The sequence below is a fragment of the Streptomyces rapamycinicus NRRL 5491 genome, from assembly GCF_024298965.1.
GTDB lineage: Bacteria > Actinomycetota > Actinomycetes > Streptomycetales > Streptomycetaceae > Streptomyces > Streptomyces rapamycinicus.
Window position 1 is genome coordinate 12,004,460 of sequence record NZ_CP085193.1, and the last position, 460,405, is coordinate 12,464,864.

The 460,405-nt window shown below is 70.0% G+C and carries 368 protein-coding genes and 79 pseudogenes (2 of these 447 cut by a window edge); 259 read left to right on the plus strand and 188 right to left on the minus strand.

Translation table 11 applies throughout. The annotated features are described in order from the left end of the window. Both LIV37_RS49470 and LIV37_RS49475 read right to left on the minus strand, forming a co-directional pair. Positions 1 to 1,927: the 5' portion of a hypothetical protein gene (locus LIV37_RS49470; RefSeq protein ID WP_020874615.1), read on the minus strand. 242 nt of this gene lie to the left of the window's left edge; the window shows 1,927 of its 2,169 coding nt (coding positions 1-1,927); it begins with the start codon at positions 1,925 to 1,927; its stop codon lies beyond the left edge, outside the window. Between the two features lie 271 nt (positions 1,928 to 2,198). Beyond that, on the minus strand, positions 2,199 to 4,343 hold the full coding sequence (locus LIV37_RS49475) for an amylo-alpha-1,6-glucosidase (RefSeq protein ID WP_020874616.1): 2,145 nt from the start codon (positions 4,341 to 4,343) through the stop codon (positions 2,199 to 2,201). Positions 4,344 to 4,476: 133 nt separating this feature from the next. Here LIV37_RS49475 and LIV37_RS49480 point away from each other — a divergent pair, with 133 nt between their 5' ends. The 4 genes from LIV37_RS49480 to LIV37_RS49495 all read left to right on the plus strand — a co-directional run bounded on the left by LIV37_RS49480 (position 4,477) and on the right by LIV37_RS49495 (position 9,058). Beyond that, positions 4,477 to 5,541: a LacI family DNA-binding transcriptional regulator gene (locus LIV37_RS49480; RefSeq protein WP_020874617.1), complete on the plus strand. Its 1,065-nt coding sequence runs from the start codon at positions 4,477 to 4,479 to the stop codon at positions 5,539 to 5,541. Between the two features lie 122 nt (positions 5,542 to 5,663). Continuing rightward, complete coding sequence (locus LIV37_RS49485) at positions 5,664 to 6,908, plus strand: sugar ABC transporter substrate-binding protein (RefSeq protein WP_020874618.1); 1,245 nt, start codon at positions 5,664 to 5,666, stop codon at positions 6,906 to 6,908. A 6-nt stretch (positions 6,909 to 6,914) separates the two neighbouring features. Beyond that, entirely contained in the window at positions 6,915 to 8,132 is a 1,218-nt protein-coding gene (locus LIV37_RS49490; RefSeq protein ID WP_020874619.1) for an ABC transporter permease subunit, read from the plus strand. Continuing rightward, entirely contained in the window at positions 8,129 to 9,058 is a 930-nt protein-coding gene (locus LIV37_RS49495) for a carbohydrate ABC transporter permease (protein WP_020874620.1), read from the plus strand. The genes LIV37_RS49490 and LIV37_RS49495 overlap by 4 nt, the downstream gene beginning before the upstream one ends. A 58-nt stretch (positions 9,059 to 9,116) precedes the next feature. Here LIV37_RS49495 and LIV37_RS49500 read toward each other — a convergent pair whose 3' ends face one another. After that, positions 9,117 to 10,226 (minus strand): mandelate racemase/muconate lactonizing enzyme family protein, encoded by a 1,110-nt coding sequence (locus LIV37_RS49500; protein ID WP_020874621.1) that lies wholly within the window; start codon positions 10,224 to 10,226, stop codon positions 9,117 to 9,119. A 13-nt stretch (positions 10,227 to 10,239) separates the two neighbouring features. After that, positions 10,240 to 11,001 carry a creatininase family protein gene (locus LIV37_RS49505; protein ID WP_121826456.1) on the minus strand — a complete coding sequence of 254 codons (762 nt, stop codon included), beginning with the start codon at positions 10,999 to 11,001 and terminating at the stop codon, positions 10,240 to 10,242. A 19-nt stretch (positions 11,002 to 11,020) separates the two neighbouring features. On the opposite strand from LIV37_RS49505, the gene LIV37_RS49510 reads away from it, so the two are divergent. Continuing rightward, on the plus strand, positions 11,021 to 11,986 hold the full coding sequence (locus LIV37_RS49510; protein ID WP_121826677.1) for an ROK family protein: 966 nt from the start codon (positions 11,021 to 11,023) through the stop codon (positions 11,984 to 11,986). On the opposite strand, the gene LIV37_RS49515 is transcribed toward LIV37_RS49510, so the two are convergent. The 5 genes and pseudogenes from LIV37_RS49515 to LIV37_RS49535 all read right to left on the minus strand — a co-directional run bounded on the left by LIV37_RS49515 (position 11,973) and on the right by LIV37_RS49535 (position 16,971). Beyond that, entirely contained in the window at positions 11,973 to 12,836 is an 864-nt protein-coding gene (locus LIV37_RS49515; RefSeq protein WP_020874624.1) for an ATP-binding cassette domain-containing protein, read from the minus strand. The genes LIV37_RS49510 and LIV37_RS49515 overlap by 14 nt on opposite strands. Next, positions 12,833 to 13,642, minus strand: a complete 810-nt coding sequence (locus LIV37_RS49520) for an ATP-binding cassette domain-containing protein (protein WP_121826455.1) — start codon at positions 13,640 to 13,642, stop codon at positions 12,833 to 12,835. The genes LIV37_RS49515 and LIV37_RS49520 overlap by 4 nt, the downstream gene beginning before the upstream one ends. Then, positions 13,639 to 14,475 carry an ABC transporter permease gene (locus tag LIV37_RS49525; protein WP_020874626.1) on the minus strand — a complete coding sequence of 279 codons (837 nt, stop codon included), beginning with the start codon at positions 14,473 to 14,475 and terminating at the stop codon, positions 13,639 to 13,641. The genes LIV37_RS49520 and LIV37_RS49525 overlap by 4 nt, the downstream gene beginning before the upstream one ends. Then, positions 14,472 to 15,446: an ABC transporter permease gene (locus tag LIV37_RS49530; protein ID WP_020874627.1), complete on the minus strand. Its 975-nt coding sequence runs from the start codon at positions 15,444 to 15,446 to the stop codon at positions 14,472 to 14,474. Before LIV37_RS49530 ends, LIV37_RS49525 begins: the two co-directional genes overlap by 4 nt. After that, positions 15,443 to 16,971: pseudogene (locus LIV37_RS49535) on the minus strand (ABC transporter substrate-binding protein). Before LIV37_RS49535 ends, LIV37_RS49530 begins: the two are co-directional and overlap by 4 nt. A 95-nt stretch (positions 16,972 to 17,066) precedes the next feature. On the opposite strand from LIV37_RS49535, the gene LIV37_RS49540 reads away from it, so the two are divergent. The 6 genes and pseudogenes from LIV37_RS49540 (at position 17,067) to LIV37_RS49565 (ending at position 25,048) form a co-directional block, all read left to right on the plus strand. After that, on the plus strand, positions 17,067 to 17,900 hold the full coding sequence (locus LIV37_RS49540) for an IclR family transcriptional regulator (RefSeq protein WP_020874629.1): 834 nt from the start codon (positions 17,067 to 17,069) through the stop codon (positions 17,898 to 17,900). After that, positions 17,897 to 19,069, plus strand: a complete 1,173-nt coding sequence (locus LIV37_RS49545) for a serine hydrolase domain-containing protein (RefSeq protein ID WP_020874630.1) — start codon at positions 17,897 to 17,899, stop codon at positions 19,067 to 19,069. The genes LIV37_RS49540 and LIV37_RS49545 overlap by 4 nt, the downstream gene beginning before the upstream one ends. Before the next feature lie 372 nt (positions 19,070 to 19,441). Beyond that, the gene (locus LIV37_RS49550; RefSeq protein WP_243146513.1) at positions 19,442 to 20,770 is read left to right on the plus strand and encodes a cytochrome P450; all 1,329 of its coding nucleotides are present in this window, start codon (positions 19,442 to 19,444) and stop codon (positions 20,768 to 20,770) included. 366 nt (positions 20,771 to 21,136) lie between these two features. Next, positions 21,137 to 22,153, plus strand: a pseudogene (locus LIV37_RS49555) (extracellular catalytic domain type 1 short-chain-length polyhydroxyalkanoate depolymerase); the annotation flags it as partial. 13 nt (positions 22,154 to 22,166) lie between these two features. Continuing rightward, positions 22,167 to 23,612, plus strand: coding sequence for a 3-hydroxybutyrate oligomer hydrolase family protein (locus tag LIV37_RS49560; protein WP_020874633.1), 1,446 nt, complete (start codon positions 22,167 to 22,169; stop codon positions 23,610 to 23,612). Positions 23,613 to 23,827: 215 nt separating this feature from the next. Then, on the plus strand, positions 23,828 to 25,048 hold the full coding sequence (locus tag LIV37_RS49565) for a cytochrome P450 (protein WP_020874634.1): 1,221 nt from the start codon (positions 23,828 to 23,830) through the stop codon (positions 25,046 to 25,048). Positions 25,049 to 25,100: 52 nt separating this feature from the next. Here LIV37_RS49565 and LIV37_RS49570 read toward each other — a convergent pair whose 3' ends face one another. From LIV37_RS49570 to LIV37_RS49590, 5 genes are all read right to left on the minus strand, one after another. Continuing rightward, a complete protein-coding gene (locus LIV37_RS49570) occupies positions 25,101 to 26,291 on the minus strand; it encodes an acyl-CoA dehydrogenase family protein (protein ID WP_020874635.1) in 1,191 nt (396 codons plus the stop codon). A 2-nt stretch (positions 26,292 to 26,293) separates the two neighbouring features. After that, positions 26,294 to 27,529, minus strand: a complete 1,236-nt coding sequence (locus LIV37_RS49575) for a CaiB/BaiF CoA transferase family protein (protein ID WP_020874636.1) — start codon at positions 27,527 to 27,529, stop codon at positions 26,294 to 26,296. Further along, complete coding sequence (locus LIV37_RS49580) at positions 27,522 to 29,198, minus strand: acyl-CoA dehydrogenase family protein (RefSeq protein ID WP_020874637.1); 1,677 nt, start codon at positions 29,196 to 29,198, stop codon at positions 27,522 to 27,524. The genes LIV37_RS49575 and LIV37_RS49580 overlap by 8 nt, the downstream gene beginning before the upstream one ends. A gap of 47 nt (positions 29,199 to 29,245) precedes the next feature. Next, positions 29,246 to 30,574 (minus strand): MFS transporter, encoded by a 1,329-nt coding sequence (locus LIV37_RS49585; protein ID WP_020874638.1) that lies wholly within the window; start codon positions 30,572 to 30,574, stop codon positions 29,246 to 29,248. 181 nt (positions 30,575 to 30,755) lie between these two features. Then, entirely contained in the window at positions 30,756 to 31,661 is a 906-nt protein-coding gene (locus tag LIV37_RS49590) for a LysR substrate-binding domain-containing protein (RefSeq protein WP_121826676.1), read from the minus strand. A gap of 212 nt (positions 31,662 to 31,873) precedes the next feature. On the opposite strand from LIV37_RS49590, the gene LIV37_RS52835 reads away from it, so the two are divergent. The 6 genes from LIV37_RS52835 (at position 31,874) to LIV37_RS49620 (ending at position 40,677) form a co-directional block, all read left to right on the plus strand. Beyond that, positions 31,874 to 32,461, plus strand: a complete 588-nt coding sequence (locus tag LIV37_RS52835; RefSeq protein ID WP_420834374.1) for a hypothetical protein — start codon at positions 31,874 to 31,876, stop codon at positions 32,459 to 32,461. Positions 32,462 to 32,561: 100 nt separating this feature from the next. After that, positions 32,562 to 33,767 carry an LCP family protein gene (locus tag LIV37_RS49600; RefSeq protein WP_373920797.1) on the plus strand — a complete coding sequence of 402 codons (1,206 nt, stop codon included), beginning with the start codon at positions 32,562 to 32,564 and terminating at the stop codon, positions 33,765 to 33,767. A 145-nt stretch (positions 33,768 to 33,912) separates the two neighbouring features. Beyond that, positions 33,913 to 34,257 carry a hypothetical protein gene (locus LIV37_RS49605; protein WP_020874641.1) on the plus strand — a complete coding sequence of 115 codons (345 nt, stop codon included), beginning with the start codon at positions 33,913 to 33,915 and terminating at the stop codon, positions 34,255 to 34,257. Between the two features lie 20 nt (positions 34,258 to 34,277). Continuing rightward, entirely contained in the window at positions 34,278 to 35,099 is an 822-nt protein-coding gene (locus LIV37_RS49610; RefSeq protein ID WP_020874642.1) for a hypothetical protein, read from the plus strand. Positions 35,100 to 35,168: 69 nt separating this feature from the next. Further along, the gene (locus LIV37_RS49615; protein ID WP_020874643.1) at positions 35,169 to 38,153 is read left to right on the plus strand and encodes a CHAT domain-containing protein; all 2,985 of its coding nucleotides are present in this window, start codon (positions 35,169 to 35,171) and stop codon (positions 38,151 to 38,153) included. A 172-nt stretch (positions 38,154 to 38,325) separates the two neighbouring features. After that, the gene (locus tag LIV37_RS49620) at positions 38,326 to 40,677 is read left to right on the plus strand and encodes a glycosyl hydrolase family 95 catalytic domain-containing protein (RefSeq protein WP_338060256.1); all 2,352 of its coding nucleotides are present in this window, start codon (positions 38,326 to 38,328) and stop codon (positions 40,675 to 40,677) included. A gap of 54 nt (positions 40,678 to 40,731) precedes the next feature. Here LIV37_RS49620 and LIV37_RS52295 read toward each other — a convergent pair. Then, positions 40,732 to 41,523: pseudogene (locus LIV37_RS52295) on the minus strand (NAD(P)-dependent oxidoreductase); the annotation flags it as partial. Between the two features lie 251 nt (positions 41,524 to 41,774). Here LIV37_RS52295 and LIV37_RS49630 point away from each other — a divergent pair. The 5 genes and pseudogenes from LIV37_RS49630 to gdhA form a co-directional block, all read left to right on the plus strand. Beyond that, positions 41,775 to 41,981, plus strand: a pseudogene (locus LIV37_RS49630) (aminotransferase class I/II-fold pyridoxal phosphate-dependent enzyme); the annotation flags it as partial. Positions 41,982 to 42,072: 91 nt separating this feature from the next. Next, the gene (locus LIV37_RS49635) at positions 42,073 to 42,822 is read left to right on the plus strand and encodes a pyridoxal phosphate-dependent aminotransferase (protein WP_020874648.1); all 750 of its coding nucleotides are present in this window, start codon (positions 42,073 to 42,075) and stop codon (positions 42,820 to 42,822) included. Between the two features lie 32 nt (positions 42,823 to 42,854). Beyond that, positions 42,855 to 42,962 (plus strand): annotated as a pseudogene (locus tag LIV37_RS49640) (TetR/AcrR family transcriptional regulator); the annotation flags it as partial. Positions 42,963 to 43,308: 346 nt separating this feature from the next. After that, positions 43,309 to 43,482, plus strand: coding sequence for a hypothetical protein (locus LIV37_RS49645; protein ID WP_020874649.1), 174 nt, complete (start codon positions 43,309 to 43,311; stop codon positions 43,480 to 43,482). 87 nt (positions 43,483 to 43,569) lie between these two features. Continuing rightward, on the plus strand, positions 43,570 to 44,916 hold the full coding sequence (gene gdhA / locus LIV37_RS49650; protein ID WP_020874650.1) for an NADP-specific glutamate dehydrogenase: 1,347 nt from the start codon (positions 43,570 to 43,572) through the stop codon (positions 44,914 to 44,916). 85 nt (positions 44,917 to 45,001) lie between these two features. On the opposite strand, the gene LIV37_RS49655 is transcribed toward gdhA, so the two are convergent. Beyond that, complete coding sequence (locus LIV37_RS49655; RefSeq protein ID WP_020874651.1) at positions 45,002 to 46,264, minus strand: outer membrane protein assembly factor BamB family protein; 1,263 nt, start codon at positions 46,262 to 46,264, stop codon at positions 45,002 to 45,004. 269 nt (positions 46,265 to 46,533) lie between these two features. Here LIV37_RS49655 and LIV37_RS49660 point away from each other — a divergent pair. From LIV37_RS49660 to LIV37_RS49780, 27 genes and pseudogenes are all read left to right on the plus strand, one after another. After that, positions 46,534 to 47,495, plus strand: a pseudogene (locus LIV37_RS49660) (phosphotransferase family protein). A 185-nt stretch (positions 47,496 to 47,680) separates the two neighbouring features. Then, a complete protein-coding gene (locus LIV37_RS49665) occupies positions 47,681 to 48,475 on the plus strand; it encodes an SDR family NAD(P)-dependent oxidoreductase (RefSeq protein ID WP_121826453.1) in 795 nt (264 codons plus the stop codon). Between the two features lie 67 nt (positions 48,476 to 48,542). Then, the gene (locus tag LIV37_RS49670) at positions 48,543 to 50,648 is read left to right on the plus strand and encodes a LysR substrate-binding domain-containing protein (protein ID WP_020874654.1); all 2,106 of its coding nucleotides are present in this window, start codon (positions 48,543 to 48,545) and stop codon (positions 50,646 to 50,648) included. A 301-nt stretch (positions 50,649 to 50,949) separates the two neighbouring features. After that, positions 50,950 to 56,022: a type I polyketide synthase gene (locus LIV37_RS49675; protein WP_254807158.1), complete on the plus strand. Its 5,073-nt coding sequence runs from the start codon at positions 50,950 to 50,952 to the stop codon at positions 56,020 to 56,022. Beyond that, positions 55,944 to 57,761 (plus strand): polyketide synthase dehydratase domain-containing protein, encoded by a 1,818-nt coding sequence (locus tag LIV37_RS49680; protein ID WP_254807223.1) that lies wholly within the window; start codon positions 55,944 to 55,946, stop codon positions 57,759 to 57,761. Before LIV37_RS49675 ends, LIV37_RS49680 begins: the two co-directional genes overlap by 79 nt. Continuing rightward, positions 57,728 to 58,765 carry a type I polyketide synthase gene (locus LIV37_RS49685; RefSeq protein WP_254807224.1) on the plus strand — a complete coding sequence of 346 codons (1,038 nt, stop codon included), beginning with the start codon at positions 57,728 to 57,730 and terminating at the stop codon, positions 58,763 to 58,765. Before LIV37_RS49680 ends, LIV37_RS49685 begins: the two co-directional genes overlap by 34 nt. A gap of 44 nt (positions 58,766 to 58,809) precedes the next feature. Then, positions 58,810 to 59,079, plus strand: a complete 270-nt coding sequence (locus LIV37_RS49690; protein ID WP_254807159.1) for a hypothetical protein — start codon at positions 58,810 to 58,812, stop codon at positions 59,077 to 59,079. Positions 59,080 to 59,100: 21 nt separating this feature from the next. After that, on the plus strand, positions 59,101 to 60,846 hold the full coding sequence (locus LIV37_RS49695; protein ID WP_420834375.1) for a type I polyketide synthase: 1,746 nt from the start codon (positions 59,101 to 59,103) through the stop codon (positions 60,844 to 60,846). Between the two features lie 14 nt (positions 60,847 to 60,860). After that, positions 60,861 to 61,672 (plus strand): annotated as a pseudogene (locus LIV37_RS52300) (acyltransferase domain-containing protein); the annotation flags it as partial. Positions 61,673 to 61,855: 183 nt separating this feature from the next. Continuing rightward, on the plus strand, positions 61,856 to 62,251 hold the full coding sequence (locus LIV37_RS52305; protein WP_338119189.1) for a polyketide synthase dehydratase domain-containing protein: 396 nt from the start codon (positions 61,856 to 61,858) through the stop codon (positions 62,249 to 62,251). Further along, positions 62,158 to 63,813 carry a beta-ketoacyl reductase gene (locus tag LIV37_RS49705; protein WP_254807160.1) on the plus strand — a complete coding sequence of 552 codons (1,656 nt, stop codon included), beginning with the start codon at positions 62,158 to 62,160 and terminating at the stop codon, positions 63,811 to 63,813. The genes LIV37_RS52305 and LIV37_RS49705 overlap by 94 nt, the downstream gene beginning before the upstream one ends. A 272-nt stretch (positions 63,814 to 64,085) precedes the next feature. Further along, a pseudogene (locus tag LIV37_RS52840) lies at positions 64,086 to 64,178 on the plus strand (acyl carrier protein); the annotation flags it as partial. A 101-nt stretch (positions 64,179 to 64,279) separates the two neighbouring features. Beyond that, a complete protein-coding gene (locus tag LIV37_RS49710) occupies positions 64,280 to 67,534 on the plus strand; it encodes a type I polyketide synthase (protein WP_420834376.1) in 3,255 nt (1,084 codons plus the stop codon). Between the two features lie 103 nt (positions 67,535 to 67,637). Further along, a pseudogene (locus LIV37_RS52845) lies at positions 67,638 to 70,254 on the plus strand (type I polyketide synthase); the annotation flags it as partial. A gap of 176 nt (positions 70,255 to 70,430) precedes the next feature. Beyond that, positions 70,431 to 70,622, plus strand: a pseudogene (locus LIV37_RS52315) (polyketide synthase dehydratase domain-containing protein); the annotation flags it as partial. A 146-nt stretch (positions 70,623 to 70,768) separates the two neighbouring features. Next, positions 70,769 to 71,116: pseudogene (locus LIV37_RS52320) on the plus strand (polyketide synthase dehydratase domain-containing protein); the annotation flags it as partial. 614 nt (positions 71,117 to 71,730) lie between these two features. Continuing rightward, a complete protein-coding gene (locus tag LIV37_RS49730) occupies positions 71,731 to 72,249 on the plus strand; it encodes an alcohol dehydrogenase catalytic domain-containing protein (protein WP_254807161.1) in 519 nt (172 codons plus the stop codon). Between the two features lie 65 nt (positions 72,250 to 72,314). Then, a pseudogene (locus LIV37_RS49735) lies at positions 72,315 to 73,393 on the plus strand (SDR family NAD(P)-dependent oxidoreductase). After that, a complete protein-coding gene (locus LIV37_RS49740) occupies positions 73,362 to 74,087 on the plus strand; it encodes an acyl carrier protein (RefSeq protein WP_254807162.1) in 726 nt (241 codons plus the stop codon). Before LIV37_RS49735 ends, LIV37_RS49740 begins: the two are co-directional and overlap by 32 nt. Next, positions 74,084 to 74,179, plus strand: a complete 96-nt coding sequence (locus LIV37_RS49745) for a polyketide synthase docking domain-containing protein (protein WP_254807163.1) — start codon at positions 74,084 to 74,086, stop codon at positions 74,177 to 74,179. The genes LIV37_RS49740 and LIV37_RS49745 overlap by 4 nt, the downstream gene beginning before the upstream one ends. Before the next feature lie 29 nt (positions 74,180 to 74,208). Continuing rightward, the gene (locus tag LIV37_RS49750) at positions 74,209 to 76,218 is read left to right on the plus strand and encodes a type I polyketide synthase (RefSeq protein ID WP_420834377.1); all 2,010 of its coding nucleotides are present in this window, start codon (positions 74,209 to 74,211) and stop codon (positions 76,216 to 76,218) included. Beyond that, positions 76,215 to 76,517 (plus strand): annotated as a pseudogene (locus tag LIV37_RS52850) (acyltransferase domain-containing protein); the annotation flags it as partial. The gene LIV37_RS49750 and the pseudogene LIV37_RS52850, both read left to right, overlap by 4 nt. 761 nt (positions 76,518 to 77,278) lie before the next feature. Next, positions 77,279 to 80,071, plus strand: a complete 2,793-nt coding sequence (locus tag LIV37_RS49760; protein WP_420834378.1) for a type I polyketide synthase — start codon at positions 77,279 to 77,281, stop codon at positions 80,069 to 80,071. Beyond that, positions 80,056 to 81,270, plus strand: a complete 1,215-nt coding sequence (locus LIV37_RS49765) for an acyltransferase domain-containing protein (RefSeq protein WP_254807165.1) — start codon at positions 80,056 to 80,058, stop codon at positions 81,268 to 81,270. Before LIV37_RS49760 ends, LIV37_RS49765 begins: the two co-directional genes overlap by 16 nt. After that, positions 81,165 to 82,433, plus strand: coding sequence for a polyketide synthase dehydratase domain-containing protein (locus tag LIV37_RS49770; RefSeq protein ID WP_476718421.1), 1,269 nt, complete (start codon positions 81,165 to 81,167; stop codon positions 82,431 to 82,433). The genes LIV37_RS49765 and LIV37_RS49770 overlap by 106 nt, the downstream gene beginning before the upstream one ends. Then, a pseudogene (locus LIV37_RS49775) lies at positions 82,412 to 85,180 on the plus strand (SDR family NAD(P)-dependent oxidoreductase); the annotation flags it as partial. The gene LIV37_RS49770 and the pseudogene LIV37_RS49775, both read left to right, overlap by 22 nt. Before the next feature lie 239 nt (positions 85,181 to 85,419). Continuing rightward, positions 85,420 to 86,334, plus strand: a complete 915-nt coding sequence (locus tag LIV37_RS49780; RefSeq protein WP_158634993.1) for a LysR family transcriptional regulator — start codon at positions 85,420 to 85,422, stop codon at positions 86,332 to 86,334. Here the strand turns inward: LIV37_RS49780 and LIV37_RS49785 are convergent. Further along, positions 86,324 to 86,518, minus strand: a complete 195-nt coding sequence (locus LIV37_RS49785; RefSeq protein WP_020874665.1) for an O-methyltransferase — start codon at positions 86,516 to 86,518, stop codon at positions 86,324 to 86,326. The genes LIV37_RS49780 and LIV37_RS49785 overlap by 11 nt on opposite strands. Between LIV37_RS49785 and LIV37_RS49790 the strand changes: the two are divergent. The 3 genes and pseudogenes from LIV37_RS49790 to LIV37_RS49800 all read left to right on the plus strand — a co-directional run bounded on the left by LIV37_RS49790 (position 86,517) and on the right by LIV37_RS49800 (position 89,066). Then, positions 86,517 to 87,162, plus strand: a pseudogene (locus LIV37_RS49790) (hypothetical protein). The gene LIV37_RS49785 and the pseudogene LIV37_RS49790 sit on opposite strands and share 2 nt — an antisense overlap. A 9-nt stretch (positions 87,163 to 87,171) precedes the next feature. Then, positions 87,172 to 88,038, plus strand: a complete 867-nt coding sequence (locus LIV37_RS49795) for a helix-turn-helix transcriptional regulator (RefSeq protein WP_020874667.1) — start codon at positions 87,172 to 87,174, stop codon at positions 88,036 to 88,038. A 44-nt stretch (positions 88,039 to 88,082) separates the two neighbouring features. After that, positions 88,083 to 89,066 carry a quinone oxidoreductase family protein gene (locus tag LIV37_RS49800; RefSeq protein WP_020874668.1) on the plus strand — a complete coding sequence of 328 codons (984 nt, stop codon included), beginning with the start codon at positions 88,083 to 88,085 and terminating at the stop codon, positions 89,064 to 89,066. Between the two features lies 1 nt (position 89,067). Here LIV37_RS49800 and LIV37_RS49805 read toward each other — a convergent pair whose 3' ends face one another. Both LIV37_RS49805 and LIV37_RS49810 read right to left on the minus strand, forming a co-directional pair. Further along, entirely contained in the window at positions 89,068 to 89,691 is a 624-nt protein-coding gene (locus tag LIV37_RS49805) for a TetR/AcrR family transcriptional regulator (protein ID WP_020874669.1), read from the minus strand. Further along, positions 89,688 to 90,368 carry a TetR/AcrR family transcriptional regulator gene (locus tag LIV37_RS49810; RefSeq protein WP_020874670.1) on the minus strand — a complete coding sequence of 227 codons (681 nt, stop codon included), beginning with the start codon at positions 90,366 to 90,368 and terminating at the stop codon, positions 89,688 to 89,690. Before LIV37_RS49810 ends, LIV37_RS49805 begins: the two co-directional genes overlap by 4 nt. Before the next feature lie 102 nt (positions 90,369 to 90,470). Between LIV37_RS49810 and LIV37_RS49815 the strand changes: the two genes are divergently transcribed. From LIV37_RS49815 to LIV37_RS49830, 4 genes and pseudogenes are all read left to right on the plus strand, one after another. Continuing rightward, on the plus strand, positions 90,471 to 92,105 hold the full coding sequence (locus LIV37_RS49815; protein ID WP_167525941.1) for an acyl-CoA carboxylase subunit beta: 1,635 nt from the start codon (positions 90,471 to 90,473) through the stop codon (positions 92,103 to 92,105). A gap of 163 nt (positions 92,106 to 92,268) precedes the next feature. Further along, positions 92,269 to 94,036 (plus strand): annotated as a pseudogene (locus LIV37_RS49820) (acetyl/propionyl/methylcrotonyl-CoA carboxylase subunit alpha). Between the two features lie 131 nt (positions 94,037 to 94,167). Next, positions 94,168 to 94,602: a Zn-ribbon domain-containing OB-fold protein gene (locus LIV37_RS49825; protein WP_020874673.1), complete on the plus strand. Its 435-nt coding sequence runs from the start codon at positions 94,168 to 94,170 to the stop codon at positions 94,600 to 94,602. Between the two features lie 18 nt (positions 94,603 to 94,620). Further along, on the plus strand, positions 94,621 to 95,310 hold the full coding sequence (locus LIV37_RS49830) for an SDR family NAD(P)-dependent oxidoreductase (protein WP_121826446.1): 690 nt from the start codon (positions 94,621 to 94,623) through the stop codon (positions 95,308 to 95,310). A gap of 138 nt (positions 95,311 to 95,448) precedes the next feature. On the opposite strand, the gene LIV37_RS49835 is transcribed toward LIV37_RS49830, so the two are convergent. From LIV37_RS49835 to LIV37_RS49850, 4 genes and pseudogenes are all read right to left on the minus strand, one after another. Further along, positions 95,449 to 96,447: a sugar phosphate isomerase/epimerase family protein gene (locus tag LIV37_RS49835; protein ID WP_020874675.1), complete on the minus strand. Its 999-nt coding sequence runs from the start codon at positions 96,445 to 96,447 to the stop codon at positions 95,449 to 95,451. 23 nt (positions 96,448 to 96,470) lie between these two features. After that, positions 96,471 to 97,667, minus strand: coding sequence for a Gfo/Idh/MocA family protein (locus LIV37_RS49840; protein WP_020874676.1), 1,197 nt, complete (start codon positions 97,665 to 97,667; stop codon positions 96,471 to 96,473). A gap of 93 nt (positions 97,668 to 97,760) precedes the next feature. Then, positions 97,761 to 98,618, minus strand: a complete 858-nt coding sequence (locus LIV37_RS49845; RefSeq protein ID WP_020874677.1) for a sugar phosphate isomerase/epimerase family protein — start codon at positions 98,616 to 98,618, stop codon at positions 97,761 to 97,763. 49 nt (positions 98,619 to 98,667) lie between these two features. After that, positions 98,668 to 99,683 (minus strand): annotated as a pseudogene (locus LIV37_RS49850) (sugar ABC transporter substrate-binding protein). A 277-nt stretch (positions 99,684 to 99,960) separates the two neighbouring features. Between LIV37_RS49850 and LIV37_RS49855 the strand changes: the two are divergent. After that, a complete protein-coding gene (locus LIV37_RS49855; RefSeq protein WP_243146560.1) occupies positions 99,961 to 100,929 on the plus strand; it encodes a LacI family DNA-binding transcriptional regulator in 969 nt (322 codons plus the stop codon). Between the two features lie 102 nt (positions 100,930 to 101,031). Here the strand turns inward: LIV37_RS49855 and LIV37_RS52855 are convergent. Further along, positions 101,032 to 101,127: pseudogene (locus LIV37_RS52855) on the minus strand (sugar O-acetyltransferase); the annotation flags it as partial. Between the two features lie 102 nt (positions 101,128 to 101,229). Between LIV37_RS52855 and LIV37_RS49865 the strand changes: the two are divergent. Further along, entirely contained in the window at positions 101,230 to 101,868 is a 639-nt protein-coding gene (locus LIV37_RS49865; RefSeq protein WP_254807168.1) for an MFS transporter, read from the plus strand. Here LIV37_RS49865 and LIV37_RS49870 read toward each other — a convergent pair. From LIV37_RS49870 to LIV37_RS49895, 6 genes and pseudogenes are all read right to left on the minus strand, one after another. Continuing rightward, the gene (locus LIV37_RS49870; protein ID WP_121826443.1) at positions 101,817 to 102,821 is read right to left on the minus strand and encodes a glycoside hydrolase family protein; all 1,005 of its coding nucleotides are present in this window, start codon (positions 102,819 to 102,821) and stop codon (positions 101,817 to 101,819) included. The two genes, LIV37_RS49865 and LIV37_RS49870, sit on opposite strands and share 52 nt — an antisense overlap. 76 nt (positions 102,822 to 102,897) lie before the next feature. After that, a pseudogene (locus LIV37_RS49875) lies at positions 102,898 to 104,183 on the minus strand (TRAP transporter large permease). Then, a complete protein-coding gene (locus LIV37_RS49880; protein ID WP_020874683.1) occupies positions 104,171 to 104,776 on the minus strand; it encodes a hypothetical protein in 606 nt (201 codons plus the stop codon). The pseudogene LIV37_RS49875 and the gene LIV37_RS49880 overlap by 13 nt, the downstream one beginning before the upstream one ends. Continuing rightward, positions 104,773 to 106,904 (minus strand): annotated as a pseudogene (locus LIV37_RS49885) (hydantoinase/oxoprolinase family protein). The gene LIV37_RS49880 and the pseudogene LIV37_RS49885 overlap by 4 nt, the downstream one beginning before the upstream one ends. A gap of 84 nt (positions 106,905 to 106,988) precedes the next feature. Beyond that, positions 106,989 to 108,587 (minus strand): FAD-dependent oxidoreductase, encoded by a 1,599-nt coding sequence (locus tag LIV37_RS49890; RefSeq protein WP_020874685.1) that lies wholly within the window; start codon positions 108,585 to 108,587, stop codon positions 106,989 to 106,991. Between the two features lie 78 nt (positions 108,588 to 108,665). After that, the gene (locus LIV37_RS49895) at positions 108,666 to 109,772 is read right to left on the minus strand and encodes a LacI family DNA-binding transcriptional regulator (RefSeq protein ID WP_243146512.1); all 1,107 of its coding nucleotides are present in this window, start codon (positions 109,770 to 109,772) and stop codon (positions 108,666 to 108,668) included. A 273-nt stretch (positions 109,773 to 110,045) separates the two neighbouring features. Here LIV37_RS49895 and LIV37_RS49900 point away from each other — a divergent pair, with 273 nt between their 5' ends. Next, positions 110,046 to 110,858: an IclR family transcriptional regulator gene (locus tag LIV37_RS49900; RefSeq protein ID WP_020874686.1), complete on the plus strand. Its 813-nt coding sequence runs from the start codon at positions 110,046 to 110,048 to the stop codon at positions 110,856 to 110,858. A gap of 40 nt (positions 110,859 to 110,898) precedes the next feature. Here LIV37_RS49900 and LIV37_RS49905 read toward each other — a convergent pair whose 3' ends face one another. Together LIV37_RS49905 and LIV37_RS49910 are read right to left on the minus strand one after the other, a co-directional pair. Continuing rightward, a complete protein-coding gene (locus LIV37_RS49905; protein ID WP_254807169.1) occupies positions 110,899 to 111,192 on the minus strand; it encodes an MFS transporter in 294 nt (97 codons plus the stop codon). Next, positions 111,189 to 112,295 carry an MFS transporter gene (locus LIV37_RS49910; RefSeq protein ID WP_254807170.1) on the minus strand — a complete coding sequence of 369 codons (1,107 nt, stop codon included), beginning with the start codon at positions 112,293 to 112,295 and terminating at the stop codon, positions 111,189 to 111,191. Before LIV37_RS49910 ends, LIV37_RS49905 begins: the two co-directional genes overlap by 4 nt. Before the next feature lie 195 nt (positions 112,296 to 112,490). Here LIV37_RS49910 and LIV37_RS52325 point away from each other — a divergent pair, with 195 nt between their 5' ends. Genes LIV37_RS52325 through LIV37_RS49945 form a run of 8 tightly spaced genes read left to right on the plus strand, consistent with a single transcriptional unit; the run spans position 112,491 to position 117,961 of the window. After that, positions 112,491 to 112,880, plus strand: coding sequence for a DUF6282 family protein (locus LIV37_RS52325; protein ID WP_338119182.1), 390 nt, complete (start codon positions 112,491 to 112,493; stop codon positions 112,878 to 112,880). Then, positions 112,871 to 113,380, plus strand: a complete 510-nt coding sequence (locus LIV37_RS52330) for a DUF6282 family protein (RefSeq protein ID WP_338119183.1) — start codon at positions 112,871 to 112,873, stop codon at positions 113,378 to 113,380. The genes LIV37_RS52325 and LIV37_RS52330 overlap by 10 nt, the downstream gene beginning before the upstream one ends. 16 nt (positions 113,381 to 113,396) lie before the next feature. After that, on the plus strand, positions 113,397 to 114,308 hold the full coding sequence (locus LIV37_RS49920; protein ID WP_020874689.1) for a cupin domain-containing protein: 912 nt from the start codon (positions 113,397 to 113,399) through the stop codon (positions 114,306 to 114,308). Continuing rightward, positions 114,305 to 115,093, plus strand: coding sequence for an HpcH/HpaI aldolase family protein (locus LIV37_RS49925; protein WP_020874690.1), 789 nt, complete (start codon positions 114,305 to 114,307; stop codon positions 115,091 to 115,093). Before LIV37_RS49920 ends, LIV37_RS49925 begins: the two co-directional genes overlap by 4 nt. Continuing rightward, the gene (locus LIV37_RS49930; RefSeq protein WP_020874691.1) at positions 115,090 to 115,998 is read left to right on the plus strand and encodes an LLM class flavin-dependent oxidoreductase; all 909 of its coding nucleotides are present in this window, start codon (positions 115,090 to 115,092) and stop codon (positions 115,996 to 115,998) included. The genes LIV37_RS49925 and LIV37_RS49930 overlap by 4 nt, the downstream gene beginning before the upstream one ends. After that, complete coding sequence (locus LIV37_RS49935) at positions 115,998 to 116,765, plus strand: beta-keto acid cleavage family enzyme (protein ID WP_020874692.1); 768 nt, start codon at positions 115,998 to 116,000, stop codon at positions 116,763 to 116,765. The genes LIV37_RS49930 and LIV37_RS49935 overlap by 1 nt, the downstream gene beginning before the upstream one ends. Then, positions 116,762 to 117,520 (plus strand): SDR family NAD(P)-dependent oxidoreductase, encoded by a 759-nt coding sequence (locus tag LIV37_RS49940; protein WP_020874693.1) that lies wholly within the window; start codon positions 116,762 to 116,764, stop codon positions 117,518 to 117,520. Before LIV37_RS49935 ends, LIV37_RS49940 begins: the two co-directional genes overlap by 4 nt. Positions 117,521 to 117,565: 45 nt before the next feature. After that, positions 117,566 to 117,961 carry a GNAT family N-acetyltransferase gene (locus LIV37_RS49945; RefSeq protein ID WP_020874694.1) on the plus strand — a complete coding sequence of 132 codons (396 nt, stop codon included), beginning with the start codon at positions 117,566 to 117,568 and terminating at the stop codon, positions 117,959 to 117,961. Between the two features lie 24 nt (positions 117,962 to 117,985). Here the strand turns inward: LIV37_RS49945 and LIV37_RS49950 are convergent, their stop codons facing one another. The 5 genes from LIV37_RS49950 to LIV37_RS49970 form a co-directional block, all read right to left on the minus strand. Then, complete coding sequence (locus LIV37_RS49950) at positions 117,986 to 120,208, minus strand: molybdopterin-containing oxidoreductase family protein (RefSeq protein ID WP_020874695.1); 2,223 nt, start codon at positions 120,206 to 120,208, stop codon at positions 117,986 to 117,988. A 39-nt stretch (positions 120,209 to 120,247) separates the two neighbouring features. Continuing rightward, positions 120,248 to 121,861 carry an FAD-dependent oxidoreductase gene (locus tag LIV37_RS49955; protein WP_020874696.1) on the minus strand — a complete coding sequence of 538 codons (1,614 nt, stop codon included), beginning with the start codon at positions 121,859 to 121,861 and terminating at the stop codon, positions 120,248 to 120,250. After that, the gene (locus tag LIV37_RS49960; protein WP_121826440.1) at positions 121,858 to 123,201 is read right to left on the minus strand and encodes an MFS transporter; all 1,344 of its coding nucleotides are present in this window, start codon (positions 123,199 to 123,201) and stop codon (positions 121,858 to 121,860) included. The genes LIV37_RS49955 and LIV37_RS49960 overlap by 4 nt, the downstream gene beginning before the upstream one ends. Positions 123,202 to 123,362: 161 nt before the next feature. Then, positions 123,363 to 125,504, minus strand: a complete 2,142-nt coding sequence (locus tag LIV37_RS49965) for a hydantoinase B/oxoprolinase family protein (RefSeq protein WP_020874698.1) — start codon at positions 125,502 to 125,504, stop codon at positions 123,363 to 123,365. A 22-nt stretch (positions 125,505 to 125,526) separates the two neighbouring features. Continuing rightward, positions 125,527 to 127,590 carry a hydantoinase/oxoprolinase family protein gene (locus LIV37_RS49970; protein WP_020874699.1) on the minus strand — a complete coding sequence of 688 codons (2,064 nt, stop codon included), beginning with the start codon at positions 127,588 to 127,590 and terminating at the stop codon, positions 125,527 to 125,529. Positions 127,591 to 128,077: 487 nt separating this feature from the next. Between LIV37_RS49970 and LIV37_RS49975 the strand changes: the two genes are divergently transcribed. From LIV37_RS49975 to LIV37_RS50000, 6 genes are all read left to right on the plus strand, one after another. Continuing rightward, entirely contained in the window at positions 128,078 to 128,986 is a 909-nt protein-coding gene (locus tag LIV37_RS49975; RefSeq protein ID WP_020874700.1) for an LLM class F420-dependent oxidoreductase, read from the plus strand. 106 nt (positions 128,987 to 129,092) lie between these two features. After that, a complete protein-coding gene (locus LIV37_RS49980; RefSeq protein WP_020874701.1) occupies positions 129,093 to 130,148 on the plus strand; it encodes an LLM class flavin-dependent oxidoreductase in 1,056 nt (351 codons plus the stop codon). Between the two features lie 105 nt (positions 130,149 to 130,253). Further along, positions 130,254 to 131,102, plus strand: a complete 849-nt coding sequence (locus LIV37_RS49985; protein ID WP_158634991.1) for a TIGR03619 family F420-dependent LLM class oxidoreductase — start codon at positions 130,254 to 130,256, stop codon at positions 131,100 to 131,102. Between the two features lie 59 nt (positions 131,103 to 131,161). After that, complete coding sequence (locus LIV37_RS49990; protein WP_020874703.1) at positions 131,162 to 132,298, plus strand: zinc-binding dehydrogenase; 1,137 nt, start codon at positions 131,162 to 131,164, stop codon at positions 132,296 to 132,298. 92 nt (positions 132,299 to 132,390) lie between these two features. Further along, positions 132,391 to 133,200: a FadR/GntR family transcriptional regulator gene (locus LIV37_RS49995; protein ID WP_020874704.1), complete on the plus strand. Its 810-nt coding sequence runs from the start codon at positions 132,391 to 132,393 to the stop codon at positions 133,198 to 133,200. A 72-nt stretch (positions 133,201 to 133,272) separates the two neighbouring features. Continuing rightward, complete coding sequence (locus tag LIV37_RS50000; RefSeq protein WP_020874705.1) at positions 133,273 to 134,076, plus strand: SDR family NAD(P)-dependent oxidoreductase; 804 nt, start codon at positions 133,273 to 133,275, stop codon at positions 134,074 to 134,076. A gap of 21 nt (positions 134,077 to 134,097) precedes the next feature. Here the strand turns inward: LIV37_RS50000 and LIV37_RS50005 are convergent, their stop codons facing one another. The 3 genes and pseudogenes from LIV37_RS50005 to LIV37_RS50015 all read right to left on the minus strand — a co-directional run. Further along, entirely contained in the window at positions 134,098 to 135,024 is a 927-nt protein-coding gene (locus LIV37_RS50005; protein ID WP_121826436.1) for an acyl-CoA thioesterase, read from the minus strand. 138 nt (positions 135,025 to 135,162) lie between these two features. After that, positions 135,163 to 135,987: a CoA transferase gene (locus LIV37_RS50010; protein ID WP_254807171.1), complete on the minus strand. Its 825-nt coding sequence runs from the start codon at positions 135,985 to 135,987 to the stop codon at positions 135,163 to 135,165. Positions 135,988 to 136,034: 47 nt separating this feature from the next. Further along, positions 136,035 to 137,621, minus strand: a pseudogene (locus tag LIV37_RS50015) (CaiB/BaiF CoA transferase family protein); the annotation flags it as partial. Positions 137,622 to 138,081: 460 nt separating this feature from the next. Between LIV37_RS50015 and LIV37_RS50020 the strand changes: the two are divergent. From LIV37_RS50020 to LIV37_RS50040, 5 genes are all read left to right on the plus strand, one after another. Then, positions 138,082 to 138,579 carry a DoxX family protein gene (locus LIV37_RS50020; protein ID WP_020874709.1) on the plus strand — a complete coding sequence of 166 codons (498 nt, stop codon included), beginning with the start codon at positions 138,082 to 138,084 and terminating at the stop codon, positions 138,577 to 138,579. 560 nt (positions 138,580 to 139,139) lie between these two features. Next, entirely contained in the window at positions 139,140 to 139,727 is a 588-nt protein-coding gene (locus LIV37_RS50025; protein ID WP_254807172.1) for a PaaI family thioesterase, read from the plus strand. A gap of 110 nt (positions 139,728 to 139,837) precedes the next feature. Further along, complete coding sequence (locus tag LIV37_RS50030) at positions 139,838 to 140,671, plus strand: SDR family NAD(P)-dependent oxidoreductase (RefSeq protein WP_020874711.1); 834 nt, start codon at positions 139,838 to 139,840, stop codon at positions 140,669 to 140,671. A gap of 285 nt (positions 140,672 to 140,956) precedes the next feature. Next, complete coding sequence (locus LIV37_RS50035; RefSeq protein ID WP_121826434.1) at positions 140,957 to 141,955, plus strand: LLM class flavin-dependent oxidoreductase; 999 nt, start codon at positions 140,957 to 140,959, stop codon at positions 141,953 to 141,955. Between the two features lie 97 nt (positions 141,956 to 142,052). Then, positions 142,053 to 143,324 carry an FAS1-like dehydratase domain-containing protein gene (locus LIV37_RS50040; RefSeq protein ID WP_121826433.1) on the plus strand — a complete coding sequence of 424 codons (1,272 nt, stop codon included), beginning with the start codon at positions 142,053 to 142,055 and terminating at the stop codon, positions 143,322 to 143,324. Between the two features lie 24 nt (positions 143,325 to 143,348). Here the strand turns inward: LIV37_RS50040 and LIV37_RS50045 are convergent. Then, positions 143,349 to 145,699, minus strand: a pseudogene (locus tag LIV37_RS50045) (ATP-binding SpoIIE family protein phosphatase). A gap of 286 nt (positions 145,700 to 145,985) precedes the next feature. Between LIV37_RS50045 and LIV37_RS50050 the strand changes: the two are divergent. From LIV37_RS50050 to LIV37_RS50080, 7 genes and pseudogenes are all read left to right on the plus strand, one after another. Further along, positions 145,986 to 147,142: pseudogene (locus tag LIV37_RS50050) on the plus strand (acyl-CoA dehydrogenase family protein). Continuing rightward, entirely contained in the window at positions 147,139 to 147,927 is a 789-nt protein-coding gene (locus LIV37_RS50055; protein WP_121826432.1) for an enoyl-CoA hydratase/isomerase family protein, read from the plus strand. The pseudogene LIV37_RS50050 and the gene LIV37_RS50055 overlap by 4 nt, the downstream one beginning before the upstream one ends. A 232-nt stretch (positions 147,928 to 148,159) precedes the next feature. Next, positions 148,160 to 149,398, plus strand: coding sequence for an ABC transporter substrate-binding protein (locus LIV37_RS50060; RefSeq protein WP_020874717.1), 1,239 nt, complete (start codon positions 148,160 to 148,162; stop codon positions 149,396 to 149,398). 46 nt (positions 149,399 to 149,444) lie between these two features. After that, a complete protein-coding gene (locus LIV37_RS50065; protein ID WP_254807173.1) occupies positions 149,445 to 150,950 on the plus strand; it encodes an ABC transporter permease subunit in 1,506 nt (501 codons plus the stop codon). Next, the gene (locus LIV37_RS50070; protein WP_254807174.1) at positions 150,917 to 151,285 is read left to right on the plus strand and encodes an ABC transporter permease subunit; all 369 of its coding nucleotides are present in this window, start codon (positions 150,917 to 150,919) and stop codon (positions 151,283 to 151,285) included. Before LIV37_RS50065 ends, LIV37_RS50070 begins: the two co-directional genes overlap by 34 nt. Positions 151,286 to 151,410: 125 nt before the next feature. Next, entirely contained in the window at positions 151,411 to 152,157 is a 747-nt protein-coding gene (locus tag LIV37_RS50075) for an ABC transporter ATP-binding protein (RefSeq protein WP_020874719.1), read from the plus strand. Continuing rightward, on the plus strand, positions 152,154 to 152,942 hold the full coding sequence (locus LIV37_RS50080) for an ABC transporter ATP-binding protein (protein WP_020874720.1): 789 nt from the start codon (positions 152,154 to 152,156) through the stop codon (positions 152,940 to 152,942). Before LIV37_RS50075 ends, LIV37_RS50080 begins: the two co-directional genes overlap by 4 nt. 226 nt (positions 152,943 to 153,168) lie before the next feature. Here the strand turns inward: LIV37_RS50080 and LIV37_RS50085 are convergent, their stop codons facing one another. Together LIV37_RS50085 and LIV37_RS50090 are read right to left on the minus strand one after the other, a co-directional pair. Further along, positions 153,169 to 153,606 (minus strand): Zn-ribbon domain-containing OB-fold protein, encoded by a 438-nt coding sequence (locus tag LIV37_RS50085; RefSeq protein WP_020874721.1) that lies wholly within the window; start codon positions 153,604 to 153,606, stop codon positions 153,169 to 153,171. After that, the gene (locus LIV37_RS50090) at positions 153,603 to 154,799 is read right to left on the minus strand and encodes a thiolase C-terminal domain-containing protein (RefSeq protein WP_020874722.1); all 1,197 of its coding nucleotides are present in this window, start codon (positions 154,797 to 154,799) and stop codon (positions 153,603 to 153,605) included. Before LIV37_RS50090 ends, LIV37_RS50085 begins: the two co-directional genes overlap by 4 nt. Positions 154,800 to 155,095: 296 nt before the next feature. Here LIV37_RS50090 and LIV37_RS50095 point away from each other — a divergent pair, with 296 nt between their 5' ends. Further along, a complete protein-coding gene (locus tag LIV37_RS50095) occupies positions 155,096 to 155,878 on the plus strand; it encodes a FadR/GntR family transcriptional regulator (RefSeq protein WP_020874723.1) in 783 nt (260 codons plus the stop codon). 69 nt (positions 155,879 to 155,947) lie between these two features. Here the strand turns inward: LIV37_RS50095 and LIV37_RS50100 are convergent, their stop codons facing one another. Both LIV37_RS50100 and LIV37_RS50105 read right to left on the minus strand, forming a co-directional pair. Next, positions 155,948 to 156,154, minus strand: a complete 207-nt coding sequence (locus LIV37_RS50100) for a hypothetical protein (RefSeq protein WP_020874724.1) — start codon at positions 156,152 to 156,154, stop codon at positions 155,948 to 155,950. A gap of 3 nt (positions 156,155 to 156,157) precedes the next feature. After that, positions 156,158 to 157,291: an amidohydrolase family protein gene (locus LIV37_RS50105; RefSeq protein WP_020874725.1), complete on the minus strand. Its 1,134-nt coding sequence runs from the start codon at positions 157,289 to 157,291 to the stop codon at positions 156,158 to 156,160. 269 nt (positions 157,292 to 157,560) lie between these two features. Here LIV37_RS50105 and LIV37_RS52860 point away from each other — a divergent pair. From LIV37_RS52860 to LIV37_RS50115, 3 genes and pseudogenes are all read left to right on the plus strand, one after another. After that, a pseudogene (locus LIV37_RS52860) lies at positions 157,561 to 158,079 on the plus strand (TIGR03619 family F420-dependent LLM class oxidoreductase); the annotation flags it as partial. A 95-nt stretch (positions 158,080 to 158,174) separates the two neighbouring features. Further along, positions 158,175 to 158,498 carry a hypothetical protein gene (locus LIV37_RS50110; protein ID WP_254807175.1) on the plus strand — a complete coding sequence of 108 codons (324 nt, stop codon included), beginning with the start codon at positions 158,175 to 158,177 and terminating at the stop codon, positions 158,496 to 158,498. Further along, a pseudogene (locus LIV37_RS50115) lies at positions 158,495 to 159,363 on the plus strand (SDR family NAD(P)-dependent oxidoreductase). Before LIV37_RS50110 ends, LIV37_RS50115 begins: the two are co-directional and overlap by 4 nt. A 124-nt stretch (positions 159,364 to 159,487) precedes the next feature. Here the strand turns inward: LIV37_RS50115 and LIV37_RS50120 are convergent. The 3 genes from LIV37_RS50120 to LIV37_RS50130 all read right to left on the minus strand — a co-directional run bounded on the left by LIV37_RS50120 (position 159,488) and on the right by LIV37_RS50130 (position 161,592). Then, positions 159,488 to 160,204 (minus strand): amidohydrolase family protein, encoded by a 717-nt coding sequence (locus LIV37_RS50120; protein ID WP_254807176.1) that lies wholly within the window; start codon positions 160,202 to 160,204, stop codon positions 159,488 to 159,490. Next, the gene (locus LIV37_RS50125; RefSeq protein ID WP_254807177.1) at positions 160,087 to 160,566 is read right to left on the minus strand and encodes a hypothetical protein; all 480 of its coding nucleotides are present in this window, start codon (positions 160,564 to 160,566) and stop codon (positions 160,087 to 160,089) included. Before LIV37_RS50125 ends, LIV37_RS50120 begins: the two co-directional genes overlap by 118 nt. Before the next feature lie 312 nt (positions 160,567 to 160,878). Then, positions 160,879 to 161,592 (minus strand): CoA transferase, encoded by a 714-nt coding sequence (locus LIV37_RS50130; RefSeq protein WP_254807178.1) that lies wholly within the window; start codon positions 161,590 to 161,592, stop codon positions 160,879 to 160,881. A gap of 1,065 nt (positions 161,593 to 162,657) precedes the next feature. Between LIV37_RS50130 and LIV37_RS50135 the strand changes: the two genes are divergently transcribed. From LIV37_RS50135 to LIV37_RS50140, 3 genes are all read left to right on the plus strand, one after another. Then, positions 162,658 to 162,924: an MBL fold metallo-hydrolase gene (locus LIV37_RS50135; protein ID WP_254807179.1), complete on the plus strand. Its 267-nt coding sequence runs from the start codon at positions 162,658 to 162,660 to the stop codon at positions 162,922 to 162,924. 109 nt (positions 162,925 to 163,033) lie between these two features. Then, positions 163,034 to 163,495 carry an MBL fold metallo-hydrolase gene (locus LIV37_RS52865; RefSeq protein WP_420834396.1) on the plus strand — a complete coding sequence of 154 codons (462 nt, stop codon included), beginning with the start codon at positions 163,034 to 163,036 and terminating at the stop codon, positions 163,493 to 163,495. Then, positions 163,485 to 163,712 carry a hypothetical protein gene (locus LIV37_RS50140; RefSeq protein WP_254807180.1) on the plus strand — a complete coding sequence of 76 codons (228 nt, stop codon included), beginning with the start codon at positions 163,485 to 163,487 and terminating at the stop codon, positions 163,710 to 163,712. Before LIV37_RS52865 ends, LIV37_RS50140 begins: the two co-directional genes overlap by 11 nt. A 218-nt stretch (positions 163,713 to 163,930) precedes the next feature. Here the strand turns inward: LIV37_RS50140 and LIV37_RS52870 are convergent, their stop codons facing one another. The 4 genes and pseudogenes from LIV37_RS52870 to LIV37_RS52880 form a co-directional block, all read right to left on the minus strand. Next, on the minus strand, positions 163,931 to 164,191 hold the full coding sequence (locus tag LIV37_RS52870; RefSeq protein ID WP_420834379.1) for a CoA transferase: 261 nt from the start codon (positions 164,189 to 164,191) through the stop codon (positions 163,931 to 163,933). Further along, a pseudogene (locus tag LIV37_RS52875) lies at positions 164,161 to 164,795 on the minus strand (CoA transferase). The gene LIV37_RS52870 and the pseudogene LIV37_RS52875 overlap by 31 nt, the downstream one beginning before the upstream one ends. Positions 164,796 to 164,863: 68 nt before the next feature. Next, a complete protein-coding gene (locus LIV37_RS52340) occupies positions 164,864 to 165,124 on the minus strand; it encodes an LLM class flavin-dependent oxidoreductase (protein ID WP_338119190.1) in 261 nt (86 codons plus the stop codon). A gap of 259 nt (positions 165,125 to 165,383) precedes the next feature. Continuing rightward, positions 165,384 to 165,856, minus strand: a pseudogene (locus LIV37_RS52880) (LLM class flavin-dependent oxidoreductase); the annotation flags it as partial. Positions 165,857 to 166,049: 193 nt separating this feature from the next. On the opposite strand from LIV37_RS52880, the pseudogene LIV37_RS50155 reads away from it, so the two are divergent. The 5 genes and pseudogenes from LIV37_RS50155 to LIV37_RS50175 all read left to right on the plus strand — a co-directional run bounded on the left by LIV37_RS50155 (position 166,050) and on the right by LIV37_RS50175 (position 170,945). Then, positions 166,050 to 167,215 (plus strand): annotated as a pseudogene (locus LIV37_RS50155) (thiolase family protein). Between the two features lie 117 nt (positions 167,216 to 167,332). Further along, complete coding sequence (locus LIV37_RS50160; RefSeq protein ID WP_020874734.1) at positions 167,333 to 168,829, plus strand: class I adenylate-forming enzyme family protein; 1,497 nt, start codon at positions 167,333 to 167,335, stop codon at positions 168,827 to 168,829. 342 nt (positions 168,830 to 169,171) lie between these two features. Then, on the plus strand, positions 169,172 to 169,369 hold the full coding sequence (locus LIV37_RS50165) for a hypothetical protein (RefSeq protein ID WP_254807181.1): 198 nt from the start codon (positions 169,172 to 169,174) through the stop codon (positions 169,367 to 169,369). A 132-nt stretch (positions 169,370 to 169,501) separates the two neighbouring features. Next, positions 169,502 to 170,518: a class I adenylate-forming enzyme family protein gene (locus LIV37_RS50170; protein WP_254807182.1), complete on the plus strand. Its 1,017-nt coding sequence runs from the start codon at positions 169,502 to 169,504 to the stop codon at positions 170,516 to 170,518. After that, positions 170,439 to 170,945 (plus strand): AMP-binding enzyme, encoded by a 507-nt coding sequence (locus LIV37_RS50175; RefSeq protein ID WP_254807183.1) that lies wholly within the window; start codon positions 170,439 to 170,441, stop codon positions 170,943 to 170,945. Before LIV37_RS50170 ends, LIV37_RS50175 begins: the two co-directional genes overlap by 80 nt. Before the next feature lies 1 nt (position 170,946). Here LIV37_RS50175 and LIV37_RS50180 read toward each other — a convergent pair whose 3' ends face one another. The 3 genes from LIV37_RS50180 to LIV37_RS50190 are packed head-to-tail and all read right to left on the minus strand — an operon-like array spanning position 170,947 to position 173,127. Continuing rightward, positions 170,947 to 171,645, minus strand: coding sequence for an enoyl-CoA hydratase/isomerase family protein (locus LIV37_RS50180; protein ID WP_254807184.1), 699 nt, complete (start codon positions 171,643 to 171,645; stop codon positions 170,947 to 170,949). After that, complete coding sequence (locus LIV37_RS50185; RefSeq protein ID WP_254807185.1) at positions 171,642 to 171,992, minus strand: hypothetical protein; 351 nt, start codon at positions 171,990 to 171,992, stop codon at positions 171,642 to 171,644. The genes LIV37_RS50180 and LIV37_RS50185 overlap by 4 nt, the downstream gene beginning before the upstream one ends. Positions 171,993 to 171,999: 7 nt before the next feature. Further along, positions 172,000 to 173,127, minus strand: coding sequence for an acyl-CoA dehydrogenase family protein (locus LIV37_RS50190; RefSeq protein WP_020874738.1), 1,128 nt, complete (start codon positions 173,125 to 173,127; stop codon positions 172,000 to 172,002). 130 nt (positions 173,128 to 173,257) lie between these two features. On the opposite strand from LIV37_RS50190, the gene LIV37_RS50195 reads away from it, so the two are divergent. The 21 genes and pseudogenes from LIV37_RS50195 (at position 173,258) to LIV37_RS50260 (ending at position 184,488) form a co-directional block, all read left to right on the plus strand. Continuing rightward, on the plus strand, positions 173,258 to 173,680 hold the full coding sequence (locus LIV37_RS50195) for an acyl-CoA dehydrogenase family protein (protein ID WP_254807186.1): 423 nt from the start codon (positions 173,258 to 173,260) through the stop codon (positions 173,678 to 173,680). After that, a pseudogene (locus tag LIV37_RS52885) lies at positions 173,632 to 173,850 on the plus strand (acyl-CoA dehydrogenase family protein); the annotation flags it as partial. The gene LIV37_RS50195 and the pseudogene LIV37_RS52885, both read left to right, overlap by 49 nt. Positions 173,851 to 173,950: 100 nt before the next feature. Next, a pseudogene (locus LIV37_RS52890) lies at positions 173,951 to 174,349 on the plus strand (hypothetical protein); the annotation flags it as partial. Between the two features lie 195 nt (positions 174,350 to 174,544). Next, a complete protein-coding gene (locus LIV37_RS50205; RefSeq protein ID WP_254807188.1) occupies positions 174,545 to 174,835 on the plus strand; it encodes a hypothetical protein in 291 nt (96 codons plus the stop codon). Next, positions 174,766 to 174,927: pseudogene (locus LIV37_RS52895) on the plus strand (hypothetical protein); the annotation flags it as partial. The gene LIV37_RS50205 and the pseudogene LIV37_RS52895, both read left to right, overlap by 70 nt. Positions 174,928 to 175,015: 88 nt before the next feature. After that, entirely contained in the window at positions 175,016 to 175,285 is a 270-nt protein-coding gene (locus LIV37_RS50210; protein ID WP_254807189.1) for a hypothetical protein, read from the plus strand. Between the two features lie 159 nt (positions 175,286 to 175,444). Then, positions 175,445 to 175,840, plus strand: coding sequence for an AMP-binding protein (locus LIV37_RS51965; protein WP_276064844.1), 396 nt, complete (start codon positions 175,445 to 175,447; stop codon positions 175,838 to 175,840). A 100-nt stretch (positions 175,841 to 175,940) separates the two neighbouring features. Continuing rightward, a pseudogene (locus LIV37_RS50220) lies at positions 175,941 to 176,687 on the plus strand (SDR family NAD(P)-dependent oxidoreductase). Between the two features lie 22 nt (positions 176,688 to 176,709). Then, on the plus strand, positions 176,710 to 177,621 hold the full coding sequence (locus tag LIV37_RS50225; protein ID WP_338119185.1) for a crotonase/enoyl-CoA hydratase family protein: 912 nt from the start codon (positions 176,710 to 176,712) through the stop codon (positions 177,619 to 177,621). Further along, positions 177,503 to 178,273 (plus strand): SDR family NAD(P)-dependent oxidoreductase, encoded by a 771-nt coding sequence (locus tag LIV37_RS50230; RefSeq protein WP_020874743.1) that lies wholly within the window; start codon positions 177,503 to 177,505, stop codon positions 178,271 to 178,273. Before LIV37_RS50225 ends, LIV37_RS50230 begins: the two co-directional genes overlap by 119 nt. A 14-nt stretch (positions 178,274 to 178,287) precedes the next feature. Then, a pseudogene (locus tag LIV37_RS52900) lies at positions 178,288 to 178,554 on the plus strand (acyl-CoA dehydrogenase family protein); the annotation flags it as partial. 71 nt (positions 178,555 to 178,625) lie between these two features. Beyond that, complete coding sequence (locus tag LIV37_RS50235) at positions 178,626 to 179,345, plus strand: acyl-CoA dehydrogenase family protein (RefSeq protein WP_254807191.1); 720 nt, start codon at positions 178,626 to 178,628, stop codon at positions 179,343 to 179,345. Positions 179,346 to 179,385: 40 nt separating this feature from the next. Beyond that, positions 179,386 to 180,219: pseudogene (locus LIV37_RS50240) on the plus strand (acyl-CoA dehydrogenase family protein); the annotation flags it as partial. 56 nt (positions 180,220 to 180,275) lie between these two features. Next, positions 180,276 to 180,437 (plus strand): annotated as a pseudogene (locus tag LIV37_RS52355) (acyl-CoA dehydrogenase family protein); the annotation flags it as partial. 241 nt (positions 180,438 to 180,678) lie between these two features. Further along, a pseudogene (locus LIV37_RS50245) lies at positions 180,679 to 181,695 on the plus strand (acyl-CoA dehydrogenase family protein); the annotation flags it as partial. A gap of 37 nt (positions 181,696 to 181,732) precedes the next feature. Further along, positions 181,733 to 182,332, plus strand: a complete 600-nt coding sequence (locus LIV37_RS50250; RefSeq protein WP_254807192.1) for an enoyl-CoA hydratase/isomerase family protein — start codon at positions 181,733 to 181,735, stop codon at positions 182,330 to 182,332. A gap of 207 nt (positions 182,333 to 182,539) precedes the next feature. Then, the gene (locus LIV37_RS50255; protein WP_254807193.1) at positions 182,540 to 182,887 is read left to right on the plus strand and encodes an acyl-CoA dehydrogenase family protein; all 348 of its coding nucleotides are present in this window, start codon (positions 182,540 to 182,542) and stop codon (positions 182,885 to 182,887) included. 376 nt (positions 182,888 to 183,263) lie between these two features. Further along, positions 183,264 to 183,461: pseudogene (locus tag LIV37_RS52905) on the plus strand (acyl-CoA dehydrogenase family protein); the annotation flags it as partial. 53 nt (positions 183,462 to 183,514) lie between these two features. Further along, positions 183,515 to 183,640 (plus strand): hypothetical protein, encoded by a 126-nt coding sequence (locus LIV37_RS51970; protein WP_276064845.1) that lies wholly within the window; start codon positions 183,515 to 183,517, stop codon positions 183,638 to 183,640. A gap of 225 nt (positions 183,641 to 183,865) precedes the next feature. After that, positions 183,866 to 184,024, plus strand: a pseudogene (locus LIV37_RS52910) (TetR/AcrR family transcriptional regulator); the annotation flags it as partial. Between the two features lie 209 nt (positions 184,025 to 184,233). After that, entirely contained in the window at positions 184,234 to 184,488 is a 255-nt protein-coding gene (locus tag LIV37_RS50260) for a hypothetical protein (protein WP_254807194.1), read from the plus strand. A gap of 4 nt (positions 184,489 to 184,492) precedes the next feature. Here the strand turns inward: LIV37_RS50260 and npdG are convergent, their stop codons facing one another. Continuing rightward, positions 184,493 to 185,203: an NADPH-dependent F420 reductase gene (gene npdG / locus LIV37_RS50265; RefSeq protein WP_254807228.1), complete on the minus strand. Its 711-nt coding sequence runs from the start codon at positions 185,201 to 185,203 to the stop codon at positions 184,493 to 184,495. A 397-nt stretch (positions 185,204 to 185,600) separates the two neighbouring features. Between npdG and LIV37_RS50270 the strand changes: the two genes are divergently transcribed. The 6 genes and pseudogenes from LIV37_RS50270 (at position 185,601) to LIV37_RS50295 (ending at position 190,574) form a co-directional block, all read left to right on the plus strand. Beyond that, complete coding sequence (locus LIV37_RS50270) at positions 185,601 to 186,674, plus strand: DUF2889 domain-containing protein (protein ID WP_167525940.1); 1,074 nt, start codon at positions 185,601 to 185,603, stop codon at positions 186,672 to 186,674. A 111-nt stretch (positions 186,675 to 186,785) separates the two neighbouring features. Further along, positions 186,786 to 187,570, plus strand: a pseudogene (locus LIV37_RS50275) (electron transfer flavoprotein subunit beta/FixA family protein). A gap of 60 nt (positions 187,571 to 187,630) precedes the next feature. Then, a pseudogene (locus LIV37_RS50280) lies at positions 187,631 to 188,589 on the plus strand (electron transfer flavoprotein subunit alpha/FixB family protein). Positions 188,590 to 188,777: 188 nt separating this feature from the next. Beyond that, a complete protein-coding gene (locus LIV37_RS50285; protein ID WP_121826421.1) occupies positions 188,778 to 189,362 on the plus strand; it encodes a flavodoxin family protein in 585 nt (194 codons plus the stop codon). Positions 189,363 to 189,615: 253 nt separating this feature from the next. Next, the gene (locus LIV37_RS50290) at positions 189,616 to 189,912 is read left to right on the plus strand and encodes a cysteine hydrolase family protein (protein WP_020874751.1); all 297 of its coding nucleotides are present in this window, start codon (positions 189,616 to 189,618) and stop codon (positions 189,910 to 189,912) included. A 134-nt stretch (positions 189,913 to 190,046) separates the two neighbouring features. Continuing rightward, on the plus strand, positions 190,047 to 190,574 hold the full coding sequence (locus tag LIV37_RS50295; protein ID WP_020874752.1) for a hypothetical protein: 528 nt from the start codon (positions 190,047 to 190,049) through the stop codon (positions 190,572 to 190,574). A gap of 140 nt (positions 190,575 to 190,714) precedes the next feature. Here the strand turns inward: LIV37_RS50295 and LIV37_RS50300 are convergent, their stop codons facing one another. Continuing rightward, positions 190,715 to 192,019, minus strand: coding sequence for an amidohydrolase family protein (locus LIV37_RS50300; RefSeq protein ID WP_121826420.1), 1,305 nt, complete (start codon positions 192,017 to 192,019; stop codon positions 190,715 to 190,717). Positions 192,020 to 192,112: 93 nt separating this feature from the next. On the opposite strand from LIV37_RS50300, the gene LIV37_RS50305 reads away from it, so the two are divergent. Beyond that, a complete protein-coding gene (locus LIV37_RS50305; protein ID WP_020874754.1) occupies positions 192,113 to 192,586 on the plus strand; it encodes a MarR family winged helix-turn-helix transcriptional regulator in 474 nt (157 codons plus the stop codon). A gap of 49 nt (positions 192,587 to 192,635) precedes the next feature. Here the strand turns inward: LIV37_RS50305 and LIV37_RS50310 are convergent, their stop codons facing one another. The 4 genes from LIV37_RS50310 to LIV37_RS50325 all read right to left on the minus strand — a co-directional run bounded on the left by LIV37_RS50310 (position 192,636) and on the right by LIV37_RS50325 (position 196,145). Beyond that, positions 192,636 to 193,037 carry a hypothetical protein gene (locus tag LIV37_RS50310; RefSeq protein ID WP_243146510.1) on the minus strand — a complete coding sequence of 134 codons (402 nt, stop codon included), beginning with the start codon at positions 193,035 to 193,037 and terminating at the stop codon, positions 192,636 to 192,638. A 313-nt stretch (positions 193,038 to 193,350) separates the two neighbouring features. Beyond that, on the minus strand, positions 193,351 to 193,488 hold the full coding sequence (locus tag LIV37_RS52360) for a hypothetical protein (protein ID WP_338119186.1): 138 nt from the start codon (positions 193,486 to 193,488) through the stop codon (positions 193,351 to 193,353). Positions 193,489 to 194,271: 783 nt separating this feature from the next. Next, on the minus strand, positions 194,272 to 194,652 hold the full coding sequence (gene paaI, locus LIV37_RS50320; RefSeq protein ID WP_020874757.1) for a hydroxyphenylacetyl-CoA thioesterase PaaI: 381 nt from the start codon (positions 194,650 to 194,652) through the stop codon (positions 194,272 to 194,274). A 38-nt stretch (positions 194,653 to 194,690) separates the two neighbouring features. Beyond that, positions 194,691 to 196,145: a pyridoxal phosphate-dependent decarboxylase family protein gene (locus tag LIV37_RS50325; protein WP_020874758.1), complete on the minus strand. Its 1,455-nt coding sequence runs from the start codon at positions 196,143 to 196,145 to the stop codon at positions 194,691 to 194,693. Positions 196,146 to 196,259: 114 nt separating this feature from the next. Between LIV37_RS50325 and LIV37_RS50330 the strand changes: the two genes are divergently transcribed. From LIV37_RS50330 to LIV37_RS50365, 8 genes and pseudogenes are all read left to right on the plus strand, one after another. Continuing rightward, on the plus strand, positions 196,260 to 196,721 hold the full coding sequence (locus LIV37_RS50330; protein ID WP_121826418.1) for an Lrp/AsnC family transcriptional regulator: 462 nt from the start codon (positions 196,260 to 196,262) through the stop codon (positions 196,719 to 196,721). A gap of 93 nt (positions 196,722 to 196,814) precedes the next feature. Next, positions 196,815 to 197,465 carry a nucleotidyltransferase domain-containing protein gene (locus LIV37_RS50335; RefSeq protein ID WP_121826417.1) on the plus strand — a complete coding sequence of 217 codons (651 nt, stop codon included), beginning with the start codon at positions 196,815 to 196,817 and terminating at the stop codon, positions 197,463 to 197,465. Between the two features lie 381 nt (positions 197,466 to 197,846). Beyond that, entirely contained in the window at positions 197,847 to 198,791 is a 945-nt protein-coding gene (locus LIV37_RS50340; RefSeq protein WP_020874761.1) for an NADP-dependent oxidoreductase, read from the plus strand. 220 nt (positions 198,792 to 199,011) lie between these two features. After that, positions 199,012 to 199,479, plus strand: coding sequence for a YkgB family protein (locus tag LIV37_RS50345; protein ID WP_020874762.1), 468 nt, complete (start codon positions 199,012 to 199,014; stop codon positions 199,477 to 199,479). A gap of 92 nt (positions 199,480 to 199,571) precedes the next feature. Continuing rightward, complete coding sequence (locus LIV37_RS50350; RefSeq protein ID WP_254807195.1) at positions 199,572 to 200,252, plus strand: PAS domain-containing protein; 681 nt, start codon at positions 199,572 to 199,574, stop codon at positions 200,250 to 200,252. Continuing rightward, positions 200,249 to 201,097, plus strand: coding sequence for a GAF domain-containing protein (locus LIV37_RS50355; protein WP_254807196.1), 849 nt, complete (start codon positions 200,249 to 200,251; stop codon positions 201,095 to 201,097). Before LIV37_RS50350 ends, LIV37_RS50355 begins: the two co-directional genes overlap by 4 nt. After that, the gene (locus LIV37_RS50360; RefSeq protein WP_254807197.1) at positions 201,013 to 201,534 is read left to right on the plus strand and encodes a PP2C family protein-serine/threonine phosphatase; all 522 of its coding nucleotides are present in this window, start codon (positions 201,013 to 201,015) and stop codon (positions 201,532 to 201,534) included. Before LIV37_RS50355 ends, LIV37_RS50360 begins: the two co-directional genes overlap by 85 nt. Positions 201,535 to 201,821: 287 nt before the next feature. Then, positions 201,822 to 203,182 (plus strand): annotated as a pseudogene (locus LIV37_RS50365) (NAD(P)/FAD-dependent oxidoreductase). A 390-nt stretch (positions 203,183 to 203,572) separates the two neighbouring features. Here LIV37_RS50365 and LIV37_RS50370 read toward each other — a convergent pair. From LIV37_RS50370 to LIV37_RS50380, 3 genes are all read right to left on the minus strand, one after another. Next, positions 203,573 to 204,562, minus strand: coding sequence for an aldo/keto reductase (locus LIV37_RS50370; RefSeq protein ID WP_020874765.1), 990 nt, complete (start codon positions 204,560 to 204,562; stop codon positions 203,573 to 203,575). Positions 204,563 to 204,888: 326 nt separating this feature from the next. Then, positions 204,889 to 205,290 carry a hypothetical protein gene (locus LIV37_RS50375; RefSeq protein ID WP_148717915.1) on the minus strand — a complete coding sequence of 134 codons (402 nt, stop codon included), beginning with the start codon at positions 205,288 to 205,290 and terminating at the stop codon, positions 204,889 to 204,891. A 475-nt stretch (positions 205,291 to 205,765) separates the two neighbouring features. Beyond that, complete coding sequence (locus tag LIV37_RS50380) at positions 205,766 to 206,695, minus strand: NADP-dependent oxidoreductase (RefSeq protein WP_020874767.1); 930 nt, start codon at positions 206,693 to 206,695, stop codon at positions 205,766 to 205,768. Positions 206,696 to 206,787: 92 nt separating this feature from the next. On the opposite strand from LIV37_RS50380, the gene LIV37_RS50385 reads away from it, so the two are divergent. Further along, entirely contained in the window at positions 206,788 to 207,357 is a 570-nt protein-coding gene (locus tag LIV37_RS50385) for a TetR/AcrR family transcriptional regulator (protein ID WP_020874768.1), read from the plus strand. Positions 207,358 to 207,589: 232 nt separating this feature from the next. On the opposite strand, the gene LIV37_RS50390 is transcribed toward LIV37_RS50385, so the two are convergent. Together LIV37_RS50390 and LIV37_RS50395 are read right to left on the minus strand one after the other, a co-directional pair. Then, positions 207,590 to 208,075: a nuclear transport factor 2-like protein gene (locus tag LIV37_RS50390; protein WP_020874769.1), complete on the minus strand. Its 486-nt coding sequence runs from the start codon at positions 208,073 to 208,075 to the stop codon at positions 207,590 to 207,592. An 80-nt stretch (positions 208,076 to 208,155) separates the two neighbouring features. Further along, on the minus strand, positions 208,156 to 208,890 hold the full coding sequence (locus LIV37_RS50395; protein WP_254807198.1) for a type 1 glutamine amidotransferase domain-containing protein: 735 nt from the start codon (positions 208,888 to 208,890) through the stop codon (positions 208,156 to 208,158). A 443-nt stretch (positions 208,891 to 209,333) separates the two neighbouring features. On the opposite strand from LIV37_RS50395, the gene LIV37_RS50400 reads away from it, so the two are divergent. The 12 genes and pseudogenes from LIV37_RS50400 (at position 209,334) to LIV37_RS50450 (ending at position 220,579) form a co-directional block, all read left to right on the plus strand. Continuing rightward, the gene (locus LIV37_RS50400) at positions 209,334 to 210,212 is read left to right on the plus strand and encodes an HpcH/HpaI aldolase/citrate lyase family protein (protein ID WP_020874771.1); all 879 of its coding nucleotides are present in this window, start codon (positions 209,334 to 209,336) and stop codon (positions 210,210 to 210,212) included. Then, positions 210,193 to 211,353, plus strand: coding sequence for a CaiB/BaiF CoA transferase family protein (locus LIV37_RS50405; protein WP_020874772.1), 1,161 nt, complete (start codon positions 210,193 to 210,195; stop codon positions 211,351 to 211,353). Before LIV37_RS50400 ends, LIV37_RS50405 begins: the two co-directional genes overlap by 20 nt. A gap of 67 nt (positions 211,354 to 211,420) precedes the next feature. After that, positions 211,421 to 211,840, plus strand: coding sequence for a MaoC family dehydratase (locus LIV37_RS50410; RefSeq protein WP_254807199.1), 420 nt, complete (start codon positions 211,421 to 211,423; stop codon positions 211,838 to 211,840). Next, positions 211,837 to 213,015, plus strand: coding sequence for an acyl-CoA dehydrogenase family protein (locus tag LIV37_RS50415; protein ID WP_020874774.1), 1,179 nt, complete (start codon positions 211,837 to 211,839; stop codon positions 213,013 to 213,015). Before LIV37_RS50410 ends, LIV37_RS50415 begins: the two co-directional genes overlap by 4 nt. A gap of 10 nt (positions 213,016 to 213,025) precedes the next feature. Beyond that, positions 213,026 to 213,604, plus strand: a pseudogene (locus tag LIV37_RS52915) (MmgE/PrpD family protein); the annotation flags it as partial. A 65-nt stretch (positions 213,605 to 213,669) separates the two neighbouring features. After that, positions 213,670 to 214,320 carry an MmgE/PrpD family protein gene (locus tag LIV37_RS52920; protein ID WP_420834397.1) on the plus strand — a complete coding sequence of 217 codons (651 nt, stop codon included), beginning with the start codon at positions 213,670 to 213,672 and terminating at the stop codon, positions 214,318 to 214,320. Then, positions 214,248 to 214,550, plus strand: a complete 303-nt coding sequence (locus LIV37_RS50425; protein ID WP_020874776.1) for a muconolactone Delta-isomerase — start codon at positions 214,248 to 214,250, stop codon at positions 214,548 to 214,550. The genes LIV37_RS52920 and LIV37_RS50425 overlap by 73 nt, the downstream gene beginning before the upstream one ends. 119 nt (positions 214,551 to 214,669) lie before the next feature. Beyond that, positions 214,670 to 215,866, plus strand: a complete 1,197-nt coding sequence (locus tag LIV37_RS50430) for a dipeptidase (RefSeq protein ID WP_020874777.1) — start codon at positions 214,670 to 214,672, stop codon at positions 215,864 to 215,866. Between the two features lie 107 nt (positions 215,867 to 215,973). Then, positions 215,974 to 217,182 (plus strand): MFS transporter, encoded by a 1,209-nt coding sequence (locus LIV37_RS50435; RefSeq protein WP_254807201.1) that lies wholly within the window; start codon positions 215,974 to 215,976, stop codon positions 217,180 to 217,182. 124 nt (positions 217,183 to 217,306) lie between these two features. After that, positions 217,307 to 218,506 carry an amidohydrolase gene (locus tag LIV37_RS50440; RefSeq protein ID WP_020874779.1) on the plus strand — a complete coding sequence of 400 codons (1,200 nt, stop codon included), beginning with the start codon at positions 217,307 to 217,309 and terminating at the stop codon, positions 218,504 to 218,506. Beyond that, positions 218,503 to 219,537 carry a zinc-binding dehydrogenase gene (locus tag LIV37_RS50445; RefSeq protein ID WP_020874780.1) on the plus strand — a complete coding sequence of 345 codons (1,035 nt, stop codon included), beginning with the start codon at positions 218,503 to 218,505 and terminating at the stop codon, positions 219,535 to 219,537. Before LIV37_RS50440 ends, LIV37_RS50445 begins: the two co-directional genes overlap by 4 nt. Before the next feature lie 268 nt (positions 219,538 to 219,805). Then, complete coding sequence (locus LIV37_RS50450) at positions 219,806 to 220,579, plus strand: IclR family transcriptional regulator (RefSeq protein WP_020874781.1); 774 nt, start codon at positions 219,806 to 219,808, stop codon at positions 220,577 to 220,579. A gap of 248 nt (positions 220,580 to 220,827) precedes the next feature. On the opposite strand, the pseudogene LIV37_RS50460 reads toward LIV37_RS50450, so the two are convergent. Further along, positions 220,828 to 221,475, minus strand: a pseudogene (locus LIV37_RS50460) (class I SAM-dependent methyltransferase); the annotation flags it as partial. Between the two features lie 187 nt (positions 221,476 to 221,662). Between LIV37_RS50460 and LIV37_RS50465 the strand changes: the two are divergent. Next, positions 221,663 to 222,409 carry a phosphotransferase family protein gene (locus tag LIV37_RS50465; RefSeq protein ID WP_020874783.1) on the plus strand — a complete coding sequence of 249 codons (747 nt, stop codon included), beginning with the start codon at positions 221,663 to 221,665 and terminating at the stop codon, positions 222,407 to 222,409. Positions 222,410 to 222,578: 169 nt separating this feature from the next. Here LIV37_RS50465 and LIV37_RS50470 read toward each other — a convergent pair whose 3' ends face one another. Continuing rightward, entirely contained in the window at positions 222,579 to 223,505 is a 927-nt protein-coding gene (locus LIV37_RS50470; RefSeq protein WP_121826413.1) for an alpha/beta fold hydrolase, read from the minus strand. 353 nt (positions 223,506 to 223,858) lie between these two features. On the opposite strand from LIV37_RS50470, the gene LIV37_RS50475 reads away from it, so the two are divergent. Further along, positions 223,859 to 224,449: a TetR/AcrR family transcriptional regulator gene (locus LIV37_RS50475; protein WP_020874785.1), complete on the plus strand. Its 591-nt coding sequence runs from the start codon at positions 223,859 to 223,861 to the stop codon at positions 224,447 to 224,449. Between the two features lie 179 nt (positions 224,450 to 224,628). Here the strand turns inward: LIV37_RS50475 and LIV37_RS50480 are convergent, their stop codons facing one another. The 9 genes and pseudogenes from LIV37_RS50480 to LIV37_RS50515 form a co-directional block, all read right to left on the minus strand. Next, positions 224,629 to 224,772, minus strand: coding sequence for a hypothetical protein (locus tag LIV37_RS50480; RefSeq protein WP_020874786.1), 144 nt, complete (start codon positions 224,770 to 224,772; stop codon positions 224,629 to 224,631). A 219-nt stretch (positions 224,773 to 224,991) separates the two neighbouring features. Further along, entirely contained in the window at positions 224,992 to 225,336 is a 345-nt protein-coding gene (locus LIV37_RS53090; protein ID WP_254807202.1) for a cadmium resistance transporter, read from the minus strand. A gap of 62 nt (positions 225,337 to 225,398) precedes the next feature. Beyond that, positions 225,399 to 225,602 (minus strand): annotated as a pseudogene (locus LIV37_RS53095) (cadmium resistance transporter); the annotation flags it as partial. 293 nt (positions 225,603 to 225,895) lie between these two features. Continuing rightward, positions 225,896 to 226,900, minus strand: coding sequence for a sensor histidine kinase (locus LIV37_RS50495; protein WP_338119187.1), 1,005 nt, complete (start codon positions 226,898 to 226,900; stop codon positions 225,896 to 225,898). 56 nt (positions 226,901 to 226,956) lie between these two features. Continuing rightward, complete coding sequence (locus tag LIV37_RS52370) at positions 226,957 to 227,349, minus strand: hypothetical protein (protein WP_338119188.1); 393 nt, start codon at positions 227,347 to 227,349, stop codon at positions 226,957 to 226,959. Continuing rightward, positions 227,346 to 228,100 (minus strand): annotated as a pseudogene (locus tag LIV37_RS50500) (response regulator transcription factor). The gene LIV37_RS52370 and the pseudogene LIV37_RS50500 overlap by 4 nt, the downstream one beginning before the upstream one ends. Before the next feature lie 172 nt (positions 228,101 to 228,272). Then, entirely contained in the window at positions 228,273 to 228,695 is a 423-nt protein-coding gene (locus tag LIV37_RS50505) for a peptidase (RefSeq protein ID WP_121826412.1), read from the minus strand. 369 nt (positions 228,696 to 229,064) lie between these two features. After that, positions 229,065 to 230,060 carry an alcohol dehydrogenase catalytic domain-containing protein gene (locus LIV37_RS50510; protein ID WP_020874791.1) on the minus strand — a complete coding sequence of 332 codons (996 nt, stop codon included), beginning with the start codon at positions 230,058 to 230,060 and terminating at the stop codon, positions 229,065 to 229,067. A 38-nt stretch (positions 230,061 to 230,098) separates the two neighbouring features. Beyond that, complete coding sequence (locus LIV37_RS50515) at positions 230,099 to 230,770, minus strand: NADPH-dependent F420 reductase (protein WP_202979687.1); 672 nt, start codon at positions 230,768 to 230,770, stop codon at positions 230,099 to 230,101. Between the two features lie 96 nt (positions 230,771 to 230,866). Here LIV37_RS50515 and LIV37_RS50520 point away from each other — a divergent pair, with 96 nt between their 5' ends. Continuing rightward, entirely contained in the window at positions 230,867 to 231,532 is a 666-nt protein-coding gene (locus LIV37_RS50520; protein WP_214664177.1) for a TetR/AcrR family transcriptional regulator, read from the plus strand. A gap of 186 nt (positions 231,533 to 231,718) precedes the next feature. Next, positions 231,719 to 232,069 carry a Pepco domain-containing protein gene (locus LIV37_RS50525; protein WP_020874794.1) on the plus strand — a complete coding sequence of 117 codons (351 nt, stop codon included), beginning with the start codon at positions 231,719 to 231,721 and terminating at the stop codon, positions 232,067 to 232,069. Between the two features lie 79 nt (positions 232,070 to 232,148). Here the strand turns inward: LIV37_RS50525 and LIV37_RS50530 are convergent, their stop codons facing one another. From LIV37_RS50530 to LIV37_RS50545, 5 genes and pseudogenes are all read right to left on the minus strand, one after another. After that, entirely contained in the window at positions 232,149 to 232,352 is a 204-nt protein-coding gene (locus LIV37_RS50530; protein ID WP_254807203.1) for a hypothetical protein, read from the minus strand. 270 nt (positions 232,353 to 232,622) lie between these two features. Continuing rightward, complete coding sequence (locus tag LIV37_RS51975) at positions 232,623 to 232,754, minus strand: hypothetical protein (protein WP_276064846.1); 132 nt, start codon at positions 232,752 to 232,754, stop codon at positions 232,623 to 232,625. Positions 232,755 to 233,371: 617 nt separating this feature from the next. Continuing rightward, positions 233,372 to 233,572 (minus strand): hypothetical protein, encoded by a 201-nt coding sequence (locus tag LIV37_RS50535; RefSeq protein ID WP_254807204.1) that lies wholly within the window; start codon positions 233,570 to 233,572, stop codon positions 233,372 to 233,374. A gap of 29 nt (positions 233,573 to 233,601) precedes the next feature. Beyond that, positions 233,602 to 235,083, minus strand: coding sequence for a pentapeptide repeat-containing protein (locus LIV37_RS50540; RefSeq protein ID WP_254807205.1), 1,482 nt, complete (start codon positions 235,081 to 235,083; stop codon positions 233,602 to 233,604). A 184-nt stretch (positions 235,084 to 235,267) separates the two neighbouring features. Continuing rightward, positions 235,268 to 235,909: pseudogene (locus LIV37_RS50545) on the minus strand (pentapeptide repeat-containing protein); the annotation flags it as partial. A gap of 29 nt (positions 235,910 to 235,938) precedes the next feature. On the opposite strand from LIV37_RS50545, the gene LIV37_RS50550 reads away from it, so the two are divergent. Beyond that, positions 235,939 to 236,412 carry a hypothetical protein gene (locus LIV37_RS50550; RefSeq protein WP_020874797.1) on the plus strand — a complete coding sequence of 158 codons (474 nt, stop codon included), beginning with the start codon at positions 235,939 to 235,941 and terminating at the stop codon, positions 236,410 to 236,412. A 132-nt stretch (positions 236,413 to 236,544) separates the two neighbouring features. Here the strand turns inward: LIV37_RS50550 and LIV37_RS50555 are convergent, their stop codons facing one another. From LIV37_RS50555 to LIV37_RS50565, 3 genes are read right to left on the minus strand one after another with little or no spacing between them, the layout of a single operon-like run. Then, positions 236,545 to 236,841: a hypothetical protein gene (locus LIV37_RS50555; protein ID WP_020874798.1), complete on the minus strand. Its 297-nt coding sequence runs from the start codon at positions 236,839 to 236,841 to the stop codon at positions 236,545 to 236,547. After that, a complete protein-coding gene (locus LIV37_RS50560; protein WP_020874799.1) occupies positions 236,838 to 237,209 on the minus strand; it encodes a DUF6247 family protein in 372 nt (123 codons plus the stop codon). The genes LIV37_RS50555 and LIV37_RS50560 overlap by 4 nt, the downstream gene beginning before the upstream one ends. Then, complete coding sequence (locus LIV37_RS50565; RefSeq protein ID WP_020874800.1) at positions 237,206 to 237,613, minus strand: hypothetical protein; 408 nt, start codon at positions 237,611 to 237,613, stop codon at positions 237,206 to 237,208. The genes LIV37_RS50560 and LIV37_RS50565 overlap by 4 nt, the downstream gene beginning before the upstream one ends. A gap of 651 nt (positions 237,614 to 238,264) precedes the next feature. Between LIV37_RS50565 and LIV37_RS50570 the strand changes: the two genes are divergently transcribed. The 4 genes and pseudogenes from LIV37_RS50570 to LIV37_RS52925 form a co-directional block, all read left to right on the plus strand. Continuing rightward, positions 238,265 to 249,691 carry an amino acid adenylation domain-containing protein gene (locus tag LIV37_RS50570; RefSeq protein ID WP_020874801.1) on the plus strand — a complete coding sequence of 3,809 codons (11,427 nt, stop codon included), beginning with the start codon at positions 238,265 to 238,267 and terminating at the stop codon, positions 249,689 to 249,691. Beyond that, the gene (locus tag LIV37_RS50575; protein WP_020874802.1) at positions 249,688 to 251,595 is read left to right on the plus strand and encodes a class I adenylate-forming enzyme family protein; all 1,908 of its coding nucleotides are present in this window, start codon (positions 249,688 to 249,690) and stop codon (positions 251,593 to 251,595) included. Before LIV37_RS50570 ends, LIV37_RS50575 begins: the two co-directional genes overlap by 4 nt. Next, positions 251,592 to 252,359: a hypothetical protein gene (locus LIV37_RS50580; protein ID WP_020874803.1), complete on the plus strand. Its 768-nt coding sequence runs from the start codon at positions 251,592 to 251,594 to the stop codon at positions 252,357 to 252,359. The genes LIV37_RS50575 and LIV37_RS50580 overlap by 4 nt, the downstream gene beginning before the upstream one ends. A 144-nt stretch (positions 252,360 to 252,503) precedes the next feature. Continuing rightward, a pseudogene (locus LIV37_RS52925) lies at positions 252,504 to 252,695 on the plus strand (hypothetical protein); the annotation flags it as partial. Between the two features lie 55 nt (positions 252,696 to 252,750). Here LIV37_RS52925 and LIV37_RS50585 read toward each other — a convergent pair. Continuing rightward, entirely contained in the window at positions 252,751 to 252,987 is a 237-nt protein-coding gene (locus LIV37_RS50585) for a hypothetical protein (RefSeq protein ID WP_020874804.1), read from the minus strand. A gap of 221 nt (positions 252,988 to 253,208) precedes the next feature. Then, positions 253,209 to 254,381 (minus strand): LLM class flavin-dependent oxidoreductase, encoded by a 1,173-nt coding sequence (locus LIV37_RS50590; protein WP_202979685.1) that lies wholly within the window; start codon positions 254,379 to 254,381, stop codon positions 253,209 to 253,211. A 277-nt stretch (positions 254,382 to 254,658) separates the two neighbouring features. On the opposite strand from LIV37_RS50590, the gene LIV37_RS50595 reads away from it, so the two are divergent. The 4 genes from LIV37_RS50595 to LIV37_RS50610 are packed head-to-tail and all read left to right on the plus strand — an operon-like array spanning position 254,659 to position 256,899. Beyond that, positions 254,659 to 254,991: a hypothetical protein gene (locus LIV37_RS50595; RefSeq protein WP_020874805.1), complete on the plus strand. Its 333-nt coding sequence runs from the start codon at positions 254,659 to 254,661 to the stop codon at positions 254,989 to 254,991. Then, positions 254,991 to 255,557 (plus strand): flavin reductase family protein, encoded by a 567-nt coding sequence (locus LIV37_RS50600; RefSeq protein ID WP_020874806.1) that lies wholly within the window; start codon positions 254,991 to 254,993, stop codon positions 255,555 to 255,557. The genes LIV37_RS50595 and LIV37_RS50600 overlap by 1 nt, the downstream gene beginning before the upstream one ends. Beyond that, a complete protein-coding gene (locus tag LIV37_RS50605; RefSeq protein ID WP_121826409.1) occupies positions 255,554 to 256,012 on the plus strand; it encodes a nuclear transport factor 2 family protein in 459 nt (152 codons plus the stop codon). The genes LIV37_RS50600 and LIV37_RS50605 overlap by 4 nt, the downstream gene beginning before the upstream one ends. 50 nt (positions 256,013 to 256,062) lie before the next feature. Beyond that, positions 256,063 to 256,899, plus strand: a complete 837-nt coding sequence (locus tag LIV37_RS50610) for an oxidoreductase (protein WP_121826408.1) — start codon at positions 256,063 to 256,065, stop codon at positions 256,897 to 256,899. A 200-nt stretch (positions 256,900 to 257,099) separates the two neighbouring features. Here the strand turns inward: LIV37_RS50610 and LIV37_RS50615 are convergent, their stop codons facing one another. After that, on the minus strand, positions 257,100 to 257,501 hold the full coding sequence (locus tag LIV37_RS50615) for a hypothetical protein (RefSeq protein ID WP_148717914.1): 402 nt from the start codon (positions 257,499 to 257,501) through the stop codon (positions 257,100 to 257,102). A gap of 256 nt (positions 257,502 to 257,757) precedes the next feature. Between LIV37_RS50615 and LIV37_RS50620 the strand changes: the two genes are divergently transcribed. Further along, positions 257,758 to 261,339: an nSTAND1 domain-containing NTPase gene (locus tag LIV37_RS50620; RefSeq protein ID WP_254807206.1), complete on the plus strand. Its 3,582-nt coding sequence runs from the start codon at positions 257,758 to 257,760 to the stop codon at positions 261,337 to 261,339. 19 nt (positions 261,340 to 261,358) lie between these two features. Continuing rightward, positions 261,359 to 261,461: pseudogene (locus tag LIV37_RS50625) on the plus strand (IS5-like element IS4811 family transposase); the annotation flags it as partial. A 110-nt stretch (positions 261,462 to 261,571) separates the two neighbouring features. On the opposite strand, the gene LIV37_RS50630 reads toward LIV37_RS50625, so the two are convergent. Beyond that, positions 261,572 to 261,964, minus strand: a complete 393-nt coding sequence (locus LIV37_RS50630) for a winged helix-turn-helix transcriptional regulator (protein WP_020874811.1) — start codon at positions 261,962 to 261,964, stop codon at positions 261,572 to 261,574. Between the two features lie 106 nt (positions 261,965 to 262,070). Between LIV37_RS50630 and LIV37_RS50635 the strand changes: the two genes are divergently transcribed. Continuing rightward, entirely contained in the window at positions 262,071 to 262,904 is an 834-nt protein-coding gene (locus tag LIV37_RS50635; RefSeq protein WP_020874812.1) for an enoyl-CoA hydratase/isomerase family protein, read from the plus strand. Positions 262,905 to 263,555: 651 nt separating this feature from the next. Next, complete coding sequence (locus LIV37_RS52375; RefSeq protein ID WP_020874815.1) at positions 263,556 to 263,687, plus strand: hypothetical protein; 132 nt, start codon at positions 263,556 to 263,558, stop codon at positions 263,685 to 263,687. A 379-nt stretch (positions 263,688 to 264,066) separates the two neighbouring features. On the opposite strand, the gene LIV37_RS50645 is transcribed toward LIV37_RS52375, so the two are convergent. Continuing rightward, positions 264,067 to 264,432 carry a hypothetical protein gene (locus LIV37_RS50645; protein ID WP_243146584.1) on the minus strand — a complete coding sequence of 122 codons (366 nt, stop codon included), beginning with the start codon at positions 264,430 to 264,432 and terminating at the stop codon, positions 264,067 to 264,069. 638 nt (positions 264,433 to 265,070) lie between these two features. On the opposite strand from LIV37_RS50645, the gene LIV37_RS50655 reads away from it, so the two are divergent. The 6 genes from LIV37_RS50655 (at position 265,071) to LIV37_RS50680 (ending at position 270,460) form a co-directional block, all read left to right on the plus strand. Next, complete coding sequence (locus LIV37_RS50655) at positions 265,071 to 265,427, plus strand: nuclear transport factor 2 family protein (RefSeq protein ID WP_020874817.1); 357 nt, start codon at positions 265,071 to 265,073, stop codon at positions 265,425 to 265,427. 47 nt (positions 265,428 to 265,474) lie between these two features. Then, the gene (locus LIV37_RS50660) at positions 265,475 to 266,422 is read left to right on the plus strand and encodes an LLM class flavin-dependent oxidoreductase (protein WP_243146509.1); all 948 of its coding nucleotides are present in this window, start codon (positions 265,475 to 265,477) and stop codon (positions 266,420 to 266,422) included. Between the two features lie 231 nt (positions 266,423 to 266,653). Continuing rightward, positions 266,654 to 266,797, plus strand: coding sequence for an LxmA leader domain family RiPP (locus LIV37_RS50665; protein ID WP_020874819.1), 144 nt, complete (start codon positions 266,654 to 266,656; stop codon positions 266,795 to 266,797). Positions 266,798 to 266,940: 143 nt separating this feature from the next. Further along, positions 266,941 to 268,251 carry a M16 family metallopeptidase gene (locus LIV37_RS50670; protein ID WP_020874820.1) on the plus strand — a complete coding sequence of 437 codons (1,311 nt, stop codon included), beginning with the start codon at positions 266,941 to 266,943 and terminating at the stop codon, positions 268,249 to 268,251. Beyond that, on the plus strand, positions 268,248 to 269,591 hold the full coding sequence (locus tag LIV37_RS50675) for a M16 family metallopeptidase (RefSeq protein WP_020874821.1): 1,344 nt from the start codon (positions 268,248 to 268,250) through the stop codon (positions 269,589 to 269,591). The genes LIV37_RS50670 and LIV37_RS50675 overlap by 4 nt, the downstream gene beginning before the upstream one ends. Before the next feature lie 44 nt (positions 269,592 to 269,635). Then, complete coding sequence (locus LIV37_RS50680; protein WP_158634988.1) at positions 269,636 to 270,460, plus strand: SDR family NAD(P)-dependent oxidoreductase; 825 nt, start codon at positions 269,636 to 269,638, stop codon at positions 270,458 to 270,460. 23 nt (positions 270,461 to 270,483) lie between these two features. Here the strand turns inward: LIV37_RS50680 and LIV37_RS52930 are convergent, their stop codons facing one another. Further along, positions 270,484 to 270,654: a BTAD domain-containing putative transcriptional regulator gene (locus LIV37_RS52930; RefSeq protein WP_121826405.1), complete on the minus strand. Its 171-nt coding sequence runs from the start codon at positions 270,652 to 270,654 to the stop codon at positions 270,484 to 270,486. Positions 270,655 to 270,732: 78 nt separating this feature from the next. On the opposite strand from LIV37_RS52930, the gene lxmK reads away from it, so the two are divergent. The 7 genes and pseudogenes from lxmK to LIV37_RS50715 all read left to right on the plus strand — a co-directional run. After that, entirely contained in the window at positions 270,733 to 271,860 is a 1,128-nt protein-coding gene (gene lxmK, locus LIV37_RS50685; RefSeq protein WP_020874823.1) for a class V lanthionine synthetase subunit LxmK, read from the plus strand. Then, positions 271,857 to 272,864: a T3SS effector HopA1 family protein gene (locus LIV37_RS50690; protein WP_121826404.1), complete on the plus strand. Its 1,008-nt coding sequence runs from the start codon at positions 271,857 to 271,859 to the stop codon at positions 272,862 to 272,864. Before lxmK ends, LIV37_RS50690 begins: the two co-directional genes overlap by 4 nt. Beyond that, positions 272,864 to 273,532 carry a flavoprotein gene (locus LIV37_RS50695; RefSeq protein WP_020874825.1) on the plus strand — a complete coding sequence of 223 codons (669 nt, stop codon included), beginning with the start codon at positions 272,864 to 272,866 and terminating at the stop codon, positions 273,530 to 273,532. The genes LIV37_RS50690 and LIV37_RS50695 overlap by 1 nt, the downstream gene beginning before the upstream one ends. Next, positions 273,529 to 274,512: a hypothetical protein gene (locus LIV37_RS50700; RefSeq protein WP_020874826.1), complete on the plus strand. Its 984-nt coding sequence runs from the start codon at positions 273,529 to 273,531 to the stop codon at positions 274,510 to 274,512. The genes LIV37_RS50695 and LIV37_RS50700 overlap by 4 nt, the downstream gene beginning before the upstream one ends. A gap of 9 nt (positions 274,513 to 274,521) precedes the next feature. Then, entirely contained in the window at positions 274,522 to 275,334 is an 813-nt protein-coding gene (locus LIV37_RS50705; protein ID WP_020874827.1) for a class I SAM-dependent methyltransferase, read from the plus strand. A 53-nt stretch (positions 275,335 to 275,387) separates the two neighbouring features. Continuing rightward, entirely contained in the window at positions 275,388 to 275,543 is a 156-nt protein-coding gene (locus LIV37_RS50710) for an LxmA leader domain family RiPP (protein ID WP_020874828.1), read from the plus strand. A 17-nt stretch (positions 275,544 to 275,560) separates the two neighbouring features. Next, positions 275,561 to 275,899 (plus strand): annotated as a pseudogene (locus tag LIV37_RS50715) (thymidine phosphorylase); the annotation flags it as partial. Between the two features lie 85 nt (positions 275,900 to 275,984). Here the strand turns inward: LIV37_RS50715 and LIV37_RS50720 are convergent. Further along, a complete protein-coding gene (locus tag LIV37_RS50720; protein ID WP_020874830.1) occupies positions 275,985 to 276,398 on the minus strand; it encodes a hypothetical protein in 414 nt (137 codons plus the stop codon). A 631-nt stretch (positions 276,399 to 277,029) separates the two neighbouring features. Continuing rightward, entirely contained in the window at positions 277,030 to 277,755 is a 726-nt protein-coding gene (locus LIV37_RS50725; protein WP_020874831.1) for a dienelactone hydrolase family protein, read from the minus strand. Between the two features lie 396 nt (positions 277,756 to 278,151). On the opposite strand from LIV37_RS50725, the gene LIV37_RS50730 reads away from it, so the two are divergent. Next, positions 278,152 to 278,598, plus strand: a complete 447-nt coding sequence (locus LIV37_RS50730) for a nuclear transport factor 2-like protein (RefSeq protein ID WP_121826401.1) — start codon at positions 278,152 to 278,154, stop codon at positions 278,596 to 278,598. A 74-nt stretch (positions 278,599 to 278,672) separates the two neighbouring features. Here the strand turns inward: LIV37_RS50730 and LIV37_RS50735 are convergent. The 3 genes and pseudogenes from LIV37_RS50735 to LIV37_RS50745 all read right to left on the minus strand — a co-directional run. Beyond that, positions 278,673 to 278,847 (minus strand): annotated as a pseudogene (locus tag LIV37_RS50735) (VWA domain-containing protein); the annotation flags it as partial. 131 nt (positions 278,848 to 278,978) lie between these two features. Continuing rightward, positions 278,979 to 279,380, minus strand: a complete 402-nt coding sequence (locus LIV37_RS50740; protein ID WP_020874834.1) for an SRPBCC family protein — start codon at positions 279,378 to 279,380, stop codon at positions 278,979 to 278,981. Position 279,381: 1 nt separating this feature from the next. Continuing rightward, the gene (locus tag LIV37_RS50745) at positions 279,382 to 279,663 is read right to left on the minus strand and encodes an Atu4866 domain-containing protein (protein ID WP_020874835.1); all 282 of its coding nucleotides are present in this window, start codon (positions 279,661 to 279,663) and stop codon (positions 279,382 to 279,384) included. A gap of 234 nt (positions 279,664 to 279,897) precedes the next feature. On the opposite strand from LIV37_RS50745, the gene LIV37_RS50750 reads away from it, so the two are divergent. The 3 genes from LIV37_RS50750 to LIV37_RS50760 all read left to right on the plus strand — a co-directional run bounded on the left by LIV37_RS50750 (position 279,898) and on the right by LIV37_RS50760 (position 283,561). Then, complete coding sequence (locus LIV37_RS50750; RefSeq protein ID WP_121826400.1) at positions 279,898 to 280,737, plus strand: SDR family NAD(P)-dependent oxidoreductase; 840 nt, start codon at positions 279,898 to 279,900, stop codon at positions 280,735 to 280,737. A gap of 291 nt (positions 280,738 to 281,028) precedes the next feature. Next, positions 281,029 to 283,110 (plus strand): P-loop NTPase family protein, encoded by a 2,082-nt coding sequence (locus tag LIV37_RS50755; protein WP_148717912.1) that lies wholly within the window; start codon positions 281,029 to 281,031, stop codon positions 283,108 to 283,110. A gap of 238 nt (positions 283,111 to 283,348) precedes the next feature. Further along, positions 283,349 to 283,561 carry a hypothetical protein gene (locus tag LIV37_RS50760; RefSeq protein ID WP_121826397.1) on the plus strand — a complete coding sequence of 71 codons (213 nt, stop codon included), beginning with the start codon at positions 283,349 to 283,351 and terminating at the stop codon, positions 283,559 to 283,561. Between the two features lie 28 nt (positions 283,562 to 283,589). On the opposite strand, the gene LIV37_RS50765 is transcribed toward LIV37_RS50760, so the two are convergent. From LIV37_RS50765 to LIV37_RS50780, 4 genes and pseudogenes are all read right to left on the minus strand, one after another. Further along, positions 283,590 to 284,831, minus strand: coding sequence for a cytochrome P450 family protein (locus LIV37_RS50765; protein WP_020874839.1), 1,242 nt, complete (start codon positions 284,829 to 284,831; stop codon positions 283,590 to 283,592). Between the two features lie 79 nt (positions 284,832 to 284,910). Continuing rightward, positions 284,911 to 285,594 (minus strand): mycofactocin biosynthesis peptidyl-dipeptidase MftE, encoded by a 684-nt coding sequence (mftE, locus tag LIV37_RS50770; RefSeq protein ID WP_202979684.1) that lies wholly within the window; start codon positions 285,592 to 285,594, stop codon positions 284,911 to 284,913. Between the two features lie 169 nt (positions 285,595 to 285,763). Further along, positions 285,764 to 285,982 (minus strand): annotated as a pseudogene (locus LIV37_RS50775) (SDR family oxidoreductase); the annotation flags it as partial. Continuing rightward, positions 285,979 to 286,404: a nuclear transport factor 2 family protein gene (locus tag LIV37_RS50780; protein ID WP_020874842.1), complete on the minus strand. Its 426-nt coding sequence runs from the start codon at positions 286,402 to 286,404 to the stop codon at positions 285,979 to 285,981. The gene LIV37_RS50780 and the pseudogene LIV37_RS50775, both read right to left, overlap by 4 nt. Positions 286,405 to 286,490: 86 nt before the next feature. Between LIV37_RS50780 and LIV37_RS50785 the strand changes: the two genes are divergently transcribed. Beyond that, positions 286,491 to 287,084 (plus strand): TetR/AcrR family transcriptional regulator, encoded by a 594-nt coding sequence (locus LIV37_RS50785; protein ID WP_020874843.1) that lies wholly within the window; start codon positions 286,491 to 286,493, stop codon positions 287,082 to 287,084. A 780-nt stretch (positions 287,085 to 287,864) separates the two neighbouring features. Next, positions 287,865 to 290,453, plus strand: coding sequence for an ATP-binding protein (locus LIV37_RS50790; protein WP_020874844.1), 2,589 nt, complete (start codon positions 287,865 to 287,867; stop codon positions 290,451 to 290,453). Positions 290,454 to 290,585: 132 nt separating this feature from the next. Here the strand turns inward: LIV37_RS50790 and LIV37_RS50795 are convergent, their stop codons facing one another. The 18 genes and pseudogenes from LIV37_RS50795 to LIV37_RS52980 all read right to left on the minus strand — a co-directional run. Further along, positions 290,586 to 290,987 carry a hypothetical protein gene (locus LIV37_RS50795; protein WP_020874845.1) on the minus strand — a complete coding sequence of 134 codons (402 nt, stop codon included), beginning with the start codon at positions 290,985 to 290,987 and terminating at the stop codon, positions 290,586 to 290,588. Beyond that, complete coding sequence (gene mhpA / locus LIV37_RS50800) at positions 290,984 to 292,564, minus strand: bifunctional 3-(3-hydroxy-phenyl)propionate/3-hydroxycinnamic acid hydroxylase MhpA (RefSeq protein ID WP_020874846.1); 1,581 nt, start codon at positions 292,562 to 292,564, stop codon at positions 290,984 to 290,986. The genes LIV37_RS50795 and mhpA overlap by 4 nt, the downstream gene beginning before the upstream one ends. Beyond that, the gene (locus LIV37_RS50805) at positions 292,561 to 293,409 is read right to left on the minus strand and encodes an NAD(P)H-binding protein (protein ID WP_020874847.1); all 849 of its coding nucleotides are present in this window, start codon (positions 293,407 to 293,409) and stop codon (positions 292,561 to 292,563) included. Before LIV37_RS50805 ends, mhpA begins: the two co-directional genes overlap by 4 nt. Positions 293,410 to 293,425: 16 nt before the next feature. After that, complete coding sequence (locus LIV37_RS50810; RefSeq protein WP_121826394.1) at positions 293,426 to 294,604, minus strand: 3-deoxy-7-phosphoheptulonate synthase; 1,179 nt, start codon at positions 294,602 to 294,604, stop codon at positions 293,426 to 293,428. After that, positions 294,601 to 297,498 carry a helix-turn-helix transcriptional regulator gene (locus LIV37_RS50815; protein ID WP_158634987.1) on the minus strand — a complete coding sequence of 966 codons (2,898 nt, stop codon included), beginning with the start codon at positions 297,496 to 297,498 and terminating at the stop codon, positions 294,601 to 294,603. Before LIV37_RS50815 ends, LIV37_RS50810 begins: the two co-directional genes overlap by 4 nt. Positions 297,499 to 297,740: 242 nt before the next feature. Next, positions 297,741 to 300,848, minus strand: a complete 3,108-nt coding sequence (locus LIV37_RS52935) for a type I polyketide synthase (protein WP_420834380.1) — start codon at positions 300,846 to 300,848, stop codon at positions 297,741 to 297,743. Then, positions 300,845 to 302,215 (minus strand): acyltransferase domain-containing protein, encoded by a 1,371-nt coding sequence (locus LIV37_RS52940; RefSeq protein ID WP_420834381.1) that lies wholly within the window; start codon positions 302,213 to 302,215, stop codon positions 300,845 to 300,847. The genes LIV37_RS52935 and LIV37_RS52940 overlap by 4 nt, the downstream gene beginning before the upstream one ends. Further along, positions 302,166 to 302,393 (minus strand): ketoacyl-synthetase C-terminal extension domain-containing protein, encoded by a 228-nt coding sequence (locus tag LIV37_RS52945; RefSeq protein WP_420834398.1) that lies wholly within the window; start codon positions 302,391 to 302,393, stop codon positions 302,166 to 302,168. The genes LIV37_RS52940 and LIV37_RS52945 overlap by 50 nt, the downstream gene beginning before the upstream one ends. A gap of 18 nt (positions 302,394 to 302,411) precedes the next feature. Next, a pseudogene (locus LIV37_RS52950) lies at positions 302,412 to 303,022 on the minus strand (beta-ketoacyl [acyl carrier protein] synthase domain-containing protein); the annotation flags it as partial. A gap of 88 nt (positions 303,023 to 303,110) precedes the next feature. Then, positions 303,111 to 303,628 (minus strand): annotated as a pseudogene (locus tag LIV37_RS52955) (beta-ketoacyl synthase N-terminal-like domain-containing protein); the annotation flags it as partial. A gap of 222 nt (positions 303,629 to 303,850) precedes the next feature. Next, positions 303,851 to 304,042, minus strand: a pseudogene (locus LIV37_RS50830) (acyl carrier protein); the annotation flags it as partial. Continuing rightward, the gene (locus LIV37_RS50835; RefSeq protein WP_254807207.1) at positions 304,036 to 304,335 is read right to left on the minus strand and encodes a hypothetical protein; all 300 of its coding nucleotides are present in this window, start codon (positions 304,333 to 304,335) and stop codon (positions 304,036 to 304,038) included. The pseudogene LIV37_RS50830 and the gene LIV37_RS50835, both read right to left, overlap by 7 nt. Beyond that, positions 304,332 to 304,868 carry a ketoreductase domain-containing protein gene (locus tag LIV37_RS50840; protein WP_254807208.1) on the minus strand — a complete coding sequence of 179 codons (537 nt, stop codon included), beginning with the start codon at positions 304,866 to 304,868 and terminating at the stop codon, positions 304,332 to 304,334. Before LIV37_RS50840 ends, LIV37_RS50835 begins: the two co-directional genes overlap by 4 nt. Positions 304,869 to 304,914: 46 nt before the next feature. Beyond that, positions 304,915 to 305,250: pseudogene (locus LIV37_RS52960) on the minus strand (SpnB-like Rossmann fold domain-containing protein); the annotation flags it as partial. Then, positions 305,148 to 306,323, minus strand: coding sequence for a polyketide synthase dehydratase domain-containing protein (locus LIV37_RS52965; protein WP_420834399.1), 1,176 nt, complete (start codon positions 306,321 to 306,323; stop codon positions 305,148 to 305,150). The gene LIV37_RS52965 and the pseudogene LIV37_RS52960, both read right to left, overlap by 103 nt. After that, a pseudogene (locus LIV37_RS52970) lies at positions 306,309 to 309,032 on the minus strand (type I polyketide synthase); the annotation flags it as partial. The pseudogene LIV37_RS52970 and the gene LIV37_RS52965, both read right to left, overlap by 15 nt. Before the next feature lie 1,251 nt (positions 309,033 to 310,283). Beyond that, positions 310,284 to 310,367 (minus strand): annotated as a pseudogene (locus LIV37_RS52975) (hypothetical protein); the annotation flags it as partial. A gap of 287 nt (positions 310,368 to 310,654) precedes the next feature. Then, positions 310,655 to 311,715: pseudogene (locus LIV37_RS52980) on the minus strand (class I adenylate-forming enzyme family protein); the annotation flags it as partial. A gap of 354 nt (positions 311,716 to 312,069) precedes the next feature. Between LIV37_RS52980 and LIV37_RS50875 the strand changes: the two are divergent. Then, positions 312,070 to 313,062, plus strand: coding sequence for an FkbO/Hyg5 family chorismatase (locus LIV37_RS50875; RefSeq protein WP_020874859.1), 993 nt, complete (start codon positions 312,070 to 312,072; stop codon positions 313,060 to 313,062). Positions 313,063 to 313,168: 106 nt separating this feature from the next. On the opposite strand, the gene LIV37_RS50880 is transcribed toward LIV37_RS50875, so the two are convergent. Further along, entirely contained in the window at positions 313,169 to 313,648 is a 480-nt protein-coding gene (locus LIV37_RS50880; RefSeq protein WP_020874860.1) for an AtaL-like protein, read from the minus strand. 313 nt (positions 313,649 to 313,961) lie between these two features. Here LIV37_RS50880 and LIV37_RS50885 point away from each other — a divergent pair, with 313 nt between their 5' ends. The 6 genes from LIV37_RS50885 to LIV37_RS50910 all read left to right on the plus strand — a co-directional run bounded on the left by LIV37_RS50885 (position 313,962) and on the right by LIV37_RS50910 (position 319,527). Further along, on the plus strand, positions 313,962 to 315,356 hold the full coding sequence (locus LIV37_RS50885) for a DHA2 family efflux MFS transporter permease subunit (RefSeq protein ID WP_020874861.1): 1,395 nt from the start codon (positions 313,962 to 313,964) through the stop codon (positions 315,354 to 315,356). Between the two features lie 61 nt (positions 315,357 to 315,417). Continuing rightward, entirely contained in the window at positions 315,418 to 316,092 is a 675-nt protein-coding gene (locus tag LIV37_RS50890; RefSeq protein ID WP_020874862.1) for an O-methyltransferase, read from the plus strand. 99 nt (positions 316,093 to 316,191) lie between these two features. Next, a complete protein-coding gene (locus LIV37_RS50895; RefSeq protein WP_121826384.1) occupies positions 316,192 to 317,073 on the plus strand; it encodes a 3-hydroxyacyl-CoA dehydrogenase family protein in 882 nt (293 codons plus the stop codon). Next, entirely contained in the window at positions 317,073 to 317,336 is a 264-nt protein-coding gene (locus LIV37_RS50900; RefSeq protein WP_020874864.1) for an acyl carrier protein, read from the plus strand. Before LIV37_RS50895 ends, LIV37_RS50900 begins: the two co-directional genes overlap by 1 nt. Continuing rightward, entirely contained in the window at positions 317,329 to 318,426 is a 1,098-nt protein-coding gene (locus tag LIV37_RS50905) for an acyl-CoA dehydrogenase family protein (protein ID WP_020874865.1), read from the plus strand. The genes LIV37_RS50900 and LIV37_RS50905 overlap by 8 nt, the downstream gene beginning before the upstream one ends. Before the next feature lie 12 nt (positions 318,427 to 318,438). Beyond that, positions 318,439 to 319,527 carry an HAD-IIIC family phosphatase gene (locus tag LIV37_RS50910; protein ID WP_020874866.1) on the plus strand — a complete coding sequence of 363 codons (1,089 nt, stop codon included), beginning with the start codon at positions 318,439 to 318,441 and terminating at the stop codon, positions 319,525 to 319,527. A 162-nt stretch (positions 319,528 to 319,689) separates the two neighbouring features. Here the strand turns inward: LIV37_RS50910 and LIV37_RS50915 are convergent, their stop codons facing one another. From LIV37_RS50915 to LIV37_RS50950, 8 genes are all read right to left on the minus strand, one after another. Then, positions 319,690 to 321,402, minus strand: a complete 1,713-nt coding sequence (locus tag LIV37_RS50915) for an ABC transporter ATP-binding protein (protein WP_243146508.1) — start codon at positions 321,400 to 321,402, stop codon at positions 319,690 to 319,692. Between the two features lie 71 nt (positions 321,403 to 321,473). After that, entirely contained in the window at positions 321,474 to 323,201 is a 1,728-nt protein-coding gene (locus LIV37_RS50920; protein ID WP_020874868.1) for an ABC transporter transmembrane domain-containing protein, read from the minus strand. A 10-nt stretch (positions 323,202 to 323,211) separates the two neighbouring features. Next, positions 323,212 to 325,122: a hypothetical protein gene (locus LIV37_RS50925; RefSeq protein ID WP_214664176.1), complete on the minus strand. Its 1,911-nt coding sequence runs from the start codon at positions 325,120 to 325,122 to the stop codon at positions 323,212 to 323,214. 9 nt (positions 325,123 to 325,131) lie between these two features. Then, a complete protein-coding gene (locus LIV37_RS50930; protein WP_020874870.1) occupies positions 325,132 to 326,070 on the minus strand; it encodes an NAD-dependent epimerase/dehydratase family protein in 939 nt (312 codons plus the stop codon). Between the two features lie 15 nt (positions 326,071 to 326,085). Then, entirely contained in the window at positions 326,086 to 327,330 is a 1,245-nt protein-coding gene (locus tag LIV37_RS50935; RefSeq protein WP_148717911.1) for a glycosyltransferase family protein, read from the minus strand. Then, positions 327,327 to 328,532, minus strand: coding sequence for a DegT/DnrJ/EryC1/StrS family aminotransferase (locus LIV37_RS50940; RefSeq protein WP_020874872.1), 1,206 nt, complete (start codon positions 328,530 to 328,532; stop codon positions 327,327 to 327,329). Before LIV37_RS50940 ends, LIV37_RS50935 begins: the two co-directional genes overlap by 4 nt. Positions 328,533 to 328,543: 11 nt before the next feature. Beyond that, entirely contained in the window at positions 328,544 to 329,686 is a 1,143-nt protein-coding gene (locus tag LIV37_RS50945) for a hypothetical protein (RefSeq protein WP_020874873.1), read from the minus strand. 163 nt (positions 329,687 to 329,849) lie between these two features. Next, the gene (locus LIV37_RS50950) at positions 329,850 to 332,630 is read right to left on the minus strand and encodes an AAA family ATPase (protein WP_121826383.1); all 2,781 of its coding nucleotides are present in this window, start codon (positions 332,628 to 332,630) and stop codon (positions 329,850 to 329,852) included. Positions 332,631 to 333,321: 691 nt separating this feature from the next. On the opposite strand from LIV37_RS50950, the gene LIV37_RS50955 reads away from it, so the two are divergent. The 3 genes from LIV37_RS50955 (at position 333,322) to LIV37_RS50965 (ending at position 337,664) form a co-directional block, all read left to right on the plus strand. Further along, entirely contained in the window at positions 333,322 to 334,716 is a 1,395-nt protein-coding gene (locus LIV37_RS50955) for an amidohydrolase family protein (RefSeq protein WP_020874875.1), read from the plus strand. 115 nt (positions 334,717 to 334,831) lie between these two features. After that, the gene (locus LIV37_RS50960) at positions 334,832 to 336,064 is read left to right on the plus strand and encodes an MFS transporter (RefSeq protein ID WP_020874876.1); all 1,233 of its coding nucleotides are present in this window, start codon (positions 334,832 to 334,834) and stop codon (positions 336,062 to 336,064) included. Between the two features lie 40 nt (positions 336,065 to 336,104). After that, positions 336,105 to 337,664 (plus strand): aldehyde dehydrogenase family protein, encoded by a 1,560-nt coding sequence (locus LIV37_RS50965; protein ID WP_121826656.1) that lies wholly within the window; start codon positions 336,105 to 336,107, stop codon positions 337,662 to 337,664. Between the two features lie 173 nt (positions 337,665 to 337,837). Here LIV37_RS50965 and LIV37_RS50970 read toward each other — a convergent pair whose 3' ends face one another. Next, positions 337,838 to 339,196 carry an MFS transporter gene (locus LIV37_RS50970; RefSeq protein ID WP_020874878.1) on the minus strand — a complete coding sequence of 453 codons (1,359 nt, stop codon included), beginning with the start codon at positions 339,194 to 339,196 and terminating at the stop codon, positions 337,838 to 337,840. 303 nt (positions 339,197 to 339,499) lie between these two features. Between LIV37_RS50970 and LIV37_RS50975 the strand changes: the two genes are divergently transcribed. Beyond that, positions 339,500 to 340,252, plus strand: a complete 753-nt coding sequence (locus LIV37_RS50975; protein ID WP_020874879.1) for a GntR family transcriptional regulator — start codon at positions 339,500 to 339,502, stop codon at positions 340,250 to 340,252. Positions 340,253 to 340,294: 42 nt separating this feature from the next. Here the strand turns inward: LIV37_RS50975 and LIV37_RS50980 are convergent, their stop codons facing one another. From LIV37_RS50980 to LIV37_RS51005, 6 genes are all read right to left on the minus strand, one after another. Further along, positions 340,295 to 341,446, minus strand: coding sequence for a thiolase family protein (locus tag LIV37_RS50980; RefSeq protein ID WP_020874880.1), 1,152 nt, complete (start codon positions 341,444 to 341,446; stop codon positions 340,295 to 340,297). Continuing rightward, on the minus strand, positions 341,443 to 341,841 hold the full coding sequence (locus LIV37_RS50985; protein ID WP_020874881.1) for a Zn-ribbon domain-containing OB-fold protein: 399 nt from the start codon (positions 341,839 to 341,841) through the stop codon (positions 341,443 to 341,445). The genes LIV37_RS50980 and LIV37_RS50985 overlap by 4 nt, the downstream gene beginning before the upstream one ends. Before the next feature lie 18 nt (positions 341,842 to 341,859). Further along, positions 341,860 to 343,062 carry a CaiB/BaiF CoA transferase family protein gene (locus tag LIV37_RS50990; RefSeq protein WP_020874882.1) on the minus strand — a complete coding sequence of 401 codons (1,203 nt, stop codon included), beginning with the start codon at positions 343,060 to 343,062 and terminating at the stop codon, positions 341,860 to 341,862. Beyond that, positions 343,059 to 344,216 carry a zinc-binding dehydrogenase gene (locus LIV37_RS50995; RefSeq protein ID WP_020874883.1) on the minus strand — a complete coding sequence of 386 codons (1,158 nt, stop codon included), beginning with the start codon at positions 344,214 to 344,216 and terminating at the stop codon, positions 343,059 to 343,061. The genes LIV37_RS50990 and LIV37_RS50995 overlap by 4 nt, the downstream gene beginning before the upstream one ends. A gap of 19 nt (positions 344,217 to 344,235) precedes the next feature. Next, positions 344,236 to 345,732, minus strand: a complete 1,497-nt coding sequence (locus LIV37_RS51000) for an aldehyde dehydrogenase (protein ID WP_020874884.1) — start codon at positions 345,730 to 345,732, stop codon at positions 344,236 to 344,238. Between the two features lie 108 nt (positions 345,733 to 345,840). Further along, on the minus strand, positions 345,841 to 347,184 hold the full coding sequence (locus LIV37_RS51005) for an MmgE/PrpD family protein (RefSeq protein WP_121826382.1): 1,344 nt from the start codon (positions 347,182 to 347,184) through the stop codon (positions 345,841 to 345,843). A 276-nt stretch (positions 347,185 to 347,460) separates the two neighbouring features. On the opposite strand from LIV37_RS51005, the gene LIV37_RS51010 reads away from it, so the two are divergent. Further along, the gene (locus LIV37_RS51010; RefSeq protein ID WP_167525938.1) at positions 347,461 to 348,657 is read left to right on the plus strand and encodes an IS110 family RNA-guided transposase; all 1,197 of its coding nucleotides are present in this window, start codon (positions 347,461 to 347,463) and stop codon (positions 348,655 to 348,657) included. A 134-nt stretch (positions 348,658 to 348,791) separates the two neighbouring features. Here LIV37_RS51010 and LIV37_RS51015 read toward each other — a convergent pair whose 3' ends face one another. The 3 genes and pseudogenes from LIV37_RS51015 to LIV37_RS51025 all read right to left on the minus strand — a co-directional run bounded on the left by LIV37_RS51015 (position 348,792) and on the right by LIV37_RS51025 (position 352,145). Continuing rightward, complete coding sequence (locus tag LIV37_RS51015) at positions 348,792 to 349,754, minus strand: electron transfer flavoprotein subunit alpha/FixB family protein (protein WP_121826655.1); 963 nt, start codon at positions 349,752 to 349,754, stop codon at positions 348,792 to 348,794. Between the two features lie 13 nt (positions 349,755 to 349,767). Beyond that, positions 349,768 to 350,565: an electron transfer flavoprotein subunit beta/FixA family protein gene (locus tag LIV37_RS51020; RefSeq protein WP_121826380.1), complete on the minus strand. Its 798-nt coding sequence runs from the start codon at positions 350,563 to 350,565 to the stop codon at positions 349,768 to 349,770. A 365-nt stretch (positions 350,566 to 350,930) separates the two neighbouring features. Continuing rightward, positions 350,931 to 352,145: pseudogene (locus tag LIV37_RS51025) on the minus strand (IS110 family RNA-guided transposase). Positions 352,146 to 352,380: 235 nt separating this feature from the next. Between LIV37_RS51025 and LIV37_RS51030 the strand changes: the two are divergent. The 4 genes and pseudogenes from LIV37_RS51030 to LIV37_RS51045 all read left to right on the plus strand — a co-directional run bounded on the left by LIV37_RS51030 (position 352,381) and on the right by LIV37_RS51045 (position 355,864). Then, positions 352,381 to 353,665: pseudogene (locus tag LIV37_RS51030) on the plus strand (CoA transferase). A 224-nt stretch (positions 353,666 to 353,889) separates the two neighbouring features. Next, on the plus strand, positions 353,890 to 354,750 hold the full coding sequence (locus LIV37_RS51035; RefSeq protein ID WP_020874890.1) for a glycoside hydrolase family 16 protein: 861 nt from the start codon (positions 353,890 to 353,892) through the stop codon (positions 354,748 to 354,750). A gap of 135 nt (positions 354,751 to 354,885) precedes the next feature. Continuing rightward, positions 354,886 to 355,056 (plus strand): annotated as a pseudogene (locus tag LIV37_RS51040) (transposase); the annotation flags it as partial. 184 nt (positions 355,057 to 355,240) lie between these two features. Continuing rightward, positions 355,241 to 355,864: an enoyl-CoA hydratase-related protein gene (locus LIV37_RS51045; RefSeq protein WP_020874891.1), complete on the plus strand. Its 624-nt coding sequence runs from the start codon at positions 355,241 to 355,243 to the stop codon at positions 355,862 to 355,864. Between the two features lie 17 nt (positions 355,865 to 355,881). On the opposite strand, the gene LIV37_RS51050 is transcribed toward LIV37_RS51045, so the two are convergent. Beyond that, the gene (locus LIV37_RS51050; RefSeq protein ID WP_243146583.1) at positions 355,882 to 356,055 is read right to left on the minus strand and encodes a hypothetical protein; all 174 of its coding nucleotides are present in this window, start codon (positions 356,053 to 356,055) and stop codon (positions 355,882 to 355,884) included. Here LIV37_RS51050 and LIV37_RS51055 point away from each other — a divergent pair. After that, positions 355,978 to 356,658: pseudogene (locus tag LIV37_RS51055) on the plus strand (zinc-binding dehydrogenase). The gene LIV37_RS51050 and the pseudogene LIV37_RS51055 sit on opposite strands and share 78 nt — an antisense overlap. Then, positions 356,564 to 356,813, plus strand: a pseudogene (locus tag LIV37_RS51060) (MBL fold metallo-hydrolase); the annotation flags it as partial. The pseudogenes LIV37_RS51055 and LIV37_RS51060, both read left to right, overlap by 95 nt. 236 nt (positions 356,814 to 357,049) lie before the next feature. Here LIV37_RS51060 and LIV37_RS51065 read toward each other — a convergent pair. After that, positions 357,050 to 357,457 carry a DUF2178 domain-containing protein gene (locus LIV37_RS51065; protein ID WP_020874894.1) on the minus strand — a complete coding sequence of 136 codons (408 nt, stop codon included), beginning with the start codon at positions 357,455 to 357,457 and terminating at the stop codon, positions 357,050 to 357,052. Further along, complete coding sequence (locus LIV37_RS51070) at positions 357,447 to 357,638, minus strand: helix-turn-helix transcriptional regulator (protein ID WP_020874895.1); 192 nt, start codon at positions 357,636 to 357,638, stop codon at positions 357,447 to 357,449. The genes LIV37_RS51065 and LIV37_RS51070 overlap by 11 nt, the downstream gene beginning before the upstream one ends. Before the next feature lie 514 nt (positions 357,639 to 358,152). On the opposite strand from LIV37_RS51070, the gene LIV37_RS51075 reads away from it, so the two are divergent. The 10 genes and pseudogenes from LIV37_RS51075 (at position 358,153) to LIV37_RS52990 (ending at position 367,772) form a co-directional block, all read left to right on the plus strand. Then, entirely contained in the window at positions 358,153 to 358,797 is a 645-nt protein-coding gene (locus LIV37_RS51075; protein ID WP_020874896.1) for a dihydrofolate reductase family protein, read from the plus strand. A gap of 247 nt (positions 358,798 to 359,044) precedes the next feature. Then, the gene (locus LIV37_RS52985; protein ID WP_020874897.1) at positions 359,045 to 360,220 is read left to right on the plus strand and encodes a carboxylesterase family protein; all 1,176 of its coding nucleotides are present in this window, start codon (positions 359,045 to 359,047) and stop codon (positions 360,218 to 360,220) included. Positions 360,221 to 360,240: 20 nt separating this feature from the next. Beyond that, positions 360,241 to 360,687, plus strand: coding sequence for a patatin-like phospholipase family protein (locus LIV37_RS51090; protein ID WP_338060275.1), 447 nt, complete (start codon positions 360,241 to 360,243; stop codon positions 360,685 to 360,687). Between the two features lie 655 nt (positions 360,688 to 361,342). Next, positions 361,343 to 361,639: pseudogene (locus LIV37_RS51100) on the plus strand (urease subunit gamma); the annotation flags it as partial. A gap of 210 nt (positions 361,640 to 361,849) precedes the next feature. Next, positions 361,850 to 362,191 (plus strand): urease subunit beta, encoded by a 342-nt coding sequence (locus tag LIV37_RS51105; protein ID WP_252505952.1) that lies wholly within the window; start codon positions 361,850 to 361,852, stop codon positions 362,189 to 362,191. Further along, the gene (ureC, locus tag LIV37_RS51110) at positions 362,188 to 364,203 is read left to right on the plus strand and encodes an urease subunit alpha (RefSeq protein ID WP_020874900.1); all 2,016 of its coding nucleotides are present in this window, start codon (positions 362,188 to 362,190) and stop codon (positions 364,201 to 364,203) included. The genes LIV37_RS51105 and ureC overlap by 4 nt, the downstream gene beginning before the upstream one ends. A gap of 119 nt (positions 364,204 to 364,322) precedes the next feature. Further along, positions 364,323 to 364,997: an urease accessory protein UreF gene (locus LIV37_RS51115; RefSeq protein WP_121826373.1), complete on the plus strand. Its 675-nt coding sequence runs from the start codon at positions 364,323 to 364,325 to the stop codon at positions 364,995 to 364,997. Positions 364,998 to 365,025: 28 nt separating this feature from the next. Beyond that, the gene (gene ureG, locus LIV37_RS51120; RefSeq protein ID WP_020874902.1) at positions 365,026 to 365,721 is read left to right on the plus strand and encodes an urease accessory protein UreG; all 696 of its coding nucleotides are present in this window, start codon (positions 365,026 to 365,028) and stop codon (positions 365,719 to 365,721) included. Then, positions 365,718 to 366,566 carry an urease accessory protein UreD gene (locus tag LIV37_RS51125; protein WP_121826372.1) on the plus strand — a complete coding sequence of 283 codons (849 nt, stop codon included), beginning with the start codon at positions 365,718 to 365,720 and terminating at the stop codon, positions 366,564 to 366,566. The genes ureG and LIV37_RS51125 overlap by 4 nt, the downstream gene beginning before the upstream one ends. 642 nt (positions 366,567 to 367,208) lie before the next feature. Next, a complete protein-coding gene (locus LIV37_RS52990; RefSeq protein ID WP_420834400.1) occupies positions 367,209 to 367,772 on the plus strand; it encodes a terpene synthase family protein in 564 nt (187 codons plus the stop codon). On the opposite strand, the gene LIV37_RS51130 is transcribed toward LIV37_RS52990, so the two are convergent. From LIV37_RS51130 to LIV37_RS51140, 3 genes and pseudogenes are all read right to left on the minus strand, one after another. Beyond that, positions 367,730 to 368,710 (minus strand): threonine ammonia-lyase, encoded by a 981-nt coding sequence (locus LIV37_RS51130; protein WP_121826371.1) that lies wholly within the window; start codon positions 368,708 to 368,710, stop codon positions 367,730 to 367,732. The two genes, LIV37_RS52990 and LIV37_RS51130, sit on opposite strands and share 43 nt — an antisense overlap. Before the next feature lie 73 nt (positions 368,711 to 368,783). After that, positions 368,784 to 369,940: pseudogene (locus LIV37_RS51135) on the minus strand (transposase). 88 nt (positions 369,941 to 370,028) lie between these two features. Further along, a complete protein-coding gene (locus LIV37_RS51140) occupies positions 370,029 to 370,727 on the minus strand; it encodes a hypothetical protein (protein WP_020874906.1) in 699 nt (232 codons plus the stop codon). A gap of 169 nt (positions 370,728 to 370,896) precedes the next feature. On the opposite strand from LIV37_RS51140, the gene LIV37_RS52995 reads away from it, so the two are divergent. After that, positions 370,897 to 371,025, plus strand: a complete 129-nt coding sequence (locus tag LIV37_RS52995) for a hypothetical protein (RefSeq protein WP_373920787.1) — start codon at positions 370,897 to 370,899, stop codon at positions 371,023 to 371,025. A gap of 437 nt (positions 371,026 to 371,462) precedes the next feature. On the opposite strand, the gene LIV37_RS51155 is transcribed toward LIV37_RS52995, so the two are convergent. Further along, entirely contained in the window at positions 371,463 to 372,371 is a 909-nt protein-coding gene (locus LIV37_RS51155; protein WP_020874908.1) for a LysR family transcriptional regulator, read from the minus strand. Between the two features lie 198 nt (positions 372,372 to 372,569). Between LIV37_RS51155 and LIV37_RS51160 the strand changes: the two genes are divergently transcribed. The 5 genes from LIV37_RS51160 to LIV37_RS51180 all read left to right on the plus strand — a co-directional run bounded on the left by LIV37_RS51160 (position 372,570) and on the right by LIV37_RS51180 (position 376,946). Beyond that, positions 372,570 to 373,964 carry a M20 family metallopeptidase gene (locus LIV37_RS51160; RefSeq protein ID WP_202979683.1) on the plus strand — a complete coding sequence of 465 codons (1,395 nt, stop codon included), beginning with the start codon at positions 372,570 to 372,572 and terminating at the stop codon, positions 373,962 to 373,964. After that, complete coding sequence (locus LIV37_RS51165; RefSeq protein ID WP_020874910.1) at positions 373,961 to 375,238, plus strand: MFS transporter; 1,278 nt, start codon at positions 373,961 to 373,963, stop codon at positions 375,236 to 375,238. The genes LIV37_RS51160 and LIV37_RS51165 overlap by 4 nt, the downstream gene beginning before the upstream one ends. Before the next feature lie 13 nt (positions 375,239 to 375,251). Then, a complete protein-coding gene (locus LIV37_RS51170) occupies positions 375,252 to 376,262 on the plus strand; it encodes a 1-aminocyclopropane-1-carboxylate deaminase (RefSeq protein WP_020874911.1) in 1,011 nt (336 codons plus the stop codon). Positions 376,263 to 376,434: 172 nt separating this feature from the next. Beyond that, on the plus strand, positions 376,435 to 376,770 hold the full coding sequence (locus LIV37_RS51175) for a hypothetical protein (RefSeq protein ID WP_020874912.1): 336 nt from the start codon (positions 376,435 to 376,437) through the stop codon (positions 376,768 to 376,770). A gap of 17 nt (positions 376,771 to 376,787) precedes the next feature. Further along, positions 376,788 to 376,946: a hypothetical protein gene (locus LIV37_RS51180; protein ID WP_020874913.1), complete on the plus strand. Its 159-nt coding sequence runs from the start codon at positions 376,788 to 376,790 to the stop codon at positions 376,944 to 376,946. Positions 376,947 to 377,173: 227 nt separating this feature from the next. On the opposite strand, the gene LIV37_RS51185 is transcribed toward LIV37_RS51180, so the two are convergent. The 11 genes from LIV37_RS51185 to LIV37_RS51235 form a co-directional block, all read right to left on the minus strand. Next, positions 377,174 to 377,938 (minus strand): 2-keto-4-pentenoate hydratase, encoded by a 765-nt coding sequence (locus LIV37_RS51185; RefSeq protein WP_020874914.1) that lies wholly within the window; start codon positions 377,936 to 377,938, stop codon positions 377,174 to 377,176. After that, on the minus strand, positions 377,935 to 378,723 hold the full coding sequence (locus tag LIV37_RS51190; RefSeq protein ID WP_020874915.1) for a 2-keto-4-pentenoate hydratase: 789 nt from the start codon (positions 378,721 to 378,723) through the stop codon (positions 377,935 to 377,937). Before LIV37_RS51190 ends, LIV37_RS51185 begins: the two co-directional genes overlap by 4 nt. Then, positions 378,720 to 379,238, minus strand: coding sequence for a hypothetical protein (locus tag LIV37_RS51195; protein WP_020874916.1), 519 nt, complete (start codon positions 379,236 to 379,238; stop codon positions 378,720 to 378,722). Before LIV37_RS51195 ends, LIV37_RS51190 begins: the two co-directional genes overlap by 4 nt. A gap of 10 nt (positions 379,239 to 379,248) precedes the next feature. Beyond that, positions 379,249 to 380,148: a shikimate dehydrogenase gene (locus tag LIV37_RS51200; protein WP_020874917.1), complete on the minus strand. Its 900-nt coding sequence runs from the start codon at positions 380,146 to 380,148 to the stop codon at positions 379,249 to 379,251. Continuing rightward, positions 380,145 to 380,291, minus strand: a complete 147-nt coding sequence (locus LIV37_RS51205) for a hypothetical protein (protein WP_020874918.1) — start codon at positions 380,289 to 380,291, stop codon at positions 380,145 to 380,147. The genes LIV37_RS51200 and LIV37_RS51205 overlap by 4 nt, the downstream gene beginning before the upstream one ends. Continuing rightward, positions 380,288 to 380,743 (minus strand): type II 3-dehydroquinate dehydratase, encoded by a 456-nt coding sequence (gene aroQ / locus LIV37_RS51210; RefSeq protein ID WP_020874919.1) that lies wholly within the window; start codon positions 380,741 to 380,743, stop codon positions 380,288 to 380,290. The genes LIV37_RS51205 and aroQ overlap by 4 nt, the downstream gene beginning before the upstream one ends. Positions 380,744 to 380,752: 9 nt before the next feature. Beyond that, a complete protein-coding gene (locus tag LIV37_RS51215; protein ID WP_020874920.1) occupies positions 380,753 to 382,099 on the minus strand; it encodes an MFS transporter in 1,347 nt (448 codons plus the stop codon). 76 nt (positions 382,100 to 382,175) lie between these two features. Then, positions 382,176 to 383,000: a sugar phosphate isomerase/epimerase family protein gene (locus tag LIV37_RS51220; RefSeq protein ID WP_020874921.1), complete on the minus strand. Its 825-nt coding sequence runs from the start codon at positions 382,998 to 383,000 to the stop codon at positions 382,176 to 382,178. Then, positions 382,997 to 383,965, minus strand: a complete 969-nt coding sequence (locus LIV37_RS51225; RefSeq protein WP_020874922.1) for a VOC family protein — start codon at positions 383,963 to 383,965, stop codon at positions 382,997 to 382,999. Before LIV37_RS51225 ends, LIV37_RS51220 begins: the two co-directional genes overlap by 4 nt. Beyond that, positions 383,962 to 384,411 carry a carboxymuconolactone decarboxylase family protein gene (locus LIV37_RS51230; protein ID WP_020874923.1) on the minus strand — a complete coding sequence of 150 codons (450 nt, stop codon included), beginning with the start codon at positions 384,409 to 384,411 and terminating at the stop codon, positions 383,962 to 383,964. The genes LIV37_RS51225 and LIV37_RS51230 overlap by 4 nt, the downstream gene beginning before the upstream one ends. 100 nt (positions 384,412 to 384,511) lie before the next feature. Next, positions 384,512 to 385,279, minus strand: a complete 768-nt coding sequence (locus LIV37_RS51235) for an IclR family transcriptional regulator (protein ID WP_020874924.1) — start codon at positions 385,277 to 385,279, stop codon at positions 384,512 to 384,514. A gap of 676 nt (positions 385,280 to 385,955) precedes the next feature. Between LIV37_RS51235 and LIV37_RS51240 the strand changes: the two are divergent. After that, positions 385,956 to 386,464 (plus strand): annotated as a pseudogene (locus LIV37_RS51240) (sigma factor-like helix-turn-helix DNA-binding protein); the annotation flags it as partial. 123 nt (positions 386,465 to 386,587) lie between these two features. Here LIV37_RS51240 and LIV37_RS51245 read toward each other — a convergent pair. Continuing rightward, entirely contained in the window at positions 386,588 to 387,802 is a 1,215-nt protein-coding gene (locus LIV37_RS51245) for a vanadium-dependent haloperoxidase (RefSeq protein WP_243146507.1), read from the minus strand. 435 nt (positions 387,803 to 388,237) lie between these two features. Here LIV37_RS51245 and LIV37_RS51250 point away from each other — a divergent pair. From LIV37_RS51250 to LIV37_RS51260, 3 genes and pseudogenes are all read left to right on the plus strand, one after another. After that, positions 388,238 to 389,091, plus strand: a pseudogene (locus tag LIV37_RS51250) (lipid II:glycine glycyltransferase FemX); the annotation flags it as partial. Between the two features lie 586 nt (positions 389,092 to 389,677). Beyond that, positions 389,678 to 389,857: a hypothetical protein gene (locus LIV37_RS51255; protein WP_148717910.1), complete on the plus strand. Its 180-nt coding sequence runs from the start codon at positions 389,678 to 389,680 to the stop codon at positions 389,855 to 389,857. A 236-nt stretch (positions 389,858 to 390,093) separates the two neighbouring features. Continuing rightward, complete coding sequence (locus tag LIV37_RS51260; protein WP_121826368.1) at positions 390,094 to 390,591, plus strand: tannase/feruloyl esterase family alpha/beta hydrolase; 498 nt, start codon at positions 390,094 to 390,096, stop codon at positions 390,589 to 390,591. Between the two features lie 25 nt (positions 390,592 to 390,616). On the opposite strand, the gene LIV37_RS51265 is transcribed toward LIV37_RS51260, so the two are convergent. The 4 genes from LIV37_RS51265 to LIV37_RS51280 all read right to left on the minus strand — a co-directional run bounded on the left by LIV37_RS51265 (position 390,617) and on the right by LIV37_RS51280 (position 396,181). Next, positions 390,617 to 390,796, minus strand: a complete 180-nt coding sequence (locus LIV37_RS51265) for a transposase (RefSeq protein ID WP_121826367.1) — start codon at positions 390,794 to 390,796, stop codon at positions 390,617 to 390,619. Between the two features lie 49 nt (positions 390,797 to 390,845). Then, complete coding sequence (locus tag LIV37_RS51270; protein ID WP_020874928.1) at positions 390,846 to 392,060, minus strand: transposase; 1,215 nt, start codon at positions 392,058 to 392,060, stop codon at positions 390,846 to 390,848. Between the two features lie 513 nt (positions 392,061 to 392,573). Next, positions 392,574 to 395,348 (minus strand): molybdopterin-dependent oxidoreductase, encoded by a 2,775-nt coding sequence (locus LIV37_RS51275; protein WP_020874929.1) that lies wholly within the window; start codon positions 395,346 to 395,348, stop codon positions 392,574 to 392,576. Further along, on the minus strand, positions 395,345 to 396,181 hold the full coding sequence (locus LIV37_RS51280; protein ID WP_020874930.1) for an FAD binding domain-containing protein: 837 nt from the start codon (positions 396,179 to 396,181) through the stop codon (positions 395,345 to 395,347). The genes LIV37_RS51275 and LIV37_RS51280 overlap by 4 nt, the downstream gene beginning before the upstream one ends. Positions 396,182 to 396,455: 274 nt before the next feature. On the opposite strand from LIV37_RS51280, the gene LIV37_RS53000 reads away from it, so the two are divergent. Then, positions 396,456 to 396,734: a transposase gene (locus LIV37_RS53000; protein ID WP_121826366.1), complete on the plus strand. Its 279-nt coding sequence runs from the start codon at positions 396,456 to 396,458 to the stop codon at positions 396,732 to 396,734. 147 nt (positions 396,735 to 396,881) lie between these two features. Here the strand turns inward: LIV37_RS53000 and LIV37_RS51285 are convergent, their stop codons facing one another. Next, on the minus strand, positions 396,882 to 399,023 hold the full coding sequence (locus LIV37_RS51285) for a SpoIIE family protein phosphatase (protein WP_121826365.1): 2,142 nt from the start codon (positions 399,021 to 399,023) through the stop codon (positions 396,882 to 396,884). A gap of 303 nt (positions 399,024 to 399,326) precedes the next feature. Between LIV37_RS51285 and LIV37_RS51290 the strand changes: the two genes are divergently transcribed. From LIV37_RS51290 to LIV37_RS51300, 3 genes and pseudogenes are all read left to right on the plus strand, one after another. After that, positions 399,327 to 399,749 carry a hypothetical protein gene (locus LIV37_RS51290; protein WP_121826364.1) on the plus strand — a complete coding sequence of 141 codons (423 nt, stop codon included), beginning with the start codon at positions 399,327 to 399,329 and terminating at the stop codon, positions 399,747 to 399,749. 1,088 nt (positions 399,750 to 400,837) lie between these two features. After that, a pseudogene (locus LIV37_RS51295) lies at positions 400,838 to 400,984 on the plus strand (DUF6192 family protein); the annotation flags it as partial. A gap of 2 nt (positions 400,985 to 400,986) precedes the next feature. Next, positions 400,987 to 401,067: pseudogene (locus LIV37_RS51300) on the plus strand (RacP protein); the annotation flags it as partial. Here the strand turns inward: LIV37_RS51300 and LIV37_RS51305 are convergent. Next, a pseudogene (locus LIV37_RS51305) lies at positions 401,057 to 401,266 on the minus strand (relaxase domain-containing protein); the annotation flags it as partial. The pseudogenes LIV37_RS51300 and LIV37_RS51305 overlap by 11 nt on opposite strands. Before the next feature lie 236 nt (positions 401,267 to 401,502). After that, positions 401,503 to 402,432, minus strand: coding sequence for an ArsR/SmtB family transcription factor (locus LIV37_RS51980; RefSeq protein WP_020874934.1), 930 nt, complete (start codon positions 402,430 to 402,432; stop codon positions 401,503 to 401,505). Between the two features lie 307 nt (positions 402,433 to 402,739). Here LIV37_RS51980 and LIV37_RS51325 point away from each other — a divergent pair, with 307 nt between their 5' ends. Both LIV37_RS51325 and LIV37_RS51330 read left to right on the plus strand, forming a co-directional pair. Then, positions 402,740 to 403,012 carry a hypothetical protein gene (locus LIV37_RS51325; RefSeq protein WP_148717909.1) on the plus strand — a complete coding sequence of 91 codons (273 nt, stop codon included), beginning with the start codon at positions 402,740 to 402,742 and terminating at the stop codon, positions 403,010 to 403,012. Between the two features lie 534 nt (positions 403,013 to 403,546). After that, entirely contained in the window at positions 403,547 to 404,329 is a 783-nt protein-coding gene (locus tag LIV37_RS51330; protein WP_020874936.1) for a pentapeptide repeat-containing protein, read from the plus strand. A gap of 309 nt (positions 404,330 to 404,638) precedes the next feature. On the opposite strand, the gene LIV37_RS51335 is transcribed toward LIV37_RS51330, so the two are convergent. The 3 genes from LIV37_RS51335 to LIV37_RS51345 all read right to left on the minus strand — a co-directional run bounded on the left by LIV37_RS51335 (position 404,639) and on the right by LIV37_RS51345 (position 407,076). Then, positions 404,639 to 406,321: an IS1182 family transposase gene (locus LIV37_RS51335; protein WP_121826362.1), complete on the minus strand. Its 1,683-nt coding sequence runs from the start codon at positions 406,319 to 406,321 to the stop codon at positions 404,639 to 404,641. 294 nt (positions 406,322 to 406,615) lie between these two features. Next, on the minus strand, positions 406,616 to 406,912 hold the full coding sequence (locus LIV37_RS51340; protein WP_121826361.1) for a hypothetical protein: 297 nt from the start codon (positions 406,910 to 406,912) through the stop codon (positions 406,616 to 406,618). Next, on the minus strand, positions 406,909 to 407,076 hold the full coding sequence (locus LIV37_RS51345) for a winged helix-turn-helix domain-containing protein (RefSeq protein WP_243146504.1): 168 nt from the start codon (positions 407,074 to 407,076) through the stop codon (positions 406,909 to 406,911). Before LIV37_RS51345 ends, LIV37_RS51340 begins: the two co-directional genes overlap by 4 nt. 401 nt (positions 407,077 to 407,477) lie before the next feature. Here LIV37_RS51345 and LIV37_RS51350 point away from each other — a divergent pair. After that, a pseudogene (locus tag LIV37_RS51350) lies at positions 407,478 to 408,200 on the plus strand (IS5 family transposase); the annotation flags it as partial. 216 nt (positions 408,201 to 408,416) lie between these two features. Here the strand turns inward: LIV37_RS51350 and LIV37_RS51355 are convergent. Continuing rightward, positions 408,417 to 408,857: a maleylpyruvate isomerase N-terminal domain-containing protein gene (locus LIV37_RS51355; protein ID WP_020874938.1), complete on the minus strand. Its 441-nt coding sequence runs from the start codon at positions 408,855 to 408,857 to the stop codon at positions 408,417 to 408,419. A 159-nt stretch (positions 408,858 to 409,016) separates the two neighbouring features. Here LIV37_RS51355 and LIV37_RS53005 point away from each other — a divergent pair. The 8 genes and pseudogenes from LIV37_RS53005 to LIV37_RS51390 form a co-directional block, all read left to right on the plus strand. Beyond that, positions 409,017 to 409,187 (plus strand): annotated as a pseudogene (locus LIV37_RS53005) (copper amine oxidase); the annotation flags it as partial. A 43-nt stretch (positions 409,188 to 409,230) separates the two neighbouring features. Further along, positions 409,231 to 409,707 carry a copper amine oxidase gene (locus LIV37_RS51365; protein ID WP_020874939.1) on the plus strand — a complete coding sequence of 159 codons (477 nt, stop codon included), beginning with the start codon at positions 409,231 to 409,233 and terminating at the stop codon, positions 409,705 to 409,707. A 182-nt stretch (positions 409,708 to 409,889) separates the two neighbouring features. Further along, positions 409,890 to 410,111 (plus strand): hypothetical protein, encoded by a 222-nt coding sequence (locus tag LIV37_RS51370; RefSeq protein ID WP_020874940.1) that lies wholly within the window; start codon positions 409,890 to 409,892, stop codon positions 410,109 to 410,111. Between the two features lie 253 nt (positions 410,112 to 410,364). Continuing rightward, the gene (locus LIV37_RS51375) at positions 410,365 to 411,975 is read left to right on the plus strand and encodes a flavin monoamine oxidase family protein (protein ID WP_121826360.1); all 1,611 of its coding nucleotides are present in this window, start codon (positions 410,365 to 410,367) and stop codon (positions 411,973 to 411,975) included. After that, positions 411,972 to 412,613, plus strand: a complete 642-nt coding sequence (locus tag LIV37_RS51380) for a Rid family hydrolase (RefSeq protein WP_020874942.1) — start codon at positions 411,972 to 411,974, stop codon at positions 412,611 to 412,613. The genes LIV37_RS51375 and LIV37_RS51380 overlap by 4 nt, the downstream gene beginning before the upstream one ends. Before the next feature lie 959 nt (positions 412,614 to 413,572). Then, positions 413,573 to 413,758 (plus strand): hypothetical protein, encoded by a 186-nt coding sequence (locus LIV37_RS51385; RefSeq protein WP_148717908.1) that lies wholly within the window; start codon positions 413,573 to 413,575, stop codon positions 413,756 to 413,758. Between the two features lie 183 nt (positions 413,759 to 413,941). Next, positions 413,942 to 414,445: pseudogene (locus tag LIV37_RS53010) on the plus strand (haloacid dehalogenase); the annotation flags it as partial. Between the two features lie 13 nt (positions 414,446 to 414,458). After that, on the plus strand, positions 414,459 to 415,148 hold the full coding sequence (locus tag LIV37_RS51390; protein ID WP_121826359.1) for a discoidin domain-containing protein: 690 nt from the start codon (positions 414,459 to 414,461) through the stop codon (positions 415,146 to 415,148). A 34-nt stretch (positions 415,149 to 415,182) separates the two neighbouring features. On the opposite strand, the pseudogene LIV37_RS51395 reads toward LIV37_RS51390, so the two are convergent. The 3 genes and pseudogenes from LIV37_RS51395 to LIV37_RS51405 form a co-directional block, all read right to left on the minus strand. Further along, positions 415,183 to 415,363: pseudogene (locus LIV37_RS51395) on the minus strand (transposase); the annotation flags it as partial. A gap of 58 nt (positions 415,364 to 415,421) precedes the next feature. Next, entirely contained in the window at positions 415,422 to 416,723 is a 1,302-nt protein-coding gene (locus tag LIV37_RS51400) for a cytochrome P450 (protein ID WP_020874944.1), read from the minus strand. A gap of 265 nt (positions 416,724 to 416,988) precedes the next feature. Then, on the minus strand, positions 416,989 to 418,029 hold the full coding sequence (locus LIV37_RS51405; RefSeq protein WP_121826651.1) for an LLM class F420-dependent oxidoreductase: 1,041 nt from the start codon (positions 418,027 to 418,029) through the stop codon (positions 416,989 to 416,991). A gap of 344 nt (positions 418,030 to 418,373) precedes the next feature. Here LIV37_RS51405 and LIV37_RS51410 point away from each other — a divergent pair, with 344 nt between their 5' ends. The 10 genes and pseudogenes from LIV37_RS51410 to LIV37_RS51455 all read left to right on the plus strand — a co-directional run bounded on the left by LIV37_RS51410 (position 418,374) and on the right by LIV37_RS51455 (position 430,236). Further along, complete coding sequence (locus LIV37_RS51410) at positions 418,374 to 419,021, plus strand: TetR/AcrR family transcriptional regulator (RefSeq protein WP_020874946.1); 648 nt, start codon at positions 418,374 to 418,376, stop codon at positions 419,019 to 419,021. 212 nt (positions 419,022 to 419,233) lie between these two features. Then, complete coding sequence (locus LIV37_RS51415; RefSeq protein ID WP_020874947.1) at positions 419,234 to 419,998, plus strand: SDR family NAD(P)-dependent oxidoreductase; 765 nt, start codon at positions 419,234 to 419,236, stop codon at positions 419,996 to 419,998. A gap of 69 nt (positions 419,999 to 420,067) precedes the next feature. Next, positions 420,068 to 420,832, plus strand: coding sequence for a crotonase/enoyl-CoA hydratase family protein (locus LIV37_RS51420; protein ID WP_254807211.1), 765 nt, complete (start codon positions 420,068 to 420,070; stop codon positions 420,830 to 420,832). A 7-nt stretch (positions 420,833 to 420,839) separates the two neighbouring features. Next, a complete protein-coding gene (locus LIV37_RS51425; RefSeq protein ID WP_020874949.1) occupies positions 420,840 to 422,030 on the plus strand; it encodes a CaiB/BaiF CoA transferase family protein in 1,191 nt (396 codons plus the stop codon). Positions 422,031 to 422,094: 64 nt separating this feature from the next. Further along, entirely contained in the window at positions 422,095 to 423,867 is a 1,773-nt protein-coding gene (locus tag LIV37_RS51430) for a class I adenylate-forming enzyme family protein (protein ID WP_020874950.1), read from the plus strand. After that, on the plus strand, positions 423,860 to 425,029 hold the full coding sequence (locus LIV37_RS51435) for a thiolase family protein (protein WP_121826650.1): 1,170 nt from the start codon (positions 423,860 to 423,862) through the stop codon (positions 425,027 to 425,029). The genes LIV37_RS51430 and LIV37_RS51435 overlap by 8 nt, the downstream gene beginning before the upstream one ends. Before the next feature lie 24 nt (positions 425,030 to 425,053). Continuing rightward, a complete protein-coding gene (locus tag LIV37_RS51440) occupies positions 425,054 to 426,199 on the plus strand; it encodes an acyl-CoA dehydrogenase family protein (RefSeq protein ID WP_020874952.1) in 1,146 nt (381 codons plus the stop codon). Positions 426,200 to 426,833: 634 nt separating this feature from the next. Then, positions 426,834 to 428,150 carry a CaiB/BaiF CoA transferase family protein gene (locus tag LIV37_RS51445; protein WP_243146503.1) on the plus strand — a complete coding sequence of 439 codons (1,317 nt, stop codon included), beginning with the start codon at positions 426,834 to 426,836 and terminating at the stop codon, positions 428,148 to 428,150. 259 nt (positions 428,151 to 428,409) lie between these two features. After that, positions 428,410 to 428,700 (plus strand): annotated as a pseudogene (locus LIV37_RS53015) (transposase); the annotation flags it as partial. Positions 428,701 to 428,983: 283 nt separating this feature from the next. Next, positions 428,984 to 430,236 (plus strand): annotated as a pseudogene (locus LIV37_RS51455) (IS256 family transposase). A gap of 47 nt (positions 430,237 to 430,283) precedes the next feature. Here the strand turns inward: LIV37_RS51455 and LIV37_RS51460 are convergent. Continuing rightward, positions 430,284 to 431,222: a methylenetetrahydrofolate reductase gene (locus LIV37_RS51460; protein WP_121825926.1), complete on the minus strand. Its 939-nt coding sequence runs from the start codon at positions 431,220 to 431,222 to the stop codon at positions 430,284 to 430,286. 176 nt (positions 431,223 to 431,398) lie between these two features. Beyond that, complete coding sequence (locus LIV37_RS51465; protein ID WP_243146552.1) at positions 431,399 to 432,043, minus strand: tetratricopeptide repeat protein; 645 nt, start codon at positions 432,041 to 432,043, stop codon at positions 431,399 to 431,401. Positions 432,044 to 432,105: 62 nt separating this feature from the next. Between LIV37_RS51465 and LIV37_RS51470 the strand changes: the two genes are divergently transcribed. Next, positions 432,106 to 433,065 (plus strand): CehA/McbA family metallohydrolase, encoded by a 960-nt coding sequence (locus LIV37_RS51470; RefSeq protein ID WP_276064852.1) that lies wholly within the window; start codon positions 432,106 to 432,108, stop codon positions 433,063 to 433,065. A gap of 205 nt (positions 433,066 to 433,270) precedes the next feature. Here LIV37_RS51470 and murJ read toward each other — a convergent pair whose 3' ends face one another. The 4 genes and pseudogenes from murJ to LIV37_RS51490 form a co-directional block, all read right to left on the minus strand. Further along, positions 433,271 to 434,953: a murein biosynthesis integral membrane protein MurJ gene (gene murJ, locus LIV37_RS51475; protein WP_121826355.1), complete on the minus strand. Its 1,683-nt coding sequence runs from the start codon at positions 434,951 to 434,953 to the stop codon at positions 433,271 to 433,273. Further along, on the minus strand, positions 434,950 to 435,438 hold the full coding sequence (locus LIV37_RS51480; RefSeq protein WP_148717906.1) for a hypothetical protein: 489 nt from the start codon (positions 435,436 to 435,438) through the stop codon (positions 434,950 to 434,952). Before LIV37_RS51480 ends, murJ begins: the two co-directional genes overlap by 4 nt. Then, positions 435,435 to 436,055 (minus strand): response regulator transcription factor, encoded by a 621-nt coding sequence (locus LIV37_RS51485; RefSeq protein WP_020874957.1) that lies wholly within the window; start codon positions 436,053 to 436,055, stop codon positions 435,435 to 435,437. The genes LIV37_RS51480 and LIV37_RS51485 overlap by 4 nt, the downstream gene beginning before the upstream one ends. 8 nt (positions 436,056 to 436,063) lie before the next feature. Then, positions 436,064 to 436,885: pseudogene (locus tag LIV37_RS51490) on the minus strand (Tn3 family transposase); the annotation flags it as partial. 495 nt (positions 436,886 to 437,380) lie between these two features. On the opposite strand from LIV37_RS51490, the gene LIV37_RS51495 reads away from it, so the two are divergent. The 3 genes from LIV37_RS51495 (at position 437,381) to LIV37_RS51505 (ending at position 439,669) form a co-directional block, all read left to right on the plus strand. Further along, the gene (locus tag LIV37_RS51495; protein WP_158634982.1) at positions 437,381 to 438,169 is read left to right on the plus strand and encodes an alpha-lytic protease prodomain-containing protein; all 789 of its coding nucleotides are present in this window, start codon (positions 437,381 to 437,383) and stop codon (positions 438,167 to 438,169) included. Continuing rightward, on the plus strand, positions 438,169 to 438,567 hold the full coding sequence (locus tag LIV37_RS51500; RefSeq protein ID WP_020874960.1) for a S1 family peptidase: 399 nt from the start codon (positions 438,169 to 438,171) through the stop codon (positions 438,565 to 438,567). The genes LIV37_RS51495 and LIV37_RS51500 overlap by 1 nt, the downstream gene beginning before the upstream one ends. 190 nt (positions 438,568 to 438,757) lie before the next feature. Then, a complete protein-coding gene (locus LIV37_RS51505; protein ID WP_020874961.1) occupies positions 438,758 to 439,669 on the plus strand; it encodes a hypothetical protein in 912 nt (303 codons plus the stop codon). A 1,088-nt stretch (positions 439,670 to 440,757) separates the two neighbouring features. On the opposite strand, the gene LIV37_RS51510 is transcribed toward LIV37_RS51505, so the two are convergent. Beyond that, positions 440,758 to 442,002: a PP2C family protein-serine/threonine phosphatase gene (locus LIV37_RS51510; protein ID WP_020874962.1), complete on the minus strand. Its 1,245-nt coding sequence runs from the start codon at positions 442,000 to 442,002 to the stop codon at positions 440,758 to 440,760. A 470-nt stretch (positions 442,003 to 442,472) separates the two neighbouring features. Between LIV37_RS51510 and LIV37_RS51515 the strand changes: the two genes are divergently transcribed. From LIV37_RS51515 to LIV37_RS51525, 3 genes are all read left to right on the plus strand, one after another. Beyond that, positions 442,473 to 442,739, plus strand: coding sequence for a hypothetical protein (locus LIV37_RS51515; protein ID WP_121826352.1), 267 nt, complete (start codon positions 442,473 to 442,475; stop codon positions 442,737 to 442,739). Continuing rightward, positions 442,739 to 443,137, plus strand: coding sequence for a PIN domain-containing protein (locus LIV37_RS51520; RefSeq protein WP_020874964.1), 399 nt, complete (start codon positions 442,739 to 442,741; stop codon positions 443,135 to 443,137). Before LIV37_RS51515 ends, LIV37_RS51520 begins: the two co-directional genes overlap by 1 nt. A 229-nt stretch (positions 443,138 to 443,366) precedes the next feature. Next, complete coding sequence (locus tag LIV37_RS51525) at positions 443,367 to 443,723, plus strand: hypothetical protein (RefSeq protein ID WP_148717904.1); 357 nt, start codon at positions 443,367 to 443,369, stop codon at positions 443,721 to 443,723. Positions 443,724 to 443,750: 27 nt separating this feature from the next. Here LIV37_RS51525 and LIV37_RS51530 read toward each other — a convergent pair whose 3' ends face one another. Both LIV37_RS51530 and LIV37_RS51535 read right to left on the minus strand, forming a co-directional pair. Next, positions 443,751 to 444,542 carry an ABC transporter permease gene (locus LIV37_RS51530; protein WP_020874966.1) on the minus strand — a complete coding sequence of 264 codons (792 nt, stop codon included), beginning with the start codon at positions 444,540 to 444,542 and terminating at the stop codon, positions 443,751 to 443,753. Continuing rightward, on the minus strand, positions 444,539 to 445,501 hold the full coding sequence (locus tag LIV37_RS51535) for an ATP-binding cassette domain-containing protein (protein ID WP_020874967.1): 963 nt from the start codon (positions 445,499 to 445,501) through the stop codon (positions 444,539 to 444,541). Before LIV37_RS51535 ends, LIV37_RS51530 begins: the two co-directional genes overlap by 4 nt. Before the next feature lie 232 nt (positions 445,502 to 445,733). Between LIV37_RS51535 and LIV37_RS51540 the strand changes: the two genes are divergently transcribed. Further along, positions 445,734 to 446,468, plus strand: a complete 735-nt coding sequence (locus LIV37_RS51540) for a GbsR/MarR family transcriptional regulator (protein WP_020874968.1) — start codon at positions 445,734 to 445,736, stop codon at positions 446,466 to 446,468. 137 nt (positions 446,469 to 446,605) lie between these two features. Here the strand turns inward: LIV37_RS51540 and LIV37_RS51545 are convergent, their stop codons facing one another. Beyond that, the gene (locus tag LIV37_RS51545) at positions 446,606 to 446,764 is read right to left on the minus strand and encodes a hypothetical protein (protein ID WP_020874969.1); all 159 of its coding nucleotides are present in this window, start codon (positions 446,762 to 446,764) and stop codon (positions 446,606 to 446,608) included. Positions 446,765 to 447,124: 360 nt separating this feature from the next. Then, positions 447,125 to 448,558 carry an IS1380 family transposase gene (locus tag LIV37_RS51550; protein ID WP_214663622.1) on the minus strand — a complete coding sequence of 478 codons (1,434 nt, stop codon included), beginning with the start codon at positions 448,556 to 448,558 and terminating at the stop codon, positions 447,125 to 447,127. A gap of 135 nt (positions 448,559 to 448,693) precedes the next feature. Between LIV37_RS51550 and LIV37_RS51555 the strand changes: the two genes are divergently transcribed. From LIV37_RS51555 to LIV37_RS51565, 3 genes are all read left to right on the plus strand, one after another. Next, complete coding sequence (locus tag LIV37_RS51555) at positions 448,694 to 449,098, plus strand: helix-turn-helix domain-containing protein (RefSeq protein ID WP_158634981.1); 405 nt, start codon at positions 448,694 to 448,696, stop codon at positions 449,096 to 449,098. 146 nt (positions 449,099 to 449,244) lie between these two features. Beyond that, on the plus strand, positions 449,245 to 449,586 hold the full coding sequence (locus LIV37_RS51560; RefSeq protein ID WP_158634980.1) for a hypothetical protein: 342 nt from the start codon (positions 449,245 to 449,247) through the stop codon (positions 449,584 to 449,586). Positions 449,587 to 449,700: 114 nt separating this feature from the next. Then, positions 449,701 to 449,877: a hypothetical protein gene (locus tag LIV37_RS51565; protein WP_020874972.1), complete on the plus strand. Its 177-nt coding sequence runs from the start codon at positions 449,701 to 449,703 to the stop codon at positions 449,875 to 449,877. A 440-nt stretch (positions 449,878 to 450,317) separates the two neighbouring features. Here the strand turns inward: LIV37_RS51565 and LIV37_RS51570 are convergent, their stop codons facing one another. Then, a complete protein-coding gene (locus tag LIV37_RS51570) occupies positions 450,318 to 451,406 on the minus strand; it encodes an AraC family transcriptional regulator (RefSeq protein ID WP_243146501.1) in 1,089 nt (362 codons plus the stop codon). 114 nt (positions 451,407 to 451,520) lie between these two features. Between LIV37_RS51570 and LIV37_RS51575 the strand changes: the two genes are divergently transcribed. Beyond that, positions 451,521 to 452,564 (plus strand): aldo/keto reductase, encoded by a 1,044-nt coding sequence (locus tag LIV37_RS51575; protein WP_121826349.1) that lies wholly within the window; start codon positions 451,521 to 451,523, stop codon positions 452,562 to 452,564. Between the two features lie 393 nt (positions 452,565 to 452,957). Here the strand turns inward: LIV37_RS51575 and LIV37_RS51580 are convergent. Together LIV37_RS51580 and LIV37_RS51585 are read right to left on the minus strand one after the other, a co-directional pair. Next, a pseudogene (locus LIV37_RS51580) lies at positions 452,958 to 453,074 on the minus strand (ArsR family transcriptional regulator); the annotation flags it as partial. 1,386 nt (positions 453,075 to 454,460) lie between these two features. Then, positions 454,461 to 455,033 (minus strand): TetR/AcrR family transcriptional regulator, encoded by a 573-nt coding sequence (locus LIV37_RS51585; protein WP_020874979.1) that lies wholly within the window; start codon positions 455,031 to 455,033, stop codon positions 454,461 to 454,463. 83 nt (positions 455,034 to 455,116) lie between these two features. Between LIV37_RS51585 and LIV37_RS51590 the strand changes: the two genes are divergently transcribed. Beyond that, the gene (locus tag LIV37_RS51590; protein ID WP_121826648.1) at positions 455,117 to 456,067 is read left to right on the plus strand and encodes an NADP-dependent oxidoreductase; all 951 of its coding nucleotides are present in this window, start codon (positions 455,117 to 455,119) and stop codon (positions 456,065 to 456,067) included. Positions 456,068 to 456,591: 524 nt separating this feature from the next. Here the strand turns inward: LIV37_RS51590 and LIV37_RS51595 are convergent. Beyond that, the gene (locus LIV37_RS51595) at positions 456,592 to 457,200 is read right to left on the minus strand and encodes a hypothetical protein (RefSeq protein ID WP_020874981.1); all 609 of its coding nucleotides are present in this window, start codon (positions 457,198 to 457,200) and stop codon (positions 456,592 to 456,594) included. Positions 457,201 to 457,483: 283 nt separating this feature from the next. Here LIV37_RS51595 and LIV37_RS51600 point away from each other — a divergent pair, with 283 nt between their 5' ends. Further along, a complete protein-coding gene (locus tag LIV37_RS51600; RefSeq protein WP_020874982.1) occupies positions 457,484 to 457,693 on the plus strand; it encodes a hypothetical protein in 210 nt (69 codons plus the stop codon). Positions 457,694 to 458,027: 334 nt separating this feature from the next. On the opposite strand, the gene LIV37_RS51605 is transcribed toward LIV37_RS51600, so the two are convergent. The 3 genes and pseudogenes from LIV37_RS51605 to LIV37_RS51620 all read right to left on the minus strand — a co-directional run. Then, on the minus strand, positions 458,028 to 458,423 hold the full coding sequence (locus LIV37_RS51605; RefSeq protein WP_020874983.1) for an alpha/beta fold hydrolase: 396 nt from the start codon (positions 458,421 to 458,423) through the stop codon (positions 458,028 to 458,030). 288 nt (positions 458,424 to 458,711) lie between these two features. Next, positions 458,712 to 459,616, minus strand: a pseudogene (locus LIV37_RS53020) (DNA/RNA non-specific endonuclease). Positions 459,617 to 459,991: 375 nt separating this feature from the next. Beyond that, positions 459,992 to 460,405 carry the 3' portion of a DUF2267 domain-containing protein gene (locus tag LIV37_RS51620; protein WP_020874984.1) on the minus strand. The gene runs 24 nt beyond the window's last position, so only the last 414 of its 438 coding nucleotides appear in the window; the start codon falls outside the window, past its right edge; the stop codon is at positions 459,992 to 459,994.

Sequence of the window (460,405 nt, forward strand, 5' to 3'; positions counted from 1 at the left end):
GTCCCTCCGGCGTCACCAGGCCCTGGGCGCGCTCCCGCCGGGCGTCCGCGCCACCCGGATACGGTGCCTGGGCGATTTCCAGCAGCTCCGCGCACCACTCCCGGGGGCGCCCGGGCAGCGTGGCGGCCAGATGGTCGGCCACGTCGTCCGTACCGCCGGACACCAGATGGTGGTTCATACGGTGTGCGATGACCGAACCGAACGCCGCACTGTCCGGCGCTCTCCCGTCTGCCGCCCGTTCCGCGTAATGGTCCCGCAGGAGGTGGTGGTCGGCGTACCAGGCGGCGCCGTCGGGGCGCAGCCCGTACAGCCGGTGCACCAGCATCTGGCGCAGCCCGAAGTCCCCCACGAAGTGCCGTGCGCAACTGGGCCATCCGGTGTCGGTGAGCAGCTTCGACACCTGGTGCGCGGTGAGGCGGTTCACATGGCCGGACTGATGGTGTCGCAGCAGGACATCGGCGCATTCCTCGTCGTGTGCCACCGACAGATGGGTGAGCAGATCCAGCCACTCGCCGCGGTGCTCGCTCGGCAGCCCCACCGGCAACTGGTCCATGAGCAGTTCCTGGAGCAGCACGTCCACCACCGGCCGCTCGGGGGCGCCGTCGCCGGGGAGCCGCAGCGGAGCCTCCAGCAGGTCCCGGTCGTTGGCGTCCGCCGACATCCGGAAGGCGGCGGCAGCGTCGGCCAGCCGGATCACCGTGTGCGGCCGGCCGCCGCTCAGCCGCGCCACGGCAGCGTCGATGCGACGGCGGTTCGCGCCGTCCTCCGGCTCCCCGCGCGTCTGTCTGCGCTCGGTCTCCCGGCGCAGCTGGTCCCCGGTGAGGAAGGGCATCCGCAGCAGTAGCACCCCATCGGCCAGCGGAGCCCGTTCCGACCCTCCGCCCAGGCGCGGGGACCACTCGGGCGGGCCGCAGTCAGAGGGACGGAACTCCGCCGGGGGCACCACCTCCTCCGGCGGCAGGCCGCCGTGCAGGAAGGCGCCGCCGTCCGCCCGGCGCGCCGTGCCCACGATCACCACGCGGTCGCGCTGCCCGCCCCGGCGGTCGGTGAGCACGGCGCGCAGCAGCCGTTCCCCCAGCAACGACTCGGCGTGGTCCAGCAGCAGCGCCGGGCGACCCACCCGGCGCAGCCAGCCGGACGCCGAGGCGTACGCCGCCTCCAGATCCTCGCGCAGCGCCCGGAAGAGGAAGCCCTCCGCCAGCCCCCGTGCCTCGCCGCGGGCCTGGAAGTCGGCGGCCAGATTGCTCAGCCCGTGCATGGGCTGGCCGGCCGCGCCGGGATAGCCGCCGTAGATCCGCTCCAGTTCCACCCTGCCCCGGGGCGCCAAGGACTGGAAGAGGGCTTCCAGCAGCGCGTTGCCCACTGCCGCGGAGTACGGGTCGAACGCTTGCCCGGCCATGGCCGTCAGGAGGTTCTGGAGGGATCCGGAGATCACGCCCTTCCAGAAGTCACCCGTCCTCAGGCCGGGCAGGCGCCGCTTCTGGGGCAGCTCCTCGTACCGTTCGACTTCCGTCGCGACCGCCGCGGGGGTGCCTCCCTCGGCGCCGGTCGCGATCACCGCGAGGCCCGCGAAGAGCCGGGGGAAGGCGAACGAGCCGCCCGTTCCCTGCCAGGTGCACAGCCGCCGGGCCATCTCGACCAGGGCCTCGGTCGCGGCCGAGCGGGCGCCCGGCTCCGGTCCCGCCCGGTGCGCGTACACCGGGGAGCCGCAGTCCAGACGGACTACCGGTACTTTGGTCGCGAAATGGTCCTGCACGGCGTGCAACAGCCGTCCCTTGCCCATGCCGGGCCCACCGGTGAGCAGCACCACTGGCAGATCGGGGCCGTACAGCGGATCGCGGCCGGCGCCCGACGGTGACCGCCCGAGCAGATGCGAGAAGAAACCCTCCTCGCCGAGCAGCTTCTCGAACCCCAAGTCCTCATGCACGAACTCCTCCCCCGTGGAGTGCTCTCCCGCCCGGGACCGGGCGGCTGGCGCTGATGAGTCAGGAAGATTAGTGGAAAGTTCGACCGATTTTTGTGGACAATGATAAATCCCTGGAGGGGAGTTGACGGATCGGTTGTGGCAGCATATTCCGGCCGACACCGCAATTGTGGCCGCGCTGTTATGGCTCCTTCTCATCAGTCCGGGCGGCGGGCCGGAATTTCAGCCCCTCTCCTCGCGCGCTCCGGCGTCGCCGACGCACCGCGGCGCCGCGTCAGGCCGGGACCACCGTCAGCCCCTCCGGTGCCGTCACGTTCACCGTTCCGTCCGCCGTCAGCGTGATGTCCAGCCCGGCCCCGCCGACCTGGAGACCCGTCACCGTCAGCGGGGCGTACGCCGCGGCGAAGGCGGGGGCCACCGTGACCGTGCCGCCCGGGACGTCCGCGTCCAGGCCGAGGGCCGAGCGCAGCACCAGGACCGAGGCAGCGGCCGCCCAGGCCTGCGGGCGACACGACGCGGGGTAGGGGGCGGGGTGCGGGCCCGCCGCTCCGCCGTGGCCTGCGAAGAGCTCGGGCAGGCGGCCGGCGAACCCCGCAGACGCCGTCAGCAGGCCCGCCGCCAGCGGCGCCGCCGCGTCCGGGAACCCGGCCCTGACCAGGCCGTGCACGGCGATCGCGGTGTCGTGCGGCCAGATGGAACCAATGTGGTAGCCGTACGGGTTGAAGCCGACCGAGTCGCTGCTCAAGGTGCGCAGACCGTGGCCCGAGTCGAGGTCGGGGCCGGTCAGCCGGGACGCCAGCACCGCGCTCTCCTCCTGGTTGAGCAGGCCCGTCCCGAGAAGGTGGCCGAAGCCCGAGGTGACCGAGTCCACCGGCCGGCCGTCGCGGTCCAGCGCGACCGCCGGGTACGGGCCCGCCGCGTCCTCCACCCAGAAGCGCTTCCGGAAGCGGGTGGCGAGCCCGTCCGCCCATTCCTCCCACGCGTCCGCACCCGGCCGCCCGAAGGCGCGCAGCAGCGCCGCTCCGCCCCGCGCCGCCTCGTACGCGTACGCCTGCACCTCGCACAGCGCGATCGGCGGGTCGGCGAGCCGGCCGTCGCGGTGGCGGATGGCGTCGCCGGAGTCCTTCCAGCCCTGGTTGGCCAGGCCCCGTCCGGTCCGGTCGACGTACCTGAGGAAGCCGTCGCCGCCCGCGTCCGCCTGGTCGCGCAGCCACGCGAGCGCCGACTCGGTGTGCGGCAGCAGCTGTTCCACTTGCTCGGGGGCCAGACCCCAGCGCCAGGCGTCATGGAGCAGGGTGATCCACAGGGGGGTCGCGTCGACCGTGCCGTAGTACACCGGCGGGACGGCGAACGTGTCGGTGAAGTTCTGGGTGCCGCGCCGCACTTCGTGCAGGATCTTCCCCGGCTGTTCCTCCGTGGCCGGGTCGGCCACCGCCCCCTGGCGGCGGGCGAGGGTGCGCAGCGTACCGGCCGCGAGCTCGGTGCCGAGCGGCAGCAGCATGCGGGCGGCCCACAACGAATCGCGGCCGAAGAGGGTCAGGAACCACGGGGCTCCGGCGGCCAGGAACTGGTCGACGCCGCCCGTGCGCCCCTCCGCGGACCGGGGGTCCATCAGACGCAGCCGGTCCGCGTCGGCGACCGACTGGTCCAGCCAGTGGTCGAAGCGCCGGTCCGCGCTGCGCAGGGCCGGGCCGCGCCAGGGTACGGCGTCCGCCGGGGCGGCCGGGAACTGGTCGCCGTCCGCGTACGCCGCCGTGCAGCGCAGCGTCACCGTCCATGAGGCGCCGGGGTCCAGTCCGACGTCGTACGACAGCCGGCCCTCCGGCGCCGCCAGGGTGTCCGGCGCGGGCTCGCTGACCAGGCGTACGGCGAATCCGTCGCGGGACCACACCAGACCGCTGTCCACGGTGCCCTCCGCGCCTCCGGCCCGGGCCGGCACCGGGTCCAGGGCGTGGCCCGACTTCACCCGTTCCATCGGGGCGAGGTCCGTACCGGCCGTGACCGTGAGCCGGAAGCCGACCCGCTGGGTGCCCGCGTTGGTGACCTCGAAGCTCTCCTCCAACCGCCCGGAGGCGACGGTCCGGCGGCGGTCAAGGGCGACCGCCGGGTCGGGCGTCACCTCGCCGAGCCCCCGCAGGATCGCCCGGAAGTCCGCCCGGTCGGCTCCCCTGAGCCCGCCGCCCACCGGCGCCAGGGCGATGGACTCCACCGTGACGGTCAGATGGGACAGCGCCCTGCCGTCGCCGTGGTAGAAGCCGTCCGCACCCCCGTTGAGCTGCCCGTCCGCGCGCGAGATCACAAAGCTCGGCGCGTACAGCGTGACGACCGCGTCGTGCAGGAACGGCTGCAGATCCGGGGCCGCCGAAGTGGAGGTCGTGACCGGTCCGTTGGTGTCCTGGGCCTTGACAGTGGTGTCCAAAGGAGTAGAACCTCTCAGCATTAGATCGATCCAAAGACACTAACGGCCTCTTCAGAGCGCTGACAATGCCTTTGGAACGCTCAAATCAAGCTCGTAGAACCAGGCTTCAGACCCTCGTACGCCGGAGACCCGTATGCCCCGCTCCACCACCAGTCCCTCGCCCAAGGGCGGCCCGGTGACCCTTGCCATGGTCGCCCGCCGGGCCGGTGTCTCCCCGCAGACCGTGTCCAACGCGATCAACTCGCCGGACCTGCTGCGCCCCGAGACCCTGGAGCGGGTCCGCGGGGTGATCGACGAGATGGGCTACCGTCCGAGCCGTGCCGCGCAGACCCTGCGCACCCGCTCCAGCAAGCTGATCGGCTACGGCATCCAGCCAACTCCGGGCGGCGACACGGCCCCGGTCATGGACCGCTTTCTGCACGCCCTGTCGCAGGCCGCCGACGAGGCCGGCTACCGGATGCTGCTGTTCGCCTGCCCGCCCGGCGGCCCGAGCCTGGAAGGGTACGAGGAACTGCTCGGCCGGCACGACGTCGACGGCTTCGTGCTCAGCAACACCGCCCGCCAGGATCCGCGCCAGGCGTGGCTGGCCAAACGGGGTGTACCGTTCGTCGGCTTCGGCCGGATGTGGTCGGGGCGGCAGATCGGTGATTGGGCCGACGTCGACGGCGCCTCCGGCACGGACGCCGCCGTGGAGCATCTGGTCGCCCTCGGGCACCGCGGGATCGCCTTCCTGGGCTGGCCGCGCGGCTCCGGCGTCGGTGACGACCGCGCCGCGGGCTGGCAGCGGGCCATGCGCCGGCACGGGCTCCCGACACGAGGGCGGCGCGCGGAGAGCGCGGGGGACGTCGAGGCGGCCCGTATCGCCGTGAAGCCCTTACTGGACGCGGGTGTCACGGCCGTGGTCGCGGCCAGCGACACGCTGGCGCTCGGCTGCTACCACGCGCTGCGCGAGCGGAACGCGACCCCGGGCCGGGACATCGCCGTGGTCGGCTTCGACGACTCGCCGACCGCCGGGATCCTCTCGCCCTCCCTGTCCACGGTGGCCCAGCCGCTGGAGGCGGCCGGCAGGGAGTGCGTGCGGCTGCTGCTGGCCCGGATGGCCAACCCGGCCGCGCCACCGGAGCGCGTCCTGCTGGAGCCGTCCCTCGTCGTCCGCGACAGCACCCCGGCGCCGGATTCCGACGCACCGGCGCCCTGACGACCGGCGCTCGCAGCACCGGCCCTCCGCCGCGTTGGCGCCGTGCGGCGCCGCGCCCCCGGCATCACCTCTCCTCCACCCCCCCCGAGCCGCACGTACCATCCCGAATCCACGGAGGAATCATGGCCCCCCGCACGGCCACCGCCGCCCTCGTCACCTGCGCGGCGCTCCTTGCCGCCACCGGCTGCTCGTCGAGCTTCGGCGACGACAAGGAGACGAAGCAGGACACCGGCGCCGAACAGCACCTCAAGGTCCTGATAGCCACCTCGGGCGACGCCGAGACCAAGGCGGTCAAGGAGGCCGCGGCCGCGTACGAGAAACGGTCCGGCAACAAGGTGACCGTCGAGGCCGCCAAGGACATGAACCAGCAGCTGGCCCAGTCCTTCGCCGGGCACCGGCCGCCGGACGTCTTCTACGTCAACTCCGACCAGTTCGCGAACTACGCCAAGGGCGGCTCCCTGTACCCGTACGGCGACAAGATCAAGGACGCGGACGACTTCGCCGAGCCGCTGCGCACCTCCTTCACCTACGACGGGAAGCTGGTGTGCCTGCCCAAGGACACCTCCACCCTCGCCCTCGCCATCAACACCGACCTGTGGCAGAAGGCGGGGCTGACCGAGAAGGACTACCCCACCTCCTGGGACGAACTGAGGAAGGTCGCCGGCGAACTCACCGGCGACGGGGTCACCGGCCTGGTCACCAGCGACGAGTACCAGCGACTCGGCGTCTTCATGAAGCAGGCGGGCGGATGGATCACCGACACCGGGCAGACGAAGATGACCGCGGACAGCGCGAAGAACGCCGAGGGGCTCGGCTTTGTGAGGTCGCTGCTGCGGTCCGGCTCGATGAAGTACGCCAAGCAGGTCGACACCAGCTGGGGCGGCGAGGCCCTCGGCAAGGGCAAGGCCGCCATGACCATCGAGGGCAACTGGCTGACCGGCGGCATGAAGCTCGACTACCCGAAGGTGAACTACAAGGTGGTCCCGCTGCCCGCGGGACCGGCCGGGAAGGCCACGCTGGCCTTCAGCAACTGCTGGGGCGTGGCCGCCGAGAGCGCCCACCGGTCGGCGGCCGTGGACCTGGTGAAGTACCTCAGCTCCGGTGAGCGGCAGCTGAAGTTCGCCGACGGATTCGGGGTGATGCCCTCGCGCACCAGCGCCCTCGCCGACTACGCGAAGCAGGCGCCGGACGCCAAGGCATGGGTCGACGCAGGCGCCTACGCGCAGGGCCCGGTGACCATCGCCGGGTTCGACAAGGTGCTCAGCCAGTTCAACACCCAACTCCAGTCGCTGCGCACCACGGACCCGAAGAAGATCCTCGCCGAACTGCAGCGCAACGGCGAACAGACCCTCGCGAAGGGCGACTGAGCCGCCATGCCCTTCCGCACCACCCCCCGCACGGCGCGCCACATCCCCCGTGGCGCGTCGTCCGGTCCCCGCCCGGCCCCCGGGCCCGTCGGCGGGGACCCCCGTACGGCCGGTTCGCCGGGAGCACCTGACGCGCCCGGCGGGTCCGGCCCCAAGGCGGCGCCCCGCACCCCGAACACCCCGCCCGCGGGGCGCCGCCGCGGCGAAGCGACCTGGGGCTGGCTGTTCGTCAGCCCCATGGTGCTGATCCTCGGCCTGTTCCTGATGCTGCCGATCCTGATGGCCCTGTGGGTCAGCCTGCTGGACTGGAACGGCCAATCCAACCCGTTCACCGGACAGGCGAAGTTCGTGGGCCTGGACAACTACCGGGCGCTGCTCACCGAGGACGGCCTCGACCGCACCCTCTTCGCCACCTCGCTGCGCAACAACGTCTACTACGTGGCGCTGACCGTGCCGCTGCAGACCGGGCTCGCGCTGGTGCTGGCGCTGATCGTCAACCAGCGGCTGCTGCGCGCCCGGGGTGCCCTGCGCACCACGTTCTTCTTCCCGTCGGTCACCAGCTCGATCGCGGTCTCCACGGTCTTCCTCTTCCTCTTCCAGGGCAGTGGTGCCGTCAACACGCTGCTGTCCTGGATCGGGGTGAAGGGCCCCAACTGGTTCGCCGACCCGCGCGGGGTCCTGTCGACACTGCTCGGCGGTCTGGGGATCGTCGACCCCGACCACCCCACGGGTGTGCTGGCCGACCACTCCTTCATGGGCCTTTCCTGGTACGAGTGGCTGTCCGGTCCGTCCGTCGCGATGTGCACGATCATTCTGCTGGCCGTGTGGACGACCTCCGGCACCTTCATGCTGATCTTCCTCGCGGCCCTCCAGGACATCCCGCGCGAGTTGGAGGAGGCGGCCGCCATCGAGGGCGTGAACCGCCGCCAGATGCTGCGCCACATCATGCTGCCCGCGCTGCGGCCGGTGCTCTTCCTCGTCCTCACCCTGGGAACGATCGCCACCTGGCAGGTCTTCGACCAGGTGTATGTGATGGGCCAGGGCGCTCCGGGCAACACGACGCTGACGCCGGCCTTCCTGTCGTACTCGACGGCCTTCGACGACGCCGACTTCGGACAGGGCGCCGCCATCGCCTTCATCCTGCTCGCGCTGATCCTGTTCATTACCGCCCTGCAGCGCTGGGCGCTGCGGGAGCGCCGTCCCCGCCCCGGGAGGAATCGATGAACGCCACGGCCACGGCCGCCCCCAAGGCCAGGGCCAAGGCCTCCGCCCCGGCGCGGCGGGGGCGCCCGGTGCTCGGCCGGTTCCCGCTGCCGCTGCGGGTGCTGGGATACGCCCTGGTGGTGGGGGTCGCGCTGATGTACCTGCTGCCGTTCGCACTCCAGCTGGTGACCGGGTTCAAGACGGACCCGGATGCGGCGGCGCATCCCCTCGGAGTGGTGCCCACCACCCCGACGACCGCCGCCTACCAGCGGCTGTTCGGGCTGAGCCGGGCCGGGGACGGGGTGCCGTTCCTGCGTTGGCTGGGCAACTCGACCCTGGTCGCGGTCCTGGTCACCGCCGGACGGGTGCTGTTCGACTCGATGGCGGGGTACGCCCTGGCGCGACTGCGTTTCCGGGGCCGCTCGCTGCTGTTCGGCTTCGTCCTCGGGGTGATGGCGGTGCCCGGGGTGGCGCTGCTGATCCCGAAGTTCCTGGTGCTGAACACCTTCGGGCTGTTCGACACCTACACCGGCATGGTCCTTCCGCTGATGGTGGACGCGGCCGGGATCTTCATCATGAAGCAGTTCTTCGAATCGATCCCCCGGGAGGTCGAGGAGGCCGCGCGGGTGGACGGCGCCGGGGTGATCCGGACCTTCTGGTCGGTGGTGCTGCCGATGGCCCGGCCCGCGCTGATCACCCTGACGATCCTGTCGTTCCAGGGCTCGTGGAACGAGTTCACCCACTTCCTGGTGGCCACGCAGTCCGGCCAGTACGAGACGCTGACGACCGGGCTCGCGCGGTTTGTCTCGGGCGGGCTGGGCGGTGGTACGCAGTACCCGCTGAAGCTGGCGGCGGCCCTGCTGGCGACCCTGCCGGTAGCGGCGCTGTTCTTCTGCTTCCAGCGCTACTTCGTGCAGGGGGCGAATTCGGGGGCGGTCAAGGAATAGCTCCACCCCGCTCGCCGCCTGCCCGAGCCGGTGCCGCGCGGTCGGCCCGGCCGCAACGTCATCCCGTCAGATCGCCCTCCCGCTCGTTCACCGCCGAGTAGTGCCGCAGCTTCTCCTCGTCGACGCGCACGCCCAGGCCCGGGCCCTGCGGGACGGCGAGGCTGCCGTCGATGAGCGGGATCGGGTCGGCGATGTCGTCGGCGTGCAGGTAGTACATGCTGTCGATGGCGCGGCTGAGCAACGGAGTGCTGGCGACCACGGCGAGGTGGGCGGCGGTGGCGATGCCGAGTTCGCCGCCGCTGTGCAGGTTCATCCCGAGGCCGAAGGTCTCGCAGTGCGCGGCGAGGGCCTTGGTCGGCGCGATGCCGCCCCACTTGTAGACGTCGCCGTGGACGACGTCCACCGCGCCGAGCCGCACCGCCGGGGCGAAGTCCTCGAAGCGGACCACACACATGTTCGTGCACAGCGGGATGCGTACCTTGGACCGCACCTGGCTCATGCCCTCGATACCGGGACACGGGTCCTCCAGGTACTCCAGGTCCAGCTCCTCCAGCTTGATGCCCGCCCTTACCGAATCCGGCACCGACCAGGCGGCGTTGGGGTCGACGCGCAGCTCGGTGTCCGGCAGCGCGGCACGCAGCGCGCGGAGGTTGGCGACATCCCCGTCCACGTCGCCGGTGCCCTTGAGCTTGACCGCCGGGAAACCACCCTCGGCCACCACCCGGGTGGCGTGTTCGGCCAGGGCCGCCGGGGTGGCGCCGTCGGCGCGGGTGACCAGCGCGGTGAGCGGGACGGTGTCGCGTACCGCCCCGCCGAGCAGGTCGGTGAGCGAGTGACCGGTGGCCTTGCCCATGGCGTCCCAGCAGGCGACGTCCAGGGCGGCGATGGCGGCGTAGCCGAGGTAGCCGTGGAAGAACGGCACCATGTGCTGCTTGCGGTGGAAGGACTCCAGGGCGAACGGACTGGTGCCGATGAGGTCGGGCGCGAGCTTGCGGACCAGCGCGGCCACCGGCTGCCCCCACATCGTCTCGCCCCAGCCGTCCACCCCCTCGTCGGTCCGGATCCGGACCACGGTGCGGGTCTCGCCGGTCTTGGTCTCGAAGGAACTGGTGAACGGGGAGGTGAGGGGGAGGTTCACAACCCAGACGTCGATGTGCGTGACCTTCATGTACGAGGCCTCCTCAGATGGCACCGGGGGCGGTTGCTTCGGCGAACGCCCGGATCGCCCGGGCCAGTTCGGTGGCGCGGATGGACAGCTCGCCCGGGTCGGGGCGAGCGGTGGACGGGTCGTCGGTCATCCCGCCCACCCGTGCCCACTCGCCGTGCCGCTCGGCGGTGAGGCCGGGGTGCGGCGGGGCGTTGAAGAGCGGTGGGGCGGCGACGGGACGGTGTGGCTCGATGGGCGTACGCACCAGGTCCGGGTGGGCGGTGAGCATGAGGGAGGTCTCGTAGCGGCCGGCATGCCCGGGGTTCTCCGGCGCCTCGCCGAGGCTCCAGTAGGAGCAGGCCGCGAACGCGCCCTCGGCACGCAGCGCGTGTTCCTTGACCGCCAGGCGCATGATCTCGTCATTGCCACCGTGGCCGTTGACGATCATGACGCGGTGGAAGCCGCTCTCGGTGAGGGACCGCAGAATGTCGGCGAGGACCGCCCCCAGGGTGCCCGCCGACAGTGACACCGCGGCCGCGAAGAGGTGGTGCGGGCTGTGCCCGTACGGCAGCGCGGGAAGGCGTACGACCGGCGGCCCGGCCTCCGCCAGCAGCTCGGCCGCCCGGTCCACCACCGCCGTGACCAGCAGCGTGTCGGTGCCCATCGGCAGGTGGGCGGCGTGCTGTTCCTGCGAGCCGATGGGCAGCAGGGCGATGGCGTCCGCGCCCGCGGCCCGGGCCTCGCGCCAGGTGAGTTCGGTCAGCCGGAGCAATGTGGTACTACCTCCTGGGTTCATGGCGTGGCAGAGTCTGCGCATGGCCGCACTCGCCCCCGACGGCGGACGCCCCCGGCTCCGCCTGGTGCCCGATCCCCCGGTCGCCCCCGCACGCCCGCTGCTGGGCGCGGTGGAGGTGCTGCCCGGACAGGTGCGCGCGGCGCTGGTCGACCACTCCGGGAAGCTGCTGCGGCGCACCGCGGCCGGCTTCGACCCGGCGGAGCGGGAGGCGGCCGGAGTGGACGCGGCGGTGCGGCAAGCCGCCCGGGAGTGCTTCGACGGGCGTGAGCTGACCGGGGTCGGGGTGGCCGCGACCGGCCTCGTGGACCCGGAGCGGGGCACGTTCATCGAGGTCAACGACGTGCCGGCGCTGCGCGGCTACCCGGTCGCGGAGGTGCTGCGGCGGGCGCTGGGGGTGCCGGTGTACGTCGAGCACCGGGCCCGGCTCCAGGTGCTGGGCGACCGGTGGTTCGGCGCGGGCCGGGGCCTTCGGTCCTTCGCCTCGGTGTCCACCGGCGAGGTGCTGGGCGTCGGGGTGTTCTTCGGCGGCGAGTTGCTGGCCCCGCACGGTGGCCGCAGCGGGGCCCATATGACCGTGCTGGCCGGTGGCGAGCCGTGCACCTGCGGGGCGCGCGGCTGCTGGAAGACCGTGGCCACGACGCGCTGGCTGCGGCGGCGGGCGCAGGCGGCGGGACTGGGCACCGGAATGACGCTCGAGGCGCTGGTACGGCACGGGGAGGGCGGTCGGCCGGTGGTCGAGGAGTACGCCGACAACCTCGCACTCGGCCTGGTCAACATCCAGCAGCTCTTCGCCCCCGGTCTGTTCGTGCTGCACGGCGAGGCCGTCGAGGGAGGAGAGGGGTTCCGGGCCCGGGTCGAGGAGCGGCTGCGGCGGGACAGCGGCTGGTCGACGGCCGCCCCGCCGCGGGTGGTGCTGGGCGAGGCGGGCCGGCCGGACGACGTGGCGCTGCTCGGGGGCGCGGGGCTGGTCCTCACGCACCGGTAGTCCCGCCGGTCCTGGCCCCGGTCCCGGTCCTGGTCCGGTACGCGTCGGGGCGTGGCACGGCGGCCAGCAGCTCACGGGTGTACGGGTGCCGGGGCGCGCCCAGCACGGCGGCGGTCTCCCCGCACTCGACCACTCTGCCGCGCCGCAGCACCGCCACCCGGTCCGCGATCTGCCGGACCACGGCGAGGTTGTGCGAGACGAACACGTAGGTCAGTCCGTGCTGTCGCTGCAGCTCCGCCAGCAGATCGAGGACCTGCGACTGGACGGAGACGTCGAGCGCGCTGGTCGGCTCGTCGAGCACCACGAGCCGTGGCGAGGACGCCAGCGCACGGGCGATGGAGACGCGCTGGCGCTGCCCGCCGGAGAACTCGTGCGGGTACCGGTCCTGCAACCGCGCCGGCAGCCCGACCGACTCCAGCAGCTCGCCGACCCGCTCCCGCAGCCGCGTCCTGGCGCGCCGTCCGCGGTAGGTGACGTCATGGGTGACCAGCGGCTCGGCCACGATATCGGTGACTTTCATGCGTGGGTTCATGCTCGAATACGGGTCCTGGAGCACGACCTGAATCCCGGCCCGCAGCGCGCGCATCTCGGCGGCCGACAGCCCGGCGAGGTCGTGGCCCTCGAAGCGGACGGTCCCGGCGGTGGGGTCCAGCAGCCCCAGCAGCAGCCGGGTCAGGGTCGTCTTCCCGGAGCCGGACTCGCCGACGAGGGCGAGGGTCTCGCCGTCCTCGACGGTGAGCGTGACCTCGTCGACGGCGAGGGTGCGGGTGGCACCGGGTCCGGTGAACTCCTTTGTCAGACCGTCGAGTTCGAGCAGCGTCGTCCTCCGGGACGTTTTGGTGGTGGTCATGACGTCGGCTCCAGTCGCGGGGTGGCGGCCAGCAGGTCGCGGGTGTACTGCTGCCGGGGCGTCTCGAATACCTCGGCGATGGTGCCGTGCTCCACGACCCGGCCGGTGTTCATCACCACGACCCGGTCGGCGGTCTCCGCGACCACCCCGAGGTCGTGGGTGACCAGCACCACCGCCATCCCGTGCCGGGCGCGCAGCTCGGCGAGGAGGTCCAGGATCTGCCGCTGCACGGTGACGTCCAGGGCGGTGGTCGGCTCGTCGGCGATGAGCACCCGCGGCCGGCCGACCAGCGCCGTCGCGATCATCACGCGCTGGCGCAGCCCGCCGGACAGCTCGTGCGGGTACTGCCGTGCCCGCAGTTCCGGATCCGGGATGCCGACCTCGTCCAGCGCCCGTACCGCCTCCGCCCGGGCCCCGGCGCGGGAGGCCCCGCGGTGCGTGCGCAGCACCTCGGCCACCTGGTTGCCGACCCGCTGGAGCGGGTCGAGGCTGGTCATCGGGTCCTGGAAGACCATCGCGACGTCGTTGCCGCGCACCTGGCGCAACCGCTTCTCCGGCAGCGCGAGCAGGTCGCGGCCGTCGAGGAGGATCTCGCCGCCGGGGTAGACGCACGGCGGCTCGGGGTTGAGCCGCAGCGCGGCGAGCATGGTGGCCGACTTGCCGCTGCCGGATTCTCCGACGACGGCCAGGGTCTCTCCGGCGTGTGCCGTGAGGCTCACGCCGCGCACGGCGTGCACGGGGCCGGTGGCGAGCCGGAAGTCGACGTGCAGATCGCGGATCTCGAGCACGGGAGCTTGTGTGGTCATCGGCGGTACGCCTTCGGGTCCGCGACGTCGCGCAGCGCGTCGCCGGTGATGTTGATGGCCAGGGAGGTGAGCATCAGCGCCAGCCCGGGGAAGACCGCGACCCACCACGAGGTGCCGAGATAGAGCTGGCCGTCGGCGAGCATCGAGCCCCAGGTGACGGTCTCCTTGGGCACACCGAGGCCGAGGTAGCTGAGCGACGCCTCGGCGACGATGGCCGCCGCGATGTGCAGCGTGGCGATGGTGGCCAGGTGCGGCAGGACGTTGGGGAGCAGATGCCGGCGCATGATGGTGAGGTCCGTGACGCCGGTCGCCCGGGCCTGGGTCACATAGTCCCGGGTGCGCAGCGACAGCACCTCGGAGCGGACCACGCGGGCGTACGCCACCCAGCCGGTGAAGCCGAGCACCAGGACGACGTTCCACAGCCCGGAGCCGAGGAAGCCGACGATGGCGAGCGCCAGCAGCAGTGAGGGGAAGGCGAGCTGGATGTCGGCGAAGCGCATCAGTATCCGGTCCGGCCACCCGCCGCGGAACCCGGCGAACAACCCGCACCCCGCCCCCACCACCCCCGCGAGCAGCGCCGCCCCGATGCCGACGAGGAGCGAGACCCGGGAGCCGTAGATGACGCGGGACAGCACATCGCGGCCCAGCTGGTCGGTGCCCAGCGGGTGCGCGAGGCTGCCGCCGCCCTCCCAGGCGGGGGGTGTGAGCCGGGCGAGGAGTTGCTGCTTGGCCGGGTCGTCCGGGGCGAGCAGCGGCGAGAAGACGGCGGCGATCACCAGCAGCGCGAGGACGCCGAGGGCCACCAGGGCGAGCCGGTTGCGTACGACGGTCATGACTGGGCCCGCACTCTCGGGTCGAGGAGGCTGTAGGACAGGTCGACGAGGAGGTTGACGATCACGAAGGCGGCGGCGAAGAACAGGACGGCCGCCTGCACCAGTGGGAAGTCCCGGTGCGAGATGGCCTCCACGGTCAGCCGTCCGATGCCCGGCCAGGAGAAGACCTGCTCGGTGAGGATCGCCCCGCCGAGCAGCCCGCCGAACTCCAGGCCGATCACGGTGACGGTCGGCAGGGAGGCGTTGCGCAGCCCGTGGGCGAGCACCACCTTCGCCGGGCCGAGTCCCTTGGCCTTCGCGGTGCGGATGTGGTCCGAGCCGAGGACGTCGATGAGCGAGGAGCGCAGCAGCCGGGCGATGACCGCGATGGAGTAGACGGACAGCGTGACGGCGGGCAGCACCAGATGTGCGAAGGTGCCGTAGCCGGAGGCCGGAAGCACCTTGAGCCGCACCGAGAAGAGCAGGACCAGCAGGATGCCGACCCAGAACGGCGGAGTGGACTGGCCGAGCAGCACCGCCGTCATCACGCCCGTGTCGCCGGCCCGGCCACGGCGCGTGGCGGCGTAGATCCCGGCGGGGATGGCGATGACGAGGCTGAGCACCAGGGCGCCGGCGGCGAGTTCGAGGGTGGCCGGGACGCGGTCGGCGATGACCTGGCTGACCGGTTCGTGGTAGACGAGCGAGTCGCCGAGGTCGAACCGGAGCAGCCCCCACAGGAAGTCGCCGTACTGCGCGATCAGGGGCTGGTCCAGGCCGAGTTGGGAGCGCAGCGTGGCCTCTTGGGCGGCGGTGGCGTCCGGGGGCAGCAGTTGCTTGACCGGGTCGCCGGAGAGCCGGACCAGGAGAAAGGCCAGGGTGGCGGCGGCGAAGAGCACGCCGACGGCGGTGGCGAGGCGGACCAGGACATGGCGGAGGAGGCCGGACTTCGGTTTCCGGACGGTGACCGTCGGCTGGACGGAGGCGGCCGTCATGCCCTCACCTCCGCGCTCTCCATGGCCAGCGAGCCGTTGACGACCGGTGTCCAGTGCACCCGGGTGGTCCGGGCGAGGATGATGTCCTGCTGGTAGAGCGGTACGAACGGGGCCTCGCGCCTGATCAGGCGCTGGAGCGCGGTGAACGCGCGCTGCCGGTCTTCGGGGTCCATGGACAGCTCCTCGGCGTCGATGAGCCGGTCGGCCTCCTTCGACACCCACCGGCTCTGCCGGCGGTCATGACGCACGTTCGACTGCACCATGGACGCGCCGTCGAGCGTCCAGGCGGTGGAGGCGGCGAGGTAGATGGGGCCGAGCGCGTGCCGGTTGTCGGAGGTGAGGCGGCGGAGAAGGTGCCGGGGTCGAGAAGCTCGACGCGGGCCCGGATGCCGGCGCGGTCGAGCAGGCCGGAGATGGCCTCGGCGACCTGGGCGTCGTCGTTGGAGGCGGTGAGCGTGGTGGTGAGGCCGTGCGGGTGGCCGGCCTCGGTGAGCAGTCGCCGGGCGGTGCGTATCGAGCGCCGGAAGGGCTCGACGGACGCGTCGAAACCGACGACGCCGCGCGGCAGCATCGCGGGCACCTCGCGCGCCTTGCCGTCCAGCACGGCCTTGATGAGCAGCGGTACGTCGATGGCGTGGTTGAGCGCCTGGCGCACGCGGCGGTCGCGCAGCGGCCCGGAGGTGGTGTCGAGGTTGAGGTACGCGGTCCTGACGCCCCGGTGGCTCTCCAGTTCCACGCCCGCGTAGCCGGACAGCTGCCGGGCGGCGTCCGGGGTGAGCCCGGTGACCAGGTCGACCTCGTCGCTCTGCAACGCGGCCAGCGCGGAGGCGGGGTTGGGCAGCGCGCGGAAGACGAGGCGGTCGGCCCCGGGGGAGCCGTGGAAGTGGCGGCGGTTGGCGCGCAGCCGTAGCTCGCGGTCGCGCCGGAAGGACTGGAAGACGAACGGCCCGGTGCCGACCGGCCGTTTGGCGAAGGCGGCGTCGCCGACGTCGGCGAGGTACTTCGGCGGCACGATCACGCCGCCGAAGAGCGACAGCTTCGCGGGCAGGATCGGGTCGTGCAGCGTGGTGTGCACATCGACGGTGTGGCGGTCGATCACGCGGACCGAGGTCACATACCGCAGTTCGACGATCGGTGACCGCGTCTTCGGGTCGAGGACCCGCTCGATGGAGAACTTGACGGCATCGGCGTCGAATTCCTCCCCGTTGTGGAAGCGCACCCCGTCGCGGAGGCGGAAGCGCCATACGGTCCTGGAGCGGGGCTCCCAGGAGGTGGCGAGCCGGGCGGCGAGCCGGCCGGAGGCGTCCCGGGTGGTGAGGGTGTCGAAGATGTTGATCAGGACGTTCATGGAGACCATGTCGCCCTGCTTGTGTGGATCGAGCGTGGTGGGGTCGGTCGGCTGCGCCACCCGGAGGGTGCCGTCGCCGCCCGCGCCCGCGGCCGTTCCGCATCCGGTGAGCGCTGTCGGCGCGGCGATGACAGGTAGTGCGAGTCCGCCCAGCCGAAGGGCCCTGCGGCGCGACATTGATGGAGGAGTCACGATCTGCCCTCCGCGTGATGTTCCATTGAACAGTGCGTCCATTCCGGGAGCCGGAACGATGATGCGTTAAGCTAGGCGACATGCCGAAGCCGGTCAATACCTCCGCCTCCCACCGTGCGGAGCCGTCCGCCGCCGCGACGGGTCCCGTGGACAAGGCGCTCGCGGTGCTGGACGCGCTGGTCCAGCCCGATGCCCCGCACCGTCTGGCCGACCTCGCGGCCCGCACGGGACTGCCGAAGCCGACCGTCCACCGCCTGCTGCACACCTTCGCCGAGGCCGGGTACGCGGTCCCGGGTCCCGGCGGGAACTATCAGGCCGGGCCGCGCCTGCTCGGGCTCGCCGCCACGGCGCTGGCCGCCAGCAGCGAGCTGCGGCTGGCCCGCCCGGTCCTGGACGACCTGCGGCTGCGCACCGGCCACTTGGCCCACTTCTCGGTACGGGACGGCGCCGTGGCGGTGCATGTGACGCAGTCGGAACCGTCGTCCACGTACCGCATGCCGCTGACCGCGGGCGGCGAAGTCCCGCTGTACTGCTCGGCGGTGGGGTGGGCGATGCTGTCGGCCCTGCCGTCACCGGCGGCGGCGGAGCTTCTGGGCGGCGAGCCGCTCCCGGCCCGTACGTCACGGACGGTGCGGGACCCCGCGGCCGTGCTCGCCGCTCTGCCCGCCGTGCGCGAGCGAGGCTACGCGGTCGATGACGAATACGCGGAGCAGGACGTCCGCGCCATCGCGGCCCCGGTGCTGGGGCCGGGCGACCGGGTCGCCGGCGCGGTCGGCATCGTCGGGCTGACGTTCACGCTGGACGAGGAGAGCGTGGCGGTGCTGGGGCCGATGGTGCGGGCCGCCGCCGGTACGGTGTCGGCGGCGTTGCGCGGCGGGGCGGGGACGCTGGGGATCGTGCGGGGGCAGGAGTGAGCGGGGCCGAGGGCGGCCGGGTCCCACAGGGTGCGGAGCGGACGGGAGCGGCCTGCCCGCCCCCGGCGGACCGGCCGACACGGCTCGCGGCGCTCCTGGCGGCCGGCCGCCGGGCCGGGATCTACTCCGCGGCCGCCTGGTCGGTGGGCACCGCGGCCGGGCGGGGGACACACGGGTATCTGGGCACACGTCGTTGGGGCGGGGCGGAGCTGAACGGCACCGAGCTGTGGGATCTGGCCTCGGTGACGAAACCGATCGTGGGCCTGGCCGCACTGCGGCTGGTGGAGACAGGAGCGCTCCGACTGGACGACACGGTCGGCGCGTATCTGCCGGAGTACCGCCGAGTGCCGGGCAAGGCGGACATCACCGTCGCCCAGCTGCTCACCCATACCTCCGGCCTGCCCGGCGGCACCCCGCTCTGGCGCGCGCGCTCCGACCGGAATGGGCTGCTGGCCGCCCTCCGCGGGCTGCCGCTCCGCGGGGCGCCGGGCACGGTGGTGGAGTACTCCTCGGCGGGCTTCGTCCTGCTCGGACTGATCCTCGAACAGGCCACCGCGACCGGCCTGGACGAGCTGGTGGCCAAGCAGGTGTGCGAGCCGCTCGGCATGCGCGAGACGGTCTTCGCACCCGGCCCCGCGGCCCGTGAACGCGCGGTCTCCACGGAGCTGTGCACCTGGCGCGGCCGCCTGGTGACCGGCCAGGTGCACGACGAGAACGCGGTGGTGCTCGGCGGAGTCTGCGGCCACGCCGGCCTGTTCGCACCACTGGCCGACATGGACCGGCTGGGCCGGGCGCTCGCGGCGGGCGGCGACGGCCTGCTGAGCGCGCCCGGCTTCGCCCGTATGACCGCATGTCATACGGAGGGCCTTCCGCTGCGCCGCTGCCTCGGCTGGCAGGGGCGGGACGCGGTGGGGTCGCCGGTCGGTACGGCGATGGGACCGACCTCGTACGGCCACACGGGCTTCACGGGGACGAGCCTGTGGGTGGAGCCCGCAGCGGACGGGGCGGGGGCGGAAGGCCGCTATTACGTCCTCCTCACCAACCGAGTCCACCCCAGCCGCGACCCCCGCCGCTTCCCGGCGGTCCGCCGCGCCTTCCACCACCACGCGGCGGCCCTCGTCCGCTGCGGTCCGGCTCAGCTTCGGTGTCTGCCGGCCGAGAGGAAGTGAGGAAGTACTGACGGCCGTGGCCGAAGAGGTGTTCACCCGGAGCGCTTTTGTTGCCCGTCACGCCCGCGCAGGTCAGGGCCCGTACTATGGTGCCGCGCTGACACCCTCGACTGCGACGACCAAGGTGATCCCGTGGTAACGCTCTTGCCGTTGGCCGGGGACAACCTGGCTGCCGCGCACCGGGTGGTGAGCCTCTGTCCCGAACGGGTGCCGAGGATCGAAGACCACGGCTGTCACATCCCCGGTCGTTGAGACGCCCCGTCAGCCACGACGGGTCCGCCGTCAGCAGCCGCCATGCCGATTCCGTTCGCTCGCCGAGGGGACCGGGATCAGTGCGGGGCCCCCTTATCCGACCTCGGAGGTACCACGGCGATGACGCCGACCGACCCCACCGCTCAGAGCTCCGAAGCGCCCGCCCCGCCACCCGGGTGTCCCGCACATCGAAGCGGTGAGCCCCCGCACGGCGGGGACCATGTCAGCCCTGTCGCCGTGCCCCTGAGCGGCCCCCGCTTCCATGTCGAACCCAACCTCCTCTACCAGGAGATGCGCCGCGAACACGGTGCGGTCGCCCCCATCGTGCTCGAGGGCGGCATCCCGGCGTGGCTGGTTCTCGGCTACCGTGAACTGCATCAGGTCACCGCCGACCACGTGCTCTTCACCCGTGACTCCGAACTCTGGAACCAGTGGGACCGCATCCCGGAGGACTGGCCGCTGGCCCCGCTGATCGGCCGTGGTCAGCCATCCATTCTGTACACGACCGGTGAGCGGCACCGCGTACGGGCTTCGATGATCAGCGACGCGCTGGAGTCGGTCGACCCCTTCGAGATCCGGCAGCACGCCGAGCGGCTGGCCGACGAACTGATCGACGGCTTCTGCGCCGAGGGCAGTGCGGACGTCATCGCCCGGTACGCGATGCCCTTCCCGGTGCGCGTCCTGGCGAAGATCTACGGCTTTCCCGACGAGCAGGGGCCCGGACTGGCCGCGGCGGCCATCGACCTGGCCGACGGCGGCGACCTGGCCCAGGCGGCCCAGGTCCGCCTCGCCGAGGCCGCGGCGGCCCTGATGGCCGAGCGGAAGGCGGGGAACGGCCCCCGGGACATCGCCGCCCAACTGGTCGGCAACACCCTCGGCTTCACGGACGAGGAGATCCTCCACGACCTGATCGTGCTGGTCATCGCGGGCCACACCCTGACCGCGGACTGGATCGGCAACTCGCTGCGGCTGATGTTCACGGACGAACGGTTCGTCATGTCCCTGGCCGGCGGACGCAAGAGTGTCTCGGAGGCCATGAACGAGGTGCTCTGGGAGGACACCCCCGCCCAGAACGGCGTCGGCCGGTGGGCGTCCCGCGACACCATGCTCGGCAACCGCCGGATCAAGGCGGGCGACATGGTGTGCCTCGGACTCGCCGCCGCCAACAAGGATCCGCAGATACGCCCCGACGGCACGAGCCTGACCGGCGGCAACAACGCGTTCCTCTCGTTCGGGCACGGTGAGCACCGCTGCCCGGTCGCCGCGCAGGAGATCGCCGAGACCATCGCCCGTACCGCCATCGAGGTGCTGCTCGACCGGCTGCCCGACATCGACCTCGCCATCCCGGCCGAAGAACTCACCCGCCGTCCCTCCCCCTGGGCGCGGGGGATGACGACACTGCCCGTGCACTTCACCCCGACGCCGACGGTGAGCCAGACGGCCGGCTGAGCCCGTCCTCACCCCTCGACGAGGCTCCTCGGCCTGATGAGCACTGCGGGGCGCCTTTGAAGGCCGAGGCCCGTAGCCCGTGCACGGGGCGGGCCCAGCCCGTGGCGTGCGCCGATGAGCATCTCGGCCCGAACTGCCCAATCCCACCGCATCCTCAACCGCGGAGCGGGTCGCTAGCAGACCGATCGGCGACCGCGCAATCCGTGAGATGCCGACGGCGGTGAATCCGCTTGTGGTGCCCGGGGCCATGGCGACGGGCTCAGCCCGACTCTACGGTTTCGGCCACGCCTGGTGCTTCCGGCACACAGCGACAGGCGTCTGCCACCTCAGGAACACAGGGAGCGCATCAACCGAAGGAGCACTTCCATGTCAGTCCCCCCACACCACGTACCGCCACGGAGCCGGTGGAGCCGCATCACAGCCCGGCTTCTCGCCGTCGCCGCCCTCGTGCTCGGAGCGGGTCTCGCCGGGCCCGCGCCCGCCGCGAACGCCGCGGTCACCCTCACCAAGGTGACCGACTTCGGCTCCAACCCCGGCGCGTTGACCATGTACGTGTACAAGCCCGCGTCGCTGCCCGCGAACGCGCCCGTGGTCGTGGCGCTCCACGGGTGCACGCAGAGCGCCCAGGTCTACGCCGACAACTCGGGGCTGCCCGAGCTCGCGGACCGTGACAAGTTCGTCCTGGTGCTCGCGGAGACCACCTCGTCGAACAATCTCAGCAAGTGCTTCAACTGGTTCCAGGCGGGCGACAATCGGCGTGACCAGGGCGAGGCCCTGTCGATCCGGCAGATGGCCGGCCACGCCGTCTCGGCCTACGGCGGGGACTCCAAGCGGGTCTACGTCACGGGACTGTCGGCGGGTGGTGCCATGACCTCGGTCATGCTCGCCACCTACCCCGACGTCTTCTCCGCCGGCGCGGTCGTCGCGGGCCTGCCCTACAACTGCACCAAGAACAACAGCCCTTACCAGTGCATGAACCCCGGGCTCGATCTCAGCCCGAGCGAGTGGGCCCAGCGGGTGCGCGAGGCGTACCCGTCGTACGGGGGACCGTGGCCGCGCACCGCCGTCTGGTACGGCGATCGGGACACGACGGTCGTGCCGCGCAACGCCACCGAACTGCGCGACCAGTGGACCGCGTTGCACGGACTGTCCCAAACGCCCACCCGTACCTCCAGCATCGGTCCCAACGCCACCCAGCACGACGAGTACGTGGCGTCCGACGGCACGGTGGCGGTCGAGGTCAACAAGGTCCCCGGCATCAACCACGGCACCCCGGTCGACCCCGGCACCGGCGCCGAACAGTGCGGCAGCACCGGCGCCCCGTACTTCCTGGACTCGATCTGCTCCAGCTACTGGATCACCAAGTTCTTCGGCCTCGGCGGCTAGGAGGAAACGGATGTTCCCACCCCGTACGGCCACCGCCCCACCCCGCGGACGGCCCGGACGGCGTGCCGCTCTCGGAGCACTGTCACTCGCGGGCGCCTGTTCGCTCGTCGTCGCGTCGGCCGCGGTGGTGCCCGCGGCCGGTGCGGCGGGGACACCGGGCGGCCGTTGCCCCGGGTACGCCCTGCCGCACGTAACCGGCGCCGCCCACCAACAGGCCCTCTGCCTGGACGAGTTGACCACAGCCGGAACGGTGGCCTCGGGCCACACCGACCCGGCCGACTTCGCGGGGCTCACCCCCGAGGGTCTGCCCACGCCGAGCGGCGTTCCCGGGATCCAGATCGACGGCTACTTCCCCGACACATCGACCACCAACACCAACCACGGCTGGAACCACGACGCGCAGTTCGTCATCCGGCTGCCCGACCACTGGAACGGCGGTCTGGTGGTATCCGGCACACCGGCCAACCGCGAGCAGTACGCCAACGACCGCGCCATCTCCGACTGGGTGCTCTCCCGCGGCTACGCCTTCGCCGCCACCGACAAGGGCAACACCGGCCCTGCCTTCCACCGCGACGGCCGCGGGCCCGGTGACGCCATCGCCGAGTGGAACAAGCGCGTCACCCAGCTCACCCGCGCCGCCGGAGCCGTCGTCGCCCAGCGGTACCACCGGCCCCCGGCCCGCACCCTCGCCACCGGCCTGTCCAACGGCGGCTACCTGGTGCGCTGGCAGTTGGAGAACCACCCCGAGCTGTACGACGGGGGAGTGGACTGGGAGGGCACCCTGTGGCGCTCCGACGGCCCCAACCCGCTCACCTTCCTGCCGCCCGCGCTGCGCGCGTACCCGGTGTACGCCGCCGGTGGGGCCGGGGCCGAGGACGCCCGGAAGGCCATGCGCGAGGCCGGCTACCCGGCGGGTTCGGAGTTTCTGTGGCCGTACCACCACAGGGTCTACTGGGACCTGACGCAGCGCGTCTATCGCGAGGAAGTCGACCCGGGCTTCGACGGAGCGACCGAGGCGGGCACCCCCTACTGCGCGCCGGGCACTCCCGGCTGTGACGCCGACTACGACTACGCCGCCCGGCCGCCCGCGGTCCACCTCGCCGTCGACCGCATCGCACTGACCGGGCGCATCGGCAAACCTCTGATCACCCTGCACGGCACGCTCGACGTGTTGCTGCCCATCGCCGAGGACTCGGACGTCTACGCCCGCATGGTGCACCGGGCCGGTCGGGGCGCGCTGCTGCGCTACTACCGCATCGAGGACGGCACCCACGTCGACTCCCTCGTCGACGCCTTCCCCGAGGAACTCCGCCCGATGGTCCCCTGCCACCGCTCCGCCTTCGAGGCACTGGAACGGTGGCTGGCCGGAGACCGCCGGCCCCCGGCGGACCACACGGTCCGGCGCCCGGCCGACGCGGATCCCGCGACACTGCGCGAGAGCTGCCCGCTGGACTAGCGGAAACCCCTGCTCACTGTCGTGTGGTCCGCCTTGCAGGACTGGGGTGGCGGACGAATCTGGACTCGCCGGTTCCGCTGCGCCTAGCCTTGGCCACGACCTGACGTCCCATCATGTGGCATGAGCGGGGCCGTCACCGTGCCCTGCCGTGATGCCCTGTGCCATGGGCGCGTGCGGCCGGTGACCGCCGCCGCGCGCCCAGGAAGCAGTCCGTCATGACGACCACCCCCTCCACGGCGCCCGACGTCCTCTCCCCGGAGTTCGCGGCGGACCCGTACCCCGCCTACCGGACCATGCGCGAGGACTTTCCGCTGATCCACCACCACACGACCGGCGGCTACATCATCTCCCGCTACGAGGACGTCGCCCGGGCCTTCAAGGATCCCGTGTTCACCAGCCACAACTACGACTGGCAGATCGAGCCGGTGCACGGCCGGACCATTCTCCAGATGGACGGGCGTGAGCACTCCGTGCGCCGCGCGCTGGTGGCGCCCGCCTTCCGCGGGAAGGACTTACGGGAGAAGTTCCTGCCCGTCATCGAGCGCAACTCCCGGGACCTCATCGACGCCTTCCGGGACGCGCCGGAAGCCGATCTGGTGGGACAGTACGCGACCCGCTTCCCGATCAACGTGATCGTCGACATGCTCGGTCTTGACCGGGCGGACCACGGCCGGTTCCACGTCTGGTACACCTCGATGATCGACTTCCTGGGCAATCTGAGCCAGGACCCCGAGGTCGCGGCGGCGGGGCTGCGCACCCGGGACGAACTCGCCGCCTACATGATCCCGATCATCCAGGACCGGCGCGCGCACCCGGGTGACGATCTGCTCTCCGTCCTGTGCACCGCCGAGATCGACGGCACGCGGATGAGCGACGAGGACATCAAGGCGTTCGTCAGCCTGCTGCTCGCGGCGGGCGGGGAGACGACGGACAAGGCCATCGCCGGTCTGTTCCGCAATCTGCTGGCCCATCCGGAGCAACTGGCGGCCGTGCGCGAGGACCGTGCGCTCATCCCGGCGGCCTTCGCCGAGACGCTGCGCTTCACGCCTCCGGTGCACATGATCTTCCGTCAGCCTCGCGAGGACGTGGAGGTGAGCGGTGGCACGATTCCGGCGGGTGCCACCGTCACCTGTCTGATCGGGGCGGCCAACCGCGACGGGAGCCGCTACGCCGACCCCGACACCTTCAACATCTTCCGCGAGGACCTGACGACCGGCAGCGCCTTCTCGGCAGCCGCGGACCATCTGGCGTTCGCGCTCGGACGGCACTTCTGCGTGGGCGCCCTGCTGGCGAAGACCGAGGTCGAGGTGGGCGTCAACGACCTGCTGGACGCCTTCCCGACGATGGCCTTCGCCGATGGTGAGGTCCCCGCCGAGACAGGGGTGTTCACCCGGGGCCCCGGCTCGCTGCGGGTGCGGCTCGCCCGGCGGGCCTAGGCGCGGACCGGGGACGCGGTCTCCAAGACGGCGGCTCCCGGAGCCGTCCGGGTCAGCGGAAGGCCGCGTGTCCGGTCAGCGCCTGGCCGAGCGCGAGGGTATGCATCTCGGATGTGCCCTCGTAGGTGAGGACCGACTCCAGGTTGTTCATATGGCGGATGACCGGGAATTCGAGGGAGATGCCGTTGGCGCCGAGGATCGTCCTGGCCGTGCGGCAGATCTCGAGGGCCTCCCGTACGTTGTTCAGCTTGCCGAGGCTGATCTGCGCCGGGTGGACGCCTTCGGCGGAATCCTTCAGGTCCGCCAGCCGCATCGCGGTCATCGTCGCCTTGTGCAGTTCCAGGGCCATGTCGACCAGCTTCTGCTGGGTGAGCTGGAAGGCCGCCAGGGGCTTGCCGAACTGCTCGCGGTGGGCCGCGTAGTCGGCGGCTGTCCGCCAGGCTGAGCGGGCCGCGCCGGTGACGCCCCAGACGATGCCGTACCGCGCCTCGTTCAGGCAGGTGAGCGGGGCGGAGACGCCATGGGCCCGGGGCAGCGTCGCGGACGCGGGCAACCGGACGGAGTCCAGGACGAGTTCGCTGGTGACACTGGCCCGCAGCGACATCTTGTGCTTGATCTCGGGCGCGGAGAAGCCGGGGGTGTCCGTGGGTACGACGAAGCCGCGGACGCCGTCGTCGGTGCGTGCCCAGACGACGGCGACCGCCGCCACCGAGCCATTGGTGATCCACGTCTTGCGGCCGTCGAGGATCCAGTCGCCGCCCTCGCGCCGGGCGCGCGTGCGCATCGACGAGGGGTCCGAGCCGTGGTCGGGTTCGGTCAGGCCGAAGCATCCGATGGCCTCGCCCGCCGCCATACGCGGCAGCCACTGGTCCTTCTGCTCCCCGGAGCCGAAGCGGTGGATCGCGAACATGGCCAGGGAGCCCTGTACGGAGACGAAGGAGCGCAAGGCGGAGTCGCAGGCCTCCAGCTCACGGCAGGCCACTCCGTACGCCAGGGCGGACATGCCCGCACAGCCGTAGCCGTCGAGGTGCATGCCGAGCAGACCCAGCTCTCCGAAATCGCGGGCGAGGTCGGCCAGGGCGGGGAGCTCGCCTTGTTCGAACCATCCGGCGATGTGCGGTTCCACCTTGTCCGCGAGGTATTGGCGCACGGTGTCGCGGACGGCCCGCTCCGTGTCGGTGAGGAGGGATTCCAGGCCGAGCGGGTCGAGCGGGTCGATCGGGGCGAGCGTGGTGGACGGCATGGTCAGGCTCCTTGCTGGTGCGAGCGCGGGGGTGAGTGCGGATTCGAGTGGTCGAGCAGGCTGGCGATCTCGGCCTCGCCGTAGCCGAGTTCGGCGAGTACGTCGCGGCTGTGCTGCCCGAGTGTGGGCGGGGCCGTGCGCACCGGTGGGCGCTCGCCGCGGAAGGTGACGGGGAAGGCGATCTGCCGCAGCGGTCCGATGGCGGGGTGGTCGACGCTCCGGACCATGCCCAGCGCCTCGGTCTGCGGGCAGTCGTAGACCTCGTCGAGATGGCGGATGGGGGTGACCGGGATGCCCTCGCTCCCCAGCAGGGCGCACCAGTGGGCCACGGTGTCGTCGACCAGGACGGCCTGGAGCTGGGCGTTGAGGGCGGCGCGGTTCGCCACCCGGTCGCGGTTGGTGACGAACCGCGGGTCGTCCGCCCATTGCGGCCGGCGGAGCGCCGCGCACAGCCGGCGGAACAGCGCGTCGTTGCCGACGGCGATCACGAAGTGTCCGTCGGCGGCCGGGTAGGCCTGGTACGGGACGAGGCTCGGATGGCCGGAGCCCAGGCGCTCAGGGCGTTCCCCGGTCGCGAAGTAGCCGGTGGCCCAGTTGATGTGCAGGGCCAGCTGGGACTCGTACAGCGAGGTGGTGACGTACTGTCCGCGTCCCGTCCGCTCCCGTTCGACGAGTGCGGAGCTCACCCCGATGAGGCCGAACAGGGCGGCGGCCAGGTCCCCCATCGCGTATCCGGCCTTGACGGGCGGGCCGTCCGGCTCGCCCGTGAGCGACATCAGGCCGGCCGAGGCCTGCGCGATCATGTCGTAGCCGGGCTCGTCGCGCAGCGGCCCGTGGTCGCCGAACGCCGAGATGTGCAGCAGCACCAGGCGCGGGTAGCGGGCGGACAGCTCCTTGTAGTCGAAGGCGCGCGCGAGGGAACTGCCGGGGCGGAAGTTCTCCACGACCACGTCGGCGGTCGCCAGCAGCCGGTGGACGGCCTCCTGGCCCTGCGGCGACTTCAGATCCAGCGTCACCGAGCGCTTGCCGCGATTGGCGGCCAAGTAGTACGTCGCGTCGAGGCCGTTGAAGGGCGGGCCCCAGCCGCGCGTGGGATCGCCGCCATCGGGGTGTTCGACCTTGATGACGTCGGCGCCGAGGTCGGCGAGCGACATCGTCACATACGGTCCGGCCAGGATCTTCGACAGATCGACGACCTTGATCCCGGCGAGCGGAGCGGCCACGGGCTGCTCAGACACGGGCGGCCTCCGTCGCCTCGTATCCGGCGTCGGCCGCGGGGACCAGGGCGAGGGGCACCCGGCCGCCGTCGGCGAGTTCGGCGAGGTGGTCCAGCGCGGTGCGGGGGAGGGCGTCCGGGTCGTCCAGCAGGGCCAGGTGGGCCTGGGCGACCAGGAACGTGCGGCCGTTGCCGGTCGCCCCCGCCTCGTACTCGGCCTGCTCGAAGAGGAGCGTGGCCATGACGGTGCGGGCCAGTTCGTCGGCGTACCGGCCGATCCTCATCTCCGCTTCCTCCCCAGGGAGCTCCAGGAGCCGGTCCCCCTTCGCGCGCAGCGCCTTCCAGCGGTCGGCGAGACGGCCGGTCCCGTAGGTGCCGGCGAGGGTGTGGTGGGCGCTCCGGCGGCGCATGCAGCGCAACACGTCGAGCGCGATCACGTTCGACGACCCCTCCCAGATGGAGCCGAGGTGGGCGTCGCGCAGCAGGCGCGGGTTGACCCAGTCCTCGATGTAGCCGTTGCCGCCACGGATCTCCATCGCTTCGCCGGTGACGGTGCGGGCGCGCTTGCACAGGGTGTACTTGGCGAGTGGGGTGAGGACGCGGATCAGGTCCCGGGCGGCCGCGGACCCGTTGTCGGCCTCGGTCAGCCGGGCGGCCGCTTCCAGCACGAGGCCGAGTGCGGCCTCCGCGTCGACGACCATCGGCAGCAGGGTGGCGCGCATCAGGGGCTGCTCGAACAGCGGCTTGCCGAACACCTCCCGGACGCGGGTGTGGTCGACGGACTCGCGCACGGCGCGCCGCATCAGGGCGGTGGCGCGCATGGCGTTGGAGAGGCGGGAGACATTGACCATCTCGGCCATCTGGCGGAATCCGCTGATGAGTTCGCCGACCGGGGTCGCATACGCCTCATCGAGGGAGACCTCGGCGCTCGCGATGGACCGCGAGCCGAGCTTGTCCTTCAGACGGTCGACGCGGATGGCGTTGCGGCTGCCGTCCGGGCGCAGCCGCGGGACGAGGAACATGCCGAGCCCGCGCGTGCCCGCGCCCTGCCCCGGGACGCGGGCGAGCGTGAGGATCACATCGGCCGCCGGATTGGAGGCGAACCACTTCTTGCCCGTGAGCGTCCAGTGCGTGCCGTGGTCGGTGGCGAGGGTCCGGGTGAGACCCACGTCCGTACCGCCCTGCTGCTCCGTCATGAACATCGCCCCGGTGGCGCGGAGTTCATGGTCGGTGGAGGACAGGGCGGCGATCTCGCCGGCGTACCGCTCCGGGTCGAACAGGCGCAGGACGCGGGCGGCGGAGTCGGTCATCGACAGCGGGCACGCCATGCCGAACTCGGACTGGACGTACAGATAGGAGAGCGCGTACTTGACCGTGTGCGGGATCGCGGTGGGCCAGCCGTGGACGCCTGGGCGGTGTGACATCGCGGCGAGGCCGAATCGCTCGTACGCGATCGAGGCCACCCGGTCGTGCGCCGGATGGTACTCGATCTCGTCGACGCGTTCACCGTCCGGGGCGTACTGACGCAGCTTCGGCGGGTTGGCATCGGCGAGCGCGGCCTGCCGGTCGAGCTCACCGGCGGCGAGTTCGCCGAGCTCGGTGAGCAGCGGCTCCACTCGGGCGCGGTCCTCGGCGGACAGGATCCGGTCGAGCAGCGGGCGCAGCGCGGGATCCTGATCGGCGTGGTTCACGGACGGTTCTCCTGTCGGATGAGGGCGGGTGAGGCGGGTGAGGCGGCTCAGACGGGTGTGGCGGCGCGGGCGGTGACGGCCGGGGACGGTTCACCGGTGCGGGCCAGCAGCGGCAGCACGCCGAGGAGGGTCACGGCGGTGTAGCCGAGGCCGAGACCGACGACCGGCCAGATCGAGCCGGAGGCGGTGAGCAGGTACTGGGCGACGATCGGCGCTGTCCCGGCGAAGAGCGTGGTGCACAGCTGGTACGACAGGGACATTCCGGTGTAGCGGACCTCGACGGGGAAGACACGGGCGAGGATGCCCGCCAGCGCCGCGTAGTACATGGCGTGCGGAAAGGTCGCCAGCCCCATCCCGAGGACGGCCAGCCAGAAGTTGCCGGTGGCGCAGAGCACGAACATCAGCGGCAGGACGACGAACTCGGGCACGAGCATCCACAGCACGGCCTTCTTCAGCGGCCACCGGCCGGCGAGGACGGCGCCGAAGGGCTGGACCACGACCTGCACCACGAGGGTGAGGGAGATGACGGTCAGAAAGGTGGTGCGGTCGAAGCCGATGTCGGAGGTGGCCCAGGAGAGCGCGAAGGTCGTCTTGATGTAGGTGATCGCGACGCCGGCGGTGCCCGCGAGTACGCCCAGGGCGACGAGCAGCGGATAGCGGGTGAGCACGACCTTGATGGGCAGCTTGGCGGTTTGCTTGCGTTCCAGGACGGCCAGCATCTCGGGGGTCTCCGCCAGCCGCAGCCGGATGACCAGGCCGATGGCCACGAGGACGGCGGAGGCGAGGAAGGGGACGCGCCAGCCCCAGGATTCGAAGGCGGCGTCCGGGAGCCTGGCGATGCCGAGGAAGGCGAGCGTCGCGAGGAGATTGCCGACCGGGGAGCCCTGCTGGGCGAAGGCTCCGTAGAGCAGCTTCCGCTTCGGCGGGGCGTACTCGGTGGCGATGAGCACCGCGCCGCCCCACTCCCCGCCCATCGCGACGCCCTGGACCATGCGCAGCAGGACGAGGAGGACCGGGGCGGCGGCGCCGATCTGCGCGTATCCGGGCAGCAGCCCGACGCAGAAGGTGGCCGTACCCATCATGACGAGCGTGGTGATCAGGGCCTTCTTGCGGCCGTGGCGGTCGCCGTAGTGGCCGAAGATCAGGCCGCCGAGGGGGCGGGCGAGGAACCCGACCCAGAAGGTGGCGAACGCGGCCAGAGTGCCGACCGCGGGCGGGACGTCGGCGAAGAAGACCTTGCCGAGGACGAGCGCGGAGGCGGAGCCGTAGATGTAGAAGTCGAACCACTCGATGGTGGTGCCGACGAAGGCGGTGATCCCGGCACGTCTGGCGTCGCGGGCCGTGGGTGGCCGATCGGCCGGAGTGATGTGCTGCATGACGAGCGTCCTCTCGTAGCGGCAGATCTCGCCACGAGAGCCTGTGGAGGAGAGCGGTGCGGCCGCTCGGCGCCCCATCGCGAGATGGCCATCACTGTGCACCCGCCGTTTCAGAGGTGTCCAAGACCAATTCCGCTTATCGGTGAGACGTCATCCATCACAATCGACGGGCCGATCGCCGCTATCCGTGGAAGTCGGCCGGGGTGGGCAGGACCCGGTCGGCGACGCGCAGCACCGCTGCCAGGGCGGCGGACTGGTTGCCCGAGCGCCAGCCCAGCGCGATCGGCAGCACCGGCACATCGTCCCCGGCCAGGGGACGGAAGACGACATGTTCCAGTTGAATGTTGCGCGCCGACTCCACGACCACCGCGAGGCCGACACCCGCGCCGACCAGGGCGAGCATGGTGTACGAATCGGGTGCCTCCTGAGCGATCCGTGGCGCGAACCCCGCCTCGTGGCAGGCCTGCATCATCGCCTCCCGCACCGCGGAGCCGCGAGAGAGCGGGAACGTCACGAACGGCTCCCGCGCCAGCTCGGCGAAGGCCACCTCGGCACGGTTCGCGAGCGGATGGCTGTCCGGCAGCGCCAGCTGCAGCCGCTCCATGCGGACGACCCGTGCGCTGATCCCGCGCCGTACGGGCAGCGCCACGAAGCCGAGGTCCAGCGACCCCTCGGCGATCCGCCCCAGCGCCTCGCCGGCATAGGTCTGGCCCTCCAGGACCAACTCGATACCAGGGTGTTCGGAGGTGACGGCACGCGTCAGCACCGGCAGGGCGGAGTAGCTGCTGGCGCCCGCGAAACCGAGCGTGACGCGGCCGACCTCGCCCAGATGCGCCGCCTGCACGGTCCGCCGTGCGGCCGAGGCCTCGGCCAGCAGCCGCCGGGCGGGCTCCAGCAGCGCCCGCCCCGCGGCGGTGAGCTGCACGGACCGGGTCGTGCGGTCGAACAGCCTGACCCCGAGATCCCGCTCCAGCAGCCGGATCTGCTGGCTCAGCGGCGACTGGGCGATGTGCAGCCGCTCGGCTGCCCGCCCGAAGTGCAGTTCCTCGGCGACGGCGACGAATCCGGAAAGGTGACGTAGCTCCACGCACCCGACCATGCCATCCACACCGCTCCAAGAGAACTGAGGCCGTATCAAATTATCTCGGCCCAGGCCGGTTCCCGGCAGAATTCATAACACCCCGGGAACACCGGTGTGAAACGAGTGTGAAGAAGGTTTCGGTTGGGCTGGCACGGCAAGGGGGAGCCCCATGAGTTACCCCCATGACCGCGTAGCGGATAACAGTCAGTACAACAGCGATGGAAATCGCCCATACCATGCCGACCCTGCCGGATATCCCGCTGCCAATCGGCGTCGGGCGGGGCAATGGAGGGGGTCTGGGTGCAGACAGGACAGCGCTGGTCATTCACACCCTCGCAGACATTGCCGCGGGTTTTCTGGCGTTGTGGATCCTGCTGTACATGCTCGACGCGAATCAGGCGAATGTCTTCGTCGACTTCGTGCACGGTGCAGCGGACTGGCTCGCCGGCTGGTCACAGGACATCTTCACGATGGACACGGAATCCGTGCGAGTCTTCTTCAACTACGCACTGCCCGCGGGATCTACCTGGCGATCGGGCACGGCGCGGCGGCCTGGGTGCGACGGCTCTGACCGTCTCGAGGAGGGCGCGGGCGGATATCGGGTACCCGCCCGCGCCACGCGCCTTGCTGTCCCTGAACCCGGGGGGGGGGGACCGGAGATCGACCAGGGAGGGCGCGTGCCGATGGCCAGTCGGCAGTACCTACAGCGCCGGACCGTAAACGCGTGTTACTCCTGGGCCATTTTCGCCCGGCGCGCCCCGCTCGATCCGGGCCGAGTAACACGATCCGCGCCCTCGGCGCTGTAGGTAATGGCGCCGTCGGCACCGCCGTGGAGTGGGGTGTGTGGAGTCATGTCCCAGTCGTACGCGGCTATCGGCTGTGCGCTTTTCGCTGCCCGCCTTGGAGTTGTATATCAAATTGGAAACACTCCGGGGTGCATGCCCTCCGCCATTTGCATTTCGGTCGGGCGGGGAATGCACACTGTCGGGCATGCACCCAAGGACAGACAGCAGAAACCCCGGCTTCGCGCACCCCGCTGGATGGGGAAACCCCGCGCCGGGCAACGACGGCACGCCCCCACCGGACGACTTCCCGTACGAGGAGCACGGTGGTGGGCACCGCGGCAGGCCGCACCGCCGCCGTGGCAGGACGGTCCTACGTGTCCTGGTCGCCTTGGTCGTCGTTCTGCTGGTCGTCTCGGTGGCAACGTACTTCTGGGCCGACTCCGAGCTGCGCAAGGAAGTCGACCTCGGCAAGGTGGTCGACCGCCCCGGCACGGGGGAGGGCACCAACTACCTGATCGTGGGGTCCGACAGCCGCGAGGGCATGTCGGACCAGCAGAAGAAGGACCTGCACACGGGCTCCGCCGACGGCAAGCGCACGGACTCGATGATGATCCTGCACGACGGCGCGTCCGGCCCGACACTCATATCGCTGCCGCGCGACTCGAACGTGACCATCCCGAAGTTCCGCGGCTCCGAGTCCGGGGAGATCAAGGGCCCGCTGGGCGACAACAAGCTGAACGCCGCGTACTCCATCGACGGCCCGCAGCTGCTGGTCCGCACCGTCGAGTACAACACCGGCCTGCACATCGACCACTACGCGGAGGTCGGGTTCTCCGGCTTCGCCAACATCGTGGACTCCATCGGCGGCGTCGACATGACCCTCGACAAGGGCTTCAAGGACAAGTGGTCCGGCGCCGACTTCGACGCGGGCGAGCAGACGCTGAACGGCCAGCAGGCACTCGCGTTCGTCCGCACCCGGCACGCCTTCGCCACCAGTGACCTGGAACGCACCAAGAACCAGCAGAAGTTCCTCTCCGCGCTGGCAAGTCAGACCGCGACGCCCGGCACGCTCCTGAACCCCTTCAAGCTCTACCCCACCATGGGTGCCGGACTCGACACCCTCATCGTCGACAAGGACATGAACCCCTACTACCTGGCCAAGATGTTCTTCGCCATGCAGGACGTCACCGGCAGCGACGGCAAGTCGCTGAACATGCCCATCTCCGGCAGCGTCGGCGGCAACCTCCAGTGGGACAAGGCCAAGGTCAAACAGCTTGTGCAAGAGCTGAAGAACGACGAGCCGGTCACCGTGGCCGACCCGCAGTGATCCCCGCCGAGCGGCGGCCGGCCGGCCGCCGCTCGGCATCACCGGCCGGCCTGCGGACGGGATCCATCGGCGTCCGGTGAAGCGGAATATGGCTCTGTCCGCGGTTCCGTGAATCCCCGGGGCACCGCGCGGGCATGATGGCCCGGTGCGCGAAGAGCTGATAGTGCGGTTACGAGGGACGTGGCAGCAGACCGAACCACCCGACAGGGAACTGGTCGGCACCGCTCTCGCGCCGTTCGGCGCGGACCTCGTCGAGGTGACGCAGGCTGGGCCGGGCGACCTCCGAGTGCTGATCGTGGTGCCGGAGACGGCCGACCTGATCGCCGTCGGCTCGGCGGTGGCGGGCGCGCTGGCACTGCCGTCGCCCCGGATCACGTTCGAGCGCGGGATCTCCGAGGTCCGGGGCATCGCCGGACGCGGCTACTCCTGCTCCTGCGGCGGGGTCGACGGCGATCACACCCCGGAGTGCCCGAGAGCGGCCGGTACATGAGCTGGCGGCCACCCGTCCCGATGGGCTACCTGGACAGCATCCAGGCGGTCGGCGGGTTCGCCGCCCCGCTGCTCGCCGGAGGAAGCTTCACGCTCGCGGTGGTGGCGCTGCAGTCGGCCCCGGGCCCGGCGGGCGTCAGCCGGTGGCCGAACGCCTCCTTGGCTCTGTTCGTCCTGTCCGGTCTGCTGCAGATCGCGACCATTCAGGGGACGGCATGGTCACGACGTTATATGTGCACCCCGGGCGACCTTCTGCAGTGGTTCCCCGGCGAGCAGACCGACGGGACTCCCAGCCCGTTCCTGATCGGTATGCAGGAGAGCCATCTGCGACAGGCCCAGCGCTGGGCGAACGCGGCACGCGGCTTCTACCATGCGGGGATCATCGCGCTGCTCGCCGGGCTGCTCGTCATCTGCGTGCCGCGAGGACAGCCGACCGGCGGCCGCTGGACGGTCCTCGCCGTCTGTGCGGCCGGCCTTGTGGGGGAACTCGCCTGGCTGGTCAGGGCCACCTTTCTCGATCGCGCGATCCGCCGCGACGCCTGGCTCGGCATGGCCGTCCTGCTGGCCATCCTGGTATCGGTGTCCGCGCCCGGCATCTGGCATGGCTGGCCGGTACGTATCGGGGGCGCCGCCTGCCTGCTGCTGTGCCTTCTGCCGCTCATCCTGCGCCGATCGGTCACCTCGGCCTCGATCACCTCGGCGCTGAGCCTGAGTCTCGGTGTGATCGCCCTGCTCTTCCGTATACCTCAGCCGCTCGTCGTGATACCGCTGGTGCCGGCGTTCCTTCTCGAAGCCCACACGTTCGTGGACCTCATCCGCCGTCAGCGCGCTGTGAGCGGGTGACCAGACGTCACCGGAGACGAACTGATGGACACTCACGCGTTACAGGAACTCATCGCCTGTGTAAATCGGGTGACGGAGACCGGCGACGTCGGGCTCACCCTCGCGGACGAGATGGCAAAGCCCCTTTCGGATGTCTGGCAGAGCTGGGACGACGGGGACACCGAGTCGTCCCAGGTGCTGGGTGTCTTCCTCTTCTACCGCTATCTTGCGGCGCATGAGCGAATCGACATGGTCATGGCCATCCGGACGCTCACCCCCTGCCTCCTGTACGACGACCTGGCCCTGCCGCCCGACATGCTCCCCTTCCTCGCCGACTACGGCGCCTGCGAGGCGGAACTGCTGCGCGAGGCCGCCCGCAGCTCACTCGATCCCGCACGTGCCGAGCGTGCGGCGTTCGCCTGGCAACGCGTCGTCATGGCGACCGAGGCCGGTGATCCGCAGCGCGAGGAGCGCGAGAGGGCCCTTGGGCGGGCGCTGCGACTGCTGGCCGCCCGGCGCGGCGACACCGCCGACCTCGACCGGGCCGTCGCCGCGGCCCGCGCGGGTCTTGTCCCGCATGGCCACCGGGACCGCCTCGCCACCTGTCATGAGCTCCTCCTGGCGCTGGAAGAACGCTACGAGGCGACCGGGAGCGCGGAGGATCACGAGGCCGCGCTGCGGTGCGCGGAGGAACTTGCCGCATACGCGCATACCTCGGCCCGCGACGCCGTCGGATGTTCCCTCCTGTTCTCCTTCGGCGAGAAGCTCTACCAACGGTTCCTGCGCGATCCCAACACCGCGGATCTGCGCCGAGCCATCGGCTTCCTCCAGGATTCGGTCGAGTTCCCCGGCCCGCACCTGCCGACCCGGCTGCTGCTCCTGTCGCGCGCCCTCGGCATGTGGTCCGCCGCCGCCCGGGACCCCGGCATCGTGACCGACGCGATCGCCCGGGCCGAGCAGGCCGAGGAGCTGGTCCTGCGGAACCACCGGGACTACCCGCTCATCAAGTGGCAGATCGCCACGCTGTACTTCGCGCGCTACCGCACGACACACTCCGGCGACGACCTCGACCGGGCCGCGGCGGCGATCCTCGAGGCCACCCTGTGCCTGACCCGTGAGCTCCAGATCACCGCTCTCCAGTCCGACATCGCATTCGCCCAGTACGAGCGCACGGAGGACAGCGAGCACCTCTTCACAGTCCTCGGCCTGAGGAAACGCGTACTGCGCAAACTCCCCGAAGACGACGACTTCTCCCGGGCGGACGCCCACTACTCACTCAGCCAGGCCCAGATGCACTGGTACCGGCGGATGGGCTCGATCGAGGACCTGGACAGCGCGGTCGACAACGGCCGCGCCGCGCTTGACCTCGTGGCCGCGACCGACACGCGTCGCCGCCAGAAGTTCCTGTGCGGGCTCGGCAACGTTCACATGGCGCGTTTCACCATGCGTAGTGAGCGGGACGCCCTGCCCGAGGCGATCCACCTGTTTCGGGAAGCCGTCGCCGACGCACCTGAGCGCTGCTTGCCGCTTGCCCTGCTCGCCGCCGCCCTCGGGTACCGGTACGAACTGACACGGGACATCACCGACCTCGACGAGTCCATCGCCGAGGGTGAACGCGCCTTGGAGTTCGCCTCCCCCCACCAGCGGGCGGACATTCTGCGAGATCTCAGCGTCGCCCGCCGGCTGCGCTTCGGCGGCACCGGCGACGCCACCGATCTCGACCGCGCCAGGGCGGGGGTCGCCGAGGCCCTTGCCCTCCCCACTCTCTCGGCCCGAGCGCGGATACGGCTCAGCCTGGAACAGGCTGAGCTGGCCTCCCTTTCCTCGAGGCATCCCGCGGAGAGGCTGTCGGCCTTCGAGGCAATTGTCGAGCTGCTGCCCGAGGTCGGCCTGAGCAGCCCCTACCACCATGACCGTGAGCACATGCTGTCCGTCCACGCCGGCCTGGGCGCGAAGGCGGCCGACGCCGCGGTCGCGGCCAACCGCCCTGATCGGGCCCTGGAACTCCTGGAAAAGGCGCGCGGCATCCTCGCCGACACCGTGCCGACGCCGGGACGGCGCGGCACTCGGGCCACCACCGCCCGCCACCTGTGCCGTAACGCCACCCGTGGCCCGATCGTCACGGTCAGCGCGATCGAGACCGGCGGCCTGGCGCTGCTCGTCACACCGTCGGGTGTCCACCCCGTCGCCCTGCCCGGCCTCAGGCTCCACAAGGCCAGGGCCCGGCACAAAGCTCTCGAGATGGCCCTCGCCTCGGGCGCCTGTGAGGACGTCCTTGACGTCCTCACCTGGCTCTGGCACACGGTCGCCCGCCCCGTACTGGAGGCGCTGAAGGCCGCGAGGTGGCAGGGGTCCCGCCTCTGGTGGTGCCCGGTGGGGGTGATGTCGCTCTTCCCCCTGCACGCCGCGGGCGACGGCCACGACGGTGTCATGGACAGAGTGGTGTCCTCGTATCTGCCCACCGTCCGGTCCCTGCCCGCCGAGCGCCGACGCCCCGCCTCCCCGGGCAAGGCCCTCGTGGTGGCGATGAGCAGAACTCCCGGCCAGGCTTCGCTGCCGGGTGCCGCGTCCGAGGTGAACAGCCTCTCCCGGCTGCTCTCGGCCACGGTCCTGCACAACGAGCAAGCCACCCGCGACGCCGTCCTGACGGCCCTGCCCAGTACCCGGATCATCCATTTCGCCTGCCATGCGCACGCCGACACCCGTGAACCGACCCGCAGCCGGCTGCTCCTCCATGACCAGCCACTCACCCCGAGAGATCTGCCGTTCGGCCTGGACGCCGACCTCGCCTACCTGTCGGCCTGCGCCACCAGCGATGTCATCTTCCTGGGCGCCGACGAAGCCATGCACATCACCGGCGCCTTCCACCTGGCGGGCTTCCGCCATGTCATCGGCACCCACTGGCGCATCGACGACCAGGCGGCGGCCGACATCGCCGACCACTTCTACACCGTCATCGCGGCCCATGGCCCCGATAGCGCCGCCCAGGCCCTGCACACGGCCACCGTAGAACTCCGTCGCGCCCACCCCGGCAGGCCCGACCTCTGGGCCTCCCACCTTCATATGGGCCCCTGACACCCAGACATCGGTTGGCTGACGCCTTCCACCGCCTCGATGTCGCTGAGCGGCCCAACCCACCTGCGGATATGGACGCTTGGGAATTCTGATACGTCGGAGGTCTTCCCTTGGGCCTCATATGGCCTGCACCATGCCGGGTAGTTCACCACCGGATATGGGAGGCACATACGTGACCCCGACAACAGGGAACGGGATCTCTCGCAGAGGAGTGATCGGCTCGGCGGCCGTAGCCGGCTCGGCGGTCGCGCTCGGCGCCGGAGCGCCGCTGACCGGCTCCGGTACCGCCTGGGCCGCGCCCCGGGGGCCCGGCGGGTCGGGAAGCCTGACCGAACGGCTGGCCAGGGCCGCCGCTCCGCGGTGGCGGCGGATGCCCGGCGACTGGAAGGACGGCCCCTTCCTGGCCAACGGTCTGCTCGGGGTGAACGTCTACCGGGGCGCCACGGCCAACTCCGTGAAGGTGATGGTCAGCCACAATCAGGTACAGGACCAGCGACCGCAGTGGGCCGCCACGTACGGCTATTCACGGCTGCCCATAGGGCATTTCGACCTCACGCTGGCGGGTGAGGTGACCGATGTCGACTGGACCCTGGACATCTGGGACGCCGAGCTGCGCGGCACCGTCACCACCACCCGGGGCAGCGTCCGCTTCTCGATGCTGGTGCACAACGCCCGTACCGCGCTGCTGATCTCCACCCGGCCGAGCGCGGGGGAGGAGAGCGCGGCCTGGTCGTTCACATGGATGTCCGCCACCTCGCCCCGGACGAAGGGCAAACCCGCCGACTACACCGGCAACCCCGACCCCCGCACCGGCTCCACGGGCGCCACCCACTACGTCGAACAGCCGTTGATCGCCGGTGGCGGGTGGACCACCGCCTGGCGGGAACGCCGGGTCGGCACCGGCAGGCTGCTCGCCGCGCATATCGTCTACCGCTACCCCGACGACCTCTCGAAGACCACCGAACTCGCCGTGGCCGAGGTGGCGCGGACCCTGGCCGAGGACCCGGACGGCCTGGTGCGCGAACACCGCGGCTGGTGGAACCGCTTCTACGAGCACAGCCTGCTCTCCGTGCCCGACAAGCGGATTCAGGACTTCTACTGGATCCAGCTCTACAAGGCCGCCTGCGCCACCCGCGCCGGAGGACCCTCGATGTCCGAGTGGGGACCCTGGTACCCGGAGACCGGAGGGAGCTGGACCGCGGTCTGGTGGAACCTCAACGTCCAGATCGCCACCTGGCTGATCCAGGGCTCCAACCACCTCGAACTCGACTCCGTCACCTCCACCTTCAAGAGCTTCGAGAAGAACCTGCCGCTGTCCCTCCCGCCCGAGATCCCGAACGAAGAGATCTACGCCCTGTCCCACCCCTCCGACTGGACGCTGCGCCCCGGCGCCCACACCGTCGGCGTCCCCGGCACCTCCACCAAGACCGACAACAACGGCAACCTCATCTGGGCCATGCACAACGTATGGCTCAGCTACCGCCACACCATGGACGTAGCGATCGTGCGCGACGTCCTCTACCCGATCCTCGTCAAAGCGGTGAACTACTACGACCACTTCCTCCACGAGGGCGGCGACGGCAAGCTGCATCTGCCGCTCACCCGCTCACCGGAGTACGCGGACGCGGTGGACTGCACCTACGACCTCTCCCTGCTCCGCTGGGGCTGCGCCACCCTCCTGGACTGCCTGCGCATCCTCCGCACCGACAACCCGCGCGCCGGGCGCTGGCGGGAGATCCTGCGCCGTCTGGTCGACTATCCGCGCGGCGCGGACGGCGTCCTGATCGGCGCCGACACACCCCTCGCCGACTCCCACCGCCACTTCTCCCACATGCTCTGGCTCTACCCGCTGCACGAGCTGGACTGGGACCGGCCGGCCGACCGGGACATCATGCGGACCACGTTCGGCCACTGGACAGAGGACCGCAGCCTCTGGGCGGGGTACAGCTACGCGGCGGCCTCCTCGATGGCGTCGCGGATGGGGCGTCCCGACGACGCCCTCGACTTCCTCACCACCTTCACCGGGAACCTCTTCGACGAGTCCTACATGGACTGCTACATGACCGAGAACACCATGTACGCGGAGGACACCAACCTGGGCATCGAGAGCCCGCTGACCACGGCCCAGTCGATCCTCGACATGGGGATGCAGAGCCATGGCGGCGTCGTCCGGGTCTTCCCCTCCGTCTCACGGCGCTGGCCCGACGTCTCCTTCCAGGCCCTGCGCGCCCAGGGCGCGTTCCTCGTCGACGCGGACCGCTCCGACGGCAGGACCCGGTGGGTGCGGGTCCACAGCGAGGCGGGTGCGCCACTGGTGCTGCAGCACGGCATCACCGGCGCCATCGACGTACGGGACGAGCACGGCCGCCGGCTGCGGTACCGGGAGACGGGGCCCGGCCGTATCGAGATCCCGCTCGGCCGGGACGAGACGGCCGTCGTCGCCCCGCGCGGCGCCCACCCGGATCTGCGGCCGCGCGACGTGCCGGCCGTGGGCGACGCGAAGCCGTGGGGGCTGCCGGACTGAGCCGGGGCTCCGGGAGGGGCCGGGTGAGGGATGGCCTCCCGGTCGGCCGACGTTGACGAGGGAGGCCCCCGGGCGCAGGGCGTCGAAGAACCGCTCGCCGAGGAGGTGCTCGGTCGCCTCGGTGCCGGGGAGCGTGTTCACGACGGCGTCCACGGCCGGTGCCACCTCGGTGATGCGGTCGGGGTGGATCACGGTGGAGACACCGGGGACGGTGACGTCTCTCCGGCTCGTGCCGATGACCGTGGCACCCAGCGCCTGGAGTGTCCCGGCGACGGCCCGGCCGATCCCGCCGAAGCCGAGGACGAGCACGGTCTGGCGGCTGACCTGTCCCATCGTCCAGCGGCCGGTCCACTCCCGGTCACGTTGCCGGCGGCTGAGGCGGGGCAGATCCTTGGCCCCCGCGAGCACGCCGAAGACGGCGAACTCCGCGAGCGGGCGTCCGTGGACCCCGGCCGAGGTGGTGAAGAGGACACGGTCGAGTTCGTCGGGACGCAGCCCGGCGGCCTTGACCTGGCTGCCCCCGCCCGCGGCCATGGTGTGCACCCAGCGCAGGCGCGGATTGGCCCGGACAGCTCGCGCCAGGGCGGCCGGGTCCACGTCGGGGACGCCGTACAGGGCGTCGGCGGAGTCGATGGCCTCCTCGTAGGCGCGCTGCCGCGCGGGGCCGCGCTTCCAGGCCGGGTCTCCCGCGAAGTCGGCGGGCCAGCGCATCGGAGGCAGCAGATCATGGTCGACGACGAGGTCGATCCGCGGCTCCAGCTCCCTGACGCGGGCGCGGTTCTCCTCCGACAGCGGGGCGGCGACCGCGACACGGAGGCGGCCTTCCGCCTGGTTCCGGCCGGTCATCGGACGCCCGCGTTCCGCAGTGCCTCGACCTCGGCGTCCAGTGCGTCCTCGCGGGCCACGATCTCCTGGACCGACGCGAGTGCTTCATGGGCCCGGTGGGGCGGGACACCCGCCACCAGGAGGAGCGCATGCCGCCCACCGTCACCACGCAGCCGCCCCGGTTCGCCACCGCCGACGCCGTCGCCCGGATCGCGGCCGCGTCCCGCCGTACGCAGCAGCCGCGGTCCCGGGCCGACCTCGTCTCCCTCGCCATGGGCGAACCCGATTTCGACACGCCCCCCTTGGTGACCGAGGCGGCCCAGGCCTCGCTGCGCGCCGGACGGACGCACTACTCGCCGCTGCTCGGCGAACCCGCCCTGCGCGAGGCACTGGCCGGGAAGCTCGCCGCCACCACCCAAGCGCCGGTCTCCGCCGCCGACATCCTGATCACCCAGGGCGGGACCGCCGGCCTCGCGGCCTCGATCCTCTCCATCGTCAACCCCGGTGACAAGGTGGTCATCCCCGACCCCACCTACTCCCTCTACGCCGACCTCGTCGCCATGGCAGGGGGTGGTCGTCGCCCCCGTCCCGCTCGGTCCGGACCTGCACTGGGATCTCGACCGGCTCGCCGCCGCCCTCGCGGACGCCAGGCTCTTCGTCTTCTGCAACCCCGTGAACCCGACCGGGATCGTCCACGGCCACGAGGAACTCTCCGCGCTCGCCGAACTGCTCGACGGCACCTCCACGATCGTCATCTCCGACGAGGCATACTCCGGCCTGGATTACACCGGACGGCCCTTCACGTCCGCGGTCTCCGTCGACGGGCTGCGCGAGCGGACCGTCTACTGCCAGACCTTCTCCAAGAGTTACGCGATGACCGGCTGGCGCGTGGGTTACCTCTGGGGTCCGCCGCCCCTCATCCAGGCGGCCGCGCGCGTCCACAACACCTTCAACGGGTCGGTGAACACCTTTATCCAGGACGCCGCGCTCGTCGCGGTGGAAAGCTGTGCGGATGACGTCGCCCGGATGCGCGCCGCCTACGAGGAACTCGGCGAGATCATGCGCAGGGAACTGGCCTCGATCCCAGGTCTCACCCTCAGCACGCCCGAGGGGGCCTTCTACCAGTTCCCGCGGTACGACCTCGCCCTGCCCTCCGTCGATGTCGTGGCGGCACTGCGCGCGCACGGTGTCGCGGTCCGGCCCGGAAGCGAGTTCGGGGCCCGGGGCGAGGGGCACCTGCGCCTGTCGTACGCGGCCGGCCCGCGGTCCATCGTCGAGGGCGTCCGCAGGCTGGCCCACGGCCTCGCCGCCCTGCGATGAACGCCGTCCCGGACGCGAGGAGGAGTCGTCCCATGCGCAGTGACACCGAGCGCAACCGCAGGCACCTCATCAGGGCGGCCGCACGGCTCTTCGAGAACTCGCCCACCCCGGTCAGCCTCGCGGAGATCGCCAAGCATGCCGAGGTGTCCACCGCGACCGCCTACCGCCACTTCTCCTCCGTGGAGGAGATCCTGCACGCCTTCCGCGCCCAAGTGGGCTCCGAACTCAGGGACTTCAGCGCCGCGCAGACGACCCGGGGCATGCGCAAGCTCGAAGCGGTGTCGCGGTACTGGGTGTCCCTGGTCCTCGAGCACGGCGGTGCGATGGCGCAGATGCGCTCGCACCGCGGCTACCTCGAACGACTCCGCGAGGGCACCGGCTACCTCACCCCGCAGGCCGAAGCGCTCACCGAGCCGCTGCGGCAGACGGCCGCAGGAGCTCGGTCTGGGAGACCTGGGCGACGAAGCCCTGTATCTGTGGAACGCGTTGTTCGACCCACGGGACATCCTCGACCTCATCAAGAGCGGACGAACCGAGGACGAGGCGGCCACCCGCCTCATGGGCGCCCTGCGCGGAGCCCTGATCGGGTGGTCGGCGGCCCGGCACGGCACGCCGGACTCCGGCCTGGTCTCTTCCCCACTGAAGGCCGACACCGGCTGAAGTACGCTGTCGGCGCACTTCCGCGCCTGAAGCACGGCTCGTGCCGGCGCCCGGCCGGCTCGCATGCGAACGGAGAGAACAGCGCACATGGACGTCAGCGCCTACCTCGAGGCCGTCTACGGCAATCTCCACCGCCGGGATCCCGCAGAAACGGAGTTCCATCAGGCGGCACACGAAGTCCTGCAAGCGATAGGACCCGTGCTCCAGGCCCATCCGGAGTACCTCCACGCCAGGATCGTGGAACGGCTCTGCGAGCCCGAACGACAGCTGATCTTCCGGGTCCCGTGGGTGGACGACCAGGGAACGGTGCAGGTCAACCGCGGCTTTCGGGTGGAGTTCAACAGCGCCCTCGGCCCGTACAAGGGCGGACTGCGGTTCCACCCCAGTGTCAACCTCGGCATCGTCAAGTTCCTGGGCTTCGAGCAGATCTTCAAGAACGCGCTCACCGGCATGGCGATCGGCGGCGGCAAGGGCGGTTCGGACTTCGATCCCAAGGGCCGCTCGGACGCCGAGGTCATGCGCTTCTGCCAGGCGTTCATGACGGAGCTGTACCGGCATCTGGGCGAGCACACGGACGTGCCCGCCGGGGACATCGGAGTCGGCGGCCGTGAGATCGGCTATCTCTTCGGCCAGTACAAGCGGATCACCAACCGTCATGAGTCCGGCGTTCTGACCGGTAAGCCGGTCGGCTGGGGCGGATCGCATGCCCGCACCGAGGCGACCGGCTACGGCGCGGTGTTCTTCGCCCAGGAGATGCTCGCCACGCGCGGCCAGGACTTCGACGGACGGCGGGCCGTGGTCTCCGGATCGGGCAACGTGGCCATCTACGCCATCGAGAAGGTGCACGCCCTCGGCGGACGGGTGGTGGCCTGCTCCGACTCCTCCGGCTACCTGGTCGACGAGGACGGCATCGACCTGGAACTGCTCAAGGAGATCAAGGAGGTGCGCCGCGAGCGGATCTCCGCCTACACCGAGGTGAAGACGACCGCCCGGTTCTCCGCCCGGGGGTCGGTGTTCGACGTGCCGTGCCAGGTCGCGCTGCCGTGCGCGACCCAGAACGAGCTGCACCAGCAGGACGCCACCGCGCTGACGAAGAACGGTGTGCTGGCCGTGGCCGAGGGCGCGAACATGCCGTGCACGCCCGAGGCGGTCGAGGTCTTCCGCGGCGCGCGGATTCTGTTCGGTCCCGGCAAGGCCGCCAACGCGGGCGGGGTGGCGACCTCCGCACTCGAAATGCAGCAGAACGCGGCCCGCGAGAGCTGGAGCTTCGAACGTACGGAGGACCAGCTCGCCACCATCATGCGGCAGGTGCATGCGCAGTGCCGCGCCACCGCGGAGACCTATGGCGGTGACGCCGACGACTACGTGCTCGGCGCCAACACCGCGGGCTTCCTCCGTGTCGCCGAGGCCATGACCGCCCAGGGGGTCGTCTGACCTGCCGCCGGCATGACGAGGCGGGGGCGCATGACGTATTGGCCCCCGCCTGGCCACCGGCGCGCCGCGGCGCGCCGGGGTACCGCTACGAGTCCGCCGGTCCGGTCCAGTCGGCGGCCACATGGCCGATGCGGACCCGCTGCGGGTGGTCGCCGACCGGCACGGACGCGGTCTTCTCGCCCGTCGCGAAGTCGATCGCGGTGACCCGGTCGGCGCCGCTCTCGGAGACGACGCACGAGGTGCCGTCGCCGCTCACCGTCGCCCAGTAGGGCTTCGAGGTCGGTACCAGGGGGCCCTCCTGGAGCGATTCCCGGTCCACGACGGTCGCGTAGTCGTCCATCGTCCCGGCCACGCACAGCTTCTTGCCGTCGGGGCTCATCGACAGGCCGTGGTGGCGGGAGTCGTTGACCCAGGTGGTGCGGTCCTCGCTGGTGTCAGGGTTCTTCGGGAGGGTCTTCGCGCGGGTGATCTTGTCCTTGGCCACGTCGTACTCCAGGAACCCGTTGAAGAAGGAGACCTGGAAGTAGAGCTTGGACTCGTCGGGGGTGAAGGCGACGGGCCGGACGGCGTCGGACAGGTCCTTGCGGCCGAAGGCGTCGAGCCGTTCGCGCATGTCGATGACCTTGACCTGCTTGAACGTCTTCGTGTCGACCACGGTGATGTGCCGGTCGCCCTTCGTCCAGTCCATCGACGGATCGTCCAGGTCGGTGTTGACCTCGCCGATCGACATGTTCCAGAGATACTTGCCGCCGTCGGTGAAGACGTTCTCATGGGGCTTGTCACCGGCGGAGAACGAACCGAGCTGCTTCCCCGTCTCGATGTCGAGGACATGCACCGTGTTCGACGTAGAAGCCGACACCGCGACGCGTTTGCCGTCGGGGGACACGGCCATGTGGTCCGCGCGGAACCCCGACACGGGGAAGCGCCAGTTGACTTTCCCCGTCGTGACGTCGATCGAGACCACGTCGGCGAAGCTGGGCCGGGAGACGACGATGGCGGAGCCGTCCGGGGTCGAGTACATGTCGTCGACGAACTGGTCGTGCCCTTCTCCCGGCCCCAGCCGGATCCCCAGGAAGAAGGCGAGCTTGATGGGGTTGAGGTAGATCTCGGTGAGCCGCTGGTCCTTGTCCGGTATGACGTTGATCCGGCCGATCCTGGCCAGGTCACCGGTGGACTTTATGACGTCGGCGGTGCCGTCCCAGTTGTTGCCCACGAACATCACTTCCCGCAGGCCGTCCGCCTTCGGCTGTGCGGAGGCGCTCACCGCCGTGGAACCGGTCACGGCCAGTGCCACGGCGGCGGCGAGGGAGAGAATCATTCGGGTGGAGCCACGGTGCTCGGGAGGCATGGCCACTCCATTGGAGGTGATGGGGGTCGGTCATCGTCGGGGCGCCACCTACTGGAAAGTAATGAAGGCGGATGCCTCTCACAAGAGCTCTGACGGCAAAAAATGACAGGCTCTCAACTTCGCGGCGGGCAAGGTCTGCTTTGACGCACTGGACGACGGAACGACTGCTGCCGGCCTTTCGCATCGACCGGCCCGCATGAGGATGGTCCGGAGGAAAGGTGCGGGTCATGCCGCTGAAGGCGGCTGCCGTCCGATGGCGAGGTGGCACGGTGACCAACCACGATGAGGCTGGGGCTGTCCGGCCGTTGACCCTGGCTTGGGTGAGCCGGCACCTGGAGGTCGGCGAACGGGCCGTCGGAACCGAGGCGCTGCACGGTGGCAGCACCGCCGAAATGCGGCGGCTGACCATCGGCACGCGGGACGGAGGCACCCGCGACCTGGTGCTGCGGAGCTTCGTCGACCCGTTCCACGTGGAGCGCGCCGAGGACTGGCTGGACCGGGAGGCCGGCGCCCTGACGCTGCTGGCGGGGACCGGCGTACCGGCTCCTGCGCTGGTCGCGGTTGATCCGGCCGCCGCGCACTGCGAGTATCCGTCGCTCCTGATGACCCATCTGGCGGGCCGGACGGTCCTCGACGACGAGGGATTGGAGACGCGCGTCCCTCTGCTGGCCCGTCAACTCGTGGCGATCCACGCGGTGCCACCCGGCGAGCGGCCCCGGGGGTATGTGGCGTTGACGACCGCCGACACCGTCGTGGTCCCGAAGGGCGCAGATGCGGCGGTATGGGCCGCGGCGATCGACGTGATCCGCAAGCCCGCGCCGCCCTATGAAGGGCGATTCCTGCACCGGGACTTCCAGCCCGGCAATGTGCTGTTCGACGTGGCGCCCTCGGGCTCAGCCGGTGCGCGGATCACCGGCGTCGTCGACTGGGCGGCTACCTCCTGGGGTCCGGCGGACCTTGATGTGGCGCACTGCTCCACCAATCTCGCGCTGCTGCGCGGCCCGGCCCGGGGTCTGCGGTTCGCGGAGGCGTATGAGGAGACCGGCAGGTGCTGGCCGCGGACGCGAGCGAGCGGCTGTACTGGCGGGTGCGGGACGGGCTGGCGTGCTCGGAAGAGGTGCGGTTGGTGGCGCGGCCATGGCGGGAGGCAGGGAGGGCGGAGCTGACGACGCGAGCCGTGGAGGAGCGGCTGGATACCTATGTCACCGCCCTGATGGACGCGCTGGGCTGAGCCAAGGCGCTGCGGGCGCGGTCCCGGAGCCGGGCGCCGGGCCCGGCAGTGGGTGGTCGAGGACCGTCTCTGGGCCCTCCTCGCGGTGGTGCCGCCCGCACGGCGCGGCCACTGCCTAGTGGAGCTGCCACAGTGCGTCACAGAACTGCCACCGCTGTCACAGACGTCGTCTAGTGTGCCGAATTATGGACCTGGACCTTGCGGGACGACGGGCGATGGTGACGGGGAGCAGCGGTGGCATCGGTGCCGCCGTGGCCCGGCGGCTGGTCGACGAAGGGTGCGCTGTGCTGGTGCACGGTCGCGACCCGGGGCGCGTCGGCGACGTCGCGGAGCGGCTTCGTGCGGTGGGCGGGGTGGTGGACGTCGTGCTGGGGGACCTCGCCGATGAGGCCGCCGCCGAGACGGTGGCCGAGCGGGCCCGGGAGTGGGGCGTGGAGATACTGGTGAACAACGCCGGCCCCTTCGCCGAGCACGACTGGGACTCCGCGGAGCCGGCGCTGTGGCTGGACGCGATGAACGGGAACGTCGTGTCCGCGGTGCGGATGATCCGGGCCCTGGTGCCTCGGATGCGCGAGCGCGGATGGGGAAGGGTGGTCAATGTGGGCAGCCGGGCCGCGACGACTCCGTTGCCGAACATGGTCGAGTATTCGGCGGCGAAGGCGGCGGTGGTCAACATGACGACCAGCCTGGCCCGGGATCTGGCCGGATCCGGCATCACCGCGAACACGGTGAGCCCCGGCGTCATCGTGACGGACGGCATGCGGCAGATGTTCGAGGACGGAGCGGCCGCACGAGGCTGGCCGGAGCAGTGGACAGAGCTGGAGCCGCTGGTGGTGGCGGAGTACGCGCCGAACCCGGCGGGCAGGCTCGGCACCGCGGCGGATGTCTCGGCGGTGGTCGCGTTTCTCGTCAGCCCGCTGGCCGGCTACATCAACGGAATCAATCTGCGCGTCGACGGGGGCATCGCGTTGGTGCCGTAGGGAAGACCGCCCACCGCATGATGCCCGTCCGCACACGCCCAGCCTGTCTGAGAAGGACTCCTTGGTCATGCACACCACCCCCCGTATCGCGATCGTCGGCGGTGGCCCGGGCGGCCTCACCCTCGCGCGCATTCTTCAGGCAGGCGGCATCGACGCGGTCGTGTACGAGCGCGAGTCCGCCGACACCGCCTGCGGCCAGGGCGGCGCCCTCGACCTGCACCCCGAGTACGGCCTGCGCGCACTGCGCGAGGTGGGGCTGGAGAACGACTTCTGGGCCCGGGCCCGCCCCAGGGGTCTGGATATGAAGATCCTCGGCAAGGACGCCACCGTCCATCCCCAGGACGTCACCCCCGAAGGGGACTCGGGCCGGCCGGAGATCGATCGCCGTGCCCTGCGCGAGATGCTCCTCGACGGCCTTGCCCCCGGCAGCATCCGCTGGGGCCACAGCCTCGGCACCGTCATCGCCCTGGAGGGCGGCCGTCACGAACTCCACTTCGAGGGCGGTGCGGTGGGAACCTGCGACCTGCTCATCGGAGCGGACGGCATCTGGTCCCGCGTCCGTCCGACGCTCACCGATGTACAGCCCGTGTACTCCGGGATCAGCTGCATCGAGATCGGTGTCCCCGAGGCCCACCGCACCCAGCCGGCCCTGGCCGCGCTCGTGGGCCGCGGCAACATGTTCGCGCTTCAGGCGGACAAGGGCCTGATGGCGCAGCGGGCCGCCGATGGCCGCCTGCGCATCCACGTCGCCTTCCGCGTTCCGGAGGACTGGCTGACCACGAACGGCATCCCCTACGACCAGCCCGAGCGGGCCCGCGCCGCGATCCTGGAGCACTTCACCGACTGGGCCCCGCAGCTGACGGACCTCGTCCGCCACTGCGATGACACGATCGTGCCCCGCCGCCTCTACGGCCTTCCCACCGGCACCAGTTGGCCGACCACGCCGGGCCGCACCCTGCTGGGTGATGCCGCCCACGGCATGGTGTCGTTCTGCTGGGGCGTCAATCTGGCCATGCGGGATGCCGCCGACCTCGCCCGAGCCGTCATCGGGGCCGGTGACGACCTTACGGCGGCGATCGCCGCGTACGAGAAGACGATGCGTGAGCGTGCGGTGTCCATGGCCGAGGAGCTGGAGGCGATCCCCGATGAGGGGAGCGATCCGTACGGCGTGCGGAATCTCGGTGACTTCTTCCGGCGGATGGCCGCCCATGGGCGCCGGGGGAGCCGGCCTGCGGGCTCGGCCGGGCGGAGCCTGCCGCCCGTCGTGGCGGATCGGCCCACCAGGATCGACCTGAACCTGCTGATCCCGCTGAGCGCGCTCCTTTCGGAGCGGAGTGTCACCAGGGCCGCCGAGCGGGTCTCCGTCAGCCAACCCGCGATGAGTACGGCACTCGCGAAGCTGCGGCGGCACTTCAACGATCCGCTGCTGGTCAGGGCCGGGCGGGTGATGGTCCTCACCCCGCTCGCGGAGTCCCTGGTCGATCCGGTCAAGGAACTCCTGGGCGGGATGTACGGGGTCCTGGACCGCACGGAGGAGTTCGATCCGGCCACCAGCACCCGAACCTTCAACCTGGTCGCCGATGACTACGTGACCATAGTGATGCTGCGTCCGTTGCTCAGCGAACTCAGCGAGGCGGCCCCGGATGTGCGGGTCAGCGTCACCGGGGTGCACACCGGCATGTTCGACCGGTTGCGCCGCGGGCAGTCCGACCTGCTGATCTGGCCGCCGAACGTGCCGGCCGACGAGCTGACGTCGTTCTCCCGCGGCGATCTGCCCCCGGATGAGCTGGTCGCTGTCGTCGACGGTGACCATCCCGATGTGGGCCCGAGCCTGAGCCTGGAGGAACTGGCCGACCTCCCCGGTATCGGGATCGGCTCACAGGCCACGCCGTCGTCGGGATCCGCCTTCGGCGAAGGCGGCGTCTCCGGCCGGACAGTGGCGATGAGCGACACCTTCGTCGGCGCGGCCTGCCTCGTGTCCGGCACCCGGATGGTCGCGGTGATCCCACGGCGGCTCTTCGAGCGGCTGGGGCATGCGATGGGCCTGCGGGCGGTGCCCCTGGAGCCGGCGGGGGAGCTGACGGAGGCGATGTACTGGGATCCCCGGCACACCGCGGATCCGGCGCACCGCTGGCTGCGCGAGCGTATCCAGGAGATGGCGGCACGATTGTGACCCCACGCCGCACATGCCCGGATGTAGGCCCATTGCGCGATACGTCCGGTATCCATGGCGCGGATGGCCGTGATCGATGCCAGTTGCCTTCCGGGCGATCAGCGAGCTGATTAGCGTCTCCGGTCAAGGCAGCGAAAACCTGTCGCTGCCACTGACTCGGCGATGGATCTGGTTTCGCCCGGCGGCATTCCGCTCGCATGGGACGCATTTCCCGGACGACATCCTCTCGCCGCTTGTCCTGTCTCGCGGGGAGGAAAGGTTGGCTGGGTCCGTCGTGCCTTCCACGGGTGCTCACGCGTCGGTGCCGATCGCGATCACAGGTATCGCCTGCCGTCTCCCCGGTGGCCGGAACCCGGAGGAGTTCTGGCGGCTGCTCCGTGCCGGGGACCATGCGGTCGACGGGACCGCGCATGGGCGCTGGAGCGCCGAAGAGGCCGTCGAATCGGGCGGCTTCCTCTCCGAAGTGGGCCATTTCGACGCCGAGTTCGCCGGAGTCACCACGGCCGAGGCGGCCGCGATGGATCCACAGCAGCGGCTCGCGCTCGAACTGGCCTGGGAGGCGATGGAGTCCGCACGGTTCGTGGCGGACCCCCTTCGCGACAGCCGTTCGGGTGTGTACCTGGGGGTGTCGTCCGACGACTGGTCCGCCCTCACCCGTGCCCGCCGCACGGCGGAGGACCGCTACACCCTGACGGGCACCCACCGCTCCATGATCGCCAACCGGGTGTCGCACCTGCTGCGGCTGGGCGGCCCGAGCATCACCGTCGACTCGGGGCAGTCCTCCTCCCTCGTGGCGGTGCACCTGGCCTGTGACAGCATCCGCCGCGGTGAGGTCGACCGCGCCTTCGTGGGCGGGGTCAACCTCAACCTCGCCCCGGCCTCCGCGCGGGCGGTCGACGCGCTCGGCGTCCTCTCCCCGGACGGCCGCTGCTACACCTTCGACGAACGGGCGAACGGCTATGTGCGCGGCGAGGGCGGCGTCATGATCGTGCTCAGGCCGCTCGCCGACGCGCTGCTGGACGGGAACCGTGTGCACGGCGTGATCCTCGGCAGCGCCGTCAACAACGACGGGGCCGGTCAGGCGGATCTGACCACGCCGGACCGGGCGGTACAGACCGATCTGCTGCGCGCCGCCTACCGGGCCGCGGGCGTCGAACCCGATGCGGTGCAGTACGTCGAGTTGCACGGCACCGGGACCAGGGCCGGTGACCCGGTCGAGGCGGCCGCGCTGGGAGCGGCGGTCGGCTCCGAACGGCCGGAGGGCACGCCCCTGCGGGTCGGCTCGGTGAAGACCAACATCGGCCACCTCGAAGGCGCGGCCGGAATCGCCGGACTGCTCAAGGTGGTACTGGCCCTCACCCACCGCCGGCTGCCCGCGAGCCTGAACTTCGCCCGGCCCAACCCGGCGATCCCGCTGTCCGAGCTGAACCTGCGGGTGCAGACCGAGACCACCGCGTGGCCGGACCAGGACCGGAGGCTGGTGGCGGGGGTCAGCTCCTTCGGGATCGGGGGCACCAACTGCCACGTCGTGCTCGCCGAGCCGCCCTCCGCCCAGCCGCCGCCACCCGCTGAATCCCCGGTGGTCACGCCGTGGGTCCTCTCCGCCCGCAGCCGACAGGCGCTGCGCGGCCAGGCGGAACGCCTCCTCGACCACCTGGACCACCACGATCCGCCGCCCGCCGACGTCGGACACTCGCTGGCCACCACGCGCACGTTCCTCGAACACCGCGCCGTGGTCTTCGACCGGGAGGAACTGGCGGCACTCCAGGAGCGGCGGCCGGGCCCGGTGCTCGGAACGGCGCGGGAACCGGGGCGGACCGTCTTCGTGTTCCCCGGTCAGGGCTCCCAGTGGTCCGGTATGGGACTGGCACTGCTGGAGGAGTCGGCGGTGTTCGCCGCGCGGATGCGCGAGTGCGCACGGGCGCTGTCCCGGTTCGTCGACTGGGATCTGTTCGACGTCCTGCGCGAACCGATGACCGGTGACGATGTCGTACAGCCGGCCACCTTCGCGGTCATGGTGTCGCTGGCCGAACTGTGGCGATCCCACGGGGTGCGGCCGGACGCGGTGATCGGGCATTCGCAGGGCGAGATCGCCGCCGCTGTCGTCGCCGGGGCACTCAGCCTCGAGGACGCCGCACGTGTCGTCGTGTCGCGCAGCAGGGTTGTCGAGGCGATCAAGGACCGGGGCCGCATGGGCCTGGTCGCCCTGCCCGTGGCCGAGGTCGAGCCGTTGCTGCCGCGCGGTGTCACGATCGGTGCGGTCAACGGCCCGCGTTCGGTCGTGGTGTCCGGCGACACCGAGCCGGTGCGGGAACTTCTGGAGTCCCTGTCGGCCCGGGGGGTGTGGGTGCGCACGGTGCCGATCGAGTACGCCTCGCACTCCCCGCACGTGGCGGACATCCGGCCGGCACTGCTCGATGAGCTGGCCGCCGTCCGCCCCACCCGCACCGTGGTCCCGATGCTCTCCACCGTCACCGGGGACTGGGCAGACGGCACCGGACTGGACGCCGCCTACTGGTACCGCAACCTGCGGGAGACCGTGCGGTTCGAAGCCGGTGTGCGCGCGCTGGAAGCCGAGGGCTTCACCGGGTTCATCGAGTGCGGCCCGCACCCCGCCCTGGTCATGCCGGTCCAGGAGACCGCCGGGCCCGAGGCCGTCGTCGTGGGTTCGCTGCGCCGTGACGACGGCGGCATCGGGCGCTTCCTGCGCTCGGTCGCCGAGGCCCATGTGCGGGGCATGGCGGTGGACTGGCGGCCCGCCTTCCCCGACGGGCGGCCGGTGGACCTGCCCACCTACGCGTTCCAGCGCGGCAGATACTGGCTCGGCGAGCCGACTGACGAGCCGACCGACGAGATGCCGACCGACGTGCTGGCTCACGAGTCCGCCGCGGGGGCACCACGGGCGTCGCGGCAGACCGCGGAGCAGCGACGTGACGCCGCGTTGCACCTGGTGCGCGAGCACGGCGCCGTGCTGCTTGATCGGGACGATCCGCGGTCGCTGGCCGTGACCGAGACATTCCGTGACCTGGGCTTCGACTCGCTGACCTCCGTCGAACTGCGCAACCGGCTCGTGGCGGCGACCGGCGTACCGCTCTCCTCCGCCGTGCTGTACGACCATCCGACCCCCGCGGCGCTGGCCGCACACCTTGCCGACCGGCTGGGCGGGGAACGTCCCCGGGCCGCCCGGACGGCGGTCGCCGCCGTCCCGGCGGCGACGGACGACCCCATCGCCGTCGTCGCCATGAGCTGCCGGCTGCCGGGATCGGTGACCTCGCCGGAGGACCTGTGGGACCTGGTGGTTCGGGAACGCGACGCCATCAGCGGGTTCCCCGCCGACAGAGGCTGGGAGGTCGCCCCCGGCAGCACCGCCACCCGGCAGGGTGGCTTCATCGACGGCATCGACCAGTTCGACGCGGCCTTCTTCGGCATCTCCCCGCGCGAGGCCACCGCGATGGACCCGCAGCAGCGCCTCCTGCTGGAGGGCACCTGGGAGGCGCTCGAACGGGCCGGAATCGTTCCCGGGAGCCTGCGCGCCACCCGGACCGGAGTGTTCGTCGGCGCGACGGCTCAGGACTACGGGCCGCGCCTGCACGAAACCGCGCACGGTGCCGAGGGGTTCCTGCTCACCGGCACCAGCCCGAGCGTGCTGTCCGGCCGGGTGGCCTACACACTCGGCCTGCGGGGGCCCGCCGTCACCGTGGACACCGCGTGCTCGTCCTCGCTGGTGGCCGTGCATCTCGCCGTACGGTCGCTGCAGCAGGGGGAGTGCTCGCTCGCCCTGGCCGGCGGGGTGGCCGTGATGTCGTCCCCGGGCATGTTCGTGGAGTTCAGCCGCCAGGGCGGACTCTCACCGGACGGGCGCTGCAAGGCGTTCTCCGCCGGGGCCGACGGCACCGGCTGGGCCGAAGGGCTTGGTGTGCTCGTGCTGGAGCGCCTGTCCGACGCCCGGCGCAACGGCCATGACGTTCTCGCGCTGATCCGCGGCACCGCCGTCAACCAGGACGGGGCCTCCAACGGGCTCACGGCACCCAGCGGGCCGGCGCAGGAGGAGGTCATCCGGCAGGCCATGGCCCAGGCCCGGGTGGCGCCGGACGATGTCGACGTGGTCGAGGCGCACGGCACGGGCACCGTGCTGGGCGATCCGATCGAGGCACACGCCATTCTCGCCACCTACGGCCAGGACCGGGAACACCCCCTGCTGCTCGGTTCGCTCAAGTCGAACATCGGCCATACGCAGGCCGCCGCCGGGATCGCCGGGGTCATCAAGATGGTGCAGGCCATGCGGCACGGCATCGCGCCGAAGACCCTGCACATCACCGACCCGACCGCGCATGTGGACTGGTCGGCGGGGGCGGTGCGCCCGCTGACCGAGGCCGCGCCGTGGCCGTCGCGCGGCCGCCCGCGCCGCGCCGCCGTCTCCTCGTTCGGCATCTCAGGGACCAACGCCCACATCGTCGTCGAGGGCGTCCCCGCGCCCGATCCGGACCGGACGCCCGAGAGCGGCAGCACCATGCCGCTGCTGCTGTCCGGGCACACCGCGCAGGCGGTGGCCGACCAGGCACGGCGACTGGCCGTGGCGCTGGCCGGCGCCGCCCCCGACGACGTCGCCTTCTCGCTGGCCACCACCCGGCAGCACGAGCAGCACCGCGCGGTCGTCGTCGGCGGGGACCGCGACACGCTCCTCGCGGAGCTGGGCTCCATCGAGGCCCACGACGTGTGCACGGCCTCGGCCGGTGCGCTCGCCTTCCTCTTCACCGGTCAGGGAAGCCAGCGCGGCCGGATGGCGGCGGAACTCCACGCGCGGTACCCGGTGTTCGCCGAGACGTTCGAGCGCGTGTGCGCCGGATTCGACGAGCACCTCGATGCCGGGCTGAAGGCCGTGGTGTTCGACGGATCGGATCTGCTCGACCGGACCGATTACACCCAGGCGGCGCTGTTCACGATCGAGGTCTCCCTGTTCCGGCTGGTCGAGAGCTGGGGACTGCGGCCCGACTACCTCGTGGGGCACTCCATCGGTGAGCTCGCCGCCGCGCATGTGGCCGGTGTGCTCGGCCTGGCCGACGCCGTGACGCTGGTGGCCGCGCGCGGCAAGCTGATGCGGGCGCTTCCGGGCGGTGGCTGCATGGCCGCGATCGCGGCGACCGAGCGGGAGGTGCTGGCTCAGCTGCCGGGGGCGGACGGGCACGTGGAGATCGCCGCCGTCAACGGGCCACGGGCCGTGGTGATCGCCGGGACGAGCGGGCCGTCACCGGGCAGCTGCGCCACTGGGAGCAGCACGGCCGCCGCACCCGCAGGCTGCGGGTCGGCCACGCCTTCCACTCCGCGCACATGGAGCCCATGCTCGCCGACTTCCAAGCGGTCGCGGAGCGACTGACCTTCCACGCACCGGCGATTCCCATCGTGTCCAACGTGACCGGCCGGGTGGCCGCCGACGGCGAGCTGTGCTCCCCGGAGTACTGGGTGCGGCAGGTGCGCGCGGCCGTGCGGTTCGGCGACGGTGTGCGGTGGCTGTACGACCACGGCGTCACGGACTTCCTGGAGCTCGGCCCGGATGCCGTGCTGACGGCGCTCGGGCCGGAGTGCGTCGACGGGGACGCGCGGTTCGTTCCCGCGCTGCGCCGTGACCGCCCGGAGGCGGCCACGCTCACCGAGGCGGTGTCGAGGCTGTACGCACACGGTGTCGCCCTCGACTGGGCAGCCGTGTTCGAGGGCACCTCGGCACGGCGCACACAGCTGCCCACCTATCCGTTCCAGCGCAGGCGCTACTGGCTGGACCAGCCTCCCGGCGCCGGTTCCTCGCCGGGCGCGGTGGGGCTGCGCCCGGCCGGGCATCCCCTGCTCGGCGCACGGATCGCGCAACCCGGCGGCGATGCCGTGGAGTTCACCGGCGTCCTGTCCACGCACACGCATCCGTGGCTGGCCGACCATGTCGTGGGCGGCACCGTGCTCGTCCCGGCCACCGCCTTCCTCGAAATGGCCGTGCACGCCGGTGGCGTGACGGACCGTCCCACCGTCGAGGAGCTCCTGATACTTGCGCCACTCGCGCTGCTGCCCCACGAGAGAACCGAACTCCGGGTGGGTGTGCGGGAGAAGGACACCGACGGGCGCCGTGCGCTGAGCGTGCACTCCCGGCCGTCGGACGGCGACGCCGAGTGGACACTGCACGCGACCGCCACCCTCGCCCGCGCCGGCCGCCCCCAGCGGGCCCCCGGCCCCTGGCCGCCGGTGTCCGCCGCCGAGTTGTCCACACGGGACCTCTACCGCGGCCTGGCCCGGTGCGGGCTGGAGTACGGCCCGCGGTTCCGCCACGTACGCCGTGTCTGGCGCGCAGAGGACGAGGTGATCACCGAGGTCGAACTGGACGTGGACCTCGCGGGGCGGGCCGGCGAGTTCGCACTGCACCCGGCGCTGCTCGACGCGTGTCTGCACGGTGCCGGTGCGCTCGGCCTCTTCGACGGCGGGAAACTGCCCTTCTCCTGGCAGCGGACGGTCGTCCACGCCACCGGCGTCGCCGCCGTACGGGTCCACACCAGGCGCACCGGCGAGGACACGGTGGCGCTGAGGATCACCGACACCGCCGGGGGAGCGGTCGCCGACGTCGAGGCGCTGACCGTCCGCACCGCCGGCCCCGTGGCGCACGGCGATCCGTTCCTGACGGTCGACTGGGCGCCGGTCGCTCCGGCGTCCATGACATCCCGCGTCGCCGTACAAGAGGACGGCGACCTCTCCCGGTGCGCGGAGGAGCGTGCTGACCTCGTGGTGGTGCCGGTGCCCCCGGAAGCGGACCCGGTACTGCCCGGCGCCGCCCACGCGTCGGCCGCTGGTGTGCTGGAACTGGTGCGCTCGTGGATCACTGACGAGCGGTTCGCCTCGGCCCGGCTGGTGCTGGTGACACGGTCGGCGGTGGCCACCCGGGACGGCGAGGAGGTGCCGGGCCTCGCACAGTCCCCGGTGTGGGGTCTGGTGCGTACCGCGCAGCGTGAGCATCCCGGCCGGTTCGTCCTGCTCGACCTGGACGCGGACGTCGAAGCGGCGCGGGCCGTCCTGGACGTACTGCCCCGGACGAGCCGCAGTTGGCGGTGCGCGCGGGAACACTCCTCGCCCCTCGGCTGACGCGCGGATCCGGCACCGCCGCATCCCGCGGCTGGAACCCCGACGGCACCGTGCTGATCACCGGCGCGTCCGGAGGGCTCGGCCGGCTGGTCGCCCGGCGGCTGCTCACCGAGCACGGCATGCGCCATCTGGTGCTGGCCGGCAGGCGCCCGGTGGACCTGGCGGAGTTCGGCCCCGGGGTCAGCTGGCGGCCCTGCGACGTCACCGACCGGGATGCGGTGGCCGGGCTGCTGGCCTCGATCCCGGCCGAGCGTCCACTCACCGCGGTGGTGCACGCGGCGGGCGTCCTGGACGACACCGTGATCTCCGGGCTGACCACCGAGCGGCTGTCATCGGTACTGCGTCCGAAGGTGGACGGGGCCTGGCACCTCCACGAGTTGACCCGGCATCTGGCCCTCGACGGGTTCGTGCTGTTCTCCTCGGCGTCCGGCGTCCTCGGCGCCGCCGGACAGGCGAACTACGCCGCCGGCAATACCTTCCTGGACGCCCTGGCCCAGCACCGCGCGGCCCACGGGCTGCCCGCCACCTCGCTCGCATGGGCCCCGTGGGAGGACACGGGCATGGCCGCCGAGCTGTCCCGTGCCGACCTGGACCGGCTGGCGGACATCGGCATGCCCACCCTGTCCGCCGAGGACGGCCTGGCGCTGTTCGACACCGCGCTGCGGCGGGACACCCCGCTGCTGGTGGCGGTCGGCCGGAAGGCCGGACAGCCGCGGCCCGTGTCCGGTGACCCGGGGCCACTGGCGGGCGGCCCGGTTCCGGTGGCGCCGGGGACACGGCCCGGGCGGGACGCCTCACCGCTCGACCTGGTACGGCGGGAACTGGCCGGCTGCCTCGGTCAGGACCCCGACGAGGCGATCGACCTCGACCGCGGCTTCCGGGAACTGGGTGTGGACTCACTGATCGCGGTCGACCTGCGCAACCGGCTCAACCGGGTCACCGGGCTCACCCTGACCCCCACGGTCGTCTTCGACCACCCACTCCGCACCGGCTGGCCGCCCTGATCGCCCAGAAGTTGGCGCCCGCCGCACCGCGGCCGGTGGACGAAGTGGCGTTGCGCAGGGCCCTGGCCACGCTGCCGGTGGCACGTCTGCGCACCGCGGGACTGCTGGACCCCCTGCTCACGCTGGTGGCCGAGTCCTCCGCCCAGGCCGCGCCCCCGAACGGCCTCGGCGAACCGGGCGGTCCCGGCGAACCGGACGGTCCCGACGGGCCGGACGCCACCGGCGAGCCGGACGGCCTCGACGAACTGGACGGCCTCGACGAGCTGGACGCGGACGACCTGGTCAGGCTCGCCCGTCGCAGCCTGGAATCCTGAGCGAGCCGGGAGACGACACCGATGAGCGAATCATCCGCTGCCGCGGTCACCGACGCGTTGCGCGACAGCCTCCGCGAGGTCCAGCGGTTGCGCAGGAAGAACCACGACCTCACCGCCGCCGCGAGCGAGCCCCTGGCGATCGTGGGAATGAGCTGCCGCTACCCCGGTGGCGTCCGCTCGCCCGAGGACCTGTGGGATCTGGTCGCGCGGGGAGGCGACGCCGTCACCGAGTTCCCGGTCGACCGGGGCTGGCGGCTGACCGAGCTCTTCGACCCGGACCCGTCACACCCGGGCACGTCCTACTGCGACCGGGGCGGATTCCTGCACGACGCGGCCGGGTTCGACGCCGGCTTCTTCGGCATCGGCCCGCGTGAGGCGCTGGCCATGGATCCGCAGCAGCGGCTGCTGCTGGAGGCGTCCTGGGAGGCGCTGGAACGCGCCGGACTCGTCCCGGGCACCCTGCGCGGCAGCCGTACCGGAGTCTTCGCCGGAGTGATGTACCACGACTACGGACCGCCGCTGGAACACACCGCGGGCGCGGTCGACGGGCACCGGCTGACCGGCACCACCGCCAGCGTGCTCTCCGGCCGCGTCGCCTACACCCTCGGTCTCGAGGGGCCGGCGGTCACCGTGGACACGGCGTGCTCCTCGTCGATGGTGGCGATGCACCTGGCCGCGCAGTCACTACGCGGCGGTGAGAGTTCGCTGGCGCTGGCCGCCGGTGTCACCGTCATGGCCACGCCCGGCACCTTCGTGGAGTTCTCCCGGCAGCGGGCGCTGTCCCCGGACGGCCGGTGCAAGTCCTTCGCCGAGGCGGCGGACGGCACGGGCTGGTCCGAGGGTGTCGGGGTGCTGGTGCTCGAGCGGCTGTCGGACGCGCGTCGCCACGGCCACCGGGTACTGGCCCTGCTCCGGTCGACGGCGGTCAACCAGGACGGCGCGAGCAGCGGGCTCACCGCCCCCAACGGCCCGTCGCAGGAGCGGGTGATCCGCGCCGCGCTGGCGAGCGCCGGCCTGTCCCCGGCCGATGTGCACGCGCTCGAGGCACACGGCACCGGCACCAGGCTGGGCGACCCCATCGAGGCCCAGGCCGTGCTGGCCACCTACGGACAGAACCGTGAGCACCCCCTGCTGCTGGGCTCGTTGAAGTCGAACATCGGCCACTCCCAGGCCGCGGCCGGGGTCGGCGGCGTCATCAAGATGGTGATGGCCCTCCAGCACGACCAGCTGCCGAGGACGCTGCACGTCGACCGGCCCACACCGCTGGTGGACTGGGACAGCGGCGCGGTCCGGCTGCTCACCGAGCCCGCGCCCTGGCCGGACACCCGGGGCCCGCGCCGCGCCGCGGTGTCCTCGTTCGGCATCAGCGGCACCAACGCCCACGCCATCATCGAACAGGCACCCCCCGCCGAACGCGCGGGGCCCGCGCCGGCCACGGCACCGCTGACCCTGACCAGCGTGCCGCTGGTGGTGTCCGGACGCACCCCCGAGGCGCTGAGGGCGCAGTCCGGCCGACTGTCGACGGCGTTGACCGACGACGCGGACCTCACCGCGTTCGGCGCCTCGCTCGCCCTCGCCAGGACCGCGTTCGAACACCGCGCCGTGCTGCTCGGCCGGTCGGCGCGGGAACTCCGCGCGGGGCTGACCGCACTGGCCCGCGACGAGCCCGACTCCACCGCCACGCGCGCCACGGCGGGCCCACGCAAGGTCGTGTTCGTCTTCCCGGGGCAGGGCCCGCAGTGGCGGGGATGGCGGTGGACCTGCTGAGCACCTCGCCGGTCTTCGCGCAGGCGATGGCCGACTGCGAGCGCGCGCTGGCCCCCCATGTGGACTTCGCGCTCATCGATGTGGTGCGTTCCGGGAGTTCGACCGGACCGAGGTCCTGCAGCCGGTCCTGTTCGCGGTGATGGTCTCGCTGGCGGCGCTGTGGAAGTCCGTCGGGGTGGTGCCGGACGCGGTGATCGGCCACTCGCAGGGCGAGATGGCGGCCGCGGTCGTCGCGGGCGCGCTGTCCCTGGAGGACGCCGCCCGCGCGGTGGCGCTGCGCAGCAAGGCCATCGCCGAGGGCCTGTCCGGCCGTGGCGGCATGCTCTCGGTCAACCTGCCGCTGGACGAGGTCCGGTCCCGGCTGGAGGGCTGGGAGCGGGTGAGCGTGGCCGCGCTCAACGGCCCCACGTCCACCGTGGTCGCGGGCGACCTCCCCGCGCTCGCCCGGCTGGAGTCCGCCCTGTCGGAGGAGGGTGTCTGGTCGCGGCGGGTGCCCATCGACTACCCGTCCCACTCCGCCCACGTCGAGACGATCCGAGAGCGTGTGGCGGAGCTGCTCGCCCCGGTCCGGCCGACCGCCACGGCCACGGCGTTCATGTCCACCGTGACCGGGGACTGGATCGACCCGGCCGAGTTGACCGGGGAGTACTGGTACCGCAACCTTCGCACCCCCATCCAGTTCGAACCGGCGACCCGGGCGCTGCTGGCCGCCGGCTTCGACACCTTCGTGGAGTGCAGCCCGCACCCGGTGCTGCTGGTCGGCATCCAGGAGACCGTCGACAACGCGGGCGCCGGGGCGGCGGTCCAGGGCACCCTCCGGCGTGAGCGGAACGAGTCCGACTCCTTCCTCGGCTCGCTGTCCGCCCTGCACGCGCACGGTGTCGCGGTCGACTGGGCCACGGTGTTCGCCGGGGCCGGACACGGGCCCGTCGACCTGCCGACGTACGCCTTCCAGCACCGTCCCTACTGGCTGCCGAGCGGTGGCGCGGCGGATGTGCGGACCGCGGGCATGACGGCCGTGGACCACCCGCTGCTGGGGGCCGCGGTGCGGTTGGCGGACCAGGGCGACACCGTGTTCACCGGTGTGCTGTCCGCAGGTGCGCATCCGTGGCTGGCCGAGCCCGCCGGTGTGGAGGCCGCACTGCTGGAACTGGTGGTGCACACCGCGGCCGAGGCCGGATTCGGCCGGGTCGACGTCCTGCGCCAGGAGGCCCCGCCACGGCTGCCCGGCTCCGGCGTCCTCCGTGTGCAGGTGCGCGTGGGCGCCGACGGCGCCATCGACGTGTTCTCGCAGCCGGACGAGGAGACCCCGTGGACCCGCAACGCGACCGCGAGCGCCGGTGTCGCGCCCCGGACACCGGGGCCGGTCTCACCCGATGGCCACCGGCCGACGCCGAAGCGGTGAGTCCGCCGGACGGCTCGTCCCCCCTGCTGGAGCGGGTCTGGCGCGCCGGTGAGGAGGTGTTCGCGGAGGCCGGTCCGGAACAGGGGAGTGAGACGGAACCGTACGGTCTTCACCCGGAACTCCTCGCCGCTGCGCTGAGCCTGGTGGCCGCCGGGGACGAGACACCCGCCCAGTGGCACGGCGTACGTCTGCACGCCGCCGGTGCCGCATCGGTCCGCGTCCATCTGCTGCCGCTGGGCGAGCACACCTACGCGCTGCGGATCACGGACGGTACCGGACGGCCCGTGTACACCGTCGAGTCCGTGACGCTCGCGGCCGTGGACACCGCGCGGGCCCGGCACCACGCGCCGCTCCACCGACTGGAGTGGACGGTCACCAGGCTGCCCGTAGCGGAAGCGGGCCGCTGGGCCCTGGACGGTGCGGACGCACACGGGCTCCGCGCCGTCCACACCGGCATAGAGCGACTGCCCGAGGCGGACGGGCAGGCGGAGGTGGTACTCGCAGCCTTCGGACCCGGCCACGAAGAGCCCGGTCATGAAGAGCCCGGCCAGGAAGAGCCCGGCCACGAAGAGCCCGGCCACCAAGAGGAGGACGTCGCCGCCCGGGCCCAGGAAGCCACCTCGCGGGCGCTGAACCTCCTCCAGACGTGGCTCGCCGAGGAACACCCCGCCGGTGCGCGGCTGGTCTTCCTCACCCGCCGGGCCGTGTACGGCGGCACCGAACTCCGGGACACCGCCCAGGCCGCGGTGTGGGGGCTGGTACGCACCGCCCAGACCGAACACCCGGACCAGTTCCTCCTCGTCGACCTCGACGGGACCGAAGCGTCCCTGCGCGCACTGCCGGGCGCGCTCGCCTCGGGCGAGCCGCAGATCGTCCTCACCGACGGGAACGCCCGCGTACCGCGGCTCGTCGCCACGCCCGCCGTGGACGGCACACCGCAGGCCCTCACCGGGACCGCGCTGATCACGGGCGGAACCGGTGCGCTGGGCTCACTCGTCGCACGACACCTCGTCGCCGAACACGGGGTACGGCACCTGCTGCTGACCGGACGTCGTGGAGAGGCCGCCGAGGGCGCCGCCGGGCTGCGCACCGAGCTGGAGTCCATGGGGGCTGAGGTCACCATCGCGGCCTGCGACGCCGCCGACCGCGGCGCACTCGCCGCACTGCTCGCGTCCCTGCCCGCCGACCGGCCGCTGACGGCCGTCGTGCACGCGGCCGGGATCGTCGACGACGCCGTCATCACCTCGATGACGGACGACCAGGTGGCACGGGTGTACCGCCCGAAGGTGCGGGCCGCGATCAACCTCCACGAGCTCGCCAGGGGTGCCGAGCTGAAGGTCTTCGCGCTGTTCTCCTCGTACTCCGGCCTCGTGGGCAACGCCGGACAGGGCGCCTACGCGGCGGCCAACGCCTTCCTCGACGCTCTCGCGCAGACCCGGCGCGCACAGGGCCTTCCGGGCGTGTCGATGGCGTGGGGCCTGTGGGCCGGGCGCGGCGGGGTGACCGCCCACCTCGCCGAGGGGACCTCGCACGGCTCGCCCGCGCGGGGATCGACCCGCTGACCGCGGACCACGGGCTGGCCCTCTTCGACAGCGCGCTCCGCGCCGGCCACCCGGTGACGGCACCGGTGCGCCTTAACCTCTCCGCACTGCGCGCCCAGGCGGGCGCCGGCACCCTGCCCGCCCTGCTGCGCGGACTGGTCAGGGCCCCGGCACGGCGGGCCTCCGACACCTCGGTCCAGCGGCCCTCCGCGCTGGCGGAACGGCTGCGGGAACGCCCCGAGTCCGAGCGGCCGCGGCTGCTGCTCGACGTGGTCCGTGACGAGGTGCTCACCGTGCTCGGGCACACCGAGTCCGGCTCGCCTGATCTGACCCGCCCATTCCGTGACCTGGGGTTCGACTCGCTGGGCGCCGTCGAGCTGCGCAATCGCCTCGGCGCGCGAACGGGGCTGCGGCTGCCCACCACCGTGGTCTTCGACCACCCCACCCGGCGGCGCTCGCCGACTATCTGCTGGCCGAACTGCTGGGCGTGGCAGCCGAGTCGGCGGAACGGCCGACTGCCGTGGCCGCGGCCGGCGACCCGATCGCGATCGTCTCGATGGCCTGCCGCTTCCCCGGCGGCGTGTCCTCCCCCGAGGAGCTGTGGCGACTGCTCGACGAGGCCCGTGACGTGCTGTCGCCCTTCCCCGGGAACCGGGGCTGGGACCTGGACCGCCTGTACGACGACGACCCGGACCGGGTGGGCACCAGCTACGCCCGCACCGGTGGCTTCCTGCCCGACGCCGACCGCTTCGACGCGGCGTTCTTCGGCATCTCCCCGCGTGAGGCGCTGGGCATGGACCCGCAGCAGCGGCTCGTCCTGGAGTCCGCCTGGGAGCTGTTCGAACGGGCGGGCATCGACCCCGAGGCCCAGCGCGGCAGCCGCTGCGGGGTGTTCATGGGCACCAACGGTCAGGACTACGGCGCGGGAATCGCCCCCGGGGCCCTGGACGCCGAGGGCTACCTGCTCACCGGCACCGCGGCGAGCGTGCTGTCCGGGCGGCTGTCCTACACGCTGGGCCTCGAGGGGCCCGCGGTCACCATGGACACGGCCTGCTCCTCCGCGCTGGTCGCCATGGACGCGGCGGCCAAGGCACTGCGCGCCCGGGAGTGCACGCTCGCGGTGGCGGGTGGCGTCACCATCATGTCCACCCCGCATGCCTTCGTCGAGTTCTCCCGGCAGCGCGGACTGGCCCCCGACGGGCGCTGCAAGGCGTTCGCCGCGGCGGCGGACGGCACGGGCTGGTCCGAGGGGATCGGCCTGCTGCTGCTGGAACGGCTCTCCGACGCCAGGAAGAACGGCCACCAGGTGCTGGCCGTGGTCCGGGGGACGGCCGTCAACCAGGACGGCGCCTCCAACGGGCTGACCGCGCCGAACGGCACCGCCCAGCAGCGCGTCATCCGGCAGGCCCTCGCCGACGCCCGGCTGGCCCCCTCCGAGGTGGACCTGGTCGAGGCGCACGGCACCGGTACGGAGCTCGGCGATCCGATCGAGGCCGGGGCACTGCTCGCCACCTACGGCCAGGACCGCGAGCGGCCCCTGCTACTGGGCTCGGTGAAGTCCAACCTGGGCCACACCCAGGCCGCCGCGGGCGCCGCCGGGGTGATCAAGGCGGTACTGGCGATGCGGCACGGCGTCGTCCCCAGGACGCTGCACATCGATGAGCCCACTGGGCATGTGGACTGGTCGGCGGGCGCGGTGTCCCTGGTGACCGAGCCCACGCCATGGCCGTCGGCCGGCCGGCCCCGCCGGGCCGGAGTCTCCTCGTTCGGGATCAGCGGCACCAACGCCCACATCATCCTCGAACAGGCCCCGGCCGGGACCGTGCCCCCGCCGGCGCCTCCCACGGTGTCCACCCCCGTGGTGCCGTGGGTGCTCTCCGCCCGTGGCACGGCGTCCCTGCGGGCCCAGGCCGCCCGGCTGCACTCCTGGCTGACGGACCGTCCGGACCACCCTCCGGCCGATGTCGCCTGGTCACTGGCGACCGGCCGGTCGCTGATGGGACACCGAGCGGTGCTGGTCGGCGACAGCCGCGAAGACCTGATGGCCGAACTGGCCCGCCTCGCCGACGGCGAGCTCACCGGCGGCGCCGGCCGGGCCCGGCCACAGCGGCTCGCCATGGTGTTCTCCGGACAGGGCAGCCAACGGCCTCGTATGGGACGGGAGTTGTACCAAGCGTTCCCGCGGTACGCGGTCGCGTTCGACGCGGTGTGCGCCGAGTTCGACCGCCACCTCGCACTGCCGCTGCGCCATGTGGTCCTCGACGCCGACGACGAGGTCCTCGACCGCACCGAGTACACCCAACCGGCCCTGTTCGCGATGGAAACGGCCCTGTTCCGCCTGGTGGAGCACTGGGGAGTCGCTCCCGATCTGCTCCTGGGGCACTCCATCGGCGAACTCACCGCGGCACACGTCGCCGGCGTCCTGTCGCTGCCCGATGCCTGCGCGCTGGTCGCCGCGCGGGGCCGGCTCATCCAGGCGCGGCCCGCGGTCGGGGCGATGGCCGCGATCCAGGCATCCGAGGAGGAGATCGTGTCCGGACTCGGCCCCGGTGTCGAACTCGCCGCCGTCAACGGGCCGTCCGCCGTGGTGATCTCCGGGGACGCCGCCGAAGTCGACCGTGTCCGCGAGCACTGGCACTCGGCGGGACGCAAGACCAGCAGGCTGCGGGTCAGCCACGCGTTCCACTCCGCCCACCTGGACGGCATGCTGGACGAGTTCCGCACCGTCGCCGGGAGCGTCCGCTACCGGGCACCGGCCATTCCGATGGTGTCCAACCTGACCGGCAAGGTCGCGAGCGACGAGGAGCTGTGCTCCCCGGAGTACTGGGTGCGGCATGTGCGCGGTTGCGTCCGGTTCGCCGACGGGGTGCGCTCCGCCGAGGCCGAAGGCATCACCGCGATCCTGGAGCTCGGACCCGACAGCATCGCCGCTGGCATGGCCGAGGACAGTGTGTCCGATCCCGGCTCGACCGCCGTCGTGTCCGCGCTGCGCCGTCACCGCGACGAGGTGTCCGCGCTGACCGGAGCGCTCGCCGAACTCTCCGTGCGGGGTGTCCCCGTCGCATGGTCCTCGGTCCTGGCCGGCCGCGGAGCCGGGCGTGTCGATCTGCCGACGTACGCCTTCCAGCGCGAGCGCTACTGGCCGGCGCGCGACACGGCCGGGGGCCCTGTCGGCGGCGTGGCCACGGAACACGCCACGGACGTCCCGGAGCCATCTGACACCGAGCCAGATGAGGTTCTGGAGCCCCCTCTCGCCGAACGGCTGGCCCCCCTGACCCGGGCCGAGCGGGCCGGTCTGCTGCTGTCGGTCGTCCGCCAGGACGTCGCGACGGTGCTGGGCCACCGCACGGTCGCCGAGGTGCAGCCGACCGTGTCGTTCGCCGAGCTGGGCATGGACTCCCTCGCCGCGGTCCGGCTGCGGAACGTGCTGGCCGGGCGCGCCGGTACCGAACTGCCCACCGCCATCACCTTCGACCATCCCAGCGCGGCGGCGCTGGCGGAGTACCTGGACACCGTCGTCCTGCCCGACGACCGGCAGCGGATCGACGCGGTGTTCCACCGGCTCGACGACGTGGAGTCCGCCCTGCCCGCCGTACGCGCCGACCGTGCGGCGCGCTCCCGGCTGGCCGCCCGGCTGCGGAGCCTCAGCAGCCGGCTCGACGACCCCGGCGAGCCGGACGAGGTGGAAGGCGTCCCCGACGAGGAGCTGTTCCGGCTGATCGACGAGGAATTCGAGCTGTGAACGTGTCCCTGTGCGACGGGCCGGGGGCCCGTGGCCGCGCTGCCCGGGCGCCCGCCTTCGACGCCGCGCCGTCCGATGTGTCCGACGAGGAGTTGGGTGTCCGATGAGTGAGCAGAAGCTCCGTGACTACTTGAACCGGGTCACCGCCGACCTCAAGCGCACCCGCCGGTCACTGCGCCGCTACGAGGCCATGGCCACCGAGCCGATCGCCATCGTCGGCATGGCCTGCCGCTACCCGGGCGGCGTGCGCACCCCCGAGCAGCTGTGGGAGCTCGCCGTGTCCGAAGTGGACGCGATCACCGGGTTCCCCACCGACCGCGGCTGGGACCTGGCCTCCGTTCGGGACCGCGTGGCCACCGAGGCCAGCGGGTTCCTGCGGGACATCGACCGGTTCGACGCCGAGTTCTTCGGGATCAGTCCCCGGGAGGCGGTCGCCATGGACCCCCAGCAGCGGCTGCTGCTGGAGACCGCGTGGGAGGCGGTCGAACGCGCGGGCATCGCCCCGGACTCCTGCGGGGCAGTGACACCGGCGTGTTCGTGGGCACCTGCGCCCAGGACTACCCGGAACTGCTGCGGGACACCGCCGACCAGGTCGAGGGCTACGTCGGCACCGGCAGCGCCGCCAGCGTCATGTCGGGCCGGATCTCCTACACGCTCGGGCTGGAAGGCCCCTCACTGACGGTGGACACGGCATGCTCGGCATCCCTTGTCGCGCTCCACTCGGCCGTGCGTGCGCTCCGTGCCCGGGAGTGCTCGCTGGCGCTGGCCGGAGGCGTGGTCGTGATGACCACCCTCTCGCCCTTCCTGGAGTTCACCAAACAGGGCGGCCTCGCCCCCGACGGCCGGTGCAAGTCGTTCTCCGACGACGCGGACGGCACGGCATGGTCGGAAGGGGCGGGAATGCTCGCCCTGCGACGGCTGTCCGACGCCCAGCGCGACGGACACGAGGTGCTGGCCGTGATCCGCGGCTCCGCCATGAACTCCGACGGCGCCTCCAACGGTCTGAGCGCACCGAACGGCACCGCACAGCAGCAGGTCATCTGGAGCGCGCTGGAGAACGCCGGGCTCGCACCCTCCGACGTGGACGCCGTGGAGGCACATGGCACCGGCACCCGGCTGGGCGATCCGATCGAGGCCGGGGCGCTGCTGGCCACCTACGGTCAGGACCGGCAACGACCCCTGCTGCTGGGCTCGTTGAAGTCGAACATCGGCCACTCCCAGGCGGCCGCCGGAGTCGGTGGCGTGATCAAGATGGTGGCGGCGCTGCGCGCGGGAGTGCTGCCCGGTCTGCTCCACTTCTCGGCGCCGTCCTCGCGTATCGACTGGGCGTCGGGCGCGGTCTCCCCGCTGGCGCACACGACCGACTGGCCGGAGACCGGCAGGCCGCGACGTGCCGGAGTGTCGTCGTTCGGTGTGTCCGGCACCAACGCGCACATCATCCTGGAGCAGGCCCCGGAACCCGAGACGCCCCAGCGGCCACCGCTCGCACGGGACGAGCGGGTGGTGTGGCAGCTGTCCGGCAGGACCCTGCCCGCGCTGCGCGCCCAGGCGCGAGCGCTGGTGGACCACCTGGAGTCCCGGCCGGACCTCGCCCCGGCCGACCTGGCCTACTCCCTGGCGACCACCCGTACCCGGTTCGAGCACGGTGCGACCGTGGTCGGGGACCGGAAGGCCGCGTGCACCGCCTTCGATGCCGTGGCCCGCGGTGAAGAACCGGGTTCCCTCACGCTGTCCGCCGCCCGGGTCACCGACTCCCGTCCGGTGTGGGTGTTTCCGGGTCAGGGGTCGCAGTGGGTGGGGATGGCGGTGGAGTTGTGGGAGTCGTCGCCGGTGTTCGCGGCGGCGATGGAGGAGTGTGCGGTGGCGTTGGCGCCGTTCGTGGACTGGTCGTTGGCGGATGTGCTGGGCGATGAGAAGGCACTGGCGCGAGTGGATGTGGTGCAGCCGGTGTTGTTCGCGGTGATGGTGTCGTTGGCGCGGTTGTGGCGGTCGTTCGGTGTCGAGCCTGCGGCGGTGGTGGGTCATTCGCAGGGTGAGATCGCGGCGGCGTGTGTGGCGGGGGTGTTGTCGCTGGAGGACGCGGCGCGGGTGGTGTGTGTGCGGTCGAGGCTGATCGCGCGGGAACTGGCCGGGCGTGGCGGGATGGTGTCGCTGCCACTGCCCCTGGCCGAGGTGGAGGACCTGATCGCGTCCCGGGGCGCGGAACTGTCGATCGCGGCGGTCAACGGCCCGCTCTCGGTGGTCGTATCCGGTGCGCCCGGCGATCTCGACGACCTGATGTCCCACTGCGCCGAAGAGGACGTGCGGGCCCGGCGGATCGACGTGGACTACGCCTCCCACTCCGCCCAGGTCGACGTCCTCGCCGACGAACTGCTGCGCGCCCTGGACACCATCACCCCCCGCCAGGCCACGTGCCGTTCTTCTCCACGGTGACCGGGCGGTTCGAACCCACCGCCGGGTTGGACGCCGAGTACTGGCTGCGCAACCTGCGCCGACCCGTTCGCCTGGACTCCGCGGTACGTGGCCTCGCCGATGCGGGCTTCGACACGTACATCGAGGTCAGCAGCCACCCCGTGGTGCTGCCCGGCGTGCAGGACACGCTCGCGGAGCTGGACGTTCCCGCGACGGCGGTGGGCACTCTGCGCCGCCGGTCCGGTGGCATGGACCAGTTTCTGCGTGCGCTGTCCGCGGCGTTCACCGGCGGCGCGGCGGTGGACTTCGGCCGCTGTGGGCGGACCGCCCGCCCGCCTTCGTCGACCTGCCCACCTACGCCTTCCAGCGTGAGCGGTACTGGCTCACCGACACCGGAGGCGGCGACGTGTCCACGGCCGGCCTGGCCGGTGCCGAACACGGCCTGCTCGGCGCGGTGCTGGAGGTCGCCGGGACCGGGAACACCGTGCTGACCGGCTCGTTGTCCGTCGACTCCCACCCCTGGCTGGTCGACCACACCGTGCTCGGGTCGGTGATGTTCCCCGGCGCGGGCTTCGTGGAGATGGTGCTCAGGGCGGCGGACGAGGCCGACTGCGGGCGCGTCGAGGAACTGACCCTGCACACACCGCTGGTGTTCGAAGGCCATGAGCGCGTCGACGTCCAGGTGGCCGTCGCAGGCGACCGCGCCGGGCGCCGTGAGGTGACGGTGCACTCGCGCTCGGCAGGCACCTCGACGGCATGGGTGCTGCACGCGACCGCGACCGTGGCCCGCGAACCCGCCCCGGCGCCCCCGGGCTGGGAGGCATGGCCACCCCGGGCGCCGTCGAGGCGGACCTCGGCGACTTCTACGACGCCCTCGCGGCGGACGGCCTCCGGTACGGGCCGATGTTCCAGGGGGTGCGACGGGTGTGGCGCGACGGGGAGGTGCGCTACGCGGAGATCGCCCTGCCGGAAGGGGCCTCCCCGGAGGGCTTCGTGCTCCATCCGGTCCTGCTGGACGCGGCGCTCCAGGTGATGGCGCACGGCAGCATGGCGGAGGGCCAGACGTTCCTGCCGTTCACCTGGTCGGACATCTCGGTGTCCGCCTCCGGCGCCCGTGCGCTGCGGATGCGGATGGAGCCCCGAGGCGACAGCGGTGTGTCATTGCTGGCCACCGACTCCCGGGGCGTCCAGGTGCTGGCCATCGGCGAGGTCGTCACCATGAAGCTCCCGGCCGGCAGGCCGATGTCCACCCACCGCGGGTCGACCCGAAGCTGCTGCGCGTCGACTGGGTACCGGCGCCCATGGACACCTGGGCACAGGAGCCCGCGGACACCTGGAGCCCGGGGTGAAGGAGCCCGCGGACACCTCGCCCCCGCCGAGGACGGCCGTCCTGTCGGGCTGGCCGGGGCCCGTGGAGCCCGCCCGTCCCCCTTCGAAGGTCTCGACGCCCACCCGTACGCCGGACTGGACACGCTGGCGGCCGCGATGGGCGCCGGCGCCGCGCCCGATGTCGTTCTGCTGCCTCTCGTGGCGCGGTCCGGTGACGCGGTCGCCGACGGGTACGAGCTCACCGGACGTGCCATGGCCGCCATCCGGACATGGCTGTCCGACGACACGTTCGCCGCCGCGACGCTCGCGTTCGTGACCAGGGGGGCGTTCCCGGCCGGCCAGCGCCGGGGGCCCGATCCGGCCGCGGCAGCCGCCGCCGGGTTCATCCGCTCGGCGCAGAGCGAGCATCCGGGCGCTTCCTGGTCATCGACCTCGATCCGGACGCCGATCCGCCGGTGCTGCCGCCCGCCGCCGTCACCCCCGGTGACGAACCCGTCGTCGCCGTGCGGGGCGAGGGGCTGTTCGTGCCCCGCCTCGCGGAGTACGCCCCCCTTTCCGCCCTCACGGTCCCGGCGGACGCCGAGGCGTGGAGCGTGGACCTGGCCTCCGCGGACACCCTGGAAGACCTGGACATCGTGCCCGCGCCCGACGCGCTGGCGCCGCTGACGGAGGGCCAGGTCCGCCTGTCCGTGCGCGCGATGGGCGTCAACTTCCGGGAAGTCCTGGTCGCCCTCGACATGGTGCCCGGTGGGGACCGGCCGGCGGGCGGCGAGGCGGCCGGTGTGGTCACCGAGATCGGGCCGGGTGTCACCGGCTTCTCGGTCGGTGACCGGGTGATGGGGCTGGTCACCGGCGCCTACGCCGGACCGGTCGCCGTGGCCGACCACCGCACGCTGGTGCCGCTGCCCACCGGCTGGACGTACGCCAGGGAGCGGCGGCGCCGGTCGCCTTCCTCACCGCCTACTACGGGCTGACCGACCTCGGAGGCGTCCGGCCCGGTGACCGGGTGCTGATCCACGCGGCGGCCGGCGGCGTCGGAATGGCGGCGGTGCGGATCGCACGGCACCTGGGGGCCGAGGTGTTCGCCACGGCCGGCCCGGCCAAGTGGTCCGAGGTGCGGGCCGCCGGGGTCAGCGCCTCCCACCTGGCGTCCTCGCGGACCACGCGGTTCGAGAGCGCCTTCCGGGAGGTGCTCGGAGAGCACCGGATCGATGTCGTGCTGAACTCACTGACCGGCGAGTTCGCCGACGCCTCCCTGCGGCTGACCGCCGAGGGAGGCCGGTTCCTGGAGATGGGCAAGACCGACATCCGCGACGCCGACGAGGTCGGCCTGCACCACCCCTCGGTGCGCTACCGGGCGTTCGACCTGGTCCTCGACGCCGGTGCCGACCGGATCCAGGCGATGCTGGCCGAGCTGACGGCCCTGATCGGGCGGGGCGCGCTGGCCCCGCTGCCGGTCCGCGCGTGGGACGTCCGCCGCGCCGCCGAGGCGCTGCGGTACGTCAGCCAGGCGCGCCACGTCGGCAAGGTCGTCCTCACCGTGCCCCGGCCGTGGGATCCGGCGGGGACGGTGCTGCTCACCGGCGCGAGCGGCACACTGGGCGGCGTTCTCGCCCGGCACCTCGTCGCCGAGCGCGGGGTCCGGCATCTGCTGCTGCTCAGCCGCCGGGGAGGGAGGCGGAGACGGCCGCCGCGCTGGAGGCGGAGCTCATTGCCCTCGGCGCGTCCTCGGTGACCTTCGCGGCCTGCGACGTCGCCGACCGGGAGGCGGTGCGCGGCGTCCTGGCCGCGATACCGCCACAGCGCCCCCTCACCGCCGTCGTGCACGCCGCCGGCACCCTCAGCGACGGTCTGGTCGGCTCGCTGGACCGGACGGACGTCGACGCGGTGTTCCGCCCCAAGGTCGACGGCGCCGCCGTACTCGACGAGCTGACCCGGCGCCACGACCTCGCGGGCTTTGTGATGTTCTCCTCGGCGGCGGGCGTCACCGGCAACGCCGGTCAGGCGAACTACGCCGCCGCCAACGCGTTCCTCGACGCACTGGCCGAACGCAGGGCCGCCGAGGCCTGCCCGCGCGGTCGCTGGCTTGGGGGCTCTGGGCGGACACCAGCGATCTGACCGCGACCCTGAGCGAGACCGCCGGGCGAGAATCGCCCGCTCCGGTGTCCGCGCGCTGTCCGCGGCGGCCGCGCTGGACCTGTTCGACCAGGCGCTCTCCCGTGATGAGGCACTGCTGCTGCCCATCGACGTCGACCCGTCCGGCGAGGCGGAACCGCCGCCGCTGTGGCGCGACCTGGTGCGCCGCCGGGTCCGCCGGGTGGTCGCAGCGACGCCCGTCGCCGAGACCTCGACCGCCGAACTGCTGGCCGACGTCCCCGCCGCCGAACGGGTACCGGCGCTGACCGACCTGGTGTGCGCGCACACGGCCGCCGTCCTCGGGCACGACGCCGACCGGGTGGACCCGCTGAGGGCGTTCGGCGAGATCGGTTTCGACTCGCTCAGCGCGGTCGAACTGCGCAACCGCCTCAACTCGGCGACGGGGCTCCGGCTGCCCGCCACGACGGTGTTCAGCCACCCCAGCCCCCAGGCGCTGGCCCGGAAGCTGGCCGCCGAGCTGTTTCCCGAGGCCGACGCGGCCGGGACCGACGCGCGCGAGACCGACGCGGCTGAGACCGACGCGGCTTCGGAGCGGGCCGGGGAGGAGCGCACGCGCGACGGGGCGCTGACCGGCGTGGACATCGACGGCCTCGGCGTGGAGGAGCTGATGTCCCTCGCGCTCGGCACGGCCGAACCCCACACATCCGAAGGATGACCGACATGACCGTCTCACCCGACCGCCTCGTCGACGCGCTGCGCTCATCGGTCAAGGAGGCCGAGCGACTGCGGGAGCACAACCGGCCCTGACCGAAGCGGCCACGGAGCCGATCGCCGTCGTGGCGATGGCCTGCCGGCTGCCCGGCGGCGCCGACTCGCCGGAGAAGCTGTGGCAGCTGGTGGACTCCGGCACGGACGTGCTCACGCCCCTGCCCCGGGACCGCAACTGGGACCTGGAGTCCCTCAGCCCCTTCGTCACGGACGCCTACTTCGTCGACGACGTGGGCGGATTCGACGCGAACCTGTTCGGCATATCACCCCGCGAGGCCGCCGCGATGGACCCACAGCAGCGGCTGCTCCTGGAGGCCGCCTGGGAGGTGTTCGAACGCGCCGGGTTCGCGCCCGACGCGCTGCGGGACAGCGGCACGGGCGTATTCGTCGGCGCGGGACCGGGCGACTACCTGATCCGCCTCCTGGACAACCCGGACGCCGCGGAGGGCTATGTCGCCACCGGCACCGCGCCGAGCGTCACCTCCGGACGGATCGCCTACACCTTCGGCCTGCGCGGGCCCGCCGTCACGGTCGACACCGCCTGTTCGTCGGGTCTGGTCGCCCTGCACCTGGCCACCCAGGCGCTGCGCAAGGGCGACTGCTCGCAGGCGCTGGTCGCCGGCGTCTCGGTGATGTCCGCGCCCCACGGCTTCGTCGAAATCGCCAAACAGGGCGGCCTGGCCGCCGACGGACGCTGCAAGGCGTTCGCCGACGCCGCCGACGGCACCAACTTCGGCGAGGGCGTCGCCGCGGTGCTCGTCGAGCGGCTGTCCGACGCCCGGCGGCTCGGACATCCGGTACTCGCCGTGGTACGCGGCTCCGCGATCAACCAGGACGGCGCCTCCAACGGACTGTCCGCGCCCAACGGCGCCGCGCAGGAAGAGGTGATCCGGCAGGCACTCGCCGACGCGGGGGTCCGCGCCGACGAGGTCGACGCCGTCGAGGCGCACGGCACCGGCACCACCCTGGGCGACCCGATCGAGGCGGACGCACTGCTGGCCACCTACGGCCGGAACCGCGAACACCCCTTGTGGCTGGGCTCGGTGAAGTCCAACGTCGGACACACGCAGTCGGCCGCCGGCCTGGTCGGTCTGATCAAGATGGTGCAGGCGCTGCGCGCGGGACGGCTGCCGAAGACCCTGCACGCCGACCGGCCGTCCCGGCACGTCGACTGGTCCACCGGCCCGGTGCGCCTGCTGCGCGAGGCCCGGCCGTGGCCCGCCGCCGACCGCCCGCGCCGGGCCGGTGTCTCCTCGTTCGGGATCAGCGGGACCAACGCGCACGTCATCGTCGAGAGCGTGCCCGCGCCCGAGGAGCGGCCCCGCACCGAGCTCTCCGGCCCGGTGCCGCTCATCCTCTCCGGCAGGACCGACAGCGCCCTGCGGGCCCAGGCGGCCCGGCTGCGCGCGCGTCTGCTGGAGCGCGATGAGCCGCTCGCCGATGTCGCGTTCACGCTGGCGACCGCGCGCGCCCGGTTTCCGCACCGGGCCGTGCTGCCGGTGCGGAGCCGTGCCGAGGCGCTCGAGGCGCTGCACGCCGTCGCCCTGGGAGAACAGGCGCTCGGCACCGCCCGGCCGCCCCGCCGGGAGCGGGTCGCGTTCGTCTTCCCCGGCCACGGCTCCCAGTGGACCGCGATGGGCGTGCGGCTGTGGGACGAGTCACCGGTGTTCGCCGAGTCCATGCGGGAGTGTGAGAAGGCGCTGTCCGCATACGTCGACTGGCCGCTGCGGGAGGCGCTGTCCGACGAGCGGGCGCTGGCCCGGGCCGAGGTCGTACAGCCGGCGCTGTGGGCGGTCATGGTCTCGCTCGCCGCGCTGTGGCGCTCGTTCGGTGTCGAGCCCGCCGCCGTGATCGGCCATTCCCAGGGCGAGATCGCCGCCGCCTGCGTCGGCGGTGCCCTGTCCCTGGAGGACGGCGCCCGTGTCGTGGCGCTGCGCAGCCGCCTCATCCACGAGCGGCTGTCCGGACGCGGCGCGATGATGACGGTGATGGCCTCGCCGGACCGCGTACGCGAACTGCTGGCGGACGACGGAACGACGCCGTGTCCATCGCTGCCGTCAACGGGCCGCAGAACGTGACCGTCTCCGGCGACCCGGCGGCGCTGGACCGCATCGAGCGCGGCCTGTCCGCCGCCGGGATCATGCGCTGGCGGCTCGCCGGGGTGGACTTCGCCGCCCACTCGCCACATGTCGACGGCATCGAGGCCGATCTGCTGGCGGCGCTGGCACCGATCCGGCCCCGCCCGGGGAAGGTGCCGTTCTACTCCACGGTGACCGCCTCCCGCCTGGACACGGAGGAGCTGGACGCCGGGTACTGGTGCCGCAACCTGCGGCGGACGGTGAACTTCGCCGACACGGCGGACGTCCTGGTCGGGGACGGACACGGGCTCATGGTCGAGGTCAGCCCGCACCCGGTGCTCGCGCACATCACCGCCGCGGGCCCGGTGCTGGACACCCTGCGCCGCGACGACGGCGGGCTGCGTCGGATGCTGACCTCGCTGGCCGCCGCCGACCTGCACGGCCTGCCGGTGGACTGGACCTCGGCACTGCCCGAGGCCCGCGCCGTGGACCTGCCGACGTACCCGTTCCAGCGCGAGCGCTACTGGGTGACCCCGCGGAGCGGACGACCGGGACCCCGCACCGGCGGCGAGCCCCCTCGACCGGTTGCGGTACCGGACCGACTGGACGCCGCTGCGGCTGTCCGCCGATCCGGTACTGTCCGGCACCTGGCTGGTCGTCACGGACCGGGCCGACGCCCGGGCCGAGAGCGTCCTCGACGCGCTGCGGCGGTACGGCGCCGAGGTGGTCGTCCGGGCGCCGGGCGAGCTCGACCTCGCAGCCCTCCCCGAGCCGGCCGGTGTCCTCGCGCTGCTGGCCCACGACGAGGACCCCGAGCCGGACCACCCCGCCGTCCCCGGGGCTTCGCCCGGACCGTGCGGCTGGTGCGGCAGTTGGGCACGGCGGGCGTCGAAGCACCGCTGTGGTGCGTCACCAGGGACGCGACACGATCCCCGGCGCAGGCGATGACCTGGGGATTCGGCAGAGTGGCCGGGTTCGAGCGGCCCGTGCCTGGGGCGGTCTCATCGACCTGCCGCAGCCGCTGGACGACACCGGTCAACGGCGGGTCGCCGCCGTCCTGTTGGGCGACACCCACGAGGACCAGGTCCGCATCGACCGCACCGGGGCGTTCGGACGGCGGATCGTACGCGCCCCCGCACCTGCGGAGCGCGGAGGGGACTGGCAGGTCCGCGGCACCGCCCTGGTGACCGGTGGCACCGGCGGACTCGGCAGGCATGTCGTGCGCTGGCTGGCGGCCGAGGGCGCGGAGCACGTGATCGTGGTGAACCGGCGCGGGACGGACGCTCCCGGCGCGAGCGAACTGGCCGCGGACCTCGCCGGCTCGGGGACGCGGCTCAGCATCGTCCCCTGCGACCTGTCCGACCGGGCCGCCCTCGCCCGGGTGATCGACTCCATCGACCCGGCGGCACCGCTGCGCACCGTGGTGCACACCGCCGCCGTACTGGACGACGCCGCGATCGACACCCTGACCATGGAGCAGTTCGACCGGGTCCTGGCGGTCAAGGCACGGGGCGCGGCCAACCTGCACGAACTCACCCGCGATCTGCACCTCGACGCGTTCGTGCTGTTCTCCTCGCTCGCCGGCACGGTCGGCGCCGCGGGCCAGGGCACCTACGCACCGGCCAACGCCTACCTGGACGCGCTGGCCGAACAGCGGCGGGCCGAGGGGCTGCCGGCCACGTCGGTCGGCTGGGGGGTGTGGGCCGGGGACGGGATGGGCGACGGGCCCCTCGGAGAGGCCGCGCGACGGCACGGAGTGCCGGGGATGTCCCCGCAGGACGCGACAGCGGCGATGCGGACGGCCGTGGAACACGGTGACGCCGCGATCGTGCTGGCCGACATCGAGTGGGACCGCTATCACACGGCGGTCACCGCGTCCCGGCCGAATCCGGCGCTCTCGCGTATCCCCGAGGTCAGGTCGCTGCTCACCACGCGGACCGCTCCGGCGGAGGCGACCGACCCGCTCGCGGTCGTACGCGCCCAGACCGCGGCGGTCCTCGGCTACGCCTCCGGGACGCGGGTCGAGCCGCACCGGCCGTTCAACGAACTCGGATTCGACTCGGTGACCGCCGTCGAGTTCCGCAACCGGCTCAACGCCGTGACGGGGCTGTCCCTGGTGACCACCGTGGTCTACGACCACCCGACGCCCGCCGCGCTCGCCGACCACCTGCGCGCGGAGCTCGGTGGCTCCACTCCGGACGGGACCCCGGCGCGTCCGGAGGCAGGCCCGGACCTCACCACCGACCCCGTCGTCATCGTCGGAATGGCCTGCCGCCTCCCCGGCGGCGTCACCTCGCCCGACGAACTGTGGGACCTGCTGGCCGAGGAACGCACCACGGTGGGACCGCCGCCGCCCGAGCGGGGGTGGGACCTCGCCGCCCTGCCCGCGGACTGTGTGACCACGGCCTCCTACCTGGACGACATCGCGGCCTTCGACGCGGAGTTCTTCGGGATCTCCCCCAGGGAGGCCATGGCCATGGACCCGCAGCAGCGGCTGGCCCTGGAGACCTCGTGGGAGGCGCTCGAGCACGGCGGCATCGCGCCCGGCAGCCTGGCCGGCAGCCGTACCGGTGTGTTCCTCGGCAGCACCGGTCAGGACTACTACGCGCTCCTGACCGGGGCCGGAGCCGACGACGCCGCCGGTCACGCGGGCACGGGCAGCGCGGGCTCGGTGCTCTCCGGCCGGGTCGCGTACGCGCTCGGACTCGAGGGACCCGCCGTCACCGTCGACACGGCGTGCTCCTCCGGGCTCGTCGCCCTGCACCTGGCGGCGCAGTCCCTGCGGAACGGCGAGTGCGCCACGGCGCTCGTGGGAGGGGTGACGGTCATGACCACCCCCACGGGCCTGGCCGAGTTCTCCCGCCAGGGCGGGCTGGCCCCCGACGGCCTGTGCAAGGCGTTCTCCGACTCCGCCGACGGCACCGGATTCGCCGAGGGCGCGGGCATGCTCGTACTGCAGCGGCTGTCCGACGCCCGTGCCGCGGGACGCCGCGTCTGGGCCGTGGTGCGTGGTTCGGCGATCAATCAGGACGGCCTGTCCAACGGTCTGTCGGCGCCCAACGGCCGCGCCCAGCGGGAGGTCATCCGCCAGGCCCTGGCGAACGCGCGCCTGTCCGCCGGGGCCGTCGACGTGGTCGAGGCGCACGGCACCGGGACACCACTCGGCGACCCGATCGAGGCACACGCCCTGCTGGCGGCCTACGGGCAGGACCGGGCGCGGCCGCTGCTCATCGGGACGCTGAAGTCCAACATCGGCCACACCCAGGCCGCCGCCGGTGTCGCGGGCGTGATCAAGACGGCGCTGGCCCTGCACCACGGCACGGTGCCCGCGACCCTGCACGCCGGTACGGCGTCGTCCCATGTGGACTGGACGGCGGGCAGCGCCGAACTGGCCCGTGCCCGGACTCCGTGGCCCGACACCGGCGCACCGCGCCGGGCCGGGGTCTCCGCGTTCGGCATCTCGGGCACCAACGCGCACGTCGTGCTGGAGGCGGACACCCCACCGCCCGCCGAACCGCGGGCGACCGGGGAGACGGCGCCGATCCCGCTGGCCGTGTCCGGCCGGGGGCCGGAAGCCCTCGCGGAGCAGGCGAGGCGGCTGTCCGTGCTGCTGGACGGCGGGACCGATCCGGTCGACATCGGCTGGTCCCTGGTCACCACGCGAACGCGGCAGTCCCATCGGGCCGTGGCCCTCGGCCGGGACCGCGCCGAGCTGGCCGCCGCACTCACCGCGCTGGCGAGCGGCACCTCCGCACCCTCGGTGGTCTCCGCCGTGGCCGCCGGCCAGGACCAGCGCCCGTCTTCGTCTTCCCCGGCCAGGGCTCCAGCTGGGCGGGGATGGGACGCGCGCTGATCGAGTCCTCGCCCGTGTTCGCGGACTCGATGGCCGAGTGCGCGCGGGCGATCGCCACCGAGGCCGACTGGGACCTGTCGGCGGTGCTCGGCGAGGAGGACATGCTGCGGCGGGCCGATGTCGTCCAGCCCGCCCTGTTCGCGGTCATGGTGTCGCTGGCCCGGCTGTGGGAGTCCTACGGCGTGACCCCGGCCGCCGTGGTCGGGCATTCCCTCGGTGAGTACGCCGCCGCGTGCGTGGCGGGAGCGCTGACGGTCGAACAGGCGGCGGTCGCGGTCGTGCGCCGCGGCAGAGTGATCGCCGACCGTCTGTCCGGTGATCATGGGGTGCTGTCCGTTCCGGTCGCCGCCGAACACGTCCGCTTCGACGGCGTCGAGATCGCCGCGTTCAACGGGCCGTCGGCCACGGTGGTCGCCGGGACCAACAGCGCGCTCGAGCGCGTACTGGAGGCCGTGCCCGCGGCCAAACGGGTGCCGATGGACTACGCCTCGCACACCTCCGCCGTCGAGACGGCCGAGGACGCGCTGCTCGGGGAGCTGGCCGGACTGAGCCCGAAGGGCGTCGGCATCCCCTTCTACTCCACGGTGACCGGGGGAAGGCTGGACACCACGGCCCTCGACGCGCACTACTGGTACCGCAATCTGCGCAACCCGGTGTTGTTCGAGACGGCCGGCCGCCGGCTGATCGAGGACGGACACACGGTGTTCATCGAGATGAGCCCGCGCCCGCTGCTGGCGGCGGCCCTGCACCAGACGGCGGAAGCACTGGACCAGCCCGTGCACACCGTCGCCTCACTGCGCCGCGACGACGGCGACATGGACCGCTTCCTGCGCTCGCTCGCCGACGCGCACACCCACGGGGTGACCGTGGACTGGCGCCCCGCGCTGCCCGGCGGCAGGGCCGTCGCGCTGCCGACGTACGCCTTCCAGCGCAAGCGGTTCTGGCCGACGGCCCGGCCACCGCGACGCCCCGGCCAGACACACCCGCTGCTGGGCCCCGCCGAAGAGCTCGCGGGCTCCCCGGACGTGGTGTTCACCAGTACCTCTCCACCCGGACCCACCCATGGCTGGCCGACCATGTGGTGCGGGACTCGGTGCTGCTGCCGGGCACCGCGTTCCTGGAGATGGCGGTCCGGGCCGCCGACGAGACCGGCTGCCACGGCGTCGCCGAACTCGTCCTGGAAGCGCCGCTGGTACTGACCGGCGGCGACATCCGGATCCAGCTGATCGTGCACGGCCCCGACGCGTCGGGGGACCGGCCGTTCTCCGTGCACAGCCGGAACGAGCACGACTGGACGCGGCACGCCACCGGCCGGCTCTCGGCGGTGGCGCAGCCGGTTCCTCCGGGCACACCGGTGTTGCCGCCCGACGCCGAACCGGTCGCGCTGGACGCCTTCTACGGTGAACTCGACGACGCCGGATACCGGTACGGCGAGTCGTTCCGCGGCATGCGTGCGGCCTGGCGGTCGGGCGACGAGCTGTTCGCCGAGGTGGCCCTGGCCGACGCGGTCCCCACCGACGGGTTCCAGCTGCATCCCGCGCTGCTGGACGCCGCCTGCCAGGCGATGACGCTGGCCGGCGGGGACGAGCCGGGGCTGCCGTTCCTGTGGTCCGATGCCGAACTGCACGCACGCGGCGCCCGGGAGCTGTTCGTCCGCATCGCCCCGGCCGGGCCCGACGCGATGTCGATCACCGCCGTCGACCACGAGGGAACGCTCGTGTTCCGCGCCGGCCGGCTGCTCACCCGGCCGTTCGCCCGGCCGGACACGGGCGCCCTGCCCGCGGACTCGCTGTTCACCGTGGACTGGGTCCCGCTTCCGGCGCCGGCACCCGCCGCCGACCGGGAGTGGGCGGTGCTCGACGGCCCCGAGGCCGACCACGGTCTCGGCGTACCCGCGTTCCCCGAGCCGTCCGCCGTGCCCCCGGGAACGTCGATCGTGCTGACGGCCGTCGACGCGTCCTCACTGCACCGGATCCTGGCCGCCGTGCAGACCACGATCGCCACCGACCGTCCCGAACCGCTCGTGGTGCTGACGCACCACGCGGTGGCCGTGCGCCCCTCGGACGAGCCGGTGCCCGACCGGGCCGCGGTATGGGGGCTGCTGCGCACCGCGCAGTCCGAGCACCCCGGACGGTTCGTACTGCTCGACAGCGACCGGCCCGTGACCACGGCCGACCTCCGCGACGCCCTGGCGACCGGCGAACCGCAGGTCGCCCTGCGGGGCGCCGACCGGTACGCGCCACGGCTGACCCGGCGGCCGGCCGCGCTGCAGCCGCCCGCCGGCGAGGCGTGGAACCTCACCGCCTCGCCGACCGGCAGCCTGGACGATCTCGCGCTGACCCCCGTACGGCCGAGCCGCTGACCGACGGGCAGGTCCGCATCGCCGTCCGTGCCGTCGGGGTGAACTTCAAGGACGTACTGATCACCCTTGGCATGGTGCCCGGCGACCTGACCCGGCTCGGAGCGGAGGCCGCGGGAGTCGTGCTCGACGTCGGTCCCGGCGTGCGCTCCCTGCGCCCCGGCGACCGGGTGTTCGGCCTCGCCGACGCCGCGTTCGGCTCGACGGCCGTCACCGACCGGCGCCTGCTGGCGCGGATACCCGACGGCTGGAGCTTCGCCCGCGCCGCGAGCGTGCCCGCCGTGTTCCTCACCGCCTACTACGCACTGCGCGACCTGCTCGGCCTCCAGCCGGGGCAGCGGATCCTGGTGCACTCGGGCGCGGGCGGTGTCGGGATGGCGGCGATCCAGCTCGCCAGGGTGTGGGGCGCCGAGGTGTTCGCCACCGCGAGCGAGCCCAAACAGGATGCCGTCGCCGGACTCGGGGTCGCCCGGGACCACATCGCCTCCTCCCGGACGCTCGACTTCGAGCGGGCCTTCACCGAGGTCACCGGCGGCAAGGGGGTGGACGCCGTGCTGAACTCGCTCGCGGGTGAGTTCGTGGACGCCTCACTGCGGCTGCTGCGCCCGGGCGGCCGGTTCGCGGAGATGGGCAGGACCGACATCCGCGAGAGCGGACCCGCCGGCGTGGAGTATCTGCCCTTCGACCTGTCGGACGCGGGGGAGGAGCGGATCGGCGAGATGCTGGCCGAACTGCTCACCCTGTTCGGCACCGGGAAGCTGGTGGCCCTGCCGGTCACCACATGGGACATACGCCGGGCCCCGAGCGCGTTCCGCCATCTGAGCCAGGCCCGGCACGTGGGCAAGGTCGTGCTCACCGTCGGCCGGGACCTCGACCCGGACGGCACCGTGCTGCTCACCGGTGGCACCGGCGGACTCGGCGCGTCGCTGGCCCGGCATCTGGTACGGGCACGCGGCGTGCGCAGCCTGGTCCTGGTGAGCCGTACGGGAATCGACGCGCCCGGGGCTCGCGAACTGCGGGACGAACTGACCGGGGCCGGTGCCTCGGTCACCGTGGCCGCCTGCGACATCGCCGACCGCGCGGCACTGGGCCGGGTCCTCGACGCCGTCCCGGCGGCGCACCCGCTCACGGCCGTGGTGCACGCCGCGGGGGTGCTCGACGACGCGACCATCGGCGAACTCGACCCCGGCCGGCTGGAGACGGTACTGCGGCCCAAGGTCCGGGGCGCGCGCCTGCTGCACGAGCTGACCCAGGACCTGGACCTCAGCGCGTTCGTGCTGTTCTCCTCGGCCGCGGGGGTGTTCGGCGCGGCCGGCCAGGGGAACTACGCCGCCGCCAACGCCGTACTCGACGCCCTCGCCCGGCACCGCGGGGCGCGGGGCCTGCCCGCGGTGTCGATCGACTGGGGGCTGTGGGACCTCCCCAGCGCGATGACCGCGGGTCTTGACCACGCGCGCTTCGCGCGGTCGGGCCTGATGCCGCTGGCCGAGGAGCAGGGCCACGCGATCTTCGACCAGGTGGCCACCGGCGGGGAAGCCCAGGTCGTCGCCGCTCGGCTGGACCTGGCGGTGTTCCGCGACCTGCCCGACCCGCCCCGGCTGATGGCCGGGCTGGTGCGCGGACCGCGCAAGGCGGCGGGCACCACCGCCGCCAGGCCGGTACGCACCGAGGAGGGGCTGCTGGAGATGGTGCGCGCCACGGCCGCCGACGTGCTCGGCTACGCGGGCACCGGGGAGGTCGGCCCGGCAGGGCTGTTCGCGGAGCTGGGCCTGGACTCGCTGACCGCCGTCGAGCTGCGCAACCGCCTCGCCTCGGCCACCTCGCTCAGGCTGCCCACCTCGATCGCCTTCGACCACCCGACTCCGGCCCGGCTCGCCCGGCACCTCCTGACCCAGCTGAACGTCGAACCCGCCGCGGCGACGGCGCCCGCACCACCGCCGTCCGACCTGGTCGCCGACCTGTGCGCGGCGGCGTTCGAGGCGGGCGACGGGAAGCGGGCCTTCGACCTGCTGCGTACGGTCGCCCGTAACCGCCCGACCTTCCGCACCGAACCGGGCACCCCCGCGTTCGCCCCGCTGGCGTCGGGTGCCGGAGCCCCCCGGCTGGTCTGTCTGACCCCCTTGGTGCCGCTTGCGGGGGCCTACACCTACGCCCGGTTCGCGGCCGGGTTCCGGGGCAGCCGTACCGTCGACGTCCTGGCCACCCCGGGGTTCCTCGACGGCGAGCCACTGGCGGAGTCGGGGGAGGTCCTGGCCCGGGTGCAGACCGAGCGGGTCCTCGCCAGGATCGGGGACGACCCGTTCGTCCTGGTGGGATATTCCTCGGGCGGGCTGCTCGCCCTGGCGATGGCCGCTTTGCTGAGCGAACGCGGCGCACCGGTCCGATCGGTCGTGCTGCTGGACACGTATCTGCCCTCGCCGGACCGGATGGACGAGTTCGTCGCCGCGCTGATGCGCGGTATGACGGACCGCCGCGACGTCGTGCGGGGCCTGACCGGTACCGGGTTGTCGGCGATGGCGTGGAACTGCGATCTGTTCGCGGAATGGTCCGCGGCGCCGCTGCCGGTGCCGGTGCTGTCCGTACGGGCCGACGTTCCGCTGCTGGCCGGTGCCGGTTCCGCACCGGTCGTCGCGCGTGCGGATGTCCGCACCACGGCTGGTGATCACTTCACCCTGCTGGAGGAGCACGCTTCACGGACGAGTGCCCTGGTGGCCGAGTGGCTGACCGAGGACGGGCACGCGGTGCGGTGAGGCGGGGGCGTCGCCCGCGCCCAGCCAATGCACGCCGGTGGCGGAACCGCCTTGGGGCAGTTCCGCCACCGGCGAATCCTGGGTAAACGCCTGGCGTTTGCTGGTTCGCCGCCGCTATGCCCGCGGTGAACCGGAAGATGTGGAAGGGGCCGTTCCCGCGGGTGTCCGCGTGCGCGGGCCTCCCCCTGCCGGGCGCCATGCCGGCGGGCATGACCGATCCCCGGGAAAGCGGCGCGCGTATGTCGGATGACCTTGGCAATATCGATCTCAACATTCTCATCGCCCTGGACGCTCTGCTGGCCGAACGCAGTGTGACAAGGGCCGCGGAGCGGGTCTTCGTGGGACAACCGGCGATGAGCGCCTCGCTCGCCCGGCTGAGGAGCCATTTCGGAGATCCGCTGCTCGTCAGGCAGGGGCGGGGGATGACGCTGACCCCGTTGGCCGAGTCGCTGGTGCGGCCGACGCAGGAGGCCCTGACGGCGGTTCAGGCCGTCATGGGCGCGAGCAAGACCTTCGATCCCGCCACCGGCCCTCCTCGCACCTTCACCGTGATCGCCAGCGACTACGCCCAGACGGTGCTGATCAGGCCCATTCTGCGCAAGGTGGAGGCGGAATCGCTGAACATCCGCATCAACGTCTTCCCCGCGCAAGCCGACTTCATCGACCAGCTCCGCCGGGGACAGTGCGATCTGCTGATCTGGCCGACCAGCCTTGCCCAGAATCTGTCCGGCTTCTTCAGCGAGACGCTGTTCACCGACGAGTTCGTGGTGGCCGTCGACGAGAACCACCCCGGAGTGGGTGACACCATCACCGTCGATGAGCTGCGGCGGCTGCCGTTCCTCGGGATCAACGGGCCGATGACATCGATCGTGGAGTCCCACTTCGACCGCCTGGGCGCCGGGCTCCGGGTCGCCGCCGACGTCGGGGGCTTCGCCATGGCCCCCCATCTCGTGCCCGGGACCCGCCTGGTCACCGTGTTCCAGGGACTCCTCGCGGACGAGGCCGCGGGGTCGGGGCTCAGAACGATGCCGTTACCGGTGCCCATGACCACGCTGACCGAGGCCATGTACTGGCATCCCCGCAACAACCAGGACGCCGCCCACCGCTGGTTCCGCCATCAGCTCCTGGAGGTCGCCGAGGAACTCAGGCTGTGACCCGTCGCTTGCGGATCGGGGCGATGCCGTCCGCCATGGGGATCGGCGACATCTCCACACGAGGATCGTCGCGGACCAGCGCGTTGAACGCGCGGACCCCTTCGGCGTCGGTATCCCGTGCCCCGGGGCCGACGACCCGGCCGGAGAACAGGGTGTTGTCCACCACGATTAGGATCTTCGGCATGGCGAAGCGCGCGGTCCATCGGCGGGCCCGGAAGATATTGGGCGAGGAGCCCGTGGCCCTGGTCTGGTGCGAGATCCACAAGTCCATTCCCACGCCGCCCAAAGGGGTACACCGCGCCGCGGGCAGGGGACGGCTGAAGCCGGGGCACCACTGGCTGCTGTACGTCGGCGCCGTGGTGTTCTTCTTCGTCGTCGTCCCGATGATGCTGATCGACAAGCTGGGCACCGGCCGACGTGACCGGTCGAACGCCCGCCCCTCCGCTTCCGCCTCCGGCCGCGATCGCGATCGCGATCGCGGACAGGATCCGGCGAACCACGTCTTCGACGGCGACTGGAGCCTGACGGCGGGCCAGTTGCTCCTGCGCTGGTACGGGCACTCACCCAACCCCAAACGCCTGGTCATGCTGGCCCGCGAGCGCGTCTGTATCGCCACGTCCCTCGCCGCCGGCTGTCGCCCACCAAGGCCGACGACTTCCGCATCGTCGCGGAGTTCCCCTCGATCAGGCCCGCGTCGAAGGCGAGGCGGGCCAGCCGCGCGGATTCGCCACCTTCCGGCTCCGCTTCGCCGACGGCTCCTGGCTGGAAGTAGGACGGCTGGGCGAACCCGAGGACGCGGACCACTTCCTTCGCACCATCAACGGATGATCAACTGACATGGCTACCTCCCACGCGCCCCTGTCCCGCGACGACCGGCGCACCGAGTTGCGGGAGTTCCTGCGCAGCCGCCGGGCCCGGGTCTCCCCGGCCGATGTCGGCATGCCCGACGGTGGCCGGCGGCGCACACCCGGTCTGCGGCGCGAGGAGGTCGCGGTGCTGGCAGGCGTCGGAGTGTCCTGGTACACGTGGCTGGAGCAGGGCCGCGACATCAAGGTGTCCGAGCAGGTCCTCGACGCGATCGCCCGGGCGCTGCTGCTGGGCTCCGCCGAGCGTGCCCACCTGTACCGCCTGGCCGGACTCAACCCGCCGCAGGCCCCTTCCGCGCCCTCGGCGGCACCGTCACCCGAGGTGCGGCGGTTGCTGGACGCCTGGTCACCGCGGCCCGGCTATGTGCGCGACCGGCACTGGAACTTCACCGCGGTCAACGACGCGGCACGCGTGGTGTTCGGCTACGGCGAGAGCGACCACAACTGCCTGGTCTCCTTCTTCACCAACGCCCGCTACCGGGTGCTGCACCGGAACTGGGCCGAGACCGCGGCCGATGTGGCCGCTGCCTTCCGCGCCGACGCGGCACGTTACCCGGACGATCCGGAGTTCGGCCGCATCGCCGCCGATCTGGCCGTGGTCAGCCCCGAATTCGCCGAGCTGTGGGCGCGCCACGATGTTGCCGAGCACACCAGCGCGGTGAAGGCGGTCGATCACCCCGACGCCGGGACGATGATCTTCGATGCCACCTTGCTGCCGCTGCCCGAGCACCCCGGGCACCATCTGATCCTGCACAACCCACGCCCCGGCACCGACACCCAGCAGCGGCTGGAGACGCTGCTGCGGCAGCACAGCCTGGTGGTGCCACACCCAGGATGAGTGGGCACTGCCCGCGTCGCCGCCGTGCCCGCAGGATCGTGGACATGAGCAACGGCAGCAGGCAGATGAAGGCAGTGACCATCCCCGAGTTCGGCGACGCCGAGGTGCTCCGCGTCGCCACCGCTCCCGTCCCCGAGCCCGGACCGGGCCAGGTCGCCATCGACGTGGCGTACGCGGGTGCCAACTTCGCCGAGGTCCTCTACCGGCGTGGCGTGGTCGACGTGCCGCTTCCCTTTGTGCCCGGTATCGAGGTGTCGGGGCGGATCCGGGCGGTCGGTGAGGACGTCGAGGATCTGACCGTCGGGCAGCCGGTGGCCGCGCTCTCGATCGTCGACAGCGGTGGTTACGCGGAGGTGGTGGTCACCTCGGCGGACCTGGTCGTGCCGCTGGACGGCCTCGGTATCGGGATGGACGTCGCCGCGGCGCTGCCGTCCAACAGCACCACCGCGTTCCTGGTGCTCGACCGGGTGGCCCGGATCGAGCCCGGAGAACGCGTTCTGGTCCATGCGGCGGCCGGCGGCGTGGGAAGCCAACTCGGCCAGGCCGCCCGCCTGCTGGGCGCGGGCCACGTGGTCGGCACCGTCGGCAGCGCGGCCAAGATCGAGACCGCCAAGCGCTTCGGCTACCACGAGGTGATCACGCGGGACCGCATCGCCGACGCGGGCGAGTTCGACGTCGTGGTCGACATGGTCGGCGGCCCGGCCCGCCGTGCGGGGCTGGACCGGCTGGCCCCGATGGGGCGCCTGGTGGTGATGGGCAACGCCTCCGGCGCCGAGGACATCGGCATCCCGGCCAACGAACTGTGGTTCACCAACAGGACCGTCTCCGGCTTCAACCTGGCCGCCTTCGCCGCCGCCTTCCCCGAGGAGACACGCCGGGCGCTGCGCCGCGCGGTGGCGGCCGCGGCGACGGGAGACCTGCGGACGCGGGTCGAAACCCTGCCGCTGGAACAGGCCGCCGAGGCCCACCGCCGCATCGAATCGGGTACGACCACGGGCAAGCTGGTGCTCGACGTCGCGGCGTTGTGACCTACGGCCGAGAGCGCTGGGCGTCGGGACGCGGGTGTTCGACGGGAAGGCGGGCGGGCAGTCCGCGCAGCAGCGTGTCGAGGAACAGGTCGAAGCGGGGTGGCGCGCCGTCCATGGAGACGCCCTGGTCGGTCCCGCCGAGCCACTGGACGATGCCGAGTGCGAAGACGTACCAGCTCTGCTGTGCCGCCTCCGGAGAGGCGCCCGCCGCGATGAACGCGGCCTCCACCCGCTCGCGCAGCCGCCCGAACGAGGCCGGGTTGTGCCGGTGCGGATGCGCGACGCGGGCGGCGTATCCGGGTACGGCCAGGAACTCGTCGTGCATGGCCCATGCCAGGCGGGCCAGCCATGAGCGCCAGGTGTGCTCCGTGGGGTCGTCCGGCGGCAGGATGCGCTCGACCATGACCTCGCTGATCAGGTCGAAGAGCCCTTCGCGGTCGCGGACACAGCGGTAGAGCGCGGAGTGCGAGACGCCGAGACGAGTGGCGAGTTCCCGCATGGTGAGCGTGGTGAGGTCGCACCGCAGGGCGGTGGAGACGATCAGTTCGCGGCTCAGCCGCGCGGGACGCCCCCGTGCGGCGCGCGCGGTGCTCTTCGCCTGAAGGTCATGCCGACGCGCGCTCACGGGCCGTCCTCGATGAGGCGTCGTAGCGAGGGGAGCAGGGCATCGAGGTCCTGGCTGGTCCGGAACGCGACCAGGGTGGTGCCGTCATCGCCCCTTTCCCCGGGGGACTGAGGCGCCGGGAAGAGAGCGAGGACTTCGCGCATCGCCTCGTCGACCTCTGCGACGGGGTCCGCGGACTCTCCCCGGAGCCATCGGCGCAATACGTGGTTGTGCGCCGCCACCACTGCCGCCGCCATGAGCTCGGCCCGAAGCGAGGCCGCCTCGGTGGGGTCTCCCATCCAGTCCGCGATGAATTCACGGAACAGTCGCTGGTAGCGCGCCACGCTGGCGATCTCCCGGTCCCGCAGGGCGGCGACCTTACTGGTGAGCGCGTACCTGCGGTGCGCGAGGTCGCCCTCGTCGATGTAGTGCAGCAGCACCAGGCGTACGGCGTCGGACACGGCGACCAGGGCGGTGCTCTCACTGGAGGTCGCCAGGCGGTCCCTGATCAGCTCCAGCAGCCGGTCGTGGTCGGGGAAGATGACCGCTTCCTTGGACCGGTAGTGCCGGAAGAACGTCGTACGGCCCACTCCGGCCCGTTCAGCGATGTCATCGACGGTGGTCCGCTCGTATCCGCGTTCGTCGAAGAGAACGAACGCGGCGTCCGCGAGCCGGATCCGCGCGGCTGGCTTGCTCATGACCGCTCATCCTTCCCTGTCTCAGTACTCGGAGACCACTTGCCCCACCGCGCGGTACTGAGTACCGTTCTCGTGACATTAAGTACCACGGAAGGGTCCGGTGTGGATTCCGTTACACAGAGTGCCGAGGAACAGAGTGCCGAGGACGTGTCCGGCACCGACATCCGCACCACCGCGGGCAAGCTCGCGGGTCTCCAGCGCCGTATCGGGGAAGCGACGCACGCCGGCTCCGCACGCGCCATCGAAAAGCAGCACGCCAAGGGCAAGCTGACGGCCCGTGAGCGGATCGAGCTGCTGCTCGACGAGGGCTCCTTCGTGGAGCTCGACGAGTTCGCCCGGCACCGCTCCACCAACTTCGGCCTGGACGACAACCGCCCCTACGGCGACGGCGTCGTCACCGGGTACGGCACGGTGGACGGCCGCCCGGTGGCCGTGTTCTCCCAGGACTTCACCGTCTTCGGCGGCGCGCTGGGCGAGGTGTACGGCCAGAAGATCGTCAAGGTGATGGACTTCGCGCTGAAGACCGGCTGCCCGGTCATCGGCATCAACGACTCCGGCGGCGCCCGCATCCAGGAGGGCGTGGCCTCCCTCGGCGCCTACGGTGAGATCTTCCGCCGCAACACCCACGCGAGCGGTGTCATCCCGCAGATCAGCCTGGTCGTGGGCCCGTGCGCGGGGGGCGCCGTGTACTCCCCGGCGATCACCGACTTCACGGTCATGGTCGACCAGACCTCGCACATGTTCATCACCGGCCCGGACGTCATCAAGACCGTCACAGGTGAGGACGTCGGCTTCGAGGAGCTGGGCGGCGCCCACACCCACAACTCCACCTCCGGCGTGGCCCATCACATGGCCGGTGACGAGAAGGACGCCGTCGAATACGTCAAGCAGCTGCTGTCGTACCTGCCGTCCAACAACCTCTCCCGGGCGCCGGTCTTCCCCGAGGAGGCGGACCTCGCCGTCACGGACGAGGACCTCGAGCTGGACACCCTCGTGCCCGACAGCGCCAACCAGCCGTACGGCATGCACACGGTGATCGAGCACATGCTCGACGACGCCGAGTTCTTCGAGACGCAGCCGCTGTTCGCGCCGAACATCGTGACGGGCTTCGGGCGGGTCGAGGGCCACCCGGTGGGCATCGTGGCCAACCAGCCGATGCGGTCCGCGGGCTGTCTGGACATCAAGGCGAGCGAGAAGGGCGCGCGCTTCGTACGCACCTGCGACGCCTTCAACATCCCGGTCATCACCTTTGTCGATGTGCCGGGCTTCCTGCCGGGCGTCGACCAGGAGCACGACGGCATCATCCGCCGCGGCGCCAAACTGATCTACGCCTACGCGGAGGCGACGGTCCCGCTGATCACGGTGATCACCCGCAAGGCGTTCGGTGGCGCGTACGACGTCATGGGCTCCAAGCACCTGGGCGCCGACCTCAACCTGGCCTGGCCGACGGCCCAGATCGCCGTGATGGGCGCCCAGGGCGCGGTCAACATCCTGCACCGCCGCACCCTTGTCGAGGCCGAGGCCGAGACCGGCGGCGACGTGGAGGCGACCCGGGCGCGGCTCATCCAGGAGTACGAGGACGCCCTCCTCAACCCCTATGTCGCGGCCGAGCGCGGCTACGTCGACGCGGTGATCATGCCGTCCGAGACCCGTCGGCACATCGTGCGCGGCCTGCGTCAGCTGAGCACCAAACGCGAGTCGCTGCCGCCCAGGAAGCACGGCAACATCCCCCTCTAGTCCGGACCGCTCCTCCTTGCCCCCGTTGAACGAGCAGACCCCGACTCTTGGAGAAAGCAGCATGAACCACCTGTTGGAACGAGCGGAGCAGGCCGGCGCCGGCACGGCACGTGTGCGTGGTGCACCGGCTGACCCCGGCTGGGAACGAGCTGGAGTCGGCATGCTGACGAAGGTGCTGATCGCCAACCGCGGCGAAATCGCTGTCCGCGTGGCCCGCGCCTGCCGGGATGCCGGGATCGCGAGCGTGGCCGTCTACGCGGACCCGGACCGGGACGCGTCGCACGTCCGCGCCGCGGACGAGGCGTTCGCCCTGGGCGGCGACACCCCGGCGACCAGCTACCTGGTGATCGACAAGATCCTGACCGCGGCACACGAGTCCGGCGCGGACGCCGTCCACCCCGGCTACGGATTCCTGTCGGAGAACGCCGAGTTCGCCCAGGCGGTCCTGGACGCCGGTCTGATCTGGATCGGCCCACCGCCCCGGGCCATCCGCGACCTCGGTGACAAGGTCGCCGCCCGGCACATCGCCCAGCGCGCCGGTGCCCCGCTGGTGGCCGGGACCCCGATCCCGTCTCCGGGGCGGAGGAGGTCGTGGCCTTCGCCGAGGAGCACGGCCTGCCCATCGCCATCAAGGCGGCCTTCGGCGGCGGCGGCCGCGGCCTGAAGGTCGCCCGCACCCTCGAAGAGGTCCCCGAGCTCTACGAGTCGGCGGTCCGCGAGGCGGTGGCCGCGTTCGGCCGCGGCGAGTGCTTCGTCGAGCGCTACCTGGACAAGCCCCGCCACGTGGAGACCCAGTGCCTGGCCGACACCCACGGCAACGTGGTCGTCGTCTCCACCCGTGACTGCTCGCTGCAGCGCCGCCACCAGAAGCTGGTCGAGGAGGCCCCGGCGCCGTTCCTGTCCGAGGAGCAGGTCGCGCAGCTGTACTCCGCCTCCAAGGCCATCCTCAAGGAGGCCGGCTACGTCGGCGCCGGCACGGTGGAGTTCCTGGTCGGCCTCGACGGCACGATCTCCTTCCTGGAGGTCAACACCCGTCTGCAGGTGGAGCACCCGGTCACCGAGGAGGTCGCCGGGATCGACCTGGTGCGGGAGATGTTCCGCATCGCCGACGGCGAGGAACTCGGCTACGGCGATCCCGAACTGCGCGGCCATTCCTTCGAGTTCCGCATCAACGGCGAGGACCCGGGCCGCGGCTTCCTGCCCGCCCCGGGCACGGTCACCACATTCATCCCGCCGTCCGGTCCGGGCGTGCGCATGGATGCCGGTGTGGAATCGGGCAGCGTGATCGGCCCGGCGTGGGACTCGCTGCTGGCCAAGCTGATCGTCACCGGTGCCACCCGCGCGCAGGCCCTCCAGCGCGCGGCCCGCGCCCTGGCCGAGTTCCAGGTCGAGGGCATGGCGACCGCTATCCCGTTCCACCGCGCGGTGGTCAGGGACCCGGCGTTCGCCCCGAACTGACCGGCTCCACCGAGCCGTTCACGGCCCACACCCGCTGGATCGAGACCGAGTTCGTCAATGAGATCAAACCCTTCGCCGCCCCCGCGGACGCGGAGACGGACGAGGACCCGGGCCGCGAGACGATGGTCGTCGAGGTCGGCGGCAAGCGCCTGGAGGTCTCCCTGCCGTCCTCGCTGGGCATGTCACCGGCCCGCACCGGCCACACGGGCGCCCGCCCCAAGCGGCGCACGGCCAGGAAGTCCGGCCCGGTCGCCTCGGGCGACACCCTCGCCTCCCCGATGCAGGGCACGATCGTCAAGGTCGCCGTCGAGGAGGGCCAGGAAGTCAAGGAGGGAGACCTGGTCGTCGTCCTGGAGGCGATGAAGATGGAGCAGCCGCTGAACGCGCACAAGTCCGGCACCGTCAAGGGCCTGTCCGCCGAGATCGGCGCCTCCCTCACCTCCGGCGCCGCGGTCTGCGAGATCAAGGACTGACGAACGCATCGGCCAGCCCTCGCGACGTGCACCGCCGAATGCCCTGATCTGCCACATCCGTGACCAGGGCCGCCCTCGCCCCCTTCACAGAGCCGTTCCGCCGCACCCGGCAGCGGCCAGGAGAATTCGCCATGTCCCATACAGCGATCGAAACCGCGGACAACAGCCCCTTCGCAGGGGACAGCGTCTCGACTGCCGTACCGCAGACGGACGCGGACCAACGGAGCCCCATCCCAGCAGGGGGGATCCGGGACGGGGTGCTGTACTTCCAGCGCTGCCGCTGGTGCCATACCTCGGTCTTCCGCCGCCTGCTGTGCCCCGTCTGCGGCTCCACCGACATGGCCGAGGAACGCAGTGACGGCATCGGTGTCATCCATCACGTCACCGTTGTCGGCCGCAGCACGGGCAAGCCCCGCGCCATGGCTATCATCGACATGGACGAAGGGTTCCGCCTCCGTGCCAGGGTCAGCGCCGTGCCGCTGGCCAGGGCGTGTGTCGGAGCCCAGGTACGGCTGGGGTTCGGGCCGCAGCCACAGGAGATCGCCTTTCACCTCTGCGACTCATAACGGGTGCGCTGACTCCAGCTGTTCGGCGGATACGGCTGCGTACTGGAGTACCCGATCGCCCGGCTGTACGCGGCGTACGCACTTGCCGAGGAGACGAAGGCATTCGGGCGTCGGGCCGCTGCGACCGCGCTCGACCTGACCGACGAGGAGGCCACAGCCCGGGCCGTCCGTGTCGCCGCGGCGGACTTCGGCGGCCTGCACACCCTCGTCTACGCGGCCGGACCGCACGTACCGATGACGCATCTGAGCAAGGTGACGCCCGGCCGGTACCGCACGCAACTGGAGGCCGACGCGGTGGCGTTCTTCAACCTCGTCCACCCCGCGCTGTCCCCGCTGCGGGAGAGCCGGGGCAGCATCGTCGCCGTGACGACGGTCGCCACCCGGAGATTCCCGGTCCGAGACGGGCTGTCGTCAGGGGCCAAGGGGGCGGTCGAGGCGGTGGCCCGGGCACTCGCCGCCGAGGAGGGACGGTACGGCGTCCGTGTCAACTGCGTCGCCCCCGGCATGCTCACGGACGGCATGGCCAGTCGGCTGATCAGCTCCGGCGAGCTGGACGAGGAGGCCTTGGCCGTCGCCCGGCGCAACATCCCGATGCGCCGGTTCGGGCAGGCGCAGGACATCGCCGAGGCGGTCGCGTTCCTCGCGTCGGAGCGCGCCGGGTTCATCACCGGGCAGGCGCTGGGGGTGGACGGTGGGTACAGCGTCTGACCGTGCGGCTCACCACACGATCGCCCGGCCGCGGACACATACGGTCCGTACGGCCTCGGCCGTACGGTGGCTCGGTCCCAGCGGCGTCGGTCCCGCTGCCGCCGGCCGGCGGCAGCGGGGACCACGGGTGCGGGCGGGTCAGAGGGGGTCGGCGGCGCTACGGAGGTTCTTGGCGGCCAGGGCCAGACCCTCGGTCTGGGAATAGGCGGCGTCCTCGTGTTCGATGTTGACGGCCATGTCGGGGTTCACCTCGGCGAGGGCGCGCAGGAACTCCGTCCAGAAGGGTACGTCGTTGCCGAGGCCGACGGCGACGAACTTCCACGCCGGGTTCTCGGGCCAGGCGTTGCACCAGGAGCCGTAGCCGGTGGGGACCTTGCCGGGGGCGTCGGCGGGGACACGGGTGAACGAGGTGTCCAGGACGCCGCGGATGTCGGCGCCGGGGCAGAGCGTGGCGTCCTTCGCGGCGGCGTGGAAGACCAGTGGGCCGAGCCATTTGACGGCGGCGACGATGTCCATGCCCTGCCACATCAGATGGGAGGGGTCCATCTCGGCGCCGACGTTGGTGGCGCCGGTCTCGTCGATGAGCCGCTTGAGGGTGACCGGGGAGAAGACGACGTTGTGCGGGTGCATCTCGATGGCCACCCGGACGTCGTTCTCCCGGGCGAGCGCGTCGATCTCCTTCCAGAACTCGACGGCCACGCCCCACTGGTAGTCCAGGACGTCCATGTAGACGCCGTCCCAGGGGTTGACGACCCAGGAGGGGTACTTGGCGTCGGGGTCGGAGCCCGGGGTGCCGGACATGGTGACCACGTGCTCGACGCCGAGCAGACCCGCGAGGCGGATGGTGCGGCGCAGGTCGTCGGCGTGTTTCGGGCCGACACCGGGGAGGGGGTTGAGCGGATTGCCGTTGCAGTTGAGGCCGGTCAGTTCCATCCCCCGGTCGGCGAAGGCCGCCAGGTACTCCTCGCGTGCGGTGGCCGAGGACAGCAGCAGGTCGACCGGGCAGTGCGGGGAGGGGATGAAACCGCCGGTGTTGACCTCGACCGAGGTCAGACCGTTCTCCTTGAGGATGTCCAGGGCCTCGGAGAGGGTGCGGTCGTGCAGGCAGGCGGTGTAGGCGCCGAGCTTGAGGGCCATGGTTGCAACTCCTTACGGGTGTTTCAGACGGCGGGCGGAACGTCGACGGCGGTGCCGCCCTGACGCGAGGACTCGACGACGGCCTGGATGATCTCCATCGTCCGCAGGGCGTCGGCGAACGTGGCGCAGGGCGGCAGCGGTTCGGCCACGCCCGCGACCTGGTCGAGGAAGGCCCGGGCCTGGTACGTGAACATCTCGGCGTTGCCGCCGCCCACGCCCGGTGCCTCCATCGGGTAACCGCCCTTGAAGTAGGGCAGGTTCGGGCCGGCGATGATCTGGCGGGCGCCGCTCGGGCGGGTGTCGGGCTGTGCGTCGTCGAGGAGGTACTCGGCCGGGCGGTGCTGGTCGAACGCGGCCCGGCCGCCCACCCCCAGGACGTCGAACGAGAGCCCGTTGGGCAGGCCGAAGGCGGTGCGCGAGACGGAGAAGGTGCCGACCAGACCGGACTCGAAGCGGACGGTGAAGGACGCGGTGTCCTCGTTCTCGACCGCGCCGAGCTCGTCCGAGACGGGCGCGGCGTTGTGGCCGACGACCGCGCCCAGCGGCAGGGGCCGCTTGGGGATCTGCGTCGACAGCGAGGCACCGGAGACCGCGGTAATGGGGCCCGCGATGTACTCGGCGGTGTCGATCACGTGCGCACCGACGTCCCCGAGCGCGCCGGAGCCGGGACCTCCCTTGAACCGCCAGCTCAGCGGCCCCTTCGGATCGGTCGCGTAGTCGCACCAGTACCGGCCGCTGAACAGGGTCAGATCGCCCAGTTCATCGCGCAGGACATGATCGCGGATCGCGGCGATGGCGGGGGAGCGGCGGAAGGTGTACCCGACGGCGGTCACCACATCGGCGCCGCGCTCCAACTCGGCCATCGCGCGGGCGTCCTCGCCCGTTCCCGCCAGCGGCTTCTCGCACAGCACATGCTTGCCCGCCGCGACCAGCGCCTCGGCGATCGGGCGGTGCAGATCGTTTCCCACGACGATGCTGACGGCGTCGATGGTCGGGTCCTCGGCGACGGCCTCCCAGCTCGGCAGCGCCTTCTCATAGCCGTAGCGGCGGGCGGCGTCCTCGCCGAGCGCGGTATTGGCGTCGGCTATCGCGGCCAGCCGGACCGGCGGCAGGCTCGCGTCGAAGACGGTGTTGACGTTGCGGTAGCCGGCGGCATGGGCGCGGCCGGCCATCCCGGCTCCGATCACCGCGACGGAGAGGGGCTGGGCGGACGTGGTCATGGCGGATGCCTTTCGAAAGGAAGAAGTGATCAGTCGGCGTACTGCCGGCGGAAATGGGACTCGTCGGACAGACGCCCTCCGGGGTGCGGCGGGTCAGGAATGGGCGTTCAGATATTCGTCGATCTTCTTCCGCATGAAGGCGGAGGACTCCCTGGCCCGTTCCTCCCAGGCGAAGACGCAGGCGGTCAGGGTGCCGCCGAAGCCGTGTGCGCGCAGTTCGCGGAAGAGTTCGTCGAAGTCCACCTCGCCCTGGCCGATGTCGAGGTGCTGATGGATCCGGGCCGGGGTGCCGGGCGGGTTGAGGATGTAGCGGTTGCCCGAGGACGCGGTGTGGTCGAAGGCGTCCGCGAGGTGGACATGGGTGAGGAGGTCGCCCGCGTACTCGATGATGCCGGGCGCGTCGTCCCCGATGTGGAAGGTGTGCGGGGCGCAGTAGAGGAAGCCGACGTGGGAGTGGTTGATGCCCCGGATCAGGTTGATCGCGTCGTAGCCGTTCTCGATGAAGTCGTCCGGGTGGGGTTCCAGTGCGAGCTTGATGCCCTCGCGCTCGAACACCGGGAGCAGCTCCTCCATCGAGCGCCAGAACTGCGCCTCGCTGCGGTCCGGGTCCTCGGGGCGGCCGTTGAACTCCGATATCATGCTGTCCACTCCGAGGTCCGCACAGATCTGGATCGAGCGCTTCCAGTACCGGACCGCGGCCTGCCGTGCGTCCTCGTCCGGGCCGGACCAGCGGAACAGGGGCAGCAGGGAGGAGACGCCCACTCCGGCCGTGTCCAGCGCCTTGCGGAACTTCCTTACGGTGGCGTCGTCGACACGGGGGTGGCGGAAGAAGGGGATGAAGTCCTCCCGGGGGGAGAGTTCGATCCACTCGTATCCCAACTCAGCCACCGCCGAAGGCAGTTCGAGGAGCGGAACATCGCGGATCATAAACGGGTCGAGGGCGATCTTCATGGGGAATCCCTTCGGATCGGGGGAACCTGGGTGGAGTGGGTCATGCGCGTCACCGGGTGCCCTTCGCGGCGAACTTCGCGACCGTGTCGACGTTGGACCTGTCGACGAAGGCCGGTCCGGTCAGCACCGGCTGCTCACCGCCGCCGCTGAAGTTGCCGTTGGTCCTGTGGAGCCACAGTGAGTCGATCGCCAGATAGCCCTGCAGATACGGCTGCTGGTCGACGGCGAACTGGATGTCGCCCTTCTCGATGGCGGAGACCAGTTCCTTGTTGAGGTCGAAGGTGGCGACCTTCGCCTTGCCACCGCCCTCGGACACGGCCTGTACGGCGGTGAGCGCGACGGGGGCGCCGAGCGTGATCACCTCGTCGATGGAGCCGTCCTGCTTGAGCTTGGCGTTGATCGTGGACTTCACGGACGGCATGTCGGTGCCGTTGACATAGAGGATCTCGGTCCTGCCGCGGAAGGTCTTCTTCACACCGGCGCAGCGCTCTTCGAGGTTGACGTCGCCCTGCGCCTGTATGACGCAGAGGGCGTGCTTGGCGCCGGTGCCGTTGAGCTTGGTGCCGAGCGCCTGGCCGGAGACGGACTCGTCCTGTCCGAAGAACGACAGCAGGCCCTGTTCCTTCCAGACGCCCAGACCGGCGTTGAGGCCGACGACCGGGATGCCCGCCTTCTCGGCCTTGGCGACCACCGACTTCAGGGCGTCGGGCTTGGCGAGGGTGACGGCGATGCCGTCGACCTTCTGGTTGATCGCGTTCTGCACCAGGTTGGCCTGGTCGCCCGCGTTCTCGTCGCCGGAGTAGATGAGCTTGACGTTGTCCTTGGCGGCGGCCGCCTGGGCGCCCTTGTGGACGGTGTCCCAGAAGGTGTCGCCGGCGGGCGCGTGGGTGACCAGCGCGATCGTCATCCGGGGGTGCCGGCCTTGCCCGCGGGGACGTCGGCCGCCTCCTCCTGGGCCTTCTTCCCGCCCGAGCTGCTTGAGCACCCCGCGAGGGTCAGGGCGGCCGTGGCGACGACGGCCACGACGCGCGGGGATCCGGCGGATCTCGGGGGACGGGGAGAGATATGCGGCTCATGCTGCGTGCACCTCGCTGTGCGTCGGGGAGGGGAGTGGATCACCGGCTGCCGGTGGGCGCGGACGCCACGACGGCTCCGGTCGGCGCAGCCTTTGTTGGAACGACAGGACAATTTAAAGCGCTTTAAGTCCTGGTACTATCGGCCGTGCCGCATGAGGGTGTCAAGGGTGTCGCACAAGGAGATTCGCGCCGGGGAGGTACAGGTGGAGGACGGTGATTCCGGGCGTCACCAGAACGGGACGCCCAAGCGCCCCAGACTGGAGGACGTGGCCGCGCGGGTGGGCCTGTCCACGGCATCGGTCTCCCTGGTGCTGCGGGGCGTACCCGGCCCGAGCGAACGGACCCGGCAGCGCGTCCTGAAGGCGGCCGCCGACCTCGGCTATCAGGTGGACCGCACCGCCAGCACACTGGCCAGCAGACGCAGCCGCCTGCTCGGCGTCATGGTCGACATCCACAGCCCGTTCCACGCCGAACTGGTCGAGCACCTGCACACCGCGGCCGAGGAGGTCGGCTACGACCTGGTCCTGAGCACCCTCACCCGCACCCGCGACGAACGGACCGCGGTGGACACCCTGCTGGCCTTCCGCAGCGAGGCGCTGATCCTGCTCGGCCCCACCGCACCCGCGGACGCGCTCGCCGTACTCGACAACAAGGCCCCCGTCATCACCGTCGGCCGCCGGATCGCGGACGCCGCCCTGGACGTCGTACGCACCGCTGACGACGACGGCGTGAGTCAGACCATCGATCACCTGGTCGGACTCGGTCATCGCGAGATCGTCTACGTGGACGGCGGGAAGGGTGTCATCGCCACCGACCGGCGCCGCGGCTACCGCACCGCCATGCGCCGCCACGGCCTTGGCGACCACATCCGTGTGCTCGCCGGGGACCACACCGAAGCGGCCGGCGAACGCGCCGCCCGTCACCTCCTCGACGGCGGCCGGCTGCCCACCGCGGTGGTCGCGTACAACGACCAGTGCGCCATCGGCGTCCTGGCCGCCCTCGCGCGCGCCGGAGTCGCCGTCCCGGGCGAGGTGTCCGTGGCCGGCTACGACGACGACACCCTCTCCCGGCTGAGCTGCTTCAACCTGACCACCGTCAGCCAGAGCGCCCGGGAACAGGCCCAACACGCGGTGACCGCCGCCGTGGAACGCCTCGACCAGGACCGCACCGAGCCCCGCGAGGTCGTCCTCACCCCGCGCCTCGTCGTGCGCGGCACCACGGCCGGGCGCGGATAGGGGGAGCGCGGCGCTCGACGCGGTCGTCAGCCAAGGCCGCTGGTCCTTGGGCTCAGTCGTTCCATCGTTTGCGTGCGAACGCGGCCGACCCGGTCACCAGGGTGTTGGGGGGGGAACGTCCTTCGTGACGACGGCTCCGGCGCCGACCACGGCGCCGCGTCCGATCGTGACACCGGGAAGGACCGTCACCGCCGCGCCGAGCCACGCGCCGGCTTCGACCGTGATCGGTGCCCGGGTGATGAACTCGCTCCGTTCGGAGGCGCCGCGGTCACCCTCATCCTGCAGTACGCGCAGACCCCGGTGCGCGCGGGATTCGGGTTCGGGACGTCGGCCACCGGAACGGGATTGCTGCTCGCGCCGATGGCCGTGGCGATGGTGGCGGCGGCGCCGCTGTCCACGCGGCTCGCGGCCCGCGTCGGCAGCACGGCCGCGTTCCGGGCAGGCGCGGCCCTGGCCGCGGCGACGCTCGTGGCGCTCGGCGTGGCACACGGCGCGCTGTGGCAACTCGCCCTGGCCGGGACGGCGCTCGGGGTGGCCTACGGGTTCGCGTTCGCCTCGTTGGGCGGGCTGGTCGTGAACGCGGTGCGTCCGGACCGGACAGGCGCGGCGACGGGCGTCAATACGCTGCTGCGCACGCTCGGTGGCGCGGTGGGCGCACAACTCGCGGCCGTGATCATCACCGGTTCCGCTGCCGCGACCCCCACGGAGGCCGGTTACACCATGGCCTTCCTCGCGTCGGCCGCGGTCGCCGCCGTGGCCCTCGCCCTGTCGGCCGCGCTGCCGAGGGGGCGAGGGCCGGGTGGCCGGCATCCGGTTCGATCGCCGTCGGGCTGTGCGCTGTCCGGCGAACCCGGCGGGACAGCGCACAGACGTGACGTGGGCCCCGACTACCCTCGTGCCACCGCGATCGAGCCCTTGAGCCGTTCCCCCGCCTCGTAGATCATGTACGGCACTCCGCGGTCGGTGCCGAACGACGGCGCCGCCGACCTGCCGTTCTCCGGTGGCGCGGAGCGGGAGTTGTAGAAGACGCCCAGATGGCGACGGAGCGAGAAGTCCGCCCCCACCTCGGTGATCATGAGGTCGCCGCCGCTCTCCTTGTCCTTGTTGTAGACCACATAGGCGGAACCGTTCCGCGTGAGCAGGTGGGGGCCGCCGACGTTCACCGCGCCGACGTCCGAGTGGCGCACCAGCGGAGTCTGGTCGAACTTCCAGTTCCGGCCGTCGGCGGACCAGCCCCAGCAGATGTCACGGTGGTCGGTGGTGTTTCTGTACATGAACAGCATCACATAGTGGGCTCCGCGTGACGGCAGGTTGTGGCGGAAGACCCTGGCGTACGAGGTCTCGGTGGTGCCCGACGGCATCATCGAGGCGGACAGGACGACCTTGTCGTACGTGAAGTGGACGCCGTCCTTGGAGCGGGCGAGCCGGGTCGTGGTGTTCTCGCCGTGGAAGTACAGCCAGAACTCCTTGACGTCCTCCTTCCACAGCACATGTGGTGAGGAGACATGGCTGACCGAGTAGTGCGGGGACCACTTGTTGGACACGATCGGGTTCGCCGGATACTCCGTGAACGGGCCCTCCAGCGAGTTCCCGTAGGCGAGGCAGATCCCGCCGGGCGCGTCGTGCGGCGCGTAGTAGAGGTAGTAACGGCCGAGCGGCGACGCCAGCTTGTCGTAGACGCCGCGCACGGTCGGGAAGATGATCTCGCCCGTCGGGTTGTACTTCAGCTGTGACGGCGTCAGCAGCGTCCGTACGTAAGTGTAGTCGGGGAAGCCTCCGGGCGCGGCCGACGCTCCTTGCGTCGACAGGCCGCCGAGGGTGAGCGCGGCGCCGGTGACGGCGGTCGCGCGCAGGAACATACGACGATCCGGGCCGGACTGCGGCTCTTGCATGATCGGCTCCTGAGGTCGGGTGCTGTTGAGAAGGTTGCTGAGGTTGCTGTTGAAAGGGTTGTTGGCCGGAGGGACATCACAGTTGGGTCGCGGCGGTGACACACAGGCCCCCGAGCGCCACGGCCCACACATACGGCAGCGTCCGCACCATCACCTGCTGCGGTGAGACACCCGCGTACTGGGCGGCCCACACGGTCTGGGTGCTGGTCGGGTCGGCGACGCCGAAGACCTGGTTGTACGAGGTGGCCATGCCGAGGACGGCGGTGGCCGGGTAGATACCGGTGGCGATGAGGACCCCCGCGATGCCGGCGCCGAGGCCGAAGACATTGAGCGGGCCGCGGTACAGGCACAGCGGCACCAGCACCGTGAAGACCAGGACGAACAGCACCGCGTTCTGCGGGCTGACGGCCTTGACGAGCGGTTCGAGGGCGTCGACCGCGCCGGGCAGTTTCACCGCGGCGAGCAGGATGCCGATCGCCACGAACAGCGTGATCGGGGGCGCCGCCACCTCGAAACCGCCGTACAGGGTGCGCAGCAGCCGTCGGTTCATCTCGCGCGGCGGTGTCGTCGTCACCAGCGCGTACAGCACCCCGCCAGCAGCGAGGGAATGATGGCCAGTTCGAAGCCGAGGGCCAGGACCAGCGGCACCACCGGTGTCAGCAGCGCGTACCACGGGGCGTCGCCGAGCAGCCGCCGTCGGCTGCGTGAAGTCGGCCTGCCCTCAAGAGACTTGAGCGACCAGGTGTGCTCCACGCCGCGCCGCCGCGACTCCACCAGGACATACGCGACGGCCGCCACCAGCGCGAACGGGAACAGCTTCACCATGAAGCCACGCACGGTGTCCACGGGCAGTTCCAGCGCCGTGGAGAAGAACTGCCACACCGGCAGCTCGAACGGGACACCCACCGCGATGCCCATGAGGATCGTACCGGCGGCCGTCACCTTCGGGATGCCCACCGCGATCATGGCCGGGATCCCGATGAGCCCGGCGAGCATCGCCGCGGGCGCGGACCCCGTCACCGTGCCCACGAGGGCCGACACCGCGAGGACACCGAGCGCCACGAACACCGGCCGGTCGCCGCCGAACTCCACGATCTTGCGGACCAGGGTGGCCGCGATACCGGTCTCCTCCAGGAGCTTGCCGAGCCACGAACCGAGCAGGATCGCGACCATCGTGGCCGCCAGCGCGGGCGCGCCCTCCTGGAGCACCGTGTCGAGCACGCTGTTCTTACCGGTCAGCGGCGCGCCCGCGGCGAACGCGATCGCCACGGCGAGCAGCACCAGCGCGAACGCGGTGGGCAGCCTGCGGGTGAGCATGGCGGCGACGCCCGCCGCCATGAGGAGCAGAATCACGACACCCATCGATCCGTCTCGCTTTCGGACACCTCTGGTTTTTTGGACATTGTGGCGGCCAGCGCCTCGGTGAGCAGCAGGGGGCTGCGGCCGAGGCCGCAGGCAGCGCGGGCGTAGGCATGCGCGGCGAGTTCATCGGCGCCCGCGACGTGTGCGTACAGACGACGCCGCCCGAGCCGCAGCGCGGTGTGGCCGAGCGCCCGCTTGAACTCGGCCCGGACATGCGCGTGATGGAGCCAGGCGTGCGCCCGCTCATGGGCGAGGGCCGCGGCCAGCACCGACCCCGCGGGAAACCAGTTCCGCCAGCCGAGCTCGGCGACGAGCCGTTCGGCGCGGTCGACCGTGTCGACGTACACCTCGACCACCGGCGGCCGCGAGCGGTACCGGGCCAGCAGCCCGGCGGCGAGCCCGCCGTCCCGCTCGACCACCCGGACCGGCACCGGACCGGGACTCATCCGGCGTCCGAACTCCTCGGCCGCCCCGGCCCATCGGCGCAGGACCAGCGGATCGCGCCCCTCGTGCGTGGGCGTCCCCGCGAGCAGCCGCACGGCGAGGTCCAGATCGTGGTCGCGGCCCAGGTCGAGGCCGTGGTCGCCGCTCATGCGCGGGACTCCACGACCGCGACCACCGGCTCGTCGGCCGCGCGGGTACGCAACTCGCTGCGGGCCAGCGCGAGCAGCGCTTCGGGTTCGAGCACCCCGGACAGATCCGCGATCCGGCCGCCCACCAGCAGGCGCACCGCGGGCGCCCGCACCCCGCCGTCGCCGTACGAGGTGGACTCCCGCACCAGCGAGGCGAGCACCTCGCCGGACGCGCCCACGGTCGTCGTCCGCACCCGGGCGTCGGACACCCCGAGCCGCACCACCCCGTCCGCGTCCACGACCCGCACCGGCTGCCGCCCCGCCCGCAGCCGGCGCCGCACCTCCGTGCCGTACACCGTGTACGCGTCCGTGCCGGCCAGGATCCTCACCCGGGCCTCCTGCGCCCTGAGGCTGGCGGCGGCCGCCCGCAGCCGCTCGGCGTCATCGGCGCGGTGTGCGCGGTCCCGTGTGCGCAGCTCGGTCGCGCCGGTGGCGACGGCCCGTACGGTGCTGGTCTGCGGGTCGACCGTCACCTCGACCTCCACCCCGTCGGCCGCGGCGCCCTGCGCGACGACCGCCCGCTCGGCCTCGGCACGCACGGCGAGGATGTGCTCCTGGGTGGCGCCGGGATGATCCGCTCGACCTGTTCGCGGACCAGCGCGAGCGCCACCCCGATCGGGCTGATGACCTCGTGGTGACGGGCGACGCGCCCTTCCAGACCGGTGGCCCGGGCCAGCTGCGGGGTCACCGCCGCCGCTCCGCCGCCCCCGCCCACCAGGACGGCGGTGTCCCGGCCGAGCCGGTAGTCGCGGATCATCGTGTCCACGACCGCCCGCACCGACGCGGTCCCCGCGTCCAGCACGGCCCGCGCCGCGCCCGCCACATCCATGCCGAGCAGGGCGGCGAGCGGGGCGAGTGCCGCCCGCGCCACCTCCGGGTCGCAGCGCGCGAAGTCGCCCTCGGGGACCCGGCCGAGCGCGTTCGCCGCGCACGTCATCGTCACGGCGAACCGGCCGCCCGCCGCGTCCAGGACCACATGGTCGTCGGCGTCGCCGTCCATCGGCCGCACCGTCGTGACCTTCGCGTCCCGCAGCTCGTCGAGCGAGGCGAAACAGGCGTAGGGGAGCCCGGCGATGTGCGCGCTGCGCGGACCGACGCCCGTGACCTTCCCCCCGGAGACCCGCACCATGGACCCGCCGCCGACACCGACGGTGCGCACATCCAGGGCGTTGAGATACGACGCCCTGCCGAGGATCGTCGCGTGCCGCACCGCCACCTTGCCGCGGCGCACCACACTGATGTCCGTCGACGTGCCACCCGTCTCCAGGAACACCCCCTCGCTGATCCGCTCCCGCATCAGCGCCCCCGCCACACCCGCCGCCGGCCCCGAAAGGACCGTCAGCAGCGGGCGGCGCCGCATCTCGGCCAGCGACATGACACCGCCGTCGCACCGCATCACCATCAGCGGCGCCGTGACCCCGGCCTTGGTGATGGAGGAGTCGACGAGATCGGCCGTGGCCAGCATGCGCGGCAGGATCGCCGCGTTCACCACGGCGGTACGGGTCCGCTTGTGCAGCCCGTACAGCGATGTGATCTCGTGTGCCGCCGCGACCGGCAGCCCCGTGGACCGCGCCACGTCGAGCACGGCCTGCTCCCCTTCGGGCCGGTCCACCCCGAACGGCTCAGTGGCGACGATGACTTGGGCGCCCTCCTCCTGTACGCGGGTCACGGCCGCCCGCACCGCGTCGCTGTCGAACGGGTCCGCCACATGCGCGTACACCAGCGGAAGGCGTTTGCCCGGGGCGACCTCCAGCTTCCCGAAGGCGGCGAGGCGCCGGGTGAACACGGCACCCGCCCCGGTGCCGATCCCGATGAGCCCGACCTTCGCCACGTCGCCCTCCAGGAGTGCGTTCGTGGCCTGGGTCGTGCCGTGCGCCAGGAACGTGACGTCGGCCGGGGTGCGCCCGGCCTGTTCGAGGAGACGGCCGAGCGCCTGGACGATGCCGTGTGCGACGCCGTCCTCGTGGTGGTGGCTGGTGGGCACTTTCACCTGGCCCACCAGTTCGAGCGTCGCGGCGTCGACGGCCACGGCGTCCGTGAACGTGCCGCCCACGTCGATACCGACGCGGACGCGACGGTCAGGGGACATGTCAGGCACCTCCTTGTGCGTTGACGTGCGTAAGTTGCCGAAGGGGGGCCGGTCGAAGGGGGAGACCGGCCGAAACGGGACCTGTCAGTAGCCGCGGACGTCGGGCCAGCTCCTCTGCACGCCCGCCCGGTCCAGCAGTCGCGCGAACTCCTCGAACCGCTTGTCGTCCGCCTGCACCTGGTGCGGCTCCACGTCCTCGGCCAGGCAGTGCGCGGCGAGCGCGCCCGCCACCTCGCCGACGTTCCACTCCACGGGGTGCAGGCGGTAGCAGCCGTTGGTGATGTGCGTCGTGCCGATGTTCTTGCCGGCGGGCAGCAGGTTCCGCACCCGGCGCGGCACCATCGCGCCCAGCGGGATCTCGAACGGCACCGAGCCGATGTCGATGTAGGTGTCGCCGCCGGTCGAGGGGTGCAGATCGATGCGATAGCCCCCGACGCCGACCGAGTCCCGGTAGTGCTTGGTGCCGTACGGGCCCACGACGTCGATGGCGACGTCCTGCTCGACGACGGTCGTCACCGCCTTGACGCGCCGCGACTCGCGTACGTAGGCCGCCTTGGCGAGTCCATCCGCCGTGCCCGTCACATCGGGGCGGATGCGCAGCCCGGGGAACCCGGTGCCGCCGTCCGCGCGCGGCGCCTCGGTCTGCAGCCAGTACAGGACGGACAGCGACAACTGCCGTGCCTCACGCAGCGCTTCGGCCTCCTGCCCGATGAAGGGCTTCAGCCAGTAGTCGTTCAGGGGCCAGTTGACCAGCGTGATGTCCGAGTCGAAGGCCCCGGGCCGGTGCAGCTTGCGGGCCAGGATCCGGCGGAAACCCCACAGCTCCTTGTCCCCGGCGTCCGCGCTCTGGTCCGCGCTGACATCCAGCGGATCCAGCTCGGGATTGGGCACGAACGTGCGCGGGACGGACTCCAGCGTCCGCGGGTCGGGAGCCTCGAACCCGAGCAGTGGCCCCGGCCAGAATTCGGGGCGGTAGGCGCGCCAGAAGTCATAAGTCCCGGGCCGGTCGATGGTGTGGTCCTCGCCCTCGTGGTGGGAGAGCGCGAAGCACACCGTGATGCCCTGCTGGTTGCCGGGCTGGGCCTGGGCGGGGGCGTGCGGCTCCCCGAACTCGGCGTGCGACTCGGCCCCGCTCCCGTGCTCCACACCGGCCAGTTCGAGCAGCTCTCCGGTCTCGGTGGCGTCGATGACGTAGGGGGCGGCGACGGTGCGCAGGGCGCCGCCGCGCAGGTCCCGTACCGTGACGGCCGTGATGGCATCGTTGTCGTGCTCGGCGGAGACGGCCCGGTGCTCGGTCAGGACGGTCAGCAGCCCGGAGGCCCGGTGGGGCGCGAGCATCGCCTCCAGGACGGCGAGCGCGACGCGCGGTTCATGGCACAGTTTGCTGACGCGCCCGGCGCCCGGGTTGAGTTCGGTGAGCCCGAGTGCCTCGCCCCGCAGCGGATACCACTGGCGGTAGTAGGCCCGGATGCCTTCGCGCAGGGCCCGGTACGTCGCCGTCGTGCCGAACCGCTCCACCCACGGGTGCTCGTCCGGCGGCACGGCCTGCGCCGTCAACTGCCCACCGATCCAGTCGGTCTCCTCGGTCATCACCACGCGCCGGCCCGCGCGGCAGGCGGCGAGTGCGGCGGCGACGCCGCCGAGGCCGCCACCGACGATCAGGATGTCTGGCTGGGGTATCACCGTGCTCCTCGTGGTCGTGACTGAACTTCGTTCCATGGCCCGGTGCCGCACCGGGGCCGGTCGCTGCGGGTCCGGTCGCTACGGTGGCGGGACGGGCGGGCCCGCCGTCTCGCCCGCACGGAACTCGCAGGCCACCAACGGCTCCCGCGCCTCCTCACCGGCCACCAGCGCGGCGAGCAGCCGGACGGCCGCGGCGCCGAGCCGGTGCCGGGGTATGTCGAACCCCATCGGCACGGGCCGGGCGGCGAGGTCGGCGGGCGGGCTCCCGAGCAGCCCCAGCGAGACGTCGCCCGGGCAGCCGAGCCCGGCCTCCCGGACGGCGGTGTTCAGCGCCCGCCACGCCGCCCCCGTGTCGGTCTCCTCGGCCACGAACGCGGTCACCCCGTCCGCGACCAGGGCCCGCACCCGCCGCGCGGTCAGCTCACGCGCCGGACCGGCGCAGCGCAGCACCGCGCCGGGGCCGCCCGCGATGCCCGCCGCCGCCAGGCCGTCAAGGAAGCCCCGCTGGCGGTCGGTGGACGGGGGCGCGTCGTCGTCCTCCCGAACGAGCACGATCCGCCGGTGCCCCAACTCGGCCAGGTGGGTGACGACTTCACGGCTGGCGCTGACATAGTCGGCGCCGACCCAGGCCAGCCCCTCCAACTCCTCGCGGCGGCCCAGATGCACCACCGGAAACCCGTCGGCGACGAGCCGCTTCAGTTCGGCGCGCGGTACGTGCCGGCCGAGGAAGAGGCACCCGTCGGCCAGCCGGACCCGGCTCAGCGCGTCCGGTCCCGCGGCGCCCGCGCCACCGGTGCTCGACCCGGTGAACAGCACCAGGTCGTAGCCCCGGGCGGCCGCCTCCTGCTCCACGCCCACCAGGAACGGGTAGTACGAGTGCTGTACATCGGTCGGGAAAGTGGCGGTGAAGCTGAAGACGCCCAGCAGGTTGTTGCTGGCCGCCGCCAGCCGCCGGGCCGCCGGGTCCGGTACGTAGCCGAGACTGCGGGCCGCGTCGAGGACGCGCTGCCGGGTCTCCTCGGAGATCGCGGCGGCTCTGCCGTCGCCGCGCGCCGACAGGACCAGTGACACCGTCGCCTGCGACACCCCGGCGAGCCCGGCCACCTCGGCCTGCCGCGGCCGTGACGTACGGCTCGCGGGACCGGGATTCCGTCCCGGTTTCGCCCGCTTCTTCGGCTGATCCACCCCTGGCGTCCCCTCGCTCACCGATCCGTTAATGCGCATTACTAATGCGCATTAACGAACTCTGGCGTGAGCTTCACCCACCGTCAAGAGTCAGGACGGAACCATTCCCACGGGACGCACCACCCCACGGAGCACTCGGCGGTCACCGTCGCGCCGTGCCGACGCCCGGTCGGGCGGGCCGTGGCGGATCAGCCGACTCGGGTAGTCTGACCATCAGGTTCACTTCGTGAACATGCGTATCAGCCCCTCGACCACCATCCGGCGGAGGCTCCCATGAGCAAGTCGACGAGGCCCTCCGATGCCGCGGCCGCGCGCGCGGACCGGGGCGACCAAGCCGATATCCAGGCGGTGAGCAGGGTCAGCCAGATCCTGTCGCTGTTCGAGCCCGCCACTCCGGAAGTGACCGCCGTCGAGGTCGCCGAGCGGCTCGGCCTGAACCGCACCACCGCATACCGGTACTGCACCTCCCTCGTCGCGGCGGGGCTGCTCGAGCGCAATGCCGAGGGCAGCTATGTGCCCGGTGGTCTGCTGCTGCAACTCGGCGCCTTCGCCATCGGCCACCGCAGTGTCATCAACCTCGCCCCGCGCCATATGAGGGCGCTCGCACGCGCCACCCAGACGACCGTGGTGCTCAGCCTCTGGGGCCTCACCGGGCCGGTGGTCTCCCGGGTCGAGGAGAACATCTCCGCCGTGGTCGTGGTGTCCGTACGGGTGGGCAGTCATCTGCCGCTGGATTCGGCGCAGAGCAAGGTCTTCCTCGCGTACCACGCCGACCAGCTGTCCATGGAACGGCTGATGGCGAATCTGTCGGGCCAGGCGCGGGAGGAACTGCGCGCCGGCGTCGAGCGGGTGCGCACCGTGGGCCACTGCTCCGCGATGAGCACTCCCGGTGTCGTCGCGGTGGGGGCGCCCGTGTTCGACGAGGACGGCATCTGTGCCACGATCGCGATCGTCGGCCCGGACAACACCCTGTCGATGTCCGACGACGCCCCCGAGCTGAGTGTCGTCGTCGACACCGCGCGTGCGCTCACCCACGAACTCGGCGGCCACTACCGGCCCGACGACCTCGGCCGGCGGGCGGTGTAGGGCCGCCGCGGGCGGCACGGGGCCGGGCCGGGTGGCCGGGTCAGGCCAGTTTCGGGATCGTGCTGTCGTCGGCCATGTCGACGTCCCTGGTCTCCGGGCCGAGGAAGCCACCGAACGCGATCAGTGCGCCGGCGAGCGCGATCAGGACTGCCGGGGCGAGGTGCGAGGGCATGGCGCCGTCGAATTGCCGCAGATAGAACTGGTAGAACGCCGGCGCGATGAGCGCGAGGCTGTACCCGACGCCATAGCCCGTGGAGCGGATGCTCGCCGGGAACCGCTCGGTCAGATACGCGGCGATCGGGCCGAACGTGCCGACGGTGAAGACGCCGATCATGACGCCCAGCCGAGGGCCGCGCCCAGGCCACCGCCGGAAACCATCAGCAGCGCGTATGAACCGGCGCCGATCACCATGACCGACAGACCGTAGCCGATGTAGAACCGCCGCCTGCCGATGCGCTGGGAGAGCAGTCCGAAGAGGGGGTAGGACAGCGCGGCGGCGGCGTTGATGACGAGCATGGTCAGCGTGACCTGCTTGCTCGACAGCAGAAGGTGTTCCTTGAGCTGCCCGGGGGTCACGGCGGCCTCCATGTTGGTGGCCAGCCAGGTGCCGGTCATCAGCACGAACACCTGGGCCAGCGATTTCGGGTAGCGCACCAGCAGCCGTACCAACGGCAGTTTGTGGCGCTTCCCGGTGTACTCGGGCGGCGGCTCGTGCACCTGCGTGAGGTAGTAACGGAACAACAGGGCCGCCAGCAGCGCGCCGGCCACGAAGGGTATCCGCCAGCCCCACTGCACGTAAGCGCTGTGCAGTCCGGTGGACGGCAGCGCTTGCAGCAACAGCAGGGTGAGCGCGGCGATCATCGCGTACGCGGCGGGGGAGGTCGAGGTGATGAGCGAGGCGTTGAGGCCGCGCTTGTGCCGTGGGCTCCACTCCATCGCCAGGGGCACCGCGGTGGTGTACTCACCGCCGAGGAAGATCCCGTCGATGAATCTCAGCGCGATCAGCAGGCCGACCGACCATGTCCCGATCGTCTCGTGGCCCGGCAGACACGCGGTGATCAGCGTGATGACGCCGAAGCCGCCGACCGCGACGAGCGTGGTGCGCTTGCGCCCGACCGTGTCGGCGAAGTGGCCGAAGATGATCGCGCCGAGCGGGCGGCCGATGAGCGTCGACGCGAACACCAGCGATGCGAGCAGGGCCGTGGTGCTCGCGCTCAGCCGCGCCGACTGGAAGTAGTCCGTAGCGGGCGCGAGCACCACGATCGGCAGATAGATGTCGAACTGGTCGACGAAGTAGGCGAACGCCCCGCCGCGCACCGCGGCGCGCGCCTTGGCGGTGTCCGGGCCGTGCGGGGTGTCCGGGCCGTGCGGGGTGTTCGGGCGAGCGTCGTCGTCCAAGGCCGCCGACTGCTGCTCTGCGGGGGGCAGTGGGGACATCGCGTCCTCCGGATCGGTTGCTGGCTGCCCGCAGCTCTGAGGTGCCACATGCGGCGCGTTGCGAACTGCGTGTTCACGAAGCGAACTGTCGACCACCCTAAAGTTGTGACTTGCGTCGCACAAGACTGCTGCAAGGGGTTGACTCGCGGTCTACAGTGAAACGTGAATTCACAATGCGAACCGAGGTGGTCTCCTATGAGGGAACGTCCTGCCGTCGCCGCCGTCCTGGACGGACTGGTCGACATGCATGTCCACTCCGGCCCCAGCCCGTTTCCCCGCCGCTTCGACCACGTCGAAGCCGCGCACGACGGTGCCCGGATCGGGATGCGCGCCATGGTCGCGAAGTCCCACCACCACAACACCCAAATGGACATCCTGGCGATGAAGGGACGCCTGGCCGGGGTCGCCGCGTCCGCCTACGGCGGCATCGCGCTCAACAGCACCGTCGGCGGTCTCAATGTGCACGCGGTGCGCATGTGTCTGCGCATGGGCGGCAAGGTCGTCTGGTTCCCGACCATCTCCTCGGGCCGGCACATCGACTGCCACCCGAGGACGGGGCGTTCCCGACCACCACCGTGCCCCTGACCCTGGAACGCATCGACATCGTCGACGAGAGTGGTGAACTCAAGCCCGAGGCGGCCGAGATACTCGACGAGATCAAGGAGCAGGAGGCCGTCGTCAACGGCGGCCATATGTACCCCGAGTACATCCGCACGCTGTTCCGGGCCGCGAAGGACCGCGGCATGACGCGGATGGTCGTCAGCCACCCCGACTATGTGATCGGCGCCGACCCCGACCTGTGCCGCGAGCTCATCGCACTCGGCGCGTTCATCGAGCACGAGGTCGGCATGTACGACCCCGAGGGGACACAGAAAAGGGATCCGAAGCGGCTGCTGACCTGGATCGAGGCGCTCGGCCCCGAGCACACCGTACTGGCCTCGGACTTCGGGCAGGCGATCAACCCGAAACCGGTGGACGCGTGGTTGCGGGTCGCCGGGGCACTGCTCGACCTCGGCCTGCCGGAGAAGGACCTGCGGCGCATGACCCGCGACAACCCGGCCTATCTGCTCAACCTCGACAGCTGAGCGAAAGGACACCACGGTGTACGAAAAGGACGACCCCCGCTCCTCCCTCGCGACGGCGACCGCGCCACGGCCGGACAGCGGTGCCGCGATAGCCGCCGCGCAGTACTTCGATCTGCACCGCCTCGCCCCGCCCGGCGCCGCGACACCGGACGCCCGTACCGCGGTCGTCCGCGCTCAGAACGTGGTGCTGGTGCACACCGAGGCGCGGGCCGGTGACGACCTCGACAACGGGACGCTCGACGGTGAACTCGCCGTGGTGGTCACCGGCGCCTCTCCCGCCTTCACGGTGGTCACCGGCGACGGCGGCGGCACCCGCATCGACGCGCCCGGGCTCGTCGTGGTCCCACCCGGTGGTTCGCGGATCAGTGCGCACGGCGACGGCCCGCTGATCCGCCTGGTCGAGGCAGGTGAACCGGTGTGGCGGGACCGGGCCGCCAACGCCGGGGCCTACGCGGAGGACCACCCGCGCGTCGCACCGCTGGAGCGGTGGCCGGAGCCCGTCGGCGGACCCGCCGTGCGGTTCTACCCGCTGGCCGAGGTGCCGGACGACCCGGCACGGTTCGGCCGCATCTTCCGCACCCGGTCGTTCATGGTCAACTTCCTGCCCGAACTGGACGGTCCGCGCGACCCGCGCAAGCTCTCACCGCACACCCACGACGACTTCGAGCAGCTGTCGCTGGCCGTGCGGGGCCAGTATGTGCACCACATCCGCACCCCCTGGCTGAGCGACAGCTCCCAGTGGCGCGACGACGAGCATGTGCGGCTCGGCAGCCCGTCCCTCGCGATCATTCCGCCGCCCACCGTGCACACCTCCGAAGCCGGCGATCCCGATGTGAACCAGCTGATCGACATCTTCAGCCCACCACGCGCCGACTTCTCGGAGAAACCCGGCTGGGTGCTCAACGCCGACGACTACCCGATGCCATGAGCGCGCCACGACGCACAGGCGCCGGGCTGTTCGCACCGGACCGCGCCACCACCCCGCTCGGCACCTGGCTGAAGATCGCCTCGGGCGAGCCGGCCGAGATCATGGCGTACGCCGGGTTCGACTTCGTCGTGATCGACCTGGAGCACGCGCCGCTGGACCTCCAGACCGCGTACCGGCTGATCAACTCGGCCGCCGCGCTGGGCATGGTGCCCCTGGTGCGGGTGCCGGACAAGACGGCCTCGACGATCCAGAAGATCCTCGACGCGGGGGCCATGGGCATCCTCGTGCCGCACGTCGACACCGTCGAGGAGGCCGCCGCCGTCGGGCGGGCGTGCCGGTTTCCGCCCCACGGTGTGCGCGGCGCCGGCGGCACCAGCCGTGCCGGAGCGTGGGGGCTGCGCCCCGGCGCCGACTACCTGGCCACCGGGAACGACGACGTGCTGTGCATCCCACAGCTCGAGAGCGCCGAGGCCATCAAGGCCGCGCCGCGGATACTGGCCCTCGACTCCGTCGACGCGGTGTTCGTGGGCGCCGCGGACCTTTCGATGTCGATGGGTTCCACCCCGGCCTCGCCGGAGGTGCTCGAACTGATCGCCTCCGCGCAGGAAGCCGCGCACACCGCGGGCAAGCGCTGCGGGCTCGCGTTCGGCGGCGCGCCCGAGCGCGCCGCGCGGGCGGTGCGCGACGGCTGCGACTTCGTCCTGCTCAGCAATGACACATCGATGCTGGCGGAGACCGCGCGCGGGCTGGTCACGGCGTTCCGCGAAGCGGACGGTCACCGATGACGCTCTCCTTGCCGCGCTCGGCGCTGTCGATCGCCGAACTGGACGACCTCGACCACGAGGGAGCGGTGCGCTTCCTCCGCGTACTGGAAGAGGCCGGTCACCCGATGGTCTGGATCCCCGAGGTCGCCGGGCGCGAAGCGTTCACCACCGCCGCGCTCGCGCTCGGTTCCACACGGCGGATGGTCGTGGGCAACGGCGTGGCCCGGGCGCTCGAACGGGTGCCGAAGTCCGCGGCCTCGGCGGCGCGGGACCTCGCCGCCGGCCATCCGGGGCGCTATGTGCTGGGGCTCGGGGTCAGCGGCGCGGTCCGCGAGCGGGGTGTCGGCCCGTTGCCGTTCCTCCGCCACTACCTCGACGAGGTCGACGCGACCATCGCCCGGCGCGGCGGTGGCCGGGCGGCGGTGCCGAGGGTGCTCGGCGCGTACTCGCCCGGGATCACCCGCCTCGCCGCCGAACGCGCCGACGGCCTCATCACCTTCCTCGTCACACCGGAGCACACCCGCTGGGCGCGCGAGACGATCGGGGACGACCTGTTCCTGTCGGTCGTCCAGTGGGCGGTGGTGGGCCGCGACCGTGCCGCCGCCCGCGAGGTGGCACGCGGGCGTCTCGGCTACTACCTGACGCTGCCGCACCAGATCGCGAAGCTGACCCGGCTCGGGTTCACCGAGGCCGACCTCGCCCCGCCCGGGTCCGACCGGCTCGTCGACGCCCTCGTCGTCAGCGGCACGCCGGAGCAGGTGCGCCAGGCGGTACGGCGGCAGTACGACGCGGGCGCCACCCAGGTCGCCATCAGCCTGGTCGGCCCGCTCGACGACGCCAAGCTCGACGCCTACCGGGCGCTCGCCCCCGCACACCAACCGGACGACGGGAGAGGACACATGACCACCACCGGGGAGGACAACTGATGCGGGCGGCCGAGAAGGTCATCATCACCACCGCGGTCACGGGCTCCGCGCGGACCGACGCCGTCATCAACATCACCACCGGTGGTTCGCCGGCGATGACGATGGAGCAGCGCCTGGCCGCGGCCGTCCGGCTCCGGCCCGAGCTCGCGTCGATGAACATGGGCTCGATGAACTTCGTGTACTCGGGGATGGCAGACCGGGTGACCGACTGGAAGCACGACTGGGAGAGGCCCCACGTGCTCACGTCCTACTCCCGCCCGTTCATCAACACCTTCGAGGCCATCGAACACGCCTTGCGCACGCTCGGCGAATCCGGCACCCGGTTCGAGTACGAGTGCTACGACATCGGACACCTCTACTCGCTCGCCCACTTCGCCGAAAGGGGCCTGGCCAAACCACCCCTGCTGATCCAGGGCGTGTTCGGCGTGCTCGGCGGCATCGGTGCCGATCACGAGAACCTGGACCACATGGTGCGCATCGCGGACAAGCTCTTCGGCGACGACTACTCCTTCTCCGCCTTCGCGGCCGGCCGCGACCAGATGCGGTTCGCCACCCACAGCGCCCTGCTCGGCGGCCATGTGCGCGTGGGGCTCGAGGACAGCCTGTGGATCGGCAAGGGGCGGCTCGCGGAGAGCAACGCCCAGCAGGTCAGGAAGATCCGCTCCCTCGTCGAGGACGCGGACCGACAGATCGCCACACCTGCCGAGGCCCGGGCGACGCTCGCGCTGCGCGGCGGCACGGACATCGACAGGAGCACGGTCTCATGAGCACTCCGCCACTCGCCGGCAAAGTCATCCTCCTCGTCGGGGCGAGCGCGGGAATCGGAGCCGACGCCGCGCGCGTCCTCGCGGAGGACGGCGCCGCGCTCATGCTCGTCGCACGCACCGAGGAACCGCTCGCCGTGCTCACGGAGGAACTCGCCTCCGCCGGACACGACGTGGCCTACACGACCGGAGACGTCTCCGACGTGGCGAGCGTGACCCGGTTCGTCGACGCCACCGTCGCACGCTTCGGCCGCCTCGACGGGGCCTTCAACAACGCGGCGATGACCCAGGGCGGGCGCCTCGACGCCGTCCCGGAAGCGGACTTCGACCGGATCATGGCCGTGAACGTGAAGGGCACCTGGCTGTGCGTCCGCGAAGAAGTGCGCGTCATGGAACCGCGGGGCTTCGGCTCGATCGTCAACGTGAGCAGCATCGGCGGTCTCCGCGGCAGCTCCGGCATGGGCGCGTACCAGGCCACCAAACACGCGGTCATCGGCCTGACCCGCACCGCCGCCCATGACTTCGGACCCCTCGGAATCCGGGTGAACGCGCTGGCCCCCGGCCCGACCGAGACCCCGATGCTCGCCGAGACACGGCGCGCGATCCCCGGCGGCGTGGAGGCCCGGATCGCGGCCACCCCCTTGCGCAAGGTCGGCACGGGCCGGGAGGTCGGAGCGAGCGCGGCATTCCTCCTGAGCGACCGCGCGAGCCACATCAGCGGAGCCGTCCTGCCGATCGACGGCGGGCTCTGCGCCTGAACCACCCGGAACCCCTGTGCCTGCGCGGGTGGCTAGGATCGCGGCATGACGATCACGTATGAGTGGCGAGGTGATGTCGACAATGTGGCCATTGACGCCTTGCACGCCGAGGGTTTCGACCATCCCCCTCTGAAAGCCGACTGGCTCGCCCAACTGCGTCGGCACAGTCTGGGCTGGGTCTGCGCACGCGAAGAAGACCGCCTCGTCGGATTCGTCAATGTCGCCTGGGACGGCGGCGTCCATGCCTTCATCCTCGACACCGTCGTGGCCCGCGGGGACCGGGGGAGCGGAATCGGCACAGCGCTCGTCGCGGCGGCGGCGGAAGGCGCCCGCGCCGCTGATTGCGAATGGCTGCACGTTGACTTCGACGACGAGCTGGAGTCCTTCTACTTCGACTCCTGCGGGTTCAAGCAGACGAAGGCGGGACTGATCGCTCTTTGAAACCAGTGGCTCCCAGAACCGCTGTCAGTTCCCGCGGGCGCGCCCCGCAGCGGTGCGCCGTGGCGGTTCCACCGGATGGACCGTGATCCGGATGTTCGCCATCTGAGGCTGTCCCGTGTAAGGGTCGCGCGGGAAATCGACGGCGTTGAGCCGGCTCACCGGGGTCCCGGACACCCGCACGTCGAGGTCGGTGTCCGGGGCCTCGCCGAAGCAATGCGCCATCGAGGCGGTACCCGTCATGACGGACGCGTCCCCTTTCACCAGCGCACGGACCTTGCCGGCCTCGGAAACCACGTCGACCTCGTCGTCGTCTTCGAGTCCGAGGTTCGCCATGTCCTCGGGGTTCATGAACAGAGGGTTGTTGGTGATTCCCCGGTTGATCCGGTCGAGGTTGTAGGAGGAGTTGACCTGGATCATACGGCGGTTCAGCAGGCGGAGCCCGTCCCGCGCCTGCCCGGCTTCCCCGCCCTGGTAGTCCGCGAGCGCCTGCATCATCTCCGCGCTCCCGACGCGGAGCCGGCCCTGCCAGCCCTCTTCCTTGGGCAGCACGGCGACCGGTTCCTCGGGGTCGAAGACCCCACCGTGGGGATGGCCCTTGACGGTCTCCAGGGGGACGCGCGCCCGCTGCGTCCACAACTCGATGATCTCGTCATGGGTGGGCCGGCGGCTCATGTCCAGCTTGGGCAGTGGCTGCTCGCCCTGCGCAGGCGGGCCGATCCGGAAGGGGGAGCGTGGCGCCCATGAGATCTGGAGACCGAGCCGCTTCGCGATCTCGAAGAAAACCTCCCACTCTTCCAGCAGGTCCGAGCCAGGAGGCCGCTCGACCACGGCCGGTGTGTACTGTGCCCAGGACGCCGAGTGCCCGGTGTAGCCGTTGGCATAGCCCACCGTTGCCGAACTCGCGGTCTGTATTCCGGGTATCTCCAGACACATCGTCGAGGCGAAGACGTAATGTGACCGCCTGGCGGTCTGCGACATCCTCACATCGAAGCTGACCAGCAGGTCCAGCGCGTCCATCGACCGCACGGTCCGCTCCTGGCCGGGGAAGGCGACGACCGGGTTCCCGCCGAGATTGAACAGTGCTCTCACCCGCCCCTCGCCTTCGAAAAGGATCTCGTCGGCGAGGTCCGCGGTCGGCAGACCGGCGAGCGAGTCCCTGCGTCCCGTCGCCCGCAGTGTCTCGCCGAAGCCGTACGCCGTAACGGGAGGTGACGCCTGTGCGCGGAACATCGGTCGCGGAGCCAGTGGACCTGTTGCCGCGACCACCTCGCCCTCGCGCAGATAGTGTCCGCAGATCGTGTCCAGAGCCAGGATCAGGTACTCGAGCAGGGTTCCGCGGGCCGCGGACATGTTCCCGCCGGTGCCGGCCACGGCGTAACCGCGCCGCGCCGTGCCGAACCAGCGCGCGGCCGTGACGATGTCCTCCGCCGCGATCCCCGCCCGGCGCGCCACGTAGTCGGGGGTGAATGGCCGTACGGCAGCGGTGAGGGCCGCGAGGCCGTCGACGTTCTCGGCCACGAAACCGCGGTCGTGGAGCTCCTCCGCCAAGATCACGTGGAGCAGGCCCGCGACGACGGCGACGTCCTCGCCGGGCGCCGGCTGCAAGTGCAATGAGGACAACCGGGCCGTCTCGGTCCTCCTCGGGTCGACGGTGATCGTGTGCCCGCCGCGCTCCTCGACCTCGCGCAGCAGGTCGCGAGGCACCCCGGCCGGGACACCCTTGTAGGAGATGAGCGGGTTGATGCCGATCCAGAGGATGACCTCGGGCCGGTCGAAGGCCTGGGCCGGCGCCATCCAGTACCCGTGCAGGCCGGCGGCGACGTGCTTGCCGGGCTGGTCGATCGTGTTCGCGCTGAAGAGCATCGGCGAACCCAGCTCCTCCAGCAGGGAGCGTCCCATCCCGTAGGCGGGTGGGCTTTGGACCGACTGGGTGCCGCAGTAGAGGGCGATGCTGCGCGGCCCGTGTTCGGCGACCAACCGCTCCACGGCCACCGTCACCTCATCGAGGGCCTGCTCTGACGAGATCGGCACGAAGCTCCCGTCCGGGAGCCGTTTCATGGGCCGCAGCAGCCGCGAAGGATCGTTGAGCAACTGGGGGAGGAAGCGGCCTCGGCGGCAACTGTAGCCGCGGTAGAGGGGCGCATCGGGGTCCCCGCTGACCTGGACGGCGCGGCCCTCCTCCACATCGACCAGAACGGGGCAGCGGTTCGCGCACAGCCGGCAGGTGGAATGGCGCCGATCGCGCACGGGCCTGCGAGACGTTCCCAAGGCTTTCGCCCCCTTCGGTCACGGTGTCCTGGCGATGGCGATCATGTCGTCCACGGCGGTGAATTTCTTCCGGGGAGTTCCACAGCGGAGCCCCCGGTCTTCCTCGGCCCGGCGGATCCGCGACCATCCCGCGAAGTCGACGTAGTCGAGCCGGCGTGCGGCGACGAGCTCCGTGAAGGATTCGGGCCCGGTATCCCGCGACTCGGGCGAGACGACATCGAGCAACGTCGAGACCGTCTCGAGGGAACATCGCTTGTTGCTTCCGATCACGCCCGTGGGACCTCGTTTGATCCAGCCCGCGCAGAAGAACCCCGGGTCCCCGTCGTGAATGATCTGTCCCCTGACATGGGGGATGGTTCCCGAAGCCTCGTCGAAGGGGAGGCCGGGCACGGCGCGGCCCCGATATCCCACGGCCTTGAGGACGAGGTTCGTGGCGATGGTCTCGGTCTGCCCCGTGGGGCGGAGCCTGACACCGGAGACGTCCCGGTCGAGTTCGTTCCGCATGAACGTGACCGACTCGACGCGGGCGGAGCCGTTTATTGTCAACGGCGAGAGCAGATAACGCAGATGGACCGTCCGGGGAGCCGACGCCCTGTCATTCGATGACATGTCTTTGACGAGCCGAAGCGCGAGATCGTCGGGTGCGGCATCGCAGGCGTCGCTCACCTCGTGGTGCTCGGTGCGCACGCGCACTCCGTCGAGCTGTGTGAGCGCGAGAAGTTCCGGAAGCGTGTACGCGGCGTGTTCCGGTCCGCGTCGGCCGGCGACGATCACCTCCTTGATGCCGCTCGCCCGCAACGCGGCCAGCGCGTGAGCCGCCATATCGGTGTGGGCGAGCTCCCCGGTGTCGCGTACCACCATGCGGGCCACGTCGAGCCCCACGTTGCCGTTGCCGATCACGAGGGCTCGTGGTCCGGTGAAGTCGAAGGCCGTCGACACGAAGTCGGGGTGTGCGTTGTACCAGCCGACGAACTCGCGGGCGGAGTGACAGCCGGGCAAGTCCTCGCCGGGGATGCCCAGTTCCCGGTCGCCGGGTGCTCCCGCCGCCCAGATGACCGCGTCGTGATGTGCCCGGAGCTCGTCGAGGCCGACGTGCTCGCCGACGGTCACGTTGAAGTAGCACGAAACGGAGGGATGTGACAGGACCGAGTCGAAGTAGGTGGCGACCTTCTTGGTGGCCTGGTGGTCCGGCGCCACCCCGGCGCGCAGGAGACCGTGTGGTGTCGGCAGGCGGTCGATCATCGAAATACGGGCCGTGCTGTGCTCCAGCAGAGCGGCTGCCGCGTAGCAGCCGGCGGGTCCCGCCCCGACGATGGCGACCCGCAACGGTGTGTCCACGAACCGGGGGGCCGGCCGGGGCGGGACCCGAAGAGGGGGGTTGCCGGAGAAATGGCGTTCGTTGATCTCCACATAGGGCAACTCGGCGGCGGTGATCTCAAGGTCCGTCCGAACCGCGTCCGCCGGGCACGCGTCCAGGCACGCCCCGCAGTCGATGCACGCCCGTGGGTCGACGTAGAGCTGTTCGGCCCTGGCGAATCCCGGCTCGTCCGGGGTGGGGTGGATGCAGTCGACCGGGCACACCGGTACGCAGCTCGCGTCGTTGCAGCAACCGTGGACGATGAGATGGGTCATGACGCCGGTGCCGGCGACGGACGTTTTGCCGGCTCCTCCGTGCTCGGCCTCTTCATGGTCGCGAGGGTGATCAGCCCGATGGCCGTGGCTACGAACATGAGGAAGGCCGGGGCCGAGTCCATGCCGGTGGCGGTGACGAGGAGTCCCGCCACGACGGGCGATATCCCGGCCCCGAGAACGGCCCCCAGGTTCCAGCCGAGCGCCGACCCCGAATACCGCACCGCGGGCGGGAACAGACTGACGAATGTGGGGTACACCGCTGCCTGGAGTGCGTAGTTGCAGGCGGCGGCCGCGAGGTAGAGGAGTCCGATGACGGCCATGTTGTGGACCAGGCCCATGAGCAGAATCGCCGGATAGATGATCAGCGAGCAGGCGATGAACATGATGCCCACACTTCGTCTGCTGCCGAACGTATCCACGGCCCAGCCGCCGAGCGAGAAGGCCGGGAGTGCCAGGAGCAGGACGACCGCGGACAGCCAGAACACGTTCTGCTGCGCCATCTGCAGCACCTGGGTGAGGTAGACGTTCATGTAGACCACCACGAGGACCGCAGGCACACTCGCCGCCGTATTGAGCGCGAACACATGGAGCAGCGGCACCTTGTGCTCCTGGACGACGCGCCGCAGCGGGAACCTTTCGAGCCGGGACTTCGCCGCCAGCTGCCGGAACTCGGCGGAGTCCTCGAGCCGCAGCCGCAGCCGCAGCGAGAGGAGCAGGAGCGGAATCGCCAGCAGGAAGGGGATCCGCCAGCCCCAGGCCGACATCGCTTCGGTACCGACGACGAGCGCGGTGGTTCCCACGGTGATGGGCGCGAGCACGGCCCCCACCCCTGAGCCCAGCGTGCCGATGGAGATCAGGTGGCCACGCTTGCGGCCTTCCGACACTTCCCAGAGATAGGTCGCAGCCCCGATCAGCTCCCCACCAGCGGCGAAACCCTGCACGATGCGCGCGACGACGAGCAGCGCGGGAGCGAGCAGGCCGGCCGTCGCGTACGCCGGAACGAGGCCCATCAGAGCCGTCGCGAGGCCCATGATGAGCACCGTGAGCAAGAGCGCGTCCCGGCGGCCGCGGCGATCGCCCAGCCAGCCGAAGAAGACCCCTCCGAGCGGCCGCGCGACGAATCCCGTTCCGTACACCGCCAGCACCGCCAACGTGGACGTGGCGGGATTGTGCGTCGGGAAGAACCGCGGCGCCATCGTGACGGTGAGGAACGCGTAGACGAGGAAGTCGTAGTACTCGATCATGGACCCGGTAAACCCTGCGACGCCGGCACGACGCCGCAGCTCACGACTCGGGCCCTGCGGCCGCGTGTCGCCGGATGTCGACTCTGTCGTGGTCATGGGGCTCCCAATTCGCGCGGGGGAGGAGTGGTCTTTCGGTTCGGCGGAGCTCGATCGGCCGCGAATCGAGTACGGACGCGGACTGCCGCCGGGCAGAGGGCGGTATCGCGGGCCTTGCGTCCGTGCGGCGCAGGCACCGGCACCGGCCGGTGCGGAAGGCTTCAGGAGACGGTGGTCCCGGCCCAATGCCCGGGGCGGCTCGAGATGCTGCAGCCGCTTCCTCGCGGTACGGCTTCGGTGAACAACGCCCGGCCCGTGGCCGGGTCCAGGTACGAACGCACCGTTACCTCCGGGCCGGATCCCGCCAACGTCCCCTCGAGGATCGCGCAGCCCTCGAACCACATTCCCGGAGCGGAGGTGAGAACGGTCCCGCTCTCCAGGACGACTGCTTTCCCCTCATACCCCACCACCCCGGGGTACAGGGGCACCGTCGCCTCCGCCGTCAGCTCGGCCGGGTCCACCTTCTCGATATCGGCCGGCCCGCCCGTCGCGTGTGCGAGGCGCTGAGCTCGCCTGCGATCACGCTCGCCGGCGGTCGCCTCCTGGTCGACTTCGCCCGCCTGGGTCACGACCACGGCGTATGTCGTGAACGCCTCCTCGGCTTCGTACACGAAGTCGTTCACATCCCGCACCACATCGGCCGGATCCCGCTCCAGCGGGTCGCCGACTCCGCCGCCGGACGCACACCGGAGAGTGAATTCCTCACCGTCGGCGATCGACACGTCCGCTTGGTCCATGCCGAGCCGGCGAACGGTCCCGTCCTTGCCCGTGTGCAGGAGTTCGGTCAGGTCGCCGATGGACCCGCCGACGATGCCCGACATGGGGATGTGGCCATGCATGCCCAGCATCTGGCCTGTGGCCGACGGCACACCGCGGGGCCTGACGCGGAATTCGATGCCCCGCCCCGAACGCCAGCGGCCCGCACCACCCGTTCCCCGTCGCAGCGACCGGGACACGACCTGGATGGGATGCAGGTCCTCGAGTATCTCGACGTCCGAGATCAAAGCGGGAATACCCGAACCGTCGAGCCCCACCGTGGGCACGTGGTACGGGCTGCAGTCGACGCCGTCATGGCCCCAGCCGGCCGACGCGCCGACGAGCGCGCCTTCCATGAACGCCCAGCCGTCGAAGCCCCCGTCCGGTGCGGGAGCGGCCCATGTGCTCAGGCCGATGGCGCCATACGCCCCCGGAGCGTTGACCTCCGCGCCGAGTCGCGGCTCCTTGGCGCTCCATGCCGCGAGCTGAACGCATTGCATCATCATGGTGCCCGCACTGAACGCGACATGCATGTGTCCGCAACCCAACGGTGCGGGAGCAGCTGCGTGCGTGATGCTCGACTCGGGGCATGTGACCGTGATGGGGGGCACGACGCCCTCGTTGTAGGGGAGATCCGGCATGAACTGGGGGCAGAAGTAACTGAGGAAGGCGCTGAGGATGATGTAGGGCTGCGAATTGATGAAGAAGGGCACCTGAGGGTGGCTGCCGTCGAAGTCGAAGTGCAGTTCTCCCGCTGAGATCGTCAGAGTGCAGGGGACCGGCAGTAGTTCACCACGCCATTCGACCCAGCTCTTCGAGACGTACACACCCTCCGGAAGCGACTTGATCTTACGAACGAGCTCGGCCTCGGAGAGCCGCCGAAGTGCCTGAACGCCGCTTCTCCACGAGTCGAGCCCCACACTCTCGATCAGGGTGACGGACTTCTCGTACGCCACGTGCGCTGCCGCGGTCAGGCTGCGCATGTCCATTTCGACCACGTCCGGCATACGCACGTTGGTGAGTACCAGACCCCATACGTCTTCGCACTCCTCGCCGGCGGCGAAAAGCCGCACCGGAGGAACGCGAAATGCCTCCTCGTAACACGAGGTGGCATTCGGAGCGAACGATCCGAACACGGCGCCGCCCATGTCGATCATGTGGGCTGACATGCAGATCCAGCTGCACAGTTCGCGCTCTGCGTAGATCGGGCGGCAAATGAAGACGTCAGAGGGGTGGAGACCGCCGCCCTGGTACGGGTCATTGACGAGGAAGACGTCACCATCCACCACCGAATCGCCGTACTTCGTCAGGATGGCCCGCACCGACCTCGTCGCGGCGAGCCAGTGCAGTGAGATGAACCCGCCGCCGACGATGAGTGAGCCGTCCGCCGACAGCAGCGTTGCTGAGAAATCCTTGCCCTCAGTCGTGATCGGACTGATCGCGGTGCGGTACACCGCGTCCGCGGCGTCGTTGGCAACCGCCTGCAAACGAGATCGGAGAATCTCCAGTTCGATCGGGTCGAAGTCAAAGTCCGTGGGTTGCGCCATGGTTCCTCGTTTCAACTGATGATCAGTCGTTTCCGGCCTCGACATCGAGAAGCAAGGTACGCTGAGAGCCCATTCGTGCCGTGGCGCCCGCAGGAACCCAAATAGTGGTGTCCGCGCCGTCCAGGCATGCGGGCCCTTCGATACGCGCTCCCGGTTCGAGGTCTTCGACCACGAAAACGGGGACGTCGGTGCGGGGCCCGAGCCGTTCAAGCTGCATTGGCCTGCTCGACGAAGGGTCGCTGACTGCAGGCTCGCCGGTTCCCTCCGCCACGTTCGGCAGAGCCACCGGCTGTCGGCCCGTCCCGACCACGCGCAGCGAAACCATGTCGATCGTGGCGTCGAGGAGGAGTGCGCCGCGGCCGTACCGGCGGACATACTCCCGGGTGAACTCCTCGACGACGTGGTCGACGCTCTCCGGGGTGACGTCCGGATCGGGGAAAGCGATCGTCAGGTCGGAGACCTGTCGCCGGAAGCGGAGGTCGGCCTCAACGGCGATCGACCGGTCCTCCTCCTGGACACCGTCAGCCGTAAGTTCCTTCTTCACTTCGGATATGGCTCTGGAAGCTTTTTTGGCGAGCCAGGGAACATCGAATGGAATGCTCTTTCCGACGGCGATGGTTCGTTCCCGACGGACGGCGGAGGATGCTGCTCCGTATGCCGAGAACACCGACGCGACCTCGGGGACGATCACGCGCTTGATGCCGATGGCCTTGGCGATCTCGGCGGTGAAAAGACTTCCGCATCCGCCGTAGGAGATGATCGCGTGGGTCCTCGGATCCTGGCCCCGGTTCGCGACGGTCGCCCGCGTAGCTTCGGCCATGTTGTTGAGGGCAATGGATCGAATGCCCCAGGCGACCTCCTCGGTGGTCAACCCCAGAGACTCGCCGATGCGCGAGCAGGCTTCCCTGGCCGCACGTTCATCGAGCTTCATGGACCCACCGAGGAACGCCTGCGGGTCGATGTATCCCAGTACCAGCAGCGCGTCGGTGATCGTCGCGTCGCTGCCTCCGCGGCCGTAGCAGGCAGGCCCGGGGCTCGCGCCCGCCGACTTCGGTCCCAGTCGCAGCACCCCAAGGCTGTCGATCCAAGCCACAGAGCCGCCGCCGGCTCCGATCGACTGGACATCGACGTGCGCAAGCGACGTCAGCGTTCCGAAGACCTCGCCCCGAACGGTGCGTGTGACGGCTCCGTCGCTGATGAGGGCGACATCGAAGGATGTCCCGCCCATGTCACATGCGATCGCGGCCGGGGCCCGGTGTTCGGTGGCGACCACCGCGCCGGCGGCTACCCCCGCCGCCGGGCCCGAGTGGACGAGCCAAAGGGGCGTGGCGCGCGCGGAGCCGAGCGTCATGGCACCACCCGCGCAATTGATGACGAGCAGCCGTCCGCGCAGTCCCAGGTCGCGCAACCGCCCTTCGAGGTGATCGAGGCCGGAGAACGCTCCACTGGTGTATGCGTTGAGGGCGGCGAAGGTGGTGCGTTCGTAACCACGCTGGATGGGGTTGAGCATCGACCCGCACATGACGGGAACGTCGGGGAACGCCTGATGGAGGGCTCGCTCCGTCAGCTCCTCGTGGACCGGGTTGATGTGAGACCACAAGTAGGACACGGTAAGGACCTCGACGCCGCGCTCGCGCACCAGCTCCGTCGCCGTGCTCAGTACCTCGTCCACATCAAGCTCGCGGAGCACATTGCCGTCGCGGTCGATTCGCTCGGCGATCCCCCGAATATCCCTGCGTGCGACCAGCTCCGGCGGGCGGACGACCCACCCGTCACGGTTCAGCCGACGGCCTTTGGAGATGCCGAGCTCATCCTCGAATCCGGCGGTCGTCAGCATGCCGACGCGGCGACCCACCTGGCTCGTCAGGATGTTCGTGACGGCGGTGGTTCCCAGCGTGAGACGTTCGACCCGGCCGAGGAAATCATGAATCGAAACATCGGCCTTCTCGGCCAGCAACCGGCAAACGGCGACCACGCCGTCGCCCAGGTCGGCGGGTGTCGTCAATGTCTTGGCACGGTACACGGCGCCGTTGTCCTGGAGGACACCATCCGTAAACGTGCCACCGATGTCGATGCCGATGATCATCACAATTCACCCTCGCTCGATGGTGTCCAGATCAGGTTGCGCATGTGGGTGAGTACTCCGAAGGGTGCCGGTGGGGCCCGGTGTCGGTGTCGTGACCTTCGCAGAGGCCGGGAGACCGAGCGTCCGCGTTCCAAGCCCGTGTGACCTGCGACAGGACGGTAGCGCCCAGCCTCCATACATACAACCATTCTGCATTAGTTAACTGATTCGGATCCGGGGAGGAGGCTGGGCGTGGGCTGAGCAAGGGGTGTGTCCTGCGGTCGAGGCCCTCCGGGGGTCCGCACGGCATTGACAGGTTAGATAAGTTCAATGAATATAGCCATCGAGAGTCAGAGGATCCATCGGTCATTCCGGGCATAGTGGAGCGCGGAATCACCGTCGCCGCCGTGGACGCGAGGGCTGCAGCACACGCGGACGCGATTTCCGGGCGTGGCGGCCCGCCGCCGCGACCGTCCTGCCACTCCGGATCGACATGTGAAGGAGCAGCGTGAAGTTCACCATCGAGTATCCCGTCGCCGCACCCGGATACGACAAAGCCCTGGCCTCTGCCGAGGGGATGGCCCGGCTGTCACGGGCCGCGGACGCGTTGGGGTTCGACGCGATCGCCTTCACCGAGCATCCCGCACCGTCGTACAAGTGGCTGCGGACGGGCGGGCACGAGTCCCTCGACCTGGTGGCCGCGCTGTCGTTCTGCGCCGCGCACACCGAGCGGATCCGGCTCATGACCTATCTGCTCGTGGTCCCCTACCATCACCCGCTGATCGCGGCCAAGGCGCTGACCACGCTCGACCTGCTCTCCGACGGACGGTTGGCCGTGGTCGTCGGCACGGGTTATCTCCGGTCCGAGTTCCTCGCCCTGGGGCTTGCGATGGAGGACCGCAACGAGATCTTCGACGAGGCCCTTGAGATGATGAAAGGGGCCTGGACGCAATTGCCCTACGCCTTCAAGGGCAAGCACTTCGAGGCGCGCGGAGTGGCATCGGTGCCGCAGCCGCGGCAGATGGGCGGCCCGCCCATCGTGATCGGCGGAAACAGCGCGTTGTCCCGTCGCCGGGCAGCACGACACCAGGGGTGGAGCCCGCTGATGTCCACGCCGGAGGTCTCCAGGACCACGCGAACCCCGTCTCTCGCCACCGTGGCTCAGCTCGCCGCCCAGGTGAGGGAGGTCAGGGAACGGGCCGTGGAGGAGCAGGGAGAGGGGACCGAGCTCTTCATCCAGGTCCAGTCGCCGCAGTGCAAGTACATGCGCGATCCCGGTTCGGTCGAGGAGCACCGTGACCACCTCGGTGAGCTCGAGGCGGCCGGCATCGACTCGTTCGTGCTGCAGCCCAGTGGTGAGAGCGTCGAGGCCGTCGTGGCCGGCATGGAACAGTACGCCGATCACTTCCTCTCCTGACGGCGGCGGCAGCGCCTCCGGTGCGGGACGCGCGGTGGAGAGGGTCCGCACGACGCCGCGGAAGGGTTCCCCAGACCTTCGCCGACCCATGAGAAGGGCAGTTCGTATGAAGATCGGCATCGAGATCGACTGGCAGCGGACGAAATTCGACGTGAACCGGGAACGCCTGGAGCTGGTGGACGAGCTCGGCTACGACATGGTGTTCACGGCCGAGAACATCGGCAACGACGGCCTGACGCCCCTGGGGTATGTCGTGGCGGCCACGAAGCGGATAGGGGTGGGCACGCGCATCATCCAGAACACCGCCCGTACCGCCCCCATGGCGGCGATGTCCTTCCAGACGCTCCGCCACATGGCCGGCCCCGATCGGGAGATCATCGCCGGGCTGGGCAACTCCAACCCCGCGAAGACGGAGGCGTGGCATGGCCTGCCGTGGACACCGGCGTACTGGCGGATGCGCGACTACGTCGCGGTCATGAAGAAGGCATTCCGCGGGGAGGTCGTGGCCCACGAGGGCAGGACTCTCGCCATCCCGTTCCACCAGCCGGGCGAGCCACCGAAGTACGAACCCATGAGGCCCCTGCTGGAGACGGACCCGGACATCAAGATCATGTTTGGTGGTGGCACCGAGCTGATGATGGCCAACGCCGCCGAGATCGCCGACGGACTGATGCCCAACGGGGGCTGGGCGCCCGGGATGATGAAGGTGTACCGCCCGATCCTGGAGAAGGGGTTCGCCAAGCGGCGAATACCGATGCGGGTCGAGGACTTCCCGATCTGGGCACATGTCGACGTGCTCGTCACCGACGACATCGAGCGCGACATCGGCCAGTTCAAGGAGTACGTCGCCAAGTGGACCGGCGCTCACCCGGGCAAGGGCGGCGGCCACGAACTGCTGACCTCCCGCGGCTACGGCGATGTGGCCGACCGCGTCCTGGAGCTCTACCGGGCAGGTCGGGTCAAGGAGGCCCAGGACGCCGTGCCCGACGAATACATCGACGAATATTGGCTGCTCGGCTCGGTGGACCGGATCGTCCAGCGGTGGCGTGACAAGTGGATCAACGACGGGTGCAACCTGATCGTGCGCACCGACAACTGGCCGAGCGCCAAACCGGCCGACAACCGGATTTACCAGCCGCTGATCCGTGCCCTGCGCGGCTGAACATCGCGACTGGCCGACAGCCGGGCGAAGTACAGAACCTGATCACCGCCATTAGTCCGAAAGAGGGATCAGATGAAGCTCTGGTGCCATGTGACGAACACGCCCATGAATCAGCTGCTCGAGTTCGCCCGTGTCCTTGATGACCTGGGCTTCGACGGAGTGGCTCTCGCCCACCATCTGGTGGATCTCGAGGCGGCTGGCGCTGAGCACCCGTACCGCCGGGACGATGAGGACAAATGGTGGGACTCTTCAGGCGCCTCGGATCCCGCTACCCCCGATCCCTGGGTGACCGCGACGGCGATCGCGAACGTCACGAACAACATCGTCATCGCTTCGTCGATCTTCGTGCTGCCGCTGCAGGACCCGTTCAGCGTGGCCAAGGCGGTCTCGACTGCAGCACACTTCAGCCGGGGCAGGCTGGTGATGGGGTTCGGCGTCGGATGGATGCGCGACGAGTACGAGTTGGTCGGTGCCGACTTCAAGACCCGGGGCGCCCGGATGAACGAGATGCTGGAGGTGATCCGGCTTCTGCTCACGGGAGATGCCGTCGACTATGACGGGGACTTCTTCAAGTTCAGCGGGGTTCGGATGGCTCCCCCGTACGACACCGACGTGCCGATGTACCTGGGAGGTGAGAGCCCCCGCGCGCTCAGGCGGGCAGCCAGGTATGACGGCTGGTTCGGCGCCGGTCCTTACGACGCTCCGACGGCGATCGAACGGTGCGCGGCGATGCGTGCGGCTCGCGCGGAAGCGGACACTCTCGACAGGCCGTTCGAGTGCATCGTCCCCCTGATGGACGTGCCCACCAAAGGCGAGTGGGAGGGGATGGCCGAAGTCGGTGCGACAGGTGCGATGTTCGTCCCCGCGCGCCGATCGGACCTCCGGCTACGAACCATCGGTGATCGCCGTGCCTACGCCGAGGCCATCGTGTCACGCGCGCAGGAATGCCGTTAGGGAATGCGAAGAAGACCGATGCGGGACAGCGGGCCGACGCGCCCCGGAGAGGGGACGGGATGAACCTGCCGGAGTACGGTCGGGGCCTGGTCATCGAGGAGTACGGGGAGCCCATGAAGCTCAGGGATTTCCCCGTCACCGCGCCGCCGGCGGGCGGAATTCTCGTGAAGGTCGAGACTGCCACGCTGTGCGGGTCGGATGTGCACCTGTGGGAAGGCGCATATGAGCGGCACGGCCTGAGGCTTCCACTCATGCCGGGCCACGAGGCGGTGGGAACCGTCGTAGCTCTTGGCGAGGCGGTGGCAGCCGACTCAGTGGGCCACGCCCTTTCGATCGGGGACCGGGTCGTCTGGGAGCACGAGTCATGCGGTCAGTGCCACGCATGCAATGTGCTCCGACGCCGGACGCTGTGCACGAACCGTCGGCTGGGCATGTTGACGAGCACGGACGATCCCCCGCACCTCAACGGGACGATCGCGGAGTACTCGTATGTGTGGCCCGGCTCGGGTCGTCTCCGCGTCCCCGATGCCGTGGAGAGCGCGTGGGCGTCGGCGGCGAGCTGCGCGTTCCGGACCGTGCTGCATGCGATCGAGAGGCTCGGCCAGATGGACTACCGGCATGATGTCGTGGTCCAAGGCTCCGGGGCGCTCGGGCTGTTCGCCACCGCGATGCTCTCCACGTTGAACCCGCGCAAGCTCATCGTCATCGGTGCGCCGGCGGGCAGGCTCGAGGTCGCATCCGCGTTCGGAGCCGATGAGACGATTTCCATCGAGGACTGTCCCGACCCGGCCGAGCGCGTATCGGCGGTGCTGGCGGCTACGGACGGCCGTGGGGCGGATGTCGTCTGTGACTTCTCCGGTGGCCCCGGCGTGGTGGGTGAAGGCATAGAGTTCGCCGCGCCGGACGGCAGACTTCTGATCGTGGGGTCGACCACGCAGACCTCCGAAGCGATCGACCCCACCCTCATCGTCGTACGAAACCTCACACTCTTCGGATCCACGAGCGCTGAGATCGGCTCCTACTACCGGGCCATGCGGTTCCTGGAACGGCATCGCGATCGTTTCGACTGGGACCTCCTGGTCAGCAACACGCGGTATTCGCTGGACGACGCGACCGTCGCATTCGACAGGATGAAGGCCTTCGACGAGGTGAAGGCGGTCATAGAGCCGCACAGGAACCTGAGTGGCACGGCGTAGTGGGCCGGGCCACGGAGTCCCGCGGGCTTATCATTGAACTGATTTAGTAGAGTGAATTAGCTACTACGGGTCATGATCGAGGCGGGAGAAGCATGACAGCAACCAATGGTCGAGAGGGCTGGGTCCCGGTCGACGAGTTCGTCCGTGCGCCCAAGGCTGCCGAGATCATTGCGAAGAGCATCCGCCGGCGCATTGTGCTGGGCGAACTGCAGGAGGGCGACACGCTGCCTTCGGAGGCCGACCTCATGGCGCAGTTCGGGGTGTCCCGCCCCACGCTGCGCGAGGCCTTCAGGATCATGGAGGCGGAGTCGCTCATCAGCATCCGCCGCGGGGCGCGCGGTGGCGCCCGGGTACTGGCGCCGGACCTGTCGGTGGCGGCGAGGTACGTCGGTCTGCTGCTTCAGATGAGCGGGACGACGATCGGTGAGGTCTACGACACGCGGGTCATCATCGAGCCGGCTGCCGTGCACCTCCTCGCGACGCGCCGCAAGGAGCGCGACATCGAGGACCTGGGGGCATGCGTCGAGGAGCTGCGCAAGCTGGTCGAATCCGCGAAGGCCGACCCGGGCATATCCCTGGACGCGGGGAGCCGGCTCGCCTGGCGGTTCCACGAGCTGCTGATCGAGCGCGCGGGGAACCGTGCCTTGGCGATCCAGTGGGGTGTGCTGCGCGATGTCATGGAGACGCATCTGGCGTCCGCCGTCTCCCGCAGTAGTGACCGGTCCGACGCGGTGGAGTCCTTCCGGCGGTCCGTCCGTTCCTACTCCAAACTCGTCGCCTTCCTGAAGGCCAAGGACGCCGAAGGCGCTCAGCGTCACTGGCGTAAGCACATGGATGTCTCCAGCAAGATCCTGCTCGGGACGGAGGCGGACCCGAAGGCCGTCGTCGACCTCTTCGACTGACCCGGAGCGGCCGCATCGCCGGCGGGGTCACTACGCCGGTGACGCACGAAGACCGAACGGAGAGTCATTTCCATGCAGACGAGGGTCGCGATCGTGACAGGGGCCAGTCGTGGCATCGGCAAGCGGACCGCATTGGAACTCGCGCACCGCGGCTACGGCATCGTCGCGTCGGCGCGGGCGCTGGAGCGGGACGGACGGCTGCCCGGCAGCCTGGCCGAGACCCGGGCGGAGATCGAGGCCGCGGGCGCGCGCGTCGTCGTGGTGCGTGCCGACATGTCCCGGCGGGACGAGGCGAGCGCACTGGTCTCCACCGCCGTGGAGACGTTCGGCCGGCTCGATGCCGTGGTGAACAACGCGGCGTTGACGCATGGGGGCAACGTCCCGGTCACCGAGCTCGAGTTCGAGGACTGGCACGCGCAGTTCGACACGAACCTGCACGGCCCTCTCGCGCTGATCCAGGCGGCCGTCCCCCATCTCTCCAGGACCCGGGGAGTGATCGTCAACCTCTCCTCCGGCGCGGGTGACCTGAAGCCGGCGGTGGAGGGCCCGTTGCTGTACAGCGTGGGGTACGCGGCCAGCAAGGCGGCTCTGAACCGGCTGGCGAACGCCCTGGCCGGCGAGCTGATGGCCCTCGGGATCGCCATCGTCAACGTCGATCCGGGTTCGGTCAGCACCGAGCGCCTTGAACGCCGGCTCGACAGACTGTCGCCCGAGCACAGGGCCCGGTTGGTGTCCATGGAGGTACCGGCCGTCGCGATCGGCCACCTGGTGAGCTGCGGCACCGCTCTGGAATGGACCGGCCGGCTGCTGCGGGCCGCCGACTTCGTGCGGTCGCAGGGGCTCGGAACGGCAGTCCCCGACTCTGCCCGGATCTGAACGCGGCCGGTCGGCCTCTGATCAGCCGGGGGCCCGGGCCCCGGAGCCGCGCCTGCGGAGCAGCCCTTGTTGCTGGGTGCTCGCGACGAGGGCGCCGTCGCGGTCGAAGAGGAACCCGCGGGACAGCGCCAGGCCCTGCCCCGCCCAAGGGCTCTCCTGCTCGTGCAGTAGCCATTCGTCCGCGCGGCGGAAGTGGTGGAACCACACGCTGTGGTCGATCGTCGCGAACTGGATGCCGGGATCCTGGGGTATCACTCCGTGGTGGGTGGCCGCGACGGAGAGCAGCAGGTAGTCGGACAGGTAGAGCAGCGCGGCGCGGTGCGTCAGCGGGTCATCGGGCAGCGGTGCCCTCGCCCGTATCCAGATCTGCTGGCGCGGTGGGGTGGCTGCGCCACGGCTCGCGACCACCCGGTTAGGGGGGATCGGGAACCGGAACTCCACTGAACCGCGCGCCATTACGGCCTGGGCCCAGGCGAGGTTTTCCGGGTCGTCGCGGAGCAGCTCCTCGACCGTGGGCAACTGCTCGGGGGGCGGTGTGCTGCTGCGCGGAATCTGGTGGTCGAACCCGGCTCCCGCGCGCTGGAACGAGGCTGTGAGCTGGCAGATCAAGCGGCCGTCTTGGAGGCCGTCGACATGACGGGTGGAGAAGGACGTCCCGTCGCGGACCGGTCGGACCTGGTAGGTGACGGGTGCGTCGGAGTCCCCCTCGCGCAGGAAGTGGGTGTGCGCCGAGTGGAGAGCGCGCTCCCGGGCGACGGTGAGGCCGGCGGCCATCGCGGCCTGGCCGGCGATTTCGCCGCCGAACTTGCGATGCATGCCGCCTCGTCGGGACAGGCCCCGGAAGCTGTGGCGCTCGACCTGCTCAAGTCCCAGGAGCTCTGCCAGGGAACCGCCGCGGCCGGGCAGGCCACGAAGGTTCCCGGCGGGGGGCGTCTCGGCTGCTGTCATGACAGATAAGTCTAACTTAGTTAGCCAACTTGGCAAGGGCTGGCCACTGACCCGACTCCGGTGGCAGAGCGCGATGAGTTCACCGAAGGCGCATCGTGCCGCTCGTACTGATCACCGATCGCGGGCCCGCTGAGCGTGTCAGCCGATCACACCCCGGGCATGGAGATCGGCGACCGTCGCCTCGTCGTAGCCGAGCTCCGCGAGGACCGCGTCGGTGTGCTCGCCGGTCAGGCACCCGCCGCGGGCTCGTACCCGCGAGCGCGAGAAATGGGTCGCCGCGTCCAGCCGGCGGTGCTCGTCGAAGACCGGGCTCATCGCGTTGACGCAGTAGCCCGCCTCGAAGGAGGCGTCGTTCTGGTAGAGCTTCTCGGGAAGGACTTCGGTGACGGCGACACACCCGATGTCGGCGGCACGGAGATCCTTCTCCCACGCGTCGTTGGGACGGGTCAGGAATATGGCGGCCAGCACGCCGGCCAGCTCGCCGTCGTGCTCGGCACGCGAGGAGACGGTGGCGAACCGCTCGTCGCCGGCGAGGTCGGTATAAGGAGCCAGCGCGGTGGCCAGCCGTCCCCACTCCCGCTCCTGCGGAGCGGCGAGGCACAGCCAGTGTCCCTCGGCGGCCTCGTAGAGGCGGTACAGCGCCGAGTACCCGTGGAGCAGGCGGTCCGGTTGGATCGGATCCGGCCGCCCCTCGTAATCGACGTTGCGGTCGATGAGGCAGTGGGTCGCCGTCGCGAGCATCGTCGTCGTCAGGGCGCCCATCGGCCTGCCGCGGCGCCGGGCGAGAAGGCCGAGCAGCATCGCGCTCGCCGCGCCGGAGGCCGCCACGCCGTCCGCCTGACCGGTCTGGTTCGCGGCCGCGGTGTACAGGCGGATGATGCTGGACTTGATCTCGGCCAGGTCGTCGGTAGCGCCGGCGGCGTCGGGGACGTTGGACAGCGCGAGCCCGGAGGCGGCACCCATGGACGGTGCGTAGGCGGGACTGCGACCGAACGGCCCGTCCGTGCCGTAGCCCGGGCGTTGAGGTAGATGAGGCCGGGGTTCACGGCCCGGAGGGCCTTCGCGTCGACCCGGGCCCGCTCGGCGGCGCCCGCCCGGTAGGTCTGCACCACGATATCGGCGCGCTCGGCGATCCGGTGGACGATCTTCAGGCCCTCCGCGCTGTTCAGATCGAGCGCGACGCTCTCCTTGCCCTGGAGGACTTTGGCGCCACCGGCTTCCGGGAAGGCGGCGAGGCGCCGCATGGTGTCACCGGCCAGCGGTTCGACCTTGATCACCCGGGCCCCGAGGTCGGTGAGAAGCGTCGCACCGTACGGCCCGGCGAACATCGAGCCCAGTTCGAGCACGGTGACTCCCTCAAGAGGCAGCCCGGAGGGGGCCGGGCCGTCGGGCGTGGTGGCGCGGGGAGTGCCGGCGCCGGTCAGCAGGGCACTGCCGCCCTCGCCGAGGCGCGGCGCCGGACGGAGTTCTGTGATCGGCGCGCCGTCGCTGTGCACCATCGTCGACGGCTGGCGCACCGGACCCAGATCGGGGTCGTCGACCACTGCGATACGGCCGTCGTGGACCAGTTGCGGATGGCCGAAGGCCTCGGTGGGCGTACGGAACCGCTCCGCCTGGATACTGGGGTTGGCCGCGAAGACCCTGTTCCACTCGTCGAGCGTGCGGCTCCTCGCCTTATCGATCATGATTTCCCACAGCTCCAGGCGGAGCGCGGGGTCGGCCAGGTCGGGGAAATCGGCCCACTTGGGCTCGGCGAGCATCTCGCTCAGGCCGAGTTCCTCGGCGAAGGCGGCGAACAGCCGGGGCTCGGCCTGAGCGAACTGGAGCCAGTGGCCGTCGCTGGTGGGTGTGGAGAGCAGGTTGTAGATGAGCCGGCCCCGGGGGGTGCCGTCGTCGTCCCACGGTTTGCCGACGGCGGAGAACGCGTCGGGCCAGCGCAAGGCGACCAGCTGCATGAAGTAGGAGTACGTGTCCATAGTGGACAGCCCGCGAACGAGGTCGGCGTGCACGTGCTGGCCGCGGCCACTGGACTCGCGTTCGTAGAGTGCGCAGAGGATCCCGTGCAGCGCCGTCTGCGCGGCACCCCAGGAGGCGTACGGCGTTGACACGAAGGCCGGTCCCGGGCGCGGAGCGGCCGGGGCATTGCTGTGCATGACCCCCCACCTGGCCATGACCAGGGCCTCGTAGCCCTGAAGGTCGGCATCGGGCCCGGCGCCCCAGCCGGTGATGCCCGCGCTGACCAGTTGTGGATTCACCTCGCCCAGCTTGTCGGGGGTGAAGCCGAGCCGGGCGGCCGTGCGGGGCCGGAAAGTGGTCACCAGTACGTCGGCCCTGCGGACCAGCTCCCAGACGCGCGCGTTGTCGGCGTCGTCATGGAGGTCGAGCACGCGGCTGCTCTTGCCACGGGCCAGTCCCGGCCATCCCGTGACGGAACGCAGCGGGTGTCCGCCGGGCGGCTCGACCATCAGGACGTCCGCGCCGGCGTCGGCGAGGAACTGTGATGCCAGCGCGCCGGGAAGGGCGGTCGAGAGGTCGAGAACCGTCAGCCCGGCCAGGGGCTCCGCCGCCGCGCCTTCGTTGGGCGCCATCTCGTGCATCTCCGGCTCTCCCTCGTGTGATCGTCCGTGATCTGTGGTGATCTCTGACCCGTCGTCCACGGGTGGTCATCGGGCGTCGGCGCGGCCGGTACCCGCAGTGCTCTGCCGCCAGTGTCCGCCGTCGACCCGGGCCGACGCCGAGGCGGTACGGCGCGATGCCGGGCCTGCCGGCTGAAGGGTGGTTGTCACGATCTCCTCCGGCCCGCCGGGCACATGGCCGGCGTTGCCGTCGGAGGCGGGGAATGCCGCAGAGGGCAGGACTACTGTGACGTCAAAGATATTACTGATTTATACAAGACGGTAGTCGACGGTGGCAACCATGCGAAGCGGTCGAGGTGCGGGCGGTCGTGGGGTGGTGCCCCTGCGACGCCGGCGCGGCTGCGGGCCCGCCTCCCTCGCTCCCGACCTTGCCAGGTTGAGTTTATAGAGTAAGATGATTGCACCTTATAAGTGAGGGGGCATGATGGCGACCGACCTCGCAATGGCGCTGGTGAGAATGGCACTTGGGCCCATGTTGCTCGTGCACGGGTGGAACAAGCTGGCAGGTTCCGGTGGGCTGGCGGGGACGACAGCCTGGTTCACGGGTCTCGGCCTGCGTCCCGCGTGGCTTCACGCGCGCCTCGCGGCGGGCACCGAGATCCTGGCCGGCGTGCTGGTCACCGTCGGTCTCCTCAGTGGCCTCGCGGCGACCGCGTACGTCGGTCTCATGCTGGTAGCGGCCCTCACCGATCACAGGGGCAAGGGATACTTCGTATTCAAGGGCGGTTGTGAGTACACCGTCCTCGTCGGCGTCGTTGCGGTGGCCCTGGCCTCCGCTGGGCCCGGTGCCTGGTCGCTCGATCGACTGCTCGGCCTCGATCTCGCCGGTGCGCTCTGGGCCGCTTTCGCGGCGGTTGCCGGAGTGGCCGCCGGGCTGGCCCTGCTGTTGACCTCCTACCGGCCTCCCAAGGCCGACTGAGCCGCCGCACACGGCCCGGCTCCCGCCCGGAGGTGTCACACTCACCCGGCGGCGGCCAGGGCGGCGCCGTCGTCATTGAAGCCCTCCGACCGTCCCCTCAGGGCTTGAGGGTGGAAGCCTTCGGGGTCGCTGCGGGAGTCTGTGAGGAAGCCTCCTCGGTCACGGGCGCGGCGGGCAGATCACGCCGTTGCGGCCCGCGCGGCCGCTCGGCAACCGCAGACCCATGGGGCACGGCCGTATACCGGCGCCAGACGGACCAAGGGGTGTTCTCCGCATGGATGACCACGACGAAGACAACGACGGCGTGCACGGGAAGCCGCTGGAGTTCCCGACCGGGACCGCCGATTCGGGCGGGCACCGCGACGGCCGGGCGAGCCCCCCGGAGAACGGCCACCCCTGCTGCCTCTGCTCGTGCGGTGAGCCGGGACGTCGAGGCGCCACCCCGGAGCGAAGGCCGGTGCCGGGCCCGCCTGCGTCAGGCCGGCGCCCCCGCCTGCCGGAGGCGGTGTCGCCCGAGAGCGGCAGGATGCCTCGTACCGGCCTCCCTCTGGCAGTGGCACGTGGCTGGACCGGACATCCCGGTGACGGGTGGCGGGCCCGGGTACGGCGCGGTGGTCGAATCGCTGCGCGATCTCCTCGACGGGTTCGCCGCGGCCAGTCCGGACGAGGAGACCGTGCGGGCCCTTGCCGATGCTTTCGCCGCCTGGTCCAAGAGGCTGGAGAGGCACCGTGTGGGCGAGCGGCAACAGGTCTTCGGCCGCCGCCGCGACCTGCACGGCCGCGGCCAGGTGATGGCTCCGAAATTCGCCGCCGAGGAGTCCGACGAGCGGAGTGTGAAGGGGACCGTGACTTTCGGGCGTTACTTCCTCGGCGGCAACGGCGCCGTCCACGGCGGTGCGATCCCGCTGCTCTTCGACGAGGTGATGGGCAGACTCTCCAACACCGCGGGCCGGTCCCAGTCGCGTACGGCCTTCCTGCACACGGACTTCCGGTCGGTCACTCCGGTCGGGGTGCCGTTGAGCGTGCGGGCGTGGTTCGAGAGCGAAGAGGGGCGCAAACGGTTCATCCGTGCGGAGATCAGGGACGGTGACACCCTGTGCGCCGAGTCCCATGGGCTGTTCCTCGCCCTGCTTCCCGGGCAGCCCTGACATTACGCCGCTGATGCGGCGGCGGGGCCCCGCGGGATGCTGCCCCCGCAACGTGGCCGCCCGGCGGGCGAACCATTCCCCGAGTAAGGTAACTAGGTTAGACTTGGGGAATGACATCAGGGGCGGCGAAGACTTGGTTCATCACCGGTGGTTCGAGCGGGATCGGGCGCGCCCTGGCGGCGCGGGTGATCCGTGCGGGGGGCCGGGTCGCGGTCACCGCGCGCGATGCGAGCCGCATCGATCTGGATCTCGGGGACCAGGGCGTGGCGCTCGACCTCGACCTTGCCGACCCGGAGACCTTCGCGCCCGCGCTCGCGGCCGCCGAGAAGGCGCTCGGGCCGATCGACGTCCTGGTCAACAACGCTGGATACGGCCTCCTCGGCGCGATCGAGGAGACCGGCGAGGAGGAGCGCCGGGCTCAGATGGAGGCCAACTTCTTCGGGCCGGCGGCGCTGACCGGGCTCGTCCTGCCCGGCTGGCGTGCACGGGGGGCGGGGATGATCGTCAACGTCTCTTCGGTCAGCGGGGTGCAGGGAGCGCCGGGATCCGGTTACTACGCCGCCAGCAAGCACGCACTCGAAGGCTGGTCCGACGCGCTGCGTGGAGAGCTCCGGCCGTTCGGTATCCACGTCCTCGTGGTCGAGCCGGGGGCCTTCAGGACGGGCTTCTTCGGCCGCTCCCGCCGCTATGCGCAGAAACAACTCGGCGTCTACCCGGCCGTGGACAAGCGGCGTGAGGAGGAACGCCGGCCCGACGGGCGGCCGCCCGGAGACCCTGAGCGCGGCGCGCTCGCGATCGTCGCGGCACTCGATTCCGACGAGCCCCCGGCTCATCTCGTGCTCGGCGGCTTCGCCGCGGCGATGATCGCCGACGCCCTGGAGCGACGGATCGCCGAGCTGGAGCTGTGGCGCGAGGTCTCCGAGGGGGCCGACTTCCGCGAATGACTCCGGCGGCCCCTTCGCCGTACGGGCGCAAGAGGGGCGGACCGGCTCGGCCAAAAATCAGACGTATTGGTTCACATAGTTAACTGATACGGTAACCACGGCGGCACGGGGGTCACCTCCGAGGTGGACGCTCATCTGTTCCCAAGACGGCAGATGTCCCTGTGCTTCGCCTTCGGAACCAATCCGGAACATCTCGAAAGGCTTGCGTGTGAGGAGCCCATGCCGTGAGCGCACCATCGTCGCCGAGAGTCTGCTCGGCCTGTCCAGGGGTCCGGTGACGCCGTCATGAAGCTGGGGATGCCGTGGAACGGCGCCGAGGTGGCCAAGGAGGCCGAGCGGGCGGGTTTCACCTCTTTCTGCACGGGTGACTTCGTCGATCACGACGCCTATCTCTCCTTGGGCGAGATGGCCAGGGGCGTCACCACGGCCGAAGTGGGTACGGCCATCGCTTACGCGTTCGCGCGGACTCCATACGCCCATGCGACAGCGGCCCGCCAGATCCACGCGACCGCGCCCGGGGGAATGTTCCTCGGGTTCGGTACCGGGGCTTTCAAGATCAATCGCGACTGGTTCGGCGTCCCCGCGGACAAGCCGATGGCCCGGATCCGCGAACTGATCCCCGCGGTGCGCGCCTACCTGGACGCGGAGAACGGCGAGGTCGTCTCCTTCGAGGGCGAGTACTACCGTGTCGAGGCCGACATCCGGGCTCCCGTCCTGGGCAGGCTCGACATCCCGCTGCTGCTCGCGGGATTCAACGCCGGTATGGCCCAGACGGCCGGCGAGGTGGCCGACGGCATCATCGGGCACGGCCTGTTCACCGAGCGGTGGTGGCGCGACGTCGTGCGGCCGCGGTTCTCGGCGGGTGTCGAGCGCAGCGGACGGACTCCGTCCGATGTGCGCGAAGTCGGCTGGCTGATCACGGCGGTCGACGACACGGACCCGGGCCGGGCGATCCGCGACGCCAGGCGGATGATCGCGTTCTACCTGACCGTGAAGACCTACGACCCCTTCGTGGAATTTCACGGGTGGGAGTCTGCGGTGGAAGCCCTGCGCGCCGCCTTCCGCGGGGGTGACACCGAGGCGATGGCTGAGGCTGTCACGGATGAGATGCTCGGTGCGATAGCCGTGTGCGGCACCACGGCACAGGCCCAGGCGATGCTCGACGCGCGCAGGGGCGGGCTGCCGCGGGGCACCGCCTATCTGGCGCCCCCGTCGTTCCTGGTCAGCAAGCGGCGTCAGGCGGCGTACTGCAGGGCCGCACTGAATCTGGGGTCGCCGGAGTGACGGTGCCGCGGCGGGGCCTGGCCTTGCCCGGTCCATGCATCTAGTTATATAGTTAAATCATTACGATGAACTCGGTTGGGTGGTCGATGGAGGTTGTATGAGTGAGACGACGGAGCAAACCGAGCGCACTGCCGGAGTGATCGATCCATCCGATGTCGAACAGGCCAAGTCGATCCGTGGGCTGCTGTTCCCGAGCAAGGTCCCCGAGCTCCACACCACCGCGTCCTTCGATTCGATCCGAAACTTCGCACGCAGCTATGGTGACGACAACCCCCTCTACACCGACGAGTCCTACGGCGAAGGCACCCGGTGGGCGGGGCAGGTGGCCCCACCGCTGGTGGGCGTCGCGCTGAACAAGCCCCTGCTGGGAGACCAGCGGCCGATCCACACCAAGCAGCCGGCATTCCGCGGCGTCCACAACTTCGTTTCCGGCACCGCCTGGGAGCTCTACCGGCCGGTCCGGCCGGGCGACTCGCTCTATACCTTTCAGGGGTTGGAGTCGGTGGAGGAGAAGCGGTCGGAGTTCGCCGGCAAAACCCTCATCCTCACTCGGCGTCATGTGCGGATGAACCAGAACGCCGAGGTCGTCTCGGTGGCCCGGGTCATCCTGATCCACGCCGAGCGCAAGGCCGCCAGGAGCCGTGGCAAGTACGACCACGAGCCCACGGCCTATACGGAGGAGGACCTGGCGCGCATCGACGCGATCTACGCCTCCGAGCGCCGGCGCGGTGCCGACACCAGGTGGTTCGAGGACGTGCGGGTCGGAGACGGGCTGGGGCCGATGGCCAAGGGGCCACTCACCACGACCGACATCATCGTCTTCCACTCGGGCGGCTACGGATTCAGCCCGTTCGCCCCGGCCTCGAACCGCCTCGGCTGGCAGAACAGGCAGCGGATCCCCGCTTTCTACACCCCCAATGAGCAGGGAATCCCGGATGTGTCACAGCGGGTGCACTGGGACCCCGCGTGGGCCAGGCAGGTCGGCGCGCCGATGGCGTACGACTACGGCGTCATGCGCGACTGCTGGCTCTCCCACCTCGTCACCGACTGGGCGGGCGACGATGCGTGGCTGGTACGCCAGAGCAGCCAGATGCGGAAGTTCAACTACCTCGGCGACACACACACCCTCACCGGTGAGGTGACGGCGAAGCGCATGGAGAACGGACGAGCAGTGGTCGATCTGACCCTGACCGGCGTCAACCAGCGCGGTGAGGAGACATGCCTTGCCACCGCCACGGTCGCCCTCCCCAGCCGGGAGCATGGTGAGGTCGAGCTCCCCGACGCGCCCGCTGAACTCACCGCGGACGCCGCCCGCCTGATGCAGCGCCACCTCGAGCTCAAGAGTGCCCGTGGACAAGCGCGGTCGTGACCGGGGCCGGGACCCGGGCCCGGCTCAGAAGCCGCGGAGTTCCCGTTCAGCGGGCATAGGATGCAGGGGGAGCTCGGCCCAGATGGTCTTACCGGACCGGCCGTAGCGGATACCCCAACGCCGGGTGAGCTGAGCGACGAGGAACAGACCGCGGCCGCCCTCGTCGGTGATGTGGGCGCGGCGCAGCCGTGGGTGGGTGTTGCTGGGGTCTGAGACCTCGCAGATGAGCACCTTGTCGCGGATGAGGCGCAGTTCCATGGGGCCGCCGGCGTAGCGGATGGCATTGGTGACGAGTTCGCTGACGATGAGTTCGGTGGTGAAAGCCGCCTCGTCGAGTCCCCAGACGGTCAGCTGGTGGCTGGTCGCCTCGCGGGCGTCGGCGACGACAGCGGGGTCGGCGGGGAATTCCCAGGCGGAGGTGGCATCGGGCGCAAGGGCCCGGGTGCGGACGAGGAGCAGGGCGATGTCGTCACGGGGCGGAGAGTCGATGGCATCGGCCATCGCCGCGCGGCCGAGGTCGTCCAGGGCCACGCCTGGACGACAGAGCGCCGCGAGGCGATCGGTCAGCCGCTGGAGGCCGGCGTCGTGGTCGGAGCGGTCGAGGAGACCGTCGGTGTACAGGGCCAGGACACTGCCAGGAGCCAGCTCGAGGGTGGTGGTCTCGAACGGCAGGCCGCCCACGCCCAGCGGCGGACCGGGGGAGAGCGCCACGGGGTGGGCGGTGCCATCGGGGTGGATCAGGACGGGAGGCGGGTGGCCTGAACTGGCCAGGGTGCAAAGACAGGTGATCGGGTCGTAAAGGGCGTACAGACACGTGGCGCCGATCGTGTCCTCGTGTGCGGGGGTGGCCTCCGAAGCCAGCCGGGTGACGAGGTCGTCCAGACGGGTAAGAAGCTCGTCGGGGGGGAGTTCCAGATCGGCCAGCGTCTGGACGGCGGTGCTCAGCCGGCCCATGGTGGCCGTGGCGTGCAGCCCGTGGCCGATGACGTCACCGACGAGAAAGGCGGCGCGCAGCGAGGGCAGCGGTATGACGTCGAACCAGTCGCCGCTGATCTCGGAGCCGCCGCCGGCGGGCTTGTAGAGGCCGACCGTATGGGCGGCTGCGGTGTCGGTGGTGGCGTGCGGGAGCAGTCTCTGCTGCAGGGCCACGGCCGCACGGTGTTCGCGCGTGTAGCGGCGGGCGTTGTCCACGCTCAGCGCCGCGCGGGTCGCTATCTCCGTCAGCAGCTCCGCGTCCTCCTGGCGGAAAGGCTCTGGCTGCTCGGTGCGCCAGATACCGACCGTGCCGAGCAGGAGACCGCGCGCGAAAAGCGGGACCCACATGGCTGAATGACCGTGCTCGGGGACGAACAGCCGCGCCAGTTTCCGGCCGGTGGCCGACTCGGTTTCCGCCCGGTCGGTGATGATGGCCTTGCCGCGCTGCACGCTGCGCAGGCTGAGGGCGTCCCGGAGCCGTGGGACCGCGGCTCCCGGTGGGAGCAAGGGGCAGGTGCCGGCGGGGGCCACGGCGGCCCGTCGCATGTGCGGATCTCCTCCACCGAGGACCTTGGGTGGCTCGTCCCCCTCGAACACCGCATCGGCCAGCTCCACCCAGGCCAGGTCGCCGAGAGCCGGGACCAGGATGTCCGCCATGTCCTGAGCGGTACGGGTGACGTCGAGTGAGGTGCCGATGTGGGCCGAGGCCCGATGGCGCAGCTCCAGGTCGCGAAGGGCCCGCAGCCGATCGGCGGCGTCATGGAGGAAGACGGCGACACCCGCCGGGTGCCCCCGCTCGTCGTCCAGCCTGAAGGCGGACAGCGACAACGCCCCTGCCGCTCGGGCGCCTTTGTCGAGCGCCGCGTCCGGTGCTCGCGTCCGACCAGCGGCACGCCCGTGGACAGCACCTGGCGCAGCGCCGCCTCGGCGGCCTCGGCGTCCTCCGCGGACATGACGTCCGCCAGCCGGCCGCCGATGGGCAGGCCCGGCCCGTCGGACATCTCGGATGTGATGTTGGTTCGCACGACCCGCAGCTCAGGATCGTGGATGCCGATTCCGACGCGATCCTGGCCGAGTAGCGCGCGCAACAGAGACACACTCTGTTCCCAGTCGGTTACGCAGCGGATGGGCGCTGCCAGAACGGCGAACTCGGAGCGGGGCTCGAGCTGCCGCACACGAAAGGCGACCTCGACGGTGTCACCGGAGTGGTGCCGCAGTGTGGCCCGGCCTGCCTCCGGGATCCCGGCCCCGCCGCCCTCGGCCAGGCGGTGTCGCTCCGAGGCGTTGGCGAGGAGGTGCGCCACCGGGCGGCCGCAGACCTCCGTGGCCGTACGGCCCAGCAACTCCTCGGCCGCGCGCGTCCAGCGCAGCACGATGCCCTCGCGGTTGATCACGGCCATCGCGATGCCGTCCAGCGAGAACGGTTCGGCTCCATCGCACTGGCCCGTCATCGTGGTGGCTCTCCTTCGCCTGATGGACCCCATGCCCAGTATGAGTCATTAAGTACGGTCGGTGAATTATGGGGCGGATGCCGGATCGCGTGCGTCAATGCACCGCGGTCCTGCTCTTGTCCTCGGGGACGGTTCGCGTCCGGTCACACGACAGCCTGGCAACACTGGATTATCTTAGTTCACTAAGTGATGCTTGTGTCTTGGGTGCGATGCCGTGTTGGAGAGGCGGAGGAACATGCGACGGAAGCTCTACGAGCGGGACCACGAGGATTTCCGGGCGACTGTGCGGGAGTACGTGGAGCGCGAGGTGCTGCCTCACCGAGAACGCTGGGACGCCGACCGGATGGTCGAGGGAAGCGCCTGGCTGACCGCCGGCCGCCAGGGGATTCTCGGACTTGCCGTGCCGGAGGAGTACGGCGGCGGCGGTGTGGCCGATGTCCGTTACCGCAGTGTGGTCATCGAGGAACTGGCCCGCGTGGGCGCCGCCTCGGTGAACCTCGGGTTCGGACTGCAGGACGACATCTTCCTGCCGTATCTGCTGAGCCTGGCCACCTTGGAGCAGAAGGCCCGTTGGCTGCCGGGGTGGCCAGCGGTGAGCTCATCGGCGCGATCGCCATGACGGAGCCAGGCGCAGGCAGCGATCTGCAGGGCATCCGCACCACTGCCGTGCGTGACGGACAGGAGTGGATCCTCAACGGCACCAAGACCTTCATCACCAACGGCATCGCCGCCGACCTGGTGATCGTCGTCGCTCGGACCGACCCGAGCGCGAGTTCGCACGGCCTCAGCCTGCTCATGGTCGAGCGTGGGATGTCCGGCTTCGAGCGCGGCCGGAAACTGGACAAGATAGGTCTGGTTGCCCAGGACACCGCCGAGCTGGCCTTCGAAGACGTCCGAGTGCCTGCCGGCAACCTGCTGGGCGAAGAGGGAGGCGGCTTCGCGCACCTGATGGCGAACCTTCCCGGCGAGCGGCTCTCCATCGCTCTGCAGGCGCTCTACCCGGCACGGGTCGTGCTGGACTGGACGCTGGAGTACACCAAGGAGCGCCTGGCGTTCGGCAAGCCGTTGGCCGCCTTCCAGAACACCCAGTTCCGACTCGCCGACATGACCACCGAACTCGACGTCGTCCAGGCCTACGTCGACAACTGCCTGCGTGACCTCAACGCAGGCGAACTCACCGCGGTGGACGCCGCCAAGGCGAAGCTCGCCAGCACCGAGCTCCAGCAACGTGTGGTCGACCGCTGCCTGCAACTCTTCGGAGGTTACGGCTATATGAGCGAGTACCCGGTCTCCCGGGCCTTTCTCGACGCACGCGTGCAGACTATCTACGGGGGTACTTCCGAGATCATGCGCACCATCATCGGCCGCGACCTCACGGGGATGCGCTCATGAGGGGGGCGGGGGCGGGCAGTGCGGACCACCTGGTGCGAGAGCGGCGGGGCGCCGCCGAGTGGCTGGTACTCAACCGGCCCGCCCGGCGGAACGCGCTGACCGTCGAGCTCGTCCGCGACCTGGCGGACGCGGTCGCGCGGGCGGGGGCGGACCCCGGGGTGCGGGCCTTGGTCGTCACCGGAGCGCCGCCCGTCTTCTGCGCGGGAGGCGACCTCACCGACTTGTCGGCTGTGGCCGAGAGGGGTGCGCGCGCGGTCACCGACGCCGTGTACGGACAATTCCAGCGCCTTGTGCGGCTGCTGCGCGATGTCCCGGTTCCCGTACTCGCCGTCGTCAACGGGCCCGCTCTGGGCGCCGGCCTGGATCTGGCCCTGGCCTGCGATCTGCGCTACGCGAGCCGAACGGCGAACTTCGCCAGCTCGTGGATCAATGCCGGACTCGTTCCGGGCATGGGGGGCGCTCACCTGCTGGCCCGGGCTGTCGGCAGTACGCGGGCGAGCGAGATGGTCCTCACCGGGCGGGTGGTCCCGCCGGACGAGGCGTGCGCATGGGGCCTCGTCAACGAGGTCCTCGCGCCCGAACGGCTGGAAGAACGGGTCACCGAAGTCACCGGTGAACTGGCGAAGTTGTCCCTCGCCGCACTCAGCAGCAGCAAGGCATCCCTGCGCCGGGCCCTGAGTTCGGAGTTCGATCACGAACTTGCCGTGTTGGGTGCCGTGCAGGGGGGACTGCTCACCGGCCAGGAGTTCCGCGACGCGACCGCGCGCTTCAGAACGAAGGCTTGAGGATCTCTCTCGCCCACGGCGCCCCGTCCCGTCCCGGGTTCGGGGTGCCGTGGCGTGGGCGGCTCCCGCGGTCACGAAGCGAAGGATGAGCCAAAGGCACATCTGGATGACTGGGTCATCAATGCTTCATCTCATCGTTATCTGCGAAAAACGCTGTTCAAGCCCTTGTCGCACCTCCGCTCTCCCTCCATACTCTCCTCATCAACAAAGTGAACTAAGTTGATGAGGTGCTATGTCAGGCAAGAGAATCGCCCGCAGCTCGTTCCGAGTGGCCGCCAGCGCCTGTACGGTCCTGGCTCTCACGCTCGTCTCGGCCTGTGCCGGCAGTGACGCCGCTACGACCGGGGAGGCGGAGAAGGCCGAACTGCCCGTGAAGAAGGCGCAGGGCAAGCCGATCGTCATCGGCATGATCAACAATGACACCAACGCGGCGGGCAACTTCGCCAACGTCGGTCAGGCAACCCGCGCGGCGGTGAAGTACATCAACAACAACCTGGGCGGGGCCGGCGGGCGGCCAATCCGCCTCGAGTACTGCGCGTCAAACGGGACGTCCGCGGCGTCGGCGAACTGCGCGGCGCAACTGCTGGAGGCGAAGCCCGCAACGGTGATCGGCGGCCTCGATCTCGGCTCGGACGGCTCCCTTCCCGTCCTTGCCAAGGCCGGTGTGCCCTACCTGAGCCCGACGCCGACCAGCTCCGCCGAACTCACGTCCCCCACGTCGTTCTCGTTCGTCGCGGGATCGGCGGCGTCACAGGGCGCCGCGGCCACCTACGCGGCGAAGGAGCTGAAGACCAAGAAGGCCGCCGTCCTGTTCAACGAGAACCCCCAGGCGCGACTGACCGCCGAGAGGTTCGTCCGGAACGTGCTCAAGGCACACGGTGTGAGCCGCGTGACCATGGCGCCCTTCAGTGCGAACGAGACCGATATGGCCGGTCCGCTCAGCCAGGCCCTCAAGGGCGGGACCGACACGGTGTTCGGGATCATGCCGGAAGCCGGATGCGTCAACGTCCTGAAGGCCAAGCAGTCGTTGGCCAGCACGGCGAACTACTTCTTCAGCGGCAACTGTGCCGCGCCGAGTGTCCTCAAGGCCGGGGGAAGCGCGGCCGAAGGGACGTACTTCCCCGTGTCCGTGCAGCCCGCGAACGCGGACACCCCCGACACCGCGGCGTTCCGGGCCGCCATGGCGCGGTACGCCCCCTCTGTCGATGTCGGGGTCTACCCGGAATCCGCCTTCGGTACGGCCGTGACCCTGTCCCGGGTGCTGGCCAAGATCGACAAGCCGGACGATCCGTCAGCCGTGATGCGCGCGCTCCGCGGGCTGAAGGGCCGGCCGACGTTCGTCGGCCCCGAGGTCACCTGTGACGGCAAACAGGTCAAGGGCCTGCCGTCCGTCTGCAGCGACAAGGTCCGCATAGTGAAGACCGAGAACGGTCAGCTGAAGGACGCCGCCGGGCGCTGGTACCCCGAGTGATCACCTCCATGCTCCCGGTGGCTCACCGGCGGACCGAAGGAACGACATGATCGAGCTCCTGCAATTCGCCCTCCTGGGCCTGGGCGCGGGAACCATCTACGCCGCGCTGGGCACGGGAGTGGTGCTCACCTACCAGGCCGCGGGTGTCATCAACATCTCCCTGGGCGCGATGGGGATGTACATCGGCTACACCTACGCCTTCCTGCACAACGAGAACCTGCTCGTCCTCCCGATCGGCACGTTCTCCATGCCCGTCCTGCCGATCTGGGCCGCCGTACTGCTCTGCCTCGCAGTCGCGATGCTCCTGGGCCTGGTCGCCTACGCACTGGTCTTCCGTCCGCTGCGGGCGGCGTCGGGCCTGCTGAAACTCGTGGCCGCCGTCGGCATCGCCATGGTCCTGCAGTCCCTGGCGGTCCTGCGATTTCCGAGCACGAGCGCCAGTGTGCCGCCGATCCTGGCGAACGACCCCGTGCACATCGGCGGTCTGACGGTGCCCTGGGACAGGTTTCTGCTCGCGGGCGCCGTCATCGCCGCCGCTGTCCTGCTGTGGGCCGTGACGCGGTTCACCCGCACCGGACTGGCGATGCGGGCGGTCGCCGAGGACGAACGGGCGGCCATGCTCCTCGGGCACTCTCCCGGCCGGCTCTCCGCACTGGCCTGGTTGGGGTCATCGGCGCTGGCCGGGCTGCTGGGCATCCTCGCCAGCCCCATCACGGGGCTCGACCCGGTGACCAACAGTCTGTTCGTCGTGCCGGCGCTCGCCGTGGCGATCGTCGGACGACTGCGCTCCTTCGGCGTGACGGTCGCCGCCGGCATCGCCCTGGGCATGATCCAGAGCGTCGTACTGAAGCTTCAGGGTGACTACTCCTGGCTGCCGCAGACCGGACTGCGCGACGTACTGCCCTTCCTGGTGATCGTTGTGACGCTCGCCGTCGGCGGCGGGCGGCTGCCCTCCCGGGGTACGGAAGAGGACCCGCGGCTGCCGGCGGTGCCGCGCGGCGGCACGAAACCGATCACCGTCGCCGCGACGCTCCTGGCCGGCGTGGCGCTGATCCTCACTCTGGACGGGCCGTACCGCACGGCACTGACCACGTCCGTCGTCGCCGTCCTGGTCTGCTTGGGCATCGTCGTCGTCACCGGCATGCTCGGACAGATCTCGCTGGCCCAGATGACCTTCGCCGGTGCCGCCGGATTCGTGCTCAGCAATCTCACCACGCACACCCATCTCCCGTTCCCGCTCCCACCGCTCATCGCGGTGGCGCTCGCCGTGCTCCTGGGCGTGGGCGTCGCCGTGCCCGCGCTGCGCATACGGGGAGTGACCCTCGGTGTCGTCACTCTGGGCCTTGCCGTGGCCGTGTCGGAGTTCGTCTTCAAGAACCCGACTGGACGGGCGGGTTCGGCGGCAGCCGGGTACCGGAACTGCGCCTGTTCGGCGTCGGGCTCGGTGGCGGCGGAGACGTCGGGTTCGCCCTGTTCGCCCTGTTCACCGTCACGGCCTGCGCGGTCGGCGTGGTCTGGTTGCGCCGGACCCGCCTCGGCGGCCAGATGCTGACGATCCGCGCCAACGAGCGAGCGGCCGCGGCGGCGGGCATCAACATCGCCGGGGTCAAGCTGACGGGCTTCGGCATCGCCGCCGGGCTCGCGGGAACAGCCGGTGTACTCCTCGGGTACCAGCAGAAGAGTCTGGCCTTCCAGAACTTCGACGTGTTCGTGTCGCTCACCTACGTCGCGGTGGTGTACCTCGCGGGCATCAGCCGGGTCTCCGGTGCCGTGATCGCCGGTCTCATGGTCCCGGCGGGCTGGTGTACTACGCGCTCGACCGCCGGCTGGAACTCGGCAAGTACAACGCGATCGTCAGCGCGATCGGACTGCTCGTCGCCCTGGTGACCACCCCGGTGGTGTGGCGGGGGAGCTCGACCGGCAGATGCGGTGGCTCGCCGGCAGGCGGCGCCGCCCGGCCGTGCCGGAACCGTCCGGCGAGAAGGCCGCCGTACTGGGAGAGGAGACCGAGCGTGTCGTCACTCGCACTCCGTGATCTGCACGTCACCTTCGGCGGCGTGCGCGCCCTCGAAGGCGTGAGCCTGGAGGTCGCGGAGGGAACCCTCACCGGTCTCATCGGCCCCAACGGCGCCGGCAAGACCACCCTGCTGGACGCGTGCACCGGTTATGTCGCCGCACGCGGCGAGGTGTACCTCGGCGATCGCCGGCTCGACAACCTGGCGCCCTACCGGCGCGCCCGCGCCGGGCTGGTGCGCACCTTCCAGTCGCTCGATCTGTTCGACGATCTGACCGTGGCGGAGAACGTGGCCACCGGAATGCCCGGAGAAACCGACCAGCGCTGGTGGCACCAGCTCAGGCGGATGCCCTCCGCCGACATCCCGGTCCTGCACGACCTCCTGGGGTCGCTCGGGCTCGACGGTGTCGCGGACCTCCTGCCCGGTGCCGTCAGCCAGGGGCAGCGCGCGCTGGTGGCCCTGGCCCGCGCCCTGATGGCCCGCCCCGACGTGCTGCTCCTCGACGAACCCGCGGCGGGCCTCGACACCCACGAGAGCGAAGAACTGGGCCGACGCCTCAGAGGCGTGTGCGACCGGGGCACCAGCGTGCTCCTGGTGGAGCACGACATGAGCCTGGTCCTCGGCAACTGCGACCACGTCCATGTCCTGGACGGCGGAAAGCTGCTCGCCTCGGGGACCCCGGCGGAGGTCAGGAAGGACCCCGCCGTCCTCGCGGCCTACCTGGGCGAAGGGAGCCCGTCATGACCGGCGCGGACAGCGCAACCGACACGGCAGGTGCCGCCGCCGAGCCCGCGCCCGCCGTCCTGCGAGTGCGGGGCCTGCACGCCGGCCACGGCGCGGGCATCGTCGTCCGCGATGTCGACCTGCACGTCGCACCGGGGGAGGTGGTGGCCCTCTTCGGGCCGAATGGCGCGGGCAAGACCACCACACTGCTGACCCTGTCCGGCTGTCTGCCGGCCCACGCCGGGCAGATCGAGTTGCTCGGCGCCCCGGTCACCGCGCGCACCGGGGCCCGTGCTCTGGCCCGGCGCGGTCTGCGCCTGGTCCCGGAGGACCGGGGGCTGTTCCGGCAGCTGACCGTCAGGGAGAACCTCGTGCTCTGCCTGGAACAGCGGCGCGGCGGCCGGGCCCTGATCGAGGAGGCACTGACCGTGCTGCCTCAGCTGCGTCCGCTGCTGTCCCGTCGCGCCGGCTTGTTGTCCGGGGGTGAACAGCAGCAACTCGCTCTTGTGCGTGCTCTGTTGGGGCGCCCTCGACTGCTCTTCGTGGACGAGATGTCGCTCGGCCTCGCCCCGAGAATCGCCGGAGAGCTGCTGCGGACGCTCCGTACCCTGGCTGTGGAGCGCGGACTCGGCGTGCTGCTGGTCGAGCAGCATGTGCCCGCCGCCCTGGAGGTGGTGGACCGGGTGTACGCGCTGGCACGCGGCCGTCTGGTGCACAGCGGGCCCGCGGACGAACTGCGCCGCGACCCGGGCCTGCTCCGGGCCGCCTACCTCGGCGGTACGGACCAGCGTGATCGCACCGCTTGAGACATCTGATGGTCTCAGGCCCGGACATGCCCCCGGCGGTACGTCGTCGCGGTTGGGCATGGATGCGTTCGTCCCAGCGTCTGCGGGTTGTCGCGATGCGGACGAGCCACCGGCCAGACACTTGTACGCCCCGGGAATCCGACGAGAGCTCCCGGGGCGTACGGGTATCCACTGGCACTCATGTGGCTCGGGGGAAGACTGAGTGCCTTCAGGGACGGGGCTGACTTCAGGGACGGGGGTGATGAGGACGGAAGACCGGAAGCAGCCAGCCGTCCGAGATGGGGGAGAAATCCACGACGAGTTCCATGCCGATCCGGATCTCGTCCGGATCGGCATCGATCACATTGCTGACGAGGCGGGCACCCGGCGCGTCCGGCAGATCGACGACGGCCGCCACCACCACGGCACCGTCCACCCCGGGGATGTTGCGGACGACGGAGAAGCTGAAGACGCTTCCTCGGCCGGACAGCCGGACCCATTCGACGTTCTGTGACTGGCACTCGGGGCAGAACGGGGTCGGCGGCAGCCGGAAGTGGCCGCAGTCGGCACAGCGCGGTGCGGTCAGCCGCCGTTCCCGGGCCGCTTGCCAGAACGGCTCGGTGACGTGATCGGTGGCGATCCGCACCCGCTCGGCGGGCAGCGCCCGGGACAGGGCGGCGCTCATGCGTCACGCCCCAGGATCAGACCGCTGACCGGGATGGTCGCCGGGCCGCCGCTGACCAGGGCCAGCTCCGCTCCCGGCACTTGGTTGACGGCGGTGCCGCGCAGCTGCTCCACCGCTTCCCGTACGTGGGTCATGCCGATCACGTAGCCCTCCGAGAGATGTCCGCCGTGCGTGTTGACGGGGATCGAGCCCCCCTTGTAGCGGATGGCCCCGCTCTCCACGAAGGCACCGCCCTCTCCCTTGCCGCAGAAGCCGTAGTCCTCCAGCTGCATCACGACCATGGGTGAGAAGTGGTCGTACAACAGGGCCACGTCGATGTCGTCCGGACCGACGCCGGCCTTGGCGTAGAGGCGCTGGGCCACCGCCGCGTGGCCGGAGGAGGCGAACGTCTCCTCCGGCATGCCCATCCAGCTGAAGCCCCGGCCCCACTCCCGCTGGCCACCGTGCGCGGCCGCGACGACCGGCACGGGCTTCTGGCGGAGGCCACGGGCGCGTTCGAGACTGGTGGTGAGGACGGCGACCGCACCGTCCGTCTCCATGCAGAAGTCGTACAGGCACAGCGGCTCGGCGATCATCCGTGCGTTGAAGTAGTCGTCGAGAGTGAGCGGCGTGCGCCGTAGCGCGGTGGGGCGCGTGATCGCGTTCTCCCGGGTGGAGATGGCGACCTCGGCGAAGGCCTCGCGGCGGGTGCCGTAGGAGTGCATATGACGGCGGGCCAGTACCGACATCAGGTGTCCTGGGCCGGTCAGGCCCGCGGGCTGGATGAACGACTTCTCGGGCGTGGGCTCGGCCTTGCCGAAGACACCGCCCAGCCGGTACTCGGGGAGCTGCTGCAATGCCATGACGCTGACCACGCAGGTCGCGTCGCCCGCGACGATGGCGGCGCGGGCCAGGCCGATGGAGCCGGCCGAGCCGCCCCCGCCGGCGGTCAGCGAGGCGGTGAAGGTCACTTCGGGGATGCCGAGGGTCTCCATGAGGGAGGCGGTCTCCATGGACCGGCCATAGCCACCGCCCGCCATGGAGTAATAGGCGAAGCCGTCGATGTCCTTGACCGACAGCCCGGCGTCCTCGCAGGCCGCCAGGATCGCCTTGCCCGCCAGCTCGGTGATGGTCTGCGGGTGTGATTCACCGCGGGGGTAGTACGGGGTTGCGCCGACCCCGACGATCGCGGTGTCGGGGGTTTGCGGAGCCATGGGCGTCTCTCTTTCGCGGTCTCCGTCGGATGCAATCAACCTAGGATTCTTAGTTCACCATGTTGGGTCAGAATAGTTCCGTCCGTGGCCTGTCAGCAAGGGAGCGCGTGACGAGCCGCTCTGCGCCGTTCCCGGCCGCGGGCGACCCTGGACGGGCCGACGCGGGGCCGGGCGAGATAGCTATCCTCGTAAGTGACGTAACCCAGGTCTCTCCGTGTCTACGGCGGACTCGGATCGCAGTGAAACAGTGAAGGCGGAAACCTATGGCGGGGTCGGACGAACGGCGTCCTGATGGTGTGAACTGGAACAACGGGGGGGCGGTGGCGGCGGTCAACGGCGTGCGCGCGCCGAAGACCGGTGAGCTCGTCGCTCGGCGTCTGCGCCGCATGATCGTCGACGGTGAGCTCAAGAGCGGTGACTTCCTGCCGCATGAGCCGGAACTGCTGGCGCACTTCAATGTCTCCCGTCCGACTCTGCGGGAAGCCGTCAGGGTCCTCGAGTCCGAAGGGCTCGTGGAACTCAGGCGAGGCTCGCGCACCGGTGCCAGGGTGACAGTGCCTGGTCCCGAGGCCGTCGCCCGGCCGGCGGCCCTCCTGCTTCAACTGGAGGGTGCCACGCTGGCCGACGTCTACGTGGCGCGCAGTGCCATCGAGCCGCCGGCCGCGCGGCTGCTCGCGCTCGACGGCGACGAGGAGAAGTACGCGGCCCTGGAGCAGGTGCTGGAGGAGGAGCGGGCCAACCTGGACGACGTGGACCGATTCGCACTGGGTGCCGCCCAGTTCCATCTGCGTCTCGTGCAGCTCTCCGGCAACAAGACCCTGGCCGTCATGGTGGGGATGGTCTACGAGATCATCCTGCGCCAGTCGCAGATCGTGGTCCGCGCTCGCCGTGAGAACACGCCCAGCCTGAGCCGTCAGCACAACAAACGGGCCGTGCGGGCGTACGAGAAGCTGGTGAAGCTGGTGCGCTCGGGTGACGGTGACGCGGCGGAGGCGTTCTGGCGCAAGCACCTCGCGGTGGCCGACGAACTGGTCCTCGCGGGCAGTGAGGCGACAAGGGTCATCGACATCCTCGACTGACCGCCATGGCCATCGTCTCCCCGGCTCCCGGGGTGGTCAGGTCGCGGCTGACCACCCCGGGGACGTCGCTCAGCCCGTGGGCGACCCTGTGTGCGCCCGGGCCAGACGCAGGCCCTCGTCCCTGTCCGTGGCGATGACCTCCCATCGCTCGCAGGAGCAGGCGCACACGTAGCCGCCCTTGTCGCGGGGGATGACGGACTGGGCGACACAGGCGCCGGCGCTGGCCACATCGTGCAGGAACTCGGTGGGCGAGTCGTACATCACGTTGTCGGACATGGCTCACGCTCCCGCGACGGCCGCGGGCAGCGGGGGCACGTGGGGGAACAGCTCGGCGAAGACACCGGTGGTGATCCGTTCCCTGACCTTCAGGTCGACGCCGTCGAACAGGCCGTGCAGCGTCTCCTGGGTGTGTCCGAAGGTGCCCTCCATGTGCGGGTAGTCGCTGCCCCACATGACGTTGTCGTAGCCCATGGACGTCGCGGCGGCGACGGCGGTCTGGTCGTGCTGGAAGGAGGCGTACACCTGGGAGTAGATGATCTCCCGCGGGGATCGCTTGAGCTTGGGGCGGACCATGGCCGCGTGCTGGCGGTAACCCTCCTCGATGCGGTCGGCGATGAACGGTACCCAGGTGGCGCCACCTTCCGCGACCAGCACCTTCAGGTCGGGGTGACGGTCGAGGGCCCCGGAGGCGACCATCTTGACCACCGCGCGCTGACCGCCGAACGTCGTCTCGGTGTAGTTCAGTACCGCCCCGCCGGGGCCCCGGTACACGACGCCGGCCATCGCGCCCGTGGAGAGGTCGACCGGGTCGGTACCGATGTGGAAGGCCAGCACCATGTTCGCCGCCTCCGCGGCGGCCCAGAGGGGCTCCCACGCGGCGTCGTTGTAGTCCTTCTGCAGCGGATGCGGCCTGACCGGCAGGAACACTGCCCGGAATCCCATTTCCGCGGTCCGCTCCAGCTCCCGGACGGCGTCCCCGATGTCCAGCGTGGACACCTGGGCGGTGGCCACCAGCCGCTCGGATCGCTGGTCGATGGTCTCCCAGGACCAGTCGTTGCTCACCCGCAGAGCCTCCCGCAGCGCTTCGGGGGTGCGGAACGACGAACTCCACAGACCCAGCGACGGGAAGACCAGCTCACCCCAGATGCCCTCGTTGTCGAGGTCCTTCATCCGCAAAGTGACGTCACGGGCACCGGGTGCCCGGTTCGCCGCCTCGCGGAACTCCTGAGTCGCCGACGGCGGAGTGGCGCGGCGGAAGGACATGCCGTCGATGTGGACGGTCTCCCACATGCCGTCGGGGTCCTTGACGCTCCGCGGCATCAGGTCGGCCAGGTGTGTGGGGACGTTGGTGCGCCACAGGTCCTCCGGCTCCATGAAGTGCGAGTCACCCGAGTTCGCCCAGATCTTCTCCATGGCTCTCTCCTTGAGTGTGTGGTGATCAGTTCGATCCTGTGAAAATGCTGTTTTCAACGGTGCATGTCGACTCGCCACCTGTCAACGGCCTGCGGAGTGTCTTTGAAGTGGCACCCCAGGGCGAGGTCGGGTAGTACGCAAGCCTTTCGGCGGCCGGGTCGAAGGGTGGGGCTTGCGAAAATGACATTTTCGATCGACTTGAGGTCCAGCTGCGTGCTGACATAAATAACTTCGTTAGCTACGATGGATTGATCGAGTAAGGGAGCGCCGTGAGGTTCACTGTCGAACATCCGATCGGAAAGCCTGGCTGCGCGCCGGAGCTGTACGGGCCCGAGGGGCTGCGCGCGTTCGCCCGCGCGGCGGAGGAGGCGGGCTTTGACGCGATCGCGTTCACGGAGCACCCCGCGCCGTCGGGGAAGTGGCTCACCTCGGGGGGACACGCGACCCTCGATCCGCTCGACGCCCTCGCCTATTGCGCCGCGGTCACGGATCGGCTGCGCCTGATGACCTATCTGATGGTGCTGCCGTATCACAGCCCGCTGATGGCGGCCAAGCGGATCGCCACCGTGGACCGGCTTTCCGGCGGTCGGCTGACGATCTGTGCCGGCGGGGGCTATCTGCGGTCGGAGTTCAACGCGCTCGGCGTGGACTTCGAGCGGCGCGGTGAACTGTTCGACCAGGCACTCGAGGTGCTGCGGGACCTGTGGGCCGACGAGTCCTACACCGGCGAAGGGCTTCGGTACACCGCGCATGGCACGGTGAGCACCCCCGGCCCTGTGCAGGTGCCTCATCCACCGTGTGGATCGGCGGCAACGGACGGAACGCACGGCGGCGGGCCGCCCGTGCGGCCCAGGGCTGGTCTCCTCTGCTCAACAGCGCCGGCATGGCGGCCACCACCCGGACCACGGCCCTGTCGACACCGGCCGACCTCGCGGCGGCTGTCGCGGAGTTGCGCCACTTCGCCGCCGAGGCCGGACGCGACCCGTCGTCCCTCGAGGTGCAGGTGCAGACGCCGCACAGTGACGTCCGCTCCGGAGCGGACGCTTACCTGCCCCGGCGCGATCACCTCGAGGAGCTCGCCGACGCCGGAGCCGGCTGGTTCGTCGTGCGTGTGCCTGGAAGCAGCCTGGACGAAGCCCTCGGGGCCTTGGAGCACTACGGACGTGAGGTGATCGCAAAGTGGCGGTCGGAGAGGAGCGGGCGATGACCTTCGAGTTGGGCCTCGACGGCAAGGCCGCGGTGGTGACCGGGGCGGGTGCGGGCATCGGTCAGGCCATCGCGGTCGCGCTGGCCGGGGCCGGTGTGCGGGTCGGGCTGGTCGACATCGACTTCCAGCGAGCCGAGGCAACGAGGGCGCTGGCCGAGAAGGCCGGGGTACGGCGATCTCCCTGGTGGCGGATGTGATGGACACCGCCGCGCTGACCGAAGCCGTCGCGGCCGCGCACCAGACGTTCGGTCGACTGGACATCCTGGTCAACAACGCCGGTGGTGTGCGGGCCAGGCGTTTCCTGGACCAGAGCGAACGCAGCTGGCGCCGTCACATCGACATCAACCTGGTCGGCATGCTGGCGGCCACCTCGGCCGCCGCGCCGATGATCGCTTCCTCCGGAGGCGGTTCGATACTCAATATCACCAGCATCGAGGGTGAGCGTGCCGCTCCCATGTACGCGGTGTACGCCGCCTGCAAGGCCGGGATGATCAGCTTCACCCGGACCATGGCGGTCGAACTGGCCGAGCACCGGATCCGGGTGAACGCCCTGGCGCCCGACCACACCGCAACGGCCGGCAACCGGGGGATCCTGACAGGCCCGGTGGACCCGGGTGCCCTGCCGCCTCGCCCACCGGACCGCGAGGCAGCCGTCAGGCGCTACGTCCCGTTGGGCCGCGAGGGCGCCGCCGAGGAGTGCGCCGACGCGGCGGTGTACCTCTGTTCCGATCGCGCGGGCTATGTCACCGGTGTCACTCTCCACGTGGACGGTGGTACCGCCGCGGCAGGAGGCTGGGTGCGCTCGGGCGGCGGCTGGACCCTGTACCCCGACGCGGCACCTCTGACGGGGTGGGACGCAGGATGACGGCCGGGTCGCCCTGGTGACCGGCACCGGCACCGGCTTCACGCGAACGCTCGGGCGGACACGGCGGACCAGAGGACGCAGACGGCCGTAACTCGCGACGGCCCCGGTCGCCCCTGCTGTGCGGTCAGCGTCGGAAGACGGGCTTCCCCGCTCGCAGAACCAGCACCACCTGGTCGGCGGACGGCCTGGCCAAGGCCGCTTCGACGGGTTCGCCGAGCAGGCACAGGTCGGCCGGGCAGCCCGGTGCCACGCGCCGAGGAGGGCCGCCGGGGGAGTGCGGCGGGGACAGGAACCCGGCCAGAACCACCCCGGGGGCGACACGTTCGTGAGAGCCGAGCACTCTCCCCGATGGGGTCCGGCGGGACGCCGCGGCGGCCATGGTGCGCCAAGGGTCCGGATCGCCGAAAGGGGCGTCGCTCGACGGCGCGGTCGGCACGCCGTGCGCCAGCAAGGTGGCGTAGGGATAGAGGTGTTCGGCATCCCGGGGATCCACCGACGCCAGATAGGTGTCGCCCCGTGTGGCGATGAAGGAGGGCTGGGTCACGACCGTCAGCCTCTTGGCGGCCAATTGCTCGCATATTTCGGGCGGCACCACGGCCGCGTGCTCCACGCGATCGCCCTCGCGGGTTCCCACGATCTCCAGCGCGGCCAAGGTGAGCAGCAGGGATTCCCTCGTCACGCAGTGGACCGCCACGGGACGCGCGGCCCGGTGCGGCCGGTCGATCAGGCCCGCCAACTCCTCGAGACCGGGAAGGTCGTGGTCGCGCAGCAAAATCTTGTACGGCCCACTGGACAGGCCGGGAGCGAGTGGTGCCCCGGTCGCGGCGCCCAGCAGCTGCACCGCCTGACACAGGCGGCCCCATGCACCGCGGTGGCGATCAGGCCCAGACCTGCCGCGTCCAGGTCCGGCGTGGCATCCGTGACGCCGGTGATCCCGTACGAGGCCAACCGCTCGCCCACGGACGCCAGATCGGGCGGCTCGGCACCGATCGCCGCCCGCAGCCGGACGTCGTAGCGCCAGAGGCGGCCGGTCGGCTGTCCGGCCGCGTCCCGTTCGACGTCCAAGGAGTCGTCCAGCGCCGGAGCGACGGCCGCCAGCCCCGCGCTGTTGAGGATCCACAGTGCCCCGCCCCGGTGCTGGAGGCGCACCGGGCGGTCGGCGACCATGCCGTCCAGGGCGGTACGGTCCAGCAGGCCGGCCACCGACTCGCTGTACCGGTGCCGCGCACCCAGCCGCCCGGCGGAACCGCGTCTGCCGCCCCGCGCAGGACGGCACGCAGTCCGGCGGCGTCGTGCACGGCCGGTGGACCGCAGACGACGGACCGCTCCGCGGCGCCCATGGCGAGCAGGTGCGCATGATGGTCGTGGACCCTGGCAGCAACGCGCCCCCGCGCGCGTCCACGAGATCCTCGTCCCGCGCCGGGCGCAGCCGCTCCGCCACCTCGGCGACCCGTCCGTCACGTATCCGGACGTCGGTGAGGTGCCCGCCGGTGCGGCATCGCGCGATGAGCAGGTTCACGGACGGCACCACCGGGTGAGCACGCGTGCGGTGTCGGCTCCGGATTCCGGGCCCGCTGCCCCGGCCGTGGTGCGCGGGCGCGCGGACCGGGAAGACCTCGTGCTCCGCCCCCACCCACCAGCCGCCGTCCGGGCCCGCCGTACGGCGTGCGGTTCGGCGGGCCCCCGAGCGGCGAAGGCGGCGACATCCCGCATGGAGACGTCGATCAGGCAGCCTTGTTCCCCGGCGAGGGCCGCCGCCGTGGAGACCGCCGCGTGACACCGGTCAATGGTCCGCCAGGGGTCCCCGCAGGGCAGCGGCCCGTGCTCGGTCCGGACGACCAGACCCGCTCCGGCGGCGACGTCGTCCCCGAAGCCCACACGGTTCGCCCATGGTCCCGTCCGCCCGTACGCCGTGATGCTGGTCCACACCGTGCCCGAGGCCACGGCCTCCTCGGCGTCGATGCCGAGGTGCCGCAACGCCCTGGGGCGCGAGGCCTCGAGAACGACGTCCGCCGATTCGACGAGCCGCCGCAGGGTGGCGACGCCGGCCGGTGAGGTGAGATCGAGGGAAACGGACGCATGCCCGGCGTGCAGGCGGTCGTAGAAAGCCGACGGGCCGAACCGGCGCCGTCGAGGCGGTGCGGGCTCTCGACCTTGACGATCTCCGCGCCGGTCAGGCCGAGCAGCGCGCGCACAGCGGGCCTGCCCACAGGGAGTGAGGTCGACCACGAGCGGGCGCCGCGCCGGTGCTTACGGGGCCGCCGCCGCGATCAGCACCGGCCTGGGGCCGGATCCGGCGGTCCCGCAGCGGTGCGCGGCCTGTCGTCCGGCATGCTGCCGGGCGTCACCGGTACCGTGGCCGCCGGGATGCCCAGCAGTTGGGCACGTTCGGCCACATCGACCGCCCTCCGGTCCGCAGACCAGCGTTCGAGCACCTCCCAGACGTCGGTTTCCACGGGGTGCTCGACGAGGGCGGCAACGAGGTCGCGATCGGTCTCCCGGACAGTGAGACGCCTACCCAGCCGTCCACGGCGGACAGGATCCTGAAGGCACCGCCCGCCGACCACGGGCCGCGCCGGGACAGCCCCGCGATGGCCGCGCGCTCGCCCAGCAGCTCGGTCCCGGGCAGCCGGACAGCCTTTCCCGTCCGTGCCCGGCTCAATGCGGCGACCGCGTCGAGCGCGACGCGCAGTATGGCGGCCGGGGTTCCGGGGCCGCGAGCGGTGCCCCGTCGGGCAGTCCGGTCAGGGCCATCGCTCCCGAGCCGGCCCAGTCACGGAGCCCTCCTGCCGGGGGCCTTGCCCGCGGTCGTCGAGTAGAGCCGCCGCCGGAGCGCCGAACGCGGCGGCGAGCCACGAGGCCTGGTGGAGGGAGTCTCCGGGGGAAACGGGGGAAGGGGACTCCTCGCCTGCTGGATGGCCGAGGCGCGGTCGGATGTGGATGCGGGCATTGATGTCAGTCCCCACTGCGACGCTGTCTGCATCTCGCCGGGCCGCCCACGGCCGAAGACGGCTCGCGGTCCGGCAGGCGGCGGAAGGGCCACGCCGGACCGCCAGTCTACTGGCGTGTGCGGCCCGTCCGTCGTGCCGTCGAGGCATCCCGGGTCGGCCACCTTGTGCCGACCGTGGGCCATCAGCATGGGCCCGAGGGGCGTACGCAGGAGGAGGCCGCGGTGTCGCGGGCAGCGCGGTGATCGCCGTGGGGCGACGGGAAGGGTGGGGCATGAGTGCTCCTTGTTGGCTCACTGGGAGTGCTTCGATGGTTTACTAGGTTGCCTATGTTGAAAGAGGGGGCATGTCCATGGACGGTGACCGGGTTTCCGGAACAGGGCGGCCGCCGAAGGGCGGCCGACCTCGCCTCACTCGTGTGCGGCCGGGGCTGTGGAGCCTTCCGATCCCGCTTCCGGGGCCTCTTGGGCATGTCCTGGTCTACGTACTGGAGACAGAAGCGGGCCCCTATCTGGTCGACGCGGGCTGGGACACCGAGGAGGGCTGGAGCGCGCTGACCGCAGGGCTGCGGGCGCTCGGCACGCGGTCGAGGACGTCCGCGGCGTTCTGGTGACCCATTCCCACCTCGATCACTACGGCCTCGCCCCGCGCATCCGGGAGGCGTCCGGTGCCTGGGTCCTTGCACGCGCTGGACGCCGCCGGTCTCGCGCGGTTCCGCGCCGATCCGGCCCTGCCGCTGGCAGCGCTGCTGCGCCGGGCCGGGGCGCCGGAGGCGGAGACGAGGAAGGCTCTCGACGACCTCGGAACGCGCTCCGGGCAGGACGCCCGCCCCCGGACCGTTACCTGGCCGACCGCGAGCGGCCCGACGTTCCCGGCTGGGATCTCACCACGCTGTGGACACCCGGCACACCCCGGGCCACCTCTGTTTCTGGGAGCCGCGTCACCGCTTGCTGCTGACCGGGGATCACCTGCTGCCGCGACCACCGTGGGATGCACCAGCCGAGGGACGAGACCGACGACCCCTTGGGGGGACTATCTGGAAACCCTGGAGCCGCTGGTGCGGATGGAGCCGGATCTCGTTCTGCCCGCCCACGAGTACCGCTATCCCGACATCGCGGCCCGCGTCGGCGAAGTGCGCGACCACCACGCGGCGCGCACGCTCTGGCGGTTTCGGTGCTGCGTGAGGGGCCCGTCACCGCATGGCAGCTGGCCGGGCGTCTGCGGCGCTCCGGCACCCTGGAGGGCTGCGGGCTTTCCGCTGCGTGCGACGGTCTCCGGGCGCTGGTGATCCTGGCCCACCTGCGCCGCCTCGGGCGCGCGCAGGAGGTGCCGGGCCCGCCGCCGCACTGGACGGCCACCGCGCGTCTCCAGCGTCGGGGGCCGGGCGTCTTCCCGGGCTGAGGAGCCGTCGGGCCGCTCTGTCACCCGTCGGGCCGCCGCATGACCGATCCGCCCGAGCAGTTCCCGCCTCCCGGCACGTCCCAGTCCTCCAGCACCTCGAGGCTGTGCGTGCCGGGCGCTGTCCGCGGTCCGGCGGCACGGGTCGCCGTGGCGGAGAAGCGGGGGCGCCGGGGCGGGGACGGCTTCTCCCTCGACGGTGACATGGACGTTCCGAGCCGTCATATGGGATCGCGCAGGGCCTCCGACCAGTTGAGCACCGGCGTCACGCACGCGTCCGCCCCGTCGAAGACCTTCTCCCACTCGGCGCGCGGATGCGAGGCGAAGCGGGTGGCGAACGCCTCGCGCATCCGCGGCCACGCCGTACGGTCGTGTTGTGAGCCGGCCCATTCGGGCACGCCGAGCAACTCGACGAATCGTGCGTAGAACCGGGGCTCCAGCGCGCCCACGCTCATCCAGCCGCCGTCGGAGGTGGCGTACACGTCGTAGTAGGGGTGCCGGTGTCGAGCAGGTTGCGGCCGCGCTCGTCGGCCCACCCGCCGTGGCGGCGCTCGGCCCAGATCATCGCCGCGAGATGTGTGACACCGTCGACGATGGCCGCGTCCACGATCTGGCCCTCGCCGGTGGCGCGGGCGTGGTGCAGCGCGGCGAGCACTCCCACCACCAGGTAGAGCGCGCCGCCGCCGAAGTCGCCGAGAAGATTGAGCGGCACCTGGGCGGGCCGCCGGCCCGGCCGATCGCGGCCAGGGCACCGGTGAGGGAGATGTAGTTGATGTCGTGGCCCGCCGTGTCCGCCCGCGGGCCGTGCTGCCCCCAGCCGGTCATACGGCCGTAGACCAGGCGGGGTTGCGGGCGTGGGCGGCGGCCGGGCCGATGCCCAGACGTTCGGCGACGCCCGGCCGGAACCCTCGATGAGGATGTCCGCGCGCTCCGCGAGACGCAGCACCGTGTCCGCGCCGCCGGGTGCTTGAGGTCGATGATGATCGACCGGCGGCCCCGCTCCAGGAAGTCGGAGATGGGGGACGGTTCGGGACGGTCCACGCGGACGACGTCGGCGCCGAGTTCGGAGAGCAGCAGCGAGGCCATGGGAGCCGGGCCGAGGCCGGCGATTTCGAGTACGCGCACTCCGGCGAGCGGGCCCTGCGCCGGGCCCGTCACGCGCTCAGCTCCCTCAGGGTGCTGACATCCCGGACGCGCCGCTGGTGTGTCGCGGCCAGCGGCTTGGCGTTGAGGGTGGTGGCACCGCTCTCGGCGAAGGCCGTGACGCGCTCCTTGACCCAGCCGGGCGGACCGATCAGGGAGACGCCGCGTACCAGTTCCTCGGGGACCGCCGCGGCCGCGTCCTCCCTGCGGCCGTCGAGGAAAAGGTCCTGGATCGTCGCGGCCGCTTCCTCGAAGCCGTACCGGCGGGTCAGGTCGTTGTAGAAGTTCCTGCCCTTGCCTCCATGCCGCCGACGTACAGGGCCAGATGCTCGCGCACCTGCTGTTCGGCGGCCGTGCGCTCCTCGGCGTTCTCGGTGATCGCGACATGCGTGTCGACGATGGTGTCGAGCGGAGCCAGTTCGGGGGCGCGGCGGGCCGCGCCCGAGTCCAGGGACTCGCCGAACGCGGCTCGCGCGCCTCGGGGAAGTAGAAGATCGGTTCCCAGCCCTCGAACAGTTCGGCGGCCAGGGCGACGTTCTTCGGACCGAGCGCCGCCAGGACCATGGGAACGCGTGCGCGCACCGGGTGGTTGATCAGCTTGAGCGCCTTGCCCAGGCCCGACCCACCGTGCACCCGGCTCAGGGGCAGCTGGTAGCGCGGTCCGTCGTGCACGACCGGCTCGCGGCTCCACACCTTGCGGCAGATCTCCGTCACCTCCCGGGTACGGGCGAGAGGGGCGTCGTACGGCAGGCCGTGGAAGCCCTCGACGACCTGCGGGCCGGAGGCGCCGATCCCCAGTGTGAATCGGCCGCCCGAGACGTAGTCGAGGCCGGCCGCCGTCATGGCGAGCAGCGACGGTGTGCGGAGTAGATGTTGAGGATGCCCGAGGCGATGCCGAGGCTGCTCGTCCGCGCGGCCAGGTAGCCGAGCTGGCTCACCGAGTCGAAGCTGTACGCCTCCGGGACGAAGACGATGTCGAGCCCCGCTTTCTCGTAGTCGACCAGTTCGCCGACTGTCTCGGCGAACCCCCGCTGTAGGCCATCGGCATTCCGATCCGCATGTCACCGGTCCTTTCACACGTCATCCGGACATCTGGCCGCCGGGCCGCGACTGCGGTGTGAAGCAGACCAGCCCTGGAGACATCATAGGTGACCTAGTAAACTAACCTACAGTTGTTGTGGTGAAGGAGGCTGCCATATGTCCACACGCGATGCCGTCATCGTCGATGCGGTCCGCACTCCGGTCGGCAAGCGGCACGGAACCCTCGCGGACCGTCACGCCGCCGACCTGTCGGCTCATGTGCTCCGGGCGCTGGTCGAGCGCACCGGGTTCGACCCGGCGCTGGTCGACGACGTCATCTGGGGCTGCGTGCAGCAGGTGGGTCAGCAGGCCAACAATGTGGCGCGCATGGGCGTGCTCGCGGCCGGCTGGCCGGAGTCGGTTCCGGCCGCCACCGTCGACCGCCAGTGCGGCTCGTCCCAGCAGTCCGTGCACTTCGCCGCCGCGGGCCTGATCTCCGGGCAGTACGACGTGGCGGTCGCGGGCGGCGTCGAGATGATGAGCGCCGTGCCCATCGGGTCCTCGGTGAAGGACCCTGGGCTGGGCAGTGCTGGCGGCCCGCTGGTGCAGGAGCGTTACGGTGCGGCCTTCAGCCAGGGTGTCGGCGCCGAAATGATGGTCGACAAGTGGGGCTTCGGCCGCACGGAGATGGACGAGTTCGCCTCGTCCTCCCACGCCAAGCTCGCGGAGGCGACCGACGGGGGACGTTTCGAGGGCCAGCTCGCACCGGTCGCCCTCGCCGACGGCACGGTCTTCGCCGCGGACGAGGGCCTCAGGCGGGGGACGACCGCCGAGAAGCTGGCCGGGCTGCGGCCCGCCTTCAAGGAGCACGGCACCATCCACGCCGGCAACTCCTCGCAGATCAGCGACGGTGCGGCGGCGCTGCTCATGATGACCTCGGAGCAGGCCGCCCGGCTGGGCCTCACCCCCATCGCCCGCGTGCACACGGCCGTGCTCGCCGGTGACGACCCGGTGCTCATGCTGGGCGCCCCGATTCCCGCCACGGCCAAGGCGCTCGCCCGCTCCGGTCTGACCATCGACGACATCGGCGTCTTCGAGGTCAACGAGGCCTTCGCGCCCGTACCGATGGCGTGGCTCACGGAGACCGGAGCCGACCCCGGGCGCCTCAACCCCAATGGCGGTGCCATCGCCATCGGTCACCCGCTGGGCGCCTCGGGGCCCGTCTGATGACCACCCTGGTCCACCACATGCGGGACAACGGCATCCGTTACGGCCTGCAGACCATGTGCGAGGGGGGCGGCATGGCCAACGCCACGATTGTCGAGCTGCTGGCCGCGGTCTGACGGTGCCGGCGACGGTCCTCCGTGCGTGAACGGAGGGTGATCTCACCGTGCCATGCCCATGGGGCTGTTCCATACATAGTTATCTCAGTATGCTTTCTCTGGAAGTGGAGGTGGCCTATGGGCGCTCGCAGTCGCCTGGCCGAACTGCTGAGCAAGGCTCCCACGGACTCCCGGGCCGTGGAGTTCGAGGAATCGTGGTGGCATTGGGGCGCTCTGCGTTCGACCGCCCGGGGTCTCGACGCGTCGCTGACGGAAGCGGGCCTGGGAGAAGGAACCAGGGTCGGGGTCGTTCTGGAGAACCGGCCCGAGCACCTCGCCGTCGTCTGCTCCGTGCTCGCCACCGGCCGATGCGTCGTCACCCTGAACCCCCTCCAGCCCCCCGAGCGGCTGGCCGCGGACATCGCGCGCAGCGGACTGTCCGTGGTCGTCGCGTCCCCCGGCACGCTGGACGACGAGAGCGTGCTGGGCGCCGTCACCGGGACCGGGCTGGGACTCCGGCTCGAGCCCGACGGCAGCCTGGAGCCGGCCGGAGGCAGCCCGCGTCCGGACGCCGAGACCGCCGTGGGCGTCTCCATCGAGATGCTCACCTCCGGTACGACCGGCCCGCCCAAGAGGGTCCGCCTCCTCGACCGGCAGTTCGACACGGCCCTGGAATCCAGTGGACAGAGCCCGAAGAAGGGAGCGCTGCTGCGCTCCGGGGTGAGCCTCGTGACCACCCCGCTCGTGCACATCGGTGGTCTGTGGAGCGCACTCTCCGGCCTCTACGCAGGTCGCCGCCTCGTCCTCCTGCGCCGCTTCGCACTGGAGTCCTGGGTGCGCGCGGTCGAACGGCATCGGCCGCCCGCCGCCGGACTCGTCCCGGCCGCGCTACGTACCGTCCTCGACGCCGCGGTGCCGCCGGAGAGGCTCTCCAGCCTGCGCGTCGTCACCTGTGGCACCACCTACTGCCCGCCCGAACTCGCGGACGCCTTCTTCCGCGCGTACGGCGCCCGCGTCCTGATGACGTACGGGGCCACGGAGTTCGCCGGCGCCGTCGCCGCCTGGACCCTTCCGCTGCACAAGAGGTGGTGGGACACCAAGGCGGGCAGCGCCGGACGCCCTCTCCCGGGTGTCGAGATGCGCGTGGTCGCGGACGACGGGACCGAGGCCGCGCTCGGCGACGTGGGACGCCTGGAGATCCGTACCGCGCAGTCGCCCGACGGGAGCGGCGCCTGGGTGCGCACCAGTGACCTCGCCCGGCTCGACGTGGACGGATTCGTGTGGATCCACGGCCGGGCGGACGACGCGATCATTCGCGGCGGTTTCAAGGTCCAGCCCGACCAGGTGCGCCGGGCCCTCGAGCGTCACCCCGCCGTGCACGAAGCGGCTGTCGCCGCTCTGCCGGACGCCCGCCTGGGCCACGTGCCGGTGGCCGCCGTCGAGCCGAGGCCCGGCTGCACACCGCCCACCGCGCAGGAGCTGACCATGTCCTGCCGTGAGGTGCTCGCCCCGTACGAGATCCCTGCCCATATCCTGGTCGTCGACGCGCTGCCGCGGACACCGTCGTCCAAGGTCAGCCGCGTCGAGCTGCTCGACCTCGTACGGGCCTCGCTGGCCGCCGGCGGAGCGGCATGACCGCCGGGGCGGCCCCTGCCCGGAAGACACCCGGGACCCCGCGGGGGTCCACGTCGGTGACGGCCGCCCCCTGGCCGGTGGCGCAGGGGTTCCGCCGGCCCTTCCAGCCCATTTCCCTCATCCCGGCGGGCAAGGCCGGGAAGCGCAGACTGCGCCGGCTTCCGCAGGAGCCGCGGCCGATGCGGCCGGAAACACCTCCGCCGAGAATGAAACGCACACCTTGGGAGTCACAGTGAAGCCACGAATCGGGCAGACGCTCGCCAGCACCGTTGACGAGACGGCCGTCATCGTCGTCCGTGCCCCCGGCACCGACGTGAGCATCACCTGCGGAGGCGCGCCGATGTGCGACGCACGCGAGAGGCCCGACACCGTAGGGGGCCCGACCCGGCTCAGGCCGACGGCACACTGCTGGGCAAGCGCTACGCGGACGACGAACTCGGCCTGGAGCTGCTGTGCACCAAGGCCGGGCAGGGCACGCTCGCCGTGGACGGGCGCCCGCTGCCGGTCAAGGCCGCCAAGGCGCTTCCGGCTTCCGACTGACCCGGCGAGAGGTGAGCCTGCAGTGAATGTGACGATGCTGCTCGACATGGCGGCCGAGGGCTTCGGGGACCGTGTGGTCACCGGCCGCCGGGAGGCGGCCTGACCGCCACGGAGCTCCGCGCGGCCTCTCTCGTGGCCGCCGCCGACATCCGTGAGGCGGGTGCCGACGCGGTCGTCTTCCTCGATGTGAACGGTCCCGCCTTCCCCGTCGCCCTGTGCGCGGCGGCCCGGGCCGGTGTACCACTCGTTCCCGTGAACTACCGCCTCGGCGAGGAGCAGCTCTCCACGGTCCTCGCCAACCATCCCAAGGCCTTCGGGATCGCGGGCGAGGAGCAACTGGAGACGCTGAAGCGGGCGGGCCTGCGGGCCCGCACCTGCCAGGAGTGGCTGCGCGCCACCCGGGAAAGCGCGGTGGCGGACCTCGAAGAGACGTTCACCGACCCGGAGAGCCCGGCCGTCATCATCTACACCAGCGGCACCACCTCGGTTCCCAAGGGCGTGCTGCTCCGCCACACCAATCTGGTGTCCTACGTCCTGGGCACGGTCGAGTTCGCCTCCGCCGAGCCGGACGAGGCGGCGCTGATGAGCGTTCCGCCGTACCACATCGCGGCCGTGGCCAACGTCCTCACGAACCTCTACGCCGGACGCAGGACGGTCGTGCTGGAGCGCTTCACCCCCGAGGAGTGGCTGCGGCTGATGCGGGACGAAGGCATCACCAATGCCATGGTGGTGCCCACGATGCTTGCGCGGATCGTGGACAGCCGCGCCGACAAGACGCTGCCGGCGCTGCGCGGACTCGCCTACGGCGGGGCGCCGATGCCCTCGGTGGTGATCGAGCGGGCGCTCGGGACCTGGCCGCATGTCGGCTTCGTCAACGCGTACGGCCTGACCGAGACCAGTTCGACCATCGCCGTCCTCGGCCCCGAGGACCACAGGACCGCGTTCGCGAGTGATGCCCCGGCTGTCCGCGCACGCCTGGCCTCGGTCGGCCGCCCGGTGCCCATGGTCGAGCTGGAGATCCGGGACTACGAGGACAGGCTGCTCCCGCCGGGACAGAAGGGACGGGTCTGTGTACGGGCGAGCAGGTCTCCGCCGAGTACGTGGGGCAGGGCAGGGCCGTCGATGCCCGGGGTTCTTCGACACCCGTGACCACGGGTACCTGGACGAGGACGGCTATCTGTTCATCGCGGGCCGTGCCGACGACACCATCATCCGCGGCGCGGAGAACATCGCCCCAGCGGAGATCGAGGACGTGCTGATGCGGCACCCCGCCGTCCTGGACGTCGCCGTGGTGGGCGTACCCGACGAGGAGTGGGGACAGCGTATCGAGGCCGTGGTCGTGGCGCGGCCGGGCGCAACCGCCGAGCCCGGGGAACTGTGTCAGTTCGTCCGCGATGCGCTGCGGGGGAGCAAGACCCCGGACCGCATCGAGATCTGGACGAGCTTCCGAGGACGCCCACGGCAAGCTGGTGCGGCGCAGCGTCGTCACCCGGCTGCGCTCCGGCGTGGCGGGGCTTTGAACCGGCAGGGCGCGGCCGCCCCGGACCGGGACGGCCGCGCCCTGCCGACCGGGTGATTCAGCGGGCTTCGCAGGCGTCGACCAGGCCCCACTCCAACGCGGTGCGCACATCGATCGGTGCGCCGCTGAGGACCAAGTACGCCGTCCGCCACCGCCCGACGCGCCGCGTCACGCTCACCGTGCCCCCCGCCCCGGGAACCAGCCCCATGCGCAGCTCGGGGAGCTGGAAGCAGGCCTCGGGGGTGGCCTCGACCCGGCCCGCGAACGCCGGGACCTCGATGCCGGCGCCGATGCAGGCGCCGTGCACCCGGGCCCGGATACGGCCGGCGGCCCGATGCACGGCATGGCCGGCGCTCTGCCGGACGCGGATCAGATGGGCGGTCGCCGCGTCGGGGGTCGTACCGAACTCGTCGAGGTCGCCACCACTGCAGAACGACGGGCCTTTGCCGCTCAGCTCCACTTCGGTGATCGTCGGATCGAGACGAGCGAGGTCGAGGGCCTCGACGAGGCCGTCCCGCACATCCCGGCTGAAGGCATTGTGGCGTTGCGGCCGGTTGAGGGTGACACGCAGGAGGGAGCCTTCGCGGGAGAGCAGGACCGGTTCGGGATGGCTCGGCACCGGGCGTCGGGGCGAGCGTGCGCGCCAGGCGGCGAACTCGGGACCGGCCAGCAGTGTCGAGTAGGCCAGCGACTCAGCGGTCAGGCCCTCGGCGACCGGCAGCCGTTCGGTGAGTCTGAGCAGGCCGGCCAGCGTCACCGCGGCTCGGGGCGCGGCCTCCGCGTACTCGGCGACGCTCGCGGCGGTTGCCCAGGGTCCGCCACGCCGACCCGTTCGGGCCCGCCGGCGCCCTGTCCCGCCGGTACGAGGGTGAACGCCAGCGCGTGCAGCAGGGGCGAGAGGCGGTCCGGCGGGGGAGCCTCGGCCACTCCGATCAGTACGCGGTGCGGCTCGTCGGCCGGTACGGGCACCGGATCGTGCGGGCCCCAGCGGTCCAGGTCGACGAAGGCGACCGGTGCGACCGGGTCCCCGCCCGGGGCCAGCTCCAGTCGCGTGATGCCTTCGTCCGCCAGCTCACGGGGGCCGAGGCGGTCCTCTGCGGGCATCGATGCCTCAGGCGACCGGGTGCCGGGCCGCCAGTAGCAGCCGGCACACGCGTTCGTAGTGCGGGGCGGCGTTGCCGTACAGGACCTCGTCGGCCTTGACGCGCCGCAGGTACAGGTGCAGATCGTGTTCCCAGGTGAAGCCGATCCCGCCGTGGATCTGGAGGGCCTCGCCGGCGAGTTCGCTCGCCTTCTCGGAGGCGAAGGCCTTCGCGATGCTCGCGGCACTGCCGGCGTCGGGTGCACCGGCGTCGGCGGCCATGGCGGCGTAGTACACGGCGGCCCGCATGCCCTGAACGGCCATGCGCATGTCGGCGGCCTTGTGCTTGATCGCCTGGAAGCTGCCGATGGGCCGTCCGAACTGGACCCGGACCTTGGCGTAGTCCAGCGTGGCGTTCAGCAGCCACTCGGCCGCGCCCAGCGCGTCCGCGGCGGTCAGGACGGCTCCCGCGTCGCGGAGCGCGCTCACGTCCGAGGGCCCGCCGTCCAGCCGATGGCCGACCGGGACGCGCACCTGGTCCAGGGATACCTCGTACAGGTTGCGGGTCAGGTCCATGGAGCGCTGGCGGCGCACGATGACACCATTGGCCTGGCGGTCGACGAGGAAGTTGGCCGGCTCGCCGTCGAGCAGCGCTGTGACCATCAGCCAGCGGGCGCCGCCGGCGTCCTGCACGGTGGACTTGGTGCCGTGCAGCAGGAAACCGTCCTGCCGGGGTGTCGCCCTGGTGAGCAGGTGCCGCGTGCTCCATTGGCCCCCTGGTTCCGCGAATGCCCAGGTCGCGCGGGCGGCTCCGGCCGCGATGGCGGGCAGGGTCTCGGCCCGCAGTTCGGCGGAGCCGCCGCGGCTCACGGCGAGTCCGACGAGGGCGCTGGTGAGGAACGGGCCGCGGGCCACGGCCCGTCCCAGTTCCTCGGCCGTAAGGGCCAGCTCCGTCAGTCCCTGGCCCGTGCCTTCGTACTCCTCGGGAAGCGCGAGGCCCATCCAGCCCAGGTCCGCTGCCAGCCGCCACAGCCTGGGGTCCACGTCCTCGTCGGCGTTGAGCAGGCCCCGTGCACGGTCGGGTCCGGCGTGGTCCCTGAGGGTGGCCCGAATGACGTCTCGGAGCATCCCCTGCTCTTCGCTGGGTTCGAAATCCACCGTGCTCCCTCTCTCCGCCGGGGCGCGGCCCGACACGTGGCTCCACCAGATGGGGAAGGTTATGCTATCACTAAGTTAACCAAGTAGATGAGGTCTGTGAGGGCCTCGGCGCACCCGATGGAGGCCACCCATGCGACTCGACACCTCCCCCGAACTCGATGCGTTCAGGAACCGTGTGCGTGCCTTCATCACCGATCATGCGCCTGGAATCAAGGCGCATACAGGGGTACGCGCTCCGGAGCCCTCACTCGTTCCGGCGATTCGGGCCTGGACGGCCCAGTTGTATGCCGAGGGTTTTCTGGGGATCGACTGGCCGGAGGGGTACGGAGGCCGTCCGGACGCTCATCCTCTGGAGGCCTTCATCGTGGCCGAGGAGCTCACGCGGGCGCGTACCTGGGAGCCGATCGGTGCCGCCGCGCTCGCCGCGGCGGCCGTGATCAAGTACGGCACCGAGGAACAGAAGGGCCACTTCCTGCCCCGCATCAGAGGGGCCGTGGACATCTGGTGCCAGCTGTTCAGCGAGCCGGCGCGGGCAGTGACCTGGCGGCGCTGAGCACCAGGGCCCGACGGGAGGGCGACGAGTTCGTCATCGACGGCCAGAAGGTGTGGACGACCAACGGCCAGCACGCGGACGTCGGCTACCTGCTGGCCCGTACCGACCCGGAAGCCCCCAAGCACGAGGGAATCACGGCCTTCGCCCTCGATATGCGCTCGCCGGGTGTCGACATCCGCCCGCTGCGCGAGATCACCGGCACCACGGACTTCAACGAGGTCTTCCTCGACGGCGTGCGGATCCCCGCCGGCCGTGTCATCGGCAAGGTCGATGACGGATGGCGCGTCGCCATGTCCAGCCTCGCCACGAGCGCACCGGGGTGGCCGGCACGCTGCCGAACTCTTCCTGTACCTGGACGACGTCCTCGGTGTCGCGGCGAACGCCTCCGTCGCGGGGGGCTCCGCGCTCGACGACGCCTCCGTGCGGCAGGACGTCGGGCGGCTCGCCACCCGGGTGCACGTGAACAACCTCATGAACAAGCTTCAGCAGTCACAGATGCTGGCGGGCCGGGAGGATCCCGCGGCGGCCCCCTCGGCAAGATCTTCTTCAGTGAGACCAACCTGGCGCTGGCCGAGTTCGGCATGGGCTCCAGGGTGCCGACGCGCTGCTGACCGAGGGCGATCCCGGCGCGTGTCCGGCGGCTGGTGGCAGGACGCCTTCCTGTACGCACGGGCGTACACCATCGCCGGCGGGGCCAACGAGGTGCTGCGCACGGTGGTGGCCGAGCGGCGCTGGGGCTGCCTCGAGAGCCACGGTGACGGTCGGCGCGGCGACCGGCGCGCACGGCGCCGACGAGGTCGGTCATGCGGGCCGCCGCGCGGCCCGGCGTCAGCGAGTCCATGCGCCAGGAGCGGAGTGAATGTCATGTCACGGCAATCGATACCGGCGGATACCCTTGGGGCGCGCCCGGCAGGTCCGTCGCCCGTCGGCCTCCGCGTCGCCGCCGAGGAACACGGGCACGCCCGGCTCGTCTTCCACGGTGCCGCCTCGGTCGCCGAGGTGACGGTCGCGGAGCTCCACCGGCGCGCGGGCAGTGTCGCCGCGGATTTGCGGCGCTGGGCATCGGCCGGGGTGACGTGGTCGCCGTGCACCTGCCGCACCGGGTCGAGGAGGCCGTCGCCCATGCGGCGGTTCTCCTGCGAGGCGCCGTTCTGATGCCGCTCGATCTCGCCTGGGATGCCCGGGGGGTGGCTCGCGCGCTGCGTCGATCGCGAGCCGTGGCACTGATTACCTCGCCTGGCGTTCCCACGATGTGCTCCGGCGCGCAGCGCGGCAGACGGCCTGCCGCAGCTACGGCACGTCGTCGCGGTCACCGGAACCTGGCCGATGGCGGGCGTGCCCGCAGACGGTCTCGAGTGGGAGACGCTGGAACGCTTCCGGCCGCTGCCTCCCGGGACGACCGCCCACCCGGACGACGTGGCGCTGCTCCTGCACACACCGCCGACCCGGGCGACACCGCCGCGAGCCGTCCTGCACACCCACGCCTCGCTGTCCGCCGAGCTGGCCACGATGCCACCGGCGGGTGATACCCGCCGCCATGTGCACCTCGCCCCGCCGGCTCGGGTGACCTCGAGGGCACAACGGCCCTGCTGCGCGCGCTGGTGACCGGGCTGCCGACAGTGTTCCTCGAGCGCTGGGACGCGCATGGCGCGGTGGAACTGGTGCACCGTATCGCGTCACGTCAGCCGCGCTGAGCCGCTTCCATCTCGCCGGGCTGCTGGACGCGGCCGCACGCGGCGGGGACGGCTCGGCCGGGATGACCGAATGCCACGTCCTCGGAGCGATCACGCCCGCGGTCGTGGAACAGGCCGAGCGGGCCGGTGTCGCGGCCTATGGCGGCTACGGCCGGGTGGAGCATCCCACCATCGCCGTGGGTCCCCACGCGACCCTTCGCGTCTGCGCGGTGCGGCGGGCGGGCGCCTGCTCCCGGGCAGCGAGGTGCGGATTGTGGACTCCACCGGCCGGGACGTGCCGCCGGGCCAGGAAGGATGCATCCTCAGCAGGGGGCCGGAGCTGTTCCGCGGTTACCTGGAGCAGTTCGGGGATCCGCTGACCGCCGACGGATGGTTCGCGACCGGCGACCACGGCGCGCTCGACACCGAAGGCCGACTGTGTCTGTCCAGGGTGACCCAGCCGGAGGAGGCCTCGGAAAGGGCATGACCGAACAATCAACATAGTTTACTAAGTAAGCTGTCGGGGGGGTAAGATAACCAGGCAATAGCTCCCCTGCTTTCAGGAGGTCTCCATGCGTGTTGCGGGAATGTCCGCCGTGGTCACCGGTGGTGCGTCCGGCCTCGGTCTGGGAACGGTCAATCGTCTCGCCGAGGCCGGCGCCCACGTGGTCATCGCCGACCTGCCCTCCTCTCCGGGACAGAAGATCGCCGACGCACTGGGAGACCGGGTGCGGTTCGTCCCCACCGACGTGACCGACGAGGACCAGTTCCGTGCCGCCCTCGCCGCGGCGGGTGAGGCCGGTCCGCCGCGCATCCTGGTGCACTGTGCCGGTATCAACCACACCCTCCGGTCGTCGACCGGGACGGGCGGCCCGGGAACTCGCCGGGTTCGGGAAAGTGATCGAAGTCAACCTCGTGGGGTCCTACAACGCCCTGCGCCTGGGCGGCGCGGCCATGGCGGCCACCGAGCCTGTGGACGGTGAACGGGCGTGATCATCCTGACCGCGTCCGTGGCGGCCTACGAGGGCCAGATCGGCCAGATCGCCTACAGTGCCTCCAAGGGCGGAGTGGTGGCGATGACGATCGTCGCCGCGCGTGACCTCGCCGGCCGCGGCATCCGTGTGAACACCATCGCCCCCGGCCTGATGAAGACCCCGCTGTTCGACGCCCTGCGCGAGGACGTCCAGACCTCCTTGGCGGAGACCGTGCCGAACCCCAAGCGCTTCGGCTCACCCGAGGAATACGGCCATACGGCGCAGTTCCTGATCGAGAACGCGTACGTCAACGGCGAAACCCTCCGCCTCGACGGTGCCATCCGCATGGCGCCCCGCTGACTTCTGAAGGAGACCCCGAGCAATGCCCGACGAGGTACTGGTGGAGCACGCCGACGGCGTCACGCTCATCACCATCAACCGGCCCGAGGCCCGCAACGCCGTCAACCGCGCTGTCAGTGAAGGCGTCGCCGCGGCCCTGGACGAGTTCGAGTCCCGCAGGGACCTGACGGCCGCCGTCATCACCGGTGCGGGCGGCAGCTTCTGTTCCGGCATGGACCTGAAGGCGTTCGTGGCCGGTGAGACGGTGGCCCTGGAAGGCCGAGGCTTCGCCGGTATCACCAGGAGGCCCCCGCGCAAACCCGTGATCGCCGCGGTCGAGGGATACGCCCTGGCCGGTGGCTGCGAGATCGTCCTCGCCTGCGACCTGGTCGTGGCCGCCGAGGACGCCAGGTTCGGCATTCCCGAGGTCAAGCGCGGTCTGGTGGCCGGAGCAGGCGGGCTGCTGCGGCTGCCGAGGCGGATCCCCTATGCCGTCGCCATGGAACTCGCCCTCACCGGTGACTTCCTCCAAGCCGCACAGGCTCACCGCTACGGCCTGGTGAACAGGGTGACCGAGCCCGGCAGGGCCCTGGAAGGAGCCCGGGAGCTCGCGGCGCGCATCGCCGCCAACGGACCGCTGGCGGTCGCCGCCACCAAGGAGATCATCGTCCGCTCGGCCGACTGGTCCGCCGACGAGGCGTTCGACAGACAGGCCGTGATCATGACCCCCGTGTTGCAGTCCGCCGACGCGCGCGAGGCGCGATCGCGTTCGCGGAGAAGCGCCCGCCGGTGTGGCGGGGCGAGTAGACAATCCGACTCTGAGACGAGGAGCAGCAGTGGAGCTGGCTGGTGGAGTCGCCCTGGTCACGGGCGGTGCGGGCGGACTCGGCGAGGCTACGGTACGGCGTCTCGCGGCTGCCGGGGCCAAGGTCGTCATCGGCGACCTCGCCGATGAACGCGGCGAGGCGCTCGCCAAGGAACTCGGTGCTCACGCGGTCTTCGCCCGGACCGATGTGACCGACGAGGACAGCGTTCTGGCGGCGCTCGACGTCGCACGGAGTCTGGGCGAGTTGAGGATTGCCGTCAGCACGCACGGCGGTCCGGTCGCTCACGCCCGCGTACTGGACCGGGAGGGCGACCCGTACGCCCTCGACCTGTTCAAACGCACCCTGGACGTGTACCTCACCGGCACGTTCAACGTGCTGCGTCTGTCGGCTGCGGCGATGGCGAAGAACACGCCGAACGGGTCCGGCACCCGTGGCGTGGTGGTCAACACAGCCAGCATCGCCGCCTTCGAGGGCCAGATCGGCCAGTCCGACTACGCCGCGGCCAAGAGCGGGGTCGTCGGCCTCGGCCTCGCCGCCGCTCGCGACCTGGCGGCGGTCGGCATCCGCGTCATGACCATCGCGCCGGGCACCTTCTTCACGCCCGCCTTCCGCATCCCCGAGGAGCAGGCGCAGGAGACCTGGGGCTCCAAGGTGCCGTTCCCGAAGCGTATGGGGCGGCCGGAGGAGTACGGGGCCCTGGTCCAGCACATCGCCGAGAACGACTACCTCAACGGCGAAGTGATCCGTATCGACGGCGCTCTGCGCTTCGGCCCCAAGTGACGAAGGCGACGACGATGAGTACGGCAGCCGAAGAACTCCGGGCCCACCTCGACGAGATCGCCCCCGGCCTGCACCGCGCCTGGCCGGACAACCGCTCCTTCGAGGCCCGCCTCGCCTGGCAGCGCGCTCTGCACGAGGGCGGCTGGGCCGCCCCGCACTGGCCCGTCGAGGACGGCGGCCGCGGCCTCGGCATCCTGGACCGCCTGGAGTGCGACGCAGAACTCGCCCGCGTCGACGCCCCGGCCATCGCCGGAGTCTTCGGCATCAAGAACGTCGGCCCCACCATCTCCCGCTTCGGCACCCCCGGACAGCGCGCCTCACTTCCCCGGATCCTGTCCACGGAGGAGATCTGGTGCCAGGGCTTCAGCGAGCCCGACGCGGGCAGCGATCTCGCGTCCTTGCGCACACGGCGGAGCCCGACGGGGAGGGCTTCCGCATCAATGGGCAGAAGGTGTGGACATCGGACGGCATGCGGGCCACCCACTGCGTACTCCTGGCGCGCACGGACCCCGAGGCCCGGCCGCACCAGGGCATCTCGGTCCTGCTCGTACCGCTGGACACACCCGGCATCGAACGTCGTCCCCTGCGCCAGATCACGGGCGACTACGAGTTCGCCGAGCTGTTCTTCACCGACGTGCACGTCCCGGCGGGCGCCCTGCTCGGCCCGCTCAACGAGGGCTGGCGTGTCACCATGACCACACTCGGCCACGAGCGGGCGGGCGTCGTCGAACTCGCCAACTCCCTGCAGCGGGAGGTGAAGGGAGCGGTGTCCGGCTTCCCGGACGGAGTGGCCGACCCCGTGCTGCGTCAGGAGCTGGCCCGGCGTTACGTCGAGGCCCGCGCACTCGGCCTGCTCGGCCGGGATGTGCTGGACGCCCTCAGCGCGGGAGCACAACCCGGCCCCGCCCAGTCCGTCATCAAACTCGGCTGGAGCCTGACCACGCAGCGTCTCAGCGAGACCCTGCTGGACGCGGCGGGCCCCTCCGCCATCGCGGGCGGGGACGGCCCCGACGTCTACCGCTATCTGCGGGACGGTCTTCGACCATCGCCGCGGGCACCACCGAGATCATGAAGAACATCCTGGCCGAACGCGTCCTCGGCCTGCCGAAGGGATGAGCGCCGTGAGCGACCGGAACGACGGGCACGAGGAACTCCGCAAGGCCGTCCGTGCCTTCCTGAACAACGCCTCGCCGAGCAGCGAGGTACGACGGCTGATGGCGACCGCCGAGGGATACGATCCCGACGTCTGGCGCCGCCTCGCGGACGAGCTGGGTCTGGTCGGCCTGATCGTCCCCGAACGCTTCGGAGGGGCCGGTGCGGGCGCCGCCGAACTCGCGGTCGTCATGGCTGAGATGGGCCGCACGCTGCTGTGCTCCCCGTACCTCTCCTCGGCGGTGCTCGCGCCGGCCGTGCTCCTGGAGAGCGGTGACGAGGCGGCGTGCGCCGAGCTTCTCCCGGGCATCGCGGACGGCTCGACCCTGGGGACCCTCGCGGTGGCCGAGGACAACGCGGATATCCGCGACTTCGACGCCATACGGACGACAGCGCGGGCCGACGGAGACCGATACCTGGTCCACGGCACCAAGGAGCGGGTCAGCGACGGATGTACGGCGGGGCTACTGCTGACCGTCGCACGCACGGACAAGGGCCTCTCGCTCTTCGCCGCCGAGCCGGAAGGGGCGGAGCGCGAGCCGCTGCCCGCGCTCGACCCCACCCGCAAGCTGGCCCGAGTCGACTTCGACGGGACACCCGCCCGGCTGATCGGTGCCGAGGGCGCGGCCGCAGCCGCTCTCGGCAGAGCGCTCGACCTGGGGACTGTCGCGCTCGCCGCCGAACAGGCGGGTGGTGCGGAGCGGTGCCTGGAGCTGTCCGTGGAGTACGCGAAGACACGGGAGCAGTTCGGGCGACCGATCGGCGCCTTTCAGGCGATCAAGCATAAGTGCGCCGAACTGCTCCACGAAGTGGAGTCGGCGAAAGCGGCTGCGCGGGACGCGGCGCGCCTGTGGTCGGATCCGACCACGGGGAACAGGGGCTGGCCGCGTCGGTCGCGGGGGCCTACTGCTCCGAGGCGTACGTCCACGCCGCCGCCGAAACCATCCAGATCCACGGCGGCATCGGCTTCACCTGGGAACACGACGCCCATCTCTACCTGCGCCGGGCCAGGTCCTCGGCGCTGCTCCTCGGCAGTACCTCCTGGCACCTCGAAAGGGTTGCCGAGGACATCGGCCTCGTCCCACCGCATGACCCCCGCCGTGACCCATCGACCCCAAGGAGGCCCGATGCCCAGCGCCACGGCTCAGGACACCGGCACGCCCCCCGCGCGCCGAGCGCACTGGAGCGTGCGACTCGCGGAGTTCCTGGACGCCCACGCGGGCAGGCCACCCCGCGACAAGACCGAGCGCCTGGCCTGGGCCCGTGCCTTCCACGCCGAGCTGCAGGAGACCGGCCTCGCCGCGCCCGGCTGGCCGACCGAGGACGGTGGCATGGGGCTGGACCTGGCCGACCAGATCGCCTACCACCAGCGGATGACGGCCGCCAGGGCTCCCAAGCACCCCTGCGGGCTGTCGTTCATCGTGGCACCCACGCTCATCAAACACGGCACCCCTGAGCAGAAGAAGCGGTTTCTGCGGCCACTGCTGCGCGCCGACGAGTTCTGGTGCCAGGGCTTCTCCGAGCCGGACGCAGGCAGCGACCTCACCTCGCTGACCACACGCGCCGAACGCGCCGGCGACGAGTACATCGTCAACGGACAGAAGCTCTGGACCACCATGGCCCACCTGGCCGACTGGATGTTCGCCCTGATCCGCACGGGCCCCGCCGGACCCGGCGGAGCCGGGATCTCCTACCTGCTCATCCCCATGAAGAGCCAGGGCATCACCGTACGTCCCCTGAAGGACATCAGTGGCGGCACACACTTCTCCGAGGTGTACTTCGACGACGTGCGCGTGCCCGTGGAGAACCTGGTGGGGGAGGAGAACGGAGGCTGGGCCATCGCCCGCACCAGTCTGGGCCACGAGCGCGCCACCGCGTTTCTCTCCGACGAATTCCGCTTCCGGCGAGTCGTCGACGAACTGCACCGGCTCGCCAAGACCTCGGGCGCCGCGAACGACCCTCTCGTGCGGCAGGATCTGGCCAGGATCGAGGCATCGGTGCGGGTTCTCGCCTCCAACAGCCGACGAGCCCTCGACGCCGTGCTCCAGGGGCGGGACCCCGGCCCCGCGGCCTCGGTCAACCGGCTGGTCCGCGCCGAGTTCGACCAGCGCCTGCACGAGGTCGCGCTGCGGGTGCTCGGACCCGACGCCGTGCTGGGCCAGCGTGAGCCGACCGCACCGGAAGGCGGACGGTGGACCTACGGATATCTGATGAGCCGCTCCTCGACCATCGGGGCCGGCACCGCGGAGATCCAGCGCAACGCCATCGCCGAGAGGGTCCTGGGATTGCCCTCGGGAGGAAGCAAGCATGACGACCCCACCACCGGGCACGAGCGGGCTGCCGGACTTCCGCACGATCCTCGCCGAACTGGGCGAGGACCACGTCCTGACGGTGACGCTCAACCGTCCCGAGAGGCTGAACGCGTTCAACCAGCAGACCCTGGACGACTTCTCCGCCCTGTGGCGGTACGCGGCCGAGGAGGACGCCGTTCACGTTGTGGTCCTCCAGGCGGAGGGCGAGCGGGCCTTCTGTACCGGCGTCGACGTGGTGGAGGGCATCGACCGGCACAGCAACCCCTTCAGCGACCTTGATCCGGGCACCAGCCTGTCGCCCAAGCTGAACCGCTGCTGGAAGCCCCTCGTCTGCGCGGTCCACGGCATGGTGGCCGGCGGGGCCCTCTACTGGCTGAACGAAGCCGACATCATCATCGCCGACGAGGACGCCATGTTCTTCGACCCGCACACCACATACGGCATGGTCGCGGCCCTGGAGCCGATCGGGCTCGCCCGCCGCATCCCGATCGGGAAGTGCTGCGGATGGTGCTGCTCGGCAACGACGAGCGGATGTCGGCCCGCCGGGCGTACGAGATCGGCTTCGTCAGCGAGGTCGTCGAGCGGACTCGGCTGAGGCAGCGGGCGCACGAACTGGCCGCGCTGATCGCGGCGAAGCCGCCCGTCGCGGTCCAGGGGAGCGTGAAGGCGATCTGGGAATCCTGGACACCGGACGAAGCCAGGCGCTGGCAGCGGGCCTCGCCTACACCCAGATCGGCAACCCGATCGGCAAGGCCCAGATCGACCGCGAGGCTGCCAGGAACCGGAAGTATGAGGTGCGCTGATGACCGCCGACGCGGAGACCGAGAAGGAACTGCGCGAGACGCTGGGCGGACTGCTGCGCCGGCGCTGCGACATCGAGACGGTGGCCGCCCTGGCCGACGGGCCCGAGAGCTGGCACCGGGACTTGTGGCGGGAGCTCGTGGCCATGGGTGTGCCCGGACTGACGGTCCCGGAAGAGAACGGGGGAGAAGGCGCCGGCTTCTCACTCGCGGTCGCCGCGCAGGAGGAGCTGGGGCGCCGACTCGCGCCGGTGCCCATGGTGTCGGTGGTCGCCGCCCAGGCCGCGCTGGTGGCGTCGGGACCGACGAGGCCGCGCGGTTGCTGGCCCACATCGGGAGCGAGGGCGTGACGGCCACGCTCGCCGTCGGACGCACCACTGACGGCTGGACCCCGGCCGGAGGGGTGCTCGCCGTGGAGGGTTCCGCGGGATGGACCCTGGACGGAACCGTTCCGGTGGTCGCCGACGCGCCGTGCGCTGCCGTGTTCCTGGTCGCGGCGGAGACCGGCGTGGGCCCCGCTCTCTTCGCCGTGGAACCGCGGGACCGCTGCGTGACGACGCCTGTGGATGCCCTGGACCCGACCCGTCCACTGGGTGCCGTCGAACTGACGGCCTGTCCGGCCCGGTTGGTGGCCGCCCCCGATGCCTTCGACGACGTACTTCGCTCCGCCGAACGTGCCGCACTGGTCCTGCTGGCCGCGGATGCCGTGGGGTCGCCGCGGAAGCGATGGACCTCGCTGTGGAGTACGCCGGGACCAGGCAGCAGTTCGGCCGTGCCATCGGTTCCTTCCAGGCCGTCTCGCACCGCTGCGCGAACATGCTCGTCGCCGTCGAGTCGGCACGAGCCCTGGTCGCCGCCGCGGCCGGGGCACTCGACGAGCTCGGCCCGGACACCGACACCGCGGTGTGCCTGGCTGCCGCCGAGGCGCTGGAGACAGCGGTCTTCGTCGTGCAGGGCTGCCTCCAGGTGCACGGGGCATGGGCTTCACCTGGGAGCACCCCGCCCACCGCTATCTGCGCCGCGCCAAAGCCGCCGAAGCGCTGGTCGCGCTGCCGGATCGGCTGCGGGAGCGGGCCGCGACCGGCATGCTCCCGGCTGTGTAGGCCACGGTGTCCCGCCACGCCGTCGCGGGACACCGTACGTATCAGGGGTATCTCAGGGGTATCCGTGCGCTCGGCGAGCACTCACGCCCATCTTGAAGAGCCCCCGTCGGCGCCCTGGCGCGGAGGTGGCCGGCCCGGCGCCCGCCCGCCGCCGCGGAGGCTGGTCACGGTTACCCTGGTCATCCCGCGTTTTCGTGTGGGGCAGCCGGAGAGGAGACCGCGCCCGTGCCGACGGAGTCTGCTGAGCGTGAGCGGATCATCAAGGCGGCCTACCGCTGCCTGGCCGAGGCGGGAGGCGCAGGCGCTTCGGTGGGCGAGATCCTGCGCACCGCCGGGTTGGGAACACGAGCGTTCTATCGGCATTTCGACTCCAAGGACGATCTGCTCCTCGCCATGTTCCGGCGGGACAGCGAGCGGCTGCTGACCGAGCTTCAGAGCGCCGCGGCGAGTGCGGCCACCCCCGTAGAGGCGCTGCAGGGCTGGGTCGAGGCGATGCTGCGCCTGACGTCAGAGGCGCGCCGGCGCCAGCACGTGCGGATTCTCTCCTCCGAGGGAGCCCAGCGCACCGCGGGCTACGCCGCGGAGCGGCCCGGGTGGCGGCGGGGCAGGAGGCCGCTCTGGCACAGATCCTGCACCGAGGGCGCCGGGACGGCTCGCTCCCGTGGGCCGAGCCCGAGTCCGACGCCAGGTTCATCCGGGCCGTCATCGCGCAGGCGTTCGACGAGCAGATGGCGCCGACCGCGTCCATGAGCGCGACCGAGGCCGCCGCCCGTGTGCGCGACTTCGTGCTGAGAGCGCTCGGAGCGACGACAACGGTTGCGGCGGCAGGCCGACAGGAGCGGCCCTGACGGTCTATACGTCGGTGACCCGGAGCCCGGCGTGTGCCTTGTAGCGCCGGTTGACCGAGATCAGGTTGGCGACCAGTGACTCGACCTGGTGGGCGCCCCGAAGCCGGCCCGCGTAGATACCGCGCATGCCTGGGATGCGGCCGGCGAGCGCCTGCACGATCTCCACGTCGGCCCGCTCCTCGCCGAGCACCATCACGTCGGTGTCGATCTCGTCGATGTCCGGGTCCTGGAGCAGGACCGCCGAGAGGTGGTGGAAGGCGGCGGTGACCCGGGATTCCGGCAGCAGCGCGGCGGCCTGCTGGGCGGCGCTGCCCTCCGCCGGCTCAAGGGCGTAGGCACCCTTCTTGTCGAAGCCGAGCGGGTTGACGCAGTCGACGACGAGCTTGCCGGTCAGCTCCTCGCGCAGCGCCTCGAGCGCCTTGCCATGACCGTCCCACGGCACGGCGACGATCACGATGTCACTGCGCTGCGCACACTCGGCGTTGTCGGCGCCCTCGACGCCGTGCCCGAGTTCCCCGGCGGCGGCCCGGGCGCGCCCGGCCGCCCGCGAGCCGATGATCACCTTCTGGCCCGCCTTGGCCAGCCGGTAGGCCAGGCCCTTGCCCTGCGGTCCGGTCCCGCCGAGAACGCCGACGATCAGGCCGGAGACGTCGGGGAGGTCCCGGGGGTCCTTGGCAGGCGCCTTGGCGAGTTCCTCGGGGCGGTGTCGGCGGATCCGGTGGTGTTTGGTTTGGTGCTCACGAGTGATTGCCTCTCATACGGCGGTCACGGGACGGGGACGCGGCGACGTGCACAGCTCTTGACGCACTGTTCAGGCCGCGGTCAGACGCATTCTAGCGAAAACGATGTTTTCGCATCGGTCGTCGCGCCCTGGGAGCGGCGCTGCCGCTGGAACGAGCGCCGATGGTTGACAGGCGCGCGATTCGATCCAAAGATTGAAAATAATGTTTTCGGCGCATGTCGCAAGTGTGGCGTCGGCGGGCGGAAGCTCGCATGGACTGCGAGATCGGGCAGCGGCTGTCGGCGTCGACGCGCCCTCCTCCTGTATGCGTGGGAGCCTGCCTCCACCTGGCCGACCGCACTGCGCCGTGAGCCGCTGACCGAGGAGAATCATGACCAGTCCGCCGCGTGAGCTGCACCCCCGGCACGGCATACACGAGCCGACACGGGGCAGCCCTGCCCGCTCACCAGGATCGATTCGTCGTACCACCACCATCGACATGCTCAGGCCCGCCGGTTCGGACGGTCCGCTCGTTCTGGCCGGCCGAGGCCGCGATCTCCGCACCGCCGCCGACGGGACGGTGAGCGTGGTGGCGGAGGCTGCCTGTCATGCCGTGGTCGACTTCGCCGGTGCATGGGCGCTCGAGGAACTGACGACCGAACCCTTTCGCCCAGGGCTCGCCGCCCTGATCGGCACCCGTACCTCCTCGGGGTTCCGGGCCCGGCTGAACGAGTGCGACCCGTCGCTGACCGCCGAGCACGACTTGCTCCATCTGCTCCTGGACGACTTCCCCGTGGTCACGCTCGTCTCCGGGCAGGCGGTGAACGCGGACCGCACCGACCCGGTCGGGTCGGGAGGCCGTTCGGCGTTCCGGGAGAACCAATGCGCCGGCTTCGCTACGGGCGGGACCATCATGGTCGAGCTGCGGCGCGGCAGGAAACCGCCCGTCGTCACGGGCCCTGAAGCCCTCCCGCTCACCGTCGCGAACGACCCACTCGCCTGGCACGACACCGCCGAACTGCCGCCAGGAGCCATGCGCCGGGCCCGCCGCACGGACGTGCGCACAGGGCGCGGCGCGACCGTCGACGGACTCTTCCGGGACTCATACGTGCTGCCGGACGGCACCGAGACCGTCATCCACGAGTACCTGCTGAGCGCGGTCATCGACACGTCCGCCGCCACGGTCGTCTCCTGCGAGGCGGCACCTCGCGTCCTGCCCTGGGTCGAGTGCCCGGCAGCCGCGGCGAGCGCGGGCGGCCTCGCCGGCCAGCCGCTCTCCGGACTGCGCCGCCACGTCCGGGAGAACTTCGGTGGCACGAGCACCTGCACCCACCTCAACGACATGTTGCGAGGGCTGGCCGACGTACCGGCCCTGTTGTCCGCCCTGGTGACCGACGGGGCAGCCAGTCGTGTGACCGACGACACGACCGGTGGGCGGGACTCAGTGTGCACAATAAGGAACTGAGTCCGGAATTAGCTGACTGAGGTAACTGAGTGTTGGGGTGATCGTCGGCTGACCTGGCACTGACACGGGCTCACTCGTCGGCACACATCAAGCACTGCGAAGGGGCACTTGGTGAGCTTGAGAATCGTTGTCACTGTGAAGTATGTCCCCGACGCCACTGGCGACCGGCGCTTCGCCGATGACCTGACCGTCGACCGGGACGGCGTGGACGGTCTGCTTTCCGAGCTCGACGAGTACGCGATCGAGCAGGCCCTCCAGATCGCCGAGGAGGCCGGCGACGCCGAGGTCACCGTGCTGACCGTCGGCCCGGAGGACGCCAAGGACGCGCTGCGCAAGGCGCTGTCGATGGGCTCCGACAAGGCGATCCACGTGGAGGACGAGGACCTGCACGGCACCGACGCCATCGGCACCTCGCTGGTGCTGGCCAGGGCAATCGAGAAGGCCGGCTACGACCTGGTGATCTCCGGGATGGCCTCCACCGACGGCACCATGGGGTCGTTCCGGCGCTGCTGGCCGAGCGTCTGGGCGTGCCGCAGGCGACCCTGTTGTCCGAGGTGTCGGTCGGGGACGGCATGGTCAAGGGCCGCCGGGACGGCGATGCCGCCTCCGAGCAGCTCCAGGCGCGGCTCCCGGCCGTCGTGTCGGTGACCGACCAGTCGGGTGAGGCGCGTTACCCCTCGTTCAAGGGCATCATGGCGGCGAAGAAGAAGCCAGTGGAGTCCTGGGACCTGGCCGACCTGGAGATCGACACCGAGGAGGCCGGTCTGGAGGGTGCCTCCACCACGGTCGAGGCCGTGGCGGAGCGTCCGGCGCGCGCCGCGGGCACGATCGTCAGGGACGAGGGCGAGGGCGGCAAGCAGCTCGCCGAGTTCCTCGTGAGCCGGAAATTCATCTGAGGCTCCTGAGCCTCACCGCCCGTCCCCCAGACTGCGCAATCCGCGAGGAGATCCGTTCCCATGGCTGAAGTTCTCGTCTACGTCGACCACGTGGACGGTGCCGTCCGCAAGCCCACGCTGGAGCTTTTGGCCCTGGCCCGTCGCATCGGCGAGCCGGTCGCCGTCGCGTTGGGAGCCGGCGCCGCTGACACCGCCACCACGCTCGCCGAGCACGGCACGGTGAGGGTCCTCACGCACGACGCCGCCGAGTACGCCGAGTACCTGGTAGTGCGAAGGTGGACGCCCTGCAGGCCGCCTACGAGCGGGTGTCCCCAGCCGCCGTCCTGGTCCCGTCCTCCGCGGAGGGCAAGGAGATCGCCGCGCGTCTGGCGCTGCGCATCGGCTCGGGCATCATCACCGACGCCGTCGACCTGGAGGCCGGCGACGAGGGTCCGGTGGCCACCCAGTCGGTGTTCGCCGCCTCCTTCATCACCAAGTCCCGTGTCAGCAAGGGCATCCCGGTCATCACGGTGAAGCCGAACTCGGCCGCACCGGAGGCGGCCCCGGCCGCGGGCGCGGTCGAGGCGCTCGAGGTGTCCTTCTCGGAGCGGGCGACCGGCACGAAGGTGGTCTCGCGTACGCCGCGTGAGTCGACGGGGCGTCCCGACCTGACCGAGGCCGCGATCGTGGTCTCCGGCGGCCGTGGTGTGGGCGGTGCGCAGAACTTCGCACTCATCGAGACCCTGGCCGACTCCTTGGGCGCGGCCGTCGGCGCCTCGCGTGCCGCGGTGGACGCGGGCTGGTACCCACACACCAATCAGGTCGGCCAGACCGGCAAGTCCGTGTCCCCACAGCTGTACATCGCGAGCGGCATCTCCGGGGCGATCCAGCACCGCGCCGGTATGCAGACCTCGAAGACGATCGTGGCGATCAACAAGGACGCCGAGGCCCCGATCTTCGACCTGGTCGACTACGGCGTCGTCGGCGACCTCTTCGAGGTCGTCCCCCAGCTCATCGAAGAGATCAAGGCCCGCGGTTGAGGCGTCCCCCGGCGTATGGACGCAGGGGCTCATGCCGCGATCGATGACTCGTCCTCCCGCAGATGCTGCTGTTCGAACTACAGCGCTAGCCGTCAGTTTGCACTAACTAGAAGTTAGTGCTTTCCTGTGGTCACTGCCTTCGAGCTGCCCGTTCGGGCTTGCGAATGCCCCCAGAGGAGTAATTCATCGTGACCACCCCCGTAGTGTCCATCGCGTACCACTCCGGCTACGGCCACACCGCTGTGATCGCCGAGGCCGTCCGCGCGGGCGCCGCCGAGGCGGGCGCCGAGGTACACCTGATCAAGGTGGATGAGATCACCGACGAACAGTGGGAGACGCTGGACCGCTCCGACGCGATCGTCTTCGGTTCGCCCACCTATATGGGCACCGCGTCCGGCGCCTTCCACGTGTTCGCCGAGGCGTCCTCCAAGCGCTGGTTCCAGCTCGCCTGGAAGGACAAGCTGGCGGCCGGCTTCACCAACTCCGCCTCGAAGAGCGGTGACAAGCTGCACACCCTGCAGTTCTTCCAGATCCTCGCCGGTCAGCACGGCATGCACTGGGTCAACCTCGGCCTGCACCCCGGCTGGAACAGCAGCACGGGATCCGAGCACGACCTCAACCGCCTCGGCGTCTTCACGGGCGCGGCCGCCCAGACCAACAGCGACGAGGGTCCGGAAGCCGTGCACAAGGCCGACGTGGCCACGGCCGGACACTTGGGACGCCGGGTGACCGAGACGGCAAGGGTGTTCGCGCGCGGGAGCGTCGCCGCGTAGCCGGGCTGCGGGTCTGAACCGATCCCGGGGCCGTTCTCGTATGCGCTGCCCGCACACTGTCCTGAGTCCGCGTGCCGGCCCGACGCGCGGGTGCCCCCCTGCTGCCAGGCAGCAGGGGGCACGGTGGCTCTGCTGTCCGGGGTCCGGGATATTCCGCTTGCTGAGCTCAACCACAATGTGGTCGCGCTGGCCCGCGCGGCGACCGTACTGGACATCCCGCTGGTCGTCACCGCCCCACCGCGGCCGACAGCATGTGGGGGCCGACCGCGCCTCGCTCGAGGTGTGCGCGGCGCTGCCCGCGATCGCTGCGACGGCCGCCGGATACGACGCGTACGTCGCTGTGGATGCTTCGGGCACCTTCAGCCAGGCCAAGCGGGAGGCCGGGCTGCTGCGCATGCAGCAGGCGCGCGTCATCGTCAGCGACTACGCCACTCTCATGGTGGAGGCTCTGGCCGACAACGCCGCCCCTCAATCCGGCGCCCTCTACGCCGCCCTCGACATGCCGTTCGCCGTCCTGGCAGGCCAGGTCTCCGCCGCCTACCAGGCCTAGGGTTGGCGGGCTTACCGCATCGGTCCAGAGGAACGGGGCGCGGGGCCACCCGAGAGGTGGCGGCCTCAAGACCTGTTGTCAGACCGCACCACTACGGTGGCGGGCGTTCACACACCCACCACGGAAGGCTGGCGATGGGCGCGAGCGGCTGGGACTACCTGACTCGGTACCAGGGCAGTGTCGAGGCGACGTTGGTCGCGGTGCAGAAGCAAGTCCTGGCGAGCGGCGACTACATCTGGCCCTGGGAAACCCGGGCCGAATACGGCGTCACGGGCGATGAGTTGTTGCCGCGACCGTCGTCGTTGGACGGGCTCGACGCGGCCAAGGGCACCGATGAGTTCTGGGACGAGGGCACCCACACGATCCTCGACATCGGCGAGGTGGTCCACACGGCCGACCCACCCGACCCGTACGATCCCGACGACTCCGGGACGCTACGACCACTCCGGCACGAGCGCATACGGCACCACTTCGGCACCGACCGGCCGACGCCTGCCCAGTTCCAGGAACTGCTCGCCCGCGACAGGGACTGGTCGATCCAGCCGAACCTCGACCAGGTGCTGACCGACGAGTGCCAGATGAGGTGGACCGGTTTGTACGTCATCCTCTACACCGACGACGAACCCAGCCACGTGGGAATCTTCGGATACTCGGGGGACTGAACAGAAAGCAGCCGGGACCAAGCGTGAAGTCTCCAAGACACTCAGGAAGATCATGTCAACCTGATGTGTTCCCATGGAGGTTGGAGACGGCTCGGTGACCTTACGAGTGCCTGCCCCGCCCCGCATCGCGGCTGCGCGACTCAACGCCTCGGCGCGCTCGCCGTCGGTGCCCAGGACCCGTCGAGCGCCACGCCCGCGGCTTCGGCGACCCGGGCGCGGGACTCCAGCAGCCGGGTGCGCAACGCCGGCAGGTCGACGTCGAGCAGTCGGCCGTTTCGCTTGACCGGCTTTCCGGCGATGAAGACGCTGTCCACCAGCCCGGGGTGACCGGCGGAGACGACCGTGCCGACGGGATCCGTGACCGGGAAGACCGTGAGGTCCTCGGCGTCGAGGAGGATGAAGTCGGCGTCCTTGCCGACACTGAGGCTGCCCGTCCGGGCGTCGAGTCCACAGGTGCGGGCGCCGTCCACCGTGGCGAATTCGACGAAGTCCCGCGCCGTGAGGCCGCCGTTCAGACCGCGCTGGACGGAGAACGCCGTGCGCATGGTGGCGAACATGTCGCCGCCGGCGGACGGGCAGTCGTCGATGGACAGTGACGGGCGGATACCGGCGGCCAGCATGCGGCCGGTCTCGGGCCAGCCGAAGCCCATCTTCAGCTCGACGTCCGGGCTGATCGACACCGAGCAGCCCGCGTCGGCCATCATCGCCACCTGGTCGTCGGAGATGCCGTTGCCGTGCACGAAGGTCGTGCGGTCATCCAGCAGTCCGCGGTCGCGCATGTCCGCGATGGGGCGCTCACCGCTGGGCCAGCCCGTGGCGGCGTGTACGTGGACGCTCACCCGCAGTCCGAGTTCCCGTGCCAGTGCGACATCGGCGGCGGTAGTGTCCATCGAGGTCCGCTGCGGACCGCGCAGCCCCAACGCCATGCCCTCGTCCGGCAGTTGGGATCGCACGCGCTTGACCTCGGTGGCGATCGACTCGTCGGCCACGCCCGCGCCGTAGCAGAACACCGAGTGGCCGGGCGCGTCACGCAGCGCCTGGATCGCGGCGTCGGCGTTCTCCGGACGGTCGGAGCAGTGGAACCAGTCGAGCATGGTCGTGACGCCCGAGCTCAGTGCCTCGATCCGGCCCAGCAGGTTGCCCAGGTACACGTCCTCCGGCCGGTAGTGCGGCCGGAGCGTGCCGTGCATGGCTGTGCCGTACTCGCGGAAGGTCCAGTTGGCCCCGATGCCACGGAAGGCGGTCTGCCAGGTGTGCCGGTGGGTGTCGACGAAACCGGGCATCACGATCTTGCCGCGGGCGTCGACGACCTCCGCCTCGGCTGTGTCCACGTCGGCGGCGACCGCCGCGATCCGACCGTCCTCGATGAGCAGGTCGCCCTGCGGGAGATCGCCGACGGCCGGGTCCATGCTGACCACCATGCCGCCGCGTATCAATGTCCTCATCGGGTGAGCTCCTCTCGCGCAGTTGACGCATCAACTCTAGGAATGTGGAGTTGATGCGTCAACTGTGTGTCTCCGGCGGGTAGGATTTCCGCCATGACGGAGACCCGCGACCTGGATCCCGAGGAGTGGGAGCTCTGGGGCGCTTGGACGCGCGCGCAGCGGCTGCTCACCCAGGAGCTCGACCGTGCCCTCCAGCGCGACTTCGGCATCTCCAAGGCCGAGTTCAGCGTGCTGATGACCTTGTGGCGCGCGGCCGGGCCCGAGCTGCGCGTCGGCGAGCTCTCCGAGTCGCTCGGCTGGGAGAAGAGCCGCGTCTCGCACCAGCTGACCCGCATGGAGAAGCGCGGTTTCGTGGCACGGACCGAAAGCGGCGCCTACGGCCGCCGTACCGGGATCAAGCTGACCACCGAGGGGCGTAGTGCCGTGCAGAGCGCCATCACCGGCCACGCCGGCAACATCCGCCGCCACTTCTTCGACACGCTCACTCCGCGGCAGGCCGATGCCATTCGGGCGTGGAGCGAGCAGATGATCGAGCGCATGGAATCGCACGGCGACGTCTCCGCCTGACGGCCATCGGAGACCGACTACGCTGTGCCGCCACCCCCGGCACCGGTGATCAGCTGCGGTCTTCGACGCTGCTGCCGGCGATCGCCAGGAACAGTTCGCGAGCCCGCTCGCAGAACTGCTCGACATCCGCGACGTCCGGCTCGTCGCCGTCCGCCAGCATCCGGGCCTGGAGCTGCTCGGAGCGCAGCCCGCCATAGCGGGCCCGCACCTCCGCGGTCACCGGCTGAACCGCGATGTGCAGGTGCTTGCGAGCGTCGAGGCCATGCGACCACACGCAGACGTAGGTCTGCTCAGGCTGGCACAACGTCTCTACGACGCGAGCGGTATCGCGCAGCAAGGGGCCGAGTTCCGCCGCTGCCGCGTCGTCGAGATCCGCGATGGCCACGACGTGCTCCCGCGGACCGACGATCAAGGTGCCGAGATTCATCGGACCGACGACGTGGTTCACCACCCAAGCAGTGGTTTCGTGCAGGACACCCCCGGGCAACTCCCGGCGCCCGGCCAGAAGGTCGCACCCAAGACACCCCGTCACATCCACGCGCACCAGCCTACACAGACCCGCGGCGATGAAGCCGACTGCCAACCTGGGTGAACTGTCCGCCAGTTGGCTTGCGTACGCGGTAAGTGCACACTGTGGTCGAGGCTGAGGAACATGACCACGGGAACGCCGACATGGGTATGCCCCGGATTCCCGGCCGCTGGCTGTGGCCAGTCGCTCCCCAGGGAGGTCGGCGTGCGGCCACGCTGGATCGTATCGTGGTTTCTCAGGAGGGGGTTGCTTCGCTGGGCTCGGCCGTGCCAGCGGCCGCGTCCGGGGTGGCAGCCGAGTAGAAGACGGACCTCTGCTGCTTGGTGCGGTGCGCTTGGCCCTTGGCGACGAGCGACTCGAGGGTGCCGCGCACGACTGTGGCCTTGATCTCGCGGTCCGGGAGGGCTCGGGTGAGGGCGGCGGTGATTTCGGCTGCGGAGCGCGGTTCACCGTGCTGGGCGAGGTCATCGCGGATGAGGTCCCGAGCGTGGGCACACCCGCCTCCCGTGCCCGCTTGGTCCGGCTCCTGCCGGACTCTGCCCCTTTCCTCTTTCCGCTGGTCTTTCCGCTGGTCGTGTCGGCCTTCTTCTTCGGTTTGCGTGCTGACGGCGACGCGGACTTCCGGGTGGGGGACGAGCCGTTCTCCAACCCGCTGACGCCGGTGTCGTCCGGTGCGTCACCGGTGGCTTCGTTGTCGAGGGTCTGCCGCATGCTGAGCAGGAGCGTCCGGTTGTTCTCCAACGCCGACAGTTGTCGTTGCAACGTCGCGATGTCGGCGCTGAGGCGTTCGTGTTCGGCTGCGTTGCGTTCGAGGTCGGCGGTGATCTGTGCCGTGTACTGGGTTTTGAGACTGGTGTTGTCGGCAGAGGTGTCCATCACAAGCTCCCTCGTCTGGGTGTCTTTTCATGTTGGTGGTGGATGGTACCTCTGCGCGAGGGCTACGCGGCCACTGACTTCGGCGGGCAGGTGCGTATGTGACGCGTGCGTCGTCCACGCATTCCTCTTGCGACCGGGGCTCCGCCGAGCGCTGGGGGCACCCATCCGGCTCCCGAAGCCTCGGGTCGCGGCGGCCTGGAGGATGGTGACGAGGATCGGGCCAACGGACAGTGCCGCGCGGGCGCCGAGCAGGGCGCCTGGCCAGAGCACCTGGACCATGTCACTGTTCCGGGGTCTTGTCGATGACGCGGCTGCGCCCGCGGAACTCGGCGATGACCTCCGCGCCCCGTAGGACGGTCACGTCGTAGATTCCGCTGCGGCCGAATCGGGTGCGTTCACAGGCGGATGCTGTCAGGACGTCACCTTCCTTGACGGGGGCGGTGAACGCGATGTCGGCGCCCGCCGCGACGGTGACGGGGCCATGACTGTTGCAGGCGCAGGCGAATGCCGTGTCGGCGAGCGCGAAGATGTAACCGCCGTGGGCGATGCCGTGGCCGTTGAGCATGGCCGCGGTCACGGTCATCCGGACAAGGGCCGAGCCGTCCCCCGCCTCCAGGAGTTCCATGCCCATGCCCTGAGAGGCCCGGTCGGTGGCGAACATCGCACGTGCCGGGTCGGTTTCCGGGGCCGAATCGCTTGTCACAGGGCCACCTCCATGGCGTCGCCGACCGGCCCACGGCCCTGGCGGGCGATGTCGGACAGGCGGTTGAGGATCAGTTCGATGTCGTCGCGGGTGGTGCGGTGGTTGGTGACACAGATCCGTATGCCGTGGCGGCCGTCGAGGCGTGCCGGGCCGAGGAGCGCGGTGCCTTCCTCGATCAGCGTGGCGAGTACGGCGGTGTGGTCGGCCTCGGTGGCGTCCTTGATCCGGAAGCAGACGGCTGTCAGCGATACGGGCGCCATGAGCTCCAGATCCGGAGCTGCCTCGATGAGGTCGGCCATGTACTGGGCGAGGTCGAGCGTGTGGTCTATCGCGGCCCGGAAGGCATCGACACCGAAGGCCTGCAGAGCGCTCCAAACCTTGAAAGCCTTGAAACTGCGGGACAGTTGGGGTCCGTAGTCCATGTAGTCGACCATCAGGGGATCTTCTTCCACGGTGAGGTACGAGGAAGGGAAGGCATAGGCCTGCGCCAGCTGGGTGCGGTCGCGTACCAGCAGACAGCCCGCCTCCAGGGGAGCGAACAGCAGCTTGTGCGGGTCGAGGGCGATGGAGTCCGCTCGGGCGCATGCCTCGAAGACCTCACGTTTGCGTTCGGACAGCACGAACAGCGCGCCGTATGCGCCATCGAGGTGCAGCCACAGATCCTGGCGCGTGCACACATCCGCTATGTCGGCGATCGGATCGATGGAGCCGCTGGTGACCGTTCCCGGGGTTGCGACGACGCAGAACGGCTCCAGCCCGGCCGCCCGATCAGCGCGGATGGTCTCCTCCAGGACATCGACGCGCATGCGGTACCGGTCGTCGGTGGGGACATGGCGGACGTTGTTCAGGCCGATACCCAATATGGCGGCGGCCTTGTCGACACACCGGTGTGCTTCGGCGGAGGTGTACACCACCAGCTGGGGACCGGCCGTCTGCAGGCCCTGCTCGCGGAAGCGGGGGCGGCGGGCATGCAGGGCGGTGGTGAGAGCGTTGAGGGTGGCGATCGAACCGCCTCCGGTGAGGATCCCGCCCGCCTGATCACCGTAACCGAACAGCCCGCACAGCCAGGTGATGACGGCGCGCTCGACCACGCTCGCGGCCGGTGAGAGCTGCCAGAAGTTGCAGTTCTGGTTGATGGTGGCGGCGATCGCCTCGGCGTACGGGGCGATGCCGTTGGGCGGGCCGAGTACGTAGGCGAGGAACCGGGGATGGGCCACTGTGGTCGAGTTCGGGAGGATCTTCTGGTTGATCTCGCGGAAGAGTCCCTCCACTCCGATTCCCTTGTCGGGGAACGGCGTCGTCAGCAGGCCGGCGAGAACTTCGCGGTCCACATCGGGCACGAGGGGCCGCTGGGCAATGGACTGTTCGTAGTCGTCGAAGAACGTGGCCAGGAGTCGGCCTGCAGTCTCTCTGTCGTCTTCGTCCAGCCCGAGTATCGGTTTGTTGGGCATATCTGAGTCTCCGGGTACGTGGTGGGCGCGTTGATAGGGGCATGCTAGCCACGACCCTGCCGCACGGGATGCCAAAGATGCCCTGAATTGCGGCGGACATTAGCATGGGATGCCATGGATAAGACGGATCGAGCAATCCTCGCGCACTTGATGGAGAACGGGCGTCTCGCCAACACCGAGCTGGCCGACCTCGTGGGCCTGTCCCCTTCCCCGTGCCTGCGCCGGGTGCGGCAACTCGAAAGCAGCGGCGTGATCACCGGCTACCATGCGGCGGCCGATCCAACCGCCATAGGCCGCGGGTTCCACGTGCTGCTGCATGTCGAGATGGCGGCGCAGGACAAGGGCACCATCGAGGCATTCGAAGCCGCGGTCACCGAGCTCGACGAGGTGGTGCACTGCCTGCGGCTGTTCGGCCAGCCCGACTACCTGCTATGGGTCGCCGTACCCGACCTCCAGACCTACGAGCGCTTCTACATGGCCGAACTCACCGGTCTGCCCGGAGTGGCACGAACCAACTCGCAGTTCACCATGAAGACGATCAAGAGCACCCCGGGGCTGCCCATACCCTCACCGTGAACCTTCGCCAACCGCATCACCGTCCTCGACGGAGGCCGCGTGCATGAGGAAGGTATAAGGCCCGCGCCTGGCCCAGGAACTACGGTGTGCGTCATGGCGAGAGGAACCGATCGTGCCGCCTTGGCCGCAGAGGTGTGCACCGCGCTGAAGAGGTGTTGCCCGGGCTCGAGTGCGGAGCCGACCGGCTCGCTGGCATCAGGCACGGCGGACTCCTTCAGCGACATCGATATCGCGTGGGTGGTACCGGACGCGCGGTTCCCGGACTGCCTTGCTCGTGGGGTGGCGGCGCTGGGAGAGGTCCAGCCGGTCGGCAGCGTGCGCAGCGACCCGGACTTCCACCACTCCGACCGTCGGCGCCTGCTGTTCGTCCGCTTCGCAGGGGTGCCGCTGTTCTGGCGGCTAGATCTGGATGTCCGCACCGCATCGGTCGCGGGCGACCCGCACTACGACGAGGGGAACCCGGCAGCACGCGCCCGTGAAGACGAGTGGTCACGGCCCGCCAGCGCCCTGGCCAACGCCATCGGCGCGGTCAAAGCGGTGGCCCGCAAGCGGGAGGCTGAGGCCCGCGGTCTGCTGGACCGGGGGTTCGCACGGATCGGCGAGGATGACCGGGCCACCGGCGACTGGGCGAACGACGTGACCCGGCTCGCGCGCGTCGCCGCACTGCGCGATTCCGCCCTGACGGACCTGGCCGCCCAGGTCATCGAGCTCGCGGCCCGGCACCTCGGCAGCGGCAGCGCCTGACGCGACCACCACCGGATTGGGATTCGGCTGGCCGGTGCCGGTTTCCTCGGCCGGCTGGGGCGGCGGCGCCTTCCGGGCCAGGCGCCGGGCACCACCGCACCCAGTACCGGTCGGTGCTCGAGAAGATCCGCGTCCCCTGGATCGGGGGGCCGGGTCGGCCGTGCAAGAAGCCCGGCAGCCGCACCGCGGACAAGGCCTACGGCAACAGCCCCTGCCGCGAGTACCTCCGGTGCCGGAGCGTTCGGCACACCGTTTGGAGTGAGACGCGCCAGCGCTGGTGCGCGTGGCGACAGACGATGCGTCAGCTCGGCAGCGCATACTCGGGTGGAGCTCATTCTCCCGGGAGGCGTCGTGCCGCAGTCGGAGCCAGCTGACGCACGGATGCGGGCCTGCGGGGTCGCCGAAGTGTCCGGTCCGGTCCAGTCGCTACGGCTGCCCAGGCCCCAGTCACCCGGGCCAGGCGAGATCTTGCTCGACGTGCTGGCCGCCGGGGTCGGCGCCTGGGACCAGCTGCTTGCCTCCAGCAAATGGGACGTGGGCCTGCGCCTTCCGGCGGCCCTCGGGGTGGAGGGCGCAGGTCGTGTCGTCGCCGTGGGTCCGGATGTCACGGCCCCTGCCGTGGGTGACCTGGTGCTGGCGCACAGTGCTCCGCTGCCCGGGCACAGCGGCTTTTGGGCCGAGCAGGCGCTGCTGCGAGCCGCGGACGCGGCACCTCTGCCCGAAGGCCTGGACCCGGCGCGGGCGGCGGCCCTCCCCATCAACGGCCTGACCGCCTGTCAGGCTCTGGACTGGTTGGACCTGTCCAGCGGCATGCACCTGCTGGTGACGAACGGAGCGGGAGTGACCGGAGCCCTCGTCCTGCAACTCGCGGTCGCGGCCGGAGTCCATGTGACGGCGACGGCGTCCCCCCGTTCCTTTGACCGGCTGCGCGGCCTGGGCGCGACAGACGTCATCGACTACCGCCGCCCCGCCTGGCCGCGCGAGGTCGGTCGCACCTTCGACGCGGCGCTCGCCGCAGCCGCCGGAACGGCCGCCACCGCCGGGGAACTCGTCCGCCCCGGCGGTCGGCTGTGCTCCATCACCTCGGACGCCCCGCCCGCGAGCGCTGAACTCACTTCGACCGATCTCTACGTCCGTCCGGACGCAGAGACTCTCGCTGTCCTCGCCGGCCAGCTCCGCGACGGCGTACTCGACCTGCCCACAGAGGTACTTCCCCTTGATGAGGGCCCCGACGCCTTCGACCGGTCATCAAGGGGCCTCACCAGCGGAACCAAGCTCGTGCTCCGCGTCACCGGCCCAGCTTCCTCGGACACCATGCCGACGTAGAAGCCCCAGCCCTTTAACTCGTTCGACTTCGTCTTCCACGGCGGTTTTTGAAGTAAATCGTGCGAGGGCCTCGACTGAGTACCGGCACTTCACCAGATAAGACGTCCTCTTAATGGAAAATACGGAAAAGGCTCCGGGGCCGGCGTGCCAGTAGGTGGGACCTGGCGTACGCTGAGCAGATGTAGGGAGTTCTGTGGTGCAGATGTGAAAGGACACCCGTATGAGAATGCGTGCCACGATCGGTAAGGGTCTTCAGAGCGCAGGATTCTCAACGATCCGCTATGGACTGGCACTCAATCTCCTGTCGATTGGGCGGCTGAAGTTCGAAAGTTATGAGGTCGAGAACATTCGGCCCTTGATCACCGCGAGCCCTGTATTCTCGCGACTCCTCACCGAATTCGGCGAACAAAAACTGGCCAGGGTCATCGGTGTAACAGAGATGGTTGTGGGATCACTGATCGCGGCGAGACCGTTCGCGCCGAGAGCCTCGGCACTAGGAAGCCTGGGGGCTGCGGGGATATTCGCCACGACTCTCAGTTTCCTGGCCACAACGCCCGAGGCATGGCAGGAGCGGCGCGGAGAACCAAAGCTCTCTCTCGCCGGCCAGTTCCTGGTGAAAGACATCGTGTTGCTGGGGGCTTCCCTGCTCACGGCTGCCGAATCTCTGCAGACCGGACAGCGCACGTAGTCCACCACCACGTGTACCGTGCCATCAACAATAAGTCGGCGCTTTTGCCAAACGGCTCCCGATTTTGCTCGACAATTCCCGGGGAGCGGCAGATGGACGCATCGGACGAACTCCTTGAGAGGGCCACCCCGTCGGCTCTCGTGACCCTGGATGGCGTCATCCGCCGCCTCAACGCCGCGATGGCCACGGCGCTGGGCAGGCCGTGGGAGCAGTGCGTAGGTCGCGCCTTCAGCGAGCTCTTGCCCGACAATCAGCGCCTCGCGGCCGAAAGCCTGCTGACACACGGGGCCACGGCGAAGAGGCTTGCGATGCGTGTGCTGGAGTTCCCCGGAACAGGCACGGCATCTGTGGTCTGCCTTGTCGAGGCGCGGCCGGTGAGGGATCCCGCAGGCGGTGCGCAGCTTGTGTGGGTGCATTCGTTGGACGCCAAGCACGACCTGGGCGGTTTGCTGATCCCGTTCCAGCTTGCGGCCAGGTCCGCCGGCCTCGGCCTGTGCATGTGTTCACCCCATGAGCACCAGGTGGAGTGGATGGGCGGCGCACCTGCTCTGGCCGCGCTTTTCCCACAAGCGTCCGTATCCCTGTCCATGGTGGTCCGGCAAGTCCACCCTGATGACCGCAAGGGCCTGCGGCGGCTGATGCGCTCGGACGCCGCCCAGTCCCCTGGATCAGGTCGCGGTTCCTTACCGAGCACGGTGGCTGGCGCGTACTGGCCAGCCAGACTCGCAGGGTCACGTTGGGGTATGCCGGTCCCGAAAGGGTCTTCGGGGTGATCCGCGACGACACCCAGGTGGAGGCGCGCCGGGAGGAAATGCTGGCCGCCGTGAGCGCTGAGCGGCAGCGCACCGAGGAGATCGCCGCATTCTCCTCCGCCCTGTTCACCGCCGCCACCGAGCAGGAACTGCAGCAGGTCGTCCTGACCCGGCTGGCCGCGGCCTTCGGCGGTACCGGCGCCCTCTTCGCGCTCGTCGACGACGGGCGCCTGCGGGTTTCCTCGGATGCCCAGATCCCCACCTGGCAGGCCGACGCCCTGCACGGCCTGTCGCTGGATGAGGACCGCCCACTGCCCAGCGCGATCCGCACCGGCCGGCCGGAGTTCATCCCCAACCGGGAGGAGCTCGCCCGTCGTTGGCCGCACGAAGACAGCCTGCCCTTCCGGCGGCCCGGCCCCGACCTCGCCATGTCGATCACCCCCCTCAGCCCGGTGGGCGACCGGCCGCTGGGCGCCTGGGCGGTGACGTACGACAGCGAGTGCCTCCCGTCCCCGGAGCAGCTCGCCTTCATGACCACTCTGGCCGAGCTGGCAGGCCAGGCACTCAGGCGCATCAGGTTGCAACAAGCCCACATCGAACTGTCAACAGCGCTCCAGCAGAGCATGCTCCCCACACTGCCCGAGCACCTCCCGGGCCTGAAGATCGCCGCCCGCTACAGCCCAGCCGGTACGGGCTCGATATCGGCGGAGACTGGTACGACGCGTTCCTCCTGCCCGATGGTGCGGTCGCACTGGAGATCGGCGACGTCCAAGGGCATGACGTGGACGCCGCAGCTTTCATGGGACAGGTGCGCTCGTCCATGCGCGCGATCACCACCCACGAACCGGGTCCGGGAGCCGTGCTGACACGCACCAACGAGCTGCTCGTCACAATGGACGCACCACGCTTCGCCAGCTGCACCATGCTGCGCATCGATCCGCGCGACGGACAGGTCATCGGCACCAGCGCGGGCCACGTGCCGCTGCTCTTGGCGCGCGACGACGGCAGCCACGACATCCGCACACTCTCCGGCGGGCCGGTACTGGGAGTCGTGCCCGAGACCGACTACCCCGAGAAGACCTTCACGCTGGAAAAGAACACGGCGCTGGTCCTGGTCACCGACGGCGTCGTCGAAGGGCCGGGGCTGACCCTGGAAGCCGGGCTGGAACGAGCGGGAACGCTGGCCGGCCAGGCCCTCCACGACCGCCTCGACGTCGAGGCGACGGCAGACCGGATCCTCGACGCCGCGGTCGCGGTGGATCACCTCGACGACGTGGCCGTACTGGTGATCCGACGCGCTTAGAGGCCGAGCAGCTCGGCAGCCGGCACTGACCACCGTTGGTGACCATCACCAGCGCACAGTTTCTGCGCGGGCTCGAAGGTTGTCTCGCCGTAGTCGGCGTCGCACAGTATGCCGCCGGTTTCCTTCCCGGAGCTGTCGCTGGGGCCCGAGTCCCCTCACGCCGGCGCGCGCATCTTGTCGTGACCCACGAGGATGGGTGCTAGGAAAACCGAATGCCGGAGACTTGTAAAGCTGGCCGCGATGAGTCGGCATCCCGCAAACGCAGCTCCCTGGAAGGGAGGGACACTGTGGCGCGCCTCAGGATTCTCGTCGTGGGCGCGGGCTTCGCGGGCGTCGCCTGCGTGGGCCGCCTGGAGCGCCGGCTGGCTCCCGGCGCCGCGGACATCGCGCTCGTCACGCCGGTCTCCTACCAGCTGTATCTGCCGCTGCTGCCGCAGGTCGCGGCGGGCATACTCACTCCGCAGTCGGTGGCGCTGTCGCTGCGCCGCGGAAGGTACCGCACCAGGATTATCCCCGGCCTTGCCATCGGAGTGGACGCCCGAGCGAAGGTCTGCGTCGTCCGCCGGATCACCGGGGAACTGACGAACGAGCGCTACGACTACATCGTGCTCGCGCCCGGCAGCGTGACCCGCACCTTCGACATCCCCGGTCTGAAGGAACACGGCGCGGTATGAAAACGCTCGCCGAGGCCGCGTACCTGAGGGACCACGTCATCGCCCAGCTCGACCTGGCCGATGCCGCTGTCGACGAGCAGGAGAAGATCTCCCGACTGCAGTTCGTTGTCGTCGGAGGCGGCTACGCGGGCACTGAGACGGCGGCCTGCCTGCAGCGGCTCACCACCCACGCGGTGCGGCGCTACCCACGGCTCGATCCAAGCCTGATCAGGTGGCACCTGATTGACATCGCGCCGAAACTCATGCCCGAGCTGGGCGACAAGCTCGGCCGCAGCGCCATGGAGGTGCTCCAGCGGCGCGGGGTAGAGATCTCGCTCGGCGTGTCCGTCGCCGAGGCGAGGCCGGAGCAGGTCACCTTCACCAACGGCCGGGTCGTCCCCTCCCGGACCTTGATCTGGACCGCGGGAGTGGTCGCCAGCCCGCTGGTGGGAACGCTGGGGGCCGAGACGGTACATGGACGGCTCGCCGTCACCGCGCAGATGACGCTGCCTGGCTTCGACGGCGTCTTCGCGCTGGGGGACGGCGCCGCCGTACCCGACCTGGAGGGCGGCGGCGGCGCGGTCTGCCCGCCCACCGCGCAGCACGCCCACCGGCAGGCCAAGACAGCGGCGGACAACGTCATCGCCGCGCTCCGCGGCGAGCCGCTTCGGTCCTACCGGCACAGGGACCTCGGTCTGGTGGTCGACCTGGGCGGCAGGGACGCGGTCGCCAAGCCGGTGGGCGTCGAACTGCATGGGATGCCCGCGCAGGCGGTGGCCCGGGGCTACCACGTGGGGGCGATGCGAACCAATGTCGCCAAGGCACGGGTGTTGACGAACTGGATACTGAACGCGGCCGCGGGCGACGACTTCGTACGGATCGGGTTCCTCGCTGAGGAACAGCCGTCGCTGCGGCACTTCGAACAGACCGACGCCTACCTGACACCGCGGCAGGTGCGGGAGCACACCGCCTCACTCAACGCCCACCAGGGCTGACGCCGCCGCCCCGGCCTGCCGTCGAAGGCGCCGAGCGCCCACCGGTTCCGGCGCCCGTTATCGCGAAGGCGCTCGGTTACCACGACAAGACAGCCACTCGCCTGGTCACGGAAGCCGGGGGAACCTGGAGCCGATACGCCCCTGGCGACCACACACGGTGACACCAGGACCGACCTCAACGAGGAATACGCGACACCTCAACACGCGAGCCACCAGTCCCGAGGCCGACATAGCTGAGCGTCGGCGTGCTCGCAGTGGACGCGGACGGGTACCGGGCGCTGGTCTCCTACGGCGAGGTCGTCCCGGGCTCCGGCAACCGGGGCGCGATCCTGGCCGTCGAGCAGGACGGGGCACCGCTGGCCCGACCCCGGCTGGTCGTGATCGGCGAGGTCACCGAGGGATCTCAGCGGTGTGCGCGGGGGTGTAGCGCTCGCCCACTACCTGGTCGCTCAGCGGGTCCAGCGCGGCCAGCGCCTCGGCGTCGAGGGTGAGCTCCAGCGCGGCCGCGTTCTGCTCCAGCCGGGCCGGGCTGCGGGTGCCCGGAATGGTCGCCACCGCCACCCCGAGCCGCTCGGCCTGGGCGTACACCCAGGCCAGCGCCACCTGGGCCGGGGTGGCACCCAGCTGGTCGGCCACCGCGCGCACGGTCTGCGCGATCTTCTCGTTGGCCTCGCCCGCCTCGCCGGCGAAGCGGGGGTTGGTGCGCCGGAAGTCCTTCTCGCCCAGCGTGGAGCGGTCCAGGGCGCCGGTCAGGAACCCCCGCCCCAGCGGCGAGTACGGCACCAACCCGACCCCCAGCTCGGCCATCACCGGGGTGACCGCCTCGACGTCGCGGCTCCACAGCGAGTACTCGCTCTGCACCGCGGTGATCGGGTACACCGCGTGCGCCCGGCGCAGCAGCTCGCCGTCGACCTCGGACAGGCCCAGATGGCGGACCTTGCCCGCCTCGACCAGCTCGGCCATCGCCCCGACGGTCTCCTCGATCTCCACGTCCTGGGGCGGGCGGTGGGCGTAGTACAGATCGATCACCTCGACGCCCAGCCGCAGCAGCGAAGCGTCGCAGGCGCGCAGCACGTAGTCCCGGGCACCGCGGATGCGGCGTGCCCGGTCACCGGCGCTGCGGTCGATGCCGAACTTGGTGGCCAGCTGCACCTGGTCCCGGCGGCCGTGGATGGCCCGGCCCACCAGCACCTCGTTGTGCCCGGTGCCGTAGGCGTCGGCGGTGTCCAGGAACGTGATGCCCAGCTCCAGGGCCCGGTTGATGGTGGCCAGGCCGCCGTCCCAGTCGGCGGCGCCGTAGCTCTCGCTCATCCCCATGCACCCCAGGCCCATCGCGCTGACGGTGAGACCGGGCGAGCCGAGCGTGGTTCGGGTGATCATGCGCGGATACTCCTCCTGCCCGGCGGACCGGGCGGTACCTCGAGGGCTGACGAACGCCTCGACACTAGGATTTGGAGCGCGCTCGAAGTCAAGCCGGAGGACCGGCCCCCGCCGGCGGGTCAGGGTGAGGGTAAAACGGTCCACCGGCAACAGGTGGCCATAGGGCCCGGACACCGCGCAGACGGATCATCGATGCCCAGGTCGCCGAGATCCCCGCCTACACCGCGTTCACCGGCCGCAAGAAGAGTGAGCAGGTCACCGCCCGGCTGATCGTGCGCCGGGTCCGCGACCTGGCCAAACCCGCCACCGCTGGCGGGGCGGGTTGGTCAGTGGCGTCGGGCTGCCTCGGGGGCGCGTGGACGGTGCCGAACAGTTGTGTCCAGGCGTGCTGCCAGGGCCGTCGCTGCGGTAGGTGCAGCGTCAGGCGCCGGGCGGAGCGGGCGATCCTGGCAGGGACACGGACGAGGTGGGCGCGCAAGGTGGCGGTGTTCCCGCTCGGCCTGGAGGGTCTGGGCGGGGTTGTCGGTGAAGAACGGGTGGTAGCGCCAGACGGGGAACAGTTCGCCCTGCTCGCCTGCGGTGGCGGGTTTGGCCAGGTCGCGGACCCGGCGCACGATCAGCCGGGCGGTAACCTGCTCACTCTTCTTGCGGCCGGTGAATCCGGTGTAGGCGGGGATCTCGGCGACCTGGGCATCGAAGATGAGCTCGCCGGTGTCGGGATCGGGCACGGTGGTGGGGTAGGTGATCTGCTGCCATGCGGCCTCGGGGATGGCCAGGACGGCCCGTTTGACGGCATAAGTCCCATCGCCCCAGCTCAGAGGGCATCCGCGTCTTCATGTCCAAGCCCTGCACCGGCTATTGCCCGGTGGATCGAGGCTTAGACGTCATCGGCGCCCTGATCTGCCTCGCCGGGTTGCCGGCAGGCGGTGGCGGGCCGCAGGCTCCGCCATGCGCGAGCCGGAAGAGGCGTTCGGCGATGGGCAGGCCGCGATCGAGGAGCTGCGAGCGAAGGCGGAGGACCGTGGATTCGCGTATTCCACGGAGGTCGCAATGCCGAACCGACGGGTGGTGCACTCCTGGCCGTACGTCGGCGGGTCCCGGGGTTGCCCGGACACGCCGAACCGAGCCATGCCGGAGCGGGCCAGCGCGGGGGATCGGTGCGCTGGGACAGGGGAATGGCGCAGCCGCTCAGTGGAGATGTGATCACACCGTGATCACGACCTTGCCGTGGACGTGGCGCCCGGCCTGCAGGGTCACGGCGTCACGGATCCGCTCGATCGGGAAGGTCGCGGCGATCGGCACGGTGATCCTGCCCGCGAGGATCGCGTCGGTGATGCGCTTCAGGGCGTCCGGACCCGCGTCGGTGCCGCCGGTCGCGCGCACGCCGCCGGGAGGGTTGGGCCCCGCGGCGATCGTGGAGATCCGTTCCGGCGGTACGCCGAGCGCGAGCGCGGTCTCGGCCGTTTCGGTGCCGAACAGGTCGGTCGCGGCGGTCACGCCGTCGGGAGCCAGTGTCCGTACCCGGTCCGCGAGCCCCGGGCCGTATGCCACGGGCTCGGCACCCAGCTGCCGCAGGAACTCGAAGGTGCTCTCCGAGGCGGTACCGATCACTCTGGCTCCGGCGTGCTTCGCGAGCTGTACGGCAAACACGCCGACGCCACCGGCGGCGCCGCCTATCAGGACGGTGTCGCCGGACCGCAGGTCGATCGCAGCCAGTGCGGCGGCGGCGGTCAGGCCGGCCACCGGAAGCGTGCTCGCCACCTCGTCGCTGATGCCCTCCGGCGTGTGAAAGACAGACTCGGACGCCTCGGCGGACGTCTTGACCACCACGAAATCGGCGGCGGCTCTGCCCAGCGCGCCTCCGTGGACGCGATCGCCCACGGCAAAGCCCGTGGCGCCGTCGCCGACCTCGTCCACGACACCGGCGAAGTCGTATCCGAAGCCGGATGGCACGGTGACGCCGAACTGCTCCGCCACTTCGGGCAGCGAGACAAGCAGCCAGTCCATGGGATTCAGCCCGACGGCCGCCACGCGGACACGCACCTCGCCCGGGCCGGCGTGCGGTTCCGAAACGTCTCGCAGTTCCAGCACCTCGGGGCCTCCGAACGCCTGGTAGATGACGGCTCGGCTCATGGATGGACCTCCAGTCGAGTAAACAACTCATGATGGGACTTGGTCCCATCACTATACACGGGTGACGGGACCAAGTGCCGTACACTGTTGTCATGGCCCGATGGCAACCCAACGCACCAGAGCGACTCGCTGTCGCCGCCCTCGAACTGTTCGAGGAGCGGGGCTACGAGAACACGACGGTGATCGAGATCGCGGAGCGCGCGGGGCTGACGAAGAGCACTTTCTTCCGACACTTCCAGGACAAGCGGGAAGTGCTCTTCGGCGGGGACACGATGGCCGGACTGCTCGCCGAGGGGATCGCCGCGGCTCCGGCAACCGCCAAGCCGTTCGAGGCGGTGGCTCATGCCCTGGACGCGGTCGGGAGGGAGGCTTTCCACCCCGCTCGGCGCGAAATGAGTGCCCGCAGGCGGGAAGTGATCGCCGCCAACCCGGAACTGCGGGAACGTGAGGCGCTGAAGGGCCTCGGTCTCACCGCATCGATGACCGACGCGCTCAAGCGGCGCGGCGTTCCCGAACTGACCTCGTGCGTGGCCGCGGAACTGGGCGCGCTCGCGTTGAAAATCGCCTACGAGCGCTGGAGCGGCACGACTGACGGCGACGACTTCGGTGACGTCGCGCGGCGAGCCCTCCGTGATGTGCAGGCAGCCGGCGCCGTGCACTGACCCTTTCCCATATTGAGTGGGCGGCGTTCTTTCCGTCGGCGGTTCTGCTTGCTGCTACGGCGGGGGCTGATCAGTTGTTGATCCTGCGTAACGGCTTGCGTCACGGTCCGCGTCCGGCGATGCCAGCTGGCCGGCGGTGGGCAATCGATAGTGGGTCGGCCTGTCCCGCTTGTCGCGGTAGCAGCCGCTGGTTGTGACCGGGAGGAGGGGGCCTCCTCCGGCGACAGATGAATCAGGCTTCTGTGATGGTTCGGCCTGGCATCGGCTCCGCGAGCGCGGCCCGCCAGGCCGGGGCGCCGAAGGGTTCGGCGAAGTACTGCGTCTCGTGCACCACGTGCTGGTCGGCGAATTCCATGATGCTCACCGAGTACGAAGGCGCACCGTCGTAGGTGATGACGCATTCGCTCACCCACAGATTGGCATGGCCGGTGATCCGCCGGACGGTGAAGTGCCGGTCGGCCGGGTGCTCGCCACGTTGCGCCGAAATCGTCGCTCGGCCCCGGAACCGCTCACCTGACTGCGGGTAGTCCAGAATCGCGTCCGTGGCGTAGATGACGTGTTCGGCTTCGGCGTTCCCGCGTTCCGAGGCCCGCCAATGCTCCTCGATCGCGGCTCTGGTCCGGGAGTCAGCATCCACGGCACCGCCCTTCCACAGCGGTGGCAGCCTGGGCACTCCGGACCACAGGCGGCCCGGCACCAGGCGGCCGTGGGCCGCCAAGTCCTTCCCTTTGGCCGGACCGGCGGACCGGCGGATCGGGGGATCGGCGGATCGGCCTCTCGGACTCCGTCCGAGGCTGTTCAGGAACTGTCCGTGCGGGTGAGGCGGGTGAGGCCATTGCGCGATTCACAGGACCTTGAGCAGGCGTTCGGCCAGGGGGATGCCGATGCGGGGTTCTGTCCGGTGTACAGGTTGCGGTCGACCACCGTGTAGGGCTTCCACTTCTCGCCCTTGGTGAAGTCGACGCCGAGTTCGATGAGTTCGGTCTCCAGTGTCCAGCGGGCCCTCTTGGCAAGGCCGACTTCCTCCTCTTCCTCGTTGGTGAAGCCGGTGACCCGGTAGCCGGCGAAGGGCGATTTCCCGTGGATCCTGGTCGCCAGCATCGCCGCCGGGGCGTGGCAGACGATGGCGAGGGGTTTGCCGGAGGGCAGGGCCGCCGTCAGCAGGCGGCCGGCGTCGGCGTCGACGCTCAGGTCTTCCATCGGTCCGTGGCCGCCGGGGAAGTAGACGGCGTCGTAGTCGTCCAGTCTGGCATCCGCGAGGTGGATCGGGCGCCGCATCACCTCCGCGGAGCGGATGATCGCCTCCAGGTCGAGTGCGATCTGCGCGCTGCCCGCCATATCGGGTCGCAGGCTCATCATGTCCACCGTCGGAACGGCTCCGCCGGGGGTGGCGACGGTGATCTCGTGGCCCGCTTCGGTGAGGGCCTTGTAGGGGGCGGCGAACTCTTCGGCCCAGTAGCCGGTCGCGTACCTGGTGCCGTCCTTGAGCGTCCAGTACGGCGTACCGGTCATCACGAAAAGTACCTTGGCCATCGCGCAACCGCCTTCCTGTTGAGGTTCGGTGCGGTTAGCGCACATATCTCCCTTAAGGCATGGTACGAGCAGGTGGCGGCCCGCCGCACCCGTGGTGGCCGTGCTGTGCGGTGTCGGTGGACACCCGGGTCGTTGTCTCTTTCTCGGCCGGGTGGCCGGAGTCGGTCAGTGGGGTCTCGAGGTTGGCGATCGTGACGCACATCCGGTGAGCAGCGGAGGGCCGAGCCGCGCGGCCGCCCCGGCCCCATGACATCGCCCTCGGGCTTCCTGGCCAGAACGGTGTCGCCTACGAGAACGATCTTCATTGCGTCTCCTTCGCTTGTGTTCGGACGGGCGGCACCGTTGCGCCGCGGTGGTTGACAGAACCCTCTCACCAGATTCAGGATCTGTCCCATCCTTATGAACAGTCGTTCCGACTACGTGAACGAACGGGAGCGTACTTCATGAACTTGGGCCGGACGCTGTTGTTCTCGCCTGGCGACCACGCACGGCGGGTGGAACGTGCCCTGGCATCGCCGGCGGCCACCGTCGTCCTCGATCTGGAGGACGGCGTCGCCGAGGGCACGGCCAAGGAGGCCGCCCGTGCCACGATCGCCCGCGCGCTGTCGAGCACGCGCCGTACCGGGCTGTTCGTGCGGGTCAACGGGACGGGCAGTCCTGAGCAGGCCGCCGACCTCGCCGCGCTCGCTCCGTCCCTCGGCCACGTCACCGGGATCGTCGTCCCCAAGGTCGAGTCCCGTGAAGAGGTGACCCGGCTCGGGAAGCGGTTGCACGAGATCGAGCGTGACCTGGGGATCAAGCCCGGCTCGCTCCTTGTCGTGCCGGTGGTCGAGACCTGCGCGGGCCTGCTCGCCGCGCCCGGTATCGCGGCCGCGCCACGGGTCGCCGCGCTGATTCTCGGCGTCCTCGACCTGGCCGCCGAGCTCGGTGTGTCGCCAGTGGCCGGCAGCGGCGGCCTGGACCACGTCCGGGTGCACCTCGCGGTGGCCGCCCGGGCGGCCGGGCTCCCGGCGCCGGCCGACGGCCCGCACCCCGATCTTGACGACGACGAGGGACTCAGACGGAGCAGCCTGGCCTCCCGGGCGCTCGGATTCGGTGGCCGCGTCGTGCTGCATCCCCGTCAGCTCGACGCGGTGGAGCGGGACTACGCACCGACTGCGGACGAGGTCCTGCGGGCGCGCCGTGTCGTCGAGGCGGCCGCGGCGGGGGCGGGCAGCCTCCGTCTGCCGGACGGGACCTTCGTCGACGCGCCGGTCATTGCCCGGGCACGTGCGGTGCTCGCCGAGGCCGGGGAGGTGACGCGTGAGCACGCTCCCGCTTGAGGACATCACGGTGGTCGGCCTGGAGCAGGCCGTGGCCGCGCCGTTGGCCACCCGCCGGCTCGCCGACCTGGGCGCCCGGATCATCAAGGTCGAACATCCAGTTGGTGGGGATTTCGCGCGTGCGTACGACGATGTCGTGGGCGGGCAGTCCAGCGTCTTCGTCTGGCTCAACCGGGGCAAGGAGTCCGTCCAGCTCGATCTGAAGAACGACGCCGACCGGGCGGCCTTGGAGGAAGTCCTGGCAGCCGCGGACGTCTTCGTCGCGAACCTGTCGCCGCGCGCCCTCGTCGACCTGGGCCTGGACTCCGAGACGCTATGCGCCCGACATCCAGGGCTGATCGTCTGCACGATCTCGGGATATGCGCCGGACGGCCCGCAGCCCGGCAAGAAGGCCTATGACGCGCTGATTCAGGCCGAGGTCGGCCTGATGGCGCTGACGGGATGGCCGGACTCGCCGGCCAAGACCGGGATTTCGGTAGCCGACATCGCCGCCGGCTCGTTCGCCTACAGCGGCGTGCTGGCCGCGCTTCGGCACCGCGACCGGACTGGCGAGGCGCTCCCGGTGCACGTGCCACTGTTCGGTGCGCTGACGGAGTGGATGGCCTACCCGCTTTACTACACCGCGCACAGCGGGCGGGCCCCGGCGCCGATGGGGACGGCACACCCCACCATCGCCCCGTACGGCGCGGTGCCGACCGCGGAGGGCCGACACGTGATGATCGCGGTACAGAACGAGAACGAGTGGCGTCGGCTCTGCACCGAGGTGCTGGACGTCCCGGAGCTGCTCGACGACCCTCGGCTGTCCAGCAACGCGCTGCGGGTGGCGCACCGCGCGACCCTCGATGAGCTGCTCGAGCGGGCGTTCCGGGCGCTGCCGGAGGCCGTGCTGGTCGAGCGGCTGGAGGCGGCGCGGATCGCGTGGGCCCGGCTCAACCACGTCGCCGATCTGGAGCACCACCCTGAGCTGGCCGTTCCTGCTCGCTGGCTCGACACGCGCACTCCAGCCGGACCCATCCGCACGCTGACACCGGTCGCGGCCCCCGGCGGCCGGGTCGCCCGCGACGGCGCGGTCCCGGCGCTGGGCCAGCACACCGCGTCGGTGCTCGCCGAGCTGGCAGCCCGACGGAAGGAGTCGGCATGACCACACACGACGGCTGGCAGGGTCGGTTCTTCGAGGACTTCGTGCCCGGCGACGTCTACCGGCACCCTTGGGCCGCACCATCACCACCACCGACAACATCTGGTTCACCCTGCTGACCCAGAACACCGCGCCGCTGCACTTCGACCATGAGTACGCCCGGCGCACCGAGTTCGGCAAGCCACTGGTCAACTCGACGCTCACGCTCGCCCTCGTTGCGGGGCAGAGCGTCACCGACGTGTCCCAGAACGTGTTCGCCAACCTCGGCTGGACCGACATCGTGCTGCCTGCCCCGGTCTTCGAGGGCGACACGATCCATTCCCGCTCCACCGTGGCGGAGGTCAGGGAGTCGCGATCGCGGCCGACCCTTGGCGTCGTCACCGTGCGGACTGCCGGGGTCAAGCAGACCGGCGAGACGGTGATCGAGTTCAGCAGGACCTTGCTGGTTTACAAGCGCGGGCACGGCCCGCGATCGGAGGACGTGGTATGACAACCGTCGCGACAACTGCCCGCAGCGACCGCACCGAGCTGCGCCGTGACCTGCGGCAGCTCATCGACACCATCTGCGCGGACTATCCGGACGCCTACTGGCGGGAGGTCGACGAAGCGCGCCACTACCCGGAGGAGTTCGTCGACGCCCTGACCGGAACCGGATGCCTCGGCGCCCTGGTGCCCGAGGAGTACGGCGGTCTGGGCATTGGCCTCGGTGACGCGTCGGTACTGCTGGAGGGGATCAACGCCAACGGCGGCAACGCCGGGCCGGTCCACGCTCAGCTCTACACGATGGGCTCGGTGCTGCGGCATGGCAGCGAGGAGCAGAAGCGGCGCTACCTTCCCGACATCGCGGCGGGGAGGGTCCGGCTGCAGGCCTTCGGTGTGACAGAGCCGACTGCGGGGACCGACACCACCCGGATCCGGACCACGGCGACGCGCACCGACGACGGGTACGTGGTCGACGGCCAGAAGGTCTTCATCTCCCGCGTCCAGCACTCCGACCTGATGCTGCTGCTCGCCCGCACCGCCCGCCGCGAGGACGTGGCGCGCAAGTCCGACGGCATGTCACTGTTCCTGATCGACCTGCGCGAGGTTGAAGGCGTCGAGCTGCGGCCGATCCGGACCATGGTCAACCACGAGACCAACGAGGTCTTCTTCAACAGCGTGCGCATCCCCGCCGACGCCCTGATCGGCGAGGAGGGCGAGGGCTTTCGCTACGTCCTGGACGGGATGAACGCCGAACGCATCCTCATCGCCTCCGAGTGCGTCGGCGACGGGCGCTGGTTCGTGCGGCGCGCCTCCCGGTACGCGACCGAGCGCGAGGTGTTCGAGCGGCCCATCGGCCGTAACCAGGGCGTGCAGTTCCCGATCGCGCAGGCCCACGTGCACATCGAGGCAGCCGATCTCATGCGCTGGAAGGCCGCGGACCTGTTCGACGCCGGGCTGCCCTGTGCGGCCGAGGCGAACATGGCGAAGCTGCTGGCGTCGAACGCCTCCTGGGAGGCCGCCGACGTCGCACTGCAGACCCACGGCGGCTATGGCATGACGGCGGAGTACGACATCGAGCGGAAGTTCCGGGAAACCCGGCTGTACCGGATCGCGCCGATCTCGTCGAACCTGATCCTCTCCTACATCGGGGAGCACGTCCTCGGCATGCCCCGGTCCTTCTGAAAGGAGCAGCATGGCCAGCACGTTCCGCGAGCTCGCGGACTGGGCCGTGGCCTTCGCGCCCACCGAGTCGGATCTGCGGCTGGCGCGGACGGCCCTGACCGACACCCTCGCCGTCACCCTCGCCGCGGAGCACGAGCCGATCGTGGAGCACACCGCGGGCCTGCCGGCCGCACTGCGCTGGACGGCGATCGGGCACACCCTCGACTTCGACGACGTCCATCTCCCCTCGACCTCCCACATCAGCGTGGTCTGCGCGAGCGCCACCCTGACCGTCGGTGGTGGCGACCGGGAGTTCCTGGCCGCAGCCGGCGTGATGGCGCGGCTCGGGACCGCGCTGGGATGGGGCCACTACCAGCGGGGCTGGCACGCGACCTGCACGGCCGGAGCGCCGGCCGCGGCGGTCGCGGCCGCGCTGGGTCTGGGGCTCGGCGCGGAGGGCGTGCTGCGGGCGATGGCACTGGCCGTCCCCGCCGCCGGTGGACTGCAACGCGCGTTCGGCACTGAGGCCAAACCGCTGCAGGTCGGCTTCGCGACCGACGCCGGGGTCCGGGCGGCGCGGCTCGCCGCCGCCGGGGCGAGCGCCGATCCCGCCGCCCTCGACCACTGGTTCGATCTGGTCGGGGCGAGCACGGGCTCGACCTCTCCGGGCCCGCGGTGCCGGACGGGCTCGCGGTCAAGCCGTTCCCGTGCTGCTACGCCCTGCAGCGCCCGATCGGGGCCACGCGACTGTTCGGCCCGGTCCCGCTCGACCAGGTCGCTTCGGTGGAGATGCTGGTCGAGGAGTCCACCCTGCAGCCGCTGGTACACCACCGCCCGCGCACTGGCGCGGAGGGCAAATTCTCGCTGCCCTACGCCGTCGCTGCGACCCTGGTCGACGGGTTCCCCACGGCAGCGAGCTTCACTGACGCGGCCGTCGCCCGGCCGGAGATCGTCGTCCTCCTCGATCGCACCGCCGTACGCACGCGGCCGGAGGGTCCGGTGTGCTCGCGGGGGACACCACGATTGAAATCGGCCTCACGGACGGTTCCACCACCCGCCGCGCTTTGCGTTTGCCGCCGGGGCATCCCGCGGCACCCCTCGCCCCGACGAACTGGTTGCGAAGATCACCGGCTGTGTGGGCCCGGAGCGCAGCAGGCAGGTCGCCACCGCCGGCTGGGCAGAGGCCGCGCGGATCCTGGCCGAGGCGTTTCCGCCCGACACCGCAGTCCCCGAATCGAGAAAGTGAGTTCCCCATGGCGGACTTCCTGGTCACCATCGACACCACCGGCGTCATCGCGCTGCCGGTCGACACCCGCGTTGACGTGATCGATCGGGAACGTGCCGCCGGCCTCGCGCTGATCGAGGCCGGCACGTTGAAGAGAATCTGGCGGCTGCCCGGCGAGAAGGGCAACGTCGGCATCTGGTCTGCCCGCGACGCCGACGAGCTGCACGACGTCCTGCAGTCGTTGCCGATCTTCCCGTACGCCAGGTTCGAGGTGCGGGCGCTGGCGACCCATCCGCTGATCTCGGGCGACTACAACTTCGCCCGAGCCTGAACGATCCGGCCGAGGTCTTGGCGCGGACGGGCACGAAACATTGACAACATCGTTCCACATTGCGGGACGCCGTTCCGAAATGTGGCCACGGAGTGACGTCGCCTCAAGGAGGAGTACAGGTGGCAACATCACGCTACGCCGGGTACCGGTCCTTCTCGTACCTGGAGCCGGGACAGGACTACGCCGAGTTCACACTGGCGGCGGAGGTGGACCGGCTGCCCCCGCACGATCTCGGGCTGACCATGGAGGAGGAGGCCCGTGCGGAACGCCTCCTGACCGAGAACATCGCCGTCTCGCTGCACGACCACCCGGTGCGTCTGCCGGAGAAGGCGGAAGCGGAGCTGTTCGCCTGGACCCGCGAGGCCCGCCTCGCCTACGGCTACGAAGGGCTGAGCCGCTCCGGGCTGGACGCCCTGTTCGACAACCTCGGCTGGGGCGCCTGCGAGTCCCGGAACGGGTGGAAGTGGGACGACGTCATCACCGACCTCGGCATGCGCCTGTGCGACTTCGCCCACCAGGACTACGTGACACGCGCGGAGTCGGTCGACGACATCCGGCGCGCACACGCCGAGGACAGGCTCGCCGTCGTCGCGGGGCTGGAGGGGGCGGCGCTGATCGAGAACGAGGTCGACCGGCTCGACGTGCTCTACGGCCTCGGCATCCGACAGATGGGCATCGCCTACAGTGACGCGAACTCCCTCGGCAGCGGGCTGCGCGAGAAGAGCGACGGCGGCCTGACCGCCTTTGGCAGGCGCGCGGTGCGGCGGATGAACCAGCTCGGCATCGCGATCGATCTGTCGCACGCCGGGGACCTCACCGCGCTCGACGTGATCGAGGCGAGCGAAAAGCCCGTCCTGATCACCCACGCCGGTGCCCGGGGGCTCTGGGACACCCCGCGGATGAAGCCCGACGAGGTCATCCGGGCCTGTGCCGAGTCCGGCGGCATGATCGGGATCGAGGCGGCCCCGCACACGACGGTCAGCCCGGACCACCGCCGGCACACCATCGAGTCGGTCATGGACCACTTCCGGTACTGCGTCGACCTGGTCGGAATCAAGCACGTCGGGTTCGGTCCGGACACCTTCTTCGGCGACCACATGGGCCTGCACCACGCGATGAGCGAGAAGCTCGGTGTCGCCGACGCCATCACCTCCGGCCCGCGGTTCGAGCCGGTCGAACACGTGGCCGGGCTGGAGAATCCCGGCGAGTGCTTCCGCAACATCACCCGCTGGCTGGTCAAGCACGGCTACTCCGACGCGGAGATCGCTGCCGTGATCGGCGGAAATGCCCTGCGGGTCCTCGACAAGATCTGGTAATACCGCACGCCCGCACTGCACCGAAACCCGGGGCGGCGAAACCCGTGGCACCGAAACCCGGGGCGGCGAAACCCGGGGCGCTCACTCCTGCCCACATCGGAGTTCTCATGCAGAAGAAAATCCTCGGCGCGGCCATGGTCGGACACATCGTCGAGTCCTTCGACTTCGTCATCTACGGCTACTCGGCGACGATTATCGCCAAGCACTTCTTCCCCACCGGAGACCCCACGCTGGCCATCCTGTCCACATTGGCCGTCTACAGCATCGCATTCGTGGTGCGCCCACTCGGCGGGGCCGTGTTCGGCAGCATGGGCGACCGTCTCGGCCGCCGCACCGCGCTGTCCACCGTCGTGCTGATCATGGCGGTCTCGACCGCCGCCATCGGCGTGCTGCCCACTTACGCGGTCGTGGGCATTGCCGCGCCGTTGCTCCTGCTGCTCTGCCGGCTCGCCCAGGGGCTCTCCATGGGCGCCGAGTACACCAGCGCGGCCTCCTATGTGATGGAACAGGCACCCCCGGGCCGACGCGCCCTCTGCACCAGCGCCGTCGGCAGCGCGACCTTCATCGGCGCCGCCCTCGCGGCGTTCACGCTGCTCGCCCTGCGGCTGTCCTCCGCCCCGGCGTACGCGGACTGGACCTGGCGGCTGCCCTTCCTGCTTGGTGGCGTGATGGCGCTGATCGGCCTCTACATGCGCCTGCGTCTGGAGGAGACGAAGACCTTCCGAGCCATCGAGGACCGCGGCGAGACGACGTCCACCCCGGTCCGGGACTCCTTCCGCGACTGGCGGGTCTTCCTCCTGCTGCTCATGATCTTCTCGCTGCTCGCCGTGGTCGCCCAGAACTTTCTCGGCTACCTGCCCACCTACCTCACGACCACCGGCGGCCTCCCCGCGGTGACGACGCTCGTCGCCAGCGGCATCGCCCTCGTGCTGTGCGCCGGGCTGTCCATCCTGACGGGCGCGCTCGCCGACCGGCTCGGCCGCAAGCCGCTACTGATCGCCGGCATCGTCGTCGCGGTGCTGGGCTCGGTTCCGGCCTACGTGATCGCGGCAGGCGGATCACTGTTCACCACCGTCGTCGCGGAGATCCTGCTGGTCATCCCGGCCGCGCTGGTCGGCATGACGGCGACGGTCGTGGCGGTGGAGCTGGTTCCGCCGCAGATCCGCGCGACCAGCACCGCACTGACCTACAACATCGCCTACGCCGTGCTCGGGGCACGGCGCCGCTGGTCGGCACGCTGCTCACAGCCCGGTTCGGCAGGCTCGCACCGGGTGCCTACATCACCGTTCTGGCCGCGCTCGCGCTCGTCGTGGTGATCGTCGCGCTGCCTGAGACCCGCAACCGCTCGGTGACCGTGACCCGGCCCCGCGACGACGACGCCGAGCCCGTCTCCGACGTGCTCTCGAGCACATGACCCCGTCCCTTGAGGAGGAAGAACCCATGCCGACCACGGTGAAGGAGCGGATCGCCGCCGAGTTCGGGCGCCACGAGCCCGAGGTTGTCGCGCTGTCGCACCGCATCGGCGAGCACCCGGAACTCGCCTTCGAGGAGCACAAGACCACCGCGGAGATCATCGACCTGCTGCGCGCCCACGGCGGGTTCGCGATCGAGGAGGGCGTCGCCGGGCTGGACACGGCGTTCACCGCCACGGTGGGCAGCGGCTCCCTCGCAGTAGGCCTGTGCGCCGAACTTGACGCGCTCCCCGGCATCGGACACGGCTGCGGGCACAACGTGATCGCGGCGAGCGCGATCGGTGCCGCCCTCGCCCTGGCCCCGGTGGCCGACGAGCTCGGCCTGACAGTGCGGCTCCTCGGCACACCCGCCGAGGAGCGCGGGGCCGGCAAGACGATCCTGCTGCGGAAGGGGGCCTTCGACGGGCTGCACGCCGCCTTGATGGTGCACCCGACGCTCAAGGACATGGCCACCCCGCACATCCGGGCCCTCGGGCACTGGTCGCTGGAGTACCACGGCCGCACCGGCCACGCCTCGCGTCCGTTCGACGCGCTCAACGCGGCCGATGCGGTCACCGTCGCCCAGGTCGCGATCGGGCTGCTGCGCCAGCAGCTCAGGGACTCCGACCGTGTCCACACGGTGATCAAGGAAGCCGGGACCGCGGTCAACGTCATCCCCGGGCATGCCGTCGTCGAGGTCATGATCCGCTCCGACACACTCACCGAGGTTGAGGCCCTGTGGGCGCGGGTGCGGAACTGCTTCGAGGCCGGCGCGCTCGCCGCCGGGGTGCGGTTGACGGTCGGGGAGCCGCTGATATGGCTCAACGGCTTCCGCCACGACACGGACTTGGCGGAGCTCTTCCGGAACAACGCCGAGGCGCTGGGCCGGACCTTCCCGGACTACCCCGACCGCTCCCTCGGCTCGACCGACATGTCCGAGGTGTCGGTGCACATGCCGGCGATCCATCCGGTGCTCTCATTCGACCGCCCGGCCGAGGAGGGCAACCACACCGCCGCGTTCGCCCGCGCCGCCCGCGGGCCGGAGGGCGACCGCGCGATCCACGACGGCGGGCTCGCTCTGGCCTGGACGACCGCCGACGCCGCGCAGGACGAGCGCCTCCGGCACCGGCTCACCCACACCGGCCCCTTCAGTTGGGCCGGCTCGACAGAAGAAGAAGGAGAACGATGAGGGCAGCGCGAATCACCGCGTTCGGCGGACCGGAGGTCTTCGAGGTCACCGACGTACCCGCCCCCGAACCGGCGCCGGGCGAGGTGCTGGTGCGGCTACACGCCGCCGGGCTGAACCGGGCCGACATCATCGTCAGAGAGGGCAGGTTCCCAGAGGCACCGCAGCCACCGATGATCCTCGGGGTCGAGGGGGCCGGCGAGATCGCCGTCGTCGGCGAGGGGGTCACCGGGTTCGCCCCAGGCGACCGGGTCGCGATCAACCCGATGAAGGTCTGCGACAAGTGCGAACACTGCCGGAGCGGCCGGGACAGCGAGTGTCCCCGCCTGCAGATCGTCGGGGAGCACTTCGACGGAGCCTACGCGGAGTACATCGCGCTACCCGCCCGCAACGTCGTCCCGGCCCCCGCCGGGCTGGGGTACGACCAGCTCGCCGCCGGCATCGTCGCCTACATGACGGCCTGGCACATGCTGAAGACCCGCGGTCAGCTCCAGCCCGGCGAGACCGTGCTCGTCGTCGGCGCGGGCAGCGGCGTCGCGAGCGCCGCGGTGCAGGTCGCGAAGGCGCTGGGCGCCACGGTGATCGCCACGACCAGCACCGAGCGCAAGACGGAGCAGGTCCGCGCGCTCGGCGCCGACGAGGTGATCAACTACCGGGCGGAGCCGAACTTCCACGAATCGGTGCGCAAGCTGACCGGCGGACTGGGCGTCGACGTGGTGCACGAGACCGTTGGGCGCGCAACGGTGCAGAAGTCCGTCCTGTCCGCGCGACACGGTGGCCGGCTGGTCGGCATGGGTTCGCACACCGGCAAGACCGCCGAACTGGACCTCTGGAGCCTCTACCGGCGCGAGATCACCTTCATCGGCTGCCACACCTCGAACCGCGCCGAGATCGCCGAGTTCCTGCCGCTGCTGGCCGACGGCTCGCTCAGCCCCGTCGTCGACTCGGTCTTCCCGCTGGCCGCCGCGGCCGAGGCCCAGGCCCGGCTCGACGCACCCGACCGCTTCGGCAAGGTCGTGCTCTCGATCGACTGAGGCCCGCGTCCCCACCGCCGTATCCCGCTCCCAACGGGTACTTCCCAGGTCTCAGAACTGTCCGCGACACCGTCGACGTCGGCGGCCGCCTCCGATACCGCACAGGACCAGCGGGAATGACCGCGGGGCGGTGCTTGGAGGCGCGGGGCGGCGCGGGGCGGGCTGATGCCGGGACTGAAGAGCCCAGACCCTGCTAGCCTGTCCCACGGTGCGGAACGCCCGTTCATGCCTGACGGCGTTCCTTTGCGTTGGAGAGCGGGAGTCGGCGATGGGACAGCTGGAAACGAGCAAGGGCATCAGCAGCGTCCTGAGCACCTTGCAGGTACTGGAGGTCGTCGCGCAGCGCCAGCCGATCGGGGTGTCCGAATTGGCGCGCGCCACCAGCATGCCGAAAAGCAGCGTCCACCGGTGCCTGGTCACCCTCCGAGAGGCGGGGTGGCTGAGGATCGTGGACCCGAACCGGGTGCTCTGGGGAGTGACCAGCAAACCCCTCGACATCGGACTCAGCAGCTCCGGGGAGCAAAGCCTGCGCGATGTCGCGCACCCGCATCTTGAGGCCCTGCGCGACTCCACCAACGAGACCGTCCACCTCGTCATCCGGGACGGCACCTCACTTACGATCATCATGCGGGAGGACAGCCGGCAGGCCGTGCGGACGTACGTCGAGATCGGCACCCGAGCCCCGCTACACGCCACCTCGTGTGGCCTGGCCGTGCTCGCGAAGCTCGGCGACGACGAGATCAACGGCCTGCTGGCCTCCGGTCTCGACCGCTACACCGACACCACACCCACCTCGCTGGAGCGGGTCCGGGAGGAGATCGAGCGGACCCGCGCCCGGGGGTTCTCGACCAACGACGAGTCCTGGTGGCGGCCGGGGGTCAGCGCCATCGGCGCCGCCATCATGAACTCGGCCGGGCGTCCGGTGGCCGCGCTCGCCGTATCGGTGCCGTCCAGCCGTTTCGAGCGCGACAAGATCGCGTCCTACGGCGAGTGCGCGGTGAAGACGGCGGCGGCGATCTCGGAGTCGCTGGCGGACCGCTGATCCCACAGCCCTCGAAGCGATCGCGACGCTGTCCGGTTCCCCTTTCTTGCCCCATTCGCGGGTGGCCAGGGTGTTGACCGTGGCTGGGTCGATGTTGGGGTCGGCGTCGAAGCCGAACGCCCGCAGGCTGTTGTCGCGGGGATGGAGGCGGTCTTGATCCGGTCAACCCCGCGGTCTGACCGTCCGCCTCCCATGATCGGCGGTGATCCGGCACGGGCGGCCTCGCCGCAGGAACCTGCCCTGTCAGGGCCTTCGGGCTTGCGGGCCAGGAGGCAGGCGTGCGGTCTCTTCACCCGTCCGCCGGGCTCCTGCTCCAGCCTCGCGGTGACGACGAGTCCGGCCTGCTCCAGCAGGCCGACCATGCGGTCCAGAGGCAGGAGGTACGACTCGTAGGACACCGGACGGCCATAGCCCTGGGTCGGCTGCAGCCGTTCATCGCCGACATAGTCTCCCCAGAGCAGACAGCCGCCGGGCGCGAGTGTGCGGTGGAACTCGGCGAACACCGCCGGCAGCCACTGCGGGGGCGTGTGGTGGGTGGAATACCAGGCCAGGATGCCACCGAGCTCGTCGTCCCTCATCTCCAGCGCGGTCATCGAGCCCTCGGTGAACCGCAGGTCCGGATAGGCGTGCCGAGCCAGCCCGATCATCTCCGGCGACAGATCGACGCCGAAGGCGGACACCCCCAGCCCGGCCAGGTGCGCCGTTATGCGGCCGGGGCCGCACCCCAGGTCCGCGACCGGCCCCGGACCGGCCGTCCGCACGAGTTCGGCGAACCCCGCCAGCATCGCGCGAGACAGCGGGTCCAACTCGGCGGGAGGCGGGACGCGTTCGACGTAGTCGGCGGCGACCGTGTCGTACGACTCCCGGACAGCGGTCAGAAAGGAGGGCGTAGCCATACGGGCGACCCTAGACCGGGCAACTGACAGGCCGTGGCGCGACCTTGTTGACCTGCCTGACATCCACCGCCGCGGACAGCCGACCATCACACCGACCCGGCTGACCTATGCGGTCACAGCACCCCGATGAATTTCGCAGGCGAAAACCCGGCGACGTCGGCGATCATCCCCGGGATACTGGTCGCTCATGGATGAGGTCAAAGTCGTCGTCGCCCATTCCGAGCGCGCGACTCTGCGCGTCGGCGACGTGTTCCTGAAGGTGGACGCCGATCAGGCGCGCATCGATGTCGAGGTCGAGGCGATGTCCCTCGCGCCGGTCCCGACCCCGGAGGTCCTGTGGCGCAGGCCGTCCGTGCTCGCGATCGCCGCACTCCCGGGGACGACGCTTGGGCGTCTCGGCGGGCCGTCGACCGGGTCGCCGGCGGCGTGGGCCGCGGCGGGCGCCGCCATCCGAAAGCTGCACGACGCGCCGCTGCCGCCCCTGCCGGGCCGGGCCGGCCGGGACATCGTCGCGCTGGCGGCGGAACTCGACGGCGAGTGCGAGTTGCTCGTGACGAACGGTGTCCTGCCCGCCGACCTGGTCACCCGCAACCGCCAGATCGCCGAGGCCGCGCTCCGGCCGTGGACTCCGGCGTTCACGCACGGCGACCTGCAGATCGCGCACGTCTTCGTCGACGGCGACGAGGTCACCGGCATCATCGACTGGTCCGAGGCGGGCCAGGGTGACGCCCTGTACGACCTCGCCACCTTCACGCTCGGACACGAGGAGCACCTCGACGACGTCATCGCCGGCTATGGCACCGACATCGACCTCGACGTGATCCACGCGTGGTGGTCGTTGCGAAGCCTGCTGGCGGTTCGCTGGCTGATCGAGCACGGCTTCGACCCCTTCGCGCCGGGCTGTGAGGTCGACGTGCTGAGATCCCGCATGTGAGGCCGCGCGGGCCCGACTGACGGAGCCGTGCCCGGTGCCGTGCCGGGCGAGGTGCGGGGTGATCTGGAGCAACAGCTCGTGCAGGTGCTGCCGGACCCCGGCCTCGTTCCAGTTTCGCAGCCGCCGCCAGCAGGTCATCCCCTGCGCGGCCGGGCAGGCCTGAGCGGCGTCAGTCGCCGCCGGCGATGAAGTCGGCTATCGCGGCAGCGACGGCTTCGGGCTGCTCATCGGGGATGAAGTGCCCGGCGCCGGGCACGGTGACTCCGCTGGTGTTGTCGGCCCACGGGCTGATGGAGGCCGCCATGTCCGGGATGGAGCCGTGGCTGCTGGAGATTCCGAGAATGGGCACGGTCAGGTGCTGCCGGCTGAGCGCCTGGTGGTTCTTGCGCGCCGACTCGGCGGCGTCTCGGTAGTAGGCGAGGGAGGCGCGGAGGCCGCCGTCGGCGGCGAGGGCCGCTGCGTAGTGGTCGAGGTCGGCGTCGTCGAATGTGCCGGGAGCGAGGGCCTTCACCTTCAGGAACCAGCCGACGTACTCCCGTTCGCGGCCGGCGAGCAGGGTCTCGGGCAGGTCGGGCACGAGGTGGAACGCGAAATGCCAGGTCTTCCACGCCCGGGCCGGGTCGGTGGGAATCGTTTCCGGGAGGGTGATGCCGGGGATTCCCGCGTCGAGCAGGGCGACCCCGCGCAGTTGGCTTTCGTAGTTGAGGGCGAGGGAGAAGGCGACCCAGGCGCCGATGTCGTGGGCGGCCAGCCAGTAGGCCGGCACTCCGAGTGCCTTTACGGCGGCGTGGACGTGGGCGGCGACCGTGTGGGTGTCGTAGCTGCGCTCCGGGCGCTCGGAGTGGCCCTGGCCCGGCAGGTCGATCGCGATGACGCGGAACCGGCCGGCGAGGCTGGGCATGACCTTTCGCCAGGCCCGCCAGGTTTGCGGGAACCCGGCGAGCAGGACGACAGCCGGGCCGGCCGGCTGGCCGCCTTCGACGCCATGAAGGCGGATGCCGTCTGCGTCGACCCAGCGGTGGGTGAATCCGGCCAGGTCGTGCAGGGGCAGGTCGCGGACGGGGTTGCTTTCGGAGACGGTCATGGGATCCTCCATCGGTGTTGGGGTGTGGTGGCCCGGCGGTTCGCCCGAGGGCCAGGCCCGCGAGGGTGATGCAGACGACGAGGGCGGCCAGCGTGGTGCTCGAAATCCGGGTCCCGGCGGCCTGGACCGCACAGCGCGTCCGTGACGCCCCGGTCGTGAGCAGCGTGCCGGCGACTCCTAATACGTAGGCGATGAAGACGACGGCGGCGGCCGGGGTTGCCTGGTGCGCCTGCCGCGCTGTCTCAATGTGCGAGGGACGCCCGGTCATGATCACGTCTGAAGGCTAACATATCTTGAACCGATCAGTTCAAGATAGAATGATGGGCAGCATCCGGAACACCGACACACCGGCAAGGAAGTGCCACGTGGCAGGCAAGAAGCAGTTCGACATGGACACGGCGCTCGACGCCGCGATGATCCAGTTCTGGCGCGCCGGCTACGCCGACACCTCAGTCGACGACTTGTCCCGGGCAACCGGCCTGAACCGCAGCTCGATCTACTCCTCGCTCGGCGACAAGGACACGCTGTTCCTTCGCTGCCTGGATCGCTACGCCGCGCGCTACGGCGACAAGTACGACGCCGCCCTGTCGTGTGCAGCCCCTGAGCCCCTAGCGGCTGTCCGCGCGTTCTTCGACGTCACCCTCGAGCGCATCGCCGATCCCGAACTGCCCGACGGATGCCTGATTGCCCAGTCGGTCATGGCGATTCCGGTGCTGAGCCCGGCCGTCGCGGCGCACGCCAGGCAGACGCTCGGCTTCCAGCACCTGCGCCTGCGCGCCGCTCTGAAGGCCGGCCGACTGACCGACCAGGACGCCGAGGCCTTCGCCGTACACGCGGCGGCCGTGAACCAGTCCCTCGCCGTCATGAGCAGAGCCGGGGCGAGCCCGGCGCAGCTCCTCGCCATAGTGGACGTGACCGTTGACGCGCTCTCGCAGGCGTTGCGCGCGCGCAACTAGGCCGTTTTAAGAGGTGCCTGCGGGGCCCTGTGTTACGGGATGGCGTCAGTGTGAGGGTGCAGCCCATGGCGTGATGTCTCCGTAAGTATTTTCCCGTTGTCTCCTGTGTGATCGTCCTGTCGTGGACGCCATGAGCTGAGACGTGCCCGCGTTCACCATGTCCCGCGTACTGCCCGCCATCAGTACCACTGGAACGTCCAGACCGAGCCGTCGACGAGGGCAGCCGCATACGCATCGAATTCGCCGAGCTCCATGATTTCCGGTCGCCCGGCGCGGTCATGGCCGTAGTGGGTCACCTTCTCGTCGGGGTGGGTGACGGCCAACCGAACGGGAACCGCCGCAGACGGCCTGCCTGACACGCGGCATCCGGAAGCTCTCGGTGCGGAGAGAAGCGGGCGGCCGCGCCGTGGCCGATACGACCCGCCCCGTGTGGCTGCTCCGACTGGCTCTGTCCACGCGAAGGACAGCACTTGGTCACCGGTCCGGGAGGCGCCCGGTGCCGTGAGGCATTCGAACCGAGCCGGTGATATCGACGCCCGGAGTCACAGGCCGAAGGCACCGCCTTCGACGAGGATGAGCAGGCCGATGGCGATCAGGACCAGGGGCAGCAGGACGTGGCCCCAGCGGGCAAGTGCCTCAGCGATGACGGGTCGGGTGGCGAAGAACCTGCCCGCGAAGCACCACACGGCCACCAGCACCAGGAATACCGCGGCGTAAACACTCATCCCACCGACACCGACACCGGCGGTGGCGAAGACGGGCACATAGACGCCGATGTTGTCGCCGCCGTTGGCGAAGGTGACCGCGGCGACCTCCAGCGGGCTCGGGCCGCCCTCCTTGGCCTGTTCCTCGTCCTCGTCCCCGCCCCGGCGCGGTGGTCCTTCCATGCCTGCCAGGCGGCCTTGAGACCCAGGGCGAGCGGCAGCAGGCCGAGGTACGGGATGGCGGACTCGGGCAGGAACGTGGCGCCGAACGCGGCGGCCACCGCCACGGCGAGGATCGCGGCGAAACCCAGGTACTGGCCCAGCACGATGCGGCGAGTGCATCCGGGATGGCCGGAGCCCTGGGCGAAGAACAGCGCCAGGATCAGGATGTCGTCGATGTTGGTGACGGTGAACAGGCCGGATGCCTGCCCGATGATGCCCAGGCCCACAAGTAGCTGCTCTCCTTCGACGCGGGTGTCCCGGTGACGCTACCCGGAGCCCGTACCACAGCGATCGCGGGGCCAGGGTTCGGTGCTGACCATTCTCGGGTTCCCCTCCGACTACTACTGGACGTCGGACTGGAAGTGGCCCGCGAAGCCGCACAAGATCGGAACCTGACCTGGCCGAACGAAGCGCCCCGCACAGAGAGAAGGCGGGGCCGCGCGCGAATGGGTCCTCATCGCGCGCCAGGAGGTCCCCGGCCGACCGTGACCAGCGGCCCGCTGGTAGCGGGGGACAGCGGTCATACCGGCGTCCGGGGACCGCTTCTGGGTGTCGGCGTGCGGCGTCCGACGCGGTGAGCGGCGCGTCCGGTGGCGCCCCCTGAGCGGCGTTCCCGCTCCACGGGGGGTAGCCGGACTCGGGCGTCCAGACCGCCGCTCGCAGTGGCGGCGTTGAGGGTGATCTGGCCACCGGAGGCGTGGACCAGGTGGCGGACGATGGGCAGGCCGAGGCCGGTGCCGTCGTGGTGGGAGTCGGAGGCGCGCCAGAAGCGGTCGAAGGCGCGCTCCCGGTCGGCCGGTGGCATGCCGGGGCCCTGGTCGATGACGTGGAGTTCGGCGCCTGGCGCTCGATAGAGGGTGATGGTCGTGCCGGGCGGGGAGACGCGCAGCGCGTTTGCGATCAGATTGTCGATGATCTGCTCCAGCGCCCCGGGTATCGCCCATACCCGGCCGGCCCCCGGTCCGGTGACGGCCACAGTGACGTGCTGTTCACAGGCGAGCGATTCCCACGTGGCGGCCCGGTCGGCGAGGACCGCGTCCAAGTCGACCGGCTCGGGGGTGGTAGCGGTGTTCTCCAGGCGGGCGAGGGCGAGGAGCCCGTGGACCATGCGGCTGAGCCGTTCGACTTCCTCGATGGTCTCCTCGAGGCTGGCGTGGGCGCGTAGGTCGAGGTAGGGCTCGAAGTTCTCCAGCCGTAGCCGCAACGAGGCCAGCGGGGTTTTGAGCTGGTGGGATGCCTCGGAGGCGAATCCGTGCTGGGCTTGGAGCAGGTGCTGCAGGCGGGTGGCGGTGTGGTTGAACGAGGCGGCCAGCCGGCGTAGTTCGGGCGGACCGGTGGCGGCGTCGGGCGGGTTGTCCAGGTGTCCGTCGGCGAGCTGGGTGGTGGCACGTTCCAGGGTGCGCAGAGGGCGGGTGATCCAGCGGGCCAAGGCGAACGCCACGAGGGCCACGGCGGCCAGGACACACGTTCCGGCGACGACCAGAGCGAGCCAGATATGGCGCTCCCGGTCGGTGACCATCGTCATCGGGTATGTCACCTGGAGCGCGCCGCGGATGGTGGTTCCGGAGGAGCCCGGCATGGTCACCGCCAGGGCGTCACCGCCCCGTGCGTTCTTGCGGGTGGCGGTGGTGGCCTTGTTTCGCAGGGCGGCGGCGATGTCCGGCTGTCCGGATAGATCCGCCCCGGTGGCAGCAGTGCCTGCCGAGTCGGTGAGAAGGCGGCCGTCGCGGTCGACGACCACGACGCGAGCGCCGGTGTCGTCGGCGTACTCCCTCGCCAGCTCGGCAGGGCCTCCAGGTTGTGCTTCTCGATGTTCTCCTCGGCGACTTCGGCAAGCATCGACGCGTCGCGTTCCACTCCCTGGGAGAAGCGGGATTCCTCCCCACGGGCGTAGAAGTAGCCGAGCGGGATCTCGAGACCCACCAGTACGAGCAGTGCCAGCGCCAGGTAGCTCAGCAGCAGGCGGCGGGTCATGACACGGCCTTGGGAGGCGAGCCGTCGCCGGGCTGCCCGGCGGGGACGGTGAGGCGGAAGCCGACACCGCGCGCGGTGGTGATCCAGGCAGGATCACCGAGCTTGCGGCGCAGGGCGGCGACGTGCGCGTCCAGTGTCTTGGTGGGTCCGAAGAAGTGCGGGTCCCATACCGTGTCCATGATCTGCTGCCGGGAGTGCACCGCGCCGGGATCCTGAGCGAGATAGGCGAGCAGGTCGAACTCCCGTGGAGACAGGGCCACTTCACATCCGTCGAGGTGGACCTCCCGGGTGCGCCGGTCGATCTCCAGCACCCCCAGCCGCTGCGGACCGGCTCGGGTCATGGACGCCGAAGGCATCTCGGCGGATCCCGGGGCGTCCGCCGCCAGGGCCAGGTGGCCAGCGGAGCGACGGGCCACGGCCCGGATGCGGGCGACAAGCTCCCGCACGCCGAACGGCTTGGCGACATAGTCGTCCGCCCCGAGCTCCAATCCGACGACCCGGTCGGCTTCCTCACCTCGGGCAGTGATCATGATGATAGGGATCGCGGACCGGGTGCGCAGACGGCGGCAGACGTCCAGACCGTCCATGTCGGGCAGCCCGAGGTCGAGCAGCACCAGATCCGGATCCCCGCGGCCCCCGCGAGTCCGGCGGCACCGGTGCGCGCCCGGTCGACGGTGAACCCGTAGCGCACGAGCCCTTCGGTGATCGGACCGGCGAGCCGGTCGTCGTCTTCGATCAGTAGCAGCCGCATGGCGAAAGGCTCGCACAGCTGCCCAGCAGCAGTCGCAGCGTTCATCACAACCTGCCGGCGCGGGGAAACGGACGATGCGACACAGCGATCGGGGGCACCCCCGCTGTCCGGTCGGCCCGCGGGAGCGACGGGCCGGGCCGAGCAGCGGCAGCGGCGCCACGGCGATGGCGCGTCAGCCGCCGTTCTCCTTCTCCTCGGTGCCTTCCTGCTTGGTGTCGGTGACCGTGTAGCTCTTGTCGAGGTAGACCTCCACCGTCGTGCCGTCCGACTGCTTGACCTCCACCGCGTACATACCCGGCTTCTCGACATCCTCTTCGGACTTCACAACCGTTCCGGGGAACTTGGCCAGTGCCGCCGCCTCCGCCTTCTTCTTCACCGCACCGGTCAGCGGTGGCTCCTTCTCCTCGCCTGCCTCCTCCCCGGCCTCTCCTTCCGCCCCGGAATTCCCGGCACTGTCGGCGCCCTGCGCCGACTGCTGCTGGTCTGCGGTCTTCGAGCCACCGGAGTCGGCACCACCACCGCAGGCCACCAGGGAGAAGGTAAGAACAACAGCGGGGGCGGCGGCGGTCAGGGCACGACGAGGCAATGCACGCATCAGGCGTCTCCAGAACAGTCGAAATACGGGACCCGAAAGCCGGACTCCCGGGGGACCCACACGACCCTAGAGACACCTCATCCAGGTCAAGGCCAGCAAACGACAGGACCTGACCAGCAAACGGCCAATCTTCCGCCGCCTCCGCGAAGCCGCTGGTCACTTGCGGTGGCGTGTCCTCTGGCCGAGCAGGACTGGCAGGAGTGGGTGATCGCTCGGGATCAGCGCTGCCGGACTAGCCCGCGAGCCCCGGCACACCTCTCCGGCCGCACCCCCCCACTTGCCCTGCTCGGAGCCGTGAGCAGACCTCGCCTCGCGCTTTCATGAAGCGGGCTGTCCGAGGGGTGGTCAGGTAGGAGAAGACGGACGGGCTCAAATGTTGATCACGGTCTTCCCGATCGTCCGCCTGCTCTCGGCCAGTTCGTGGGCTGCTCTCATCGTGTCCGCACTCAGGCCGCTGAGCACCGTCGTGGCGATGGGACGCAGCCGACCCGCGACGAAATCCGCTGCCAGTTCGGCCAGGATCCTGCCCTGGCTGGCGATGTCGCCACCGGCCATGATCTTGCTGAAGACGGTTTCGGTGTGCAGCGACACGGATTTGCCGACGAGCGGTCCAAGATCGAGGGGACCGTTCAGATCGATGACGGCAAGGTGACCGAACGGCCGCAGGATCTCGGCGATCCAGCCGACATTGCCGATGGTCCCCGAAGTGGACAACACCAGGTCGATCCGGTCGACACCGGCGTCACGCAGTTGACCGGGCACGTTTCCGGTGTGGTCGACGACCAGATCCGCTCCCGTCCTCGTGCACCACTCGCGTGATTCGGGACGCGAGGCCGTGCTCGCCACCAGGGCCGAGGTCCTGCTCTTCAGCAGCTGTGTCGCCAGCGTCCCCACGCCGCCGGCGCCGCCGACGATCAGCACCCGGTCGATTCCCGCCGCCAAGCTGTCATGATCGCGGAACAGTGCCTCCCAGGCCGTGAGGCCGCCGATGGGCAAGGACGCGGCGTCTGAGAAGGACAGCTGGTCCGGAATCCTCGCCACCACACGATGGTCGACCGTGAGCCGTTCCGCCCAGGCGCCGTCTCGTGTCATGTCTCCGGTGCCCATGACGCGATCGCCGACTGCGAAGCCCGTGGCCTCCGGTCCCACGGCTTCCACCACCCCGGCGAACTCCCACCCCAAGATGATTCGTCCGCCCGGTTCAGCCCCGCGCAGCTGCCGGATCAGCGCTTCGCCCGGATTGATTCCCACGGCGCAGATCCCGATGAGCAGATCCGTGTCGCGCAGCCGTGGTTCCGCGGTGTCGATGAGCTCGATGGCGAACGCGCCGAGCGAGTGGGCCTTTTCGTAAGCGAGGGCTTTCACGTGATGCCCCTGTCGTGCTGGGTCATGATCTTCTCCGCTCAGTCCTGTTTGAGAGCGTGCAGGGCCGAGAGCAGGCCGCCGCCGGGCTGCATCAGCCGGCCGCCTTCCCGCAACGACCCGGCGTCCATCGGCGCGAAGCCGATCTCGTCGGCAACCGCATGGAAATCTGCTTTCGCGTCCGCGTCGTCCCCGGCGTAGAAGAGCAGCTGCCGGCCTTCCGCGTGCCGCGGGTCGACCACGATGTACTGGGCGTACAGCGTGTTGAACGCCTTGACCACGCGTGCGCCCGGGGCGTGGCGGGCGACGAATTCACTGCCCGTCTCCGAACCGAGGTCGACATAGTCTCTCGGTGTCGGGCCGGTGATCTGATTGCTGGTGTCGACCAGGATCCGGCCGTCCCAAGAGGACACGTCGGCCAGCGCGGCAGGGATGTCCGGCCACCTGACTGCGAGGAACACCATCTCGGCCGCGGCTGCCTCGGCGACGGTTCCGGCGGTGGCCAGCGGCCCCAGCCGCGCCACCGGGTCACTCAGTGTGTCCGGGCCGCGCCTGTTGCTCAGGACGACGCGATGACCTGCCGTCACGAGATGCCCGGCGATGCCCTGCCCGATCGTGCCCGCTCCGATAATTCCGAAGTCCACCAGCGTCTTCCTCTCAAGGCGTTCAGGCGGTTCGTGGGCCCGACCCGCCTCTTTGATGTCGTTCACCATCAAAATTTATGATGTTCATCGGCATCATTACTTGTCAAGCCGGAGCATGTGCGTGGACACCTGTTTTGATGTCAGATACCATCAAAGTGGGGCGAGATGTCGACCTCGGCCCGCACGCAGCGGTGCCGTCTTGTCGAGGAGGTGTCCGAGGTGCCACGCATCACCCAGGAGCAGAAGAAGCTCAACCGCGAAAAGATCGTCCGGGCAGCAGGCGAAGGCTTCAGGCTGCACGGCATCGACGGGATCGGCATCGAGGAGCTGATGAAGACCGCCGGGATGACGCACGGAGGGTTCTACAACCACTTCTCCTCGAAGGAAGACCTCGCCCTCGAAGTCTACCGTCAGGGCTTCGCCGACTCGCTCAACGCGCTCGCCGCCATCCGCGAGGCACATCCCCGCTCCGCCCGGGCAGCCCTGCACGACATGGTCGACATATACGTGACGGCCGCCCACCGTGATCACCCGGAAACCGGCTGCGCCTCAGCCGCCCTGGCAGTCGATGCCGGACGCCACGGCGCCACATCTCAGGCCGAGTACCGACGCGGGCTCGAGGGGTACTTCAGCGCCATCACCGAGATGGTGCTCGATTGCGCGCACCAATCCGGCGCCGAACCGACGGCGGCAGAAGCCCGTGAACAGGCAGTGGCGCTGTTCTGTCAGATGGTCGGCGCGCTGGTGGTCTCCCGCGCTGTCGCCGAGGCCGACCCCGGACTGTCCGACGAAGTCCTGACAGCCAACCGCAAACAGCTCAGGCAGAGGTAAAGCACAGGCTGGTGCGGGTCCGACGGACTGGAAACGTCTCTCCGGCCGGACGGCCTCTCGCCCACCGAGCGCCCAACGTCTGCAAGCGGCCAATAAGGGCTCAGCTGTAGCTCCTGATGCGTAGTATGTTCCGTCTGATGACCCACCGGCGTTGACGGGAACCGACGCACATACTGGGGGCACCGCATGCAAGGTGCGGAGGACCGGCTCGCGCGGCTCGACGAGCGCACCCTTCCCTTCTGGGTCGAGGCCACTGACGAGGATGACCACGCCGACTACGACTCGATGGGGCTGTTCAACCGCAGCGGGGACGCGGTGCTCCGCTCCGTCCCGCTTGGCCCGCTGCGTCAGAATCTCGCCGAGGCGGTTGACGCCTTACAAGAGGTGTTTGCTGATGTGGCGAACTGCGGAGGCACCCTGCCGCTGGCCGAGGCACAACTGTCCTTCCAGGTCACTGCGACCGGTGGCGTCCAATTCATTGGCACCGGCCAGGTGCAGGGCACGCGAGGCCTCACTCTGACCTTCAAGCGCCCGTAGGCGCCGTGCCGAGCCGGCCATGCCACAGCACCGCGCCCTGCTGATCGGGGCCAGCAACTACGACATGCGGGGAATTCACTCACTGCCCTTCATCCCCGCCGACCTCGCACGCCTCGGCGCGACCTTCCGGCACCGAGGCTTCCACGAGGTGCAGGTGCTCGCCCAACGGGAGGGTGGCAAACAGATCTCGGCCAACTTCATCGACGCCCGTGTCGCCGGATTCCTGCGTCGTGCAGGCCGGGGTGACACCCTGGTGATCTTCCTCAGTGGGCACGGTGTCCACGCCGCGGGCCGGGACTACCTCGTCCCGAGGACATTGACGAGGACACCCATCCTTCGAGTCCGGCTGCGTGCCCATCGACTGGCGGCGACAGCTGGACGAGACACTCGCCGGCCACGTTGTCTTCCTCATCGATGCCTGCCGGGAGGGTATCGAGGCAGCGGCCTCGATGAGCGTGGCGGGCGTCACGGAATGGGGGCGGCAGAAGACGGCCGCCGCTTTATGGCGCAAGGTGGCGTACGTCTACGGCTGTTCCCCCGCCCAGCTCTCCCTCTACGTACGCGACCACGAACCCATGGTGGAAGGCGTCCAGTGCGGCACGACGCCCGGCGAATCGTTCAGCATCTTCTCCCGCGCGGTGTCGGACGTCGTCGCCTCCCACCAGGGCGCGCTGACCCTGGACACTTTCAGGAAGATGGCCCAGGAACGGGTGTCCATACTTCACCAGGCGTACAACAAGCGGGGCAACCCGCAACTGCTGCGTACGGTCACCGACATCCACGACGCCTTCACCTTCCTCCCGGCAGCGGTGGACCGCCACGGAGCCACCACAGCAGCCACAACACCTCCCGTCGGTCAGTACCCAGCGACGCCGTCCCGGAGCATGCCGCCGCCCCGGCCCCCGTCAGTACCACCCTGGCCGTCGGGGCGCCCCTGCCCCCGTCAGCGCCACCCCGGCCGTCCGGGCCGCCAAGGCAGCCGGGACTCCGCCGCTGGCAGCGCCGCTGCTGGGCTTCGGCTACGCCGCATCTCCCATCAGCTACTGCGCCGTGGTGATAATGATTCGCCAGAGCGCGTGGGACTACCTAGTTGTGTGGCAATACTGGTGGTTGGTCTTGACGCCCGTCGGCCTGGCGGTCGGCGCGCGGCTGATCGCCTCCACCTCGCCCGCGACCCGTGCTCGCCGTCAAGCCATAGCTTGCACTGTTTGGTGCGGCGTCTGGGGAGTGTTTGGCTACCTGGCGCCACACGCGCAGATCTCATCCGCACCCGCGCTCCACGACATCCTCGGTCAAGTCATCTCACCGTTTGATACGGCTGCGCATGGCGAGGATGGCGAGAGCGAGCAGTACGGGTTCGGTGAAGCGGCTGACCATCTCTGTGTAGGTTCCCCAGGTGGTGAGATCTTGACCGCTGGAGCGGAATACGACGGAGTTCAGTACCACTTGCAGCGACTTGTCGAAGCGTTTCATGGTGAAGCGGTCGTCGGTGGGCAGGGTCAACCGTGGGTCCTCTTTGTCCACGGCCAGTGTCACTCGTCCGCCAGCGGCGGGGATGGTGCCGGACGCCGTCTGTTTCGGGAGGAGTCGGGCAGGCCCAGGCCCATCATCAACGCGATGGTGGCGGTCATGGCCACCGCGAGCCAGACCAGGGCGCGGGAGGCGCGCAGACCGTAGCCGGAGGTCAGCCAGTAACCCCACAGCAAGCCCCGTTCGCCGGGCGGCGTGCCGACGAGGTCGTGGCGGCGCATCTCCATCTCGCCGTAGTAGAAGTCGGCGGCGCCGGGCTCGTCCTTGCTGTCCTCGAAAGCCTTGCGCAGTTGCCGGTAGAGCGCGGCCAGGTGCTCCGGGTCGGGAGTGCGGCCGGGGTCGGGGTGGTGCGGCCCGGTGCGCCAGTGCCGGGGAGAGGGCGCCTGCCCCGTAGGCGAGGGCGATTGGCCGGCCGTCTGCGCGCGCCAGTGGTGCTCTTCGGCCAGGGTGCGTCGCCGGGTCCACCAGTAAGGCCATATGGAGCGGCGGAAGTGGAGGCCGGTGGGGGTGGCCGCGAAGTTGCACCGGCCCTCCAGGCGGAGTTGGTCGAGGTGGAAGCTACCGGAGAACAGACAATCGCTCAGGTCGGTGTCGGTCAGGACCAGGTACGCGGCGTCCACCCCGTGTACCGAGGCCACCCGTACGCCGTGCTGGGATCCTGCCAGCAGGCTCTCGTCCGCCATCGTGCCGCCGTGTGTAAAGGGGACGGGGTGAGCGTTGACTGCCACGGGGAAGAAGAGCACGGCGTGGCTGAGGTCCATCGTGGCGTAGCGCAGGCGCAACGTGGCCGTCGATTCCCACCGAGTCCGCTCGCAACGCACTTCACGCGCTGCGATCTCCAGCGTCACCGGTACCTCGAACAGCGCACCTGACAGCTCGACCGTCTTCGCGCACACCACCGGCCCGAGCCACGACATCGCCGTGAATCGGGCCTGGGGGAACAGGGCGTCACCGGAGAACTGGGTGAGGTGGAACCAGGCGTCGCCGGCGAACTGTGTCCCCTCGAACCTGGCGGTGCCCGAGAACAGCGCCGTGTCGAACCGGGCGACGTCGGTGAACTGCGCCTGGGAAAATAGAGCGCCACCGCGGAACCGGGCCAGGTCGAATCCGGCGATGCCGGAGAACCGCGCCCCGCCGAACCGGGCATCCTCGGCGAACTGCGTCCGGTGAAACCGGGCATCGCCCGCGAAGCGCGCCCCGTCGAACCAGGCTGTGCTCGCGAAGCGTGCCTCATCGAACCGGGCCTCATCGCTGAAATCCGCTGCGCCGAACCGGGCGGTGCCCGAGAACCGCGCCCCACCGAACCCGGCGCTGCCCGCGAACCGCGCTCCACCGAACCAGACGTCGTCGGTGAACCGCGCCCCGCCGAACCCGGCGATGCCGGAGAAAAGCGCCCCCTCGAACCGGGCGTCTGCGGCGAACCGCGCGCCCTCGAACCAGGCGGTGCTGGAGAAGCGCGCGCTCGTGAACCCGACACTGCCCAAGAAGTGCGCTCCGCCGAACCTGGCATCGTCCTGGAACCACGTTCCGCCGAACCTGGCAGTACCCGCGAACCGCACCCCGCCGAACCAGGCGGCCTCGGCGAACTGTGCATGGCTGAACAGGGCGCCACCACAGAAGCGCGCACCGTCGAACCATGCGGTGCTGGGTGAACTGGGTGCCTTCGAACCCGGCGTCGTGGGTGAAGTCGGCTCCGCCGAATCTGGCGGTGCTGGAAAACCGCGCCCCGCCGAAGTGGCTTGTGCCGGAGAACCGCGCCCGGTGGAATCCGGCTTCCTCCGCGAACTCCGCGCCTTCGAATCTCGCGGTACCGAAGTGGGGCTTTCCGGTGGTGGGATCCTTGAGCGCTTGGAGGAGAGCGTTGAGAAGTGGTGCGGTGAAGCGGGTGCCGCGGTGGTCGACGTCTGTGCCGGGGGTCAGACCGGTGAGGTATGCGTCGCGGTCGGTGCTGTTCAGGTGGGCCAGACACGCGGATTGGCCAGGGACGTTGATTCCGGGACAGCCGACGGGGTCGGTGGCGTCCTCGGCACCATGTCCGCAGTACGGCCAGGAAGGGGCAGACGGTGCGGGGTCCGGGGGAGTACTCATTGGCCTGGGAGCTCCGGGGGCTTTCACTCGTGGCGGGCTGAAGGGCTGTACTTGCTCGGGCGTGCGATGCCAACTCTCCGCCTGGTGCGGCTTACAGTCGAGGCCATCCTGATGGGAACGAGGGGCCAGGCCCAAGTACGGGGCCACCGGAGAGATCACCGGTTTCGGACGGTCCACCTGGTGCGCCGTGGTCGATGAGGCGCAGGAGCTTTGGGCCGGCATGTCGGAAGCGGCCAGTAGCCTCAGGCACCATGGGCATTCGGATCGATGTGGTGGTGGGTTATCCGATCAACGACGAGATGGAGAGGGTGCTCGGGTTGGCCGAGGCGGTCGGCGAGCCGGTCACTGTCACGTTCATGTGGGAGGGGCGTGGAGAGGCGGAACGTGCGGTGCTGGTGCCCGCGGCCACGCTGGCGCTCTGGGAGCATTGGGCGCCCACCGCCTGCCCGACGAGTGGGGTCGGGGAAGGGGACCGGGCCGTGGTGGAGGAGCCGGAGTTGGCCCACCCAGTGGAATTCGGCGCGTTCACGCTTTTTCGTCGTCGCGTGGGAGGGCGCACGGCGGTCGCTCGCGGAGGCGTGGTGGTCGCCGAGCTACTGGACCCCGACGAGGCGCACTGGCTCCAGGAGAAGGCCCGCAATGTCCGCGAAGGCTTCATGGATCCGAAGCAGAAGGCGGCGTTCGAGGAGTTCCTTGCCCGGCAGGCATCCCTCGGTGAGCGGTAGCGGCCGCTCGGCGGACCGGTGTCGTGCGTGAGGACGCGGACGGCCGCGCGGGCCTCCACCTCCGTGGGCGGTGAGGCGGCGGTGCGGCCGGTCGGCCCGTGGCGTGGAAGACGGCGTTGCGGGTGCACGGGGCTACAGGTCGGCGAACGGGGGGCAGATGTAGGTAACGGCGACGAGTCGCAGGCGGGGGAGTGGCAGGATCAGCATGAACCCGTCTTCCAGGACCGGGAGGCGCCGCACGCCGCCGGTGACTCCTGGTCTCGGGCCGTCTCCGATGGCCGTGACATCGATGCCCATCTCGGCCAGGTCCACGAGCTGCCCGGCGAGTCGCTCCACTTCCGCAACCACGCGCTCGGGTAACCCCTTCGCGACCTGCTCGTAGTCGGGCTCGTACTCCCAGCGCCACCGTTGCCCGGCGTCCTCGGTCACCCGGCGCTCCGCCCGTCGATGCAGGCTTCAGCCGCTGCCTCCGCATGGATGGCTGCCACCTCGGCGGCGATGGCACGCCCCTCGGCCAGCTCCTCCACCTGCCCTGCGCGGGCCTCCAGCTCGCTCAGGCGCGCGGCACGAGCAGGTACACGCTCGATTGCCACCGTGAGCGCCCACCGCCGTAGGAACCGGCGCATGGGGGCCGCGTCGACCTGGCTGCGGGCCGCCTCCACCGCAGCCGTCCGCTCGGCGTCGAACGCGGCCACCTGGTTCGGGGCGATCTGCACCAGAGCCGCGCGCAGGTCCTCCGCCGTGGTCTTGGGCTGCGGGATCAGGGGCCCGTGTCCGTCCGCTGCTGTTTCGCTCATGCCGCCACGCTCCCTGTGCCCCCGGAGGGAGCTGCGGTGATCCGCAGCGCGACACGCCCCTCGGCGTACTCCCGCAGCAGTACCTCACACAGCAGCCCGAACCCAGGGTCGCCTCCTCGGCGGTCCCGCTCCTGCCTCTTCCACCTGTTCTCTGCTCTCTCACACACGTTTTCGTCGAGGTAGGCGCGGCATCCGCCCCGTTCCGCCGTGCCGAATGTGCTGCCGGCCGGAACGGGTGCGTCGAGCGCCCCTTCGGCGTATGCCGTCAGGAGCGCCTCGAGGACCCGCGAGCGGGCACGGGCCATGCCGTCGTCCTCGGCGCGCTTTTTCACCTGGCCCTTCCACAGGTCCGTGTCCATCCAGACCAGGCGGCCAGGGCGCGCCGTGCTGTCGGCGGCTCTCACATCTCCTCCATCGGGCGCCGTTAACGGTGATCCACCCGAACAAGACTAGACTTTCAAAGTCTAGTATTCAACGCTCCGGGCCGCCTTGCTGGTCCGGCCTCGCTCGACCCGTGCTCATCCTGCTCGGCCTCGGCCGGGGGGCCATCGTCATGATGTCCATTCAGCTCGGAACCGACGGTATCGAGCCCACCGGGCGCGGGCGTGGCTCAGGAGGTGCACCAAGCCTTCCACTGCTAAGCGGACGGGCGCCGTGTGTTCCTGACAAGGCGGACGAGGGCCACTTGGGCAGCGGGAACGGGGACCGCGCCGGCATCGCCACCGCGGACGCTCCAGCCCGTCCCCGGCGCTGTCGGCTTCCTTGTCGGCGATGGAGATTGATCGGGCACCGGAGTGCTTTTTGGTCAAGTCCTCGGAGGGGAAGGTAAAGCAGCCCCGGGTGCGGCTGCTGTTCCTCCTGCTGTCTCGCGAGCTCCATCTACCTGCGTTTTTGTCGTTATCTGATTAATCGTGAGATCTCTCACATTGCCATCGCTTTACTCATCCATTGCCTCCCATGCTTCGATGGTGCCCATCGTTTCTTGATCGACACGGACACATCGGACGGCAGTCGTCGGCATACCACCGACGGGACGGATGGGATCACTCGCTCATATGCCTGACAACCGTGCTGAACTGCCGCTCACCGACGCGCAGCTGGGGGTATGGCTCGCCGAACGCGCGGGGTTCGGCGAGCCGGGCGCGTACCAGTGGGCGGAGTACCTTGAGCTGGACGGCCCGGTCGCCGTCGACCTGCTGGCGGCCGCGGTCGCCAGGACGGCCGTCGACTGCGAGGCGGTGAACGTCCGTATCGGAGCGGACGGTTCGCTGGCCCCCGCGCAGTGGCTCGTCGCGGATGCCGAGCATGTCGTCGAGACGGTCGACCTGCGGGAGACGCCCGATCCGGATGCCGCGGCGCTGAAGTGGATGCGGGCGGCCATGGCCGAGTCGGGAGGCTGCGACGCGGGGCCGTTGTTCTCAGGCGCGGTGCTGCGCGTGAGCGACGACCGCACTCTGCTGTTCCACCGGGTCCATCACATCGCTCTCGACGGGGCGGGCATGGCCCTGTTCGCCGAACGGGCCGCTGAGGTCTACAGCCGTCTGTACGAGGGCGGCCCGGTGCCGCCAAGCGGCTGGAGCGGGCTCCGGGCGCTGATCGACGCCGAGACGGCATACCGCGGTTCCGCCGAGCACGCCGCGGACGGCGACCGGTGGCGGGAGCGGCTGGCGGGCCGGTGGCACTTCCCTACGCTCGGAGCGGGTCCGGCGGCGGCGTCGGACCGGTCGCTGCGCACGAGCAGGGGTGTGTCGGCGGCGGAGTTCGGCGAGCTGAGGGACGGCGCGCGGCGGCTCGGGCACCGCTGGACCCGGCTGTTCACCGCGGCCACCGCGATCCAGTTACAGGCGATGACCGGTGACCGGGACCTCGTCCTGAGCCTGCCGGTCGCCGGCCGGTCCGCCGAACTCGTCCGCCGCGTCCCGGCGATGACGGCCAACGTCCTGCCGCTGCGGCTCCGCGTCGACCCGGCCGCGTCCGTCGGCCGGCTGCTCGACGAAGTGGCCGAAGAACTGCGGGCGGTACGCCGGCACCAGCGCTACCGGGGCGAGCGCCTGCGGCGGGCGGTGGACTGTCCCGACGACGGGCGCAGGTTCTTCGGGCCGGTCCTCAACATCCAGCGGTTCGACCGGCCGCTGCGCTTCGGTCCGGTCACCGCGACCGTCCGCAACCTCCAGGCGCCGCCTTCCGAGGACCTCTCGTTCTTCGCGCACGACCGCGGTGACGGCGAACTGCGCCTCGACTTCGACGCCAACCCCGCCAACCACGGCGAGGACCTCCTGCGAGGCGTCGCCGACCGCTTCCCGCACGTGCTGAGGCAGGTGGCGCGCGCCGAACGTGACACGCCCCTGGCGCGAGTCGCGACCACCACTGCGAGGGAGCGCCGCCGTCTCGTCGCCCTGGGCACGGGCGCGCCCACCTCGGCCGCGCCCGCCGACACCGCCGCCGCCCGGTTCGCGGACCGGGTACGCCGTACCCCGGACGCCTTCGCGGTGCGGTGCGCCGGCACGGGTGAACGGCTGACCTACCGCGAACTGGACGGGCGTGTCGCCGCGTTGGCGGGTGCGCTGGCCGCCGCCGGTGCGGGGCCGGAGCGCACTGTCGCCCTGCTTCTGGAACGCTCGGTGGATCTGGTCGTCGCCGCTCTCGCCGTGGTGCGGGCGGGCGCGGCGTACGTACCCCTGCACCGGGACGACGCGTCGCCCCGGCAGGAGGCCGTCCTGTCCGACGCGGACGCGCGGCTGCTGGTCACCGACCGGCACACCGGGGGCGACACCATCGTGACGTACGCCCGCGACCGCGGTCTGCGCCTGCTGGACGTGCGGGCCGACTCCGACGCGGCCGCCGGTGACGCGCCCGCCGGGGCCGGGACGTCACCGGACGCCCTCGCCTGCGTGATGTTCACGTCCGGTTCGACGGGCCGGCCCAAAGGGGTCGGCATCACCCAGGGCGCACTGGCCGGGCTCGCCGCCGACCGCTGGTGGTCCGAGGGCGGCGCGGACAGGGTCCTGCTGCACTCGCCGCACGCCTTCGACGCGTTCAACCTGGAGCTATGGGTGCCGCTCCTGACCGGCGGTGAGGTGGTCGTCGCCGCGCCGGGACATCTCGGCCCGGCCGAACTGGCACGGACCGTGGCGGAGACCGGGGTGACCGGGGTGTGGCTGACCGCGGGACTCTTCCACGCCATCGCCGCCGAGGACCCGGCCTGCCTGTCCGGTGTTCGCCAGGTGTGGACCGGAGGGGACGTGGTGTCCCCGGACGCCGTCCGCGCGGTGCGTCAGGCGCTGCCGGATCTCACCGTCGTAAACGGTTACGGGCCCACCGAGACCACGGTCTTCGCGACCCGGTACGCGGTCCCGGAACTGCCGGCGGACGCCGCGTCCGTGCCCATCGGCGGCCCGCTGGACGGCAAGCGGGTGCTGCTTCTCGACGACGCGTTGCGGCCCGTGCCGCCGGGGTCGGTGGGGGAGCTGTATCTCGGGGGAGCGGGGGTGGCGCGCGGTTACGCCGGGCGCGCGGCCGCGACCGCGGAGCGCTTCGTCCCCGACCCGTCGGGGCCGCCGGGGGCGCGCGTCTACCGCACGGGCGACCTGGCCCGGTGGAGTGCGGACGGGCGGCTGGAGTTCGCCGGCCGTGCCGACGGACAGGTCAAGCTGCGCGGTCACCGGATCGAGACGGGCGAGATCGACGCCGTGCTGCGCGCCGACCCGCGGGTCCGGCAGGCCGCGACCGTCGCACAGGAGCGCCCGGGAGGGCGGCGGCTCGTCTCCTACGTGACCGCGTCCGGCGGTGCGGCGGACGGCCTCGACACGGCGGCGCTGCTCGACCGGGTGCGGGACCGGCTGCCCGCTTACCTGCTGCCGACCGCAGTGGTGGCCGTTGACCGGCTGCCCCTGACCCGCAACGGCAAGCTGGACCGGGCCGCGCTGCCCGCGCCGGAGTCCGCGGTCGCCGCTCGTGGTGCCGGAAGGGGCCCGGCCCCGCGCACGCCCACCGAGAAGCTGCTCGCCGAGCTGGTGGGCGAGGTGCTCGGGGTGCCGGACGTCCCCCTCGAAGAGGACTTCTTCCGGCTCGGCGGGGACAGCATCCAGGCGATCCAACTCGCGGCGGCGGCGCGGCGCTCCGGTCTGGCGATCACCACCCCGGACGTCTTCCGCGCCCCCACCGTCGCCGGACTCGCCGCCGCACTCGCGGCGGACGACAGGCTCCCCGCGCACCGGATCGCGCTGGACGACGCGGACGACTCCGCGTTGCCGCTGACGCCCGTCATGCACTGGCTGCGTGAACGCGGCGGCACACTCCACGGGTTCGTCCAGTCCCTGACCGTACGCACCCCGGTGGGCATCACCGGGGACCAGGTCCGCGCGGTGGTGCAGGCCCTCGTCGACCACCACCCCATGCTGCGGCTCTCGCTGACCGCCATGGGCCCGATCTGGTCGCTGGAGGTCCTGCCCGCCGTGCCGGTCGAGCTGAACCGGCCGGGCCCGCCGACCGACCCGGAGCGCGGCCGGATGGTGCACGCGCGCTGGCGGGACCCCGGACCCGGGACGGCGGGCGCGCTGACCCTCACAGTGCACCACCTCGGGGTCGACGGCGTCTCCTGGCGCATCCTCCGGGACGACCTCGACACCGCCTGGGACGCGATACGCCGCGGTCGGACCCCGACGCTGCAACCGACCGGGACCTCCTTCGCGCAATGGGCGAAGGCGCTGGTGGGGCACGCCCATCACCCGGCCGTGCTCCACACGTTCTCCCACGAGCGGCCCGAGCTCGTGGAACCACCGGTCGCCGCGCGCCCACTGGATCCCGCGTCGGACACCGAGGACACCCGGCGCCGCCACACCGCCACCCTGCCCGGCGCGCTCACCGCGCGCCTGCTGAGCGAGGCGACCGCGGCTTTCGACTGCTCGGTGCAGGACCTGCTGCTCACCGCGTTCGTCCTGGCCGCCGCCGACTGGCGGGGCGGCCCGGACGCGCTTCTCGTGGACCTGGAGGGCCACGGACGTGAGGAGTTCGCGGACAACCTCGACCTGTCCCGTACGGTCGGCTGGTTCACCACCCTGTATCCCGTGGTACTCGACCCCGGCTGCTCCTGGGCCGAGGCGCGGACCGACCCGCCCGCCCTGGACGGCGCGGTCGCCCAGGTGCGATCCCGCACCCGTGACTCCGGCCGCGCGGGACTGACCCACGGTCTGCTGCGCTATCTCAACCCGCAGAGCGCTCCCCTCCTCGCCGCCCGCCCCACGCCGCAGTTCGCCTTCAACTACCTCGGCCGCTTCGACGTCGGCGGCGAAGGCCCCTGGTCGGTGCCGACCGACGTGACCGCCGCCGGGACCCCCTCGGATGACGGCCCGACCACCGCGGCCGGGCCGGCCATGAGCCACGCCGTCGAGCTGGACACGGTGATCAACGACCGCCCGGACGGCCCCGAACTGGTCGCCCACTGGTCCTGGCCCGGCGGCCTGCTCGACAGGACGCGCGTCGCCGGCCTGGCCGAGCGGTGGTTCGACGTCCTGGGCGCGCTGGTCGACCGGGCCCGGTCCCGCGCCACCGGTGAACTGCCGCTGCCGCCGTTGGCCCAGGGCCTGCTCTTCCACTCGCTCTACGACCACGACGGGGTGGACCCCTACCTCGTCCAGTTCGTCTTCGACCTCGTCGGGGCACTCGACGCCGACGCTTTGCGGGACGCGCTGCACCGGCTGCTGAGCCGACACCCGCAGCTCTCCGCCGGTGTCCGGCCCGGTGCGTCGGGCCGGCCCGTCCAGGTGGTGGTACCGGGCGCCGCCGTGGAGTGGCGCGAGATGCCCGCACCGGAGGACCTGGAGGACTTCCTCGCCGCCGACCGCCGGAGCCGCTTCGACCTCGCCGACCCCCCACTGATGCGCGCCGCGCTGCTGCGCGGCTCCGCCGACCGGCACACCTTCGTCCTGACCACGCACCATCTCCTGGTCGACGGCTGGTCCATGCCGATCCTGATCTGGGAACTGTTCTCGCTCTACGCCGGTCGCCCGCTGCCGCCCGCCACGCCGTACCGCGACTTCCTCGACTGGCTGGCCACAAGGGACGCCCGCGCGGACGAGTCGGCCTGGCGTGCGCTGCTGGCCTCCGTGGACGGCCCGACCCTGGTCGGCGGCCCCGGCCGGCGCGGCGCGACCGGGCCACGTCGCCGAACGACCGCCGAGCTGGACCCCGAGTGCACCGCCCGCGTCGAGGCCCTGGCACGAGAGGGCGGCCTGACGACCAGCGTCGTGGTGCGACTGGCCTGGGCGGTCCTGCTCGGCGCCCTGACCGGCCGGGACGACGTGGTGTTCGGCGCCACGGTCTCCGGCCGCCCCGCCGAACTGCCCGGCGCGGCCCGGATCGTCGGCCTGCTGATCAACACCGTGCCGGTCCGGGTCCGGCTCGACCCCCACCGGCCGGTCGCCGACTGCCTGGCGGACCTGCGGGCCCAGCAACTGTCCATGCTCGACCACCAGCACGCCGACCTGACGACCCTGCAGACGGTCACCGGTCACCCCGAACTCTTCGACACCGTCGTCGTCTTCGAGAACTATCCGGTCGACGAGGAGGAACTGGCCACCCTGGTACCCGGCCTGGAGCTGCGGGAGGTCCAGGGCCGCGACGGCACCCACTACCCGCTGACCCTGATCGCCGTACCCGGCGACCGGCTGCGGCTCCAACTCGACCACAGCGCCGACCTGTTCGACGGCGCGGCCGCCGACCGCCTGCTCGACCGCCTGCGCGCCATCCTCGACCGGATGGCCGACGACCCGGCGGCACCCCTGGGACGCGTCGACCTGCTGCTGTCCGACGAGCGCGCCGACCTCGAAGCCCCCGCGCCCGCCCCGGAACCGGACACCGGGCCGGCCACGCTGACCGCCCTGTTCGCCGCGCAGGTGCGCCGCCGGCCGGGAGCCCCGGCCCTCACCCACGGCGGCACCACCCTGTCCTACGCGGAAGTCGACGCGCGTGCCAACCGTCTCGCCCACCTCTTCGTAGAGCGCGGCGCGGGACCGGAGCGCCTGGTCGGCCTGGTGCTGGAGCGTTCGGCGGACCTCGTCGTCGCGATCCTGGCCGTGCTGAAGTCCGGCGCGGGCTATCTGCCCCTGGACCCGGCGTACCCCGAGGAGCGTATCCGGGGGGTGCTCGAGGAGGCCGGCCCCGTGCTCGTCGTGACGGACGCCCCGCTGCCGGTCCCGCACCCGCAGATCCTCCTCGACGGCCCCGACACGGCAGCCGCCCGCCCGGCGCACCCGCCCGCCGTGACCGTGGACCCGGAGGCGGTCGCCTACGTCATCTACACCTCCGGTTCCACCGGCCGGCCCAAGGGCGTCCTGGTCACTCACCGCAATGTCGTACGGCTGCTGGCCACGACCGACGAGTGGTTCCGGTTCGACGCCGATGTACACGCCCTGTTCCACTCCTACGCCTTCGACGTCTCCGTCTGGGAGATGTGGACGGCTCTCGGCCGCGGCGGGCGGCTGGTGGTGGTGCCGGACGACGTGGCCCGCTCGCCCAGGGACCTCCTGGCGCTGCTGCGCCGGGAGCGAGTCACCGCCCTGAACCAGACTCCCTCGGCCTTCTACCAGCTCCTCCGGGCCGAGGCGGAGGCCGGCCCGGACGCGCTGCCCGACCTGCGGGTGATCGTATGCGCCGGGGAGGCGCTGGAACCGTCCCGCGTCCGCTCCTGGCCCGGCCCGGGCCGGCCCGCCCTGGTCAACATGTACGGAATCACCGAGACCACCGTCCATGCGACGTACACCGAGCTGACCGACCCCGAAGAGACCGCGAGCGTCGTCGGAACCGCGCTGCCCGACCTCCGCCTGCGGCTGCTGGACCACGCGCTACGACCGGTGCCGCCGGGCTGCCCCGGTGAGATCCACGTGTCCGGCCCCGGCGTGACCCGCGGTTATCTGGACCGGCCGGCGCTCACCGCGAGCCGGTTCGTCCCCGACCCGTTCGGCGCGCCCGGCACCCGCATGTACCGGTCCGGAGACCTCGCGCGGCAGCGGCCGGACGGCACGCTGGAGTACCTCGGCCGGATCGACCAGCAGGTGAAGATCCGCGGCTACCGGATCGAGCCCGGCGAGATCGAGCGCGTCCTCGAACAGCACCCGGCCGTGGACCGGGCCGTGGTGCTCGCCGACGCCGGTGCCGACGGCGGCCGCCTGCTCTGCTACGCCGTCCCGGCCACGCGACCGGCCGGGACCGGCCCGGCCGGGACGCCCTCTGCCGCGGAACTGCGCGCCCATGCCCGCACGGTGCTGCCCGCGCACATGGTGCCCGCCTTCGTCGTCCTGGTCGAGGAGATCCCGCTGACCGGGAACGGCAAGCTGGACCGCGCCGCCCTGCCGCCTCCGGAGACCGCGCTGCCGGTGAGCCGCGGGCCGGAGAACCCGCGAGAACGGCTGCTGTGCGACCTGTTCGCCGAGACCCTGGGACTGGCCGAGGTCGGCGCCGAGGACAACTTCTTCGACCTGGGCGGACACTCGCTGCTCGCCACCCGCCTGATCAACCGGCTGCGCGCGGAGACCGGCCGAGAGTTGAGTATCCGCACCCTGTTCGACGCCCCGGTCGTCGCCGACCTGGCACGCCACGTCCCGGAGGGCGCTGCCGTGGCTCCCGTCCGGGCGGCCGCCGCCCCGCGACCGGAGCGCGTACCGCTCTCGCCCGCGCAGCGGCGGCTGTGGTTCTTCGACAGGTTCGCCGGCCCCAATCCCGTGTACAACATGTCCTTCGCCGTCCGGTTCACCGGGCCGCTGCGTGTGCAACCCCTGCGGGCGGCACTCGGCGACCTGCTGGACAGACACGAGAGCCTGCGCACCACCGTGGTGGAACATCACGGCGAGCCGTACCAGCGGATCCGTGACGCCGACGGCCTGGCGTTCGAGACGGTGGTCACCTCGGAGGCGGCACTGCCCGGACTGCTCGCCGCCGCGTCCGCGCACGTCTTCGACCTGGAGACGGAACTCCCGGTCCGCGCCGTGCTCCACGAGACCGCACCCGGGCACCACGTACTCCTGCTCCTGCTGCACCACATCGCCGCCGACGGCTGGTCGCTCGGTCCGCTGGCCCGTGACCTGTCCACCGCCTACCGGGCCCGTGCCGCGGGCGGCGCCCCGCAGTGGACGAGCACACCCGTGAGTTACGCGGACCACACGCTCCGCCTGCTCGACCGCGACCCGGACACCGGCGCCGACCACTGGACGCGGATCCTGCGCGGTGCCCCGGAGGTGCTCCAACTGCCGCTGGACCGTCCTCGGCCGCCGGTCTCCGCACACCGCGGGGAGACCGTCCCCTTCACACTCGACGCCGCGCTGCACGCCCGCCTGAACCGGCTCGCCGCGACCACCCGGACCAGCCTGTTCATGGTGGTGCACACCGCGGTCGCCGCACTGCTGCACCGGCTCGGGGCGGGTGACGACATCCCCATCGGCACACCCGTCGCAGGACGGCACGACGCCGCACTGCACGACACCGTCGGCTGCTTCGTCAACACCGTGGTGCTGCGCACCGACCTGAGCGGCGCGCCGACGTTCGCCGAACTCCTCCAGCGGGTGCGCGCCACCGACCTCGATGCCTTCGCGCACCAGGAGGTCCCCTTCGAGCGGGTGGTCGAGGCCGTCAACCCGCCGCGCTCCCTCGCCGCCCACCCCCTCTTCCAGGTGATGCTGGCGTTCCAGGACACCCCGGCGGCCGAGTTCGACCTGCCGGGCCTGCGGACGGAACCGGTCGCCGTGCACGGCGGCGCCTCCCGGATGGACCTGCTGTGGAGCATGCGGCAGCACTACACGGTGCACGGCGGTGAGGCCGGGCTCGAGGGTCTTCTGGAGTACGACACCGAACTGTTCACCCCCGCGTCCGCGCGCCTGATGCTCGCCCGCCTGGAGCGGCTGCTCCGGGCGGCCGTGGCCGATCCTCAGCTTCCCGTCGCCGACTTGCCGGTGCTCGTCGACGGCGAGCACGAGCGGCTGACCGGACAGGAGAGCGGCACCGACCGCGAGACGCCCGACACCACCGTGGCGGCGCTCGTCGCGGCCCAGGCACACCGCACCCCGGAGGCACCCGCTGTCCTGCACGGCGACACCGTGCTCAGCCACCGGGACCTGTCCGAGCGGGCGGAACACCTCGCCGGGGAACTCCGCGCGCACGGCGCGGGCCCCGGCGCCCTGGTCGCCGTGGTGCTGCGCCGGGGCCCCGGCCTGCCCGCCACCCTCCTCGCCGTCCAGGCGACTGGCGCCGCCTACCTGCCCATCGACCCGACCCTGCCCGCCGAGCGCGTCTCGGCGCTCCTGGCCGACGCCCGACCCCTCCTCGTGGTGCGCGACACCACCGGATCCGCCGCCGAACCCGTTGTCACGACCGGGGCCGCCGAGCCGCTGCCGGTGCCACCGGACACCGCGTACGTCACGTACACCTCGGGCTCCACCGGGCGGCCCAAGGGCGTCGTCGTACCACGGACCGCGCTGGTGAACCTGCTGCTCGCCCTGCGCGAGCGGCTCGCGGTCGGCCCCGACGACCGGATGCTGGCCTCCGCGCCCATCGGCTTCGACATGTGCAAGCCCGAGCTGTACCTGCCGCTGATCACCGGCGGTGCCATGGTCCTCGCCGACCAGGACGCGCTGCGCGACCCCGACCAGCTGTGCGCGCTGCTCGACCGGCACCGCGTCACCGTGATGCAGGCGACCCCGTCGCTCTGGCGGACGCTCGTGGCACGACGACCGCGACAACTGCGCCACGTACGCGCCGTAGTCGGCGGCGAGGCGGTCCCCGCGGAACTCGCCGGGGAGCTGGCCGCCGCCACCGCGTCGCTGCTCGCCTGCTACGGCCCGACCGAGACCACCGTCTGGTCCGCCACCCACCCGGTCGGCGCGCGGACCGACGGTACCGTGCCGCTCGGCCGGCCGCTGCGCAACACCCGCGCTTACGTCCTCGACGACCGGCTGTGCCCCGTCCCCCCGGGCACGAGAGGCGAGCTGTACCTGGCCGGCGCGGGCCTCGCGACCGGCTACCTCGGCCGCCCCGGACTGACGGCCGCCCGCTTCCTGCCGGATCCCTTCGGACCGGCCGGCCGGCGCATGTACCGCACCGGTGACCTCGCGTCGTGGAGCCGCGACGGGGTGCTCCGCTTCCACGGCCGGACCGACGACCAGGTGAAGATCCGCGGTCACCGCGTCGAACTCGGCGAGGTCGAAGCCGCGCTGGGTGGGCACCCGGAGGTCACGGCCGCCGCGGTCGCCGTGCACGACCGCGGCCCCGACGATCGTCGGCTCGTCGGCTACGTCACCCCGAAGGGCGCGGACCTGGGCGCGGTCGGGGCGCACCTGACCCGGCACCTGCCGGACTACATGGTGCCCGCCCGGCTGCTCGCCCTGGACCGGCTGCCCCTCGGCGCCAACGGAAAGCTGCTGCGCGACCGGCTGCCCGAGCCCGACTGGGCGGCCGCCACCGACGCCGAGCCGCCGCGCGACCTCCGTGAGGACCTGATGTGCCGCCAGTTCGCCGAGGCCCTCGGCATACCGAGGGTCGGCCCCGAGGACAACTTCTTCGAACTGGGCGGCCACTCGCTGCTCGCCGCCCGGCTGACCGAGCGGATAAGCGCCGTCCTCGGCCTCGCACCCGCACTCCGGAACGTCTTCGAGGCCCCGACCCCGGCCGCCCTGAGCCGACTGCTCGACGGGCCGCCGACTCCGTCCGCCCCCGCACACCTCGTGCCCTTCCGGGCCACCGGAGCGGCCGCGCCGGTGTTCTTTGTCCACCCGCTGAGCGGTATGAGCTGGGGTTACGCCGGCCTGCTGCGGCACGTCGGCCGGCACCACCCGGTCCACGGCATCCAGGCCGAGGGCGCCGGGGGAGTGGCGGACCTGCCCGGCACGGTCGAGGAGATGGCCGAGCGCTACCTGCGACTGCTGCGCACAGTGCGCCCGTCCGGTCCGTACCACCTGGTCGGCTGGTCCTTCGGCGGACTGGTGGCGCACGCCATGGCCGTCCGGCTGCGGGAACTCGGCGAGCCGGAAGGGGCGCTGTTCCTGGTCGACACCGTCGCCGCCACCGGGGCCGGGCCCGCCGAGCCCATCGACGAGCACCGCGTGCACCGGGTGCTGCTGACGGCCGCCGGGTTGGACGACGACCACCTCGCCCCGGAGACCCTCGACTTCACCACCGTGTCGGCACTGCTGCGCCGCGAGGGCAGCCTCTTCGCCCGCCTCACCCAGGACGACATCGCCCGCGTCATCGCCGTCTCCCGGCACAACGACGCGCTGCAGCGCGCCTACCGCCCCGCGCGTTACGCGGGCGACACCACCTACATCGAGGCCGCCGGCGAGCCTCGGCGCGCGGCGCCCACGCACGAACTGTGGCGGCCGTACGCCGGCGGCGAGCTGGCCGTCGGACACGTCGACGCACGGCACCACCGAATGATGCAGCCCCAGCACGTGGACGCCGTCGGCGTCCAGCTCACCGCAGCCCTCGGGAGGGCCCGTTGACCGCCACCGAGGACGCGACGTACGAGGCGGACAGCGCAGCACTCGACGAACTGCCCGCAGGAGCACGGGTGGTGATCAGGCTTCCGGGCGGCCGCCGCCTCGCGGACATCCTGCTCGGCTGCTTCGACCGGGAGCTCGTCGCCGTCCCGCTCCACCCGCGGGCCGGGGACGCGGACCTCGCCGCCGGCGCCGCCCGGGTCGCCGCCGCGGCCGTCGTGGACGTCCACGGAGTCCGGCGCACCGGACGGCCCGACGCGCATCCGGCGCCCGGAGCCGCGACGCCCGGAGCCGCGACTCCGGGAGTCCCGGCGCTCATCATGTTCACCTCCGGCTCCACCGGTCCGCAGAAAGGGGTCGTGCTCAGCCGCCGGGCGGTTCTCGGCAACGCACGCCGCACAGCGGTCCTGCACGGCATCGCGCCGGACCGCCCGCACGGCACCTGCCTGCCGCTGTACCACTGCAACGCACTGGTCATGTCACTGCTCGGCACCCACCTCACCGGCACACCGCTCACGCTGTACCCCTCCTTCGACCCGGCCGGCTACTTCGCCGCGCTGGACGCCTCCGGCGCCAGGACGGCCTCCATCGTCCCGGCCCTGCTCGCGGACCTGGTCGAGGCCGCTCCCGCGTGGCCCGACGGACTGGATTACCTGATCACCGCCGCGGCCCCGCTCACGGCCGACCTGGCCCGACGCTTCCACTCCCGCTACGGCGCGAGGCTGCGTCAGGGCTACGGCCTGACGGAGGCGGTCAACTTCAGCTTCACCATGCCGCTGCTCGACGACACCGACTTCCGCACCCACTACCTGGAGCGGACGCCCCCGGTGGGCGTACCACTGCCCGATACCGAACTCCACCTGGAATCCGGCGAGGTCTGGATCCGAACCCCTGACCTGATGACCGGCTACTGGCAGGACCCGCGCAGCACCGCCGCCACCGTCACCGACGACGGCTGGCTGCGCACCGGCGACCTGGGCGAACTCCGGGACGGACTCCTCGTCCTGCGGGGCCGGGCGGGCGAGCGCATCAACCGAGGAGGGGAGAAGCACCACCCCCTCGACATCGAGCACGGCTGGCGCCGGGCGGGCCTCACCGGCCGGTTCGCGGCGGTCGCGGTAGACGAGCCCGCGCTCGGCGACGACGTCGCCCTCATCGCGACGGAACAGCCGGTGCCCGAGGTCCGTACCCTGTACGAGCGATCGCCGCTGCGGCCCGCGGTCGTCCAGTTCGGCGGATACCGGGCGACCGCCACCGGAAAGCCGCAACGCCGGACGATGAGCCGGCCGTTGGCCGCCCGCCGCTTGGCGCCCGCACGGTACGACCGGCTGCTGCGCCACGCCGCGGCCACCGCACGCCACCTCCTGGCCTCCGGAACGGACGACCCGGCCCTGCGGTCCCTCGCCGAACACACCGCCGCCCGGCGCGCCGGGATCGGGAACGACACCGTCCTGGCCGCCTACGACTTCCTGCGTCAGCACTGGCACGCCCCCGACGACGCGGAACTCGCCCGTGCCAAGGCGTGGTGGCGCGCGACGCTACTCGCCGCGTGGCCGTTCTCGGTGCATGGGGAACTGGCCGCGGAACTGGCCGCCCGGCACGGCGTCGAGGCGGGGCCGGTGCCGTGGGGCGTTGAGACCCGCCTCGACGGCGGCGCACTGGTCCTCCTCCCGCACGGGCCCGCGCCGGATGGCCCCGCCGGGCCGCTGGGCCCGCTGCTGTCCTTCCTCGGTGTCCCCGGTAGCGGGGGAACGGACCGCTGGAAGTGGCTGTCCCGGCAGCGGGACGGCGGCACATCCCTGACCGGCTGCTCGGTACTCCGCGCCGGGCGACACGACGCGGGCGGCGTGCTCTGGGCACGCCACCCCGGTTCCGGACCGAACGAGCACACGGGAGGGACAGGATGACGCAGCCCACCGAGACCACCGGCCGGATGAAGCGGTCGCCCGACCACGAGGACGAGATCCTCGACGTCCGAGGCCACCGGGACCCCGACCGCAACCGGCTCACCCCGGTGGTGCAGCTGCCCCCGCAGACCGCCCTGACCGTCGTCGACGCCCTGTCCGGCCTGGTCCGGGCGGCCCACCGGGAGGAGGGGGAGCGCCCCGCGCCGACGGGCGAGCCGAAGCGGGCGCAGGTCTTCGAGGAGGGCGACGTCTTCATGCTGGAGCCGCCCTTCCCGGGCTTCTTCGCCGACCGCTACCTCATGGACTTCTACGACACCGCGGCACGCGACATCTGTTCGCGCATGCACCTGCACACCGGGCTGCGGTTCGTGCGGATGATGACCGGCCCGGACACCACGATCCGCGTCTCCAGCCTGTCGCCGATCACCGTCCGCCCCCCGACGGGCCACTTCGCACCGCTGTCATGCTTCGCCGACGACCTGCCCGGCACCCCTGACGGGGTGCGCCGCGAGCGGCACAACGTGATCGTGCCGCCCAACTCCTGGGTGGACATGCAGATACCGCGCGGAGTCTCACACCAGTTCAACGCGGCCGGTCCGAACGCGGTCATCGACTCGGTGCACCCGGAGGAGTCCATCGAGACCCTGCGGGAGGGGATGTCGGGCTACCGGATGATGGCGCAGACCATCTTCCTCGCCAAGGACAGGAGCCCCGCCGCCACCTGTGCCGACACCGGCGCGCCGGAGACGACCCCGCCACGCTGAGCCGTACCGGCCATGCCCCACGGCCGCCGGACCGGCCTCTCCGCCCCGACTTCGGCCGGTGGCAGCCCGAGCACCCGGCGGTGCGACCGCTGTCGTTCGCGGACGCCGCCGCGCACGGCGACCTGGTCGTCAACGCCGGTCCGGATGCCACCTCGCTGTCCGTGCTGGAGGCGGCCGGCGCCGCGAATCTGTCCGGCAAGGTGCTCTGGTCTGTCCCGGGCGTGGGCCAAGGACCTGGCCCGCCACGGTGTCCGCGTCAATTACATGTCGGTCGGCCCGATCGAGAGTCCGATCTACGACAAGACCGACCAGTCCGAGGAAGAATGCCAGGCCCACATCAAGGCGGTCACCGCCAACGTCCCGCTCGGCCGGTTCGGCACCGCCGACGGAGTCACCGACTCCACGCGGGAGCCCGTTCGAGGTGAAGGGCGTGTCCGGCGGTCAGCGCCCGAGCCGCGTGCTCCGCTGTCACGCCGCTCAGTCCCGTCCCCAGCGACAGCGCGCGCAGGGAGAGAATTTGCGCGGCCATCATCGCGATGACCGGATCGCCGGAGGTGAGGTAGGACTCGCAGTTGGCATCGCCCAGATCGCCGGGACCGAGGCGGCGACCGCCGCGCACCTCCTTCATAGGAGGACGTCGAGGGGCTGGGGGTCGCAGAAGACCGCGGGGTGTGGGCCGGCGGTTTCGATGAGGGATGGGACCCGGTGGGAGCCCCGTTCGCCGGTGAGCTGCGGGCTCGCTCCGCCCGGCACGGCCACCAGGGCACGGCCCGTCAGCGCCATAGGACGTCCCAGCCAGTGCGAAAGGCCCCTGACCGCGCCCGGGGCGAGTCCGAGGGACTGGAATGATCAGTCGGTCGCCAGGGATTTCGCCTCCTGCTCGGCGGCATGCTTGTCGCTCGCCGCCCGGAGTGCGGCCGCCTGACGAGCGTGCAGGTCGTCGTGGTGGCCGCGGGCCCATCGCTCGCTCGCCCGCAGTCGGGTGTTCTGGTTCTGGAAAACGGGCATGACGTGTTCGGCGAAGAGTTCGCATGAGCGCTTCGTCGCATCGAACCGCGCCCATTCGTTGCCCATGATCAGGTACGTGCCGAAGCCGCCGTCGCTCATCTCCTGAAGCCGCCGGATCTGCTCGATCGCGTCGTCCGGCGTGCCGATCACACCGACTCCGCTGTCGACGACCCACCGGATGCGCTCCTCAGTCGTGGTACCGGCGGGGGAGAACTGCGGGGATGCCGAGACGTTCTGCATGTAGTCGAACCACAGGTCGATACCATGACGGACGTCCTCGACCGCTCGCTCGCGCGTCTCGGCGATGTGCATGGGCCCCAGCAGCCGCCACGTCGAGCGCGGTGCCGCGGGCGCCCCGAACTCCCGGGCCCGTTCCTCGACGATGCGGCGGTGGCCCGCCAGCGCGTCGGTTCCACCCTGCATCGTCGCGGCGATCGACATGAGGGACAGCCCGTGCTTGCCCGCGATGCGAGGTCCGCTCGGTGACACCACCGCGGCGACGGCGACCTCGAAGTCCGAGTACGGCTTGAGCTGGACCATGGCGTCGTTCAAGGCGTACCGGCTGGTCTTGACCGAGATCGGCTCGTCGGAGTGGATCAGGTGCATGAGGACGTCGACGTCGAGTTCGAACGCGTCCCGTTGCTCCGACGGCTCGATACCGACCATCCGCGCATCGGTGGGGAGAGCTCCAGGACCGAGGCCGTACATGGCGCGGCCGCGGGTGAGATGGTCGACGAAGATCATGCGCTCGGCGGCCCAGAGCGGATTGTGGTACGGAAGGGAGAAGACGCCCGTACCGAGCTTGATGTGCCGTGTCTGCGGCGCGCAATGCGCGATCATCGTGATCGGATCGCCGATGAGCTCGCACCCGCACGAGTGGTGCTCGCCGAACCACACCTCGTCGAAACCCAGCATGTCGTAGTGCTTGACGAGTTCCACGTCCCGCCTCAACGCCCATGTGGGGTTCTGGGTGTTGGGGAGGTGAAAAGGGGTGAGGAAGATGCCGAAGTTCATCCGACCAGCCATCATGTCTCCCGCTCTCTCCATCGCGGCGGACCGCAGCGAACAGCGATGAGTGAATCTACTTCAATTTGAAAGCTAAGCGCGGTGTGCCGGATCGTCAATAACCATGCAGCATGCTCGGTACTTGTGATTGACGGCGCCCGGATCCACACTTAACTTTGAGCTCGCTTAGGTTCAACCACGCGTCCTGGACGACCCCTGACGCCGACCGGTACCCGGGAGCCGCCGACGTCCGGCCGTCGGACGCCGTCGAGCGAGGGGAACCTTCATGTATGTCCAAGTCGACCTCCGGACACCAGCCGCCACTCCCGTCGAGCTACAGGAAATCGACGACTTCCGCGCCTTCAAACTCGTGGTCCTGAGCCCGGACGGACGCCCGGACGGCCTCGAAGACGCACTTCGGGACGTGGGCTCGATCGGCCCGGATGGGCACGCGTACCTGCGGATCGACGCCGTCCGCCGGCTCGCCGGCAACACTGCCGAGGACCCGGCGTGGACGACAGCTTTCGACCAGATGATCGACTACGCGCGCTCCCGCGGGTGGGTCACCTGTGACGCCACGCTGCGCGCGCACCAAGAGCTGCGCCGAGGACCGGCGTGATGGCTCCCACCCCCACCCCGCCCTCCGTGGCGATGCCCCGGACCATTCCGCCACCCGACGATTTCCGCCGCGTCATCGGCCACTTCGCCAGCGGCGTCACCGTCGTCTCGACATGGCGGGACGGCCGGCCCTGCGGCACCACCGTCAGCGCGGTCAGCTCTCTGTCACTCGATCCACCGATGCTCCTGGTGTGCATGAACGAGCGGTCCGCCACGGCGCGGGCGATCAGCGCTTCGGGCCACTTCGCCGTGAACATCCTGCGCGAGGACCAGGCCGCGACCGCCGAACGGTTCGCACGCAAGGGCGACGACAAATTCGCGGGAGTGCCCATCTGCCGGGAGCCCGGCGGACTGCCCTTGCTCGTGGGCGCTCTGGCCACCCTGGAGTGCCGGGTGGTGCGGGAAGTCGTGGGAGGTACGCATTCGGTGTTCCTGGCGGAGGTGGACCGGGCCCGCGCCCGCGCAGGGTCTCCACTCGCCTATTTCCGAGGCCGTCTCGGCAGCCTGGACGACGCGCTCTGGAGCCCCACACCGCAACGAGCGACCGCTCGGGAGGAGGACCGATGAGCACTGACCGAGTGACCGGCGGCATCGGCCCCGGCACGGCCGGAGCCGAAGTGCTGCGCCGTTTCATCGATGCCATCAACACCTGGGACTTCGATACGATCCGCGACATCCTGGACCCCGGCTGTGTCTTCGAGATGCCGTTCGCGCCCGGTGGCTTCCCCCGCCGTATCGAAGGGCGGGCCGCCACCGTGGAATTCCTCAGCCGTATGCCTGACTTCATCGAGCCGGAGAACCTTCACGATGTGACCATTCACACCTTCACCGACGATCCGGCGGAACTCCTGGCGCAGTACCGGAGCGCGACGCGGCTGCGGACCACGGGTGCGGAGTACGGCAACTCCTATCTGGTCCGGGCCCGGGTGCGGGACCGCCGACTCCAGCGCTTCGCCGAGTTCTACGACCCGGTCCCGCTCGTCGTGGCCATGGGAGGAACGGTACAAGTGCCCCCGGTGTAACGACCGGTGCCTGCTGCCGCCGTACGGCCCTTCATCAGAAGTGAGGCTCCGTGACCGCATCACATCTTCCGGCGGCCGCCGTACCACTGGTCGTCGGTTCGTCGACGTTGCGGAACCGGCTGGTCGCCACGGCCCACGCCAGCGGTTTCGTACGGGACGGGCTGCCGGTTGGTGGCGACGCCGAGTACTGGGGCCGTCTGGCAGCCGGTGGTGCGGCGCTGCTGGTCTGCGGTGGTACGACGGTGGCGCCGGAGTCCGCGCCGCGGCAGGGGAACATCCTCTCGCTCCATCGTCCGGAGGCGGTCCAGCCGCTGCGGCGGCGGGTGGAGGCCATGCATGCTGAAGGCGCGGTCGCCGTCTGTCAGCTCGTTCATCTTGGCCGGGAGACGCTCGGCGCGCAGTCGTACTACGCGCCGGTCGCTCCCGCGGCCGTGCGTTCTCCCCGTGAGCCGACGGCGCCGCGTGCTCTGCTCGGCAGCGAGGTCGACGAGGTGGTGGAGGCGTTCCGCGTATCGTCCGCCCACGCTCTGGAGGCGGGGTTCGACGGGATCGAATTGCACGCCGCTCACGGCTATCTGCTGGAGCAGTTCCTCTCGCCGCGGACGAACCCGCGCGGTGACGGGCTCGAGGTGCTGGGGCGGGTGATCGCGGCGGTTCGCGGGCTGTCGGCCGACGCGTTGCTGGGCATCCGTTTCAGCGTCGACGCCTCGGAGGACGTGGCGCTGACGCCGGACGAGCTGGCCGTCCTGCTGCCGGCCGTGGATCCGCTGGTCGACTACGTCAACGTCACCGTCGGGGTGCGGACCACCTATTCCGCAACGAGGACTGCCGGACGTTCGACCCGGTGCTGCTGTGTAGACGGAGCGTGGTCGGCGCCGTTGCCGTGACCCTTCGCCGAACGGATCAACCATTCTCGTCGGGACGTGTCTTGAGGCAGGTGGAGCAACTCGTTGATGGCGGTGATCTCGAATCGAGACAGCGCCGCCGTCGAGAATCGAGGGTCAGGCGTGTGCGCTGTGAAGTGGGATGCGCAGTTGGCAGATCGTGCCCTTGGCCGGTGACAGCGATCGAGAGAACACGGTGCCAGTCACGCTTGCCAGGTCTTGGCATTGCAGTGCTTCAGTCCGTGGCGAACGTGGCGCATGCACACCTTGAACTTGTACTTCTTGCCCTCTATGAGGTTGTAGCCTTTTGCGGCGCTGATGCTCTCACAGTTCCCCGCATGCCTGGCTTCCAACTGATACATCGGCGTCCCCCTCCGGGCGGAGACGTAAGCTTTAGCAGAGTATCCATCGGCGTTCGTGTCGCAGACCTTTACCTTGTCGCCGTCCCGTGTGAACTCCAGACTTCCACCTTCGCGACCGCTGCCCTGCGTCCAGATTTTGTGGTATCCGCCCGCCGCGGTGGACAGGTCATTCGCGCTTGCTGCACCGCTGACGCAGAACGTCGGAGCGGTAACTCCGGCCGTCATAAAGAGCTTGCGCATCATCGACCCCTTCTTCTCCTGCGAACGATGAGTGGGACTGCCTGTCCGGGCTGCGGGACGTCACGCCCCCCGTCGTGACGTCCCGCAGCCCGGTCAACATCGAGTTCACTCGCCCTGGAGTTGTTTGACACCCCGTCTGAGCTGGTCTGATCAATCCAACGGAGCCCATCGCCTCGTGGTCGGCGCCATTGCCGTGGCCGCGAGGCGATCTTTACGGTGGTTGAAAGGAAGGCGGTCGTGCCGGGGAGAGGGAGAGCGAGTGGGGCGTCCGGAGAAGCCGATCGATCCGCAGGGCGGGCCCGTCGCGCGGTTCGCCTGCGAGTTGCGCAAGCTCCGTGACGAGGCGGGTGCTCCGGGCTATCGGAGCATGGCGCGTCGTGCGGGGTATTCGGCAGCGACCTTGTCGCAGGCGGCGGGTGGTGAGCGGCTGCCGACGCTTCCGGTTGCTCTGGCTTATGTGCGGGCCTGTCACGGGGATGTGGGGGAGTGGCGGCGCCGGTGGGGGCAGGTGGATGCGGAGATCACGGCGGTGCCGCGGCCGCTGGAGGAGGATGGAGAGCCGCCGTATCGGGGGCTGGAGCGCTTTGAGCCGGGCGATGCGGAGCTGTTCTTCGGCCGCGAGGAGACCACTACACAGCTGGAGACGATGGCCCGCCGACATCGGCTGAGCGTGGTGGTGGGAGCGTCGGGCAGCGGCAAGTCCTCCCTCCTGCGCGCCGGCCTCATCCCACGGCTGCGCCGTTCCGGTCAGGACGCGGGCCAGAGACCGGCCGCGGTGCGGGTGCTCACCCCCGGCGCCCGGCCGATGCACCATGCCGACCTGCTTGCACCGGCCGAAGGCGCGGGGGACACCTGGGTGCTGGTGGACCAGTTCGAAGAACTGTTCACCCTCTGCGCCTCTCCCGCCGACCGTGCGGCCTTCCTGGAGTGCTTACTGGCTGCCCGAGAGCCCGGAAGCCGGTTACGGGTAGTCCTCGCGCTGCGCGCCGACTTCTTCGCCCGGTGCACCGAGAACCACGCCCTGGCCGCCGCCCTCAACGACGCCACCCTCCTGGTCGGCCCGATGACCACCCAGCAGTTGCGCATGGCCATCGTGCGCCCGGCACAGGCGCGTGGGCTGAATGTGGAACGCGACCTGACCGCACACATCCTCGACGAGGTCACCGACGAGCCCGGCGCACTGCCGCTGATGTCCCACGCCCTGCTGGAGACCTGGCGCCGCCGCCGAGGACACATCCTCACCCTCCAAGCGTACGAGGCAGCCGGCGGCCTGCGCGGCGCCATCGCCCGCACCGCAGAGGACGCCTACCACCAACTCACCCCCGCCCAGGCCACCCTCGCCCGACGCATCCTGCTGCGCCTGATCGCCCCCGGCGACGGCACCGAGGACACCCCCCGCCCCACCCCCCGCACCGAATTCACCGCCGCCGACTCCGAGGCCACGGCCGACACCGACGCCGTCCTCGACCGGCTGGTCCGCGCTCGCCTGCTCACCGTCGACGACGGAACGGTCTTCCTCGCCCACGAAAAGCTGATCACCACATGGCCCCGTCTGCAGGGCTGGATCATCGAAGAACGCGACCGCATCCGCCTGCACCGCCAGCTCACGCACGACGCCCTCGCCTGGCACGACCTGGACCGCGATGCAGGGGTTCTCTACCGCGGCACGCGCCTGGCGCAAGCCGGGGAGACCTTCACCGGTACCGGCCGGGATGGCCTCAACCCGCTGGAAGCCGTCTTCCTCGACGCCTCGCTCCTCGCCGGTCGCCGCCATGAGCGTCGTACCCGCCGCACCCTGATCACCCTTGCCACCCTCCTGTGCCTCGCCCTCATCGCCACGGCCCTGGCCTTGCAGCAAACCCTCCGGGCCACCGAAAAGAGCCGCCTGGCCACCTCGCGCGCCCTGGCCGCCACAGCACTCGGACAGATGGACAGGTACCCAGAGCGCGCGTACGCACTGGCCAGGCGGGCCTACCGCCAGGCGCACAGCACCGAAGCCCGCGGCAGCCTGCTGAGCACCTACGCGGCAACCCATGGCCAGCTGGCCGGGCACACTCGCCTGATCACGGCCGTGACTTTCTCCCCGAAAGGCCGCGTCCTGGCGACGGCCGGAGCAGACCACACCATCAAGCTGTGGGACCCGGACAACGGCTGGCTGCTCGGCACGCTTCTGGGACACTCGGCATCGGTCACGGCAGTGGCGTTCAGCTCTGACGGCACCACGCTGGCCAGCGCGAGTTCGGACGGTACGGTGCGGCTGTGGGATCTGCGGACCCACCGTACGAAAGCCGTGCTGAAGGCGAGTTACAGCGCTTTGACCAGCGTGGTCTTCAGCCCCGATGGCCGCATCCTCGCCACTGCCTCCGAGGACGGGGCCACGCGTCTGTGGGACGTCACCGACCGGCGTACCCGAGCCGTCCTGAGACAGCCAGGGGCTGTCTGGGGGGTGGCCTTCAGCCCGGACGGCCGGACAGTGGTCACCGGAGGCGACGACGACAACAACGGCCGGGTCCGGCTGTGGAACGCCGCCACCGGGGCGGAGCGCGCCCGCCTGAACCCACGGGGCCGACTCGTCGGCCCCGTGGCTTTCAGCCCCGACGGCCGTACCCTCGCGGCCGGCTCCTACCGTGAGGGCATCACCCTGTGGCGCACCTCGGACCTCGAACCACGGGCCCACCTGAAGAGACCGGAAGACAGTGTCTCCTCGCTCGCTTTCACACCGGACGGAAAGTCCCTGCTGGCGTTGGCGTCGTATTCAGGGATACGTTCAGGGATACGCGTGTGGAACCTTCAGTTGAAGCGGAGCACAGCGTCGCTGGGCGACGGGACAGCCCTGCGGGCCACCGTCGCCGTCAGCTCGGACGGGAAGCGCGTCGCCGCCGCGGACAACGACGGGGTGACGCGGGTATGGGACACCTCAACCGGCCGGGTGAGCCGGCAGTGGCCCCAGCAGAGGCCTTATCCGAACGCACCGGCCTTCAGCCCCAGCGGGCACGAGCTGGCCGTCCCCGACTCGACCGGTGCGGTCACCCGCTGGGATCCGGCGTCCCGGCGCGTACGCGCCCAACTGCCCGGCCACAGCGGCCAGGTGCGTAACGTCGCCTACTCCCCGAACCGAAACACCATGGTCATCGGCAGCCCGGACGGCGCCATCGAGCTGTGGAAGCTGACTCGCCAAGGCGGACATCGGCTGGCCACGCTGGGCCAGCACAACAAAGAGGTCTTCGCGGTGGCATTCTCACCCGACGGCCGGACTGTGGCGAGTGCCGGTTTCCGCACGGTGCGCCTGTGGGACGTGGCTTCCCGCAGACTCCTGGCCGTACTGCAGGGACACGAAGGCGCGGTCCAGTCCGTGGACTTCAGCCCAGACGGCCGCACTCTGGTCAGCGCGGGTGCCCGCGATACGGCGCGGCTGTGGGACGTGTCCACGCACCGGGCAACCCGCGTCCTCACCGGGCACCGCAGCGGTGTGTGGGATACGGCGTTCAGTCCCGACGGCAAGACCGTCGGCACGGCGTCCCTGGACGGCATGGCCCGGCTGTGGGACCGCGCCTCCGGCAAGGTCATCGCCATTTTGAAGGGCCACACCGGCGCGGTGCGAGGCATCGCCTTCAGCCCCGACGGCCGCACCCTCGCCACGGTCGGATCAGACAGCAGTGTCCGTCTCTGGGACGCCCGCACGCACCACCCCACCGCCGTGCTCCAGGGCCATACCAGTGAGGTCACCTTCGCGGCGTTCAGCCCGGACGGTCACACCCTTGCCACCACTGGGACCGACCAGACCACCCGTCTGTGGGAGACCGATCCTCATCGAGCCGGCGACACAGGACCCAATCACTGACCACGGTTTAGCTGGCTCGATGACGCACGCACGCCGCCACGCAACGGATCACGAACGGCTCGTCCAGCACTCGGAGACCCTGATCACCTGGGCCGCCACCACCCTCATGACCAGGTGCCTCGCCCAGAAGGGCGCCACCCCAGCTGGCCAAGAAGGCCGCCGCAGGCCGGCTGAGCCCTGCTCGCCCATGTCACTGCGATCCGCCTGCACATCGGCATCGTCGAACAGGCGGTCAAGCGTCAGCCCTGGTGTCGTACGCCTGCCGGCAGTTCCGGATCTCTCCGCTGTGCTCGACGGTCCAGTCGTAGAGCTGGCCGAATGGCTCGCGCAGGGATTCGCCCAGGGGTGTGAGCGAGTACTCGACGCCGACCGGTGAGGTCGGCAGCACCGTGCGCTGAATCATGCCGTTGCGCTCGAGACGGCGCAGTGTCTGGGTGAGCACACGTTGCGTGATGCCCTCCAGGCCTCGCTTCAGTTCGTTGAAGCGGGTGGGCTGCTCCAGCAGCGCCATCACCATCATCGACCACTTGTCCGCTATCTGGTCGAGAATCGGCCGACTGGGGCAGTCCGCCCGGAAAACCGTCCGTGTTTCGGCGTCAACGCCGTGCAGATCGGTGTCCTTCATGATCCTAGGTGCTCCCAAAGTGCGTTCTTGACCATCTGGGCGCCGCCGCCGACGGTAGGTATGCGTTGCAAACCTACATGCCCAGCGGTAACCAACGGAGAACCTCATGACGAACGATGCCTACTCGACCCTGCGCGTGAGCAGCGAACACGGCGTCGCCCGGATCGTCCTCGACAATCCCCCGGTGAACGCGCTCGGAACGGCGATGATGCGCGAGCTGCGGACGGTGCTGACGGGCCTCGAGGAGGATTCTTCCGTCCGCGTGATCGTCTTCTCGAGCGCCGACCCGGAATTCTTCATTGCGCACGTGGACATGCACATCGGGGAAGAGATGGAGGTCCTCCAGGAGCTCGCCGCATCCGCACCAGCGGACGTCAACGTGTTCCAGGCGATCGGTGAGCTGATCCGCCACCAGCCCCAGGTGACCATCGTGAAGCTCGCCGGGAAGGCCCGTGGAGGCGGGGCGGAATTCGTGGCCGCAGCGGACATGGCATTTGCCGCCGTCGAGACCGCTGGACTCGGTCAGATCGAAGCGCTCATGGGCATCGTCCCCGGCGGAGGCGGAACGCAGTACCTCCGGGACCGTGTGGGTCGCAACCGCGCACTGGAGGTGATCCTCACCGCCGACTTGTTCGATGCCGAGACCGCAGCGTCCTACGGCTGGATCAACCGGGCCCTGCCGGCCGACGAGCTCGACGCCTACGTCGACCGTATCGCCCGTAACATCGCCGCGCTGCCCGACGGTGTCATCGAAGCAGCCAAGTACTCGCTGCCCGCCGATGACTTCAAGGAAGGACTCCTCCGTGAGGATGATGCTTGGGCTTCTACGTTCAGTCTGCCGGCCGCTCAGCACCTGATCAGCGGGGGCCTGCAGGAGGGGGCACAAACACCGGCCGGTGAACGCGACCTTGAGGGGCTGATGCGCAACGTCGCGCGCTGATGTGCCGGATGGGCACATGCCAGTCAATCGACGTTTGGTACCACTCGCACAGCCTCGCTAGTTCGGCCCGGGCAGCTGGGCTGATCGGCAAGCGCCCCAGCTCACGCAGCTTCAGTAGTACCTGCCATGCGGCGTCACAGAGCCCCGGGGGATCAGCCATACCCTCCGGGACCCCGGCGTAACGACGCCGTGGCTTAGACGTCACGCGGGTGCTGGCTGCGGCTCCTCCAGGACCCCGGCGACCTTTCGGGCCAGCTCTGCGACGTGGTGCGGCAGGTAGGTATCCAGAGCATCGACGTCGTCGCACAGCTTGGCCCGCAGCCCATGCAGGCATTGCCTCGGTGAAGAGCTTCTGCGGGTCATCCTCCGGCCAGTGCGCCTTCTCGGCCCGGCGCTCCCCGCGGCGGGGTTCATCCGTGGCGCCGGGAACAGCCACCGGGCCCGCCGCTTGGGTAGCCAGGTCCAAGTCGAAAGCATCCATCAGGCCGGCGCTGCGCAGGACGTGGCGTTCGTCGGCGGTGAGGTCTGAGAGGGTGCGGGCGATGAGGGCGGGGAAGGTGTGGTCGAAGTCGGCGGGGGTGGGGGGCCCTCCGGTGCGGCGGATCTCCAGGAAGTGTGCGACGGCCGGATCCAGGTGGAGCGGCAGGCCGTGTGAGCGTGGGTGATGACCGCGCGGACGTCGGAGCCGGTCAGCGGCTGGCCGTCCTGGGTGAGGCGGTGGGCGGGACCGCGGTGGCGGTGATGTCCCGGCTGGGAGCGAGCCACCACGTGTGTATCCCGTGATCGGGACACTCTCGCCTCACAATGCCAGCGGCACTGGAGCCGGCAAGCGTCTGCGTCAACCCCCCAAAGTTCGGGATTCCCGAGGGACCCGCGCCAGACGATCCTCGATTACGTGCCCGGCAGCGGACTGGCAGCCTTCAGCGGCTCGGGCCCTTGCCCAGGGTGGCCACCAGCCCGCAGTCTCGTGACCGCCCGCCGGACCAGCGCCATGCCGCGAGCAGAAGTCGGCCAGGATCTCTTCGAGCTGCTGCTGGTCGATCTCCAGGGGGCGCCCGGTCCGTCGGGTCGGCGCGTTGATTTTCGCGGGGATACTGTTCGACAACACGGGCATGCTCACGGCGCCACGGACGGGACGCAGCGTTCTCGCAGGCGAGTGTGCTTAGGCCGATGCCGGCCGGGGACGCCAGGTGCCGTCGAGCGGGATGCCTGCGGCCGCTGCGATCCGGTTGCGTGATTCGAGCAGTCGGGTCCTCAGCTCCGCCAGGTCGACGTCCATCAGCGCACTGAGGGACAGGTCCGGTTCGAGGGCGAGGACCTCCTCGGCGCCGGCCAACTGGACCACGGCCCAGCCGGGACCGTTGTCCACCCACTGGTGGGCCAGGACACGCTCACGCGTGATGCCGAACGCCGCCACGACCTGGTCCAGATACTCGTCGTCGAGCGCGCCGTCGCGGACCCGCGGCGGTGCGGAGCGAAGGACAGGGTGCCCTCGCCACGGCGCAAGGTGACCAGACCGGCGGCGCACTCCTGCACGATCCGGTCGGCGTGGAGTGGCGTGCCGCCGCCGTCCAGCCAGGCGCGCGCGGAGCCGAGGGTGGGGTGCCCGGCGAACGGCAGCTTGGAACCGCTACGGCATCGAGGTCGCCGCGGACCTCTACGTGCCGAAGAACGCCAGGGGAGCGGCGGCACGGTGCGCGACGTGGCCTCGCCCGACGTTTTCGGTGGCCTCTGACCAGCTGTTTCAAGCTTTCCTCAAGGTTTGGACATGGTCGGTCGAGCAAGGTGGCGGCCATCTCGTGAAACAGGTTCGGCGGACCGGGGTCCGCTGGGCACTGGCCTTCGCGAGCTGCGTCAGCCGCCCGCCAGCACGGTCGGGCCCTCGGCCAAATGATCGGAGCAACATGAGAAAGATGCGCGTCCGAGTTACGGGCACGACGTGAAAAGAGCCTTCCCAAGTGCCGCCGCTGTGGAGAGGGCTTCACTGATCGCCCTCTGTCCGGCGCCACCCGTCGGACGGTCCAAGGTTTCCTCATCATTCGTTCAGCGTCCGTCGGTCACTCACTTCGCAGAGGGTCCGTCCAGTCGGCCACCGGCCGACGCGGCTCGCCCGCCAGCCCTCGTGAGTCGGCCGGATCTCAGGACGAGCCGTAGGGAGTGTGGGTCATGAGTGACGACGCCGCGGTGGCGGAACAGGTCGTGGAGCGCCAGATGGAGGCATACAACCGGCAGGATCTGGACGGCTTTCTGAACTGTTACGCGGGATCTGCGGAGCTCCGGATCGAGGGAGTGCTCGCCGCGTCCGGAAAAGTCGCCCTGCGTGAGATCTATGCCCGGCAGTTCTCCGAAGCCCCGGTACGGGCGAAGGTCGTCTCACGGATCCGGCAGGCCGAGTGGATCGCCGACCACGAGCGGATCGAGGGAGCCGCGGGCGTCCCCCTGATGTCCGTCCTCGCGCTCTACCGCGTGCGGGACGGGCTGATCGACCAGGTGCAGTTCTTCGGGCAGCGGGTGATGGACTGATGGCGAGTTCGCCGCGGCCCGGCCGGGTTTCGCTGTTTTTCCCCATCATGCCGCTGCAGCCGCAGCCCTTTGCCGACTTCGCCGAGCTGGTGCGCGACACCGGTCTGGCCAGACTCTGGACGGGGCAGAGCCTCTCCTACGAACCCCACCAACTGTTCTCGTATCTCGCCGGCCGCGGGCTCCACATACCGGTGGGCACCGCGATCTCGGTGATGCCACTGCGGCATCCGCTCGAAGCGGCGATGGCAGCCCGCTCGTTGGCGCTGTTCAGCGGACGGTCCGTGGTCGCCGGGTTCGGCTACGGTAGCGCGGACATGGTGGCCCTGCTGCGCGGCACCCGATACGCAAGCCCGCTGACGGCGACCCGGGAGTACCTCTCGATGGTCCGTGCCCTGGTGAACGGCGAACGGGTCAGGCAGGCCGGCGAGTATCACTATCTGGAGGGCATGCTCCCTCCCATGCCCTCGGAGTATCCCCGGATCGAGGTCGGGGCGGGGGTGTTGCGCGCCGGTATGGCGCGCGTGGTTGGGGAGACGGCCGACGTCGCCATCACCTGGCTCACTCCCTTGCCCCATGTCCAGGACGTTCTGGCACCCGCGATAAAGGCGGGAGCGCACAGCCGGGGGCGTGCCGTCCCACGCATCGTCTCGATCGTGCACTTCGCCGTGGACCGCCCGGGGCGCCGTCCGTACGATCTGGTGCTGACGGCCAATCGAGGCCACCTGAGCATGCCGCACTACACGGCTATGTTGCGTGGCGCGGGGGTGGACGCCGACCCGTCGGATCCGGCCGCCGGAGCCGCCGCGCTTGTGGACTCCGGCGTCTTTGTGGTCGGCACCGCCAGGGAGATCGCGTCACGGGTCACCGAATACCTGCGCTCGGAAGTGGACGAGGTCGTGCTCTCACCCGCAGGCGTCATGATGCGGGAAGGCGTCAAGGCCGCGCTCACCGACGTCCACGAGGTTGTCGCCGAGCTGGGGGACGCCTTTTTCTGAGCACGCGGAAAAATCCCCGAATTCCCGTATTCAAATACACTCAGGAATCGCCGAAATGCGCGCCGAGTTATTTTCGCTCGGCCACTCCAGCATGCCCTGAATTCCGGTTCTCGCACTATATATAATCTCTTCCGAAGCGCTTGCAATTCGCCGGTAATACGCCTATAAAAATAGGTGTGAGGCGCTCAACGAAATGCGCCGACCGAGCATCGACAACCGAAAGGAAAAATCATGAACACCGAGACGCTCTTCGAGGGTTACAGCACCTACACCGACGCCGACAAGCTGGCGGCCAGCTCCCAGGCCGATGAGGCACCGGCCACGATCACCCTGTCCGTGGCCACCGTCATTCTCACCATCCAGCAGGGCTGCTGACCCCACGTCGGCGCTGAAGAACGACTGAGGCGCCGGGGCTGACGACTCCGGCGCCGAGGATGGGGGCGCGGACTCGTGCCGCGCCCCCATCCGCCCCCTTCCGCAACGGATGGCGCACTCGGAGAAAGTGATCGGTGAACGCAATGCAGCAACTGATTCTCGACAATGGCCTCACGGTCCTTCTCGCCCCGCGTGCCGCCGCGTCGGCCATGGCTGTCAGCGTTCACTACGACGTGGGATTCCGATCGGAACCCGAGGGACGCAGCGGGTTCGCCCACCTCTTCGAGCACCTCATGTTCCAGGGCAGCGCGCAGTATCCCAAACTGGACCACTGGCGCTATGTGCAGGGGCTCGGCGGTGTCGTCAACGGATCGACCCATCAGGACTACACGGATTACTACCAGGTTTTGCCACGCGACGGCTTGCCGCACATCCTCGCGATGGAGGCCGACCGGATGGCGTCACTGCTGATCACCGAGGAGAACCTCGACAACCAGCGAACCGTCGTGAAGGAGGAAATCCGCCTCAACATCCTCAACCGAGCATACGGTGGATTCCCCTGGATCCCGCTGCCCGCCCTGCTCTACCGCACGTACCCCAACGCGCACAACGGATACGGTGACTTCTCCGACCTCGAATCCGCGACGGTTGACGAAGCCGCCGAGTTCTACTCCGCGCACTACGTGCCCTCCAACGCCGTGCTCACGATTGCCGGGGCCTTCGACGCCGACCAGGCCATCGCCCTCGTCGACCGCTCCTTCGGCGGTCTGCCCAAGCGGCCCAGGCCCGTGCGGCCCTCGCTGGAAGAGCCCCGGCCGTCCCGTACGGTGAAGGCAAGTCAGGTGGACGCGCACGCGCCGATGCCCGCGCTGGCCGTCGGCTACCGGCTACCGGACCCCGCCACCGACCTGGACTCCTACCTCGCCCATATGGTGCTGTGGGAGACGCTCGCCGGTGGCAGCTCCTCCCCGCTGTACACGCGGCTGGTCCGGGACCGGAACCTGGCCGTCGGCCTCGCCGGCGGCTGCGGCCTGTTCGGCCCGCTGGACGCCCGCGCCCCCGACACCCTCGCCATGGTCGTCACCCACCACCCGGAGACCGACCCCGACGCCCTCCTCAGCGAGGTGGACCGGGAACTGGCCGGCCTGAGCGACGCGCGCACTACCCGTGACCTCGCGCACCTGGCGACCCGCCGTCTCGCCGCCCGGGCCGGCCGGCGCAACGCCGACCTGTTGGCTCACACGCGTTCTCTGGGCGCCTGCCAACTCCTGTACGGCCGGGCGGCCCTCGTGGACCAGCTGCCCGAACGGCTCGGTGCGGTGCCGGCCGACGCCATCGCCGGCGCGGCCGGTGAACTCCTGGCCAGTACCCGGGCGGTGCTGCGCCTGGCCCCCGCCCAGGCCACTCTTGCGTCCGCGGGCCACTCAGCGACAAGGACGGCACTGACGCGATGAACGATGACGCCCTTCTCGACACCACCCTGGAGAACCGGCTGCGACTCGTGGTGGTGTCCGATCGCACCGTGCCCCTGGTGGAGATCCGGCTGAGCATTCCCTGCGCGGGCGTCGGCGAGGCGCACGCCGCCACCGCCCAGGTGCTCAGCGACGTCCTCCTGCGGCCCACCGACGGGGTGCCGGCGACCCGGTCCACGGCCTGGCGGGTCGCCGACCTGGACTCCGGTCGGGACGTCGACCGGCTGGGCGTGTTCGGCTACAGCCCAGCAGCGTCGCTCAAAACGGTGCTGCGCGGCATCGCGGCGTGCCTGACGGAACCCCATTACCCCGACGCCGCGGTTCGCCATGCCCGTGAACGGCTGGCCGCCCAGGTCGGCATCGGGCGCGGCGAAGCCCGCTGGACGGCGCTGGCCGCGGTGCTGCGCCGGAGGCATCCCGCCCATGCGACGCCCTGTGACATCCCCGCGCCACACGCGGTGGCCGCCGTCGAACCCGCGGCGGTCCGGGCACTGCACCGCTCCCGGATCGTGCCGCGCGGGGCGACGCTGGTCCTCGTCGGAGACGTCCGGCCGGCGCGGGCCAGGGCGCTGGTCGAGCATGTCTTCGCGGCGTGGCGGGGAGCGGGGGAGCCGAACGAGGTCGTGTCCCTGGTTCCTCCGGTCGGCCACGAGCTGGCACTCGTTCACCGGCCACGATCGGCCCAGGCCGAACTGCTGATGGCCGGCCGGGCCCCGCGCCGGGATGATGAACGGCGGCCGGCCTTCGACATCGCCAACACCGTGTTCGGCGGCGGCGTCGCCTCCCGGCTGAGCCGAAACGTGCGGGAGAGCAAGGGCTACGCGTATCTGGCGGGCTCGGCCGTTGAGTTACTCGTCGACACGCCGACCACGATGGTGCGCCTCGCTGTCAGCGAGGGTTCCGCGGCGGATGCCCTGACGGAGACCCGCGGGGAGCTCGTCGCCCTGTCCGAGTCGCACGTCACGCAAGAGGAGTTCGACATGGCGAAACGCCTCTTGGCGGGCCGGTTCGTGCTGGCGGGGGTGTCGCCGTCCTCCTACGCGACGTTTCTGGTCAACCTGATCGCCGAAGGCGTCGATCCGGGGTGGGTCCGCGGGTATCCGCGGCGCCTGGCGGCCGTCAGCAGGGCGGACGTCCTCGCGGCTGCGAGAACCTACCTCGCTCCCGATGCGCTCGACACCGTTGTCGTCGGCGACGCTGACGCGCTGGCCGGCCCGCTCGCACGGATCGAGAGCCTGCGCGTCCGGCGGTTCGAGCAGCTCGACGATGTCGTCGCAGCACCCGCCGCACCCCCGGCCCACCTGACGCGGAACGCCCGATGACACCGGCCGGCAACCCACACCCGTTCACCGGCAAGGAGAACCCGATGACCACCGACCACCGCACCGTACTCATCACCGGCGCCACGAGCGGGCTGGGGAGCGCCGTCGCAGAACGGCTGGCCGCGCCGGGCACGACGCTCCTGCTGCACGGACGCGACCCGGACCGGCTGCACGTCCTGTGCCACGAGCTGAAGGAGCGGGGCGCGACGGCGCACCCCTACGTGGCGGATTTAGCCGAGCTGGAGGAGGTCCGCGATCTCGGCCGGCGCGTGGTGGCCGAGTGGCCCCGGGTCGACGTACTGATCAACAACGCGGGCGTCGGCCCTGGAAGCGCGGGAGCAGCCCGCGAGCTCAGCCGGGACGGGCACGAACTGCGGTTCGCGGTGAACTACCTGGCGCCCTACGTGCTGACCCGCCTGCTCCTGCCCGCCCTCGAGCGGTCCGTCGCGGCCCGCGTGGTGAACGTGGGCTCTGCGGCACAGGCCGACATCGACCTCGGTGACCTGACGATGGACCGCGGCTACGACGGGTGGCTCGCCTACGGCCGGGCGAAGCTGGCGCTGGCCTCGTTCAGCGTCGACCTCGCCGAGGAACTCGCCGGAACGGGGATCACCGTCACCTGCCTGCATCCTGCCGATCTCATGCCGACCCGGTTGGTGCTGGAAACGGGACTGCGGCCCCTGTCCACCATCGAGGAGGGAACCCAGGCCGTCCTCCGGCTGGTCAGCGCCCCCGCGGCGGAGACGGGGACGGGCACCTACCACCACGGCCTGACCCCGGCGGAACCTCACTCCGACATCTCGCATCCCACCAAGCGCCGTCTCCTTCGGGACGCCACCGAGCGCATCCTGGCCGGACGGCCCGCGTGAGACGGGCCCGCACCCGCTCGCGGTCACGTGCGGATCTCCTGCCGCAGGCGCCGCAATGGCGGTCCTGGAGCGAGACCCAGCTCCTCCGCCGGCCGCCGGCTGACTTTCAGGCAGTGATCGAGCGCCTCCTCTTGAGTCCCATCTCGGCCGACTGCCGCTCGACCGCGACGAGCTCCCGCGACCGGCCCGACCACGGGGTGCCCGGCTCGCTGAACGCCTCATGACGTCACACCCGCAGCGCCACACGACTTGCTCTAAGGATGTGAGCCAGAATGGAGAGGAAGAACGTCGATCCCATGCCGGTCGACCAGTTTCCTGAGCTCAACGAATTGCTGAGCCGACTGGGTCTGGGGAAGCTGACCGACGACGGTGTGTCCGCCTACCCAGGGCGCAACGACAACTGGGTCGGCACCACCTCGGCCGGTTCCGCCGTCTTCGCCAAGCGGCTGGTCGGCCAACCGCGGGACATCGCTCCGCGCCTGCGCCGCTCCCGGTCCTTCCACGCTCTGGTCGAACGCGCCAACGCGCCGGAGCTGCGCGCCCCGCGGCTGCTCGGGGCCGATGACGCGACCGGTCTGGAGGTCTTCGAGCATCTCAACGAGGGACGCTCCGGAGCCGAACTGGCCGCGGCGGACGCGTTCGACGACACGCTCGCCCACCGGGCCGGACGCCTGGTCGCGCTGCTGCACACGGCTCCCGTCGAGGCCATGGCACCCCAGCTCGACCGCTCCCTGCCCAAGTTCCCCAACGTCGAGCTGAACGCCGCCCTGCCGGTGGAGCTGTTTGTCTCCCTCACCGGCGCCGAACTCGACTTCTGGCGCATCATCCACCAGGATCCGCAGCTGGCGGGGGCACTGGCCCGGCTGCGGGACCACGAGCGTGCGGTGCCGGTCTGCCCCACCCACTGCGACCTGCGCCTGGACCAGTTCCTGTGCACCGGGGACGGCCTGTTCCTCACCGACGGAGAGGAGTTCCGCCTGGCGGATCCCGCACGGGATGTGGGGAGCTTCGCCGGGGAGTGGCTGCACCAGGCCATCACCTGGATCACCGAGGGCGAGGCCCCCGGCGAGGCGGACGAACGCTTCACCGGCGCGCTCACCCACCAGGAGATCATCGCGCGCGGCGTACACAGGCTGAACAGGCTCCGGCCCCGGGTGAGCGCCTTCTGGGTCGGCTACCGGTCGGTCTCCCCGGAGCACGACCCCGGGTTCACCGCCCGGGCGGCCGCCATGGCCGGCTGGCACCTCATCGACCGCGCCATGGCCGTGGCCGGGCACGGCGCCCGCCTGCCTGCCGTGTCACGTGCCGCGATGGGCATCGGACGCACCATCCTGCTCGCTCCGGAGAGGTACATCGAGACCCTGGGCCTCGGCGCCCTCGAACTGCGGGAGGCAGCATGACCGGAACCGTCCCCCTCGCCCCCCGGCTGGCCGCGTTGCTCGAACAGGTCGATGTCGCGGACAACGGCCTGCGCGCCGCCATCGGCGGCCGCACCGTGGAGGTGCCCGAGCCCGGCAAGCTGGCCGGCGCACTGTCCAGGCTGCTGTACGACCACGTGCACAGCGGCCGGCCCGAGCGCCCCGGACCGGCACCCCGAACGCTGCGCCACCCCCCGACCGAGCGGCTCATCGCCGCCGCCACCCCGCACCGCACCACGACCGTGCTCGCCGGGCCGCCCGCCGACGCCGACGCGGACGCGGACGCCGGCCGCGCCGACCCGCTGGTGCTGCTCCTCGACGGGGTCAAGGTGGCCGTGCCCCAGGAGCACTGCGCGCCCGAAGTCCCCATCACCACTGGACTGTTGAGCGTCCGGCTGCCGGCCATGCGCCCCAGGCTCTCGCCCGGCTTCTTCCTCGCCGACGGATCGCGCGGCCGACGGGCCGCCACCCCCGTGCTGCGGGTCTACGTCAACATTCAGCAGGTCCACGCCGCCCCGGCGGTCTGGGGCGCGGTACTGACCGTGCTGGAGGACGCCCACGCCGTCTACCGCGCCAAGGTCAGCTCGGCCCCCGACCTGTTCCCCCGCCGCGATGCCCTGGTGGTCTACCTGCCGCCGGAGTCCTGGGGGGCGGTGGCGACGGTGGCGTCGGCCGTCGCCGGCCTGCCCGGCGTTGGCACCGACACCTCGCCGTTCACCCACCAACTGGCCCCCGGCGTCAGCATCGCCTGGGAGCCGGAGGACCGCCGACCGGGCCAGGCGGGCATGAGCTTCGGCGAACATCGCGCGTCGGCCGTGGCGGAAGGACTGGCGGCCGAGGCGGCCGTGACACGGACTTCCGGCGTCCGGGGCGAGCTCAGCCGCGAGCGGGCGGTCGCCAAGGCCCTCACGGACGCCGGCATCGACCCCGGGCAGCCGGCCCGCAACACCGGCTCGCCCGACATCCCCGAACTGGGCGCGGCCTGATGCACGGCGCCCACCACGGCCCCCGAGCTGCCGCGCCGGACGACCAGTGCACCCCGACGGCCCTGCGCCCGCCCCCCTGCGGTGTCCAACGGCTGCTGTACGTCGGAACCGGCGCCCTGAGCGTCGCCCACGCCCCGTTCTGGCTCAACTGGCTCCGGATGAGCTACCCCTCGCTGGACGTGCGGACGGTGCTCACTCGCAGCGCCGAACGGTTCGTCACCCCCGGCGCGCTGGCGCCGATCGCCCGCCAGGAGGTACTGCGCGACGCCTGGCCAGACGGCCCCGTGGTCCATGCCCCGCACGTGGAGTTCACCGAGTGGGCGCAGGCCGTCGTCGTCCACCCCGCCAGCATGCACTTCCTGGCCAGGCTGGCGCAGGGCCTGGCCGACACCCCGGTGCTGCTCGCGCTCCAGTGCGCGACGGTCCCCGTCGCCCTGGCCCCGTCCCTCCCCCCGGGCGGGCTGGCGTCACCGGCCTACCGCCGGCACTTGGCGGCGCTGGCCGAGCGGCCCAACATGGCGATAGTGCCTCCCGTCCCGGGGCTGAGCACCACCACCGGCCGGACGGACGCCGCGGTCGCCGCTCCGCTGGGTGAGCTGATGGCCGCCCTGGAACGGTTGCGCGCCGCGCCGGACGGCGCCGCCGGGACAGCGGAGGCCCCCCGATGACCCGCGCCGGATGGGAGGGCGTTCGGCTGGGCACCGGCTTCCTGCTCACCAGGATCGAGTCCGACACGGACGGCTGGTACCGCTGGTCCCGCTCGCCGGGCCCGCTGCGTCCGACCCCGTTCACGCCCGCCCCATCGGCCCTGCGCTCCGCCCTCGACGGACTGCCGGCCCTACCGGTGCGGCCGGTGCTCGGCCGCCCGGTGGACGACCGCCGCGACTACCGCGCGCCGCAGGCTCATGCGGTCGCCGCCGAGCTCTCCGGCGCCGCCGGGCCGTTCGGGCCCTTGTCCGGCGAGCGCCGACAGCAGCTGTGGCACCTGTTCGCCGGGGCCGGGGAGCTGCTGCGCCGACTGCACGCCGAGGTCCCGCGCCCGGCGATGGCCGGCCCGCCGTGCGGCACCGAGAGGCTCGCGTCCTGGCTGCGCACGGGAGAGGGCCCCGGCACCGCCCCCCGGCTGCACGCCGCGACCGTCGAACGGCTGGGGCAGCGGAGGCTGCGGCGGGCCCTGGACTGGTGCCGGGCCCTCGCCGCTCCCGCGCCGGACGCGGTGTTCCTGGCCGGCGGCGCCACCACCGGGTCCCTGGTGCCCGGCGCTCGGGCCAGACCCGGCGCCCTGCTCATAGGAGAGGAGCTCGCCCGCGGCCCCGCCGAGTACGACGTCGGCTGGCTGCTGGGCGAGCTGGCCGAGTTGCGCCTGCTGGCCCTGGCCAGAACCGGGGACGACCAGTCCGTTTCCGCCTGCGAGGAGGCCGCCCGGCACCTGCTGCGCGGCTACGGCGGCGACCATCTCGACCCGGTGCCGCTGGGCCGGGTTGCGGCGCTGCGGGTTCTCACCCACGCCCACGACTACGCCGCCTATGTGGCATGGACGGCGGAACTCTCCGACTACCTCGACGTCATCGCCGCACTCCTCGACGCAGAGGGCGCGCCGGCCGTGCCCGCCGCCGTCCCGCAGCACCCGGCTCACCCACCGCTCTGAGGAGACCCGATGGCACCCGCACATGCGCACTACGACCAGAAGCTCGCCAGCGTCTACGACCAGATGTACCCGATCCAGGCGGACACCGACCAGGCGGTCGCCTACCTGGCCGGGCTGCTCCCGCCGACGGGCAGGCTGCTGGAACTGGGTGTGGGCACCGGGCGGGTCGCGGTGCCGCTGGCCGAGCACGGCTTCCATGTCCATGGCATCGACGACTCCGAGGCCATGCTCGCCAAGCTGCGCGAACGCGACCCCAAAGGCCTGGTCACCAGCCGACTCGGAGACTTCACCGCGACCGGCACCGGAGAGCGGTTCGACGTGGTGACGCTCCTGATGAACACGTTATTCGCGGCAGTGACCAAGGAGCAGCAGATCACCTGCCTGCGCAACGCCAGGAAGCAGCTCGCCCCGGGCGGGAGGTTCGTCCTTCAGGCGTTCGACCCGGCGCTCTACCACACCATGTCCCGGCCCGACCTGTCCGTCCGCTACCTCGGCGAGACGGCGATCATGCTGGACACCCTCGTCATCGACCGCTCCCAACAGATCATGGTGGGCGTCCACACCATCCTCGACGGCGGCCCGCCGCAGACCCGACGGCACATGCTGCGCTACGCCTTCCCGTTCGAGATCGACCTGCTGGCGGAACTCGCGGGACTGCGCCTGGTCAGCCGGATGGGGGACTGGGCCGGGGGAGCCTACACCTCGGCCAGCACCGGCCACATCTCCGTCTACGAACGGGCCGGGGAACGCGATGCCGGCACGCGCCCCGAGGACGCCGCCGGACCAGGCGAAGCGGACTGCACCGCGGTCCGCCCCCTGTAACTCGGCTGCCGACACCTGGCAGCCGGATTCCCACACCGGAAAGGAACAAGGAAATGACTCACACGGCAGACCTCATGGCGGGATACACCGCCTACACCTCAGCGGCGGAGCTCGGCGCCGCGGTGGACGAAGCGCCGGCCTACACCCCGACGCTCAGCATTACCGGAACCTGCATGACGCCCATTCTCACCCTCGTCAACGGCTGCTGATCGCCGCTAAACGTGCTCCCCGCGCCACTCTCCCGGTCGCCCGCGACCGGCACGTGATCACCACCACCGGTACCGGCGTGCCCACGGCGATGGACGCTTACGCGGTGGGCGTCGCCGCCTGGCGGCTGGGCGCGGGCCGCGCCCGCAAGGATGACGCCGTCCGGGCCGGCACGGGCGTCGAGCCCCGCGCCAAGCCCGGCGACACGGTGGCGGCGGGCCAGCGGCTGCTGACCCTGCCCACGGACACCCCGGAGCGGTTCGACTACGCGATCGAGGCCCTCGCCGGCGCCGTCGAGATCGCCCCCGAGGGCACGGAGTTCACCCCGACCCCGATCGCTCTGGACCGCATCGCCTGACCTCCCGGGCGTGCACCGGGCCCCCGCGACGCTCATCGCCGCGGGGGCCTTCGGCTTCCCGGACACCGGCTTCGCCGCCGCCTCGTCAGCCCCGCTCGGACCAGACGTAGTCGAACTTGAAGGTGACGGGGTTGTATGCACACGGCTTGTCGATGTCGTGGTCCTCGGCATAGCCGCGCTGGCTGTCCAGACAGCTTTCCATCGAGTAGTTGGTTTGCGTGTGGAGGTGATTGCCCCGTCCGGCCGCCTCCTGCCAGGCGAAGATGTACTGCCGGAACGTGTCGAGATGGCAGGTCTGCTTGATGATGTGGCCCTGCGCCACATGATTTTGCAGAGCGGCCTTGCAATCGGCCTCATTGTTGTAGGCCAACTGCCAGTGGGTGTCATAGGCGGCCGCGGCGCGCGGCGCCTGCGATGCGCCGGCCGGGGCCGCGCCGACGGTGAGTCCTCCGAGCAGGAGGGCGCCGACGATCGCGGCGCCCCGCTTGGTCCCCTTCATGGATTCTCCCGAGAGTTCACAAGTACTGATTATCGGGTCAGGAATTGCGTCGCCGACATTAACAGGGAAAGGGGAATGAGTCGGGGCTGGTATTCGGCCAACCTGCTGCAAACAATGTGAATTGGAAGTTTTTTGTGCGGGGTTTACCGCGGCGGATTTCTTCGGTGGGGGAGAGGATCGCCGGGGCAGGCGGAGCCGCCGCAGACCGACGCCTTGTTCTAGCGGCGCCGGTTGAGTACAGCCCGCATCACTGGTTGGGTGCGCGCGAGAAGGGCAGACGGCGCCTCTCTCCGTGAAGTCTCACGGGCCGGTTCGGTGATCCTTTACCAGGCCCCGACTGGATCCGGCCGGGCGCGCGACTTCAGCCTCAGCGGGGCCCCGGCCGACGGCCGACCCCAACTGGTCGACCTCGGCATGCCGTCTTCACCGACCCACCCGCGACTCCCACACCCCAGGAGAGTCCCCGCATGCACCCGATGCGCCTGATCTCGTTCGGCTGCCTGCACCTCCCCACGGGCCCGGGCGGCAGGCCGATCCCGCCGGCCGCTGACCGCGTCGAGGGTGAGACCACCGGAGCCGGTGGCGGTCGACGGGCCTGGTCCGCGGCCCGGAATCGCGGTTGTCGACCAGATCACTCCGTTTCGGTCAGGCACTCGGCGAGCAGGTCGACGACGTCGTGCCAGGCTCGCTGCGCGTGCCGTGGGTGGTAGCCGACGCCGGGGACCACGGGGTGGTCGACCGGCGGGTGGTGGAAGGCGTGCAAGGCGCCGCCGTAGACCACCAGGCGCCAGTCGACGCCCGCGGCCTGCATCTCGGCGGTGAACGCGCCCCGTTGCGCGGGCGGCATGATCGGGTCTTCCGACCCGACCCCGGCCCACACCGGGCAGCGAATGCGCGCCGCCTCGCCTGGTCGGCCCGTGGTCAGCGCGTTGACTGTCCCGATCGCGCGCAGGTTGACGCCGTCGCGCCCGAGTTCCAGCCCGACGGCGCCCCCGGTGCCGTAGCCGACGGCGGCGATCCGGTCGGGGTCGGTCCGCGGCTCGGCGCGCAACACATCGAGCGCCGCATGACCGATGCCCCGCATCCGGTCGGGGCTGGCGAGCAGCGGCATACAACGGGCCAGCATCTCCTCGGGGTCACCCAAATAGCGCCCGCCGTGAAGGTCGAAGGCCAGCGCTACGTATCCCAGCTCGGCGAGAGCATCGGCCCTGCGGCGCTCGACGTCGCTGAGCCCCATGCCCTCTGGCCCGAGCAGCACCGCGGGCCGGCGATCGACTCCGGCCGGGAGTGCGAGGTGCCCGGTCATCGTCAGACCGTCGGCCGGGTACTCGACCGTGCGCGTCGTAATCGTCGTCATGCGACTGGACAGTAGTGATCGTCGAGTCCGGTCGGGCCGCTGTTCTGCCGCTGGCAGAACAGCGTGGGTGTTCCTCTGAAATGCGGCGATGGCTCACGATCCGCCACAAACCCCGTTCCCGCGGCAGCGGTTTCGGATCACCTGCCCTGGCCACGGTGCTGGAGGTGGACCTGCCGGTCTTCCGCCGGGGCATACCCCGCCCCGGACGAGCAGCCATCGGATGCGCCTTCGCTCGCTAGCGGCGGGGGACGGCCTGCTGGCCGCGGACGAGCTGGACGAGCGCCTGGAAGCTGCCCTGTCGGCGCGGACCTGAAGCGCGCTGACCGTGCTGACCGCTGACCTGTCGGCCGTGTCCGCATCAACCGGCACGGCCGCCCCGAAGAGACGTTCCGTGTCATGCTCGACGGCGCCTGCCGGCCCCGAGGTGGTCATCGGCGAGTCACTTACCGCGGCGACGCGGGCTGGGCCGCGCCGGGCATAATTGTCTTCCGGATCTGCGACGGGCTGATCGTCGAGTCGCGGGAATATATCGACCACCGCAGGCTCGCTCGTGCCACCAACACGGTCGACGCCCTCTGCGCGCTGCGTCTAGCCTGCGCCTGGTGGAGTCTGCGCCGGATTGACCAGGTCAGAAGGCGGTGCGGCGCCGTGGTCGCAGATCTGAAGAGCGTGCCGGTGAGGTGGTGGATCTCCGGGATGGTCAGGTCGATCGGGTCGCTACTGCGGACCGGACGGCACGGGTCGGTGCTGCGATCGGGCTTCGTACTGACGGCGACGGCGGCGAGGAAGGCCAGCGTGAGCATGGCCAGGGTGATGTGCGGTGCCAGGAAGTCCAGTGGCTGACCTGGTAGCGGTCCAGGCCGACCTGGCCTTTTGCGGGGTTCTGACCGTAGACCTCGTCGCCGGTCGCCCACGAAGATGGACGGCATCCGCAGCCACGTCCTTGTCGTAGATGACGCACTCCACCTTGTCCGCGAAGACGCACACCGTGACGCGGGGTTCCTGGTCCAGTTCGTTCGATCGGCGGGTCGGGTATGCGATCTGCTGGAGTACAAGGGCAACGTGATTGATGTAGTTCTGGTCTCCGGACATGACCGCGCCCGCTCGTTTCTGACGCACGCGGTCCGTGAACGGGGCGATCGATTGCAGCAGCCGACACCGGACGGGCGCGACAGCGCCGGTCTCGTCCCCCGGGGCGGGAACGAGACCGACGGACATTCCGGCTATCGCGCAAGGGCGTCCAGCCCGGTCTGCAGGATCCCGGTCATCACGGCCACGGCTGTGTCCTCGTCGGCGCCGTCCGGCTCGAACGTGGCGTCCCAGGTGATCAGAGCACCCGCCGCGTCCGGGTTGTCGTGCACGGCGAGGACGGCTTCGTAGTCCCGTACGGGGACGGGCCCGCTCAGGAGCCGGTAGCGGCAGGAGCGGCCGGTCTGTTCGATGAGCTGCTCGACTGCCGTGCCACCGTCGGCCAGCGTCATGCGGCGGGCGTTGGCGTGCTCCGGGTCCGGGGTGGTGGCCGTCATCAGGGGCTGCCAGGTGTGGATGGAGTAGAAGTCGCTGATGCGGTCCCACACTTGGTCCGGGGTGGCCTCGGAGACCACCTTCAGGTGGAGCTGGGTCATGTCACACTCCCTTGGCGCGCTGGTCGCCTTGGCGGTAGAGCACCAGGTGCTCGTGGAAGAGAATGCCGTCCCGGACGTCGCCGGTGGCGGTGAAGCCCGTGTCGTCGCGGTAGTCGATGTGATTGCCGGTGACGGTGTAGCTGCCGGTGTAAGCGCTCTTGCGGTTGCCGCGGGCCTCGTCGTAGCGGCCGGTGGCAAGGAGCTCCTGACGGATGAATCCGTCCGCGGTCACCCACATCCCGACGTACGGATGCGGAGGGTGGGGCATGGCGTTGCTCGTCATGGCTCCAGGGTCGGCCCGGTGGCGAGGGCCAACCAGGCCGCGCTCTCCCCGGGGGCGGGCTTCCTGGGTGCCGCGCACCCAGTGTTCCCGACGGTCCGCTGCCACCGGACAGCCTGGGTGTGGTTCTCCCAGGAAACCTTTGGCCTTCCTGCTCCTGGACCCGACGGGCAGACTCGATTTCACCGGCGGACGATCCGCCGGTGAATGAAACCCTTCTCAGGAAAGAGTCTTTTCATGGCTACGTGGTTTGTGACCGGTGCTTCCCGGGGGCTTGGCGCGGAAATCGCCCGGACCGCGGTCGCAGGCGGGGATAATGTCGTGGTCGCGGTCCGTAATCCGGACCGGATCCCGGAGGACCTCAAGAACGCGGCCAATGTTCTGGCCGTCGCGCTGGACGTGACCGACAATGACAGCATTCCGGGTGCTGTGCGGGCCGCTGTGGACCGTTTCGGCGGTATCGATGTTCTGGTGAACAATGCCGGACGTGGTCTGCTGGGTGCGCTGGAAGAGATCTCCGATGCCGAGGCCCGTTCGCTGTTCGACCTGAATGTCTTCGGTCTGATCAACGTGACCCGTTCTGTGCTGCCGGTGATGCGCAGGCAGGGTTCGGGCAAGCTGGTCCATATCGGTTCCCGTTCCGGTTTCGAGGGTGAGCCGGGGGTGAGCATGTATTCGGCCTCGAAGTTCGCCGTGGCGGGCGTCAGCGAGGCGCTGTCGGTGGAGATGGCCCCGTTCGGTATCCAGTCGATGGTGGTCGAGCCGGGTGTGTTCCGTACCGATTTCCTCGACGGCAGTTCCCTGTCGGTGGCGGCCCAGCGGATCAGCGACTACGACGGTACTCCCGCCCACGTGACCTTGGACTGGATCGACCAGGCCAACCACGCTCAGCTGGGCGACCCCGTCAAGGGCGCCGCCTTGATCGTGGAGGTCGTGGGTGGCGAGAAGCTGCCGACCCACCTCTACCTGGGCCGCGACACTCTCGAGCGCCTGGAGGTCAAGGTCCAGCGGATCCAGGACGACCTCGCCCCCTGGCGTGAGAAGTCCGCCGCCACCGCCCACGACGACGCCGCCTGAGCCCATCCCGCACCAGGTCGACTGTCTCCAGTCCGCCGACATCGCCGAGACGGTCGCCTTCATGGCCGCCGTCCCCCGCCACGTCAACCTCACCCCCCTGTTCCTCGCTGCCCCACGCCGACGTTTCCTCCTTGCCTGGGTGTGATGGGGCTACCCTCGGCCCTTACCCGTGACACTGTCCCGGACCGAGAATGCCGTGGGTCGAAACAGGGACCGGATCAGATTCCTCACCCGTGCCCGAATTCATGTCTCGGCAGCAGCCCCGTAACTCATACAGGGAAAGCACGCTACGTGACCAGTCATCGCCTTGTGCACCTCGCCGAAAGTCTGGAGACCGCTCGTGCTGACACCTTCTTCGGACGTGTCGAAGAGTTAAACGCGGTTCGAGCCGCCTTGGGCGCCGGGGAAACGGCTCCGTCGGTCTTCTTCTTCCACGGTCCCGGCGGAATCGGGAAGACGGCACTGCTTCAGCGCATCGGTGCGGAAGCGCGGCTGCGCAAGCGCACGGTCTACCAGGTGAGGGGATGCCCGGGCGGGACGACGAATGCGTCGTTGGCCCAGGCACAAGCGATAGCGGACGATCCCGGCGGTCTGCTCCTCGTCGATGGCGTCGAGAGATACCCGAAGATCGAGGAGTGGCTGGCCGAAGGAATTCTCCCGCGGCTGCCTGTCGGTGCCGTCGCGGTCATCGCCGCTCGGCTTCCGCCCGCGTCGGCCTGGCACCTGGACCTCGGCTGGAGCCGGGCTCTTGTGGTACGCCGTCTGGGACCCTTGCTCCCCGGAGAGGCCGCCCGGTGTCTCCAGAGTGCCGGGGTGCCGACCGCATGGCACGAGGACGTGCTCGGTTTCGCTCGCGGCTACCCGCTCGCTCTCGGCCTTGCGGCAGCCGCCGTACGAGAGGGACAACACAGTCGAGGCTGGCAGCTGACGCCGCCGCTGGCCCGGCAGTTGATGGATCTCATCGTCGGAGAACTGCCCTCGCCGACGCACCGCCAGGCACTGGAGGTGTGCGCCCATGCGCGGACGACGGACGAGAGCCTGCTGCGGGCCGTCCTTCCTGAGAACGCGTCCAGAGCCTTTGACTGGCTTCGAAGGCTCCCGTACGTGGAGTCGGGAGCGAATGGTGTCTATCCGTGGGAGTTGATACGGGAGGTCATCGACTCCGATCACCGCTGGCGTGATCGGACGGGATACGAGACGGCGCATGGAAAAATACGCCGCCATCTGGTCGAACAGGCCCGGGACGCGACTACTACGGCCGTCATCCCGGCCACCCTCGCCCTGACGTACCTGCATCGCCACAACGGGTTCGTATCCCGTTTCATCACCTGGAAAAGCCCGGACGGAGTGCATGAGGACACCTACCGCCCGAGCGATCGCGGAGCGGTACTGAGCCTGATCGAAGTGGCCGAGGGAGCGGAATCGGCCCACATCGCGGCCTTCTGGCTGGACCGGCAGCCCACCGCGTTCCGCGTCTACCGCAGGGACGGGGAAGCGGTCGCCGTGGCCGGGTGGCTGAGGCTGAGCCTCCCACTGGACGAAGAGGTGGCCCGGGACCCGATGACGGCCGCGTGCTGGCGGCACGCCAGGTCTCGGCGGCCTCTTCGCTCGGGCGAGCATCTCGCCATCGCCAGGTACATGGTGGACCCCGACGCCTACCAGCGTCCCTCGCCGATCATGGACCTGATGATCCACCGGATCCTCGCGGAATTCATCCACGGGGAGAAACTCGCCTGGTCTTTCGTCGTCATGGCCGAGAGTCCCTTCTGGCAGCGCCTGATGACCTACATCGATCAGCGCCCGCTGGTACAGCCGGTGAGCGTCGGGGAACACCACTACACCGTGTACGCCCACGACTGGCGGACGGTCTCGGTGCAGCGATGGCTGGAGGTGAGCGGGCTCGTCGAGCTGGCGGAGCCGGTCGCCCAGCCTGCCGCCGTGGCGGAATCAGCGCCGGGGCCGTTGGCTGTGCTGACCCGAGAGCAGTTCGGGCTGGCGGTGCGGGAGGCCCTCAACGCCTGGCATCGCAGGGGTGACCTCGCCGACAACCCCCTCACGAGGAGTCGGCTCGTCTCCGGGCATCCGGAGAACGACCCGGTGGCAGCGGTTCGGGAAGTGATCACCGATGCCGTCGACGCTCTGGGTGCCGATCCGGACGCGGCAGCCTGGCACCGGGCCGTGGCCGCGACGTTCATGCGTGGAGCCACCACGAGAGAAGCACGCGCTCGGCGGCTCGGCGTCTCGCTGAGCACGTACCGCCGTCACCTCGCGCGCGGTATGGAACGGCTCACCGAAGACCTCTGGAACCAGGAACTCCACGGCGCTGACCCGCGGCGTGAACCGGTTGTGAACCGGATGCGACCTGGTGGCTGAGCGCGAGGTTGTTGAAACCTGGCTCACACGGCCGAACTGCGGCGCCCAGCACTCGCTGAGAGGCTCCCCTCACCCCTCACCCCTCACCCCTCACCCCTCACGGCAAGGAATCGGAGCGACTCCGCCAGGTGATGGAGGGGGTGAGAGCCGGGTGTGGACGTGCGATCCCACCAGCAGGCAGGGCGTCGTCGGAACGCCACATGGCCGGTTACGGACGTCCCATAGACGTGGAGAATCAATGAACGGTGTGCGCAGGAAGACCTCGGTTCTGGCCGGCGCGACAACCGCCGCCATACTTCTGATCACCCTCCTGGTCGCGATCCCGTCCCTATGGCGTGGTGATATCGGCCTCGGCGTGGGGACCATGGTGGGAGGGTTATGGGTGACGATCATCGCCCGCGGCATTCTCCGGGAAGAACGTGCCGATGGCGGTGACGACACGGGGGAGTGATGGCACTCCGGCAGGTCGCTGACGCCGGTCAGCGCTCTGCCGGAGTGAAACGGACCGGGAGCCGCACGGGTCCGCGCGTGATGCCGGTGGGCAGCCACTCCACCTCGTGGGCCGGGTCGGCCCAGCGCAGGTCGGGCAACCGGGCGAGCAAGGCCTGAAGCGCTATGGCCCCCTCCAGCCGGGCGAGAGGAGCACCGATGCAGTGGTGGATCCCATGGCCGAAGGACAGGTGCCGGGGCGACGCTCGCCCCACGTCCAGCCGATCGGGGTCGCCTCCCGGCTCCACCGGCGCGTCCCGTCCCGCTGACGCGAGAGCGACGACGACGGTGTCTCCCGCTTTGACGGTCTGGCCGCCGAGCGTGAAGGTTGCGGTGGTGAAACGCGCGGGGGTCGTCTCCACGGAGGCGTCGAACCGCAGGAACTCCTCCACGGCTCCGGGAACGAGCTCCGGCCGCGCTCGCAGCGCGCACGCCTGGTCGGGATGGCGCAGCAGCGCGACCACGGCGTTGCCGAGCAGGTTGACCGTGGTCTCGTGCCCCGCCACGACCAGGATGACGGTCGTGCCGAGCAGTTCGGCTTCGGAGAGCCGGCCACCGTCCTGGTCACGGACCGCGATGAGCCGCGAGAGCAGATCGTTGGCCGGGCTTTGCCGCTTGACCTCCAGGAGGTCCCCCAGGTAGGCGTTGAGCGCGAGCAGACTCGACCGCTGCGGCGCCGAGGGGTTACCCATGGCCGTGCGGGTCCAGGCTTGCAGATCGGCTTGTCGCTGCGCGGGGACGCCGAGCAGCTCGCATATGACCGCCATGGGCAGGGGCCCGGTGTACGAGGCCACCAGGTCGGCCTCCCCGCGGTCAGCGATGGCGTCGATCAGCTCGTGTGCCAGCTCCTCGATCCTCGGAGCGAGCCTCTCCGTGGCCCCGGACGTGAAGGCGCCGGCGACCAGACGGCGCAGCCGGGTGTGTTCCGGCGGATCGGCCATCAGTATGTTGCCGCCGAAGCCGGTACCGGCCAGCAGGATCTCCCGGCCCGCGGCCCGCATGGCCTCCGCGTACGGTTCGGGGTTCTTGCTGAGCTTCGGATGAGCGAGCGCTTCGCGGGCGAGGTCGTACCCCACCACGAGCCAGCTCACCGAGGAGTCGGCCAGACGTACCCGGTGAATGGGCGCGAGGGAACGCAACCGCGCGTAGCGCTCGTGCGCGTGCGCTTTGAATTCAGGGGTGCCCACGGGGACGGGGTCCTGAGCGGGGTCGATGAGATGGCGCGTGGTCATGACACGACCCTCGGCCGGGGACGCGCTCAGCCACCAGAGCGTTTGGGGGTCAGGTGCGGGTCAGCGCACCGAGCATCACCTAGGAGGGAGCATCGGCGGCGGGCCCCCTCCAGCGGGTGACCTCCGTGACCAGGGAGCCGGTCCATCGCCGAAGGACGGTCTCCCCGTGGGCCGGGTCGGCGTCGGTGGGGTCGCCGAGCACGCCGTTCGGACTGACGGCGGCGACCCCATGGGCCCGAAGGCGGCCTATGAGGCCGGAGAGCGGCTGGGTGTTGCCCGGCTCCGCCAGTTCGGGCACGACGTCCTCGGGGTGGAGCCGGAGCATGACCGAGGTTTCGGTGTGTCCGGCGTGGCTGTCGTCGCCAGGGTCGGAGGAGGGGGCCCAGGCCAGTACTCGCCGACCCTCGGCGTGGAGGGTGCGGGCGGCTGCCCGCAGGGGCTGGTGATTGCCGCCGTGGGCGTTGACGAGGACGACGCCGTGGAAGTGGTCGGCGGAGCGGACGAGTTCGACGAGAAGGAGTTCGAGGGCGTCATGGCGGATGGACAACGTGCGGGGAAACCCGGCGTGCTCCCCGCTGGAGCCGTAGGGGATGGCGGGTGCCACCACGATGTCCGTCACCCGTGTCGCGAGGCGTCGGCACAGTTCGGCGGCGATGGCCGTATCGGTGTCGAGTGGGAGATGGGATCCGTGCTGTTCGGTCGCGCCGATCGGAACGGCCAGCACCAGATCTTCGCCGCGCCCGGCGAATTGCGGGGAGCGCATGCCGCCGAGGTTCATGGGGTGCGTCCTGGCCAGTTGGTGAGACGTGGCAGCAGCGGGGTCATGACACGGTGACGGAGACAACCGGTCCACACACCGGCGCCGTAGGCGAGGTCGTCGGCGATGCGGAGCGCGGTCCAACGCGCCGGGTCGAGTTCGTGGCCGTGCGAACACCCCTCGGCGGTATGAGGTAGACACGGTCGGCTCCGTCGAGAGCGGCGGCGTGGGTCGCGTGGTCGTACCAGTCGAAGGCGACCGGCTCGGCGCCGGGGACCGGGGTGGCGTGCCGGCTGGCGGCTTTGACGCGGTAACCGGTGGCGGTCAGCTGCGCGACGGTGCGGCTACCGGTGGCGCCAGTGGCGCCGATGACCAAAGTGGTGCCGGTGGTCATCGGTCGCTCCCGGTGAAGTCGGTGCCGGGTTCGAGGACGGCGAGGGGGTTCCAGTAGTCGCGGTAGGAGGCGATGCGCCCGTCCTTGACCGTGACGACGGCGATGTAGGTCATGTCGAAGGGGCGGTCGGTCTCCACCAGACGGCCCACGCCACGCATCTCGACCACGGTGGTCTCCGGGTCGGTGGTCTGGTGGATCCGCAGATCCGGGAAGTCGTGCACATCGACGTGGTCGGGATAGTGGCGCATGTAGGCGGCGATCGCCTCCTTGCCGTCCAGGCGCGTGGGCCAGCCCTGGGGAGCGAAGGGGAACTCCATGACGCCGTCCTCGGCCCACAGGCCGACCCGGCCGTCGATGTTCTTGTCCAGCAGCAGCCTCAGGCCGTGGCGGTAGAGCTCCGCCGGAGAAGTCGGTGCAGACATGGGTGTCCTCCGTCTTGTAATATTCGGACCCGTGGTCCGCTTTGACGATACGGACCCCGGGTCCGTTTTGCAAATGGAGGAGCGGCATGCCCGAGCGCAAGCCTCGCAAGGACGCCACCCGTAACCGGGAGGCCGTCCTCGCGGCCGCCGATGCCCTCTTCGCCCGCCGGGAGAGTCCTGAGGACGTCACCATGGCCGATGTAGCGGCGGCGGCCGGAGTTGGTAAGGGCACCCTTTTCCGGGCCTTCGGTGATCGTGCCGCGCTGCTTCGCGCGCTGTACGAGGCGCGGCTCGAACCGATCAGGGAGGCCGTCGAAGCCGGTCCGCCGCCCTTGGGGCCCGGCACCCCGCCACAGGAGCGCGTGCCCGCCTTGCTCGACGCCTTGCTGTGCTTCAAACTCGACAACCGCCGCCTCGCGCTGGCTCTGGAGGAAAGCGGGAGCGGCACCCCGTACCGGGCGGAGCATTACCAGCGGTGGCACGGCCTGCTCCAGGCCGTACTGAGGCGGATCCCCGGCCTGACCGACAGCGACTTCATCGCCCACGCCCTGCTCGCCGCCACCCGAGCCGACCTCGTCGAGCACCTGGTCGAACAGGAGCGCGTGCCGCGCGAAAGAATGCGTGCGCACCTGGTGAACTTCGCCGCCAGAGTCCTGGCCACTCGCGCCGGCAGGGACTGACCGCCGAGCCCTGGAAGGGCTCGGCCACCGCGCCCGTGCAGGCAAGCGCGGTGGCCGACCGTCGGTCATCGCTGACGACATGCCGCACTCCGTGCTGCGGCCCCGAGCGCTCGGCGAGTTCGTCGAACGCGGCCCCGTGGGTGGCGCTGACGAGGGACGCTCGTCCGTGGTTGGCACTTCCTGGGCGCGCCGACATCCTGGGTACGGCGAACCTAGGAAATTCAGTGCCTTCTGTGTCCGCCGCGTCCGGCGCACCATGGAGGTGCTCCGCTCGGCACCTCACACAGAACCGGAAACCGTCATGACCCTTGAAAGCGGCCACCCATCACTCAGCCTCGGGCTGTACTGCCTACGAAGCGGCCGTGAAGGCGAACGCCGACATCAACGAGACCATGGCGGTGCGGACGCTCACACCCGAGGGCCTTGGCTACGTGGTCCCAACGGATCGCGTACGAGTGACAGGCTCGTGCGCCTGGTCCGTCGGCGCACGGTCACGGCGTCAGCCCGTGCGGGTCGCCACCGCGAACTTCGCCTCTTCCCTCGGCTTTAGTGATTTATTTAAAGCGTTCACCTTAAAATCGCCATAGCGCCTGGGGTCAGACGGCTGCCCGCCGTTCGGCATCTCTGGTCCACGTCAGTGCGCGCGACGAATCGGAGCGGCGCCGACCCGTGGACCATGCAAGCTCACTTATCGCAAACGCCTTGAAAGTCGATTCCGCCATCGGCGTGGCCGAGGTCCGAGCTCCTGTTATGTAGGCGATGTCAAAAATTAGGAAAAATGTGCGATTCAACGTTCTCGGCCCGCTCCAGGTGGTCAGTGATGGCGCTATCCTGCCGATGGGCGGTCCCAAGAAGCGCGCGGTTCTGGGGTACCTGCTGGTGCACGCGAACGAGGTGGTCGCGACCAGTCAGATGATCAAGGTGATCTGGCCTCAGGGAGCCCCGTCGACCGCGCGCAAGATGCTCCAGAACACCGTGTCATGGATCCGGAGCCTGCTCGCCGAGCACGATCTCGCCACGTCCTGTGCGCTGTTGACCCACTCGCCCGGATACCTCCTGCGGGTGGACGAGAGCATGGTCGACCTGCTTCGTTTCGAGCGACTGACCCGGATCGGCCGTGAGGCGCTGGCCGACGGCCGGCGCGCCGAGGCCACCCGGACCCTGCGCGAGGCGCTCGATCTGTGGCGGGGCCCGGCGCTGGAGGATCTGACCGACACCGGCATCACCTGGCCTCGGCTGGTCGCACTCCAAGAAAAGCGGCTGACCACTCTGGAGGACTACCTGGAGGCGGAGATCGCCGTCGGCCATCACCACGAACAGGTGGCGGAGCTCGACCAGTTGGTCGCTGCGGAGCCGCACCGGGAGCGCGCCTGCCGGCTGTTGATGATCGCGCTCTACCGCTGCGGCAGGCAGGTCGACGCGCTCCGCGCCTACCAGCGGACTCGCAAGGTGTTGATGGACGACCTTGCCCTGGAACCCACCCGGGAGCTGCGCGAGCTGGAGACCCGCATTCTCGCCCATGACGTGTCCCTGCACCCGGCCGGCGAGCCCGAGTTGCGCCTGACGATCCCCGGCGCCGCGCACGTCCGTCCGGAACCGATGACCGTCGAGACCGTCCCGGACCGGGTGTCGGCCGCCCGCCGGGCCGGGGGCGAACCGGTCGCGCCGCCCCCCAGGCCGACCGCCTCGACCGGGGAGCGCAAGCTCGTCTCCATCCTCACCACGTCGTTCGACCTCGGCCACGAGGTGGACCCGGAGGACGTGGACGACCTGCTCGCCGACCTGGCTGCCGCGGTCCGCGCCGAGGCGGAGCTCGCCGGGGGCACCGTCGTGTGCTGTACCGGCTCCGCGGTCCAGGCGGTGTTCGGCGTCCCGCGCACCGGTGAACAGGACATGCTGACCGCGGTCCGTACCGCGCTGGTGGTGCGCGATCGCTTCGCTGCCCGGGAGGACGTCGGCCCCCTGACGGTCGCCGTGCGCTTGTCGGTCAACACCGAGGAGATCCTGATCAAAACGCACGGCGTGGCGCCGCTGGTGGTGAGCCCGGCGATCGACACCTGTCTGCGCCGGGTCTGGTCGCTGCTGCCGGACACGGTGTGGATCTGTGAGGCGACCCGGCGCAGCGGGGGCGCCGACCTCATCCACGACCCCGTCCCGTACTCCTCGCCTACCGGTCCGCCGCTGTGGCGCGCGACCGGGCTGCGCGGCGACCCGCCGTACCACGTCGACATCCCGCGGCCGCCGCTGGTCGACCGGGACCACGATCTGATGATCCTCCAGGAGCACCTCGACCTGGTGGTGCGGCGGGGGCGTGGGCGGATCCTGACCCTGGTCGGCGAGGCGGGCATGGGCAAGAGCCGTCTGGTGCTGGAACTCGCCCGGCTGATTCGGCGCAGCCCCGACCGGGCCAAGGTACTGCGGACCGGCACGGTGCACGGCCTGCGGACCGCCACCGCCGATCCGCTCACGGCCCTGGTCGCCTCCTGGGCCGGGCTGTCCCACGGCTGCACGCCTGAGGAGGCCGAGGCCGAGGTGACCGCCGCGGTGAGCGGACTGCTCGGCGAGGGTTCGGCGGCCCGGTCGCTGACCCGCGGCCTGCTCCCGCTGTTCGTCCCGGGCGGCCGGGTGCGCGGCGGGCCGGACGACGGCGCGGTGCACGCCGCCGTCGTGGACCTGCTCACCCAGATCGCCGGTGAACTCCCGGTGGTGCTCGTGGTGGAGGATCTGCACGCGGCCGACGACGACCTGTTGCGGTTCCTCGGCCTGCTCGCCGGGCGGGTCGCTGCCATCCCACTGCTGCTGATCTCCACGGCCCGGCCGCAGCTCGCCAGCCGCCGTGTGTGTTCCCGGGCATCCACCACGATGACGCTGGACCGGCTGACCGACGCCGCGGTCCGGGAGCTGTGGGCATCGGTGCTGCGGCGCGAGGAAGAGGGTGACGGCGCCGGTCTGACCCCGGAGTTGTTCGACCGGATCGGCGGCAACCCCATGTTCGCCATCGAGTTCGCCCGGCAGCGGCTGCACGAGCCGGATGGCGCCCCGGAGGGCCGGTTACCGGCCCGGATCTACCGGGTGGTCGCCGCGAGGCTCGACCGCCTCGAGCCCGAGGAGAAAGAGGTCCTGAAGGAGGCCACCCTGGTGTCCGGGCCCATCGTGCCGGACACCGTGGCCGCGCTCGGCTGCCGCACCGTGGAGGTGGTACGGGGCTGCCTGGACGAACTGACCCGGCGGCACCTGCTGGTGCGCGAGCTCGACGGGAGGGGCTACACCTTCGCGCATCCGGTGATCCGGGACGTGGCGCACGCCCAGTTACCGAAGGCCACCCGGTCCGGTGCCGACCGCCGGGCCGGGGCGCTCCGGGCCGGCTGATGGCGGGGCCGCCGGTTCCGGCCGCGCGGTGGTCGCGGGCTGTTCCCCGGGGCCGCCCCGGACCACCGGCGGCCGGCACCTGTACCCGTGGGCCCACCGACGGGTGGGGCCGGCCCACCGGGCGGCGGCATCTCAGTCGGTGAGCACCTTGACCGGGTCGCAGGACGCCCAGCACTCGGTGATCAGACCGTTCTCCACCTTGAGGATCTCGGTCAGGACCCGGGTGAACGTGGCGCCCTCCGGCCCGAGTTCGCCCGCTCCCGGACCCAGCTTGCCGATCACGCTCCAGTGCGTGGTGATGTACTCGTCCGTGATGATCGGCCCGACCAGGGCGGTGAACTTCGCCTCCTGGAAGACCGCGTTCACCGCGATCACCCACCGGCGGACCGACTGCGCGTCGTTGATGGCGTCGAGGTCGCGGTCGGACTCCAGGCACAGCTTGAACCCGGGCGAGATGATCTCATCCGTCAGGTCCAGCTGGTTGTACCAGAGGTTCGTCCACTTCTCCCACAGGGACAGGTGTGTGGCGGTCATACGGGTCCTCCCGAGAGTGATCGTTGCGGCGTCGCGGACAGCAGACCGCGACGCAGGTCGCCCACCAGTTCCGCCGCCGAGACACGGTCGGCGGCGGATCCGAAGACGTAGAAGTCCGGCCGCACCACCAGCGCGACCGCCGAGGACTCGGCCAGGAACGGCAGATACACCCCGTCGTCGTCGGCCACTTCGCCCTCGCCCACCGGTGTCCCGGCCGGCACCACCCGCACCAGGCGGGTCCCGATGTCGGCCAGGAACTCCCGGTCGGCGTCGTCCAGCAGCGCCGCCGGGTCCTGATCGGTCAGGAATACGAAGCCGCGCCCGGCCACGTCGTCGAAGCGTCCAGTGCCGGCGGTGCCGGTCACCCGGCCCTGCGGCATGTATGCGCCCGCGCCGGGGCCCGCCCCGGACAGCAGCCCCTCGTTCAGCGGCACCCCGCTGAGCTGCGGCGGCTTCTCGGCCTCCGGGTCGGCCGCCCGGGCCAGCAGCATGGTGTCGCGCACCGCGGCAGCTGCCGGATCCAGTTCGCACACCATCTTGCCCAGCTCGATCGCGTAGCCGATGAAGTGCCGTAGGTGGCCTGCGCGTTCGACCGCATAGCTCTCCAGCAGCGCCGGAGCGCCGCGGCCGCGCAGCACCAGGTCCAGCTTCCAGGTCAGGTTGGCCGCGTCCCGGATGCCGGCGCACATGCCCTGGCCGGCGAACGGGGGCATCAGATGCGCGGCGTCCCCGGCCAGCAGGATCCGGCCGCGCCGCCACTGGTCCACCCACTGCGCGCTGAAGGTGTACACCGAGTGCCGGTGCATGGTGGCGTTGTCCGGGGTTATGCCGTGCGCTTCCAGCAGCCGCCAGGCGGTCTCCGGCCGGTTCAGCTCCTCGATGCTCTCACCCGGCAGCCGCATGAATTCCCAACGGCGGTGTTCCAAGCCGCCGGAGACCACCGTGGTCGGCCGGGCCGGGTCGCAGATCTGGAGGTTGTTCGGCCGGAACTCGCGTGGCTCGTTCAGCACCAGGTCGCAGAGCAGCCAGTCGTAGAAGAACCCCAGGCCGGTCACCGTGGATCCGATGGCACGGCGCACCGCGCTGTTCGCGCCGTCGCAGCCCACTACCCAGGAGGCGGTGACCTGGCGCCGGCCGGCGGTGACCTCCACATGGTCATCCCGTTCGACGCAGTCGGTCACCTCCACGCCGCGCAGCAGCCGCAGGTTCGGCAGCCGCTCGGCCCTTTCCTGCAACACCCGCTCCAGCGCCGGCTGGTGGAAGACCACCGACCTCGGCCAGCCGGCCGAGCCGGGCGGGTCGCCGGCCAGCTCCAGGCGCATCAGCACCTGGCCGTCGGCGGTGTGGAACTCGTAGTCGACCGCCGGGTCCCCGACCTCGTGCAGCCGGTCCCCGATCCCGGCGGCCGCCAGGTACCGCGCGGTCTCCCCGTCGAAGTGCACCGCCCGCGGGAAGGGGTACGGCCGCTCGTAGCGCTCCAGCACGGTCACCCGCCAGCCCTCTTGGGCCAGCAGCGTCGCCGTCAGCTGGCCGACCGGGCCCCAGCCGACCACCAGCACGTCGCAGTCGGTTTTCACCGGAACGCCTCGATGTGGTCGGCGGCCCACTCCCGGTACGACCGCGGCGGTCGGCCCAGTACTTCCGCCACCGCACCGTCGACCCGCACCAGGCTCTCGTCGGTGTTGCGCAACATGGTCAGCATCGCGTCGGCGACCGCCGGCGGGTAGTGCAGTCGGTCCACCATCGCCGCCCGGGCCAGCGCCTCCGGCAGTTCCTCGAACGCCACCGGCTCGCCGAGCAGGTCGGCGAGCACGGTCACCTGCTCGGCGACCGTGATCACCTCGCCGCCGGTCAGCGTGTGCACACGAGACCGGTGCGGGGCCGGATCCGCCAGCACCCGGGCGGCCACCTCGCCCACGTCCCGGGGGTCCACCGCCGAGCTGCGGAAGTCCCCGCCGAAGGCCCGCACCACCCGCTCGGCGCGCACCGACGGCACCCACGGCAGCGTGTTGGACATGAACGTGCCGCCGCGCAGCACCGTCCAGTCCAGGCCGGAGCCCTGGACCACCGCCTCCGCCGCCAGGTTGACCTGCTTGATGGCGCTGTCCCGCGCGCTGCCGGCCCGGATCGAGGACAGCAGCGCCACATGCCGCACGCCCGCGTCGCGCACCGCGGCCACGATCGGCCCGGCCTGCGGGACCCCGGGCAGCACCAGGAGCAGGAACGCCCGCTCCACCCCGTCCAGCGCGGCGCCCAGCGAGCCGGGGTCCGCCAGGTCACCGGTGACGACGTCCACCGCCTTGGCCCAGCGTCGGGCGCCCTCGGGGTTCCGGGTGAGCACCCGGACCTTCTCTCCACGCTCCAGCAGCCGGTCGACGACCTCGCCGCCCACGGCCCCGGTAGCACCGGTCACCAAGATCACGGGATACAGCCTCCTGTCAGAAGACGGCGTCGATCAGCTCGGACGCCTGCTCTACGGTCAACCTCGGGTCGCACAGCGACAGGTAGCGCTCGGTCAGCGCGTTCTCCTCCTCGGGACGGCCGACGCACTCGGTCACCCGCTCCGCGGCCACCTCCAGGTGCAGCCCGCCGACATGCCGACCGGCCCGCTCCACCACCCGGCGGAATTCCCGGCTCTCCGCGATCAGGTCGGCCAGGTAACGGGTCTTCAGCCCGCCCGCCGCCCGCCGGGTGTTGCCGTGCATCGGATCGCTCAGCCACACGACCGGGTGGCCGGCCGACACCACCGCCCGCACCAGCGGCGGCAGCGCCTCCGCGACGGCGCCCCGGCCCATCCGGAAGATCAGGCTCAGCCGCCCCGGGACCCGGTCCGGGTCGAGCGCGGCGCACAGCCGCAGCAAGATGTCCGGGGTGGTCGACGGGCCGATCTTGCAGCCCACCGGGTTGCGCACCGAGGCCAGCAGAGCCACATGTGCGTGATCCAACTGCCGGGTGCGCTCGCCGATCCACGGGAAGTGGGTGGAGCCCAGCAGCGACCGGCCGGCCGCCGGGTCGTGCCGCACCAGGCCGGCCTCGTAGTCCAGCACCAGCGCCTCGTGGCTGCTCCATGGCCCCAGCCGCCCGCCGTCCGCCGCCGCCAGGCGCCGGGCGCGCAGGTCCCGCAAAATCTCCGTGCTCGCGTGGTACGCCCAGACCATCCGGCGCGGATCCGGCCGCCGGGCGAGCTCCGAGGCCGTCTCCAGGTTGACCATGTGACCGCGGAAGACCGGCAGCGTCACCCCGTCGACCGTCTCGACCGGCGCCGACCGCGGCTTGGCGTACTGCCCGGCGATCCGCCCGATCCGCAGCACCCACTGGCCGGTCCGCGCCGCCATCCGGTCGGCCAGCGCATCGAGCGCCGACGCCTTCGCGGCGGTGTGCCCGGCGCCGGACTCGTAGAAGCTCTCCGCGCAGTCACCGGCCTGCACCAGCCGGGCTTGGCCCCGCGCCACCTTCGCCAGGCCCCAGCCCAGGGTGGCCACCTCGGTGTGCGTCACCAGCGGCGCGGCGCCACGCAGCCGGCCGAGCGCGGCGGCGTGCGCGGGGTGCGCGTCCCACTCCGGCTGTTGCTCGGCCGGCAGCGACTCCCACGCCGACGGCAGCGGTGCGCCCATCATGCGGACGTCGCGATGTCGTGGTGGAGCAGCGCGGGCAGGTCCTCGCGGTGCTTCACGCCCAGCTTCCGGTACACCTTCGTCAGGTGCTGCTCGACCGTGCTCTCGGTGACGAACAGCTTCTCCGCGATGGCTCGGTTGGTGTAGCCGGCCGAGGCCAGCGTCGCCACCCGCCGCTCGGCCCGGCTGAGGAAGGTCAGCGCGGTGTCCTCCAACGCGCCGGTGCCGTCCACCTCGTGCTCGGCCATGCCCGGGAACAGCTCCCGGCACAGCGGCTCGGCCTGGCAACTGCGCGCCACGTGCCAGGCCCGGCGGGCCGTCTGCCGGGCCCGCCGCTGCTCGCCGGACGTGTGGTGCGCATGGCTGAGGTCGGCCAGCGCCCGCGCCAATTCGTAACGGTCCCCGGCGCCCTCCAGGATCTCCACCGCGTCCCCCAGCAGATCGGTGCGCTGCCGCTCGCTCCCGCACGCCGCCAGCAGCCGCAGCGCTTGGCCCCGGACCCGGCCGAAGTCGGTTCCCACCCAGGCCAGCTGTTCGTTCAACAGCCGTCTGGCCTGTTCCCGGTTGCCCTGGCGCAGCCAGGTCTCGGCCGCGCCGGTGCGCCACGGCACCAGGCCCGGGGTGTCCAGCGCCCAGGAGCGCATCAGCTCGCCGCAGGCGAAGAAGTCGGCCAGGGCGGCGGCGTGGTTGTCGCACACAAGGTGGTAGTGGCCACGCGCGTACAGGTAGTGCAGTCCGTACCGGCTCTCGAACATTGACGCCGGGACCGGAACCCGCAGATATTCGGCGGCGATCGGCAACTGTCCGGTCCGGGAGGCGGCCAGGATCAGCGAGCTCAGAGGCAGGCCGGCGGCCGTGCCCCAGGCCGGCGCGGACACCTCCTCCAGCGCGGCCCGCGCCCGTTCGACGGCCGCCGCCAGGTCGCCGCGCCGGACCGCGATCTCCGCCGACACCGCGGACAGCTCGGCCCGGGACATCGGCACCCGCGCGGTCCACGGGTCCTGGCGCCACGCCTCGCACCAGCGGGCCGCCCGCTCGGTCCGGTCGGCGTACACCTCCGGCATCAGGCACAGCAGCGCGGACTCGCCGGTCCACACCGTGCCCCGCTGCACACTCGCCTTGTGCAGCAACTGCTCGGCCCGTTCGGTGGCCTCCTCGTACCGCCCGTGGATCAGCACATCCGCCAGCACCGCGGAGAACCGCTGCCACGGCGCGGACCGGTCCGCAGGCCCCTCGGCCGTCGGCCGGCCCCGCAGCACCGGCCGGCGTCGGCGCGCCGGCCGCGGGTGGGTGCACATCAGCCACAGCTCGAACGCGCGCAGCCGGGCGTCGGTGTCGGCCGGGTCGTCGTCCGGCGCGGCCCGCAGCCGCTCGACGAGCGCGGCGGCCTCCTCGGGACGGCCCTGCCACAGCAGTTGCCGGCACACCTCGATGGTGTCACCGGGCGTCAGCAGGCCGGCTCGGGCGTCCCCGGCCAGCTGGTCCAGATGTCGGACCGTGGCGCGGGGGTCGGAGCGCCACTCCACCTGAGCCAGCCGGACGCGGATCGCGGCCCGCTCCCGGCCGTCCCCGGCACCGCGCAGCGCCTGCTCCAGGCAGTCCACGGCCACCGCGAACCGCTGCTCCAGCAGATGGCTCTCGGCCGCGTCCAGCAGTACCCGGGTGGCCGGGATCCCATCGGCGCCCTCGCCCGCGATGATGTGCGCGGCGACCGCGGTGGCCGGCTCGCCCCGTTCCTGTAACAGCCGGGCCGCGGCGCGGTGCAGCGCCACGCGCTGCTGCGGTGGCAGATCGTCGAGCACCCCGGCCCGGCCGTTGGGGTGCGTGAAGTCCCCGTCGCTGAGCAGCCCGCCCGCCTCGAAGGCCCGGACGGTGTCGGCGACCACGTCCACGTTCACCCCGACCAGTCGGCTCAGCAACGCCTCCGAGGTGTAACCGCGCAGCACCGCCAGGCCCCGGACCACGGCCAGCCCGGCCGGTCCGCCGCGGCGCAGGCTGGTCAGCAGCGCCTGCCGATAGGAGCGGCCGGCCATGTTCCGGCCGGTCCGCCAGTCGTCCAACAGGGCGTGCAGCAGCAGCGGGTTGCCGCCGCTGGCGCTGAAGAACGCCGGCGCCAGCCGGTGCGTGGCCGACGGCCCGCAGCGCTGTCCGATCAGCTCGGCGGCGCCCCGCTGCGACAGCCGGCCGACCGGGATCAGATCGCTGTGCGGGTACCGCAACAGCTCGGTCCTGGCCGCCGAGAAACCCGGGTGCGGGCCGATGTCGCTGGCCAGCACCACCAGCACCGGGGCCGGCCCGATCCGCCGGGCCAGCGAGAGCAGCCACAGCACCGACTCCGGGTCGGCGTGCTGCACATCGTCCACCGTGATCAGCGCCGGTGAACGGTTCACCAGGGCGAGCAGTTCCATGCACAGCCCGTGCAGCACTTGGGCGGTCAGTCGCTCGGCCGCCCCGGTGTCGGGGGTGGACGCGAGCCTGTCGATCAGTTTCGCGGCCCGGTCCCGGAACGCCGCCGGCAGCGTGGGCGCCAGGAACAGCTGGCTCACTACGCCCAGTGGCAGCGCCCGCTCGGCCGGCGAGCAGATCGCATGCAGCCGGAGCAGCGCCCCGTCGGCCCCGGGCCCGCCGTCCGCAGGGCGTCCGTGCGCCGACGCTCCGTTCTCCGGTGTGCCGTCCGTTGGTGTGCCGTCGGTGGGCGTGTCCGTACCGGGTCCGCGCCCGTCGGCGCGACGCGGACACGCTCCGTCGGCGGACCGGGCGAACGAATGCAGCAACTCCGTCTTACCGGTCGACGCCGCTCCCTCGATGAGGGCGATGCTCCCGGTCCCCGACGTGGCCTGACACAGCAGAGCGGTAAGGCGGGACAGTTGCTCATCCCTCTCCACCAACCTGGTCAAAGGTTCCTCCTGCAATCGAGCATGTCCCCCGTGCTGACCGAGTCCTTACGGCGCCGCCGATGCTAGGCGGGACGTCGCCTCGCATCCCAGTGACGGAATTCCATCGACCATTCCACGGACCGGTCACCACCCGTCCGTCAGCCGACCGGCCGACCACCCGTCGGGCCAGGTCAGAGTGGGCAAGATCGGCGTGCGGCGAAGGGCCGGGCCACCACCGGCCGACGGGCTTCGCCGCACCCGGCTCAGTCCAGCTTCTCCAGCCAGCCCAGCAGCGCCTCCGCGGTGTCCGCCACCTCGTCGGTCAGCACCGTGAAATGGTCGCCCGCCACCTCGATCAGGTCGTGCGGCAGTGGCCACGTCGCCTGCCAGCCGTCCTTACCGGCCATCTCCGGTGTGGGGCGGCCGGCCCGCAGGAACAGCGTCGGCGTGGTGACCGCGTACGGTGTCCAGTCGGCGAACATCCGCAGATAGGCACCCATCGCCAGCAGCGCGGCGTCGTCCGGCGCGCCCTCCTCCACCGCGGCCCGCGCGGGCAGCCCGAGCAGCCACTCCTGGGCGCGCGAAGCGCCGTCCAGCGGGTAGGTGTCGATCAGCACCAGCCCCCGCGGCCCGCGGCCCAGTCGCTCCAGTTCGCTGGTGACGGCGTGCGCGACGGTGCCGCCCAGGGACCGGCCCACCAGCACATACGGCTCGTCGCCCACGTGGTCGAGCACCGACCGCGCATGCATCCCGACCAGTGTCCTGCGATCCTCCGGCATGGCCTGACCGGCGCCGAAGCCGGGGTAGGGCAGCACCGCGCTGGCCAGCACCCCGTCCAGCCGGCGGCCCAGCGCGTCGTACTCGTGCGGGGTGGCCGCCGGAGTCACCGCAGGCACGCAGACCACCCTCGGCCGCCGCGGACCGGTCGCCAGCGTCACCGGCCGCATGGCGTGCTCCGCGCTGTCCCGGTCCGAGAAGGTCGGCACCGACCAGGACGCACCGGCCAGCATCTGTGTCGCCGCCTCGATCCGACCATCCCGGTACAGCCGCTCGTACAGCGTGGCCACCGTGTAGGTCGAGGACTCCGGTGAACGCCCAGCCGCCAGCTGTGCCCCTACGTGGTCGGCGAGCGCGGTGGCCGTCGGGTGATCGAACACCACGGTCGCGGACAGCCGCAGCCCGGTGGTCGACACCAGCCGGTTCCGCAGCTCGACCGCGGTCAGCGAGTCAAAGCCCAACTCCCGGAAGTCCCGTTCGGGGTCGACCGCGTCGGCGTCGGCGTGCCCCAGCGCCTGGGCGACCTGCTCGCAGACCAGCTCCAGCGCCGACCCGGGGTCGACCGCGGGCACCGCCGCGCTCGCGGCGTGCCGGGCGGTCGGCCGGGGCCGTCGGACCAGGCCCCGCAACGCCTCCGGCACCGGCTCCAGCCGGCTCAGTGTTCCGACGTCCAGCTTCACCGGCGCCAGTACGGCCCCACCCGACCCGACCGCCGCGTCGAAGAGCGCCAGCCCTTCGGCGTTCGACAGTGGCCGGAGCCCGTTGCGGGACATCCGGTCGTGGTCCGCGCGGGTGAGGTGGGCGGTCATGCCGCTGGTGCGTTCCCACGAACCCCAGGCGAGTGAGGTGCCGGGGAGGCCCAGCGTGCGGCGGTGGGTGGCGAGGGCGTCGAGGAAACTGTTGGCGGCGGCGTAGTTGGCCTGTCCGGGTGAGCCGAGGATGCCGGCGACGGAGGAGAAGAGGGCGAAGAGGGTGAGGTCGTGGTCCTGGGTGAGTTCGTGGAGCCACCAGGCGGTGTTGGCCTTGGGGGCGAAGGTGGTGGCCAGTGCTTCGGCGTCCAGGTGCTCGACGGTGGTGTCGGCGAGGGCTCCGGCGGTGTGGACGACACCGGTGAGGGGGCCGATCTCGTCGATGAGCGTGGCGAGTGCGGTGCGGTCGGTGAGGTCACAGGAGAGGGTGCGGACGCGGGCGCCGTGTTGTTGGAGTTCGGCGGCGAGTTCGGTGGCGCTGGGTGCGTCGGGTCCCTGGCGGCTGACCAGGACGAGGTCGCGCACGCCGTGTTCGGTCACGAGGTGGCGGGCGACGAGGGAGCCGAGGCTGCCGGTGCCACCGGTGACGAGCACAGGGCCCATGGAGAGGTCGGGCCGCCTCTCGGTGGACGCCCTGGTGTCCGCCGACAGGCGTGCGAGTCGGGGGAGGGTGATGGCGCCGTCGCGGATGCGGGCCTGGGGTTCGCCGGAGGCGACTACGGAGGCCAGGGCGTCCCTGGAGGTGGGGTGGTCGTCGGTGTCGACCAGCACGATGCGGCCCGGGTGTTCGGTCTGCGCGGTGCGGATGAGTCCCCAGACTGCTGCGCCGGCGAGGTCGTCGTGGGTGGCTTCGACGACGAGGGGGGTGGTGGTGTCCGCGGCCAGGTGTTGCTGTATTCGGGTCAGGGTTTGGGCGGTGATGCGGTGGGTGTCGGCCAGGATGTCGTCGCCGGCTGTGGGGACTGTGTATCGCTCGAAGTGCCCTGTGGTCGTGGGGGTAATGGGGGTTGGGGACCAGCCCAGTGTGTAGAGGTGGTTTGTTTCGGGTTGGGCGGCGTGGAGTTGGTCGGGGTGGAGTGGTCGGGTGGTGAGGGAGTCGATGGTGATGACGGGTTGGCCGGTGGTGTCGGTGGCCAGGAGGCGGATGGCGCCGGTGTCGTCGGTGTCGAGCCGGACTCGGAGGTGGGTGGCGCCGGTGGAGTGGACGGTCACCCCGGCCCAGGAGAACGGCAGTTGGATGCCGGATTCCTCGTCCCGCGCGGCGCTCACCGCAGCGGGGTGCAGGGCCGCGTCGAGCAGTGCCGGGTGCAGGATGTGGCCTGTGGGGAGCCCGGCGGCCTCTGGGAGTTCGATCTCGGCGAAGAGGGTGTTGTCGCGTTGGTAGAGGGTGTGGAGTCCTTGGAAGGCGGGGCCGTAGTGGAGTCCGGTGTCGGCGAGTTGCTGGTAGGCGGTGGTGAGGTCGATTTGGTGTGCGTCGGTGGGCGGCCAGGTGCTGAGTTCTGCTGCGGGGTGGGTCTGGTTGCTGAGGGTGCCGGTGGTGTGGCGGGTCCAGGTGCCGGTGGTGTCGCGGCTGTGGAGGGAGATGGGGCGGTGGCCGGTGTCGGTCTCGGCGCCCACGGTGATCTGGATCGGGGTGGGGTGGGTGAGTGCGAGGGGGGTGTGGATGACCAGTTCGTCCACGGTGGTGTGGTCGGTGTGTTCGGCGGCGTGCAGGGCGAGGTCTATCAGTGCGGTGCCGGGGACGATCACGGTGCCGTTTACCGTGTGGTCGGTGAGCCAGGGGTGGGTGCTGGTGGAGAGTCGGCCGGAGAGGATGAGTTCGCCGGTGTCGGCCACTGTGGTCACCGCGCCCAGCAGCGGGTGGTCTGTCGTCCCCAGTCCGGCTCCCTCCACCTCGGCGCCCCCGCCCGCGGCGTCGTGCAGCCAGAAGTCCCGCCGCTGGAAGGGTACGTCGGCAGGGAGGTACGCCTCCCGGTCGGAGTGAGGGCCCGCCAGTCCACCGAGTGGCCCACGCTGAACACCCTGCCCAACGCCTCGATCGTGCTGCGGACTTCGTTGTGGTTGCGGCGGGTGGTGGGGATGAGGTGGGTGGTGGTGGGGAGGGTGGTGCGGGCGAGGGCGGTGAGGGTGGTGTCGGGGCCGATTTCGAGGTAGGTGGTGATGCCGTGGTGGTGGAGGTGGTGGAGGGTGTCGGTGTAGCGGACGGGTGCGGTGATGTGCTGGGTCCAGTGGGTGGTGTCGGGGTGGGTGGGTGTGGCGGTGAGCATGCTGATGAGGGGTGTGTGTGGGGGGTGGTGGGTGAGGGTGTTGAGGGTGGTGGTGAAGGGTTGGAGGATGGGTTGCATGAGGGGGGAGTGGAAGGCGTGGCTGACGTTGAGCCAGTTGGTTTTGGTGTTGAGTTGGGTGGCGATGTGGTGGAGGGTGGTGCGGTCGCCGGAGAGGACGGTGGCGTGGGGGCCGTTGATGGCGGCGATGGAGATGGTGTCGTGGTGGTTGTCGAGGTGGGGTTGGAGGGTGTGGGGGTCGGTGGCGACGGCGAGCATGGCGCCGCCGGGGGGCAGGTTTTGCATGAGGGTGCCGCGTGTGGTGACGAGGTGGACGGCGTCGGGGAGGGTGAGGGTGCCGGAGACGTGGGCTGCGGTGATTTCTCCGACCGAGTGTCCGCAGACCATGTCGGGTCGCAGGCCCCAGGATTCCCAGAGTCGGTAGAGGGCGGTTTCGAAGGCGAACAGGGCGATCTGGGCGTGGTCGGTGCGTTGGAGTGTTTCGGCCTGGTCGGGGTCGAACATCACCTCGCGTAGTCCGGGGGTGGCGAGTGCGAAGACCTCGTCCAGTGCCTGGGCGAAGACGGGGAAGTGCTCGTACAACTGTCGTCCCATGCCGGGGCGTTGGGAGCCCTGTCCGGTGAACATCACCGCCAGCGGCCCGCGCCGCGGCCGGGTCGGCCGTACGGCGCGGAGCGCGGCGACGAACTCCTCACGGGTCTCCCCGACGACCACAGCGCGGTGCGGCAGGGTGGCACGGGTGGTGTTGAGGGTGTGCGCCACGTCGCCGAGCGGCGCCTCGTCCTCCTCGACATGCGCGGCGAGCCGTTCGGCCAGGGCGGACAGCGCGGGCCGGTGTGTGCGGACAGCACCCAGGGCACCGGTCCGGCCGGCGGTGTCACTGGCACGTCGGGCTCCGGCGCGCGGGGGCCTGCTCGAGCACCACATGAGCGTTGGTGCCGCTGATGCCGAACGACGACACCGCGGCGCGCCGCGGGCGCTGATCGGTGCTCGGCCAGTCCCGGGCCCAGGTCAACAGCCGGACCTCGCCAGCCGACCAGTCGACGTTCGGCGTCGGCTCGCTGACGTGCAGAGTCCTGGGCATCACACCGTGGCGCATGGCCATGACGGTTTTGATGACACCGGCCACTCCGGCCGCGGCCTGGGTGTGCCCGATGTTGGACTTCAGCGACCCGAGCCACACGGGCTGGTCACGGTCCTGCCCGTAGGTGGCGATCAGGGCCTGGGCCTCGATCGGGTCGCCGAGCCTGGTGCCTGTGCCATGCGCCTCCAGCAGGTCCACGTCGGCCACGGTCAGCCTGGCGTCGGTGAGCGCATCACGGATGACGCGCTGCTGGGAGGGGCCGTTGGGGGCGGTGAGGCCGTTGGAGGCGCCGTCCTGGTTGACGGCGGTGCCGCGCACCACGGCGAGCACCGGGTGTCCGAGTCGCAGGGCGTCGGACAGCCGCTCCACCAGCAGCAGGCCGACGCCCTCGCTGAGCACGGTGCCGTCGGCGGACGCGTCGAAGCTCTTGCACCGCGCGTCGAAGGCCAGCCCCGCTGCCTGCTGAACTCTACGTACGGGTGCGGTACGGACATCACCGTGACACCGCCGGCGACGGCGAGCGAGCAGTCTCCGGAGCGCAGCGCCCGCACGGCGAGGTGCAGGGCGACCAGCGAGGAGGAGCAGGCGGTGTCCAGCGAGACGGCCGGGCCCTCGAAGCCGAAGGTGTACGAGACGCGCCCGGACGCCACGCTCGCCGCGCTGCCGTTGCCGAGTAGCCTCCAACTCGGCGGGGAAGTCGCGCAGGCGGGTCACGTAGTCCTGGTACATGATGCCGGTGAACACGCCGGTGCGGCTGCCGCGCAGGGTGGTCGGGTCGATACCGGCGCGTTCCAGCACCTCCCAGGTGGTTTCCAGCAGCAGTCGTTGCTGCGGGTCCATGGCCAGCGCCTCGCGCGGCGAGATGCCGAACGGGTCCGGGTCGAACGCCCCGGCCCGGTCCAGGAAGCCGCCCTCGCGGACGTACGCGGTGCCAGGTGGTCCGGGTCCGGGTCGTACAGGCCGTCCAGGTCCCAGCCGCGGTCGGTGGGGAACGGCGAGACCGCGTCCCCGCCCGAGGCCATCAGCTCCCACAGCGACTCCGGCGAGTCGACCCCGCCGGGCAGTCGGCAGGCCATCCCCACGATGGCGACCGGCTCGGCCGCCCCCTCCTGGAGTGAGGCGTTCTCCCGGCGCAGCCGGGCGTTCTCCTTGGCCGACACGCGCAGCGCCTCGACAAGCTGTTCATTGGTCATCGTCGCGCCCCTCAGGCTCCGGTTTCCGTCCATCACGTGCCGGATCAGCGCCTCGGTATCCATGGCGTCAATCAGGCCGTCCTCGTCGGGTTCGGCCGCGTCCGGTGTCCGCGCCGGGTCGGGACCGGCCAGCTTCAGCAGCGCCTCCAGCACCCCGGCCTCGCGGAACCGGGCGACCGGCACCCGCTCCAGGACCCGGCGCAACTCCCGCTCGTCCGGGTCGTCGTCGGGCCCGGCGGCCGCCGGGGCGGGGGAGACCTGGTCCAGCAGGTACCGCGTGACCGCGCCGGCCGCCGGATAGTCGAAGACGAGCGTGGCGGGCAGCTGGAGCCCGGTCATCGCCGACAGCCGGTTGCGGAACTCCACGGCGGTCAGGGAGTCGAAGCCGAGGCTCTTGAACGCCTGGTCCGGCTCGATGGCGCCGGGGTCCGGATGCCCGAGCGCCTGGGCCACCTGCTCGATCACCGACGTCAGCACCGACCGCTCACGGGCATCCGGAGCGAGCGTCGCGATCCGTTCCGTCCACGGCTCGGCCCGCCGGAGTCCGCCCCGACGGCCGCTCGGCGTGGCGCGCGCACCAGTCCGCGGAGCAGAACCGGCACCGCGCCGGAGCGGCCGATAGCGGGCAGGTCGAACGTGGCCGTCACCACCTGTCCGAGGTCGACGGCGAGCGCGCCATCGAAGAACTCCAGCCCCTGCTCGTCGGTGAGCGGCCGCAGGCCGGCACGGGCCAGCCGGTCGTGGTCCGCGCGGGTGAGGTGGGCGGTCATGCCGCTGGTGCGTTCCCACGAGCCCCAGGCGAGTGAGGTGCCGGGGAGGCCAGCGTGCGGCGGTGGGTGGCGAGGGCGTCGAGGAAGCTGTTGGCGGCGGCGTAGTTGGCCTGTCCGGCGCTGCCGAGCACACTGGCCAGCGAGGAGAAGACCACGAACAGGGTCAGGCCGTGGTCTTGGGTGAGTTCGTGCAGCCACCAGGCGGCGTGGGCCTTGGGGGCGAAGGTGGTGGCCAGTGCGTCGGCGTCCAGGTGGTCGACGGTGGCGTCGGCCAGCGCCCCGGCCGTGTGCACGACGCCCGTCAACGGGCCGACCTCGTCGACGAGTGCGGCTAGTGCGGCACGGTCGGTGGTGTCGCAGGAGCGGACGCGGACCTGGGCGCCGAGCTGTTGGAGCTCGGCGATGAGTTCAGTGACCCCATCCGCGTCGGGCCCCTGGCGGCTGGCCAACACCAGGTCGAGGACGCCGTGTTCGGTCACCAAGTGGCGGGCGACCAGCGAGCCCAGACCACCGGTGCCGCCGGTGACCAGCACGCGACTCGGGCCGGGTCGGGGGAGCGTCCACGGTCAGTCGGGGGAGGGTGATGGCGCCGTCGCGGATGCGGGCTTGGGGTTCGCCGGAGGCGATCAGGGTGGGTAGTGCCTTGCGGGAGGTGGGGTGGTTGTCGGTGTCGATGAGGATGATGCGGCCTGGGTGTTCGGTTTGGGCGGTGCGGATGAGTCCCCAGACTGCTGCGCCGGCGAGGTCGTCGTAGGCGGCTTCGACGACGAGGGGGGTGGTGGTGTCCTGGGCCAGATGCTGTTGGACGCGGGTCAGAGTCTCGGCGGTGATGCGGTGGGTGTCGGCCAGGACGTCATCGCCGACCCTCGGAACCTCGTACCGCTCGAACTCCTCCGTGACCGCCCTCGCGTCCAGCTCGCGGGCGACCCATGCCAGGTCGTAGAGCTGGTGGGCGCCGACGCCTCCGGCGCGGAGCTCGTTCGCACCGACCGGCCGCTGACCAGGGAGTCGATCGAGACGACGGGCTGCCCCGCGGTCCCGCGCCAACAACCGGATCGCGCCGTCGTCGTCGATGTCCAGCTCGACCCGCAGCTTGGTGGCACCGGTGGCGTGGAGGGTGACGCCGGTCCAGGCGAAGGGCAGCCGGATGTCGTCCCCGTGGAGACCGCGGCGTGGAGGGCGGCGTCGAGGAGTGCGGGGTGGATGCCGTAGCCGTCGGCGCTGTCGGTGTGGTCGGTGTTGGGGAGGCGGACGTCGGCGAAGAGGCGACTGTCTCGGCGCCAGAGTGCGTGGAGTCCTTGGAAGGTGGGGCCGTATTCGAGTCCGGTGGTGGCGAGGCGTTGGTAGGTGCCGTCCAGGGGGATGGGTTCGGCGTCGGTGGGGGCCAGGTGGTTTGGGGGGGGTCGGGTGTGTGTTGGTGCTGGGTGAGGGTGCCGGTGGCGTGGGCGGTCCAGGGACCGTCCGGGCTGTTGCGGGTGTGGACGGTGAGGTGTGGGTGTTGGTGTTATCTGGCGGACTGATGGTGAGTTGGATGGTGGTGGGTGGGTGAGGGTGATGGGGGTGTGGATGATGAGTTCGTCGAGGGTGGTGTGGTCGGTGTGGTCGCCGGCGTGGAGGGCCATGTCGACCAGTGCGGTGCCGGGGAGGAGCGGGGTGCCGTTGACGGCGTGGTCGGTGGTCCAGGGGTGGTGGGTGGGGCTGATGTGCCCGGTGAGGATGGTGGCCCCGGTTTCCGCGAGGGTGGTGGTGGCGGGAACGAGCGGGTGTGGGGTCGGGATGAGTCCGAGCTGGGTGGCGTCCTGGGTGTCAACGGTGGGTTTCTCGTTGAGCCAGTAGCGGGTGTGTTGGAAGGGGTAGGTGGGGAGGGGGGTGGTTTTGGTGGGTGGGATGAGGGTGTGCCAGGTGATGGGGTGGCCGTGGGTGTGGGCGTGGCCGAGTGCGGTGAGGAGGGCGTGGGTGTCGTTTTGGTTGTTGTGGAGGGTGTGGATGGTGGTGGTGTTGGGGTTGGTTTCCTGGATGCTGGGGGTGAGGGTGGGGTGGGGGCTGGTTTCGATGTAGGTGGTGTAGCCGTTGTTGGTGAGGTGGTTGATGGCGGGTTGGAAGAGGACGGGTTGGCGTAGGTTGCGGTACCAGTAGTCGGCGTCGAGGGTGGTGTCGGTGATCCAGGTGTTGTCGGTGGTGGAGTAGAAGGGGATGGTGGGTTTTTGTGGGGTGATGGGTGCGAGGATTTTCTGGAGTTGGTTGTGTAGTTGGTCGATGTGGCCGGAGTGTCCGGCGAAGTCGACTCCGGGGAGTTGCCAGCGCATGATGCGGTGGTGGGAGAGTTGTTGGGTGAGGTGGGTGATGGCTTGGGTGTCGCCGGTGATGGTGGTGGTGTTGGGTGCGTTGTGGGCGGCGATCCAGATGCGGGTGTTCCAGTGGTCGGGGTCGGCTATTTCCTGGATTTTTTCGGGTGGTGCGAGGACGCTGATCATGGTGCCGTGGCCGGTGAGGGGGAGGAGTGCTTTGCTGCGGAGGGTGGTGATGCGGGCGGCGTCTTGGAGGGTGAGGGCTCCGGCGGTGTAGGCGGCGGCGATTTCGCCTTGTGAGTGGCCGATGATGGCGTCGGGGGTGAGGCCGTGGTGTTGCCAGAGGGTGGCGAGGGCGGTCATGGTGGTGAACAGAACTGGCTGGATCACATCGACGCGGTCCCAGGTGGGTGCTCCGGGTTGGCTGGTGAGGATGTCGGTGACGGACCAGTCGATGTATTCGGACAGGGCTGTGTCGATTTCGTGGATGGTGTCGCGGTAGAGGGGTGAGGTTTCCCAGAGGCGTTGTCCCATGCCGACCCACTGCGAACCCTGTCCGGGGAAGACGAGGACTGTCTTCCCGCCGTCGGGTGTGTGCCGGGTGATCTGTTCCAGCGCGGTGGCGAATTCCTCGCGGGTGGAGCCCACGAGGACGGCGCGGTGGGGGAGTGTGGTGGATCGTTGGGTGATGAGGGAATGCGCGATCTGGTGCACCGTGCCTTCGGTTTCCGTCACCAGTTGACGGGCCAGGTCCTTCAGCGCGGTTTCGTTCTGTGCGGAGAGCACCCACGGCACCGGACCGGAGGGTCCCAGCTCAAGCCCGACGGGGCCGGAGGGCCCGGCCGCCTCGGAAGGCTCGACGGGCTCCGCCGACTCCGTCGGCTCGGGCGCGGGCGGCGCCTGTTCGAGGATGACGTGCGCGTTGGTGCCGCTGACCCCGAACGAGGACACGCCCGCGCGTCGGGGGCGTTCGTCCGCGCCCGGCCAGTCCCGGGCCTCGGCCAGTAGCTCGACCGTACCCGCCGACCAGTCGACCTCCGGGGTCGGCTCGTCGATATGCAGGCTCTTCGGCATCACCCCGTGCCGCATCGACAGGACCGCCTTCATCACACCGGCTACCCCGGCGGCGGCCTGGGTGTGCCCGATGTTGGACTTCAACGACCCAAGCCACAGCGGCTGGTCCGGTCCTGTCCGTAGATGGCGATGATCGCCTGGGCTTCGATCGGGTCGCCGAGTTTGGTGCCGGTGCCGTGTGCCTCGATGAGGTCGATGTCGGTTGCGGTCAGTTGGGCGTTGGTGAGTGCGTCGCGGATGACGCGTTGTTGGGAGGGTCCGTTGGGGCGGTGAGGCCGTTGGAGGCGCCGTCCTGGTTGACGGCGGTGCCGCGCACCACCCCCAGCACCGGATGCCCGAGCCGCTGCGCGTCCGACAGCCGCTCGACGAGCAGGAGGCCGGCGCCTTCGGACCAGGCGGCGCCGTCGGCGTCGGCGGCGAAGGATTTGCAGCGTCCGTCGGGGGAGAGGCCGCGTTGGCGGCTGAATTCGATGTAGGAGGAGGGGGAGGCCATGACGGTGACGCCGCCGGCGACGGCGAGGGTGCATTCGCCGGTGCGCAGTGCCTGGACGGCGAGGTGCAGGGCGACCAGGGAGGAGGAGCAGGCGGTGTCGACGGACACGGCCGGTCCCTCGAATCCGAACGTGTAAGACACCCGGCCCGACACCACGCTCCCCGAGCCACCACTGCTCAGATAGCCCTCCAACTCCGGTGGCACAGTGCGCAGGCGTGAGATGTAGTCGTGGTACATGACGCCGGCGAAGACGCCGGTGCGGCTGCCGCGGAGTGAGGTGGGATCGATGCCCGCTCGTTCCAGCACCTCCCAGGTGGTTTCCAGCAGCAGTCGTTGCTGCGGGTCCATGGCGAGTGCTTCGCGTGGCGAGATGCCGAACAGGGCGGCGTCGAAGTCGCCTGCGTCGTGGAGGAAGCCGCCTTCGCGGACGTAGGAGGTGCCGGGTGGTCCGGGTCGGGGTGGTAGAGGTGTTCCAGGTCCCAGCCGCGGTCGGTCGGGAAGCCGGAGATGCCGTCGCCGCCTGAGGACAGCAGTTCCCACAGCTCCTCGGGTGAGGTCACACCGCCCGGCAGCCGGCAGGCCATCCCGACGATCGCGATCGGCTCACCGGATGGAGCGGCGGGGTCCGTCGGCTCCGTGTCGGGGCCCGCCGCGGATGTGTCGCCGAACAGCCGGCCGCCGAGGTAGGCCGCCAGGGCGTCGGGGTTGGGGTAGTCGAAGGCGAGTGTGGCGGGCAGCGCCAGACCGGTCGCCGCCGCCAGTCGGCCGCGCAGCTCCACGGCGCTGGTGGACGTCATGCCGATGTCGCGGAACGACTGTCGGTCGTGTACCGGCCGGCCGCCGGTGATCACGCCGACCTCGGACAGCACCAGGTCGAGCAGGGCACGGCCGCGCTCCGCCGCGGGGAGCCGGGCCAGCCGCCCGGCGGCGCCGGTGTCGACGGCCGATGCGGCCAGTTCATGCCGTATGGCCAGCACCGATGCGTCGTCCACCGTGGTCGCCGCGTCGAACAGGGCGAGCCGCTCCCGAGACGTCAGCTCCTCGCGCGGCCCCCAGCTGAGGGCCAGCGCGGGCAGCCCCGCGGCGTGCCGACGGTTGGCCACCGCCTGGAAGACCGCGTGCGCCGGGCCGTTGTCGATCGGTGCCGAGAGGACGAACAGTGCCGGGTGCGCCTCCCGGGTGAGCTCGTCCAGGGCCAGCGCGTCCTGGAGCGGACCGAGTTCGACCTCGCCGGTGAGCGTGGTCGGCAGCGTCTCCGGACCGGCCACTTGCAATACGGCCGTGACCGGCGGCCCGGCCGTCTGGAACGCCTCCGCCAGCGATGCCCGGTCGCCGGGCGCGCGGACCGTCTGAGTCACGGACGCACCCAGCTCGGTCAGGCGCGCGACCAGGTCCGGTACGGCCGTGCGGGCGAGCAGCCGCACATGCCGTATGCCGTACGCGGCGACCAGGTGCCCGGCGAGCTCGGCGGCCTGCTCCTGGTCCGCGCCAAAGACCAGCACGGTGCCGTCAGGGTCCGGCCGGCTCACCCGCTGCCCGCTCCCCGCCCGTGCCAGCCGGGGGACCAGCACCTCGCCGCCGCGCACCAGCGCCCGTGGCTGCCCGGACGCCAGGACGGCCGACAGCGCGGCGGTCGCCTCGCCGCCGTCGGCGTCCACCAGCACCGGCGCGTCGTGCGGCGCGTCCGCCCGCATCGACTCCACCAGCCCCCAGACCGCGGCCTGCGCCGGGTCGTGGTCCGCACCGTGGGTCAGCACGGCCACCCGGCCGGACCGGTCGGTCAGCCCGGTCCGCACCGCGCGCAGCACCTCGTCGAGGGAGCCGCGCGGGCAGTCCACGACCGCCGACCCGGGCGCTTCGAGGCCCGCCGTCACGCTGCCACCGGCCCGATGCGCGGACGTCGCCTGGTCGCCGTCAACAGGCCCAGCCTCCGGCACGGGCGCCGTCCACTCCAGGCGGAACAGCGACTCGAACGACCCGGAGCTCACCGCCCGCAGCCGGGCCGGGCTCTGCGCCAGCGCGTGCCGCTTGATCTTCCCGGACCCGGTGCGCGGTATGGAACCGATTTCGTACAGCTCCTCCGGCACCTTGAAGTACGCCAGGTGCTCGCGGCAGGCGGCGAACACCTCGTCCGGGTCGAAGCCGTCCGCGGCCGGCACGAGGAACGCGACCGGCACCTCGCCGAGGGTGGGTGGGCCGAGCCGACGACGGCCGCGTCGGTCACGCCCGGCACTCGCAGCAGCACCTGCTCAACCTCGGTCGGGTGGATGTTCTCCCCGCTGCGGATGATCAGCTCGCTGAGCCGCCCGGTGATGGTGTGGTAGCCGAGGTCGTCGCGGCGGCCGAGGTCACCGGTGCGGTACCAGCCGCGGGGCAGCGCCGCCTCGGTGGCCTCCGGCTGGTTGTGGTAGCCGACCATCAGGCTGGGCCCGCCGACCCATATCTCGCCCTCCTCGCCGGTCTCGACACTCTCGTGGGTCTCCGGGTCGACGATCCGTACGGTCAGGCCGGGCACCGGCAGTCCGCAGGAGCCCTCGACCTGGGTCCCGTTCGGCCAGTTGGCGGTGATCAGGCCGCAGGTCTCGGTGCTGCCGTAGCAGTCGAGCAGCGGGACGCCGAAAGTCTCCTGGAACTCGGCGCGCAGCGTCGCGGTGCTGATCGCGCCGGCCGACAGGCACACCCGCAGGTTCGGCAGCGACAGGTCGCCGTCCCGGGCGGCGTCCAGCAGATAGTGGTACATGGTCGGCACACCGGCCAGGAAGGTGAACTCCTCGGCGCGCAGCGTGTGCAGCAGTTCCTCGGCGTCGAACGCCTCGGTGATCCGCGCGGTCGCGCCGACCGCGGTCACGCTGAGCACGCAGTAGATGTGTGCCAGGCTGTGGAACAGCGGCACCGGCCACAGCACTCGGTCGGTCTCGGAGAGCCCCAGCACACCGGCGGACGAGGCGGCCACCGACCACAGGCAGCTGCGCTGGTGGACAGTACGCCCTTGGGCCGGCCGGTGGTGCCGGAGGTGTAGAGCATCCAGGCGATGTCGTCCAGCCCGAGGTCGTCGCGGGCGGGCTGCTGCGGTTCGGTCTCGGCGAGCGCGTCGAACGGCACCGCGCCGCTTTCCTCGTCGCCGGTCACCACCACGGTCAGATGCGGCCGTTCCGCCTGGAGCCGGCGCACCTGGGGCAGCCGGGTGTGGTCGGTGACGATGACCCGGGCCGCGCTGTCGTCGAGCAGATAGGCGAGCTCGGCGGTGGAGGAGTGCGGGTTGATGGGCACACCGATCGCGCTGGCGCGCGCGATGGCCAGATAGCTCTCAATGGTCTCGACGCAGTTGCCCAGGTAGATGGCGGCCCGGTCGCCGGGCAGCAGCCGCAGTTGGGCGAGGTGTCCGGCCAGTCGACGGGTGCGGGCTTCCAACTGGGCGTAGCTGACGCCACGCCTCGAGTCGGCGAACGCGGTCTGGCTTCCCCTGCGGGCCGCGTGCGCTTTCAGCAGCTCGGGCAACGGCCGGATCAGCTCGCGACGGAGCATGCCACCACACCTCTCGGTCGTACCGGTCGTCCCGGTCGGTCGGCGCTCCGCTGACGGTGCCCGCCGACCCGCGGACGTCAATCCCGGCTTATTCCAAAGGCCGTGTCCGTAAAAGCGGCCAGCAGGCGGCACATTAACCAAGTGGAAGCCCGTAACACCCCCCTAGCCGCCCCCTAGTGGTCACTATTTTTTTTGTACTCACCGGTCACCGCCGCGGCCCGGTCGGGGCGCAGTGTAGCTTTTTTGACGGGCCGCAAGAACGGCTCCGGCGCATCGTTCCCGGGGCCACGAAAAAGCAACCCGAAGAGAGAACGCGGAGCCACATTGAACCCGTCATCGCTTGTCCTGAATGGGTTGACGTCGTACTTCGAAAACGGGCGCGCCAGGGTAGTACCCCCGGTCGGCAGAAATATCCTCGGGGTCGTCAACTACGCGTCCGTGTGCGAATACCCGACCCTCGACCACGGCTATCCAGAACTCGAAATCAACATGGTCGCCCCGACCGCGGAGCCCTTCGCCGAGGTGTGGGTGACGGACGCCGAATCGGAGCACGGCGAACGCGACGGAATCACCTACGCGCACGACGGCGAGTATTTTTTCTGCGCCGGTCGTGTACCACCCACCGGGCGGTACACGGAAGCCACCAGAGCGGCGTACGTCACCATGTTCGAGCTGCTGGAGGAATTCGGCTACTCCAGTGTGTTCCGCATGTGGAACTTCATCGGTGACATCAATCGCGACAACGCGGAGGGCATGGAGGTCTACCGCGACTTCTGCCGCGGCCGGGCCGAGGCGTTCGAGCAGTGCCGGCTGGAGTTCGACCAGTTCCCGGCGGCCACGGGGATCGGCTCCCGGGGCGGCGGCATCGCCTTCTATCTGCTGGCCTGCCGGTCCGGCGGGCATGTGCACATCGAGAACCCCCGGCAGGTGCCGGCCTACCACTACCCGAAGCGGTACGGCCCGCGCGCGCCGCGCTTCGCCCGCGCCACCTACCTTCCGTCCAGGGCCGCGGATGGGGTCGGCGGCCAGGTCTTCGTGTCCGGCACCGCCAGCGTGCTCGGCCATGAGACGGCCCACGAGGGCGACCTGGTCAAGCAGTGCCGACTGGCGCTGGAGAACATCGAACTCGTCATCAGTGGCGGGAACCTGGCCGCGCACGGCATATCCGCCGGCCACGGGCTGACTGCGCTGCGCAATATCAAGGTGTACGTCCGCAGGTCCGAGGATGTGCCCGCGGTGCGCGAGATCTGCCGGGAGGCGTTCTCACCGGACGCCGACATCGTGTACCTGACGGTGGACGTCTGCCGCTCCGATCTGCTGGTGGAGATCGAGGGCGTGGTCATGTAGGACGGTCGGGCGCGCCCCGCGCCCTCGGAATGCCGATCGGCGCCCCGGAATATGGCCCGGGGCGCCGTAATGTCGCGTCCGGCCGCGGCGCGGCAGGAGCGGGAATTCAGGCCGCGGCGGTGTCCAGCGTCACCTTGCGCAGCGTCTCCGCGGTCTGACGGGCCGTCTCCAGCACGCCCGCGTCGGTCTCCGCGAGCAGTCCCTCGACCTCGGTGATGCGTTTGGCGGAACGCTCCGACAACACCACCGAGACGGTGTAGCGGAAACGGCCCTCGGGGTCCTGGTCGAGTTCGTTGATGACAGCGGTGAAACGCGGGTCGTCCATCACCTCGAAGTCGATGCGCCACTGGTCGCGGCGCGGCGTGACGCGTTCCCGCACGATGTCCTTGCCGAAGAAGACCGCCTCCCGCAAGAAACCGTCGGGGTACCGCTCGACGATGCGGCACTCACTGATCTGCGCCACGTAGTCGACCGGGTATTCCGCCTTGCGGATGAGGGTCTCCCACAGCGCGTCGTAGCTGATGCCGTCCTGGTCGTCCGTCGTGGAATCGTTGATCAGGGCGGAATGAGAAATGATGATGGCCACTTATTCTCGCTCTCAGCGGGTGCGGCGCCCTACCCGGTGCGGCCGCACGGTCTTCGGCTGACGGCTCGGCAGCCGCGAGCGTAGAGCGGGTCCGGCCGTAGCGGGAATTCGGAGTTTTCCAACGTCTGTCCATCGGGCGGTAATTATTTGTCCTACGCCGCCCGGGTGACCGGCGTTTCCGCAGGTCAGCGCCGTATTGTTTGCCTTGACCAAGATGAGCGGATGATGGGAATGTATGCCCCGTGCAACGTGCCCCGATCCGGAGGAACAGATGAAAGCGCCACGACTTAATCCGAAATTATCAGTCAGCGTGATGTTCACCGTCTCCATGTTCGTGCGCATGCTCGACATGACGATCGTGACCGTGGCACTGCCGGCGATCAGCCGGGACTACCACGTGGACACGGTCAGCGCCGGTGTCGTTGTGGTCAGTTACCTGTTGGGCCTGGTCATCGGCATCCCCGCGGCGAACTGGTGCGGCGACCGGTGGGGCACCAAGCAGGTGTTCGTGCTCGGGCTGGTCGTCTTCACGGTCACCTCCGTCGCCTGCGGAGTGGCCCAGAACCTGCCACAACTGATGATCTTCCGGCTTTTCCAGGGCCTCAGCGGCGGCCTGTTCGGGCCGGTGGTGATGGCGATGCTGGTGCGCACCTTCCCGCCGGAGGAGCGGATCAAGGCCAGCCGGGTCATGACCATCCCGATCGCCGCCGCCCCGCTGATCGGATCGGTGCTCGGCGGGTTCATCGCCGACTCGCTCTCCTGGCGCTGGATCTTCTACATCAACCTGCCCATCGGCGTCGCCGCGGCCCTGTTCGCCGTGTTCTTCCTGGACGACGACGGGGAGCGGGCACGCAACCCGTTCGACGTCCTCGGCTTCGTCTACGCGGCCGGCGGGCTCACCCTGCTGATGTACGGGCTGAACAAGAGCGTGACCGAGGGCTGGACCTCGGCGCTGGTGCTGGGCTGCGTCGTCGGCGGCGTGGTGCTGCTCGGGCTACTGGTCTTCACCGAACTGCGGGCCGCGCACCCCCTGTTGGACCTGAGGGTCTTCGGCAACCACATCTTCCGGATCAGCTCCGGCATCATCTTGATGATCACCGCGTTCAACGCCGCGTACAACTTCGTGTTCCCGCTGCTGTACCAGGAGGTGTTCGGCCGCTCGGCCCTGCGTGTCGGCATCGACATCGGCCCCGCCGCCATCGGGGCCATCGCCGGGGCACAGGTCGCGGTGAAGATGTACCACCGGCTCGGGCCGCGCAGGCACCTGCTGGTGTCGCTGACCGCCTCGTTCGTGGGCCTGGCGCTGATGGCGTTGATCGACGTCGACACCCAGCGGTGGCTGGTGTGGCTGATCATGCTTTACACCGGCGCGGTCAGCGCCATCGCCTACAACGCCGCGCAGACCACATCGTTCGCCACCCTGACACCGCACCAGGTCGGGGTCGCCTCCTCGCTGTTCAGCACGGCCACCCAGACCGGCGCCGCGCTCGGCGTCAGCCTGCTCAGCACCGTCCTGGCCGGCCTTGGCACCACCACCGACGCCGGCGCGCCGGATCTGTCCACGTACCAGCTGGGCTTCGTCATCACCAGCGGACTCGCGATCGTGGCGCTGCTGCTGACCCTGCGGGTCCGCGACAGCGAGGCGGCCGGCACGCTGGAGTCGAAGCCGGAAAAGGAGTCGGTCGCCGACGCGAATCCGGCCCCCTAAACCCCCCTAGAAACGACTCCGGCCCCGCCGCGCCGCGGCGTGCTCTCCCACCATGGAGGCCATGGCGAACCAAGTGAGCACGTCCGCGGAGCTGCTGGACTACATCACCTCGGTCTCGCTGCGTGACGACGAGATCCTGCGCGGCCTCCGCGAGGAGACCGCCGGGCTGCCGGGCGGCACAACGCTCCCGGTGGCCGCGGAGGAGGGCCAGCTGCTCGCCCTGCTGGTCTCGCTCACGCGGGCGAGGACCGTCCTGGAGATCGGCACCTACACCGGGTACAGCACGCTGTGCATGGCCCGCGCGCTGCCGCTCGACGGTCGGATCGTGACGTGCGACGTCACCGACAAGTGGCCGTCCGTCGGCCGCGAGTACTGGAAGCGCGCGGGCGTCGCCGACCGCATCGAGGTACGCGTCGGCCGGGCCATCGAGACCCTGGACGTGCTGCTGGCCGACACCGGCTTCGGGCCGGACTCCTTCGACCTGGTTTTCGTCGATGCCGACAAGGCGAACTACCCGGCCTACTACGAGCAGGCACTGCGGCTGGTACGGCCGGGCGGGCTCGTGGTCATCGACAACACGCTCTTCTTCGGCCGGGTCATCGACCCCACCGCGCAGGACCCCGACACCGTCGCGGTGCGGGAGCTGAACGCCAAGCTGTTCACCGACGACCGCGTCGAGCTGTCGCTGCTGCCGGCCGCGGACGGCATCACACTGGTCCGCCGCACCGCCGCCTGACCCACCGCACCACCCCAAGCCCCTTGCCGGCACGCCCGGCCGCCCGGCCGGCCCGCCGCCGGGCCGCCGGCCCACGGAAGTGAACGTTCGGGAGGACATGTGACGTCAGCAGCTCATGAGCCGCAGGACCGGGCGCTGGTGGTGCTCGGCGCCGGTGTGATGGGCGTCGGCATCACCACGCTGGCACTCGCCCACGGGGTGCCGGTCACCCTGGTGGACACCGCGGAGGGCGTGCTGCCCGTGGCCCGCGGCCGGATTCGGGAGGGCCTGCGGATGGCGCAGATGATGGGTGCGCTGCCGAAGGACGTCACCACCGGCGAGCTGACCGAGGTCACCGCCCCGGCCGAGGTGGACTGGGCGGCCGGCCCGGCCGCGGTGATCGAGGCCATCACCGAGGACGCCGAGCTGAAGGCCAAGGCGCTGGCCGAGGTGGCCCCGGCGGTCACGCCCGGCACCCCACTGATCTCCAACACCTCCTCGATCCCGATCGACGAACTGGCGGGCGCGATCGGCCGGCCCGAGGACCTACTCGGCACCCACTTCATGAACCCGTCGTACCTGATCCCGACCGTCGAGCTGATCCGCGGGCCGCGCACCGGCGAAGCCGCGCTGCGTGCCACCCGGGAGCTGCTGGACCGGCTGCGGCGCAAGGTCATCGTGGTGAACGACGCCCCCGGGTTCGTCACCAGCCGGGTGCTGCACCCGATGATCAACGACGCGGCGCGGGTGGTGGAGGAGGGCACGGCCTCCGTCGAGGACGTCGACGCCCTGATGCGGGGCTGCCTGGGGCACCCCACCGGACCACTGCGCACGGCCGATCTGATCGGCATCGACAACCTCGTCGACTCGCTGTGGGTGCTGTACCGGCGCACCGGTGACGAGGGCTGCCGACCGTGCGAACTGCTGCTGTCCAAGGTCCGCGACGGACACCACGGCCGTAAGAGCGGCCGCGGCTTCTACACCTACGAAAGGGCGATGTGATGGGTACCAGCACGGAGAACGCGTCCGTCGAGCAGCAGCTGCTGTCCTTCCTTGAGGAGCGGACCAAGACCCCGTGGACGCCCGACCGCGACCTGTTCGCCGACGGCGGCCTGTCCTCGCTCTTCGCCATGGAGCTGGTCGTCCATCTGGAGTCGACCTACGACATCATGGTGGCCGGCCCGGACCTCCAGCTCACGAACTTCCGCACCGTCAACGCGATGGTCGCCATGGTCGACCGGTTGCGGCAGGCCGCCGGTGAATGACCGCGAGGCCCTGGTCAGCGAGCTGGTGGGAGACCGCGCCGACACCTGGGACCTGACCGGCCTGATCCCCGCCGAGCCGCTGCGGAAGCTGGGCGAGGCCGGACTGCTGTGCGGCGAGCTTCCCGAACAGTACGGCGGACTCGGGCTGAGCAGCCTGGACAACGGCCGGTTCACCGCACACGTGGGCAGCCTGTGCAGTTCGCTGCGGTCCGTCATGACCTCGCAGGGCATGGCCGCCTGGACCATCCAGCGGCTGGGCAGCGCCCAGCAGCGCGCCGACCACCTGCCGCGCCTGACCTCCGGCACGCTGGCCGCCGTCGGCTTCAGCGAGCCCGGGGCGGGCAGCGACCTGTCGGCGATCAGCACCGAGATCCGTCCGGACGGCGACGACGTGGTGGTGGACGGCCGCAAGGTCTGGGTCACCGCGGCTCACTACGCCCACCTGCTGGTCATCTTCGGCCGCTATGGCGACGGCGCCGCGGCGGTGCTGGTGCCCGCCGATGCCCCCGGTGTCACCGTCGAGCGGGTAGCCGACCCGATGGGCTGCCGGGCCGCCGGGCACGCGGGCATCCGGCTCGACTCGGTGCGGCTGCCGCGCGGTCACGTCCTGGGCGGTGCCGGCGCGGCACTGACCATGCTGGTCACCGCCGCGCTGTCGTACGGCCGGATGTCGGTGGCCTGGGGCTGCGTCGGCATCCTGCGGGCCTGTCTGGCGGCGGCCTCCCGCCACGCCAAGTCCCGCGAGCAGTTCGGCCGGCCGCTCGCGCAGCACCAGCTGATCGGAGGCCACCTGGCCGATCTGCTGGTGGCCGAGCAGACCGCCACCCGGGTGTGCGAGCACGCGAGCCACCGCTGGGACGAGGGGTCCCCGGACATGGTGACCGCCGCGGTGCTGGCCAAGCACGTCGGTGCCACCCAGGCGGCCGCCGCCGCGGCCACCGCCGTTCAGGTCCTCGCGTCGGCGGGCGCGTCGGACGGACATGTGGTGGCCCGTGCGTACCGGGACGCCAAGTTGATGGAGATCATCGAGGGCAGCAATGAGTTGTGCCGGCTGATGCTGGCCCAGCACGCGCTGTCGGTCTCGGGCTGAGAGGAGAACCCGGTGGACGGGCAGGTCACCATCGTCAAGTGCGTGGTGTGGGACCTCGACAACACGCTGTGGAAGGGGACGCTCCTGGAGGACGGAGAGGTCAGGCTCTTCGACGGACTGCGCGAGGTCATCGAGGAACTGGACCGCAGGGGCGTCCTCCAGTCCATCGCCAGCAAGAACGACCACGACCACGCCTGGGCCAAGCTGGAGGCGCTGGGAGTGGCCGAGTACTTCCTGCTGCCCAGGATCGGCTGGGGGCCGAAGTCCGACTCCGTCCGGGAGATCGCCGAACGGCTCAACTTCGCGCACCCCACCATCGCCTTCATCGACGACCAGCCCGCCGAGCGGGCCGAGGTCACCTACCACCTCCCCGAAGTGCGGACCTACGATGCCGGGCAGGCGCCGGCCCTTCCCGACCTGCCGGAGTTCTCCCCGCCCGCCTCCACCGTGGATTCCCGCCGTCGCCGGGAGATGTACCGTGCCGGCTTCGAGCGGGATGCGGCGCGCACCGAGTACGCCGGGCCGGACGAGGACTTCCTGCGCTCCCTGCAACTCGTCATGACCATCGGCAAGGCCGGTGAGGAGGAGCTGACCCGGGTCGAGGAACTGACCCTGCGCACCAGCCAGATGAACGCCACCGGTGTGCACTACTCGGACGCCGCGCTACGCGGTCTGCTCGCCGACCCGGCCCACGAGGTGCTGGTGATCACCATGTCCGACCGGTTCGGCACGCACGGCGCGGTCGGCATCGTGTTGCTGGAGAAGCTGGCCGAGGTCTGGCACCTGAAGTTGCTGGCGACATCCTGCCGAGTGGTCAGCTGGGGCGCCGGCGCCACCATCCTGAACTGGCTGTGCGACCAGGCGGCTCGTGGCGGCGTGCACGTGGTGGCCGACTTCCGCCGCACCGACCGCAATCGGATGATGGAGATCGCTTACCGATTCGCCGGCTTCTCCGAGCAGGACTGCGCCTGCCGGTCCACCATCACCCACGCCCCGGAGATCGAGGGCACCGAACGCCTCCATCTGAAGCCGGCCCGGCAGCCTGCGTCGTCCACGGTGACGGTGATCGCCGAGGACATCGAGGCGGCGGCGACGGCCTGACACTATCCCCTCCAGCTCGCGGACGTATAAGGGGCTCCCCGTCACCGAAGCGCCGGGGCGAGGTCGTGTGGGCCTCCCACACAGTTTGTGGGCCGGTCCGATCCCACCGGCGTGTCCACTGGGCTCGGCGCCACCGCGCCCCGGCCAGGAGCAGCTCGGATCCTACGGCTGGGGACCTGCCAGGTTTCCGCGGCGTGGGACGTCGCACGGTGGCGAGCAACCGTGCCAGGTACGCCACAGTGAGGCATACCCACCGTTGCGGGCCAAGAGCTCACCATGAGTGCCCAGTTCGCTGATGCGCCCCTTCTCCAGGACCGCGATCCGGTCAGCGGTGTGAGCGGTCTGCAATCGGTGGGCGATCGCGATCACGGTCCGCCCGCGCAGGGCGGCGGCCAGCACCCCCTCCACCTCCTGCTGCGCGGTCGCATCCAGGAGCGACGTGGCCTCATCCAGGATGACGATGCGCGGATCGGCCAGCAGCATCCTTGCGATCGCGAGCTGCTGAGCTCTGCTGGCGGAGACGGAACTGGCGTCGGCCAGGGGGGTGTCGATGCCGAGCTCCGCTACCCACTCCGAGGCTCCGGCGCTCTTCAAGGCGCCCCACAGGTCGACGTCGTCGGCCTCGGGCTTGGCCAGCGTGAGGTTGTCCCGGACCGTGCGGTGGAAGACGTGGTGTTCCTGGGTGACCAGGACGACCTGTCTCCGCAGCTCGCGGGGTGAGAGGGAGGGCAGGGGCACCCCGCCGACGGTCACCGAGCCGAGGTTCGGATCGGCGACGCCGGCGAGCAGTCGACCCAGTGTTGACTTTCCAGCGCCGGAGGGACCGACGATGACCAGCCGCTCCTTCTCCCTGATGTCCAGGTCGACATCGCGCAGCACAGCATGGCCGGGGCGATAGGAGAACGACACACCACGGACGCACATGTCACCGCTCTTCGGCCGATCGCGATCGGGCACGGTGGCGGTGGGACGTCGCCGTCCACCGGCTTGGATGACGCCTGCCAGGCGGGCCAGTGACGCGCCGCCCACCTGCAGTTCGTCGAGCCAGTACAGCAAGCGGCTCACCGGGGTCTGGAGTTGCGCGGCGTACAGCGTCGCGGCGGTGACGGTCGACAGCGTCATCAGCCCGTGCACGTAACTCAAGCCACCGATGATGATCGTCAGGACAAGGGGGAGAAGATACCCGGAGTCGGAAACCGGGAAGAACAGGTTGCGTAGCCGTAGCGTGTCGTGCTCGGCCCGGAAGGACACCTCCGTGCTGTCCTCGAGGATCGCCGTTCGGCGGTCGTCGATCCGGAGGGCCTCGACCGTGGCCGCGCCCTCCGCGGTGGCGCTGACGCAAGAGGTGAGGCGCGCATACGCCGCGTTGGCATGCAGGTACGCTCCCCGTGCCCGCCTGAGGTACCACCGCGTCATCACCTTGAGGACGGGGAGCAGGACCAGGTAGGGAAGGATCAGGAGGGGCTCCAGGAGGAGCACCGCGCACAGCGTGATCAAAAGCGCGGTTCCGGCGCTGAGGACATCGGGGCCGGCTTGCCGCACGGCCTGCGTCAGCGTGTCGACGTCCCGGGTGCTCCGGGTGATCAGGTCGCCGCGGTCAGCCTGTTCGACGGTGGTCAGGGGCAGCCTGAGAGCCGCGGCGAGGAAGTCCTCTCGTAGCTCGGCGAGCACGCGCTCACCCAGTCGTGCCGACACGGCCATCGCCAGGCCGGTCAACAGGGCCTGCACAACGATGAAGACCGGGATCAGCAGCAGCACGTTCGGCTGCCGACCGTTCCCCTGCTCAAGCCCTGCCACCAGGCGACCCAGCAGACGGGGGACGACGAGGCCGGATGCGATCGCCGCGGTGTGCAGAGTGAGCGCGACGGTCAGCATCCGTGCGTGCTTCCGTGCCATGTGCCGGACACGCTTCCGCACGTCCGAGGTGGAGGCGACGGGCAGGAGGTTCACGGACTGCCCCCACCCCGCGCCACGAGGTGCCGATAACGCCGGTCAGTCAGCAGTTGATCGTGGGTTCCCTCGGCCACGACGTGTCCGTCGACCACGAAGGCGACGTGATCGGCTCGGTCCAGCATCAGCGGACTCGTGCAGAACACCACGGTCGACCGCTGGGGACGGGAGGTCCTGAGCCGATCGGCGATCCGGGCCTCGGTGTGCGCGTCGACCGCGCTGGTCGGCTCCCTCAGAACCAGTACGGCGGGATCGGCCATCAGCGCCCGAGCCAGCCTCAGGCGCTGCAGTTGTCCGCCGGAGAACTCGTAGGCGGGGGTGACGATCTCGGTGTCCAGTCCCCGCGGGAGCCCGGCCACGATGTCACGGGCGTCGGCTGTCGCGATGGCGTCGAGCAGAAGTCGCTCATCGTGCTCGGCACGGTCCGCCGGATCGAGTTCTCTCCGGAGCGGCCCCGCGAACAAGTACGAGTCGTCGTCAACGACCAGGATCAGGTGACGTATCTCCCGTGGCGGCGACTCCCGAAGGGGCACACCGCCGTAGCGCACTTCGGAGAGGACGAAGCCGCCCAGCTGTTCGGCGAGGGTGGTGGCGTCCCCGGCATCGGCACACACCACCGCGGTCCACCGCCCCGGCCTGATGCACAGCCCGCTGGCCGGTTCCTCCAGGACTTCGCCGCGCCCCGAAGCTCCGGGCAACGGCAGCCCTGGCCGGGTGGCCGTGTTCAGCGACAGGAACGCGCCCAGGCGGCGGGCCGCCACATGCCCCTTGGTCACCTTGTCCACGGCATCGACTACCGCGCGCAGGGGGATGGCCAGGAACGCTATGTAGCCGAACGCGGCGACGAGATCGCCGACGCTCATCCACCCGGTGGCGACCTGGTGGGCTCCCAGCCATCCTGCTCCCACCAGCAGCAGGCCGGGAAGCAGCACCTCGAAGGCCGCGAACCACGCCTCCACACGGCTGACGTGGACGCCGGCACGCCGTACGCGCTGGGAGGAGGCGCGGTATCGCCGGGCGAAGCCCTCCTCACCCCCGATGCCTCGCAGAATGCGCAGACCCGCCAGCGTGTCGACGGCGTGTGCGGTGAGTTCGCCCTGGTACGCGCGGAGGCTTTGCTGCCTGCGGTGCAGGGGGCGGATCAGGGTGACGAGGAGGGAGGCGGCCGTGGCGGTCCCGATCAGGACGACGAACCCGATGGAGGAGGAGAGGGACCACAGGACCGCCGCGGCTGTCGCGGAGGCCACGACACCTGCCGTACCGCGGCCGATGACCGACATGGCTGCCCCGAGGTGGGGAACGTCGCCCACCGCCAGGTTGACCACTCCACTGATGGAGGTCCGATGGGCCAACTGGCGACCGAGTCGGCACGTCTGGCGGTTCAGGAGACCGATGGTCCCGTACACCGCCGCGAGCGAGGCGGCGACCGCGCAGCGATCGCTCAGCACGTTTGCGACCGCTTGTACGAGACCGCAGCCGAGAACCATGCTGACATGCAGGTGGAGGGCGACCGTGTCCCTGGCCAGGACGCTGTCCAGGGTCCATCCGATGGTCAAGGGCAGAAGGGCTTGCGCGGACAGGGCCAGGACGGCGGTCAGCGTGCCCAGCAGGACCGCGCGACCGTCGAGGCGTGCGAGTGCGAGCAGCAGGCGTGTCGGCGTCGGACGGTCCGGAAGACGGCCAAGGGCAGCCGAAACGCCGATCGGTCCTCGAGCCGGTCTCATGACGTCATCATCACTGTCGGTCCTCTGCCTCGTAGGCGAGCCACTGAGCCACCGTGCGGATCCCTTCGGGCAGATCCAGCGCCGGTGCCCAGGCGAGACCATGCTGTGGTGGCCCGGTCGCGTCGGATGCCTCGGCGTCGGGATCGGTGGGGTGGTCGCCCGGTGCCTCACAGGTGAAGACGGTGTCCACCGGATGTACGACCTCTCCGATGACGGAGGCCAGATCCCGGAGGCCGACCGGCCGGCTGTGCCTGAGATCGCAACGGGCAGAGGTCGGCGACCCGGACCGGAGGAGCTGGTCGAGCAGTTCGGCGATGTCCCATACGTGCACCAAATGGAACCGCGCCTCGGATCCGAGGACCAGGGTCTGACGTCGAAGGGCCCGGTGAACGAGGGAGTTGATGGGTGAGGGGCCGGTGAGCTCCGGACCGTAGGGGGTGCCCAGACGCAGCCAAGTGACGGCGGGGGAATCGGGGACCGGTTCTCCGCTGGTTGGCCAGTCGGCGTTCCCTTCCGAGAGGTCCATCAGCACGACGTGACCGATGCTGGCGGAACGAGCGTGGCTGAGCACTTCTTCGCACCGCTGTGCGCGGGACAAGGGCGGATCGGACGCGTCCGCGGAACAGAGGGCGTAGACGAGGACGTCTGTGCCACCCAACGAACTGATGGTCCCGCCGACTTCCTCGTCCTCCAGGAAGACACCACGTGCCTGGTGGCCGCGGTCAGTCAGGTCGTTCACCAAGCAGTGGGCAAGGCTGGGATTCGTTGACGCGATGGACACGGTGAGGGACGGCTGCTTCCGACCGGTTGTGCGCTGTCCCCGTTGGGTATCGGCTCTCATGCGGGCGCCCGCGCAGACTCCGCGCCAGGTGAGCTCACCCAGCGTCCCGGAGAGCCGAAAGAGGTCCTGCCCGGCGAACGACGTGCACAGACCCCCCGGCCCGAGAGTGTGGAGCGCGGAGTCGACAAGCGGATCGCTTCTCCATGTGGCGATCTGCTTCTCGACATCATCCCCTCCGCCGTGGCGCTGCCCGAGGAATCCGAGGACGTAGGCGGCGTTCCACAGCTCCTCGACGGTCCTGGACGGCAGTGCGCTGCTGATCGAATGGGCCAGGCCGGGATCCGATGTGAGCGCCTGGACCAGCTCGGTTGAACACCTCACGGTATCGATGCCCAGGTAGGGCGCGAAGCGACGGCTGCCCACGGTGAGACGACGGCCTTGTCCGGGGTAAGTGATCTGGCATTGCGCGACTCCGAACTCGAAGTACGGCACCACCGCGGGATCGACCAGGTCGGAGAGGCACCAGGGCCGATCACCCGGGTCCGGGGCCAGACACGCCGCAAGACGCAGACCGTGGAAGTCATTGCCCGACAGACTGGGCAGGTCGCCGTGTTGAACGAGATTGGGAACGGCAATGAGGGTGCGCACCCCGGCGTGGCCGAGGTAGCGCGCCATGACGACGTCGTCGGGCCACTCATCTCCGTGCCGCCGGGCGTAGGGTGCGAAGCCCTCGGCGATGTCGGCGGGCAGCATCAAGGCGACCGTCGGTGTGTATTCGGCGGCGCTCGTCACCCACCTCGCACCTGCCAGCGCGCCGAGGCGTACGGCACCGCCGTTGCGGGCGTTCCAGTTGCTGTAGAAGGCGATCGCGTCGTCAGGGGCGGCGGTGGCTGCCCGCTCGGCCTGTTCCGCAAAGCCCGACGACAGCTGGGCGTCGTCCTCGAGGACCAGATGGTGGGTTGCCCAGCGGGGTACCGAGGCCCAGGCCCGCATGGCGGTGCGCAAGGACACCGGGGCTTCCGGCTCGGGGTCGAGCACGATGTCCAGGAAGCCTCGGCGAGCGGACCGGACGAGCCCCAGCGCGGCTTCCATTCGACGTGGGTGCACCATGACCGCACCACTCAACCTGATGGGAGTCATCCGCTCTCCTCAGACGTTGGAATGCACAACTCGCAGATATTCCTCATTGCGGTATCTGCAATTGTTCGGGTCCTTGACGCGCCGCCCGGCGATGAGCCGCTTCACTTCCATGATTCCGTCGGACATACTCAGGAGGGGATTGAACCCCAGATTTCTGCGCGCTTTCGCGCTGCTGACCCGATAGGTTCTGGAGTCCTGGAACATCACATTTTCTGTTTCGATCTCAACCTCAGGGACGCACATCTGCACTTGGCGCGCGATGTCATGCACGGAAGCGTTCTCCTTGTGCAGATTAAAGATACCCGTCTGGCTGCTGTCCACACTGTTGACGATCGCCTGGGCGGCGTCTTTGACGTGGAGCAGCGGACGGAACTGGCTTCCGCCGAAGACACGCAGCCTGCGCTCGGTCACCGCGCGTATGGTCAACGTGTTGACCACCAGGTCCGATCGAAGCCTCGCGTAGGTGTCGCCGAGACCGAAGAGCGTGCCAAGTCTGAAGATGATGGCGTTGTTGTTGCGCAGTGAGTTCTCCGCCGCGAGTTTCGACTGGGCGTAGAGGGACAGCGGAGACAAGGGCGAATCCTCATCACACAGCGCTGTCTGCGCCCCGTACACGGAGCATGTCGAGGGGAAGACTACCCGGCCGTCGAACGTCTCGGCGAGCCACCTGACGCTTTCTTCGTTGACTTCCTTTGTCGTATCGGGGCGCAAGGCGCAGGCGCCGTCGCCCACCAACGCGGCAAGCCAGATCACGGCGTCCGCCGACCCGAGGTGTTCGCGCAGCAGGTGACGGTCCCGGATGTCCCCCAGGATGAACGGAGTATTTTTAAGATATGTCTCCTCGAACACTAAGGAGTCATACACCAGGACCTCGTGCTGAGTTCTCGACAGGATATCGGTGACTGCTCCACCCACGTATCCGGCTCCGCCGACCACAAGTATCTTCATGGGAAGATCCCGCCCTCATGTCCGTTCAATCGGTGTCAAGTACTCCTCTATATGAGCTACGCTGGCGCGTACCGTGAGTTCCCGAACGGCTTCGCTCGCCATGGTGGATGCCTGACGGGAAGAGACATGACACTGCACCACGTCGGCAATCCCGTCACCTCCAGCCAGCGGGGAATACAAGAACTCCGCCGGTACGTAGTCGCGCATGCCAATGGAAGTAGGAGGCGCGGGAACAGCCGCCACCAGGCCCTGGTTCATCGCCTCCAAGGGCGTGAAGCCGAGTGTCTCGTACCGGGACGTGAAGAGAAAAATGCCCCGACCGGCCAGGCTCCGGAACGTGCTCAGCATGCTGCTGTGAGGCAGACGCGGGCCGATGACGCAATGCCGGCGCAGGTGCTGCGGTACCTGTTCCCGGAGTTCTTCGACTTGACGAGCGCCTTGCCTGCTGCCGCAGGCCAGATAGAGGGCTGCTCGATCGCCCCGGCCCTCAATGACGCGGTAGGCATCGATCACCGCGCCGAGGTTCTTGAACCCATCGGCGCGCGCGGCTGTGCTGATGAGGAGGGTGCGCCCCGTTGCCCTCTCCATCCAGGACACGAGCGGGCGTGGTGCGTCCGGATCGGGCGGAGCAGCATGGGACAAGAGGGGCGGCGGCAGCACCGAGCATTGGTCGGCGCTGATGCCCTGTCGGCGCAGGCAGTCTATCTGGAGCGTCGAAAACTCCAGGACCCGAACGTGGGGGCGGTCCCGCAGCCAGTCCATGCCGCGTTCCTGAGAACCGAGCAGAGCGTCCACTTTGGCTCGACCGCCCCCGAACGCGGTGACACAGTGGTCGGCTCCGATGTTCCGCGCCACGTCCTCGACGAACGGCGCGTGATGGGTGACCGCGCAGAGCACCCCGTCGGGGGTGAAGGGAAGTGTGTAGGACGACTGGTGGTACAGGGCCAACGGGGTGTGTGACCGGCGGCCTTCGCCGAGGCGGGTCACCGCCTCGGCGAACGTGGTACGCATGGTCTGTGCGGGAGTCTCCGTGTGAAAGGCGACCTCGGCGTAGGGACATCCCAGGCGCTGCTCCCAGCGCAAGGACGCTGACTCTCGTGGATGGGCAGGCTCCCGCCGGTACCCGATGAGGCACACATCGTGCCCAAGGGCCCGCAGCCCTGCCGCCATGGTCCTCGTATAGCCGGCCGCCCCGTACGGGATGTCCCGGGCGTTAGCGAGGAAGCGCGCGTTGATGACGAAGATCACCATGAGTTTCATCCGCCGGCACCACCACGTGCCGACCGACAGCTGATCTCCGCGCTGTGCGCCCGGATCCGGAGGATGACCGAACAGATCTGATCCACCAGGTTCGCCGCCATGTCGGGCAGCAGAGGAAGCGACAGGATCCCGTCTGCCACCGACTCGGTGTGGGGAAGGGCACCGGGCGCGACTGTCCACTGCCGGTAGGCAGTCTGCCGGTGCAGGGGTGGATCGAAGTAGCGCCGTGTGGTGATGCCCTCCTGATGAAGGGCGTCGGCGAGCATGTCGCGACTCAGGCCGAAGAGCTCGCGGTCGATGATCACGCAGAAGTCCTTGTACGTGCTCTTCGCCGTGCGCGGTATCCGCTGGAAGGTCATGCCTGCCGTGTCTTTGAGATTTTCCTGGTATCGGGCCGCTGCTTCCGCGCGCCGTGCGAGCCACTCGGGGAGAAGGGGCAGGTTGTGCCTGCCCAGGGCCGCGGACAGTTCCGGCATCCGGCCGTTGAGCCCGATGACAACGCTGTTGTGGTTCCCCGGATTGCCGTACTCGCGGGCTATCCGTAGTTCCTTGGCCAGGTCATCGTTGTTCGTGACGATGAATCCCCCTTCACCGCAGGTGAGGGGCTTCGTCGGGCTGAGGCTGAAGATTTCGGCCAGCCCTTTGGTGCCGATCCTGCTGCCATCGGGGTAACAGCCGCCGAGCGCTGCTGCCGCGTCGAGGATGAGGGGTATTCCACGGCTGGTGCACAGGGCCTGGAGTTCATCCACCTCGCACGGCGCGCCGAACGGGTGCACCGCGAGAACCAGCGCGGTCTCCGGAGTGGTGACCGAGTCCATGGCTCGCGTTGCCATCGCGAAGGTGTGGGGGTCGATGTCGGCGAACCGCGGCTCGAGCCCGTTCCACCGAGCCGCGTGCCCGGTTGCCATGAAGGTGAAGCTGGGCATCACCGCGTGACCGAGGAGGCCGAGGCAACGGAGGGTCAGTGTGAGCCCCATGGTCCCGCTGGAGACCGCAACGGCGTTTCCCACACCGATGAATGCGGCGATCTCGTGCTCGAAGCCTTCCAGCTCGGCTCCCTTCGTCAGGAAGCCGGAGTTGAGTACGCGGTCCATGACCTGATGGAACTCCGGGCCGCGGGGGGCCACGGTCGGTCTGGTCACAGGAACCTTCTCGTTCAGAATGGGCGTGCCACCCAGTATCGCCGGCTTGTCGGCGCTCATGCCTCCTCTCCTCAGCTCAGGTAGTCCTCGGCTCCACCCTCACGGACCGTGTCCAGGGTGAAGCAGTGAAAACCACCACCGAAGAGCCGGCGATGGCGGTGACGCACCGGCACCACAGTGAATCCGTGGCCCTCCAGCACACGCATCAGCTCCGGGCCGGCTTCGTTCACCATGACCGTCTCCGGGTCGATCGACAGCACGTTGAGGTCGATGAACGGGCTGGTGATGATCAGGTCGTCGTTGTCGTACGCCGGGAAGCTCTTCATGTTCGGCTCAGGCGGTACGATCATGTCCCAGGACCGGAGCTTTTCCGGAAGCATGTCGACGACGTCCATGGACCGGATCAGGAGCAGCCCGGGGCGCAGGGCGATGAGCCAGCTGTCGATGTGACTGTCGGTGAGACGGTGGACTCGATGGATCCGGAAGCGCCCTTCCAGATGGCGCTCCAGCCAGTCGCACGCCAGCTCGTGATTCCTCGTAGCGACGTTGGTGATGACATCACGCCCCAACCTGAGGCACTGTGCACCGTCAAACATCATCTCGTACCCGACGTCGTAGGGGGAGGACCGCGGGTCGGTGATGGGCTCGACGTTGTCTCGCACTTCGCGGTTGACGTACGACGGGTCAAAGGAGGCATCGGTCATGAGCGGGCGCGGCATCACCGTCCACCGTGCCCCCTGCCGGAAGTACTCGGCGAATATGGGAGTGAGGAACTGCGTCTCGAAGTACCGGGAGCGGATCATCGGTGGTGTTTCGATGATCTCGTCACCCAGGATGAGGGTGTTGTCACGGACGTTCAGTGGCGGCACCACGGCTGCCGACCATGCCGGCGTGCGGATCTCGGTCGTGGCTTCGTCAACGTCCAGCGGCCGGTGTACGGTCACCGACAGCGTCGTCAGCGTTTCGGCAATGCCCTCGATGTCCTCATTGAGTTCGTCGACGTACCGCTGCTTGATGGGCGAACGTACCGGCTCGTCCGCGCCGCGACCGCTGCCCGGTGCATCGAGCCGGGGGTAGTACCAGTCGAGCCCGGTGAGATGGTCATGGAAGACCATGTCAAATGACAATTCACGTTCGTGGGAGGTGTAGTTCACCCCGGAACCCACGACCACCTCTTTGAGGGGGGACCATTCATCGAAGCTGTTGAGCCGCATGGCGTTCTCCTCGGTCAACGCTGACAGAGACCTTCTTCTCCACCGTGCTGTCAGTGCCCAGCGTGCCTCTGTCCGTACTTCGTGGCGTCGGTGATTGTTGCCTAACACCAACGGACACGACGGCGCGCACCGCCCCTGCGGGGAGCCTGATCGGGTGAACCGGTCAAGGGCTGAGGGGCATGTCCCGTAGTTGCCGACGCGAAGAGATGCTCAGTTTCCTGAAGATACTGCGCAGGTGAGCGTCGATGGTCCTCGGGCTGAGAAACAGCTGCATGCCCACCTCTTTCGACGTGGCCCCGGAGGCGACCAAGCGTGCTATCCGGAGTTCCTGTGCTGTGAGCTTCCTGGTGGCCACTCCAGCGCGGCGGGAGCCGGGACGCACGCCTGTCGCCCTCAGTTCCCGTGCGGCACGTGCGGCGAAGGCATCAGCGCCGATGGAGGTAAGCTTTGTGTGAGCCTCGCTCAGGTGTGTACGCGCCTCAAGCCGGTACCCCCGTCGGCGCAGCCATTCGCCGTAGAGGAGCCGAGCACGGGCAGCGTGCACTGCTGCCCGGCTGAGGTCGAGCCGTCTGACTGCCTCTTGGTACAGGTCGCCGACGTCGTCACCGCTGCTGAGGAGAGCCCGCGAGCGGAGCTCCATCCCCAAGGCCCAGTCAGTGGGACTCGCCTGGGTACGCTGGACGAGCTTCTCCAGTGCGGGGACGGCGAGCCCCGGATTCCCTGATCGGGCGGCTGCCTCTATGAACTCGACGGGGCCCCAAGCGTGGAAGCCCGCTTCATCGAGATCGTATGCGGGGCGGCATGCCTCCAGGGCCGCGTCGTAGCGCCCCAGGCCGTTGAAGAGGGTCGCCCGGGCGTACTCGAGGGCTGTGAGGACTCGTCCCTCGCCACGCCTGACGGCATCCTGTTGGGCAGCGGTGGCCAGCTCGGCCGTCCTGCCCTGGTCGCCACGCCATGCAGCTAAAGTCGTATCCATGCATGCCAGTCCTGGAGTACCGACTTCGATGGCGACTCTATGGGCTTCCTCTATGACCTCCGCGGCCTCCGAGAACTCGCCGACGTGGATGTGTGCGAGTGCCCGGTAGCTCAATGCGATGGGCAGCGCCGTCACAACTCCCGCCGCGCGGGCGTGATGAATGTGCCGGTCGGCGAGTTCCTGCCAGGCGACGTCATCCCACAGATCCATGGCAACGCCGCACACCACGCACCACACGTCCGGTGAGGGACTGTCTACCTTCTCGCCCCGCAGGTAGACGTCGAGAACTCGCCGCAGCAGCGGAGCGGCTGCCACGAACCCGTCGCTGATGTGGATGGCCAGACTGTCGAGTAGGTGGTCGAGCGGTCGGGCGGGCTGCGTAGCAGAGAGTGCCGAGCGTACGGCTCGGGCTGCCTCACTCAGGAGTGGCCGATGTGCGAATCGGCCCAGAGACCTTGCTGCCGTGAGCGTCTCTAGGGAGATCTCCCTGGCCAGCGCTGGGTCGAGGGGGGCCATTAGTTCTGCCGCCCTCTGGAGCTTGGCAACCGAGGTGGCGTCACGGTTCAGGTCCAAGGCAATCCGCGCCCGCAGTGTTCCGGCGCGCGCATGCGCCATATCGTCACGAGGGGCTGTCTCGGCAACTGAGAGGAGGCTGAGCGCCGCGTCGAGCGCTCCGCTGTCTCGCTTGGCCTCGGCGGCGTTGAGCGCTCGTTCGACACGGCTGCGAGGCTCTGTCGTCAATTCGACGGCTTTCTCGAGGAAAGCTGCCGCGGCGGCGATCCCGCCGCGTGCCCGCGCCCGCCCGGCGGAGTGTTCGAGAGCTCGCGCGGCATCCTCGTCCGGGCCGGTGAGAGCCTGCGCATGGTGCCATGCCCAGCGGTCCATTGCGCCACCGTCGGCCATAGCAGATGCCAGAGCGCCATGTGCCGTACGACGATCGACTGGTGAGGCATCGCGCCAGAGAGCAGAGCGTACGAGCGGATGGCTGAACCGCACCCACAGGCCGAGGGAGACCAGCCCAGCGTCGATCGCCGGTGTTCCTGCCGCAGGGGTGATTGCGAGGTGCCCCGCCGCCCGCCACAGCAACACAGGATCCCCTGTGGGGTCGGCCGCTGCTAGCAGCAACAGCAATCGCGTGTCTTGGGGCAGTTCGGCGAGTCGCTTCTGAAGGCCGGCTTCCAAGTGAGACCGATGTGACCCTGTTCCAGGAGAGGTGAATCCACCTGCGGCATCAGCAGCGCGTGACAGCTCCCTCAATGCAAGGGGATTGCCCTGAGCTTCGGCGATAACGCAGTCGCAAACCGGGCCGTCAAAGGGCGAAGAATACCGTACGGAAAGGAGCTTTCGCGCATCCTCTTCCGCTAGTCCCTCAAGGCGGAGCTCCGGGAGGCCGGTGAGCTCGGAGCGGTCGTTCGGCTCACGCAACGCGAACACGACGACGATTGGCTCGTTGCGCAGTCTGCGCGCGACAAAGGCAAGAGTGTGCGCTGTTTCCTGATCCAACCACTGTGCGTCGTCGATGACACACAACAGAGGGCGTTCCGTGGCTGCTTCCGACAACAGACCGAGGGCAGCGAGCCCTATCAGGAAATGATCCGGCTGCCCCTCCGCTCTTCTGCCGAATGCCGACTCGAGGGAATGACGCTGAGGTTCGGGTAGTCGGCTGATGCCGGGCAGTATGGGGGAACAAAGCTGGTGGAGAGCGGAGAAGGCCAGTTCCTTCTCGAACTCCACGCCCGATATGGGGAGAACAAGAGTTCCCGGTGGAGGCTGCACTGACCGAAGGAGGGCAGTCTTGCCGATGCCGACTTCCCCACGCACGATCAGGGCCCCTCCTCGTTTGTCGCTCATCCCACCGAGGAGCCTGCGGAGTGTGTGGGCCTCCCGTCGTCGGCCGATGAGTTCTATGTCTGCGAAGGATGTGTTCGGGGTGGCTGTGGAGGTCGCCCGCAGGTGGACCCCGGTCATGCTAAGGACCCCTTGGCGTTTTGGTCTCCTTGGCGACGGCCGTCGCCAAGGAGATCCTGGCGGGTGAATCCGTCCGCGATCACCCACACCCCAGCGTATGGATGTGGCTCCCAGGGTGTGTCGTCGCTGGTCATGTCTCCAGTGTTCGACCGGTGGCGATGAGCAACCAGGCCGGTGTCTCCCCAGGCGTGAGCTTCCTGGGTGCCGCACACCTAGCGTTTGTGGCCCTGGCCAAGTGTGCTGGCTGCCCTTCACGCCGCGAATCCCTCGGCGGCGAGCAACCATTTCCGATGCGAAAGCCACAAGGCGACTCTTCACTGGAGTCCGTTCAGCCTCTCGCGTGCTGCCGTTGACCTCCCGGTCCCCGTCCGCACGGGCAACGAGCCTGGTCGCGCCGTGCCCCAGCGACCGGGCCTCCGCTCCTATGTATGGCCAGTCGGGGCTGACGCTCGTCCAGGTGCGGCGACAGCGTCGCATGGGAGCAGGAAACCCACCGCCGCCGAGGGAGCCGACACACCACCTGGTCCAGCCGTCCGGCAACCCCTTGGCCTCTGTGTGGACCATGTCGCGGGTCCTGGGTGTGGGGCACCTGGGCAAGCGGCGGCCTGGTTGCCCGCACGAGGCGGGTCGAGACTTGAGCTCAGTGGGGCCGGAGCGGTCCGCTTGTCCCGGAGTAAGGAAAGTCCCTTTTATGAACGTCAACGGCACCACCAGCGCCGCAGTACTCGATCAGCTCCGCCACCAGTCCGCCGCCCCCCGGCGTCGCATCCTCTTCTCCGGCGCGGCCATCGTCACCATGGACCCGGACCTCGGCGTCCTGGGCCGCGGCGACCTGTTGGTGGAGGGCGACACGATCGTGGCGGTCGGGCCCGACTTGAGCGCGAGTGACGCGGTGGTGGTCGACGCCACCGGCGCGATCCTCACCCCCGGCTTCGTCGACACCCACCGGCACGCCTGGGAGGCGCAACTCCGACGGATCATGCCGGACGTCGATGACCTCGGTGGCTATGTTATGGCCACGCTGGCCGGATACGCCACGGTCTACCGACCCGAGGACATGTACATCGGCACCAAGCTCGCCGCTCTGACGGCGATCGACAGCGGCATCACGTGCATGCTGGACTTCTCCCACAACTCCCGTACCCGCGAGCACTCCGACGCCGCGATCCAAGCCCTACTCGACACCGGCATCCGTGGTGTGCACGCCTCCATGGGCCCGCACTTCGGCGACTGGGATCAGCAGTGGCCCGGCGACCTGAACCGGCTCAAGGACCGGTACTTCAGCAGCGATGACCAGCTGCTGACACTGCGCCTGGCCACCTTGGCCACCGACGAGATCGCCGGACCGGCCCTCGTTTACGGTCCCCAGCTCGCCCGTGTCGCCCAGGAGTTGGGCATCGGGGTGAGCGTCGACGCCGTCTTCGGTGCGTCGTCCTCCGAGGCCGTGCTGCGCTGGGCCAAGGACGGCATCCTCGCTCCCGACGTCACCCTGATCCACGCGACCGGCCTGACCTCCGAGGCATGGAGCGCGATGGGAGAGACCGGTACCACCGTGGCCCTCGCTCCCACCTCCGACGCACAGATCGGACTGGAAACCGCCATCCCGGCGGTCGATGAGGCGCTGGCCGTCGGCATCCGTCCCGGTCTGAGTATCGATGTCGAAGTCGCCCTGGCCAGCGACATGTTCACCCAGATGCGGTCGCTGCACGCCATCCAGCGGATGCGCGCGGTCAACACGGTTTACGACACCGATCGACAGCCGTCCCGCATCACCACCCGCGACGTCCTGGACTTCGCCACCCTTCAGGGCGCCCGCACCAACGGCCTGGCCGGTGTCACCGGCTCCCTCGCCCCAGGCAAGAAGGCCGACCTGCTGGTCATCCAGGCCGAGGACCTGAACAACATGCCCCTCAACGACCCCATCGGAACCGTCGTCCTGGGATCCGACGCCCGTAACATCAGCGTGGTCCTCATCAACGGCGAGCCCCGCAAATGGAACGGACGGGTCCTCGATGTCGACCTGCCCGCCCTCCGCGACCAAGTGCGCGCCTCACGTGATCACGTGCTGAGCACTACCGCCAGCTGAACGGCACTCTCCCACCATCGCCGGTGGCCTCCTGACCATTTCTCGCCCGGCGGCGCCGTGGCCACCTCACTGTACGCACTGTGCGCCCACCGGCCACGCCACATCTGGAGTTCTCGTGTCCCTCCCCACCACCTCTTCCAGGCCGTCCATACCGGTGACCAGTGCCCCGGAGGAGCCCCCGGCCTGGGCGCCTGCCGCGGCGACCATCGCGCTGCTGACCACACTCGGCGTCCTGGTCGTCGGCCAGATGTACACGGTCCTGGCCATGCTCCGCCCGATGGCCGACTCATGGGCCACCACATCGGGGCAGGTGACCTGGACGGCCACGGCGTTCGGCTTCGCCTACGCGACCGGATTCCTGGTCGCCGGGCCGCTGGCCGACCGTTACGGATCACGCGCAGTGATCAGCGTCGGACTGGTGGCGGCCACGATCGCCACCGCGGCGGTCAGCGCCGCCCCCCACCTCGCCTGGGGCATCGCCCTGCGCGTCGTGCAGGGACTGACGGCAGCGACGTTCACGCCCGCCGCGTTCGCCTACGTCGCCCACCACATCGCACCGCGTCGCCGGGGCATCGCTCTCACCTGCGTCACCAGCGGCATGCTCGCCGCCGCCGTGCTCATGCAGATCGGCGCCCAGGCGGTCGAGGCCGCGCTGGGTTGGCGCGCGGTCTTCCTGCTCAGCGCCGGGCTCATCGCCCTGGGCGTGCTGCCCGTGCGACGCATCCTGCACCGCACACCGCGCCGTCAGACCAGCGGCGGTCTGCTCCAGGCATTCGCCGCGATGCCCCGGCTGCTGCGCCGGCCGCGTCTGGTCGCCCTGTACGCGTCCACCATGACCTTGATGGCCGCCTTTATCGCCGTCTACACGGCGGTGGCCATCGCCGGGCCGCCCGGTATCGCCGGACGCTCCGCCGCCATCATGACCCTGCGGGCCAGCGCGTTGCCCGCCATGGTCGCCATCCCCCTGCTCGCCTCCGTCCTTCAGCGCTTTCCCGCACCGCTGCGCATAGTCCTCGCCATCGCCGTGGCCGCCGTCACCGTCGCAGCGGGCTCCCTGCTCGGTGGCCACACGCTGCTGCTGGCCCTGGCGCTGCTGCTGTTCGTGGCCGCTGTCGCGGCGGCGGCACCCGCAGTCGTCGAGACCGTCAACGCCACCGCCCCGCACGCGTGCGGCGCGGCCGTGGCTCTCTATGCCTGCAGCATGTTCATCGGCGCCAGCCTGGGCCCGCAGCTGGCCGGCGCCCTCACCGCCCAGGGGTTCGGCGGCATCCTGCGCATCGTCGCCGCCGCGCTTCTCCTGGGCATCGTCCTGGCCCTGCCGACCCTGCGCCGCCAACGCTCCGAATGACCACCCCGACCCCCACTTCCCCCGTATGAAGGACAGCGACATGCCACACCTCCAAGGGCCCACCGAAACCCGCACTTCCAGCGGCGTGCTCGTCACCACCGGTGGCTTACCGATGAGCGAGCGCGCCCGCGAGCTGGGTGCGGGCGTCACCCGCACCTATATCGATGGGGCCTGGCACGACGCCGTGACGGATGAGCGGTGGCAGCACCATCACCCGGCGACCGGCGAACCGGACTTCACGGTCTGCGTCAGCTCCTCCAACGAAGTCGACCGCGCGGTCCGCGCCGCCCGGCGCGCCTTCGACGAGGGACCCTGGGCGCGGATGACTGCCCGCGAACGCAAGCTGGCACTGCGTCCGCTCGGTGACCTGATCCGCGCCCACGAGCGTGAGTTCGCCCAGCTTCAGTCGCTCGACAACGGCCTTCCGGTCACCGTCGGCGGCGGATTCCGGTTCTCGGCGCACTTCGCCGCCGACGTCTTCGAGTACTTCACCGGTTGGATCGACAAGCTCGACGGTCTCGCCCCGCCCGTCTACACGGAAGAGATCAACAACCAGTTGATCACCATCAAGGAGCCGGTGGGCGTGGTAGCGGCGATCACCCCGTTCAACGCGCCGGTGATGCAGTTCGCCCAGAAGGTCGCGCCCGCCCTTGCCGCCGGCTGCACGGTAGTCTTCAAGCCGTCGGAGTACGCCACCAACGTCGCCGCGCTCTACGCACGACTCATCGAGCGGCTCGATCTGCCGACGGGTGTGTTCAACCTGGTTCCGGGAACGGCGAGCACCTCACAGGCCCTGGTGGCGCACCCGCTGGTCGACAAGGTCGCCTTCACCGGCCGTCGCTCCGTCGGCGAGCAGATCCTCACGACCGCCGCGCCCGGCCTCAAACGCGTGCAGCTGGAGTTGGGCGGCAAGAGTCCGAGCATCGTGTTCGACGATGTCGAAGACATCGGCCGGACCGCGCAGTACGCGATGAGCCTGGTCTCCATGGGCCTGTCCGGACAGCTGTGCTCGACCCAGACCCGCGCGCTTGTACATCGGTCCGTGTACGACGACTTCGTCGCCGCCGCGGCCGAGCAGCTTAAGGAGGTCCACCTGGGCGACTCGTTCGATCCGGCCGTCACTTCCACTCCGCTGGTGAACCCGGCCGCGTCCGATCGGGTCATGCGGCTGATCGAGGGCGCCATTGCCGAGGGGGTGCGGCCTGTCGTGGGCGGGAACCGGATCACCGTCCCCGGGGGCGGCAACTGGGTCGAGCCGACCCTGTTCACCGATGTCACCCCCGACATGGAAATCGCCCACGAGGAGGTGTTCGGACCGGTGCTGGTGGCCATCCCGTTCGACACCGAGGAGGAGGCCATCCGCATCGCGAACGATTCCGAGTACGGTCTGTCGGCCGGCGTCTACACCCGCGACACCTCCCGGGCGGTCCGCGTCGCTCGCCGACTGCGCACCGGGACGGTCGGCGTCAACAGCCTCTTCGTCGCCACCCCGACCGCGCCGTTCGGCGGCTACAAGACCTCGGGGCTGGGCCGGGAAGGCGGCCGTGATGGCCTCGAGGGCTATCTGGAGACCAAGACGATCAGCATCCCGCTCGGCTGATCAGGAGGAGCGGGCGGGGTGGGATGCGCAAGGGGCGCAGCCCGCTGGGCCTGGGGAGTGGTCGGGCGACACATTTCCCAGGCCCGAGCGCGCCGGTCGCGTCGCAGACACCGGAGAGCTCGCCGGAGGAGCTACCTCCTGCGCGGAGAGCGCAGGGGGAGCGGACGCCGGGATCAGCCGGCAGCGGCCTGCGTCGTGGCTGTCGGCCCATCGGCGGGTTCCCCGCGCTCGGAGAGATCGGCTCCGAGGGTTTCGGGCAGGTAGCGCAGGAGCGTAACCGAGGCGATCAGCGCGACGCCCGCGATGTAGAAGGCCGGGGCGAAGGCGATGCCGGTACCGGTGGCCAATGCTGCCGCGATCAGCGGCCCCGGGCCGCCGATCACGGCCTGGGCGAGGTTGAAGCCGATGGCGCCGCCGCTGACGCGGGTGTGGGGTGGGAAGAGCTCAACGAGCAGTACGCCCAGCATGACGTTCACCAGCGCCTCGAATGCGGCGAACAGCGTCAGGCCCACGAGGGAGAGTCCGACGTCGCCGGTTCCGATGAGCAGGAAGCACGGGACGGCGATGACGCCCAGGCCCATGCCACCGGCGACCACCGTCCTGCGGCGGCCGATGCGGTCGCCGACCATGCCGGCGAGCGGGCAGAGGAGCGAGTAGAGGACGAGTCCGGCGACCGTGAGGAGCAGAGCGTCCGTCTTGCCCCAGCCGACCACGGTGGTGAGGTGGGTGACGACGTAGACCGCCAGGTAGTAGAAGCCGAGGCCCGCCATGGCGGTGCAGGCGAATACCAGGGCGATACGAGCCATGCCATGCCGACCGAGCCGGCGCACGGGATCCTTGGCCACCTGCTGCCTCTGCTCCAGCTCGCGGTAGACCGGAGTGTCCTCCAGCTTGAGTCGCATGTACAGCCCCAAGATCGACAGCGGGGCCGCGAGCAGGAACGGGAGGCGCCAGCCCCAGGCGCTCGCCTGGTCGTCGGGCAGCCACGCGCTGATGGCCAGCGCGGTGAGTCCGGCCAGCAGGACTCCCAGCGCGGCGGTCGCCGAGATGACGCTGCTCCACAGGCCCCGGCGTGCCCGTGGTGCGTACTCGATCAGGTAGGTGGCCGCGCTGGCGTATTCCCCTCCGGCCGAAAAACCCTGGAGGCAGCGCAGCAGGACGATGGCGATGGGCGCCAGGACCCCGATGACGCCGTAGGTGGGGACGAAGGCGATCAGGGTGGTGGACCCGCCCATCAGCAGGACGGAAAGAGCCAGCGCGGGCTTGCGTCCCGCGCGGTCGGCGAACCGGCCGAGGACGAAGCCGCCCGCGGGCCGCACGACGAAGGCGACGCCGAACACCGCGAGGGCGGCCATCAGCGAGCCAGTCGGGGAGTGCGACGGGAAGTAGAGCTCGCCGATGGTGACCGCGAAGAAGCCGTAGATGGCGAAGTCGAACCACTCGAGCAGGTTCCCGGCTGCCGACGCGGCGAGGATTCTCCGGGCGGACGTCCTGCGGACGCTGACCGCCGAGGCGGTGTGAAGGGAGTTCATCGTTGAAGTCCTTGTTCGAGACGCAGATGAGTCGGACGGACGGGGCCGGTGGTTTCACGGGGACGGTGCACAGCTCTGGCTCTTCGTCCCGGCACCATGAATCTCTGCAATTTGTACGTACGTTTTTGGACTGTAGGGACGGCGTGGGATTCACGTCAACCGTTCTGCAAGCAGAAAGGTGATGGTTCCCCTGTGAGGCACCTTGATTTGCTTGTTAATTGGTCCGTACAAGCTCTATTCTGGTTGCGGTAGGCCGCAGCCGGCCCGGTGTGAGCGCCGGGCCCCGGACAGGATGAGACCCCAGTGACGGACAAAGAGCAGCCCGCTTCCCCACGGCGCAAGACGCCCGCGTACCGCCTGCTCACCGACGCGCTGCGCGCGGACATCGAAGAGGGCGTGTACGCCCAGGGGCGCAAGATGCCCACGGAGGAGGTGCTGCGGACCAGGTACAACGTCAGTCGGCACACCGTCCGTCAGGCGCTGCAGACACTGCTGACAGAGGGCCTCATCTACCGGGTGCAGGGCAGCGGGACCTATGTGAGCGGGCGGCAGTCGTCCGGCCGCTATCTGCGCTCGATCGGTTCGCTCGACGAGATCGTCGTCTGGCCCGATACGGAGACCGAGGTGCTCGAGCGGTTCGCCACTCAGGTCGATCCGTCGATCGCGCAGCGCCTTGAGCTGCCCTACATCGAGGTGAGCCGGGCGCTGGTCCGGCGGTCCTTCAAGGGGGTGCCGTTCGTGCTCACCCGCCACTACGTCGCGCCGGAGCTGGGGGACACCCTGCGGGCGGAGGGCATCCCCGCGAAAGGAGAAGGCACGGTCATCGGTTCCGCGGAGCCGTTCCTGGAGCGACCGGTCGCCGGTGCGCGCCAGGACATCACAGCGATGAACGCGCCCGCCGAGGAAGCCGAGTTGATCGGCTGCAAGCCCGGCGACGCCATTTTGCTGATCGAGCGCCTGTACTACGACACGGCGGGCAACTTCGTGGAATTCACCGCCTCCCATTTCAACCCGCGCCGCTACGGCTACCGTATGGAGCTTCGCCGCGCTCAGTGAGCCCGGTGGGGCCGACCGGGTCGGCCCCACCGGTCCCTCGGGTCATCGGGTCATGATCACAGTGGTGACCGAGGCTCCGTCCGTGCCGCTCACCGACCCACCCTTGCAGTAGGCGAGCCCCGTGCGCGCCCCCTCGACCTGCCTGCCCCCGGCCCGGTCCGTCAGCTGCCAGAACAGCTCACAGATCTGCGCCACTCCGGTGGCGCCCACCGGGTGGCCCCGGGAGAGGAGACCCCCGCTGGGGTTGACCGGGAGCCGGCCTCCGAGGCTGGTGTGTCCCGCCTCGGTCAGCCGTGCTCCCTCTCCGCGGGGCAGCACGCCGAGTCCTTCCAGCCGCACGATCTCGGCGATGGTGAAGCAGTCGTGCATCTCGACGAGGTCGATCTCGTCGGCGCCGATGCCCGAGACGCGGTACGCCTCTTCACCCGCCCGTCGTGACACATCCTCCTCGTTCACATCGCCGAGTCCGGTCTGGACGGTGCCGCTGACCAAACCGCAGCCGGCGACCTTCGGCGCGGAGGCGACCCCCAGCCGTCGCAGCCCCGCCTGGCTGGCGACCACTACCGCGGCAGCGCCGTCGCTGATCGGCGAACAGTCGAGAAGCCCGAGCGGCTCCGCGATGGGGCGGGCCGTCAATACGTCCGCGAGCGAGACCGGCTTCTGGTAGTGGGCATAAGGGTTCATGACCGAATGGGCGTGGTTCTTCACCGCGACCATGGCGATCTGTTCGCGGGTCGCGCCGTAGTCGGCTATGTAGCGACGGGCGCTCAGGGCGTGCCCGGCGGCGAAGATGAAGCCGGACGCGGCGTCGAGGTCTCCCGCGTCGGGCTGTACGCCACCCTTGATGCGGTCGGTCATCTTCTCCACGCCGAGAACGAGCACGAGATCGTAGAGACCGGCGCCAACGGCGATCCATGCCTCTCGCAGTGCGGTGGCACCGCTGGAGCAGTAGTTCTCGTGGTTGCTCACCGGCTTGCCCGCCAGGCCGATGCGGGCGCCTATGCGTTGTCCCGCGACGGGGCCGCCGAAGACGTGACCCACGTACAGGGCTTCGATGTCGGCGGGTCCGACTCCGGCGTCGGTCATCGCCTGGCGTGCGGCGCTCGCTCCCATGGTCTCGAGCGTGACCTCGCGCGGATACTTGCCGAACCGGATCATTCCGGCGCCCGCGACGTGGACGGGGTCCAGTGTCATGACGCCTCCTCGGCACGGAAGACGAACATCACCGATGTGTCATCGGGGTTGTCCACGGGGCGTGTTCCCAGCTCTACCGTGGTGCCGACGCGCACCACGTCCGGTGCGATGCCCTCGACCCGCGCCAGCACCCGCACCTCGTCCTCGGGCAGGTCGATGTAGGCGAGCACATAGGGGGTCGCGAGACCGGGCGGTGCCTGGCGCACGACGGCGTAGGAGTAGATCTCGCCACGGCGCGACAGGGGGACCTGGTCTCCGCTGGGGGCGCCGCACGATGGACAGACGTCACGGGGTGGGAACGCCTTGTTGCCGCAGTCGCGACAGTGTGAGGCCAGCAGGGTGGGCGGGTCGGCCGTGAAGACATCAGGCCGGAAGGAAAGGACGGACTGTCCCATGGGGGTGTGCCTCCGCTTCTAGATGACGCCTGCCCGGCGCCAGTGTGCGAGGTCCTGCGGCGTGGCCTCGGCCAGCTCACGCAGTACCTCCTCGTTGTCCTCGCCGAGCTGGGGAGCGGAATGGGGGAGGGGCGGCTCATAACCGTCGAGCAGCGCCGGTGTGCGGATCATCCGCCGCGGGCCGGCGTACGCGTCGTCGATGTCGAGGAACATGTCGCGCGCCGCCAGGTGCGGGCACTCGTAGATCTCCGGCACGGTCTGTACCACGCCTGCGGGCAGTCCGATCTCGGAAAACCGCGCGACGACCTCGCTGCGGGTGCGCGAACGGGTCCACCGTTCGGCTTCCGGACGTATCAGTGAGGAGAAGTTCTCGGCTCGCGACAGCACCGAATCGAGCTTCGGATGGTCGAGAAGATCCTCACGGTCGATCGCCACACACATCCGGCGCCACATTTCGTCCGTGGGGATGATCAGGGCAACGTACCCGTCGCTGGCTTCCAGGGAACCCAGCGGGGCGTAGCCGTCGACTCCGCGGCGGCGCTCGTGCCGGGTGAAGTCCCAGAGCATGAGCTCCCGTTCGAGCAGCGAGGCCGTCGAGTCGTACATGCTCTGGTCGACGAAGGTGCCCCGTCCGGTGACGGCCCTGCCCTGCAGGGCGGCGAGCACCGAGAACGCGGCGTGCACGGCGGTGAAGAGATCGGCGAAACCGGTGATCGTGGGCAGCGGCGGCCCGTCCGCTTCACCCGTGACCGCCATGAGACCGCCCATGGCCTGGATCGCGGTGTCGAACGCGGGTCGGTCGGCGTAGACGCCACGGTGATCGGCCAAGCGGCCGTAGCCGCTGATGGCACAGTAGATCAGCCGCTCGTTGTCCTGGCGCAGCACCTCGTACCCGAGCCCGAGCCGGTCGACCGCGCCGGGACGCAGGTTTTCCACGATGACATCGGCACGGGACGCCAGCCGGCGGTAGACGGCGCGGCCTTCCTCGGTGGTGAGGTCCAGGGTCACCGACCGCTTGTTGCGGTTGTAGCTGAGAAAACCGCCGCTGAGCCGGCCGTTCTTGTCCTCGATCAGGGGATCGTAGGACCGGCGCGGGTCGCCGGTGCCCGGACGCTCGATCTTGATGACATCGGCGCCGAGGTCGGCCAGCATCATGGCGCAGTACGGGGCCGCGATGTATTGGCCCATCTCCAGGACCACCAGCCCGTCGAGCGGCCTCATGTCGACACCTGGGCCGCTGTCACGTGGGGGACGAGCACGGGCTTGATGTCCCGCTGGGCGCGCATGCGGGTGAGCGCCTCGGTGGCCTGCTCCAGCGGGTAGCGGTGGGGTACGAGCGTGCCGAAGTCGTAGCGGCGCCGGGTGTTCTTCATGAACTGCAGTGCCTTGCGGTACTCGGCGATGTGGCCCGACCAGGTGCCCATGATGGTCAGCTGCTGACGAGTGATGAAGCCGGGACGCACCGGCACTTCCTTGCCCGGTCCGTCGATCTGGCCGGTGACCATGTAACGGCCGCCCTCCTTGACCATGCCGAGCCCTTCGGTGAACGCGGTCCGCGCACCGGAGAATTCGAAGACGACATCGGCTCCCCGCCCGCCGAGCAGCCCCCGGACGGCGTCGATACGGTCCTGCGGTTCGGGGGCGTCGGCGATGGACACGATGTCGGTGGCGCCGAAGGAGGTGGCGATCTTCAGCCGGTCCTCGGGGGCGCCGATGGTGATGACCCGTTCGGCGCCGAGGTGGTCGGCGAGCGCGGTGGCGAACAGCCCGAGGGGGCCCGACCCTTGGATGACCACGGTCTCCCATGGGTTGAGCCGGCCGATCCGGTCGAAGGAGTGCACCACCGTTCGCAGGGCACAGCTGGCGGCCGAGGCCCACTCGGTGGGCACCTCGTCCGGCACCTTGACCCGCCCCGAGTTCTGGAAGACGTAGCAGTACTCGGCGAATCCGCCCACGAGGTAGGGGGCTTGGGCGCAACTGGTGAACATGTAGTACTGCCGGTTGGCGCACAGCGTCGGCTGGTTGTCCAGACGGCAGTGTTCGCACTGGTTGCACGACGCGTGGGTGAAGCAGATCCGGTCGCCCGCCCGGAGCGGCTGACCGAAGGTGTCACGCTCCGCGCCCTCGCCGATGCGGACTACGGAGCCGACCATCTCGTGTCCGGGGATTACCGGCAGGCTGAGGGCCTGGCTGCCGGCCAGCGACCCGTCCCACAGATGCAGGTCGGAGCCGCAGACCGTGGCGGCCTCGATCTTGACGAGCAGGGCTCCCGGCTCCAGCTCGGTGGGAATGGGCAGCTCCCTGATCTCCAGGGGCTCGCCGTGTGCGGTGAGTACCGCGGCGCGGCTGGTCTTGGGAACAGTCTCGATCGACATGCCATCACTCCTTTATTGATCAGCCGAGCTTGAACGGGTCGCGGCTCGCGCCGGTCAGCTCGACCCAGACCGACTTCGTCTGGAGGTAGGCGTCCAGGCCCTCGAGCCCGTTCTCCCTGCCGATGCCGCTCTGCCGGAAGCCGCCGTACGGCACGTTGTAGGCGAGCACACGGTAGGAATTGATCCAGATGGATCCGGCGTTGAGCTGGTGGGCGACGCGGTGGGCGCGCTGGATATCTCGTGTCCACACCGCGGCGGCCAGGCCGTAGGCGGTGTCGTTGGCGATCCGGACGGCTTCCTCCTCGCTGTCGAAGGGGATGACCGACAGCACAGGACCGAAGATCTCCTCGCGGGCGACCCGCATGTCGTTGCGCACACCGGTGAGGATCGTGGGCTCGAAAAAGTACCCGTCGCGCAGGTCTCCCTCGGTCGGCCTGCGTCCGCCGGACACCAACGTGGCTCCCTCGCCGAGGCCGATCTCCACATACGAGCACACCTTGTCCAACTGCCCGTCGAAGGCGATGGGCCCCACTTCCGTGGCCGTGTCGAGCGGGTCGCCGAGCTTGATCGTCTTGATGCGTTCGGCCAGCTTGCCGACCAGTTCGTCGTGGATCTCCCGGGCGACGAGCAGCCGGCTGCCGGCGATGCAGGTCTGCCCCGTCGCGGCGAAGATGCCGGCCATGACCCCGTTCATGGCTGCTTCGATGTCGGTGTCGGCGAAGACGATGTTGGGGGACTTGCCTCCGAGTTCGAGGGTCACATCCGCGATGTGCTCGGCGGCCGCCTTCATCACGGCCGTTCCGGTCGCCGTGGAGCCCGTGAAGGTCACCTTGGCCACTCCGGGGTCGGCGGACAGGGCCGCACCGGTCGCTCCGGCACCGGTCACAACGTTGAAAACCCCGTCGGGGAATCCCGCTTCCGCGACGAGTTCAGCGAACTTCAGGGTGGACATCGGGGTCTGCTCGGCCGGTTTGGCCACGAACGCGCAGCCGGCGGCGAGCGCCGGTGCGAGCTTGCTGGCCAGCAGGTACAGCGGGCTGTTCCAGGGCAGGATGGCGGCCACCACGCCGATCGGTTCCCGGCGGGTGTAGGTGAAGAAGTTGGTGTGCGGCGAGGGGATCGTCGACCCCTGGATCTTGTCGGCGGCTCCGGCGAAGTACTCGTAGGTCGCGGGGAGCCCTGCCATCTGGCCCCGGGTTTCACGAATGACCTTGCCGTTGTCCGTGGTCTCGATCTCGGCGAGTTCCTCCGTGTGCTCGGCGATGAGCTGCCCCAGGCGCCGGATGAGGGTGCCCCTCGCCGAGGCGGACATCGTGCCCCATGGCCCGCTCAGTGCGTCGGTCGCGGCCCGGACGGCCTTGCGGACGTCGGCCGCCCCGCCGAGCGGAGCCCTGGCCCACACCTTCCCGGTGAACGGGTCGACCGTCCCGAAGGTCTCTCCCGTCTCGGCGTCCACCCACTTGCCACCGATGTACATCTGCCGGTACTCGACGTCACCGGCTCCACGACGTGACATTTCAAACTTCACCTTCCCGCGGCGCGGCCGCGTCCGTTCTGTGTCCGAGGAGGAGGCCCGCATTCGCCGCGGCCCCCTGCCGGGGTTCTTTCTCGGTATCCGGAAGTTTCAGCGGCGTGAGAGGACCGCTCCCAGGAGCCCGTCCAGGCTGTTCGCCTCCGGCAGCGCTGCGACGGCGGCGAACAGGGCCTCGAGCCCTTCCTCGGTGAACCCGGTCTCCGGCCGTAGCCGCCGGGCGTTGTCCCGCACCTCAGCCGAGTCCCAGGACAGTTCCTGGGAGGAGTCCTCGATCGCCGTCCGGATCTGCCGTCCGTCGACCAGCGTGAGCGTCGCGGCGGCCGTCTTCGGCGGGCGGCTTGCCTCCGGGACGATGACGATGCGCTCGACCAGGTCGAGCAGCGTCGGGTCGTCGAAGCGGGTCAGCGCCGCATAGGTGATGTGCCCTTCGGCCAACGCGACGGCGATGCCGAAACGCACGCTCATCAGCGTCTGCGCCACCTCCCGGAAGGGCCCACTGCTACCCACCCCGGGATAGACGGCCTCGCGCTCGTTCATCCGCACGACCAGCGAGGCCACGTCTGCCGGTTTGACGCCATGCGTGGTGGCGAGCCGTGCCGCGACCAGGGCCGGCGTCTGGTTGAACGCGCAAACCGGGTAGGGCTTGAAGGTGACGTCCAGGATCCTCCAGCGGCGGCCGAGTTCGGCCGCCAGCCCATCCGGCTGTGGAGCCCGCCCTCGGACGAAGCAGTCGAGGAACCCGGCCTGCCCCTCTATCGCGCTGGTTGAGCCTCGCGCTCCGGCCTTGGCCAGTCGCGCGGCGAGCAGGCCGTTCATGGCGGCCACACCGGTCTGGTAATGCCATTCGTCGGTGCCGGCGGCGAACGGTTCGCTGCCACCGCCCGCGAAGGCGGATGCCAGGCCCAGGGCCGAGGCGAGAGGTGAGGCTCCCAGGCCGAGGACACGTCCCGCCGCCGCGGCCGCGGCCAGCGGGCCGAACAGGCCGGTCGCCCGGAACGGCGGTGTGGTCCGCTCGGTCAGTGGGTCGGAGACCGCCGTACCCACCTCATAGCCGGCCAGGACCGCGGCCAGGAACGTCGGGCCGTCCACGCGCTCGGCCTCCGCGGCCGCGAGAGCCGCGGGGATCGTCGCCACCCCGGGGTGGAACGTTCCGTGGGTGTCCTCCTGAGCGCGGGCGTGCAGCAGCGCGCTGTTCGCGAAGGCGGCGAGCGGCGCGGTCGCGGTCCTGCCGGAGGCGAGCAGGTGAGCCTCGCCGCAGTCGGCACCACCGAGTGCCGCCTCAGCCGTCTCGCCGAACCCGACCCCCGCCCCGGCCGCACCGACGACCAGGGCGTGCACGAGGCAGTCCTGGGCACGCGCGACGACTGCCGCCGGCACCTGGTCGAGCTCGATCCCGGCGGCGAAGTCGCCGAGCCGTTCCACCACGCCCGTCATGCCACGCCGTCCACGGTTGACGGGCCGATTCCGCTGCCCCACATGAGGAGTCCTACCTTTCAAGGGTGGTTGCTCTGGTCATTCGTAAGATCGGAGGGCCCAGGGGTTCTGGGTATGGCTGGCATGTGGGCGCCGTTGGCAAGGCTCAAAGGACTTGGCCGCCCGGGACCCCGCGACGACTCGACCGCCAATTGGGAGACGCGACTCGATCGCTGCTGTAGGACAACGTCGGCGAGGTCGTCTGCGGGTGACATGTGAGACGGCGAGCTGGCGGAGGTGGCCGTGCCCGAGATCTGGGCCGGAGTGGACATCGGCAAGGAACACCACCACTGCGTGGTGATCAACGCGGACGGCGAACGGCTGCTGTCGCGCCGGGTCCTGAACGATGAGACCGAGTTGCTTCACCTCATCGGCGATGTCCTGGCGATATCCGCGGACGTGCTGTGGGCCGTCGATCTCAACCACGGCGGAGCTGCCCTGCTGATCTGCCTGCTCCTCAGCCACGATCAGCCGATGGCCTATCTGACCGGCCTGGCAGTCCACCGTGCCTCGGCCACCTACAAGGGCGAAGGCAAGACGGACGCGAAGGACGCCTTTGTCATCGCCGACCAGGCCCGCGTTCGCCGGGACCTCGGGCTGCTGAGGCCCGGTGACGAGATCGCTGTCGACCTGCGCACGCTGACCAACCGGCGCCTTGACGTGGTCTTCGACCGCACCCGGCAGATCAACCGGCTCCGCGCCCAACTGCTGGAGATCTTCCCCGCGTTGGAGCGGTCGCTGGACCTGGTCAATAAAGGCCCGGTGATGCTGCTGACCGGCTACCAGACCCCGGCCGCGATCCGCCGCGCCGGCGTCCAGCGGATCGAGACCTGGCTGAAGAACCGCAAGGTCCGCGGTGCCGCGGCGCTGGCGAAGACGGTTGTGGAGGCCGCCCGGGCCCAGATGACCGCACTGCCCGGCGAGAAGCTGGCGGCCGCCATGGTGGTCCGCCTCGCGAAGGGGGTGATGGCCCTTGATGAGGAGATCGTCGAGCTTGACGCCCTGATCGAGGCCACGTTTCGCGAGCATCCGCACGCCGAGGTGATCCGTAGCCTGCCCGGTATGGGCCCCAAGCTCGGCGCCGAATTCATCGCCGCGACCGGCGGTGACATGGACGCCTTCGGCAGCGCCGACCGCCTGGCCGGCTTCGCCGGCCTTGCCCCCAGGCCCCGTGACTCCGGCCGCGTCAGCGGCAACCTGCGCCGCCCCCGGCGCTACCACCGCGGACTGCTGCGGTCGATGTACCTCTCGGCGATGGTCAGCATCACGACATGCCCCGCGTCCAAGGCGTACTACCAGCGGAAGAGAAGCGAGGGTAAGGGCCACAAGCAGGCCCTGCTCGCGCTCGCCCGCCGCAGGCTCAACGTCCTGTGGGCGATGATCCGTGACGGACAGTGCTACCAAGGTTCACCTCCCGTCACGACTGCGGCTTGACATCACGATTGGGAAGTCCTTTCAGGCCAGGAGAACATTCATCGTGAAATGTCGACACCGGTGCGGCATGCGGCCCACCTATCCGGTCGAGGGGCCGGCACGCGTGCCGGGGACGGAGCTCGTCGGGGAGTGACTCAGCCCTTGCGGGCGTTGATCTCCTCGGTGAGCTGGGGGATGACCTGGAAGAGGTCGCCGACCACGCCGAAGTCGGCCAGGTCGAAGATCGGTGCGTCCGGATCCTTGTTCACCGCGACGATCGTCTTCGATGTCCGCATACCCGCCCGGTGCTGGATGGCGCCGGAGATGCCGTTGGCGATGTAGAGCTGCGGGGAGACGCTCTTGCCGGTCTGCCCGACCTGATGGGAGTGCGGGTACCAGCCGGCGTCCACCGCCGCCCGCGAGGCACCCACCGCGGCGCCGAGGGAGTCGGCGAGCGCCTCGACGATGTGGAAATTCCCTGCGTCACCCACGCCGCGCCCACCCGAGACCACGATCGCCGCCTCGGTCAGCTCCGGGCGCCCCGTCGACTCCCGCGCGGTACGGGCTGTGACCCTGGTGCCCGTGGCCGACTCGCCGAAGGTGACGGCGAGAGGCTCGACCGCGCCCGCGGCCGGCGCCGCCTCCGCGGCCGCCGAGTTCGGCTTGACCGTGATGACCGGTGCGCCCTTGGTCACGCGGGAAGTGAGGGTGAACGCCGCCGCGAACGCCGACTGGGTGGCCACCAGGCCGTCGTCGCCGGGCCGTACGTCGATGGCGCCGGTGACGATCCCGGAGCCGATACGGAGCGCGAGGCGGGCGGCGATCTCGTTCCCTTCCCCGGACGACAGCATCAGCACCGCCGCCGGGGACACCCGTTCGTAGGCGGCCCGCAGGGCGTCCACCTTCGGCACGACGAGGTAGTCGGCGAACTCGGGGGCATCCGCCACGAGCACCCTCACCGCGCCGTGTTCGGCCAAGGCGACGGCGGTGTCCTGAGCGCCGGAACCGAGCGCGAGCGCGACCGGGTCACCGAGGCGACGGGCCAGCGCCAGCAACTCCAGGGTGGGCTTGCGGACCGCGCCGTCCACATGGTCGACGTAAACGAGCACTTCAGTCATGGCCATGCCCTCCTCAGATGAACTTCCTGCTCGCCAGGAACTCGGCCAGCCGCTTTCCCCCCACACCGCCGTCCTCGACCACGGTCCCAGCCGAACGCACCGGACGCTCCGCCGCCGAGTCCACCGTCGTCCAGGCCCCGCTCAGGCCCACCGCATCCGCATCGATGCCCAGATCCGACAGACCCCAGGATTCGACCGGCTTCTTCTTCGCCGCCATGATCCCCTTGAACGATGGGTAGCGGACCTCACCCGACTGATCCGTCACCGAGGCCACCGCTGGCAGCGATGACTCCAGCCACTCGGAGGCGGTGTCACCGTCCCGGCGGCCCCTGACCGTGCCGTCCTCGACCGAGATCTCGGACAGCAGCGTCATCTGCGGCACCCGCAGGCGTTCGGCCAGCAGCGCCGGCACCACGCCCATCGCGCCGTCCGTGGCCGCCATTCCGGAGACCACCAGGTCGTATCCGGCCGTCTCGATCGCCTTCGCCAGGACCAGTGAGGTGCCGATCACGTCCGTGCCGTGCAGTGCCTCGTCCTCCACATGGATGGCCCTGTCGGCACCCATCGCCAGAGCCTTGCGCAGCGCGTCCTCCGCGTCCCGCGGCCCCACCGTGACCACCGTGATCTCGGCATCGTCGCCGTTCTGGCCCCGGCTTTCGGCGATCCGCAGCGCCTGTTCCACGGCGTACTCATCCAGCTCCGACAGCAGCCCGTCCGCGTCGTCCCGGTCGACGGTCAGGTCATCGGCAAAGCGCCGGTCGGCTGCGGCGTCAGGCACATACTTCACGGTAACGACAAGGCGGAAACTCATTGCGCTTCTCCTGAACGGGGGGGGGTGCGGGCCGCGGCGACCGGCGAGGAACAGCGGGCGACGGGCGAGTTCGAGGAGTGGCCGGTCGATCGTCAAGACGGCTCCCTGCGGGTCTCGCTCGTACCGTTCACCGTCGGCAATATTTGTCCGTATGAATCTGCGGCTCAGTTTGTGAGGCAACCTCCGTCCTGTCAACCGTTGTGCGGCTGAGAACCGGACATCCGCCGACAGTCGGGGGTTGACCGTACTCGCATTTTGACCGTACAAATTATTGGCAGTGGGTGCGCTCCAGCGGACCCCGCCCACCTCAGGGAAGGATTCCCAATGACGTTGTCAAGCCGGGGCGGCGACGCCTTGTGACTGGGTCATGCCGCTCTGGCGGCAGGGCTGAGGGTGACGGCCTCGAAGGTCCGGTGGTCGCGTATCAGGGCCCAGAGCACGTTCAGGCGGCGTCTGGCCAGCGCGAGGAGGGCTTGCTTGTGGGACTTTCCCTCGGCGCGTTTGCGCTGGCAGAAGGTCTTGGACTGGGGGCAGTGCATCGCGGCGACCTGGGCGGATAGGTAGAACATGCGCAGCAGTCGGCGGCTATAGCGTCTGGGCCTGCGCAGGTTGCCGCTGACCTTGCCCGAGTCGCGGGGGCGGGCGCGAGTCCGGCGACGCCTGCGAGCCGGTCGGGGCTGCCGAAGGCGGTCATGTCACCGCCGGTCGCGGCGATGAACTCGGCGCCGAGCATGTCGCCGATGCCGGGCATGCTGGTGATCACCTCTGCGTCGGGATGCTCGCGAAACCGGCCCTCGATGAGGGCGTTGAGCTCGGAGATCTCCTCGTCGAGGGCCATCACCTCCCTGGCCAGGGTGTGGACCATCCTCGCGGCGGTCTTCTCCCCGGGGACGACGGTGGACTGGGCCTCGGCAGCGGTGACCGCGGTGTCGGCGGCGCTCTTGGCAGTCCTGAGTGTGCGGACGCCGTGGTTCTTGAGCCGGACCGTCAGCCGGGCGCGGCCGATCCGGCGCAGGGCGGCCGGGGTCCGGTACCCCGTCAGCAGGATGAGCGCGACCTTGGACGTGCTGTAGTCGAAGGCCCGTTCCAGAGCGGGGAAGTACTCAAGGATCTGCGCTCGGAGCCGGTTGATCGCCCTGGTGCGGTCGGCAGACAGGTCCAGGCGGCGGGCGGTCAGGATCTTCAGATCGACCGCGATCTCACTGGTCTCCTGCAAGGGCTGGAGGTCGCGGCGCATGCGGGCCTGGTCGGCGATGACGAAGGCGTCCTTCGCGTCGCTATTGCCGTCGCCCCGGTAGGAGCCGGAGGCGTGGTGGACAGTCCGGCCGGGGGTGTAGAACAGCCGCTGCCCGTGGTTGACCAGCAGGGCGATCCACACAGTGCGGCCCCGCCGGCGTTGAGGTCGACCGCCCAGTGACGGGGTCGCCGTCGGCCAGGGCCAAGACGTCGCCGAGCAGTTGCAGCAGCTCGTCCTCGTTGTTCGGCACCCGGCGCGAGAGCACCTTGGTGCCGTCCGTGTCGATCACGGTGCAGTGGTGTTCGGCCTTGCCCGCGTCTGTCCCTGCCCACAAGTCGGGCACCAGACCCTCCCTCGTCGTTCTCCTGTGCTGTCCCAGCAGACGACCTCGCTGTCACGTCCATACGAGCGATTCGGTTCGCGCATCCCAATCAGCAGCCGAGTCGTCGCGGGATGCCGGGCGGCCAATCCTTCCAAGCCACGACAACGGCTCAACCATGGCAGCCACACCCAGCATCCCTGGGTGTCCCGATCTTACGAATGACCCGGATCAACCCACGAAGAAAGGTATGGAAGCCATGGTGTCCCTCGCCCGGTCCTCGGAGAGCTCAGGGAGCGGTCTGTCCCTTGAGGGCATCACCGTCGTCAGCCTCGAGCAGGCCGTCGCCGCTCCGTTCGCCACCCGGCAGCTGGCGGATCTCGGCGCGGCGGGTCATCAAGGTCGAACGGCCAGAGAGCGGCGACTTCGCGGGGCGTTACGACGAATCCGTGCGCGGGCAGGCGAGCTACTTCGTCTGGCTCAACAGGTCCAAGGAGTCCGTGAGCCTGGACATCAAGTCCGAGGCCGGACGGAAAATCCTCGACGACCTGCCCGACGGGGCGGATGTGTTCGTCCAGAACCTCGCGCCCGGCGCGGCTGCCCGGCTGGGACTGGACGCGGACTCCCTGAGGCGGGTGCACACGTCCCTGGTGGTGTGTGACATCTCCGGCTGCGGCAGCAAGCGGCTCCTGGCCGGCCGAAAGGCTTACGACCTGCTCATCCAGTGTGAGACGGGAGTGGTCTCGCTCAGCGGCAGCGAATCGGAGCCGGCCAAGGCGGGCATCTCGATCGCCGACATGACAGCCGGGATGTACGCCTACTCCGGGATTCTGTCCGCGCTGTACACCCGGGCCACGATGGGCCGGGTACCCGCCGTCGAGGTGCGTCTGTTCGACGCCCTCGCCGAGTGGATGGGTCAGCCGCCTACTACACCCGCTACGAGGGAAAACAGCCGCTGCTGCTGTCGGTGCAGAATGAGCGCGAATGGTCATCCGAAAGCTGTGAGATTTCCTTCGGCGACTTCCGCGTCCCCGCCCACGCCGTGCTCGGGGGCCAGGAGGGCAAGGGGTTCCCGCAGATGATGAGGGGGCTGGAGACCGGCCGGATCCAAGTAGCCGTGCGAGCACTGTGAGTTCGGTGGGCAGCACGGGAGGACGCCCTGAACTACACCCGGGGGCGGGAGAGTTTCGGCAGGCCGATCTGGCGACACCAGTCCGTCGGCAACTACCTGGCGGACATGGCGATCAAGCTCAGCGCGGCTCGGCAGCTGACGTTGCACGCGGCACGTGAGGCCGACGCCGGACGGCGGGTCGATATGGAGGCAGGCATGGCGAAGCTGTTCGCCTTCGAGGTGGCCATGGAGATCGCACTTAACGCGATGCGGGTGCGCGGGGGGTTACGGATACTCCACGGAGTACGACGTCGAGCGCTACTTCCGTGACGCTCCGCTGATGATTGTCGGAGAGGGCACCAACGAGATCCAGCGTGGTGTGATCGCCTCCCAGTTGATGTCCCATGGTGGTCTCGACGCGTGGGGCGGGTAAAATGGCCGCATCATGGTCGGGGGGCGGGACCAGCACTCGGGTACGCCACCGTGCACTCATCCCGGTCGGGCTGCCGCCATGACGGCACCGCCGTCCCGCCAGCCGAGATCCTCTCAGCCACTATCCGCGGACTGGCTGTCGTGCCGACCCGCACACAACGGGAACCCCCACACCCGAGGAGAGCTATGAACCCCCGGACGCCACGCACCGGCCGCAGATTAGCGGTGACAGCCGCTGTCGCGGCCTTCGTCGTCTGTACCGCCCCCGCAAGTGCGGCACCACTCGTCGTCGAAAACTGGGTCGGTGACTCTCCCTACTTCTCCAGCACCGGTGCGCCGGGCGGCAGCCCCGAACCGGTCTCCCAAACCGGCGCCGAGGACGGCAAGGCGCTGCGCATGCGGCTCAACCCCAAGCCGGCAGCGGGCCCCGGGGGCGGGGTGGAGATCGCCAGTAACGACAAGAGCTACGGATACGGCACCTACGGCACCCGTATCCGTACGGCGGTCTGTACGGGCCAGGGGCGCGTCGGGGTGGTCACGGGAACGTTCACCTACGCCGCGGACCATTCCGACGCCAATGGCAACGGCGTGCCCGACAACGACGAGATCGACGTCGAAGTCCTGTGCGCCCAGCCCCACGTACTGTGGCTGACGATCTGGACCGACTACGGCGAATCGACCGGGCAGGTCCGCAAGATCTCCCGGGCGCTCGACATGCGCACCGGGGAAGTCCTGTACAACTGCTTCGTCACTCAGCTCGGCGGGCAGTGCACGGACCCCAAGGAGGGCGAGAACAGCCCGGAAAGCGTCACACCGATCGAAGGGTTCAATTCGGCGACCCAGTTCCATACGTACATGTTCGACTGGCAGCCCGGTTCGGTGACCTTCTGGACGTACAACGACGACGGCACCAAGAACATCCTGTGGGACTACCGGGGCCCGGCGAACCGCATCCCGCATAAGCCTTCGGCCTTCATGCAGAACGTCTGGCACACGAACTCCTGGGACCCGCTGGACGGCCCCGCTCATGAGCAGCCGCAGTCTGCCACGACCGCCTACATCGACTCGACAACCCTGCCGCGCTGATGCTCCCCCGTGGATGCGCGCCCCGTGCGGCGCGCATCCACGTGCGGGACGGACACCCACGTGCGGGGTCGTCCTCCGGAGAAGCGGCGGGAGGAGTCGTCCTCCGGCCCGTCCGGGGCCAGGGACACTCGGGGTGAGTTTCTGGCAGCGACTCACGGCGACCTGGCGTTCTTCACCACCTCCGACCGCTTGGCAGGCTTCGCAGGCCTCGCTCCCGCGCCTCGGGACTCCCGACGCGTCAGCGGTAACCTCCACCGGCCGAAGCGATATCACCGCGGACTCCAACGGGTCTTCCACACATCCGCGACGGATATAGCCAACCCGTCATGGGGCCCACCTGATCTGCTGGTTTGGCACAAAAACTCGCGATCTGGTGCCGACTACAGTCCACTGGCCAGTATGAATAGTCAGAGCACTCTCCTTCCGACCCGTTGGTCACCACGGACTGGCTCGCCGCCAGCACCTCGGTGAGCCCGACGCCGCGGAGACCGTGCCCGGCAGCGGCATCTGGCTGGCCATCGACGGCGGCCGTGCCGCCATCACGATCGCGTGCCCCGCCCAGCGAACACCCTCGATAGCCGTGCACTGGCCGGATTCATCCCAGCTGACCGCGTGCTTCGACCGGTGGACGACACGTCGAACACCGGTCGTGAGCACCGTCGACGGCGACGCCCGGGCCTTCGCTGCCGCGGTGGCGCTGACCAGCGCCTTCACCCTCGCAACCCCGGCAGCCTCCTTCGGACTGCCCGAGACGAGCCGGGGCGTCGTCCCCTCGTTCGCGATCGGGCTGCTGGGTACGCGCCACACCTCGCGACTCGTGCGCGAGGTGGCCCTGAGTACTGTCCCGATCGCGGCCCGGGACGCCGCGCACCGTAACCACATCAGCGCCGTTGTGCCGGACGCCGAGTATGGCGAGCGGTGCGCCCACCGACTGCTGTCCCTGTGGTCCGAGGTCGGTGCCGCCACGATCCGTGACGCCATGCAGACCCTTGCCGACGTCGATGCCGCACCTGACCTCGCCAGGATCCGGCGGATCGCCGTCGCGGGCGTGGAGGAGCAACTGCGCCGGTTCGGTGACGGCCGAACCGACCAGAGCTATCTCACCCCCGAATAGAACGGCCCCAGCTCAACTCATTCCCCACTGCTTCTGAATCTCCCGCCGCGCGGCGGCCCGCCCGGCAGAGTGTTGTCGCCCTTGCCCAAGGCAAGCCCGTCACCGTCGAGACCATCGTCATTCCAGACCCCGGTCCCGGCGAGGTCGTTGTGGAAATCCAGGCTTGCGGGGTCTGCCACACCGATCTGCACTACCGCGAAGGTGGTATCAGCGACGAGTTCCCCTGCTCTCGCCGGCACTCGGCATCGGCGCCTTCGCCGAGAAGACGCTCGTGGCGGCCGGACAGTGCACCAAGGTCGACCCGGCAGCCGAAGCAGCGGTCGCAGGACTCCTGGGCTGCGGCGTGGTGGCCGGCATTGGAGCAGCGATCAACACCGGCAATGTAGGGCACGGCGACTCAGCCGCTGTCATCGGCTGCGGCGGCGTCGGGGACGACGCGATCGCCGGAGCCCGGCTCGCCGGCGCGGCAAAGATCATCGCGGTGGACATCGACCGCCGAAAGCTCCAGACCGCACAGACGATGGGGGCGACTCACACCGCCAACTTCCGAAACGCTGACCCCGTGACGGCCGTGCGCGAACTGACCGGCGGCTTCGGCGCCGATGTCGTCATCGACGCGGTCGAAGTCCTCCTGGCACGGCGACTGCTTGCCTTCCCGGGACTTCCCCATGCTCGTCGATCTCCACCTCCAGGGCCGTCTTGACCTGGACGCCTTCGTCACCGAGACCATTGCGCTCGGTGACGTGGAGCAGGCATACCTGGGACGTCGAGAACAACGTGTGGATCGTCGGTGACGACTCCGAAGTGACCGTCATCCGACGCCGCCCACGACGCGGATGCCACCGCTCAGGCAGTGGGAGAGCCAACACTGCGTGCCATCGTCTGCCCCCACGCGCACAATGATCACATCAACGCAGTTCCCGAGCTCGCGGCCCGCACCGGGGCACCAGAGACCGACATACGCACAGGCACGGCGAAGGCACCACCATCGGAAGCGAAGCACCGCACGTACGGGAACGGATCGTGACTCGGCGCGGGCCGTTCCCGCACGAGAAGTCGGCCGGGTAACCGTCGTACCGGATGCGGCCGTCGTCCGCGTGCGCGTTGCCCCCGGCGTGGATGCGGCGCTGCTGCGGTCCGGCACCGCCGCGGTGGCCGCCGCTGTCCAGGGTGTCCGCGGGCCGGTCAGCCGTGGCGTGAGAAGTACATGGTGGCGAGGATGTAGGTCACGCCGCCTGCCCCGCACAGCACATCCCAGGGGTGACCGCTGTGCCCGCGGATCAGTTCGGTCACGAAGCCGGCCAGGAGCACCAGCACGAGAACGTTCAGCGTGAACGCGGACGCGCGTTGGTTGATGGCTCGGCGGCGCTCGTCCGTGGCCTGACCGCGCAGCAGCGCGGCGGACTCCGACCGGCGCGAGGCCATGACGAGGATCAGCACATAGGTGGCCATGACGGCGAAGCCGCCGGCAGCCATTCCGGGGTCGTTCCGGGCCAGGAAGATCGCGATGTAGACGACACCCATGGCCAGCCCCACGGCTGGAACGGCCCAGCGCTGGCCGCGGGTGGTCTCTGGCTTGTGGTCAGTCGACATGGAAGATCTCCTCAACTGTCTTACCGAAGTACCGGGCCATACGGATCGCCAGGGGCAGCGAGGGGTCATAGCGAGACTGTTCGATGGCGTTGACCGTCTGCCGGGAGACGCCCAGCGCCCGCCCCAGCTCCTGCTGGGAGAGCCCCTTGACGATGCGCAGCTGGCGTACCTCGTTCCGCATATGTGGAAAGTAGGCTTTACATCCGGGGTGTGTCAAGTGACCTTTACATCGCTGGAGGTCTGGCGAAGGAACTCCTCGAGGTTGTCCCCTCGACCCGTCCGCGCTCTGTGGGGTGTGAACCGGCTCCGTAAGGGCACCCCCCAGGGCCGTGGATGTGTGCCTGTGCCGGCGCAATGCCCAGGCTCGCCATCGGGGCGTGCTGACCGCACGGCGCACGGAACGCGCCCGCGTGCGCAGCGAGAACGGGGACGTCCGCTGGGGAGGCAGCCCGTCAAGCCGCACGCAGCCTGACGGGCTGCCTCCCCCGGGGGGGCGCCACTGGCGTGCCCTTTTTGCCGACTGGGCGCCGCGCCACCGGGTATCGGGATGCTGCCGAATGCCGCACGTGACCGGTCGTGCCGGGCACACCTGGGGAAAAGCTGCGGTCCGCTGTCGATCCGGCCACGTCTCGTTCGACGTCCTGATGTGGGGCACCTCGCCGCACGAGGATTCGAACAGGACGATGAGGAAACACGTGGATCAGCTGCTGAGAGTGATGAACTTCAACGTCTCAAGTGAGGGAATCGGTGCCGGTGAGCATCAGAGCCTCGAGAGCCCGTTCGGTTGCGCCGATCCCGAAAGGCTGTTCGCCTGGGCTGGCGCGACGGCGAGCTGGCCCATGCGTACCGACCCCGGGGGGAGCCGTGGTCTCGATGACTACTTCACGCGGGACTTCGCACGCAACGTCGGCGCCGAGATCATGGGCCGCAACAAGTTCGGCCCCCAGCGCGGACCCTGGAACGACCATGACTGGTGCGGCTGGTGGGGCGAGGAGCCCCCGTTCCACACCCCGGTGTTCGTCATGACCCACCATGAGCGTCCATCGATCACGCTCTCCGACACCACATTCCACTTCGTCGGCGGCGACCCGATCACGGTCCTGGAACGGGCACGGGCGGCAGCGCGGGGCAGGGATGTCCGGCTCGGCGGCGGGGTCACCACCGTCCGGCAGTTCCTTGATGCCGGCCTGGTCGACACCATGCATGTGGCGGTCTCGCCGGTGCAGCTCGGGTCCGGCCTCCGCCTCTGGGAGTCGCCCGATGAACTGCTCGACCGGTTTCATCTCGAGGTCGTGCCCAGTCCAAGCGGCGTGAGGCATCACCTGTTCTGGCGCAAATGACGCGAGGGGGTGCTCCGGGATCCCAGTACGGTCGATGCGAGCGTTTCGGTACATGAACACGTAAGTTGTGGGAGGCCCGGATACGGCCCGCCGTGAGCTCAAGGCCGAACCCCTGGCCACAACAGGAACGCCCCGGGACCACGGCGCGCCTGAGCACCCCTCCACCGCCGAAACGCTGCTTGCCCGGTAGCGGGCTGCTGGGCCGGCCCGCTGCGCGGTATCACCGGCCGGTCCCAGGACGAGAGCGGTGGCCGACCGTCCAGCCGTCAGCCGTCAGCCGTCAGCGGTCCTGGCGCAGGCTGGCGCCCTGCGGTGGCAGACGCGCGTCCCGGTCGCCGTCCTGGCCGTGAACACGGCGACCGGGCTCGTGGTGTGGGTGCTGCTGCCTGTGGTGACCTTGACCGGGGCTCTGCTCGCGGCGCAGGTCACTTTGTGCGTGCTGTCGGCCACCAGGCCGCGCCGGGTCTCGGTACGGGCACTGGTGGCGATGTGCTTGCCGGCGCCGCCTGCGTTCGCAGCCGGCGGCCCCACGGGTCTGACGGCATACCTCCTGACGGTGGTCCTGACCTGGACCGCGGGCCGGTGGCGCGGGGCCCAGCAGGCACGCATCAGGGCGGAGACGCGCCGGGCGGTGGTGGAGGAACGCACCCGGATCGCGCGCGAGGTGCACGACGTCGTGGCACACACCCTGTCGGTTATGGTCATCCAGGCGAGCGCCGCCGCCGTGTTCACCCGGCAGCCCGAACAGGCCCGCCAGGCACTGCGCGCCATCGAGACCGGCGCCCGCTCCGCGCTCGGCGAACTGCGCCTGCCCCTCCGCGTGTTCCGCCCCGATGCGGAGGAAGACGCGGCGGGGGAGCAGCGGGAGCCGGGACCCTGGCTGGCGCGCCTGGAGGAGTTGGCCGAGACGGTGCGTGCGACCGGGGTGACCGTGCATCTCCACAACACCGGCGCCATCGGCACGTTGCCGACCGCGGTGGACCCGGCTGGGACACGGGACGCGACCCGGCCCGCGGACCCCTGCCCGCAGCCGCCGGGCGAGGTGCCCGGCGGCAGCCTCAGCGAGGACTGTCTCCATCTGAACGTCACCACGCCCGATGGCGCGGCATCGGCACGCCCCCGGCCGGTGATCGTATGGCTGCACGGCGGCGGCTTCACCACCGGAGCGGGCAGCTCCTACGGCGCCCACCGTATGGCCACCCGCGGCGACGTCGTGGTCGTCACCGTCAACTACCGCGTCGGCGCCCTCGGCTTCCTCGCCCACAGCGGTCTGCCCGGCTCCGGCACCTTCGGCCTGGCCGATCAGCAGGCGGCACTGCGCCGGGTCCGCGCCGAGATCGGCGCCTTCGGCGGCGATGCGCACAACGTGACACTGGCCGGCGAGTCGGCCGGCGGCTCCAAGATCAGGCGGAGAACCGCCTGATCGCCCAGCGCGCCGCACTGATCGGCGCCGAGAGCTGGCCGCGGCAGCCTCTGCTGATCCCGGCCGTTGACGCCGAGACGGGCGAGCCGATCGTGTGGGACGCGGCCGCGGGCGTCCCACTGGTGCGCGCGGTCGCCGCGTCCAGCGCCTTCCCCGGAGCCGAGCCGCCCGTCACCGTCGACGGCCGCCGCTACCTGGACGGCGCCTTGCGAGACGGCACCAACACCGACCTGGCCACCGGCGCCCATACCGTGGTGGTCATCGACCCGCTCGCCCACCGCCACCCCCGCTCCACGACCGACGGCGCCCACCTCGTGGCCGCCGATCCGGGCACGGCGCGCCTGCTGGACGCCGAGCGGAGCGACCCTGAAGCGTGGACAGCGGCCTACCAGGCCGGCAAGGCCCGGGCCGGCGCGGCAGCCGAGGAACTACGCGCGCGTTGGCGGCCCGCCACCGATCGCGGTTGAGAGGCTCCGGATCGCCCTGCGCCCGCTTCCTCGCATCTTGGACGATGTGGGGAGGCCGATATTGAGCATGGTTGCGGGGCGTCCGGCTTGGGCCGCGGCGATCGACGTGATCCGCAAGCCCGCGCCTCCCGCGCTGCTGCGCGGCCCGGCCCGGGGTCTGCGGTTCGCGGAGGCGTATGAGGAGACCGGCAGGTGCTGGCCGCGGACGCGAGCGAGCGGCTGTACTGGCGGGTGCGGGACGGGCTGGCGTGCTCAGCAGAAGTGCAGCGGGTGCGCAGTGTAAATGGGGGATCGTTTCAGCAGGGTGTTTCCTGCTGTGGGCGGTAAGAGTGGCGAGTGGCGCCGGCACCGTGCTCATCCACCAGCCCAGCCGGTCGAAGATCCGTTGAGTGGCGTGCGCTGCTTGGCCAGAGCATCCAGGTCCGCCGTCTTGGTGACTCCCGCAGCCACCTCGAAACGACTCGCGCACCGAATACATGGTCAGACTATCGCCTTGCGGATTCATCAGGTTGTGTGGTTTATCCATGGTTTGGCCGTTTCGCAGATCTTGTCTGCTGATGATCGAGGAGTGCCCGGTTGCCGGTTTGGGGGATGTGTTCGTGATCTCCGGCGTGCCTGGCCGCATGCACTGTCCGACCAAGAGAAATGGCTCATCGTGCATTTGACTCCGCATGAACGGGAGCGCCTGCTGATCCATGTCGCGGCCGACGTCGCACAAAGGCGCCGCGAGCGCGGGCTGCGCCTCAACTATCCAGAAGTGATGGCCCTGCTTACGGAGCACGTCTTCGAGGCGGCGCGCGACGGCAGGACGGTCAGCGACATCATGGACTCGGGACGGCGGTTGTTCACTCGTGATGAGGTGATGGACGGCGTCCCGGAGATGATCAAGAACGTCCAGGTGGAGGCCACTTTCCCGGACGGTACAAAACTGGTCACTATCCACGACCCCATTCCGGAGGGCGCAGAGGAGAGCGAGGTCTACCCGGGCAAGGTCGAGCACCCCCAGCCGCCCCGCAGGCCAGGCTCCCCGGTCGACTGCGGCGACTCGTCCGTAGGCCGCGACGAGATCGACGACGCGGTCTCCCGGTACGACGCGATCTACTTCAATGTTCACCTCGACGGGGATACGCAGGGCGTCAGCCTACAGAGTGACGCCACCTCCTTGCCGGGGCCGGGCAGGACGAAGATCAAGGTGAAGAACGAGTCGGACCGTCCCATTCAGGTCGCCTCCCACTATCACTTCGCCGAGGTCAACCCGGGGCTCAAGGTCGTCAGCATCCAGGTCCCTGCCGGTCAGACAGTCCCGGATGACCGCAGTCTGTGGAACTGCGAGGCGGCGAAGGGCCGACGGCTCAACATCGCCGCGGGCACGTCCGTGCGCTTCGAACCGGGCGACGAGTGCTGTGTGGAGCTGGTGCAGATCCAGGGTGATGTCACGGCCGGCGGCAGCAACACCAGCGACCTGACCAAGATCCAGGGACTGCGCGAGGGGATCGTTCGATGAGTAACCCGCAGGGACAAGGCCGTGGCCAGGCGAAGAAGCCGAGCAATGAGCTGACGCGGGCGGATTACACCGCGCTGTACGGGCCGACCACGCGGGACCGGGTCCGGCTCGCCGACACCGACCTCACGCTGGAGATCGAGGCCGACTGGAGCGGCGGTCCTTCGTACAGCGGCAGTGAGATGGTCTTCGGCGGCGGCAAGGTGATCCGCGAGTCGATGGGCATGTCGCACGTTGCCAGGGACGGACAGCGCAGCGACGGTAACGCTACGGACCACAGGCCCGTCGACACCGTCATCACGGGCGCGCTGATCCTCGACTGGTGGGGCGTGGTCAAGGCCGACATCGGCATCCGCGACGGCAGGATCGCGGCCATCGGCAAGGCGTACAACCCCGAGACGATGGACAAGATCACGAGCTTCGAGATGCCGGATCGTGGGCCCACGAAGGAAGCCTCGGCCCCGACGCCGACGAACTTCGTCATCGGGCCGAGCACCGAGGCCGTCTCCGGCAATGGGCGGATCCTCACCGCGGGTGGTGTGGACACCCATGTCCACTTCATCTGCCCCGGGGAGATCCACGAGGCCCTGGCCTCGGGGGTGACCACCCTGATCGGCGGCGGCACGGGACCGGCCGAGGGCAGCACGGCCACCACCGTGACCCCGGGCGCATGGCACATCAGGCGGGCCTTCGAGGCGCTGGATGAGTTCCCGGTCAACATCGGCCTGCTCGGCAAGGGCAGCACGATGAACGAGCACGAGCTCAACGCTCAGGTGGACGCCGGTGTCTGTGGCTTCAAGATTCACGAGGACTGGGGCGCCACGCCCGCGGTGATCGACCGAGCCCTGGACGTCTGTGAAGAGCGCGGTGTCCAGCTTGCCCTGCACGCCGACTCGCTGAACGAGTCGGGGTTCCTGGAGAGTACGCGAGCGGCCTTCACAGGCGATGGCAGGGACGCCGGGGGAAAGTTCACGAGGAAGAAGGCACGCTCCATCCACATCTTCCATGTCGAGGGTGCCGGCGGCGGTCACGCGCCGGACATGATCGAGCTGGTCAAGGAACCGAACGTCCTGCCGGCCTCGACCAACCCGACGCGTCCTTTGACGGTCAACACCGTCAAGGAGCACGTCGACATGATGATCGTGTGCCATCACCTCAACCCGCAGATTCCGGCCGACATGGCCTTCGCCGACTCCCGGATCCGGCCCTCCACCATGGCCGCGGAGGACCTCCTGCACGACATGGGCGCCATCTCCATGATGTCCTCCGACGCCCAGGCGATGGGCCGCATCGGCGAGATGATCATGCGTACCTGGCAGACCGCGCACGTCATGAAGCGCCGCTACGGGCCGCTGAAGGAGGACCTCGAAGCCGCGACGGCCCGCACGATCACCGAGGACACCAACCACTCCTTCAACGACCAGCAGCGGCAGCCGAACGACAACTTCCGGGCGCGCCGATATGTCGCCAAGTACACGATCAACCCAGCGATCACCCACGGCATCGACGGCCACGTCGGCGACGTGCAGACGGAGAAGCTCGCCGACCTGGTGCTGTGGGAGCCGAAGTTCTTCGGCGTCAAACCGCACATGGTCCTCAAGGGCGGCCAGCTCGCCTACGCGCAGGTCGGCGACGCCAACGCGTCGATCCCCACGCCGCAGCCCTACCAGCCGCGCCCGGTCTGGGGCTCCACCGGCCGCTCCCCGGGACGCAACTCGGTGAACTTCGTCGCTCCGGGCGTGGCCGACAACCTGAACGGAGACGGCACCAGCAGTAGTTCCGGTCTCGGCCTCGACAAGGACTTCGTGGACATCACCAGCACCCGGCACGTCACGAAGGCCGACATGAAATTGAACGACACAGTGCCCGACAGCCTCGAAGTCGACCACAACAGCTTCGAGGTCACCATCGGCGGTGCGACCACGACCGACACTCGCGCCGAACTCAATGGTGCGACCGTGCCGCGTTCCTACGTCAACGAAGTACCCCTGGCGCAGCGGTACTTCCTCTTCTGAGAACCACCGCCTGCCCGGCCGCCCAAGCGCCAGCACCGCCGTCGGGCCCTCGGGCGGGCAGGCCGGGCCCGCCCGCGCTCGGCACACCTTCCGACCCCGTGAAAGGCAGCCGCTCACCCATGAGCCGTGCAGCCCTGCTCCTGTTGGCCGACGGCCGCTTCCCCGCCGGAGGGCACGCCCACTCCGGAGGCGTCGAAGCCGCCGTAGCCCACCAAGCCGTACACAACACCGACAGCCTTCAGGCGTTCTGCCGCGGTCGTCTGCACACCACCGGCCTGACCATGGCCGGCCTGGCCGCCGCGGCGGCGGCCGGACTCGACCCGCCGCTGCTGGACGACGCCGCCGACGCACGCACCCCCGCGCCCGCGCTGCGCGCCGTCGCCCGGCGGCTCGGCCGGCAGATGATACGCGCAGCCCGTGCCACCTTCCCCTCCGAAGACCTGGAACGGCTGGCCGCCGCACGCCCCCAGGGCGCCCACCAGCCGATCGTGCTGGGCCTGGCAGCCAGGGCCGCCGGGCTCACCCCACTGGACGCCGCCTACGCCACCGCGTACGAGAACGCCGGCGGCCCGGCCACCGCGGCAGTGCGCCTGCTCGGCCTCGACCCGCTCGACGCCTCCGGGCTGCTGGCTCGTCTCAGCTCCGACATCGACGCCGTCGCCACGGCTGCCGCCCAAGCCGCGGACCGCGTCACGGCCGAGGGCATCGACGCCCTGCCGTCGGCGTCCTCTCCGCTGCTGGACATCACCGGTGAACAGCACGCCGCCTGGACTGTCCGGCTCTTCGCCTCCTGAAACCTTCCCTTCTCACCTGGAGTTCTACGTGCACCTCGACCACCCCGTGACCATGCCGCAGCGCCACACCCACAGTGCCGGGCCGCTCCGCGCCGAGGGCAGCCGCCGAGCCCTCCGTGTCGGTCTGGGCGGGCCCGTCGGCTCCGGGAAGACTGCCAGCGTCGCCGCGCTCTGCCGCACCCTGCGCGACCGCTGGGCGATGGCCGTCGTCACCAATGACATCTACACCCGCGAGGACGCCGAGTACCTGCTGCGCGAGGCCGTGCTGCCGCCCGAGCGGATCACCGCGGTGGAGACCGGCGCGTGCCCGCACACCGCGATCCGCGACGACATCTCCGCCAATCTGGAGGCGGTCGAACACCTGGAGCAGACGCTTAATCCCCTCGACCTCGTGCTGGTCGAGTCCGGTGGCGACAACCTCACCGCCACCTTCTCCAAGGGCCTCGTCGATGTGCAGATCTTCGTCATCGACGTCTCCAGCGGCGACGACATCCCCCGCAAGGGCGGCCCCGGCATCACCATCGCCGACCTCCTCCTCGTCAACAAAACCGACCTCGCCCCGCACGTAGGCGCCGACCTCACCACCATGGCCGCCGACGCCAAGCGGCAACGCGGCGACCTCCCCGTCATCTTCACCAGCCTCACCTCCGACGACGGCATCCGTGAGGTCGCAGACTGGGTCACCGCCCACCTCACCGAGTGGCACGCCAAGGCGGCCGTATGAGCCCCGCCGCACAATTCGCCGAACACCGGGCAGCGTTGACCGGAGCCCCCTCCGGCCTCGACGAGCCCGCCGGGCACCCGGACGGGGTGCGGGCCACGGCCCGCATCCACGCCACCTACAACGGACGCGTCACCACGCTTTCCCAGCTGCGCAGTGACGGCCCGTTCCACCTCCGGCGCATGCGCACCAACGGGAACTCCGCCAGGGTGGGGATCATCGGTGCGATGAGCGCCCCCCTCGGCGGCGACCGGCTCACCATCGGCGTCACCGCCGGGGACCGGGCCGTGCTGGAGGTCACGACGGCTGCTGCCACGCTCGCCCTGCGCGGCCCCACCAGCGCCCCGGCCAGCTACGACGTAAGGCTCACCGCCGGGGAACACACGAGCCTGCGCTGGCTGCCCCAGCCGCTGATCAGCGCCGCCGGCAGTAACCTCCGGCAGACCTATACCGTCAACCTCGCCGCCACCGCCCGGCTGTTGCTCCGGGAGGAGCAGCTCCTGGGCCGGGCCAACGAGGAACCGGGTCACCTCGTCAGCCGACTCCTGGTCCACCGTGCCGGAAGACCGCTGCTCGTCCAGCGGACGGCATACGGGGCCCCAGAGCCCGGCTGGGACGGCCCGGCCGTCTTGCACGGACACCGCGCCGTCGGCCAACTCCTGCTCGTCGACCCGGAGATGGGAATCCGCCGCGGCCCCGTCCTCCTCGGCGAGGACTCCCGGGACGGGTGCGCCGTCCTCGCACCGCTGGCCGGCGGCCCGGCACTGCTCGCCACCGCCGTCGCACCAACTTCCTCGGGCCTGCGGGAACTGCTCGACGAGGCCCTCGTACACGCCCTCCACAAGTAACGCGGGTGGCCCGCCGCTCCTTGGCGGGCGGTCGGCCACGCTGGCGGGCCGGCCCCAAGCATCCACGCCCCGCGCCGAACCAGGGACCTCGCCCAGCGAGCCCGCTCCCTTCCCGCACGAAGTGCAGCGCTGCTGCTCGCGCTGTCGTCGGTGGGCGGGGGGTGTGCCGTGGCGCCCCCTTCGCCCACCCCTGCTCGCCCACATGTCAGCACGCCTGCGAGAGAGAGCAGGACCGAACGTGACCGTGCCTGTCAACGACCTGGGCATCTCCTCCCCGGGCCGGATCCACCCGCGGGTCGACCAGATCGGCTCGGGATTGGACGTGTGGGCCGTGCGAACCGGTCCGGCAGGGGGTGCGGCCCAGCGCGCACGCCTGCGCGCAGCCGGCTTCCACCGCATGGCAGCCCGCATGATCCCCGACGCTCCCGCCGCGGACGTGGAACGGCTGGCCCAGTGGATCACCTGCTCTTCCACCTCGACGACGAGCAGGACGAAGGCCCCATGGGCCGCTCCGAGACGGCGGTAAGCGACACGTACGCGGCGCTCACCGCCGTCATCGAGGGCCGCCCGCCGCATACCCACCGAGCGTCGCCTTCTGTCCTCACCGCGGTGGCCGGCCTGTGGCCCGCCACCGCATTCGGGATGTCACACCGACATCGCTTCCGCGACCACCTCCACCGGCACCGGGACGCCTTCCCGACCCAGATCGCGCACCGCGGCCACGGCGCATGGACCAACGAGCTGCTGTCCCTCCCACGGGAGGCAGCGGCGGGGGAGACCACGAACTACGTCATCGTCCTGAAGCATGCGGCAGACTGCGGCCTTGAGGCCGCCGTACGGCAGGTGACCGACCGCATGCAGCGCCGGCGTCGCAGATGGCCACCGCACGCCGCGGGCCGCACCACGTCACCAGGACTCCGCGCCCCTCCACCCGGGCTTGTGTCGCCCAGGTCGCCCACACGATCTGCACCATGCCCGGCACCCACCTCGCCTGGCTCCAGGAATCCGGCCGCTATCCGCCGCCCCTGGCCGACGCTGATCCTCTGCGCTTCGACTGCGCAACCCGCCGGTACGCCACCTCCTTCCACCCCGCGGCCCGCCCACGAACCCCAGCCCCATACGAATACCAGCAGCCGAATGTGCCCGACCGACGAGAGCAATTGTCAAGACCTGTGGATGGGAGCCGCGCCGACCCATTGGTGGTAGGCGTCTACGTCGACGTTGCTGCCGCACACGATGGTGACGACGTGTCGGTCGGCGAAGCGGTCACGGTCTTCGAGGATGGCCGCGATGCCGAGCGCGGCCGACGGTTCGACGACGAGGCCGGCGTGGTCGAGGAGCATCCGCATACCGGCGATGATCGACGCTTCCTGGACCAGGACGGCGTCGTCAGCGACCAGGAGGAGGTCGTCCAGGACGGCCGGGATGGGACACCGGCCGGCGACGCCGTCGGCGATCGTATTGGTCGAGTCGGTGGTGACGACGCGCCGCTGGCGCCACGAGTGTGTCAGCGCCGGTGCCCCCAGCGGCTGGACGCAGATCACCTCGACTTCGGGTGCCAATGCCTTCACCACATGGCCCACGCCGGTGGCCAGCGCACCGCCGCCGAGAGCGATCAGGACGGTGTCGAACGACGGTGCGGTGTCCACCAGTTCCAGGCCGATGGTCGCCGCGCCCTCGCAGGTTTCGATGTCCAGGCTGTCTTCGACCAGCCGGATGCCGTCGTACCTCGCGATGGCCGCCGCCCGCTCGCGAGCCATCTCGTGGTCGCCGTCCACCAGCTCCAGCCTGGCGCCCAGTGCGCGGATGCGATCAAGCTTGGCCCGAGTCGCAAAGCGGGATGCCACGACGGTGACGTCGAGCCCCCGGCCGCGGCCGGACCAGGCGAGGGCTTGGCCGAGGTTGCCCGCGCTGGCGCACACCGCGGCTCGCGGGCCATTGTCGGCGAGCAGGCGCGCGACTACCTCGGTGCCGCGGGCCTTGAAGCTGCGGACTGGGTTCGCGGTTTCGAGCTTGATGCTCACCGTGCACCCAAGGCCGGGCTCCAGCGCCTCGCAGCGGTACAGCGGAGTGTCGAGAAAGACCGGGTCGATCACCCGGCGAGCCGCCCGGATCCGAGCAGTGTCGAGACGCGTCTCCTGCACAGCACAGCAGCCTAGCGCCACCGGGCGCCGGTCCATGAGCAACTGTCAGGAGTTGCAGGCCGGTTGAGGTGTGTCACGCTGCGGCGGGCTCCTCGGGATGTTCGACGAGGTGACCGTTCTCGAAGCGGGCCCCGTTGCGGACGAGGGCGACGAGGTGGGGTGCGGTGACCGCGCGCCAGCGGCCCTGGGCGGACTCGACAAGCTTGAACACCATCGCGAGGGCCGCTGCAGGGCTGCCGGCCCCACGGGTGACCTTGGTCCTCAACTTCACGGTGCTGAAGGTGCTCTCGATGGGATTTGTCGTGCGCAGGTGCACCCAGTGCTCGGCAGGAAAGTCGTAGAAAGCGAGGAGCTCGTCAACCTCGTCGGTGACCTTCCTGGCCGCTTTCGGCCACTTCGCTCCGTAGGCGCGCTCGAAGCCCTTGATCGCCTTCTCCGCGTGGTCGCGGTCCTCGGCGTTGTAGATCTCCTGCAGGGCCTTCTTCGCTCCGGGTTGAGCCGACTTCGGTAGCGCGTTCATGACATTGCGGGTTGTGGACCCAGCACCTCTGATGCCTGGCCTGCGGAAACACCTCTGCGAGGGCCCTCCACAGGTCCATCGCGCCGTCGCCGACGACGAGTTCGGCCGTCGGGGCGCACACCCATCAGGACCAGGACGCAGGAGTGGGCCTGGCCGAGGCGGACCTTGGGGTGGACGCCGTCGGCCCACACGTAGACGTAGTCGGAATCCGACAGGTCGCGGGCCTGGAAGGCGGTGTGGTCGTCGGTCCTATGCTTCGTCAGCCGGGTCACCGTCGCCGGTGAGAGGCCGGCCGTCGAGCCCAGGAACTGCTCCACGGCGGGCACGAAATTCCCGGACGACAGTCCGTGGAGGTAGAGCAGGGGCAAGACCTCGCTGATCTTCGGGGACTTGCGGCACCACGGCGCGAGGATCTTCGACGAGAACCGCTTGCGCTCACCGGTCTCCACGTCGACGCGCTTGTCGTTCACGCGGGGCGCCTTCACCGCGACCGGCCCGGCGGCGGTGGTCACCGCCCGTTCGCGATGATGGCCGTTGCGGACCACCAGACGACGGCCGACCTCGTCCCGCTCACCGGCCAACTCAGCTATGTACTGGTTGACTTCGGCCTCCATGGCCGCAGTGAGCATCCGCCGGGCGCCCTCGCGGACGATGTCGTCCATCAGGGATCCGGTCTCGGTGGTTCCGTCGTTGTTGACTACGCTGAGCATGGGCGTGCCTTCCCAACCCGTGCTGCAACGCGGGTCTACTCGGTGACCGCCTGCACGGATGCCGCAGCTTCGATCGAGATCCGTTCCGCTACGAGCTGGATGGCAGTAGTCCGCGGGCCAGGGTGAAGGCGGCCGTAGCGGTGGACAGGAGGGCGTTGATCCTTCCGAGGACGCGAGCCGTCCTGTCGGCATCCTGCGCCTCGACGGCCGCGGCCAGGTCGTCGGCGTACTCCCGCGCCCTTACCGCCTCGTCGGACGTCGCGGTGTCCGCGTCCGTGCGCAGGGCGTCGATCAGTTGCTGGTGGGGAATGTCAGGCGCGTTCGCCCGGTTGCCGTAGCCTCCGTGGGCCACCGAGTGATGGCTGTTGACGTTGGCCACGACGAAGCCGCCCGGTCCGGTGGAGATGTGCACCCCTTCGCCTCCTGTCCAGATGAACTTGCCCTCGTACTCGGTCCAGCCCTTGTGCGTCACGCTATAGCTGCCGAACCGCCAGCCCTCCACAACGATCATTTTGTGCTTGAGCAGCTCGGCCAGGATGCGCATGACGTCTGCCCGATTCCATCCTCGCTCGGCGAAGTAGTCGGTCATCATCACGCGCCGCCCCGAGTGCGCCGCCCGTCGGCACATCTCGCGGAATGCCTGCCCCTGATAGATTTCCAACTTGCCCGGGGCGACCGACGGCTCCGGCAGCCGCCGCCGGTGCACGACTGTGCGGATCCATACGAACAGTGCGTAGACCAACCAGCAGATCAAGGCGATCACAATCAGCACCGGTGTCGGCTCCACGCTCGTCAACCTCCCCCGTTGACCCCGAGCCAACACATTTTAGGACTTGTTGGCGCGTTGTGGAATCGGTGCCGCCAAAGCAAGTCGGATGGCGGCCGCGCGCCGTGGGCGTCGTCGGCGCGGGTAAACGTGCGGATGCCACTGCCACTCACCGGCGGGTGGCCAGGGCATGAACACCGGTGTCCAGGATGCCAACAACCTGGGCTGGCGACGAAGCCGCGCTGCCTGCCGACTACCGCCGGATCCTGGCGATCGTGCGGGCTGTCGGAGGGGGTGTGCAGGTCAAGTCGGTGGATGAGGAATTGGGGCTTGAGGTGGGGGTGCGGGGGAAGCTGGAGCCGCTGCGGGCGAAGATGACCAAGCTCGCCGATCGTGGCTGGCTGCACAAGCGGCCTGACGGGAAGTTCACCGTGCGCCTGTAGCGGTGCCGGACCGGGGGCGGCAAGGGGGTAACCAGCAGTGAATCTCTCCTGGTCCCGCTTGCGTGGGATCGCCGCACCGCCTCGGCCCGGCTCACCACGGCACCCACCAAGCCCGTCCCCTCGAGGACACCTTGACGAGGCCCGTGATGGGACAACGGGACCAGCCCTGGTGTCCCACCCAACGTCATTACCGGTCGCCGGGCTGATCCACAGCGTCGCCCCGCTGCTTCCTCGCCGAGCTGAGGGCAGGTAGTGCCGCGTCGCTGTTGCCAGGAGTTTCGCCAATCGGCCTGGGCCGCCGCCAAGGATCTGCCTACATGAGAATGTCATCACCGATCTGCTCGATCAGGTGCGCGAGGAAGGCCCGCACCGCCGCGGGCAATGCGCGCCGCGCCATCGATTGGATCTGCATGCTCCGGCGGCTCAGTTCCGGGTTGTGGATGGGAACGATCGCCAGGCGGTCTGCATCGAGCCGCCGCCGCACCGTCAGCGGACCGACCAGGGTGACCCCACCGCGTAGCTGCGCGAAACTCTGTAGCGCACCCGAGTAGTTGCTGACGAGTGCGGGCTCGAAGCTCAGCCCCTCCAGCGCGACGCAGACGTCGAAGAGTTGCCGGATCGTGGTTCCCTCGTCCATCAGCGCGAGCGGGTACTCCAGCAGGTCCGCGAGCTCGACGTACTCCCGGTGCGCCAGCGGATGATCGTCGGGCATCAGCGCGTAGATCGGCTGCTGCTGCGAATACTCGACCTTGATTCCCCATTCCGGTCCGAGGCTATAAGTGACGGCCAGGTCCACCGTGCCGTCTATCACCTGCCGCGTCGCCGCGGTGGGGCCGGTGACATTCAGTCGGAACCGCACCCCCGGATATTTTTCCCGAAATGCGGTGATAGCCGCCGGCAGGAAATCGCGCGCGAAACCCTCGGAGCTCGCGAGTTTGACGGTACTGCGGTGCAGGGCCTGGACGCCGTGCACGTCGGCGAGCACCTGCTCGGCCTCGAGCGCGCTGCGCCGGGCGTAGGCGGTGAGAATCTCGCCCGCCTCCGACAGCACCATCCCCCGCGGCTGGCGCTCGAACAGCGGCGCCCCGACGTCCTGCTCCAGCTTCGCGATCTGCCGACTGATCGCCGACGTCGCCACGTGCAGGCGCTCCGAGGCCTCGCTGATCGAACCGGTGCGCGCGACCTCGAGGAAGTAGCGCAGCGACGTGGGCAGGAGGTGCATTCCGAGAATGTACTCCAGTGCGAAGCGCGTCCGCTGAGGGTGGTGGTGGGGAAGCCGCCGACCGTAGCCGTTGCCGCCAGGGCAATACACCCTTCGAAAACGTGCAATTTCCCGCTCTATCGCCGCCCTATCCCGCTCCGTAAACTCAGCACACCGGCCGGACGCATTGTAAATCGCACGTTTCTCATGTTAAGGGTAATGATGACCCGTGCTGCCGTGATCGATTGCGCCACCGAATACTACGATTCCGGGGAATTCCTCGCCGACCTCGGCCGCCGGGTCGCGTTCGCGACCGAAAGCCAGGACCGGGCCGGGGCGCGGACGCTGCGTTCCTACCTCACCGACGAGCTGGCCCCTGCGCTCACCGGCCGGCTGGGCTGCGAGGCACGCGTCCTCGACAACCCCGCCGGCGACTACCCGCTGCTCGTGGCGACCCGGCACGAGGGCGATGAGATGCCGACGGTGCTGGTCTACGGCCACGGCGACGTCGTCCTCGGCGAGCCGGAGCGGTGGCGGCCCGGCCTCGATCCGTGGCAGGTCGTGGTCGAGGGCGACCGCTGGTACGGCCGCGGCACCGCCGACAACAAGGGCCAGCACACCATCAACTTCGCGGCACTCGAGCAAGTGCTCCGCGTGCGCGGTCGGCTCGGCTTCAACCTCAAGGTGCTGGTCGAGACCGGGGAGGAGTCCGGCTCGCCGGGCCTGCGCACGGTCTGCGCCCAGTTGCGGGACGAGCTCGCCGCCGACGTGCTGATCGCGTCCGACGGGCCGCGCGTGGCCGCGGAGCGGCCGACACTGTTCCTCGGTTCACGCGGCTCCACCCCGTTCACGCTGCGGGTCGACCTGCGTGAGGGCTCCTACCACTCCGGCAACTGGGGCGGTCTGCTGCGCAACCCGGCGACCGTGCTGGGGGCGGCGCTCGCCTCCATCGTCGACGCGCGGGGCCGCATTCTCGTCTCCGGTCTGCGGCCGCGGGAGGTCCCCGAGAACGTCCGGGAAGCCCTGCGCGACATCGCGGTCGGCGGCGGACCGGACGATCCGCCCGTCGACGACGGCTGGGGCGAACCCGGTCTCACCCCGGCCGAGCGCCTCGTCGGCTGGAACAGCGTCGAGGTGCTCTCGCTCGCCGCCGGCAACCCGGACACCCCGGTCAACGCCATTCCCGGCAGCGCCCACGCGCACTGCCAGCTCCGGTCCGTGGTCGGCACCGACGTCGACAAGCTCGGCGTCATCCTCCGTACCCACCTGGACGACCACGGATTTCCCATGGTCGACGTCGAGGTCGGCCCGACCATGCCGCCGACCCGGACCGATCCGGACGACCCCTGGGTGCACTGGGCGCTCGGCTCGATCAGCAGCACCACCGGCGCGGAACCGGCGCTGCTGCCGAACCTCGGCGGCAGCCTTCCCAACGACGCCTTCGCAGGCGCGCTCGGGTTGTGCACGCTCTGGATCCCGCACTCCTACCCCGCCTGCGCTCAGCACGCCCCGGACGAGCACCTGCTGGCCCCGGTGGCGCGGGAGAGCCTGCGCATCATGGCCGGCCTGTTCTGGGACCTCGGCGAGGACTCTCCCGTGAGGAGTCACCCATGACCACACGGACCGTAGCCCCCGAAGCACCACCGGTGAAGGTGCACCGCGTCATCGTCGCCGCGTCCATCGGGAACGCGCTGGAATGGTTCGACATCCTCGTCTACGGCTTCTTCGCCGCGACGATCTCGGAACAGTTCTTCCCCACCGCCGACGAGACCGTGTCGCTGCTGCTGACGCTCGGCACGTTCGCGGTGGCCTATGTGGTCCGTCCGCTGGGGGCACTCGTGCTCGGCGCGTATGCCGACCGTGCTGGGCGCAAGCGTGCGCTCATGGTGTCGATCCGGCTCATGATGGTCGCGACGCTGCTCATCGCGGTCATGCCGCCGTACGCGACGATCGGGCTCGTCGCACCGATCGCGATCCTGATCGCCCGGCTCCTCCAGGGCTTCTCCGCGGGCGGGGAGTTCGGCAGCGCCACCGCGTTCCTCATCGAGCACAGGCCCGAGAAGCGCGGCTTCATGGCCAGCTGGCAGTTCGCGAGCCAGGGCTTCGCGACGCTGCTCGCGTCGGCGTTCGGCACGGTGCTCACGGCCACGCTGTCCGACGCGCAGCTGGAGTCGTGGGGTTGGCGCATCCCGTTCTTCTTCGGTCTGCTGATCGGCCCGGTCGGCTACTACATCCGGCGTTACGTCGGCGAGGCCGGTGAGTTCGTCAAGACCGCGGACCAGGAGCGCGCGCCGGTGAAGGAGACGTTCCGTACCCAGAAGGACCGCATGTTCGTGGCCATGGGCGCGCTCGCCGTGTCCACCGCGATCAGCTACTTCATCACCTACATGCCCACGTTCGCGGTGAAGGAACTGGACCTGCCGGCGTCGACCGGATTCGCCTCCACTCTGGTCACCGGGATCGTGCTGACCGGCCTGACTCCCGTGGTGGGTCACCTGTCGGACCGGTTCGGCCGCACCCGGATCATGCTGATCTTCGCGGCGCTGATCCTCGCACTGGTGTACCCGAGCCTCGCGTTCCTGGTCGCCGCCCCGGGCTTCGGGGTGATACTCGGCGTGATGTTCCTGGTCGGCGTGTTGAAGGCCGGTTACTTCGCCCCACTGCCCGCGATGATGGCGGAGCTGTTCCCCATCACCAACCGGGCCACCGGCCTGGCGGTGAGCTACAACATCGCCGTGATGCTGTTCGGCGGCACCACACCGCTGATCATCGTCTGGCTCGTCGATGTGACCGGCAGCAAGCTCGCGCCGACCTTCTACCTGATGTTCCTGGCCGTACTCAGCCTGTCCTGCGTGGCGTTCGCGCGGCGCAGGCTCGACATCCACTGATCGGAGATATCCCTTGTCCCTCAACGACTTCGACCGCTACCCGCTGCTGTTCGGCCCGTCGCCGGTGCACCGCCTGGAGCGCCTGACCAAGCACCTGGGCGGCGCGGAGATCTGGGCCAAGCGCGAGGACTGCAACTCCGGCATCGCCTACGGCGGCAACAAGACCCGCAAGCTGGAGTACCTCGTCGCCGATGCCCTGGCGCAGGGCTGCGACACGCTCGTGTCGATCGGCGGCGTGCAGTCCAACCACACGCGCCAGGTCGCGGCGGTCGCGGCCCGGGCGGGGCTCAAGTGCGTGCTGATCCAGGAAAGCTGGGTCGACTGGCCGGACGCGGTGTACGACAAGGTCGGCAACATCCTGCTGTCCCGGCTCGCCGGAGCGGACGTGCGGCTGGTGAAGGCGGGGTTCGGCATCGGGTTCAAGGAGAGCTGGGAGCAGGCGATCGCGGAGATCGAGGCAGCGGGCGGCAAGCCCTACGCGATCCCCGCCGGCGCCTCGGACCACCGGCTCGGCGGGCTGGGCTTCGCGAACTGGGCGTTCGAGGTGGCGGAGCAGGAGCAGCAGCTCGGGGTCTTCTTCGACACCATCGTGGTGTGCTCGGTCACCGGCAGCACCCAGGCCGGCATGATCGCCGGATTCGCCGCGCTGGGCGGGCGGCCGCGGCGGATCCTCGGCATCGACGCCTCGGCCAAGCCGAAGGAGACCTGGGACCAGGTGGCCCGGATCGCGCGCGGAACCGCGTCGCTCATCGGCCTGGACCGGGATCTCACCCACGACGAGATCCTGCTCGACGAGCGCTACCACGCGGGCACCTACGGCATCCCGGACGACTCCACCATGGACGCGATGCGGCTGGCCGCACGGACCGATGGCATGATCACCGACCCGGTGTACGAGGGCAAGTCCATGGCGGGCCTCATCGACCTCGTCACCCGAGGCGAGATCGCCAAGGACGCCAAGGTGCTCTACGCCCACCTCGGCGGGCAGCCGGCACTGAACGGCTACAGCGCCCTGTTCGGGTAGGCGTCAACCGGAGAGCGTCGGTGAGGTCTACCCGTCCTCACGGCCCGCCCCGGGCGGAGATCGCGTGCCGGCAAGGCCTTTCGCGCGGTCAGGCGCCGAGCGTCGCCGCTCGGGACGCAAGCATGGCAAGAAGAACACGGCGAGGTGCCCTACCGCGATCCCTCGATACCTGGTGGCGACTGACCGTGGCAGCGGGAAGGGGGGCCAGCCGCCGGGGCCGGGCTTCCGGGCCGCCGCGGTCGCCCACCGCTGCGACGGCACCACGGATGAGCTGAGGTGCGACCTCGCCGCGGCCTACCCGCCCGAAGCAGGGCTGACTCGCTGGCTTCGTACGTTCCGGCTCGTACGCGGCGCGGACGACGACGAGCGCATTGAGATCGGCGACGCCTGGGACTGCTCCGCCCCACCGGGCTCACTGGCGCTGCACCTCCTGGCCGGCGGGGATGTAGCCCTCGCGAACGGGGGCGGCCGGGCCGTCGTCAGCCCGTCGGCCGGGCACGTGGGCTGATCCTGGGCTGGGACGCCGTGGCGTTCACCGCCTCAGCGGAGACGATCCCGCTCCCCGACCTGGCCTTCACCCGCGTGTGGGGCCCGGCGATTCACCGGCTCATTCTCACCGCCCGCCGGTCCGCGACCGAGGGTGAGCACATGCTGACGGTGCGGCCGAATTCCGGGCGGGTGTAGTAGTACTTGCCGCCCACGGGAGACGGAGGGCACGAACCGGCGGGCCAACCCACAATTGCTGGTCCCGCCGCAGTGAATAATGCGCCAAACGCAGGCTGACGGGTGCGACTGGGCAGCGTTTCCTGCGGGGTTGGGGCGTTGAGGACGAGACCCAGACCGGCAAGCTGGTCCTCCTGGCTGGTGCGTGGGCCGGCCCGCGACGTGCTCGCCCTGCTTGCAGCGTTGGGTCACCGGCAGCCCAGCTCTACTGAGCCGAGGCGATCGATGGTCGCGGTGACGACATCCCCGGGCCTGACCGGGACGGCGGCGGTGAGTCCGCCGGAGAGCACGATCTGTCCGGCGGCCAGGCCTTCGTCCTCGGCGGCGAGCTGCCGGACGAGCCAGGCGACCGCGGCTGCCGGGTGGCCCAGCGACGCCGCTCCGGAGGCGGTCGCGACCACCTCACCGTTCTTCTCCAGGAGGACGCCCACCAGGCGCAGGTCGACCCCAGGCGTCGTGACCGGCACCCCGACGACGAACCGGCTCGCCGAGGTGTTGTCCGCGACAACGTCGGCCATGGTGAAGCCGTAGTCCACGAATCGGGAGTCGAGGACCTCGATACCGACGGCGACCCCCGACGACGCGGCGACGACATCGGTCGCGGTGATGTGCGGGCCTTCGAGGTCCCGACCCAGAGTGAATACGATCTCCGGCTCGCAGCGAGGCTGGATGAGCGCCGAGGTGTCCAGTGGCTCGCCGAGGTCCACTGCCCCCGTGGCCGGCAGGAAGCCGTAGATCGGGCTGTCCACTCCGACCTGGGCTTGCTTGGCACGTGAGGTGACGCCGAGCTTCCAGCCGGCGATCTGCCCGGTCGCGGACCGTAGCTCGCGCTGCACTCGGTAACCGGTGGGGATGTCGAGTTCGGGGAACTCGTCGGTCAGTTTGGTGATGGCGGTACGATCCGCAACGGCCTTGCTCAGCCGGGCGGCCAACTCGCTTACGTTCACGCTCATGCGGTCCTCACCGTCACCGGGCCCAGCCGGTCGAACTCGGCCCGGAACACGTCGCCCGGGTTCATGGGAAGGGCCGCGTGCAGCGCGCCCGTCAGAATCAGGTGCCCGGGCTCCAGGGCAACCCCGTGCTCGCCCAGGGTGTTCGCCAGCCACGCGACGACGGCGACCGGGTCTCCCAGCGCGGCGGCGCCGGCGCCCGTGTCGACCAATTCGCCGTTGCGGGTCAGAACCATCCCGGTCAGCCGGGGATCCCAGCTGTTCGGACCGTCGCCGAGAGGCACGATGCGGCTCGAGGTGGCCATGGCGCCGTTCGACGCCAGGTCGGCGACGGTGTCGGCGAGTTTGATCCGCCAGTCCGCGATCCTGGAGTCGATGATCTCCATCCCGGCCACGGCACCCGCGATGGCGGCCCGGGCCTGGGTGACGGTGACACCCGGGCCCTCGAGCCGGTCGCCCAGAATGAAGACGATCTCGGCCTCGACCTTGGGTGCCACGAACGCGTCGAGCGGGACCGCGTCCCCGTCGCGGTAGACGGTGGAGGCCAGAACCGGTCCGTAATCGGGAGTGTCGATGCCGAGCGCCTTCTGCATCGGGGCAGCGGTGAGCCCGACTTTGTGCCCCACGACCCGATCGCCGTCGGCGAGCAGGAGACGCACGAGCTCCTGCTGGATGGCGTAGCCGTCGTCCATGCCGAGACCGGGTTCGGCGTCGGTGAACGGCGGGATGGCGGTACGGGTGCGCCGGGCCTCGTAGAGAGCGTGGGCCTTGGCCGTCGTATCGGTCATGTGGTCTGCTCCTCGGCCAGCGCGATGTCGATGTCGATGATCATGTCCTCCTGGGTGTCGACGTAGCCGCGCTCGCCGCAGCGGCGCGCGATGGCGTGCGCGGGGACCTTGTACCGCTCGGCGTTCTGGTGACCGTGGTAACCGACCCAGGCCTCGTCACCGACCTCGGCGACCAGGGCCTCGAAGCGAGCGCGCGCGTCGTCCATGAGCAGAGCGCCGGCGGAGTCGGTGACGTACCGCGCCTGGCGGCCGGCGTCGATCATGATCGGGGCCTGCTTCGCCAGGTTCTCCGGGTCGGTCATGTGAGCCGTCATCAGGAACCCGGCAGTCTCCGTGCCCAGCTCCCGGGCCACGGCGAAATGCTGCGGGGAGACGTCGGCCTCGGTGCGGTGGGTGGCCTCCATCCCGGCGGTGTCCGGCGCGCGGACCGTGTCGCGGACTTGGGTTTCGGTGAAGGGCTCGGTGCCTATGTTCCCGGGGCCGACTATGGCCGCCGGGATCTTCTGCTGCCCCATGGTGGGACCGTCACATCCTCTCGATCGGGTTGGGAGAGAGCGCCCCGCTCAGCGGAGCGCGGGAAACCTCAGGGGCGACGAGTTCGCGCAGGTGGGCGTACATCCGCGAGGGATCCGGCTCCAGGCCGGTGAACAGCCGGAAGGCATCGGCGGCCTGGTGGGCGTTCATCCGGCCGCCGTCGAGGAAGACCGCGCCCGCCTCGGCTGCGGCCGCGAGCAGAGCGGTGTGGAGCGGCCGGAACACGATCTCGGCGACCCAGAGGTCGGGCCGCAGGCAGTTGCCGGGCACTGCCTGGCCGGGGTGATCAGCCATCCCGACCGGGGTTGCGTGCACGACCCCGTGCGCGTGTCCGAGCAGCGTCGGGAGCTCGGTGAGTCTGCCACCGCGGACCCGGTACGGGTCGAGGTCGGCGGCCAGGCGAGCCGCCCGGTCCGGGTCGGCGTCGACGACGTCGAGTCGCTCAGTACCCAGGTCGAGCAGCGCGTAGGCTGCCGCGGCGCCCGCCCCGCCCGCGCCGACGAGGACGACCCGGTCCAGCGGGGCGCCCGCGAGCCCGTCGACGAGGCCGCGCCGGAAGCCGGTCCAGTCGGTGTTGTGGCCCGCGAGGCCGTCCTCACCGATGACCACGGTGTTCACCGCGCCGATCGCCGCCGCATCAGGGGACAGGGTGTCCAGGTGCGCGAGGACCAGCTGTTTGCAGGGATGGGTGATGTTGAGGCCCCGGTAGCCGGCATCCCTGGCTCGTAGCAGCAGGTCGCCGATATCGCCCGGAGAGGCCCCCAGGGCGTGGAGGTCCCACAGGTCGTAGCGCAGCTCATGGCTGAGCACTGCAGCCTCCCGCTCGTGCATCACGGGGGACAGCGAGAACCCGATCCCGCTTCCGATCAGGCCCGTCAGCAGAGTCGTCACGATTCCCCCTCGGGGTCGGCCGAGGCGAGCACGGGCTCGATGTCGTCGATGCCCACCAGGCCGACACCGGGGATCGCCTGAAGCGCGGCGGCGCGGTTGACGGCGATCCCGGTTCCGATGATGCCGGTCCGCAGCGCGCTCATGGGGCGTCCTTCCGTACGAGGGCACGGTCCAGCGCCTCGACCCCGTAGACGTAGCCCTGGATCCCGGCTCCGACGAAGACTGCCTCGGCGATGTCGGAGACGTAGGAGTGGTGCCGGAACTCCTCGCGCTTGTGCACGTTGGTGATGTGCACCTCGGCGATGAGCAGTTCGGAGGCGAGCAGTGCGTCACGCAACGCCACGGACGTGTGGGTGAACGCACCCGGATTGATCACGACGCCGTCCGCGCTCCCGCGCGCCTCGTGGAGCCGGTCGACGAGCGCGCCCTCCCAATTGCTCTGCAGGAAGTCGGCTTGGTATCCGAGCGCCTCCGCGCGTTGCGCGGTGATCCGCTCGACGTCGGCGAGGGTGTCGGCACCGTAGAGGGCGGGCTCACGGATCCCGAGCATGTTCAGGTTCGGGCCGTTCAGGATCAGCAGGCGGCCGTGCCGCATGGAGGCTCCTCACAAGGTGGTGGTCACGCGGGCTGCGGGGGCCGCTGCGGTCGTCCGCGGGGTGCGTCCCAGCTGTTTCAACGGCACGTGGGCGGTCTCGCGGCCTGCGAAGGCCGCCGCCGCGGCAAGCACGCAGAGCACGGCGAGCAGGATCGCGAGCGGAACCCAGCCGAACGCCCCCGTGCCGATCATGAGCGCGGCGATGGTGGGCAGGAAGCCCTGGGGCACGTTTGCGAACTGGGTCGAGACCGCCAAACCGGTGTAGCGGACCCGGGCATCGAACATCTCCGCGTACAGCGATGGCCAGACACCGTTCGGCGCCGCGTAGCACACCGAGCCCAGCAGGACTGAGGCGAGCACGACGAGTGACCAGTTCGAGGTCGTGATGGCCCAGAAGTAGACGAACACCGACGCGGCGCAGCCCAGGGCGCCCACGGCGAACACCGGGCGGCGGCCGATCTTGTCCGAAAGCTTGGCCCACAACGGGATCGTGACGACCTGGCCGATGTTGGAGATGACGATCGTCCACAGCATCGAGGAGCGCGAGATGTTCCACTGCTCCACCGCGTACCCCAGGCCGAACACCGTCACGGTGGTGGAGATCGTGGCGTAGAGGTGGCAGACGACGATCCGGAGGAACGAGCCCCAGTAGTGGCGAATGAAGACCATCAGCGGGAACTTGACGACCTCCTGGCTCTCCTTCATCTCCTCGAAGGCGGGCGGCTCCTCCAGCGTGCGACGCACGATCATCGCGACGATCACCACGATCGCGCTGGCCCAGAACGGCACCCGCCAGCCCCAGGAATAGAGGGCCTCGGTCGGCAGGGCCGCGACCGGGATGAAGGCCAGTGTCGCCACGACCAGCCCGGCCTGGGTCCCGGAGAGAGTGAAGCTGGTGAAGTAGCCGCGCCTGCCCTCGGGAGAATGCTCGAGGGTCATCGAGCTCGCGCCGCTCTGCTCGCCTGCGGCGGAGAACCCCTGCGCCACGCGGCACAGCACCAGCAGGATCGGTGCCCAGACGCCGATGACGGAGTAGCTGGGAAGGCAGCCGATCAGGAAGGTCGAACCGCCCATGGTGGCCAGCGTGAAGATCAGGACGCGCTTGCGGCCGATCCGGTCGCCGAAGTGGCCGAGGAAGAACGAGCCGATCGGCCGGGCGATGTAGGCGACCGCGAAGGTCGCCAGCGCGGCCAGCGTGCCGGTGGCCGCGCCGGCGTCGGGGAAGAACACATGGCTGAAGACCAGCGCCGACGCCGATCCGTAAATGAAGAAGTCGTAATACTCGACCATGCTGCCCAGGAAGGAGGCGAGCGCGGCCTTCTGGGGTGTTTGGCCCGTTGTCGTCGTATGGGACACGAGACACTTCCTTGTGTCAGGTTCGAGCTGGATTTTGTGACGGATTCACGCCGGAGGCGACCGGGAGGTCCGCGGATCAGCCGTTGAGAACGGCGGTGGCCGAAGCGAAGGCCTGCCGGGCGGCCTCGTCGACCGGCAGGGCGCGGAACCACGGATCGTTTACCTCGACCGACCAGGGGCCGGTGTAGCCGAGGTTGCGGAGCTCCGCGACCAGCGCGCGGACGGGGAGCTCACCCCTGCCCGGCAGTAACCGGGTCGAACGGGCCTTGCGCAGCATGTCCGGGTCGTCCGGGCGGACCCGGGGACCGTCGTTGAGCTGGACGCCGACGACTTCCCGGGCGTCGATGTCGTGGAGCACGGCGGCGTCGGCACCGGTGGCGAACCAGTGCCAGATGTCGATCATCACGCCCGCGTTCGGCGCCCCGCTGCGCCGGACCACGTCGAGTGCCGCGGGATAGTCGCACAGCGCGCCCCAGGCGAATGCCTCCACCGCCAGGGTGACGCCCAGCGGGGCCAACCGGGCAGCCAGCTCGGCGAGGCGGTCGGCCGCGCGTCCGGGATCGGCCGGCCCGGCGGCGAACTCACCGGAGGTGACCCGGAGCGGCCCCCAGGCGCGCGCAGCCTCAGCGAGCGTGACCTCGGCGTCCGACGGCGCCGCAACCGACTCGGCGAGCGCCCACCCACCGAGGAACTCGGCCTCGGTGACGGCGAGCCCGGCATCGGCGGCCACGGTGCGCACGGCACCGACCCCGCCGTGCGCCGCGAGGTCGGCGAACTGCACACCGAGCCCGGTGAATCCCGCCCGCGCGGCAGCGGCGGCCCGCGCGGCGAAAGGAGTGCGCGCGGGATCGGTGAACCCGGCCCCGTGCAGCGTCACATAGCTCGCGGTCAGCCCGGTCACGCGGACGCCCCTCCGAACGGCGGGGTCGCGTGGGTGTGGAACGACTCCGGCACGCCCAGGCCCCACGCGGTGCCGCGGCCTTTCGACTCGGCGTCCCACGTGACGGTCTCGAAGTCCGGCGCGAAGATGTGGATCCCGCCGGTGAACACCTCGACGCGGTTGCCGCCGGGCTCGTACACGTAGAGGAAGAAACCTTGAGTGCGCGAGTGCTTGGCGGGACCGAACTCGATGAACACGTCGTTCTCGAGGAAGACGTCGGCGGCGCGGATCACATCCGAGGTCTCGGGCACGGCGTAGGCCAGGTGGTGCAGTCGTCCGGTGGTGGGGGCGGGTTCTTTCGTGAGCGCGAGGTCGTGGGCCTTCGTCATGACCGAAAGCCAAGCGCCGACCTCGTCGCCCCCGGCGGGGACGAGCCGCTCACGCAGCTTGAACCCGAGGGCCTCCTGCTGGAAACGGCTCGCCTCGACGACGTCCGGCACCAGCAGGTTGATGTGGTCGATGCGCGCGGCAGCGGCACCCTTGGGGGCGAAGCGCTGCGGCTGGTTCGGAAGGGCCGGCGCCTCGCCGGGCGGCGGCACGTACTTCTCGGTCTCGAAGTACACCTCCTGGACATGCCCGCCGACGCCGGTGTAGCGGTAGGCCTTGCCGTGGCCGAAGTCGCCGTCATGCCAGGCGCCCTCGACACCGTGCTTCTCCAGCGCCGCGACCCGTCGCTCGAGGGCCTGCGGGCTGGTCGCCCGCCACGCCACGTGGCCCAGACCGGCCTCGGGGGCGCCCGTCAGAGTGAGTGAGGTCAGGACGTCGTCGTTCCAGGCACGCAGGTGCGCCCGCCCGGGGTCCTCGCCGACGAGGGTCAGCCCGTAGACCTCGGTGAAGAACGCGACGGACTCCTCGGGCCGGGGCGTGAGCAGCTCGGCGTGGCCGAGCTGGGCGATGGCGTAGATCGGCTCCGGGCGGCTGTTCATCGCACCGTGCCTTCCTCGGCGATGGCCTTGGCTTCCAGCTCGGCGACGCCCTCCAGGATGGACGGCGCGTGATTGGCGATCGAGACGCCACCGAAGAGGTAGGCGAGGTTGATCGCAGCCTGAAGCTCTTCCCAGCTCGCCCCGGCCCGCCGGGCCGCATGTCCGTGGATCTTCGCCGCGTCCCGCAACTGCACCGCCAGCACTGCGAACAGGATCAGCTGGACGGTCTTCTGATCCAGCACATCGGTGTAGGTGACGAGGTTGCAGACCTTCTCCTGCGCGAGGAGCAGCTCTGGGTTCGTCCGGGCCAGGCTGTCGAAACGGGCCTGGATACGCGGTGGCACGAAGCCCGCCATCTCGCGGTAAGTCTGCAGGTAATGGTCGATCTCGTGCTGCTGCTCCGTGGTGGGGGCCGCGCCCTCGGCGTCCCGTGTACTGCCAGTCATGGGTGACCTTCCCGTATCGGTGGCAAAGGTCACGGTCGTGGCTGCGGCAGGTGTGGCGAAAGTCTGCGTTCCCATTGAACGGGAGTGCAGAGCGGAAAAATCAGGGATGGGAGCGAATCTGCTGGTCACGTAGCGCGCGGGAAATGGAGATGGCGGCGGTGCGTACGGCGGGCGCCAGCCGTTCCGGGCGTCCACCAGTGGTGTGCAGGACGACATCCAGTGCCGCGACAACCGCTCCCGAGGCGTCTTGAATGGGCGCGGCGACCGACAGTGACCCCAGTGTGAGCTCCTCGTAGGCGAAGGCGACGCCCGTGCCGCGTACGTCGTCGAGGACCCGGACGAGCCGGCCGGGTTCGACGATGGTGTGTCGGGTGAAGCGTGTCAGTGGCGCCGCCAGAACCTTGGCCTGCACCTCTTTGGGCGCATGAGCCAGCAGCACCTTGCCGACCCCGGTGGCGTGCAGCGGCAGGCGCCCGCCGCGGCGCGACTTCACCAGCAGCGCACCGGACCCGGAGATCTTCTCTATGTAAAGCGCCTGACCGTCCTGACAGACGGCGAGGTGAACGTTCTCCTTGGTCCCCTCGAACAGGTCCTGCATGACCGAGAGGGCGACGTCGCGCAGCGACTCGCCGCGAGGGGCGAGCGATCCGAGCTCCCACATGCGTAGCCCGACCCGGTAGCCGGCACCGTCACAGCGCTCCAGCCCGCCCCACGCGACGAGCTCGGTGGCCAGCCGGTGCGCCGTCGACAAGGGCAGCCCGGTGCGGGCGCTGAGCTCGTTGAAGGTGAGCTCAGGGGAGTCAGGGCCGAAGGCGTCGAAAAGCGCGACGACCTTGCTCGTTACTGAGCGCCCCGGAATCTCGGCCATGGTTCCTCCGTTCACCGCTTGAACCGGGGCATCTCCAGAAACGCCGTTCACTGGACAGGCCTGTGTCACCCGCAGCTCTCGCCATAAGGTGGGTGTTCCAGCTGCGAGCAGCCCGGCGGGTCCATTGGAATGCTGCGGTGACGCTGGTGTCCAGAGTCTCGCTCAAGACGGGGGCGGGCAGGGATGCGGCCGGCGCAAGCAGGTGGCGCCGGGTTCGGCGTCGGTGAACGCGGTCATGGGCCGTGGGCTCTTCCTTGTGCGGGAGGTGGTGCTGCGGGGCAGCCGGGGTTGATGTCGACGGACGCCTCGCAGGCATGAGGAGGTGGTCCCACCCGGGGTCGGGGGTGGGGTCAGTGGGCGGCGAGTGCTGCGCGGTGCTCCTGTCGGTGCGCGACGGAGGAGGCGGGCGTGGCGCTCGGGTGTGCCGGTGCTTGGTAACCACCAGGGGGCGGGAGGGCAGTGCGCCATTCATGACGACGCGCGCGTCCTGCTCTGAGGAAGCTGCGCTGCGGCTAGTGCCGCATCAGGCAACGTTCACCCCGTCGTGAGGTATTGCCCGGTTGCTGTGCTGGGCGGCACCGGACCGTCAGAATGATCACGTGGCTGAGCGTGTGCAGGTCCGTGAGATCGATGATGACGAGGGCAGACGGCTGCTGCGGATCGTCCGCCGGGGCGTCCTGGCCGTTGGACGGCGTTCGTCCTGCACGACGTCTTCCGGTACCCGTTCGCCGAGATCGCCGACGTTCTCGGCCGGACCCCCGCGGCCTGCAAGCAGCTGGCGGCCTCCGCCCGGCGGCGGGTGAGCGTCGCGCGCGCTCCGGTGACGGCGACCGGCCAGGCCGACGTGGTGAGGCACGTCAGAGAGGCATGGGAGACCAAGGACATCGCAGCCCTCGTCGGTCTCCTCAACCCGGCCGCCGTGATGACCGCCGACGGTGGCGGCATGGTCCGGCACCGTCCTGCGCCCGGTCGAGGGCGGCGCGCATCGCCCAGTACCTGGTCGCCACTGCCGATAAGGCTCCTGGGCTCGAACTCCTGGAGCGGTCGGTCAACAATGTGCCGGGCTTGGTGGCCATGCGCGCCGGTGCCGTCATGACCGTGGCCTCGTTCGGCGTCTCCGACACAGGGGGCGTCACCCGGATCTGGGCGGTCCGCAACCCGGAGAAGCTGCGGCCGTGGGCGCGGTTGCGTCCGAGCACCTCGCAGACCATTTCGTCAGGAGTTCTCGGGAGCAGCCTGCCAGGGGCGTCGGCGGGCCGCCCCCGTGGCATGCCGTCGGAGGTTCGAGGCATGCCATCGGCGCGTTCTTCAGAGCCGACGCAGCTTGGTGGTGAATACATAGCCGGCGACCTGGTCGCCGAGCTTTATCCCGTCCTCGGCATCCCACGGGAAGTGGACCCCCAGCCAGACTCGGCTGTAGGCGTCATCGCGGGCCGCTGAGCTGAAACTCTCGAAGTGTCGCTTCTTCACCGGAGACTGCGGCTCGTCGGTGGTCAGGTCGAACGCGATGGCGTCATTGTCGAAGTACCGCTGCAGGATGCCCGCCCAAGCCGCCCCGAACGTGGCATGTCCCGACGCCCAGGCCGGGAAGCATGGGGTGACGTTCACACCCTTCTGGTTCTTCAGTAGAGGCTTCCACTCGGGGTCCAGTCCGCCCTCGCGGATCGCCGACACCGGGCGCCACAGATCGATGGCCGTCAGGTATTTCACATCACGCACGGCGATTCCCGCGTCCGCCAACGCGATCGAGACCAGAGCGAACAGCCGTGCGTTCTGGTAGGTGTTCAGGCCGCGAACGGTCGCGATGTCCCGGGTCGCCTGCAGCAGCTGCCCCGGAGGCTTGTAGGTGCCGTCCAGGTCATTGGCCCAGAACCAGGCCGCGGCCTCCTGGGTCGCGGTGCGGTTGACGACGGGCGTCTTCGCCGTCGGCTTGTCCGCTCCCGCCGAACGCGCCGCCTCGACTTGGGCCTTGTAAGCATCGCTGGCCAGGAGTTTCTCGTAGGTGCCGTAGAGGCCGGGGGTGTCGGGACGGAACTGCGATCCGGAGGTGAGCGCGAACGGCTTGACCAAGCCCCAGTACGGTGTCACGGCCTGACTGTGCTGTGCGCAGGAGGGGTCCGGCATGTCGGGGTAACTGGTCGGCCGCCATGCTCCCGGCTCGAACGTGCCCGCGTACACACGGTCGTCGTCCGAGCCGTCACCGTTTCTGGCGTCCATCATCTGCGTCACCATCTTGTTGACGACGGTGACGTCGAGGATGTCGAACTCGGTGGGCTCGGTGCCGAACCGCTCCCGGAACTTGGCGTCGAGGAATTGGGTCTGGTTCTTGCCGTACAGCTTGAGCAGGATGTTGTACGCGGTGCGGCCGATCACCCGTTCTTCCTCGTCGGGTCCCTCAAGGATGCCCGCGTACTTCTCGGCGTGGATATAGGCTTCAGAGGTGATCTTTCCCTTCCATCTCAGCTGGTAGGAGCTCTCCGCGTCGTAGATCGCGGCGTTCAGCATCGCGGCCGAACGCGCCATCGGACCCGGACCTCCGCCCTCGCGTCTGATGACCTGTAACAACACGTCGTTCCAGTAGTGCACGGGATCAGCGATGGGACGCGGGGGAAGAGCGGCGTAAGCGGGCTGGGGAGCGACCGACAGGACACTCCCGGCGGCGGCGAGAACGGCCGCGGCGGACAGAACCTTTCGCCACGCCGCCTTCCGGCGGCGGATCATTCCATGAGGCAGAGGCATCGCACGGACTCCTCGTGACGAACGCTGGGGAAGCCACCCGGTCCGGGGCGGCGGCGAGAGCACCCCGCGCCCCGCACCCGGTCCACAGGCCGTACCGCATGGAATGGCTCATACCGGGCATGCGCATGCCCGAAAATCCTCAGGGCCGCCGCCCTTGGGCCAAGCCGGGAATGCAATCGGTGTTGGACGATCCCTGGACGTGCCAGAGGCCTCAGTAGGCTTGTGCAGCCGCTGCCGAAGCTGAAGCAGTACCTCGCGTATCTGCCCGAGGGGCCGGTCATCGACTGGGCGGCCCCGGATCTGGAGCGGTGGCTGGAGCCGATGCTCGCGTACGTGAAGGGGCAGGGAGCGTTCTCGGTGAAGATGAGGCCGCCCGTGGTGGCGCGCCGATGGAGTGCCGAGACGGTGAAAGCAGCGATCCCGACCCGCGGGCCCGGCGACTGCGCGACGTCGAAGCGACCACGCATGAGCCGAAGGCTTGCATATCGACGACCGGCTGCGCCGGATGGGCTGGCGCCAGAGCGAGGCCGGTGGCGAGGACGGCTTCACCGTGGGTCAGCCGCGCTACGTCTTCCAAATTCCCTTCGCCGGACGACCACTCGAGGAAATCCAGCGGGGCTTCAACCACCAGTAGGGACGAAACCCCCGAGCGGGACCGGTTCCTCCCCCTCCCACTGACCTCCTTCCAGCGCATGTGGACCGCGCTGACAGCCGAGGACCCCGACCGTATGCGCCTTTGCCTTGCCCACCACGAGGGTGAGGTCCTTGCTGCGGCCACGATGCTGACCGTCGGCCGCCATGTCTGGTACTCCTACGACGCCTCGACCAGCCGCAAACGCGAAGTCCAGCCGAACAACGCGATCCAGTGGCGGATGATGTCCGACGCCCACAGACTCGGCGCGGCCGTCCACGACTTCCGGGGCATCACCGACACCCCGGAAGAGAGCAACCATCTGCTGGGCCTCCTGCGGTTCAAGGTCGGCACCGGCGGCGAGGCCGTCGAATACCTCGACGAGTGGGACTACCCGCTCAACACGATGCTGCACAAGGCTCTCGGCTTCTACATGTCCCGGGCTGACCCGCTGTCCGTACCCCCGTGCCGACCGCTGTTCGGCCGCAGACCCCGTTCCTCTCCGCTCAGGCGGAGGTGCCCCGTCCAGTTCTGTGGTGTCGATCGGTACCAGCCCTACGGCAAACTTGGCAGCATGGTGAGTCTGCACGTCCTCACGGCAGGTGACTGGCCGCTGTGGTGGGAGATCTTCCAGGCCACCACTGCGCTGGCCTGCTTCCTGCACGTCCCCCACCCCGCCGCGCGCCTTTCGGCGCAGGACCGCGGAGGCAACTGGCAACTCCCCGAGAACCCGGCACTGACCGGCGCCGTCTGAAAGCGACCGCGCAGTTCGCACCGACGGCCGCCACGGCCACGCCCGACCGGCGGTGCGGACTGTGGCAGGACGAAGGCTCCTGTCCACTGCTGGTCTTCTCCGGGCCATTAGCGGTGCCGCAGACGGGGCGGCGCTTGGGCCTGAACGGGCGGAGGTACTGATGGCTCCTACTGCCGTGGTGGCCGTCGCAGGTTGGCTGGGATCGATGGTCGTGGCGGCTCCATATGCACCTGTACCGAAACCAATTTCGGCGGCAACCATGGAGAAGCGGGTCGTGGACGGGGCAGCGCTGTCACGGTTCCTGAGCCGGGAGAATGTCCAGGCCGCCGAGGTCAACCAGCCCGCTCGCGCCACTCGTCGCGAGCGCGGCAAGGCCGACGCCGTCGACGCGGAGGCCGCCGCCCACACGGTGCTGTCCGGACGCACGGTCGGGGCCGTGCGCCGCCGCAGGTAGTTCGTGAGGGTCGGGTGGTAGCAGACCTCGGGTCCGGCGGTGGCGGCGCTCTTTGTCAGGAGCAGCACCGCCGAGGTGGAGGCCAGGGTGGCCAGAACGCGCCGAAACCATGCGAACGCGATCACAATCGGCTCTCCATCAGGCGGAACAGGGCATGGGTAGCGCGGTCAGGGACGCTACGCGCGAGTTTCCGGGCAACACCGAATCGGCGTCCAGCATGAAACCGACATTCTGCCATCGGGTTCGAGGTCTGGCTGCCCCAGCGGGGCTGGAACGACCGGCTGGTCATGTTCGGCAACGGCGGATACAGCTCGGCCATCGACTTCGGCTCCATGGGCCGTCTGCTGTCCGCCGGATACGTCACCGTCGGCACGGATACCGGTCATACCGGCGATGACCCGGACGTCTTCATGCAGGGCGCGGCCAACCCGGAGATCATCGTGAACTGGGGGCACCGTGCGGTGCACGAGTCCATCGTGAACGCGAAGCGAGTGGTGAAGGCGTTCACCGGTGCGAAACCGAGCTACTCCTATTTCGTCGGCTGCTCCATGGGCGGTCAGCAGGCGCTGATGGAAGCACAGCGATATCCGAACGAATTCGACGGCATCGTGGCCGGGGACCCTGGCAACAACCGGATCAGCCTCAATGCCGGATTCCTCTGGCAGTACCTGCGGCTTTTTTCAGGATCTCGATCGTCTTCTGCTGCTCGGCGTTCTGCCGGCGCAGCCGTGTGAGCTCCTCACGCTCGGCGCTGGTCAGCTAGCCTGGCCCGCTCTCACCGCGGTCGATCCGGTCACGCTTGACCCAGCCGCGCAGGCTCTCCGGGCTCACCCCCAGATCCCGCGCGACCTCCGTGATCGTCTTGCTGGAGGAACGGGCCAACGCGATCGCGTCCCGCTTGAACTCCTCCGAACACCGCTTCGAGTACTGACTTCCCACCTGGCACTACTTCCTCTGGAACCTCGTCCCAGTCTCCAGGTGTCCACGATCAAGGGAAAGCTTCAGAGTCCTGGTCAGCGAGGGCCTGCGCTACCCACGCCGGAACGGGGCCAGCATCATCTACCTGGCCGAATCCGAAGTAGCCGCCGCCTACCAGGACCGCTTCGCCCGCCGCCTGATCGCGCACGGCGGCTCCGAGCCCGCGAAGGCCGAATGGGTCGCGTGCGAGCTCCATCAGAGCGGTGCCGGCGCCTTCGCTGCGATCGCCGCCAACCGCACCGACCTCGCCCGGCCTGGCCGGGTGGATGAGAACACGACTACCAGCCGGATCGATGACGAGGACCTGGTCCTCGACATCTGGTCCGGACTCCGGTTCCTGGCCCGCCACGCTCGAGACCGGTCCGCGGCCGGAGGCATCGCCACGGTCCAGGCGACCATCGTGCCTGTCACCGCTGACCTTCCGGCCGAGCTGCACCAACCGCGGAGCCACGGCGGCATCCTTGGCACTCATCAGGTGACGGAGCCGCCTCAGGCGATGTCCGTCTTCGATATCGACGACCTTGCCGAAGACGGGTCGGGCCTGATCGCGACCACCTCCGTTCTTGCCGCAGGTCTGATCCAGCACTTCGGCTTTCCGGAGACGCTCCAGATGAGCACGCACGGTGTCATCCGGACCCAATATTGGAGTTCGCATCGCTACGCGCCCGTCGACGGGACGGTGGATGGTCATGTCGATCAGGATCGTCGCGTAGGTCCTGCGGCGGCGCAGGGCGAACTCGTCGACACCGAGGACGGGGATGAGGCCCGGCTCCGGGGCGGGCAGTGTGCGGATCAGCCGGAGCAGAGTGTTCTTGCGGGTCGTGATGGGCATGCGTGCGGACAGGCGGGTTCCCGGACGGCCGCCCAGGAACAGTGCCACGTCGGTGAGCAGGGCAGTGAGGGACTGCGTCCTGCGGGCGTGGCGGCGCGTCAGCCCCGGTATCTGCTCGGCGGAGGTCCGATGGGTGCAGGAGGCGTTCTCGCAGACGAGGCGTCGTGCCCGCAGCTCTGTCCGCACACGCCTGCTGGCGACGGGACGGTCGGCCAGACACCGCTCGTAGTAACAGTGCACCCGTGATGATCTCTGTCTGCACTCGGGGCAGGCCGCCGACGCAGCCCGGGACCGTACGGTCACACACACCTCGACGTCCGTGAGCATCAGGCGCTCGACCTCCACATCCACACCCGGGAAGAGGAGGTCAGCCACGCGCACCGCTTCGTCCACACCCAGGTGATCCCACCTGCCCAACGACGACAGCCACCCCCAGATCGGCGACAGAGCCCATAAAGTGATGCGGATTTGTATCGGTGACACGCGCCCCCGGGTTTACCGGGCAACCGCAGGACACCGACGTAACGACCAGAAAAAGCGCGCCCATCCGACTGAACCGCTCCGGGATCAGTGGAGGCTCTGTGCGTTGACTCCAGCCGCCGGTTGGCGCTGGTGTTGAGCGTAGTAGTCGGCCGGTGCACCGGATCCGGCGTGTCCTGCCCGGATTGCGGCACCTGGTCGGATCGGGTGCATGCCTCTTACCTGCGGTTTCCTGTGGACCTGCCCAACCCGGGGCAACGTGTGGTGCTGTCCCTGTTCCGCCCGTCACCAACTGGCTCTGCCGGGACTTCCGGTGATCCACCCGGCCCACTGTCCCGACCATCCGCAGAAGAGTGACGGCTCTCCCGGGCCGCCGCGGCCGAAGTCGGCCGACGACGCCGAGGCCGCCTTCCTCGCGCGAGGCGATCAGGCCGGGGCGTGCCCGACTGTCCCGTCTGCCCGGACCTCGTCAGGCGCGACGGGTGTGCCGCGGGAGGCAGCGATGGCCAGACAGACCCGATCACGTGTCATCGGCATCGTGTCGAGCCGAACCCCGGTGGCGTCCCGCACCGCGTTGGCCAAGGCGGCAGCGACCGGGAGGAAGGGGCTCTCGCTCATCGACTTGGCGCCCAGGGGACCGAGGGTGTCGGTGGTGTCGGCGAAGTACACCTCCGTCCGCGGCACATCGGCGAACTCCGGGATGCGGTACTCGCGGAAAGTCGCCGTGGTGACGTGGCCCTCCTCGTCCATCACCAACGACTCGTGCATGGCCGCGCCCAGGGCCTGCGCAACACCGCCCTCGATCTGTCCACGGCACTGCATCGGATTGACGACCCGGCCGGCGTCGCCCGCTTGGACGCTCATCAGGATCCTGATCTCACCGGTACCGGTATGGACCGCGATCCGGAAGCCATGGACGTTGAAGGCGACCGAACGCGGAGAGCCCTCGCAGGTGCCGGTCGCGCGCAGCTCCCTGCCGGCGGCCTGGGACACCGCCCCGAGCTCGGCGAGCGGGATGCGCACACCGTCGCAGCACACCTGGTCCTCGTCGAGCTCACCGGCTGACCGTTCGCCGCCCACGTGGTCGGCAGCGGCAGCGATGATGCTCTCACGCAGTGACTCCGCGGCACGGGCGGACGCCAGGCCCGCGACCACCGTCCCGGTCGAGCCGAACCCTCCGGTGTCGTAGCCGACCTGGTCCGTATCACTCTGCGCAATCAGAATCCGGTCGGGACTCGTATGGAGCACGCTCGCGGCGAGCTGCTGGTGCACGGTCGTCGTGCCGGTGCCGAATTCGACGCTGCCAACGGCCAGTTGGTAGCGGCCGTCCGGCAGCAGTCCGATCCGCGCCTCGGCTCGATGCCCGTGGGGCGGACTTGTAATCATCATCGCCAGCGCCGTCCCCTGCCCGACGAGCCATTCCTCGCCCGGCGGCGCCTGAACGTCGTTGCCGCGGCGCAATGCCGTGTCGACGAGGGTCAGGCACTGGTCGAGGCCGTAGCTGCCGATCTCGACGTCATCCGGCTCGGTGCTGAAGCTCACCACGGCGTCGCCCGGCCGGATCACGTTACGTTCCCGGAAGGCGATCGGGTCCATGCCGAGCGCGCGGGCGAGTTCATCCATCGCCGACTCGACGGCGAAGACCGTCTGGCTGAGCCCGTACCCGCGGAAAGCGCCGGAGGGCATGTGATTGGTGTACACGGCGTACCCTTCGACCTTCTTGTTCGCACAGCGGTAGACGGCGATCGACTCGTTGCACGAGCGGGAGACGGTGCAGGCGTGGTTGCCATACGCCCCGGTGTCGGAGACGACCCGCAACTGCACGGCCGTGAGCGTGCCGTCGCGCCGTGCGGCCACCTTGACGCGGACGCTGACCGGATGGCGGGTGACGGTCGCGGTGAACTCCTCCTCCCGCGTGAACTCCAGCTGCACGGGGCGCCCGGTGCGCAGCGCGGCCAGCGCGACGACGTCCTCGGTGAGCATCTCCTGCTTGGCCCCGAAGCCGCCGCCGACACGGCCGCACACCACCCGTACCTTCTCCGTGGGCAGGTCGAGGAGGGTGCACAGTGCCTTCCTGGTGAGGAACGGCACCTGGCTGCTCGTCCGTACGGTGAGGCAGCCGGACTCGTCCAGCCAGGCGATCGAGGCGTGGGTCTCCAGATGCGCGTGTTGGATACGTTGGGTGACGTAGGTGCGCTCGCACATCACATCGGCCTCCGCGAAGGCCGCCTCCACATCGCCGATGTCACCGTGCACCTGATCGGCGATGTTGCGTTTCGCGTGCGCGATGTACTGCTCGGTCGCCTTGTCGCCGTGGAGCACTGGGGCGCCCGGCGCCATCGCCTCCTCGGGGTCGAACACGCTCGGTAGCAGGTCGTAGGTGACGGCCAGCCTGCGGCAGCCCTCCTCCGCGGCTGCCACCGTGTCGGCCACGACGGCCGCGACCCGCTGCCCGGCGAACCGGACGACGTCGTCGAAGAGCCGTGTGTCGGCGGGATCGCCCTTAGGGTCCTCATGCCGCCCCGTCGAGTACAGCTGTGGCGGTGAGTCCTCGTGGGTGAGCACAGTGTGCACACCGGGAACGGCACGCGCGGCGCTCGTGTCGATCGCCGTGATCCGCGCGTGCGCGTGCGGGGAGCGCAACAGCTTCATATGCAGCAGGCCATCGACGGGGACGTCCAGGGTGTAACGGACCGCTCCCGTCACTACCTGCCGGCCGGCGGGCGCCGGCAGGTTCCGTCCGAACGGCTCCCCTCCCGGATCCTGCTCCACCCGTACGATCCCGTGGACGGCGTCCTCGACCGAACGGTAGCCAGTGCACCGGCAGAAGTTCCCCTTCAGCGCCCTGGGGAGATCCTGCAATTGGGCGGGGTCGAGTGCGGCCACCGTCGTGATCATGCCCGCTGTGCAGAAGCCGCACTGGAAGCCCTGGGCGGACAGGAAGTCGCGCTGGACCGGATGGAGATCCCCGGCGCGGGCGAGTCCTTCCACCGTGGTCACCCGATGGCCGGCCGTGCGAAACGCGGGATAGAGGCAGCTGTGCACAGGCTGCCCGTCGACGTGTACGGTGCACGTGCCGCAGTCGCCCGCGTCACAGCCATTTTTCACCCCGAACCAGCCGAGATCCCGCAGGTAGCTCCGCAAACACTGCCCGGGGCGCGCTGGTTCGCTGAAGATCTCACCGTTCACCTCGATCTTCATCGGCCTCGCCCACCGAGTGATGACAGTTCTGACCGAATCTCCTCGGCGAACCGGAGAGTCATGTGGCGCCGCCACGCCGGTGCTCCGTGCACGTCCCGGTGGTAGAGCTCCGGCGGGATCGCCTGGTCGAGGGCGGCGTGAAGCTCGCCCGGCTCGGGTATCCCGCGGAAAGCCAGCCGGACCGGACGCACGGTCGATGCGGTCACTGTCAGCACGAACGCACCGTCGTCGGGTGACCGCCTGCCGATGACCAGTGCGGCGGACCGGCCCTGCGGGGCCGGCGAGATCTGACGGAAAGCCGTGTGACAGCGCAGCGCGGACGCCGGCAAAGTGATCGAGCGCAGCAGCTCACCGGGTCTGAGTACGTTGCGCTGCGGACCAGCGACGAAGTCGGTGGCCGTGACCTGTCGGTCGCCGCCTTCGCGGGTCCAGATGGTGCAGACGCCGTCGAGAGACGCCATGAGCGAGATCATCGAGCCGGCAGGCAGTGACAGGCAGAGGTTGCCGCCCACGGTCGCCTCGTTCCAGACCTTGAACGAAGACAGCAGCGCCTGACGGCACTGGTCCAGGAGCGGGGTCGCAGTCCACTCCGCGGGCGTCGGGATGTCGACGAGTCGCGCCAGCGTGCACGTCGCGGCGATCTCCAGCCCGTCGGCGTCGGTCTTGAACGGTGCCCAGCCGAAACCTCTCACATCGATGAGGCGGCGCAATTCCGGTTGTGGCTCGGAGAACAGCCACGTGCCGCCGGCAAGCCAGGCGTCGCCCGCCTGCCACACCGACTGCTCGGCACGGGTAGGTGCCTCGACGACCGTCTCGATGGTGTTCAGATCCATTCGGAACCCTGAGCGCGGGGGAAGGGTGTCAGTACGGATGCCGCTGAGCCTGTCCGTCCACGCCACCCCAACGTGAGGTGCATCTGCTCGACGGTGATGCTCCGCGCGCTGCGGGCTTTCCGAAGTCCTCATGCTGAGGGCATCACCGAATTCGTTGTCCTCGGTGCCATTCTAGTCGCCGCTGGAGTAGAGGGCGTCGATCCGCGACCAGTAGAGGGCGCGTATGCGCATCGGGCAAAATACGCCACTGGTGCAGACCGCGGATCCCGCGTGAATACGCTCCGTCCGCGCCAAGCAGACCACCGACCGGTGGCAGGCCGAGTACGCCCTGCGCGTCGGCGTGGAAGGCGCGATCAACCAGGTCCTCGATGCCACGGGCCTGCGCCGAACCCGCTACCGCGGCCTGTCGAAGGTCACCCTCCGGCACGCCTGCTCCGCGACCGCGATCGGACGCACTTCCGCGGGGAGCCGCGTATCGAGCTACGCAAACACAGCACCTCAGGCAGGTTGCCGCCAAGCGCAGGTCACTTATGGTAAAGGAGCCGGAGCGTGACTATCTGATTCAGGACCGACCAACATTTACCGAATGCCGTGTTTGCCGGCCGGTGAGACGCGCGTTCACAGTGGCCGGTGCAAGGTGCTGAAAAACAGGCCCACGCTCGTCTGGGCAAGATCAACCGGATGAGCCAAACCAGCAGCGTTACGGACACGATGGCTCTGCCGCCACCTCGAACCACACCGTTTTTCCCCGGCCGCTGGGCGAATTGCCCCAGCGGTCTGCCAGTGCATCCACGATGAGCAACCCGCGGCCGCTCTCCGCAGGATCGCCGTCCTGTAGGGGCGAGGTGTCCTGCCGCGCCGGGTGCACGTCACTGTCCCGCACCTCGACACGCACACAGTCCGAGTATCCGCGCACACACACATGCACGTCGGTGGCGGCATGAATCAGCGCATTGGTGACCATCTCGGATACCAGTAGCTCCATCTTTTCGGCTACCTGACCCAGCTCCCACTCATGCAGCCAGCCATGGACGGCAGAACGAGCGCGATGAGCACCTCGCAAATCATTTTGCGTGATTTCAAGCTGACGAATGCGCGCATGCACAGGAGGGCCCTCAAATTGCAGCAGCAGCAGCGCTGCGTCATCGGTCATGCGATTGCTGCGGCGGCGGATCAGCTCGTCTGCCAGAGTTTCCAACTCATCAGCACCGGAGGATTTAATGGCGGCCTCCATGATGTCCGACTGGGTTTCCTCTTGACTGATCACTCCATCGGTGTGGAGGGCCAGCAGTGTGCCCGGCCCCAAAATGGCCTCGGTCACCATATATGAGCTATCGGGATCGACTCCCAGTGGCACACCTATGTCCAGGCCGGAATTGGAATTCCAATAGCAACCCGCGGGATCACGGATTATGGGCGGTTGATGTCCGGCGGTTGCGAGCTGAGTGACGCCGGTATCCAAGTCGATTTGCATGCATGCACATGTGCACATCAAATGACTGCTCTCCCAGAGAAAGCGGTTTATTCGCCCCAGGATGGTGCCGGGGTGGTGGCCCTCGGTGGCGTAGGCTCGCACGGCCGCCCGGAGCTGGCCCATCACCACAGCGGCCTGAATGTCGTGCCCCTGGACGTCACCGACCAGCGCGGTGACGCTGTGCTGATCAGGCAGTGTCACCAGGTCATACCAGTCGCCGCCCAGATCGATCCCGCCGGTCGGCACGTATCTGGACGTGCTGCGGATGCCTGCACACTGCGGCAGTGCCCGCGGCAAGAGGGTCCTCTGAAGCTGCTGTGCGAGGGCGTGTCGGGCGCCGTCCGCCGCCGTGCGTTCCAGTGCCTGTCCCAGCAGCGTGGCCAGCGCAGATGGAGTGGTCTTCGAGATGCCTGGCTGCTCGCTGCCGATCGAGCAGGTGCCCACCACGACCCCGCTTCCCCCTAGGAGTGGCAGCACCACCCAGGCGTAATCGTCACGGTCCCCGGTCCCCACCCGGCCGCGTGTCAGTGCCGCTCCCGGTGCGTAGGTCAGTTGCCGCCTGTGCGCCACCGCCCTCGCCTCGGGTGTTGAAGCACTGATGAGCAATTGCCCTTCCAGCTCCCGCAGGAACAAGTGCGAGCAACCCTCGGCAGCGGCAATGACGAGCCGGTCACCCTTTACCTGGGTCACCGCCATCGCGTCCGCGTCCACCGCGGACATCACCCGCGCGCAGGCCAACGCGGCAGCTTCCCGGCCGTCCGACACGTGGTTGAGCTGCACGGCGAGCCGATGAAGGTGATAGACGAGCGGCGCGTTGTCAATGGCCGCTGCTCCTTGGCCCTCAGCCAGCCCGGACTCCGCGGCGTGTACCCGCGGCACGGCCGGAGGAGTCATGGGCACCCGCTGGGCAGCCAGCTGCTCCAGCTCGCGCCCCAGCCTGCCGGACACCTCCGCGAGCTGCCGCCTCTCTTCTGCTGTCGGCTCTCTGGGGCCATTGATCCAAAACGCAGTCATCACCCCTACCCCGCCGACGGGGGCCGAAAATGCAGTAAAAGGAAACGGTATGGAAATCGCCTCCTCGGGATGCTCTCCCAGGAAATCGATCGAATACGCCGTCGTCGTGTCACCGGACCGATAAGCGGCCGCCGTCGCATATACCGGATCATCTACCGGTATATGCTCAATAGGTCCCACTCCGAGGGAGCTAACCACCACTGCCGTGGCTATCAGCATCAATTTCGGTGGTTCCGGGCGCACGAGATACACCGTCGCCGCCGAAGCCCTCAGCGCATGTACGACATCCTGTGCCGCGGTGGCGAGCAGCCTATCCCGTACATCCACACCCACAGGTGTCTCCAGGGAACCCATGAGTCCTCCCAGTCAAAGCCCGCTTCACCACAAACAGTACGCCCACATCACGTCCTGGTCCTCGGCCTCAAGTTTCCCGCTGATCTGGACAGCCTTACTTGGACGGATGGGTCCCGGAGGAAGCTGTCCAGGTAGTGAGTAGCAAGAACAACATGAGCGAGCGGTACTCGAAGGAGTTCACGCGTGTGCCGTCGAACGGGCCCTGGGATGAGGAGGAAGTGAACTACTTCCCGGACCGGTGGGAGGACCCCGCGCTCATGGTTACGGGGCAAGACAGCTGCCGGGCCTGTCGTGCGTCGGACCGTGCCCCGAGCGTGCTCCCATGGGAGCACGTACGTCCAGGTTCCGGGCGGTGATACCGGTCTGGGACAAGCCCTTCAGGAGGGGACGGCGGCCGAGGCCGAGCAGGCCCCGCGTGCCCTGGATATCGACCATCTGAGCACCGGCCACCGCCCGGGCTTCGGGTACACCGACGTGTACGAGGCCACGAGCCGCCTGATCGAGCCGGTCATCGAGCAGTACGAGACCGATGTCCGCCGCCGTCTGGTGCAGGGCATGCTCGATGCGGCCGAGGCCGTGGCCCTCGGCGTGCTCGGGGGCCTGGATGCCTGCGAGGGCGACTATGACGGCAACGAGGTGCTGTGCTACGCAGCGGAGGGCCTCGCCGACACCTACGGGTACAGAATCCGCGAACTGATGCGCACCGCAGGCCGGGCCGTGAAATAGGCCCGCCGCCCGGGCCTGGTGACCCGGGGCCGGGTGGGGCGCGGTGGTGCGGTGGTGGCGCGGCCTGGGTAGCCCATCGCGATGAGCATCACGAGCGCGATGGCGTCGACTGGCCCCGCGGCGCCCGCGCCGAGTGTGTCGGACCCCCAGCCCCACTGGAAGACCGCGACGATCGCACCGAAGGCCGCCCATCCTACGTCGCCGCCACACCTGGCGTGCACGCCGCCGCGCTCAAGATTCTCGCTGCCCGACCTTGACCCGGCTCCCGCACGGCCGGCACGGGGACCAGAGCACCTTGGAGCGGGTATGAGTGCGTGTTTTCGAACCCTGCAGTTCGACGTTGCCCCTGCGGATACCCGGCGTCAGGCCGGGCTGGGGCGGTTGGATCACTCTGAGTGCGGGCAGTATCGAGGCGATGAACCTCAAGGACGCCGAGCAGGGAAGAGAGGGGCATGGCGATAAGCGGCGATATCGCTATTTGAGTGGGTTCGGCCGGGACGTGGGCTGCGCTGGGGGCGGCAATCTACGCAGGGCGAGCTGCCCTTCACTTGCTTCGTGCAGAGCAGCAACGGGATCTGGAACAGGAGCAAGATCGCCGTTCTGCCCAAGTGTCCGGCGTCGCCGGATGGACTGGTTACCAACCGAACACGGACCTTTTGTCAAGCACGGCCCTTCCCCCGGACGCCGCGTATCCCGACGTCTATCTCATCAACAGTTCCAGGCTCCCCGTCTACGACCTTCGGCTATACCTCTGGGTGGATTTTCAGGACGGTTCCCTGCTCTGGCAGGTCCGTGCCGCGGTTCCTCCGACGCTTCAGCCCGTGAAGGTCAGTTCCTTCCTGGGCACACGTGAACGTGAGGCAGCCGTCATGGCGCGGGTGACCGGCGTCTCGTTGGCTTTCAGGGACGCCGAGGGGAACTGCTGGCAGAGATCGCGGGACGGTCTGCTTCATCAAGTGCCTCCGTCTGAGCATCAGCTGCGAACCGTGCGGGACGGAGGGGAGAGTGTTGTGGCCGTGCATGTCAATGCTGTCAATCCTCCCCCGTTGGCGTGACGCCCTGAGCTCACTTCAACAGATCCGGAAGACGATGACACCCTCGGTGAGGACGAGCGCGCGATCGTGCACGAGAACGTGGCGAAGGTCCGCGCGACGCTGGACTGGATCGAGACCGCGGTCGACACGGGCAAGGTCGACGTGGACGGCGAGCTCGCCAAGATGCTGCGGGGCGAATAGCCGTGCCCCGCGCCTCGCGGCGCCGGGGCGAGACCGCACGGCGGCATGCCGACACCCTCCGGTTCGTGTTGTTCGAGGCCAGGCGCTCGCGCTCGATCCGGTCGGCGTCCGGGTGGCGGCCTTCCCTCAGGAGCAGTTCGGCCTGCCGCTCGGTCACCACGTCACCGGCCGTGAGGCCGACCGCGGCCAGGCCCCGGCCCTCCAGACGCCGGGCAGGACACCGGCTTCGTCCTGGGCGGCGCGCAGCGACTTGCCCGCAGGGCGGCGCCCATCGCCTACCATCACGCCGCGGAAGGGATAGCGCCACCCGTTACTCGGGCGAACCTCGGCTTTACTGATCACCGCCCCATGGAACCCCCGCGTTGACCTGCGGAAAAGCGCGATCTGGGGTACTTCCCGCCGGGCGGGAGGCCATCACCAGATTTTTACCGTGGCACCCGTCAGGCGGGCCGTCCCGCCAGCCGAACCCGGGATTCAGACGGCCTCGGCAACAGTGCCGCTCGTTGTCGCGCGCTACATCAGCTTTTTGTGGTGCTGGGAGAGCCTGTGAGGAGTCCGAGTCCCAGCGGGGTGCAGGAGTGCCAGACGGTTTTGCCGTCGCGGTGGGCGGTGGTGAGGCGGGCGGCGCGGAGGGTTTTGGTGTGTTCGGACACGGAGGACTTTGCCAGGTCGAGTTGGCGGGCGAGGTCGGTGGTGGTACGTGGTCGGGTGAGCTGTTCCAGGATGGCGGCGCGGGTGCCTCCCAATAGCGTGGCCAGGGCGTTGGCGGTTGGGTCGTTCAGGAGGGGCAGAGGGGTTACGGCCGGGTAGACCAGGAACGTTGACTGGGCGTATCTGCCGACCAGGGGCCGACCGGTCCAGAAGACGGACGGCAGCAGGGTGATGCCGTGGCCGTCGAGTGTGATCTCGACGTTGTCGGTGCTGTCGAACTCGAGGGTGGTGCCCTGCCAGCGTCCCTCGGGGGTGAGGCCTGCCAGCGTCGCGCGGATGCCCTGGGCGGCCAGGAGCTGGACACGCCAGGCGCGTTCGGCGTCGAACCCGGCGCGGATGCGTTCCCACGAGCGGTCCAGGACGCCTGCGCGTGCTGATCGTACGGAGTGTTCGAGGATCTGCCACGCTTCCCGGTCACGGTCGGCCAGCAGGCGGGTCCACGGGAGTGGGCGGCGGTCGACGGCGTGGACGCGGTGCAGCTCGGTGCGGACGAACGGCGTGGAGGCCGACAGGACCTGGTCGAGCCCGTCGTCGAATCCCTGGCTGAGCGGGTCCAGGAACAGCGGCCCCTTGGCCGTGGCGGGCACCAGTTCCAACAGCGGTCTGGCGGAGCGTGGCAGGGCGTGGAGCGTCCGCTGTCGCCAGAGGGTGAACAGCGGGTCGGGCCGCTGCAGCGCCGCGATGGCGAGGGTCAGTTCCACCATGGGTGCTGGCTCGTCGGCGAAGGTCACGTGCATCAGGTCTTCGGTAGTGAAGCACAACCGCAGCACGGTTCCCCCTTGCCCTGGGTCGGTCCAGTACCGCACGGTTCGGTCAGGAGCGAATCGAATGCGTGAGTCACGCTCGAACCCGATGGTGGGACAGCGGTTCCGAGTGTGAGCCGTACGTCGGACAGGCGGAAGCCGCTAACCAGCCACAGGACCACCAGGCTGCTCCCGCGGGCACACCAGCACTCGATGGGCTACTTGACCAACATCCCATCGGAGATCGCTCGACTGACTTCCGGACGTTCATGCACGCCACGAAGATCAAGGGAGCACACGAATGCGTACTCGAGTCTGGCTCACCAGCGTTGCCCTGGGAGCTGCCCTGGTGGCCGGCGGCACCGTCGCCACCGCGCATGCGGCATCCGCGTCCTCCGACGCGAGCGCGACCACCTCTGGCCCGGTGGTGCCTTTCGCACACACCGACATCGGTACCTACCGCACCCTGAACGCCTGCCTGGCAGCCGGGGAGAGCTCGATCTACTCCGACTGGTACTGCCGTAAGAGCACCACCACCAGCAATTGGCACCTCTGGGCAGACCTGAACTCGTAGGCTGTGACGGTCGGCTGTCCGGACGGGCTGGTGACGGCCGGCAACCGCTGGCGAGCGGGGAGCCGATACTGAGCTGGATCTCCGACCCGTCCCGGGCCAAGGCTCAGCGCATGATAGGTGCGTGACGCTGTCGGGGATCTTGGTCGAGAACCCCGTTTGAAGATCATCACTCTGACTAGGCAGGGCCCCCGCCGGGTCTTTCCAGTCAGCGACAACCCGGTCTGAGCGACGGCCAGTTCACCGAGAAGCCGTTTCCGGCCCCGCGGAATTGAGTAACTTGGTTCTCCATGCTGCCGCAGTGTCCGAGGGCGCTGAGTACGCCGGGGAGGGGTGTCGGGTTTGCGTCGGCGCGTACGGTTACCGCGAACAGTGAGCCGGGGAACGCTGCCGTCGGCGCGGGCGCCGTTGGGCTCACGCCGTTCGGCCCGACGGCGCCGGGGTGGCCAGGTCGGCGGGCTCAGGAGTCGCGAGGCTCCTACCAGTCAGCAGAACGATCGATGGTTCGGCCGCCTGGAACGCGGCGCAGGGTTACTGGTGAGTTTGTCGACGCTGGCTGCCACCCTGCTCGCGGTGGTTTCCATCCAGCAGGTACGGAGCGAGCAACGTCTCAACGAGCAAGGCCAGATCACCGACCGGTACAGCGCCGCAGGGGCCCAGCTGGGGGATTCCTCGATCGATGTTCGACTGACCGGCATCTATGCCCTTCAGCGGATCATGCAGGACTCCCCACGCGATCAGCCCACCATCGTCAATGTGCTCTGCGCCTATGTCCGAACCCACGCCGCGCTCCCGGCCAAGCAAAGGCCCGCGATCAGGCACGAGACCAATGAGCTCCGCCGCGACCTGGGCCAGCCCGCAGCGGACGTGGCGGCCGCGCTGAAAGTCATCGGGGACAGGAACCCTGCGCTGGACCGAGGCAGCACCGTCGACCTGCGACATACGGATCTGACAGGTGCGGACTTGGACCGTGCCCACCTACCTCGGGCGGACCTGTATGGAGCGCGGCTCCTCCGAGCCAGCTTCGAAAACGGGGATCTACGAGGCGCCGAACTTGAGGTCACCGACTCACGCGAAGCAAACTTTGACCACGCCGACATGAGGCGTATCGGTCTGGCCGGTGCGGACCTTGGTGGCGCCGTTGTGGCCTCCGCAGATCTGCGGGGGGGGGCAAGCGACCTCCTGCGTCAGGAGTTGCTCGAGGCAGTCCCCAATCGCTTCACGAAGCTCTCCCCGCGTCTAGCCCGAGATCCGCAGGTCATCCAGCGTGAGTGCGAGAGTGATCCACCGTGCCACGGCGAAGGTGCAGGGCTCCCGTGAGCCCCGCCGCTCCAGCCCTGCCTCCACCAGCCTCAGATATGCAGAGAACTCCGAGGGCCCCGGCGATGCAGCATCGGCATGTCTCGCCAGCACCTCGACCACGCTGGACGACTCCGATTTCCAAGATCCCTGACAGCGTCAGGTACTTAGTACCTGACGCTGTCAGGGATCTTGGTCGAGCGCCTTTATGGGAGATCACCGAGCTGACGGGACGGTCCCCGTGGGGTGCTGCGCCAGGGTTGGACTCGGCGGTCGGTCTGCGGACCGGTCTCGGGCAAGGTGGTGACCACCACCTTGAGGACGATCACCTCAGCCTGCGGGGTGGGTAGCGACGCGCCAGGACCGAGGCCGGGGGATGTGCTGCCAGTCGAGGAAGCCCTGGAGAGCGGTTGGGTTCCGGGGCTGCCGGACGGGTGCCGGCGGCAGGTGGACGCCGATGCGTTCGAGGTTGACCGCGATGGCGGTCAGGACGTGCTGGACGTGGGCCTTGTCTTCGCTGCGGTAGCGGCACTGGCGCATGCCGTGTCCGTTGACGAACTTGCTGATCGTGCTCTCGATGGCGGCCCGCAGTGAGTAGCGCGAGAGCCATTCCTGGGTCTGCTGCTCGGTCCGGGATTCGGACTGGATGTCGTAGAGCTCGCGCGGCAGGAAGGTGACCTTCCGGGCGTCGGTACGCGTGCAGGCGGCCTTCACCGGGCACTGGCGGCAGTCGTTCGGGGAGAACTCCACATTGACGTAGGGCGCGAGGGACGGCGGTGTCGACCACCGGCGACTCACCTTGCCCTGCGGACAGGTCACCTCTTTGGCATCCCAGTCGATGGCGAAGGCGTCGCGGTGGAACACGGTGCCCTTGCGGGACTGCCGAGTGCTCTTGGCCCGGATCGGTCCGACCAGGCCGACACCGTGCTCGCGGGCAACCCGCTGTTTGAGCGCGACGGAGAGGTAGCCGCCATCGACGAAGTGCTCCTTCGACAACAGGTTCCGGTGATCGAGGCTGGTCATGATGCCGGGAAGGGCCTTGGTGTCGTGGACGGCGGCCCTGGTGGTGGTCACGTCCGTGATCACGCTCGGAGCGTCGGGGTCACAGGTTTCGGTGACGTGCGCCAGGAAGCCTTTCCAGCGGGTCTCGCCGCGGCGCGCGTAGCGGGCGCTCAGATCGTAGGGCGAGACGATGGCGACGGCCGAGGGAGGCAGACCGGCGTTCTCCAGCTCCCGCCACTTCGGCCGGTCCTGGGCATCAATGCAGTAGTTCTGCACGAAGATCTGGCGAAGAGCCTGCACCTGCTCGCCGTCGCGGAGGGCGGGCAGGTAGCGGTGGACATAGCGCAGGAGCAGACAGACGTCCCCGCCGGTGTCCTTGATCCGGGTCTTGGGCTTGGAGGGGTTCTTCCCCAGTCGGGCCGCGCGGCCGTAGCGCTTTCCCCAATCCTCTGTCACCAGACCGACCAGCTCGTGCGGCGCCCGGCGGGCGAGTTCCTCCAGGGCAGCGCGCATCGCCTCGGTGACCAGCTCCAGGCGGGTCAGGTCCCGCACCGCGGCCAGGACGTGAGTGGAGTCGGTGTGCTGCCGTCCGCGTTCCCCGACCAGGCCGAGGGCCCTGATCTTCTCCAGCGCGAGGTCCAGCAGCTTGTCGGCCCGGCCCTCCTCGGCCAGGCGCTCACGGAAGTCCGCGAGAACGCTGTGGTGGAAGCCGGGGTCCTCCAGCTCCATGGCCAGGGCGTATTTGAAGTCGATGCGGTTGCGCACGGACTCGGCGGCCTGCCGGTCGGACAGCTCCAGCAGGAACTGCAGGACCGACACGGTCGCCAACTGGGCAGGTGACAGGCCCGGCTTGCCGTCCCGCGGATACCACTCCTCAAAGTCCTCGTCGCTCCACAGACCGTTGAGATGGTCACGGATGGCCATAGCCGTGGTGCCCCTGGGGTTGCTCGCACGGGCAACTCGCACGGTCAGCTCGGGAATCACGCAGCCAGTACGGGGGCGAACACACATCTCGGGTCCTCCGGAGTCGCGGGACGCCAACCGTCCCACCCGCACACATCTCCGAACCCGAGATTCCCGGCACGGCCACCACGAACGAGTGAACGCCATCGACACGTCAGCCACTCCAGCCACGTGGACAACGGCCGACACGAACGAAGCGTTCGCCTAACGGTCACCAACGCATCGCTGCGGCCATCAGGGGCTCGCCAACCTACCTGTAAAGCTCTGATCAGGGGGAAACACATCGTTTACCAGCACGTAGACCACGCTGGGCAACTCCGATTTTCAAGATCCCCGACAGCGTCACGCACTGAGAAGTGCGGCTGTGCCACGTCCGGCACGGAGACTGCCGAACCGACGACCACGACGCGAGCGCCGGTGTCGTCGGCGTACTCCCGCGTCAGCTCGGGGGAGAGTCTCCAGTTTGCGCTTCTCGATGTTCTCCTCGGCGACTTCGGCCAGCATCGACGCGTCGCGTTCCGCTCCCTGGGAGAAGCGGGATTCCTCCCCATGGGCGTAGAAGTAGCCGAGCGGGATCTCCAGACCCACCAGCACGAGCAGTGCCAGCGCCAGGTAGCTCTGCGGCAGGCGGCGGGTCATGACACGGCCTTGGGAGGCGAGCCGTCGCCGGGCTGCCCGGCGGGAACGGTGAGGTGGAAACCGACACCGCGTGCGGTGGCGATCCAGGCAGGATCACCAAGTTTGCGACGCAGGGCGGCGACGTGCGCGTCCAGCGTCTTGGTGGGTTCGAGTGCGGGTCCCATACCGAGTCCATGATCTGCTGCCGGGAGTGCACCGCGCCGGGATCCTGGGCGAGATTAGGCGAGCAGGTCGAACTCCCGCGCGGAGACAGGGCCACTTCACATCCGCCGAGGCGGACCTCCCGGGTGCGCCGGTCGATCTCCAGCACCCCCAGCCGCCGCGGACCGGCTCCGGCCATGGACGACGGAGGCATCTCGGCGGATACCGGGGTGTCCGCCGCCAGGCCAGGTGGCCGGCGGTGTGACGGGCCACGGCCCGGATGCGGGCGACCAGTTCCCGCACGCCGAACGGCTTGGCGACATAGAGGTCACGCGGATAGGCGCGGTTGGGGCCCCGGCAGCAGAACGGGCACAGGTCTTGGTGATCATGGAGTTGCGACGCTCTGTGATCACTGGGGAGACCTGTGCCCGCGCTTCCATCATGGCTGACCGAACCGCTCTGGGACCAATTCGCGGCCCTGTTGCCCGAGCGGCCGGTCTACCGCCCGGACCATCCGCTGGGCTGCCACCGTCGACGTATCAGCGATCGGGTCGTTTTCGACAAGCTCCTGCAACTGCTGCGATTCGGCTGTTCTTACGAGGCGATCGCCGACACGACCTGCTCGGCCACCACAATCCGCAGCCACCGCGACGAGTGGATCCGACTCGGCGTCCTCGCCCGGCTCAAGCAGATCGCGCTGGAGTCCTACGACCGGATCGTCGGCCTCGTCCTCGACCAGATCGCCGTGGACGGCTCCATCACCAAGGCGCCCGGAGGCGGCGAGTCCGCAGGCCGGTCACCGTTCGACCGCGGCAAACGGGGCGTGAAACGCTCGGGCATGACGGACGGATACGGCATCCCTCTGGGTCGTGTCCTGGCCGGAGCCAACCGCCACGACTCCCCGTTACTCGCTCCGACCCTGGACCACCTGGACGACTTCGGCCCTTTACCCGACGACATCACCGTGCACCTGGACGCCGGCTACGACTCGGACACCACCCGCGCCCTGCTCGACGAAAGCGGCCTTCACGGCCACATCGAAGGCACCGATCCAGGCCAGTCGACGTTGGCATGTCGAACGCACCTACGCCTGGCAGAACGCCTTCCACCGGCTCGCCCGCTGCTACGAGCGCCGCACCACCGTCATCGACGACGCCTTCTTCGACCTCGCCGACACCATCATCACCGTACGCAGCCTGATTCGACGAGCATGGACCACCCACCGCTGGGACGAACGCCCCGGCCGCCGGCCAGGACCGCACACCTCTACCCGCGCGACCCCTCACGGCTAGGAATCACGAAGCTGCACCGCAGCCCGTGCCAGGCAACCGCGAGCACTCCCGAACTACGTGAATCGGACCCGTCATACGGCGCGCCCCAGCAAGGAAAGAAGCTGAACGGCGGGGTCGGTGCTGGTGGTGCGCACCGGAGCAGCGAAGATTCCCAGGCCTGCCACTCTCTCGGCGTTGGCGCGCGCGTAGGCCAGGCTGTGGTCGACCGCGGCCGGGTCGAGCCACTCGGGCTGGCCGCACCCGCGGGCCAGGCCCCACTCGTGGATGCACGCGCGCACGGGATCTGCGCCGACCATGTCGCCATCGTAGCGGTCGCCCACCTGCTCCAGGGACTCTCCGGCGAGCAGGTGCGGCACCCACAAGTGCTCGCTGACCAGGTGGTTGACGAGGTCCCGAACGGTCCACTCGGTGCACGGCGTCGAATCGTTCCACCGGTGGCCGTCGACCGCGTGCACTCGTGCGCCGAAGCGGTTGATGGCATCGGGAATTAACTGCAGGGATGAATGCGTCATGGCGGTACGTTATGCCATGATCTTCCACCCTCCCCGAACGGAGATCAGACGACGGCGTCGTCGGTGGGCCGTCCGGGGCCGCCGTCCGCGACGACCTGCGCGGCTTCGTCGTCGACCACCTCGGCACCGACGACCTCGTCCCGGTCGTCGACGAGACCGGTGACCTCTTACACGAACGAAATCGCCCCGGGCCTGGGGGCGCTCTTCCACCAGCACCTCTTCTGCGCCCGGCTCGACATGGCGGTGGACGGGCACCGTAACGCTGTCGATGAAGTGGAGGCCGTGCGACTCCCGGTGAGCCGGAAGAACCCGCACGGAAACGCTTTCAGCCGTCGGGCGACCCGACTGACTTCCGAGCGGGCAGCCAAGCGTGATGCGAACCCCCGCCTGCAATTGGGAATGGCATGTCGTCAACCCCGAGTCCACCAATCGCCTCGGACGGCCCGTCGGCTACGCGCTCGTTCCCGAAGGTCTGCCCGCTCTGCTCGCCGACGAGCAGTCGTCCATCTCGGTCCGCGCAGCCTTCGCCCGGCACCACCTGTGGGTGACCCGGTACGCGGATGACGAGCGCTACCCGGCAGGCCAGCTGGTGAATCAGCATCCCGGTGGAGTGGGGCTGCCGGCCTGGACGACGGCCGACCGCCATATTGACGGTGAGGACATCGTGCTCTGGCACACCTTCGGTCTCACCCACTGGCCGCGCCCGGAGGGCTGGCCGGTCATGCGGGTGGACAGCACCGGTTTCACACTGAAACCGATCGGCTTCTTCGACCGCAGCCCGACTCTCGACGTGCCACCCAGCGGCGGCGGCAAACACTGCGACAGCAAGGCCGGCCCGCCAGTCACGTGACTGCCCTGTGCCCCTTGGCTCTCTGGAACTCTGCCAACCGACGCTCTCAATCCTTAAGGACCTTCTCCATGGACGGCAGGGCAAATCTGCTCAATGAACGCACGCTTGACCATCCCCCGATGGTAGGCGTACCAAGACAGCTTTCTGAGCGGCCACCGGTTCGGCCGGGCTGATCTTCGCCGGTGGATGCGGGACCACGTGACCAGCTCCACCACGTCCGCGACACCACTTTCAGCGAGGACGCCTCGAAAATCCGCATCGACGGCCTGCCCCGCGTCATGGCCACCCTGCGCAACCTCGCTATCAGCTTGTTCCGTCAGGACAACCACACCAACATCGCTGCCACTTGCCGCTGCACCGCCCGCGACCCACAACGGCCCCTGACAGCCCTCGGGATCACCTGACCAACCGGACGAATCAACTACACGCAAAGACCCCGGCCCCCGACCCAAGACGGGATCGCGCCCGCTCCTTCCTCCTTCGCAGCGCACGGCTCGAAACCGGTTACGTCAGTGGTATCGCGTTGTAACAGTCTCGGCGGAGGCTCATGGCGCACCTCCGGTCTCCTCAGTAACTCGCACCCCCCACGTGACCGGGTTGATCGAACGACCGCTCCCCGGCCGGCGCGCGCCCCGGGGTGCGGATGAGGAGGAATTGATGGCTGCAGAGCAGTCCGCAGGATCCCGCCGTGCCTTCCTGAGATCCGTCGGCGTCGCGGGGGGCGCCGGAGTGCTGTACTCGGCGATGGGCGCACTCGGGCTCGCCCCGGTGCCAGACGTGCGGGCGGAAGAGTATCGGGCGCCCCAGCGAAACGACTTCGCGCTCACCGGACGCGGCGGCAAGAAGGTACTCGTGCTCGGCGGCGGCATAGCCGGCCTGGCGACGGCGTACGAGCTGGGCAAAGCCGGTTACGACTGCCAGATCCTGGAGGCGAAGGACCGCCCCGGGGGCCGCAACTGGACGGTCCGCGGCGGCACGGCGCTGACCGACCTCGACGGGCGGACGCAGACGGCGTCGTTCACCAAGGGCCAGTACATGAACGCGGGCCCGGCCCGGCTGCCGCAGTCCCACGTCACTCTCGAGTACTGCCGCGAACTCGGCGTCGAACTACAGGTGTTCACCAACCAGAACGCCAACGCGTACATCTACCACGAGAGCAGCGCCGCCCTCGCGGGCAAGCCCATGCGCTGGCGCACGGCGAAGGCCGACGTCTACGGCTACCTCTCCGAGTTGCTCGCCAAGGCCACCGACCAGGGCGCCCTGGACGCACGGCTCACCCCGCAGGACAAGGAACGACTGATCGCGTTCCTGCAGAGCTTCGGCGCCATCAAGGGCAAAGCCGGCGGCTACGCCTACACCGGCACCGACCGGCGAGGCTACTCCGCCGAGCCGGGCGCGGCCTTCGACGACGGCACGGTCCTCAGCCCGGTGCCGACGCTGTCGGACGTCATCGCCAGCGGCGTGGGGCAGCGCTTCGCCTTCGAACTCGGCTACGACCAGGCCATGCTGATGTTCCAGCCGGTGGGCGGCATGGACGCTATCCCGTACGCCCTGGCCAAGGCGATCGGCCAGAACCGCATCACCTATGGCGCCAAGGCGCTGGAGGTCAAGGACCTGCCGGACGGTGCCGAGGTCACGTATAAGGACGTCGGCGGCCGTACCCGCACCCAGCGCGCCGACTTCGTTGTCGCGGCCATGCCGCCGATGGTCATGGCCCGCCTCAAGCACAACCTGGGCACCGACATCACCGCGGCGCTGAAGTACGCCGTCCCGACCCCCGTCGGCAAGATCGGGCTCGAGTACCGCAGCCGATGGTGGGAGACGGACGAGCACATCTACGGTGGCATCACGCCGACCGACACCGACCTGGCCACCATCTGGTACCCCTCTTACGGCCACCAGGGCCGCCGCGGCACACTCATCGGCTACTACAACTTCGGTGCCAACGCCGTCGCGTACAGCGATCTGCCGCACGCCCACCGCCTTGCGCGGGCGGTGAGCCGGGGCGTGAAGATCCACGGCGACAAGTACCGCACCGAACTCGATCACTCCTTCAGCGTGGCCTGGCACCGCACGCCTCATATCGAGGCCGGCTGGGTGGACTGGCCCTCGCAGACCGGTCCCGAGTACAAGCTGCTCAACCAGCCCGCCGGGCACGTCTACTTCGCCGGCGACTGGCTCAGCCATGTCATCGCCTGGCAGCACGGCGCGTTCAGCTCGGCCCGCAAGGTCGTGACCGACATCCACGAAAGGGTGATGGCCGCATGAAGCGACGCACGAAGGTTGCGATCGGTACGGCCCTGACCGCCTCGCTCCTCACCGGCGGCGCCGCGCTCGCCGAGGGCAGAGGATGGTGGCCCGGTCCCAAAGAGGTCCGCGTCAGCCTGCCCGAGGGCCAGTCCAACCCGGCCATCGCCACCGGAGTGGCGACCGGCGGTGAGGTGGCGATCTACCAGAGCAGCGGCCTCGGCCCGACCGCGCTCAACCCGTCCGCGCCGGCCGGCTCACCCGAGCTCTACACCGACCCGGCCCTCACTCAGGGCGCCACGCGAGTCACGGTCACCGAGGCCCAGGCACTGGTCGTCCTGCGCAACGTCAAGACCAACCTCGAAGCGGCGGGCCTGACCCTGGCCGACGTCATCACCATGAAGTGCTACCTGATGAAACCGCCCGGCGTCGAGACCGCCGACTACGCGGGATGGAACCGCGCGTACCGCCAGTACTTCGCCAACATCGACCTCACCTCGAAGGAGGTCGTCCCGGTCCCGATGGGCACCTCCGCCCCCCAGGCACCGCTGGTCGCCAACAAGGCCCGGCCCGCGCGTGCCACGATGGAGGTGGCGTCGCTGGCCGTCAAGGGCTGGATGGTGGAGGTCGAGGTAACCGCTGCGTACAAGGCGCGCTGACGGGCACAGACCCGCGGGGCAACCGCAGCGAGGGGCCGGGCCCGTAACCGGGCCCGGCCCCGAAGCGACGCTGCCCCAGCCGGGCGGCGCCCCCAGTCAGTCGTCGAGGGCGCTGCCGGCCGTGCGGGGGCGCCGACAACACCGACGAGGGCGCCATCGCGGCGGCGATCGAGGACCTGCTGATCCGGTCCGGGACAGGACGGGCCGGGGGCGGGGCGGTGTCCAGGACACGGCAGCCGGTAGTGGCGGCCGCGTACCGAGCACACATCTCCGCGATCCGCCACAGCCTTCCGGCACGGTCCGCGTACACCGTCAGGACCACCGGACCGCCACACCGCACCTCCTCTACCACCGGCCGGGCCCCACCCCGCCGTCCAGCGGCAGGGCCGGTGTCGGTGTCGCGGGTGTGCCACGCGCAGTCGGCGGCGCGGCAGGCACAACACGCCTCGCCACGCGGTCCGCCGCCTGTGCGAATGCGGGTCAGATGCATGTTGACGTGTTCGACCGTGGCCCTGCGTCCCGCGGCGGCGCCGGGAAAGCGCTGATCGGCGCTGGCCGGGCGGGAGCAGGAGAGCCGGACCGAGCCGGCGGAAGGGTGGCCGTAGGGGTCCGGCCGCACCGTCCATACGGGCCCGCCCCGCGACGCGGCTCTCTTGCTGTGTGCCGGCCTCCACGACCATGTACGTACTCCCAGCATTGCTTGATCCGTTGCCCCGGGGCCCCATCATCGGAGATGAACGCCGATCAGCCCCTGGAGAGCGGAAGTTTCAGTCCGGCGTGCCCTGCCAGCACAGGAGAAGATCAGCATTCGGCCGGATCCGGTCATGCCAGACGGCTTGCTCGGCTTGGATAGTGCGTCGAGACGGGCCACCGGTCAAAAGCCGGAGCACGAGCGCCGGGCGAGCACGTCGACGCCATGGCCAGCGAGACCCGACAGCGTCGTGAGGAGAGAACACCCCATGGAATTCCCGGCATTCACCGAGGCCGCGCCGCTGACCGCGCTCGAGATCGAGGCGCTGCGCGCCCTGCAGCAGTGCGGACAAACACCAGGTATGGGAAACACGTCGTGCCGAGGGCAACAGCACTCAGGTCGCCATCGCTTCCCAGCTCGACGCACCTGGGCGCATCACGCCTATGGGTGGTGACGTAACCGGACAGCGGGCAACTGTGCGGGTCACCGCAGGGGTCCCCGTGAACGTCACGAAGTTTGTCGGCATCGCCAGCACCCAGGATTCGTCGGATGCGCTGGCTACCGCCCGGCAGCAGTCCGCCGACGCCACCAGGGTGGGCTGGGCCCGGCTCACCGCCTCTGGGACACCGAAACGTGGATGTACCCGAGCGTGCTCGCACAGCATCCGGACATCGCGAAATCCATGCTTCAGTACCGAATAAACAGAACCGACGCTGCCCGCAAGTACGCCAAGGACGGAGGCTACTCAGGAACGCGATTCCCCTGGGAGAGCGCACTATCGGGCTTGGAAGACACTCCTTCCTGGGCCTCGACCGGACGCTATGAACAACACATCAGTTCCGACATCTCCCTCGCGGTATGGCAGTACTGGCTTGCCACCGGTGACCGGACCTGGCTGCGAGACAAGGGTGCGGAGATACTCCGGGGAGTCGCAGACTTCTGGGTCAGCCGGGTCACGCGCAATGCCGATGGTTCCTCGAGCATCAACGGGGTGACACCTCCGGACGAGTACGTCGAGAACATTGACGACAGTGCCTATACCAATATGGCTGCCCGAGACTCGCTGCGCTTCACAGTACAGGCCGCCAAGATCTTCGGCCGACCCGCCAACCCCCAATGGTCGCGTGTGGCGGACAGCCTTCGAATCCCGTTCGATGCGAAGACCGGAACCCACCCGGAGTACGACGGCTACGCCCGGCTTCCTCCAGGAGTTCCTCTACGGCTATTCGGGAATGCGCTGGCGGGACGATCGCGTGCACCTCGACCCAACCCTACCGCCGCAGCTGACCGGCATATCGCTGCGCGAACTCTCCTGGCAGGGAAGGAAGTTCACCATGGAGATCGGCCCGCACCAGACCACTGTGCGACTACTCAACGGTGCTGCCATGCCGGTTGAGGTACGCGGACAGTCGAAGAACCTCCGACCCGGCCAGCAGCTCAAGGTGCCAACCCGCCGCCCGGATCTCGCGCCCACGATCGACCTTGGCCGGTGCGCGGCGATCAGCGCCGACTCATCCGATCCGAGTTCCCCGGCAGTTGCGGCAGTCGACGGCGATGCACAGACGTTCTGGCAGGCCAAGGCCCCTGACCCTGCCCTCACCGTGAACCTCGAACGTCCCCGCCGGCTCCGGACTCTGACCGCCGACTGGGGCGACGAACGTCCCAAGCAGTTCACCGTCGAACTGTCCCGCGACGGCCACCACTGGACTCCGGCCGCCACAGTCGAAGGCGGGCAGACGAAGGACACAGTCGACCTCGAAGAACGCACCGCTGCCCTTGTGCGGCTGAAGATCGGCGGCGAAGACGACGACGGACCCCAGTTGCATTCCCTCACACTTCGCTGAACTGCACCGTGCGGAATAGCATCGTCAGATCACAGACGGTCTTCCACGGCCGAGTCGCTCGGGCAGATCACACCACTGCACCCCGGTTCGCACGCGGTGCGGGATCCCGTCGATCACCTGCCTATGATCCCGCCACCTGCCACAAGGCCCGTTGCTGACCGACAGGAGCGGCCGCAGCCGTTCCACTCCGCATCCGTCAGATCACCCCGCCCCATGCCACGTCAAAGACCCGGACACGAGGCAGTCACATGATCGGCCGGACAAGCCCTAACGCTAGCCCGCGTTGATGTGCGTGGGGGTGAAGGTGACGGGGAGGCTGGACGGGGCTCGGCACCACAGGGAGTCAACCCACTCGAGCTCCTCGGGCTCGACGGCCAGGGTCAGATCCGGAACCCGGTCGAGCAGCACTTCGATCGCTGTCTCCGCGATGATCCTGGCCAGTTCGGGCGCGCCTGCGGGGCATCCGTAGTCGCCGCCGGTGAAGGACAGGTACGCGTTGTTCCCGGCGAAGCCTGCCGTGGTGTCGGGCCACAGCAGCGGGTCCATGTTCGCGGCGGCGAGGCCGAGGACGAGGAGGTCACCGGTGCGGATGCGCTGGCCTCCGAGCATGGTGTCCCGGATGGCGAAGCGCCCGATGGCGTTGGGGACGGGGGAGTCCGCCCACAGCACCTCGGTCATGGCCTCGCCGGTACTCCTTCGGCCGCCCGCGAGGGTCACGGCGAACCGGGTGTCGGTGAGCATCAGCCGGACGGTGGAGCCGATCCAGTACGACGTGGCGGGAAAGCCCGCGACCATCATCACCATGATGTCTCCGACCAACTGCTCGTCGGTGAGGTTGGGGGAGGTCTGGATGAACCGGGAGGTGATGTCCGGGCCCGGCGCGTCACGCTTGGCCGTCACCAGCCGCCCCACTATCTCGGCGGCCCGCTGCTGGGCGGGGATGGCGTCGCCGCTGGCGTCGAGGCTCGCCGTCAGGGCCTGCGCCATGTCCGCGAGCTGGTCCTCGGGCAGGCCGAACATCATGCCCATGGCGAGGGCGGGCACCGAGTAGACGTAGTCGAAGACCAGGTCCGCCTTGCCGCTGCCGGCGAACTCGTCGATCAGTCCGTCGGCGAAGCGCTCGCAGTGCGCACGCAACTCGAAGGGATCGACGGTGGAGAGGGCGTCGCTGACGGCCGCCGAGCGCCGCCGGTGCTCGTCCCCTTCCGTAAAATGGATCATGGGGCTGTAGGCCACCCAGGGCATGAGGGACCAGTCGGGCGGAACCTCGTCCCAGCGGTTCCAGCGGCGGGGGTCGCGGCCGTAGGTCTGGGTGTCGCCGAGGACCTGGCGCATCTCGCGGTAGCCGAGGACGAGCCACGCGGGGATGTCGGCCTCGAGCAGGACCGGGGCGACCTGCCCGTGGTCGCGCCTCATCCGCTGGTAGCTCTCGGTCGGATTCCGCAGAAACTGCCGCCCGTACAACGGTGAGGCGCCGCCGTGGGCGGGGCAGCCGGGAGGCGGCACCACCGAGTCCGTGCCGTCGGGCATGTCCTGAGGGCCCGGAATATCCTGCGGGTCCTGGAGATTCGTCACGAAGTCTTCCTTGGAGCGGTGGATCAGCGCGGCCGCTGGTACAGCGAGAGGCACAGGCTAACCGTGGGACCCGATCGGACCAACCGCCAGAACGTCTCCGTCCCACAACTATGCAACATCACCGGCAAGCTCCTCGAGCTACCCACGGCGGCGGAGCGCGCGCCTGCGCGCGGATAAGGCATACGATCGCCCGGACCCTTGCGGTTCCCGCGACCGGTGCCTTCACAGCGTAGGCAGGAGTCGACGCCTCGGCAGTCGGCGCACGTCAGTCCAGCATGGCGCGCAGTCGCTCGACGGCGTGGAGACGTTCCGCGTGAGTGGCGGCCAGCGGCCTCACGCACAGTGTCGTCACTCCGGCGGCGGCGAACGCATCGAGTTGTCCGGCGACCTCTTCCTTCGTCCCCACGAGGGAGATGGCCCTCAACAGGCTTTCGGGGACGGCGGCCTCGGCTTCCTGCTTCTTTCCTGCCAGATACAGGTCCTGGACGAGTGCCGCTTCCCGCTCGTATCCGTACCGGCCGGCAAGCTGGGCGTAGAAGTTCTTGTTCCTGGCTCCCATTCCCCCGATGTAGAGGGCCAGCTGAGGCCGGGCGCGGTCCAGTAGGTGTGCCACGTCGTCGCCGATGGCCAAAGGCGCGGTCACCGTGATGTCGAGCGAACCCAGTGCCGGATCACGTCGGGCCTGCCCTGCGGCCAGTGCAGCTCCCCACACGTCGGCCGCTTTCCCGGGGTGGAAGAACACGGGCAGCCAGCCCTCGGCGAGTTCGGCGGTCAGCTCGACGTTCTTCGGTCCGATCGCCGCCAGGACGATGGGAATGCGGGAGCGAACCGGCCGATCGATGAGTTTTAGGGGTTTACCGAGCCCGGTGCCCCGCTCGGCAGGAAGTGGGAGCGGGTACTTCGGGCCTGGATACACCACCTCTTCACGCCGCCACACCCGGCGGCAGATCTCCACCACCTCGCGGGTGCGGCCGAGCGGCGCGTCATACGGCACCCCGTGGAACCCCTCGATCACCTGTGGTCCCGACGCTCCGAGACCCAGCGTGAACCGGCCGTCGGAGAGATGGTCCAGTCCGGCGGCGGTCATCGCCAGCAGTGATGGCGTACGGGTGAAGATCGGGAGGATCCCGGAGGCGATCTCCAGGCGTTCGGTCCGGGCTGCCAGGTATCCCAACTTGCTTACGGCGTCAAACGAGTAGGCCTCCGGCACGAAGGCGACCTCGACGCCTGCCGCCTCGAAGTCCGGCATCGCACGGACGGACTCGATGAAGTCGTCGCCGTAACCCAGTGTCATGCCGATACGCATGCGCATGGCTCTCACCCTCAGATCGCCTCCGATTTTATCGAACGCTCGTTTAGCTACCGTAGCGCCGCTCGCCTCCGGGCGGAACCGGCGACGCTCCGATCCCGCCGAGCCCAATTCGCGCGAGGCCCTGGTGCTGGACGTGGACAAGGGCGTCTTCGCCGGAGTCACAACGCTCGGTGACTCCTTCGCATCGGACCTAGCGAAGGGGTACAAGGTTCATTCGGCCGGATGACACCGGGGACCGTGCCCGGCGGGCGGCGGCGGTGCGCCGGCCCTCGGCTCCGGACGGCATGGGAGCTTTGTCGATCGTTCGTTCGTTCTGGGAAGCTGGGACCATGGATGCGATGAGCGGCAAAGCCGCGGGCAAGAGCGGCAAGGCGGCGGACAACGGGCCCTCCGGCCCCCGGGGAAACGGCCGGGACGCCATCATGGACGCCGCACGAGACGTCTTCGCGGAGCGCGGCTACTTCGGCGCCTCCATCCGTGACATCGCCAAGCGGGCGGACATGAGTCTGTCCGCCCTGTATTACTACTACTCGGGCAAGGCGGAGCTCTTCCACGCCCTGATCGAGGACTCGCTCCACGACTACTTCCGTCACTGCGAGAAGGAACTGGCCCAGGCCGGTGACGACCCCGCCGCGCGGCTGGCCGCCCTGGTCAGGGTGACGGTCGACTACCGGGTCCGGCGGCGGGTCGAGAGCCTGCTGACCCTCCAGGAACTCCGTTACCTCGAACCCGAGTACCGCAATCCCATCATCGAGAGGCGGCACGCCGTATCGGGACTCTTCCAGAAGGCCATCGACGACGGCATGGCCGGCGGAGTCTTCCGGACCCCGCACCCGGATGACGCCCGCCGGGCGGTCATGGCCATGTGCAATGCCGTCGCCCAGTGGTACGACCCGTCCGGCGATCTCGGGATGACGGAGCTGTGCGGCCGGTACGTGCGGCTGGCGTTCGCACTGGTCGGGCACGACGAGGCGCCGGCTCGGTAGGTCGTCCCGCTTTTCGTCGCGGTCATTGACAGTGGTGTGTCGGCGGCCTAATTTAACGATCGTTCGACAAGCTCCCTCGCTCTCTCCATCGGCCACAGGTCCCGGCCGCAACGGCCGGAGCCCGTTGGCCCGGCGTACGACGGCGGTCGCCGAGCCTTCGCGGCGCGGGCGGCGGCAGATATCCGACACCGGCTCGACCGACTGGAGCGTCCATGCAGACCAGCGGAATATCCGCGGTGGTGACCGGCGGCGCATCGGGGCTCGGCCTGGCGACGGCACGGCGGCTGCTCAAGGCCGGCGCCCGCGTCACCATCGCGGACCTGCCCTCCTCGGACGCCGACCGAGCCGTCCGCGACCTCGGCCCCGAGGCCGTCTTCGTCCCCGCTGACGTGACGAGCACCGAGGACATGACCGCCGTCCTCGACACCGCCGAGCGGACAGGAGCGCTGCGCGCGGTCGTCCACTGCGCGGGCCGCGGCGGTCCGCTCCGCGTGGTGAACAAGGACGGTACCCCGGGCGATCTCGCCCATTTCCGCGCCGTGGTCGACGTCAACCTGATCGGCACCTTCAACGTGCTCCGGCTCGCCGCCGCCCGCATGGCCGGCAACGAACCACTCGACGGCGACCGCGGGGTGGTTGTCATGACAGCGTCGGTCGCGGCGTTCGAGGGACAGATCGGACAGACTCCGTACGCGGCGTCGAAGGCCGGAGTGGTCGGCCTCACTGTGTGTGCGGCCCGAGATCTGGCGAGCAAGAGCATCCGGGTCGTCACCATCGCGCCCGGCTTGTTCGACACACCGATGCTCGGCAGAAGGCCGAAGGAGAAGCTCGACGCGCTCGCTGCCGCGGTGCCGCACCCGCCGCGCCTCGGCGCGGCGGACGAGTACGCACAACTCGCCCTGCACATCATCGAAAACCCGATGCTCAACGGGGAAACCATCCGCCTCGACGGCGCGATCCGCCTGGCCCCACGCTGAAGGCCGGCGCTCAACCGCTCCTGCCCAACCGCCACCACCGCTTGGCCACCGAGCCGTAAAGGAGCTGCCGTGGCAGACGAAGTACTGGCCGAGTACGGCGACGGCGTCACGCTCATCACCATCAACCGGCCCGAGGCCCGCAACGCCGTCAACCGCGCGGTTGCCGAGGCGATCGCATCCGCGCTGGATGAGCTGGACGAGCGTGACGACCTCGCGGTCGGCATCATCACCGGCGCGGGCGGCACCTTCTGTGCGGGCATGGACCTCAAGGCGTTCCTGCGGGACGAGCGCCCCCACGTGCCGGGGCGCGGTTTCGCCGGGTTCACCGAGGCCCCGCCGCGCAAGCCGCTGATCGCCGCCGTCGAGGGCTACGCCGTGGCGGGCGGATGCGAGATCGCACTCGCGAGTGATCTGGTCGTCGCCGCCGAGGATGCCAGGTTCGGGCTGCCCGAGGTCAAACGCGGTCTGGTGGCGGTGGCCGGAGGGCTGCTGCGGCTGCCAGGCCGTATCCCGTACCAGATTGCGATGGAACTCGCCCTCACCGGTGACTTCCTCACCGCGGAGCGGGCGTACCACTACGGGCTGGTCAACCGGCTCACCCCGCCCGGCGGTGCAGTCAAGGAGGCGAGGCTGCTGGCCTCCGCCATCGCCGCCAACGGTCCGCTCGCCGTACGGGCCACCAAACGTGTCCTCGTCGAATCTCCCGGCTGGCCGCACGACGAGATGTTCGACCGCCAGCGGCCGATCACCACACTGGTGTTCAACTCGCATGACGCCCGGGAAGGTGCGTCGGCCTTCGCCGAGAAGCGCGCTCCCATCTGGCGGGGACGGTGAGCGGCCGGTGAACGACGAACAGGACCAGGGACGTGCGAACGGCTTCCTACCCGAGGCGGCCCCGGGGCCGCTCACCGGGCTGCGGGTCGTCGAGCTCGGGGGCATCGGGCCGGGGCCGTTTGGTGCGATGCTCCTGGCCGACGCCGGTGCGGACGTGATCCGTATCGAGCGCCCGTCGGACATGGCGGGCAGGCCCGACCCCGTCCTGCACCGGGGCCGGCGCTCGGCCGCCATCGATCTCAAGCACCCGGAAGGCGTCGGCGCCGTCCTCGACTTGGTGGCGGATGCCGATGTCCTCCTGGAGGGCTTCCGGCCGGGGGTGGCCGAACGGCTCGGCGTGGGCCCCGGGCCGTGCCTCACCCGCAACCCGCGCCTGGTCTACGGGCGGATGACGGGATTCGGACAGGAGGGACCGCTCGCGCCGCGGGCCGGGCACGACATCAACTACATCGCCCTGTCAGGGGCCCTGGGGACCATCGGACCGGCCGACGGTCCACCGGTCCTGCCGCTCAACCTGCTCGGTGACTTCGGCGGCGGTGGCGCACTGCTCGCCTTCGGTGTGCTGTGCGTGGTCCTGCAGGCACGCGCCACGGGGAAGGGCCAGGTCGTGGACGCGGCCATGGTGGACGGATCGGCCCAGTTGCTGGCCATGATCTACAGCCGTCTGCACCAGGGGCGGTGGACCGACCGCCGGGGCGTCAACTACCTGGACGGCACAGCGCCGTTCTACGGCGTCTACCGCTGCCGCGACGGCCAGTACGTCGCGGTCGGCGCGATCGAGGCGCCCTTCTTCGCCGCACTCCTGGAGCGGCTGGGCCTGGTCGCGGATGCCGACTTCGTCCAGCAGTGGGACCGTTCCCGCTGGCCGGTCATGCGGCGGCGCCTGGCGCAGGTCTTCGCCGCCAGGACCCGCGACGACTGGGCGGCCGCGTTCGCCGACGCCGACGCGTGCGTCACCCCCGTGCTGTCCCTGCGGGAGGCACCGCGCCATCCTCACAACGCTGAACGCGGCACCTTCCTCACCGACGACACGGGAGTCCTCCAGCCCGCCCCGGCCCCCCGGTTCGGCTCCTCCATCCCTCGCCGGCCCGCCCGGCCCGCCCCCCTGCCAGGCGAGCACACGGCGCAGGTCCTCGCCGAGACGGGCCGTAACCCCGAGCAGATCAAGCAGCTTTTCGACGCGGAGGTCGTGCGATGACCCGGCGCACCGTGCGAAAGCCCTGCACGGCCGGCCGCAGGCCGGGGCGGGAAGGGAGCGGCACATGACCGACTACTGGCCCGCAGGACTGCCTCGCCACCTCGACTACCCCGATGCCCCCATCGGCGCGGTGCTCGCCGGCTCGGCCCGCCGCTACCGCGACCGGGCGGCCGTGCGCGACGGCGACCAGGTTCTCACCTTCACCGGCCTGTACGAACAGGCTGCCGCGTTCGCAGGCGGCCTCAGGGCGCACGGCATACGGCAGGGCGACGTGGTCGCCCTGCACCTGCCGAACACCCTGTGGTTCGCCGTCGCCTACTACGGCATCACGCTCGCCGGCGCGACAGCCTGCCCGGCCAACCCCGCCCAGCCGGCCAAGTCCCTGCGCGCCCAGCTGGCCGACTGCTCCGCGGCGGCCGTGGTGACCCATCCGCAGCCGGCGCCGGTGCTGGCCGAGGCGATCGAGGGGCTGCCGGTCCGGCTTGTCGTCATCGTGCCGCCCAGCGAATCGGCCCCGGCCGACAGGCCGGATGACCGCGCAAAGCTCTTCGGGAGGGCGGGCACCACCCTGGAGGCCCTCGTCGCAGGCCAGAGCACCCACCCGCCAGATGTGCTGGTCCCCACCGACTCCGTCGCCCAGTACGGGTACACCGGCGGAACCACCGGAGCACCCAAGGGAGTGCGCATACTGCACCGCAACATCGTCGGCAACACCATCCAGGTCGCCTGCTGGCGCTCCGGGGCGCTCCCCGGACTCGACAGCGAAGGCGGCGTGGTGCTGAACCCCTTGGAGACCTCCGCGGACTACGCTCTGCCATTGGGCAGCTGCACGGCGCTGTGCGTCTCGCCGTTGTTCCACGCCCTTGGCCTGATCAGCCTCAACTTCTTCCTCCTGTGCGGCGCCACCACCATCCTGAGCGGCCGCTTCGATGCGCAGTCGTACCTGGAGCAGGTGGAACGGCACCGGATCACGTACATCCCAGGCGCCCCGGCGCTCTGGCACGCCCTGCTGGCGACACCGGGAATCCGCACGCGGGACCTCAGCTCGGTCAAGGCCGTGGTGTCGGGCGGTGCCCCCATAGACGCGTACGCGCTGGAGAAGCTGACCGAGGTCTTCCCCAACGCCGCCGTCATCGAGGGTTACGGCCTGACGGAGGCGACGGCAACCGTGTCCAGCGGCCCGATCGCGAAGGCCGGACTGCACAAGCCGGGCAGCCAGGGAGTCCCCCTGTTCGACACCGAGCTGGAGATCCGGGATCCGCTGCATCCCGGCCGGAAGGTGCCGCGGGGCAAGCGCGGCGAGATCTGGGCACGGGGACCTCAGGTGGCCTCGGGTTACCTCGGCCGCCCGGACGAGACCGCCGCGCAGTTCGTCGACGGCTGGCTGTGCACCGGCGACATCGGCCACCTCGACGAGGACGGCTTCCTGTACGTCTCCGGCAGGTCGAAGGACATGCTCATCTACAAGGGCTACAACGTGTACCCGCGCGAGCTGGAGGACATCCTCGGCGGGCACCCGGCAGTGCTCCAGGCGTCAGTGGTCGGGAGGGAGGTGCCTGCCGTCGGCGAGATCCCCGTCGCCTTCGTGGTCCCCGCCTCCGAGCGGGGCACGAGTGCCGAGGAGCTGATGGAGTACGTCGCGGAGCGCGTGACGCCGTACAAGCGAATCAAAGAGATCCGGTTCGTCGCCGCACTTCCCCTGTCCCCGGCCGGAAAGGTGCTGAAGTCCGAGCTCCGCCGCTTGGCCCGGACGACTGGCGACCCGGGCGAACCCCTTTCGGGCACACAGGAAACCGGCACGCCGGATGCGGCGGGAAAGCAGGTCCGGCATGCGTGACGCGGTGATCGTGGACGCCGTCCGTACTCCCATGGGCAAGCGGAACGGCTCGCTCAGCGACGTGCACCCGGTGGACCTGTCCGCCGTGGTGCTGCGCGCCCTGGCGACACGCAACGACCTGGACCCGGCGACGGTCGAGGACGTGCTGTGGGGCTGCGTCTCGCAGACCGGCGAACAGGGCGGCTGCGTCGGCCGCTTCGCCGTCCTGGCCGCCGGATGGCCGCAGGAGGTGCCGGGCGTCACCATCGACCGGCAGTGCGGATCCTCGCAGCAGGCGGCGCAGTTCGCGGCCGCGGGAGTGATGAGCGGCCAGTACGACATCGTGGTCGCGGGCGGTGTGGAGTCGATGAGCCGCGTTCCGCTGGGATCGGGCCGGGAACGGGGCCCCGGCGAGCCCTTCGGTCCGGCCGTACGGGCCCGGTACGGCGTGTCGCGGTTCAGCCAGGGACTGGGCGCGGAGGAACTCGCGCGGCGTTGGCGGCTGAGCCGGGAGCGGCTCGACGAGTACAGCCTCCGGTCGCATGCCAACGCGGCGGCCGCCATCGACGAGGGGCGGTTCAAAGCTCAGATCGTGCCGGTGGACGTGACCGGTGCCGACGGCACCGTATGTACCGTCGACACCGACGAGGGAGTACGGCGCGGCGGCACGCCCGCCACGATGGCGAGTCTCAGGCCCGCGTTCACCGACGACGGCATGATCACGGCCGGCAACTCCTCGCAGATATCGGACGGCGCATCGGCCCTGCTGATCATGAGCGGTGACAAGGCCCGAGAACTCGGCCTCCGCCCGATCGCCCGCTTCCACTCCTTCGCAGTCGTCGGAGTCGACCCCGTGACGATGCTGACCGGCCCCATCCCGGCCACCGAGAAGGTACTGGGGCGCGCCGGGCTGAGCCTGAAGGACATCGGGGTCTTCGAGATCAACGAGGCGTTCGCCAGCGTGACCTGCGCGTGGCTCGCCGAGACCGGCGCCGACCCGGACCGGCTCAATCCCGACGGCGGCGCGATCGCACTCGGTCACCCCCTGGGGGCTTCCGGCGCCCGGCTGACCACCACGCTGGTCCACCACATGCGAGCAGGCGGCATCCGCTACGGCCTGCAGTCGATGTGCGAGGGCGGTGGCATGGCCAACGCCACCGTCCTCGAACTCCTTTCCCGCTGAGCCGTCGAGGAGTCCCAAGAGGCCATGGAACCAGACGAGTTCGACGCTGTCGTAGCGGCGGTGCGCGCCTTCGTGCGCGAGCAGGTCGTCCCGCGCGAGAACGAGATCGAGGAGAAGGACGAGATCCCGGCGGCCCTCCGTGACAAGGCCGCCGCCATGGGCCTGTTCGGCTATGCGTTGCCCCAAGAGTACGGGGGGCTGGGCTTCTCCATGACCCAGGACGTACGCCTGTCCCTGGAAATCGGCTACACCACACCCTCGTTCCGGTCGATGTTCAGCATCAACAACGGGGTGGCCGGCCAGCTTCTGGCGAGTACCGGCACCGAGGAGCAGAAGCGGCGCTATCTGCCGCGCATGGCCAGCGGGGAACTGATCGCGGCGTTCACGCTCACGGAGGCGGAGGCCGGGTCCGACCCCAGCGGAATCAGGACCCGCGCCGTACGCGACGGGGACGTCTACGTCCTCAACGGCAGCAAGCGGTTCATCACCAACGCGCCGCTCGCCGGTGTCTTCATCGTGTTCGCCCGCACCGGGCCGCAGAGCACGGGCCCCGGAGGCATCTCCGTATTCGCCGTGGACGCGGACACCCCGGGCGTCACCGTGGGTCCCCCGGACCACAAGATGGGACAGTCGGGGGCCCTGAGCGCCGAGGTCTTCTTCGACGATGTGCGCGTTCCCGCCAGTGCCCTCGTCGGTGAGCGCGAGGAAGAGGGCTTCCGCGTCGCCATGCGGTCGCTGGCGAGGGGACGTCTGAGCGTCGCGGCGATGTGCGTCGGGCTGGCCCGCCGCATGCTGGACGAAAGTGTCGCGCACGCCTCGATCTCCCGGCAGGGCGGGCGTCCCATCGGTGAGTACCAGCTCGTCCAGGCCATGCTCGCCGAGTCGCACGCCGAGCTGTACGCGGCCCGAGCCATGGTGCTGGAGGCGGCCCGAGCCTATGACTCGGGCGAGGACCGCAGGCTGGCGCCGTCCTCCACGAAGCTGTTCTGCAGCGAAATGGCGGGCCGGGTGGCCGACCGGGCCGTCCAGATACACGGCGGCATGGGATACATGCGCCATGTGCCCGTCGAGCGTTTCTACCGGGACGTGCGGCTGTTCCGCATCTACGAAGGGACGAGCGAGATCCAAAAGCTCATCATCGGCAGGCAGTTGCTGCGGGAGCACACGTGAAAGACACCGCCGTGCGCGACCGGCCGCAGGAGCGGGCGTGCTCATGGAGGACCACGGGCCGGTGCGTGCTCTGGACCCCACGGGCCGGCGGGAACTCCTCGCCGCCCGTCGGCCACGCGGCTGGCGGTGGTCGCGAACATCGTACGGGGCGGTCCGGGGACCCAGGCCCGTGCTCACGGCGGTCGAGGGCGTGACCTTCGGGCTTGGCATGTCGCTCGGGGCGGCCTGCGACTACTTGGTGGCCGCTCGTGAACGCCCGGTTCGGCTGCGCCTTCGGCAGGATTGGACTGATCGCGGACGCCGGACTGCTCTGGACGCTGCCGGCGAGGGTCGGGCCGGCCACAGCGAAGCGCCTGTTGCTGTTCGGCGACGTGGTGCTGGATGGGGGCAGACGGCCGCTCTCGGTCTCGCCGAGGCCTTCTGCGAGCCCGGATCGCCCGGCAGAAAGCGGTACGGCTGGCTGGGCTGCTCACCGAAGGCCCTCCGTCGGCGATGGAGGAGACCACGCGGATCCTCGCCTCCTGGCCCGCAGGCCTCGAAGCGGTTCTCACCGAGGAAGCACGGACACAGCCGCGGCTGCCGCCCGGCGCGGATTTCGCGAAGAAGCAGATACGACAAGGGCGGAGAAGAAACCATGGTGACGCGCGGCTTTCCGCACCGGATCCCGGCAGGTGATGGGGGGAACATGGCGCCCACCGAACCGGCGAAGCCCTCCGAACCGGCATCTATCGGTCGTGATGCTGGCCCGCCGGCCGGACCGCTGAAGGGAATCACGGTCGTGTCCCTGGAACAGGCGGTCGCGGCTCCCATCTGCACCCGCACCCTCGGCGACTTCGGGGCTCGAGTGATCAAGGTGGAGCACCCGGAAGGCGGTGACTTCGCCCGGTCCATCGACGACGTGGTGGGCGGTTTGGCAGCGCACTTCGTATGGGTCAACCGGGGCAAGGAGTCGGTGACGCTCAATCTCAAGGAACCGGCCGGCATGGCGGTGCTCCACCGGCTGCTCGACCGCGCCGACGTGATGGTCTCCAACCTCGCGCCGGGGGCCACATCACAGCTCGGCATCGCGCCCGCCGACCTGGCGGTCAGCCACCCCGACCTCATCGCGGTCGAGATCGACGGCTACGGGGCAGGCGGTCCGCTTTCCCACAAGCGTGCCTACGATCTCCTCGCCCAGGCGGAGGCCGGAGCATGCTCGATCACGGGCCTTCCCGGGGCACCCGCCAAGCCTGGCCCGCCGATGGCCGACGTATGCGCCGGCCTGTATGCCGCGTTGTCGATCCTGGCGCTGCTCTGCGGCAACGAGCGTCGCCGCAGTGGTGGCCACACCGCGGTCGCGGTGAGTCTGTTCGACACCATGACCGAGCTGATGGGGTATTCGCTGATCCACGCTCAGCACACGGGAGTGGATCAGCAACCGGCCGGCATGGGCTCGCCCGCGGTGGCCCCGTACGGCGCGTACCGCACAGCAGACGGCCAGACCGTCGTACTCGGCACAACGAACGACCGCGAATGGCAGCGATTCGCACGCGACCTTCTCGGCCGGCCCGACCTCGCCGACGACGAACGCTTCCTGACCAACTCCGGCCGGACCAAGCACCGTGAATTCCTGGACACGCAGATCACCCAGTGGGTCGCACGCCATGACCTGGAACAGGTGCAGCGCAGCGCCGACGCCGCCGGAATCGGGAACGCCCGGTTCAACAAGCCGAGCGAAGTCATAGCCCACCCGCATCTGACCGCCCGCGACCGGTGGCGACAGATCGACACACCTCACGGTCCCGTACCTGCTCTGCTCCCGCCCCCGGTCATCTCCGGCTACGACCCGCCGATGGGCGCAATCCCCGCGCTCGGGCAACACACCGAATCCGTACTCACCGAACTCGGTATCCGCAAGGACGAGATCACCGCGCTGCGCGCACAAGGCGCCGTGGCTCCCGCTCATCGCTGACCCAACCGGGTTCGCCCCCGACTTGTTCTGCAGCCGCTCCTGGACCTCCTCCAGCAGCGTCCAGACCTCGATCAGGTCCTCCGGCTCCCACTCCTGCCGCACCCCGCGCTCCCTCCGGTCGTCATGACCGGACCAACCTCGCCGAGCACGGCCCCCGATGACCCCAGAAGATCAAGAACGCTGACAAGCACACCCCAAATCCGCTAATAGGACTCCGTTAGGTCTTCCGGTTCGGCCTGTTCCTGGGCATGTTGGGTGGATGGATACACATGAAGTGAACCGTGTCCGGGCGAAGTTGGCGTTATACGTGGCTGACGTGTTCGCGTCGGTGCCGCGCAAGGACCAGCGGGCCAAAGGTGACTGCTGCCTGCGGGGACTGATGTTGGACGGCCGCCGCAAGTCGATCCAGGCCATGGCCTCGCGGCTGCCGGACGGCAACGAACAGAACCTGCAGCAGTTCGTGAACCAGGCCGCCTGGGACCCGGCGCCGGTGCGGCGTCGGATCTGCGAACGCATGCTGCCACTGGTCAACCCGACGGGCTCAGTGCTTGGCATAAGGGGCGGTTCTCCTGTCGTGCCCTCTCAGGCTAACCCCGCAGAACGGAACGTCTCACCCAAGGCTGACAGAGAGGGCTCCGCGCCGAAGAACAACTTCTCTGTCCTCCCGCTGGCGAAGAAGGACAACGGCAACGCCGGCAAGAGCAATGCTCAGGACCTGTGGATCGGCCTCGGGGAGGGCGCCTCGCGGCATGCGAAGGACGTACCTTCCCGAGTGATCGATTGTTGGTCACCGAGTAGGCCCGCGTTGCAGCGCGGGCCGGGAAGGCACGCCCGTGCTCAGCGTAGTTAACGCCGACGGAACCACCGAGAGCGGCTCCTTGATGGACGAGATCGTCCGCGAGGGTGCGAGGCGGATGCTTGCCGCCGCCCTGGAAGCTGAAGTCAACCAGTACATAGCCGAGTTGGCCGACCATCGCGACGAGTCCGGTCGTCGCCTCGTTGTCCGCAACGGCCACCATCGCGAACGCACCGTCGCGACGGCCGCCGGGCCGATCCCGGTGAAAGCGCCGCGGGTGAACGACAAGCGCGTCGACGCCGTGACGGGCGAGCGCAAGCGGTTCTCGTCGCAGATCCTCGCCCCCTGGTGCCGGAAGTCTCCGAAGATCAGCGAGGTCCTGCCCCTGCTCTATCTGCACGGCCTGTCCTCCGGTGACTTCGTGCCCGCGATGGAACAGTTCCTCGGCTCCTCGGCCGGTCTTTCTCCGGCCACCGTGACGCGGCTGACCAAGCAGTGGCAGGACGACCACGCCGCCTTCCAGGACCGCGCCCTGTCCGGCAGCGACTACGTCTACGTGTGGGCCGACGGCGTTCACCCCAAGGTCCGCCTCGGTCAGGCCCACTCCTGTGTCCTGGTTCTGATGGGCGTGCGCACGGACGGCCGCAAGGAACTCATCGCGGTCGTCGAGGGCCTGCGCGAGTCGACCGAGTCCTGGGCCGACCTGCTGAGGGACTGCCGCCGGCGCGGCATGACGGATCCCGAGCTGGTCGTCGGCGATGGCGCCGTGGGTCTTTGGAAGGCCCTGGCCGAGGTGTTTCCGCAGGCCAGGCACCAGAGGTGCTGGGTTCACAAGGTCCGCAATGTCATGAACACGCTTCCGAAGTCCGCGCAGCCTGGCGCGAAGAAGGCGCTCCAGGAAATCTACAACGCCGAGGACCGTGACCACGCCGAGAAGGCGATCAAGGACTTCGAGCGCAGCTACGGCGCGAAGTGGCCCAAGGCGGTGAAGAAGGTCACCGGCGAGGTGGATAACTCCTGGCCTTTTACGACTTCCCGGCCGAGCACTGGGTGCACTTGCGCACGACGAATCCGATCGAATCCACCTTCAGCACAGTCAAGTTGAGGACCCGGGTCACCCGCGGCGCCGGCAGCGCGGCCGCCGCCCTGGCCATGGTGTTCAAGCTCGCCGAGTCCGCCCAGGCCCGCTGGCGTGCGATCACCGCACCCCACCTCGTCGCCCTCGTCCGCGCCGGAGCACGCTTCGAACGCGGCGTCCTGGTCGAACGCGGGGAGCCTCGTGCGGCGTGATGGACCCCCAACTGCCGCTCAGCCAGCGGCCATCAGGAGCCGTGACTTCAGCGCGCTGTGCGTCCGAGCAGTCCGCTCAGCTCATGGGCGAGGGCGACCGAGGCCTCGATCTCGACCTTGCGGATCGACACGCTCTCCACGAGGAATCCGAAAGGCATGCCGAGCTTGCGGCAGAAGGCGATCAGATCCCGGGCGTTCGCCAAACAATGCTCGTACGACTCGGCAAGCGTGTCGTCCGCGTGAAGCAGGGAGTTCTCGAGCCAGCGCGGAACCTCGACTCCGAGCCACTTGAGGAACGCCAGCGTCTTCACCGAGCCGCACACCGACAGCGTAAAGAGCACGGGCTTCGGTGCGAGCTGCCGCTCACGGCAAACGTAGTAGTAGTCGGAGACCATGCTCTTGGCCGCGTCGGCGCTGTAGATGACCTGCGAGATGAAATACGCGCATCCCGCCTCCTGCTTGGTGATCAGCCGCAGATGCTCGTCAGGGCGCTCGGTGATGGCGACGCCACCGAGCAGCAGGTCCGGACGGACGTCGCGGCGCAGGACGTGCGCCGTCGACAGGCGCGTATGTATAGCCTTGTCCTTCGAGGACGCACCCACGAAGACCCCGAGCACGCGGTCCGCATCGGCCATCCGCAGCCAGGTCCGCAACTCCGCCTCGGTGTACTTGCCGACGCACCGATAGATCACCGCAGGGCGGTTCCACTCGCCGAGATATTCCGCATGGTACGCGGCGGGATCCATGGTCGGCAGGTAGGGGAACGGGCGTTCCTCCGGATTGCGGTCGCTCTCGTCGTCGATGTCGTAGAGCGCCAGACCATCCACGTTGAGGACGTCCAGCCGCGCCAAGGTGGCCGCGGTGATCTCTCGGATCCGCTCAGGAGCGATACTCAGGCGCGGCGGCGTGATGCCGAACAGAAGGACGCCGCTCTCGGCGTCAGTCACCAGCGTCCGGAGAGCCATGCTTTCGCTGTGATCCACCATGCCGCGGAAACTAGCAGCTCATCCACCAGGCGGTAGGCAAGCATCACTCTGTGAGACCGGATCCGGTGACGCCCCGCCCGAGGAAGCCACGGCAACAAACGCCTCCTGGATCAGGAAGCCGTCGCAAGACCCTTGACGACATCACTCGTTCCCGTACGAAGCCCGACCGCCGCTGGTCAGATCCACAGGGTTTGACAATAACTCCTGCCTTTAGTGCGCACCACGCCCAAGTCGTGCAGGGTGCTTGCTTCGCCCTGACGGTTGCCGAGGGTGCGGTACATGCCAATCGCTTGCTCGGCTAGCTGGGCCGCCCTTGCATAGTTCCCTTCCAATCGACGCACTACGCCCAACTCCCGCAGGGTGCTTGCTTCGCCGTGGTGGTTGCCGAGGGTGCGGTACATGCCCAGCGCCAGCTCGGCCAACTCGGCCGCTGCCACATAGTCACCCTCCAACCGCCGCACTTGGCCGAGGCTCCGTAGGGCGTTGGCTTCGCCGTGGTGGTTGCCGAGGGTGTGGTACACGTCCAGTGTCTGCTCGGCGAGCTCGGCCGCGCCGGTGACATCACCTGTCACGCGCCGCACCGCGCCCAGGTCCCGGAGGGCGTTGGCTTTGCCGTGGTGGTTGCCGAGGGTGCGGTACACGTCCAGTGCCTGCATGGCCAGATCGGCCGCCTTGGCGTTGTCACCCTTCAGCCACCGCACCTGGCCCAGGTCCCACAAGGCGTTGGCTTCGCCGTGGCGATCACCGAGATTTCGGTACATGCCCAGTGCCTGTTGAAGCAGCTTGACCGCCCCCGTGGAGTCATCCGTCAGCCAACGCATCACGGCCAGACCCGACGGACGAACCCCGCTGTGGGGTCATCTCGGGATTCCCGCCCGTGCAAGTGCGTGGCCGAGGAGCCGGCTGGTATCGCGGGGACTGCCACATCCACTCCGTGTACTCGGACGGCGAGCTCACTCCTGAGCAGCTGGCGGCCGGTGCTCGCGCAGTGGGACTCGACTTCATCGCCACCACGGAGCACAACTCTGCGAACGCGCATAGCGCCTGGGGACGCCACGCCGCAGATGATTTCCTGGTGCTCCTGGGTGAGGAGGTGACTACCAAGACCGGGCACTGGCTCGCTCTCGGCATCGCGCCGGGGCAGGTGATCGACTGGGATTATCGCGTGGGGGACAAACGCATCGGCCGATGCCTGGACCAGGTCCGCGAATCCGGTGGACTGTGCGTGGCCGCGCATCCGCACGCGCCCTATCCCTCAGGCCGCTTCATGTACCCCTACCAGGACCTCGATGCGGTCGAGGTATGGAACGGGCTGTGGATGTCGGACCGGCCGTGGAACGCCGACAACGAGGCCGCTCTCGCCGAGTGGGGCCGAGGACTGGCGGAGGGAATACACACGGGGCGCTGGCAGCCGGCCATGGGCAACAGCGACACCCACCTTGAAGGTCAGATCGGCATCCCGCACACCGTGGTGTACGCCGAGGATCTGAGTACGCTGGCCATTCTCGCGGGAATCCGCGTGGGCCGCAGTTGGATCGCCGAATCGGCTGCCGTCTATCTGTCGCTCACGGCTGTCGCCGCCGGCCGCAACGCGGGGATCGGCGAACGGCTGGCAACCCAGGGGGAACCCGTCGTGGTGCGCGCGCACATATGCGGTGTCCCCTCGGGGACCGTCAGCTTTCACACCGACCGGGGCAAAGTCCACCACCAAGGGCTGCCGGACTCAGGCGTGGGTACCGCCGAGTGGCACACGACCTGGGAAGACTCGGCGTTCGTCCGGATCGAGGTACGCCATCCACATGGCCATATGGCCGCTCTCACCAACCCATTCGTGCTGACTTGACCTCCGCGATCTGCCGGTAAGGTTCACCCTCCGCCCGCGCGGAAAGCACTCCCGGCCGGGGACTTCGGAGACCCGCCCGGCGGGCCCACCTCCGCTGCGGCCGCCGCCTCCCGGGTAGCGGCTCACCTCCGCTCACGCGGGTGGTGTCGGGCGCTGCGCTGGGGGCGGCGGTTTTTCCGGCTCGGTCAGTCTGATCGTGCCGGGGTCATCCCAGCCCCGGCAGGCTGCGCAGTTCGCCAATTCGCAGAAGTCGTGCGAGGAGCAGGAACAGCAGCAGCATCGTGATGCCGCCTGCAGTCAGTGAGAGAGCTGGTGTCAAGGAGACGGATGCCAGGCTGTGGCTGAAGGAGTGGGCGATGAGCCACCCGGCCGACCCGGCCCCGGTGGCGGCCGTGATCAGTTTGGCGTAGGTGCGGCAGATCCGCCGGCCGTCGAGCAGTCCCTCGGTGCGTTGCCGCAGCCGCAGTGCGGTCAGGAGTAGGCCGATCGCGTAGGACAGGGTGTATGCGGCGGCCATCCCGGTGACCGCCCACCGGGGAGACAGCAGAAGATGGCAGGCCACAGCGAGAGCGATGTTGATGCCACTGATCCACAGCGCCATGCGGAACGGTGTGCGGGTGTCTTCAAAGGCGTAGAAGCCGCGGAGCAGGAGGTACTGAGCGGAGAATGGGATCAGTCCCAGGCCGAAGGCTTGCAGCATGTGGCCCAGGGGAGTGGTTGCCGCGGGGTTGGCGGCGCCGTGGGCGAACAGCAGTTGCGCGATCTGCGGGCCGAGGGCGACGAAGAAGAATGCCGCCGGAACGATGACGACGCCACTGGTCCGCAGTGCTCGGGAGAGGTCGGCACGCAAGTCTTCGACACGGTGTTCGGTCACTGCTCGGCTCATGCGCGGGAGAAGTGCGGTGACAAGGGAGACGGTGACGATCGACTGGGGCAGCATCCAGATCTGCTGGGCGTAGCTGTAGGCGGTGTAGCCGACACCGTCGTGGGGCAGGGCGGCGTCGGCGGAGGAGGCCAGGCGGGTGACCACCGTGCTCGCCATGAGGTTGGCCAGTACGAACAGCAAGGTCCAGCGGGCCGCGTTCACGCTCTTGCGCAGGCCGGTGCCCCGCCAGTCGAATCGAGGGCGCAGCCGGAATCCGGCTTCGCGGGCGTAGGGGATCAGGGCGAGTGCCTGGAGGGCCAGGGCAGTCGTGGTGCCGATGCCGAGCAGCCGGACCTGGGCGTCCGTGATGTCCGAGACCTTTTCCGGGGCGGTCATCATGGCGACGTAGAGGCCGAACATGGTGATCAGGATGAGGTTGTTCAGGACCGGGGCCCACATCATCGCTCCGAACCGGTTCCGGGCGTTGAGGACCTGGCCGAAGATGCTGAACACGCCGTAGAAGAAGATCTGCGGGAGCAGGAAGCGGGCGAAGACGACGGTCAGCTCGAATGCGTCGTGGGTGGCGGGTGTGTCGCGCTGGTAGATGCTGATGATCGCGGGAGCGGCCCAGGTGGCCAGCGCGGTGCCGACGCCGAGGACACACAGCACGAGGGTGACCAGACGCTGTTCGAAGGCGGCTCCGCCGTCGGGGTCTTCTGCGCGGGCCCTGACCAGCTGCGGGACCAGGACGGAGTTCAGCGCACCACCGATCAATAGGAAGTACAGGCTGGTGGGCACCGTGTTGGCCTGGTTGTAGGTGGTGGCCAGCAGCCCGGTGCCCAGTGCGGCGGCCTGCAGCACCTGCCGGATCAGTCCAGTGGCGCGCGAGACCACCGTCCCCGCCGCCATCACCGCGGACGAGCGCAGTACTCCGCCGACACCCTGGCCCCGCTTGGGAGCGGCATGTCTACTGCGTCCGGTGCTCGACCGCTCTAATTCTTCGGGCGATGTCTCCTCGCTCATGGGCACAATTTACGGCGAATCGGCTTAAGGGATCGGTGGTTCGTCTGGGTCGGCGTGGAGCGGGTCTGGATCCTCCTGTCCCCTCGTCGGGAGGAGCCAGGCCCTTGCTCGGATATGGCAGTACTACCTTCTGCGGGTGCGCGGCCGGAGGCACAGCGACCCGGCTGGTTGTTTTCGGGATCGCTGAGCCGCCATGCGTCCGGGGCGGTACTCGCGGGCGTGCGCTTAGGCCAGATGCCCTTGCCGCAGTGCCAGGTCGTGTCGCCTGCGCTGGCGTTGGCGATGCACACCCGCGACTTGTAGCCCGTGTGGTCCCAGTAGTAGCCGGTGTGGTCCGCGCCGTTGGTCACTACGTGCTGGCCAGAGATGATGTTGTAGGCGCTCCCGTTGTGGCTGCGCTCCAGGACCATGTCGCACTGTGCGCCGTTCCAGGACTGGATGAGTCCCTGGGCGTACCAACTGCCGTTGATCTTCTTGGCGTTCATCCACCCCTTGCAGTTGCCGCGGGTGATGACGGAGTCGGGTGGGTGCGTACGGTCAGCGGGCTGACGAAGAGGACCTCGGCGATCTCGTCATTGGACTTGCCCTCGGCGGCCAGGGCCGTGATCTCGCGTTCGCGGGCGGTGAGTTCCGGCAGGCGTTCCGGCGATGACAAGTCCGTGCCGGGGGCGGAGGACAGCAGGAAGCGGGCGATGAGGGAGCGGGTGGCGGCGGGTGACAGGAGGGCCTCGCCGGAGGCCACGGTACGCAGACCGGCCAGGAGGGTCTCGGCGGTGACGTCCTTGCCGAGGCAGCCGCTGGCACCGGCGCGCAGCGCCTGGGCGACATAGTCCTCCGTCTCGAAGGTGGTGAGGATGAGGACGCGGGTGGCGGCCGGTTCCTGGTCGGCGCAGATGGCCGAGGTGGCGGCCAGGCCGTCGACCCCTGGCATGCGGATGTCCATGAGGGCGACATCGGGGTGGTGGGTGCGGGTGAGCCGCACCGCCTCCGTGCCGTCGGAGGCCTCGCCCACCACCTCCATGTCGTCGCAGGAGTCGATCACGACCCGGAAGGTGGCTCGCAGCAGTGCTTGGTCGTCGGCGAGCAGTACTCGGATGGTCACTTCTCATCGGCGAGAACGTGCTGCGTCAGCAGCGTGTTGACGTGGACCAGGACGGACTGGAGCAGGTGGAGGGCGAGCATGGACACCTCCTGGGACTCCTTGTCCTGCCCGGCCAGGCCGCCGTCCTTGCCGTAGAAGAGGTCCTTGTTCGCGCTGTTCCAGTTCTCCACGACCTGGAGCCCTTCGTGGATCTCGCCGCGCAGCTCGACGTCGGCGAGGTAGTCACAGATGAACGCCGTCCGTACGGCGCGTTCGAGTTCCTCGATCGCCTGGTAGGTGGGGTGCTTGGGGCCGCCGCGGGTGAAGCGGCGCAGGACCTGCTCGGCCTCGGCGGTACCCAGGCGCAGGGCGGTGGTGTACTTGACGATCTGATCGCACTGCTGGCGGATCACATCCCAGTTGATCGTCTTGGTGGACAGCACCGGCGCCAGCTTCGGCCAGCTCTCGTCTTGTCCGGCTGTCGGCCGGTACAGCCGCGCGGAGCCGACGTTCTTCAGCCTCGGCATCAGTTTGAAGTCCAGCATGTACGCGAAGGCGAACCCGACGATGGAGGCGCCGTGGGTGTCGGGGTACTGCCGGTCGACGTCCATGTCGGTGCAGTGCCGCAGCACGCCCTCGATCATCGCGGCGACCTCGGAGGCCGAACAGCTCTTGAGCTGGGAGTAGATGCACACGGACTTCCGCTCGACGTGCCAGTAGATCATCACCCTGGGGCCGCGGTAGCGCTCGTGCCACTCGGTCATCAGGTTCGAGGACCAGGAGTCGAACTTGCGGCTGTCGGACGCGCACGCGGTGCCGCTGCCCCGCCGCATCTCGTCCCGGGCGGCGAAGGTCCCCGAACCTGTTCGTGGGCGCGGGATGCGCGGTGGGTGACGACCGTGGCCACGCCCGTCCCGATCGGAAGGTGGGGGAGCCGTCTGCGGGCGCGGAACTGAGGCTCGTCAGAGCGCCGGCGGCTGGGCAGTGGGGGCAGTCTGCTCGCCGGGTTGGTCCATCTGCTGCTGGCGGCGTCGCTGCTCTACCGGCCTGCCCCTGCTCCGCCGCTTCGGCCCGCATGGCACGCCGACCTTGTGGTTCGGGCCTTCATGAACGGAACCGTTGATTCCCTTCATCGATTCGAGCGGCCCGCCGGCGCGCCTCGCCATGCGGGACCGAGAAGTCCCGGCCGCGCACGTGGCCCACTCACCGTTGAGCTCCTGGGGTCGATGATCACGGATCATCACTCAGGCTTCGGGTTTCCCCGCCCCGGGGCTTTTTCGGCCGCAGCTCACGCATTCTGGTCAACATGCCACCATCAAACGGAATTTTCATGTCCAATTCGCCAATTGGCAATCTCGCGTCGACAGCCTCGTTCGAAGCGCGTCGATCACCAGGGATGCTTCTTCGGAGAGGCGAGGTTTTACGTGCGAAGACGTCATTACCCGTATCGTGGGTTACTCGCGGCGGCTGTCGGAGTACTCACGCTGACCACTCTGACCGCCGCCCAAGCGGCGCCGGCACCGCTCACCGATCCGGCTGAGGCGGCGGCGCTTGCCAGGCAACTGGGCAACGAGCGCACAGCAGGCGTCTACTACCGGAACGAACGACTCGTGGTCGCGGTCACCGATCAGGATGCGGCAGAAACCGTGCGAAGCGCTGGGGCGGTAGCGGAGGTCGTCCCACACAGCACAGCCGAGCTCGACTCTGCCAAAGCGAAACTGGATCAGCTGACAGGGATTCCCAACACTGCCTGGAGTATTGACCAGAGCAGCAACCGGGTGGACGTAAAGATCTACGACGGGGTTTCCGAAGCCGACAAGGCTCGAATTGAGAATTCCGTTTCCGAATACGGAGATACGGTCGACATAACGAAACACTCTGGCAAGATCGAATCGAACGCCTATGCCATGCGCGGTGGTCTGGGTATAACGTCGGAATACACCCCTGGCTGGATCACCATCTGCAGTGCCGGGTTCAACGTGCAGAACGGCAGCGGAAAGAAGTACATGATCACAGCCGGGCATTGCATGCGGAACGGCGCTGTCAATTGGCACCGTAGAAGCGGGGAAATTCCCCTCGGAGGGCCATCGACTGGGCCTACGGGAACAACACGGACCAGTCCGACTACGGGGTAGTGGAGTACAGCAACAGCAACGTCACCCCGTACGGGACGATCCAGTACAAGGACGGCTCGACAGGGCAGATCTCGCGCTCCGCCTCTGCATTCGAGGGGGAGAAGGTGAAGCGTTTAGGGACCATTAGCCAGGACCTGGATGGCATGGTGCTCGCGACGAACGCGACGGTCACCTATGACGACGGCACCACTCTCCGTCACATGATCGAGGCGAGTAACTGCAGCATGCACGGCGACAGCGGAGGGCCCCTCTTCAGCGGCGAGACGGCACTGGGCATCGATTCAGGCGGCAACTATAGCGACGAGCCCTGCGGAAATTCGGACCCCCAACAGGATCGCTCCAGTTGGTACCAGCCGCTATACACGGTGCTCCTCTGGGAGGGACTGAAGGTCTATTAGGTCACGCACCATCCCTCGCCGCCTGCGCGGCATGGACGCAGATGCAGCAGGCGGCGCGGGAGGCCGTGAGTGAACCCGGACGCGCCCCTGCCCGTCGAAAGTGTCGACCGGGGTCAGCGCCAGGCGTTGAGAATCTCCGCGTCATGCATTCAGCAGGGAATCCGTCGTCGTCCCCAAGAAAGAGGACTCCATGCATACGTACGCGAAGCGCCTCGCCGGCCTGCTGCTGGCACCTCTCCTGACCACCTTCCTCCTCGTCGGCTGCGGCAACGATCAGAGCCCTGACGACGACCATGTGAAGAGTCAGTCGCCGCGGGAGCAGGAGAAGCGCGCCCGTCAGGTGGCCGACGCCTGGAAGGGGTCCACAGCCGCCGCTGCCTGGCACCGGGGCTACTACCCGATGGCCAACGTGATGCAAAAGCCGGAATCCGGGTGGCACAGCTCGGCGGATCAGCGGGCCTTCGAGACAGAGAACTTCGTCCTGCGTGGCAGTCTGCCGACCACTGCCACCGGGCACGGGAAGGCGGACTGGGGAAACGGCAATACTCTTACCCGCCCCCTGTGGGGGGCGAAGAAGGCGTATCAGTCGTTCGCCCGCAACCGCAGTGAAGGAGCGCGGCTGACCGTGACGGGGGCGAAGCTCGGCACGACGACGATCATGACGAGCCGAGGCAGGGCGTCCGTGCCCGCTTGGCTCTTCACGCTGGAGGGCTACGACACCCCGCTCAAGCGTGTCGCTGTCACCCTGTCCAAGCTTCCGAGCTCGCCGATCGGACAGGCTCGGCAAGGGGCTGCGGGCGGTCTCAGGCAGATCGCCCGACTGGTCGGAACAGCGAGGAACGGCCGATCCATCACGGTGCACGCCACACACGGAGCCTGCGACGACGGCCCCGTCGTCAAGGTGCTGGAAACGGGCGAGAGCGTAGTGCTGTACGCATCTGTCGCGGGGGCACAAAGCGGTCCCTGCAGCTCCGAGATGACCGAACAGAGTATGAAGGTGCAGCTGCGGAAGCCGCTCGGTGATCGCATTCTCCTGGACGCCCTCAGCGGCCGGCCAGTGCCGTACGGAGAGCCCGACGGGCTGTCACCCAGCTGGACCTAGGGCGGTTTTCTCGAATGACCCCTCCACCAGGCCCGGCCTGGCCGCGATGCAGAACAGTACGGCGGTCGGCGGCAACAGCACGACCGGTGCCCGTGCGGTGTCCCCTTCGGGCAGCCGCTGCCCGGCCTGGCAGCCACACCAGGTACCGGCGATCGCAGCTCGCGTAACGCTCGCAACCCGCCCATCGGCGACCCCTGGCCTCGTCCGGCCGCGGCCTGGCGGCCCGACGACCAATGCGCCGTCACCCGCAAGGGTGGAGATCAGTCACCCTCTGTCTACAGGCGAAGAGGTGGGATCGTCGGCGTAGCCGTACATCTCCAGCTGGGTGGCGTGCAACTGCTGGAGGTGCTGCTGTACATCGGGGTTGTCATAGCGAGCAGGCGTCACCGTCCACGGCCGGGGGCGGCTGCGTACGTGGCGGGTGTGTCGTGCATCTGATAGCCCCCGGTCGATGGCGGCGACGGTTGAGTCTTCGTAGGGCGGCACGGCAAGCTGCCGCAGAGCAGGCCCCGCCGAGATGCTGCCCCTGCGGCTCCCAGGAACGGATGGCTCTGCTGCGCCCCGGGGGCTGGCAGCATCGCCTTGGTGCTGGGCCGCAACATCGCCGGATACATCACGGCGCCGCGGGCGGCGTCGGCTCCATCGCCGTGTAGCTGGCCCGCGGGGTCGGCGCCCGGGTGACACGAAGGGGCCGGACGCGAACGCCCGCACCCGGCGAGGCTGGCTCCGCCTCGGCGCCCGCCGACCCGGACCTGTGGCCAGCCGCACCCGAGGAGCCGGTCCGTACGCGGACGGCTGCGTCGCCGGGCTGCCAGCGGGTGCTGGCGGCACATCAGGCCAGCACGTCGGAACGGCGCATCGCCCCGAGGACCGCGGCCGCCATCGAGCAGCAGAACGCAGGCTCCTTGATGCGGGAGCCGGAGGAAGCCTTCGGTGACGGGCAGACCGCGATCGAAGAACTGCGGGCGTCGCCGAGTACGTCATCGTTGCTGACGCCAACCCGCCGTACATCGTCCTCACCCGCATCCAGCTGTACTGACCGTCCCTGACGGCGGGCGGTCCGAGCGTGCAACGGTTCTGAGGCGGGTTTACCGTGGAACGGCGAGGTGGTCGGCGGCGCTCCCGCGCCATTCGATCAGGAAGAGGGTCGCGTCGTCGCTGGTGAGTCCGCCCCGCTCTTCCAGCAGTCTCTTGGAGAGCCAGCGCACCTCGGCGCGTACCCCGCTCGCCTGGCTCATCATGCGGTCGACGCAGCGGATGAGCTGTTCCTCGCCGAACGGCTCCTGTCCGGCAGCGTGCTCCTCGATCACGCCGTCGGTGTAGCACAGCAGCCGGTCGCCGCGCCGGAGCTGGTGCTCGCTCATCCGGGGCTGCTCGCCGCCGAAGCCGACCGGCAGGGTGGTCGGGCCCTCCAGAGGGTGGAGCACCCGGCCGTCGCGGATCAGCAGCGGCGCCGGGTGGCCCGCGTTGACCCACTGCAGGCGACCCGTCGCCGTGTCCAGGCGCATCATCTGCGCGGTGACGAAGCGATCGGGACCAAACTGCCCGGCGATCGCCCGGTCCATGAACGCGTAGATCTCGGTCAGGTCGACGTCGGCGCGCCTGGCGTGGCGGTAGGCGCCGATGGCGATGGTGGCCATCGCGGCGGCTCCGAGGTCGTGGCCCATCGCGTCGATCATGGCCACGTGCAGGACGCTTTCGTTGAGGGCGTAGTCGAAACTGTCGCCGGCGATGCGGTAAGCGGGTTCGAGAATCCCGGCCACCGTGACCTGTGGAACGGACATGGCCAGTGGGGGGAGCAGGGACCACTGGATCTCGGCGGCCACGCTCATCGGTTCGCGGCGCCGGGCCTGGAAGAACTGGTCGGTGTAGGTGTGCTTGGTGACCAGGATGTCGGCGACCAGGCTGGCCAGCCTGCGCAGCAGCCGCCGGTCGTCGTCATCGACGGTCTCCAGGGTGAGGGCCATCACCCCGACCTGGTCGCTGCCGTCCAGCAACGGCAGGAACATCCGGACGCTGCCGTCGTCGTGCGCTACCTCGACGGGAGCCGCCGTCAGGAATGCCTCTCCGGCGTGGGAGTCGCTGATCAGCTCGGGTCCGGCGACCATCAGCTGTCGGCCGGGCAGCGGCGCGAGCACCAGCTGCGCGTAGTCCTGCAGGAGGATGGAGACGTCACGGCCCCCGACTTTGGCCACCTCTTCCGCGATCAGCGGAGCGATCAGCTGCGGCGGCATCTCGTGGGCACGGTCCAGCAGTACTCCCAGCAGGCGCTCGCCGAATCCCTCCGACCGGTCCACCATGTCCTTGCCGGGCTCGCGCTCACCTTCAGCCATAGCCGCAGGGTGCCCCAGCCGCTGGCACAGCCGGTCGATTACGCCAACGGCGGCCACGTCAGGTGATCCGGCGTCGAGGCGTGAGGCTCGGCTCTTCTCGAGCTTCATTGCGTCCCTGCTCATCCAGAAGTACGTACCGTTCCCCGATCGTGTGGTGCCGCACTGACTCGCATGCTCGACACCTGCGCCTGATGCGCCTCGGCTCCCAGCGCGCTGGCATGTCAGGCGCGCCGGGAAGTCGCCGAGGGCCACGCAACCGGCACGGGAGCCTGCCGGCCGACTACGTGCAGGCTGTACCACGTCGTCGCACCGCCCTCCGCGCTGCTCGCCCACAACACCGGCCGCGACGAGGACGAGTACGTACTCGACACCGACGAACTGACCATCACCGAGGTATCACTCACCCGCTGACGTGGCTCCCTCTGCCCGGTGGGCTGCGCCCGATCCTCTACTCGCGGTAGAGCCGGGGTATGGCAGACGAAACGAGTGTCAAGGTGAGTTCGGCCGCGCGTGATCGGCTTGCCGTTCTGGCGGCCGAGGGCAACACGACGATCCGGCAGCTTGTCGAGGATCTCGCCGAGGGTCGGCCGACTCAGGCCGAGTACGCGGAGCGCGCCGCGCAGGCCCGTGCCGAGCTCGCTTCCGTCCTGGGCAGCGTGCCCAGCGAGGAGGCCGAGGCGAAGGCCCGCGGTCTCCTGGAGCGCCTCGCCGCCGGCCAGGGCTCGGCGGCCGCGTAGTGGGGCCGATCGCGGTCGTCCTGGACCACATGACCGCCGCCGCCCTCCACGACCCCAGAGATCCGTACAACGAGGCCGTCGCCGCGTTCTACGTCCAGGCATCCGGAGGCCTGGGCACCCTCTACGCCCCGGCGCTCTCCCTCACGGTCGGCGACAGCCAACAGTCCGGCCTCCTGGCCTACATCGACGGGCTGCGGTTCATCATGATCGAGGCCTTCGACACACAGGCCGCGCTTACCGCCACCCAGCTGCTGCATGCCGGGTACTCCTGGACGGCCGTCCACGCCATCCACGCCGCCCGCCCCTCCGCCGACTTCCCTGCCGCGCGCTTCCTGCTCACCCTGACGCCCGAGGCGTACGAAGGGACCGGGGTCCAGGCGGTACACCCCGGCCAGTAGCAGGCCGCTCCCGCCGGGCCGCGGAGTGGTAGAGCGCCTTGTTGGAAGAAAGCCGGTCACGCGAAGGCCACCCAAAATCTTCCGAGTGGCCTTCGCACTTGGTGCTGCTGAGTGGTCGCTGCTGCGGTGCGGGCAGCGGACAGTCGGTTGTCGATCGTCACCACGACCGGGTCCCCTGCTGCGTGGACCGCTCGGCTCAGCACCTTCGCCGTCTCGCCGTAGACCTGCTGTGTCACAGCGATTGGAGCCGCGGTCATTCGACGCCGACGGGACGAAGTCGGTGGCGGCCGCGCGTGAACATGTGGACGCGGCGCCGATGCGCCGGTTCCTGCGGCAGTGGGCGTTGACCGTGGCGATCGAGCGCCACCCTGCCCGCGCGGCACGCCTGCGCGAGCTGGAGGCACGCGCCGCGCAGGTGGAGAATCTGACGGAGGCCCGCGCCATCGCTGCCGAGGTGTCTGCCATCCAGGCCGAGGCGGCGGACGAGGCGGGTATCGCCCGGCACGGGCTGGCGGGTGACCGGGTCGACCCGGCGCCCGAACCCGAGCTGGCCTCGAATCCGAGCGGACTCATCTCGACCGGCTAGGTGGTCAAAAACTGACAACTCCCTCGCTCACTGCGTGGGCTCACGGTTGTAGAGCTTCTTGGCCCACAGGTAGCCGCCCAGGGCGATCAGGGCGCACCAGCCGATGGCGAGCACCGCGTTGTTGCCGATCGGGGTGCCCATCAGCAGACCGCGCAGGGTCTCGATGAACGGCGTGAACGGCTGGTAGTCGGCGAACCACCGCAGCCCTGCGGGCATCGAGTCGGTGGGGGCGAATCCGCTGCCCATCATCGGCAGGATCATGAGCGGCGTCAGCATGTTACTCGCGGTGGCGACGCTCTTGGCCATGATGGCCAGCGCGACCGCAAGCCAGGTAAGCGCGAAGATGATCAGCACGAGCAGGCCGATCACGCCGAGCCATTCACTGAAGCCGGCGGTGGGCTCGAAGCCCACGAGCAGCGCGACGCCGGTGACGGCAGTCATGCTCAGCAGAGTCTGGGTCAGGCTGCCGAGCACATGGCCGGTGAGCACCGATACCCGGGCGATGGCCATCGTGCGGAACCGGGCGACGATCCCCTCGGTCATGTCGATGGCCACCGAGATCGCGGTGCCCTGGGCCGCGGTGGCCGCGGTCATCAGAATGACACCGGGGACGACGTAGCTGACGTACGTGTCCCGGCCGCCCGACGGCCCGCCGAGGCCGCTGCCGAGGATCCCGCCGAGTACGTAGACGAACAGCAGCAGGAACACCACCGGCACCCCGGCGGCGGTGAGGGTGAGCGTCGGGTAGCGCAGCATGTGCCGCAACTGGCGGCGCAGCATGGTGGCCGAGTCGGTGAAGGCGTGCGTGGCGGTGCTCATCGGGCGGGCTCCTGTTCCGCGACAGGGCCGCCCGTCAGCGTGAAGAAGACGTCGTCGAGGTCGGGGGTGTGGACCTGGAGCCCGTCCACGGTGAGCGAGGCGCGGTCGAGCCGGTCGAGGAGTGCGCGCAGCGACGGCACGTCGCCTCGGCCGGCGACCTGCAGGGTCAGGGCCTGATCGTTGCGGGACATCACGTCCAGCGTCCGTGCCGCGTCGGCGTGGTCGCGTGGGTCGGCGAAGTGCAGGGTGATGTGGCCGCCGCCGACCTGCCGCTTGAGTTCCTCCGCCGTGCCCTGCGCGACGAGCTTGCCCTGGTGCAACACCGCGATCCGGTCCGCGAGTTGGTCGGCCTCTTCCAGGTACTGCGTGGTGAGGAAGACCGTGACCCCCTTGTCGGCCACCAGGCGGCGGATGATCCCCCACATGGTCCGCCTGCTGCGCGGGTCGAGCCCGGTGGTCGGCTCGTCGAGGAAGATCACCCGCGGGCGGCCGACCAGGGTCATCGCGAGGTCGAGGCGGCGGCGCATCCCGCCGGAGTACGTCATCGCGGGCTTGCGGGCCGCGTCCGCGAGGTCGAACCGCGCGAGCAGGTCGGCGGCGCACCGCCGCCGTTCCGGGCGGGGCAGGTGGTGCAGGTCGGCCATCAGGAGCAGGTTCTCCTCGCCGGTGAGAAAGCCGTCCACCGCGGAGAACTGGCCGGTGACGCCGATCGCGGCTCGTACCGCGTCCGGGTCCCGGACCACATCGTGGCCGGCGACCCGCATTTCGCCGGCGTCGGCCCGGATCAGCGTGGAAAGGATCTGCACCATCGTGGTCTTGCCCGCGCCGTTCGGGCCGAGCAGTGCGAAGACCGATCCTGCGGGGATCTCGAGGTCGATGCCGTTCAGCACCACGTGGTCGCCGTACGCCTTGCGTACAGCGGTCGCCGAGAGGGCGGGGGGACCGAGGTCGGTGGTCATGGGGTTCGCTTCCGTCGATGGGCTGTCGGCAGCCGTACGACCTGCCTTCATAGCTCAGTAATAGTTTCGTTGCATGTGCCGATTCGTCAATCGCTGTTTGGTGAAGCAACGTCGTATATGCAGGTGGTTGCAGGTGGTTGCAGGTGAATCGTTGCATGGAGTGTGCCGAGTAATGCAACGAAGCGATCGTTGCATTAAGCTACCGGGACGTCGAACAGTGGAGGACGCCCCGATGCCCGGTGACCGACTCACGCTCCAGGACCGGCAGCAGATCGCCGCAGGACTGCGCGAGGGGCTGACCTATGCCGCCATCGGCCGTCGCATCGGGCGGCCGACCTCGACCGTCACCCGCGAGGTGATGCGCAATGGCGGGCCGCGCGGCTACCACGCCGAGGCGGCGCACCAAGTGGGCGCAGGGCAAACCCGTCAGCGCAGGACCCCCGCGCTGGCGACCTCACCGGGAAGGTCCGACCTCGGCGGGCGCGATCCGCGGCTCGTGGACGAGGTGGGCGCGCAGAGCGTAGAGCTGATGATTCAGGCCGGGCTCCCGCAGATGATGGCCAGGGTGCTCGCCGCGCTGTTCACCACCGACAGCGGCAGCCTCACCTCTGCGGACCTCGTGCGACGCCTGCAGGTCAGTCCCGCCTCCGTCTCCAAGGCCATCGGCTACTTGGAGAGCCAGGCACTCATCAAGCGCGAACGCGACCCCCGCAGCCGCGCCGAACGCTACGCCATCGAAGACGACGCTGTGTTCACATCCATCATGGCCAGCGCGCGCAGCCAGACCCGGATCGCCGAAGCCTGCGCGGCCGGAGCCCGGAAGCTTGGCGTCACCACCCCTGCTGGCGCCCGACTGGAGAACACGAGCCAGTTCCTCCACCACGTCATCGACGACCTGGTCCGCTCGGCCAAGCACTGGCACAAGATCTACTCCACCCGCCCTCGGCAGACATCCGAAACCGACTGAGCGGGTGACGCTGGCCGCAGGCCTCGCCGCACCGCCTCCGTCACGATGTCCACCGTCACGCTTGACGGACCTGTTCTCTCATAACTCCGACCAGGTAGCGCGTAGCGCTGCGTGATTCCCGGACGTCTGAAACACCTTCATGAAACGATCCGGGGTCGTGAGCGACGACTGTCGGCCGCGATCGCCCGCGCGGTCAGCTCGACGACGTGCGTGCTGGCGTTGCGCAGGCTGGCCACTCGGCCATTGCGCGCCGCCACCGCGTCGGCGAGTTCCTCCAGCAGCTGCGTCCATTCCACGCCCTACACAACGCCACCGCCGCGAAAGGGTGACGCCGTGCCGCTCCAGCGCCGTCCATCAGGGAGGAACAGGTCGATCGCTCCGGCCGGGCAGACGTGGCGACTGGGTCGGGGGGATCCGGCCAGCCTATCCCTGGAACCGGCTGGACATATCAGGTACACGCTCCTGACCAGCGGCGATAGCAATCTGCGACTGGAGTACTAGCCTCGCCGTTTCGCTTGGGGCGATGAGGCTTCGCTGATCGTCAGCGGTTGAGTGGGCGGGGTGGTTTCGTTGCTTTGGGCATGACGGGGTCCCGGCGCGGTGGTCGGGTTCTCCGGGGTCCTTCGGGTCGTGGGCGGGCAGGGGCGGTTGGCCGGTCAGCCGACTGGGCGGGGCAGTGCGGCGAGGCGGCGGAAGGCCGTGGCCAGTTCGTGTCTCCAGGGCCAGGTCACCGATATCCGCAAGCGCAGGCGTCGGCCCCCGCGGGTAAGGCGGGCGGCGACATGCAGCAGCCGGTAGCGGAGCTTCTTCGGTTCGGCAGCCGCGAGTTCGCCGTCCAGGAGCAGGATGCGGGTCCAGGCCAGCAGGTCGATCGCTGTGAGGCTGAGTTCGAGCCAGACGGCATTGATGCCGAAGTCTCGGGAGGGGAAGCGGCCGAATCCGGTGGTCTTGCCGCACCGGATGTGGTCCTCGACGGTGGCATGCCCGCGGTGACGGACCTCGAGGAACTGGGCGGAGCCGCCGCCGGAGTAGGGGGTGTCGGTGAGGAACACCTGGTGGCGCAGGCCCTCGTCCTGGTCGAACAGGGACAGTTGGGCTCCGGGGTGCGGCCGCTCGCGGCGCACGATGATGCGGGTGCCGGCCGGGTAGCCGTTCAGGTCGACTATGCCGGTCAGCTCGGCGATCTCGGCGCCATCACGCATGGTCCCGTCCTGGTCCAGGGCGGGATGCCAGAGGCGGTCGGGAATGGCCCGGACAGCGCGGCGGACCGGTTCGGTGATGGCGTATCCGACCGAGAAGGAGGTACGGATTCCTCGTTTCCGCACGTCGCGGACGTGGGTGAGGAAGGCTTTCGAGGATCCGGCGCTGTCGGTGCGGACGAGGATGTCGGTGCCGTGCCGGTGGGCGTCGGGGATCTGCGCGAGCGCCTGGTCGAGCACCGTGATGTGGTCGCTCGCGGTGTTGGCACCGGCGTTCCCGGGCCGCAGCCGGCCGGACATGGCCTCGCCGGTGTTGGCCAGGAAGCACAGCAGCGGGTGGTAGCCGAAGCCGCCCTTGTAGGTGGGTGCGGCCTGCTCTTTCTCGGAGTGGCAGGTGACCAGCGTGGCGTCGAGGTCCAGGACCAGACCGGGCAGCACGCGACCCGCGGCACGGACTGCGGGAATGCTTTCACTGTGTTCGGCGGCCTGCAGCCAGGCGGCTTCCCGGGCCTGGGCACGGGCCGAGCGCAGAGAAGACAGTGCCCGCTCGGCAACGTCGGCGAGCAGCCGCCAGGCCGTCGGTGTCGAGGCGACGGGGCCGAACACCTCGGCCTGGTCCCGCAGTACGGCCAGATCTGTGATGGTCTCGCCGCCATCGGCGAGCATCACCGCGAGATCGGTGATGATCCTGCCCGGATCATGTCCGGTCCCGCGCGGGCGAAGCGACCGCAACGCGGTGGAGTACGCGGCGGTCAGCCCGGTGGCATCGGCAAGATCCGCCAGCAACCGTGCTCCGGCATGACCGACCACCCCCGAACCATCGGTGCTGACATGAACCCGGGGACGCAAGATAGCCTGCACGTAGAAAGTGCCCTCCGCTTGGACCGACAGAACCCCTCAGCAAGGTTCATCGTCCCAGGTCAGGAAGGCACTTTCGCATTTCTGCCCCATCACCCGCCGTACCCTAGCGAAACGGCGAGGCTAGGCTTTTCATGGCCGAGTCCCGCTCTCGACCCGAGGATCTTCTTGCCCTCCGCTCACTCACCTCAGGACAATCCGTTCTCCGTGGCCCTGCGCCAGATCGCGGCGCGGGCCGCCGCTCCCGAGAGAGGGCTGTCGGTCCGCCAGCTCGAGGCGGTCTCCGGACTTGGCCGGTCCACGATCAACGACTGGCTGACCGGGCGGAGCCTACCGCGTAACTGGCACGACGGGGCGGCCGCGGTCGTCGAGGCCGTGATTCGCCTCGCCGAGCAGTACGGCAACGCGTTCGCCGACGCCGATGAGGTCCGCGCTCGCTGCCAGGCGGCGTATGGCCAGGCGAAGGACGAGGGGCCCTCGGCACCTCCCACGCCCGGCGACGAACCCGCCGTGCCACGTTTGGCGGTTGCGCCCCCCCGTCGGCCGTCTGCCCGTGGTCCGTGGACGCGATGAGCTCCTGGACGGGCTCGGCGAGCTCGCGTTCGCGGGTCCGGGGGAGGCGGTGGTGGTGCTCGCCGGGATGGGAGGCGTCGGCAAGAGCACGGGTCGCGCTGGAGTTGTCCCGCCGAGCCACCGAGCATGGCCTGCGGGTGTGGTGGGTGGATGCCGCGAGCCAGTCCGCCCTCCACGGCGGGATGATCACGGTGGCCGCCGAGCTCGGCGCGAGCGAACGGGAACAGCGCGCCGCCGCGGCTTCGGCGGCGGCCGCCCTGGAGCTCGTCTGGGGCCAGCTGCACGCCGCCCCCTGGAAGTGGCTGCTCATCCTCGACAACGCGGACGATTCCGCGGTCCTGGCGCCGGATGGCGACCTCACCGGCGGCACCGGCTGGGTCCGCCCGAGTGTCGCGGGCGTCACCGTGGTGACCAGCCGGATCACCGACGAGGCCAGGTGGGGGAACCACACAAGCCGGTTTGCAGGTCGCCGCACGTCGCATCTGTGATCGGGAACACGCGGCTTTGGCGAGACGCAAGCGGAGTGCGATTAACTCCCAGATGTCGCGGTGGCACAGCAGGCTGGCGGAGGAGACGCGGGCCGTTGTCTTGAGCAGGGCACTGTGCTCCGTGCTCACCTCGGTGAGCGCGGTCTCGGCGGTGGTATCGGGCCGGGACCGCAGCTCCTCGACTGCGGCGCGCATGTCAGCGATATCCCGCTGCAGGGCGGCGAGTTGGGACCGGGCTTCCTCCAGGGCGGTGCCCAGTTCCTCCTTGATCACCCCGGCTGCTTCGCGTAGCCGGTCCGGTACACCCTGCTGGTCACTGGCCGGGCCGTCGCCGTTGCTGTCCGGGGTGGTGAGCGTGGTGAGCACGGGGGCGAGTTCATCGGTGAGGACCTCGCGGACGGCCTGCCGGACTGCGTCGACCGACAGTGCTGGGCTGGGCGAGGAGTCCTGATCGGCGGTACGGGGCGCCGGGATCGGGATGTGGGCCCGGCCCTCTTCCGCGTGTTGGTCGGGCTCGGCGACGGTGGTGACTGGTGCAGGCACGGGACTGGTGCTGTCGTCCTCGGTACCGGATGCCTCCTGGAGGTCCGCGGCGGTGGAGGGTGGGGTGGTGAGCGAGGGCGGTGCAGCAGGGGTGAGGTCCGCGAGCACGACGCGCACCTCCCGCAATTCGGCGCGCAGTTGGGCGACGACGTCGTGGACGGCGGTGTTGAGCGCTTCTCCGTTGGAGTTCAGCCTGTTGTAGACGTCGCGGAAGTTCGCGCGCATTCGGCCCAGCTCGTCGACCGGTGAGGTCTAGCGGCTGCGGATCGAACGAGGGCAGCGGGCACCACGGCGCCGGGATCTGATTCAGTCTTTACCGCCGCGTTGCGGTATTGCCGGGGCGAGGACCCGACTTCACGCCGGAACGCTGTGCTGAAGGAGCTTTCAGATTCATAGCCCGTTGCAGCTGCTAGTTCAGAGTTGGACAAACTACCGTTGCGCAGAGCGTCTCGGGCCAGGGTCATTCGCCATTTGATCAAGTAGGTCAACGGGGGGACACCCACTTTGGCCTTGAACGCTGCGGCAAACACTGATCGTGACATCTGACCGATCTCAGCGAGTTCGGCGAGGGTCCATCGTCGGCTTACCTCGGCGTGCATCGCCCGCAGCGCCGCCCCGACGCCGTCTTCGGCCAGCGCTGCGAGCCAGCCGCTGGGTTGTTCGTTGTTGTCAGCATGCGCCCGCAGCATGTGGACGAAGATGATCTGGGCAAGGTGCTCCAGCACCAAAGACTTTCCAACATCGGGCGATTCGATCTCGGAGACCAACAACGAGGCCAGGTTCATGAACAGCGGTCCGCGCGGATCGCCGGCCCGGACAAGGACTACCCGCGGAAGCGCATCGAGCAGCATCGCGGTGTCGCTGCCGTCGAACGTGAAGTCGACGCCGCATGTGTACGAGTCCTCGTCTGCCTCGGTTCCGATGCGAAATCCTCTGCCGGTCGTGTTCCGCGGCAGCGTGGTGGCCGGGCGCGCCACAACCTCATCGAGCGAGCTACTCAGCGTGTATTGCGGAGGGTGACCAAGCAGGTAGAAGTCGCCTTCGTCCAGCAGCACCGGCTCAAGACCGTCGAGTCTCAACCAGCACTGGCCTTCGACAACAACGCCGAGTTTGACGTGAGGAAAGGGGGCAAACCGCACGGCCCACGGACCGGCGGCGTGCAGCGGTGCCGGCACGACCGTGCGTGGATGGAGCAGCCCCATGACTCCGGCTAGCGGATCGTCGGGACCAAGCACCGCACGATCCGAGGACGATACATAAAGAACTTCGGACTCCACGTTATGGACCGTACCAGAGAACCTGCTGATGATGGTGCCAATCCAGCTTCTGCTGGAACGGCTCAAAACAGCGTCATTGCCGGGCGCAACAACCCTGGTGTTTAGGAGCGGACTGTGCGTTATCGATACCTCGGCCGATCAGGACTGCGTGTCTCGACGCTCTCTCTGGGAACCGGAAACTTCGGAGCTGGCTGGGGACACGGCGCGACCTTTTCCGGGGCGCAGGACATGTACGACGAATATCGTGCGGCCGGCGGAAACTTCATCGATACCTCCAGCAACTATCAATTCGGGGACGCGGAGGTATATCTCGCCGACATGATCGCCTCACATCGAGACGAGGTGGTACTGGCAACCAAGTACGCAACTGGCACCACGATGGACAGCGGCCTCCAGATGACCGGTAACGGCAGAAAGTCGATGGTGCAGTCGCTGGAGGCGAGCCTGCGACGTCTGAAAACCGATCGAGTGGACCTGTTGTGGGCCCACGCTCCGGACTACGCGACTCCTATCGAAGAAATCATGAGCGCCTTCGACGATCTTGTCCGTTCCGGCAAGGTGCTCTACGCCGGCCTGTCCAACTTTCCCGCCTGGCGGGTCGCGACAGGCGCGACGATCGCCGCGGCACGAGGCTGGGCACCCCTGGTCGCCATCCAGACCGAATACAGCTTGGTCGAACGCGCCGCAGAACGCGATCTGCTGCCGATGGCGGAAGGCTTCGGACTGGGGGTGCTGGGCTATTCCCCCCTCGGCGGAGGCATGCTGACCGGAAAATATCGCCGAGGCGAAACCGGCCGCGCGCAGAGTTCGATCAGCCAGTTCCTGCACAAAGAAGAAGACGACAACAAGGCCGCCACACTCGACACGGTGGAAGCGATCGCCCAGGAAGCGGATGTTAGTGCCGAAACGGTGGCGCTCAGCTGGTCAATGGCCAAGGGAGTCGTCCCAATCGTCGGCCCACGAACGACCGAGCAGCTAAAGACCAATCTTGCAGCGGCCGAGCTTCACCTAAGTCCAGAACAGATCGACAGGCTCGACACTGTCAGCGCACTACAACTGGGCTACCCGCACAGCATGAAGACTGACCCGGGCGCCGTCCAAGCCGTCACGGGCGGGAAAGCGAACCTACTCGACGCCCCTTCCTTGACCATCCCCTAGACGGTAGGAGGACCGGAGCCTCGCTCTTGAAGCTGGACGCAGGTTGCCGATGGATGAGCTGTCGGTACAGCCGCATTCACGGGAGGCGCCGGTGTTCCTCGATCGTACGAGTGTTGATCTGGATGTTCACACACGACTGGTGGTCGGGTTCGGTCCGGACGGGCGGACCGAAGAGGTCGCCCGGGCTCGGCTGGGGCCGGATCTACCGACGGCCTCCCGGGCAAGTCCTTGGGAGAGGGTCAGAACGTGTCCTTCGTTGCGGTGCACGCAGAGAAGGACATGGAGGCGGACAAGGTGCAAACCGCCTGACCCCGGCCCCTGCACCGCGCCCTGTGGCCGGGTGGCCGGAGACCAGCAATGCTCTCCGGCCACTTCCGGCCGCACTCAAACGGCGTAGCGGATGCGGCGGCCGTCGGGGACGGTGATGACCAGGCCGCAGTCGCGCAGGCACGCCAGGTGGTTGGACAGTCGTGTGCGCGAGACGCCGAGGGCGTCGCCGAGGTCGGCCGGGCGGCCCAAGAATGGCGGGCCCGGGGTCGGCAAGGCCGGGCGGTGCGTGCTGAAGCCGCTGCCGCTTCCCGAACCGCGTCGCCTGATCACCACGTCAGCGCAACTGACACTGTTCACTGTCACTCGGGACTTCCGCCGGTTCGACAGGGAACTCCATGCCGACCTGGCCAATCCCTGGCTGGTCCGGGCCCGGCAGGCCGCAGGGGCGCTGGGAGAGGCCCGTGGCTGGAGCCGCTGGATCACCAGCGACGTGAACCGGGCCCTGGTCATCGTGCTGTCCGGCTTCCGCGAAGGTGAATCGATCCGGTACTCCGTCTTCCCGTCCCAGCGCGTCCGAGGACTTCCCGTCGTGCGGACCGCCGAAGTCCTCGACCGCCTCGGCCTGTTCGCCGACGACCGGGCCCCCGCCGTCGACCGGTGGCTGGAGCGCAAGCTCGGCGGGATGCCCGAGGGTATCCGTCGTGCCGTCGAAGCCTGGGTTCGCACTCTCCTCGACGGTGGCCCGCGGTCCGAGCCTCGCTCCCGGCACACGGCATGGGCCTACCTGGGTGAGACCCAGCCGGTGCTGCTGGAGTGGTCCAGCTGCTACGACCACCTGCGAGAGGTCACCCGGGAGGGCATCATCGCGGTCCGGGACGCTGTCACCGGCAAACAGCGCGAAAGCCGGATCGTCGCCCTGCGGTCACTGTTCCGGCACGCGAAGAAGAACGACCAGATCTTCCGCAACCCCCACGATCGCCATCCGAGTCGCCCGGCAGACCGGCGGCGTCCTCCAAGCTCTCGCCCAGGCGGACATCGACGAGGCCACCGCCACCGCCACCACCCCGGACATCCGGCTCATCGTCGCCCTGGCCGCCATCTACGCGGCACGGCCGAAGACGATCCGCACCATGAAGTTGGAGGATGTCGACCTGGGCAACCGGCGCATCACCGGCGGCGGTCATCTCCGCCCGCTCGACGACCTCACCCGCCGTGCGGTCCTGGACTGGCTCGACCACCGCCGCAACCGCTGGCCGAACACGGCCAACCCCCACCTACTGACCACCCAGAAGACCGCGTCGAACTCGGCCCGGCCGGCAAACTCTGGACCACCCGGGCAACCCGCAACCTCACCGCCACCCTGGAACGGCTCCGCGTCGACCGACAGCTCGAAGAGGCCCTCACCCACGGCGCCGACCCACTCCACCTCGCGCTCGTCTTCGGAATCGATGAGAAGACCGCCATCCGCTACGCGGACTCCGCCCGTCAGCTTCTCCAGCCGGAGTCGAAGCCGGGGTATCGCCGAGGTGAGCCCAAAAGGGGCCATTTCGGTCAGGCCATGCCGGCCGACCAGGGACGGGACACCTTCGTGTCCGTTGTGGACAGCTTCGGGAGTCGTAGGCCGACTCAGCGGGCCGTTGGAGCCGGCAGCGTGACCGCCTCGCGCAACTCGTCGGAGGCCTGGGTGATGAGCTGGGAGAGGGAGGCATCCGGGGAGGTCAGCCAGCGGGACGTGGCGCGCCGGTGGATCGCCAGCACCACGTCGATGATGAAGCGTGCCTTGCCGGGCTCGACGCCGCGGCGCTCGAGCGCCAGCGCCAGCGCGTCGGCGATGTCGGCGAGCTTGATCAGATCGCGCTCAGCCAGTGCCGGGTTGGCGGCGATCACTCTGACGCGGCGCAGCAGGAACTCGCGCGGGCGAAAGATCTCCTCCGCGGTTCTCAGCGCTGTTAGCAGCGCCTCGATCGGCGTGAGGCCTGGGTCGGTCGCCTCGACCTGGGCGACGAGGTGGGCCTCGAGTTCGTTACCGGCGAAGAGGACTTCCCGCTTGTCGGGGAAGTAGCGGTAGAAGGAGCGCTCCTTCAGGCCGGCGGCGCCCGCGATCTGCGCGACCGAGGTGCGCTCGAACCCCTGTGTCTCGAACAGCTCGAGCGCCGCGCGCTCGAGCCGACCTTGTGCGTCGGATTCCCATCTCGGCATACCCACCAGGGTACGACAACAGCATCTGTTGTCACGATGATATCGTCGATGACAACAGATGCTGTCATCGCTTGGAGATCGTCATGAAGGCTCTTCAATTCGACCGGTTCGGGTCCCCGGACGTGATCGTGCTCCGCGACGTCCCACAGCCGGAGCCGGGACCCGGTCAAATCCGGATCGCCGTGCGGGCGTGCGGCCTGACACCGGCCGACTGGCACGTCGTCGACGGTCTCCTCGCCGACCATCTGCCGCCGCTGCCGCGCGGGCTCGGCTTCGAGATCGCGGGCACCGTCGACGCGCTCGGCGAGGGCGTCACCGGCGTCCAGATCGGCGACCGCGTGTTCGGCCCGGCCACCTTCGACGGCCCGACGGCTGGCGCCGCCGAGTACGCGCTGATGCCGGCCTGGGCACGCATCCCCGAAGGCGTCACCGCCGAGCAGGCCGCCGCGCTGCCGATGGCGGCCGAGACGGCGTGGCGCGCGCTCGACGACCTCGGCGTCCAGCCGGGTGAGCTGCTGCTCGTCCACGGCGCGGGCACCACCGTGGGTGAGGCGGCGGTGCGCTTCGCGCTGCACCGGGGTATTCGGGTGATAGCCACTGCCGGGCAGACCCGGGCAGCAGCTCTGGAAGATATCGGCGCCCAGGTGGCTGCCTACGGCGAGGGCATGGCCGAACGCGTCAGGGCACTGTCCGCAGGCCACATCGATCGTGCCCTCGACGCGGCCCCGACCGGCGGCCGGATCGACCGCGCCGACCAGCCCAGCCCGGCCGGCGGTTCACTGCCGACGCTGATCGAGCTGACCGGGGATCCCGACCGTGTCCTCACCGTCTCGGACTTCGCCGCCGCGGCCGAGCTGGGCGTCCGTACCACCACCGAGATCCGCTATGAGCAGATGGACGAGTTCGCCCGGCTCGCCGGCGAAGGCATCTTGGTCGTACCGGTCGCCCGCACCTACACGCTCGACCAGATCCAGGAAGCGGCCGAGCTCAGCCAGTCCCGCCGACCCGGCGGCAAGCTCATGCTCGTCCTGTGATCGCCCTGCCTGCCTGACAAAGCGAGACCACCTCGACAAGGAGCGGGGTCAGGCCTCTTTTTCAGGCCGACCTCGAAGCCGCTTCCGCATGTTCGCCGCGAACCCACGGGGCAACCCCCGAGATGGCGTCCCTAAACCCTCGGGTTCCCGCTGAAGAACCTTCAGTTTCCGCGGACTCGCGGGGATTTGGCCCCCGGAGTCCTGGCCCAGACACCAGCCGCAAAGTAGGAGTTGACGACCACCATGCCCGCCGCCGCTGGTGATCTCGTACGGCCGGATCGCGACCTGATGCGTTGTCAATGGCCCACGCCATACTGTCCTTCTCGCCGATGAAGCAGGGAGCCGATGGCGTTCCGGGCCGTGCACGCGCAGTGGGGGACCGTCTTCGCACACTTACCCGATCTCGGCTGCGGGCGCTCGTGGGATCAGGTGTGGAAGGTAAAGCCGTCCGCGCCGCTGACCTGCGACGAATGCCGACACCCGATGCACAGCAAGCGGTTCCCCAGCGGCCTGCGGTTCTTCACTCACGCCCCGGGGGCCCCGGAATGCGTGCTCGCACGGGAGACGCTGGCGCACCACCTGCTGAAGCTGGAGGTGGCAGCCGCCGCCCGGGACACCGGCGCGCACGCCGAGCTGGAAGTCCGCGGCCCGGAGGGCGCATGGCGGGCCGATGTGCTGGTGAGCGATCCGGCCGGAGCCTGGCGGATGGCCCTGGAGGCCCAGTTCTCGCCCATCACGCCGGATGACATCTCCCCCTCGGCATCGTCGCGGAGCCAGTCGGTGAGGTCCCGGCCGGTGACGTTCCCGGTACCGGCGCGCGCGGCCTGCAGGGTGAGCATGAGCACCGTCAGGCGCACCTCGGCCTCCGGGTGCGGGGAGTGGGCGGCAACGTAGTCCAGCACGGCACGGGCGTGCACGCCCTGTTGCCGGGTCAGCAGTCGTTTTACCGCCAGCCGGTTGCTGCCCGCCGTGCCACCGACCGTCTGGCCGCCTCGGTTGGCCTGCATCTCGCGGGTGGTCTGCGCGGCCTTCTCGGCACGCTTCGCCTCGTGGCGCAGGGAGCCGTCGCCGCTGACGTCGGCCCACGAGGCGAAGGCGCGGGCCTTGCGCTCGTTAAGCTCGGTAAAAATCACCCTGAAGAGCCGAAGTCAGTAGTTCTGTCACGTCTACAGCCGTAAGTGACGTGCCTACGTCACCGGTTTGGTGCGGGTGTGACGTGTGGGGGACGCGTGGCGCAGTTGGAGTGTGGCGGCTGGTTATCGGCGAGTCGGATCCGCAGGTTCTCCGTGTCTGTGGATCTCTTTCTCCGGTACGGGCGGAGAGCCCTGCCCGTACCGGAGTCCGAGCCGGTCCCGGACCGCGGTTGTGGTCCCGGTCGCCTCATACAAGAGATCACTGACGAAGGAAGCGTGCTTCATGAGCAACAAAGCCCGGATCGAAACCCGCGAGATATCCGACGCCGACTTGGACGGCGTTGCCGGCGGCGCGGCCGGTCTGGCCCTGCAGGGCGGCCCGGGCCACCTGGAGGGCATCGGCGGCGCCGAGCTGGCCGGCCACAGCGTCACCGTGGACGGTGCGGCGAACCTGCAGAGCGGCCAGGCAGGTCTCAACGTCACCGCCGTCTGATCAGCCGTAACGGCTGAGCATCCTCGATGCCTGACCCCCCTCGGCCGCACTGTCGCCGAGGGGGTTTCGTCATGCGCAGGCGCCTCCCTACAGCACGAGATACAGCCCGCACTCCGGACCCATCAGGCACATCGACAAAGATCACCCTGCCGAGCCGAAGTCAGTAACGGGCGAACGACCCGTTCGCCCGATCGCCTGTCAGCACCTTCCGCAACACCTCAGCGAACTCCTTGGGCTGCTCGATGAAGCCACCGTGGTCGCCGGGGAACTCGACCGGCGGCGTGCCCAGCAGCTCGGCCAGCGCAGTGGAAGTCAGGTAGGTATCCAGCCCCCTCTAGGCGACGCCGATGCCGACGACGACGGGGGTCGGGCCAGCCGCCAACGCGGCGATGTCGGGTAGGTAGCGCGTGGTGCCCCGCAGCTCATCGGCGAAGAAGCGGGCGCCGTTGGCGAATACGTCGGCGGACTCGGCTCCCAGGGCGTCCAGGAGGGCGGTGACGTCGTCCGCCCGCAACTCGGGAATGGAGTCCTGCCCGGGGTCATAGAGGATGCTTCCCGAGATGCCTCGCGAGCCGTGGGTGACGACGGTGTGGGTGGCGAGCATGTCGGCCAGCGGTGCGAACGCCGCAGCGGCCATCGGCGCTCCCATGACCAGCAGCAGCGGGCCCGCGCCACGGACCTCGTAGTGCAGACGCGCGCCCGGGACGTCGAGCGTGTGAGTGGTCGTCATTGCCGGTCATCCTTCCGCAAGTGGTCATCCGCAGTCGCGGTGATGAAGGGAAGACTCCGGCAGGCAGGAGAACTCATCGCTGCCTGCCTGACCTCCCCGCCTGTCGGCAACGACGCCACCAACACCCCGGCCTGCACCACCCACTGCCATCGCCGGCCCGCAACATAATTATGATCAGGCGGCGTTGCGCCCGTCGGGGCAATGCCGGGACCGCTTCCGGTCCCGTGTCAAGACCTGTGCGCCAGCAACGGCGGCGTCTACAGCTCGGTTCCGGCCTCATGTGCCCTTCTACGAGGTGGGCATGGTGATGTCGTTGTAGGACTCCAGGAGGGTCCAGCGCCGTGCTGCCCGCGCTCCGGATGGGAGCCGGTCGGCGGCTGGCAGTGGGCCCAGGGCCAGGCCGGTGAGGTTGGCGATGTCGGTCACAGGTACCTGGAAGGTGCGGAAGGCGCCGAGCGGGGGAGGGGCGCCTGCTCGTGCGGCTTTGGCCAGGGCTTGGGCGGCGGCGTCTTTGGTGAGGTCGGGGCTCTGGTCCAGCACATAGGCGGTGGCCGCCAGGTCCCCGTCGTGCATGAACGCGGCGACTTTCCAGAACCGGAGCGGTACCTGGATGCCCCGGTAGGGCGGATCGGAGTCCTCGAGCACCGGCCCGGTGAAGACCGTCAGCTTGCGGTCGAAGTCTTCGGCGTGGTCGAGCAGGAAGTTCTCCAGCCCTGCCAGAGCTTCTTGCCCTGGTTGAAGATGTCCATCTGCGGAGCTGCGTTGGTGTAGTGGAACGTGTCGCTGTTCGCCGTGGACGCTTCCGCGCCCCATACCGGGTCGAGTCTGCGGACCAGGTGGCCTTTGTCCAGGGGGTTGTCTTTGTAGACGGGGTGGCCGGCCTGCTGGGCTTCGGGAATGCGGGGGTCGAAGCGCCAGTCGTCGTTGCGTGGCACATCGATGAGGTTCGCGCCGTTGATCGTGACGGCTGTTGCCGCGGCCAGCCGCCGGTCCGGGCGGAAGACGACGCTGAAGTTGGTGTACGGGAGGATCACTGTTTCGATGCCCGGATCGGCAGGCACGGGCAGCGGTACAGCCGTTCCCAGGAAGCGGTCGTTGTAGCCCTTGCGGTTCGCCAGGGATTGGCGGCTGACGGTCTCCGCGCTCGGCGGGGGATCGGGGGAGTGGCCATGCCGCTCTACGTACCGCACCATCGGGGCTCGCACGCGGAGGCGGCCTGCCACCTCACCTGAATGGCTGAGGAGCAGGTTGGAGCTTTAAGGCACCGGCGACGGCGTGACCCCCGACCGCCCTGCCTCCGACGAAGGCCGGGCGACCACAGAGGCGGCGCCCGCGCGGCGGGGAGCCTATGCGCTGTGCGTGTCGGCCGACAGTGCACATCAGGACTCCTGACATGGTCGGCCAGACCGTCCCGCATTGACGCTATTTCTCGTGAACATCTACAGGTCGCAAGATCACCAACTGCTGCCCAAACCAGCAGACAAACGCTGCTGCTGAACGTGAACGAAGCCACCGCGATCGAGGAACGGGCGAAGGCGGCGCGGGCAGCAGCCGGGCCCGCGCGCCGTCTATGCGGCCTGGATGAGTTCGGCGCGGCCGAACAGCAGGGCGTAGCCGGTGGGGAGCTGGTGGAGGATGCGGGTGAGCAGGTCGGGGCCGGCGCAGGCGGCGACGGCGCAGAAGACGGAGCCGGTGTCCCAGCGGGTGGTGGCCAGGGAGGCGCCGGTGCGGGCGGCGAGGTCCTTGACGAAGGACCAGCCGGTCAGCGGCTGGGGGGCGGGGATCTGCTCGGTCAGCACGCGTGCGGCTTCCAGGGGCAGGCAGCCGGCCAGGTCGACGCGTTCGTCGCCGGTCAGCTGGCGCCCCAGTCCGGCGAGAACCAGGCGGACGGCTTCGTCGGCTCTCTCGCGGGTTGGGTAGGCGCCCTCGTAGCGGACCTTTTCCAGCATCTGCTCGTATGCCGTCCCGTACGGCTGCTGGGG

What these genes read in the sequence shown, in the direction of transcription:
- LIV37_RS49480 (WP_020874617.1), top strand. Translation starts at nt 4,477, where the DNA reads ATGCCCCGCTCCACCACCAGTCCCTCGCCCAAGGGCGGCCCGGTGACC.
- LIV37_RS49485 (WP_020874618.1), top strand. Translation starts at nt 5,664, where the DNA reads ATGGCCCCCCGCACGGCCACCGCCGCCCTCGTCACCTGCGCGGCGCTC.
- LIV37_RS49490 (WP_020874619.1), top strand. Translation starts at nt 6,915, where the DNA reads ATGCCCTTCCGCACCACCCCCCGCACGGCGCGCCACATCCCCCGTGGC.
- LIV37_RS49495 (WP_020874620.1), top strand. Translation starts at nt 8,129, where the DNA reads ATGAACGCCACGGCCACGGCCGCCCCCAAGGCCAGGGCCAAGGCCTCC.
- LIV37_RS49500 (WP_020874621.1), bottom strand. Translation starts at nt 10,226, where the DNA reads ATGAAGGTCACGCACATCGACGTCTGGGTTGTGAACCTCCCCCTCACC.
- LIV37_RS49505 (WP_121826456.1), bottom strand. Translation starts at nt 11,001, where the DNA reads ATGAACCCAGGAGGTAGTACCACATTGCTCCGGCTGACCGAACTCACC.
- LIV37_RS49510 (WP_121826677.1), top strand. Translation starts at nt 11,021, where the DNA reads ATGGCCGCACTCGCCCCCGACGGCGGACGCCCCCGGCTCCGCCTGGTG.
- LIV37_RS49515 (WP_020874624.1), bottom strand. Translation starts at nt 12,836, where the DNA reads ATGACCACCACCAAAACGTCCCGGAGGACGACGCTGCTCGAACTCGAC.
- LIV37_RS49520 (WP_121826455.1), bottom strand. Translation starts at nt 13,642, where the DNA reads ATGACCACACAAGCTCCCGTGCTCGAGATCCGCGATCTGCACGTCGAC.
- LIV37_RS49525 (WP_020874626.1), bottom strand. Translation starts at nt 14,475, where the DNA reads ATGACCGTCGTACGCAACCGGCTCGCCCTGGTGGCCCTCGGCGTCCTC.
- LIV37_RS49530 (WP_020874627.1), bottom strand. Translation starts at nt 15,446, where the DNA reads ATGACGGCCGCCTCCGTCCAGCCGACGGTCACCGTCCGGAAACCGAAG.
- LIV37_RS49540 (WP_020874629.1), top strand. Translation starts at nt 17,067, where the DNA reads ATGCCGAAGCCGGTCAATACCTCCGCCTCCCACCGTGCGGAGCCGTCC.
- LIV37_RS49550 (WP_243146513.1), top strand. Translation starts at nt 19,442, where the DNA reads ATGACGCCGACCGACCCCACCGCTCAGAGCTCCGAAGCGCCCGCCCCG.
- LIV37_RS49560 (WP_020874633.1), top strand. Translation starts at nt 22,167, where the DNA reads ATGTTCCCACCCCGTACGGCCACCGCCCCACCCCGCGGACGGCCCGGA.
- LIV37_RS49565 (WP_020874634.1), top strand. Translation starts at nt 23,828, where the DNA reads ATGACGACCACCCCCTCCACGGCGCCCGACGTCCTCTCCCCGGAGTTC.
- LIV37_RS49570 (WP_020874635.1), bottom strand. Translation starts at nt 26,291, where the DNA reads ATGCCGTCCACCACGCTCGCCCCGATCGACCCGCTCGACCCGCTCGGC.
- LIV37_RS49585 (WP_020874638.1), bottom strand. Translation starts at nt 30,574, where the DNA reads ATGCAGCACATCACTCCGGCCGATCGGCCACCCACGGCCCGCGACGCC.
- LIV37_RS52835 (WP_420834374.1), top strand. Translation starts at nt 31,874, where the DNA reads ATGGAAATCGCCCATACCATGCCGACCCTGCCGGATATCCCGCTGCCA.
- LIV37_RS49610 (WP_020874642.1), top strand. Translation starts at nt 34,278, where the DNA reads ATGGGCTACCTGGACAGCATCCAGGCGGTCGGCGGGTTCGCCGCCCCG.
- gdhA (WP_020874650.1), top strand. Translation starts at nt 43,570, where the DNA reads ATGGACGTCAGCGCCTACCTCGAGGCCGTCTACGGCAATCTCCACCGC.
- LIV37_RS49655 (WP_020874651.1), bottom strand. Translation starts at nt 46,264, where the DNA reads ATGCCTCCCGAGCACCGTGGCTCCACCCGAATGATTCTCTCCCTCGCC.
- LIV37_RS49665 (WP_121826453.1), top strand. Translation starts at nt 47,681, where the DNA reads ATGGACCTGGACCTTGCGGGACGACGGGCGATGGTGACGGGGAGCAGC.
- LIV37_RS49670 (WP_020874654.1), top strand. Translation starts at nt 48,543, where the DNA reads ATGCACACCACCCCCCGTATCGCGATCGTCGGCGGTGGCCCGGGCGGC.
- LIV37_RS49695 (WP_420834375.1), top strand. Translation starts at nt 59,101, where the DNA reads ATGAGCGAATCATCCGCTGCCGCGGTCACCGACGCGTTGCGCGACAGC.
- LIV37_RS52305 (WP_338119189.1), top strand. Translation starts at nt 61,856, where the DNA reads ATGACGGCCGTGGACCACCCGCTGCTGGGGGCCGCGGTGCGGTTGGCG.
- LIV37_RS49745 (WP_254807163.1), top strand. Translation starts at nt 74,084, where the DNA reads ATGACCGACATGACCGTCTCACCCGACCGCCTCGTCGACGCGCTGCGC.
- LIV37_RS49765 (WP_254807165.1), top strand. Translation starts at nt 80,056, where the DNA reads ATGGGACGCGCGCTGATCGAGTCCTCGCCCGTGTTCGCGGACTCGATG.
- LIV37_RS49780 (WP_158634993.1), top strand. Translation starts at nt 85,420, where the DNA reads ATGTCGGATGACCTTGGCAATATCGATCTCAACATTCTCATCGCCCTG.
- LIV37_RS49785 (WP_020874665.1), bottom strand. Translation starts at nt 86,518, where the DNA reads ATGCCGAAGATCCTAATCGTGGTGGACAACACCCTGTTCTCCGGCCGG.
- LIV37_RS49795 (WP_020874667.1), top strand. Translation starts at nt 87,172, where the DNA reads ATGGCTACCTCCCACGCGCCCCTGTCCCGCGACGACCGGCGCACCGAG.
- LIV37_RS49800 (WP_020874668.1), top strand. Translation starts at nt 88,083, where the DNA reads ATGAGCAACGGCAGCAGGCAGATGAAGGCAGTGACCATCCCCGAGTTC.
- LIV37_RS49810 (WP_020874670.1), bottom strand. Translation starts at nt 90,368, where the DNA reads ATGAGCAAGCCAGCCGCGCGGATCCGGCTCGCGGACGCCGCGTTCGTT.
- LIV37_RS49825 (WP_020874673.1), top strand. Translation starts at nt 94,168, where the DNA reads ATGTCCCATACAGCGATCGAAACCGCGGACAACAGCCCCTTCGCAGGG.
- LIV37_RS49835 (WP_020874675.1), bottom strand. Translation starts at nt 96,447, where the DNA reads ATGGCCCTCAAGCTCGGCGCCTACACCGCCTGCCTGCACGACCGCACC.
- LIV37_RS49840 (WP_020874676.1), bottom strand. Translation starts at nt 97,667, where the DNA reads ATGACCACGTCCGCCCAGCCCCTCTCCGTCGCGGTGATCGGAGCCGGG.
- LIV37_RS49845 (WP_020874677.1), bottom strand. Translation starts at nt 98,618, where the DNA reads ATGAAGATCGCCCTCGACCCGTTTATGATCCGCGATGTTCCGCTCCTC.
- LIV37_RS49870 (WP_121826443.1), bottom strand. Translation starts at nt 102,821, where the DNA reads ATGCAAGAGCCGCAGTCCGGCCCGGATCGTCGTATGTTCCTGCGCGCG.
- LIV37_RS49880 (WP_020874683.1), bottom strand. Translation starts at nt 104,776, where the DNA reads ATGAGCGGCGACCACGGCCTCGACCTGGGCCGCGACCACGATCTGGAC.
- LIV37_RS49900 (WP_020874686.1), top strand. Translation starts at nt 110,046, where the DNA reads ATGAGCAAGTCGACGAGGCCCTCCGATGCCGCGGCCGCGCGCGCGGAC.
- LIV37_RS49905 (WP_254807169.1), bottom strand. Translation starts at nt 111,192, where the DNA reads ATGATCGGCGTCTTCACCGTCGGCACGTTCGGCCCGATCGCCGCGTAT.
- LIV37_RS49910 (WP_254807170.1), bottom strand. Translation starts at nt 112,295, where the DNA reads ATGTCCCCACTGCCCCCCGCAGAGCAGCAGTCGGCGGCCTTGGACGAC.
- LIV37_RS52325 (WP_338119182.1), top strand. Translation starts at nt 112,491, where the DNA reads ATGAGGGAACGTCCTGCCGTCGCCGCCGTCCTGGACGGACTGGTCGAC.
- LIV37_RS49925 (WP_020874690.1), top strand. Translation starts at nt 114,305, where the DNA reads ATGAGCGCGCCACGACGCACAGGCGCCGGGCTGTTCGCACCGGACCGC.
- LIV37_RS49930 (WP_020874691.1), top strand. Translation starts at nt 115,090, where the DNA reads ATGACGCTCTCCTTGCCGCGCTCGGCGCTGTCGATCGCCGAACTGGAC.
- LIV37_RS49935 (WP_020874692.1), top strand. Translation starts at nt 115,998, where the DNA reads ATGCGGGCGGCCGAGAAGGTCATCATCACCACCGCGGTCACGGGCTCC.
- LIV37_RS49940 (WP_020874693.1), top strand. Translation starts at nt 116,762, where the DNA reads ATGAGCACTCCGCCACTCGCCGGCAAAGTCATCCTCCTCGTCGGGGCG.
- LIV37_RS49945 (WP_020874694.1), top strand. Translation starts at nt 117,566, where the DNA reads ATGACGATCACGTATGAGTGGCGAGGTGATGTCGACAATGTGGCCATT.
- LIV37_RS49955 (WP_020874696.1), bottom strand. Translation starts at nt 121,861, where the DNA reads ATGACCCATCTCATCGTCCACGGTTGCTGCAACGACGCGAGCTGCGTA.
- LIV37_RS49960 (WP_121826440.1), bottom strand. Translation starts at nt 123,201, where the DNA reads ATGACCACGACAGAGTCGACATCCGGCGACACGCGGCCGCAGGGCCCG.
- LIV37_RS49965 (WP_020874698.1), bottom strand. Translation starts at nt 125,504, where the DNA reads ATGGCGCAACCCACGGACTTTGACTTCGACCCGATCGAACTGGAGATT.
- LIV37_RS49970 (WP_020874699.1), bottom strand. Translation starts at nt 127,590, where the DNA reads ATGATCATCGGCATCGACATCGGTGGCACGTTTACGGATGGTGTCCTC.
- LIV37_RS49980 (WP_020874701.1), top strand. Translation starts at nt 129,093, where the DNA reads ATGAAGATCGGCATCGAGATCGACTGGCAGCGGACGAAATTCGACGTG.
- LIV37_RS49985 (WP_158634991.1), top strand. Translation starts at nt 130,254, where the DNA reads ATGAATCAGCTGCTCGAGTTCGCCCGTGTCCTTGATGACCTGGGCTTC.
- LIV37_RS49990 (WP_020874703.1), top strand. Translation starts at nt 131,162, where the DNA reads ATGAACCTGCCGGAGTACGGTCGGGGCCTGGTCATCGAGGAGTACGGG.
- LIV37_RS49995 (WP_020874704.1), top strand. Translation starts at nt 132,391, where the DNA reads ATGACAGCAACCAATGGTCGAGAGGGCTGGGTCCCGGTCGACGAGTTC.
- LIV37_RS50000 (WP_020874705.1), top strand. Translation starts at nt 133,273, where the DNA reads ATGCAGACGAGGGTCGCGATCGTGACAGGGGCCAGTCGTGGCATCGGC.
- LIV37_RS50005 (WP_121826436.1), bottom strand. Translation starts at nt 135,024, where the DNA reads ATGACAGCAGCCGAGACGCCCCCCGCCGGGAACCTTCGTGGCCTGCCC.
- LIV37_RS50010 (WP_254807171.1), bottom strand. Translation starts at nt 135,987, where the DNA reads ATGGGTGCCGCCTCCGGGCTCGCGCTGTCCAACGTCCCCGACGCCGCC.
- LIV37_RS50020 (WP_020874709.1), top strand. Translation starts at nt 138,082, where the DNA reads ATGATGGCGACCGACCTCGCAATGGCGCTGGTGAGAATGGCACTTGGG.
- LIV37_RS50030 (WP_020874711.1), top strand. Translation starts at nt 139,838, where the DNA reads ATGACATCAGGGGCGGCGAAGACTTGGTTCATCACCGGTGGTTCGAGC.
- LIV37_RS50035 (WP_121826434.1), top strand. Translation starts at nt 140,957, where the DNA reads ATGAAGCTGGGGATGCCGTGGAACGGCGCCGAGGTGGCCAAGGAGGCC.
- LIV37_RS50040 (WP_121826433.1), top strand. Translation starts at nt 142,053, where the DNA reads ATGAGTGAGACGACGGAGCAAACCGAGCGCACTGCCGGAGTGATCGAT.
- LIV37_RS50055 (WP_121826432.1), top strand. Translation starts at nt 147,139, where the DNA reads ATGAGGGGGGCGGGGGCGGGCAGTGCGGACCACCTGGTGCGAGAGCGG.
- LIV37_RS50060 (WP_020874717.1), top strand. Translation starts at nt 148,160, where the DNA reads ATGTCAGGCAAGAGAATCGCCCGCAGCTCGTTCCGAGTGGCCGCCAGC.
- LIV37_RS50065 (WP_254807173.1), top strand. Translation starts at nt 149,445, where the DNA reads ATGATCGAGCTCCTGCAATTCGCCCTCCTGGGCCTGGGCGCGGGAACC.
- LIV37_RS50080 (WP_020874720.1), top strand. Translation starts at nt 152,154, where the DNA reads ATGACCGGCGCGGACAGCGCAACCGACACGGCAGGTGCCGCCGCCGAG.
- LIV37_RS50085 (WP_020874721.1), bottom strand. Translation starts at nt 153,606, where the DNA reads ATGAGCGCCGCCCTGTCCCGGGCGCTGCCCGCCGAGCGGGTGCGGATC.
- LIV37_RS50090 (WP_020874722.1), bottom strand. Translation starts at nt 154,799, where the DNA reads ATGGCTCCGCAAACCCCCGACACCGCGATCGTCGGGGTCGGCGCAACC.
- LIV37_RS50100 (WP_020874724.1), bottom strand. Translation starts at nt 156,154, where the DNA reads ATGTCCGACAACGTGATGTACGACTCGCCCACCGAGTTCCTGCACGAT.
- LIV37_RS50105 (WP_020874725.1), bottom strand. Translation starts at nt 157,291, where the DNA reads ATGGAGAAGATCTGGGCGAACTCGGGTGACTCGCACTTCATGGAGCCG.
- LIV37_RS50110 (WP_254807175.1), top strand. Translation starts at nt 158,175, where the DNA reads ATGGCGGCCACCACCCGGACCACGGCCCTGTCGACACCGGCCGACCTC.
- LIV37_RS50135 (WP_254807179.1), top strand. Translation starts at nt 162,658, where the DNA reads ATGTCCATGGACGGTGACCGGGTTTCCGGAACAGGGCGGCCGCCGAAG.
- LIV37_RS50160 (WP_020874734.1), top strand. Translation starts at nt 167,333, where the DNA reads ATGGGCGCTCGCAGTCGCCTGGCCGAACTGCTGAGCAAGGCTCCCACG.
- LIV37_RS50185 (WP_254807185.1), bottom strand. Translation starts at nt 171,992, where the DNA reads ATGCCCGCAGAGGACCGCCTCGGCCCCCGTGAGCTGGCGGACGAAGGC.
- LIV37_RS50195 (WP_254807186.1), top strand. Translation starts at nt 173,258, where the DNA reads ATGCGACTCGACACCTCCCCCGAACTCGATGCGTTCAGGAACCGTGTG.
- LIV37_RS50205 (WP_254807188.1), top strand. Translation starts at nt 174,545, where the DNA reads ATGTCACGGCAATCGATACCGGCGGATACCCTTGGGGCGCGCCCGGCA.
- LIV37_RS51965 (WP_276064844.1), top strand. Translation starts at nt 175,445, where the DNA reads ATGCCACGTCCTCGGAGCGATCACGCCCGCGGTCGTGGAACAGGCCGA.
- LIV37_RS50225 (WP_338119185.1), top strand. Translation starts at nt 176,710, where the DNA reads ATGCCCGACGAGGTACTGGTGGAGCACGCCGACGGCGTCACGCTCATC.
- LIV37_RS50250 (WP_254807192.1), top strand. Translation starts at nt 181,733, where the DNA reads ATGACGACCCCACCACCGGGCACGAGCGGGCTGCCGGACTTCCGCACG.
- LIV37_RS50255 (WP_254807193.1), top strand. Translation starts at nt 182,540, where the DNA reads ATGACCGCCGACGCGGAGACCGAGAAGGAACTGCGCGAGACGCTGGGC.
- LIV37_RS51970 (WP_276064845.1), top strand. Translation starts at nt 183,515, where the DNA reads ATGGGCTTCACCTGGGAGCACCCCGCCCACCGCTATCTGCGCCGCGCC.
- LIV37_RS50270 (WP_167525940.1), top strand. Translation starts at nt 185,601, where the DNA reads ATGACCAGTCCGCCGCGTGAGCTGCACCCCCGGCACGGCATACACGAG.
- LIV37_RS50295 (WP_020874752.1), top strand. Translation starts at nt 190,047, where the DNA reads ATGGGCGCGAGCGGCTGGGACTACCTGACTCGGTACCAGGGCAGTGTC.
- LIV37_RS50300 (WP_121826420.1), bottom strand. Translation starts at nt 192,019, where the DNA reads ATGAGGACATTGATACGCGGCGGCATGGTGGTCAGCATGGACCCGGCC.
- LIV37_RS50305 (WP_020874754.1), top strand. Translation starts at nt 192,113, where the DNA reads ATGACGGAGACCCGCGACCTGGATCCCGAGGAGTGGGAGCTCTGGGGC.
- paaI (WP_020874757.1), bottom strand. Translation starts at nt 194,652, where the DNA reads ATGTTCGCCACCGACCGGGCCTCTCAGGGCATGGGCATGGAACTCCTG.
- LIV37_RS50325 (WP_020874758.1), bottom strand. Translation starts at nt 196,145, where the DNA reads ATGCCCAACAAACCGATACTCGGGCTGGACGAAGACGACAGAGAGACT.
- LIV37_RS50330 (WP_121826418.1), top strand. Translation starts at nt 196,260, where the DNA reads ATGGATAAGACGGATCGAGCAATCCTCGCGCACTTGATGGAGAACGGG.
- LIV37_RS50335 (WP_121826417.1), top strand. Translation starts at nt 196,815, where the DNA reads ATGGCGAGAGGAACCGATCGTGCCGCCTTGGCCGCAGAGGTGTGCACC.
- LIV37_RS50340 (WP_020874761.1), top strand. Translation starts at nt 197,847, where the DNA reads ATGCGGGCCTGCGGGGTCGCCGAAGTGTCCGGTCCGGTCCAGTCGCTA.
- LIV37_RS50345 (WP_020874762.1), top strand. Translation starts at nt 199,012, where the DNA reads ATGAGAATGCGTGCCACGATCGGTAAGGGTCTTCAGAGCGCAGGATTC.
- LIV37_RS50350 (WP_254807195.1), top strand. Translation starts at nt 199,572, where the DNA reads ATGGACGCATCGGACGAACTCCTTGAGAGGGCCACCCCGTCGGCTCTC.
- LIV37_RS50370 (WP_020874765.1), bottom strand. Translation starts at nt 204,562, where the DNA reads ATGATCACCCGAACCACGCTCGGCTCGCCCGGTCTCACCGTCAGCGCG.
- LIV37_RS50380 (WP_020874767.1), bottom strand. Translation starts at nt 206,695, where the DNA reads ATGAGCCGAGCCGTCATCTACCAGGCGTTCGGAGGCCCCGAGGTGCTG.
- LIV37_RS50385 (WP_020874768.1), top strand. Translation starts at nt 206,788, where the DNA reads ATGGCCCGATGGCAACCCAACGCACCAGAGCGACTCGCTGTCGCCGCC.
- LIV37_RS50395 (WP_254807198.1), bottom strand. Translation starts at nt 208,890, where the DNA reads ATGGCCAAGGTACTTTTCGTGATGACCGGTACGCCGTACTGGACGCTC.
- LIV37_RS50400 (WP_020874771.1), top strand. Translation starts at nt 209,334, where the DNA reads ATGAACTTGGGCCGGACGCTGTTGTTCTCGCCTGGCGACCACGCACGG.
- LIV37_RS50415 (WP_020874774.1), top strand. Translation starts at nt 211,837, where the DNA reads ATGACAACCGTCGCGACAACTGCCCGCAGCGACCGCACCGAGCTGCGC.
- LIV37_RS50425 (WP_020874776.1), top strand. Translation starts at nt 214,248, where the DNA reads ATGGCGGACTTCCTGGTCACCATCGACACCACCGGCGTCATCGCGCTG.
- LIV37_RS50435 (WP_254807201.1), top strand. Translation starts at nt 215,974, where the DNA reads ATGCAGAAGAAAATCCTCGGCGCGGCCATGGTCGGACACATCGTCGAG.
- LIV37_RS50440 (WP_020874779.1), top strand. Translation starts at nt 217,307, where the DNA reads ATGCCGACCACGGTGAAGGAGCGGATCGCCGCCGAGTTCGGGCGCCAC.
- LIV37_RS50445 (WP_020874780.1), top strand. Translation starts at nt 218,503, where the DNA reads ATGAGGGCAGCGCGAATCACCGCGTTCGGCGGACCGGAGGTCTTCGAG.
- LIV37_RS50450 (WP_020874781.1), top strand. Translation starts at nt 219,806, where the DNA reads ATGGGACAGCTGGAAACGAGCAAGGGCATCAGCAGCGTCCTGAGCACC.
- LIV37_RS50465 (WP_020874783.1), top strand. Translation starts at nt 221,663, where the DNA reads ATGGATGAGGTCAAAGTCGTCGTCGCCCATTCCGAGCGCGCGACTCTG.
- LIV37_RS50470 (WP_121826413.1), bottom strand. Translation starts at nt 223,505, where the DNA reads ATGGAGGATCCCATGACCGTCTCCGAAAGCAACCCCGTCCGCGACCTG.
- LIV37_RS53090 (WP_254807202.1), bottom strand. Translation starts at nt 225,336, where the DNA reads ATGGAAGGACCACCGCGCCGGGGCGGGGACGAGGACGAGGAACAGGCC.
- LIV37_RS50495 (WP_338119187.1), bottom strand. Translation starts at nt 226,900, where the DNA reads ATGACGATGGTCACCGACCGGGAGCGCCATATCTGGCTCGCTCTGGTC.
- LIV37_RS52370 (WP_338119188.1), bottom strand. Translation starts at nt 227,349, where the DNA reads ATGACCCGCCGCCTGCTGCTGAGCTACCTGGCGCTGGCACTGCTCGTA.
- LIV37_RS50505 (WP_121826412.1), bottom strand. Translation starts at nt 228,695, where the DNA reads ATGCGTGCATTGCCTCGTCGTGCCCTGACCGCCGCCGCCCCCGCTGTT.
- LIV37_RS50515 (WP_202979687.1), bottom strand. Translation starts at nt 230,770, where the DNA reads ATGGTGAACGACATCAAAGAGGCGGGTCGGGCCCACGAACCGCCTGAA.
- LIV37_RS50520 (WP_214664177.1), top strand. Translation starts at nt 230,867, where the DNA reads ATGTCGACCTCGGCCCGCACGCAGCGGTGCCGTCTTGTCGAGGAGGTG.
- LIV37_RS50525 (WP_020874794.1), top strand. Translation starts at nt 231,719, where the DNA reads ATGCAAGGTGCGGAGGACCGGCTCGCGCGGCTCGACGAGCGCACCCTT.
- LIV37_RS50550 (WP_020874797.1), top strand. Translation starts at nt 235,939, where the DNA reads ATGGGCATTCGGATCGATGTGGTGGTGGGTTATCCGATCAACGACGAG.
- LIV37_RS50560 (WP_020874799.1), bottom strand. Translation starts at nt 237,209, where the DNA reads ATGAGCGAAACAGCAGCGGACGGACACGGGCCCCTGATCCCGCAGCCC.
- LIV37_RS50570 (WP_020874801.1), top strand. Translation starts at nt 238,265, where the DNA reads ATGCCTGACAACCGTGCTGAACTGCCGCTCACCGACGCGCAGCTGGGG.
- LIV37_RS50580 (WP_020874803.1), top strand. Translation starts at nt 251,592, where the DNA reads ATGACGCAGCCCACCGAGACCACCGGCCGGATGAAGCGGTCGCCCGAC.
- LIV37_RS50585 (WP_020874804.1), bottom strand. Translation starts at nt 252,987, where the DNA reads ATGAAGGAGGTGCGCGGCGGTCGCCGCCTCGGTCCCGGCGATCTGGGC.
- LIV37_RS50590 (WP_202979685.1), bottom strand. Translation starts at nt 254,381, where the DNA reads ATGAACTTCGGCATCTTCCTCACCCCTTTTCACCTCCCCAACACCCAG.
- LIV37_RS50595 (WP_020874805.1), top strand. Translation starts at nt 254,659, where the DNA reads ATGTATGTCCAAGTCGACCTCCGGACACCAGCCGCCACTCCCGTCGAG.
- LIV37_RS50600 (WP_020874806.1), top strand. Translation starts at nt 254,991, where the DNA reads ATGGCTCCCACCCCCACCCCGCCCTCCGTGGCGATGCCCCGGACCATT.
- LIV37_RS50605 (WP_121826409.1), top strand. Translation starts at nt 255,554, where the DNA reads ATGAGCACTGACCGAGTGACCGGCGGCATCGGCCCCGGCACGGCCGGA.
- LIV37_RS50615 (WP_148717914.1), bottom strand. Translation starts at nt 257,501, where the DNA reads ATGATGCGCAAGCTCTTTATGACGGCCGGAGTTACCGCTCCGACGTTC.
- LIV37_RS50630 (WP_020874811.1), bottom strand. Translation starts at nt 261,964, where the DNA reads ATGAAGGACACCGATCTGCACGGCGTTGACGCCGAAACACGGACGGTT.
- LIV37_RS50635 (WP_020874812.1), top strand. Translation starts at nt 262,071, where the DNA reads ATGACGAACGATGCCTACTCGACCCTGCGCGTGAGCAGCGAACACGGC.
- LIV37_RS50655 (WP_020874817.1), top strand. Translation starts at nt 265,071, where the DNA reads ATGAGTGACGACGCCGCGGTGGCGGAACAGGTCGTGGAGCGCCAGATG.
- LIV37_RS50660 (WP_243146509.1), top strand. Translation starts at nt 265,475, where the DNA reads ATGCCGCTGCAGCCGCAGCCCTTTGCCGACTTCGCCGAGCTGGTGCGC.
- LIV37_RS50665 (WP_020874819.1), top strand. Translation starts at nt 266,654, where the DNA reads ATGAACACCGAGACGCTCTTCGAGGGTTACAGCACCTACACCGACGCC.
- LIV37_RS50670 (WP_020874820.1), top strand. Translation starts at nt 266,941, where the DNA reads ATGCAGCAACTGATTCTCGACAATGGCCTCACGGTCCTTCTCGCCCCG.
- LIV37_RS50675 (WP_020874821.1), top strand. Translation starts at nt 268,248, where the DNA reads ATGAACGATGACGCCCTTCTCGACACCACCCTGGAGAACCGGCTGCGA.
- LIV37_RS50680 (WP_158634988.1), top strand. Translation starts at nt 269,636, where the DNA reads ATGACCACCGACCACCGCACCGTACTCATCACCGGCGCCACGAGCGGG.
- lxmK (WP_020874823.1), top strand. Translation starts at nt 270,733, where the DNA reads ATGGAGAGGAAGAACGTCGATCCCATGCCGGTCGACCAGTTTCCTGAG.
- LIV37_RS50690 (WP_121826404.1), top strand. Translation starts at nt 271,857, where the DNA reads ATGACCGGAACCGTCCCCCTCGCCCCCCGGCTGGCCGCGTTGCTCGAA.
- LIV37_RS50695 (WP_020874825.1), top strand. Translation starts at nt 272,864, where the DNA reads ATGCACGGCGCCCACCACGGCCCCCGAGCTGCCGCGCCGGACGACCAG.
- LIV37_RS50700 (WP_020874826.1), top strand. Translation starts at nt 273,529, where the DNA reads ATGACCCGCGCCGGATGGGAGGGCGTTCGGCTGGGCACCGGCTTCCTG.
- LIV37_RS50705 (WP_020874827.1), top strand. Translation starts at nt 274,522, where the DNA reads ATGGCACCCGCACATGCGCACTACGACCAGAAGCTCGCCAGCGTCTAC.
- LIV37_RS50710 (WP_020874828.1), top strand. Translation starts at nt 275,388, where the DNA reads ATGACTCACACGGCAGACCTCATGGCGGGATACACCGCCTACACCTCA.
- LIV37_RS50720 (WP_020874830.1), bottom strand. Translation starts at nt 276,398, where the DNA reads ATGAAGGGGACCAAGCGGGGCGCCGCGATCGTCGGCGCCCTCCTGCTC.
- LIV37_RS50725 (WP_020874831.1), bottom strand. Translation starts at nt 277,755, where the DNA reads ATGACGACGATTACGACGCGCACGGTCGAGTACCCGGCCGACGGTCTG.
- LIV37_RS50730 (WP_121826401.1), top strand. Translation starts at nt 278,152, where the DNA reads ATGCTCGACGGCGCCTGCCGGCCCCGAGGTGGTCATCGGCGAGTCACT.
- LIV37_RS50740 (WP_020874834.1), bottom strand. Translation starts at nt 279,380, where the DNA reads ATGACCCAGCTCCACCTGAAGGTGGTCTCCGAGGCCACCCCGGACCAA.
- LIV37_RS50745 (WP_020874835.1), bottom strand. Translation starts at nt 279,663, where the DNA reads ATGACGAGCAACGCCATGCCCCACCCTCCGCATCCGTACGTCGGGATG.
- LIV37_RS50750 (WP_121826400.1), top strand. Translation starts at nt 279,898, where the DNA reads ATGGCTACGTGGTTTGTGACCGGTGCTTCCCGGGGGCTTGGCGCGGAA.
- LIV37_RS50760 (WP_121826397.1), top strand. Translation starts at nt 283,349, where the DNA reads ATGAACGGTGTGCGCAGGAAGACCTCGGTTCTGGCCGGCGCGACAACC.
- LIV37_RS50765 (WP_020874839.1), bottom strand. Translation starts at nt 284,831, where the DNA reads ATGACCACGCGCCATCTCATCGACCCCGCTCAGGACCCCGTCCCCGTG.
- mftE (WP_202979684.1), bottom strand. Translation starts at nt 285,594, where the DNA reads ATGCGCTCCCCGCAATTCGCCGGGCGCGGCGAAGATCTGGTGCTGGCC.
- LIV37_RS50780 (WP_020874842.1), bottom strand. Translation starts at nt 286,404, where the DNA reads ATGTCTGCACCGACTTCTCCGGCGGAGCTCTACCGCCACGGCCTGAGG.
- LIV37_RS50785 (WP_020874843.1), top strand. Translation starts at nt 286,491, where the DNA reads ATGCCCGAGCGCAAGCCTCGCAAGGACGCCACCCGTAACCGGGAGGCC.
- LIV37_RS50795 (WP_020874845.1), bottom strand. Translation starts at nt 290,987, where the DNA reads ATGACCGCCACACACCTGTCCCTGTGGGAGAAGTGGACGAACCTCTGG.
- LIV37_RS50810 (WP_121826394.1), bottom strand. Translation starts at nt 294,604, where the DNA reads ATGATGGGCGCACCGCTGCCGTCGGCGTGGGAGTCGCTGCCGGCCGAG.
- LIV37_RS52940 (WP_420834381.1), bottom strand. Translation starts at nt 302,215, where the DNA reads ATGTGGTGCTCGAGCAGGCCCCCGCGCGCCGGAGCCCGACGTGCCAGT.
- LIV37_RS52945 (WP_420834398.1), bottom strand. Translation starts at nt 302,393, where the DNA reads ATGGCCATGCGCCACGGTGTGATGCCCAGGACTCTGCACGTCAGCGAG.
- LIV37_RS50835 (WP_254807207.1), bottom strand. Translation starts at nt 304,335, where the DNA reads ATGACCGCCCACCTCACCCGCGCGGACCACGACCGGCTGGCCCGTGCC.
- LIV37_RS50885 (WP_020874861.1), top strand. Translation starts at nt 313,962, where the DNA reads ATGTTCACCGTCTCCATGTTCGTGCGCATGCTCGACATGACGATCGTG.
- LIV37_RS50890 (WP_020874862.1), top strand. Translation starts at nt 315,418, where the DNA reads ATGGCGAACCAAGTGAGCACGTCCGCGGAGCTGCTGGACTACATCACC.
- LIV37_RS50900 (WP_020874864.1), top strand. Translation starts at nt 317,073, where the DNA reads ATGGGTACCAGCACGGAGAACGCGTCCGTCGAGCAGCAGCTGCTGTCC.
- LIV37_RS50915 (WP_243146508.1), bottom strand. Translation starts at nt 321,402, where the DNA reads ATGCTGACCGTCGCGCTCACTCTGCACACCGCGGCGATCGCATCCGGC.
- LIV37_RS50920 (WP_020874868.1), bottom strand. Translation starts at nt 323,201, where the DNA reads ATGAGACCGGCTCGAGGACCGATCGGCGTTTCGGCTGCCCTTGGCCGT.
- LIV37_RS50925 (WP_214664176.1), bottom strand. Translation starts at nt 325,122, where the DNA reads ATGACTCCCATCAGGTTGAGTGGTGCGGTCATGGTGCACCCACGTCGA.
- LIV37_RS50930 (WP_020874870.1), bottom strand. Translation starts at nt 326,070, where the DNA reads ATGAAGATACTTGTGGTCGGCGGAGCCGGATACGTGGGTGGAGCAGTC.
- LIV37_RS50935 (WP_148717911.1), bottom strand. Translation starts at nt 327,330, where the DNA reads ATGAAACTCATGGTGATCTTCGTCATCAACGCGCGCTTCCTCGCTAAC.
- LIV37_RS50940 (WP_020874872.1), bottom strand. Translation starts at nt 328,532, where the DNA reads ATGAGCGCCGACAAGCCGGCGATACTGGGTGGCACGCCCATTCTGAAC.
- LIV37_RS50945 (WP_020874873.1), bottom strand. Translation starts at nt 329,686, where the DNA reads ATGCGGCTCAACAGCTTCGATGAATGGTCCCCCCTCAAAGAGGTGGTC.
- LIV37_RS50950 (WP_121826383.1), bottom strand. Translation starts at nt 332,630, where the DNA reads ATGACCGGGGTCCACCTGCGGGCGACCTCCACAGCCACCCCGAACACA.
- LIV37_RS50955 (WP_020874875.1), top strand. Translation starts at nt 333,322, where the DNA reads ATGAACGTCAACGGCACCACCAGCGCCGCAGTACTCGATCAGCTCCGC.
- LIV37_RS50965 (WP_121826656.1), top strand. Translation starts at nt 336,105, where the DNA reads ATGCCACACCTCCAAGGGCCCACCGAAACCCGCACTTCCAGCGGCGTG.
- LIV37_RS50970 (WP_020874878.1), bottom strand. Translation starts at nt 339,196, where the DNA reads ATGAACTCCCTTCACACCGCCTCGGCGGTCAGCGTCCGCAGGACGTCC.
- LIV37_RS50980 (WP_020874880.1), bottom strand. Translation starts at nt 341,446, where the DNA reads ATGACACTGGACCCCGTCCACGTCGCGGGCGCCGGAATGATCCGGTTC.
- LIV37_RS50985 (WP_020874881.1), bottom strand. Translation starts at nt 341,841, where the DNA reads ATGGGACAGTCCGTCCTTTCCTTCCGGCCTGATGTCTTCACGGCCGAC.
- LIV37_RS50990 (WP_020874882.1), bottom strand. Translation starts at nt 343,062, where the DNA reads ATGAGGCCGCTCGACGGGCTGGTGGTCCTGGAGATGGGCCAATACATC.
- LIV37_RS50995 (WP_020874883.1), bottom strand. Translation starts at nt 344,216, where the DNA reads ATGTCGATCGAGACTGTTCCCAAGACCAGCCGCGCCGCGGTACTCACC.
- LIV37_RS51000 (WP_020874884.1), bottom strand. Translation starts at nt 345,732, where the DNA reads ATGTCACGTCGTGGAGCCGGTGACGTCGAGTACCGGCAGATGTACATC.
- LIV37_RS51005 (WP_121826382.1), bottom strand. Translation starts at nt 347,184, where the DNA reads ATGACGGGCGTGGTGGAACGGCTCGGCGACTTCGCCGCCGGGATCGAG.
- LIV37_RS51015 (WP_121826655.1), bottom strand. Translation starts at nt 349,754, where the DNA reads ATGACTGAAGTGCTCGTTTACGTCGACCATGTGGACGGCGCGGTCCGC.
- LIV37_RS51020 (WP_121826380.1), bottom strand. Translation starts at nt 350,565, where the DNA reads ATGAGTTTCCGCCTTGTCGTTACCGTGAAGTATGTGCCTGACGCCGCA.
- LIV37_RS51065 (WP_020874894.1), bottom strand. Translation starts at nt 357,457, where the DNA reads ATGTCGACTGACCACAAGCCAGAGACCACCCGCGGCCAGCGCTGGGCC.
- LIV37_RS51070 (WP_020874895.1), bottom strand. Translation starts at nt 357,638, where the DNA reads ATGCGGAACGAGGTACGCCAGCTGCGCATCGTCAAGGGGCTCTCCCAG.
- ureC (WP_020874900.1), top strand. Translation starts at nt 362,188, where the DNA reads ATGAGTAACCCGCAGGGACAAGGCCGTGGCCAGGCGAAGAAGCCGAGC.
- LIV37_RS51115 (WP_121826373.1), top strand. Translation starts at nt 364,323, where the DNA reads ATGAGCCGTGCAGCCCTGCTCCTGTTGGCCGACGGCCGCTTCCCCGCC.
- LIV37_RS51125 (WP_121826372.1), top strand. Translation starts at nt 365,718, where the DNA reads ATGAGCCCCGCCGCACAATTCGCCGAACACCGGGCAGCGTTGACCGGA.
- LIV37_RS52990 (WP_420834400.1), top strand. Translation starts at nt 367,209, where the DNA reads ATGTCACACCGACATCGCTTCCGCGACCACCTCCACCGGCACCGGGAC.
- LIV37_RS52995 (WP_373920787.1), top strand. Translation starts at nt 370,897, where the DNA reads ATGAACACCGGTGTCCAGGATGCCAACAACCTGGGCTGGCGACGAAGC.
- LIV37_RS51155 (WP_020874908.1), bottom strand. Translation starts at nt 372,371, where the DNA reads ATGCACCTCCTGCCCACGTCGCTGCGCTACTTCCTCGAGGTCGCGCGC.
- LIV37_RS51160 (WP_202979683.1), top strand. Translation starts at nt 372,570, where the DNA reads ATGATGACCCGTGCTGCCGTGATCGATTGCGCCACCGAATACTACGAT.
- LIV37_RS51165 (WP_020874910.1), top strand. Translation starts at nt 373,961, where the DNA reads ATGACCACACGGACCGTAGCCCCCGAAGCACCACCGGTGAAGGTGCAC.
- LIV37_RS51185 (WP_020874914.1), bottom strand. Translation starts at nt 377,938, where the DNA reads ATGAGCGTGAACGTAAGCGAGTTGGCCGCCCGGCTGAGCAAGGCCGTT.
- LIV37_RS51190 (WP_020874915.1), bottom strand. Translation starts at nt 378,723, where the DNA reads ATGACCGATACGACGGCCAAGGCCCACGCTCTCTACGAGGCCCGGCGC.
- LIV37_RS51195 (WP_020874916.1), bottom strand. Translation starts at nt 379,238, where the DNA reads ATGGGGCAGCAGAAGATCCCGGCGGCCATAGTCGGCCCCGGGAACATA.
- LIV37_RS51205 (WP_020874918.1), bottom strand. Translation starts at nt 380,291, where the DNA reads ATGAGCGCGCTGCGGACCGGCATCATCGGAACCGGGATCGCCGTCAAC.
- aroQ (WP_020874919.1), bottom strand. Translation starts at nt 380,743, where the DNA reads ATGCGGCACGGCCGCCTGCTGATCCTGAACGGCCCGAACCTGAACATG.
- LIV37_RS51225 (WP_020874922.1), bottom strand. Translation starts at nt 383,965, where the DNA reads ATGAACAGCCGCCCGGAGCCGATCTACGCCATCGCCCAGCTCGGCCAC.
- LIV37_RS51230 (WP_020874923.1), bottom strand. Translation starts at nt 384,411, where the DNA reads ATGACTGGCAGTACACGGGACGCCGAGGGCGCGGCCCCCACCACGGAG.
- LIV37_RS51235 (WP_020874924.1), bottom strand. Translation starts at nt 385,279, where the DNA reads ATGGCCGAGATTCCGGGGCGCTCAGTAACGAGCAAGGTCGTCGCGCTT.
- LIV37_RS51245 (WP_243146507.1), bottom strand. Translation starts at nt 387,802, where the DNA reads ATGGCGCGTTCGGCCGCGATGCTGAACGCCGCGATCTACGACGCGGAG.
- LIV37_RS51275 (WP_020874929.1), bottom strand. Translation starts at nt 395,348, where the DNA reads ATGAAGATCGAGGTGAACGGTGAGATCTTCAGCGAACCAGCGCGCCCC.
- LIV37_RS51280 (WP_020874930.1), bottom strand. Translation starts at nt 396,181, where the DNA reads ATGGATCTGAACACCATCGAGACGGTCGTCGAGGCACCTACCCGTGCC.
- LIV37_RS51285 (WP_121826365.1), bottom strand. Translation starts at nt 399,023, where the DNA reads ATGGGTTCCCTGGAGACACCTGTGGGTGTGGATGTACGGGATAGGCTG.
- LIV37_RS51980 (WP_020874934.1), bottom strand. Translation starts at nt 402,432, where the DNA reads ATGCACGTGACCTTCGCCGACGAGCCAGCACCCATGGTGGAACTGACC.
- LIV37_RS51325 (WP_148717909.1), top strand. Translation starts at nt 402,740, where the DNA reads ATGCGTACTCGAGTCTGGCTCACCAGCGTTGCCCTGGGAGCTGCCCTG.
- LIV37_RS51335 (WP_121826362.1), bottom strand. Translation starts at nt 406,321, where the DNA reads ATGTGTGTTCGCCCCCGTACTGGCTGCGTGATTCCCGAGCTGACCGTG.
- LIV37_RS51340 (WP_121826361.1), bottom strand. Translation starts at nt 406,912, where the DNA reads ATGACCCGCCGCCTGCCGCAGAGCTACCTGGCGCTGGCACTGCTCGTG.
- LIV37_RS51345 (WP_243146504.1), bottom strand. Translation starts at nt 407,076, where the DNA reads ATGGGACCCGCACTCGAACCCACCAAGACGCTGGACGCGCACGTCGCC.
- LIV37_RS51355 (WP_020874938.1), bottom strand. Translation starts at nt 408,857, where the DNA reads ATGACGCATTCATCCCTGCAGTTAATTCCCGATGCCATCAACCGCTTC.
- LIV37_RS51365 (WP_020874939.1), top strand. Translation starts at nt 409,231, where the DNA reads ATGCGAACCCCCGCCTGCAATTGGGAATGGCATGTCGTCAACCCCGAG.
- LIV37_RS51375 (WP_121826360.1), top strand. Translation starts at nt 410,365, where the DNA reads ATGGCTGCAGAGCAGTCCGCAGGATCCCGCCGTGCCTTCCTGAGATCC.
- LIV37_RS51380 (WP_020874942.1), top strand. Translation starts at nt 411,972, where the DNA reads ATGAAGCGACGCACGAAGGTTGCGATCGGTACGGCCCTGACCGCCTCG.
- LIV37_RS51385 (WP_148717908.1), top strand. Translation starts at nt 413,573, where the DNA reads ATGGAATTCCCGGCATTCACCGAGGCCGCGCCGCTGACCGCGCTCGAG.
- LIV37_RS51390 (WP_121826359.1), top strand. Translation starts at nt 414,459, where the DNA reads ATGCGAAGACCGGAACCCACCCGGAGTACGACGGCTACGCCCGGCTTC.
- LIV37_RS51405 (WP_121826651.1), bottom strand. Translation starts at nt 418,029, where the DNA reads ATGCGTATCGGCATGACACTGGGTTACGGCGACGACTTCATCGAGTCC.
- LIV37_RS51410 (WP_020874946.1), top strand. Translation starts at nt 418,374, where the DNA reads ATGAGCGGCAAAGCCGCGGGCAAGAGCGGCAAGGCGGCGGACAACGGG.
- LIV37_RS51415 (WP_020874947.1), top strand. Translation starts at nt 419,234, where the DNA reads ATGCAGACCAGCGGAATATCCGCGGTGGTGACCGGCGGCGCATCGGGG.
- LIV37_RS51430 (WP_020874950.1), top strand. Translation starts at nt 422,095, where the DNA reads ATGACCGACTACTGGCCCGCAGGACTGCCTCGCCACCTCGACTACCCC.
- LIV37_RS51435 (WP_121826650.1), top strand. Translation starts at nt 423,860, where the DNA reads ATGCGTGACGCGGTGATCGTGGACGCCGTCCGTACTCCCATGGGCAAG.
- LIV37_RS51440 (WP_020874952.1), top strand. Translation starts at nt 425,054, where the DNA reads ATGGAACCAGACGAGTTCGACGCTGTCGTAGCGGCGGTGCGCGCCTTC.
- LIV37_RS51445 (WP_243146503.1), top strand. Translation starts at nt 426,834, where the DNA reads ATGGTGACGCGCGGCTTTCCGCACCGGATCCCGGCAGGTGATGGGGGG.
- LIV37_RS51460 (WP_121825926.1), bottom strand. Translation starts at nt 431,222, where the DNA reads ATGGTGGATCACAGCGAAAGCATGGCTCTCCGGACGCTGGTGACTGAC.
- LIV37_RS51465 (WP_243146552.1), bottom strand. Translation starts at nt 432,043, where the DNA reads ATGCGTTGGCTGACGGATGACTCCACGGGGGCGGTCAAGCTGCTTCAA.
- murJ (WP_121826355.1), bottom strand. Translation starts at nt 434,953, where the DNA reads ATGAGCGAGGAGACATCGCCCGAAGAATTAGAGCGGTCGAGCACCGGA.
- LIV37_RS51480 (WP_148717906.1), bottom strand. Translation starts at nt 435,438, where the DNA reads ATGAACGCCAAGAAGATCAACGGCAGTTGGTACGCCCAGGGACTCATC.
- LIV37_RS51505 (WP_020874961.1), top strand. Translation starts at nt 438,758, where the DNA reads ATGCATACGTACGCGAAGCGCCTCGCCGGCCTGCTGCTGGCACCTCTC.
- LIV37_RS51510 (WP_020874962.1), bottom strand. Translation starts at nt 442,002, where the DNA reads ATGGCTGAAGGTGAGCGCGAGCCCGGCAAGGACATGGTGGACCGGTCG.
- LIV37_RS51515 (WP_121826352.1), top strand. Translation starts at nt 442,473, where the DNA reads ATGGCAGACGAAACGAGTGTCAAGGTGAGTTCGGCCGCGCGTGATCGG.
- LIV37_RS51530 (WP_020874966.1), bottom strand. Translation starts at nt 444,542, where the DNA reads ATGAGCACCGCCACGCACGCCTTCACCGACTCGGCCACCATGCTGCGC.
- LIV37_RS51535 (WP_020874967.1), bottom strand. Translation starts at nt 445,501, where the DNA reads ATGACCACCGACCTCGGTCCCCCCGCCCTCTCGGCGACCGCTGTACGC.
- LIV37_RS51540 (WP_020874968.1), top strand. Translation starts at nt 445,734, where the DNA reads ATGCCCGGTGACCGACTCACGCTCCAGGACCGGCAGCAGATCGCCGCA.
- LIV37_RS51585 (WP_020874979.1), bottom strand. Translation starts at nt 455,033, where the DNA reads ATGCCGAGATGGGAATCCGACGCACAAGGTCGGCTCGAGCGCGCGGCG.
- LIV37_RS51590 (WP_121826648.1), top strand. Translation starts at nt 455,117, where the DNA reads ATGAAGGCTCTTCAATTCGACCGGTTCGGGTCCCCGGACGTGATCGTG.
- LIV37_RS51600 (WP_020874982.1), top strand. Translation starts at nt 457,484, where the DNA reads ATGAGCAACAAAGCCCGGATCGAAACCCGCGAGATATCCGACGCCGAC.
- LIV37_RS51605 (WP_020874983.1), bottom strand. Translation starts at nt 458,423, where the DNA reads ATGACGACCACTCACACGCTCGACGTCCCGGGCGCGCGTCTGCACTAC.